The following is a 461373-nucleotide window of genomic DNA, read 5'->3' as shown; positions in this document are numbered from 1 at the left end:
TTCGTGGCTCACGTTTTCCAGACCTAAGTAAATTTTGCTGAGACTAAAATCACTGTAGCGTTGGATTCAAAGTGCCTGACAAAAAGTTCAACTTTCGAACATATTGGTAGGTTTCGCCTTGCATCTTGATGTTTAACGGCCATATTTCAGTATGACTGAAATTTCAGATAAGTGAAATCGAGACGATGAATCTGGATGAATGGCTAGTGAAAAACAGAGAGAAGCGCAGCGCCTTTGCAAAGCGTGCTGGTTTGTCTCCTGCATCTGTAAGTGCTCTGTGTAACGATCCCAATGCTTGGATATCCAGAGATATGGCTCAGAAAATTACTGAGGCAACTGCTGGACAGGTAACGCCAAATGATTTTCTCGGTCTCAAACAAACTAAGGAGTATGCTGTGTCTCAGACTCGTGTAGCGGAAGCTCTTCGCGCCTTCGAAAACGGTGAAATGGTCGTTGTAACGGATGATGATGACCGTGAAAATGAAGGGGATTTGATCGTTGCAGCAAGTAAGATAACGCCCGAACAAATGGCATTTATCGTACGCCATACTTCGGGAATTGTTTGTGCTCCTATGACTGGAGAAACAGCACGCCGCCTTCGCCTTGATCCGATGGTGAACAATAATGATGCTCCTCTTGCCACTGCGTTTACTGTTTCTGTTGACTACGCGCCAGGCTTAACAACAGGTATCTCGGCTGATGAGCGTTGCTCTACAGTCAGAGCTCTTGCTAACCCGAATGTGGGAGCTGTGGATTTTGTACGCCCTGGGCATGTGTTCCCGCTTATCGCGAAGGATGGCGGCGTTCTTATTCGCTCAGGCCATACAGAAGCCGCCGTTGACCTGTGTAAACTAACAGGTCTTCCGGAAGTTGGGGTGATCAGTGAGTTGGTCAATGACGATGGTACTGTGAAACGCGGTGATGATGTTGCGGCATTTGCCAAAGAGCATAACCTGAAGATGGTGAGTGTCGCCGACTTGATAGCGTGGCGACAGCGCAATGAGTCTTTTGTTGAGCGGGCTGGTGAACAGGAAATCGAAACCCCCTTCGGTAAAGCTACAGCAATATCTTACACAACGCCTTTTGATAATATGGGCCACTTGGCGATCGTCTACGGGGATATTCGCGATGGTCGGGATGTTCCGGTTCGCCTTCAGCTGGAATCAGTTCTTGATGATGTTTTTGGCCGCGCTAAATCTTTACAACCCGTTATGGAAGACTTTGCCAAACGTAAAAGGGGTATTATCGTATACCTAAGAGAAGGTGCGGTTGGTGTGGCTCGCTCTTCAGTGCGCCAAAGAACTGGTCTGGATGCTGCTGAAAATGAAGAGCATGATTCAGCAAAGGTTCGTGATGAAAATTGGCGTGAAGTTGGGCTAGGAGCACAGATTCTTAAAGATCTGGGTGTTACTTCTATTCGAGTCTTAGCATCGCGAGAACGCCACTATGTTGGCTTGGAAGGTTTTGGTATCGAGATCGAGCAGACGGAGATCTTTGGAGATTAACCTGAGAGACCCGCTGCTCCAAGGGGCTGACCATGGAGAAGCGGGAACTTGATCCCTGGAGAGAAGAATACAAGGAAACGCTTGAACCCTTCGCAGTAGGGTTCAAGAAAAAGGCGGGGGAGCCATTGGTATATGGCTCTTTTCTTATGGGAGCTGTTGCTTTCGGGTTATTTCTGGTTACCCGAGAATTGGGCTTCGCGCTTGCCTCCGTTCCAGCTTTTATGCTGTCCTACTGGTATTATCCGATGATTGCTAACTGGCCTCAAATTGGAGCCAATTCGGAAGGTCTTTTTCTCGAGCGTCTTGGATTTATTGAGTGGTCTTCAATTGAGAGCGTCGAGTTCTATAAGACATCGGTAAGATCCATGGTCTTTAAATGCCTGAGGGTACGACTTCACAGTTCTCTTGAAAGTTGTGCTGTCAAGAAAGAGGTTTTTCCTTTTTGGCGCCGCTTTATGTTTCGCAATTGGAAACGCGTGCCTCTTGAAGGGCAAAGAGAGATGATTCTGGTTCCTTTGCACGTTCTAAATGCTGATGCAGAACAGGTTTACAGACAAACAAAGGGCTTTGTGCCAATTCATCAGAATGTGAGAGAAGTCTGAAAAACATATCGCGATGCATCAAACACCGCGATACTTATAAAAAGCACAGAAGAGAAACGCTGGGCGACCTCTATTTGTTTTGCGTTTAATTCGCTGTGTTTTCGAGCAGCGCGACAACTTCCACATGAGGAGAATACAAGAACTGATCCACCGGAACAATTTTGGTGATCTTGAAGTTTCCATCAGTGAGAACTTTAAGATCTCTGGCAAAAGTTGCAGGATTACAGGAAACGGAAACGATCCGTTTCACTGATGATTGAGCCAGCTCTTTTGATTGTTCTAATGCGCCAGAGCGAGGTGGATCTATTACAACTCCGTCATAACCTTTTCCAAACTGGTAAATCTCAGCTTTTGTCAGGGGCCTGCGGAAAAGGTCTCGCCTTTGCACTTCCACCTTTTTCAGTTTGCTCGCCTGACGTTTGGCCTCATCCAGAGCCTTAAGGGACTTTGCGTCACTTTCTACTGCAAGTACGCTCGCCTGTTTGGCCAGTCTGAAGGTAAACGTGCCACTTCCAGCAAACAGGTCGATAACTTTCTTGCAACCATTCAAACCTTCCAGTACCAGATCAGCCATTTCGTCTTCAGCTTGCTGCGTGGCTTGCAAAAAGCCTCCTGAAGGGGGCGTAACGAGAACCTCGCCCATATGTAAGTTGGGTTTCTTTAGTTCAAGTACAGTCTCTCCTTCTGCGGTAAGACGTGCAAAACTAAACTCCATCGCATCCTGCGAAAGTTCGAGAAAATACTTTTCAAAATTTTTGCCTAGGCCATTCAAGCAGATATCCAAGCCGCTTTCCGTGCTCGTGACGGTAATTTTCAACTCTCCCTTGCGCCCAATGACTTTTGATGCAAGCTTGCGAAGGTTTGGCAATGCCTCTGTTATTTCTGGCAGGAGAACAGGACACTCTTTGATATCAACGAGGCGGTGTGACTTTGCCCCATGATAACCCATGAGAATTTTGTGGCCGGCCTTGACTGCCGTGAGGACGGCCCGTCTGCGGGACTGTGGTGGGCACGGGACAACCTCTTCAACTGGATGTTCAATGCCGCGGGATTTAAGCGCCTCAATGATCTGCTGGCGCTTAAAAGCACTGTAGAGTGTCGAGGAGGCATGCTGAAGGGTGCAACCACCACAGGAACCAAAGTGCAGGCAAATAGGTTCCACGCGCTCTGGGCTGGGTTCAATGATCCGGTTCAGTTCAAAGCGGCTACCAACTTGTTCCGCTTCCACCAATTCCTGAGGAAGTGTGAGCGCTATGAAAACTTGCTCGCCATTGTTTATTGCTACGCCATCGCCTTTATGAGCCAGACGGTCTATTTGAAGGGTGCTGTTTTGTGTCATAAACTGGCTTTACCCGCACTAGGGCATGACCACAAGACTGCAGGCCTATACAGGACTATAATTTTTTGGTCTTCAGATTTTTTGAGCTGCAATCAAAAATTCAGTGTTTCCGTCCCCGCCCTTAATGGGTGATGGACAAACTCCAATGACTGACCAGTTTTCGAGCGCATCAAACCAGCTTTGCAGATCCTTGCATACCAGCGCAGCTTGTTCTTCCCCGACCAAACCGCCCTTATTAATATTTTCCCTGCCAGCTTCAAATTGGGGTTTGATAAGAAATATCCCTTTTGCCCCGGAAGCGGCAAGATCTAGGGCAGGGGGGAGCGCGATTTTCAAAGATATAAAACTAACATCGGATACTAGAAACTGGGGGGTATCGTTTTGCAGGTCTTCAAGGCACAGGTGACGGGCGTTTAGTCCATCTCTAGGGTAAACCCTTGTATCCTCAATTATCTTCTTGTGGAGTTGGCCGTGACCTACATCAATTGCATGAACCTTTGCAGCCCTGTGTTCTAACAGAACTTGGGTGAAACCGCCTGTGGAAGCACCTATATCCAGACAAATCAGATCTTTGGGACTGAGATCGAAATAGTTCAGCCCTTCTTTCAGCTTTAAAGCTGCACGAGAAACGTACCCTGCTGCCGGGTCGTCGAAGCTGATAGTGCTATTCGAAAGCACCTTCTGTCCAGGTTTGGTAACGGTTTTTCCATTAATTTGGACAGTTCCTCGAACAATTGCGTCCCGAGCACGTGCTCTTGTTTCAAATGCCCCCTTGGCGACTAAATGGTTATCAAGTCTCATTGTTGTACTGCTAGCTTTAAGTGTGGAAGGGAAGCATCCCAGTTGTAATCTCCCCTCCTTTATATAGCTGAGATCTCTTTCAGGATGTGGAGAGAAGTTTGCGTATTTTCTCTAGAGCGACTTCCGGGATTTCTCCGTAACCAATTGTCCCGGTGAAATTGTTATCGGCATCCATCATATAGACCGGTGCAGTATGGTCCATTGTGTAATCACCGTCTTCCAACGGTACTTTTCTAGCATACACACGGAAAGCCTTAATAACAGTGTCGACTTGTTCTCTAGATCCGGTCAAAGGCTGGATTTTTTCGCTGAATGCTGCAACGTAATCGCCAATGACTTCTGGAGTGTCTCTTTCAGGGTCTACGGAAATGAATATGAAGTTTACATCCTCTGCTTTGTCACCCAGATCATCTATCCATAATTGCATATCGGCAAGTGTGGTTGGGCAGACATCGGGACAGTAGGTGAAGCCAAAGAACATAAGCGATGGTTTCCCACCTAGGTTGGCTTCCGTATAGCTATTCCCATTTTTGTCCAATAGAGAAAACGGGCCACCAATTTTCACCGTAGGTGCTGATGCAATTTGCTCGTTGTTTCTAAGGGAATCTATCGAGAGAGCTGCTATGCTAAACACGAGGGCAGCAATCGCTGCCCACGCGCCATAGCGAATTATTTTCGCTAGTTTCATGAATATTACCTAGAGCTTAGTTCGAGTGGTGATTCATAGAGCTTGGGGCTTTAGCGCCAATTTTTTCAACTGGGAAGTTGACCGTTACCGGCTTGGCTTTTTCAAAGTTGAACTGGACTTGAACCTCTTCACCCATTTTAAATGGCTGTTTGAGACCCATGAACATAACGTGATAACTTCCGGGTTTCAGCTCCAGAGTTTGCCCCTCCGGAATGACGATTCCATTTTCAACGGGACGCATTTTCATAATTCCGTCGACTACTTTCATCTCATGGACTTCTGTTCGCTTTGCGACATTTGATTCAACGGAGATCAGTTTATCCTCCGATTGACCCGAGTTTGTTATTTTAATGAATGCGCCAGCTCCTTTTGCGTTTGGTGGTGTTGCGCGCGTCCAAGGAGAAGAAAGCGTAAGGTCTCCAGTTACAATGGGTTGCGCAGAAACGCTTAGTGGAGCAAGGCAAAGGGCTGTGGCTAAAAAAAATGTTCTAGAAAACTTCATAGGAATTTCTCGTCTCAACTTGTGTTCTATATTTGGTTCAATGGAGCAACTTTGTTGAGAGGAGGGGCGCGGATAGAGTGACTTTGAGCAGATGCACCAGCCTTTAAGGGAGGAGTTTTATTCAGAACTATGGATAACCAAACAGGGTCAGAGCTTAGGTTATAAAACCACTCGCCTCCAACTCCCTTTTCTTTAAATGGTAAGCTATGCGGACAAGTTGTTCCGCATGGGCATTCCGCCCCAGTCTGGGCTTGCCTATCTTCGAGCGGAACGGGTGCGTAGCCTGAAGGTGTGCAATGAACCTGTAACTGTGCCAGTGCCGGATCGGCCAGAATGCTGCCAGCGAATCCCAGCAGGATAACTCTTGTGAAGAGAGCTAAACCAGCAAGGAAAGCAATAGAACTTTTCTCTGAGTGCAGGCACTGTAAAAAACTTGGTTTATGCATCTTACGTAAGGTCTAATTGGCCCCACTGTATCCCGTCACTAAGGGAGGGTGATTAACTAAAAATACTAATTAATCACCCTAGAGAAAAAGAAGAGGAAATAAAGGTATTTCTTTTTGCTTTAAGCGCGTTGCTCGGAGATAGAGGCGTCCTGTCCCAGTACTTCAAAGACTTTTGCCATAATACCTGCGGCATTTAGTCTCGCTGCCTCGTACATCTTCTGAGGGCTGTCATGGTCCTGAAATGTATCGGGCAACGTCATGCAGCGAACTTTGAGTGAACCATCAAGTGCTCCAAGGTCAGATAGGGTGTGAAGCACTTGTGTTCCGAAGCCGCCAATAGAGCCCTCTTCAATTGTCACCAGAACATCATGCTCGCGAGCGAGGCGGGTAATGAGGTCAATATCAAGTGGTTTTGCAAAACGAGCGTCAGCCACTGTTGTTGAAAGTCCTGCAGCATCAAGGTCTTCTGCTGCCTTTAAAGCTTCCCCGAGCCGTGTACCAAAAGAAAGCAGCGCTATGCGAGTTCCTTCCTTCACAATTCGTCCGCGCCCAATTTCTAGTGGTGTGCCTTTTTGCGGGAGTTCAATGCCAACGCCTTCACCTCGTGGGTATCTGAAGGCAATTGGGCCTTCATCATAGGCTGCAGCTGTGGCGACCATGTGCGTGAGTTCCGCTTCATCTCCAGCGGCCATGATGACGAATTGCGGGATACATGCGAGATAGGCAACGTCAAAGGAACCAGCATGAGTTGCTCCGTCAGCTCCAACAAGACCCGCTCGGTCAATGGGAAAGCGAACGGGTAGATTTTGAACTGCAACATCGTGAATGACTTGGTCATAGGCACGTTGTAAGAACGTGGAGTAGATAGAGCAAAATGGTTTGTAACCCTCTGTCGCCATTCCGGCAGCAAAGGTCACTGCATGTTGCTCGGCGATACCCACGTCAAATGTTCGGTTAGGAAACTCTTTGGCGAACAGGTCCAGCCCGGTGCCATCAGGCATGGCAGCAGTAATGCCGACGATTTTTTCATCCTGCTTTGCTTCCGCGATCAGGCTTTGGGCAAAGACTTTCGTATAAGCGGGAGCGTTGGCTTTGGGTTTGGATTGCTTTCCGGTAACCACATCAAACTTGGCAACCGCATGAAGCTTATTGCTCGCACTTTCTGCAGGAGCGTACCCTTTGCCTTTCTGGGTGACAGCGTGGATGAGTATGGGGCCTTCTTTCGCATCTCTCACATTACGTAGGATCGGTAGAAGGTGGTCGAGGTTGTGCCCGTCAACAGGGCCAACATAGTAAAACCCAAGCTCTTCGAATAAAGTGCCACCTGTCCAGAAGCCCCGAGCAAACTCTTCAGCTTTTGCGGCCTTTTCCTGTAAAGGTTTTGGAAGGGCACGCGCAACTTGCTTTGCAGCTTCCCGCAGGGACTTGTAGGTCTTGCCCGATACAAGGCGGGCTAAGGATGCCGAAAGAGCTCCGACTGGCGGAGCAATTGACATGTCATTATCGTTGAGAATGACGATGAGACGTGAGTTCAAAGCCCCGGCATTATTCATGGCTTCATAAGCCATCCCAGCAGACATGGCACCATCACCAATAACTGCAATGACACTATTTTGCTTATCCGCTAGATCCCGAGCAACTGCCATCCCCAAGCCTGCGGAAATCGAGGTTGAGGAGTGTCCAGCTCCAAATGGGTCATAGGTACTTTCAGAGCGTTTCGTAAAGCCTGAAAGGCCACCGCCTTGCCTGAGCGTACGGATACGGTCACGGCGCTCGGTCAGGATTTTATGTGGGTAGCACTGGTGACCAACGTCCCAAATGAGCCGATCGTCCGGTGTGTTAAAAACGTGATGAAGCGCAACTGTTAATTCGACAACACCCAAGCCCGCACCCAAATGACCACCCGTTTCCGAAACAGCGTTGATAGTTTCTGCTCTCAGTTCTTCGGCAATGATCTTCAGTTCGTCATTCGTCATGCATTTCAGGTCTGCGGGCGAGTTGACGCGATCAAGGAGGGGGGTCTTCATTCTAATTTGCACCGGCTTGTGTTTTAGCGATTGGCTTGTCTTAACCCTCTAGGCTTACAATAAGGGAAAAGCTCAAGCAATTTATAGATAGGTGGAAAACTCTGAAGTTTCACTATCTTTGTAGGTTATTCGCGATTTCTCTACGTGTATTGAGTAGTTTTCTATTAAAAATTGTATCAAGTCACCCCTAGGGGTGATGTTAACCTTGTAAAAAGAAACTATCACAATTTTGTGGTCGATGGGGCCACGTGCACAGTGATCGACTTAGGACCGTGATACTTCGCGGTCCTCTTTTTATTTCGGCGTCTTAAGAAATCTAGGTGTATGAAGTCGGTTAACTTTTTTCTCTTGGATCTTTTTTTTGTTGCGTACCTTTTGAAGGCTTAGTTTCGTGTAAAGGTACGGGCAAATGATTAAATTACAAATTATGTCGCTTATTTAATCCAGAGAGATATTCCGCTTCAGTTATTCTGGGGCAAGAGGGCTACTGGCTATTGCCTGACCTTTTCCATCAATTTTGATTGTTTCAATTTTTTCCTCTGCAGCCCGCAAGAGTGTATCGCACCGGCTTCGGAGGGCTTCTCCTTGGGTGTATAGATCAATACTCTTTTCCAGAGGAACATTTCCTTGTTCCAGATTTCGAACAATAGTTTCCAGTTTGGTAAGTGCGTCTTCAAAAGACATGGTGTCAGTGGAAACGGAGGAATTGCTTGAATCCGACATTGGGCCTCTGCAAGGTTGTTTTAACGTGTACTGTAATTATCTAGTGTTCCATCAAGGTCATTACATGAGCAGCGACAGAGCGTGCAAGCCCCTCAAGGTCGTATCCACCTTCAAGTAGGGATACAATGCGCCTATTGCAGCTTTGATCAGCAATTTCCATAAGTTCACGTGTTAACCATGCAAAATCATCCTCTATAACCAGCATTCCCCCAAGGGGATCGCGAGCGTGGGCATCGAAACCGGCTGAAAGCACAAGAAGATCAGGTTTGAATTTGCGTAACTGTGGCAGAATAACAGTCTTGTAAGCATCCCTAAATTCTACGCCGCCGTCTCCATCGCGCATGGGCACATTGACAATATTATTGAATTCGCCAGTTTCCTGCTTTTGCCCAGTCCCTGGATATAAGGGGGCTTGATGGGTTGATGTGTACATAACTGATGGATCGTTCCAGAAAACATCTTGTGTACCGTTCCCGTGATGTACATCGAAATCAATAATGGCAACGCGCTCAACGCCAAAGGCTGTTTGAGCGTGCCGAGCTGCTACAGCTGCGTTATTGAAATAGCAAAAGCCCATCGCCCTATCTATTTCCGCATGATGACCGGGAGGGCGAATTGCACAAAAAGCATTTGTAACCTGACTGGTCATCACTTCATCAACAGCCCTGCAAGAGGCACCAACAGCGCGAAGGGCAGCTTCCCAGGTTCCCGGAGATAATGTGGTATCATCATCAATTCGGAAGAGGCCTTCCTCGGGTGTCTTGTTGTGAATAAAGTTTATGTGCTCCTCGGGATGGACGAGCGCAATATCCTGAAACCGCCCCATTGGAGGCATATCTCTGAGTAAAGTTTGAAATTTTTCTTTTTCCAAAGCATGGGAAATGGCTCGTAAACGGTCAGGCCGTTCGGGGTGCCCACTTGGAGTTTTATGCTCAAGAAAAGCGGAATGATGTAACAGAAGTGTACTCAAAAAACTATACCGTTAACTAGGATTGGAAACTAGAAGTACATTACTGTGTTTTCTGCCAAGTCCTACTGGATAAGTCAAATTATGAAAAATTAGAAATTAGTTGGAACAGTTTAGTAAATATAAGTTGAAAGTATATATTTAGTTAAAAAGGTGCCGGGGGTGAGTATTACGCACTCATCCCCGGTTAAGGTGCGAGCATATATAATGCTCGTGGGGGAGGTCTTTAATAACTGTGACTGATTAGTAAGATTATATTTATTTTTTATTTCGTCCATATGTATTGTTTAGCATATTATTTTTCTTTTTTGGATAGTTGTATTTTGTGGGCTTGGATATGTTAACTAATAGTTGTTGTGATTGAGTCACAGTGTATTAGTTGAAAATAGTTGGGCTTTCATCCTGAATGTGGCTATGAGGCACCTTGAATCTCTTTGAGATGAGGGAATCGGCCAACTTTTTTCATTTGTTATTCACTTTGGGGCTGCGGCTCTTTTTAGCCTGTCATTAATCGCTTCTCCCAAGCCTGTTGTCGGAATTGGGGATATCGCAATTTTACCTTTGCTTTCGCGATCTGCTTTCCGCAGTGCAGAAAATAAATTTGCAGCAGCCTCCGTGAGGTCACCTGCTGGACTCAGGTTTATGACGCGCTTGGCTCTCTCGCTGTTTTCAATGGTCGCGGCGCCAAAGGTGATCAAAACGTCTTCATCAAGTAGGGCAGTTGCGTCCAGACGTATTGGGTTGTCCGGCGCATAATGAGAGGAGAGCATGCCAGGGGCCTGTGGAGCGCTGTCATCGGAGCCAGCTGTTGCAAGAGGTTCTCCTAAAATCTCCTCAATATGGGTACGCGCAATGCCACCAGGTCTGAGAAGGGTTGGCCGCTCACCTATAAGTGAGATAATTGTAGATTCTATCCCAACCGAGGTAGCACCGCCATCAATAACCCAAGAAAGGTGCCGCTCTAGATCTGCAATTACATCTTCTGCTGTGGTGCCACTAATTTTGCCCGATAAATTGGCACTAGGAGCCGCCAAGGGCTTGCCTATTTGCCGTGATAAAGCCCTCATAATAGAAGACTGTGGCACTCTTAATGCAACACTTGCTAGCCCTGCTGTAGCAAGCTCGCTCACTGTACAAGTCTTCGTCTTTGGAAGGACAAGAGTGAGGGGGCCGGGCCAAAACGCTTCTGCAAGTGCAAGAGCTTTGTCGTTGAATTCGCCTTGGGTGCGGGCTGCGTCCAAACTATCCACATGTGATATAAGAGGATTAAAGGACGGACGGCCTTTGGCTTCATATATTCTGGCGCAGGCTTGCCCATTTGTGGCATCGGCTGCCAGCCCATAAACAGTCTCTGTCGGAATCGCTACAAGCTGCCCTTTTATGAGCGCATTACACACAGCTAAAAACTCTTTGGCACTCTCGATCCTCGTTTCCTGTGACAGATGCCAATATTCCATGCGGTTTTACCCTAATTACGACGAATGTATGGGGCACAAAACTGTGCTTAATCTTGACGTCTACGTCAATCTCACTAGTGTTTCTCCAACACTTAAGTTCCATGGCGTTTAGAGGTGGTTGTAGCCTCTCGTCAAGCCGAATACGGGGAAAGAAATAAAATGTACCGTGCACCAGTCAACGAAATTGCCTTCACCTTAAGGCATGTAATTGGACTAAAAGAATTTCAGTCTCTTGAAAATCAAGGGGAACTTTCCGACGATCTGGTCGATGCGATTTTGTCAGAAGCCGCCAAGTTCTCTGAGGAAGAAATTGCAAAGCTCAACCGTATTGGAGATGAACACGGTACCAAGCTGGTTGATGGGTGGGTAAAAACGGCTCCGGGCTGGGCGGAAGCTTACGGGCAGTGGCGCGATGCGGGTTGGAACGCCTTGTCAGGACCAGTCGACTTTGGTGGGCAAGGGTTGCCCAACATGCTTTATGTTGCTGTAATGGAAATGCTCAACTCCGCATGTATGGCTTTTGCATTGGGCCCCACGTTGACTATGGGCTCCGTTGAAGCGTTGGAAGCTCACGGCTCTGACTACCTTAAAGCCACGTATCTTGAAAAGCTTGTTACAGGTGAGTGGACTGGAACCATGAACCTGACAGAACCACAGGCTGGTTCAGATTTGAACGAGTTACGCGCGAAAGCTGTTCCTCAGGGCGATGGAACCTATAAGATTTCAGGTCAGAAGATTTTCATTAGTTATGGCGATCACGACATGACTGATAACCTCTTGCACCTCGTTCTTGCTCGTCTTCCGGATGCGCCGGCAGGTACGCGCGGAATTTCACTATTCGCCGTCCCAAAAAGGTTTGTGAACAGTGATGGTTCATTGGGTGAATTGAATGACGTGCGTGTGGCCGGTATCGAGCACAAACTGGGTATTCATGCATCTCCAACATGTACGCTTTCTTTTGGTGATAATGGCGGAGCAACAGGTTGGTTGATTGGTGAGGAAAACAAGGGCCTCGCTTGCATGTTCACTATGATGAACAACGCCCGTCTGGCAGTTGGTGTTCAAGGTGTTGGTGTCGGTGAACGTGCTTTCCAAGCAGCCCTTAACTTCTCATTGGAAAGGATGCAAGGCCGTGTGAGTGGCCCGGATGGTTCTCAGCTTGCTCCTATTGCAGCTCACCCAGATGTAAAACGCATGCTCATGAGTATGAAGGCGCAAACACAGGTTGCCCGCACACTTTGTTATGCCTGTGCACATGCATTGGATATGGCCAAGAATGCGCCAGAGGCAGCGGATCGAAAATTCTGGGCGGAGCGCGGCAGCCTGCTGACCCCTCTTGCAAAGTCCCTATCGACAGATTTGTCTGTTGAAATTGCGTCTTTGGGTATTCAGGTTCATGGTGGTATGGGCTTTATCGAAGAAACCGGTGCAGCCCAGTATATGCGTGATGCGCGCATTACTCCAATATATGAAGGTACAAACGGTATTCAGGCAATGGATCTGGTCATGCGTAAGCTGCCACTTTCCGGCGGCGAACAGGTCACTAGCCTGATTAAGGAAATTGAACAGATTGCTGAGGATTTTTCTGCTGAAAATGGCCTCGATCTTGGTGACGCGCCACGTAATCTAGAGCAAGCTGTTGCCGATTTGAATGCGTCTACGGACTGGATGAAGGAAGCACATGCCAAGGGCAATGTTTCTGAAGCTTTGGCGGGTGCGACAGCTTATCAGCGTCAGTTTGGATTAACACTTGGCGCGGCATACCTTGCCAAGGGAGCCTTGGCTTCCAAGGAAGAAGAGAAAAATGCTCGGGAGCAGCGTGTTCTTATGGCACGCGTATTTGCTGAAACTACATTGGCTGAAACTGCTGGATTGAAGTCAGCAGTAGTGGGAGCAGCCTCTGCAATTCTGGCAATAGAACCCGAGAATATGCTTAATTAAGAGGGGGACTAAATGGTTATTGAGATTGAGAAAAAGGACGGCGTTCAAATTGTGCGCCTCAGTCGGCCAGAGAAGAAAAATGCTTTGACCTCTGAGATGTACGATGGCATGGCCGAAGCTTTGATGACAGCAGATGAAACTGTTGGCTGCAACTTGCTTTTAGGGCAGCCGGGTGCGTTTACTGCTGGTAATGACATTGCAGACTTTCTGCAGGCTTCGCAAAAAGATATGTCTGGGAGCGGGGTTGTCACGTTTTTGAAGGCCCTCACTGATACAAAGATTCCTCTTGTTATTGGTGTAGATGGTCTTGCCGTGGGTGTTGGAACAACCATGTTGTTTCATGCGGATATGGTTTACGCAACAGAGCGTTCTGTCTTTAAAGCCCCGTTTGTTGAGCTGGGGCTTGTTCCTGAAGCAGGTTCCAGTTTGCTTGCTCCAGCAGCAATGGGGCATCCAAAAGCTTTTGAGCTCCTGTGTTTGGGTGAGGCGTTTACTCCACAAAAGGCTCTAGCAGCTGGGTTCGTAAATGAACTTGTTTCGGAGCAGACTCTTGAAGAGGTTGCATTTGCAACTGCAAAGAGAATTGCAGGCCTCCCACGTGAAGCAATGCGGGCGGCAAGAGGCTTGTTAAAAGGAAAAACTACTGAACTCAGCAAGCGTGTTGAAGAGGAGATGGTTGTTTTCTACCAGCGTCTCCAGTCTGATGAAGCACGTAAAGCCTTTATGGCCTTCATGATGAAGGGTAAAGGCTAATCATATTTATGGGCGGGGAGAGATCTTTCCGCCCATATCTTTTCACAGGTACCTTCAGTAAGTCTCCTGCATTCAATATTGCTCAAGACGATTCGAAATGGGGGAGCATGACTGCCGTAGATATTATAAAAGGGGCACCGATCTGGGTGTGGCCTCTTCTGGCTTATACACTTTTTGTTGGAGTGAAAGCTTCGAAGGATGGCAGTGGGTCAGTCCCGATGAGTATTTTATTCGGTATTCTTGGTGTTTGGGCAACTATTCAGCTGACTGCGCAACTTCACGCAGAAGGGCTCTGGCCACTTTATATATTATGCGTGATCGTTGGCGGTGTCGCTGGCTTTTACCTTCAAAAGCTATGGACTTCTAGCTTTCGCGGGCTGCGTTTTCAGGTGCAGGGCGAATGGTTCACATTAATCCTATCCCTAGTGATATTCTCACTATACTATGTGACGGGTGTTTTGGAAGCTATTGGTCATCAAGCCATACAGAAGGGGCCGTGGTTCCTACTAATAAAAAATGGGATCATATTGTCCATTTCATTCTTTATAGGAAGAGCTTTACTTATAGCTATATATTGGATGGGTTTTCATTCAAAAAAATAGGCTCAGGTCTTTGCTGAAAACTGTGATGCCGGAATTGAGCTCTGCGAGTTTCTATCATCGCTACCGTGCACCACAGTTAATATCTCTCGTTTACATGTAATCTGACTTAATCAAACTCTGATCCACGCGGAGAATACTGCTTAGTTTCCGCCCAAGTCCGCATCAACTCCTCAAGATCCTCGGATGATTGATCGGGAAGGGCTATCTGTAGATGGATATAAAGATCCCCGCGTTCTCCGCCTTTTTTCGGAAGGCCCTTACTTTTTAAGCGCATGGTTTTACCACTGCTTGAGTTAGCTGGCACTGTAAGATTGATCGCACCTTCCAACGTGGGCACACGAATCTTGTTTCCCAGAACAGCCTCGTAGAGTGTAATCGGTAAGTCGGCATGGACGTCGAAGTCTTCTGTTTTGAACAGTTTATGCTTTGCAAAGCGAACTTCGACCAAAGCATCCCCAGCTGCACCACCATTAGGGGAACCGTAGCCTTGCCCTTTCAAGCGAATTTTATCGCCTTCTTGCGTTCCTTCCGGAACTTTAACATCAACTGTTTTTCCCGAGGGTAGTTTAACGCGGGCCTTTCCAAGCGTTACCAAATCTTCAAGGGAAACACGGGTAATGATGCTCGCATCGGCTCCTTTTTGAGGATGTGGCTTCTGGCTTTGCCTGCTTCCACTTGCACCTGTATTTCCAAAACCGCGGCCCGCTCTGCGTTGGCCTCCGCCAAATCCGCCTAGAATGTCGTTAAGGATATCGTCGAAACCGCCTGCCGAACCGGGGCCCTGTTGATATCCGAACCCACCACGAGGACCACCTTGGCCAAAGCCACCGTACCCTTGGCCACCATAAAATTTGGGCTTGCCTTCACCGTCAATTTCACCCCGATCAAACTGCCCACGTTTCTCCTTATCACCGAGAATCTCATAGGCCTGATTGACTTCAGCAAAGTGCTCTTTTGCTTTTGGATCATCAGCGTTTTGGTCAGGATGATATTTCTTGGCCAGTTTGCGGAATGCGCTTTTAACCTCTTTGTCGTTGGCTGATTTAGATACACCTAATACAGAATACGGATCTTTCATTGCCTGCCATCAATGCCCAATTTGTGTATGTCATGAAATATGACTTCTAAGTTCTATGCAACATAAGGGAAGTATCCGCAAATTACACTATCTGTTTAAGAGCTTCCTCGCGTAATTAGATGTTTGCCCTTAAACGCAAGTGTATCTGTACCTATAGAAGAGAAACAAAAGCTCACCTATGCTATCCCAGCTGCAGACTGGGCTGGTAACAAGCTCGTGAGTATGTTGACGTATCCCGAAAATCTAATGATTCTGGAGAAGTCTTCCTAAAGGGTGAATAATGGATAGTAAAAGCGAAGATCACGATAACATATTTGAACATGGCTATGACAAGGAGGTGAATGCACCTTTCAAGCTGTTTGCTGATTGGTTGAACGAGGCGAAAACCTCTGAGATTAATGATCCCAATGCCATGTCTCTAGCTTCGGTTGATCCAGATGGCCTTCCAAATATACGTATGGTGCTTTTACAAAGCTTTGATGAGAAAGGTTTTGTCTTTTATACAAACTATGAAAGCGCCAAGGGCTGCGAACTTCAGGAAAATATGAAGGCTGCCTCTTGTTTTCATTGGAAAAGCTTACGTCGGCAAGTTCGGGTAAGAGGTGAAGTCGTAAAAGTGACGCCAGAAGAGGCGGATGCATATTTTGCAAGTCGGCCGCGTGGGAGCCGAATTGGAGCTTGGGCCTCCAAGCAATCAAGACCTCTGGAAAGCAGATTTGCTCTGGAGAAGGAAGTGGCAAAGTTCACGGCGAAATATGCCATTGGGGAAATCCCAAGGCCGGATTACTGGTCTGGGTTTCGCATCATTCCTTTGCAGATTGAATTTTGGCATGATCGGGCCTACAGGCTTCATGACCGTTTTGTATACAGCAGGAAAACGGCAGAGCTTCCTTGGGGGAAGACACGCCTATATCCTTGATGGGACCTGAATAATTAAAATGCGGGAACATGAGTTTGAAAAGGGCACGAAACAGCGCCCTTTTTGATTCAATAAACAAATTTTGATGGGATAATATCAATCCGTTGGGCAGGGGAAATCGGCGTCCAGCTTATGCCGTTTTTGCTCTTGTTGCTTCTCACCGCAGCAATTGGCTGCTGCAATGGCTTGAATACCCACCGGTTTGTAGTGATTCTTGAGGTTTGCTTGCGCTACTTCCTGCGCTTGCTCGGATTGTGCAGTTGCCATTTTCATTTGCCCTGATTGGACTCGCTCTAGTGTGAATGCTCCATTGCCATCTTCCTCCCGAAAGGTGGCCTTTGAGTCTGGAGCACTTAAGTGATGGGCCTGAAATCTGTCATCATTATGATATTGTAATCTTTGATTACGCTACGGCCAGTCTCCGGTGGCGTAAAGATGTGGATCAAAGGTTTCGTTGATTGTATGCTTGAACTGCGGGTGGAGGACTTTTTATAGGACTATCATATTGATGCTTATTCTTTCTGCTTGTTTTGCAGAAAGGAACGTGGCTTCCATTTTTCCAGTTCACATCCTATGACGTTTGGTCGCAAGTGACGGTTACCTTTGGTTTAGCCAGTTTTCCGGGTGCCTGTTAGACGAAATAGATAAAAACAAAATAGTCAGGAATACACATGAAACTGAAAGCAGTGCTCTTTGATCGGGACGGCACCCTTACAGATTTTGACAATACATGGGGACCAGCAATCGCTCATGTCATTTCAGAGTTGGCAGGTGGAGATAAATCGCTTGCTTTAGAACTTGGAAAAGCTCTTGATTTTGACTTTGAGAACGCTTTGTTCGGAGAGGCAAGCATCATTAAAGTACAAACACCCTTTGAGTATTCTCAGGTTTGGGCGAGTGTTTTGGGAGTTCCTCATTCAAGTGTGTTTGTCGAAAAAGTTGAGGCTCTCCTGCTAGAAAAGTCTATCGAAACGGTAACGCCATTCTCAGATACCCTTGTCACTATCAAGGAACTTTATAGCGCAGGGGTACCAATCGGGCTTGCCACCAATGGGACAGAGGCATCAGCAAAGCGCCAACTGAAGACACTGGGAATTGATCATCTGTTTTCTTTTATCGCCGGATACGACAGTGGATATGGTTCTAAGCCTGAGCCGGGCCAGTTGCTCGCTTTTGCAAAGCATTTGGGTATATCGCCAAAAGAAATTGGAATGGTCGGTGATAGCCTCCATGATATGCATGCTGCCAGAAACGGTGGCCTACAACGTATCGGAGTTTCTACCGGAGCAGTAAGCCATGGTGAACTTGTATTGGAAAGCGATCATGTGTTTACTTCTTTGAGTGGTATCTTGCCTTTGTTCTTGGGGAGTGATTGCTGCGGGGTGTTGTAATGAACTTTTATCTTCTATCACCTATTTATTATCAGTAGACGCGTGGGAATGACTGATTATCTTTATAGGGATAAACCAAGACTGTTTGGAGGGGGAAATAGTAGGGAATGCTGGGGCAAATCTCGAAGCGTGATTCAAAAGTTGCCTGGTATAGTCGGCGGGTTGGTGCCATCGCACTTCCGTCCCTTATTATCTCGATCATTTTTCACCGCTTTGAAGTTATAGAAACACAAGATTTTCTGATCCTCTTGGGAGTTGTTTCTTTTCTGGCAGTTGCCGGTCTTTCGCTTGCTGTTTGGGGTGTGAGGGATATCTGGAATGAAGGGGGCAGGGGTAGCTTTAATGTGATCCTTGCTTTTATTTATAACCTGATATGTCTCCTCCCGTTTTTATGGGGGGTCTTCGGTTTATACAGCTATCCCCAATTGAATGATATTTCGACAGACCTTCGCGATCCACCCGCGTTAACCGAAAGGCAAATGGTTGAGGCTCCTTTTGATGAGGGAAAGGCGACGTTATTAAAACAGTTTTATCCCGATATTGTGCCGCGTCGCTTTCGCATCTCACCTCATGTTCTGTTCAAAGCCTCTATGGAAGTTGCTGAGGCACAGAATTGGTCCATTCGCTATGAGGTCCCGCCGGATGTGGGCGTGCAGGATGGCTATGCTCTGATTGATCTGTTTACGCCTATAATGGGGTTCAATGATCAAGTCGCAATTAGAATCAGGCCCGATCCCTTCGGGGCTGTTTTGGATATACGCTCCGCATCCACAATTGGACAGCATGACATAGGTAGCAATGCAAAGCGAATTCGCGGATTTTTCGATGCTTTAGATACGCAGCTTCTACAGGTGTTCGGGGGCGAGGTCTTTGCTTTTCCCGAGGAAGTGATGGAAAGGCTAAATGAGGAGGAAGGTTTCCTTGAGACATTACTCCCTGGTGTAGATGTGACGTTAAAGGCACCCGATAGTATTGATCGGATGCCCATTCCGGCGCAGAAACCACCGAACTGACGGGAAACTTACGCGGATGCAAATACGGTGCTCAGGCGATCAACAGCTTTCTCAACAACGCTGTGCGGGCATGCCAAGTTGAAGCGCAGGAAGTTTTCGCCGCCTTTCCCGAAGGCCTTCCCGTGATTAATACAGATTTTTGCTTCTCGTTCTATTTTCTTTGAAATTTGCGAAATAGGTATGGAAGCCTCTGTGCAATCTACCCAAGATAGGTAGGTGCTCTCCAAACGCATGACGTTGACCCCGGGTATTGCTGTTTCAATCCCGTTTATAAATGTCTCCTGATTCCTTGAAAGGTATTGAAGCAGTTCATCAAGCCATTGTTCACCGTGATTGTAAGCGGCTACAGTCGCCAGCATACCCAAGCGGTTCGGATCCACGGAACAGGCATGAAGATGTTTGTTGAACCTGTCACGCAGTTTTCCATTGGAAATTATGGAATAAGCAGTGGCAAAACCCGCCAGATTAAAGGTCTTGGAGACGGCGGCCAGCGTAATCGTGTTATCTGCAATTTCTTCAGAAATACCAGCTGTTACAAAGTGTTTGTGACCCTCAAAGACCAAGTCGTGGTGTACTTCATCCGAAATAATCAAAATGCCTCTTTTGCAGCAATACTCACTTATTTCCTTAAGCTCTTCCTGTGTCCAAACGGTGCCCCCCGGATTGTGTGGGCTACACAACAAAAGGATCTTTGTTTTTTCGTCGACAAGCTCATCTAGCCCATCAATATCCATGGAATAGCGACCATTTTCTAGAATAAGCTCACTTTCTATAAGCTTGCGGCCATTGGCTTTAATTGCCCGAGCAAAGGCATGATAGACTGGGGAGAAGACCAATACGCCATCCCCCTCTTCAGAAAATGCCTGAATTGCCAGTGAGTATGCGGCAACCACACCGGGAACACTGGAAATCCACTCCCTATCTATTGTGTAGTTATGCCGCCGCTTCAGCCACGAAATAATGGAGTCTTGAAAGTCCTTGTTGTTCCCGAAATAACCGTTAATTCCATGATCTGCTTGCTTGAAAAGCATATCGTTAACGGCTTGTGGCGGACGAAAGTCCATATCTGCTACCCACATGGGAATACCATCCTCTTTGGAAATCCCGAAGCGGGGCTCCATTTCATCCCATTTGAGAGAGTTTGAATTGCGGCGATCGATTACTTTGTCAAAGTCTATGGACATTTAGGTATGGTCCTGATGTGGGCAGTGGAGAGGGTAAACCTACCCGGTCTCCGAGTTGCTTGGAGTTCAAATTGTATTGAGTATATGGATAGTTATATTTTGGGCAGTATCCATAGTTACCTTAATTTATACTGGGAAGATAAAGATAGTGGCCCCTCACATATAACCAGATCACGGCTTACCAAGTCTTCCAGATGGGCAAGCACATTCAGAGCTGCGGCACCGTGAAGTTTCTTGTCTACATCAGTGTAAATACTGGTGACCATCTCGTGTATTTTTCCGGTGCCACTGTTGATTTCCTTTAGAATTGCACCCTCTCGTTCCTGTCGATGACTTTTCAGGGCACGTAGATATTTGGGGGGATCGAGAACCTCTCCACCGTGAGCCGGCAAGAAGCGGCAATGATCTCTTTCGATGAACTTTTCCAAAGAGTTCATGTAGTGCGTCATTGAGCCATCGGGTGGGGCGACACCCGTGGTAGACCAAGCCATAACATGGTCTGCGGCAAAAATAATGTCGCTGTCTGGCAGGGCAAAGGACAAGTGGTTGATTGTATGACCAGGCGTTGCAAGTGTCTCTACGCGGATATTATCCACTATAATCTCATCACCATCTTCCAAGACCATATCGGGTTCATAGTCCGTGTCAGCACTAGCTTCCAAAGGATTTTCAGGCATCTCCGCAAAGGCGGGCGCCCGGTGATGTTTGGGAGCCCCCCAAATCGGAGCTCCTGTTTTTTCCGCGAGACTGCGTGAGAGGGGGGAGTGATCTACATGTGTGTGGGAGATGAGAATGCACTTAACCGGTCTGCCAGCTATTGCCGCAATAAGTGCCTCAAGGTGAGCTGTATTCATGGGGCCGGGGTCAATGATTGCAAGCTCATTGGAACCAAGAAGAAACGTATTGGTACCAAAGAAGGTCAAAGGTCCGGCGTTTTGGCAGGTGATCCTATGAATATGCTCGTTGATCTTCACTGGTACACCGTAGTTCGGGGTGAACTGTCGATTGTAAACGAGGTCGTTCATGCTTTCTCTACCCCTAGAGTGAAAAGATACTGGAAAACTTCCATGCCCATAAGGTACTTCTTGGTGAGGCAAATCAATGCGAAAGTGCCATTTTTCGCTTCAAAATAAACAGTGTTCTTTAGATTGCAATTAAGAATGATTTGCAACAATGTGAAAGCTGTGCTTTGTTAGTCAGAGAAATTTGCAAAACAGGTCGCTCAGCGTGTGGGTTTGGGCAATCACATAGGATTTTTATTTATGGATAGAGTGTTTCGATTCGCTCCACTTATGGCAATTGCAATAGCTGTCATGACTGGCTTTATACAAAACGCTCAAGCTAAGGAGCGGCTTAATCTTGTTGCGACAGTGGGTATGATTGCAGATGCGGTGTCCACTATCGGAGGGGACAGGGTCGCTGTCGAGGCTTTGATCGGCACAGGAATAGATCCTCACTCCTATCGCCAGACGAGAACAGACGTTGTTAAACTCGGGCGCTCTGATGCTATTTTTGCAAATGGCCTGTTTCTGGAAGCGCAGATGGAAGACCTGCTTTTGCAGTTGAAGGCGCGAAAGCCAGTTTATTTTCTAGGTGAAGAAATCAGTGAAAGCCGATTGGAAGGCTCTCCACTTTATAAGGATAGATACGATCCGCATGTTTGGATGAGCCCTGACCTTTGGAAAGGAGCCGTAAGTGGTGCTCTGAATGCGTTGATTGAACTGGATCCAGAGGGGGAGGATTACTTTCGCAGCAATGCTGAGACCTACCTGAAACAGATCGATACACTTTCCACCTACGGCTCAAAGGTATTGGCCAGCGTGCCGAAGGATCGCAAGGTTTTGGTTACCGCACATGATGCGTTTACTTACCTTGGCCGAGATTACGATCTGGAAGTGATTGGCATTCAAGGAATCTCTACCAATTCGGAAGCGGGTCTGAAACGCATTGAAGATCTGGTGAATATGTTGGTGGAACGAAAAATAACAGCCGTATTTGTGGAATCGTCAGTTTCAGAGCGTAATGTTCGTGCCCTTGTTGAGGGAGCAGCAGCTCAAGGTCACGAGGTTTTTATTGGTGGTGAATTATTCTCTGATGCTATGGGCACCCCAGGGACCTATGAAGGAAGTTACATCGGTATGATTGATCATAACATGACGCAAATCACCAGAGCTCTGGGCGGGAATGCTCCTGCGCAAGGTATGCAAAGTTCTCTGGGGGCAGGGCATTAATGATGACTTCCAACTCCAAAGCCCCTTTAAATTTGATTGCTGAAAGTGGAGAGACTTTGCCGGATATGGACCCGAAGGCTCCATTTTTAGTTCGCGGCATGACAGTTGCCTACCATCATAAACCCGTTTTGTGGAATGTCTCTTATGCTGCACCAAAGGGCAAACTAACCGGAATCATCGGTCCGAACGGTGCAGGTAAATCAACTTTTTTAAAAGCTGCCTTGGGCCTTATTCCCAAACTCTCCGGTGAAACTCTTGTTGAAGGCAAAGCTATCAAAAAGGCGTTAAGTCAGGTGGCTTATGTTCCTCAGCGCTCAGCTGTGGATTGGGACTTTCCTGCTACAGCCATTGATGTGGTTTTGATGGGGCTGTACGCTCAAATCGGATGGTTCCGCTGGCCGGGTAAAAAACACCGTGAAAAGGCGATGAGCTGCCTTGTTGCTGTTGGAATGGAAGATTTCGCAGATCGCCAAATAGGGCAATTGTCTGGTGGTCAACAGCAACGTGTTTTTCTTGCACGCGCTTTGGCTCAAAATGCTGATATCTATTTGATGGATGAACCTTTTGCCGGTGTAGATGCCGCAACAGAAAAAGCGATTATTGAAGTTTTGCGCTCCCTTGTAGAGCAAGGAAAGACACTGCTTGTTGTGCATCATGATCTGGAAACAGTACGGGAATACTATTCTCATGTTTTATTGATCAACGGTCAGCATGTGGCGAGTGGTTCTGTTGAGACAACCTTCACCCCAGAAAATTTACAAAAGGCGTATGGCGGCAGACTCGCAAGTTCTCAACTGGACAGCCTTTCTGTTGTAGGGCAGGGGGCGTGAAACAGTGAGTGACTTTCTGTCTGTTCTGCTGTTGTCGGCAGGATATAATACTGCTCTTGTATGCTTGGGTGCGGCGACCCTCGGGGCTGCAAGTGGTGCAATTGGTGTTTTTGTTTTGCTTCGAAAACGGACCCTTGTATCCGACGCAATCTCTCATGCGACACTCCCGGGTGTAGCCATTGCTTTTATAATTGGTCAGCTTTTGTTCGGAGTAGGACGCTCCTTGCCTGTTCTTCTCATTGGTGCAGCATTCAGCGCTGGCCTTGGGGTCTTGGCTGTTGACTGGATTAAGTCCAACACGCGGCTCACAGAAGATACGGCTATTGGAACAGTCCTTTCGACATTTTTTGCGCTTGGTATGGTTTTACTTACAGTGATTCAGTCCATGTCGGTCGCTGGGCGCGCAGGGTTGGAGGGGTTCTTGCTAGGTGCCACTTCGGGCATGACGTTTTTTGAAGCAATCATTATTGCTGTGTCTGCCGCAATTGTCGGTATTTTGCTTGTTGTTCACCTCAAAGAATTCACTCTCCTGTGTTTTGACGAAGGTTTTGCCGCAGCAAGCGGTTACAGCGTTCGCTGGCTGGATCGGACACTCCTACTTTTGCTGCTCGGAATTGTTGTGATTGGCCTTAAAACTGTGGGGCTTGTTTTGATTATCGCTCTTGCGATTATTCCTCCGGTTGCTGCCCGTTTTTGGACGGACAGGGTCTCCTTGCTGGTTGCAATCTCTGCCGGAGTTGGGGCAACAGGCAGTTACATAGGTGTTGCAATCTCTGCTAGCGCCGATGATATGCCGACGGGAAGTGTAATCGTTCTGGTGCTATTCAGCTTCTTCCTTGTCTCTTTGGTAGCCTCTCCAATAAGGGGAGTTTTAGCCGCCTACCTGCGCCATCGGCGCTTTCAAAAGAGAGTTCACTTGAGGCAGGGTCTGTTGACTATAGCGCATAAAGAGCCCGTTCTAGAGCCTCTAACTAAACGGCTCTTGGTGAAGCAGGGGTATATGGAAGGGGATGGAAGAGTTACTAGAGTTGGTTACTCCGCTGCTCAAAAAATGGCTCAGGATCAATCTCTTTGGAACCGTTTTAGGGAGCTTGCACCAGAAGAAGCCCATGCACTTAAAGATTGGTCATTGAAGCCAATTGAAGAGGTTCTGCCCAAAGACACCGTTGTTGCTCTCAAAGCAGAGATGAGCATTCACAACCCCAAAAGTGTGCAGGGAGCTTAAGCAATGGATATCTTTCTTCAGTTTGATCTCCCAAGCATTTTGCTGGGAAGTTTTGCTGCGTTAGCCTGTGGCTTACTTGGCAATTTCTTAATTCTCAGACGTCAGGCACTAATGGGAGATGCAATATCCCACGTGGTGTTACCTGGTATTGTGGTGGGTTTTTTGTTTTCCGGTGGGACAAGCTCATTGGCCATGATGATCGGAGCGGGGATTGCTGCGGTTTTTTCTGCCGTTTTGATTGAAGTTATCAGGCGTGTGGGCAATGTAGAACCCGGTGCGGCCATGGGAGTGGTTTTTACGACGATGTTTGCAGCTGGTGTCGTCATTCTTGAACAAACGGGAACTGCAGGGGTTCATTTGGATGTGGAGCACGCTCTCTATGGAAACTTGGAGAGTGCGATCTGGCTGGATGCAACAGGAATAAGTAGTCTGTGGACTTGGGAGGCATTAAAAGGAATGCCACACGAAGTTACCACGCTTGCACTCGTTTGCATTGTAATTGTTGCTTTCATTCTTTTGTTCTTTAAAGAGTTGAAAATTTCCAGTTTTGACCCTCAACTATCTGCCAGCTTAGGGTTTTCGCCTCGGCTTATGAGCCTTGTCCTAATTATAATGGTTGCCATAGCAGCCGTGGCGGCTTTCAGTGCTGTTGGCTCCATTTTGGTGATTGCCATGTTCATATGCCCACCTGCAACGGCAAGAATGCTGACGGATAGTCTGGGGATGCAGCTCTGGATATCAGGAGCTGTTGCACTTTTAAGCGGCATTCTTGGCTATGTATTGGCTGCATTCGGCCCATTGATGCTGGGGTATGATATGAGTGTTTCGGCTGCGGGAATGATTGCAATAGTTGCTGGTCTGTTTCAGGTTATCGCCATGCTCTTGTCCCCTCGTTATGGAGTGATAACGAGGAAAGTCCTCCATCACCGGCGCAGTGCAGGGTTACCGGGAAGTAGTACTTAACCCCGTGTAACCATGAGTGCCGGCAACGCAAATATTTAGAAGGGCAAGGGCGCGGCAGCCTAGGTCCTTGGGTGAATATATTTTGTTCGCCCTGCTTGTGTTGTTGGGAAACCACCTTAAAACCAAAGCGTCGTGAGATTGTCATGCAAACTCTGTTAGTGTGTATGGCGGTTATGGGAGAAGGCGCCTTGGTTTTAATTAAGGGTGCATGGATACGTGAGCGGTAGCCTGAGCTTTGGATCAAACTAATCAAAAAGAGCAAGCGGAAACAAACGAGACATTAGGTATCCGCATTCACCGGCGAACTATCTATCGAAAACTCGTTGATGTACGCCTTGTAATGCTGGCTGCAAGCTGCGTTATTTTGTTTTACTTATTTGCGTTTGGTATCCCGCTTTGGGCGGCATTTACCGGATTTTCTATCGTTTTCGTGACCCTCATTGGAGGGGGGATGAGAACCCGTACAACCTTGAAAAAGCCGAGCAGCATAAGCCGGAAAGGCATAGGGCAACTGGTAGATCGGGGGATGCGGCTCTCTGTCAACGCCTTGCCCAATCCTTGCTACGTCGTAGATGAAAGGGGAACAACTCTGTTTGCCAACCGCGTGGCACAGGAGCGCTTTGGTGTAATAGCTTCAGGAGATCCTTTGTCGTTCAGGTTGCGTGCTCCCTCTTTATTGGAGGCGCTTGATCGTGTTAGCCACGGCGGAGAGCCCGAAAGCATTGAATGGTCTGAAAAGGTACCCATAGAATTGTGGTTGGAGGCCTACATTTCTCCAATGCGCTCCAGTAGCAATAAGGGTGAGGGCGGGAAGCGCCAGCAGGCGGAGCCGATTCTGGTCGTAATTCGAGACTTTACTGAAACCAAACGACTTGAAAAAATGCGGGCGGATTTTGTGGCGAACGCTAGCCATGAACTGCGAACACCTTTGGCATCACTCACGGGGTTTATTGAAACTATTCAAGGAGCCGCCAAGGATGATGAAGCGGCTCGTTCAAAGTTCTTGAGTATTATGCTGAATCAGGCTGAACGTATGCGTAGGTTGATTGATGACCTTCTCTCTCTTTCCCGCATTGAAATGAAAGAGCACGTGCAGCCCGATCAAATAATCGATCTGCGGACTATTATTGAACATAGTGTCGATGGCTTGTCTCCTCTTGCAGAGGAAATGGGAGTTAAGTTGAGCCTGAAGATACCAGATGACTTTGTGTCAGTGCGCGGAGAGCGGGACGAACTCATTCAAGTTGTCAATAATCTGGTCGAGAATGCCCTGAAGTACGGGGAAACTGGAAAGCGCGTGGATGTATCTGTTGAGGCAGATAAAGCTGCAGCCTCTGTTAAAGGGGGGTGGTGCATAACTGTTCGAGACTATGGGCAGGGGATTGCAGAAGAACATTTACCTCGCCTGACAGAGCGTTTTTATAGGGTAGATACCCAAACCAGCCGCCAAAAAAAGGGGACTGGGCTAGGCCTTGCTATTGTGAAACATATTTTAACCCGTCACCGCGCCCGACTCGAAGTTTCCAGTACATTGGGAGAGGGGACAGCCTTTCGCGTTTATATTCCTGCGGCCAGTAAACTTTTAATTGAGGCATAGGAAATTATTATCTAACAATTTCAATTGTTTGCGCTGTCATAAAACTGAAATCAAACCTTCATATAACCATCATGGCTCTTGGCTATGTTTCCTAGCGACCCCACTGGAAATTGTGTGGGGTCTATGGATTTATAACCTAGGCTCCCAAGGAGATGTCAGGTGGATATTAAAGGTTTGGCAAGTGTTACAGCGCTTGCATTAATTGGTACAATTGCTGCAGGTTCTGCTCAGGCTCGTGATCAGATCCAGATTGTTGGCTCTTCAACAGTATTTCCCTTTTCTACAGCTGTTGCCGAGCAGTTTGGTCAAAAAACTGAGTTCAAAACTCCGGTTGTGGAGTCCACCGGTTCTGGTGGTGGCATCAAGCTGTTTTGTGAAGGGGTTGGTGAAAATACACCCGATATCACAAATGCATCTCGGCGCATGAAGAGCAAGGAGCTCGTTAAGTGTAATGAGAACGGTGTTACCCCAGTAGAAGTAACAGTCGGTTTTGATGGCATCGTGCTGGCGAATTCCAAGAAAACAGCTGTGATGGATGTGACACTTGACCAGATTTTTCTTGCTCTGGCCAAGGAAGTTCCTGTTGATGGGAAGCTTGTCGCCAATCCATACCAGAAGTGGTCTGACATAGATCCTGCTTTGCCAGCCTCAAAAATCGAAGTGCTCGGTCCCCCTCCTACATCAGGTACACGCGATGCATTTGCCGAACTGGCGATGGAGGGCGGCTGTAAAAAGGTTCCTGTTGCCAAGGAGCTTGGGTTAACTAAAAAAGCTTGTCATGAAATTCGTGAGGACGGCTTCTATATCGAAGCCGGTGAGAATGACAATCTGATTGTTCAAAAGCTGGATGCCAACCCGAATGCACTGGGCATCTTTGGGTTCTCTTTCCTTGATCAAAATGCCGATAAAATTCAGGGCTCCAAGATTGCTGGTGTTGAGCCAACTTTTGAGGCAATCGCTGAGGGTGGATACCCTGTTTCCCGTTCGCTGTTCTTCTACATTAAGAAAGAGCACGTGGGTGTGATACCAGGTATTGAACAGTATCTTGCGGAGTTTACTCATGAAGATACTTGGGGTGATGAAGGTTATTTGGCAGATAAAGGACTTATTCCACTGCCAGTGGCTGACCGTGAAACGGTTTCCTCTTCCGCTTCAGCTCTGACACCACTTTCATTTTAAGTAGAGCCAAGTGCTCCTAAAAAACTGTCGGCCGGGCATTAAAGGTCCGGCCACTACTTAACGGAATACTAAAAGGCCAAGGGCTGGGAAGCTTTTATGGCGGGACGCGTAAGATGCTCTGGACATATCTAATTTGCCTCTTTGGGCTGGCCTTGTTTGCGTATGTGCTGGGTCATTCCAAATCCATAGGAGTTGTTGAGGGGGACTTGAAAAAGCTTCACTCCCGACCGAATTATCACGGGGGTTTTCTTGCAATTCTCAGTATCGTTCCCGGCATTCTTCTTGTGCTCGTATGGGCTATTCTCGCTCCCGGAATTATTGATAAATTAGTCGTTGTAAGAAGTTCCGACTTTATTGCTGAGTTGTCAGCTCCTCAGTTGCAAGCGTTCCTGCGTGATGCCAAGGCCATCACCTATGGTGGACTTGTCGGGTTTTCCAATGAAGGTAAAGAGTTCGCTGCAAACCTCTATTCTCGCTATGATCTGATCAGCGCCATATTGCTTGGTGGGGTGTTATGTGGCCTTGTGGCATCCGGATTATTCTTCGGTCTACAGGCAATCAATCCAAAGTTACGGGCTCGCCATATTGTCGAAAAAACGGTCATGGGCGTTCTCATTATATGTTCAGGTGTGGCAATTCTCACAACTCTTGGCATAGTCCTGTCTCTCATCTTCGAAAGCTTGATGTTCTTCCGGCAGGTTCCTCTACTGGACTTCGTCTTTGGAACCCATTGGAGCCCGCAAAGTGCCTTTGAAGGGGCCGGCGGGGAAAGCTCTCAAGTAAACACAGAGATTTTTGGCGCTATCCCTCTGCTGGTTGGCACAATGCTGATTACCGCAATTGCCATTGCAGTTGCGGCTCCCATAGGCTTGTTGTCGGCGATTTATTTGTCGGATTATGCTTCGAACCGTATTCGCGCAACGGCCAAGCCCTTGCTTGAAATTCTTGCCGGTATTCCAACTGTTGTTTATGGCTTCTTTGCAGCTCTTTCCGTTGCCCCGTTGATCCGTGGCTGGGGAGAGAGCTTCGGCCTCTCTGTTTCTTCGGAGAGCGCTCTTGCAGCAGGGCTGGTCATGGGAATTATGATCATTCCCTTTGTCTCCTCTTTGTCGGACGATGTTATAAACGCTGTTCCGCAATCTTTGAGAGATGGCTCCGCTGGACTTGGAGCAACAAAGTCTGAAACGATTGTGCGCGTTGTACTCCCTGCAGCACTTCCCGGTATTGTTTCCGCGCTGATTTTGGCAATCTCTCGTGCCATTGGTGAGACCATGATCGTTGTCATGGCTGCAGGTCTGGCTGCGAATATGACAATTAATCCTCTGGAAGCTGTCACAACAGTCACAGTTCAAATCGTTACTCTCCTCGTTGGGGATCAGGAGTTTGACAGTGCAAAAACGCTGGCTGCCTTCGCTCTGGGGCTACTTCTGTTCTGCATTACGCTTGCCCTAAATATCTTCGCTCTGCGCGTTGTGAAAAAATATAGAGAACAATATGACTAATATTGCTCATGAAAAAATCGATGTTGCTGGTGAAACTGTTCACACAGGTCACAGGGCTCGGCAGAGGTTAAAGAAACGCTATGCAGCTGAAACCCGTTTCAAGCTCTACGGCGTTGCCGCTTTGTTGGTGTCTGGTGTCTTTCTGGTTGCACTGCTGGGATCGATTATCTCCAAAGGCCTGCCCGCATTTACCTATAACTATGTGACAGTCTCGGTGGACCTGTCCTCCAATAATGTGAACCCGGATAAACCACAGGCTGCCAGCTATAATGGGATACTGCGCAGCAGTTTGAAGCAGAGCTTACCATTTGTTTCCACTCGCAAGGACCGCAAAATTCTCAACTCTTTGTTGTCGTCGGGTGCGGGAATCCTTCTTCAGCGGGAAGTTATTGCTCAGAAAGTTCAATTAGGGGCGGAGAGTTCCGTTGCTCTGCCGTTGTCGGACTATGCAGATCTTTATTTGAAAGGCTTGATCACCAAAAAGTCTTCTGTTGATCCTGATAGTGCAGCAAGTGTGAGTATCACCAGCTCGACGGCCTCTGTTCATATGGCCGGAAATGTTCTGGGGCCGGTTCGGGATGAAATTACAGCCTACCTGAATGGGCAGGCCGAAGACCTGAGGCGGCGAATTGCGCTACGCAGACAGTCGGAAAAAAATCTACTTTCAAAGATATATGGACTATCTGGCAGGATCACTCAGTCTGACCCCTTGGAAAGAAAGCGGCTGGAAGAAGAGCTTTCTGCGGCAAAATCCTCTCAGGAGCGAGTACAGGACATTATTTCTGCGCTGCAAGTAGACCTTTCACGAATTGATCAGCGTCTGTCCAAGCTGAATGGCCCACAGCAGTTAAATGATGAAATGCCAAGTTACTTCATCAATATTGCTGGCGGCGTGCTTAAAGTTGATGAGATTGACGGAAACCAAGCAAGTGGCCCGGTTCTGATACCAATACAGAATTCAGTAACTGCGCAAGCGGGTAATTGGTCACTTGAGAAAATTGAAGTTCCTCAATCATCGCGGAAGTTTTCTGACAGGGAAATCGCTTATACAGACTATCTGGAGCAAAAAGGCCAGATAAGTAACCGGTGGAATAGTATTTTCCTAACAGCAGGGGCCAGTCGCGAGCCAGAAATGGCGGGTATTTGGGGAGCCGTTGTCGGCACTTTCTGGACTATGATCGTGACACTCTCTCTCTCCTTTCCAGTAGGTGTTGCCTCCGCAATTTATCTGGAAGAGTTTGCACCGAAAAACCGCTGGACCCAGTTTATTGAAGTAAACATCAACAATCTGGCGGCCGTCCCGTCGATTGTGTTTGGTCTATTGGGGCTGGCAGTCTTTTTGAATGTGTTTGGCCTACCAAGGTCCGCCCCCGTTGTTGGTGGAATGGTCCTTGCCTTGATGACTTTGCCAACCATTATAATTGCGTCCCGAGCTGCTCTGCAGGCTGTACCGCCTTCAATTCGTGAAGCGGCCTTGGGGGTCGGTGCATCTCGCTTACAAGCCGTGTTCCATCATGTGTTGCCTCTAGCCATGCCAGGGATATTGACGGGAACAATCATCGGAATGGCGCAGGCGTTGGGCGAAACCGCCCCGCTTCTCATGATCGGTATGGTTGCCTTCATTGTGGATGTACCAGGTACTCCGCTGGATCCTTCTACGGTTCTCCCAGTGCAAATTTTCATGTGGGCAGACTTTCCCGAGCCTGCATTCCAGCAAAAAACGTCAGCAGCCATCATGGTGCTGCTCGGGTTCTTAATTTGCATGAATGCAATCGCAATTGTTTTGCGCAAGAAGTTTGAACGTCGCTGGTGATTTGAGGGTGAAATGTACAAGTTTGAAACAACAGGCAGAAGCCAAATAACTGGTCCAGTGGTGAATGATGTGACTATGGAAACCGATAGAGAAATACCATTAAAAATGCGTGGTGAAGGCGTTTGTGTCTACTATGGTCAAAAGCAGGCTCTCAACGCTATTCATCTGGAGATCAGAAAGAATCAGGTAACCGCACTTATTGGTCCATCGGGGTGTGGGAAATCAACGTTCCTACGTTGCCTGAACCGCATGAATGATACGATTGAAAGTTGCCGGGTGGAAGGAGGGATCTACCTTGACCACGACGATATTTATGATCCCAGCATTGATGTTGTTGAGCTGAGAGCACGGGTGGGTATGGTTTTTCAAAAGCCCAACCCTTTCCCAAAGTCGATTTTTGAAAATGTTGCATATGGTCCGCGTATTCATGGTCTTGCTCAATCAAAGTCTGATCTTGAAGAAATTGTAGCAAACAGTCTCCAAAAGGCGGGGCTTTTTGAAGAAGTCAAAGACCGCTTGGATGAGCCAGGGACGGGACTGTCCGGCGGTCAGCAGCAACGGCTGTGTATCGCCAGAGCCATTGCAGTTTCTCCGGAAGTCATCTTGATGGATGAGCCCTGTTCGGCTCTGGACCCCATTGCCACTGCCAAGGTGGAGGAGTTGATTGATGAGCTTCGTGAAAACTACACGATTGTTATCGTAACGCACTCCATGCAGCAGGCTGCCCGTGTTTCCCAGCGCACCGCATTCTTTCACCTCGGAAGCTTGGTGGAGGAAAGTTTAACCAACGATATATTTACGAACCCAAAAGACCAGCGCACGCAAGATTATATAACTGGCCGCATTGGCTGATAAGAACGAAAGCATAACAGGTGATTGGCTATGTCAGACCATATTGTGTCGGCCTTTAATGATGAAATGAAAAATCTTGCCACGCGGGTTCTTGAAATGGGCGGTATGGCAGAAACTCTGGTTAGAGACTCTATTCAAGCGCTTTTGACCGACAACCGGAAACTGGCTGAAAGTACGATTGAGGCTGACAAGCGGTTGGACGCAATGCAAAGTGAGCTGGAAGATTTGAGTGTTTCCATTATTGCGCGCCGCCAGCCCATGGCAAGTGATCTCAGGGAAGTGGTTGCGGCTATGCGAATTTCCAATGATCTTGAAAGGGTCGGAGATTTGGCCAAGAATATCTCCAAGAGGACACTGGCTATAAAGGGGGGGTTAGGCTCAAAGGAGTGGGCGCAAGGTGTTGAGCATATGGCAGACCTTGCGCTTTGCCAGCTGAAGGATACTCTGGATACATATACGAGTGGGGATCTGGAGGTTTTGAGACAGGTTCAATTGCGGGATGAAGAGATTGATGCTCTTTATACGTCCATTTTCAGAGAGCTGCTTACCTATATGATGGAGGACCCGCGCAGCATTACAAAATGTGCGCATTTATTGTTTTGTGCTAAAAATATTGAACGAATTGGTGATCATGCAACGAACATTGCCGAGAATATTTACTATAAGATCACCGGGGAGCACTTGCCGAACGAGCGGCCCAAAAGTGATGAATTGAACGCCTTGGCGAACTAGTTGACTTAATAGTTCATGGAAAGACATCTTAACTATGCCTGATATTCTTGTTGTTGAAGATGAAGAGTCTTTGAGCCTGCTCTTGCAATATAACCTTGAGGCAGAAGGCTACAATGTGGAAGTCTGCATGAAAGGGGATGAGGCGGATTTGCGGCTTCAGGAAAGTCAACCGGATCTTGTGTTGCTGGACTGGATGTTACCGGGTGTCTCGGGTATTGAGCTGTGTCGTCGCATGAGAGCCAGAGAGGAAACTGCACAGATTCCAATCATCATGCTGACAGCGCGGGGAGAAGAAACCGAACGTGTACGAGGACTCTCCACCGGAGCTGATGATTATGTTGTCAAACCGTTCTCTGTTCCTGAGCTGATGGCACGCATTCGCGCCATTTTGCGGCGCAGTAAGCCCGAGGTCGTATCTTCACAGTTAAAGTCCGGGGATATTGAACTGGACCGGGAGACCCACCGTGTCAGGCGTTTGGGGAAGGAAATTCACCTTGGCCCAACTGAGTTCCGGCTTCTGGAGTTTTTGATGAAGGCTCCGGGACGAGTATATTCACGCGAACAATTGCTGGATGGTGTTTGGGGGCATGATGTGTATGTGGATGAAAGGACTGTTGATGTTCATGTTGGCCGCCTGCGCAAAGCGATAAACCGCGGAAAACAGAAAGATCCCATCCGGACTGTTCGGGGCGCTGGGTATTCGTTTAACGATCAGTATGCAGTGGCATAATCGACCTGAGTTAAGAGGTTATAAAAAATAACAGCAAAAAGCATGGGCTTTTTGCTGTTCAATACGTGGTTTTCGACACAATGTCGTTTTGAACTTAAGCAGTTGCTTTACGTTCGCGTCTTCTTTCGCTGACTGGCTGATAGGCAACCCTGCGATGGTGAGCGCAATATGGTGTCGATCCATCTGATTGACGCCCGCAAAAATGAAAGTCTTCCCCGCCGGGATCACCAATAGGCCACTTACAAGTGCGTTCATTCAGGCTAAGTATAGTCGCCCGCTCCGACATTGGCATCAGGCTATCAGGCGAAGAAACTGGTTCAATCTCTCCCACCGGGATAATTTCCGGCTCAATCTTTAAGGCGTTTGCCCCAGACACACTTGGTTGGTGTGTTTGTTGAGATAACGGAGAAGCACTTCGAGCTTTAACGGGTGCACTGTCACTTTTTGCAGATGCAGGAGGCGCAGTTTTTCTGGGAGAAGGTGATGTTGAAGAAGAAGTGTTACGCCGTGGCTTACTAGAGTTCGTTGATTTGACACGGCCGGATAAGCCTAGCCTGTGGACTTTTCCTATAACTGCGTTTCGAGTGACATTCCCCAGTTCTGCCGCGATTTGGCTAGCGCTGAGACCTTCAGCCCATAGCTTGGTTAGGAGTTCAACACGATCAGTCGTCCAGCTCATAGAAGTCCCCATCTTCCTACTGTCTTCTCGAGTACAACTTTTGTGTGTAGTCGCTGTAGATTAGCTGCATTACATCCAGTCATTGGAAACGAGAAGGTGTTTCCCACTTAGCACTGACCCTACTATAGTGAATATTGGAGTAGCAATGATGCCAAATAAATCATGTTGGTTTGTAGTCGGTTTTCCCCAGAATTAAACTAAGTCAAGGAGTTGTCCATGATCTCGTGGTGGTCGAATGGACATAATAACTGTATGTACTGCAAATAATTCTAAATATTTTTTTTGCTGGAATTAATATCGGCTTGCCAACTTCTCAATAAATACATGAGAATTTTTTAAGATGTTTGTTTGTGTCACCCCATTTGCTAGAAGCTCTCTGTATTCATACTAGCTATAAAGTATGGTGGCATTTATAACCTTGAGTTGTGTTTGGTGTCCCTATCAGGCCGAGCGTTTGAAACGTAAATAAAGAGGGCTTTTTAGTCCTGTAAACTTGGCAAAAAACCTTTGCAATACGTAAAGATGATTGACAGTTAGAAGTGAAAGCTCTTTATATAACTTCTTTTGAAATTAAGGGGTCTTAAACGACGTTCTCTTAGTTGCTTGCTGAAACAAAATTGCTCTTCTTTCGAATGAGAAGAGACCCTATCCAAGGAGTAGGATATGACGACTTCGTCGCTCTTTCAGACCTATGTACGTTCCGAGCTTGAGTTCGAGCGGGGGGAAGGTGTCTGGCTGTATGCGAATGATGGTCGACGATATATGGATTGCGCTTCTGGTGTTGCTGTGAGCGGCTTGGGACATTCTCATCCAAAACTCGTTGAGGCTTTACAAAAGCAGGCGGAAACCCTGTGGCATGTGTCGAACCTTTATCGCAGTAAAGAGCAGGAAGAGCTTGGGCAACTTCTGGTGGACAATAGCTTCGCCGATAAGGTGTTCTTCTGCAATTCGGGCACTGAGGCTGTGGAAGGCGCTATCAAGACTACACGGCGCTATTTCTATGCCAAGGGGGAACCCGAAAAATATCGGATCATTACCTTCGAAGGTGCCTTTCACGGGCGGACAATGGCCGGCCTTGCCGCAGGCGGTCAGCAGAAATACCTTGAGGGGTTTGGCCCTGCTCTGGAAGGGTTCGACAAAGTTCCTTTTGCCGATCTGGAGGCAGTCAAAGCTGCAATTGGTCCGCAAACTGCGGCTATCTTGCTAGAACCCATTCAAGGTGAAGGGGGCATTAAGGCGTTTGATCCGGCCTTCCTTAGAGCGCTGCGCGCCCTTTGTGATGAACATGGCTTGCTTTTGGTTCTGGATGAAATTCAGTGTGGTGTAGGGCGAACAGGTAAGTTCTTTGCCCATGAATGGGCAGGAATTGAACCAGATGTAATGGCTGTTGCCAAGGGAATCGGCGGAGGCTTCCCTCTGGGAGCCTTTCTCGCGACCGATGAAGTGGCGTCTGGCATGAGCGCTGGAACCCACGGCACCACTTATGGTGGGAACCTTCTGGCCATGACTGTTGGTAAGGCCGTGTTAAGTATTGTTCTTGAACCGGAATTTTTGGAGAAAGTCCAGAAGAAGTCACTTCTGCTTAAGCAGAAACTGGCGGCTTTGGTGGATAGCCATCCAGAAGTATTCAAGGAAGTCCGAGGTTCTGGTTTAATGCTTGGGCTGGTTTGCAAGGGTGACCAAGGTCTAACTTTAAAAGCCTGTCGCGACAATGGTCTTCTGCCAGTTCCTGCGGGAGAAAATGTCCTTCGCATTATGCCTCCGATGGTCATCAGTGAAGAAGAAATTTCCCAGCTTGTTGAGATGCTGGAGACGGCAGCTTTAGCAACTGAAGCTGCACAAAAGAAATAAGAGTTAATCCATGTCCGTTGTTTCAAAGCCCAAACATTTTCTTGATATCTCTGAGTTGCCAGCAGGTGAGCTGCGAAAAATTCTTGATGGTGCCTCCCTTTTGAAAAAAAGGAGAGAGGCTCAACGTGGTAAATCCGGCCCTCTTTCGGGGCGGACGTTGGCTATGATCTTTGAACAGCCCTCAACACGTACACGCATCTCTTTTGATGTGGGTGCGCGGGAGCTGGGTGGTGAGCCGCTTATGCTGACTGGTAAGGAAATGCAGCTGGGGCGCGGGGAATCTATTCCTGATACCGCCCGTGTTCTCAGCCGTTTCGTTGATATGATCATGATCCGTATGTTGGATCATGAAGCTGTTCGCGAACTGGCACAGTATTCTGATATACCTGTCATAAACGGTCTGACAAAAGAGTCCCATCCCTGCCAGATTATGGCGGATATCATGACGTTTGAAGAACATCGCGGGCCTATTCAAGGCAAGCGGATTGCATGGGTTGGGGATAGCAACAACGTACTCTACTCGTGGATGCAAGCGAGCGCAAAGCTGGATTTCGAGCTTGTCGTGGGGGCGCCAAAGGAGTTGACTGTTCCGCAGGAGTGGTTAGAAGCAGTCAAGCGTCAAGGTGGCAATGTCACCATTACCGAGGACCCGATTGAAGCAGTTTCTGGCTGTCATGCTGTCATTACTGATTGCTGGGTTTCTATGGGCGATGAAGACGCTTCTTACCGCTATAACCTGCTGAGCCCGTATCAGGTGAATGATAACTTGATGGCCAAGGCGCATAATGAAGCAATATTTATGCACTGTTTGCCAGCTCACCGTGGCGAAGAGGTTACGGATGCGGTAATGGATGGCCCACAGTCGGTTGTTTTCGATGAAGCTGAAAACCGACTGCACGCTCAAAAAGGAATTATGGCATGGTGTCTTGATGCACTGCCGGAGGAATAATGAATAAAAGCCAAGAGCAAACGTCTAAAGTGAAGCCTGTGGGTGATGATGTTGTCCTTCCTTTCTCGGTTGAGGGGCTGGACGTTCGCGGGCGAAGTGTACGTCTGGGCGCAGTTTTGGACAGCATGCTTGCCCGTCATGACTACCCGGTGCCTGTCAAGAAGTTGCTTGCGCAGGCAACTGTTCTGACAGCGATGCTGGGAAGTACGTTGAAGTTTGACGGGCGGTTGACGTTGCAGGCACAAAGTGATGGTGCTGTGTCCATGATGGTTGTGGACTTCAATGCGCCTGACGGCTTGCGCGCAACAGCTTCTTTTGATGAAGAGCGTGTGAGTTCTGTCGCGCAGCAGGAAGGCTTCAAGCCGGAAGATTTGCTCGGCAAGGGGCATCTGGCGTTCACAATCGATCAGGGTGCTCACACCAGCCGCTACCAAGGCATTGTGGCTCTGAATGGCATCTCTTTGGAAGAAGCTGCACACGAATACTTCCTAAAGTCCGAGCAGATACCGACGCGGGTCCGCCTTTCTGTCGCGGAAGTGTTGAAGGCTGACGAGAAGGGGAGCTACAATCATACTTGGCGCGCTGGCGGCATTATGGTTCAGTTTCTCCCTCAAGCACCTGAGCGCATGCGAGCCGCAGATATTCACCCGGGAGATGCTCCGGAAGGTACACCAGCGCACTTTGTAGAAGAAGATGATGCATGGGTAGAAGCCAAATCTTTGGTGGATACGGTCAAGGATGATGAGATTGTTGATCCTGATCTTGGAATAGAACAATTGCTGTTCAGGCTGTTCCATGAGCGGGGCGCTCGGGTTTATGACCCTCATCCTATGGCAGACCGATGCACATGTTCGGAAGAGAAGCTCAAAAAAACTCTTCGAGGTTTCCCAAAAGAAGATCAAGACGAGTTAAAGACGCAAGAAAATATCTCGATTACCTGCGATTTTTGCAGTCAGAGCTATACTTTGCTTACCAAGGATGTCTTCTCCGAAGATGAATCCTAAGCTTCCCTCATAAGTACTGCTCTGGTCTTTTAAGGCCGGAGTTCTTCTTTGGATGGCTGTGCCTTTTACTTTAAAAGTGTATAGAAATCTCTTGAAGTTCAGTTATTTTGACTCCATTTTTTATAGTTATAATCAATATTTGTTTTCACTATTGAAAATCCTAGAGTGCTCTACCAGTTGGTATGGTAGTGCACATAATTGGGATAAAAATAATGATCTTACTGACCGGAGCTACCGGAACAACTGGAAAGCAAGTCGTTGATTTGCTAGTTCAAAATGGTGTTCAAGTTCGTGCCTTGGTGAGAGATAAGACTAGAGCCACAGATTTAGCGCTCAAGGGAGTGGAACTAGTTGAAGGCAGCTTTGAGAATATCGAAGAAATGCCACACCTTTTTGAAGGGATCGAGCGGGCTTTCTTCCTCTCCGGTATTTCGGATAAGCAGCGTGACTATGAACCACGTTTTTATGATATGGCAAAGCGTTCCGGTATAAAGCATGTTGTCAAACAATCTGCTTGGGTTGCAGAGTATCCTGACGGAGGCTACATGGCCAAAACTCACAGCCTAGGTGAGGGTTACCTTAAGGCAAGTAGCCTGACATACACGATTATCCGCCCGAACTACTTCATGCAGAACTTCGTAGACTTTGCCCCTTCGATCAAAGAGCAAGGGGCAGTCTTTCTACCCGTTGGTGTAGGGCGTTGCGGTGTAATCGATATTCGGGATCTGGCTGAAGTTATTGCAGCTGTCCTAACGCAGGAAGGACATGAGAATAAGACTTACCGTTTGACTGGTCCGGACATTCTTACAATAGAAGAGTGTTGCCTCAAACTTGCAAAGGGTATTGGTAGGCCCGTCCACTTTCAGGACATTCCCTTGGACGATTTTAAAAGGACCCTTATGTCTTTCGGACAAACCGAGTGGTTTGCCGAACGCATTGTTGAGCTTATGAATATGGTAAAAGAGGACACGCAGGCCGAAACCACAAATACAGTTGAAGATGTTCTTAAACGGCCTCCACGTGCCTTTGACGAGTTTGTAGAGGATTATGCTGGAAATTTCCGCTAGTTTTCAGGAAATTGCGCGCTAGCCTACCCAATTGGGATCTGCCCTGAAATTGTTGCGGTATATGAGTTGGTTCACTTTCAATTTAAGTGCACTACAGTATATGCAGGGTGTTGGGGCATTTCCATGTCTCAAGGGTCATAAGAAAGTTGGGGTCGCGAGTGTTTGACGCAAAAGCAAGGCGGGTGATAGATCCGCCTTTAAATATTATTGGAAAGCTACTGGCGCAAAGGGGGGTTCGTGCAAACTGGGTTACAGTTTCAGGACTTTTGTGCGGTCTTTTTGCAGCCTACCTTGTGGTCCTTGGGTATTTTCTAACCGCTCTTGTTTTTGTTGTTCTGAATAGGCTGGCTGATGGCCTTGATGGGGCGATTGCCAGAGCCGATAAAAAGACCGATCTTGGCGGTTTTCTGGATATCCTTTGTGATTTTGTATTTTATGGCGCTCTTCCGCTAGCTTTTGCCCTTCACAATCCCGTAGAAAATGCGCTGGCGACCGCAGGGCTCCTATTTAGCTTTTATCTGAGTGGGTCTAGCTTTCTGGCCTTTGCTGTTATCGCGGAGCGCAAAGGCGTCATAACCGAGGTGCAAGGACAAAAGTCCCTTTACTACTTGAGTGGTCTTGCTGAAGGCGGAGAGACCATTGCGGTGTTTTTGGCGTTCTGTCTGTTTCCGCAGTATTTTGTTTGGCTGGCGTGGGGATTTGCCGGAATTTGTCTCATCTCTTCCATAGGCAGAGTAGCCCAAATTGTGAAACTAACCGGAGCAGACTAGGACGAGAGTGCACCGCAGAAAAGTGGAACCGGTCTTCGGTTAAAGATGTGCGACTTAACAATAGGTTAAAGCATTGAGCCACTTTAATAAAATGCCTCACTGATTTAGGGGAAGGGAACTGGGGCAGAAAGTTTCTGCCCGAGCATGCTTTGTAAACTATACCATGCGGTAACGGGCCTGAACACTGCGCTCAATTGCAGCTGTTGTCAGTGCGTCCAGCGACAACTTGTTGCGAAGAAGCTCAAGCATTCTCAGTTCTTCTTGTTGCAGTTTCAGGTCAGCTGCCGCAACCTCAACAGCTAATGCGTAGGCGGTATCGTGCAGTTTTTTGGGAAGAGACGAAACAATCAGGTCCAATGTATCTGTCAGTCCGTTGTCTGCCGCCATGCGTTCACCGCACTGCGCGGCAACCCTTACAAGGGTCTCCCGGTCAAATCCTTTGAATACAGGTAGGATTTTGACGATATCCCCCATGACCAGTAGTTCGGCATCCGTCATCGAGCTGTCTGCAGCAGACATCATGACCATTGTGTGTATCAGGGCTTCATGTGTTGTTAGTGACCCGCTCATTTTAAAAAAAATATCCCTTAAAAATTGTTCCGCTCGTCTCTTTGTAAGTAAAAACGCAACATAGTGTGCGATTGCCTTTCAAAAACGAGTTGGGAACGTTGACGCGTACCGCGAATTTCCTTAAGTTCCGCGGACCTAAGGTAGGTACGGTTTGTTGGCCTGCCAAGGGGTTCCTAAAAATTTCACAGATATAGAAAGCCGATGGTTTAACACCATGACCAAAAATTCTTTGCCGCAGCTCGATCTTAGCCCCGAACTTATCGCAGCGGCCCAGGTTTCTAAAGCCTGGCCGTTTGAAGAAGCGCGCAAACTGGTCAAACGGCTGAAGGATAAACCCAAGTCCGGCCCAGTCTTGTTCGAGACTGGGTATGGCCCCTCTGGTCTGCCACATATGGGCACATTTGGTGAGGTTGCCCGCACGACAATGGTGCGCACCGCATTTCACGTGCTGACTGAGGATAAAATCGACACCAAACTGATTTGCTTCTCAGACGATATGGATGGTTTTCGCAAGGTTCCGACCAATGTTCCCAATCAGGAACTGTTAGCTGAAAGCCTCGGCAAACCGCTTACCCGTGTTCCAGATCCATTTGGAGAATACGAAGGGTTTGCCCAGTCCAACAATGCTAAACTGATGGCATTTCTGGATAGGTTTGGTTTCGAATACGACTTTGCGTCTTCAACGGACTATTATGAGTCTGGCCGATTTGATGAAGCTTTGCTTCGCATGCTGGAAGTCTACGACAAGGTGATGGCGATTATCCTGCCAACGCTGGGCGAAGAGCGCCGCGCGACTTACTCACCGTTCCTACCAGTTTGTCCGCGCACAGGCATTGTGCTGCAGGTTCCAATGGTTGATCGGAGCGTTGAAAAAGGCACAGTCACCTATATTGATCCAGAGACAGACGAGCGCGTTGAAGTTCCTGTGACAGGTGGTCATGTAAAGTGCCAGTGGAAAGCCGACTGGGCCATGCGTTGGTATGCGCTTGGTATTGACTACGAGATGGCCGGTAAGGACTTGATCGATAGTGTCAACCTATCGGGTAAGATTTGTAAGGCTCTGGGCGGTAAGCCACCAGAAGGATTTAACTACGAACTCTTCTTGGATGAAAAAGGGCAAAAAATCTCCAAGTCCAAAGGCAATGGCCTCACTATGGAAGAGTGGCTGACCTATGCGACCCCAGAGAGCTTGTCTTTGTTCAACTTCCAGAAGCCCAAAACTGCTAAGAAGCTGTATTTCGACGTTATTCCTAAAGCGGTTGATGAGTACTTCACTTTCTTGAGCAAGTGTGAAGCTATGAAGGCTGATCAAAAGCTGATGAACCCGGCTTGGCACATTCATTATGGCAACCCGCCGAAAGTGGATATGCCCATCAACTTCGCAATGCTCCTCAATCTGGTGTCCGCATCCAATGCGGAAAACAAGGATGTATTGTGGGCATTTATCTCGCGTTATGCGCAAGGCGCCTCAGCCCAGACGCACCCTGAGCTTGATTCTTTGGTTGGATATGCGATCCGCTATTATGACGATTTCGTTAAACCAACGAAAAAGTTCAAGATAGCGGACGACGTGGAAACAGATATGCTCAAGCAGTTGGATGCGACGCTGAGCAAGCTGCCCGCAGAAACTGATGGTGGAGAAATCCAGAATGCGATCTACGACATTGGTCGTAACATAGAGCGCTATCAGAACACGCAAAAGCCTGGGCCAGATGGAAGACCTGGTGTTGGGCAAACCTTCTTTTCCGCCATTTATCAAGTACTTCTTGGTCAGGAGAAGGGGCCAAGGTTCGGCTCGTTTGTTGCCCTTTATGGTATCGAGGAAACAAGAGGCTTGATTACAAAAGCACTTGCAGGAACGCTCGGAAACTGATGAACTGTCCCCCTCTTAATAGAGGGGGACTTTATGTATATTGGCACTATTTTATCACTCTTTTTATTACCTCTATACATAATTGAGGGAATTCGGACGCGATTAAGTACTCTTAGACTTCCATCGGCGATTGGGCCTGTTTCTGGAACCTTCAAAGGGAATAGGAATGAAGACCAAGAGATTCGTCTTCTCATCGTCGGCGACTCCACAGTAGCGGGCGTCGGGGTTAAAACAACCGATCTGGCTCTTCCCTATCAGTTGGCTAGAGCTCTTTGCGAAAAATCGGGAAAGACAGTTCACTGGCGCGCCGCTGGGTGCAACAGCGCAGAATCTACTCATATTCGTGACTTGGTAATCCCGAACCTTCCCGAGGAGGATTACACGCATGTGTTTTTCAGCTTGGGCTTTAATGATCTCAAAAACTTTCGGTCCCAGGGGAAATGGAAAAGCGGCTTCGGTGGTTTGCTTTATGCGACCCGTGCAAAGTACCCAAACTCCAAAATTTATTGGTGTAAGATGATGGACCCCGGCCGTATGCCCGCCCTCAAGAGGGGGCTGGTTTTCGTTTTACGGCTACGAAGGAAAATGATTTCTGAATTGGGGGCAGCCTTGTGTGAAGAGCGAGGCGGTACATGGATCGAGCCAATGAAAGGTACCCGAGCAGAGTATTATTGCCATGATGGTGTTCATCCCTCTGAAGAGGGAAATAGGGCTTGGGCCAATCATGTAGCCATCGAAATAGTGCATAACGAGGCTTCATGGCAGGAAAATCAATACAAAGTAGACGATGAACAGCACCAGATGCACCGATCCATGGAGGACGTTGGTCCGGTTCCCGCTGAAAGTAATTAAGCTCATGACCAAGGTCAGAATAAGGAGCAGCATATCTGTGTTCTTGACACCCAGAACAATATGAATATCCAAAAGCCCCGCCACCAAGAGGACAGCGGGGACTGTTAGGCCAATAGTCGCAAGTGCTGAGCCAAGGCAGATATTTACCGATCTTTGGAGTTGATTTTTCAAAGCTGCTTGGAAACTGCCCAGACCTTCCGGTGTTAGAACCAGAAGAGCTACTAAAATTCCGCCCATTGCTGCTGGCAGTGACCATTTGGTGATGGCGCTGTCGACAAGAATTGCAAATTTCTTGGAAAGCAGAATGATAGGCATCATCGTCAGCAGCAAAAAAGAGGCATGATAAAGATTGGAACGTACTTCAAGATTGGGGTGGTGGCTGTGTGCTCCGCCCTGTCCTTTTTGAGGGGACTGATCATCTCCTAGTAAAAAGGGGAGGGCTATTCCCGAGTAAGGACTGGGTTCCTTGAAAAAAGAAGAATGCCGGATATTCTGCGTGGCTAGAAAAACGCCATAGAGCGCAACGATTATGAGAGCAAACGCAACCTGTTGCGCTGTTGATAGGGACGGGTCCTCCGTTGAGATCGTGTATCGTGGCAAAATCAACGATATGGTTGCAAGTGGAATAAGGACAGAGAGAAAGGACCGCGCCCCTTGCGTGTTAAAAGGCTGTTCTCCATGCTTTAGCCCGCCAAGCACCAAAGTTAGCCCCACCATTCCATTGAGCACAATGTTGAGGACGGCAAGCATGGTATCGCGAGCAAGGGCATCATTACTTGCACCAGTCAGCATAATTGCAATTATCAAGGAAACTTCGATGCCGATGACCGAGAGGGTTAGAATAAGGGTACCGTAAGGTTCTCCAAGGCTAACTGCCAGACAATCCGCATGACGAACAACAGCAAAAGCACTCCACATCATTGCGAGGAAAATCCAGAAAAAACTGATAACTTTGACTGTGGCTGGGCTGCTGGCTCCCACTAGGGCTTCAGTGTAACTATAAAAAATCACAACTGTGATACAGCTGAATATAAATGGAAGCTCTTTTCTTAAAGTTGGAAGTATGAATGTCACAATTTAAATCTTTCAGGGGTCTGGATTAATAACCTTTTGAAGGGGGGAATGCTGTTTCCAGTAAATTTGCGGCTGCGTCTGGATAAGGATCTCTTCTTCTTCCACCTCTCTTGGGCCAGTTTGTGTACCAGCTGGCACTAGAAAGTCATTTGATGGCATTTTTTTGCGCTCTGTTTGCCATATACCCCGCTTTTTCTGTTTTGCCTCTTTTGCTAAACGGTTAAACTCGGCAGGAGCGTCTGTTGTGGGGCTAGCCCAGCCGTTTTCAAGGAGCCAATGAGCGACATCCACTTCTCCGCGTTTACATGTTGCAACGGCATATCCTTCCCCTGTTTCTTGGATATTCGAACATTCCACTGAAACTTGCAGGAGAAATGCGCGAAGCGCGGTCCTTGCACGCATGCCACATGGCCAGGCGCCTCCAAGCCAGCTGCTGCAGGTACGATCCAGAGGAAGGGGGCTGAGGTGAGCAAGCCTGATTTTCCGGCCATTATGCTGGAAGCTCGCTCCATCCAGAATGAGTGGGCGGTGGATAGCCAGTAAATCCGCTGGCTCTTGTTTTTTTGCGTCGCCTTGGGCTGGTGAGGCACCTTTACCGGTTACCTGTTGTTGGTCATCGGTATTGGAGACCGCGACCGAACTGTCCGGCTTACTCGCCTCTTTAGGCGCAATATTTGTTCTTTGCGGGAGGGACGAGGGTTTGTAAAGGGTCAAAGCAGAGGTGACAGGACGGGAGGGGTTCTCTTCCCTTTGAAAGGCCAGAAAAGCGAGCGCTCCTATGGCTATAAAACACAGGAGAACCGGAACAAGCGAATTTGTTATTTTCTTTATCCAGCGCATCATGCCCCACAGTGTTAAGCTGGATGGCTATGATCTGCTCACCCATAAAACTCTGGCAATCCACTTGACCTCGTTGTGTGCGAGCACATCAACAGACGCCTGATTGGATTCACATCGGAACTCGTAGGAGCTGACTGTTTTCCTCAGGAAGTAACAGGCTTTTGCCCTGTGTCCCCCCTGTGAGTAAATAACTGTATCCATTCGCCGTAAAGGGGCGTTTGGTGCCACGATCACAGTATCTCCATCCCTGAATAATGGCTCAAAAATATTACCATATACCTCAAGAGCGACCGTCTTCTCGCCGTATTGGCTGGGAAAATGCATTTTTGCCTGTTTTGATATTGGCAGGGAAAGGTCTTGATTGCTGTTTGTAAGCGAAAGAAGCGCGGTTTCAGCAGATGGAGAACTTTCTGCAGGATTTCCTTCAACCAGCTTGGCGAAGTCTGAAAAAGACTTTCCGGTCACATCTAGTAGTTTTGAAATGGATTGTGTCGAGGGCCAATGGAGTTGTCCCTGAGTTGTCATGCGTTTGGATTTATTGAAGGCTGTTGGGTCTAGGCCTGCTTTTTTGGCTAGGGCCGAAAGGCTTATTCCTTCGAGCTTGGCAAGGTGGTCAATCGCCTGCCAAAGGTTCTTATGGGACAGCATAAAAAGAGCTACCTGAAAAATGTTTGGTTTAAAGGGCTTGCGGACTCATACCGTTCGCTTATATGAGACTATTTTCAGTTGGTGTATACTCACTGAAAGGCCATTCCAATATGTCAATTATCTATAAGATTGCAAATACCGAGCTTTGGAGCCAGGCGGAGAACGATGGGAAATTCGTCGGGGCTCCCATTGATCTGGAAGATGGGTATATCCACTTTTCCACCAAGGAAACGGTGCGGGAAACGGCTGCAAAGTACTTTTCAGGAGCAAAAGATCTTCTTCTTATTGCAGTTGACACGGATCGTTTGAACCAAGAAAAACTTCTGTGGGAACCGGCTAGAAATGGAGCCTTGTTTCCTCATCTTTATGAGCCGCTTTCCCTTGAACATGTTTTGTGGGTCCAAAAAATGCCCTTGGGAGCAAATGGCCAACATATTTTTCCGGAGCTTTAAATGTCGATCTCTCGGTTAGCCAATAAAGTTGGCCTCAGGGCACTGCACTGTCTGAATGCAGAAGCTGCGCATAATGCTACGATCAAGCTCTTGAAGGCTGGTGTCCCCTTTCAAGCGAAAACGGTTCGGGACCCACGGCTGCGCTATACTCTCTCTGGAGTGGAGATTGATAGTCCTGTGGGCATGGCGGCGGGGTTTGACAAGAACGCCGAAGTTCCAGATGCTTTGTTAAAGCTGGGGTTTGGGTTTGTTGAAGTTGGCACTGTGACGCCTCGCCCACAAGCTGGAAACCCGAAACCGCGTAACTTTCGCCTATCTGCGGACAAAGCAGTCATCAACCGCTATGGTTTCAATAATGATGGACACGGCGCTGTCTATGGGCGTCTTGCAGCCCGTCAGGGCTCAAGTGGTGTGGTCGGGGTCAATATCGGGGCAAATAAGGATTCCGAAGACCGGATCAAGGACTATGTACGCGGTATAGAATGCTTTGCGGATGTTGCCTCTTACTTTACCGCAAATATATCTTCCCCCAACACCCCTGGACTGAGAGACCTTCAAGCGAAGAGCTTGTTGGAAGACCTTGTAGGCCGCATTATAGAGGCTCGTGACGAGCAAATAGATAAAATAGGGCGCAGCGTACCTGTTTTGCTTAAAATAGCCCCTGATGTTAGCGAGAAGGCACTGGAAGATATCGTCAGTGTCGTCAAGGACAAGCAACTGGATGGGTTTATTATTTCCAATACAACCATCTCCAGACCGGATTTGCTGGATAAGGTGCAGGCTAAAGAGACTGGTGGCTTGTCTGGAGCTCCGCTCTTCCGCCTTTCTACTGTTGTACTGGCGAAAGCAAGGCGCCTTGCCGGACCGGAACTTCCGATCATTGGCGTTGGCGGCATTGATAGCGGCGAGAGCGCATGGGCCAAGATTACGGCGGGTGCCAATCTGGTCCAGCTTTATTCGGGTATGGTTTACAAAGGCGCTGGTCTGATTCAGGAGATCAATGACTACTTGATCGAACAACTTGATCAAAAGGGATTGAGCAACCTTCAAGACGCTGTTGGTCAGGATGTAGAAGTATGGGCCAACGAGGAATTGGTCTGATAAACCATCAATGAGACAGGAGAGAATACCTCTCCTGTCTTCGGTTTGCCAAGATGGCTTTAGGCGTGTTGAGCTGTAAAGAACTGCCTTTCGCGTAGTCTGAGCCGGTAGGTTAAGGTAAGCCCGCGCAGCATAAGGAAGACAAGAAGGGCAAACCAAAGTCCATCATTCCCCATGATTGGAAAGAATACGTAATAAAGCCCTAGGAATAGCGCTAGTGAAACAAGCATCATATTACGCATATCCCGAGACCACGTTGCTCCAATAAAAATCCCATCCATTTGAAAGGCAAGGGTTCCGGCAATTGGAGTTAGTGCTGCCCACCAAAGGTATTGGCTTGCAGCTGATCTTACTTCCTCGTGGGTGGACATCACGGCAACAATATGAGTGCCGAAAAGGAAGAAGATAACGGTTAAAAACAATGCGATCAGACTGCCCCAAAGAAGCGAAAGGTTGACGGATCTTTTGAAAGCGGGCCGGTAGCGGGCACCAATGGCTCTTCCAACCAGTTGCTCTGCCGCTGTTGCGGTGCCGTCCAGAAAGTAGCCTGCAATTAGAAAGAACTTTTCAAGAATTGCGTTGGCAGCCAGCACAATGTCACCTTGATCAGCACTGCGGGCCGTGAAAAATGCAAAGGCTCCCAGCAGGGTAAAGGAGCGAATCATGATATCGCGGTTTAAAGCGAGTAGGGCAAGAAAGTCGTCTCTCTTGAATATACTGGCAAAAGGGTGACGTGGAATCCCGCCAAGTCTTTGGTAGAGAAAATATAAACTGACTAAAAGCGTAATCAGTTCACTGAGGGCTGTTGCATACGCAACGCCTTGGATACCCCATTCGAAATGAAGCACAAACAAAGCGCTCAGTACGATATTTGTACCATTGAGAAGTGTTTGCAGTAGCAAGCCCGTCTTTGCCATGCCAAGTCCTAGAAACCATCCCAGCACAGCAAAGTTAGACAAGGTCAACGGGGAAAACAGCACCCGAATGGAGAAGTAGGAGGCGGCAGCGCTTTGAACTTGATCCGAGCCCCCAAGCAAATTCAGTCCAACTGACAGGACAGGGTATTGAAGCAGAACAATTAAAGACGCCGCCACTATCGCCAGAATGAGAGAGCGGATCAAAACCAGCTCCAGTTCACTCTTATTGCCCGCCCCAAAAGCCTGAGCCGTCAACCCAGTTGTGCCCGAGCGCAAGAAGTTGAAGGACATAAAGACAATATCAAAAATGACAGAGCCAAGAACCAGCCCACCTATCAAGGATGGATCATCAAGCTGCCCTATGACTGCGGTGTCCACGAGCCCCAACAGCGGGGTGGAAATGTAGGCAAGGGCCATGGGCACCGCAATTGCCATGAAACTGCGGTGCGTTACAGTGAAGGTTTGGGCCATGTGGCAGTTCTGATGTCCTGATAGTCGTAGTTAAGGTTATCCAGATTTAAAGAGGCGGGAAATCAACCAAATCGGGAGCACCACAATGGCGCCCAATACAAAATAGCCGCCAAGGCGCGCAATCGCTTCAAAACCAAGATCCCAAAGACGCAAGACAAAATTCTGAAGATACAGGAAAATATCTAATGGGTTCAAGTTTATAGCAGATAGGATTATACCAACAATAAAAGATAGGAAGACCAGCCGAATGGCCACAGCACCTGGTGAACCGCCAAGAAAGCGATTGAGTTTATTGTCTTCCATTTCTAGTCCTTTCTGATTGCAATAGTCTCTATATAGGGTTGTTCTTGGAAAAGTCAGTCCAGCACCGCACTTCTGTGGGGAACCCCACCAATATGTTGGGAGACAACTGGATAATTAGAGAGTTGCAACCTGATTATCCCATGTAGCCGCGGGTTTGTGATTATGGTTGCCTTGTGGCTGCGGCGGAAACCTGCCGTAAAATCCTTCGTTATGGCGCGCAAGGTCCCTTAGCAGCTTTGTAGGCCGGAACCGCTCTCCCCATCGCTTTTGCAGCCCTTTGCATTTTACCACAAACACATCTGCTCCCATGTCATCGATATAGGACAGGGCGCCGCCTGTGTACGGGGGAAAGCCAAACCCGAAGATGGAGCCGATATCAGCTTCCCGAACATCGGTAATGCGCTTTTCTTCAAAAATTCTGGCAGCTTCCAGCGCTTGAATAACAAGAAGGCGATCTTTCAACTCTTCGATTTCGAATTCGGCTGCAGGCTTGGATGCTCCCGTAATTTCGGTAATCCCTTGCCAAAGGAACCGATTTTCGCCCTCATAGTCATAAAAGCCCCGCTGGTTCTTGCGGCCAAAGCGTTGTCGTTTGACAACCAGTTCTTCCAGCAGCTCTTCGGGGATAGGGGACTTGAAACGCTTGCCCATGTCCTGCCTTGCGGCTTTCACAATGTTATAGGCGTGATCGAGTGCCACATCATCTGCAAGCCCCATGGGTCCGATGGGCATGCCAGCCATAAGGCCTGCATTTTCAATCATCGCCGGAGGAACGCCATCCCGAAGCATGTGAGCACCTTCTGCAGCATAGGTCATAACTATACGGGAGGTGTAAAAGCCGCGCCCATCCTCAACAACAATAGGGGTTTTGGACAGGGCCTTGATAAAGTCCATGGCCACAGAAAGGGTTTTTGCGCTTGTTTGCTTGGTTTTAACCACTTCCACCAACTGCATTTTTTCTGGCGGAGTGAAAAAGTGCAGGCCGATGAAACTTCGAGGTCGCGGAAAATACTGCGCCAAAGATGTAATGGGTAAAGTCGAGGTGTCAGAGGCGAATGTGGCCCGTGGTTTCATGAATTGAGCGGCCTTTTCGGTCACCTGCTTCTTCGCTGTACGATCTTCCACCACAGCTTCGATAACCAGATCACAGTCGTTCAAAACAGAATAATCTGTTCCCACCTGAATGAAGGAGAGGAGTTTTGAATTCACCTTCTCATTTGAAATGCCCTGTTCCTGTGCCTTTTGGGCAAGAGCGGTACAATGTTCAAATCCTTTATCGGCAAGCTCTTGGGTTAAGTCCAGCATATGAACCCGAATACCAGCTTGCGCTGTCACATAAGCAATGCCCGCGCCCATATAGCCAGCTCCAAGGATGCCGACTTTCTTGATGTGGTTGGGACGCTGACTTGCCGGGCGGCGCACTCCGCTGTCCAGCTGATGACGGGAGAAGAATAAAGTCCGCACCATATTTGAAGCCTCAGAGCTGACTAAAAGTCTGGTTGCAAATCTTTGCTCAACCTTTAACGCTTGGTCAAAAGAAAGGTGCAGCCCCTCAGTAGCAGCATTCAGTAGTGCTCTGATATTGGGATAATTATCATAGCTAAGGGCGCGATAGCGCGCAATGAGCGAGGCCCAGAACTGCATGCCTTCCGGACTGTAAAAGTCCCCGGATGGGAACTTGAAGTCGGTTTTATCCCAAGGCTTTACCGGGTCAATACCAGCGCCAAGACGCCTTTTGGCAGCTTCAATCAGTCGTTTGGCGGGCGCAGTCTCGTCTATCAAACCAAGAGATTTGGCGTCTTTTCCTGTCAGCTGTTTACCGGTTAGGGCAAACCCCATCGCCGCATCAAGGTCGGTAACCAGACGCAGTATTCGCTGAATTCCACCGCCACAGGGCATGATGCCCAGTTGTACTTCTGGAAGGCAAAACGTGGTTGACAGTGTATCGGCGGCAATTCGGCTATGGCAGGCAAGCGCCAGTTCCAGCCCACTTCCCATGCAGGAGCCGTTTATGGCTGCAATAAAAGGCTTGGGACAGGTTTCAAGTTTGCGAAAGACCTGTGACAGGCGTCCCGTTTCCTCCAAAAATGCCAGCGCGGCACCTTGGGTGTCGGTTTCACGGCGGGCTCTGTAACACTTCAATAAGTCTTCCAGAGTTTTGAGGTCAGCACCTGCAGAAAAGCTTTTCTTGCCAGAAAACAAGATCGTGCCGTTAATTCGCTCATTCTGAGCGATGTAGTCAATCAGCCGGTCCAGCTCATCCAAGAGGTCCAATGTAAAGACATTAACAGGCTTGTTGCGCATATCCCATGTGAGCAGTGCAATGCCGTCTTGATCAATTGAGAGGGAAAAGTGATCCAGTTTCATAGAGTTATCCCTCATACCCGCTCAATAACCGTCGCTGTTGCCATGCCAGCGCCTGCACCTAAAGTAACAAGTGCTGTGTTCAAATCCCGTCGTTCCAGTTCATCAAGCGCAGCTCCGATCAGCATTGCTCCAGTTGCGCCCATTGGATGCCCCATGGCAATGGCTCCGCCGTTTACATTTACCCTCTCAGGGTCGATCTCGAAGGCTTGCTGATATCGTAGTGGCACTGCGGCAAAAATCTCATTGACTTCGAACAGGTCAATGTCTGACAGTTGCATCCGGCTGTTTTGAAGGAGTTTTTCTGTAGCATCGATGGACCCGGCTAACATGAGTGCGGGGTCTGATCCCGTTGAGGTGAAACTGCGAATTCTGGCACGAGGGGAAAGGCCTGTGGCTCTTCCTGCCATGCGCGAGCCAATCAGAACGGCAGCGGCTCCATCTGAAAAACTTGCAGAATTTCTTTCGTGGTGCACGTGATTGATATATTCAATCTCAGGGTGCGCTTGTATGGCTACTCCATCATACCCCTGTTCCTTGCCTTCCCTTTTAAAGGCAGGGGGCACAGTGGAGAGCTCTTCCGAGCCTGTCTCAGATAATACGTGCTCGTCTTGCTCCAGTAAGGTGAAACCATTTATATCTGTGACAGGAAGAACTGATTTTTTAAACCGTCTTTCAGACCATGCAGTGGCAGCGCGTCGTCGGCTTTCACGTGCATATGCATCCACATCATTCCGGGAAAAACCATATTTTGTAGCAATTAAGTCTGCGGATATTCCCAAAGGCATATAATAGGCACGCAGGGCAATGCAGGGGTCTACGGACCATGCTCCGCCTGAAGACATGGTGCCTACTCTGCTTATGCTTTCGACGCCGCCAGCCACGATGAGTTTTTGCTGGTTCGACATCACATAGGCAGCAGCCATATTAACGGCTTCCAGCCCAGAGGCACAAAAGCGGTTAATCTGAACGCCGGAAACGCTGGTGTCATACTCTGCCAAAAAGGCTGCGGATTTTGCGATATTGCTTCCAGCTTCCTTCACAGCTTCGGCACAGCCCAGAATAATATCGTCAACAAGTGCCGTTGTTAGATTACTGCGTTCCTTCAAGCCCTTTAAAATATGAGCTGCCAAGCGGACGCTGGAAATTTCGTGCAATGCTCCTCCTGCATCACCTACGCCCCGCGGTGTTCGCACATGGTCGAATATGTATGCATCGGCCAACTTGTTCCTCCCCGAACCTGAAGCCTCGATGATTGACTAGCGAGAGATTCCCTAGATCATTCTATAAGCCTTAAATTGTTGTTCAATATAATAAAACGGGATTTTAGTAATCTGCAAGTCGTGACGTAAGGACAGTCAACACAAGTGTTTTGCATGAAAGGAAATAAATGAAAGAAGAAGGGATATATCGACGTGGTTTCATCCACTCGACTTGAGATATCTGCTGTTCGCAGTGGAGTGGTTGAGAGGGAGGCCCTCTCAACCAGATTTTTTAAGAATTAGAACAGGTCTGCATCCAAAGACATGACTGTTTCCGCACCTGTAGACAGGCGGGCCAGATGAGCAGAAGTCTCAGGCATCAAGCGTTCCATGAAGAACTTACCAAGGGTAAGTTTTGTCTTCAGGAACTCTTCTTTTTCGCCTGCGCCAGCTTCCAACTTGGTGTTTGCAACAAGTGCAATCTTGTTCCACATGTAACCAAGGGAAACCAGACCCATCAGATGCATGTAGTCTGTAGAGCCAGCACCGGCATTGTCAGGGTTCTTCATGCCGTTCTGCATCAGCCACATAGTCGCTGCCTGAAGATCGTCGAGACCTTTCTTGAGCGGCTTTGTGTAGGCTTGCATCTCTTCATTATCGCTCTGCGCCTTCAAGAAACCAGTGATTTCTTTGAAGAGTGCCTGAATAGCACGGCCGCCTTTTGCACCAAGCTTACGTCCTACAAGATCAAGAGCCTGAACGCCGTTAGCGCCTTCATAAATCATAGTGATACGGGCATCGCGTACGAACTGCTCCATGCCCCATTCTTTTATGAAGCCGTGACCACCGTACATCTGCTGAGCCATTACAGCGTTATTAAAGCCGATGTCTGTGAAGACACCTTTCATCACAGGTGTCATGATACCCATGAGATCTTCGTTGGCTTCAGCAACAGCTTCGTCATCTGTTGAATGTGCGACTTCACCTTTGAGGGAAACCCACATGTACAGGGCACGGGCTGCTTCGTTGAAGGAGCGGATGGTCATCAGGGTGCGGCGAACATCGGGATGCACGATGATTGGGTCAGCTGCTTTATCAGGATTCTTAGGACCTGTGAGAGAACGGCCTTGAATACGATCTTTCGCATAAGCAACAGCGTTCTGGTAAGCGGCTTCAGATACACCAAGGCCCTGAACAGCAACACCCAAACGGGCTTCGTTCATCATAACGAACATTGCGCGAAGACCTTTGTTGGCTTCACCAACCAGATAACCTTCGGAACTGTCGTAGTTCATTACGCAAGTGGCGTTACCATGGATACCCATTTTTTCTTCAAGGGAACCACAGGAAACGTTGTTGTACTCACCTGGGTTGCCGTCAGCGTCCAGCTTGTATTTTGGAACAACAAACAGGGAGATACCCTTTGTACCTTCTGGAGCACCTTCGATGCGGGCCAGTACAAGGTGAATGATGTTGTCTGTCATATCCTGATCGCCAGCAGAGATAAAGATCTTTGTGCCGGAGATTTTGTAGGAGCCGTCAGCCTGAGGAGCAGCTTTCGTGCGCAGCATGCCTAGATCAGTACCACAGTGTGGTTCTGTCAGGTTCATGGTACCGGACCATTCACCAGATGTCATTTTAGGCAGGTATGTGTCCTTGATTTCGTCGCTTGCATGCTGAAGAAGAGCTGCGATAGCGCCGAGAGTCAGGCCAGGATACATGGCAAAGGCAATGTTTGCCGAGTTCATGTATTCATTGAAAATCGAAGTCAGAGTTCTTGGGAGGTCCTGACCACCGTACTTAGTAGGTAGGGAGAGTGTTCCCCAGCCAGCTTCGTTAAATGCATCATAGGCTTCTTTAAAGCCGGTCGGAGTCGTTACAGTACCGTCTTCGTTACGTGTACAACCTTCTGTATCACCAATCTGGTTCAAAGGCTGAACGCGCTCTTCAACGAACTTTGCGCCTTCCTTCAAGATTGCTTCAACAAGGTCCGGTGTGGCCTCGGAAAACCGTGGAAGATTTTCGTATTGTTTTATGTCTAACACATCGTTCAACAGAAACAGTGTATCTTCGACGGGAGCATTATAAATTGGCATTTCTCTTCCCTCTCCAAACAAACCCGTTTTATGATCTCTCACTTACGCTTACGTAAGAGTATTCCTGTGGGTTCTTATAATTGCCAATATAAGGGGCAACAAGCATTGACAAACAGAGCAAAGCAGAAATTTTGCGTAAAAACACGAAACTGCACCCAAAGGATCAATTCACTCTTCCCCATAGGGATAACTTAGTTTGAGTTTAATATAGTATGGCGTGAAAATTTAGCCGTTTTACGACCTAGTAGAGAGTCGTTTTGAATTTTGAAGTGTTGAATCACGATGATCACTCGAAAATGAAAATGAGAGTGCGGGAAGTCTCCTAATAGGCTAGTCTCATTCCAGAGTAATCTTCAAAACGGCCAGTATTTTCCATGGATAAACAGTCAAATCTGGCCAGTAAACCCGCAACACTTTCGGTGGAGTCAATATCAGCCTCTGCGCCACCCATATCGGTTTTTACCCATCCAGGGTGGTAGGCGCCAACAGCAATACCTTTGTCTGCCAAATCAAGGCTTAAGTTGGTGGCAAGGTTGGTTACTGCTGCTTTTGAGGCGCGGTAAATATAGCTACCTCCAGAAGAGGATTCTGTGTTGGAGCCCAGCCGAGAGGAAATGATGGCAATTTTCCCGTGCTTTGGTTGCAGGTAAGGGATAAAGGCGCGGGCCGTGAAAAAAACACCTGAAACATTTGTTGCTAGCACCTGTGCCCAAGCCTCCGGCGTGTAGGCGGGGTCCTCAAGTTTTCCATATCCGATATATTGACCTGCGTTACATATAAGTAAATCCAAAGGGCCGAAAATTCGGGCAACGTCTTCGCAGGCTTTGGGGTCTGTTACATCCAACAATGTGGGAGTTACCCCGTCCATATTGAAAAAAAGCTCCGCATTCTTAGGGGAGCGGAAACAGGCCAGTACCTTATCACCGCGGGCAGACGCTTGCCTCACCATTTCCAATCCCAAGCCACGGCTCGTACCTGTAATGGCGATTTTTGACATTAGCTCTTTCTCCTCAATTTAAAGTGTAGCTTTTAAAAGTGGGTTCCGTTGTCTGGGTAAAGATTAAGTATAAAAATGAATTAGAACGTGACTGTGAACTTGGTTCAACGAGGCACGCTCTAAACATAATTCTTTCCACTATCTGATCGACAGGGACACTCTTCAAATAAGCAGAGATCTATGAGCTGAAGGCAGTTTTAAAAGGCAAGGCGCTACAGCAATCAGGACACTTGTCTTGTTTTTTCTTCCTGCTCACGGGCTTTGATAAGTCCGGCTACAATTGACACCGTTCTCTCCAGCTCTTCCGTTGCCTGATCAATATGTTTACGCTGTTCTTCAAGCGCCTGAATTTGTTCTTCAAAACGCTCAAGGGCCACTTTGAGCTGAAGGACCTGACCGTCCCGCAAGTCATAAAGGTCCAGCATATCTCTGATCTCGGTCAGGGAAAATCCTACACGCTTTCCCATAAGAACCAACTTCAAACGGGCGCGGTCTCTACGATTGTAAATGCGAGACATTCCCTCCCGCTTGGGGTTGAGCAGGCCTTTATCCTCATAGAAACGAAGGGTTCTTAAAGTTACATCAAATTCTTTTGACAAATCACCAATGGTGAACTGCATTTTTCTGGTCCCGTCATTTTGGGTACCTACAACGTCCTCAATGGCGCTTGAGTTGTTGATCTGCAGAGCTTCACTCATGAAGCAATCCTTCCTGTTTTTCTTGGGACCTTTTGTCTGGATTTTGACAGGTTGAGTCAATTTGTATCAGTTAGAATCCAGTAGTCATGTCCAGTCGTCTGGCATGCAGCAACGTTAGGTGCCTGCACGCCATATATTCTCGCAAAGTAAATACGCCAAAAATCACTTTCATGGGCAGCGTGATCTATAAAAGCGAATGCCTAGCACTTTATCCTCTTGGGGTTTGTACGGCTACATTTCCTTGGGGAAGCTCGGTTCTTTCCCCAGATAGCAAACGTTCTCTATTGGAACATGTTGATGACGATACGTCACTTTGCTCGTTAATAGCTTATTTACTCTAACAGGCAAAATTAAATAAGTGAAATTCTTAATAACTGAGATCGATTTGCTTGAATGATTCGTAGTTAATTTGTGTAAGTACGATGTATTTTTAAAGAAAAGCTATCGATCAGGACTGTGGGGAGTGAACCTAATATGTCCTGGAATACCTCAAGTTTGACGAAGTTGGAACAAGATCGGGTTCTGGAAGCTGCTTTAGAGAGTGGTATTTCTGCCGATGAGATTGTAGAGGCACTGCGGAAATCGCAAAATCATGCCTCCAGACCAATGAATAGGAATACACCACCAGCTGCGGGCCGCTATGAGGGCCCCGGACATATGCGGCAAGAGTATCCTCGAGAGCCCGCAGATCCTTACTCACGCCCTGTCCAAGAGGGGCGGACCCATCATGATGAGCTACAGGATGTAGCGGACGCTCTTTCGCGCTTGATGCCCCGCTCGGAAAACAAGCCGGCAAAGATGAATAATGACGGCTTGCGCACCAAAAGGCAGCTTAATGATCAAGGCGCAGCGCCAACTTATAGGCAATCTTCATTTACTGGAGGGGGAAGTGCAAGCGATGAATGGTCATTTCACCGCGAACACCCTCAGAAGTTCGACACCTTAGAAAGGCCGGAGGAGTATAACGTTAGAAATCAGAAAGATCAGCGGATAAACTCGGCCCTTCAGGCTCTTAACGAACTTGATGCCAGACTTGAGCAAATTGCTTCGCGTGAAGAACGTACAAGGGATAACGCACAGGAGCTCCATGAGGAGCACGGGCGAGCCAATCAGCGGACCTTTGAGAGTTTATCGGAGCAAATAGGCCAGCTGACGCACATGGCAAGCACCCGCCATTTTGAACTGAAAGAAGGGGTGGAGGGAGAGTTATCCAGCCTTCGCTATGAGGCCGAGCAACGCCATAAAAGTCAAAAGGGATATCTTGCCGAAATTCTAAGCCGTTTTGAAAGCGAAAACCGGGACAAGGATGTTCTCGTAAAAGAGCTGCGGGCCGAAATCGAGCAAATCAACGAGACGTTGAGCAATCATTCTGTTGAACGTGAACTTGTTATGCTGGATCAGAAGTACTCTGATATTGCTGCGAGGCTGGGGGAGCTATCGCGAAAAGGAGCCGATCCGGAAATTTATAGCTCGCTAGCTGCACGGCTTGAAGACATCGAGCGCCACCTTGGGCAGCTCCCCAGAGTAAGCCAGTTGGATGCCATGGAAGGGCGCTTGAGTGCTATTAGCGGCCATCTGGATGCAATGGCGGCGGATATGGAGGCAGATAGCCTGCGCTCGGTGCGTGATGACCTCAAGAAACTTCAAGAAGCAGTTTCAGGGTTGGAAACTGGAAATATCCTTCGGGAGGTTGATGAACAAATCCGGTTTATGATGGCCCGTATGGATGAATTGGAGCATTTTACTTCCATCCAAAAAGACATTCAGGTCAGGCTGTGTAATATGGAGGACAGGCTCCCCGAAACGGCTGTAATGGACCGCTTGAATAGCCAGTTGGAGACCATTTCCGGCCTGCTTCTAAATGAACGCAAAGGGTTTAAAAAGAGCAAGCAGCTGGACCGGGTTGAGGAGCGCTTGCAGCAGCTTGGCAAGCAGCTTGGCTCTTTAACCAAGAGCGGAGGATTTGAAACCGGTTTTGAAGACAGCTTTGGCATTATCGAACAGCGGCTTGATGGCCTTTCCTCGAAAATTGACAGTTTGCAAACTCAGGCGTTGGCACCTTTACACGAACAAGCGCGTGATAAAGGTGACCAAAGTGCTTTGCTGCGTTTGGAAAAGAAAATTTTCGATCTGTCAGATAAAATTGAGTGCAGCGCGGATCAAGGAGCTTTCGGACGAGATGTCAATGAACTGCGTCAGGAATTGTCAGATCTTAAGCAGCAGGTCGGCGGGTTAACGTCCTCCGAAGACTTCAAACAGCAGCTTGCGGAACTGGGTATTTCTTTAAATCAGGCCCAGAAGAGTGATGATGATCGTCTTTTGGATCTCATCGGGCAGCAAATGAGTGTTCTTGCCCGCAAGGTCGATCAAACTCAACGCCATATGCTGTCTGGAGAGGATCTTCACTGCGCCGTTGAGGGGATTGGAGAACAGCTTCAGCAAGTGCAGGCACATTTGCAGGAAAAGGCGCAAGGTGTTGCTGAAGCTGTTGGAATACAAGCACAACATGAGCAAGGTGAGGGCTTCAAAGGCGTTGAGCAATCAATCAGCGCTTTGAAGGCAGACCTGACTGCCCTTGTTGAAAGCTCCGGGCAAAGTGAGCGTTATTCGCAGGAAGGCTTTGCCAGCCTGCAAAAGGTTCTTGGCAATATTGCAAACCACCTGCAAATGCTTGGGGAACGCCAGCCAAAGCGGGAACAGACGGCTCTTTCCAAGGAACACGAATCGGCTATACGGGCAAAAGACACTCTGGGTGTCCCGGTTTCCTTGAAGCAGGCTCCTGCTAAGGAAACCATGGGAGCTCAAGAGGAGACGAGTTCAAACAGCGAGCAGGACAGGCAAGAGCGAAAAGCTGATTTTATTGCTGCGGCAAGAAGAGCGGCTCAGGCTGCTTCGCAAGAAGCAAAAAGAGAAGTTGAAGAGCAGGCAAAGGCCGACAGGAAGAATAAGTGGAGCCTCAAAAGTCTAGCTCGTAAGCCCATTGGAGTTGAGGAGAAAAAGGAAACCCCGCCCAAAAGCCTGCAAGAACACCTCAAGAGTATTCGAGATGAGGAGATAAATGAAAGGCCTGTTTCTCCGGTTGAAGACATGCAAGGTAAGGGCGCTGACGTCACAGGTCTTTCCGATTATGTGAGTCAGATAGACACGCAAAAAACTGAAGTTGAAGAGAGCGGAACTCTTGCTTTCGGTCGTAAGCGCAAGCGGACTATTATGCTATCCGCCGCAGCAATCGTTATGGCGATTGCCGGCCTACAGCTTGTGAACTGGTCGAACATAATTGAGGGTGAGAGAGAAACACAAAACGCTTCCTCATCTGTAGCTATTGAAGAGACCCTTGGGGATGCCCCCTTGCCCTTTGAAAATGAGGCGACCTCAATAAAGGAAACTACTGGATCCGTTGAACTCTCTCGTGCTGATACTCTCCCAGCTTATCCCGTAGAAATCGGGGGAAGCGATAACGATACTGTACAAGTTCCAGAGAGTTCTGGTGCCAGAGAGACATTGGATATCCCAAAGATATCAATGGATATGCCGGACAGCGCGCAGCCCGTGAGCGTTCAGAAGCTTGAGGACACTGAACAGTTGCTTCTTGGGTTTCCCCGTGAGGAGGCTCCCCAATCCTTTGTGAAGTCTGCGAATATGGATCTCTTCCTTTCAGGCATAGCCCAAGAGGATACAGGGGGTAACTTGGGAGGTCGTCAAGGGAGTGATGACCCTCTAATGGCCTTTCAAGGAACGGATGCTTTGAGGCAAGCCGCTTTGAGTGGTGATGGCGCTGCCCAATACCTCGTAGGTCTCTACTATGATGAAGACTATGGGGGGCTGAATGGGCAAAAAAGGGCTCTCGAGTGGTATCGCAAAGCCGCTGTACAGGGTGTGGTTCCTGCACAATTTCGCCTGGGAACGCTCTATGCAAAAGGGTATGGCGTTGAAAAGGACAGGGAGCTGGCACGCACATGGTATGAAACAGCTGCCTCTCAAGGCAATGTAACGGCCATGCACAATCTGGCTGTACTTTATGCCGAAGGTGTAGCGGGAGAGCCGGACTATCCGCAGGCCTATCGCTGGTTTTCCAATGCGGCACAATTTGGAGTGGCTGACAGCCAGTTTAATTTGGGCGTACTCACCGCCAAGGGACTGGGAACAAAGAAGGACCTGATCACAAGCTATCAGTGGTTTGCTTTGGTAGCCACCAAAGGGGATCGGGATGCCATTGCCAAGCGGGATGAGATAGCCACCGAGCTTTCACCTGTAGATTTGTTGGCAGCCAAGAAGAAGGTTGAAGATTTCAAGGTAGATTTCATCAACCCTATGGTGAATGAAGTTGCAGTGCCGGAGGAGTGGAAAGAGACGTCCATAGGTTCCGTGGCAGATGGTATGTCTCAGACTGTTCTTCAGGCTCAAAAGTATCTGACTCTGCTTGGGTATGATACGGGCGGCATGGACGGGTTTATAGGCCCCAAAACAGCTGCTGCAATTTCCCTGTATCAGCAAAAAACGGGTTTGCTGGTTACTGGAACAGTGGATAAAGAGCTTATGCTCCAATTGGCGGGAGATACCATCTAACCAAAAGTGTTAAGAAGCTCATGATAGATTAGGATTGGCGCTGCCCAGTCAATTGCGGTTCATGGAAGAATAAATGGCTTACGATTAAGCCTTAATCGTTTGGTGTTGTATTGCAGATTTACTTACCTATTGCCGAAATACCGATCAACATGTTCATGATATTTGGCATGGGTGGAGCAGTGGGTTTTCTATCAGGCCTTTTCGGAATTGGGGGAGGGTTTCTTCTAACCCCTCTTTTGATTTTTACCGGAATACCGCCCGCAGTATCCGTTGCAACCGTCACAACGCAGATTGTTGCCTCCTCTTCCTCAGGAGTTCTGGTCTACTGGCGACAAAATGCCATTGATTTCAAACTGGCCTTTGTTTTGTTGTGCTCGGGGATTATCGGCTCAGTACTTGGCGTCTGGCTTTTTGGTGTCCTCAAACAGCTTGGCCAACTGGATCTGGTGATATCGCTTTCCTATGTCACCTTTTTGGGCACCATCGGCAGCTTGATGCTGGTCGAATCCGTGCGCGCTGTGACGCGCCGCAACAGTGGTCAGGTGCAGGGCCGAAGGCGTCCGGGGCATCATAACTGGATACACGGCCTTCCGTTTAAGATGCGCTTTCGGCGCTCTAAGCTCTATGTAAGTGTCATTCCGATCTTCGTTATCGGCGGCTCCATTGGATTCCTTGGTTCTGTGCTTGGTATCGGCGGCGGATTTATGATGGTGCCCGCACTTATCTATCTGCTCAGAGTACCAACAAGTGTTGTGATCGGCACCTCTTTGCTGCAAATTCTTGTCACGATGTCCGCAGCAACAATTTTGCATTCGATCAGCACACAAACGGTTGATATTGTTCTGGCATTAACCTTGATGGTTGGTGGTGTTATTGGCGCGCAATTTGGGGCGCAGGTCGGGCAAGGAATGCGCGGCGAACACCTTCGCCTGCTATTGGCGGTTCTGGTTTTATCTGTCGGGGTGCGTTTTGCCTACAACATTATTGTGGAGCCGGCAGATCCGTATTCAGTGGTGGTGTCGGAGGTCGATAATTCATGATCCGATACGCTAACCAGTTCCTCGGAGTTATCATCTGGCTTTTTTGTGCAGCAGGTCTGGGAAATTCAAGTCTGGCAGAAGAGCTTATATCGGCTCTTTCTTCCAATGAAGTGAGCATCACTTCGAACTTCACTGGAACCAAAATTCTGGTTTTCGGGGAGATCAACCGGGACGCGACTGCGGTTTCACGTGCTGGGGGATATGACCTTGTTGTGGTGGTAGAAGGCCCACCGGAGCGGGTAACCACTTGGCGCAAAGAGAGAATCTTGGGGGTCTGGATTAACTCCAACTCTAGGGTCTATCCCAATGTTCCGAGTTTTTATGCTGTACACTCATCTGCCCCTTTGGAAGAGGTTTCCTGGGAGATTACCTTAAGGCAGCTTCGAACAGGGCTTTCCCATTTGCCGGTAAGCCCGCCAGGGCTCCATTTTGCAAGCTCTGAGGACCGTATCGCCTTTGAAGATGCATTTATCAGAAAACGGGTAGAAGACGGGCTGTACTCTGAGAGGTCGGATGCAATTGAGTTTTTGAGTCCCTCTTTGTTTGCAACAACAATTCCATTGCCCGCCAATATTTCAACAGGAACCTTTTCGATTACTACCTATCTTTATTCGGGAGAGGTCCTTCTTGCCTCACAACGAAAGAAGCTGGTGGTAAAGAAAACAGGTTTTGAACAGTACACGTATTCTTTGGCTCAAAAACACTCTGCGGTTTATGGGATAATTGCTGTGCTTCTTGCCCTTTCAACAGGGTGGCTGGCCGGTGTTATTTTCCGTAGAAATTAGAGAATGTTACACATTCTGCGCTAGGCATGGGGTCAGCGCAGTGGTCCTCAATAGACCCAGTATTGCGTGAAAGCTCTAGGTTCTTCGTGCTAGAAGTCATAAAGTATTCAAGGCACTCCCCAATTACGGGAATAAAATGAGCTCAATGAAACTCTTATGGTGACAGGGAGGCGTTTTTTCTGTTTCTATTATAAAAAGTAATTGATAGATTTGTGTCAACGGTGGATGGGAGCCGTGGGCCACCAAAAAAGGCAAAAAAAATGACAGATGAAAACGATGTTGAGTTGGCATTAGCTGAACTCTTCGATCGATATGCCGACGGGTATGATGACTATGACGTAAACGGTATTCTCTCCTGCTTCACATACCCGATTGTGGTGTGGCAGCTGGGCGATGGTCATGTCTTTGCAGATCGTGACGAACTTATTGAGAACCTTGAAGCTCTGCTAGAGGCACATAGAGAAAACGGGGTTGTTCAATCTGTTTACGAGTTTGTGTCCAGCCATGTTTCTGGATCAACGGCATATGTGACTCTGGATTGGCAACAGGAAGACGAAGACGGTGAGACTGTCTTTGACTTTACATGCCATTACGTCCTTATGCTGTTTGATAATGAGTGGAAAGTCATCTCCATAATCAATGAGCCGAGTTAAGTCAGCATTCAAATTATTTTTTGAATATATCCTTGGATGGAGAACTGATATTATTGGAAAACAGATGTGGTTTGGCAGAAGTATGCCACTTCAAAATAAAAAAACAAAAGAGTCACATCTAACTTTAGTTCTAGGAGTTATAATAGATAGGTGCTGAGGGGGAAAGTGCCTGAGGGGGCATGCTGGTTCTATACGGCTGCCCCAACAAAACTCGTAGATGATAACTATAGGGGTATGACATCACTGCGTTGGGTGTCAAAATGGGGAAGAGATGAGAACGAAAATAGACTACTATTTCAGCGCAATATCACCTTGGGCCTACCTTGGGCACTGTGAATTCTTGACAATAGCCGCCAAATACAATGCTCCGGTTCATTTTCGACCATTAAATTTGGGGGGAGTTTTTAAGAATTCCGGTGGGCTACCCCTAAATGAGCGACACAAGAAACGGCAGGATTATCGTTTTGTGGAATTACAGCGGTGGCGTTTAAAGCGCGGTATTCCATTGAACTTGCAACCAGCACATTTTCCAACCAGCCCTGAGCTGGCAGATTTGTGTGCGGTTGCGTTGCAGGAGCAGCATGGTTCTGTGGCTGAGTTCATGTACTATGTCTTTAGAAGTATCTGGGTTAATGAGTTGGATATTGCGCAGGAAGATGTTTTGAGCGATGTGCTTGAGACTATCGGGGAAGTGCCGGAAGAGATTTTGAGTATAGCAAAATCTGATAGGATAAAAGAGATTTACCGGCAGAACGGCGAGCTCGCTTTGGAGCAGGGTGTTATCGGATCTCCGTGCTATGTTTTAAAAGGAGAAGTTTTTTGGGGGCAAGATCGCTTGGAGTTTCTTGAAGAAGCGCTGCAGGTGGACCGTGAAGGCATTACCCCAATTTAAAAAGATCCGGGCCGCGCAGGTTTTCAGGTCTGAAGATTAAATATTCACTGTGTTTTTGGAGCCCAAATATTTCCATGGCGACTTGTTATCCTTTAGGTTGTAGATCTTTGAAAATTCTGGGACTAGTTCTCTTGCAACTTGGATGGCTCACAAGTGTTTCTACGGTGGCTGCATCTGATGAGCAAGTTCGTTACTCCTTGATTAAAACCGAGGAGGGGATTGCTCGGCTTGACGTGAAAAGCGGAGATCTTACTTTATGCAGGGAGCGCAGTGGACAACTTGTCTGTAACCCCTCTGTGGATGCGACTCGCATATACGAGACTGAAATCGAACGTCTTTCAAACGAAAACAGCCGTATGCGCGAGAGTATTTCCTTGATCCGAAAAGAGGTTGACCAGTTTGCCCATCACACTGAGAAGTCTGGCAGTACCTCAGAAATTGAAGCTCAGGAGAGTGCCGTGCCATCTGAAGCAAAGAAAGGCTGGCTGGATTCTTTTGACAAGGACCGGCTAAACGATGCACTCGATCTTTCTGGAGATGCCATGCGCCGGTTCTTCGGAATGGTTGAAGAGTTGAAAAAAGATTTTCAGATGCAGTGGGACGAGGAAACTTCGCCAAATCAATAAAAGACGCGCAGAAAGCACGTCTTATATCTAGAATGTGTACCGGCTGACTAGAGCGTATCGCCGAAAAGTGGATACCGATTTTCGGGTAAAGATCGCGTCTAAACAATTGGTTAAAGCAGTGAGCAGTTTCAATAAAACGTCTCACTGCTTTATGTTCAATCAAACGACAAGAATTCGCTCAAAATAAAGAGGTTAGAGCGCGCCGCGTGTAAGAAAATGAACGCGATGGGGCTCTAACGGTCTATTATTTGGCTTGGAGAGCTGAAATAGCTTCTTTTGCATCGTCATCCAAGGAAACAACATTGCGGGTTTCCAGATTCATGAAAAGAGCTACAGTGTCGCACACTGTCACGAGGCGGTGTGTACGGGCCTCAAACATATAGTTGCGCAGCGTTGCCGTTTTCTCTTGAATGCCAAGGAAGCTCGTCAAAGTGTACGTTGAATCCCCAAGTTTGAGCGGGCTGACCCATGAAAGCTTCTGTTCCATTGCAACACGGCCGCACACGTTTTCATCCAGCCACATAGTATTGAGTGGGGTTCGCTCCCATGCATGGGCCGCAGCGTCAGAAAAACAGCCGACAGCGAAGGAATCGTCAGCTCGATTATCAATTCCCGTATGACGCGGCAAAACAGTTGCCCTACAAGTGATAAAGGCGCCACTACTCAAAAGCTCTTCGGCTGTGGGCTTGCCAGTGTAAGGGGTTGAACTGAGACCGCGTGGGGCCGCCTTTTCCGAAATGTTGTCTTCAAACTCCTGAAAGCGGGTACGCAGCTGTTTGGCAGTGTTCGGGTTTGGTGTGTATCCATCAACTGCGGTTGCTGCAATCGAACCGGTAGACACGTCCAGCATTTCATGAACGACACTCAACATGTGAGGGCCATCAAACGACACGTAGGAGCGAACCTGAACAGGTACAGCAGCACGCAACTCAGCATGGTAGCGCACGTGCCTGACCCTGCGGGCTCCAGCCAAAGAATCGTTAAAGCCGGAAATCAGGCGGAACTGTCTATCTGCCTCTTCAAACTTGGAAAAATAAAACTGAACGTTCAGATGATCATTTTCATCACATTCCCATGTGTTGACAAACGACAGGAGTGTTTCCAATGCAGGCATTACTTGTCCCTTGGGTCTAATAAACTTTAGGTTGTAATTAAGTCGTTATCCGGCATAAATACTGTTCAAAGTTTTGAACTCATGCGGCTCTTCAGAAAGGTATCTATCCTTTTTCTACTAATTTTTGCAAGTGCCAGATCGAAACTTTGAAAGACATGGCAACCTTGTTCGTAGATTTCCACGTCTACTTGTGATCCTGCAACCTGCATGCGAGAGGCAAGAAAAAGACTATCGTCTAGTAGTGGGTCTTTAGTGCCCACGCTGATCAAAGTAGGAGGGAGATTGTGTAGTTTTCCATAAAGAGGTGAAATGTCACCGCTAAATGGATCATTACCTCTTACAAGATAATGGCGTATACACATTTCAATATCCCTTGTTGTCATAACAAGAGGTTCATCCCCCCATTGCCTTGCACTTGGCGTGAGGTTCGCGTCAAAGAATCCACCGGTCAAAACAGTGCCTTTGAACGGGGTCAGATTGTGTTTGTCCCTCAGTCGCATGAGAGTGACCACCGCAAGATTAGCACCGGCACTTTCTCCTCCAATTGCAAAAGAGGCCCAGCCATGGGCCTTGCTACCTTCGTTCAAAAGCCAAAGAGCTGCAGCTTCGCAATCGTCAGGCCCGTGGGGATATGGATACTCGGGGGCAAGACGGTAGTCTATAGATACCACATCAATATCGAAATTAGTGGCGATCTCTTTAAGCTCCGGGTCATGTTCGGCGGCGGACCCAAAGACAAATCCACCTCCGTGGATGTGAAGGTACACCTCCCTCACGTTTCCTGAAGAGGCTTTATAATAGCGCAACTCAATGGAACCGTTTGGTCCATTTATAGTAATTGTTTCTGCTTTTAGGTCGTCTTGATCTGGGGTAAGCGACAGGAAGGTTTGAAGTTGACGCTCGCGGATAACCGAGGGGGGGAACTCCCACATATCGGGTAGAGATCTTATTTGGTCTGTAAGCTTGATGTTGAATTGCCGAGCTTCCTCTGTAAATTTTGGATCAACCTCTATCATCTTAAATGGGCTAGGCATCAAGCTTCCCCTGAACTGTGATTATTTTGGCGCTCTATGAGAAGTATAATGTCAGGTTGTTTGGAGGAGAACCAGCCGATAACCGGTACGTGATAAAAAAATAATCTCAATAGTTACGAGGAGTCTCTATGGCAGATTACAGCAGGAAGCCCAAAGACAGTATTAGCCAAACCTTTGCTGCCTACGAGGGGCCTTTGAAGCAATATATTGGAAGGCTTCACCTTGAAACTAAGGGGAAGGAGTTGCTGGATATTCGCAGTGACATAGATGGTTGGCTACGGCAGGTGCATGCCAAAGACGGGCTTTTGACAATATTTGTCCGCCATACCTCTGCTTCGTTGATTATTCAGGAAAATGCGGATCCAAGAGTGCAGCTGGACCTGCAAAAGGCGCTGGATCAATTGGCTCCAGAAAATAATCACTGGCTCCACTGTGATGAAGGGCCCGATGATATGCCAGCGCATGTGAAAACCATCCTCACAAGTGTGAGTGAGCAGATTCCAGTGTTAGGTGGGAGAATGGATCTTGGAATATGGCAAACTGTTTACCTTGCGGAACATCGCTATGAAGCGCATCACCGCTCGGTGACTTTACACTATGTGGGAGACTAGCTGCCAATTTGGCTCCTTAATCGGCTAAGGCAGAAATAAGGCTTATTAACCAGATAGACACGGCCAGAACTGCGGAGATTTTAGAAAAATGGAAATAGGCACAGCACAAGGCATCTGTTTGTGAGGGAGCTAGCGTTGGTTCTCGCTCACTTCCGTGTTCCTCCATTGCAAGAAACTCTGTTTTTCCGTGATCTGTAAAGTGTGGAATACGCCAGGCTTTGAAAAGCAGAATGCCACTTAAAAAAATGAGCAGCAGAGCGCCTGTTCTGAATGACGAAGTCAGGTCAAAGCTCAGACCAGCCATAATCAGGAGAGTACCGACAGTGTAAACGCCGCAGAACCGGAATACACTGGAATAGGCAGTTTGGTACAATGTATCCATAAAAGTCTCCCTTGTGTTGGTCGTGATTGTAGAATTGATAATTTTGCGAAATGACAAGAGCGAACTGTGAATTTAAAATGAGGTAAACAACTGGAAAATTAGGCCTCAGTAGGCACGGCAGCGGTGGCTTGTTTCTTTTCTCTCTGTTTGCGGCGTTTCCAGCGGCTGTGTGACCATAGCCATTGTTCAGGATACTGGAGCACCCAGCATTCAAGCTGACGATTTATCGCTACAGTGATGGCTTTAATATCTTCTTTGCTATTCCCTGTTTTTTTATAGGAAATTTCTCGCCACATCATTTTGAAGCGGACACCTTGGGTGCGGATGATAACTGCAGCAACAATTGGCGTATTTCTGCGATATGCCAGTAGAGCTGGTGCATGGGTGGTTTCCGCTGGGCGATCCAGAAAGGGTACGGTTAAACCTTGCGAGTGCCTTTGGTCAATCAGCATCCCCAGAACATAGCCCTGTCTCAAAGCTCTTACGGCAGTTTTTAAACTATGATTGCCCTTGGGTAAAAGGCCCGTTGGACAGATCTTCTCGCGGTATCTTTTGAGGTATTTGTCTACATAGGGATTATTAATCTCCCGATAGATGCTGAGTTGCGGCTGATCCAGAAGAAAGGATGGTGCCGCGCCCAGCTCCCAATTGCCGAAATGGCCGGAGACGGCAATGACCCCTTTGTTTTTTTTGAGAATTACTCGTATCCCCTCGATATTTTCGATGTGCATGCGGTTTGGGTTACTTGCGATTTGTGAGAGAAAAGGGAGTTCACCGAAAACACGCCCCATATTCTCCCACATATGACGAAGGAGTGCTTCGCGCTGCTGAACTGTACAATAGGGAAATATTGCTATCAGGTTTTTACGCGCTCGTTTGTGACGGTTGGAAAACGGAGCGAACCATCGCAGAAGCTTGCCCGGTATGGTGGAGGCCACTTCAATGGGCAGGAGGCTCAGAAAATTGATAAGGCAAATGATGGCCAACACTTCCAGACGCATTCTGATGTCTGTGAGTAGCCATAGGGGTAAATCCATTAAAAATGAATGCTTTGCTCTTTTTGCAGACTTCATTAACTGAATCTTTTGTCAATTAGCGGGCACCTCGACATTATAACAAAATTCATGCCTCTATTACTCCGCCGTTTCTTAGAGATTTCACTCAAAAAGTCGTAGGATGGGTAATAATGGAGTGTTTAGCGGGGCATATGTTACAGGGGCTGGTAAATAGCAGCTTAAGAAAGTTAAGACGTGCTCTTACCAATTTGTTGCCTTTCCTGCCGAAGCTTTGAAGGCTGATTGGGAGGTGGATTATTTATGGTCTTTCCCGGTAACAGGGATGGTATCAAGGAATGGCTGCGTTGTCCGCGCAGAAGACGTGGTTAGCAATGACAAGATTGTGGTTATTGCAAAACTAAGGGGAACGGAGGCAAGCGCGACAGTGGTACCGTCAATGCTCGGCCATACGGGGAGTACGTCGAAGTGGGCGGAGAGAATATAGCCAAGTGACCAGATAAAACCTACAGCCATACCACCTAGGGCTCCGGTACGTGTGCACGACTTCCACCAGATACTCAGCACCAATGGAGCGAAAAAACCAGCAGCTGCAAGGGAGAAGGCCCATAAAACAAGATCAAGAGGATTTGCCGGAAGGTTGAAACAGGCCCATGTTGCAAATAGGGCTGTGCCAACTAGAAAGATCCTACTCAACAGAATTTGCGAATGGGTGGGGAGACGGTGCAAGAGTGTTTTACGGCCTATATCTTCGCAAATACAGTTGGATATTGTGATGAGCAAGCTGTTTGCGGTGGAAATTGCGGCAGTTAGGAGTCCTGCCAGCAGCAGAAGGGGAATGACTTTCGAAGTGTTTGCAATCAAGGGGAGGATTAAAAGAATTGCGCTGGAGTTTACGCTGATGTCTTGCGGCCGTACCACACCAGTATTGCCCTCAATATCCTTACATGCGAGCCAAAGAGCGTCTACGGAGCTTGCAGCGCTCCCACATATGTCTATAAGACCGTGGCTTCCTATTAGGTAAATCCAAGAGGGGAGCTCGTCTATCTTACTGCCAATAACATGCTGGTAAAATTCTAGCTTTGTAAAAAACACGTAGGCTGGCACTAAAGAGGCAATAACTACAACAAAGAACAATGCCCAACTCACTGACTTCTGGCTGTCCTTTTCATTGGGAGAGGTGGTGAAGTGCATGAGCAGATGTGCAAAAGAAGCAGTGCCCAGAATTAGGGTGAGTGTTAGGGAGAAAAATCTCGCAAAGCTTGAGCTCTCGAAATTGACCATTGATTTGGGAAGTTCAACGAGAGGGGAGCTCGTCCACCGTTGTTCCAGTTCAGCCAGATCGGTCAGGGCAGTTCCATAGGAAAGCTGGGGCACTGGAATCTCAGCAAACTGTATGCTGAATATTGTTACCGGGAGTGCAAGCGCCAATGCGATCACAATATATTGGATCGATTGAACATTGATCACACTTCTCATTCCGCCAAAGACGCAGGGCGCAAGCGCAGCCGCCGCACCTAGGTAGATTGCCGTTTTCAGATCCAGATTAAGATATCTGGAGGAGAGAAAGCCAAAGGCATAGAACTGAGCAATTAGATAAAGGAGTAAGCTGCTTATTAGGATAATGGAGGATAGGATCCGGATCGTATTTCCGCCGAAACGGTTGGCAAAAAATGATGGGAGTGTTAGGTCCCCGCTCTTGCGCAAATAGGGAGCTATAAGCAGGGCAATGATAATGAAGCCACCTGCCAAACCACCAATAAATGCGAATCCTTGCAGTCCTCCCATAAAGAGCGCACCTGCAGCGCCAAAAAAGAACAATGGAGATAACCAGCACGCTGCCGCCGCCAAACCACTGAGGGGGGCTGATACTACATGTCCTGCTACGAAAAAGCGTGAGCGGTTGACCGGTCCTGAGGAAAGGCCGGTACCGATGTAGAGAATTAAGAGCGGAGCTAACAGGAGGTATTCCAGACTTAGCTCATCAAGACCAAACCGCTCCAGAGCCAGAAGAATGAGGATATAGAGACAGAAAAAAACTAGGAATAGTTTGGGCCGCAGATGAAGTGCCTTGTCTACCCGATGGGGAGTAATCACTTAAGCCCCCTTGACGTTCTCTCCGAGTGCGATTTCTCCACCAAAATGCATGGCATATCTACAATGTGCTGGCTATGTCCTGTCCACCACATTAAGGCAACAAGCCCCCAGGAAACCAACTGGGTTGTGAGCAAATATCCAAAGGGGAAACCGAAAATTTGAATGTGATTTAAACTCACTACAAGCAGTGGGGGGAGGATGCATACCAAAAATGCTAGGGCAATCCAGAGAGCTATGCGAACCTGAGACTTATTTCTCTTAAAAAATCGACCTACTTTGTTCCCCATAAAAACTCCCAATCTGGAATAATAGGTCAATCAGTTCAAAGACAGGTTCAAGGAATATCTGTCGGAGTGTATAAATCAATTCCTGAATAGAAGTGGGCTTTGCTGATTAAGTGTCCAGTAGATTCGGTAGTATATTTATTTTATGTGCACATATTTCTGTGTATTTACTGATTTTATTATTATTTGAATTAGGTAAGTGATGTTTTAATCAATTTAAGGTTGACACAATTACAATTTACGACACTTAAGCCTTGATTGATGATTGCGGATACGTTTAATTCAATTGAGGGATATCACCCAAAGGGTTGAGGTGTCTCACAGGAGGTTCGCAGTGTCAGTTTTAAACTGTAAAAAGTGCCTGCGAAGATAACGGGAAAGCTATTTGGGGGGTAAACCAATAGTCTTTTCTCCAAAAACAACAATGGAGGAGCGTAGCGTGTTTTCTGCGGCCCACCGATTTATTATTGCAGATGATCATCCCTTGTTTCGCGGAGCACTGCGGCAGGCGGTAGAAAAGTTTTTCAAGAATGTCCAGATCTTTGAAGTTGGAACTTTGGAAGACGTTTGCCATACACTGGACTTGGAAGAAGATATTGATCTTATTTTTCTAGATCTCTCCATGCCGGGAATGCGAGGGTTTTCAGGGCTTATGTTTTTGAGGGCCCAATATACCGGCGTGCCGATTGTTGTGGTTTCGGGGAATGAAGATCCTGCAGTTGTTCGAAGTGCAATGGAGTTTGGTGCTTCTGGTTATATTCCAAAATCCTTAGGCGTTAACTTCATCGAAGAAGCGGTTAATAGTATTTTGGAGGGGGGAATTTGGGTTCCTTCCCATATTGACCTGACCAGTGACAGTAATGAAGCCAAAATGGCTCAGCGCATGGCCAGCCTGACACCACAACAGGTGCGGGTGCTGATGATGCTTAGCCAAGGCTTGCTGAACAAACAGATCGCCTATGAGTTGTCCGTTTCCGAGGCAACTGTTAAGGCGCATGTTTCTGCGATTTTGCAAAAGTTAGCCGTTGAAAGTCGAACGCAGGCTGTTATCGCAGCGGCAAGGCTGGAAGCGGGGCAACTGGCAGAGTTGGTAACCGGCTGATTTTATTAATGTAATTATTTACGTCCAGAAGGGGGGAGCTTGCTCCCTAACCCTTTTGAGTGATGACGTGCGCGGCGTTTATTTGAACTTAGCTTCTTGCACTTACATCATTAGATTAGGATATCTCTCATGAAATACAATCTAAGCTAGTGTCTTTATTCGTGAAAGCTGGGCTCTAAGTGCTGCTGGTTTCAGCGGTTTATTGAGAACACCAATCAATTGGTTTGCGGCCGACTGGCGCACTTCCTTGCTGCGGTCAGCCGTAATTAAAAATGCCGGTATTGGCCTGTCCAGTTTTCTACGCAAGTTTGAAACCACGTCCAGTCCAGTACAATCATTCAGGTGATAATCTGCCAGAATTACATCTGGCGAGCGGTTTTTCTCACGCAGCATTCTCAAAGCCGATGCTTCGCTATCCGCCGTCGATACCTGACACCCCCATGATGTGAGGAGCGCTTCCATACCTTTCAGTATTTGCGGTTCATTATCGATTACAAGAATGTATTTAACGTCTGCCAAGGCCAGTGTCTGGGGAATGGCGGGGGCGCTCATGGCTTCCGGAACTTCCTGTGCGCATTCCAACTCAATAGAAAACCGCGTTCCTTTCCCTTCCAGAGATTCGACACGGATGGGTAAGTTTAGCACTTTGCTCACCCGCTCTACAATGGAGAGGCCAAGGCCCAGTCCGGGAGCAATACGGGCCCCGTCATCAAGCCGGTGAAACTCTCTGAAGATTGCTTCTTGGTGATCGGAGTGTATTCCAATACCGCTATCAATAACCTCCAGTGACAGCTTGTTGCTGCCCCGTGGACGGCACCCCACGACAATCCCGCCTTTGTCCGTGTACTTCAGAGCGTTGGACATGAGGTTCTGCAGCAACCTACGCAGCAGGAGCCTGTCTGATCGAACGGAATGATTTGTCGCAACGACAGTAAAGCGCAATGATTTTTCGGCAGCTATGGCTGCGAATTCGTTGCGTAAAGGATCAAGAATGGAATCCAGCCGGAAGGTGGAGATATCTGGTTGAAAAGCTGCCGTATCAAGTCGGGATATATCCAGCACCGCGCCGATAATTTCCTCCACTGAATTGAGGGCGTCCCCGATATTGCGCAGATGATCCGGCTTGAAGCTATTTCCCGTGTCCAGCTGGTTCAAGAGGGTAGAGGAGTAAAGACGGGCTGCGTTCAGTGGCTGTAAAATATCATGACTTGCAGCAGCCAGAAAACGGGTTTTGTCCTGATAGGCCCTCTTGGTGCTCTGGCTGGCTTCCTCAAGCTTCTGGTTCAACAACGTTAACTGCTGGGTACGCTCCCTTACTCTTTTTTCCAGAGTTTCATTTGCTTTTTCGAGAGCTCTTTCCGCGCTGACGCGAACAGTGATATCACTGAAGGTGATCACAATGCCGCCCTGTGGCATGGGGCTTGTTTTAACTTCCAGAACTTTCTCAGGGTTCCTCAGGTTTTCTTGATAGGTGAGTTGGGCACCTGTGAAGTTTTCCAACCGGCGCTCAACTTCCGTTTCCGGATCTTCTATTTCGAACTCTCCTTGGTAAACGTAATGCATGATTACAGCTTGAAGGGAGATACCAACTTGCCCGAAGCTTTGTGGAAGCGTGAGAAGTTCCCTGAATTGCCGGTTCCAGCAAATGAGTTTCAGATCACTATCGAAGACAGCTATGCCCTGTTGCATTTGCTCAAGAGCTACTTGCAAAAGGTCGCGGTTGTACTGAATTGCTTCCGTCGCATCATCCAGTAGCTTAAGAGCACCTTTTGAATTGGTATCCCGCCTTTTTATAAGCAGGGAGAGGATCAGTCTGGAAGAGGCCGAGCCAATTGCAGAGGCCAGAACCTGCTCGGTAAAACGAAGTATGGAGGCATCTGCATCGTCATAGGGATCCAGAGAGCACCCGTATTTTTTAGCGTAGGTGTTGAAGGAACGCTGAGCTCGTTCCTCTCCGATATATCGGGTGAGCGTAGATTGCAGGTCACCGACAGTTATGGCGGAGCGCCAGGAGTTGACGGATTGAAACTGTAGTGTTTGGGCAGGGATAAAAGTATTGGCCTGCAAGCGCTCAATTGCTCTTGGATAACGGGAGTAGGACAGGAGAATGAAGCATAGAATATTAAGGCCTAAACTCCAGATTACACCATGGAAAAATGGAGGCATCTCGCTCAGAAACAGCGCTTCCGGCTTGAGAATGGCCAGTCCGAACAGGCCTTGCTCCAACCACATGGTATCTAGAAATCCCCCCCTTGTCAGGGTTGGCAAGAATAGGGTGTAGGCCCATACAGCGAAACCGAGAACCATGGCTCCCAATGCCCCCCGCGCGTTGGCGCGGCGCCATATCAGGCCGCCGAAAAAGGCAGGGCCAAGCTGGGCAATGGCTGCAAACGATAATAGTCCAATGGAAGAAAGAGCGGTGCTATCCTCCGCAACCTTGTAATAGCCATAGCCGCAAAGAATAATCAGGAAGATGGACATGCGGCGAATATTCAAAATCTCGCCGCTGAACCCTTTTGCGGAGGTAGAGATAATCTCGTCTTCACTTCTCCGGCTCAGAATAAGGGGCATCACCAGATCATTGGAGATCATAATGGAGAGGGCGACTGTGGTCACAATGACCATGGCTGTGGAGGCTGAGAGCCCGCCAATGAAAACGATCAGGGCAATCAGATCAGCGTTTTGTTGGAGAGGAAGCCCCAATACAAACATGTCGGGCGTGATCTGCCCATCCATTAAGAGTGTTCCGGCAAGGGCGATGGGGGAAACAAAAATACTTATGGCCAACAGGTAGAGCGGAAACAGCCATCGTGCTTTCTTGAGATCCTGAAGGCTGTTGTTTTCCGTAACTGTGACATGAAACTGCCTTGGAAGCAGCAAAATAGCCATCATGGATAGTAAGGAAATCGCCACCCAATTTCCCATGGTTCCCCATTGAAGTGTCCCTCTGGAGGCTGAGTTTGCCATAGCCTTGGATAAAAGATCGCCGGGACCGTCAAAGAGCCAGAAAATGACCCAGATACCCACAATGAGAAAGGCGGCCAGTTTTACAACTGCTTCTGTGGCGATCGCAAGCATTAACCCGTGCTGATGCTCAGTTGCTTCAATGTGTCGGGTTCCAAAGAACCATGTAAAAACAGCCATGCCAAGGGCAACAGCAAAGGCTTTGTCACCAAAGAAGTTGAAGAAGAGCCCCTGTTCAATAAAATCACTTCCATGAATTATGGTCTCCATGGAGAGGGAAACAGCCTTCAATTGCAGGGCGATGTAAGGGATCATGCCGATAACGGCGATGAGAGTTACAGCCGCCGCCACGCGCCGGCTTTTGCCATAACGAGCGGACATGAAATCCGCAACAGATGTAATACTCTCTGTCTTCGACAGCCGTATAATTCTTCGAATTAGGGGGATGGCAAAGAGGTAGACCAGTATGGGGCCCAAGTAGAGTGCAAAAAACTCGATGCCGTTTCGGGTCGCATTGCCAACGGAGCCGAAAAAAGTCCAGGACGTACAATAGACAGACAGCGATAGCGCATAAATGAGAGGACGCCCCTTAAGGCTGTAATCTCTTTGTCTGGTTACTTTATCGCCAATGCTGGCGATCAGAAAAAGGATGACCATGTAGACAAAGGATACGAGAATGACAACCTCACCTTGCAGCACTCTTCTCTCCCTCAGCGTTTATATGGTTTTTGATGCTCGCGAAGGTTTTAAACATGATTGCAAGCAGAGGAAAGGGGCCTTTCGCCTCAAACCTCTAAGTAGTGTCCATAGGGCAAGCTAAGCGATAGTTGGCGTTGGATAATTCCTGCGACAAATAGGCCTAATTGGGGAGGCGTGAGGGCAAGGGTTTTTTTATTTGTGCTTGAATGACGTTTTGAATATTCCGAGGGATTGAGCTGAGTGATATGTGTATTCCTGTCTTGAAAAGAGGGGAGCGGACTTGAAAAAGGCTATAAGTCCCTGCTGTTTAAAGTGAATAAGGTGCGCAGGCGGTTGTCGGGTCCAGTGAATGCCTCTAGGAGATATTTTGAGCTCTTTTCTTCCTCTTTTTTGCACTTTGGGGAAGGTCTTGGCTACCGAAGGGATGTCCTTGCAACTGGAACTGCGACAGTTTGGCAGAGGCCCGCAATAATTGACCCACACGGATGCATGGGATAGCACGTAATCAATACTCCGATGTTAATGGGAAGCGACTTGTGCCAGCATGAGCAATACATGATCGTTGAAGGTAATAAAATGACCTCGAATGCGCGTTTAAAAAGCGTGCTGTCTACCGCTGTTGATGGCATTATTGTTATCGACTGCAAGGGAAAGATCCTGCTTTACAATAAGGCTTGTGAGCACCTGTTCGGTTACAGTGGAGACGAAATACTCGGCAAAAACGTCTCTATCTTGATGCCGAAGGAACAAGCGCGCAAGCATGATGGGTTCATTCTCCGCTATGTGGAGACGGGTGAGGCAACAGTTATGGGCAGCAGGCGTGAAGTGAAAGCCCGCTGCAAAAACGGCATGGAGTTTCCTGTAGAGCTTTCCGTTGGGGATGCTAGTACCCCAGAAGGGCAGCAGTTCGTCGGAATCTTGAGAGATCTGCGCCCCAAGAAACGTTCTGAGGCCCGCATTCACGAAATGCAGGCGGATCTGATAAAGATGACCCGGGTCAATGCACTGGACGAAATGGGCGCCGCCATTGCCCACGAGGTAAACCAGCCTCTCACCGCAATTATGCTCTACCTGCAAACCGCAGCCCGCAGGGCAAAAGCGATTGGCAAGGAAGATGAGCAGCTGAACCTTTTGATGCAAAAAGCAGTGGACGAGGCAAGGCGCGCAAGCGGCATTATTCAGCGTATGCGTAACTTCGTTGAAAAACAGGGCATGGTGCGTGAAAGCTGTGTTTTGTTAGGGGTGATTCAGGAGTGCTTGAACCTTATTTCTCTGGGTTACAAAGATTCCAAGGTTACATTCCGGACGGATTTTGAAGACGAGGACCTGTCCATCGAAATGGATGTGGTTCAGGTTCAGCAAATCCTCATCAACCTTATTCGAAATGGGGCAGAGGCAGTCAAAACCTGTGATGTTAAAGATGTTTGTGTTTACGTGGAGCGTGATGGCACTGATGTCCTTATAAAAGTCACGGATAGTGGCCCAGGAATTAAAGACAAGGCCGCTGCCTATCTGTTCAAAGCCTTTAGTGGGACAAAGCGGCGCGGTATGGGAGTTGGCCTTGCCATCTCCCGTAGTATCGCTCAAAACCATAGAGGCGATTTATATGTGGAACCCTTTGAAGAAGGAAAAGGGGCGACCTTTGTTCTGAGGCTCCCAACCATAGTAATGAAAAGTGACACAGAGAGTGTCGATTAATAAAAAGAATGAAGGACATGCGCAATGACATCTTTGCCGTCTCTGATCCATATCGTAGATGACGATCCATCCGTTCGGGATGCACTTTCTCTCCTGTTTCAAACAGAGGGGTACAATGTTGGTGCCTATGCCAACGCCGAGGAATTTATTGCTGCGGTTGAGCAGGAAGCTCCCACATGCGTTCTTCTTGATGTTCACATGCCAGGCCGATCTGGAATTGATATTTTGAAGCAGCTGCATGCAGAACATTTTGCAGCGCCGGTCTTCATTATCTCCGGTCAGGGCGATATTCCCATGGCAGTTGAGGCAATTAAAAACGGTGCCTATGACTTCTTTGAGAAGCCGTTTGATGTGGAAGGTGTTGTAACCCGCGTGCGTGAGGCCATTGCATCCAACGGAGCCAACGCTGCAGAGACAGACTTCACATTCCCGGGAGCTGAAAATCTTACTCCGCGCGAACGACAGGTGCTGGGCGAGATTACATCAGGCGCTTCTAACAAGGAAGCCGGGCGTAATTTAAAGATTTCACCGCGTACTGTGGAAGTACACCGTGCTAGAATAATGGAAAAACTGGGTGCTCGCAATGCAGCAGATCTGGTTCGGATTGTTCTTACTGGTTGATTTTAAGTATAGTTATGTAAATCTATCCTTGTAAGTAAATTTGCTTATAAAGGTTATTGCTCACTTCAATACTTAGACAATAGGCTAGATTGCCGGCGCGTAAAATATTTGAGAAGTTGTTTCGAATATTTTCGCTTTGCTATCGTATTGTGTGTGGGGGACGCGTGATTTACATAGTCGAGAATGATCGGGGGGTCCGGGATGCTCTTTCTCTCCTTTTGGAGGGATTGGGCCATCATGCCATTTCCTTTGCTGACGGGGGTAGCTTCATGTCAAGCGTAACGCCGCGGGAGGGAGATGTTGTTTTTATTGATCTAAAACTCCCCGATATGCCCGGTGAACGGGTTATCAACAAGCTGAGGCAGACGCTGGTGCCTGCGCAAATTGTCGCAATCTCAGGTTCCTCCCAATTTGATCTAGATCGAATTGTTCATGAGAATGGTATTGGCAATATTTTGCGTAAACCATTGGAAGAGAAACATATTTTGGAATTTTTGCCAAAGTAGTCCGGAGTTGGTTTCTTTGCTTTGGATCAAGTTTCGTTTCAAGCCTGCGACACTTTGGCTCTCAAAGTCTCATTGCAAATTTCCACATTTCCTTCATCTATACTCTCAAATTCCTTGGTGAATTGATATCTGACATTGCAGGAATATCGGCAGGGCCGTTCATAGACCCCGTACCTCCCTGCAACATGCAACCATGCCACCTGTAAAGGTGTGAGGAGGGACTATGGAGCGTGCTAACGTATTGAACGGATTTGAGAGCGAGTATGTGGGAACGCATGCCGCTGCTTTTGGCCGACCGAACAATGGCAATGGCCGCCGCCAGCAAATGAAACCTCATGATGTGCTTTTCTATGAGGGAGATAAGGCCGACCGTATCTATGAAGTTATTTCAGGTGTGGTGATGCTTTATAAATTGCTTCCCGATGGGCGGCGCCAGATTGTCTACCTTGTGCGGGAAGGTGACATGTTGGGCTTCTCTAATCGTGAGCTTTTTGATTGTACTGCTGAAGCTCTCACAGGTGTGGAGCTGCAGGTCTATGAAGGGCGTGAGATAAAAACCTCTCCGCTAATGCAGCACTACGTTAACCGCTGCCTGCTGACCCAAATGGAACATCTGCACGATCACACAGTTCTTCTGGGTCGTAAATCCGCAATGGAGCGTGTGGCAAGCTTTCTCATGAGCTTGGTTCCCGATCGTGGTGGTATCGGGTGTACAGGGCCGGCAAAGGAAAATGAGCCGGATGCAAAGACAGTAATTTTGTCTATGACGCGTCAGGAAATTGCTGATTATCTGGGCTTGACCATTGAAACCGTTAGCCGCGTAATCTCCCAGATGAAGCGAAAAGGTCTCATTTCAGTCGAGAAGCATGACAGCATTCACATTCAAAATATTTGCAGCATCTGTCAGCTGACAGGAATGCATTAGCATTCCTCATACTTTGCCCCTTCGGATGAAGGAAGGGGCAAAGAGTACATTCTCAAAAGTTACTTTTCCAATCAAACGGCAACCGAATGTTGTGCCATCTGGGCTTTCAGGTAGGCATCGAAAGCGGCGGCGACCACACGGATATACCGCTGACCTTGTTCGCTCACCTGAACCCGCGCGCCGCTCACCTGCACCAGTCCATCGGTTTCCAGTGGTTCCAGCGCCTCAAAACTTTCAGCAAAATCCCCCAGTTTCATGTTGAAGCGTTTTGCCATTTCTTCAACGTCCACATGGTAGACCGTCATCAAACGCTCGATGATGGCTGCACGGCACCGGTCATCGTCGTCAATAGCAATGCCTTTTGAGGTCGGGAGTATCCCCTCTTCAATGGCGCGGGTCCAGTTGCGGGTGCTTGGGTCCGATTGAATGTATCCATAGGGAAGAAAACCGATAGAGCTTGGGCCAAACCCGATCAGGGTGTCGGCGGTATCGGTTGTATATCCTTGAAAGTTCCGGCGCAAAGTCCCTCTTTTCAGGGCAATGGCCATTTCATCATCAGGCAGGGCAAAGTGGTCCAGTCCGATAGCTTCATAACCGGCATCCAAAAGCGCATTGCGGGAAATATCAGCCAGCGCGATGCGCTCCTGAGTTCCCGGAAGTTTTTTCTCATCAATCAAACGCTGGTGCTTTTTGAACCATGGCACATGGGCGTAGCCAAACAATGCCACCCTGCTGGGGCCAAGTTCGCGGGTATATTCAACCGTTTTGCGAATGGACTCTTCGCTTTGGCAAGGCAGGCCATACATCAGATCAAAGTTGATAGCTTCAAGCCCCGCGCCGCGCAGGGCCATAACGGCTTTTTGCACTTGCTCAAGCGGCTGAATACGGCCAATTTCCGTTTGAACGTCCAGATCAAAATCCTGAACACCCAAGCTGGTGCGGTTAATGCCTGCCATGGCTAGAGTTTCGGCAAGGTAGGGTGTAACTGTACGCGGGTCCAGTTCGATTGCATGTTCGATCTGTGGTGAAAAGTCAAAGTAACTCTTCAGCTTTTCAGTGAGCTTCAGGAAATAGTCCCGTGGCAGCAAGCTGGGGGTTCCGCCGCCCCAATGGAGGTGGTGAACGGGCCGACCGGTTCCCAGATACTCCCGCATAAGATCAACTTCTTGCAAAAGTGTTTCCGCAAACGCGACCACCGGTGCCATCTTCTTGGTTGCCTTGGTGTTGCAGCCGCAATAGTGGCACATCTCCCGACAGAAGGGCACGTGCAAATAAAGAGAGAGAGGCTCTTCCTTTGGCAGCTCTTTCAGCCACTGGCCATATTCTGTCGCTGTCACAGCATTGGAGAAATGTGGAGCTGTGGGATAGGAGGTGTAGCGCGGAACATTACGCGTCGCGTAGCGCGTCTCTAGATCGGTCATTGAGGTAAAATACTCAGATCTGGATAGACGAACTTTGATCGAGGTCAAAGGCGGGCCTATAAACTGCTTAATCTCGTAGATCTGGCGAAAAACTTGGGGTTTCGAGCCGTAACTGTGTTGAATTGGAAGTAGGGTGAGGGTGGTGAATGGAGCTCATTACACGCACCACTTTAGGCGGTGAAAACGGTCTCAGTCTTTTCCTAGTTATCTTTTTCATCAAGGATATGGACCGCCTCATAATCTTGATAGTCATTGAGAGGCATGGTTGCATAGATTGCTTCCAATGCTGCTTCTGAATCCGCATGAAGGATGACCCAGCCAGCAGACCGGTCGGCCGCAACCAGTGCTAGATTCTCTTGTATTCCATCAGCAAGGCGTTTTTGGTCGGCGGCATTGGCTAGCGGGAGTTTTGAGATAATGAGAGATTTATCAACCTCAGGTTTAATAGTTGCTTTAACAAGGAAGCGCATAACTTTCCTTTCATCATCTAATCTCGACGGGTTCTGCCTGCATTGTTTCTAAACTTCTTACAGAAGCCTAAAGGGAATGCTAAATGTTAAGTTCGATAAAAATGAGACGCCTACTTGTAATGTAACAGTAAACTGTAAATGTTGCGAAAACTGTTACCAGATACTGGGTGTTTTGAGTAACTGGAATTTTGAGAGCTCTCGGCAAATTTTCGGGCCAATGTACGCGCATCTGGGCTGCGGTAAAGGTTCGACAATTTGAACTTTTCTTCTTTGGGTTGTATATTCTGTGCGCCTACGGGGGTTGTTCCCCTTCCGTTCGCAATAATCAAAAAGGTCCTATATGAAATTAGCCGCAGTAGATCAGTTAAAAGAGAGCCAGCTAAGTCAAACACTATTTGCTATAATCATCGGGTCTTTAGGGGCACTGGTGTTCACTATGCTTCAACTGCCGGCAGCTGCTTTATCAGGGCCGGTTCTGGCCCTTGCCATAGCAGGGGCTGTAAAGGTACCGCTCGCTTTCCCTGATCGGCTAAGAGATATTTGCCTGTTTGGAATTGGCATTGCAATGGGGCAAGCCGTTACGCCAGATACTCTGGATAGGATTGGATCCTGGCCCGTCACAATTGGGCTGATCCCTATTGTGGTTGGGGTAATTACGTTAGCCTCCTTCTCTTTTTTGTTTTTTGTGTGTCGTTGGGCGCGCGACCTTTCCTATTTTGCTTCCATTCCCGGTGCGCTTGGTTTCGTTGTTGCGGTGGCGGAAGAACGCCAGGCAAATTTAGCCCCGATTATGACAGTTCAGCTCCTCAGGTTAATCATTCTTGTGCTCTTCGTGCCTTCACTTTTGTCAAGTGTGCAGGATATTTCGGGTCATGAAGTCGCAATTCGGGAATTGTCCACACCCTTCGAGCTTGGCATAATTGCGACTCTTTGCCTCTTGGGTGCCAATTTTGCACATAAAATATCGCTGCCAGCGCCTCTATTGACGGGGGCATTTTTTGTGAGCTCAATTCTAGCTGGCAGCGGCGTGGTGACCGTCGTTCTTCCTCAGTGGTTGACGCTCCCGTTTTATGTGGGATTGGGCACTCTTGTTGGTACAAGGTTTGCGGGCATTCCCTTAGGTGACTTGCGCCGGTGGTCTGTGGTTGCGTTGGGCTCTTTTCTCGCGGGAATCCTAGCCTCGTCCGCTATTGCCTTTGCGGTGTCACAAGCGCTGGAAATACCGTTTGGTCAACTGCTTCTGGCGTATGCACCGGGGGGCATGGAGGTGATGGCGCTGATGGCATTCATTCTGGATTTCGACCCTGCATTCGTGGCTACACATCAGTTGGTTCGGTACATGGGAATGGTGGTTCTTTTGCCATTTGTAACTAATTTTCTTTTGGGAAAGAAAACCTAGTTCCAACGCTGATTGAGAAATGTGGCGCTATTGCGATTGGCAATATACGTAAAACTCCTTAATCAACAATTTAGAACAATTTTATTATAGAGAACCCGGCGAATTTGATCTCGATCAAGGGCGAGGCATTTTGCCATCCCTACTTTAACGTAACAGAGATTCAATCCGGAATCCGATTCTATATTGAGAATGAGGCTCACGTCATGACAGAACGTAAGGCCAGATACATAACGCTTGAGGAGGGCGGCTTTGCCGGATTCCTAACACTCATTGCGTTGATGTGTTTGATTGTGGCCGGCAAGACCTACGATCAGGTTTTAGCATTTCATGCATCTGTGATCGCAGTTGGTGCGGCAGCTGGTGCTTTTTATATTTTTCGTCGTTACTTCGATGGCACCAATACGCCAGCACCTTTAGAAATCGATGGGAAGCCTAACTACAATTTCGGTCCGGTTCGCGCCAGTACATGGCTCGCGACCTTCTGGGGCATTGCAGGATTTACGGTGGGCTGCATTATTGCTTTCCAGTTGGCTTATCCTGTCCTGAACTTTGACCTTCCTTGGGTTAATTTTGGTCGTCTGCGTCCACTGCACACCTCAGCTGTGATTTTTGCGTTTGGCGGTAACGTTCTGATTGCCTCATCGTTCTATGTGGTGCAGCGGACCTGCCGCGCCCGCATGGTTGGAAGCATTGCGCCTTGGTTTGTTATTCTGGGCTATAACCTGTTTATTGTTATTGCTGGTACCGGGTACCTTCTGGGCGTAACCCACGGTAAAGAATACGCTGAACCTGAATGGTATGCTGACTGGCTGCTGACAATTGTCTGGGTAGCATATCTGTTTGTGTTCCTCGGCACTCTTTGGCGTCGTAAAGAACCGCATATCTATGTGGCAAACTGGTTCTATCTGGCTTTCATCATCACGATTGCTGTTTTGCACGTGTTTAACAACGCGTCAGTACCGGTGAACATCTTCTCTTCTAAGTCCTACATTGTCTGGGGCGGTGTTCAGGATGCCATGGTGCAGTGGTGGTATGGCCACAACGCTGTAGGCTTCTTCCTGACAGCTGGCTTTCTGGCTATCATGTACTACTTCATCCCTAAGCGTGCGGGCCGTCCGGTATATTCCTACCGCCTGTCCATCGTACACTTCTGGGGCCTGATTTTCTTGTACATCTGGGCTGGCCCTCACCATCTGCATTATACAGCGCTGCCACAGTGGGCTTCCACTTTGGGTATGACCTTCTCAATTATCCTGTGGATGCCATCTTGGGGTGGTATGCTGAACGGTCTGATGACCCTGTCCGGTGCTTGGGATAAGCTGCGTACCGATGCGGTTCTGCGTATGATGGTTGTATCTGTTGCGTTCTACGGCATGGCCACCTTCGAAGGTCCGGCAATGTCCATCCGCGCAGTAAACTCCCTGTCTCACTACACAGACTGGACAATCGGTCACGTTCATGCCGGTGCGCTTGGCTGGGTTGGCTACATCTCCTTCGGTGCGCTCTATGCGCTGGTGCCATGGCTTTATGGCAAGAAGGACGTCTACTCCATGCGTCTGGTAAACTGGCACTTCTGGATTTCCACACTGGGCATCACCCTTTACATCTGTGCCATGTGGGTTTCCGGTATCATGCAAGGTCTGATGTGGCGTGCCTATGACAGCCTTGGTTTCCTTGAGTACTCCTTCATTGACACAGTGGACGCCATGCATCCGTTCTACGTGATGCGCGCAGTTGGCGGTACGCTGTTCCTCACTGGTGCACTCATCATGGTTTACAACCTCATCATGACTGCTCGTCGCGGTGAAAATGTCGAAACCCAAAGCATGCCGACCGCTGCGTTGGCGGCAGCCGAGTAGTCAGGAGATACATAATGTCTGCTTGGAAAAAGCACCAAATATTCGAGAAAAACTCCTTGATGCTGATTGTGGGCATCGTGGTGATGATCTCCATCGGTGGTCTGGTCGAGATTGTGCCTCTGTTCTACCTCAAGAGCACAATCGAAAAGACCGAAGGAATGCGTCCTTATACGCCGTTGGAGCTGGTGGGCCGGAATATCTACGTGCGTGAAGGGTGCTACGCCTGTCACTCACAGATGATCCGTCCTTTGCGCGACGAACTGGAGCGTTACGGCAACTACTCTCTGGCAGCAGAGAGCATGTATGACCGTCCATTCCAATGGGGGTCAAAGCGTACAGGTCCTGATCTTGCCCGTATCGGCGGTAAGTACTCCGATGACTGGCATGTTGATCACATGATCGATCCACGCTCAGTGTCGCCAACATCTGTTATGCCGGGCTATCCTTTCCTTGCGAAAACAGAGGTCAACGGACGTGACATTAAAGATCACCTGAAGGTCAATGCCATGTACGGTGTTCCATACACCGACGAGCAGGTCGAACAGGCTCAGGCGGATCTTTTTGCGCAGGCTCAGCCTGACACAGATGCCGCTTATGCGTTCGAAGAGCGCTATCCATCCGCAAAAGTTCGTGCCTATGATGGTGACCCGTCCAAGGTTACCGAAATGGACGCTCTTGTGGCCTATCTGCAAATGCTTGGCACGCTCGTGGACTTCAAACTCTACGACGAAAAAGCGAACTTGAGATAACGGAGAGCGCAATGAACGAGACCTATGAGTTACTTGCGGGATTCGCACAAACTGGTGGTCTATTATACTTCATGGCCATTTTCGCAGGCGTAGTTCTCTATGCTGTTTGGCCGGGGAATAAGGGTACCTTTGAAGAAGCCTCTCAGATACCGCTTAGGGAGGACGACTGATGTCCGATCATAATAGAGAAATTGATGAAATTTCTGGCGTGGAGACCACAGGGCATGAGTGGGATGGCTTGAAAGAGCTGAACAACCCGCTGCCACGGTGGTGGCTCTACATGTTCTACGGCTGTATTGTGTGGGCAATTGGCTACATGATCTTGATGCCATCATGGCCGCTTGTTGACAGCTATACCAAAGGCTTCCTCGGCGCTTCCCAGCGCGAGCAGGTGGCTGCAGAGTATTCGCAGGCAATGGGCGAGCGTGCAGCGCTTGGTGGCGAGTTGATGACCGCGTCTTTGGAAGAAATCCAGAGCACGCCAAAGCTTCTCGAGTTTGCCATGGCCGCAGGTGGTGCAGCTTTTGCTGACAACTGTGCGCCTTGTCACGGTACCGGTGCAACAGGCTTTGTTGGCTACCCGAACCTGCAGGACGACAACTGGATCTGGGGCGGTACGCTGGACGATATCGCTCAAACCATCTCCTACGGTATCCGCTCTGAGCATGAAGATACTCGTGTGGGCGAAATGTTGGCATTCGGACGCGATGAAATGCTCGATCAAGAGCAAATTCGCAATGTTGCAAGCTTTGTGGGCAAAGCGGCTGGCCTGTCAGCTCTTGGTGGTGCAGATCTTGAAGCAGGTAAAACCGTTTATGCGGATAACTGTGCAGCCTGTCACGGTGAAGATCTTAAAGGGTTGCAGGAGTTTGGCGCGCCAAACCTGACCAACCCAAGCTGGGTGTTCGGCCGTTCCGTAGAGGATATTGCAGCTCAGGTGAACAATCCACGCCACGGCGTTATGCCAGCCTGGATCGATCGTCTGGGTGAGACAACAGTCAAATCCTTGGCTGTATACGTCCACTCCCTTGGTGGCGGTCAGTAATATTCTGACAAAGTGATATAAGTCGGCGCGGTTTTCGTGCCGGCTTCCCCATTTTAAAAAGATATAGGCATACCGGCCATGAAAATGGATGTTGATCCCGCCAATCCTGAGAATGAAAGTTGGTTTGCGTCTGCAGCCAAAATTTATCCAGCAAAAGTTAAAGGCCGAATTCGAAACATTAAGTGGGCTATACTCGCGGTAACCCTCGGAATTTATTATTTTCTGCCCTTTATCCGGTGGGACCGTGGCCCCAACCTGCCCAATCAGGCCGTCCTGATTGATTTTGAGCGCAAGCGCGCCTATTTCTTTTTTCTCGATATGTGGCCGCAAGAGGTGTTTTACATAGCAGGTCTGCTTGTTATGGCCTCTGTAATCCTCTTCTTGATGAATGCCGTTGCAGGGCGTGTCTGGTGTGGATATCTGTGCCCGCAAACCGTATGGACAGACCTTTTCCTGCGCGTGGAAAGCCTGATTGAAGGGGACAGACGCAAGCGTATCGCGCTGGACCATGCTCCTTGGTCCGCCGAAAAAGTTACAAAGAAAGTTTCAAAGCATTTTATTTGGCTGCTGATCGCATGGTGGACCGGCGGTGCTTGGGTGCTTTATTTTGCCGATGCTCCCTCTCTGGTGCTCGACCTAGCGACAGGGCAGGCGTCTTGGTCCGCCTATATCTGGATCGGTATTCTAACCTTTACCACTTATTCTCTTGCAGGGATCATGCGCGAGCAAGTGTGTACTTATATGTGCCCTTGGCCTCGTATTCAGGCAGCGCTCACCGATGAGCACGCCTTGAACGTGACGTATCGCTATGACCGCGGTGAACCACGCGGACACCTGAAGGAAAACGAGAAGCGCAAAGCCCACGGGCTGTCAGCTGGTGATTGTATTGACTGTTATCAGTGCGTGAATGTGTGCCCTACCGGTGTGGACATCCGTGACGGTGTTCAGCTTGATTGTATCCAGTGTGGCCTGTGTATTGACGCCTGCGATAATGTGATGACCAAGGTTGGCAAGCCAACCGGCTTGATCGCTTACGATACGGATATGAATATCGAGCGGCGAGAGCAGGGGCTGGAGCCAGAGTTCAAGATCATTCGTCCTCGAACAGTCATCTACTCGTTGATCATCATCGGCATGAGCGCATTGATGATCTACAATCTGATGAACCGCCGCTATGTAGATTTAACTGTCGTTCATGATCGTAATCCGATTTACGTGGTTCAAAATGACCGCTCTATCCGCAACGGCTTTACGGTGCGCATGATGAACCGTGTTCCGGAAGATCAGCAATTTGTGTTGAGTATGGAAGGCATGCCGGAAGGCAGCTTTATGCAAGTCGTAGGTTCCCCAAAAGCCAACAGCGAGCAAGTACTGCTGGATATTGGACCAGATACCACCCGAGCTGTACGTGTTTTGTTGTTCTCGCCAAAAGGCACGACAATGCCCGACACAACGCCGTTCAACTTCAAACTTGAAAACCCGAATACGGGAGAAAGCCGCGTTATTGGTGATTTCTTCCGTGGACCTGATAGTAAATAGGCTTTTGTCTATCCTTCCCCCATCACCGGGATACCTGCGGGTATCCCGGAAGAGGATAAAAACATGGCAGTTTCTTCTAGTACAACACAAGGCACCGGCCCAAGAACCATTAAAGGTTGGCATGTACTTGCCGCCTTTTGCACTTTCTTCGGGATCATTTTTACAGCCAATGCCTATCTGATCTATATCGCGGTGGAGACATTTCCCGGCTTGGAAGTGGAAAGCTCCTATGAAGTGAGCCAAGGTTACAACAGCGAGATTGCTAGAGCCAAAGCACAGGCTGTGCGTGGCTGGCAGGTCAATGCGCAGGTGAACCGCAATAACGATGGCAGTGTGAACATTGGTTTGGATGCTTTGGATAAAGAGGGGAACCCGATTTCCCCGCAAAAAGTTCAGGTAACGTTCCAGCGTCCCACAATCACAACAACCGATGTGGTGGTGCCATTGCTGGAACAGAAGGTGGGACGCTATGTTGGCAATCTTGAACACCTTGCAGCAGGCAACTGGACTGTTATTGTGGAAGCATTTAGTGAGCAAAGTGATGCAAAGCCAGCCTTTGTCTCGCGCAACCGCACTTACTTGGAAGACTAGCTGGAACAGCCAATGAATGCCCATAGCCGAGATTGGGACGCCTTCATTACGGTGAAGGATGATGGCCATTCCACAATGGACTTGGCTGTAGACGGAATTACGTGCGCTGCGTGCATGTATGAAATTGAAAATAGCCTGCATAAGCTGGAAGGTGTCGAACGCGCCCGCGTAAACCTCTCCAGCCATCGCTTGTCGGTGGACTGGGAGAGCGAAGCGCAGGATCCTGACGTCCTTGTGGAGCGCTTGGAGTCTCTTGGGTATAAAGCCTATCCATTTGACCCCGCGCAGGTCAAAGAGCGCGGAGACGCGGTCGGTAAGGAGTTATTGCGCTCCCTTGCCATATCAGGTTTTGCTGCAATGAATGTTATGTTGCTGTCCATCTCAGTGTGGTCTGGCAACCAATCCGACATCGATATGGAAACGCGCGCGTTCTTTCACTGGATTTCCGCTCTCATCGCATTGCCGACTGTGGCTTATGCGGGCAGACCGTTTTTCCGTAGCGCCATAAAGGCTATTTCGATACGCCGCCTCAATATGGATGTGCCGATTTCTATCGGGGTTCTTCTGGCAACCGGCCTGTCCTTAGTGCAAACCATTCAGCATGCCAAGGATGCCTACTTCGACAGTGCCGTCATGCTGTTGTTCTTTTTGCTGGCGGGCCGCTATCTGGAGCACATTATGCGACGCAAGACGCGTAAGTTTGCTGAAAATATAGCTGTCTTGAAAGCAGAAAGTGCCGCCCGCCTTATGCCCGACGGCTCTACCATAGAAGTGCCCCTGTCCAAGCTGGAGGCAGGCGACAAAGTCTTGGTACGGCCCGGAGATCGCATCTCCGTGGACGGTGTAATTTTCAGTGGGACATCTGAGCTGGACCAAAGTCTGGTTACAGGCGAGACCGCTCTTCAGGAAGTCAGTGCGGGGGATCTGGTTTACGCTGGCACAACAAATACCTCCGGCACTTTAGTGATCACGGTACGGGCCGCGACCAAGGGCACGCTTCTTGACGAAGTCAATAAGCTTTTGGAAACCGCTCTTGAAGGGCGTTCGAAATATGTACAGATGGCCGACCGTGCATCACGCCTTTATGCACCGGTGGTTCACACTGCGGCTCTGCTTACCTTCCTCGGCTGGTTTGCTCTTGGCTCCAGCTGGCAGGATTCCCTTGTTATTGCCATCTCGGTTCTCATTATCACCTGCCCTTGCGCCCTTGGTCTTGCCATTCCGGTGGTTCAGGTGGTGGCGAGCGGGCAGTTTTTTTCCAGCCGTATCCTACTGAATTCGGGGGACGCCATTGAGCGCTTGGCGGCAGTGGATACTGTTATTTTTGACAAGACCGGCACTTTGACGCTGCCAGAGCCAACCCTTGTCGGCACCTCCGGCATTGACAGGGAGTACTTGGAATTGGCTGCGCGGCTCGCCTTATCTTCTTCCCACCCCTTATCCGAGGCTTTAGCAAAAGCTTGCGAGGCGGTTAAGCCTATTGAAGAGGCGCAGGAGCTGGCGGGGCAGGGGGTGCTAGCCAAGGTAGATGGTCACGAGCTTCGTCTCGGGTCTCCCGAGTTTTGTGGTGTGGAGAGCAACAGGCTGGAGCAGGCCCGCCTCCAGTACCCTCAGGCCTCTTTTATTGCTTTTGCAAGGGGAAGCGCCGAGCCCGCTTTATTCCCAATTGGACAACACCTGCGACAAGACGCAAGCGAGGTCATAGAAAAGCTTCAAAGGCGTGGCTTAAGCCTACAAATTCTTTCGGGAGATCGCGACAGTGCGGTTCAGCAGGTGGCCGAGGAACTTTCAATTGAGCACTGGCAGGCAGGATTGAAGCCACAGGACAAAATTGCCGTGGTGGAGCAACTGAGAAGTGAAGGTAAGACGGTCTTGATGGTTGGGGATGGCTTGAATGACGCGCCAGCGCTGGCGGCTGCTAGTGTCTCTCTGTCTCCCGTTTCGGCTGTGCATATCAGTCAGGCCGCGTCCGATGCCATTTTTCTGGGAGACAGCCTCTATCCCGTGCATGAAGCACTCATGATTTCAAGAAAAGCCCACGGGTTGATGAAACAAAACCTCTGGATATCCGCGATCTATAACTTCTTCGCGGTTCCCGTGGCGGTTCTTGGGTTTGTAACCCCGCTTCTGGCAGCTCTTGCCATGTCAGGTTCGTCTATTCTTGTGACACTGAACGCAATCCGTCTTAAAGTATCGCTTGGCCGTGTTCGCAAAACTGTGCCTTTGAACGCAACCAAGTCGGAGTAGGTTTTATGGAAATTCTTGTTTATCTCATTCCTGTGGCCCTTTTGCTTGGGGGCGCGGGGCTTGGTGCATTCCTTTGGTCCTTGAAGAGTGGGCAGTACGATGACCTTGAAGGGGCGAAATGGCGTATTCTGGATGATGGTGATTTGCCACTGCCGAAGAACAGGAGCGAGCCCAACAATTAACAGGCTGAACGGACCTATTTAACATTACGTATATGTAAGGTTGCATGTCATTGCGTCACTTGAACACCTATAAATAATCATCGGTGTCTTTTATTCAGTTTGAAATCGTCAAACAGTTTTCTAGCTGGTTTTGTAGTTGCACTCTCCTCTAGTATCGCGAATAACAACGCAATTATTTAGCGTGTGGGGCCTTCGTGAAATTGCAAGAAAACCAGAACGTGAAACAAGTGCAGGCGCGCGGGTGGAACATGCTGCTGCGGCTGTTTCTTTCTGGGTTTATTGCACCAGCCACTCTCGCGTTCTTCTGTTATTTTTTCCTCTCGCCACTGGTTGTCTTGAATGATGAAGTCCTGATGTGGCTTGGCGGCCTTGCTATTGTGTCCGGCAGTGTTGCCTGTTTCGCGGGTCTGAAAGATCGGGCAGCCCTGAAAGCCTTTGCACGTTCCGGGGATGAAGAGAATGAGTTTACCTTCTTTCAAAGGATCAGGGGGTCCAGCCGCAATCTGGAAGAAGCGAGGCAGGGCCTCAATAACCTTGTTGCCCGTTTCCGGTCAGAGCAACACGAGGCCCTGCGTAAACTGTCGGTAGACGAAAAGACAGGACTTATGGAACCTGCCCTGTTTTTCGCGACAGGAAAGAAGCTGCTTGCAGAGTTTGACGGCTATAAAGGGGAGTGCCATCTCATTGCTCTGGATTTGTTTGAAGGACTTCAAGGAGCCACTGGCTACTCCTATGAGAATATAGAGGGTGTTCTTGGCAGCGCCGCGCGGGTGATAGGCGAACAGCTGGAGCAGCTCGGCTTTCAGAACATGGCAACGCAACCGGATCAGTTGCATGGAACCATGTCGTCATTGAGTGAAAAGCACTCTGCAATCGCGTATGTCGCCCGCCCCGTGACCCATGAGTTTCTTTTGCTTGTCTTTGATGGGGCGGGACGAGAGGCCCTCCATGCACTTCCCAAAAACCTGTTACACTCTCTTAAGCTGGCGTTGGCCTCGGAGTATCCAGAGCTTCAACTGGAGCCTCGGGTCGGGCGGGCAAAGGCCGAGGCTGTAAGCCTTGCTAAAGCAAACGAGTGCTTTTCCGAGCTCTTGCAAAAAGCGCAGGTGGCACTGTCCCTGACCAAATTCACCGGAAGCACGGCATCAATCTCCAAGTCGGATTTGAACCTACGCCATAACGCAAGCCAGATGGCACGCCTACAGGAGCTGGACGCTGCATTGGAGGCCAAACAATTCTGTGTTTTCTATCAGCCACTGGTTCGAGGTTCCACCGGGCAGGTCTGCGGAGTTGAAGCGCTGGTCCGGTGGCCTCGCACAAAGACACAAATTATCGGCCCCTCGGATTTTTTGCCTCTTTTGGAGGGGTCTGAGCGGATGGAGCAGCTCGGAGCTATTGTTCTTGAAAAAGTGTGCGCGGATGCCAAGGTTATTAGGGAAACCTTCAAGTCCACTCGAATTGCCGTGAATGTATCCATCGGTGAGCTTATGGCCACGAACTTTTCGGAAACTGTTCTTACAACGCTGGAACGGTTTGATTTGGCACCAGACATTCTGGAGTTGGAACTGACAGAAACTCAGTGCCTTGGCGATGCAGACGCTGGCCTGCAGCAGATAGAGAAGCTCAGCAAAGCCGGAATCCGTTTCGCCCTTGATGATTTTGGGACATGCTATTCGGGGCTGGCCCGTCTGGCAGAGCTCCCCATAGACACGATCAAGATTGACAGGTGCTTTGTGGAGAATATTCAAGGGGATACGCGGCGACAGGCTATTTTGAGTGCCACCGCGTCCCTTGCAAAGGAAACAGGCACCCGTGTTGTTGCGGAAGGCGTCGAGACTTTGGAGCAGGCCTTATCCGCTCGTGATTGCGGTGTTGATATGCTGCAAGGCTATTATTTCTCAGGCCCCATGCCACTGGATACCTTGTTATCCTGGGGCGAGACATGGGCTGGTGAAGGACAACGTGGTTTTATGGAGAAGTTCAACCAGTCAAAGGAACTGGTGTAACAGTCCAGACACAAAAAAGGCCGGATTTAATCTCCGGCCTTTCAATATTTTCCAAAACACGTTTGAAGTGCTTGATGGCTTAGAACTGTTCTTTAACCGCCTGAGGCGTGGTGCAACACCTGTGCATTGTCACTAGCACTTGCAGCATCCAGCTCGCTGTCATTCGCCTTTGTGATACCCAGCTCCTGCCAAACACTCACAAGAGCATCGCGCAATTGCAGGATCAATGCATCATTGTGGGCTGGACCGGGAGTAATGCGCAGGCGCTCAGTTCCCCGTGGAACGGTTGGGTAGTTAATGGGCTGAATGTAGATACCGTGCTTTTCAAGCAAAAGATCGGTTGCCTGTTTGCACAGATCAGGATCTGCTACCAGAATTGGAATAATATGCGTGTCAGACGGCATAACCGGCAAGCCTGCAGATTTGAGAACCTGTTTGGTTTTAGCAGCTTGCTCCTGCTGGGCATCGCGCTCGATCTGGGATTCCTTCAGGTGGCGAATTGAGGCTTTCGCCGCAGCTGCCAGACCCGGAGGAATTGCGGTGGTGAAAATGAAGCCCGGCGCATAAGAGCGTACAGCATCAATTAGAGCCTGACTTGCGGTGATATAACCACCTAGAACACCGTAGGCTTTTGCCAGAGTGCCCTCGATTACATCAATGCGGTCCATCACATTGTCACGCTCACTAATACCACCGCCACGAGGACCATACATGCCAACTGCATGTACTTCGTCCAGATAGGTCATGGCATTGTACTTTTCAGCCAGATCAGCGATCTTTTCGATCGGCGCCACATCACCGTCCATGGAATAAACGGATTCAAAGCAAATGAGTTTTGCGCGGTCGTTGCCAGCCTCTTTGAGCAAGCTCTCAAGGTGGTCCAAATCGTTATGACGCCAGATCTTTTTGGCACAACCAGAGCCACGTACACCTGCAATCATGGAGGCGTGGTTCAACTGGTCGGAAAGGATAAGGCAGTCAGGCAGCAGCTTTGCAATTGTAGAAATTGCAGCCTCGTTAGAAACGTAACCGGATGTAAAGACCAGCGCGCCTTCTTTACCATGAAGATCGGCAAGCTCGGCTTCCAGCTCCACCAAAGGCCGGTTGGTTCCGGAAATATTGCGTGTCCCGCCAGCTCCGGCACCCATTTTCTGAACAGTTTCAGTTAAGGCCGTCGTAACAGTGGGGTGTTGCCCCATTCCAAGGTAGTCGTTCGAACACCAAACTACGATCTCGCGTTCAGCGTCATTTTGTGGCCATGCAGCGTTATTTGGGCGCCAGATTGCGTGTGGGTAGCGCCCTGCAATTCGTTCTAAATCCGCAAAAATACGATACCGTTTTTCGTCTTTCAGTGAAGCGATGGCATCACTGAAGATGTTTTGGTAATCCATCGAGTATCCCTTATCGGCGATAAATATTAGAGATATTCCAACCTTATCTGATTAGAGCCAGCCTGTCGCAGGTCATTTTGACGCAACATTACATTCTTGTATAACAGCGTCTCCCCTTACCATAGGCCAGCCCTAAGGTGCCAGAGTTTTGTGTTTATCGCGTAAAAATAAAGGCACAGCTTATCGGCAGCTGAGTGTTGTTCTGCCAAAGTTAATGCGCTCTGGAAATAAATACCCAAATATGACGAAATTGGGTTGGGTTAACGTCCAGTTACGCATCGTGTTGACGGGCAACAAGAATAATAGGGCGAAAAAAAGCAGAGCTTGAATTCATCCCCCAAGTTCTCTGCACTATTTAGTCGCCCTGCAATATTGTCCAAAGAATTTCTTCAAATGTTAATAAATGCTGGCAAATGCAGCCCCTCTCTAAAGGATCGGGGGGGAGCGCGCGGGGGATGTGGAGTTTTCTTTAAGATACTTCGCCCTGAGGAAGTTACTAAGAGGCGCCTGCAGCTTTCTTTATTGCTTCCTTAGCTGCACTCCACTTTTCAGAGGGGAGGGACGTAACGAGGCGGATGAGCGAAGCAAATTCGTTTTCTTCCATTTGGTAGTTTAAAAGAGACAGTTCGGCTTCGGAAAACGGGCCGTGAGTCTCCAGGCCTGCTTCGTCTTTTCTTATTACCTGATCCATCTGATACCTCCAGCAGCATTTGTAGTAAGGTCTGGTTACAGGACGGAAAACCGGTAGATGTGCCCCCCGTTTTCTCCTGTCCATCGGGTGCAATTCATCTCACTTGGAGATTGAGTGACACCTAAATACAAGAAGAGATTTGCAGCCGTTTTGAGGTCTGTAAAGGCGTAAAGAGCTGAAAACCGGATAGACCACTGCGGAATTCACAGTGTTTCATTGTCATCTATACCATGAGTGGAACTGCCTAAATGCGATCACTAGTATGGGCTGTGTTGCCTACCTGTTTTGGTCCACAAACAGGGTGCCTTTGTAAGTTTTTCCAAATTTAATAGCTTTTGATTCGTTTTGTTCCGTGTCTAGATTTTCCTGAGGGCTGAGATCAAGGATCTCTTTTCTGGATTTACGGGACAGAAGATCGTCTGCAAGACTGACAAGAAGTGTAATGGGCCAGAAGATGGCCTCCACATAATCCCTGGTCTTTAAAGTGTCTCCCCTCACAGTCGCAAGGTCACGAGCGCTGAGAATGAACATCAGAATAACAATGGAATAAAAAGTGGCACCAGCAAGGGCGAGCAAAGCAACAACAAAAATAGCAACCATTGGAGTTTCCATTTTCTTGATTAACAGGAGCTTTCCGGCATGTAAGAAAGCCGGGCCCTTTGCAAAATGCGGAGAAACCTACAAAAATGCAAATGCAAAGCGCACTTGATATTAAGGACCTCTTAGGGGGAAGTATTGGGGTTTATGTTTATTTTATGGAGTTTGAAGTATGTGCAAACAAAAGCGTGTAAATACGAAATAGTATTTTAGGAAATTTTATATTTTAAGGGAAGAATGGTGCTGCGAGGGAGGATTGAACTCCCGACCTCACCCTTACCAAGGGTGCGCTCTACCACTGAGCTACCGCAGCATCGTGTGAAGTGAACTTCACATTGTCGTTGAAAATCAATAGGATCGATTTTCTTCAGTCCGTGGGGCATCCCCGCCGGACGAGGAGGCTTTTGCCATAACCTCTGCGAGGGTGCAAGTGCATTTTTTCCAATTATGTGGAAACTCATGGATTTACGAAAAATCCTAGAGTCCCGGTCCTCTAGAAATTGTAGGGAAGGACCTTTAAAAATAAGGTTATCTCAGGAAAATAGGGTTCGGAGGCAATAATTGTGAGCGACCAGAACAAAGACCAGCAAAAAACAGCTGGTGAAAAAAGCAAGGTAAAAGAAACTCGGGAGGACCGTCTGGCACAGGCTTTGAGGGCCAATCTGCGGCGGCGTAAACAAGCGGTCAAGAAATCCCAATCACCGTCAGAGTAGGGAAAGGGCGCGAGGTTAACAGGGATAAGAGAGTTGGGGGGCAGATTTCAATTAGTTTTTTAGGGCTTGCCCCTATTATTAATAGGAGTGGTTTTTCCTTTGACCCTTGGTCGGGAAGGGTTGCTCTGAAGGCCATTGTGTTTTCAACTCCCAAGTTGAAAGAAATAGACACAAGACCATTCACTGGGCAGGCTTTCAGGGGAATTTGAACAGGAAAGCCGGTGTTTGTGCCATAGCTTCGCCTTGAATCATCATTAGGCAAAGTGTTAAGGGACAAATCAAATGGTCAGTGTGCTCGGCTGACTTTCTATTTCGGGGAAATATAAACATATGGACAAAATTCGCATAGTGGGCGGAAACCAGCTTAATGGGACAATTCCCATCTCTGGTGCAAAAAATGCTGCACTGCCATTGATGATTGCATCCCTCTTAAGCGAGGGTACGCTCACTTTGGAAAACGTTCCACGGTTGCGTGATGTTGCCCAGCTTATGCAGATCCTGTCAAACCACGGGGTTGATTACTCGGTGGACGGTAAACGGCAGGGGCAGAACCTCCTCACAGGCCAGACACTGCATCTGCGTGCTTCCGATATTGTAGATACAACCGCTCCCTATGACCTTGTTTCCAAAATGCGGGCAAGCTTCTGGGTCATCGGCCCTTTGCTTGCCAGAATGCATGAAGCGCGCGTTTCGCTTCCCGGTGGCTGTGCAATTGGCACACGGCCTGTGGACTTTTTCGTACAGGGCCTGAAAGCTCTGGGCGCTGAAATCGACATTGATCGCGGCTACGTGGTGGCCAAGGCGCATGGCGGCTTGAAGGGCGGGCGGGTCACGTTCCCGAAAGTCTCCGTTGGGGCAACCCACACGGTGCTGATGGCTGCAACTCTGGCCAAAGGGGAAACCGTTATTGAAAATGCCGCGCGCGAGCCGGAAGTTGCCGATTTGGCCAACTGTCTGGTGGGTATGGGCGCGAAAATTGAAGGTATCGGCTCTGATACGCTTTATATTCAAGGCGTTGAAGGTTTGGGTGAGCACCGCCATCCTGTTGTGCCCGATCGTATTGAAACCGGCACCTATGCCATGGCCGTGGCCATGACAGGGGGCGAAGTGGTTCTGGAAGGTGCGCGGGCTGATTTGCTGCAATCCGCTTTGACGACCCTCAGTCAAACAGGTCTGGAAATTACAGAAACCAGCGCGGGCCTCAAGATTTTCCGCAATGGCAATGGCATTGAAGCCGTTGACGTGGTCACCGACCCGTTTCCCGGCTTCCCAACAGACCTTCAGGCCCAGTTTATGGCTTTAATGACCAAAGCCAAGGGTAAAAGCCGCATTACAGAAACTATTTTTGAAAACCGTTTCATGCATGTGCAGGAACTGGCTCGCCTTGGTGCGGATATTACACTGGATGGCCAGATGGCGACCGTTAACGGTGTGGATCAGCTTCACGGTGCTCAAGTGATGGCAACGGACCTGCGAGCTTCTGTGTCGCTGGTTATTGCCGGCTTGGCTGCCGAAGGCGAAACCGAAGTCAGCCGTGTTTATCACCTTGATCGCGGGTTTGAGCGCCTTGAAGACAAATTGTCTGCGTGCGGCGCTGTCATTGAACGTATTTCCGCCTAAGCAGTCCAGTAGGAATGCAACAGGCGATGATTTGATTTCGGGTAGGGGGCTGCGCACAAAGCGCATGTCCCCTTACCTTTGAAGGGGTATAAAGATATGCATATGAAGCTGGTCGCCATGGATCTGGAAGACCTGAATGTTGTGTCCGCAATGGTTCAGGATGCCGTTTTGAAGGTGGGTGAAATCCAGTACCTGCCTCAAGAACAGCAACTTCTCATTTCCATGAACCGGTTTGTCTGGGAAGCCTCGAAAGAGGGAAAAGGGCAGAACGAGCGCCGCCGCACTGTCCTTGCCCTTGCCCGTGTGCAGGGCGTGCAGGCCAAGAAAATCAACATGAACCGGAAAGATGTGGTTTTATCTTTGCTGGCTGTGCGCTTTGAAAGCGAAAACGAGCCTGCCGGACGTTTGATCTTGGAGTTCTCGGGTGGAGCTGCTATTGCAGCGAGTGTAGAGTGCCTTGAGGTGCAATTGACAGATTTGGGTGCTGCCTGGGCAACCGAAAACAAACCGCACCATCAGGTTGATTAGAGTTAGGTTCGCAGACAGGTTGCAAAGTCTGAAGAGTATTGGGAAATAAACATCGTGGCCGTTAAAATATCCTTCGAGCAAGAAAATTTTGAAGAGGAAATCAACCGCTTGCTTTCCAGTAAACGGGAAGTCTCAGATGATGTTGACCATGTTGTTCGCGATATCTTGCATGAAGTGCGTACGCGCGGCGATGCGGCTGTGCTGGAATACACGAAGAAATTCGACCGCCTTGACGCCGCCTCCATGGATGAGCTGAGAGTGAGTGAAAGGGAAATTGAAGAGGCAGTTGCCTCAATTTCCGAAGAAACACTTGCTGCATTGCAACTGGCCTGTGACCGGATACGCTCCCACCACCTCAAACAGCTGCCTGAAAGTAGCCGCTATACGGATTCCATTGGTGTCGAGCTGGGCTCCATCTGGACGGCGATTGAAGCGGTCGGGGTTTATGTTCCAGGTGGTCTGGCAAGCTATCCATCGTCAGTTCTCATGAATGTGGTGCCTGCCAAGGTTGCTGGTGTTGAGCGCATTGTCATGGTGGTGCCGAGCCCAGACGGGGTTTTGAACCCGCTGGTTCTGGCAGCTGCAAAAATGGCAGGTGTTTCAGAGATTTACCGTATTGGCGGTGCGCAAGCCGTTGCAGCGCTGGCCTATGGTACGCAATCAATCAATCCGGTTTCAAAGATCGTTGGCCCCGGTAATGCGTGGGTTTCAGCCGCCAAGCGCCGTGTGTTCGGTACGGTTGGAATTGATATGATCGCTGGTCCTTCCGAAATTCTCGTTGTTGCAGACGGGCAGAACAACCCTGATTGGGTGGCGGTGGATCTCCTTTCGCAAGCTGAACACGATCCGGTTGCCCAATCAATTCTCATTACTGACAGTGCTCAAATGGCAAAAGATGTGGATGAAGCCGTAAAACGCCAGCTGACAACTTTGCCGAGAGCGGATGTGGCGGGGCGCTCCTGGGAGGGTTATGGTGCAATTATCACGGTCCCAAGTTTGGAGGATGCGATGGCGCTCTCCAACCGGTTTGCTCCAGAACACCTTGAACTTGCAGTAGAAGATCCCGACGCCTTGCTGCCCTTGATGCGTAATGCGGGGGCTGTTTTTATGGGGCGCTATACCCCGGAAGCGGTTGGCGATTATGTAGGGGGCTCTAATCATGTTCTGCCTACAGCCCGTTCAGCGAAATTTTCCTCTGGCTTATCTACTCTAGATTTTGTAAAACGCACTTCTGTGTTGCGTTGCAATATGGATAATTTGGCTCAAATTGGGCCAGCAGCCATTAGCCTTGCTGAAAGTGAGGGCTTGCACGCACACGGAAAATCGATTGCCATTAGGCTAAATCGATCGAGCCAATAAGTTGGGATTGTTAGAAGCGCGGGACTATGGGTGAATCTGCTTCCAGCGGCACACAGGTAGAACAGGAAGACGATTATGAGCGCCTGTTCGAGGTAATTCTAGACCCCGATTCTATCATGCGTGCCAATAAAGACGTTGAGAGGGAGCGGAAGGTCGCTATCTTTGATCTTGTTGAAGATAACCGATTTTCTCCCGTTGGTGCCGAGTGTGGTCCATACCGGCTGGACTTGTCTCTTATCAAGAAAAAACTTGTTTTCATGATAAGAGACGAGTGCGGAACCGAGGTGACCACGCATATCCTTTCCACGACTCCTTTCCGTAGGATCATCAAAGATTACTTCATGATTTGTGATAGTTACTTTGAAGCGATCCGCACAGCCTCACCAACCCAGATCGAGGCTATTGATATGGGACGGCGCGGCGTGCATGATGAAGGCGCACGTACGCTTGAAGAACGCCTCAAAGGAAAGATCCACGTGGACCACCAGACAGCAAGGCGTTTGTTTACCCTGATTTGTTCGCTGAGGTTAACCGGGTAGGCCCTATGGATGGACCCGTGGCGCCGCCGAGTGCAGTTCTCTTTATTTGCAGAATGAATGCCGTCCGCTCTCCTATGGCGGAGGCGTTGATGGGGCAGTTGTTTCCAAAGAGCGTTTATGTGCGTTCATGCGGTGTGTTTGCGGGAGTGCGAGACCCCTTTGTTGATTCTGTTATGGATGAAATCGGGATCTCGATGGAAGCGCATCACCCCAAAACCTACGATGATTTGCAAGAGGGTGGGTTTGACCTGATCATCACGTTGACGCCGGAAGCGCACCATATGGCATTGGAGCTGACAAGAACCCAGCATGTGGACATTGTCTACTGGCCCACTCTGGACCCCACTTTGGTGTTCGGCAGCCGGACTCAAATTCTGGATTCTTACCGGCAGGTGAGAGATTCCCTGCGAAAACGCATTATTGACCTTATGGAGCCCTCACCATAACCCGTGATTTTGCAGGCCCTTTAGGGTGGGTGCGAAATTCAAACCATTGTAATAATATACTCAAAGGTAACGAGTGGGTTATACACTCGTTAAAAACTGGCGTTTTATCCGCTTCGGGCTGTTAAATACGAGAATTAAAGAGTAAAACTGCGCCAGATGCGCACGTCTTTGCACAGGCAATGGTTTCCTTTCGGTGTGTTATCCGCTAGGTTCCGCCAAAATTGTAGAAAGCTATCAGGAATTCATATGGCTAAAGAAGAAATGTTGGAGTTTCCAGGTGTTGTTACCGAACTCCTTCCCAATGCTACGTTTCGCGTGAAATTGGAAAATGATCATGAAATTATTGCTCACACTGCCGGTCGTATGCGTAAGAACCGCATTCGTGTACTTGCGGGCGATAAAGTTCTGGTGGAAATGACACCGTATGATCTGACCAAGGGCCGCATCACTTACCGTTACAAGTAAGCGGTGTAGACAGGGCAGCAGGTTCCTTGCGATTTCGCATTCAAAACGGGGGAAATATGGGTGATAAACTTCCATTGATTCTGGCTTCGGCGTCACCGCGCCGCTTGGCACTCCTACATCAAATTGGTGTGGAGCCTGATTTTCTGTTGCCCGCAAATATTGATGAAAGCCAGACACGGGCTGAAAGCCCACGTGCACTGGCGCAGCGGCTTGCCCGTGAAAAAGCGGCGGCTGCAAGGGCGATGGTGGAAAAAGACCCGTCTCGGGCGGCAGCTATTGTTCTTGGTGCAGATACCGTGGTGGCCGTTGGTCGTAGAGTGCTGCCAAAGGCAGAAACCCGGCAGCAGGCGAGCGCTTGTCTGGATCTGCTCTCTGGCCGTGTGCACAAAGTGTATACGGGCGTTTCAGTCAATACCGCCGAAGGGTTAGTGCGCACCAAGCTCATAGAAACCCGGGTGCGCTTCCGGCGTCTGTCCTCCAATGATACGCGTAATTACCTTGCCTCTGGCGAGTGGCGCGGAAAAGCTGGTGGCTATGCTATTCAGGGGTTGGCTGGCAGTTTCATTGCACGGTTAATTGGTTCCTACTCCAATGTTGTGGGTTTACCATTGCTAGAAACTGCAAATCTGCTTGCCGGATTGGGGTATCCCGTGCAGGAGGGGTGGGCCTCTATGGGTATTCCCGTGCAGTCGGCTGAAGGCGAAACGGCTTAATTTTTCTAAAATTCAGAGTTACAGGTGTCGGCACAGGACCATTAGGCCTGTTATTTCCGTGGGAGTTGCTATGCTACTCCCATAGGCTGGCCGTTTATTTTTATGGAGGAAAACATGACGGATAAATCAAAGAGTCTGCAGGAAATGTCTTCCAGTAAACAAGAAAGCTGCCCCATTTGTAAGCAGCCTGCTACAGCCTCCCATTCTCCTTTTTGCTCTAAAAGATGCAAAAGTGTAGATTTAAACCGCTGGTTATCAGGGAGTTATGCGATCCCTGCGGAGGATGAGGAACCTATGAGCATTGATGGAAATGAGGGTGAATCCAACCACTTTCTCCAGTGATCCACGGTTTTCTGCAGGTGTTGCGCCTATTACGTATATAGGATGTAGAGAAATATTTACTGGGCACAAAATTTTTCAGTTTGTACCTTGTCTCGGGCTTTCTTATGGGCGAATGTGCAGATGCTAGTACATTTAGCAGGGCAGCTATTCACTAGGGGGGTGGCTGTCGCAGCTTAGTATCTCGGGGACTTTCTTATGACACCACGCCTTAACAGACTCATGTTTTGTGCATCCGCTCTTGCAATGGCAACAAGTTTTTCTGCGCCAGCATTTGCAGACTTCGATCTAACAATCCTTCATACCAACGATTTCCATTCTCGGATCGAACCAATCAACAAATACGACTCCGGCTGTTCTGAGGAGAAGAACGCCAAGGGTGAGTGTTTCGGTGGTTCTGCCCGTCTGGAAACAGCAATTAAAGATCGCCGCGACGCTGCGAAGAACTCTATCCTTGTGTCTGGTGGTGACCAGTTCCAGGGAACTCTGTTCTACACCCACTATAAAGGTGCAGCAGCTGCCGAGTTCATGAACGCGCTTGGCTATGATGCCATGACTGTTGGTAACCACGAGTTTGACGATGGTCCGGAAGTTCTGCGTGGCTTCATGGATAAAGTGGAATTCCCGGTTCTGCTGGCAAACGCTGATTATTCCAAAGACAGCCATCTTGCTGGCAAGCTTATTCCGTCCAAGGTGATGGAAATTGACGGCGAAAAAGTTGGCCTCATCGGTCTGACACCTGCGGACACTGCCGAGCTGGCAAGCCCGGGTAAAGATGTGACATTTTCCGATCCTATTGCCGCTGCCAAAGCTGAAGTTAAAAAGCTTCAGGCTGAAGGCGTGAACAAGATCGTTGTTTTGTCCCACTCAGGTTATGACGTGGACAAAGAAATCGCAGCGGCTGTGCCGGGCGTTGACGTGATTGTGGGTGGCCACACCAACACATTCCTGTCCAACACCTCTGAAAAAGCAAAAGGTCCTTACCCGACTTGGGTTGATGGTCCTGATGGCAGCAAAACCGCCGTCGTTCAGGCTTATGCCTACGGCAAGTTCCTTGGTGAGTTGAACGTGAAGTTTGACGACAGCGGTGACATTGTAGAAGCTGTTGGCGAGCCTATTGTTATGGACGGCAAGATTGCTGAAAACGCAGAGCTTAAAGCCCGCGTTGCCGAAATGGCAGCTCCGTTGGACGAAATCCGCAACGAGATCGTTGGTAAAACAGCTGCTCCTGTTGATGGTGACCGCAAGTCCTGCCGCGCTAAAGAGTGTGAAATGGGTAACCTTGTCACTGACGCTGTTCTGGCGGCGACAAAAGACAACGGCACATCCATTGTGATCCTGAACGGCGGCGGCCTTCGTGCTTCCATCGATGGTGGTGATGTGACAATGGGTGAAGTTCTGACGGTTCTGCCGTTCCTGAACACCCTGTCCACTTTCCAGCTGCAGGGACAGTACGTTGTAGAAGCTCTGGAAAACGGCTTCTCCAAGGTTGAAGAAGGCGCAGGCCGGTTCCCTCAGGTCGGTGGCCTTAAGGTCGAATATGACCCAAGCAAACCAGCGGGCGAGCGCGTTGTCTCCGTAACTCTGGCAGACGGTACGCCGATCGACGCCGAGAAAACCTACCATGTTGCTACCAACAACTACATGCGCGGTGGTGGTGACGGCTACAAGGTGTTCTCCAAGCACGGTCAAAACGCTTACGACTACGGTCCAAGCCTTGACGCTGTTCTGGCTGACTACCTGAAAGCTCAGGACGCTGCCTACACTCCATACCTCGACGGTCGCATCAAAGCCGTCAACTAACAAGCATTATACTTAATGGTATGAAAGAGCGGGCCGCTGTGGCCCGCTTTTTTATTTGGGAGACAATTCATGAACTCATCCTTCAATATAGAAACTATTGAATCTGCATTAACAGAATGGAAAGACACGGGAGAAGACTTTTACGAAAATATTAAATTGTCAATTTCTGAACCCTTCCACCAAAAGGACGTCGAGGTATGGATGACTGCGATCTGGGTGGTTGATATCAAGGCAATAGCTGAGGCCTTACGTGCCTTTGGTAACATGACGACCGATTATTTTGTGCAAGTGGTTCCGCATTTACGGGCTCAATGTATAGACATACTTAGCATAGATCACCCCAATATTCGGCAAAAAATTGATCGCGAATGGAGTGACACAAGGATCGTGAATGCTGTTCACTCCAGTGCAGTAAATGTATATACCGATGATGCTGGAGAAATTTTTTTAAGTCTGGTTGGCAATGCTGACTGGAGTGTGGAGCATGGTTTAAGCGTCACTTGGAGGTGGACCAGAACTGGGTTTATTCTAGAGCGTGTTGGCGACGATGATGACTTGCATGTTAATGATGATAGAAAGCTAATTTATGCTTCTATTGATGGCGATATGTGTACACAACGAGCTTAGTTTTTTCAGTGTCTTGTGCGCTCGGTTGGCTTTAGCTTATACAAGCTAGTAATTTTTAGATGGGAAGGCTTGCTGCTCCCAGTCAATAAACTGAAATGCTTTACTTTCTGGGGCTTCAATAAAATTATTTAGCTCAGTTGTTGAAAAGCGCAATTGCAGTCTGGACAGCGGCCAAGCCAGTTCTTATAAGACGCTCACTTCAACGGGGCGGTACAAACCGCCAACCGATAAAGTGCCCGGATAGCTCAGGTGGTAGAGCAGCGGATTGAAAATCCGCGTGTCGGTGGTTCGAGTCCGCCTCCGGGCACCATTTTTCAAAGTTTCAGTATAAAAACTTCAAGATGGTGTCTTTGCCAATCTAGTCGATTTGTCCCTTTCTTGTTTTAACTTTAGTCGAAAATAGTTAGTTAATTTTATTTAATTTTGATGCGGTTGAATAGCTTACCTTTACGTCGCATATACTTGTTGTGATGTAAACGAAATCTGTGGTCCGCGTCAATGACTATACATATGACGGAAAATTACTCTCTGGATACTATGGGGGCGCAATCTGCCCTAAATAAAAGCTGGCATCTTATGGACCACGCTCTTTCCAAGTTGTCCGCGCGCCCGTCCTATGAGATTTTAAATTATGGAGCTGCCGATGGGGGCACCTCCATGGACTACTTCAAAAAGGTATTTCAGAGGCTGGATGGCGCGCTACTCCATTATACCGCCAATGACCTTCCTCTGAATGATTTCAATACGCTTGCTCGAAATTTGGATGTATTGCGAGCGGAGTTCGAAAATCTCAGTGTCTTCATTCAGCCATCCAGCTTCTACTTTAATGTGGCGCGCAAGGGCAGTGTTGATATCGCTCTAGCGGCAACAACCATGCACTGGCTTTCACAAGTCCCGTGCCGTGCGATCGGCCATTTGCATGCAAACAAGGTTGAGGGAGACATTCGAGACCAGTTCAGAACACAGGCACTTGAGGATTTCGACCATCTTCTTGCCCTACGCGCCTTCGAATTTCGCAGGGGAGGTCATCTGATTATGGTGGATCTGGCGGAAGGCATGGCCGGAGACTTTCTGGGAAGTAATGGCACAGATTTAGATATGTTTGATACGCTCTACAGTCTCTGGGAGGAGCTGTTTAACGACAAGCTGATTACACTGGAAACCTTTGAATACGCACTTATTCAAAACTATTATAAAACAGGCAAAGAGGTTCAGCAGGTTCTCAGCCTGCCTCACCAGATGGAAAACTGGAAAGTTCATTCCCTTTCAACGAGAACGACACCTTGTCCCTACCGGACCCAGTTTGATTATGACGGCGATGTGGATTCTTTTGCAGAGGGTTTGATGAAGACCATCCGCAGCTGGAGCCGACATTCATTTTTGGAAGCTGTCTTGAAAACGGGTGGCAACCCCAGTGTCGTGGATCATTTCTTTACGCGCCTACAAAAGCGCATTTCCCAAGATCCGAAGCGTTTCAGTATGGATTACACTCACAACTACATCCATTTAGAACGTCTTTAAAACCGAATTACTCTCTTGAAAGGACAGAGTAATGTCTGAAGTTAATGTCCAAACCCTCAACATGTCTTGTGGTTCGGTTCACTTTGCCAGTGCGGCAGACGGACAGCTTCCAGCAAATGGAGGACTACGAGTTCTTTCCTACGATTATGACGGGCAGGCTTTGGAAGAAGCCCGCCAACTTGCCGAACGTATGACCGTGAAACACCGTCTCTATAAGACTGGGTTTCGAGGTGGTAAAATTGTGGCCAACGTGGCGTATGTATGCCCGGATACCCTTGAAGAAGTTACCCAAACTGTGGCCGAAGAGCTGAACCGCCGACATGGAGATTTTTACACCGGAGCGGATTTGAACTATGGCGAGGCACAGGTTCAAAAGCTCTTTGAAGATACCCCGTATGTTCTGGCGGCTGTTGGTTCAGGTGTCCATTATGCAGCCGCCACAGCGGCAGGTGCTTATGGAGCTGTACGTACTGCCAAGTCTTTTCTAGATACGTCCTGCGCAAAGATCTTTGTTCATGGGGCAGGGGCCGTTGGTTCCCGTGTTGCCTCGGATCTGGCAGCATCTGGAGATCATGTCTTTGTGTATGATAAAATTACAGCTAGAGGAGATCTGGAGGGAGTTGTTAATCTGGCAGATGCCCAGAGCTGGGTGAATATGCCATGGGATATCGTAGTGCTGGCCTCTGGCTCCCATGTGATGACAGCAGAAATAGCTGAAAAACTTAGCGCCAAAGCGATTGTTTGCGTGGCGAACTTGCCATTCAGGCCCACTGCAAAGGAAATTCTGGAAGAGAAGGGAACCTTGATTTTTGATGAGGGTATCGCAAGTGCCGGTGCTGTCATCGCGGATTCTATTGAGTTCTATAATAAAACTGCATGGCACGAGGCCCCCCCCGAAGACATTTATGAGTTTATATCCAATAGTGTCTCCGAGGAGTGCTTTCGCAAGCTCGCATACTTCAACTTGCAGTTCAGCCCTATCGGAAAACATTTCCTACTGGGTGTATGAGGCATTAAAATGAGTGACTACTTTGATGTGGTTGTCATTGGTGGTGGCATGGCGGGCTTGAGCAGCGCCTATGCGCTGCGCCATAGCGTCAAGTCCCTTCTGGTCTGCGAGCAGTATGACTGCGGCAACAAGTGGGGCAGCAGTGTGGGCCTCAGCCGCATGTATCGGCAGATGTATTCCGACCCCTACTATTGCTCTGTCGCCAAAATCTCCAATGAACTATGGGCGAAACTCGAAGACGAAGCCCGCCAGCCCTTAAGACAGGAACACGGATTGGTCTTCTATGGTGAAGATTGGGGTGAGGAAACCATCGAAGGCAGCATTGCCCGTGCCAAAGAAGTGATGCAGGAACAAGGCATCCAATTTGAGGAGCTAAGCTCCGCCAAGCTGAGCGAACGGTGGCCCCTTCGCACAAAACCGCAATGGTGGGGCCTATTTGAGCCTACAGCTGGAACTATTCTTGCAAAAAACACTCTGGACTTCTGGAGTGATGGTGTTGTGAAAAGCGGTCATGAAATCCGCTGTGGTTGTAAAGTTCAGGATGTTCGTGAGAAAGAGCTGGTTGAAGTTACTTTTTCCGATGGAACCCACATTCTGGCAGGTCAGTGCATTCTGGCCGCGGGCCCTTGGTCCCGCAGGTTTGTGGAAAGTATGGGACATCGCTTGCACTTGGAGATCTGGCACATGCTTTGGGCGCACTACTCGGTAGATCCTGCCCGTGCGCAAGACTACCCGCAGTGGTTTTGTTTTCAAAAAAAAGACAAAGACGATATAGATCAGGGCCTTTACTATGGTTTCCCCTGTCTGGATACAGGCGAGGATGGTGCCAAACGGATCAAGGTTGGCATCGACTGGGCGCCCGCCTCTTTAAGGACGCCAGACTTTGATGAAACACGCCCTCTAAGCGTGCCTCCAGACCTTCTGGCGACCATGGACCGCTTTGTTTTTGATTTTCTCGACGGCATTCTTGAGCGTACAGATGTGCACCTGAACCCTTATACCATGAGCCCGGATGTGGGCTTTGTACTGGATAAGCTGAGTGAACGGGTGACTCTTTTCAGTCATGGGGCCGGACAGGCCTACAAGTTTGCGCCGGTTATTGGTGAAAGCTTGAAACGGCTGGTTCTGGATGAATCTCCGCTGATAGATCTGGCCCCGTGGTCAGTCAGCAGGCCCTCCATCCGCATGGAAAACTAAGGGACACATGTTTTTGTTGGATGGGAATGTACTGGTTTTTATGACCTGACCTCTACCTCGTAAACTTTTCTCACTCCCACCAACAAGGCGTCCTTGAGAATTTTTAGTATTCCTTGGTCCAACTTTATTTTGAAAGCAGGAAAACTGGGTACAATGGGGCTGCGAGGCAGGATTGTTTAGGGCAAACTAGCTAGCGGAAAGGTTTTGCTGCAAAAATTCTAGCGGTTCCACGTTTGCGGTGGGCCAAATCCTTGAAATGAGGCAGGTACATGGGCAAATATCTATGCACCATTGGAGATATAGCGTGAAAACGATTGTTTACTTGGCCCATCCGCGTCTGGATCGCTCAGAAATCTGCGGGCCACTTTTTTCTCTTGCTCAAACCATTTCAGGCATAACCTGTGTGGACCTTTATGCGGAGTATCCAACTTTTAATATTGATGTTTTGAGGGAAAAAAAGCGCTTGGGTGATCATGACGCGATCGTATTCCTCCATCCTCTTTTCTGGTACTCAGCGCCCTCCATCGTTCGAGAGTGGCAGGATCTTGTTTTGCAATATGGCTTTGCATTTGGCCAGAGCGGGCACTCTTTGGATGATAAGGTGATATTTAACGCCGTTTCCTGCGGCGCCAGCTGTGAAGCATACACGCCAAGCGGGGCAAATGGGGCGCATTTGCGCACTTTCCTGATGCCATTTGAAAAAACTGCAGATCTGTGCCGCATGCGATTTCTTGCCCCGTTTGCAATTTTTGCTGCGGGAAAAGCCGTGAAGGAGGGGCGGGACAAAGAGCATCTGGCCAACTGGAAGAGCCTCCTTGAAGGGCTGCGCGATGATACGCTTGATCTTAAGAGGGCTCAAAAAGCTTTAACCTTGAATAAGTTGGCTGCAAAGCAGGCCGCTTGCGTGCAGGAGAGTGGCTGATGGAATTTCTTGCTGCCGGGTTTGTTTATCTTGCGGCCGCTGTCATCGCAGTTCCCATTGCGAACCGGCTCGGCCTTGGCTCTGTTTTGGGCTACCTAATTGCCGGGATCGTTATCGGCCCTATTTTGGGAATTGTTGGCAAAGAAACCATCCAGCTACAGCATTTTGCAGAGCTGGGTGTGATTATGATGCTGTTCCTTGTAGGGCTCGAGCTGCAACCGGCTATATTATGGCGAATGCGGGCCCAGCTCTTGGGCCTTGGCGGTTTGCAGGTGCTGGGAACAACGCTCCTGTTTGCCGTTGTTGCACTTGTGTTCGGGTTTACATGGCAGCAGTCGTTGGCGCTGGGCATGATTTTAGCCCTGTCTTCCACGGCCATCGTGCTGCAAACGCTTACTGAAAAAGGGTGGATGAGCACGTCGGGTGGCCAAAGCTCTTTTTCTGTGTTGCTCACGCAGGATATTGCGGTCATCCCCATGCTGGCATTAATGCCACTGCTTTCTATGGAAATCTCGCCGCTGTTGAACTGGTACGCTTTCGCCCCTCTGGAAAGCTCATGGTTTGCGGCCCATGCAGCTGCTCCGGATGTAACATCTGGTGGCCCGACAACCTTCGAGCAATTGCCGAACTGGGCACAGGCCCTGTGTGTTCTGGCGGTTATTGCCGCCATTATTTTTGTGGGGCGCACACTCATTCGGCCCATGTTCCGCTTTATTGCCGAGGCAAAGCTGCGGGAAATCTTTACCGCAGCGGCTCTATTGCTGGTCACCGGTATTACTCTTTTGATGGACTATGTGGGTCTTTCCCCGGCTCTTGGCACTTTTCTGGCGGGGGTTGTGCTCTCCGACAATGAATACCGGCACGAACTGGAAACGGATATAGAGCCATTCAAAGGGCTACTGCTGGGCCTGTTTTTCATCACCGTAGGCGCTGGAGTGGATTTCCATCTTCTGTTTGACAAACCGTTTATGCTGGTGGGTCTGGCAGCCGGATTGATGGCGCTCAAAGCGGGCTTTTTGTTTGCACTGGGCACCGTCTTCAACTTGAAAGGTGCTGACCGCTGGTTGTTTGCTCTTGGCTTGGCACAGGCCGGAGAGTTTGCTTTTGTTCTGTTCGGTTTAGCACTGGGTGCGGGAGTACTTCCAGAAGAAACCGTAAAGCTCATGATGCTGGTTGTGGCGCTCTCCATGGTTTTGACGCCCGCCCTGTTTATCATCTACGAAAAGATCTTGGCCCCACGCTCAATTACAGGGCCAGATAGAACCGATGATACCATAGAGGAGCAGGGACGCACGGTTATTGCGGGCATGGGCCGTTTTGGGCAGATTGTCTCGCGGCTGCTCATTTCAAATGGCCATCGGGTCACCATGCTGGATCACGACCCTAAAACCATCGAAATTCTCCAGCGCATCGGGTTTCGCGCCTACTATGGGGACGCCATGCGGCCAAACCTGTTGCATGCCGCTGGTATGGATAAAGCTCAGCTTTTCATTGCAGCGCTTGATGATCGGGAAAAGCAAAACGAGTTGGTTCGTCATGTGGCCGCCACGTACCCGCATGTCACCATTTTCGCCCGTGCCCACGACCGCCACCATGTGTACGAGCTGGAAAATGCGGGGGCCCATGAAATAGAGCGGGAAACATTTGAGTCTTCCCTTTCTATGGGGCGTAAAGCTCTGATTAGTTTGGGATATCACCCCTACAAGGCAGAGCGCGCGCGCAGCACCTTCAAAGCCCACGATAAGACTTCTCTTGAGCAGTTGCGTGATGAGTGGAATACCAAAGGAGTTTCAAAAAGTTACATTGAAACTGTGCGCGAACATTACAGTACTTTGGTTGACCTGATGCGTTCAGACCGCGCGGAGGGGGGCGAGCGCTCCGACGGTAGCTGGACACCGCCGCCCAAAGGCGATAGTCGGCTTTAACGATTTAATTGAGAGGATAAGAGGCCTATGAGTGAGTCCACTGGAGCCATGCGCGTCGATATTGTGTCAGATGTGGTTTGCCCTTGGTGCGTTATTGGCTACTACCAGCTGGAAAAGGCTGCCAAACGAGCCGGCACTTCTCTTCATGTGGTGTGGCATCCATTCGAGCTGAACCCGAATATGGTGGAGGAAGGGGAAAACCTGCGCGAACACCTTGCCGCCAAATATGGCACGAGCCGAGACGATTCCAAGATGATACGCGAGCGACTGGCCCAACTGGGGCAGGAACTGGGGTTTGCCTTCAACTTCACCGATGAACAGCGCATGTGGAACACATTCCGCGCCCATCAGCTCATCAGCTGGGCCGAAGAACAGGGAAAAGGCCACGAGACCAAGCTGGCTCTGTTTGAAGCCTACTTCTCCAACGGGGAGAATATCTCCAATAAGGATACTCTCGGGGACATTGCCCAGAACATCGGCTTGAACCGCGCCGCAGCGCTGGCCATGCTGGAGGGCGGCGAGAATGCAGAAGAAGTGCGCGAAAAAGCAAACCACTGGACCTCTCAGGGGATCTCCGGCGTCCCGGCCATGATCTTCGACCACCAACACCTAGTTACCGGCGCTCAAGGGGAAGATAACTACCAAAAAATTCTGGAACACCTGAAAAGACATAGGGTGGCGTGAGTTCGAGAGGAGATAGCTCTCCTCCAGTACCAATGTTTGAAGTTTCCGACCCGTTATTCTATCCTCAAAACTGATGGATGGGTGGTTGCGGTCAGTGCGTCGCAGTACCATATAAAAATAATTAGTGCCTAATAGGCCGAGTAATTCGGCCTTTTGAGAGGGAAAGTCATGCTGGAGAGCATTATCACCAGAGCGATTGCGATCGTGTTTACTCTTTTTCTATGCGTCGGGATCTTCTTCATCTTTGGAGCCATCGCCAGCCTTATTGTGACGATTGCTTTCTTTGCCGTGCTCGCCGTCTTGTTTGGCGCAATATTCGGCAAGAGAGGAAATGACCGCCCCACAGTACGTTACTACCGTAAATGACCGGTATTTCGGAGCTGGCCGCGTGCTTGCAATGTGCACAACCTCTCGAAACTGTTTGTAAAACGCAGATCACTGGAAAACTTTGTTTCAGTGACTAGACATATAGTTTTTAGCCTCCTATAAGACGCGGGTCTTCAGGGCGCACCCAGCGCCGGAATGAAGCGCCCGGATAGCTCAGGTGGTAGAGCAGCGGATTGAAAATCCGCGTGTCGGTGGTTCGAGTCCGCCTCCGGGCACCATTTATTTCCCTTGGTAAAATCAACTGGAATACGTTTACCACGGAGACATGGTGCATGGCGTCACATCTCGGTGAAACAAGCCCCTAAAATCCACAGTATCCCCCTATTAATAGCGGTGTTAGCCTTACTCTTGCGTAAAACAACGCATTGGGGGGCGGGCGATGAATTTTTATACTCAAACTCACGATGGTAAGCGGACACAGTTTATTGATGGAAAGCGTTATTGGTGGCTGATAGCTTATGCTGGCAGTTCCATTCCGCTCATTACGGTGGCGCTTTATGCGGCTTTTGAACACACTGCGATCCTTTTCATTCCCCTGATTTACTTTTATGTTGTTATCCCCTCGGTGGACGCATGGACGGGGGAGGACCCTTATAATCCGCCGGATGATGCTTTGGCGCAGATGGCGACGGACCCTTATTACAGCTGGCTAGTTCGTTGTCTGGTGCCCTATACATGGATCAACCTGATCGCCAGCGTGTGGCTGGTGGGAACATATGATCTGGCTCTTTGGCTGGTTGTTGTGGTGGCATTTGGTAAAGGCTTGTTTTGCGCTGGCACGCTCATGATAGCCCATGAGCTGGGTCATAAGCTCAACAAAACCGACCAGTGGCTTGCAAAGCTCGCCACGGCTGCCGTGGGTTATGGCCATTTTTGTATCGAACATAATCGTGGTCACCATGTTCATGTAGCCACGCCTGAAGACCCCGCCAGTTCGCGCATGGGAGAGAATATCTATGCCTTTGCGCTTCGCGAAATTCCCGGAGCGTTTTTGCGGGGCTGGTTCCATGAAAAGCAGCGGTTACAGCGCAAGGGTCTGCCGTGGTGGTCGCCGCAAAATGACATCTTGCAGGGCTACGCCATGACTTTGGGTTTCATGGCAGTGTGTACGGCGCTTTTCGGCTGGAAGGTTCTTTTGTTTCTCGTCATTCAATGTGTGGTTTCCTGGTATGGCCTGACACAGGCAAACTATGTGGAGCATTATGGCCTACTGCGCCTGAAGGATGAGAACGGAAAATATGAGCGCTGTCAGCCGCGTCACTCGTGGAACACAAACCACATCTTCTCCAACTTGAGCACGTTTCACCTGCAACGGCACTCCGACCACCATGCAAACCCGTTACGCCCCTACCAGACCCTGCGAAACTTTCCGGATTTACCCCGCCTTCCAAGTGGCTACCCCGGTTGCTTTGCGCTGGCGGCAATTCCGCCCCTGTGGTTCCGTGTCATGGACCCGAAGGTGATGGAATGGGCTGGTGGAGACATCTCTAAGGTCAATAGAATTTAAAGGTGATCTAGTACGCAGCCTCTTGGGTTGCGGTAGTATATCCCTTTGAAATCATAGTGATAAACCAAATGTGAAGACTTCATACCCGCTTTTGCCCAAAGGTAAGGCGGGCTGCCGTGTAGATTGTCTTGCTTAAAATAGTTGATTAATATCAACTAAAATATATAGTGTCCCAAAATATAGAGCTAGAGTTCTAACCTAGCGGGAGTCCATAGCCTTCTTTGTTGTAAAGACAGATGGGCTGGCCCGCCGCTTTTCTTGGAACTTTGCAGATAAAAGCTGTCTCTGCTTTATGACGTGTGGATCATCAACCCAAGTGCGGGTTAGGGAAACAGGTTTCAGGCAGATCGGCGAATAGACAAATATAAGGTAGCACTATGATACGTGTATCTCAGATTCTTTCCGGTCTTTTTGTTCTCATTCTGGGAGGCGCTGGAATTACCACAATGCTCTTCCCCGAGCTTGTTAACGAGCCAACCGGATTTAATGCCACAACGGCCTATGGCCTGACAAATGTGCGAACTCTGGGTGCACCAACGCTGGCCTTGGCGGTTATTGCGCTTCTGGGGCTTGTTCGTCGTGACTGGATGCTCATTCTGCCAGCCTCCCTCTATTTCTTCCTGAACTTTTCTGCCCGTGTCATTTCCGTGTTCAACGAAGGGTATGATCCGGTCATGGTGAAGGGACTGGTAATCACTGGAACATTATTTGTGCTCTCCCAAATCGCTGTGCACACGTTTCGCCACAATCGGGAATACTAGGATCCGCTGTATTTGATTGAGATACGTACCCAAACAAAGGTTAAAGCAGTGAGCTGTTTCAATAAAACTGCTCACTGCTTTAGACGCCGGATATGATACCGAATCCAGCACTTAATAGTGCCAGACAAGCCCAAAGCCAGCAAACATCTGCCTTCCAGCCCGCAACCTACTTATGAGCTGCGAAGATGGTTCGCATGAAAATGCAGATGGTCATCGATAAAGCTGGCAATGAAATTGTAGCTGTGATCGTATCCAGGCCGCATGTTGAGTTGAAGCGGGTAGCCGCACTCGTCAGCGGCCTTTTGTAATAGCTGTGGCTTTAGCTGCTCTTCCAGAAAATTGTCCGCGTCCCCCTGATCCACCAGCGTTGGAATTTGCGGGCTTGTTTTTCCCATTAAACAGGTGGCGTCATACTGCTCCCAATTGCTCCGGTCTTCTCCCAAATAAGCGGTGAGGGCCTTTTCTCCCCACGGGCAATTGAGCGGGGAGGAGATAGGGCTGAAAGCGGAAACAGAGGCATAGCGATCGGGATTTTTGAAAGCCACGGTCAAAGCGCCGTGACCGCCCATTGAATGCCCCATAATGGACCGCCTGTCAGTTGCCGAAAAGTTGGCCTCAATGAGTTCAGGCAGCTCCGAGCGCACATACTCATACATGTTGTAGTGCGTCTTCCACGGCTCCTGTGTGGCTGTCACGTAAAAGCCAGCCCCTTTTCCAAGGTCATAGGCATCATTGTCTGCAACATTATCCCCGCGCGGGCTGGTGTCAGGGGCAACCAGAATAACACCCAGTTGGGACGCCAAACGCTGGGCACCTGCTTTTTGGATGAAGTTCTCGTCCGCACAGGTGAGACCGGAGAGCCAGTAGATCACCGGCAACTTTTGGTTTGCCACCTGTTCGGGCAGGAAAATGGCAAACCGCATAGAGCAGGAGAGCACTTGGGAGGTGTGGCTGTAGTGTTTGGTATACCCGCCAAAGCTCTTGGATTCACTAATTAATTCAATGGACATGAGGACCTTGAAACCTAAAGAAAAACCGGCAGCCTTAGTATATCCCAAGGCAAGCCGGTTTGCTTTTTAAAAGACTACTTATCGAAGTGGATGACAGAGCGAATGCTCTTGCCTTCGTGCATCAGGTCAAAGGCACTGTTAATGCCATCGAGTGGCATGGTGTGGGTGATGAAATCATCCAGCTTGAACTTGCCTGCAAGGTAATCCTCCACATAACCCGGCAGTTCGGAGCGTCCGCGCACGCCGCCAAAGGCCGTTCCACGCCACACACGTCCGGTCACCAGCTGGAAGGGCCGTGTGGAGATTTCCTGTCCGGAACCTGCTACACCGATAATGACAGATTCACCCCATCCCTTGTGGCAGCATTCCAAGGCAGAGCGCATCACATTCACGTTGCCGATGCATTCAAAGGAATAGTCCACACCGCCTTCGGTCAACTCAACAATGACATCCTGAATGGGTTTGTCGTGTTTTTGCGGATTAATGCAGTCGGTTGCGCCCAGTTTGCGCGCCAGATCAAACTTGCTCTCGTTGATATCGATAGCCAGTATGCGGCTCGCGCCCGCCATAACGGCCCCGATAACCGCTGAAAGGCCAATGCCGCCCAGCCCGAACACGGCGACCGTGTCGCCTTTTTCCACCTTGGCGGTGTTGAGCACGGCGCCCATTCCCGTTGTTACACCGCAGCCCAGCAGGCAGACTTCTTCCAAAGGAGCTTCCGGGTTCACCTTGGCCACGGCAATTTCCGGCAAAACGGTGTATTCGGAGAATGTTGAGCAGCCCATGTAGTGGTAGATGGGTTTGCCCTCACAGGAAAAACGGGTGGTACCATCGGGCATCAAACCCTTGCCTTGGGTTTCTCTGATTTTCTGGCAAAGATTTGTCTTGCCTGATTTACAGAATTTGCACTCGCCGCATTCGGGTGTGTACAGCGGAATAACGTGGTCGCCCACGCTCACGCTGGTGACGCCTTCTCCAACAGATTCAACAATGCCGCCGCCTTCGTGGCCCAAAATGGCAGGGAAAATCCCTTCTGGGTCATCACCGGAAAGGGTAAATGCATCCGTATGGCACACGCCTGATGCCATGATTTTAATGCGAACTTCGCCAGCCTGAGGTGGCATAACCTCGACGGTTTCAATGGACAATGGCGCACCGGCTTTCCACGCGATGGCGGCTTTACATTGAATTGTTTCGGCCATTTCAAACTTCCTTGGTTTTAAATTGAAGGCGGGAATTGTCTCAACTGTTGTTCTACATGGCATTATTCCTGTAAATTGATAATACCCAAAATTCTGAAAAGTTTTTTACTAGCTGGTAATAATAAAAGAACGGCGCCAAATGGTGGACTGGAATGGCATTAATGAATTTGTTGCGGTGACGGAGACCGGCAGTTTTACAGGAGCTGCCAAGCAACTGGGCCTTTCCACGGCACATATCAGCCGGCAGGTGAGCGAATTGGAAAACCGCCTTGCCGTGCGCTTGTTTTATCGCACCACGCGAAGTGTCACAATAACCGAACATGGGCAGATGTTTTACGGCCGCTGCCGCCAGATACAAGAGGACCTGTGCGAGGCCGAGCGTCAGATTGCCGGGCTGCAAAGTGCGCCCCGTGGCCGGTTCAAGCTGACAGCGCCAACCATCTACGGGCAGGACCGGATCGCCCCGCTTATCAATGATTTCCTCACTCTCCATCCTGAGCTGGAAGTCCACTTCAACCTGACAAACGAGACGGTGGACCTGATTGAAGAGGGGTATGATTTGGCCATCCGCCTTGGCCAGCTCAAAGCCTCCAGCATGATCGCCCGCAAGCTCACCAGTCGCACTCTTCATGTGTGTGCCTGTCCGGCCTATATCGAGCGCCATGGTGCCCCTGAAGCCCTGACGGACTTGGGCAAACATAACTGTCTGGTCGGATCGTTGAGCTTTTGGCGGTTTCGGGAGCACAACAAGGCAAAAACCGTCAAGGTGCGCGGTAGCCTGCATTGCAATAGCGGTTGGGCCCTGCTGGATGGCGCTTTGAAGGGCATTGGCCTTACCCAGCTGCCCGATTATTACGTGGAGGAACATCTGGAAAGTGGCCGTTTGGTTTCCGTTCTCAATAAATACCGCGAAACAGAGGAGGGCGTCTGGGCACTTTACCCGCACAGCCGCAAGCTCTCCCCCAATGTGAAGTTCTTGATAGACTTCTTAAAAGACAAACTTTGATGTCGAGGCTATAGTGGGCCTTCAGCGCTTTTCCCCTTTCCATGTAGTTCAAAGATTTTGCGCCAAATGGAGCAAGGTTTGGTTTCCCGGGTTGGCTAAAAGTGCTTGTTGCAGGGTCTGGCGGGCGGAAGAAGGCTCTCCAAGGGCTTGGAGAATACGCACCTGCATCACCCATGCGGGGATTTGCTGCGGATCCAACGCGCTGGCTTCCTTGAAGTTGGCAAGCGCGTCCATAAACCGGCGCTGGCTGAGGGCGATGCCTGCTTGGGCAAGTAAAGCCTCTGGGAAGTCACTGTTTACCATCAAGCTGGCGTGCAACTCATCGCTGGCCTGCCCCGCCGGACTTCGCAAAAAGCTGGGAAGTTTTTCCCTCGGGATGTCCATGATACTTCTGGCGGCAGCAATGCGAACGGATTTTACAGGATCAGAAAGGGCAGGGGCCACACGGCTCAGGCGAACGGAAGGCGGGACGCTCCGTTGCAGGCCAAGGGCGGCGGAGCGCACAAGGGGACTTGGGTCTTTCAAAAGCGCTCTCGTCTGGCTGGCAATGGGCACATCTGCTACGGTTTTGAGAAGATCAAGGGCGGTTGCCCGCACAATGTCGGCCTCCTCTTTGTTTTCTGCCAGTGCGATCAGCTCGCCTTGTACAGCCTTGGGGTCTTTGCGTCCCTTGTAAAGAACAGTGGCGAAGTGTTGCGGCGGTGTGCTGCCTTGGGGAAAGAAGCTTTGCAACTGACGGGTGGACCACAGGGCAGATTTCTTTTTGTGGCAGTCATTGCAGGCGTTGGGGCTCATGCTGGACAGGGTGAGGTCGGGCCTTGGAATGCGGAAGCTGTGGTCCCGCCGCCAATCGTTGCCCATGTAAACCCGCTCCACCATGTGGCAGGAAACGCACTGGCTTCCCTCGCTCCCTGCTTCATGGCGGGTGTGGTCAAAGCTGTCATAGTCGCGCCGGACAACAGTTGGAAAGCGCGGGTTACCTGCGGGTGAGTGGCAGGCCGTGCAAACATCGTTCCCCTCTCTTACCAGTTCCCCGTTATGGGGATCATGGCAGTCAGAACACCCCACTCCCGCACGGGCCATCTTTGATTGTAAAAACGAGCCGTAAACATAGACCTCGTCCTCTATAGTTCCGTCAGGGTGATAAAGGTTCTCATCCAGCAGTGACAGGCGGTAGCTCTGGTGAAACGGTGTGCCCGCCAGCGGCGTGGTATTTTCCAGCGGTTCACGACGAGAATGGCAGCCCGCACAAACCTTTACAACCTCCTCAGGTTCCCGCCCTTTCAAGGGATAAGCAAACCCTTTACCATCTTCCAGTTCCGCAGAAAGAGGGGCGCCGTCCTCAGCCCATGCCACATGGGCGCTAGCAGGGCCGTGACATGCCTCACACCCCACCCCTTTTTCTGATTGGGTGGAGGTGTAGCTGCGCGTTGTTGCATCATAGTTTTTTGAGTAATCGGTTGCATGGCATTCGGCGCAGCGGGAATTCCAGTTCTTGTAAATTCCGGTCCAGTGCTGGCCCTCGCCCACGCGCGGGGTGTGGTTGCCATAAATATTGAACCAGCGATGATCCAACGTGTCCCAAGCAATATCAAGCACCTGCTCGCGCCCGCCCTCCATGGCAACCGTATATTGCTGCAAGGGATGCACGCCGATGACGCTTTTTATAGGGTAGGTAGAGTGCGAGCCGTCAGCCTCCGTGATGCTTATAAGAAAAGCCTCACCATCCTTGGTGAATGTGTAGCGGCGCTGGGCATCTGCGTAAGTGGAGCCGTTGAAGTCTGCCAGAACATTGTCCTCGCTTGGCTCCAGCCATGCTTTTGCATGGTGGGATTTTTGCCAGCTCTTAAATGCATCGGTATGGCAGCTCTGGCATTGGCCGGAGCCTGTAAACTCAAGCTCAACTGATGAGGCGGCAAAGGCCTGCCCGAAAAATGAGGCGGTAACTATAAGGAAAATATAAATAAATTTACCCAAGCTCAGCCCCCGCTCCAGACCAATTAACTTTGATGAAGAAAATTGCCCGTCTCCCAATAATGGTTGAAATCCTATGTCATAAAAGCCAAGGAATTCTTAGGAGGCTTATAAAGTGTGCTTTCACTTAGTTAGGGAATCTCTTGTCAGCCCCGCCTTTTTTCGTATTGCTGGAGATGGGGAGAGTGCGCTAGAGCTACACCAATAACTTTATAAACCTCATGGGTACATCGAAAAATTTAAGAGAGTCTCTTGATTAAAACCGTTCAAACCAAACCATTTATGGACCAGAAACCGGGGACTTCGGGCCTGCGGAAAAAGGTTCCGGTGTTCCAGCAGGAGCATTACTGCGAGAATTTTATTGCCTCAATTTTTCAGGCCATTGAAAACAAGCGGGGCCAAACCCTTGTGCTGGGCGGGGACGGGCGGTTCTACAATCGTCATGTGATCCAGCTTGCGCTGCACATGGCAGCTGCCAGCGGTTTTGCGCGGGTTTTGGTGGGCCGTGATGGTATCTTGTCAACACCTGCGGCCTCGCACCTCATTCGCAAAAATAAGGCCGTGGGCGGCATCATCTTGTCTGCCAGCCACAATCCGGGCGGGCCAGAGGAAGACTTTGGCATCAAGTACAACGGTCCAAACGGTGGTCCCGCGCCCGAAAATGTTACAGAGGCCATTTTCGCCTTTACCAAGGAAATCGAGAGTTTCTCTATTCTTGAGGCCGAGGAGGTGGAGCTGTCCCAGCTGGGTACAGTTCAGCTGGGAAACATGAGCGTCGAGATCATTGATCCTGTTCAGGATTATGCCGATCTTATGGAAAGCCTGTTTGACTTTGACGCCATCCGCAAACTGTTTGCCTCCGGCTTTACCATGGTATTTGATGCCATGAACGCGGTGACCGGCCCCTATGCCACGGAGATTTTCGAGTCGCGTTTAGGCCTGCCAAGAGGGTCTGTTGTCAATCAGGTGCCACTTGAAGACTTCGGCGGCCTGCATCCTGATCCCAATCTGGTGCACGCCAAAGACCTGCACGATCAGATGATGAGGCCGGACGCGCCGGACTTTGGCGCGGCCTCCGATGGGGACGGGGATAGAAACCTGATTATCGGCAAGGGCCAATATGTGGCCCCTTCTGACTCACTGGCCATCCTTGCCGCCAATGCCCATCTGGCACCTGCTTACAAAAACGGACTTTCCGGCGTTGCCCGCTCCATGCCCACCAGCACAGCGGTGGACAAGGTGGCGCAAAAGCTGGGTCTTGCCAGTTTTGAAACGCCAACGGGTTGGAAATTCTTCGGCAATCTGCTGGATGATGAGCGGGTGTCCTTGTGCGGCGAAGAGAGTGCAGGCACCGGCTCCAGCCATATCCGCGAAAAAGACGGTGTCTGGGCGGTGCTGCTGTGGCTCAATATTCTGGCAAGCCGTGGCCAGAGCGTGAAAGACCTTATGGAAGACCATTGGCGGCTTTTTGGGCGCACATTCTACACCCGCCACGATTTTGAGGGGCTGGAAAGTGAGGCGGCAAATCAGCTGTTTGATGACCTGCGCTCTCGTCTCCCCCAGCTTTCCGGCGCGGTTCTGGGCGGCTTGAAGGTCAGCAAAGCCGACGAGTTTTCCTATAAAGATCCGGTGGATCAGTCCGTCAGTTCCCAGCAGGGCATCCGCCTGCACTTTGAAGGCGGTGAACGGCTGGTCCTGCGCCTGTCCGGCACCGGAACTTCCGGCGCAACCTTGCGCGTTTACCTTGAAAAACACTCGGATGATCCAGCCTCTCATTCCGTTGAGACACAAGAGGCACTGCAGAACCTGATTGAGGCAACGCATGAGCTGCTGGAGCTGGAAAAACGGGTGGGGCGCAAGGCTCCCGACGTGATTACGTAAAACTTAGTACGCACATACTCTGGAAGGCAGACCTTTTGCTGCCTTCCAACTTCTCCCCCAATAATTTAACCCCAAAATATAATGACAGGCATATGCATGGGTGATACCTGTTGTAATAACACAGGTTTAAGTTGTTACAAGTGCTTGGGTATGGAGAGTTTAATGTCGCAAATTCTGGAAAAAAAAGAGCGTTATAAAGGCCTTGGCGTTCTCTTGGACGTGACTGTGAAAACGGTTCACCCAGATGGCAGAGAGCACATTACCAGAGAACCTGTGTGGACCTACGGGGATTCCATCTCTGTCATGCCCTTTGATATTTCAGCCAGGACTGTTCTAATCCTCAAACAAATGCGCCCCGCGCCATTTCTGGCGGAGGGTATCCAGATTTTTGAAGCTTGTGCTGGCGGTATTGAGGAAGACGATGCCTCTCCCGATGCAGCCTGTCGACGCGAAGCTGCGGAAGAGCTTGGCTGTACGCTGGATGAGCTGGAATTCATTGCAAACGTCTATATTGATCCGGCCCGCCTGACGGAACAGGCACACATTTACCTTGCCCCCTATAAAGCCGGTGAGTTCAACACCCAGAACAGGGATCAGGATGAGGATGAGGATATCGAAGTTTTCGAGCTGAGCTTTGATGAGCTGTTTGCCCTTTATGAAAACAAAGAGATCCGTTGTCCACGCTTGATGATGTTGACCCAGTCCCTGCTATTGAAGCTTAAGGCATAGGGGTAATACCTGTTTTACTCGGTAATTTCTTAAGGCTGTAAATAAGTGGAGTTTGCTCCAAACTCCCATATCTCCTAGGCTTATGCGAAGATATTTTGCAGTGAAGTGCAGATAAATCTGACGTTGCTGCTTTGCGCGCGGGCAGGGACGCGATGACCTGCAGCATATCTGCGGAAAGCAGGTGCCAGATTTGGATAAAGATATGTGCCCCCAAAGAGTTAAAGCGATGAGATGTTTCGAATAAAACGCATAGCGCTTTAAACCGTCAAGCCGAGGAGTGACCATGGATACACACGGGTCTATCGTGAACAGTATAAGTACTTTTTTTCAAGAAGTTGATGCCAGCAACTGGGCAGCCGTGCAAACAATGCTAGGAAAGTCGGTTGAAGTTGAGCATTCTAACGGTGAACCCGGGGAGATTGAATATCTCTCCCCTTCTCAAATAATCGAGCCTTGGCAGGCCTATCTTGCCGGTTTCGATAATACTCATCACCAGATCGGCACACTGCGTGTGGATACGAAAGAGCAAAAAGCCAAGGCCAGCCTGTATTGTACCATCACCCACTTTTTGAAAGAGGCCAAGGGAGGCAATGTGTGGCGAATCTACGGAGCCTTTGATCTGGCTCTTTCCAACGCAGGCGGGGCCTGGGTTATTGACCAGATGAAGTTTCACAACAAGTTTCAAGAAGGTAACACTGAGCTGCCGTCTCTTGCAAAGGACCGGCTCAAAGTTGAGGAAGGCAGTAACCACTCACCCTCTCATGCTTTATAGTTTATGTAAGCTGGCGATTGCCCTTCTCTCCCTTTTGTGGGTCGAGGCAGCGTATGCCCAGACTAATGATCCTTTTCCGGGTCTTATTGGCTCAAAGGATAACCGCGAAATTTTGGTGGGTGATAAAGCTCCATGGAACGCCGTTGGCCGTGTCAACAGGGCTGGCTACAACAGGCGCTCCATGTGCACGGGAACTCTGGTCGCTCCTGATAAAGTACTCACCGCAGCGCACTGTTTGTATAATCCGGCGAATGGAAAGGTGTTTCCAGCGGGGGAGGTGAAGTTTGTTGCGGGGCTGCGCCGGGATGTCTATTCGGAACTGGGGAAAGGCAAGTGCATTATCCTGTCCCCTAGATACTCCTATGCGACAAGTGCAAAGTTGAGTGAGAGCGCGTCAGATGTAGCAGTGATCGTCCTGCAAAAGCCCATGGAAACAGTAGCACCCTTTCCCCTCGTAAAACAGGGGGTGCAGGATCAGAGGCTTATGAGCGTGGGGTACACGCGCGAAAGACCGTATCTGCTTACCGCCGACAGACAGTGCAAACTCTTGAAAAAGACCAAGGGCGTGTGGCTGACCAATTGCTACACCAACTTCGGCGGCTCCGGTGGCCCCGTACTTGGTGGAGATGAGGGGGATCATTACCTGAGTGCCGTCATGGTTGCGGTAAACCCCCATAAGTTCACTGTTGCAGTTCCTTCAAGTGTCTGGAAGCCGCTTGTGGAGCGCGCCCAGTGTAGGCAGTCAAAACCAGAAGGCATCCAGCCGGATTGAATACAAGGGGTATGCTCTAATTACATCGGTGAGATAGTTCATTGAAAAGCTTCGCCGATATAAGTTTTTTGCTTTCGCGCGGATCTCAACCCGAAAGCCGACGCCCACTTTTCGGTGGTACGCTGTAATATGGATGCCTGCAGCTTGAAAAAGCAGACATCCACGTCTTCGAAGATACTTTCTAGGTGTTTATAGTCTTGAGCCTTTATACTGAAACATATCCAGCTGCCTTGAAGTAATTCCAACACTCTTGGGGTGTGAACAGATCGCATATGTCACCCAGAGCCTTTATCAAGGTCTCAAAGGTTCTGGCTTTCATTCTGCGTAGGTGTGCTTTGAGCTTGGAAAACGCCATTTCGATAGGATTGAGATCAGGAGAATAGGGCGGCAGAAAAAGGAACCAACACCCGCTTTGTCTGAGGGCCCTTGCGGCTTCTGGAACTTTGTGTGTGGACAGGTTATCCAGAATGACCACCGTTTTAGGGTGCAAGCATGGAGCCAGTTGTGTCGTGATATAAGTGGTGAATGCCTTGCCATTCATGGCCCCGTCCAGAACCCAGGGCGCAATGAGTCCCTCGTGGGTCAAACCGGCGATAAAGGTCTGGTTCTGCCAGCGTCCAAACGGCGCTGTGTCAAGGGCTCGTTCCCCTTTAAAGGCTCGGCCTCGCAGCCGGGTTAAATTCGTTTTAACACTGGTTTCATCGAGAAACACCAGTCTCTCAGGCAGATCACGCATTATAGGCTGACGGGTGTGGCGCCATTCATCTCTGGCATTTTGTACATGGAGTTTGCCACGCTCGGTTGCCACCAACGATTTTTTTTATAGGTGTAGCCAAGACGGCGCAAAGCCTTGGAGACGGAAGTATGGTGAACCCTCACTCCCTCAGCCATGAAAAGTGCATCACATAACTCCATCAACGTGATATCTCCGTCTTGATTGACCAGCTCGCGCAAGAAGGAGAGGTAGGGCTCCAATTTTCCGCCTCCCTTTGGGCGCCCTGTCCTGACCGGGATTAAACTCTGCCCCTCCCGAACTTTACGGGCCAAGCGAGATCCTGATGCTGGAGAGATCAGCAGGCGGCGTGCTGCTTCACGCCCGCTCATCCCGGATAAAATGAGCCTTTTAAAGCGAAGGCGTAAATCAAGTGAAAGTGGCCGGCCCATGTGATCTCCTCCCTAAAAGGAGTGAATCACAAATCAACCTGATTGGGAATCCCCAATCGATTCAGCGTTGCGCCTCATTGCTTTATGTAACCCGCTCAACCGAAGGGCTTGAACCAACCGACATCTATACAGCGGATGGTAAGACCTTTGATGCTTTTGTCGCGCATCCCTTTTCTGGAAATCCAATCCGCCCAGAGATCACCAGCATTCTGGATGTGGCCACCCGCAAAGTGGTGGGCTATTCCATCGGCCTTAAAGAAAAGGCCTATGATGTTTCTGAGGCCCTGCGTAATGCCAGCACAGCAAACGGCGTGGCTGCAATTTTCTATGTAGACAACGGCAACGGCTACAAAAACAACCTGCTGGATGAAGCAGCTGTGGGCATGCTGGCTCGGCTTGGCACCCACAAAGAACACAGCCGCGCTTACAATTCGCAGGCGCGTGGCATCATCGAGCGCTTCAATGGCTCCGTTTACACCCGTCTGGCAAAGACCTTGCCCAGCTACACCGGCACCGATCTGGATCGGGAAGCCTCCATGAAGCTGCATCGGCAGATGAAAAAGGACCTGAAAGAATTTGGAGCTTCCAAGCTGCTGATCAGCTGGGATGAGTTTCTCAAGGTCTTTGCGGCAGCATTAGAGTACTACAACAACCGGCCTCACTCTGCGCTGCCGGAAACCGTTGACCCGACCACCAACCGCAAGCGCCATATGTCCCCTAATGAATACTGGGCGTACTTTGAGGAAAAAGGCTTTGAGGCGGTTCGTCTCACCCAGGAAGACAGCGATGATCTGTCCCGCCCGGCAGTGCGGCGTAAAGTTTCTCGCGGCCTCGTGACCGTTGAGAAGAACCGCTATTTCTCCATGGATCTGGAGCGCTACGACCAGCGTGAAGTGATGGTGTGCTACGACATGCTGGACGCCGCTCAGGTGTGGGTGCGCGAGTTGGATTATGTGGATGACAAGGAAACTCCGGGCGCGTTGATCTGCACCGCCATGTTTGAAGGTAATGCTCAAGCGTACTTCCCCAAACCTGTCATTGAAACCGCCCGCGAGAAAAAGGCGGGGGCAGCGGTCAAACGGTTACAAGACAAACTCAAGCGGGTGCGTGAAGACATGCGCCCCGGCGTCCTGCTGGAACAATCAGCCGAGCAGCCCATGGAGGTGTTCTCCGCTGCACCCGGTTTTGAATCGCGGGACGCAGAAATGCAACCTGCCCAGTCTGAGACAGATCTCGTTGAGCGTGAGGACAACGTGGTGGAGCTTGAGGAGCATCAGCCCGCACCAAAGGTGGCCGCTAACTCGCGCAAACGCATCTTTGCCTCAGATACCGAACTGGCTGAGTTTGCCCTGCAACATCCTGTGGAGCTGAGCGAGTCACAAAAAGAAGTTTTGCGCGGCTGTTTGAGACGCCGGGTGGATCTGGATCTGTTCCGCATGTCTGGAATTGATGTGGAAGCCCTCAAACAAACCCTACGTGCCATTGCCTGAAGCTGAAATCCAAGGAAAGATGATGAAAAACGTATTCGTTGAAACCTCCAACGTTAAAAAATTCCACGGTGCTATTTCAGCGCTCAATCAGCGTGGTGCAGCCGAAGCCTGCCTTGTGGTGGTGGATGGCCTGCCGGGCCTTGGCAAAACAACAACCCTTCGCAATTGGGTGGCACAAACCGGTTCCGTTTACTTACGGGCACAGCAAGGCTGGACTGAAAACTGGTTCTTGAGTGATTTGCTCAAGGCAATGGATGTACATCCACCGCACTCATTGCAACAAAAAGCCGAACGGGTGCGTGGTGAACTGGCGCTGCGTCAAAGCAATGCGCTTTTTACCGACCACACCTTCAGCGTTGTTATTGACGAGGCCGACTATGTGTCCCGGCGCGAAAAGATCATTGAGACCATTCGCGGTCTGAGTGACAGCACCGAAATCCCTTTCATTCTGGTGGGTATGGGCAAGATCAACGACAATCTGGTTCGTTTTCCGCAAGTAACTTCAAGGGTATCGCAGCGGGTTAAGTTTGAACGCTCCACAAAGGATGATGTACGGGCCTTGATGGCTGGGCGCTGTGACATGCCGGTGGCCGATGACCTGGTCACCTTCCTGCACAAGGCATCCGGTGGCTATAACCGGGAAATTCTGGAGGCCATTGCCAATATTGAACGCTTTGGAAAGCGCAACCCTCCCGGCCCCGATGGGCTGACCCTTGCTGATATGGCGGGGCAAGTGCTCCTCAACGACCGGGCATCGAGTAAGCCAATCCTTGTACCGGAGGTTTACTGATGGCCATTCTGGAACCTTCCACTGCCCTGCTGCACCACCTTAACGACGGTGAGGAGCACTGCCTTAAGGGGCTGCTCGAGGCGCTGCCGTTTGACCGCCTGCAAATTACACGGGCCATCCGGCGCTTACGGGTGTGTGGGTTTCTCTTAAAGGGGAAGCGGGGCTGCTACCGCCTTAACGCCAAGGGGAAGCGGGCAGCCCAAAGTGGGCTTATCATTGCACGGGGCAACCCCAAGCTGGGGGCGGATTATTTCCGGCCCCACAAAAACAACACTCTGCGCCAGCGGGCATGGCGGGATATGCGGATCGCTACCACGTTCACCATTGGAGAACTGGTTCTACATGCGGCGCGGGAGCAGGATAAAACCCCGGAGGTAAACTTGCGTAACTATGTCTGGTGTCTCAGGAAAGCCGGGTATCTGTTAGCGCTGCCACGCAAAGATGTGAAAACACAGATCCGCTACCGGCTCATCAAGGATACCGGACCGATCTCCCCCAGCTACAACCAGAAACGCAAGGCCATGATTGACTTCAATCTGAACAAGGAGGGGGAGGAAGTGCTATGCAAGTAGATATCCCACGGCTTATTGAAGAGCAGATCACTAAACGAGGCAGTATTCAGGCGGTGGCTGACGCCATGGGTGTGTCGCGCACTTCCGTGAGCCTTTATCGCTCTGACAAACTGGCGGAAAATGGTGGGCGGGTTGACCGGTTTGAAGCCATTGCAATGGCGCGGTTTTACGACCAGGTGCTGTGCCCCCACCTCAAAACCGGCCTCAGTAAGGAAGAGTGCGCAAAGCATGCGACCCGCTCTGTCCCGCAAAGTGACCCGGACGCTTTAAGGCATTGGGCGACTTGCCAGAACTGCCCTTTGAAAATGGCAGAACCTGCCGGTCAGGGGCTCTCATGCTGAGTGAAATTCTACGCGAGTTACGGCTCTTATTCCTTACAGGTGATCCCAAAAGCCCGATGTTGCCGGAAAAACGGGAATATCTGGACTGGGGATTACAAACCAGCACCCACATTGCCGAGCAGTTGGAACGGCGGGTCAGCAGCCAGATTACACCACTGAACCAAGAACATCTGGAGGATCCAACGGTTACTCTGTTCCCCTTGGTGAATGTGGAGGCCAGCCCAGAAGAGCAAGAGGAGAGTGACCATGCTGAGTGAGAGCATTCAGGTCTTGCATGACTACTTTATTGAGATGCAGGAAATCTGCCCAGAGCTGACTGACAGCGAAGCCAGAATGTTTGCCTACCATATGCGCCGTTTAGTGAAAGTTGCGCAGGATCAGGAAATTCTGCTCGGCCTACCCAAACAAGAGGTGGCCCAAGAGCACTTGAACGACCCCAAAATCATCCAGTTCCCGAAGAGCTTTCGGGGACTGCACTACAACCTTGCCAAATGAAAGGACACCAAATGGCGAGAGCACGTTTGAAAACAGCAACAGAAGCCCTTCCAATTCCTCAAGATGACAGTCAGGCGCGGGAGGCTATCCGCGAAATTGGCGACCTTAACCGCGAGGCGATGCGCATTGAGGCGGAGTTGAACGATAAGGTGGCGGCACTGAGCCAGGAGTATGGGGAGCGTATTGCCCCATTGCAGGAACAGGTCCGTGCCAAGCAAGATGGCTTGAAAGTTTTCTGTGAGGCCAACCGAGACCGCCTGACCCAGAACAACCGGGTGAAGTTTCACCGCTTTGCCACCGGCGAAATCAGCTGGCGCTTGCGTCCGGCAAAGATCACCGTGCGCGGCAAAGAAAGTGTCATTGAAGCGATTAAGGCTGCTGGCCTGAAAAAGAGGTTCCTGCGGATTAAGGAAGAGATCAACAAGGAAGCTATGCTGGAGGACCGAACAACGGCAGCAGTCATCAAGGGCATTTCCGTTGGTTCTGATGGAGAGGACTTCATTGTGGAGCCCAACGAGACCGAGCTGCAGCAAGCCTCTTAAAGCCACCTCTGGCGGCCCCGCCGCCAGCCTTTTCTTCTAACATGGAGACCTGAAATGGCCAGTTATACCGACATTGGATTAGCCGACCTACTGGCTGCCAAACGAAATGCTGCCACATTGCAGCGCCACTGGGCCAAGCGTGGCTACATCGTCAAGGCCTCTGTCAAGTATAAGACAGAGCAATACTCCCCCACCACTATTACCATTGAAACCGATCTGGTGAACGGTCAGCCCAAAGGTTACTGCGGTGATCGTTCCCCCGTCGAGCCTGAGTTGATCGAGGTGTGAAGGCCTCGGCCCAAAAGCAATTTTCTACACGCAAGGATATTTAAAGATGACTGATTTTCTAAACCATAACGCTCTGGAACACGCCATTAAAACGACAGTGGCGGAGAAACTTTCCAGTGAAGCCATGATGACAAAAATTGAAAGTGAGCTTGATAAGACCGTAAGCTCTGCCATCCATGCTGCCCTACGCCCTTACTCTGACACGGGGAAAGCAATCACCAAGGCTGTAGAGCAAGCCTTGCAGGTGGACGGGGAATTGGGACTTCCTTCCTACAACGAGACCATCCTGCGGATACTGCGACCTCTGGTGCAGGAGCATGTGGACCGTATCGGGCAAGATAAAATTAAAGAAGAAATGGAGGGGTTGTTTGCCCGAGCCCCTGAAGAAATCAAGCTCTCCAAGCTTGTGGAGGAGTTTAAGGAAACGGAACTGCACAAAGAAGAGTGGGAAAACGGCGAAATCACCCTCATTGTCGAGGAGTGGCATCCAGATCATTTCCATATCTATCTGGATACAATAGAAGGCACAGAAAAGCGCCGCTGTAACTATAGAATTGATGTTCGCAGTAACGGCGAAGTGTCAGGCGCAGAACTTGACTACAAAGGAAAGTTAAACAAAGACACGCCAGTCTATTTCGGCAAAGGTCATGGCTTCAAAAAGTTGCTGATGAACCTTTATGCCTGCGGATCCAAGCTCATCATTGATGAGGATGAGTGTGACCCGTCTTATGGCCCCGACTATTGAGGGGAGCAAACCATGAGCCGTTATCTTGCCCAAATCCATATCGCCAAGAAAGACCTTGCACTGGATGATGACAATTACCGCGCCATATTAAAGCGCGTGACAGGAAAGGCCAGTGCCAAGGACTTGAGCGATGCGCAGCGGATGCGTGTTGTAAACGAATTCAAGCGCCTTGGCTGGCAGCAAGCAAACAAGAGGGGCGGCTGCTACCGCCCCGCATCCTCAAAGGGCTATGTGCGCAAGCTCTACGCGCTGGCCAAATCTCTGGGAACTCTGGGGTACTGGAACGCCCCTTACAAGCAGGCGCTTAAGGTGTTTGTCAAAAACCGCTGCGGCGTCGATGATCCCGAGTGGCTGACCTATGCTCAGGCCAGCCCGCTCATTGAAGCTCTCAAGGAAATCGAAGAGAGGGAGAAGAAGTGACCTTATTTACAGCGGGCTATACCCAGAAAGTCATTGGTTTGGGTGTGCCAAACAGTTACTGCAAAACTATGTCCCTCCGGTTTGTCGATACTATACAGCAGCCCTTTGCACAGCATTTGATCAATGGCATTATTCCACGCAATTCCAGTGGTAGACGAGTGCAGCATAAATTGATCTTCAGTGTTCCACTGGGCTTTCTCAATCCGGTCGTACTCAAAAACCTTCTCCAAGGCTTTCTCCTGCCAAGGGGCAAGGTTTGGCATCTGGGCATGGGCGGTAGAACTAAGCAGGAAGGCGGCAAGGGCAATAACAAAACGCTTCACGGTGACAACTCCAGACAACAAAATTACAATCTGAAATTGTTTTATTGCATGTCTGCTCTCTGTCAATCGACAAATGAACGAAAGGCGCTGTCATGAGTGGTGTGGGACTATCCTTAAGCGATGATATGAGCGCAGTTTTGGAACACTGCGGCGAGGAAGTGGCGCAGGAGTTAATGGACCGGCTGCCGGGGGTGGAGATCAAGGTACCGCTGGCCTATTCCAAGGGCAATCCGCTCACCCGGCTGGAAGTGGAAACCGCCGAATGCATCATCGAAAAGTTTGCAGGCGAAAAGCTTTACGTGCCCACAACGGCGGTGCGAATTGACAAGGTGGCCGCCGCACGGGAGATGCGCAAGGAGGGCAAAACCTCTCTGGAAGTGGCACTGGCTCTGGAAGTAAGTGAGCGCTATGCCCGCACTCTTTTATCCCGCACAGGACTTCCCAAGCCACGCAGGGTCCACCCGGACCAGATTGATCTGGAAGATTACTTAAAGGCTGCCTCGAAGTAAGAGGGCAGCCTCTTTCCTTTGCGCCCCGTCTCGCGGAACAGTTCCGGCGCATCTTTTTCTAACCTCAGGCACATTCAAACCAGATGATTTTAACCTCTGGAGCTTGGTGCCGATGTCTCGATCCAATACCGTTTCCCTTTTGCGCTCTGGCGGTGGTCAGGAGCTGGATACCACCGACGCCCTGGAAAGATGGGCAAGAGCGATGCAATGCGATGAAGATGTCTTGCAAGCCATCTTGGAGGTGGAGAGTAAGGGCGATGCATTCGACCATCGGGGCCGCCTGATTATCCTTCCCGAAAAACATGTATTTTACCGTGAGTTGCCCAAGGAGCTGCGCGCCAAGGCGGTGCGGCAGGGGCTGGCGGTCAAACGCTGGAGCAAGGCCAACTACAAAGGGCTTGGTAAATCCGGTTCCAATGAGCGCTGGGATTTGCTGGAGCGCATGGCGGACTTTCACGAAGAAGCGGCGCTTAAATCCTGCTCCTACGGCATGGCTCAGATCATGGGCTTTAACCATGCCAAATGTGACCATGCCAGTGTTACCGGATTTGTGAGAGCGCTGGCGCAAAACAGCCTGCAACAGGTTGATGCGTTTTTGAGCTTTCTTGACAGCTCCGGGCTGGATGATGCTCTGCGCAAAGGCGACTTTCGCGCCATTGCCCGAGTTTATAACGGGTCTGGTCAAGTGGAGTTTTATGCCCAACAGATGGCGCAGGCCTATGCAAGGCTGTCAGGGGAAGACCTTGGAGCCTATACCCACACGCTCCAGCTTGGCAGTTCCGGCTATCGGGTCCGTGCACTGCAGGGGCGTTTGGCTGAACTGGGGTATGCGGTTAAGGTAGATGGGGATTTCGGTCCTGCCACCCGCCGCGCTGTGGTGGCGTTTCAGGTGGATAACGGCCTCACCGTGGATGGAGTTGTAGGCCGCGCCACTCAGGATGATCTGGAAACCGCTTCCCACATCAACCAGACCAATGGCAACTCTCGTGCAGACTTAACCGTCAAAACCTTGCGCAAACAAGGCTCGAAAACCGTTCAAAAAGCCGACCGTCTAACACAGCTAGGATCGGGTGTTTTGGCCACCAGTGCCGCAGTCACCGGCCTTGATCTGGCCCCGCAAAACTATCTTGAACGTCTTTCCGGTTGGTCAGAGCAGTTTGGTATGCTCCGCATTCAGCTTGCCCCGTTGTATTCTCTGGTAATGGAGAACAAGTGGATGCTTGCCATAGCGGTCGGTGTGGCTGTTATTATCTTTGCTCGCCAGATCAAGCAGCGCCGCCTTGAAGATGCGCAGAATTGGAGGACCATCTAATGGGCTTCCTTCTCACTCTTGGCACTCGCATATTCTCGTTCCTCGGCAGCGGTGTCTTAGACCGCATCTTTTCCCACATTGAGCAGAGGTCCGCTCAAGAAAACGAGCGGGACAGGATCGCAGCCGAGGTCACCAAGGAATCCATTAGGGCTGAGGTGGAGGCCCGCCGTGCGGCTCGTGACATTGTGCTGGCGGAGCAAGGGTGGTGGGTGACAGCTATGATCCGTCCGGCCTTTGCATGGCCTATTGTGATCTGGTCCGGGGCCATTGTAGCTGACAGCCTGTTTCACTTTGAGTGGAATGTTGCCGCCTTGCCATCGCCCTTGAACGAGTGGGCGGGCTGGATTGTTGCGGCGTACTTCCTCACTCGTCCTTTTGAAAAAGCCCTGCGCGGAGCCATATCCCGGAGGGGCAAATAATGTCAGAGCAAATCGCACGCGAACTCGGCGAAATCAAAGGACTGCTGCAGGGCATTGAGAAAAAGCTGGACAGCGTTGACGCCCGGCAGAACCAACAGGATGCCCGGCTGCGATCGGTAGAGACCAAGTCGGGCGTCTACAGCGTTGTGGCGGCCTCCATGGTTTCTGTGTGCATCGCCATTATCAAAGACAAGATCGGGACGTGAATGGGCAACAAACCACAAAAGGCAGAGCAGAAGCGGAAGGCCCGGCGCTTGTTTGTGCTGGAGCGGCAAGCCATTCCCACCATTGCCCTGGCGCTTCATGTTTCTGAAAGCACTGTGCGGCGCTGGAAAAAGGACGCGCTGGCCAATGGCGACAACTGGGATGCGGTGCGCTCGGCGCAAATGATGGCTGGCGAGGGCTTGGAAACGGTCGTCACCAGTGTTGTTGAAGACTTCACTGTGCTGTTTCAGGCAACCATCGAGCAGCTCAAGAGCTCTGATAATCTTGAGGCGGCAGAGCGGGTCAAGCTGATGGCCTCCCTGTCCGATGCCTTTAACAAAATGGTGGCCTCTGCGGGCCGTGTTGCCCCGAAAATCTCTGAGCTGGGCGTGGCCAATGATGTGCTGCAGCGCCTTGGCGAGTTTATCTTCAAGCACCACCCCCAGCACACCGAAGCGTTTCTGGAAATTCTGGAACCGTTCGGAGAAGAACTGGCGAGGCAATACGGATGAGAGCCCTTAAACCGGCGCTGAAAGCCACTGACTTTAAAAAGAACATTGCCGATATGGCGGAACAGTTCCGCCAGAAAATCGAACTGGAAGTGGACGCCTTTCCAGCCGACCCGAAGCTGCGCCAGCAACGTGTGGCGGCAGTCAATGAGGATGAGAGCGGCTACCGGTATTTTGCTGAAACCTACTTTCCCCATTACTTAAGCAAACCCGCCAGTCTGTTGCATGATCACCTTTACGAGGACTTGCCCCTCATGGTGGCAACGCCGGATGGGCAAAAAAGGCTGGTAATTGCCCCGCGTGGCTCGGCCAAGTCCACCCATATCAGCCTGATTTTTCCACTGTGGTGCATTGTGCGCGGCCTCAAGCATTACATCGTGTTGATCATGGATGCTTTTGAACAGGCGGCGGTGATGATTGAAGCCTTAAAGGCAGAGCTGGAGACCAACCCGCGCCTTGCCTATGACTTTCCTGAGGTGGTGGGCCAGGGGCGCACCTGGCGCGAGGGCGATATCATCACCAGCAACAACATCAAGGTGGAAGGCTTTGGCACCGGCAAGAAAATCCGTGGCCGCCGTCATGGCCCTTTCCGCCCGGACTTGGCGATCCTGGACGATATTGAAAACGACGAGAACGTAGACAACCCCAAGCAGCGCGACAAGTTGGAAAGCTGGATCAGCAAGGCGGTCCTGAAGCTTGGCCCCACTGATGGCTCCATGGATGTGCTTTATGCTGGAACCGTGTTGCATTTTGATGCGGTGATCGTCCGCTTTTCCAAGAAACCACAATGGCAGGTGACCGAGTTCCGCGCCGTGCTGAGCTGGCCTGACCGCATGGACCTGTGGGATCAGTGGGAAGAGGTTTACCTCAATGAGGGCGAACCGGCAGCTGATGCGTTTTACTGTACACAGCAAGGGGAGATGGACCAAGGGGCGGTTCTCAACTGGCCGGACAATCACACTCTGCTGTTCTTGATGAAAGAGCGGGCCGATGATCACGCGGCCTTTGAAAGCGAATACCAGAACAAGCCCATCTCCGGCGACAACCCGTTTCAGGATCTGCAATACTGGGTCCAGCGCAAAACGGATTGGCTGTTCTTTGGCGCAATTGATCCCTCATTAGGCAAGAACAACAAGGGCCGCGATCCTTCCGCCATCCTCATTGGCGGCTATGACCGGGAAAACAATATTCTGGATGTGGTAGAGGCCTCTATTCGCCGACGCCTGCCCGATATGATCATCTCGGATGCCATTGCCTTGCAGCGCGAATACAGGTGCCAGTTATGGTTTGTGGAAAGCGTCCAGTTTCAGGAGTTCTTCCGCACCAACTTGATGAAAGAAGCGGCCAAGGCGCGACTGGCCATGCCGTGTATTCCCATTATTCCTTTGACAGACAAGAACCTGCGTATTGAGCGGTTACAGCCACCTGTGAAAGATGGTCTCATCCGCTTTTACAAAGGCCACTCAGTTTTGATTGACCAGCTGCAGCAGTGGCCCAACGCTGACCATGACGATGGCCCAGACTGTTTGGAAATGCTGTGGACCAACGCCGTGGAGAAGTCCTCTTCCGCTTTGAGTAAAGAATCCTTCAAGACAGCGCCCCGCACAACAGGCGGACTGTTTAGCGGTTACACCTTTGGAGATTATCGCTGATGGCAAACATGCCCAAACAGGGTGGCAAACTGATTGCCACGCCGAAAAACGATGTGACCATCCCGTTCTATTCCGATGTATTGGAGCCGCAAGACCCGACTTTGAAAGCAAGAGCGGGAGGCCACGGCTTGAAACTCTATGACGAAGTAAAGCTGGATGGCCGTGCCCGCACGGCGCTGGAAAAGCGTATCAAGAAAGCCACCAAGCGCGACTGGACAGTGGAGCCTGCCAGTGAAGAGGCCAAGGATATTGAAGCGGCGGATGGGATACGCGCTATGCTGAGCCAAATCCCGTTCGACCAGATCTGCAACAATCTGCTTTACGCCATTCTAAAGGGATATGCGGTGGCAGAAATCGTCTGGCACCGGAATAAGGATGGCCTCATTGCGCCCAAGTTCATCAAAGACCATGATCCGGCCCGCTTCCGCTTTGATCATGAGTGGAAGGCGCGTCTGCTTACCACAAGCAACTTTCTAACCGGAGAGGTGTTGCCAGAGCGCAAGTTTATCGTGCACCGCTTTGGGGCGAGCGGTAACAACCCATATGGCCTTGGTCTTGGCGCGGTTCTGTTCTGGCATATCCTTTTTAAACGTGATGGGGCCAAGTTCTGGATGGTGCATCTGGAAAAGTTTGCCTCCCCCACGCCATTTGGCAAGGTGGCCTCGGGCACAAGTCCAGAGCATAAGGACGAGTTCCTAACGCTTCTGCGCCAGCTGGTACAAAACGGGGCCATCGTTGGAGAAATTGGCGATGAGGTGGAGTTTCTGGAGGCCAAACGGTCCGGGGATGCAGGCTTTGAGGATTGGGTGCGCTACTGGGATGAACAGACCAGCGAAGTGGTATTGGGCTCCACACTCTCCACCGGCGTAAAGGGACAAGGTTCACGGGCTGCTTCGCAAACCCATGCTGATGAGACCGAAGATCTGGTGGATGATGATTGCGACCAGCTTTCGGCCACGCTGAATGAGACACTCATTCGTTGGATCTGCGAGGCCAACTGGCCGGAGGCGACCCCGCCCGGTGTGTGGCGCTCCCGTCCAGAAAACGAGCAGGAACAAGAAGCGCTCAAGAAACAGCGTCATGAACGCCAGCAGTCTGCCCTTAAGGTTTTAAAGGAGGCCCGCCTGCAAGGATATGAACCCAAGGACACTCTCGCGCATTTGAGTGACATCATGGGCGTTGAAATGGTGGCGATGAAACCGGAAGCCACACTGTCTCAACCTGCCTCTGTTGCTTTCACTGATGCAGACAATGCCACCGCAGACCTTGCCAGCCAGCTGGAAGAGTTGGCCGCTCCTGAATTGGAGGCGTGGCTTGCTGCGATCAAATCCAAGTTGCAAAGTGCCTCCAGTTATCAGGAAGCCTCGCAAGGGTTATTGGAGGCGTTTGCCCCTATGAACATTGATCCTTTGGGCAACCTCATGGGCGATGCCTTTGCTTTGGCTGAGCTTCAAGGACGCTCAGAGGTTATGGAAGAAACGGGGATCAAGCCCGAAGGCTCAAAAAAAAACACCTGAATTCGGAAACCTTCGCGGAGGGTGAGCCGTTTAAGGAAGCACTGGACTTCCACCGCCAGAAAGTGCCTCTGCCCACCAAGGCCTGGTCAGACCTGATGCACCAAGGCCATGACCGCGCCTTTGTGGTGGCAGGTGCCACCAAGGCCGCCTTGCTGGAAGACTTCCAGAAAGCCATTGATGACAGTTTGAGTAAAGGACTGCCCTTTGAAGGCTGGCTTGACAAGGACGACACCTACCACCCCGGATTTGTGGATCGTTTTGACGACATCGTGAAGCGCCACGGCTGGGACTATAACGGCGGGCGGAACTGGCGGGCACGGGTGATTTATGAAACCAACCTGAAATCTGCCCACGCCGCTGGCCGTTACAAGCAGATGAAAGATCCGGCCACCTTAAAGGCGTTCCCGTACTGGCAATATGTGCATGGGCTGGAGCGGGTTCCAGTTGCCGCCAGAGCCGAGCATGAAGGCTGGGATGGCTTGGTGCTGTCCGCCAACGATCCGTGGTGGGATACCTATTACCCGCCCAATGGCTGGAAGTGTGGTTGCGGAGTGCGCACCATCTCCAAACCCAAACTGAAACGGTTGGGCAAGAGCGGACCGGATCAGGCCCCGCCCATTGCCTATGAGGTTATGCAGGATCCGGGCACTGGTGAACTGATCAACTACCCCAAGGGCGTGGATATGGGCTGGGGCTATGCACCAGGCAAAAGCTGGGCGAATGGTTTGGTGCCAAGGGAGCGAGCAGACGCACTCAAGGCAACCAGTATTGTAAGGCCTAAACCTGATTTGGCACCCCTGAGCGGACAGGCAAAACCGGCACAGGCCAAGATATTGCCGGAAGGGAAAAGTGATGAATTCTATGTTGAGAGTTTTCTGGATGAGTTTGGGGCCTCCATAGGAGACAGTACTGCCTTTCGGGATAAGGCGGGGCAGGTATTGACGGTATCAGACAAGCTTTTCCGCAATGGCTCTGGCACTTGGAAGGTTAAGAAACTGGGGCGCGAAGTTACGCTTGCTTATCTGGCAGAGGCCATTGTGGACCCAGACGAGATATGGGTGGACTGGGTCACTGGACCAAATGGCGAAACACTGCTTATTCGCCGCTACCTGCGCTACTTTGAGGAGCTAATGGGATTTGCAAGCTTTGGCTGGAGCGCGAAGGGATGGGAAGGCAAAACAGCCTTTAACCCTACTAAGGGGCGGCAAAACAAACCAGATGCAAAGTACCTGGAAAAGCACCGGAAAGGATCTTTGCTTTATCGACGGGAAAGTGAGTGAAGGGTTGCTTAAGGCGATCCACAACCGCACTGCCTGAACTTTAAGATCCCGCCCTAGCGCCGGGGGTCATACTTCAAGCTTGCTGCCATCACTCATTTAGATGGTAAGCCCAGTGAGGCAGCAAGTCAAAAGAAAACGGTTTGTAGAAGTAACTTAAAAGACAGTGGATGCGCACTGCCTACAGCAACACCGGAATGAAAGACCTCGCATCGGTCCACGGTGCTGTCCGCTAAATAAAGGTAGCCCTGTGTACTTGTGGTGGCAAGGCAAAACTAAAGGAGGCAATATTATGAGCGAATTAAATAAGGAAGCTTTGGAAACAGCAGCTAAAGAACTTTGGAGCCAAGGAATTGAATCTCTCTATCCTGAGTTTGAAAAGCTCGAGAAGGCTGAGCACGACAATTACGTTTGGGGAGCTGAGCAAGTCATTCTGACTTACCTCAACCACCTTAAACAACAAACAAAACCTGCACTTGAGAACCAATAGGCCGCCGACCATGTTCACCCTACGCTTTGACAGCAGCCAGATGGATGAAGAGCTGAAGGCTCTTGCGGGCCGCTTTGAGGACAATACCACCTTGCACTCTATTATGGGCGCAGCGCTCTATGACCAAACACTGGAGCGGTTCGAGCGTGAGGAAGGCCCGGACGGCAAGCCGTGGGCGAAGCTGTCTCCGCTTACCCTTGCCAGCCGTCGCAGTAAGCGGGGCACCTTGCGGGCAACAGGAGGTCTGATCCGTTCAATCAAGGTGCAGGTCGACAGCAGCAAGGCGGAAGTGGGCACCAACCTGAACCACCCTAAAGTGTGGGTACATCAGTATGGAGCGGTCATCCGTCCGCGCCGCAAAAAGGCACTGGCCATTCCCAACGGCAACGGCGGCTTTGTCTTTGCTGGTAAGGCCACCATTCCAGCGCGGCCATATATTGGCTTGGGGCGGGGTGATGAAGAGGCGGTGCGCGAGGCTTTGGAAAGCTATCTTCTGGACGATTAGAGGCCCTTAATTTTAAAGCCCATAGAAAGCCATTGCAGACAAGGATGATAAATCCCCCATGAATTTTAAACACCTTGCGTTAGAAGCCCGTTAGAAACCGTTCTGGAAAGTGTTTTAGCTCTCCACCTCCCTTACAAGTTGTTCTCTTTCCACTTTCAAGCGTCGGAACTGTTCCGGCGCTTTTGTTTTTTTTAGCTGCCATTGTTGCCTCCAACATTTTGTTATGGAGCGCGAACAAGTGGCCAAGCCAGCAAAAACCCAAACCAAACATATCGAAGTTTTTAAGCCAGGCACCTTTACCGCCATGAGCGGCGTGTCGTTCAGCGCCACCGCTGAAGACTTGAAAGCTTTGGCCGGGCGCTATGACGCTGCCAAGCATCCGGTGCCGGTGGTAATTGGCCACCCCACAACCGATACACCCGCCTATGGCTGGGTCAAAGAGTTTGCCTATGATGATGAGACTGAGCGCCTTATTGCCGAAATTGGCGAGCTGGAACCCTCCTTTTCCGAGGCCGTCTCAGAAGGCCGCTACAAGCGCATTTCCATGTCATTTTACAAGGAAGGCTCCACTGCCAACCCAGCGGGCGACGCCCTTTACCCCAAACATGTGGGTTTTTTAGGCGCGGCCCCGCCTGCTGTGCCCGGTTTGAAACCGGTGGAGTTTTCTGGAGCGGACAGCGAAACCCTTACTATCGAGTTTGGCGACCCAGCCCTTAAAGACGTTGCGAGCCTTTTCCGGTCAATGCGGGATTTCTTCATCGACAAGTTTGGTCTGGAAGACGCCGACGCCACTTTGCCCAACTGGACCATCAACTGGATTGATGAGGCGGGCACGCAATCATCCCCTGAACTAGACAATTTTTCCAACCCTGAAGAGGACCCGGCTATGCCCAACACACCCGGCAGAGGCACGGCGGCGCTTGATGCCCGCACCGCTGATCTTGATGCCCGAGAACAGAAACTGAGGGCGCGTGAACAGGAGCAAATCAGCGCCGACCATGACGCCTTCACTGAGGGCTTGATTAATGAAGGCCGTCTGGCAACCGGCAACAAGGGCCGCGTTGTGGCATTGCTCAACTCCATTGCGGCAAGCGAGCCGCAGGAAGTCTCCTTTGCTGAAAGCGGTGAAACCAAAACCGAGGACCTGCTGGCGGCCACCAAGTCCCTCCTGTCCAGCCAGTCCAAGATTGTCGAGTTTGGCGAACAGGACCTGGGCGAGGCTCCGGGCGAACTTGCCAATGATCCAGAGGCCATTGCTCTTGAGGCCATGAACTTCCGGTCCGAGCAGGCGGCCAAGGGCGTGGAAATCTCCACATCCGCAGCGGTTTTGGAAGTGCGCAAGAAGCGCGGCCTGTCCGACTAAACCCTTTTCATACAACCTTGAATTTACCCGGAGTTTTTAAAATGCACTCTTTTGGTCTTGTCAAAAACTTTACCGCTGAAGGCGACATCCCCAAGCGCCGCCTTGTGACCCATGGCACCAGTGAAGGTCATGTGATGCTGGCAAGCGTTGGCTCTCGTATCCTGGGCACCACCGGCATTGCCGGGGCCATGATGGGCGAGCGTGTGGACGTGTGTCTCGATAGCGTGCGTGAGGTGGAATATGGCGGTGACATCGCCTTTGATGACCTGCTCACCTCGGACGCAGAGGGCCGCGCCATTAAGGCCGACCCAGCTGCCAACACCCATGTGTATGTAATCGGCACGGCCATGTGTTCCGGCGGTGTCGGGGCCATTGGCAATGTGCTGATCCGTCCGTTTGAGTTGGCTGGCTAACGCCGCTCACTCTTTCCCCTTTTAACAGTTTTAAACCAGAGGTTTACCCATGAGCGCCACCGGCCAGTTTTCGACAAGCCCCACATTGACGGCGATTGCCATCGCCTACAAGAACGCAGATTACAGCCTGATTGCCGATCAAGTGTTGCCCCGCATTCCAGCGCCTGCCCCCGCCTTCAAGTACCAGATCTACAATGATGCGGAGGCGTTCACCCTGCCCAACACACATGTGGGTCGCCGGTCCTCTCCCAACATGGTGGAAATTGAGGGTTCCGAGAAATCCGCAAGCGTGGATGCCTTCGGTATTGATGTGCCCTTGGATGTGGTCACCATTGAAGAAGCCAAGCGCAACAAGTTTAACCCCGAAACCCGCGCAACTGAGCGGGCCACAGACATTGTTCTTCTCGACAGGGAAGTGCGGGTGGCCAAGCTGGTGACCGATCCGGCCAACTACCACAGTGACCACGTGGAGGCTTTGTCCGGTAGTGACTTATTCTCTGATCCAGACAGTGATCCGGTCTCCATCATTGAAGACCTGATGTCCACCTGCTGGCAAAAGCCTAACCAGCTCACCTTTGGCTTTGCGTCGTGGCGGGCATTCCGCAAGCACCCCAAGGTGGTGAAGGCGGTCAATGCCAATTCCGGTGATGAGGGACGCATTTCCTTAAGTGCCGCCACAGAGCTGCTGGAGGTGAAGCGTATTCTGGTGGGGGAAAGCCGCATCAACATCAACCGCCCCGGCGAGAACCCGGAGCTGAACCGTGTCTGGGATGACGTGGTTTGTGGCCAGTTCATCAATCAGAACGCCGACACCACCGGCGGCATCACTTTCGGCTTTACCGCTCAATACGGCAGTAAGGTGGGCGGCACCTTGCCAGCCAATATGGGGATCCATGGCGGCAAACTGGTGCGCTCGGCGGAGGAAGTCAAGGAGCTGATCGTCGCCAACCGTGCTGGCTTCCTAATCCAGAACGCCGCCTAACCCTTTCGTACGTGAGGCTCGCGGCAGCCGCTGCGGGCCAGTCTTTTCCCTTTTGAAATCAGGACCTAATCCAATGGCAGACAAACAGACCTATCCGGTACTATCGCCGCTGCGCCACAACAAGGTGCGTTATGCGCCTGACACCGGCAAAGCCCAGGTTGAACTCACCCGCAAGGAAGCCGAAGCGCTGCTGAAGCTGAAGGTGATCGGAGCGCCGGAGCCAGTAAAGACCGTACAGGAAACCGCCCCCAAACCGGCGGAGGGCACAGCTGATGATCGCACCCAAGCCATTTTGGACGCCATCGCCAAGCTGGGGCCGGATCAGTTCAACAAGGATGGCTCCCCCAAAGTGGCCGCCGTTGAAAGGCTCACCGGCTTTGATGTCTCCGCCGACGAAGTGAAAGTCCTTCACCAAGCCACCCCTGTCAAAGCTTAGGAGGCGCTAGAACCTGATGAGCAACGAGCGCTACCTGACTCTGGGTGAATTCAAGGCCCTGCATGATGAAGAGGACCTTCTGGCTGTTTGCGGCCTTGGCGGCTACAATTCAGCGTCAGGTCGCGTTTTGAATGAAGGCAAGCTTTACGAGTATATGGGCCGTGCCCAGAGCCTGATAGACGGCTACTTGCTGTCCCGCTTCCCGCAGCTCAAAACCTTGCCCGTTGAGCAAATGCCGCAGGCCTTAAAAGGAGCGGCAAGTGATCTGATCATCTACTGGCTACGCGACCGGGTGGGCGATCAAGGCGGCGTCGATGATGTGGTCAAGTCCCGCTACACCGACGCGATCCGGTTCTTAAAAGACGTGCGTGAGCGCAAGGCTGATCTGGGCCTGCCCGCCCTGTCCACAACACCCACTAAATCGTCCGTTCAAGGCAGCTTTCCTGAAAGCCGCTCCGCTTCAGCGTGGGAGGGACTGCTGTGACCCTAATCGCTAAAATTGAGGCGGCCTTGATTGAGCGCCTGAAAAGGCAGCTGACCAGCGCATTCTATGTGGCGTCCTTCCCAGCCGATCCACGCCAGTTTGACAGTGCCAGAATGAAAGCTGCTGCCCTGGTCCATTTCTCCGGCTCCCGTTACCGGGATGGGGTGGAACTGGATGGCAGTTCGCAGCTGCGCGAGCTGCGTTACACCATTGTTCTTTACCTGCATGACCTTCACGGCGGCGCTGGAGCCTATCCCATTTTAGAGAAAGTCCGCCACGCCTTGATGAATGTCTCCGTTGAAGGGGCCACCCCCATCAAGATGCTGTCCGAACAGCTCACCGATGCCGAAAAGGGCCAATGGGAATGGCAGGTGGATATTGCCTGCACCGTGCGCTCTGTGGCCGCCCACCACCGTCTGGAACGCCCAAGACGTCCTCTTAACAAGTTTACCGAAAAGGAGTGAGACCCCGTGTCAGAGCCTGAATTTCAAACCTACCGCTACAGCGGGCCGGTGCAGTCGGTGCGCCTGCGCCATAATACGCCAGAGGGTACAGACAACCCGGTCATTTTTGAAGACACCGTGTTCCCCGGCAACGATTATCTGCTGCCAACCTGCAATACGGTCGTGAAGGGCTGGAAAGCGCTTGGCCTCATATCTGAGAAAGGAGAATAACCATGGCTGAACGCATTTTTGGCCCTGAAATCGTCGATGTGGATGAAGGTGGCACTTTGGTGCGTGAGCTGAAAGCGGCCACCGCCTTCCTCATTGGCACCGCGCCCATTCATGAGGTGCACTCAACTGCTGAAGAACAAGCAGCTTACATCAACAAGAAGATCCTTATTCGCCGCCGCTCGGATATCACCAAGCACTTTGGCCCGGTGCGTGATGGGTATACCTTGCCGCAGAAACTGAATGCTATGTTCACAAAGGCCAAATCGCGCGGCATTGGCACCATCTGCGTGGTCAATGTGTTTGATCCAGGGGTCCATAAGGATGATGCAGATCAGCCCGATCCCTCCAAAGTCACGGCGCTGGATATCATTGGCACCTTTGATGCTGCGGGTCAGCCCTCCGGCCTGAAACTGGCTTACAGCTGCTACCAGTCGTTTGGCTGGTTCCCCAAGCTCTTGCTGGCACCGGGCTTTGATGGCATGAGCGGTGTGGAGGCTGAGCTGCAGGTGGTTGCCGCCAAGATCCGCGCCCGCTATCTTCTGGATGCCCCACTTGGGGTCACCGTGCAGGATGTAATTGAAGCCCGTGGCCCTGACGGTGACTTTGATTTCCAGACCAACGACAAGCGGGCGATCCTGTGCTGGCCGCATATGCAGGTGGTCAATCTGGATGAGACATCAGATACCGCCACCCAGGTGATCTCTGATCAGTATTCGGCGCATCTGGCGGGCATGATGCTCATGTCGGTGATGGAATACGGCTATCATCACAGTCCCTCTAACCGGTCTATTGCGGGTATTGAGGGGGCCGCGCAGGAAGTGCTTTACATTCCGGGCGACGGCTCTACCGATGTGCAGCTGTTGCGCGGCGCGGGCGTGGTGACCTGTGAGGAGCGCTGGGGCAAAGGCCCACATACCTCCGGCAACCGCTCGGCGGCCTATCCCACCAGCACCGACATGCGCTCTTTCATTCACGTTCAGTACATCGAAGATGTGATGGATGAGGCCGTGCTGCATTTTCTGGATGAATGGAAAGACCGCAACGCCTCGCCCGCCTCCTTAGAAATGGTCGAGGACCGGATTAACGAGTGGGGTCTTTCCAAAACGCGGGGCCGTGATCCGGTGCTCTATGACTTTCGCTTTGCCTTTGACCGGGAGTTGACCACTCCACAAAGCGTGGCAGATGGCCAGCTCCACTGGACGCTGGACTATGCGCCCGTGGGTCTAATGGAAACGCTGACTGTCGCCCGTTCCATTAACATTGACATGATTGGCGATGCCCTCGGCCTTGCCACCGCAGAAGAGTAAGGAGTTCCACATGGCTGACTATAGCCGTTACGGCCTGATGACCAATGCAGAGGTCTATCTGGACGATAATTCTCTGGTGGGTATCGCCAAGGAATTCAAGATGCCGAAAATCGAATGGAAAACGCAGGATATAGAAACTCTGGGGCAAGTGGCCGTTTATAAAGCGCCCACCCGCACACTGGAGGCGTTGGAAGGTTCGATTACATTTTCTCATATCGTACCGGAAATTGCCGAGAGAAGCTATGATCCCACAAAGTCCATGACGCTGCAGCTGCATTCCTTCGTTGATGTCAACAATGAGGACGGGCTGGATCTGGAAAACTCCTACACCCTGATCACCATAATGACCATGCGCGTTTTCAGTACCGAGTTCGGCGGCTCCAAACTGGGGGATCTGGAAGAGATAGAAACTGGGTTTTCATGTTCGCGTCTGGTCCAGCGGGTTCACGACAGTGACAAGAAACTGCTGGAAGTGGATGTGTTCTCCAACAAAGCGCGGAACAGTTCCGGCGACTTCTGGCGCAGATAAACGCCATACTCTCTTTGAACGCGATCTGGCCCCGTGCATTCCTCCCGCGCGGGGCCTTTTTATTTGACGCAAACGCAAACAAAGAGAGTGACCTATGCCCGACAAATCCACTGAAGCTACTACGCAGGAAAAACAAACCAGCGGCGTAATCGCCAGGCTGAAAGCCCACCGCAAGGCGCAGGAGGGCGATCGAACCGTGATCCTTTCTGAAACCGGCGTCACCGTGACCTTCCCAAAATTCATAAAGCATGGGGACTGGGGTTCTGCCATGCGCATGGCCAAGAACAAACATGACAAGGCGCAGGTTCTTCTCATCGTCAAACTAGCCCGCTTTGATGGCGAGAAAATCACCGAAACCGACTACCGTACGTATATTCCCTTCTCTGACTCCAGCCAGTTGCTTGGTGAGTTCTTTGGCGGTGAGGATGAGCTTGACGAGGACGAACTTGAGGGAAACGAGGTGAGCGCGAAGACCGCCTAACCCTGTCTTCGCTGGAATGTCACACCTATCTGGTCAATCGGGGTTGGGACTCCGCTTGGCTGGATACCCTCTCAGAACCCGAATTCTTAGAAACCTACTACCAGCAAATCGCTTTTGATGAAGCCAGAGCCGAGGCTCAGGAAAAGGCGATCAAAGCGGCAAAACAAGGGCACCCTTCATGAGCTCTATGCGTCTTGGCGTTACCGCTGAGCTGAACGACCGCGTTAGCAAACGCCTCAAGAAGTTGATGCGTCTCAATGAAAAACTGGAAAAGCTGGCCAAGGTGCAGGAGAAACTCACCAAAGGGCAAAGCAAGTCGCAGGAGAAACTTGCCAGAGCAACAGAAAAGACAGCCAAGGCGCAAAAGGCGGTGAGTGCCGCCACAAAGGCCACCGCCAGCGCCCACGGTACTGTGGCCAGTGGCGCTGCCCGGGTGCACTCCATTTTAGCCCGTTCGGTACAGGTGGCCAGCCAGTTCACCAGCAAACTACGGGCCTCTGAGCGGGTGATGGCCCGCATGCGCAAGGGCGGCGCATTGATGAAAGGGGGAGCTGGCAAAATGGCCAAGGGCGCTGTGGTAGCCGGTGGCACTACCCTTGCCGCTGCCGGCCTTGCCACAGCAGCCACCAATATGGTGATTGGCCCGGCTGCCGAAATGGAATCTTACATGGTGCAGTTTGAAGCGCTGGAAGGGTCAGCTGCAGCGGCTAGAAAGGCCATGAACTGGACCATGGATTTTGAGATGACCACCTCCATGGAACTACCCCAGTTAATAGAGGCATACCGGCAATTAAAAGTTTTTGGAATTGATCCCACTAACGGCTCGCTACAGGCCTTAGTGGATACCACAGCCATGGCGGGCGGTGATGCTGAATATTTGGCAGGCGTGACTATGGCGCTTGGTCAGGCTTGGTCGAAAGGCAAGCTGCAGGGCGAGGAAGCACAGCAAATGATTGAGCGTGGGATCCCGGTCTGGGATATGCTCTCCAAGGCCACGGGCAGAAGTTCAGCCGCCTTGATGGAAATGGGCTCCAAAGGCGAACTGGGCCGTGATGTGATCGGGAAGCTGGTGGAGCTGATGGGCACACGCGCCGCTGGTGCTTCCGACAAGATGGCCAAGACCTGGAACGGCATGATGTCCACCATGAGCAGCCATTGGTGGAAGTTCCGCAACATGATTGCCGAGGCTGGTCTGTTTGATTTCGTCAAGGGACATCTGGGGGACCTGCTGGCCACGGTCAACCAGATGGCCGCTGATGGGTCCTTGAAAGCGTGGGCGGAAGATATCAGCACCAATATGATCTCGACTTTGAAATCCCTTTACACCTTCGGACTTGAGTTGTGGGAGGTGATGAAATCCGTGGGCGCGGGGCTCAGCTTTGCCGCCGATATGCTGGGCGGTTGGAACAATCTGGCCATGGTACTGATTGCCCTGCCTATCGTTTCCTCTATTGCTGGAATAGTTGCTGGAGTGGCACAGTTGGCCGCAGGCCTGTTTGTCCTTGGGACGGCGGTGATGTCGGTGAGCTGGCCAATTCTTGCAATCATCGCCGGAGTTGCCGCGTTGGCAGGCGCTGCCTATCTCATTTATAACAACTGGGGCGCTGTGGTGGACTGGTTCACGGGGGCGTGGGCTACCATCAAGAATGGGGCGGCCTTGGCATGGGACTGGTTTAAGGAAAACCTTTCCTGGCACCCGCTGGCCATGATTGCCAATAACTGGGGCAGCATCAGCGACTGGTTTGCCGGACTATGGGCAAACATCAAAGGTCTTGCAGCGCAGGCATGGGAAGGGCTGAAAACCCTGCTCAGCTGGCATCCTCTGGCTCTGATCATCAGCAACTGGGACAGTATTGCGCAGTGGTTTGGTAACTTCTGGATGGGCCTCAAAGCCAAAGCGCTGGCAGGCTGGGAAAGCGTTAAAGCCGCCTTCACCGGCTGGCAGTGGCCTAGCCTGCCAGCCTTTGAGTTTCCCTCGTTTGACAGTATCAAGAAGAAGGTCATCGGCTTTTTCAAACTGGACTGGCTGCCCGCATGGGAGTGGCCTGAAATCCCGCTGCCAGAACTTCCAGACTTTGCGGGTATGATGTCTTCAGTAACTAACAAAGTGGGCGAAGCTTGGGACGGTCTGACTGGTATTTTCTCCAACAAAGATCCGGTGGAGATTGCCGCCACAAATCCTACAAGTCTAGAGCGGGCTACCGAGGCGGCGGGTAAACTGCAAACAGCCATGAGCGGCGTGGCGGCGGTGGATGTATCGCCAGCCATGACCAAGCTGAACCAGCTCCGCCACAGCGTGGAAGCGTTGGACTTCACAAGCCATGGCCAGCGCCTTATGGAAACCATTGCCGCTGGTATGCGCTCCAAGGCGCATGTTTTAACGGACGCCATGCGCAGCGCGGTGCAGGCGGTGCGTGATTACCTGCCCAACTCTCCGGCCAAAGTAGGACCGCTTTCCGACATCCACCGGCTGCGGTTTACGCAGACCATTGCCCAGTCGATCCAGCCTGCGCCCATGGTAAACGCCATGCGCAAGGCGACTGCGGCAACGTTAGCGGCGGCAACAATTGCCATGCCAGCGGTCGGAGCGCCCGCCATGGCAATGCCTACCATGGTCATGCCACCAGTTGCCGCGCCCGCTTACCAAGCGGCCACGCCGCAAATCGTGCGGCCCAGTGAAAAGGCACTGGCCGGGGCTGCCGCCAGTTCGCAGCCTGCGAGCGGATCTGGGGGTAATACCATTCACATCACCTTCGCCCCGCAAATCACTGTGGGAGCTGGCTCCGGTGCGGATGAGGTAGCCATCAGGAATATTCTGGAAGAACAGCGCGATGAGTTGGTGGCAATGCTTCGCCAGCAAATGGCGGAAGAAGACAGGCTGGAGTTTTAACCGATGTTTGCAAACCTTGGCCCGTTTAAACTGGGTGTTTCCAATGTGATGCAAGGCCCCACCGCTGCCAGCGAAACCTTGAGCGCCACCATTAACGAGCACAAGGTGGTGCGGGGTAAGCCGGTGCCGCAACTGGGTGGGCAGGAACTGGACAAGCGCAGCTTTTCCTTTTTCTTTGATGAAAGCTTCTGCAATCCCGAAGCCGAATATACCAAGCTGAAGGCGGCACAGGCCCTTGGCACGGTCATGCCGTTGATCTTCGGTTTTGGCGGCTATGGGGGCAAGAGCTACCAGATCAAGTCAACACAACTTACAGTCAAGAAAACCACCGAGCATGGCCGCGTGGTGCGGCTGGAAGCCTCCATTAGCCTTGTGGAAGTCCCAAATTCGGTTCTGTCGCTGCTTGGCTCTGCCGTGGCCTCTACCGCTCGTGCCCTCACCAACCCGCTGATTAAGAGGTAACCCATGACTGAACCTGTTGCGACCGGCGAGTTTTTAGAGCACACCACCGAGCCTGGTGAGCGGTGGGATACCTTGGCCGCCAAGTACTATGGCGATGCAGATCTGTCTGATCTTTTGATCACCGCCAACCGTGACCAGTTTTTGAAAGAGGTCAAGCCGATCCCTTCGGTGTTGCCAGCCGGGCTTATCCTGACCATTCCGGTGATCGAGCAGGAAACCATTGATGAGAGCTTGTTGCCGCCATGGAAGCGGGGGCAAAGCGCATGAAGCTGGCCGAACCCTATGTCTCCCTCATCATCAACGGCGTTGATGTTGGCTCTGATCTGGCCCCATCACTGCTGGACTTCACCTTTACCGACAACCTCCACGGCAAGGCCGATGAAATCGCGGTGAAGCTGCTGGATGCCTCCGGCCTGTGGCGCGGCCCGTGGCGTCCCGAGCAAGGGGATATGGTTAAGGCCGCCATTGGCTATCGGGGCGGCATGGTCATGCCCTGCGGCAAGTTTCAGGTGGATATTCCTCGGGCCTCTGGCTCAAGGGCCAATGAAGTACTGAACTTCAAAGCCGTCTCCGCCTTTCCTGAAGCCGAACAGCGCACACAGCGCAGCCAAGGCTTTGAGAATAGCGACCTTCAGAAGATCATTGAAGAAATCGCCAAACGCCATGGCTACACGGTTTCAGGTGACATTGAACCCATCAAATTCAACTTCAAGCGCCAGCGCCGCGAGCGGGACTTGCAGTTCATCCGCCGCATTGCCGAGGATTATGGCTATTTCTTCTCCATCAAGGACAAGAAGCTGGTGTTCTTCAAACGTGATGAGTTGGAGAAACAAGAACCAGTGCGCACCTTTGATATTGTGGAGGGCACTCAGGTCATTAACTGGGATGTGCAGGAAAAGACCCACAACACCTATTCCAAGGCGCAAGTCTCCTATCTGGATCCAAGCTCCAAGAAGCTGATCAAGGGCGAAGTGCAGGACTTGGCCGCCCCCTCTGGCGATACCTTGAAGATTGACGAACGGGTGGAAGATGAAGCCTCCGCCAAGAAGCTGGCCAAGGGCCGCCTTGCCAAAGCCAATGAGGACAAGCGCACCCTCAACATCACCGTGGTGGGCGATCCGCTGTTGGTGGCAGGCCAAGTGATTGCTCTGGGGTCAACCTATGGCAAGTTCGCGGGCAACTACCTCACTCATAAGGCCACACACAAACTGGCGCGGGCCAACTACACAACCAAACTGGAGGCCAAAGGTGTCTGAGAGGTTCAGAGAGAATGAGAAGAATTCGCCCTATCGGCGCGGTATGGTTAAAGAGGTCAAGGGTGGTCGCATTAAAGTTAATTTTGGTGATGAAGACGACAATACCTCTTTCTGGATGAGTGCCAACCAGAGGGGCACTGGAGCCAACAAGAGCTGGTCCATGCCCAATGTAGGCGAGCAGGTAAACTGTCTGGTGGACTGGGACGGGGAAGATGGCTGCGTTCTAGGCGCGGTTTGGAATGCAGAGGATAAAGCCCCCACCAGTGACAATGATCTGGAACACACCGTTTACGCAAGCGGGCTGGAAGTCACGGTTTCGCGTAGCTCTGGTAATATGACCATCAAGAACGCCAAGAACGTGGTTGTAGAGGCCAAGACAATCACCGCAAAGGCCGACAGTTTCACCGTGGAAGCGGATAGTATCAAGCTGAAGGGCAATGTGGAGATTGAGGGCGATAGCCTTACTCATAACGGCGCCAATGTAGGGGATACCCACCTACATACCAAGGTGACGCCGGGGCCTGCCAATACTGGAATACCTGCGTAATAGTCGTTGAACACATTCACGAATCGATGGATTTATAAGGCTATATAGTATTGGGGTTATTGTATGGCTGAGAACAACATCGAAGATCAGGGTATTAAAAGAATATATATTGTAGGTGCGATTGCACTGGTAGTCTTATTTTGGATTGGCAATTGGTGGCTTGGTTTTTGGTACTTAGAAGCTGATGAGAGAGGTACATTTGGCGACACTTTTGGAGCTGTGAATGCTTTATTTTCTGGGCTTGCGCTCGCGGGCCTTTGCTATGCGATCTTGCTTCAGCAGCATGAACTTCGGATAACCAAAAAAGATGCTAGGCGAACAAAACAGATGCTTGATGAGCAAACACAGCATCTTGAACTACAAAACGCAAACCATAGCAAGCAGGCGTTCGAAGTGACATTCTTTCAAATGCTGAAACTGTTATCAGACTTAACTGAGCAATTGTCAATTGCATCGAATCACCCGAATTCAAGTTCAACGAAGATTATTGGAAAGATGTCTTTTAGAGTATTTAAATCCAAACTTTGGGACCTTAAAAGACGTAAGGAAAGTAATATAAAATCAAAATGTCTCTCGAAACATGGCATAGACGACTCAGTGATGATGCTATTAATGGGTGAAGCAGAAAGAGAAAAGAACAAGGCATTAAAAGAGAGCGCTTTATTAGAAGCTGAAGAATTCATAGAAGAAATAGACTTTATTACTGAAATATATGATGAATTCTTTATGGAAATGGCGGATAGCTTAAATCACTACTTCCTTACATTGTACAGTATTATTGAGTTTATTGATAGAAGTTGTCCCTCAGACCAACGGTTTTACACCAATATCGTACGGGCTCAGCTCTCGAAATCCGAGCTTGAGATACTGCTTTACAATTGTGCTTCAATAAATGGCCGTGAAAAGTTTAAACCACTTGTAGAGAGATATGGGTTCTTAAAACACCTAGTACACGACGACTTAGTTGAACCAAAAATCATAAAACTTTACAACCAAAGTGCCTTTGCATAGGCACTCATTATTTGATGGAAATCCCGCCGGAACACTTCCGTAACCTTTTCTGACCTCCTTTCCTATCCTGCTGACAGAACAACAAACACCCAAGGTTTTCTGTCAGCATGGAACTTCAACATCTACATTGGCAACACAAGATAAAGCTCGGCCCCGAGGCTGACTGGGACAGGGTTGCCATCGGTCTTGAAGACCTTGCCCAAAGTCTGCGCATCATTGTTTTAACGCCTAAGCTTTCGGTTCCAACAGAGCCGGAAAAATTCTGCGATGCTCTTTCTTATATCGACCGGCCACCTGCGGAAGCTGTTCCCGGCATCTCCAAGGAAATTTGGGATGCCATCACTAAATGGGAAGAGCGGGTGGTGCTGGAACGTGTGGATGCGGAAGCCTCCGGCTTTGCCCACTTTCGGGCCACCATCAGCTGGTATCCGGTAGAAGCGGTGGAGGCAGAGTTGCAGCGCACCGTTGTTGATCTGCAGAGGGCCACCTGATGGCAGGTTTGATCAAAACCCTCTCGCCCAAAGACCTGATTTCCCGTGGTGCCCCTAAGCTGTTCTATACCCATTCCAGCGAATGGAAAGCTAAGCTGGTGGATTGGTTTGAGAATGCCGAAGAAGGCCCCAAGCGCAAGCTGTACCCCGCGCAAAACGAAATGGTCCTGATTGACATGCTGTCCTATTGCTTTTCCCTGCTCGGTCGGCAGGCGCAAGAGGCCAGCGAAAAGCGTTGGCTGCTGTTTTCCCATGGCCATGATCTGGACGTGGGCGCGGCCAATAACTCCACGTTTCGCCTGCTGGCGTCTCCTGCGGTCTGCCTGTTGGAGTTCACACTTGAAGCGGTCAGCATCACAGACACAATCATCCCCAAAGGCACCTTGGTTGCCAGTGGCAGTGAAGACGCCCTCAGCTTTGCCCTTGATGAGGATTTGACTATTCCTGCCGGGGCCTTGAATGCCAGTGGCCAAGCCGCCGCAACCGTTACAGGCACCCGTGGCAACGGTTTTGTGGCGGGACAGCTGACCACCTTGGCTAATCCTGTGAGCCTTGCAGGTGTCACCGTATCCAACATCACCGAGACTTCAGGCGGCGCTGAAGAAGAGAGCGACAGCGCTTTGATAGAGCGGGCAGCGTCTGCCCATGACCGTATCTCCAAAGCCGGACCACGGGAAAGCTACCGCCAGCAGACACGGGCATTTTCTCCGGCCATTATTGACGTTGAAGTGCTACGGCCCGAGCCGGGGCATATTGCCGTTTATCCCTTGCTGGAGGCGGGCATCGGCTCGGATGAGTTCCACGCAGGTCTTTATGACTGGCTCGACTTCGAAGAAAAACGCCCGCAAGGGGATGATCTCGCCATCCTTGCCCCTGAAGCCGTTAGTTTTGCGATCACGGGCACCGCAAAGGTTCGCGCTGATGAGCTGGGGAACAAGCAAGCGCTTGAAGGTTTAATTACCGAGGCAGCAAGTATCTGGTCCCGCTCTTTAGGGGACTATCTGGCGCTTTCCGCCTTAACCTGCGCCGCCCGCTCTCTTGCCGATCTTGTTGATATTGAATTGGAGCTTAACGGCCTTTCCAGCCGCCAACTATCACCGGTCCAGTTTGCCGTACTGACTTCCATTGATCTTGAGGTGGAGCTGGTCAATGGCTGAGCGCATGTTCCCCGAAACCTTGATTCCACCGGGCATTAATGACGAACGCTCCCGCGCCATTCTTGGGGCCGTTGAAGCGATGGCCAAGGAGTTTGATTTCTCTAGCCTGTTGATGCGCACCGCCGAGGAAATGCCTCGCGACGTGCTGGAGCTGGCTTTGCATGACAATTCTTTGGAAGAGTTCGTCAGCCCGGACGGTCTGCCGGAAATTGCTGTCCGCCGCCTCATTGATCACAGGTGGGCGCTACATGAGAAAAAGGGAACGGATAACGGTGTTAAACTGGGGCAAGAGCTTTTGGGCATCACCCCATCCATTGAGCACTGGTGGCAGCAGGAGCCAGAAGGCCACCACGACACACACCAGATTACCATTTATGTGAACGAGCATCTGTTTGAAGGCGAGGAAGCCTTCCTCAATGCCAAGATTCAGAATGCTTCACTGCATATGGTGGACGCCACCAAGCGTTGGTCACAAGGCACGCAGTATCAATTAGGCGCAGAATTTAAAAGCGGTCTTGGCGTTGGTAATACGGCGCGGGCGGCAAGCATGGCTAAGGTCAGTGGGCAAGCCACACTACCAAAGCTTGGCTGTGAGGTGGCGTTTGGCGGTGCTGCCCGCTCTCATTCACTAGCGAAAATCAGCGGTGAAACTGCATTGCCACAGATGCGTGGTTCCTTAGCCTTTGGCGCAAGCGTGCGCACCATCAGTTTCCTTTCAATTTCAGGGGAGTTACAGCTTTGAGCGGGATATCAGCCCTTAACCCGATTGTCACCCGTGACGGTATGCGGGCAGCATTTAACGCCAGTGATGATGGTCTTAATGCCAAAATCACCCATATTGCCCTGGGCGATGAGCGCTATACGCCGGATGGCTTTGAAACGGGCCTTCGTAATGAACGCCACCGCATTCCAGTCCTTGGTGGGCGCTATGTTGATGACTTTAACATTGAGATCAACGCCCTGCTGGATGATGGACCAGCCTTTGAGATTGCTGAGGTCGGTATCATTCTGGAAGACGGTACACTGCTTGCTGTGTGGTCCGACCCGACAACGCCGATGGCCCAGTTTACCCCCGGTGTCCCGCTGGCCTTCAACTACGTTCTGGCCCTTTCCGGCCTGCCAACAGGTGTTATCGAGGTGTCCGGTGACGTGGATCTCAACCTGTTTTTTGGTTCTGAATGGGCACAGCTTGGCGGTGGTATACTTAGCCTGTTGAGCCTTTCCGTGGGGCATGGTGACCGGCTGGGGGCCTTAGAGCGTCGGGTGCAGGCAGACCGCATTCTTTACGCCATGCAGGAACAGCTCAGCCGCCGTGTGTCTGTGGTTGATGCCCGCAACTATGACGGCGAATTTGCACAGCTGGCCGCTGTTGCCATCAATTCTTTGCATCAGAATACCTTGCTGGCGGATCGAATTGCAGCGCTGGAGCGACGCATGGAAGCTGACCGGACAGTCTATTCCAGCCTTGAGAGCTTGAGCCACCAGCTCACGGCTCTCAAAACCGAAATTTATCAACTTGCCAATGGAGAAACCCAGCCATGAGTTTAACTGAAGACATCACCGCTCTAACCGCTGAAGCCCGCAATCTGGTCAACACATTCAACGCAAAGAGCGCGGCTATTGATGCCAAAGTGGACACAGCTATTTCTGAAATGTCCAACAGCAATATAACAATCTGGGTTGACCCGGCAGGGGGAGATGATTCCAATGCCGGGATGACTGCTCAAACTGCTGTGGCAACGCCAGAGAAAGCTATCACCCTTGTTTCTGGTGCAAGGAGAGCCCAGTTAAATCTGCTGGGTGATGTCGTTCTGCAAAAAGCGACCACAAACCATGCACTACACGTGATCTTGAATGGGGTTGACAATAATGGAGACCCTGTGGATCGTCGCTTTCGGTTCGCAGATGAATCAGTAACCTCCCCACAAGAGGACGGCCAACGGCATCCAGCTTTTATTGGGTCCCCCGGCAACGTGACGTTTGATGTGCGCAACGTCACACTTGAACTTCCAGACGTTCCTGATGACGACGAGTGGATTAAAAAGGTTATCATCTCAGAGGGTCAAATCGACTTTTTTGCCCGCTCATCCAGCGTTGAAATCGCAAACTCAGATTCAGCTGTGGCGCTTGTTGGTTCTTGGGGTGGGCCAGTCGGGTTTTGGGCCTCCAATTTGGCATTTTCTGACGATGTAGCGGGACACCTGATCGAAGGTGTTGCAGATGGTGAAGACCCAAACAGCTACGCCCACATTCGCTCCAACCTCACTTCCGCTTAAAACTGGAGACTTTAAATGCCTGAACTTTCAATCAAACATAATGGTCGCACTTACTATGGTGATGAAGCCTACCTTGAAGCTGCTGGTGTGGCACAAGCTTCAATTGACACGGCTGTGAATCGCCACGTTACGGCTGACTACATGAGTAAACTGGATGAGGTGGCTGATAAGGCCTTCACGGCCTCTGCCAGCCGCACGGCCCGCTATATGGCCAAGGAAACAGAAGCACGAGCTTTTAAGGCGGCTGGCTATTCCGGTGATGGTACAGACTACCCGACCCTCGCCGCTGAAGCGCCAGCGCGAGGGCTTTCCAAGCAAGAACTTGCTGACCTGATTATCACCAAAGCAGACGCATGGCGTACGTTTGGAGCCAATGCAGAAGCTGCCCGCGCCAGCCTGCAAGCTGCGGTATCTAGTGCAGATGGGTGTGAGGCTAAATGCCAAGCCGCTAAGGCCGTGGTGGATGGCCTGAAAGCACAGGCGGCGACACTCGCTAATTAATCAGCCTTTCAATAAGTGCCCACGCATCATTTTGTGCGTGGGTGTTCTCTATATAGCTTCATATAATAAGAAAGAAACAGAATGAACAAAGTCGAGTCTGTTCGGCCCATCGCGCCTTATGTAGGTGGTAAAAGTCTTCTCTCTAAACATATCACTGGACGCATAGAAGCCATTAGCCATCAAACTTATGTTGAGCCGTTTGTTGGAATGGGCGGTATCTTTTTCCGCAGATCAGCCGCCCCGAAGTGCGAAATCATCAATGACATTTCTGGGGATGTGGTCAACCTGTTCCGCATACTTCAGCGCCACTACCCGCAGTTTCTGGATGTCTTGAAATTCCAGATCACAAGCCGCAGCGAGTTTGAACGCCTCAAAGCAACCGATCCGGCTACTTTGACCGATCTGGAGCGGGCCGCCCGCTTTCTTTATCTTCAGCGCACCGCTTTTGGCGGTAAGGTAGAGGGGCGTAACTTTGGTGTGTCATTGCGGCCAGCCACTTTCGATCTTACTAAACTGGTGCCTATGCTGGAAGAGGTACACGAACGGCTTTCGCGGGTCGTTATAGAACGTCTGCCATTTGCTGATTGCATCAAACGCTATGATCGCAAGGAGACCCTGTTCTATCTGGATCCACCCTACTGGAATAGTGAAACCTATTACGGCAAAGGCATATTCAGCAAAGGTGATTACAGCACCTTGGCGGAACAGCTCCGTAACATCAAAGGCCATTTCCTGCTTTCAATAAATGATGTTCCCCAGATCAGAGAAATCTTTTCTGGCTTTGATTTTGAGAAGGTGAACCTCAATTACACCTTGGGTGCGAAGGGCACGAAGGAGGCCCATGAATTGATCATCAGTAACTGACGATTTTGGGGTTCTATTAGGGGTCCTAAAGTGGCCTGTTTTAGAACCCCAATATATTCACTATTGGGAAGCTAAATGGGTGGCATTGAAAGCAAACCGCCTATGCAAGCTAAAACGCTCACCTATGTAAAAGTTTTTGCCGCGCGACACCGTTATCGGTCAGCACGGTATGGATCTTGTAGGGAACCGCTTCAATAAGGGCCCGCAGAAAGGTACTGGCAATCCTTCTGGTGGCTTTTTCAAAGAGTTTGACAAAGGCGAACTTTGAGGTTCGGTCAATGGCAACGAACAAATAGAGCTTGCCTTCTTGCGTACGAACCTCAGCAATATCAAGATGAAAGTAACCAATTGGATAGGCTTTGAAGCGTTTCTTGTTCGCTTTCATATCCGGTGGTGGCAGGCGCGAAATCCCATGGCGCTGGAATAAGCGATGCAGGGACGAGCGGGTCAGACGCGGGATCGTTTCCTGCAGGGCGTAAAGGCAGTCATCGAGTGGCAATAAAGAGTGCTTGCGAAAAGCGACACACGCCGCTTCTTCTGCCACGCTCAGGACTGTGGAGCGGGGATTCTTCCGCCCCATAGGTTGATCTTCCACGCTATTGCGATATTTCCACTTCATCACCGTTTTGGGATTGATGTTATAGCGCCGGCTCAACTCTTTGATGGTTGCATCCGATTTTTGTATGGCTGATCGAACCGCGTGAGTAGTCGTGGCGCTGCCGTGTAATACCTGTCCCATAAGTCCTCCCGAAATGATGAAGTCAATGTTAAACCGATTCCATCTGCTCGCGGGACTAAACATCTAGGCAAATATCATATCGTCTTGTGTCAAACTTTGGCTGTCTGTTTCCCAAAGGGTAATCGTGTTGTTATTGTATTCAATATAGGTAGCTGTTCCTGAAGGGGATTGGTCGTCGTCTATCTGTGAGATCACCAGATCTTCGAAGGTGACGCCGTCCTTGTAGAACTTTAAAGTGTCCTGCCCGATGGTGAAGTCAGTAATGATGTCGTTGCCTGCATTTTCCTCAAATACAAACGTATTACTTCCGTTCACTCCGGTCATTTTGTCGTCACCGGTTCCACCGAACAGCATATCGTCGCCGTCTCCGCCCACCAGCCAGTCGTCGCCATCAAACCCATAAAGATATGTGTCATCGCTTTGGTTGGTTTTGACCGAGTTCATGGCAAAGATAACATCGGCGAAATTGGTGCCTGTCAAATACAGGTTGCCATTGGACGAGGTGATATCCTCTCCATTGATGATCTGTCCGGAATAGGCACCGCTCATGATGAGGGTCTGGCCATCCTCAAGACCGATGGAATCGAGAGAGTCTTGGAGAGTGGTGCCCGACCCCATATCGGTACTCAGATCACTTTCAGATAACTCGTTTCCCGCGGAATCGTAGTATTTACCGTCGTAGTAGCGGATCTGGAATTCATTTGCGGCCATCTGATCAGATAACTGCTTACTGATGACCTTGGCTGAAGATCCCGCTCCGGAGCTTTCTTGAATATAGGCGACCAGATCGGAATCAGGCGCTACACGGGCGATGAGACCTCCGTTGGATTTGTCATCAACGTCCGTCCAGATTTCGTATTCGCCGTTGTTGCTGGTGGTGGATTTCCAGTAGCTCAGGGCATTATTATCGGTTGCCGTTGCTGTGTAAAGGAACACATCCTCCCGCATGTCGAAATCTTTGACCCAAGTGTAATCCTGCTGGGCATAGGAGACGATGGAGCCGCCATTTGAGCGGGCATATTCGCCAAGGGCAGCAGTCATGGCGGCGTTAAAGCCCAGACCAATGAGAATATTAAGCCCTGGAACTGTGCTGCCCATTGCCAGACTTGCCATGGAGTTGGCTGTGACAAAGCCGCGCCCAATAGACCAGTTCACCCAGTCGGTTCCACCAGAGCCTTCATAGTAGGAAATATACTCGCTTTTTAAACCTCCAGTGATGATCAGGTCAGCGCCGTCTCCTGCATACACCGTGTCAATGTCCTGACCGGTCCGTCCGCCCACATGGATCAGGTTGGTTCCGGTTTCCGCATAAATGGTGTCACTTCCGTCACCGGAAAAAATCACGTCATTCCCGTATCCGGCGTGAATCTCATCATCTCCGGAACCTGTAACGATCAGGTCATTGTAACTTTTAGAGCTGTCAAATCTGGAATTATCGTCTGGCCCGTGGTCGCCGTAAACCAAGGAGTCTGCGTTGCTTGTGTAAATGGTGTCATCACCGCTGCCACCAATAACGGTGCTGGACTGTTTTGAGGAACTCTTGATATCGCCAAGGTTTATAAGATCATCGCCCGCACCTGCATCGATGTAAATTTTCAGATCGTTGGAGTACTTCCCATTTTGCAGGTTGACGTAGAACTTGTCATCCCCATCCCCTAAATCGGCATTAATACCTTTCAGGTAGGCTTTCTCGTAGGCCTTCTTCCAGCTGATATAAAAATCATCATCCCCACTGCCCGATGTGATCTCGTACTTGTAGGATTGGCTTTGCCACGTGGCGTGCTTGCCTTTGAACTCATTGGTTATGCCGCCATCACCAAAGGTCTTTTTTAAAACAGCCATCTATTCCCCATTCACTTGTTGAGTTCCTATTGCAAGCTTGCCTGTGAGAGCAAGTGCGATAGTTCCTTATTTGAAGTGTGCTCAAGGAGTGATTTATGGCAGACAATAGTTTTTTGTGTAATTAACTATAGTTAATATTACTCAGAGTAATTTCATGTATTTGAATTTATATAGTTAATCTGTGCTGTATTCTGTGTATTTATAGTTGTCGAGAGTATGCCTTTCAAAGTGAAGATCGAAAGACATACTCGTGCGTATCAGCTGAGGCTAGAGACGGCGCTCCTTACCTGCCCTAATAGGATTTGGGCAGGCCAAGAACTTTTTCTGCCACAAAGCACAGGGCCAGCTGCGGGGAGACGGGGGCAATACGCGGGATCAGGCTTTCACGCAAATACCGCTCCACATGGTACTCCTTGGCATAGCCGAAGCCACCATGCGCCATGAGGGCAGTTTGGCAGGCATTGAAACCGGCTTCTCCGGCCAGATACTTGGCCATGTTGGCACTGGCTCCGCAGGATTTGCCGCTGTCATATTCCCATGCTGCTCTCATAATCAAAAGCCATGCGGCTTCCAGCTCGGCTGTACAGGCGGCGAGGGGGTGCTGGATGGCCTGATTTTTGCCGATAGGCCGGTTGAATACAATGCGCTCCTTGGCGTAGTTGGCTGCCCGTTTGATGGCAGCAAAGCCAAGGCCCACCGCTTCGGCAGCAATCAAGATACGCTCAGGATTCATACCGTGGAGGATATACTGGAATCCATGTCCTTCCTCTCCGATAAGATCACTTGCGGGGATCTCAAAATTATCAAAAAACAGCTCATTGGAATCCACTGCCTTGCGGCCCATTTTGTCGATTTCGGAAACGGTAATGCGCTCCCGATCAAAAGGGGTGTAGAACAGGGAGAGGCCGTGGGTGTGGGATTCCACGTCTTCAAGCGGCGTTGTGCGGGCAAGAAGCAGGAGATGGTCGGCCACCTGCGCTGTCGAGATCCAGACTTTCTGACCGTTAACCACGTACTTATCCCCCCGCTTTTCAGCAAAGAGTTTGAGCTGGGTGGTGTTGAGGCCGGTGTTGGGTTCTGTCACGGCAAAGCAGGCCTTGGAGTTTCCTTGGGCAATGGGGCGTACCATGCGCTCCTTCTGCTCCTGCGTGCCAAAAATCTCAACGGGCTTAAGGCCGAAGATGTTGATGTGAACGGCTGAGGCGCCCGATAGTCCGGCACCGGATTCTGAAATGGTGCGCATCATCACCGCGGCCTCGGAAATGCCAAGGCCTGCGCCGCCAAGCTCTTGCCCCGTACAAATGCCCAGCCAGCCCTCTTTGGCTAAAGTTCCATAAAAATCATCGGGAAAGCCCCCTTGCTGATCCCGTTTGAGCCAGTATTCCTCATCAAACCCCTCGCAGATTCGGGCAATCGCCTCTTGAATTGCCTGTTGCTCTTCAGTGAAAGAGAAGTCCATTCTACCAATCCTTTAATTCCTTCGGGTGCGCTGTGGGCCATAAGATGACCGGCAACCCTAAGCCGCGTGTTTGGGAGGGGTGGGGGAATAGACTAAGTGTAAATACGGGGATGTCAATGGAGCGGAGGTCCCCTTGAAAAATAATAGTGCTAAAGGGGAAAGTAAGAGATCGAAATTGCGGCAACCCTCACAAACAAGGAGCGAGAGTTGCGCAAATCATTAGCGAAGCTAGAGCCCCCGCAGCATATTGCCCAAAACCAGCAGCAGCCACGCAATACCCATGGTTGGGTAGGCATTGCCGGAAACCACCGGAATGTGCATCACACTAAAGTAAACCAGCAGCGAGCAGATGCCCAAAGCCAGCGCCAGCAGGAACAGAATAAAGCTTGGGGGAGATAATCTCATGTCAAAACCTCAAAATTTAGAGAGCGCGCTGGTGATCTGTGTCATCTCATCCCTGTGCCAGCCTTGTGGCGGGGTGTAAAATGAACTCGAAGAGCGCAGCAGACGCTTTTCTCCACTTTTCAGCGCCTATGAAAACGGATAGGGGAGCGCCCCCTTTAAATTCTCCAGATTATCGCAGGATGCAGAGCAGAGATACCACCTGTCAAAGTGCAAGACACCCGTTAAAATCTGTGGGGTTTGCGCCCCCTGTTGTTTCTAGATAGCCTGCCAGATCATCAAAGTGAGGAGAAGCGAATTGGAAAAAATCACGGGTGGATGTCTCTGCGGGAAGGTGCGGTTGGAGGCCTTTGGGGCACCGGACAGGGTTGGCGTTTGCCACTGCCTTGATTGCCGCAAGCACCATGGGGCGGTTTTTTATGCCGCCGCCGTTTACCCGGAAGGTGCCGTCAGCATTAAAGGTGAACTGGGAGAGTTCAAGGGCCGCTTCTTCTGCCCCACCTGCGGTTCCTCCGTTTATGCAAGAAGCGGGGACGAGGTGGAGGTCCATCTTGGTACGCTGGATGAGCCCAGCCAGCTGTCTCCCACCTATGAACTGTGGACCACCCGCCGCGAAAAATGGCTGCCCCCGTTCCAAGGGGTGAGAGGCTATGAGTGCAACCGTCGAGAGGAAAAATGAGCTAGCCTTGCTTAATGCCGACCAAAGACTGCTGTAAACCTGCCAACTGGAGACCTGTTCTTCGCTCCGCTCCTCCGGCATGACCCAAGAGCTTTTGGTAGGGCTCTACCCACACCCATGGGCCGTCATTCCGCACTTAGATAGCGGGATTCAGCCACTCACCCATCCACTTTGAGGAACACACATATGAAAATAGTGACGCATTCAGCATTCATGGCAAACTCTTCCCTCAGCTCCAGCTTGATCCTGATCTGCTAAATTCTTGTAAACATGTATATTTTTATAGTTTAGACTCTCAGGGTACGTAGGGAGATGAGATTGTCGCGGCCTCATAATGCGCGGGGATCTAATACTTATTTATAGTATGCTTATTGTGAAATTTAAATCTAAAGTTGTGAGTAGATAGATTCACGCAAGGCGAAGTGTCCCTTACTCTCACTCATGTTTGGTTTGCTTTGAGCGTGCAATGAACTCCTCTACATTCATTGAAGAGGGCGCAATGAGGTACGGTGAACTCCAATGACGACTATCGGCTCTTCCAATTCGCTAAGTCAGGCGCATAGCCTACTTCAGGTTTTCCAAGTGAGTTCGCTGAACAATGGGCTGCGCAACGATACGGAAAACAAGACAGCAGCAGAGAAGATTCAGGAAATCGTCTCGGGCACAAATGATTATTCCAAAACTGCAGCTCAGGCGCAAATAATAGCCGCCCAGCTGAATGCAGAGGCAGCTGCGGCGGCTGCTGCTGAGAAGGCGGAGGAAACAGAGGAAGTAGAAGGAGACTTCGGTTTCGAAATTGGCGGTGTTTTCTATGAAAATGTAGAGGACATGAGTGAAGTGGACCGGATTAATGCCTACAGAGCAGCCAAAAACTCAATGCACTTCATAGAAGCTGGCAGTTCACACGAACAAAACGGATTTAGTTCTGAATTCGCGTCTATGCCGGATACTTTTAGCGAACGCATGGGGCACGTCAAGTTTGAAATTTCAGGTACTAATCGTCCTTCTCTTCATGATCCTGTCTATCAGGAATATCTCCGTGTCTCACAAATGACCAATGATATCGAGGACTACTATCGAGAATCCTATGGTGTCTACAGCTTGGAGTACATAACACTTTCACACAGTCTTCTTGAATCGCGTGAAGATATACTTGCAGAGCGTGATACTGTTGTTGAGCAGTATGGCTATCAAAGTTTGGAGTATGTCGAATTTATCTCTGACTTTTTTACCAATAAAACAAATATGTCATTTGCGCAGCATACTACTCCCGATGGAATGAGGATCACGTTCCAGCGTGATCAGGACGAAACGGGTATGATTAAATCGCCAGCGGAAAATATCTCACCTTATTTTTTGATGGAAACTGAAGAGGGGTCTGAGTGGTATTTGTTCGACTCTGAAACCCGAGAGTTAAAGTCCTTTTATGATGCCATTCAGCTTGATAAACTGGATACTTCAAAAGCAGTTCCTGTAGATTTATCACAGGCGAATGTTTCAAACATAGAAATACCTATAGGTTTTGCTGGCAGCATATTTTAAATAATTGAATGCCTCTCGGCTCCGGCCTTATTGCGGCCCGATAAGCGCGTGTAACCATGGATACCGCATCTCCGCTCTGTTCCTCGGTGTGACAGTTGTTCTTGGGTAAACGCCAAACCACTTCCATGGATAATCATCCCCCGCTTAGATAGCGGGGTCCTCCTCTTGTCAAACGCATCACATGTGAATGTAGTGATGCACCCAGCACTCCTCGACAAACTTCTCCATGCCTTCGGGAATATGTGCCTGCGACCAGTCTTGACCTGCAAATTCGCGCAGGCTGTCTTCGCTGTCCCATTCGCTTATCATGGCATATTCATCGGGGGAGAGGGGGCTGGGGCCTCCCAGTATAGCCCGCAGGCATCCCGCACGTTCCGCGACCGAACTAAGTGCAACCGTTTGAAACAGTGGTTCAAACTCTTCCCGCAGTTCCGGCTTGATCCGAACCCTGTAAATACGTGTAATCATTGATGTCATCCAAACTTCAGCAGGATATGCCGCGCGGCTTTTCCCGAAAGTGGCCCTATTAAAAATACCATTGAAGGCACCAAAACAACTGTTATCAGCAGGGTACGCAGCGGCATGGCGGCCTCCACCTGCGCCCATTCAAATGCCAGCAGGGCAAGCGTAACAGCGGTATAGACAACAACCCACGCGAAGAATACTGCGAGTAGTTTTGTCATGTACGGCGCTCCATGAATTTGGAAATGACTTGAAAATATCCTGGCAGGATGGCGTTTAAACTCTGTTTTCCCGCATCGGTCAGCGCCAGTCGGTGCGCGCGGGAATCTTCTTTGTCTTCACTGCGAACAAGAAGACCGGCGCTGAGCATGGAGGAGATTGTCCGGTGAAGGACGGGTTTTGAAACGTCCAGCCGTTGGTTGATCTCACTTTGGCGCAGACTGTCTGTCTCCGGTTCGCGGTCGATGACCACCAGAACGAGGAATTTCAGCTGGGAAAGCTGGTGGGCACTGAAATAGGTGTCCAGCAGGCGGCCCAGTTCGCTGGCCGAGCGCATCATGGACAGGGCCTGCTCGATATCATCGGTGCTGCCCACGCCGGTTTGGGCAACGTACCGGTCAATCATCATGCGGGTGGGCAATTCCTTTAGAAAATACATGGGGCTACATCACTCCGTGCAGGGGCAGGATACGGGGTGGCTTAGCGAGCCATTCCTCGTAGGACTTGAAAACAGCACGGGTATACGGCTGGTCGTGGTGCTGATCCAGCGCACTTTGATTGTCCCACTCTTCAAACAGATAGAGCGTGTCGCCAGCGGGCGAGGTGAACAGATCAAAAGACCGGCAACCAGCCTCCGCGCGTGTCTCATCAAGAATACTGATAATCGCCTGCTGCGCGTCTTTAAAGTGTTCCGGCTTCGGGGTGATTTCAGCAAATATGAAAAGGGGGTGTGACATGACGATCTCCTTAATTAAGTTATCATGATAACTAAATGGGGCACCGGTTCCTGTCAAGCACTTTAAAATGCGATGGATCAGGGCCTAGGCAAAATGCACTCCCACCGCAATTAAAGAGCAATTCTTTGAAGGTATCTTTCACCTTTCAATTTACTCCCTTGCCCTGAAAGCGCATCAGCGCGAAGGCTCAGGCACATTGAACGCTTAAAGACATAAACCCATAGATACCGGATCTTCGCTCCGCTCGTCCGGCATGACGGCGGTGTCATGAGAGAAGGGCCTCACGCACCCCAAAGGCCGTCATCCCGCGCTTGACGCGGGATCCCGTTGTTCTTGGACTGGCCCTGAAAATTTTAGAAAGTGATCAGTCGTAGTTTGGGTAACTATTGCAGTAACGTTTGTTGTGGAGGCGCAACTTTATTTTCTGAGATGAAGGAAGAAGGAGGCGTTTCTATGATGTCAACTAGCGCAAACATAATTATGGAAGTAAAGACTATTGATATAAAAGTTTGCAGCCAAAAACTTGGAGAATTGAGAACTTCTCGCCAAGGTTTAACTTTCCGAATAGGTTCGTCGCGCTTTGATAACAGTAATATTGTACGTTGTAGAGCCGTAAGGAACAGGAGGATACTGAGTACGGCTGTACCTATGACGGCAAAAAAGTTACAGAGTATGATGAATATATTGGAAGGGTTTCCGAAATCCCAAATTACACTAGCTGCCGCAACAAAAGCGCCTCCAAAAGCTACCAGCTCTGCTATTAGTTTTAAATCCTCGGCAAACTCTCTTGAGCTAAGAGGGGATTCTAATGGTTGAGGCTTTGAGGTGGACTCGGTCATGCTTCTTCTTTTTGTTCCATTTTTCGTCTTTGTTCACGGCGTTCTTCAGCCAGCGCGATGCGTTGAGGTTCAGTGAAAAGATCTTTAAGGACTAAAACGGTGAAGTCCATTAGGTCTTCAACTTCACTTTTGCCCAATGTTCCGTCATGTACTCCATCATTTCCTTCAAACCTAATATGATCAGCAAGGCGTTTTAAACGCTTGGAAAGATCGCCTTTTTCAAAAAGCCAGTTTATTCGGTCGGCTAAGTTCTTTCTTGCTTTCTGGTTTGGGCCACCGTCTCCGGCAGGAGCATTTGGCAAAATCTTTTTTGTAGCGACATCGAGGCATAATCTACACATAGCTCCGGCAGCGTTGTAACAACTCTCTGCTTGGCAACGTGCGGCTTCAGTGAAAATAGTTTCCAGATCATTAGGGAGGTGCTCAGGGCACGAAACCTGCCCCCAAGCAGGTGGTCTGATTTGTTCATGTATGTCATTAAAATAGCGCGAAAATTTACTATGTAATTCTGCAAACGAATTTGATCTGAGAGTTGGTTTGCGTGTCCCAAATCTAAAAAGTGAAACTTCTCCGCAATTACGACAAACTCCAGTAACTTTTGCATAGCGAAAAAAATCTCCCGCACGGTCACGGTCTGGGATAATGGCGTTTACTGCGAAAGTTACTTTCTTTGCATTGCACCATGAACAATCGCTTACAAATTCAGACATGCAGCTTTTCCTAAACAGTTAGTGGTTGTTGTGCAGTTTCTGACATAAAACGGCGAATTAAAAATGATTGTATAAACTATAATTTACACCTTATATGTTTAAGGGATTTTGTTCAATGACGTCCTTGACGGGATTGATGTAGCGATTCCCACCTTCACCAATCCCCCTCCCATCTTTTTCCGCAAAAGGGCTGGCAATCTTTTGCAATCTTCAATATGAGCAACACAACACTTTTCGAATTGGATCAGGGGCATGGCTGGCGCTGGATATTCACGCGACGCGAGCCTTTGATAAATCTGAGCGGGCAGGAGCTGCGCTCAAGGAGGCTTTATGAGTGCAGCTGGAAAGCAGCCCTATGAAACGCGCCGCACGTTTGCGATTATCTCGCATCCCGATGCCGGTAAAACCACGCTGACGGAAAAGCTGCTTTTGGGCGGCGGGGCGATCCGCGCGGCGGGGCAGGTGCGTGCACGTGGCGAGCGTCGGCGCGCCCGTTCTGACTGGATGAAAATCGAGCAGGAGCGCGGAATCTCCGTGTCATCCTCCGTGATGACATTCGAGCGCGATGGCTACCTGTTCAACCTGCTGGATACGCCGGGCCACGAAGACTTTTCTGAGGACACCTACCGCACGCTCACCGCCGTTGATGCGGCGATCATGGTGATTGACGCGGCAAAGGGTATTGAGACCCAAACCCGCAAGCTGTTCGAAGTTTGCCGTCTGCGGGATATTCCCATCATCACCTTCATCAACAAGATCGACCGCGAAGGCCGTCACCCGCTGGAAATTCTGGATGAAATCCAAGAGGCGCTGGCGCTGGATGTGACGCCCATGAGCTGGCCTGTTGGCATGGGCTCTGACTTCTTCGGCGTTTATGACCATCTGGGCAACCGCTTCTTCACCTCCACCGAGGGGCGCGGCGGGCCTATGGACACCATCAAACCCGTTGAAGGCTTGGAAGACCCCGAGCTGGTTGGTGATCTGTTTGACAATATCCGCGAAGAGCTGGAAGAAAACGTTGAGCTGGGCGGCGCGGGCTATCCTGAGTTTGATCCTGAAAGCTTTCTGGAAGGTCATTTGACCCCTGTCTTCTTCGGCTCTGCCCTGCGTGATTTTGGTATCGAGCAGGTTCTGGATTTCATTGCCGAACATGCGCCATCCCCGCACTCCCAGCCAGCCACCGGCGGGCGCACCATCACGCCGGACGAGAAAAAAGTCACCGGTTTTGTGTTTAAGGTGCAGGCCAACATGGACCCTAAACACCGCGACCGCATCGCTTTTGTGCGCCTGTGTTCAGGCACCTTCAAGCGCGGCATGAAATTGAAGCACGTGCGTGCGGGCAAGCCCATCACCGTGTCCGCACCGCTGTTCTTCTTTGCAGAAGAGCGCGAGATTGCCGAAAAGGCTTATCCGGGTGACGTGATCGGCGTGCCAAACCACGGGCAATTACGTGTGGGGGACACCTTGTCCGAAGGTGAAGTCATTCACGTGACCGGCCTGCCTGCGTTCGCGCCGGAAATCCTGCGCCGTGTGCGCCTGACGGACACCATGCGCGTCAAACAAATGCGCCGCGGCTTGGAAGATTTGGCAGAAGAAGGTTTGGTGCAAATCTTCAAGCCTGCTATTGGCACCAACTGGATTGTGGGCGTTGTGGGTGTGTTGCAGCTGGACGTTGTTGTGGACCGGCTCAAGGCTGAATATCAGACGGAAATCGGCTTTGAAGCGGTGATGTATAACACCGCCCGCTGGATTGAATGTGATGATCATATCAAGCTGGACAAGTTCTTGGAGACCAACCGCGCCAACGTTGCCAACGACCGCGACGACAAGCCGGTTTATCTGTTCAAGAACGCTTGGGAAGTGAACTATGTGGGCGAAAAGAACCCCGATATCCGCTTCCGTGAAACCCGCGAGATTGTATATTCGGATTAATCAAAGGCTTTACCGCTTGGCTGGACCCCGGATCAGGTCCGGGGTGACATCTGTGCTAGATGAGAAGCCAAGCCACACATAACAGCGTCATCCCGGCCTATGAGCCGGGATCCAAACCGACTATCGTAGCCCTACACGCGTTTAGAGAGATTTGATGTTAGACCCTGCTTTGGAAACACTGGTTCTGCCGGTTCTGGAAGAAAGCATTGCCCTGCCGGACACGGGCGAGCTGTTGTTTTTGCGCGCGCGCATGGGGCCATCCCTGCGCCAGCTGCCAAGGGAGCGTCTCGTTTGCCATCAAACCTTTGCACCGGACGCAAACGCTCTGGAGCGTTCGGGCTTTAAAACTGTTTTTGAGGTGGAAGGGCAATTCCCCTTCATCATGGTGCTGCCTCCACGCCAGAGAAAAGAAGCGCGGGCGCTGTTGGCGCAGGCTGTAAAGGCATGCGGTGAGGGCGGCATGGTGGTGGCGGCAATCTCCAATACGGAAGGGGCCAAAACCTGCGAGGCAGACCTGAAAGCTCTGGCGGGCCTTGATGGCAACAAATCCAAAAACAAATGCCGCGTGTTCTGGACGCAAATCTCCAAGGAAACGGTCAATCAAGACCTGCTTGACGAGTGGTTGCAGCTGGATAGCGTGCACGAGATTGAACAGGGGCGCTATAAAAGCCGCCCGGGTGTGTTCTCTTGGGATCATATCGACCATGCCTCCAAGCTTCTGGTAAAGCACCTTCCAGCCACCCTTCAAGGCAAAGGGGCGGACTTTGGCGCCGGACTGGGATACCTTTCCGATGAAGTGCTCACCAAGTGCCCTAAAGTGTCCGGTATGGACCTTGTGGAAGCAGAAAAGCGTGCACTGGACCTTGCCAAGCTGAACCTGTCTAGCGCTGCAAAGCCCGTTGAGTTCATCTGGGCAGATGTGACAGCAACGCTCAAAGGGGCCTACGACTTCATCGTCATGAACCCGCCGTTCCACACCGGTAAAGCCGACCGCACCGATCTGGGCCAAGCCTTTATCGTGTCCGCAAGCAAGGCTTTGAAACCGGCAGGATCCCTCTGGATGGTCGCCAACCGGCATTTGCCCTATGAGCACACGCTGGAGAAGCATTTCGATCGTTTTGAAATTGTGGGCGATGAAGGTGGATTTAAAATCATTCATGCAGTAAAGGCACGCAAATGAGACTGGTTAAACTCATAGCAAACCTTGGCTATGGCAGCCGCAAGGAAATCACACAGGCCATCAAAAACGGCTGGGTAACGGACCGCGCGGGAAATACGCTGAAAAAAGACAGCACCACCCCGCACGAGGACATCCTTCTTGACGATGAGCCGTTGGACCCGCCCGAAGGCCTCGTGCTGATTATGAACAAACCACTTGGCTATACCTGCTCGAAAAAAGACATCGGCAAACTGGTTTATGACCTGCTGCCCGAGCGCTTTCGCGTGCGAAAACCAGCCCTGTCCACTGTGGGGCGGCTGGACAAGGACACCTCGGGTGCTTTGATATTTACCGATGACGGGCAACTTCTGCACCGCATCAGTTCTCCAAAGTCCAATGTTTCAAAGGTGTACGAAGTGGAACTGGACCGCCCGTTGGATGGTACGGAAGTGGACCTGTTTGCCTCCGGCACTCTCATGCTGGACAGCGAAACCACACCGCTTAAACCCGCTGAACTGGAAGTGCTTGGCGAAAAATCCGCAAGGCTCACCCTGCATGAAGGCCGCTACCACCAAGTCCGCCGCATGTTCGCCGCCACCGGCAACCACGTCACCTCCCTCCACCGCTCCAAAATCGGCGGCCTCTCTGCTGATATGGCGGAAGAGGGCGGCTACAAGATTTTGAGTGCGGACGAGGTTGAGAAGGTGTTTGGTTCTCCTGAAAAAGCCTAACGGGCAAATTACTATTCTCGCCAAATAAAGTGTTAGCTGTTCATTCAACTTTTGAACCGAACAAAGCACATTGTTGTGCCTTTGCTGTTTATGAATGGCAACATTTTACATTGAAACTATAATAGGGACGTGTAGTGATTACAAATCGCAAAATTTCTTTGAAACAGTCACTTGTAATGATACTTTTCACTCTGGCTTTATCTGGCTGTCAAACTAGTTCAGAAAAGATAAGTGAAGAGCGTATCTTAAATAATAAATATAATTTGACCCAAAGTAAAAAAGTGGGTGGTTTCTCTTTTTCTTATAGTAAACCCGATCAAACACGGAACTGGGAGTACCTTATGAGTATTTCTCCAGTCCCGCCTTCATTGCGTGACCAGAAATTCTTATCTGCTCTCTTCGATGCGAGTTCAGAAATTTGCAAGTCAAATGTTCCAAATGCCAATACAGATAAAATTGGCGTTATAAGTAAAAGGCCCATAGTGGATAAGCAAAGTCAGACTTCAAAGCTGTTGATGTTCTGCCATGAAAAATAGCTTTCGGTAAAGCTTGCCGTTTGTTATTCCAAGTGAAATTTGTTTCAAACTATCTGTAACTAGACCCCGCATCAAGTGCGGGGTTACACACGCGGAAAAGTTGAATAAGTGTTTGGGTGAAGAGGCTTAAAGTTCCCGTTATGAATTAGTCCGGCGAGTGCTGGGGAAAGTCCACTACTGCCTTCTTTTGAAGGCTTGCTCGATCAATCTTGCCAGATGATATGAGCTCAATGGTATCGACGAATTTTATGGCATGAGGCGTTTTAAAGCCAATGCGCTTTTTGACAAACGAAATTAGTTTTTGCTCGCTAACGGGGCTGTGCCCTTTTTTCAAAACAACGTAGGCAGCGATATTTTCCCCGTGAATGCTATTGGGGACACCCACAACCGCAGCGCTTCTAACTTCTGGGTGTGAAAGCAAGACTCCCTCTACTTCTTGAGGGTAAATGCTTTCTGCATCAAACTTTATGATCTGCTTCGCTCTGCCCCTGAACCAATAGTGGCCTTCCGCATCCTCCATAAATAAATCTTCAGAGTCCAGCCACCCGTCAACCGACTGCAATGGCCTATAGCTTTTCCCCTCCCGGAAACCGATTGCAGTTGCCTTTGACTTATACCAAAGGTTTCCGACGGTGCCTTGAGGAACTTCTCTCCTATTTTTATCTCGGATTGATATCTGGACTTCTGGATAAGGCCCCCCAACCGAGCCAATATAGCGCCTATCCTCGACGGCATTGGTTAGTAATATGCAGCTCTCCGTAGTGCCATAGCCTTGGAATATGGGAATACCGGTTTCAAGTATAAACTGGTCATAGAGTGTCTCGGGAAGTTTATCCCCTGCTGTTCTAAGTATTCGTATTGAACTCAGGTCTATTTGTTTACGTTTATGGTCCTCAAGAAGAGAATATATTTCTTTTACATGACTTGTTACGAAGGTTGGATGGAATGTGTTGATGGTGGCTCGGATGGAGGACTGTTCTTGAGAAGGGGCCACTGCAGTTTTCCCTCCTGCGCCCAATCCGGCAAAAACCATCAATAGACCAGAAAGGTGAAAGAGTGAGGCGCAATTAAGCGTAGTATCTTTGTCTGTGATATTAAAGACTTGAATAAACGCCTGTACGCTCGTGCCGAAGTTCTTCGCATTGTAGGTTACTCCTTTCGGAGCTCCGGTGCTGCCAGATGTATACAGGATGAGAAACGGCCTTTCTGGACAAGGGGGAGGGAGTGAAGCAACGGCTCTAATATTGCTTTTTGAGACCTCAAGTCCTAGGGACACTTCATCTGAATACTTTAGATACAGCACCTCAATGCCAAGATTGGAAATATTCTCGCATTTTGCCAGATCGCGCCTTTTACTTGGATGAGCCAAAAGGAGTTTGGGTGCGCTCTTAAGCAGCGCACTGTCAATCTGTCTGGGGGTGAATGGATAATATATTGGGAATACAACAGTTCCCGATTTTAACGCAGCGCAAAAAGCAACAACGGCTTCCCAGCAATTTGGGAGGAGTAATGTAAACAAGTCTCCTGGAACCAGCCCCTTGGCGAGCAGAGTTTGCGCGAGTTTGTCGCTCAAATCATTGAGCTGTCGCCATGTCAGACAAGCGCGCTGCGAAAGCACTGCGTATTCATCTGGCTTGTTACTATACCCAAGATCTACTATGGAATGCAGATCACATATCTTATCCAGTTTTGGACCGAGTTTTGGCATTTTTTGATTGCTGTAGTTATTTCGACCTGTCCTAGCTCAGGACTAACAGGGTGCACCGAATGACGCAAAGTAAACTTGCCGTGATGCCGTACTCTTGCATTAAATGGTTAAGGGCCGGGCTTGGTACAGGGGCTGAAGAGACTGAACCCCTTTGGGCGCGATGAGCTGAATTGAGGCGCTTGGATAGTATCTGGACGAAGGTCCGCTTAACTTGGCGTGAGTTCTAGCCAGACCTGCAACGCCCTTGAATGTCATAAGGGCCTTGGTGTTTATTACAGTAAGGAATGCTTCTATGTCGGTCTACAAACACCTGAGCTGTGAGAAGAAAGACCAGATTGTCACTATGAGGGCGGCGGATTATCGCTGCCTGCAATCACGACGGCTTTAACCGGCTCAATCAACTTTGCGGAAAGTCCACCACTGCCTTTGTTTGGAGGCTTGCTCTATCAATCTTGCCAGATGATATGAGCTCAATAGTATCTACGAATTTTATGGCATGAGGCGCTTTAAAGCTAATGCGCTTTTTGACAAATGAAATCAGGTCTTGTTCGCTGACGCAACTGTGCTCCTTGTCCAAAACCACGTAGGCAGCGATATTTTCTCCATGAATGCTATTGGGGACACCCACAACCGCAGCGCTTCTAACTTCTGGGTGTGAAAGCAAGACGCCCTCTACCTCTTGGGGGTAAATGCTTTCTGCGTCAAACTTTATGATTTGCTTTGCTCTGCCCCTAAACCAATAGTGGCCTTCCGCATCCTCCATAAATAAATCTTCAGAGTCCAGCCACCCGTCAACCGAATGTAATGGTTTATACCAATTCCCCTCCCAAAGGCCGATGGCACTTGCCTTTGTCTTGTACCAAAGGTTTCCAACAATGCCTTGAGGGACTTCTTTGTAATTTTCATCTCGGATTGATATCTGCGTGCTTGGGTAAGGACCCCCTATTGAACCAATGTAGCGCCTATCTCCGCTGGCATTGAGAAGTAATGGACCGCCCTCAGTTATTCCATAGCTTTGGTATATTGAAATACCCGTTTCAACTAAGAATTGGTTGTAGAGAATTTCGGGGAGTTTATCTCCTCCGGATGCAAGTATTCGTACTGAACTCAAGTCTACTTGTTTACGCTTATAGCCTTCAAGGAGAGAATAAAGTTCCCTTACATGACTTGTTTCATAGGTCGGATGGAATGTGTTGATAGCGGCATGGATGGAGGAGGAATCTTGAGAACGAGCCACGGCAGTTTTCCCTCCTGCGCCCAATCCAGTAAAAACCCTCAATAGACCAGAAAGGTGAAAGAAAGAGGAGCAATTAAGCGTTATATCTTTGTCTGTGATCTTAAATGCTTGGATACTTATCTGCACACTCGTGCCGAAGCTTTTTGCGTTGTGGGTTATGCCTTTGGGAGCTCCGGTGCTGCCAGATGTATACAGTATGAGAAACGGCCTTTCCGGACAAGGGGGAGGGAGTGACGCAACGGCTCTAATACTGCTTTTTGAGACCTCAATTCCTAGAGACACTTCATCTGAATACTTTAGATACAGCACCTCAATGCCCAAGCTGGAAATATTCTCGCATTTTGTCAGATCGTTCCTTTTGCTTGGATGGGCCAAAAGGAGTTTGGGTGTGCTCATATGCAACGCACCGTCAATCTGCCTAGGGGTAAATGGATAATATATTGGGAATACTACAGTTCCTGATTTTAGTGCCGCGAAAAAAGCAACAACTGCTTCCCAGCAATTTGGCAGTAACAGTGCAAAACGATCTCCAGCAACCAACCCTTTTGCGAGCAGAGTTCGTGCGAGTTCGTCGCTCAAATCATTGAGCTGTCGCCATGTCAGACAAGCGCGCTGCGAAAGCACTGCGTATTCATCTGGCGTGTTACTATACCCAAGATCTACTATGGAATGCAGATCGCATGTTTTATCGAGTTTTGGACCGAGCTTTGGCATTTTTTTGATTGTTGTAATTACTTTGACCTGTCCTAGGTCTGGACTAACAGGGTGCACTGGATGACACAAAGTAAACTTGCCGTGCTGCCGTACTCAAGCATTAAATGGTTAAGGATCGGACATGGCGGAGCGGGGCTGACGCGATTGAGCGCCTTTGGATGGGATGAGCTGAATTGCGACGCTCGGATAGTATCTGGACCGTGGTCCGTTTAACTTGGTTGAGATCTTCGTAAAAGGTATACTTAAAACTGGCTGGTGAGAGAGTATGGGTACTTGAGGAAATACACTCAAATATCAGGTTCCTCCTATCACTGACTGGAATAAATGGGGTGCGGTGCCGCAACAGGTGTTAACGTCTCAGCGTAGTTTCGCAGCGACACTTCAAATACAATAGGTAGGGGCTAGCGTGTGTTCATGAAACACCACACCGTTTCAACTCAGAACCAGATTTCTTAATTCAAGATCTAACCGGACGTTGCCATGTAATCCGCCTCTTTTGCCTTGCGGGTGGTCCACCAGCCTTTTGTGGGGGCGGTGAAGGCGACGCGTTCGCAGTGGGGGCAGTTGACGGGGTAGTGCTCCTTGCCGCCGGGGAATCGGGCGCCGCGCTCACTGATGACAAACTTCTCTGTACAGGTGGGGCAAGTTTCAATGTTCATTGTAAAATCAATCCTTTAGAGCAGTGAGTGTCCATCAGTACATAAGACTACTTCAAGATTTGCGCACTTGCATCCAATGGGAAATGGGGGAGGGGACGGCAGAGCCCGCTGCTTTGCCCACCGCCCTAGCGCTTTTCCCGCTTCCTCAAAGAGGAGCTATTGTAAAATAGGGCTGTGCTTTACTGGTGTCGGCAGGGGAGCTGTATCTACTCTAGGAAAATTGAGGCTGTGCGCTTATGGTTCTGGCTTGCCTTAAAGAATCAACGGGTTAATCCTTTGCGCAAGAAATACTATGTCTATGCCCTCGTGTTTTGGCCAATTCCAATTTTGCTGCTGGAAATTCTTATTTTAATCTGGGCGGAAAGCAGAGGCTGTACCATTTGGGCGCGGGGGCCGGAGCCCTGCATCGTTCTTGGCCGTGATATTGGAGAGCATCTCTACCCCCTTTGGTCTGTGGGGTATCAGGCCATGTTCGGCATCGGCTGGGTGATTGATGCCTTGCTTATCTGGGGACTGGTGAAGCTGGTTTTCTGGGTGAGACGGCGCTGGGGGTAGAGCATCCTTACAGCCAGTTTTTGCGGATGGTAAAGCCTTGTTTTTCCTCCATGACAGCCAGAAGGTTGCGAATGAACACTTCTTGCTTGCGTGTGAAGGGCCCTCCTGTGGGGGTAACCGCATAAAGGGACTTGGTGATACTGTCATAGTCCGGCAGCACCTCGACCAACGCGCCGTCCTCCAGCTTTTCATGGGCTAGGTAATAGGGCATGCGTGTGAAGCCGACAGCTTCCTGAACAGCGCTCATGACCACTTCAGGGTGGTTTGAGGTGAAGCCCACGGTGATGTTCGCCTGTAAGGTTTCGCCATCCTTTACAAGGGGAAGGGAGCGGTCTGCCCGGTCCTGCCCGTATTCCACATAGCTCAGGTTTTCGAGATGCTCGGGCTTGGTTGGGTGCCCCATTTTTTCCAGATATTGAGACGCGGCCACGAGGATTGTTTTACCATAGGCGATCCGCTTGGCGGTGCCCTCCGTGTCTCCCAAACTTCCCGCGCGAAGAGCCAGATCTATGTTTTCGCTCACCACATCCACCAGCCGGTCTTCCAGCCCCAAATGGATTTTCAGCTCTGGATGCTCGGCCTGCGTTTTGAAGCTGGCACGGCTGGCAATATCACGGCCAATAACCACCGGAGCTGACACCGTGAGTTGTCCGGCCAATGTGCCATCCATAAGTGCCAGTTCCTCGCGCATTCGCCGCGATTGTTCCAGCATGATCCGCGCATGGGAATAGGTAAGGCGGCCCGCTGGGGTGGGAACAATGCCGGTGGTGCTGCGGTAAAACAGGTCTTTGCCAATATGGGCTTCCAGAGATTGCAGCTGTTTGCTCACCGCTGGCTGGCTGGTGCCCCGCTTGCGTGCGGCTCCGCTCAACGAGCCTTCATCAACGGCGGTTGCAAAGCTTTCTAACAGCGAGAGGAGGTTCATAGTTTGCTCAACATGTGCCCATAACATTTCGTTATATCGAAGATAATCACGGGGCGGGTATCGCGCAAGGGTATTTCAACTATTACTGGTGGAGATAATTTTAAGTTGGAGCTGCACTATGGATTTTTCACGTCGTTCATTTTTGTCAAAGTCTGGGATCATAGGCAGCGCACTTGTCGCAGCCCCGTTTGCCTCCGTGCAGGCGGTGCAGGCTGCGCAAGGCAAAGTAGCCGCTTCCGCGCACTTTACAGTATTTCAGGTGGGCAAGTTCAAGCTGGTTGCCCTTCTGGATGGGCAATTGCAGCTGCCTTCCAACATTGTGACAGGTTATGACGAGAAAAAAGCACAGGCTGCCCACAGTGCAATCTATCGCCCTTACACTCAAAATCAGCTGACAGGCACTGTAAACGGCTACCTGATTGATGATGGCAATAAAGTTTATCTGGTGGATACAGGAGCCGCCGATCTCTTAGGGCCGAGCCTTGGCGCATTCCCCATTAGTTTGAAGGCCGCAGGATATAAAGCCGAGGATGTGGATGCGGTGATCATAACGCATCTGCATGGGGACCATATTGGCGGCCTTACCGATGCAGCTGGAAAGGCAGCCTTTCCAAATGCGGAATTGATCTATCATGAGGCAGAGGCAAATTTCTGGCTGAGCGAGAGCATGCGCAGCAATGCACCGAAGGAAATACAGGTTTACTTCGATCTGGCGAAGGCAAAAACAAGTGCCTATGGCTCCCGTCAGACGCTTGTGCAAGGAAATAACGAAATCGCTTCTGGCATCTCTACGGTCTTCCTTCCAGGGCATACACCCGGACACATGGGCATTCGGCTTGAATCGGAGGGGCAAACGGTCCTGATCTGGGGCGATATCATCCATATGGCAGCGGTTCAATTCGCCCATCCAGAGTGGACAATTTCATTCGATACAGATCAGGAACTGGCCGCAAGCTCACGCAAGAAAATTCTGGACCAAGTGGCGACGGATGAAATCCCCGTTATTGGCATGCATCATGACTTCCCCGGCTTTGGCCGCGTCCTGCGCAAAGGATCATCCTATGAATACCTGCAGGTGAGTTCGGTTGCAGGGTAAACTGAAAAATAGTTTGGACGTCTCTGGATTCCGGCTTTGAGCCGGAATCCATCTTACTCTTGTTTCCCTCTGGCCCCCTTCAAAAGCTTTTGAAACGAGGGGCATTCTAGGTGGGAAGGAGCGGGGCAGTCGGCCACGTGGTAGAGAGCGTCCTGCAAGGCGGTGAGCCGTTTGATCTGGTCGCCCAGATCATCAGCCCTAACGCGAATGTCCGCGCGGGGCAGCTCCAGCTCGCCTTTTTCATTGAACATTCCGGCAATTTCCTGAAGCGAAAAACCGGCGGACTTGCCAAGCGTGATGAGTGAGAGCACGGTAAGCACCTGTGGTTCATATTGCCGCCTCAGCCCGTGCCGTGTGGCCGAGTAGATCAGCCCCACCTCTTCATAGTAACGCAGCGCCGAAGGGGCTACGCCGGAGCGGCGGGAAACTTCCCCAATATCCAGAAATTGCATCTTGACCTCAAGTTAACTTGAAGTCGTAGACTGCGCCTACCGATTCTAGTTTGCAAGGATATTTGTGAATGACACCCCAAGAAAAACCCGTCTGGCAAGAGGGGAAGGCCATTGCGCTGCTTCTCGCTGCCAGCCTGACGGTGATGGCCAACGCCACCATCAGCCCCGCGCTTCCCGGTCTTGCCCAAATGTTTGCGGATGATAAAAACGCCCAGTATCTCACTCGCCTGCTGGTGGCAGCGCCCTCGCTCAGCGTTATCTTCGTCGCCCCGCTGGCGGGAAGCATAGCGGATCACTACGGGCGGCGGCCCGTTCTTTTGTGCGGGGTGCTCTTGTTTGCCATTGCGGGCAGCGCGGGGCTGTTCCTGCCGGATCTGAACTGGATTTTTGCCAGCAGATTGCTTTTGGGTGTTGCTGTTGGCATGATCATGAGTGCGCAAACGGCGCTTGTGGGGGATTATTATACAGGTGCCAAACGTAGCTCTCTCATGGGCCTGCAAATCTCCGCCCGCAATTTCGGCGGGTTCGTCTATATCAGCCTTGCTGGCTGGCTGGCCCTATCCTCGCCGCGCTTTCCCTTTGCCGTTTATGCTCTGGCCCTCCTGTTCCTGCCGTTCATTTGGCGGGTTTTAACCGAACCTGTGAAACATAAAGCAGGTCAGCCGCAGGGTGATCCGCAGTTTTACGTGGGCCATAAAGCATGGGTGCCCCTGTTTGTTGCCTTGTGTGTGTTGCAAATGCTCACCAACATGTCGTTTTTCGTCATGCCCACCCAGCTGCCGTTTTTCTTTGAGAGTCTGGGAGTGGAAAGCGCTGGTATGACAGGCATGGCGCTGGGCACCTTGATGATCTGCGGGGGAACCTCGGCCCTGCTTTACAGCTCGTTCCGTGCAAAGCTGGGGCTGGCGGGCGTCTATGCGCTGGGCTACGGGCTTATGGCGCTGGGCCTCGTCACCGTTGCGTCTCCCTTGCCCTATAGCCCCTTTATTGCGGCGGCCTTGGTTGGGGCGGGCTATGCACTTGTCATGCCCAGCTTCACGGCCCTTGCCCTGCAGCTTTCGCCTTCCACACGGCGCGGCATCGTGGGCGGCTGGCTCACCACCTCCGTGTTCTTCGGCCAGTTCATCTCCCCGTTCCTCACCATGCCGCTCATCGCATCTCTTGGTTTTGGCGGCGCGTTTACAGTGATTGCAGGCGGTCTGGCAATCCTTGCCATAGGGGCCTTTGCGGTGCGCGTCTTTAATGCACTATCTGAGAGAAAAGCGGGAACGGCCTCCGCTTAAAGTAGTGAGACGTTTTATTGAAACAGCCCGCTGCTTTAACCTATTGTTTGGACATGTATCTTTAACCGAAATCCGGTATCCACTTTTCGTCGATACACTCTAAGCTGGAATGAGCGCTATAGCTTCAAATAGGGTCAGCCTGACGTTTCATTGATGTTGGGTTGCCCCTTTTTGAAGACAGGTGGATGAGATCATAAATTTGCCGGATGAAGGGTGGTCTTTGGCATGAAGTCCACCCTTCGCCTTACATGATCCCAAGTAAGCCCGTCATTTAAATCTACACTGGTTAATGCCCGGAAACTGTCCGTCTAGTTTTTTAGAAAGAAACGCGGCGACGCCTATGGGAGCGCCAACGACTATCTCGGTACCTGTAGACTTGACGCTGTTTACCGAACAGAGTTTATCATGGTACGATTTATCGCAGCATGTGCCGTCAGTGTTGCTGTCGCCTGGTGAACACAGCCAGGGACCAGCCATCTGAAAGCCCTCGGAAGGGCTGGGAACCACCGGACATGAGCAGATGATCTCATTTTCCTGAAGCTGGCCGAGACCTGGGAAGCTTTGCTCCTGTGTACTGAGAAAACACAGGCCGCCATCGCACTGCGCGGAATAGCCCGCGGGCTCTTCATCACTGTTCAGGCAGGTATAGGTCGCCATTGGTGGACCCAGTTTTTCAATGGCGGGATTATATTCAGTCTCCATTTGCCGTGGTGTGGCATAGGTGCTCACCGTGAAGCCATTGTTTACTCCAGTCTTCAAAAGGTCGCATACATCCTTCTTCTCTCCGCCCTCTTCATAGTGGTAGGGTAGGGAAATACTTTGTTTTTTCATTATATCGCATTTGCAATAGGCAACATTATCGAGGGTCCAACAGGTGGCAGTTGCACAAAGCGCAAAGATGTTGCCTTCTTCTCTCGATACCGGACATTCCTTGAATATCCTTTTTCCCACACCTGTCTCCGCCTGCACATGCTCACTGGAAAACAGGGTGAACGTCAGTAGCAAGAAAGCCGCTACCAATCGTCGGACTGGTGTCAAAAAAGGCATGTGTTAACTCCCTGAGGCTAACCCCCAGTCATTGTTCAGGTCACCAGATGTATGGTTGATCTAAAATATGCCGAAGGCTTGCAGATTCATCGCCTGCGCCTGTCCGCCACAATAGGAAGTCTCCGCTTCCATGTTTGTTTCACCTGACGCCGGAGTGCTGGCCGCAGGCATGAGTGTGGTGGTTGCATGCGACCTGTGTGGTAAAGTTGTAGACCAGATAAATGAACGGCTGGATAAAATCAGGCCGCAAATTCGCACTGAAAAAGCAACGAGGCATGCTTGCCCATAGCCCGTGTTTCTCTTTGGCCTTCACCGAGCTTGTTCCCAAAGAGGGGGGCAATACAATCATTCCGCTTATTTAATGCTTACATATGCCATGACTACATTAAATTCATGACAGGCATGCGTAAGTGCAAATTTTTTTGTCGTTTTAAATCAATGACCTACTTTTATACAATCGCATGGGAAGAAGAAAATTATAAAATGAATGTTGAAATAAATATAACAAACGTTACATTGTCGTTATCGAAAAACGACAGGAAGCCCCATCATGAAAATCGTCCAAGTAAAAAGAGAAATCACCATTGAGCGCCCGATTGCGGAAGTTTGGAAAGTCGTGGCCATAGATTTTGACAGCGCCTATGAGTGGATGACGCTGATCCCTCATTCCTTCGCCAAAGAAGGGGAAGCAGTTGGCAATGCCGCCGTTGAAGGGCGTGTGTGCGTGCTGACGAAAAAAGGGCCGACCGGTCTTGTTGCAGATGAAACCATCACCCGCTTTGACGATCAGAACTATGAGCTGGATGTGTCTGTTGAAACCAAAAATACTCCTCCAGGTTTCCCGGTCAAAAAAAGTATCTCCAAGTTCCGCCTGCATTCTCTAGCCAATGGCCGTACCAAGGTGGCCTTCACCGCGGACTTGGAAGTGAACGCCATTGGCGGTGTCCTGAGTCCTGTGGTGAAAAAGATGACAGGCTCGCAGTTTGGGCAAATGTTGAAAGACCTTAAAGATCATATGGAAAATGGTGGCCACCTTGCCAAAGGTGCAGCAGCCTAGTAAATTGTAGGACATAGTTTTCTGGCCTTCCGATGCCTTCTGTTTGCTCCCCCCGAAACAAACAGGAGGCATTGTGATTCAGCGCCTGCCATTAACCTCCATGTGTCTTCAATGGTGGTCTGGATAAAAATAGGATGGCGAAAAGCCAATAAAGGAGTCGGTGCGCTAAAATGAAAACCAATGCCAAGGAGCGTCTTTTAAAAGCCGGAACAGTCCTTTTTGCACAAAACGGCTACGGAAGTACGTCAATCCGGGCTATCTGCGAGGAGGCAGGGGTGGGGATCAATATGGTCCACCATTACTTTGGCAACAAGGAAGGGTTGCACAAAGCCATTTTAGAGAGCTTTTCCTCCAAAGTTCTGGTGCTCCCGTTAAAAGTGATTGATGCCGACCCTGAGACACAGGAGGAAGTGAAGATCAGGCTGAAAATGTTCGTGGACGAGGTTCTGGACGGAATCATCGAGTTTGCCGATATCTTCAGAATTTTTATGGTTGAAAGACAAGGCATCCCAGCGGTGGCCACCTATGAAGAGGGGCTGGTTACTTTCTTGGAAAAATGCCGTGCCAAGGGATTTATTCGCGAAGGGCTGGACCTTCCCATGGTCACCGGCTTTATACTGGATCGCCTGGCCGCACAGGTTTACTACTCAGATATCATCAAGGGGAACACAGGGGTCAACGTGATCGAGAATAAAGACTACCGGGACCGGTGGGTGAATGCCAATCTGGACCTGATGCTGCATGGTATGCTCTCTTAAAGCGCGGAGCGCGGAGCGCGAATGTAAATACACGCGGCGCGCTCTAAAACCCGTTATCCTTAAGGGGCCTCTATAGCGTTAGCGATCGCAGTTGCCAGCCCTTCGGGGTTTTCCCATGCCATTGAGTGTCCAGCTTTGGAAACCACCGCAACTTCAACTCCGTTGTTTGGCAGTTCTTCAAAATCTTCGTCAGGCAGGGTGTCACTGCCGAAAATGTAAGTTTTTGGGATATCAAGTGAATATAAAATCTCTCGCCAACTCGGGCGACTTCCGTTGATCAAGGAAACAGATTCACGATAAATGGCTTGTGGAAGGCTTGCGCCCATACTCATTGCCCAGCAGATATCTGAATTGTTAGCGGCTGCCTTGTTGTTTGATACGAGATCTTTGTGCCCAAAGCTCCCATAATCGTCTTCTGTCATAGCCGCGACCTGTTTGCTGAACATTCCGCCGCCATTGTCCAAATTCGGTTCAGATAAGACTATACCTTTAACAGCTGGCTTCATAAGGTTTGCCAGCTCCAGAGCAATAGCCCCGCCCATGCTGTGGGCATAGAGATAGAACTCATCTAGTCCCAAGGCCCCTAGGAATTCCTCTAGGTATTTTGCGTGTGCACTTATTTCATAGCTAAACGCCTGTGGCTTGTCGCTGAACCCTGAACCGATGAGATCGATCAATATGCGTCTATGGTTGTTCAGCCCACCCAAGCTCGCCACTGCGGGGTAATCAAATGAAGAAGCGCAGCCTAATCCATGAATGAAGACGATTGGAGTCCCGTCTCCCGCAAGGTCATGATAGCAAAGGCGTGCCTCGATCTCTTCAATATAATAGTGTTTCATAGTCAATCCATTTGTTAAAAGCGGTAAACGAATACCTACTTTTCAAAGATACATTTAAAGTTCCTGTGTTCGGGTCTCTTCTGCGTGGCGCAGTGCTGCAGCCAGTGTTTCTGCAGGCTGGGCGCCAGACAGGGCAAAACGCTGGTCGATAACGAAAAACGGCACGCCGCTCACTCCCATCTGGTGTGCGCTTGCAATCTGTTCTTCAATCACCTGCCGGTCCTCCTCACCCATGAGGCGTTGTAGGGTGCGTGTCGGATCCATGCCGCAACTCCCTGCGATTTCTGCCAGTGTTTCTGGAAGGGTCAAATCACGGCCATGGGTAAAGTATGCAGCAAACAGTGCTTCGGCCAAGGCGTTCTGTTTGCCGTCCTCTTTTGCCCAGTGGAGCAGACGATGACTATCCAGCGTATTGGGGGATTTTTGAATGGCGTCAAACTCGAAGGCGATGCCTTCCTCCGCGCCGCTCTGGCGAATGGGCGCATAGGCTGTTCTTGCATTTTCCGGGCCGCCGAATTTGTCCTCCAGATACTGCTGGCGATCTTTTCCGGTTTTTGGCAGGGTCGCGTCCAGCTGATAAGGAAGCCAGCTCACTTCGACTTTCATGTCCGGCAGGCTCTCAAGGGCAGTTTCCAGCCGCCGCTTGCCAATGTAGCACCACGGGCACATGACATCGGATACAATTTCAATGGTAAGTGGTGGGGTCGCTGGCATGGGCTCTGATCGCTTTTCTGGCTCATCTTCTTTGGCCCTAACACATGGGGTGCGTGTGCGCTTCTGTCAATTGCACGGGGGAGAGCCCCCTTGCACAGGCTTGTCTTTAACTACAGGTGCTTGGTAGAAATCCATCGACCACCGCATGGCAGTGGGCTAAGCTGCTTGGATTGTTAGTTTCTTCGATTCCACGCCCGCACGGGCTCGTTTGTTGTCTTTGAGGTTTTGAGTGCCCAGCCTTCCGCTGCCGTTTTTCACTGCTCTGTTGCTTGGCGTTGTCTTGCTTCGCCTTAATATGGGTGGAGGTAAAAAAGTGCCTCTGTTGCTAGGGGTGACCATTGGGTTCTATGCTTTGCAGTCGGTGCTGTTGGGGCTGAGGTGGGGCGGATTTCCGCTGCCACCTGTTATGCTTGGCATGTTCGCAGTGTGCATTCCAACGCTCACCCTCTTGTGCCTGAAAGATCTTACGGGAAATCTCTCCACGCGGTTTATGGCCAACGCCCTGCAACTCACCCTTTTTGCGGCTCTTTGTCAGCTGGCCAGCTTTAAGGGTGCGCTTTTGTGGCTGGGAGATGGGTTGGGCATTCTGGCTTATCTGGGTATCGGTGTTTACCTGTGGCAGCGGGCGCAGTCCTCCCGTATGGAATGGGCTGAAAAATTGCCGTTTGGCCGTGCTGTGCCGTGCCGCCAAGCCCACTTTGTTGCAGCTGGTTCATTGATCGCCTCCGGTTTGGTGGATGTTCTGGTGGCTTTGGAGTTGGCCTATAATAGCGGAGCAAGAGCCGGACAAATTGTAGGTGCTGCGAACCTGCTGTTTTTGTTTGGCGCTCTGGCTCTTTACCTTTTCCTCTCCTATGACACGGGGAAAGAGGAGCCTCAGATTTTGGCAGGCAGCGAGGCTGTAAGTGACGATGAAAAGGTACAGCGTGCAGCTCTCGTCGCAGCATTTGACCGGCTTATGGTGGAAGAGGAAATGTATCGTCAGGAGACGCTTTCTCTCTCCGTTATGGCAAAACACCTCAAGGTTCCGGCCCGCCAGCTCTCCGAGGCCATCAATGCAGAACGCGCCATGAGTGTACCCCAGTATGTGAACCGTTACCGAATTGAAGATGCTTGCCAGCGTCTTGGCAATTCCTCGGCAACGATTACACAGATCATGTATGATGTGGGCTTCACCACCAAATCCAACTTCAACCGAGAGTTTACCCGTGTCACCGGCATGAGTCCGTCTGCATGGCGCAAGCATGTGGGTGAGAACGGCCCGCGAGTCTTTGAAGAGGTCGCGGGCAACAGGCTGCTGGAGCGCGAGGCGTGAATGCAGATGAGCGAGACGCGTTTTAGGGAACCCGCACGCGGGAGATTAGCTTCTCCACGTTCAAAATGAGATCATCATTCAAGATAGGCCCCAAAAACTCCAGATTAATCACCGCTGCCTCTCCTTCAAGAGAAAAACGGTCAGCCTGTCCTGTGAATTCAAGAGCGGTTTTATGCGAGGAAATATTGAGCGCTTGAAATGTGCCACGAATGTCCGCCGCAAGGGCCTCCAGATCGATCTGCAGGCCCAGATGCTCTGGTAGATGCAAATTGGCCGTTGGCGTGCACAGGCCCCAAAGAGACCAGTCCCGCTTTTTGAAAGTGAGCGTCAAGGTGTCCTCATGACGAGTGTAATTTGCTAATAGCTTACACCCAAACTCATCACTCGTTTCCAATTTGATTTGCTGGCTTTCCTCTTCATTCATTGCAAACGTCCTTACCTCCATCGCCATATTTGTGCCATTCAGTACTACTTCCTGCACTCCGTCCACGGGTATAACCTGCGTCTGCGCGCTCCCCCAATGGAAGGGAAAGGAGAGAAGAATAACAAAGCAAATTCCAAAACCGGCGATCCAGATATTTCTTTTAGTAAACATGTCCATTGCCTCTCTTTATAACAACAGACCTGTTTTCACCGGTTCCAAGTTACCTTGCGACCTCCAGCATGAAACAGGAGGTCCTCTTTCAGGAAAAACGTGTTTTGGGAGGGAAAAACGGATACAGCCCGTCTTCTGCCATGCGATAATCACGCTCTTGAAGCGATAGCTGGACTGAAACGAATTTGACATTTCATCGGTAGCTACAATTGCGAATAGGATCAGTGCTTTTCTTGGCAGCTATAATGTAAGGACGGGCAGATTCCTGCTGGCTAGATTTTGGAGGGTACTTTGTCCACCTTCGTCGATTTCAGCCACGGAGCAGAGGTCAACACAAAGACGGCTTTGCTTTTTAGTGCTCTCTATTGGTTAGAACTACCCCAGTAACTGTGGGACCTAAATAATTCTCCTATAATTGAGGGAGGTAGATTACTGTTGCAAACTCAGCCATAAAACCAAAAGAGAACACGGAAAAATTCGCTTTTGAGCCATGCATTTGTGTGGAACTTGAAATTTTGTTTGATGAGGTGTGTTTGTAGCCAACTAAATCTTAAGATGCAGAGGCTGTGCCCCCTTAACGCCTCAAGGTGTTACCAGCTTCATAGCTGCGCAACATTTGAAGTTGTATGTGAAAGACCTGCCAGGACGTTCTGATCACTGGGCGGCAAAAGTCGGTGCGGGTTGGATGAATTGCAATGCTCTGAGCCTCTGAGGGCTCAAATTATAAGTCATTTTTAATACCTACAATTATGAGAAGTAATAGTTTGAGGGATTATGCATTTCATTTTTATCGACCATGAGTCACTGCCTAAAGACAGCTATTTTTTTGGATATGCCTTCACAGATAGCAAGTTTATTGCCTCTCCAAGCCCAACAAAAGAGGAGGTAAGTTCTGGCTTGGATGGAACTTACGTCTCTGCGGCTGTTTCTGCGGAGGGTTTGCGGATAGGGGTGGATTTTACAGGGGGGCAACGCCTTTTCCTTTACCGGAATGAGGGCTATTGGGCACTCAGCAATAGTTTGTTTTTGCTGATTGAAAAGCTTGCGGAAAAAGGGCATCCGTTAACGTTTAAACCGGAGATAGCGTTAAGCTGGCTAGGATACGGGCCATTTGTCGAGCATATGAACTCTTATGAGACACTCATTCGTGAAATTGAACTCATCCCCACTTATAAAGAGGTATTAATTAAGGACAAAAGCCTCACGGTAGTTAATCGAAACCCAGCTGTTACCTATGAAGAAACAAGTTATGAAGATGCTCTGAAACGCTATCTAATGACTTGGTGTTCACGTACTCAAACAATTTTGGAGCAGTTTGAACGGGTAAATGTTGATCTTAGTGCCGGGATGGATAGCCGTACCGTTTTCGCGTTTGTCGTATATGTTCTAGGAAAACGCCCCGATCTAGCGGATAAGGTTAGAATATATAGCAGTAGTAATGTGCGGTATGAAGACGAGCTTCCTATAGCAAAAGAAATTGCTGAACAGCTCGGCCTAAAGGTTGAAAGCGTTCCCTATCAACTTAGCCGACCCCAGTCCTTGGAAATGGATTTTCAAAACTGGAAGTATAATAGGCTTGGGCAATATGTTCTGGCAGCACAGATTCCACGAACGGGTTACCCAAATCTTAGTGCAAGGTTATCCGGTGTCGGCGGTGCAGACTACCGAGATTTCTACGGGAAATTTCATGCCAGCTTCGAAGATTTGCTACTTTCGAAATCTCGCTTTTTCAAAAACGTGCAAGGGCCTTTCAACAGCTTTGCGAAGTTCAAACAGTCTGTTGAGAGCAGTGTCAATATTGCACGCGACTTTCCAATGTTTAAGCTAAATGATATGCAAATTCACTTTAGAGAGTTTCGCTCCAGATTTCATGGTGGATGCTCTGCATCTGAAAGATTCAAATTCCTCCCTCTTACTGGGGGCCATATGGACCGGCTTGCTCTTGTAGCAGGACAAGAACGTTTAGATAGTTTGCAAGTATTCCACGACGTTCAACACAACTTAGTACCTGAACTTCTTAAACACCCCTACGATTTGCCATTTAAAACGCCAACAGCTTATACGTTAAGTAATCTGGCGAAAGTCGATATTGGTGAGCTGAGTAGCATTGAGGCTTGTATAAAAATGGAGGCCCAAAGCACACATCCTCTCAAGAGATATACCTCCAAAAAGATGTTTATACACCTGCGCGATGTCGTTCAGGGGCATTCAATGGACCTTCCAAAGTACATGGATGACACGTCGCGAATAGCACTTAAAAAACTAGAGAAAGCCATTGAAGCCAAACGCCTACCCTCTGGGACGGATATGCAGAAGATTCATGCGGTTGTCCTTTTCGGGGAATTGAGCAGACTTGGCGTTGATATTTCTATTCGCATGAAGTTTTGGGAGGAAATTCTTAGGAAGTGGTGGAAGCCGAAGGCCGTAGAGAACATATAATAGACAGCTTTATCCTACGTTTTGACCACCGTTCTCAGAATAATTCAGCTACCGAGGTGAAACATATTTAAATCAAAGCGGGCCACTAAAAGTTCCAGACAGCTGAACGAGCGTATACTTGCTCAAGCTGTCCGGTAGTTCAGAGCACGTCGCATTCACGCCTCGCACTCTAACCTTTATATTTTAAGCGAGTTCTTATCGTTTGAGTGAACCCATCAAACGGAATATGCTTTAAAAATTACTCTTCCGCCAACATCTCCAGTTCCAGCCATTCTTCTTCCAACGCCTCCAGCTCTTCGTGGGCTTCGCCAACCGCGGCGGTGGTTTTCTGGAATTTGTCGGGGTTGGCGGTGAATAGGTTTGGGTCCGTCAAGAGCTTTTGCAGTCTGGCGATTTTGTCCTGAAGGGCTTCCATTTCACCGGGCAGGGATTTCAGGCGGTGTTGCTGGGTGAAAGAGAGGGTACTCTTCTTCTGTGCCGCCTTCTCCGCCTGAGGCTTTTCGGCTTTTTCTTTTTTAGGCTTTTCGGACTTGCTGGATTTACGCGCTTCAACGCCGGAACCGCGTTGGTTCACCATGTCGGAATAGCCGCCTGCGTATTCCTGCCACTTGCCGCCGCCTTCCATGGTGATGACGGAGGTGCAGATACGGTCTAGGAAGTCACGGTCATGGCTCACCAGAAGAACAGTGCCTTTATAATCGGCAATCAGCTCTTGCAGCAGGTCCAGTGTTTCAAGGTCCAGATCGTTGGTGGGTTCATCGAGCACCATGAGATTGGATTCGCTTGCCAAGGCGCGGGCCAGCAGCAAGCGGCCCCGCTCTCCGCCAGAAAGCACGCGCACAGGGGTACGGGCCTGCTCGGGGGAAAACAGGAAGTCCTTCATGTAGCTCATCACGTGCTTGCTCTGGTCGCCCAGAATAACCATGTCGCCATCACCGCCGGTCATAGCCATCTTTAGCGTGTCGTCAGGGTTCAGCTTTTCTCGCTTCTGGTCCAGCGTGATCATTTGCAGGTTGGCACCAAGACGGATACTGCCCTCATCGGGCTCCAGCTCACCTATGAGCATTTTGAGAAGGGTGGTTTTGCCTGCCCCATTCGGCCCCACAAAGCCCACACGATCGCCCCTCTGAATGCGGGCGGAGAAGTCCTTTACCACTGGGCGCTCGCCGTAAACCTTGGCGATTTTCTTGGCCTCGCTCACCAGCTTTCCCGAAACGTCTCCCTCAGTCACCGCCATTTTCACCCCGCCCTGTGGGCCGCGGTGGTCTTTCTTCTTCTGGCGCAGATCGGCAAGTTCGCGCACGCGGCGCATGTTGCGCTTGCGCCGTGCTGTGACCCCGTAGGTCATCCAGTGCTCTTCCTGCTTGATTTTCAGGTCAAGCCGCGCCTGATCCTTCTCTTCTTCTTCAAAGATCTTGTCACGCCACTGTTCGAACTGGCCAAAGCCCTGTTCCATTCGCCGCGAGATGCCCCGATCAATCCAGACAGTGGCGCGGGAGAGGTTTTCCATAAAGCGCCGGTCATGTGATATGAGAACGATGGCGGACTTCATCTGCCGCAGTTCGCTTTCCAGCCATTCAATAATGGGCAGGTCCAGATGGTTGGTGGGCTCGTCCAGCAGCAGCACATCGGGTTCGGGGGCGAGAGCTCGAGCAATAGCTGCACGCTTGGCTTCGCCGCCTGAAAGGGTCGAGGGGTCTTCTTCACCGCTCAGACCCAGAATTTCCAGCAAATACTGGGCGCGGTAATGGTCATCGCCGGGCGCAAGGCCACCCTCGGCGTAGGCAAGGGTCGTCTCATAACCGGAAAGGTCCGGCTCCTGCGGCAGATAGCGGATGGTGCAGCCGGGCTGGACAAATCGCTCGCCCTTGTCTGCCTCTATCATGCCAGCGGCAATCTTCATCAAGGTGGACTTGCCCGAGCCGTTGCGCCCCACCAGACAAATCCGCTCGCCTGCGCCCACTTGTAACTCGGCGCCCTCTAAAAGGGGTGTTGCCCCAAAACGGGTGTGAATGTCACGTACATGCAAAAGAGGGGGAGGGGCCATTCGGTTTTACTGTCCTTGAAATCTGGGTCCACGTTGCCGCGAGGGCTTTTTATTCCTCTAGCACATTCGGACCTGCGAAAAAGCACTTTGTCGCATTTTGGGCAGAGCAAATTGGGGAGCGTTTTCACTCAAAACGGGCAGTCTGCCATATCTTGCACTAGGTGGAATCACGGGGGCGGTGTGGATAAAGTTTTTCGGAAATTGCCCAAAACGGAATGTTGAGATTACTTTTGGTAGATTATTCAGTAAAATTCAATCTAAGCGGAATGCATAAGTGAAAAAAATTAGCAAAACTCTTGCCAATATGGCGGAACAATGGAATGTTGCGCCATCCTACCAAAAAATAATATTCGGGTAGAACTCTTTATTGAGTAGAGGGGAGATCTATATGATCAAAACACTTCGTATGTCTGCTATTGCAGGCGCTCTTATTGCTGCAACTTCGCTCACAGCTGCTGCTGAAGTTGTCTACCACCGTGGTAACAGCGGTGATCCAGAGACTCTGGATCAGCACAAAACATCTACCACAAGTGAAGCTCACATCCTGCGCGACCTTTATGAAGGTCTGGTAGCATATAGCGCAGATGGTCAAATTATCCCAGGTGTTGCGACCAGCTGGACAGTTTCCCAGGACGGTCTCACCTACACATTCAAACTGCGCGAAGATGCAAAGTGGTCCAACGGCGACAAAGTTGTTGCTGGTGACTTCGTATACTCTTTGCGCCGCATCATGACACCGGCAACCGGCGCGAAATACGCGACTGTTCTGGCTGCAATCTCCAACTCCAACGACATTCTTGCAGGGGACAAGAAGCCTGAGGAGCTGGGTGTTAAAGCAATTGATGATGCAACACTCGAAATCACTCTCGAAGCGCCAACACCTTACTTCATTGGCCTGCTTTCACACCAGACCGGTCTTCCTGTGCACCCTGCAACAGTTGAAAAGTACGGTTCTGACTTCGTGAAGTCTGAAAACTTCGTTTCCAACGGTGCTTTCACTTTGAAAGAATTTGTTCCTAACGATGCAATCACCGCCGTTAAGAACGAAATGTTCCACGATGCCGAAAACGTTAAAATCGACACCGTGAAATACTACCCGACTGAAGACAAAGGCGCTGCCCTTCGTCGTTTCCAGGCTGGCGAACTGCACTCAAACGATGATGCTCCAATGGAGCAGGTGGATTACATGCGTGAGAACCTGGGCGACCAGTTCCGCGTGGCACCTTGGATCGGGACTTACTACTACGCCATCAACCACGAGTCAGAAGGCATGAAGGATCCTGACGTCCGTCAGGCGCTTTCCATGTCTATTGACCGTGAATTCCTTGCGGACGAAATCTGGGGCGGCACAATGGTTGCGGCTTACTCCTTCGTTCCTCCGGGAATCGCCAACTACGGCGAGCCTGCATATGCCGAGTGGAAGGACATGGATCTTCTCGACCGCGAAGAAAAAGCGCTCGAAATCCTGAAAGCCAAAGGCTACAGCGAATCCAACCCGCTGAAAGTTGAGCTGCGCTACAACACCTCTGAAAACCACAAGAACACAGCAGTTGCTATTGCTGATATGTGGAAGCCTCTGGGTGTAGAAGTATCCTTGATCAACGCTGACCTGAAGACACACTACGCACACCTGCGTGACCGTGGTGACTTCGATGTTGCACGTGCTGGCTGGGTTGCTGACTACTCTGACCCTCAGAACTTCCTGTTCCTGAACGAGAGTGACAACGACGGGTTCAACTACGCTCGCTACAACAATGCAGAGTACGATGCTCTCATGGATGAAGCTGCTGCGACTTTGGACCTTGAAAAGCGTGCAGACATTTTGAAACAGGCTGAAGTTATCTTCATGCGTGATCTGCCAAGCTTGCCGCTCCTGTACTACGGTTCACAGAACCTGGTGTCCAGCAAGGTAAGTGGATATGAGGACAACCTCCTCAACGTACATCCAAGTCGCTTTATCTCTATCGCTGAGTAAGGCTGACTGACTACGAAAAAGCCGACCATGGGTTCCACTGTGGTCGGCGTTTTTATGATGTGGCGAAAAAAATTAACAAAAATTAACCAATTGGAGAAACGGGGCCATGCTGCGATACGTTCTGAGTAGATTGCTCAGCGCAATACCGACCTTGTTCTTGATTGTCACACTTTCCTTCTTCTTGATCCGGATCGCTCCGGGTGGACCGTTCGATCTGGAACGTCCTTTGGAAGCAAAGGTCATGGAGAATCTGAACAAAATTTATAATTTGGATAAGTCTTTATGGGAGCAATACCTGCTCTACATGAATAGCATTCTTCATGGTGACTTTGGTCCAAGCTTTTTCTTCCGCGATTTTTCGATCAACGAACTCTTCGCAAGCAGTCTGCCAATTTCCATGCAGCTCGGCCTCACCTCGTTGTGTCTGGCCCTCATCGTGGGTGGTATGCTTGGTGTTTCTGCAGCTTTGCGGCAGAACAAAACAGCTGACTACACAATCATGACGGCTGCGACCCTCGGAGTGACTATTCCAAACTTTGTGGTGGCGCCTTGTCTGACCCTGCTTCTGGGTGTGCATCTTGGCTGGTTGCCTGTTGGCGGCTGGAATGGCGGCGCATTTGTGAATGTCGTTCTTCCGGTGGTAACACTGGCTTTGCCGCAGATTGCGGTGGTGTCTCGCCTGACCCGTGGTTCCATGATTGAGGCCCTGCGCTCCAACCATGTGCGAACAGCCCGTGCTTATGGCCTTTCCGGCTTTACTGTTGTGGTTGTGCATGCGCTGCGCGGTGCGATCCTGCCCGTTGTCTCTTACCTCGGCCCTGCAGCTGCTGCGCTGCTCACTGGCTCCGTGGTGATCGAGACCATCTTCGGCATTCCAGGCATTGGCCGCTACTTTGTGCAAGGCGCGCTGAACCGCGACTACACCCTTGTGATGGGCACAGTTGTGGTTGTGGCCTGCTTCGTAATTATCTTCAACCTGATCGTGGACCTTGTGTATGCAATGCTTGATCCGCGCGTTCGTTTCGACTGAGGTTCCCTATGAGCGTTACAACTGAGCAGACTTCTGCACCAGTGATAGGCCGGTCATTGTGGGACGATGCACGCGACCGCCTAAAGGCGAACCGCGCCGCTGTTGCTTCGATTATCGTTCTAATTACAGTTACTTTGGCATCCATCTTCGGCCCGATGATTTCACCACACGGGTTCGATGATGTTTACCCCGATTACGTGAAAGTTCCTGCAAGTCTCGAGGCTTATCCAACAGCTGATCAGGTGGAGCCAGCCTTTGCAAAAATCGCAAAGCGCGCCCGCTTCACAATCGAGAGCTATGAGAACGATGGCGATAAGATTGTCGCAACTGTGACCTCCCGTCGCAAAGTTGACGATCGCTACACGCGCTATTTCGATCGCTCCGGCATTTTTGAAAATGCAGTATTTTCAAATGTCTCTACCGACCAGAAATCGGCAACTGTGACCGCTGATATCGAGAAGAACTACTTCTTCTTCGGCACAGACGCCAACGGCCGTGACATGATGACCCGTACGCTGATTGCCGGTCGTGTCTCCCTGACCATTGGTCTTCTGGCAACAATCGTGGCCATTTCCATTGGTGTGGTCTATGGCACTGTCTCCGGTTACTTTGGTGGCAGGGTCGACCTTTTGATGATGCGCGTTGTGGACATTCTTTATTCCCTGCCGTTCATCTTCTTCGTGATCATGCTTGTGGTGTTCTTCGGGCGAAACTTCATTTTGATGTTTATAGCCGTGGGCGCTGTGGAGTGGCTGGATATGGCCCGTATCGTGCGCGGTCAGACCCTCACCATCAAGCGTCAGGAATATGTTCAGGCCGCTGAAGCCATGGGTATTGAGAGTAAGGGTATCTTGAAGCGACACGTCATTCCGAACACTCTTGGTCCTGTTGTTGTTTACATGACACTGCTGGTTCCAAAAGTGATCCTTCTGGAAAGTTTCCTGTCATTCCTCGGCCTTGGTGTTCAAGAGCCAATGACCTCTTGGGGTGTTTTGATCTCTGAAGGTGCGCGTAACCTGCAAGGGGCGGCTTGGATGTTGATCTTCCCGACCATCTTCCTCACTTCCACCTTGTTCGCTCTCAACTTCATCGGCGATGGTCTGCGCGACGCGCTGGATCCGAAAGATCGATAGGAGCGCTAAAATGAGTAAACCAAACAAGAACACAGTGCTCGAAATTGACAACTTGGTCGTCGACTTTGAAACCAACACCGGCGTTGTAAATGCGGTGAAGGGCATCAATATCCATGTGGACGCGGGTGAAACCGTTGCCATCGTGGGCGAGTCCGGCTCTGGTAAGAGCCAGACCATGATGGCCGCAATGGGGCTTCTTGCCGACAACGGCATCACCAAGGGTTCCGTTCGCTACAATGGCGACGAAATCCTCGGTTTGCCGATCAAGAAATTCAACAAGATCCGCGGCGCCAAGATCACCATGATCTTCCAGGAGCCAATGACCTCGCTTGATCCGCTCTACACCATTGAGCGTCAGCTGTGCGAACCAATGGTTCAGCATGGCGGCTACAACTGGAAGTCAGCAAAAAAGCGCGCGGTTGAACTACTTGATCTGGTCGGTATTCCTGATCCTGTTCATAAGGTGAAGGCGTATCCCTACGAGATGTCCGGTGGTCAGCGCCAGCGTGTCATGATCGCCATGGCTCTTGCCAACGATCCTGACATTCTGATTGCAGATGAGCCGACAACTGCTCTGGACGTGACCACACAGGCCCAGATCCTCGAGCTGATGCGTGATCTGCAAAAGCGTCTTGGTATGGCCGTTGTATTCATCACCCACGATCTTGGTATCGTGGAGCAGATTTCAGACCGCGTGTACGTGATGAAGTCCGGTGAAGTGGTGGAAGAGGGCGAAACCAAGCAGATCTTCGGGTCTCCTGCTCACGCATACACCCGCATGTTGCTGGATGCCGAACCAACAGGCCGCAAGGCTATGGTTCCAGAAAGCAACCCTGTGGTTCTGGAAGGTGACAAGGTTCGCGTAGAGTTTGAAACCGAAGCCGGTTTCATGAAGCCAAACCGCGTTCTACGTGCTGTCAACGACATCTCTGTGGAAGTCCGTGAAGGGCAAACACTGGGTATCGTGGGTGAATCCGGTTCCGGTAAGTCTACTTTGGGCCGCGCTTTGCTTCAGCTTCTGCCAACTGTTGGTGGCCGCGTTGTTTACTGTGGTACTGATATTACCGGCAAGGCCCGCAAAGCCATGCGCCCGCTGCGCAAGGAAATGCAGCTGATCTTCCAGGATCCGTTTGGATCGCTCAGCCCGCGTATGACCGTTGGTCAGATCATTACGGAAGGCCTGCTGGTTCACGAACCACATCTTTCCGCTAAAGAGCGCGACCAGCGTGCTATTCAGGCTCTTGAAGAAGTGTCCATGGATCCGGCCATGCGCAACCGCTACCCCCACGAGTTCTCTGGTGGCCAGCGTCAGCGTATTGCCATTGCCCGCACAATGGTGTTGAAGCCAAAGCTGGTGGTTCTGGATGAGCCAACTTCCGCTCTGGACCGTACGGTGCAAAAGCAGGTCATTGAACTGTTGCGAAACCTGCAAAAAGAGCATGGCCTCACATACCTGTTCATCTCTCACGATCTGGCCGTTGTTCGCGCCATGTCCGATACTGTGATGGTGATGAAAAAGGGTGAAGTGATCGAAGCTGGAACCGTGGATGACATCTTCCAGAACTCCAAGCAAGACTACACCCGCGAGCTGATCAAAGCCGCAGTTCTTCGCGAAGAAGAGGAAGCAGCTTAAAGCGGAATAGCTAGGTTGTTCTTTTAGAAAATTAAAAAACCCCGCTTCCAAATGAAGCGGGGTTTTTATTATGGTGAGTTTTGCAAACTACTGAGTATTTTCGGCGTTCGAATACACTCCTGTACTTGGAGTCAGAAAACCCAGTTTTATGCTAGAGACTCACTTCAAAGCGGTTGTAGAGCAAGTTGCCACGGCCATCAGAGCCCATGGTTTCAACCATAACTTGGTCTGTCCCGTCTATTCTCTCAAACTCATTTGTTCTGGCGCGTTCTGAAAAGCCACTGGAGCAGCCAGTCGTCCATGAAACTAGACCCTCTTGGCGTGTCTCGGAGTATCCAGTGAGGTGCCCTTGTTGGCAAAGAGTGCCAACAAGTTTTCTAACTTGCGCCGATGAATAACCTGCGGGGTTGTAAGTTCCTTGAAGCTGACGATCCTTTAGTTTTGCGTTAAAAAAGTCTGGATTCTTGCGTGAAATATAGCTTCCTGTGGCACAGGCTGAAAGTGTGATGCCAGTTAAAATAAGGATTAGATTACGTGAATTCATAGTGGTTCAATCTCTATTCCTATCTATATTGGGAGGCTTCCACTACTATAGTATGATTATATTCCGCAGGGTTAATTTGGGGGAGAGTTACCCAAATCTATCTACGGGAATCCCGAATTGTCCGACAGTTGCACATGAAGTAACAAAGTCTGAAACGGGTGTTGGCCAAGATAGATTGATAGCCCATAGAGCAATTATAGGCAGGAGAACCGAGTATGACCTGTTATTCAATAGTTGCAGTGACGCCTACAAAAGAAGACTGGATCGACAGTTATGTTGGGCCGGCTACTATGCTTGTTGCAAAGCATGGCGGCAAATTTCTGGCGCGAACAGCCGCACACGAACAAATTGAAGGTGAAAAGCGAGATGCCGCTCTTTGGATTATTATTGAATGGCCGACAAAGCAGGCTGCTCTCAACTTTATGAGTGACCCCGAATACACACCACACTTGCAAAGGCGTACGGCTGGTTCGAAGAACTTTCACTTTCTAGTCGAAGGGGAGGTTGCTTAAGGGACTTGATGAAAGAGAAGTTTTGAGTGCTCTTCAAGTGTATCAGGATGGTTATTGAGGCAATGGACAGCATTGAGCCGGATATCGTTTTCATGACGGGAAAATTTCGCGGGTATGCTATGATCACTGTTGAGCGGACTTTAAAAACCTATACGATTTCCAATCGCTAAAGTACCTAAAAGCTAGTCCCTAGCCACTCGTTTCTGGTCTGCAAACCCGATGAGAACAACAGGTTCTTTCCCTTGAGAGCAGAAGCGGTCGGTGAGAGTACTTTGAGCGTACAAATGAACACTTTTTCAGACAATGGGTTCTTTTTGTCCTTTTGTAGGTATTTTATCCAGTAATTCAAACTCTTACAGTTACGCAAAGCACCTTCGATCCAGAGCGTTTATTTTTTGCTTCCAAGTGTACGCTAATGTGCAGGACGGGGGATATTTATCGATTGGAAAACTCAAGAAAAAGGAAAATCGCGGGTTAAACTGAGTAGGGATATTGGGTAGTTATACTAGGATATTCCGATTCTTGGGCTGCCCTGTGTTTAAATTTTTAAATAAAAGTTATCCCCCATCAGAAACTCGTAAGTATCCAGGTAATAATATACTGGATTTGGGTCAAGGTGGACCTCATGTTTGTCGACGCGGCTTTGTCGTTGGGTCTTTGGCCTTCGTTGTCGGCTGCCAAACGATCGGGCTTCCTGGTGAGCCACCGCTTCCTGAACCCAAGCCTGACTATGAAGCCATGTATGCAGCGACAAGTGATGGCGACTTCAATATACCTGCTGTTCGCTATAAGCGCTTTGATCATAATTACTTACGGCAGGTTGCCGACTATCCGAACTCCTATAGTCCCGGTACAATCGTTGTCGACCCCTATGCGCACCACCTGTACTGGACGTTAAACAGTCGAAAAGCTTTGCGCTATGGAATCGGTGTTGGAAAGGCCGGGTATGCGTGGAATGGCAAGGCCATCATCCGCGCTAAAGCGGAATGGCCATTCTGGCGCCCTCCACAGGAAATGATCAAGCGCAAGCCTCATTTACAGCGTTATTGGCAAAACGGTATGCCCGGTGGCCCTAAAAACCCACTGGGAGCGCGGGCTATGTATCTCTGGCAGGGAAACGAAGACACTCTCTACCGCATACATGGCACCAACAATCCAAACAGCATTGGCCGCAGCGTCTCGTCAGGCTGTATCCGCATGTGGCATCAGGATGTGATTGATTTATATAAAAGAGTTCCTCGATACACCAGAGTTGTTGTGATCGGGAAAACGCAGGATACCGAGAAGGTATAGGCAAAGGTAGACAAGAGTAACAGAGTTAGAGGGGGCACATAAATGCCCCTCTGCTATTTGCAGGAACGCTAGGTGATGCTAGGTGCAGCAACATCAATAACGATAGCCACAAAATGGCACACGGCTGCAGTCAGCACAAACCCATGCCAGATAGCATTCTGGAACGGGAGATTTTTCCAAATATAGAACAACGTGCCAAAGGTGTAGAGCGCTCCGCCGATCGCTATAAAGACAAAACCAGCAATGGAAGACTGATTGTAGAGTGGCACAATGGCAAAGACGGCAGCCCAACCAAGTGCGAGGTAGATGGGAACCGTGAAGCGTTTAAACTGAGTGAGGCCCAGTATCTTGATGGTTGCTCCGGCAATGGCTCCTGCCCACACGATAGAGAGTAAGATTGTACCTGTCCATCCACCTAGTACCATAAGACACAACGGTGTATATGTACCTGCAATCATTAAGAAAATAGCTGAGTGGTCTAAACGCCTGAGTATGCCGACACGATTTTGTTTTGCCAGCATATTATAGGTTGCCGAACAAATAAGCATGGTCATTAAGCAACCTGCATAAATGAATAGTGTTGCTTTGCGTGCCGGGTCATTGGCAGCCCAGAGCAAAATCACAAGAGCAGTTGTTGCGCCCGACCCGAAAGCAATTCCCAAAACGTGAATTACCCCATCTACGATGATCTCATTACGGGTTTGAGCCCTAAAGGTGTCGCTCATGACATCCCTTCTTAAATTAAATCTCTTCCTAATTTGCACATTGACTTGAAAGTATTGTGGCGCGCAACTGTAAAAAAGGTAGGGCGCGCGAAAAAAATGGACCGGTTATTCCCGTATGTCTGTAAGCCTAGGAAATTCATGAATAAATTGTGATCTTCTCGAGAAGTGGTGCCATTATAAAACTCTGGGGATTTGTGGAATGAGTTGCAATAGACCTTTGAATTCAAAGCCTTCAACCTGTTTAAGTCCGCAGTTTTACTCCTTTATATCTCTTCGAATTTCATTGACATTTGGCGTAGAATTTCCAAAAAAGAGCCTCCCTATCAACCAGCATATTTGCATGACTGCTTGGCCCAACACATCTTTGGTGTGGCTTGGTCGTTCTATGTGGTTTCGCAAGACTTGAAGAGAGTGTGAATGACAGTTAGCATCGACATGGGTGTAGGTCATCTAGGAAAGCCCGTTGCTATCGATCTGGAAGAGCTTCTGGCAACCCGTTTGTTGGTGCAGGGGAACTCCGGCTCTGGTAAATCACACCTTCTTCGTAGGCTTATGGAACAAAGCGCAGCTTGGGTTCAGCAGGTAATCATTGATCCTGAAGGTGATTTCGTCACTGTTTCCGATAAGTTCGGCCATGTGGTTATTGATGCCACAATGACAGACCGCGAGCTGACAATGATTGCAGCTCGTGTACGCCAGCACAGGATTTCTGTTGTTCTTAATCTTGATAGTCTGGAGCCCGATCGCCAGCTAAAAGCCGCTGCTGCGTTTTTAAATGGCTTGTTTGATGTAGATCGCCAATATTGGTACCCCGTTCTGGTCGTCGTGGATGAAGCGCAAATGTTTGCCCCTTCTGCTTCTGGTGATTTTGGAGAGGAAGCCCGCAGGCTTGCTTTGATGGCCATGACCAACTTGATGTGCCGTGGTCGTAAACGCGGCCTTGCTGGCATCATTGCCACACAGCGTCTTGCAAAACTGGCTAAAAACGTTGCTGCAGAAGCTTCCAACTTTCTCATGGGACGAACTTTTCTAGATATTGATATGCAGCGCGCCGCCGATCTTCTGGGCATGGAACGCCGGCAGGCGGAGCAATTTCGTAACTTGAATAGAGGCCAGTTTATAGCGCTGGGCCCCGCGATGTCTCGTCGTCCCCTAAGAATTGAGATTGGCGCTGTGGAGACAGCAGGGCGCGGTGGGTCTCCTAAACTGATGCCACTGCCGAACCAAGGCGGAGAAACCGCAGCTGAGCTAATTTTTACACCTTCAGATAACGATCCAGTGCTCAACAATAACCGTGTTGCAGCTCCCAGTGCCAAAGAAGTCATGGAACAACTCACTCAAGCAGCCGCAACGCGCTTGGAGACACAGGCACAGGAGGTTGAAGAGCCCGAAGACTTGTTTGAACTGGAAGACCAAAGCCAGCAGGTTGATGAAATTATCACTGCAATGATGGAAGAGCCGGAAGCTGCTTTCCAACCGGTTTCCCAGCTCTATCAGGATTTTCAGGTCCGCTGCCGGATCAAGCGTTTGAAGGCGCCGGATCTTGTACAGTTCCGCAAACGTTTATCTATGGCAAGGGCCGGTGTTGATAAAACAGAGGTTCAGCCGGATGACTGGAGCCGTGCTGAGCTGGTTGCCTCGCAACTTCCAGAGGAAATGCGCGGCGTCTTTTTGTTGCTGGCCAAAGCAGCCATGTCAGGGCTGACCTGCCCGTCAGATATGGATATCGCAAAAGCCTATGGAACCCGTTCACCTGGTAGGGCCAGATGGCTGCTTACCCACATGGAGGAGCAAGGGTTCATAATATGCGCCAGTGATTTGAGAGGAAACAGGATTGTAACCTTGCCAGATTTGGGAACACAAACTGCAGCCCGTCTAGGCTGAGGCTTTCACTACTTCTTGGGTGAGTATTAGAAATTCGTTATTTCCAGATGTGATTGCTGCGGGCTCTGATCATGTCCGCCAATTTGAGCAACTTGCTCGAAAAACAATGTTTCATTGTGGCGCGAACACGTGGAGCATAGATGTGGTTTGTTGTTGAGGACGTATTTCAGGCAGCAAGCTTTCCGCCTTGGTGCTATTTCAGTGCAACCTTCAACGGCCCGCTGCTTCCAGACAAGCCCACTGTTAATCTTCTTACCAAAACTGGTGAGAAACAATCGCATGAGCGGCGCAACGGACTGCGGTGCGACACCGTGCCGGCGCATGGTCAGGAAAGGCGTACTTAATCCTATTGCGATGCTGGAATAGAACACTGAGGGCGGTATTTGTCTACGTCCCAGACTTGCATAGGTTGCCTCAACCAGTTCTTCAATTGTGATTGCCAATTCGAACAATTCGGAAGGACCATTTGCAGGGTCCAGCTGAAAGTCCTCTTCGGCAATTCTGGGATCAAGGTAAAGCTCCACCCAAGGACTGTCTCCGCGTGGCAGAAAGCGTAATTCCTCTAAACGAGCGGCTCTTCCTGTCAAAAGGTAAGTGGTTGAGAGCCTGTTAAACACGGATTGCGCCAGAAACTTGAGAACCTGCGACGCCGCGACTTTTGTAGTCGGGGCCCCGCGTTCACTTTTGAAGTAGTTGATACCTGGTGCCGCCCATGTTTTGAGGTTCTCAGCAAACCCTGAAAAGTCGCGCAGCTCAGCCTGAACCACATTTGCCAATGCGGGCCTTAAGCCTCTGGATTCCAAAAGCGGAAAGAAGCTATCAGCAGCGCCGGTACCCAGATGAAGGAACTGGGCATGGATGCCCGACTCCGTCGGAGGGGCAGAGCTGGAAAGAGCTTTTATTCCATTCATTTGTAAAGTGGATTGATCCATACATTGCCTGACAACAAGGGCTCATGATATCGCTGGCGGTGGCTGGCATCATTCCTGAGCGGTGTTTTATAGGTAAACTAGTCTAGGTGTGGGAAGTAGATCAAGAGAAAGAGACGAGCAAAAGTGAGTGGTTCACAGGCGCGAGTTCAAAAATCTGGAGTTCAATGCGCGCCGCGCCAAGCCGTTTGCAAGCCGTGGGAATACTTTGCGTAGCCGCAAGGCTTCTCTTGCCATTTCCTGACCAAGAGTTGGGTAATCACGGTCATTCAATATCAACCCAAGTGGCGTTGCCCCACTTGCCTCAATGGCTTCATGCCCAAGCATTACATTTTCGCTTGTCACGCCTCCAACCATACTTAGCAGGAAAACTCCATCGCAGGCTGCTGCCCCAATGGTGGAGGGAAGGGCCGCCGGGTCGGATTTGGGAATGGGAGGCAGATCTACGATGATGGAGCGGTAACGAACAAGATCACTATTCAATGCGGCCGTTAGTTTGTCAGCGTCGCGAATAGCCAAGGCGTCTGCTTCATTGGCTCTAAGAACAAGCTGGTCATATGGTGTCTTTGGATTGGTTTCTATCGCTTGCCCCGGCCCCATCAAGTGAGGTTGCCACCCGGTTACAATACTCTTTGTATCGTCAATGATTGGGCCTGAGAGGTCCAAATATAGTGTTTTTCTGCCAGCAAGGGCAGAGCGTGACGCAAGGGCCTTTGCAAGGCTTGTTGTCCCGCTATCCCATTGAGGCGCAGCAAACCCGACTGTGCGTATTCCGTTCCCTAAGCTTGCGGCAAAAATACGTTCTATTTCTAGGGAGGAGGGAGCAAGCATCTACAAGGGATACCTTTTCAGCTGGTTCGGGCCTTATATGGCACTGAACAGTGCATATACACTAATAGCTGCTACTATATCCTGAAACTTGTCAAAGATTTGTCTCCAATTGCTTCTGGAGATATCCGGAACATAGACAGTATCGCCCTCGCGCACCACAGGTAAATCCTTCATATCTCCGCGCTTAGCAAAGTCCAGTAGGTCAAAAAGCTGAGCCTGATCACGGCAGCACGACAAGTTTACAACTAGTATTTTCTCTACAAGCGCATTGCTGGTTGGCCCGCCGGCTTCAGCCAGAAGGTCTAGTATGGTCATGGAATCACTAAATTCGTAACGTCCGGGCTTTGCCACAGCTCCCAGAACACGAACGGACTTCTCCTTGGAGAGGTCGAGCCATTCCCTGTCTTGATCTGGAATATAGATGACATCTCCATTCTTAACACGTGGAAGAATAGAGTCATCTCCGGTTTCAAAGTACAATGCCAAATTAACTTTACTTACCCGAGAACCGTACTCTCCTCTATGTGTAACACGAATGTTTCTCATATCTGCGGAGACCGTTGGGCCATTGGCAGCTGAAACGATATCAAGAAAATGCATATCGCTGTTAAAAGCGTAACGGCCGGGAGCTCCCACTGCTCCCATAATATAAATGGAATCTTCTGATGCTTGGCGTAACCAGATGGCGCGTTGGTCCGTGGGGTCCGTTGGAAGCTCTGAGACGACGATAAGAGCACCCGCCTCCAATTTGGGAAGTTGTGATAAATCTCCTCCTTCGCGAATGAATTTGTCGATATCGAACTTGATAGAAACTGCTCGGTCTCCACGTTGGTAAATAACATTAACACTAGAAATATCGGCGGTAGCCGTTGGCCCGCCGGCTTCCGCAAACAAGTCAATGAAGGTCATCTCGCTGGACCATTCATAGCGCCCGGGTTTGTAAACTGCCCCAATAATTTCAATAGCTCGTTCTGGTGGAATTTTTAGCCAGGATACTTCGTTGACCTCGGTTTTTTCGGGAATGAAAATCGTGTCCCCACTCTCGATCTCTGGAAGGACAACGTCCCCACCTTCGGTATATGTCAGCAGATCGATGACCTCTACATCGCCATTTTCGCGCAGCACTTTCACTTGACGTGTGTCCGCAAATCGGGTTGGGCCTCCTGCAGTCGCCAGAATTTCCATGAAGGATGTCTCGGGCTTCGTCTCCAAGGCTCCAGGTTGCGCGACCTCTCCTACAATGTAGACAAAGTTGTCACCTGATTTGACGTTGTCCGAAATTGGAGGAATAAAAATGGTGGCCCCTGGGCCGATTTTGACCAAATCATCAGGGTTGGCAGTATCCAGATACCTTTGCAGATCAAATATTATCGGAATTGTGTCATTGATAACCCGAATTTCCTGAATGTCCGCATCTTTGGAAATACCACCCGCCAGCATGATAAAATCAAGAATTGTCAGGTCATCTTGATAGGGAAAAGGTGCGGGGCTTTGAACCTCTCCGAAGACCTTCACAGAATCTTTGTTTCCTTTTTCGATGAGATCCTTCTCGTTTACATTGACTTCAATATTACCAAGGAGCGTGGAGGAGGGAACAAATATTTCATCACCATCTTGTAGTTGCGGAAGATATACCTCGTCCCCTGTGTCCAGATACTCACGGTAGTTGAAAACTCTAGTTTTTCCTTTCCTTCTAATCTGTAGTATATCCAATTGGGCACCTAAGCGGAGTCCATCTGCCTGAGCGATTGCCAGTTGAACATTGGTGCTCTCCGGAACCTGATATAAGCCCGGATTATTCACAAAGCCGAGCACTTTGATGTTCAGGGTATCTTCATCATCCTCGTCTTCAACCTTATTTGGTATAAATATTGTTGTGTTTGCACTCAACTTTGGCACAGCTGCCAAACGTCCGCCCTGAGACATGAACTTCTTAAGGTCAAATCTGGTCGCAACAGCGTTATTGTTTGTTCTGTCAAGTATCTGGATTTGTGAAGTATCGGCAGTTCCGCTCGGCCCCCCGGCTTCACCGATCAAGTCGAAAATTGTCATCTCGTCCGACCAGTCATAACGGCCCGGTTTTATGACGGCTCCAATAATTTCTATTGAACGCTCTGGTGGAACCCGCAGCCAGGAAGGCTCCTCTATTTCTGTTTTTTCGGGAACAAAAATGGCATCCCCAGGGTCCACTTCTGGTAATGTCGAAATCCTCTGCTCTGTATAGGCGAGCAGATTGACTGTCTCAACTGTTCCATCTCCGCGGATGAGACGTATCTGGCTGGTATCTGCATAGCGGGTAGGGCCGCCGGAGTTTGCAATAATCTCAATAAAACTAGCATTTGCGCGGCTTTCAAAGGCTCCCGGTTTTGCCACTTCTCCCATGACATAGACCGTATTGCTGCCAGCGCGGATATCATCTACTTGCTGAGGTACAAATATGGTTGCCCCCGGTTCCACCTTAATCAAGGAACCTTCATTCGCAGTCTCCAGATAATGCTCTAAATTAAACTGCTCTGGCGTCCCTCCATTGATTACTTTTATTTGCTGAAGGCCTGCATAGCGGGTCAGCCCTCCGGCCCGCATGAGATAATCAATTACACTTTGGCCTTCTTCAAAGGCATAGCGGGCGGGCGTATTGACCTCGCCGAAAACAGAAATCGCGGTGCTCGCATCTGCGCCATCTCCTTGCTCCATCAGGGTCCGACCATCAAAATTGACTTCAACATTCCCAAGGACCGTAGAAGCAGGAATAAAAAGCTCGTCACCATCTTGCAGTTCTGGCAGTTGCTTAAGGTCTCCGGTATCCAGATAGCGTTTGTAACTGAACGTCCGGCTTTTCCCGTCTCGAATTAGCTGAAAAGAATCTAGCTGAGCACCTTGTCTCAATCCACTTGCCTCTGTGACTGCTAGCTGGACATTGGTGGTGGAAGGAAGGTTGTAAACGCCGGGTTTTTGTACGTAACCCAAAAGCGTAACAGAAATTGTATCTGCAGTTGTCTCTTGCGCTCCTTTGTCCGGCAAAAGAACAACTGCTCCAGCACGAAGCCTTGGAACCTCGGACATGCTCCCGCCATTTTCAAGAAAACCTTTTAAATTGAAGCGAACGGACTTTGCCCAATCGCCTTCTTTCAGCAAGATCTGAATATTGCTGGTATCCGCTGCACTTGTGGGACCTCCCGCGTGGGCAAGCAGATTGAAAAGATTCATTTCGTCCGACCATTCATAGCGGCCAGGCTTTGCGACTGCGCCGATAATTTCGACTGCCTTGTCAGGGGGGATACGTAACCAGTTTGGCTCATTGTTCTGAAGCTTTTCCGGAACAAAAATAGCATCACCGCCTGCAATTTGCGGTAGTTTACCGACCTTCCCTTCCGTATAAGCGGCGAGATTAATCATCTCGACCGTTCCATCGGCTTTAATCAGTCGAATGTTGAGAGTGTCGGCAAATCGCGTAGGACCTCCAGCATTCCCGATAATATCAATAAAGGTTGCATCCTCTCTTCCTTCATAGGCTCCGGGTTTTGCGACTTCGCCCATAATGTAAATTGTACTCTTGCCCGCCTGGATCTCGTCTTTTTGTGTAGGTACGTAAATCGTTGCCCCGGGTTCCAGTTTCACAAGGAGGTCAGGATTGCCCGTGTCAAGATACATTTGTAGGTTGAAAAGAACTGGGTCCCCTTTGTTGATTATACGAATTTGCTCCACGCTGGCGTATCTGGTCACACCTCCTGCACGCATTATGAAATCTATGATGTTAGAGTCATCTTTATAGGCAAAGCTTGCAGGGTTATTGACTTCCCCTAGCACCCTGATCGAGGCGACTTCATCTCCTCCGTCCCCAGCTTCCGCGAGCCAACGGCCATCAAAGTTTACCTCAACATTGCCAATGAGCGGAGAGGCTGGGATAAAAAGTGTGTCCAATGATTGCAGTTCTGGCAGAGCCTTAGGGTCACCAGTATCAAGATACCTTTTAAAGTCAAAACGAATGACTTTGTCGTCCCGGCGTAACTGAAAGGCATCCAACTGGGCGCCTTGTCGAATACCACCAGCTTCTGTCACTGCAGTTTGTACATTGGCATTTTCAGGAAGAATGACTTGTCCAGGATTGATCACATAACCTAAAACAGTAATGAGCAGCTGCCTTCGCCCAAGAGAGACCTCTAGGCGGTCTAGATTTCTGAATGCTTGCGAGAGGACCTCTCTCACTTTGTTTTGAGCTTCTTCCTGAGTTAAGCCGATCAGGTTGACCGAACCAACTTCCGGCAGCTCTATGTTGCCATGCTGATCAATCGGAAACGGGTTTTCAAACCCATCTTCTCCGGGCATAGTGACTTTCACTTCATCACCAAATTGCAATTTCCTGTCGTCCGGGCTTGAAGGAGTACTCGGAGCTGGATTGACTGCTGGGCTTGAAACTGTTGTGGGTTGAGAGGTTGCTGTCTGTGAAAGCAGGAGCGCACGTTCTTCTGGAAAAATGACACTTCTTTGGGAAGGTTTACTTATGGGGGAGAGGACTTGCGCATGTCCGCTTTGCATAAAGAGAAACAAATACAGTAGGATTATGCAGAGCAACCACCCCAACTGAATGCTCGGAGAAGTGTGTTTTCCTATTATTATTCTATGGCCCACTTGTCGCACCCTTATTTAGTGAGTGCGCTCGGTTGAGCTTATCCTCAAGTGACTGGATCCTGAACCATAACTCTGCCATGTCTTCTTCGGCATCATAGCCAAGTCCGCCTGCGGCTTCTCTCTTTACTCTAATAAGTGTTAGGCGGGTTTCTTCTAATGCCGCAGGGGCGACTTGCTCTGCGCCCCTGCGTTCCAGATCTGCAAGCATGACTTCGAATGCGCGTACAGCCCTTTGGTCCGAAGGATAACGTTCTGCAGCGCCTCCGGTCCCATGGTCTGGCCACCATGTACAGCTACTCAAAATGTAACAGAGCCCTAAAACACACAGGGAGCTGAAAGGAAAATAAATCCCTCTCATGAATGTTTTTTACGCGGCAGCGCCGCCCTCGCTTGAAATAATATCAGTCATTTTTAGGTGCTTCAGCAATTTGAATGGTTGTCCTGAAACATTTATAAGTTTCAGCTTCTTTCCCGTTACGCTTAATCTTTTGTACAGGAAGACAATTGCTCCGATGCCAGATGAATCTATAAACGTGGTTTCCGCCAAATCCAGTTCTACGTCTTCACGGGACTGAGCAAAGTCATCAAATTGGGCCCGAAGACGATCCATTTCTGCCGCATCCATATCTTTCGGCATTTGCATCAGAGTCGCCATACTTAAAATCTCCAGAGCTGCCACCTTCCATCCAGTATGGACAGGATGAGTCGAGTTCTGATTATGAAGCAAGTCACGTGCCTTCTTCACCTCTTGCTTTTTGAGGTTAGAGGATATGCCTTTGCCAGAAACGCAAAGAAGTTTTCGCAAATTGCAAAGATTTTGATGGTCCATTCCAATAAATCCAGAGCTGTTAAAGCTGCGTTAGTGGCACATAGGTTGCGTATACCCTCAAAGAAAACAAAGTCCTTTGTCAGGACGGTGACAACCCTAGTGGAACTGCGGGCATATCAACTGGAATGCAAAAGCCGACCATTCACATTGTGCAAAAAATGGCCCCTGGCGGAATAGAACTTCTTGTACGCCGGTTGGCGGATGAGTGCAGGGAGCCTGTATACATTTTTTCCTTGGAAACTCCGGAAATTCAAAAGACAGCCTCAAATAATGGAGAGACAAGCCTTCACCAAAACCTTTTAGATGGTAACTTCTACTCCTTTGATAAAAAAGGTGGGCTTGATCCGGCATTGATATTTCGATTACGGAAGAAACTGAAGGAACTTGCCCCTAATCTCGTCGTTACCCATCATATTGGGCCACTTTTGTACGGAACGACTGCTGCGCGCTTGGCAAGGGTGCCGATAGTTGCACACATTGAGCATGATGCTTGGCACTTGGATGATAGCAGGCAAAGATTCCTAACAGTCATGACTTGCCAATTGACTAAACCTCACTTGATGGCAGTCAGCCGGTCTGTGGCCAAGAAGGTCTCAGAAATTACAGGCAACAAAGAAATTGCCGTTATTCCCAACGGTGTCGATACGTCCAAGTTTATTCCAAGAAGTTCAGAGGATGCTCGTTCAAAATTTGGGTTGCCAAAGAATATGGTCGTGATCGGAGGTGTAGGTCGCCTGGAGAACGTGAAGGGCTTTGATATCCTCATCAAGGCGTTGGGGTATCTCCCTGAAAAAGTCTGTATTGCTGTAGCAGGAGATGGAACGCAAAAACGGGAGCTAAAACAACTAACAATAGATGAGGGCCTTGAGGATCGAGTTTATTTTCTAGGAAATCTTTCTGAAATCGAAACTCTTTATCCTGCCTTTGATGTTTTTGCCCTACCATCCCGTAATGAGGGACTGCCTCTGTCAATTATAGAGGCGCAATCCGCGAGTATTCCGGTTGTTGCCACAGATGTTGGGGCGAACTGTGATGGGTTATGTAATGAAACCGGTAGGTTAGTGCCTCCAGATAATCCGGAGGCACTAGCTGATGCTCTCACTGAATGCTTGGCAAATCCTTCAAGTATCAGCCCGAGACAGTTCGTTGAACGAGAGTTTTCTTGGAAGACGACGCTAAACGCCTATGAAAAGCTATCAAATGGAGTAGAGTATGGGGCCTGAGTTTTTTGCCATCTCCTCAGGTGCGTTGTTGGCCTATCATGGCCTAGCGTATCCTTGGATACTCAAGCACTTGGCGAATAAAAAGCCAAAAGCACACTCATCCCCCAAGCACCTGTCAATTACCGAGGCACCAAGTATTGAAGTCATTATTCCCGCTTATAATGAGGCCGCAGATATTGAGGAAAAACTTTTAAATTGTAATGAGTTGGAGTATCCCGCAGAAAAGATAAAATATACGTTTATTTTTGATGGCTGCACGGACAATACCTATGAAGTGGCATTAGCGACTTTGGATGAAAAAGTTCTGGATCGGAAGAGGTTTAACTTTGTCCACCGCCATCTTAATCGCGGAAAAATAGCAGTTCTTAATGAAGCCGTGCCCAATAGTTCGGCGGAAATTGTCATTTTAACCGATGTATCTGCAACGGTTAATAAAGAGGCGCTCTGGCGGGTTGCCGATAACTTTTCTAAGACTGGAGTAGGGGTTGTATGCGGCACCTACAAATTGCAATCGGGTGATACAGGTGAGCTGAGTTACTGGGCCTATCAGACTTGGGTCAAGGAGGCTGAAGGGGCTCTTGCATCTCCCTTTGGTGCCCATGGTGCATTCTATGCTTTTAGAAGGTCGCTTTGGGATACTCTTCCAATAGAGACAATCAACGATGATGTTATTATTCCTATGCGGATCGTCGAACAAGGCTACCGGTCTGTCTACGATACGGACATTCAGGCCATAGAAACAGAAAAAGCAAGTAGAGGAACGGATCTTCGTCGCAGGATGAGGATAGGTGCGGGTAATCTGCAGCAGGTCGTATGGCTTTGGAAGCTGGCCAAACCAACGAACCCTTATATGGCGCTTATTTTCCTTTCGGGAAAAGGACTTAGGGCCTTTGTTCCCATACTCCTTATCATGTTTATTATTGCCTGTGTGTTTTGGGCGTTTCAGGGAAATCCGTTTGCAATGGCCGTCACTCTTGCAGTGGTAAGTAGTTTGGCTGTTAATACCTATGAAGCTTTTACACATCAAAAGCCTCCCAAACTTCTGAAACCTTTATCTGTAGTCGGTTATGCTATTGGAGGTCAGACAGCATCTCTTTTAGGGATTATTCGTCTTTTTTTGGGCAGGCAGGGGCCATGGCGGCGCGCCGCTGATAACTCGGGCGAGCCTGACTACATTCACCCTCTCTCCCGGTTTGGAAAACGTGCTTTGGACGTTACGTGTGGCACAGCAGCATTTGTTGTAATGATCATACTTTACGTTCCAATTGCCATAATAATCAAACTGGACTCCCCAGGCCCCATAATTTACCGGCAATTTCGTGTTGGCGAAAGAACTCCTACGGAGACTAAACTCTTTCTCTTGAAGAAGTTTAGAACCATGCATGTCGATGCCGAAAAAAGTGGAGCACAATGGGCAAAAAAGAATGATCCTCGGGCCACACGTTTTGGACGGTTTATGAGGAAAACCCGCATTGATGAACTGCCGCAATGTCTCAATGTTCTGCTGGGAGATATGTCAATTGTTGGCCCTAGACCGGAACGTCCGGCATTCTTCGAAAAACTGGAAGATGAAATACCCTTTTATATTGAGCGAACTTACGGGCTTAGGCCGGGAATTACAGGGCTAGCCCAGGTTGAGCAGGGGTATGATGAAGATATCGAGGATGTTCGGTCAAAGGTTATGCATGATCACGTCTATGCAATGCGTTTGGTAAAGCCGGTAGATTGGTTCAAGACAGACCTCTCAATAATTTTGAGAACAGTAATTGTTATGGTTACAGGAAAAGGACAGTAAAGCGGCTACCGCCGGTTTTGTTTAGTAGCCTGAAGTTAACTTGAGTTATAACTGCCGGTTTCTCGCTTGGTTCCTGCCAAGCACTGCTCGAGGTATTCAAGGAGTTAAGCTTTGATGGTACGGCAATTTTCTCTCCGATCCCGTGCGGCAATACTAGTCTTGTTTGTCCTGTTTATCCTTTTGATATCTCTCGCTGCGATTTCGGCTTTAAGATATGCAGATAATGAAGCCAAACTCAGGCAGTCAGTTTCGGACAATAGAGTTTGGTCCTCTGCACAGACAGAGATTGAATTTAATCGTTTTTTGAATGCCTTAGATGCCTATATGATGCAAGTTGACAACGTTAGTCGCAATAGCGTCACTCTCCGCTTTGATGTTTTGTGGAGTAGAGTGAACCTGTTCAAGAAAAGTCATGATCAAAGTGCAGAGCAAGAGGAAACTGGATTTTCTGGAACCGTGGATGGTTTGAGTAAGGCCATTGCTCAGGCAGAACCTCTTGTGAAGCAGGTAACCCCAGAAAATAAGAAAGCTTACAAAGAAATCCGCAGTCTTTTCGATCCCTTTGAGGAAAAGCTTAGAAGCATCACTCTCGCAAGTTTAAGGCAGGACACCGAAAGTCGATTGCGTGTCAGGGACAACCTTGAATCCCTGCTCAACCGAGTTTTTCTCTTTGGGGCGCTGGGCATGGTTTCCCTTTTGGGACTGATGATTTCCCTTGTCTATTCAGAGGTACGAACTCTGCGACTTTTGAGGGAAACTCTGGACGCACAAAAGAATACGGATGAGGCCCGGCAACAACTGGTTGATGCTGTCGAGAGCTTAAATGAGGGGTTTCTCCTGTGTGATGAAGAAGATGACATCATTTTGTGCAATCAACGTTTTTTGAATGATCACCCTGTCATGTCGCAGGTTATGGCTCCGGGGTCTAACTTCATAAGTTGCTTAAGGTATGGGTTGGAAAATGGTGAGTTCCTGCTGGAAGAGGATAGAACAGAGAGCTGGTTGACAAGAAGGCTTGCTGAAAGAAAAAATAAATCCTCATCCTATGAAACCCGATTATCTGATGGCCGGTGGATTAAAGTTTCAGACCGGAGAACGGAAGATGGTCGTACAGTTAGCATTCAAACCGATATTAGTCAGCTAAAAAAACGGGAAGCGGCTTTACAAGAAGCTCAATCCATTCTTGAAGCACAGGCAGTTGATCTGACAACGCTTGCTGAACAGGCGGAAAAAGCGAGAGAAACCCTTTTTGGTGCCGTAGAAAGCTTAAATGAGTGTTTTGTTCTTTTCGATGAAGAAGATAAGCTGGTTTTATGTAACAGCAGATTTAAAGGGCTTTTCCAGCAGCTTAGAGATAATATATCTACGGGAATTAGCTATGAGCAGGTTCTCCGCTATATGTACCTTAGTGGAACTTTCAATACGGAAGGGTTAGATGAAGATGACTTTGTTTCCTCTCGTTTGGTTAGGCGAAAGGAGAAAGAAAATGATCCTTCTTCAATGGTGCGATATGAGGAGCAAACCATTGACGGGCGTTGGCTTCTGGTTTCTTCAAAATCTACCCGCAACGCTGGTACGGTCAGTATTCTAACTGATATATCGGAGGCCAAAAGACAAGCTCTAGATATACAGGAAGCCAATAGTACACTTGAAGAGCAAGCTCTTCGTTTGAGGGATCTTGCAGAAGAAGCCCAAGCTGCCAGCCGTGCAAAGTCTGAGTTTCTGGCGGTCATGTCCCATGAAATTCGTACTCCAATGAATGCGATTATTGGTTTTGCTGGGCTTCTGCTAGGAGGTGACCTCAAAGGTGAAAACCGTCAGTTTATTATTGGGATTGAAGAAGCCTCTCAAAGACTACTATCTTTGATTAGTGATATTCTGGATTTTTCTAAGTTGGAATCTGGTAAAATCAAGCTAGAGGCTAAGCCATTCAATTTGGTCAGGATGATAGACAGTTGCGTTGATGTCGTGAAAGTCATTGCTGGTTCCAAGCCCCTCGAAATCAGTGTAGACATCTTTAAAGGTACTCCTGAAAATATAATTTCGGATTCTGATCGAATATATCAGATACTGCTCAATTTAATGAGTAATGCAGTGAAATATACAAGTAGAGGAAGTGTCCATCTTCAAATAGAGGTAGTTGGTTCGTCAGAAAAAACTGTGGAGTTATGTTTTACTATTACAGATACTGGGCAGGGTATTTCACTGGAAGCTCAAAAGAACATCTTTAAACCTTTTGAGAGAAAAGCCACTGACAATGCTGAAAGCGCTTCCGGATCTGGCTTGGGGCTTTCTATCTGTAAACGACTAGTGGATTTAATGGATGGGGACATTGGCTTTAGCAGTGTTGAGAGCTTCGGGTCGAGATTCTGGTTCCGTATTCACGCTAAGGTCTACGAAGGTAGGCTGCCGTCACATGTTTCTGTGGCTGGAACAGATTTAAAACATGACTGTAAGACTGGAGAAAGTAAAGGTCTTGATGCGGAAGTATCTAGTAGATTGAAGGTGTTGGTGGCTGAAGATACGCCAGCAAGTCAAATGGTTATTAAGACCGCACTAGAAAAACGAGGGCATTCAGTTGTGTCTGTTGATGATGGAGCTCAGGCCGTGGACACAATGTTATCTCAAGATTTTGACTTGATCATAATGGATATGCAAATGCCAAATATGGACGGGATGACTGCAACACGTCATATCCGCAAAATGGTGGCTCCAAAGTGTGATATTCCGGTATTTGCATTATCCGCACAGGCAATGGATTCTGACAAACAAGCCGCTTTTTCTGCAGGCCTTTCTGGGTATCTAACGAAACCAATTCGTTGGAGTGATTTGGATACACTCCTTCACGCTATCTCCTCTGAGAAGAGTGGTCAGGCGAGTGCGGAAAATTATCTAAACACTATGGCATCCGGTATTGTACTTCCAGATAATCAAAGCGGACATGAGGACCAAGGAGGTAAAACAAAACAACCAGATGTGTTTGCCTTACCAACGGAGGACGAAAATCAATTAATATCTCAAAAGAATAGCGAGTTCTCAGGTGATGAAAAAGACAATGGTAGTTTTGTTAGTACAGTAGGTGGTTCTATTGAAAATGGGAGGTCATATCTTAGCCGAGAAACTATAGAGGAAATGGTTGAAGCTGTAGGTGAAGATGTTTTTAAGTCCTTACTTTCAACTTTTTTTGAAAATGCTGACGAATTATTTAGCCAAATAAAAGAGAATGCCAGCAAGAGGGAGTTAGATGAACTTCAAAAAACTGCGCATAGGTTCTCTGGTCTTCTCTCTCAATTTGGAGCAATTGATGCATCTTGTTTGGCCAGCTCTCTGGAAGTTGAAACTGACCTCGATAGTGCCTTGAAGTTGGTGGATGAACTGCTAGAAATCGCAGAGCTATCAGTTCAAGAACTTCGTGAAAAGCCTTTGGGAGGACCTCCGCCATTGACCAAGAGCGCGTCTTTATAAAGTGGGTACTTATTATTTGTTTGGCTTAGGACAGCCAAGTCAAGTGAGCGTGGGTAATTTGTATGGCAAAGGTATGGTCAAAAATTCTATTGGTTGAAGATACCTATGCCCTATTGGAGGCTTACAAAGCCTACCTGCTCCCAGATGGATATTCCGTTTCGACAGTAGGAACTGGTCAGCTCGCCCTTGAAGAACTACGATCGCAAAGGCCGGAAGTTATTGTTCTGGATGTGAACCTACCTGATATGTATGGCCTTGATATACTAAGGGAAGTAAAAGCTTCCAATATCAATAGTGAGGTCATTGTAGTTACAGGACAAGCCTCTGTAAAACTGGCTGTCGAAGCTATGAGAATGGGTGCTTTTGATTTTATTATGAAGCCCTTTTCAGCTGAAAGACTACGCTCGACTGTAAAGAGTGCTGTTGAGAGATATTCCCTGACACACGCCCAAGCTAAAGCAGAAAATACGGTACCTGACGGTATTTTTTCCGATATAATTGGAAACTCGGAGAAAATGCAAAAAGTTTATAGAATACTAACAAGTGTAGCCCCAAGTTCAGCAGCAGTTTTTATAAGAGGTGAAAGTGGTACGGGTAAAGAGCTGTGTGCCATAGCTCTCCACAAAGCATCAAAAAGAAGTCATCATCCATTTATTACCATAAACTGTGCCGCCATTCCCAAAGACCTTTTGGAAAGTGAAATTTTTGGACACATAAAAGGAGCCTTTACTGGCGCTTCATCGGATAGAAAAGGGGCAGCCCTTTGCGCCGATAAAGGTACGTTGTTTTTGGATGAAGTATGTGAAATGGACTTGGGTTTACAATCCAAACTCCTTCGTTTCCTTCAAGAAAAACAAGTGCAAAGAGTTGGAGAGGACAGACTGCGATCGGCTGATGTCAGGATTGTTTGTGCCACAAATAGAGACCCCCTAATAGAAATTGCTGAGGGACGTTTCAGGGAAGATCTATATTATCGACTGCATGTTGTCCCAATTAACCTACCTCCTTTACGCGAAAGGCACGGTGATGTGATTTTGCTTGGGGCATACTTTCTTAGAAAATTTTCTATTGAGGAACAAAAGAAGTTTCTGGATTTCAGTGAAGAAGCTAAGAGGCGGTTAACTCAGCACTTATGGCCCGGAAATATTAGGCAGCTACAAAATGCAATACGGAATGCAGTTGTGTTGAATGACGGGGAGGTCATGCATGATTATATGTTGCCAGAGGACATGTTCTTTTCATCTCAGAAAACTGATTTACCGGTAGAGACAGACGGTGCTGGTGGCTCTCATGTAAGGAGTACCCAAAGTTATCAAAGTGAGAGATACTCGAAAAAGGAAGCCACTGTTTCACAGTGTGATCACTCTATTTTTGAAGGCAGTTTATCACTTCAACCCTACCGAAAATTTGCAGATATAGAAGACGGCGTTAGGCAACCGAACGCTCGATCTGAGCGGGAGGATATCCTACCGTTGGAAACAGTCATACGATTAACTATCGAACGTGCAATTAGAAGTAATAATGGGAGCATTCCTAAGGCCGCCGCAGCTTTGGAAGTTAGCCCCTCAACAATTTATAGAAGGTTGCAGGTGTGGGAAGAAGAACGCAAGAAAGTGGCGGCGAATGTAAATAAAATGTAGATTTTGTTCCCAATTATTAGAAGGAACAGGTAGTAGGGTTACGCTGCTTTTCTCCTTTTTGCCTTCTGGTGTGTTTTTTGAGTAATTCGAGGAATACGAGCGATGATGGGTAAGTTTTTGACTGCTTTTTGAAACTCTTCTCTTCGTCTTAAAGTAGGGTCAAAAAATTCAAGCAAAGCCGCCAAGCCTATGCCTAAAAAGACTGCACCAATGATACCCCCAATAAGGTAAACTGACTTTCCCGGTGTTACAGGGGTTTTGGGGTCTTCTGGAGCATCAATAATTTTGACGCGCTCTGGCGCTTCATGCTTTCCAAGGTCTTGTGTTACTTGAGCCATTTCATGGCGTTTGGTCATTTCCTCAAAAGTGTGCTGTGCCAGCTTCACATTTCGGCTTAAGCGATTGACTTCCTTTTCTATAGGGCCAAACCGAGCAATATTACTTTCCAGCTTGTTTATGTTTTTTCCAAGTAGGTCTACATCCTTTTGCAGGGCTTCTCTTTTAGACTCAATCTCCTGCAAAGCCTGCATCTGGGATACCAAAAGAGGGACATTCTTCTGATTTTCTCCAACAGCTTGTCCCGCTGCAATATTCCATAGACGGTCAATATCTTCGTTAGTAATCTCGGAGCTTTCTTTGAAGAGAAGTTGTCTCTCTTCAGTCAGTCGTTGCAGTCTTTGCTCGGCAGCGCGAACTTGAGAGTGATTGTTGGTATATCGTGCTCTCAATGACGCCAATTGACCCGTGATTTCAACGATTTTCTCTTCGAGCTGGCCTACAACTGGATTTGTACTGGCCAGCCGTTTCTTCATTAGCTTTAGGGAAGCTTCGAGACTTGCTAAATCCGCTGATTTGGTATCAAACTGTTCTTTAAGCCCAATTAAACGAGTGACATTTGCTGTATAGACGGCTGGGAGGTTGTCCGCATTTCGACTTTTGAATTCTGAAAGCTTGTCTTCTGCCTTTTGTAAATTTTTGCGTTGTCGATCTAACTGCTTTTGCAAAAATGCCCCACTTTCGTCAACTGCTGAGCGCTCTGGTGAGAGCATGCGTTCCAGAAAACGTTGACTAACAGCCTCGAGTTTTGCCGCTAATCCGTTTGGGGAGCTTCCTATTATATTGAGTGAAACAAGATCGGCTCCGACAAGCCTTGCTGAAATGGCTGCTGATAACGCTCGAACTTTGAACTCCTTTTCACGCGGAGAGGTGTCGGTGGTCACATCCCCAACGTCCTCAAGAACTTTTCCGAGCACGTGCTCACTATGTAAAAGGGCATTAAGAGCTGGCATCCTGTCCTTGAGATTAGGGCCGATTGCCAAGTCTTCCAGAAAAGGATTTAGACTTGCAGGCTCTTGAACTAGAAAGGTCATATGGGCCTGATACTTTTTTGGGGCATAATCTGCGGCAATATAAGCTGTTGGTGGAAGGACAAGTAGGGGAATACATATGGTGTACCGCCGCCGCCAAGCTGCGTCCAATATCATCTTTACGAATTCAATCGGCGAACGGATCATGGCTGTCTCATGTTTAAATTGTCTTGATCGGACGGTATTAAACGAATTTCAATAGTATGTCTTATAGTTTAGCGTACTCCTAATTTATCCTAGACCTATTTAATTGATTTTCTTGCATCATATCAAACCAAGAAAAATGGTACCTCTAGGCAATGTCTTGGAGAGTTCTAATTGAGTACGAGTATTCGGTGGCAAGAGCGTTAATATATTTTTATAGATCTTTTGAGCGTGAAGCAGGCGCTCGTACGCTTTTTCTTTTTGAGAGAGACCTATAGTTATTATAATTGTTCGTTGTTCCGATATAGCTATTTGTGACAAGTTATTTAAAGATGCCTGCGTATTTTGCGAAATTGGGGAGCCGCTTACGAGCTCTGTTACCTGAATTTGTTTAGAGGAACTTCCTTTCTGGACTTTTTGCCTTTGTTGTTCAGTTTTTTCTGCGTGCTGCTTGTACGAGTCCAAAGTAGTTTTGAGTTTTCTTCGAGAAGCGACATATCTCTGATCTGATACGGGGCTTCTGCCAAACTGTTCCGCTCTGTTCAATACCTGCCCTTTTAACCGGCGTTCAGAGCCTTTTGCGGGGCTGTTTATATTGTTATGTGCGGTCAGAAGTGCTGGGGCAGAACTAAGAAACTCTCGAAATAGCTCATCAGCGCTTAGTCGGGGTGGAGTTTTATTTGTCAGGCTTTTAAAGCCATCACTACTTGCGGTTAGTGATGGTGTATCAGTTAAAGAGGGAGCTGCCAGCTCAGAACGAGCTTGAGATAACATTTCTTCAATCTTACTATTTCCATTATGGGTGGGTTTATTTCCGTTCTTAGGAATGGTGGCACTTAAATACTCAGGAAGTAAGTCATCAGGTTCATTTGAAATACAACCAGATAAGACAACTAAAATAGAAAAAAATGATACAAACTTCATCACTACATATCTCAATGGAAAAAGGTAATGCAGCAAAATTACATTGTTACTGTTTGCTGAAGTACTGTTGAACTTTAAGTCGTATCGAATCTAAATTAATATTGTTTCGTTTACCTTTTTTTAACCAGATGTTTTGGGAACTTTTCCAAAGTTTCCTCTTCAGACTTTGAGCTTCCCGTGATTTTTCCTGGTCCAGGAGCAACAGCCAACGTTGGTCGACCAGTCCTTCAGCCATATGGAGTAGTGCAAGGTTGATATCGGGTTGCTTCTTACAGATTTCAGCAGATGGAAGTAGCATCATTACATCTCCCTCTCTTCCATCTGTTGGGTCAAAAGGGTCAGCTGTTGGCATACGTGCATGCCATTGAACATAAGCTGTAGCTTTTGTTACGCGCATTCCAATTGCCGCTGTCTCCCTTATACGTCCAGTATTATAGAGCCAGACTTCCGGGCCTTTGCTTTTGAATGCTTGGACTGTGCGCGGCGTAAGGTCGAAACCGTCATTTATTAGAACAAGATCGAACAAGCTAGCCAGCTCAATATCTTTAGGGGTGTTAAGTTGGGCGGCAAGTTTTATATTCTTTGAGTTATCACGAAGTACCTTAATCCAGCTTTCGACACTACCATCTCCCAGATGTGGGTTGGAGGGCTCATCAGCAACGCTCCAGTACGGCGCGGTTAAGCCTTGTGAATTAATATCCTCTATCAGTTGGTTAAGTCTATAAGCGGCAGCTTGATTACCTAAGTTTTGCTTCAGCCGCTTGGCTGGTGTGTAGGCTAGTATTTCCTGCCCCCTTTGAGGGCTTATATTAGTCGCGGCCTTCAAATCCAACATAAACTCTTGAGTTTTGGCTCCAAGCGGAGTTTGTAAGGGGGGAGCTAGGGAACTAAGTCCAAGTGTCGTCATAAACTCCAGATCACATTTTATTTGAGCAGCCCTTCGAGAGGGACTTTGGAAGGCCCAAGTTAAATGGATCATTTCATCAAGATAAAAGCCGGCGGGATATTTTGCTTTGGGCAAGCTAATATTGGGAACAGTCAAAGAAACCGGCAAAGTTGTCGATCCGTTTTCCCAGCCGATGGTGATATTCCCTTCATACTTGCCTGGCGGAATTTGAGAACTAATATCGATCCAGAGCACTAAGCGACGTGGGTGAGGTGATGAAACTGGCAGGTCAGTAGTATCTTCAACGAGCCGAGTCTCCGAGATCTGTAGTAAGTTGCTGTTCGCTTTTAATCTTTCTAGTGTTCTTAAGGCAGCCCATATATAAGGTCTTATAAGATCGGAGTTAAAATCAGCCTGAATCGTTTTTATTTTAGTGGGGCTTATTGATACCAAATCTATGTCTGTACGGGATCCTGATCCGGCAGGAATGCTTAAGCCAAGGGAAGTAAGTTTTTGTTTGTTCTGAGTAAGCTGAACAGTTAAATCACTGGAGCCTCTTGGTGGGAGAGGCTTGACTGGCCACTGGGATCGAACTGCGCGCGCACGCTCGGAATTGACAAAGTCCAGAGCGGTCAGATCTTCAGGTGGAGATAAAAGAACAGCCGAAATATATGTAGCATCTGGACTGCTTCCCGCTAGGTCAATTTTTATACCATCCGGTCCGGCGATTGTATTTTCTTGAAAATACCCTCCTCTGTACTGCGCAATATCTGTCCAGGGATCTCCAACACCTTTAGTTTCGCGACGTTTGCCCGCAAGATACCGACGCTTTACCCACTCATCAATGGTTTCTCTTCTTAGATGAATTGTTTTATCATTGATATTTATTCTACGCTCCAGAGGGTAGGGGAGTGTTTCCCACTCACCAGGATCTTCCGTCCACAAATGGACTGTTACTGGTTTACCATTGGGCCATGGCAAAATAATCCGCTCTGCGCCTTTGATACCTGAGGCAATAAGGTTATCTACTCCAGGTCTATAAACGGCTGTTGGCTTGGCGCCGCTGATAATTTGATCGGATGGGAGTACCCTTTCAAAACCTGGGAAAATGGGGGCTTTTTCATTTCCAAAACTATAGCCGACACTCCCTGTTGGGAGTTGTGGAGTAGGCTGCAGTACAAAACGTTCAACTCTTGTACGTGTTCTTGCAGTCGAGTCTATAATGATCTGTGTTATCTCGTTTGTATCAAGGAAGCGCCCCGATGTGGTCCTCATGCCTTTTATTGGTAGACGTAGCTCGAACGGACCGGGAGGCAGCTGCTGCTCCAAATTATATCGGCTCGCATAATTGCTAGATTGAGCATCATCTATGCGCACAAGTAGAGTAATTGGTACGCTACCGGCTATTTCGCCAGAAACAACTATCTGCTCCGATTGGGGGAGGGGAAATGCTCCAACTTGGCGGTAGTAAATGGGGAGTGCTCCTTCGCCCAACTGTTTACTCTTTACATCTTTGCTCCAAGCTAACAAAGCGATGAGAATTAGCGCCCAAGTAAAGCAGATTTTCTGTCGTGGCATAGCTTGCCTCAAAGTTCATTGATTAGTTGGGTTATCCGGTGAGACCGTGCAGTCCAAGATTCGGGTTGAACAGCTTGTTGTCGTTGAGTATTCCGAAAAGTATCTGCATCAGCCTCCCTTATTCCCGCTGCTAACTGATCGCCGCTAGGGATAGTGGTTAGGAGCTTCTCGTAGGGTTGAAGAGCTGGAAACCGTGTGGAGACGATTGGATTACCTGCTGCTAGGTACTCCCGTAGCTTTAATGGGTTGCAAGCCCTAATCTGATCATTGTCTCTAAACGGGAGTAATGAGACATCAAAATGCTGCAAGTAGGCTGGCAGAAGGTGGTGAGGGCGAGGGCCTAACAAGAATATATTTGACTTGTTTTGGAGAGTGGTCGCAGCACACTCCACATTCCCTATCAAAACAAAATTCCAATGCGGAAGCTCATCGGCAGCGATAGCGATACTTTCCAAATCTACCCATTCAGCAATTGATCCATAAAAACCGGCGACAGGGCCATCCGGTAAGTCGTTCGGGCGTCCTTGGGGACTGGAGAAAAGCTCAAAGTCAACACCATGGGGAATATGAACAGTCTTGTCAGCTGGAAAGCGTTTCGTGAGGTTTTCACTAGCTGCGATGATAAGATCAGCTTTGCTTGCCAATTCTTTTTCCATAGAAAGAACGGGGCCATGATCCACACCTGCTAAAGAGCCAAAGTCATCGCCGCAGTAGTAGACCACCGCATATTCTTCCAGCTCTCCTAGAGCAACAACCGCTGTAGGTAACGATGTCCATAAAATTGGGTGAGAGAGGTTTAGTTCTTTCTTCTTTGAGCGGAGTTGCTTTCCCAATAGAATTTTATTGATTTGACGTACCCTGGAGTTTCCAGGCCACGGTATAATTTTCATAGAGCAAACAGAAATATTGCTATGGTTATCAATAGGATCACGGATGTTATTCTTTTTAGTATGTAAGAATGAACTTGCTTTTTCTAGAACTCGTTTAAAGTCTCTTATTGTTGGCTGAGGTCGCCGCATGCCTATTGAGTTTACCCAAAGCACCTTTTGGCGATCAGTCATAGCAGATATGAGGTGTTGCGTGGAGGATGGATGACGACCCCAGTCCTCACCAAAAACAACCATGTCATGCTTCATGACTGGACCCATTACTTGTTTTGTTCGAGTGTTCTCCACTGGATGTGTCCGGTGGTAGGGAAGGTATATCTTTAACTGCTATCTTTTCTGGAAGCTCGGCAATCATGCTTGGTGGAGCATTTTGAACTTGCGTTGCTTTACCTACATCTAAGTATCGAATAACTTTTGCAGGAACTCCAGCTGCAAGCACTCGTGGTGGTAAATCTTTCGTTACAACACTCCCCGCAGCTACAACTGTGCCCGCACCTATTGTGACGCCTGCAGAGACGATAACCCCTGTAGCAAGCCAAACTCCATCTTCAAGGATGATGTCGCCGACCTGATCTTCGGTCTCTGGTAGACCTTTTGCTCGGTCCTCTGGATTTAATGGGTGTCCTGGATACCCAGCAAGAAAGTTTCTGCCAGCCATCCGGACATTGTCACCCAACTTTACGCGCCGACCAACAGCAATTGTTGTTTGCCATCCAATATCAACGTTACTTCCGATTGATAGTTGAGGTGTTCCCTGTCCTCCAGAACGAGCTGATAATGTTGTTTGACCGGATATACGTACATCCCTGCCAAAATCCATATTAAGATTTCCTAGTACCAGAGGCATACCGCCATAAATGAAAAGTTGTGGCGCGGGGCTAGTCAATTGACTTTGAAAGAGTGGTGTCGTCCAGAAAATGCGAATAAATCCGAAGAAGGTGTGCTTCAGTAGGCGGCTTAGTTGATAAAACCAGTTATGTAGCCAAGGGATGGTTGGCACGGATGCACTTTTGATAAGCTTGACAATTTTAAAAAGTTTTGCAGCGGCTGGATGATCTTGTTTCTTTAGCCATTCCTTAAACTGTTGTAGTTGTTGCATAACTTTTCTCTCAAGGGTGGTTTGAGACTATCGACGCCTTGCTTTAGGAGACAGGCGTCTAATGCTCGTTAGTGTGGTGGAAGAGTCAGATCGGGACTTTTTGGGTGCTTTGATGTGAACTAGTGTGTTCGTATAACGTGACAAAGCTACCGTCAGAGCGAGTAGGATATAAATTGGCCAAGTAAAGCCCTGCGTGAGAAAAGTTCCAGATACACAAAACCCAGCTATTCCTCCAACAAGTGCCAAGGCTGTGGCTTTTGTACTTGTGGGAGCGTTTGTCTCATCAAGTATTTTCGTTGATTTAAGATTGGTCAAAACCATCAAAACAACCATGGTTACAAAAGAAATAAAGCCGGGAAATCCGGTTTCTGCCAAGACACCTAGCCAAGTTGAATGAACTGCATGATTCATGCCGTCCCAGTGGCTTGAAAAGAAGAAGTAATTATCAACGAAGTTATCGAGCCCGACACCGTTAAGAGGGCGCTGAACAGCCATACGCCATGCAGCCTGCCAAGCATAGATACGTCCCATTGCACTTTCATCGATACCTGCTTCCGCAGCTCCCCCTGATTTTCGATCATTGATGCCTGCCATGACCATCAATCCCGCAAGCCCTACTGCACCTATACCGGCAAGAATAACTTTGTTCTTGATAACGCGGTTGCCCGCAATTCCCATTACAGTCACTATGCCCAGCAAGCCGCCACGGCTTTGAGTGGCGATAATGCCCCAACAAATTAGAAGTGTGCCAATAGCTCCCAGTAATCGGTCAAAGAGAGTTGGTCTAAATATTGCCAAAGCTGTTGCGAAGCTTAGAGGAAATCCCAGAACCAGAGCCAAATCGTTGGGGTCCCCGAGTACTGACCCGTAATCGCGCCCAATGGTTACCCGGGAACCTTCAACAAGACCGAGTCCCTGCATTTTTCGAGAAACAGCAACAGCTGCTACGATCATTCCAGCAATTACGAAAATACGAGCGGCTAAAGCAAAGTCCTCAGGCTTTTTCATTATCCAACTGATGGCCAAAACCATAATACCAATTTTGCTGTATGTAGAAGTGTAGTAGGAAAATGCGAGTCCCTTACTCATCGACAAGAACAAACCGATAGTAACCAACGCAAAGAAGACTGCGAAAGCGGTTAAGTCTCTTGTCCAATATACTTTGAGTGTTTTAACGCACATCGTTTGCCAACATAGAAGCCCTAATGTGGGAAGGGCGAGGAGTATGGGAATGCGTAGAGGCATTAAAACAGGGAAGACTTCGTGTATGCGGAAAAAAGAAAACACTACAAAACCCAGACACAAATAAAAAAGGGAGTTTACGGCGATTAAGAAACAAATTGGGAGGAGTGCAACACCAACCACCAAGAGAGGGTGGATTGGATTAAAAAGAGTGGAGCCAACAATTAATGAAGAAATGAGGGCTACAGCAATGTGATTTATTCTCTTTTGTTGTCGTGGGAACTCCGGGAGCCGCGTCATGTTCCAACTCCGGATAAGCTAAATACATGCCGACCTTTTATTTTGAAGGCAACTCCCAAACCCGCACCTAACATAATCAGCCCCCAAGCGATGGCGTAGGCAAACTGAATGGGAAGTGTGCTATATGCTGGTTGCAACACGATTGCCGTTACAGCAAGTAGTGTAAATATGCTCATGAAGCCAAGGCGGTACGGAATAGGGGCCCGGCGATGGAAGAATGATATAAACAAAGTAAAACGTACACTTTGGCCAAGAAGTGTCGCAACAATGGCACCTGCTACGCCATAGCTGCTGACAAGAAGAGCATAACCGGCAATTGCGGTTCCACCGCCTACCGTGTTTACAATGAGAACGTAGAAGCCATGTCGCGCTCGATAGCTGCCTACATTGAAAAGGGAGCACAGTTCATTCATTGAAAAACAAAGGATTAGCCACGGTATATATGCAATCGCCGGAGTATAACTTTCGGGAAGAAACCAGATAATAAATATTGGTGCAGTCAGAGCTGTTCCCAAAGCACCTATTATCAGGATCCAGAAACCGAGCAAGGTCGCATCCGCTGAGAATGCTAAACCATTCTTTTGTTCTAAAACGCCTATTCTCTTAGCATGCCACCAAAGACCAAAGGGTTGTAAAAGAATAGGTGCAGCAAGCGCCAGTTTTACTGCAATAGAGTAGTGTGCCAGTGTTTCTGGAGTAATGGCTGTTACAAGAAACCACCTGTCACATGAGCCCAGAGCAAACATCGCAAGTGCCCCGCCAACCAAAGGAAGCCCAAAGTGGAACGTTCTTTGAAATCCTTTTCTGGAGAGATGAGCGCCGGATTTTTTAATTTGCAGAAACAATAGGCTTGCCGTGAGGATGATATCCAAAGTTCCATTTGCAGCCAAAATTGCATCAAGACCATAGCCATTCATGAGAAAGGCAACCATTGCGATGGCCTGAAGTATTCCTCTGGATGCGGTGAAGAAGAAAAACCATAGGGGCCGGTTTCCAAGTCGAAGCCAAGCAAGAGGGAGCTCTATCAAGCCAGCCAAAGTAGCACCGAGGACGCTTAACCGGAGTGCATAAATGTTTACTGGTAGGTTCCATGCGGAGACAATAAGCGGGAGAAATAGTTGAACAGCACTTCCCAAGATGAACGTGATTAGGAGCGCACTTCCCGTAATTGCTGCAGTCTCTTTATTGCGCTCTGCCTCTGAGCTCTGAGTTCCAGAAAATCGGAAGAGCGTATCTGCGAGTCCCAAAGCGCAGATCAAACCTATAAATTCTACGATGGAGGCAATAACATCAAGATAGCCAACGTCTTCGGGTTTCATATACCCGGTTAGGACAGGTATGGTTACGACGGATAGCCCTTTTGTGAGAACGATACTGGCTATGTAAGGCCAAGCTTTAAAAATCCCATTTAGAGCCATTGTTTAGGACACCCAAAATACACGAGAGTTCCATCTCAAAAAAGCGTTGTTGTAATACTTGGCAGTTGGTTTTCTGTTGTCTGCTAAGTGAGCCGAAATGACGCCTGTTAAGTTTGCTCCACTGGGTTGAAAAGTCTTGGCCAAAAATTGGCTCAGAAGCTGCAAGGTCACGTTTAGTAGGAGCAAGCGAAGTGCCAGACGTTTGACGACTTGGAGAACATCGAATGAGTGTGAACCCTGTATGTTCTGTGATTATTCCAACAAAGAACTGTTTAGATTATCTTGAGAACGCTCTGCAAAGTGTAGTGGCTCAAGATATGCCGGATATTGAAATTATTGTTGTAGATGACGGATCTGACGATGGCACAGAGGCTTTTTTGAAGGAGTTTAAAAAAAGGCATGGGGGAATTGTCGCTTTGGAGGGGCTGGGCGAAGGCCCAGCCTTTGCAAGAAATAAAGCGATAGACTACTCTCAAGCGAAATTGATAGCCTTTCTGGATGCCGATGATATTTGGTACCCTCAAAAGTTGGTGATGCAAGTCGAGTGGCATCTTCACCACCCCAAAGCTGCTTTCAGTTTTACCGATTATCGGCATGTGAATCCGTGCGGGGATGACCTTGGAACTTGTTTTGACTACTGGCGAAGGTGCATCGACATACCAAGTAGCAAGAGCTTCTGTGAGCTTGTGAATGCTGAGTCTTCAATTTTAGCTGCAAATATAGTTGGAACATCCACAGTAGTTGCAAACTCGGAATATTTGCGAAATGCAAATGGTTTTGCAACGGAGCTGCCTTCCGCCGAGGATTGGGATTTGTGGCTTAAGCTTGCCACTATGGGCCCTGTTGGTGTTTCTGGGTGTGTTACTATGGACTATCTTATGCGGCCTGGAAGTGAGACGCAGAAGAAAGATGCTAGAATTCAGGCTGTAGAAATGATTCTGGAGCGCTACTCTGAGAACTCGGCACCAAAAATTAAAAGGGGCTTGAGGAAAGCGAATGCCAATCTGGCCGTTTCAAAGGCAGAACGTTACCGAGATCAAGGTGCAATGTCAGAAGCGCTACGTGAACACCTTAAAGCTCTTATTCTTCAACCTGACAAGCGTACAGCAATCGCGGCACTTTCTGATGCTAAAAACTATTTGATGAGAAAACAGGCAAGCTAACTAAATTAAGTAGGTCTATGCATGAATCTCTACACTGATGCCCGTCAAGCAACTCTTGAAGAAGTCTCTGTTATGAGGCGTGGTTTGCGAAGGCGACTGGAAAGCTTAGCGGTGGCGGAGGAAGTCTCGGACGATCTTCAGCTTGTGGTGTCTGAATGGGGGGCCAATCTTGTCAGACACTCTGAAAAGAAACCAAGCAAAATTGAAATATCCTTGGATATGACAGGGGCGAGCTTAACGCTAACTATTTCAGATAATGGCAGTAGTTACGATGGAATTAGCGAAGTTACTGCAGATAGCGCTTTGGATGAAAACCCTTTTGAAAGGGAGGGAGGCCGCGGGCAAGGGCTTATTGTGGCTATGGTTGATGGGCTTTCCTATGAAGCTGGCCAAGCGCATAGTGGGTATAAGAACCGCTTAGTCTTACACCGGCAGTTAATTGACCGAAGACCATCGGTACTTGTGGTTGATGATGACCCAACTCTTGCAAATACTTATGCTGCTTTTTTAGGAAAAGATCATAAAGTTAAAGTTGCAACTACATTAAGAGATGCTTTGAATTTCGCTAAGTCATATCCAGTGGACATAATACTGACCGACTATCATTTGGATGAGGGGACCGGTGAGGGCATTATTCAAATTATAGAAGAGGATGTGGGGAAAGTACCAGCACCTGTTATTATGATAACAGGTGATAAAGATCCAGATTTAAAAGTAAGGCTGGAAGATTTAGGTATTGAGAGTGTTTTAAATAAGCCAGTAGCACCCAAAGCTCTTCGTAGAGCCGTTAGACACTCTTTACGCCGAGCTTTAAGGCAAAGAACGGGATTATTACGGCATTTTGAGGTAGTCTCTCAAGAGTTGGGCAGTTCACAAGGTGACCAAGCCAGAATAAACGGCTTCTCATTGGAACGAAAAGGTGGCTCTGCTGATGTTGGAACGGGTGATGCACTCATTGTCTGCCATGGACCCGGATTTGATCGAGTGATATTGGTCGATATGGTTGGCCACGGGATTGTTGCTCAAGCCTGTGGTGTTGCGTTTCTAGCAATGTTGAGAACAGTGCATGCGCTCAACAAGGAGCTAGGGCCGGATAGGTTTTTGGAGGAGGTTAACAGTGTCCTCCTAGGAGATATAAACTTTTCTGGTCTGCTGTGTACGTTGATTGTAGTTGACTGTTATCCTCAAGGTGAAGTTTCGATAGCTTCGGCAGGGCACGTTGAACCAGTAATAATATCGCAAGGTATCTTAAAGCAACTCCCTGTCTCAGGCGGGCTTATTGCTTTGATGCCAGGTCAAGAGTTCCCTCTTACCAAAATGATACTAGGTGAAAATGATAAGCTGATTTTAATGACTGATGGCCTTGACCCAGCAGGGTTGGCCAGTGGGGAAAATGTGCCTTTATGGCTTGAGAGAGCGCTGCTAAAGCATTTGGGCTCCCAAAAATTGCCTTCCATGAGTGAACTGCGAAAAGATGTAGTTGCTGAACTTGGTCCTGAGCCTGAAGATGACTGGACTTTGATTAATCTTATGCGTTGCTCTTTAAATTGATAGGGTGCTCGGAGGGTTTTGGTGGGAGGCCCGCCTTTTCATAGACTGAAATTATCTTTGGAACATATTTTGCTGAGGAATATTTCTCCCTTACTAATGCAAGGGCTTTTTGGCGTTTCATCATCAATTGTTCTGGAGTCGAATGTTTCCACTCAGTGAATACTGTTTGTAGCGATGGAAAGTCGTTACTGTGAAAAACCCAGCCAACTCCCCTAGAAATAATATCTGGCAAAGCGCCAACATTTGCTGCAATAACAGGGATGCCAGAAGCCATCGCTTCTAATACTACCAAAGGAAGCCCCTCTGCTCGAGATGGTATAATGACAAGTCCTAGTTTAGGCCAAACCTGAGATAAATCGGCTGTCATTCCGTGGAACTGGACATTACTTGAGAAATCTCTCCTCAACTCCTGCCCCATAGGGCCATCCCCGTATATGTTCCAGCTATAGCCATCATTTTCATAACTCTTGGCTAACTGGCAAAAAATGTCAGGGGCCTTTTCATAGGATAACCTTCCTATAAAAGCGATCTCTTTTCCCAAAGGTCGGTTGGGCGGTTGCGCTGGAGCCTCAATAAAGTTGGGAATTAGGTCGCTCGAATAAAATAGCGAGTTTGCTATATCTTTGCTGACAGAAATTCGAGAGGAAAGGATGCTGGAGGCATTGTCCAGAAACTGGTAGAGGTTGAGGGGAAAATTGCCTATTTCGCCAGCATGAAAAGTGGAAACTACTTTTGTGTTCGTGTTCGTGATTGCCCCTGCTGCACGCCCTAAAATGCCCGCTTTATAGCCATGAGTGTGTATTATCGCTGGGTGCTCTGACTTTATAGTTTTATAAAGGTGTTTAAAGGAGCCTTGCAAACTCTTGTAGGAGATTTGAGCGTCTTTGATTTGATTAAGCCAAAGGTTATTGACGTAGTCATTCCAAAGTACAATGTTACAGTCATATCCCTTTTCTTTCAAAGCACCCGCTAGTACTAGAATGTGCTTTTCAATTCCTCCAATTCCACCGGAATCTACAAACTGCCAAACCTTTGCCACTAATTGCCTCCTCTTTTGAGAAGCTTGCAGCAAGCTCAATGCCAATACTTCTAAGCGGGCCTTTCAATCTTGTTAGTTGTCCGTTCTGAGATCCAAATTCCCGCTAAAACAAAAAACAAAGCAGCACCATGATAAATGTATAGTTTCTCTTCCAGAAGCAATATGCATAGTAGGCTACCAAAGATTGGGACGAGGTTTATGAATACTCCGGCTCTGCTCGGGCCAATTGCCTCAACTCCTTTCATAAAAAAGATTTGGCTAAGGAAAGAAGGAAAAATAGCAATATAAAGACAGATAGCCCAGCCTTTTGGACTAGGCCATTGTAGGCCGGATGTACTTACTTCCATAAAGAGAAGGGGAAGAGACGTTAGCATTGCTACGCTAGCAAGAACTGTAAAGAGAGAAATAGCTGAAACTGGAGGTGTATTGCGCAATGCAAGCGCGTATCCAGCATAGAATAAACAGGCTAGAAGAATAAAAATATCACCTTTATTGAAATTCAGGCTTAGCAAACGCTCTAAAGAACCTTCACTGGTAATAATAGCAACTCCACTCACTGTTATTAAGATGCCAACTAGCTGTAGGAGACTGGATTGAGTGCGCAGGAAGAAAACAGAGCCAATAAGAATGAAAATTGGTATAGCGCCTTGTATAATACCGATATTTAATGCTGTTGTTTCATGGGCTGCCAAATAAAACAGACTATTGAACCCAGTGAAACCAAATGCCGCCATGAGAGTAAGCATCATGATTTGTGGGCGAAGAAGGTGCCAATCTCGTTTTACATTTTTCCAAAATAAAAAAATGCAGAGGCTTGCAACTATAAACCAGCGCAGGAAAACAATTAGTAATGGAGATACTTCCCCAACAGCAAACCTTGCTGCAACGATGTTTCCACCCCAAAACGCTGTAGCCAGCAATAGGAGTAGAAACGGATTTTGAACAGCATTTATTGGTATTGGAATTCTCTTGTTAATTGAAGCCATCTGGATTGAGTTTGGAACCTCTGGAGTTCTATTGATTATTTCCAAAAAGGAAAAACTGCTTGTTGATTATCGCAATTGATAACAGTAATTGCTTTTGTCACTTAATAGGGTAGTGAAACTCCTCAATCTAATAGAAGATTGATAAATAAAACAGCCTAGGATGTATCATGTCAGAAATGATTAGTATTGCAAACCTCAAAGTAGCCAGCTCTCTATTTCAATTCATAGAAAATGAAGCACTTCCAGACTCTGGTGTGAGCCCGACTACTTTTTGGGAGAACCTTTCACAAATTCTGCATGATATGACTCCTAGAAATGAGGAGTTGCTTGCGAAGAGAGAGGAATTGCAGGCAAAAATCGATGTATGGCATAAGGAAAATTCCGGACCTGTTGATCTAGAAACCTACAAGGCTTTTCTTACAGAAATCGGGTACTTAATACCTGAGGGAGAGAAGTTTGAAATAAGCCCTGAAAATGTAGACCCGGAAATTGCTGTTATCGCTGGGCCTCAGCTTGTCGTGCCCGTCATGAATGCGCGTTATGCTCTTAATGCCGCAAATGCCCGCTGGGGATCGCTGTATGATGCCCTTTATGGAACCGATGCTATGGGAAGCCTACCGTCATCCGGTGGGTTTAATAGTGTACGGGGTGCAGAAGTTATTGCTTTTGCAAAGTCCAAACTTGATGAGGCAGTACCGCTGGATCAGGCAAAATGGGCGGATGTAAAGGATATCTCTGTTTTTGGCTCCTCACTTGCTGTCATACTAGAGAACGACGACATAATCGGCCTTCTTAATCCAATGCAATTTATCGGCTATGTGGGTGAAACAGAAAGCCCCGACAAGGTGTTGTTGAGCAAGAATGGCTTACACCTTGAAATTGTCCTTGATCGGGAGAGCCGAATTGGGAAAATGGATAGGGCAGGGATTTCCGATATAAACATGGAATCTGCACTCACCACGATTATGGACTGTGAGGATTCTGTTGCAGCTGTTGATGCTGATGATAAAGTAACAGTTTATCGGAACTGGCTTGGGCTTATGCTAGGGAACCTAAATACCAAGCTGGAGAAAGCAGGAAAGGTTATTACACGGTCTTTGAATGCGGATCGCAAATACCTTGATGCGCAAGGCGAGGAGTTTTCGCTATCAGGCCGTTCTCTCATGCTTGTCAGGAATGTAGGTCACCTTATGACTAACCCTGCAGTACAGCTGGAAAACGGTCGCGAGGCACCTGAAGGTATTTTGGATGCCATGATCACGGTTTTGATTGCGTTGCATGATATTGGTTTGAGCGGGGTTACTTCTGGGCGGAATGCAAACTCACGAGAAGGTTCCATATACGTGGTAAAACCTAAGATGCATGGGCCCGAAGAGGTTTCCTTTGCTGATGAGTTGTTTACAAAAGTTGAAGCTGCCTACGGAATGGAACCAAATACCATCAAGATGGGTATTATGGATGAGGAAAGACGCACAACCGTTAACTTGAAAGAGTGTATTCGTGCTGCGAAAAAACGCGTCTGCTTTATTAACACCGGCTTTTTGGACAGAACAGGTGATGAGATACACACCTCAATGGAAGCGGGGCCGATGGTCCGTAAAGGGGATATGAAGTCTACTGCATGGATCAATGCCTATGAAGATTGGAATGTCGATATTGGTCTAGAGTGTAGTTTAAGAGGCCAAGCCCAGATTGGCAAAGGGATGTGGGCAATGCCTGATCTCATGGAAGCAATGCTGCAACAGAAGGCTTCCCATCCAAAAGCCGGTGCAAATACGGCTTGGGTTCCATCACCTACCGCTGCGACTTTGCATGCGCTTCATTATCATCAGGTCAATGTTCCGAATCTGCAAGAAAGTTTGGAAAACAGAGAACGGGCTGGCTTGGATGCAATCCTGACAATTCCGGTTGCCGACAGTCCTAATTGGTCACCTTCGGAAATACAGGAAGAGCTTGAAAACAATATTCAAGGTATTCTGGGGTATGTTGTTCGATGGATTGATAATGGTGTTGGTTGTTCCAAAGTACCAGATATCAACAATGTGGGGCTGATGGAAGATAGGGCAACTCTCAGAATTTCATCTCAGCATGTTGCGAATTGGTTGTACCATGGAATCTGTACGAAAGAGCAGGTTTTGAAAGTATTTGAAAAGATGGCAAAGGTTGTTGATGAGCAAAATTCTTCAGATGCTTCTTACAGGCCAATGTCACTTAACCTAGAAAAATCTATTGCCTATCAGGCCGCCTGCGATTTGGTATTAAAAGGTCGAGAGCAACCAAGCGGTTATACGGAGCCTTTGCTACATAGCTATCGTCTTCTGTTCAAGAAAGATATCCATTAATCAATATTTTAGGGCACCTCCTGAGGTGCCCTATTTACTTTTCTCAGCGTAAATTTTCTGCTTCTTCCGATTTCCTGTCACATTTTGATACATGCTTTTTCTGTTATCTTTTGTTGGATCCTATAAAATGCATTTTAGTTCCATTATCGGTGGTCAACTAAGAGTAAAGGCAAAGTCACTTTGCATATCAAGTGTTGGATTCTAGGAGAGTATTTTGCAGGCAGCTCCACATATATTGGTCGTTGATGATCATCGTGACATCAGAGAACCGTTGGCGCGGTATCTGCAGAAAAATAATTTCCGAACCAGTTTAGCTGAAAGCGCGGCAGAAGCACGCAAAACGATAAACAACTCCTCTATTGATTTGGTAGTACTGGATATCATGATGCCGGGTGAGGATGGCCTTTCATTATGCAGAAGTCTGGTGGAGGCTCAGCAGGTTCCAGTTATTCTCTTGACCGCAATGGTTGAGGAAACAGACCGTATTATAGGATTGGAAATTGGGGCTGACGATTATGTGACGAAGCCTTTTAATCCAAGGGAACTATTGGCCAGAATTAGGGCCGTACTCCGCCGTGTGGCGCAGTTGCCAAAAGAGCGAGATCCTGAACAGAGAAAAAAACTGGCCTTTGAGGAATGGGTGCTTGACCTGTCAAGCAGAGAGCTCACTAAAGGGGATGACGTCGTAATCCCTCTATCTACCGGTGAGTTCCAATTGTTAGTGGCATTTTTAAAGCGGCCCAATGTGGTGCTGTCTCGAGATCAACTTCTTGACTTGACATCGGGTCGATCTCCTGCGGTTTTTGACCGATCTATCGATAATCAGGTTTCCCGTTTAAGGCGTAAAATTGAAGCTGATCCCAAAGTGCCCATACTAATTAAAACAGTTTGGGGTGGGGGATATACCTTTACTGCCAAAGTGACCGAGCCATGAAATGAAATGGATTACAAAAATACTACCACAACGAATGGTAGGACAGCTTCTATTGATAATTCTGGCCACTGTTTTGGTTGCTCAGTTTTTAACTTTTATGGTGTTCAGGGGGGAGCACAGCAATGACTTGGTTGATGTGGTTAGAGAAAACGCCCTGTGGGGATCTGCCTCCGTTGTAAAACTCGTTGAAGACACGCCGGAGAGCCTTCAAGCAAAGGTTTTGAAGGCAATCTCCAACAGGCGGGCTCGATACTTCATCGATACTCAGCCAATAATTAAAAGGTCTGGTGATAAAGGATTAGAGCAGGCCTTGAAGAGGCGCTTGAACCGCTCACTAGACGGGCAACGGCCCATATTTGTCTCAGTAAATCGAGAGAGTTCTCATTTTTTTCGAGATGAAAATCGTTCTCAGCGGGAGCGTTTTCAAAAGAGAGAAGGGTATAGTTTACGTAAGGTCGAACGAAAACTAGGCTTGTACAGGCTGAAGGAAGTACAGATTTACATTTCGGTACAACTGAAAAATGGCGGATGGTTGAATATTGTTAGCCATTTCAATCCACCTAGAAGGCCTCTCTTACCTGCTTTATTGCCAGTAATAATTCTTGCCACACTCATTACTCTCGTAATTTGGGTCTTTATAGCGCGGCTTATTCGCCCCCTAAGGTCGTTGGAAAAGGCTGCCGAGCAGTTCGGGCGAGGACATAAAGCCGAAACTTTGAAGGAAGGTGGGCCTCTCGAAGTCAAAACAACTATTGCTGCTTTCAACTTAATGCAGGAGCGCCTCTCGAGTTTTGTTAAAAGCCAAACGCGCATGATTGCTGCAATTAGTCATGACTTGAGAACCCCTATAACTTCCTTAAGAATCCGCGCTGAATTTATTGAGAACTCTGAGGATAGAAAGCGAATAATTGCTACCTTGGATGAGATGCAGGCCATCACTGAAGCTAGTTTATCTTTCGCGAAAGACAATGTTGTTTTGGAGGAGGTGCGCCGCGTCAATATAGGTGAACTCGTGGAAACAATCGTTGAAGACTATGTTGCCATGGGCAAAGATGTAACACTGGTACAAACATGTGAGACGGTTATCTCTGCGCGGATCTCCTCCCTTAAAAGGACTCTGCGTAATGTGATTGACAATGCGATACGGTATGGAATTTGTGCAAGAGTTAAAGTTGCTGAGGAAAAGGGACGTATCGTTATTGAGGTTATAGATGAAGGGCCGGGTATCCCAGAGGAAAAACGAGAAGAGGTTTTTGAACCTTTTTATCGCCTAGAAACCAGCAGAAATGAAAAAACTGGTGGAATTGGCCTTGGTTTGGCAATTTGCCGAAATATCATAAGTGCCCATGGTGGCACTATTAACCTGAAAAATAATAGGGCTGGGAAAGGTCTGATTGTGATCATCTCGCTCCCCATTTAGTTGTGTGCTTGCTCGGTTGCGGGGCAGTACAGTGCACCCTTATATGAAATTGGGAAGATGAATCTGACATCAAACTCTCTTGCTGGAGAGTTCGATGTCAGATATATGCTAGTTAACTAATATGTCTGACATTGGTCAGAAAATCAGAGGTATATACGGAAATTGGCCTACAGATTTTTAAGTAGCTGACTAAAATCTTTTACCGGACGTACTTCTCCTACTTGCTTTCCTCTGCGGCTCTCCAGAGGCTGTGTAAGCCATGGTGACAGGCCTGCTGTTTCTTCATCATTGGTATCCAGAAGAGAGTCTAGAACCGAGGCCATCATAACTTCGGAGGCACGAATTGTACCATCATCACACTTTAAAGTGACGCCAAAGCCGAGCTCGGGAATAGATGCGCAGAAAACACCTTCCGCGCCATGTTTTACAAAGGCTCTCCCTTTAAAGGCGTGCATGATATCTGTACAAAAACGTTGTTTTCCAGCAACCATATATGGCTCATTAACGCAGGCTTCAAAAAGCGTTTCCGCTGCGTTCGCACGTACTGGGTCTAAGCCTTCACCAGTTCCAAAGCAGGCAAATGCTCTGGCGGTTTTGTTTAGGGCAATCGCATAGGTCGGAATTGAACATCCATCAGTTCCACAGTGTTCGGAGCCAAGAATTTCACCTGTCATGGCTTCCAGTACATTCCGGATTTCTTTTTGAACCGGATGATCGTAGTCAACATAGTTCTCAGTGGAAATGCCCATTACTCTTGCAAGGCCCAGAAAACCTGCATGTTTTCCTGAACAGTTATTATGAAGAGGGCAGGGCTTTTCTTTATTCTCGATGAGCTGAATAATGTCATGCATGAGGGTGGGCCATTGCTCACCACATAGCAGGCTATCTTCAGATAAGCCCGCTTTTCGAAGCATCATTCTGGCTGTTTTTGCATGGACTTCTTCACCATTGTGAGATGCGCAAGCAAGTGCCAACTCTGCTTCATCGTAATCCAGAGCGTCTGCCGCTCCCGATTCGACTAATGGAAGAGCCTGAAGTACTTTGATGGCTGAACGTGGAAACACTCCTTGCTCCACGTCTCCTATGCCGAATACAAGGTGGCCTGTTTCATCAACAATAGCGATACTTCCGCGATGCCTACTCTCTATGAGGTTACCGCGTGTAACTTCCACCAAAACCGGATTGTCCATTGGGTCTTTAACCACTCTTGCCTAATGATTTGCAGGGTGAGTTGAAACTCTTTGTTTCATAAGCGCCTACCCTATAGCTGGTTTTCTTGTAAAGGATTTTTGTCGACTGAGTTTGCTTTAATTTTATAGTTCATTAGTCCGAGTAGTATCTCCCACTATTTGTGGTGGTAGTTAGTGAAGATACAGCTTGTCTTTTTCTCATTTATCGAGAAAGTTAGCCTCTCCTACTTGCTTGTTTTTGAACTTAAATGTAAATGACCTGTTTTGAAGGTGTACTGCCAAACTAAGTTTCGAGGCTTTGGCGTAACCAATCCGCTATACAGCACTATAGAAAACTGGAGTGGGATTCTAATTCGCCATGGAAAAATTGGCGCGATGTTTTCTATGAAGCTAGCTGCATCTTATTGCTCTAGCTGATCTAACCCATATTAGACTAATTCGATTGGAGCAGCCCTTGCACTCGTCTGCGCATACTATTGCCCCTGCATCGTCAGGTTTTTCAATTAACATCATAAAAACAGAAATCCTCTCCGGCCTTACTGTGGCTCTTGCTCTCGTACCGGAAGCTGTGGCCTTCGCTTTTGTTGCGCAAGTTCACCCACTTGTGGGCCTTTATGCCGCCTTTATTGTTGGAATAATTACAGCGGTGTTCGGTGGGCGTCCGGGAATGATCTCGGGAGCAACGGGTGCCCTTGCCGTTGTTATGGTGTCTTTGGTTGTTCAACACGGTGTGGAATATCTTTTTGCGGCTGTTGTTCTCATGGGCGTTATCCAGATCGTGTTTGGTATCCTGCGCTGGGGTAAGTTTATGCGGCTGGTTCCTCATCCTGTGATGCTTGGTTTTGTAAACGGTTTGGCGATCGTAATATTCCTTGCCCAACTTGGGCAGTTCCAGTTTACCAATGAAGTAACAGGCGCAACTGAATGGCTGGGCGGTCAGGAACTATTCTTGATGCTGGGTTTGGTTGGTCTCACTATGCTTGTTATCTGGGGGCTGCCAAAAGTGACCTCTATTGTGCCTGCGCCACTTGCCGGTATCTTGGTTGTTTCAGTTGTTGTAATTGGCTTTGGACTGGATGTCCGTACTGTTGGCGATATGGCCTCTATTAAGGGTGGCCTACCTGAATTCAGTATCCCAATGGTTCCCTTGAGTTTCGAAACACTGACTATCATTCTGCCGTATTCACTGATTCTAGCTGCGATTGGTCTTATTGAAAGCCTTTTGACGCTCAATCTTGTGTCCGATATGACTGGAAAAAAAGGTGGAAGCTCTCAGGAGTGTGTCGCACAGGGTGCAGCGAATGTCGTGACTGGTTTCTTCGGAGGGATGGGCGGTTGTGCCATGATTGGTCAATCAATGATCAATGTAAAATCTGGTGGGCGAACACGTATAGCAGGTATAGCTGCTTCACTCTTTTTGCTGTCCTTCATTCTGTTTGCATCTGGTTTAATTGAGCAAATTCCGCTGGCTGCTCTTGTTGGCGTAATGTTCATGGTTGTTATCGGAACATTTGCCTGGAATACGTTCAAGATACTACACAAAATCCCTTTGATAGATGCTGTCGTAATTGCATTGGTGACAGCAGTCACTGTGTACTCAGACTTGGCGGTCGCTGTTATTGTTGGAGTTATTGTTTCGGCACTAGCCTATGCATGGAACACCTCCAAAAGAATTAGTGCGCACAAATTCCACAGCGCCGATGGTGCCCTTGTTTATAAACTGGAGGGGCCCCTGTTTTTTGGTAGTGCAACAGGCTTTGCTGAAATCTTTAGTCCTGAGGACGATCCTGAAGAAGTGATCGTCGACTTTATACACTCCCGTGTGGTTGATCATTCTGGCTTACAAGCCATTGATAGTCTGGCATCACGGTACCAGACCGCAGGAAAAAAATTACACCTTCGCCACTTGAGCCCAGATTGTCAGAAGCTCCTTAAGAAGGCTGGTTCAATGGTTGAGCTGGCTGGAGATGAGGATCCGACTTATGGAGTGGCAGTTGACTATACTGGCACTGAGCTAAGCAAAGGCAACGCTCCAGCTTAAAGGTGCTGGCGGTAGGTTAGAAAGTATCTCCGAGAGGTTGTTATTTAACTCTCGGAGGTACTTAGATTGAGCTCTTTGAGCCAATAGCTACCTATATAGCCGTATTAGCAATCTGGCGAAAGAAGACATCAGTAAGCTGAGAGGCGGCAGCTGATGCTGGAACGTGCCCATGCCTTACGGATTCCTCCAAATTAGGTAAAAGGTCTCGTACGTTTTGATTTTCTTTGAACGTAGAAATCAAGTTATCTTGAAGTAGACTCCACATCCAAGCAACTTGCTGCTCTGATCGGCGCTGATCCCATTCTCCCGTGGCTTTCATAGTTTCTTGAAACCTTAGAATTTCTGACCATAGCTCATTCAACCTTAGGTTGTTTAAGCCGGATATGGTCAAAACAGGAGGAGACCAGTTTTTGGAGCGCGGTGCGAGAATGTTCAATGCAGCTCTATACTCGGAGGCAGCTTTTCTTGCGCGTACGTCACCCTCCCCATCTGCTTTATTGATAGCGATAAGATCAGCGACTTCCAAAACGCCTTTCTTTATTCCTTGCAGTTCGTCACCAGCGCCTGGCAGCATTAGAACAAGAAATAAATCAACCATTTGGGCTACTGTTATTTCAGATTGCCCGATGCCAACTGTCTCGACCAAGATTATGTCAAAGCCAGCGGCTTCGCATAGTAACATTGTCTCTCGGGTTTTAGCGGCAACGCCACCTAAGGTTCCAGAGGAGGGAGACGGCCGGATATACGCATTCTTATCGTGGGCTAATTGTGACATGCGGGTCTTGTCCCCCAATATGGAACCACCTTTTCGAGTGGAGGAGGGGTCTACCGCCAAGACTGCGATTTTATAGCCTGCAGCTGTCAAATTGGATCCAAAGCTGTCTATAGTCGTTGATTTTCCAACTCCTGGAACACCAGTAATTCCTATGCGCAACGCCTTACCAGAGTTACCCATTAGAAGAGAGAGAAGCTCTTCCGCCTGTTTTCTGTGATGAGGGTTTTTCGATTCAACGAGTGTGATAGCGCGGGCCAATGCAGACCTGTTTCCTTCTATGATGAGCGTGGCAAGCTCCTTGAGGTCCATTGGTGGCTTGGGGTTCGTCGCTTTCATTACCGGCCTCGTCAAGAAGAAGAAAATTGGATAGAAATTCAGCCATATTGACTTGAAACGCAAGCAGGCCAATAGGATCAATAACAGCCCATCTCCAGAGAACATCAAATAACGGGGTTGGAATTTCAATTTCAAATTGCAATTCCCCATGCAGGTGAGGATAAGTAGTTTGCATTAAGAGCAAGAGATAAAAGCAAAGTGCTTGGGGCTACTAAGCGGAGTGATTAGTTTGCAGGAAATTAGTATTCGCGGGGCTAAAGCAATGAGGCGCAACGCTGAATCGATTGGGGATTCCCAATCAGGTTGATTTGTGATTCACTCCTTTTAGGGAGGAGATCACATGGGCCGGCCACTTTCACTTGATTTACGCCTTCGCTTTAAAAGGCTCATTTTATCCGGGATGAGCGGGCGTGAAGCAGCACGCCGCCTGCTGATCTCTCCAGCATCAGGATCTCGCTTGGCCCGTAAAGTTCGGGAGGGGCAGAGTTTAATCCCGGTCAGGACAGGGCGCCCAAAGGGAGGCGGAAAATTGGAGCCCTACCTCTCCTTCTTGCGCGAGCTGGTCAATCAAGACGGAGATATCACGTTGATGGAGTTATGTGATGCACTTTTCATGGCTGAGGGAGTGAGGGTTCACCATACTTCCGTCTCCAAGGCTTTGCGCCGTCTTGGCTACACCTATAAAAAAAATCGTTGGTGGCAACCGAGCGTGGCAAACTCCATGTACAAAATGCCAGAGATGAATGGCGCCACACCCGTCAGCCTATAATGCGTGATCTGCCTGAGAGACTGGTGTTTCTCGATGAAACCAGTGTTAAAACGAATTTAACCCGGCTGCGAGGCCGAGCCTTTAAAGGGGAACGAGCCCTTGACACAGCGCCGTTTGGACGCTGGCAGAACCAGACCTTTATCGCCGGTTTGACCCACGAGGGACTCATTGCGCCCTGGGTTCTGGACGGGGCCATGAATGGCAAGGCATTCACCACTTATATCACGACACAACTGGCTCCATGCTTGCACCCTAAAACGGTGGTCATTCTGGATAACCTGTCCACACACAAAGTTCCAGAAGCCGCAAGGGCCCTCAGACAAAGCGGGTGTTGGTTCCTTTTTCTGCCGCCCTATTCTCCTGATCTCAATCCTATCGAAATGGCGTTTTCCAAGCTCAAAGCACACCTACGCAGAATGAAAGCCAGAACCTTTGAGACCTTGATAAAGGCTCTGGGTGACATATGCGATCTGTTCACACCCCAAGAGTGTTGGAATTACTTCAAGGCAGCTGGATATGTTTCAGTATAAAGGCTCAAGACTATAACGGTGAGGATGTTGCTGTATTGGCTGCATTGTCCGTTGAAGTATGGATGACAACCTATGCACAAGATGGCGTAAACAAGCTGTATGCTGAATATGCCCTATCTACTTTCACTCCTAAAGCCTTTACTGATTGGTTTGAAAATCCAAATCAAAAGATATTCGTTGCGGAAACAGATGTAGGGGTTGTTGGCTACCTCCGGCTGGATGGGAATGCCACGCTGCCAAGCCATAAAGGCGCGGTATTCATTATCCAAACTCTTTATGTGAAGGAGAGCTTTACAGGTAAAGGGCTCGGCCAGAAACTAATGAAGGAGGCCATCCGATATTGTGCCCAGCAAGGGGGGAGATCTCTTCAACTGCATGTTTTGTATAGTAATAAAAGAGCTATTGCATTTTATGAGAATGTTAAATTTGGAGTGATTGGAGAGACATACTTTGAGCTTGGGGAAGAGCGCCACCTCAATTATGTAATGGAGCGTTTGATAGAAAAGAACCTTCAGCCAAAGCAGGAGAAGGTTCTTTTTCCCGCATATAATTAGGTTACAGCCTGCTGTGGGGGCATGTTTTCTTCATAGCCAAGACGCGAGTTGAGGTCATGTACCAACTCGACTGCTGCTTCTGATATAACTGTACCTGGAGGGAAGATAGCGCTGGCACCGGCAGCGTATAACGCATCATAATCTTGCGGAGGAATGACACCTCCAACAACGATCATTATATCGTCTCTTCCCTCATTTTGTAGGGCCTTTTTCAGAGCAGGGACAAGTGTGAGGTGTCCGGCAGCAAGAGACGATACGCCAACTATGTGCACATCGTTTTCAATAGCTTGACGGGCTGCTTCCTCTGGAGTTGCGAAAAGTGGGCCAATGTCCACGTCGAACCCAAGATCAGCGAAAGCTGAGGCAATGACTTTCTGCCCTCGATCATGGCCATCCTGCCCCATTTTGGCGACAAGAATGCGCGGGCGGCGTCCATCATTTTCTTCAAATTTGGCAATCAGATGATCGAGATTAGTAACACTATCAGACATTGCGCCAACTTCTCTTTTATAGACGCCGGTTATGGATTGAATTTCTGCTCTATGACGGCCAAATGCTTTTTCCATAGCAAGTGAGATTTCGCCAACTGAAGCTAAGGCTCTCGCGGCTTTTACTGAAAGGTCCAGAAGGTTGCCATTCCCGCTACGTGCAGCATTCTCCAATTCTTTTAGTGCTGCTTGTGTCTCTTTTTCATTCCGCTCTTCACGAAGGCGTTTCAGCTTTTCAATTTGTTTTGCACGTACTTCTGCATTGTCAACGTGCAGAACTTCTAACTGCTCTTCTTCTTTAGGGCGAAATTTATTAACGCCAATAACACTCTGGTTTCCGCTATCAATGCGAGCCTGCGTTTTTGCAGCAGCTTCTTCAATTCTTAGTTTTGGTATGCCCTTTTCAATCGCTTTGGCCATACCGCCCAAGCTTTCAATTTCTTCAATATGTTTAAGGGCTTTCGCTGCAAGATCATTCGTCAGACTCTCTACATAATAGGAGCCACCCCATGGATCGATGGTTGCGGTAGTTCCACTTTCTTGCTGCAAGAATAACTGGGTATTTCGGGCAATACGTGCAGAAAAGTCTGTTGGAAGGGCTAGGGCTTCATCTAAGGCGTTGGTGTGCAATGATTGGGTATGCCCTTGTGTTGCCGCCATAGCTTCAACAGTTGTCCGCGTTACATTGTTAAACACATCTTGTGCTGTGAGTGACCAGCCTGAGGTTTGCGAGTGTGTACGTAGCGATAGACTTTTTGGGTTTTGTGGTTGGAAGTTTTCCTGCATGAGTTTTGCCCAGATCAAACGAGCAGCTCGCAGCTTTGCGACTTCCATAAAGAAGTTCATTCCAATGGCCCAGAAGAACGAAAGTCGAGGAGCAAATTGGTCAATATGCATGCCAGCAGCAACACCTGCGCGGGCATATTCGATGCCATCTGCAATCGTAAATGCAAGCTCTAGGTCTGCTGTAGCACCGGCTTCTTGCATATGATAGCCAGAGATTGAAATGGAATTGAATTTCGGCATGTTCTTCGATGTATATTTGAAGATATCCGAAATAATGCGCATAGAAGGAGCTGGTGGATAGATATAGGTATTCCTGACCATAAACTCCTTCAAGATATCGTTCTGAATTGTCCCGGATAGGTGTTCAGCGGAAACGCCTTGCTCTTCAGCAGCCACAATATAGAGCGCAAGCACGGGCAGAACAGCACCGTTCATGGTCATGGAAACGCTCATTTTATCAAGGGGAATCCGGTCAAAGAGCGTACGCATGTCATAGATGCTGTCAATTGCTACACCTGCCATTCCAACATCACCGGCAACCCGGGGGTGATCGCTATCGTAACCACGGTGGGTTGCCAAGTCGAACGCGACCGAAAGGCCTTTTTGCCCAGCAGCTAAATTGCGTCGGTAAAACGCATTGGAGTCTTCGGCAGTAGAAAAGCCCGCATATTGGCGAATGGTCCATGGTCGCTGGACGTACATGGTTGGGTATGGCCCGCGCATGAAGGGTGCAAGGCCCGGCCAAGTATGTAACTGCGGCAAATCGGAGGTATCTTCAGGACCATAGGCTGGCTTGATTGCAATCCCCTCTGGAGTTTCCCAGTGAGAGGGACGGGAACTGTTTGCCTGTAAAGGTTGATCTATTAGATCAAGCTGTGAGAAGTCAGGAAACTGGCTCATATCCGTGCCTCCAATTTGTATTCATCGGATCTGTCAAGTAATGTATAACAGGCTTTTAGCTCCTCCAGAATATTACAACCAGTAAAGATAAACCCATTCAGTTTGGAGGCGTTAGCAGTACTTTCGAGTTCAGAAGGCTTACCTGCAAGAGTTAAACGTAGAATTTCGGTTTTGCCAAACGCTTCAATAACAGACTTCGCCTGTTCTTGGTAAATTGTAGATGAAGAGCAGAGACAAGCCAGTTGGGCTTCGCTCTCGTTAAAGCTGTCTATCATGGCGTCTAAAGAAGAGTAGTGTTCTGCTGGAGTGGCCTCTATGCCACCGGAAGCGTAGAGGTTAGCTGCATAAGTAGCCCGAGCCGTATGGTCGGCAACTCCGCCCAACGTTGCTAAAAATACTTTTGGGGCTTTACCTGTTCTTGCTTTGTAAATATCAGATTTTTGTCTATAAATTTCAAAAGGTTCAGCAATGCGGAAGCTAGGAATTGGTGGGCAAAATTCTACGCTGTCTGTTGAGCTATTGAGATTAATAGTATCTAAGCCTTGGCCCTCGGAGAATGCCTGAGTTAGACGCTTGAAGTTTGCATCGTCTATTTTAAGGTCCAGCGTTGAAGAACCTTTAAGGTATTCAAGTGACACCATTTTTTTAACATCTACAGTTTCGACAGGTTTCTCATGAATATTCGGGAATGCGCTGGTACCTGTGATTATCTGCTTGCCAACGGAGATGCGTTGTCTCTCCAATTGGTCGGCTTCCTGGATTACTCTAGATAACATACCGGTTTTTAGGGCTTCAAGAATGCCACCCGCCTGTTCAATTTGCTTGAAGTAATTCCAAGCTGAATCCGCGAGCTCTTTTGTTCTCGTTTCAACCAGACCAGATCCTGCTGCTGGGTCGCTTACTTGAGCAATGTGACTTTCCTCAAGAAGTATAACCTGAGAGTTGCGCGCAACTCTTCGTGCAAAAGATGTTGGGAGGCCTAAAGCTGCAGTAAATGGCAATGTGCAGACGCTGTCTGCACCTCCCATCCCTGCGGAGAGTGCGGCCACTGTTCCCCTTAGTATATTCACCCATGGATCATATTTGGTCATCATTCTCCAAGAAGATTCCATGTGTAAGTTAAGGTGGTCTTGCTCTAGACCTGAGTGCTTAAGAAGCGAGGACCATAACAAGCGCATAGCGCGTGCCTTGGTTAATGTTGTAAACTGGTCTGCATCTGCACTAAGGACAGCTCCCACTAATTGAGGTAGCTGACTTGATGGAATATTTGCCTGTTCTGCCAAGCGCATATAGTATACGAGGCTGGCGAGTACGATACCAAGTTCTTGTGCTGGCGTTGCTCCGCCATTATGGAAAATACGGCCATCAGCCCTAAAAGCTCGAATTGCAATATCTTGTTCTATCAAGGTCTTGATGAAGTTGATTTGATGCTGTTCAGCAGAGTGAACGTTAAAATTCAGCTTGCCTGTACTGGCGCAAGGTCCAATAACATCAATGGGGCCATTCAAATTTGGGCTTCCAATCAATACATCTTTTCTTCGGGAAGCCTCCAAAAAGAGCGCTGTGGCAGCGTTACCCAAGCGTCCGCTATCGAGTCTAATTTCGATAAGGTCACAGTGAACACCGTCGAATAAACGAGCTATATCATCAATGGTATTTAGGTGAACACCATGTCCTCTAGCTTGGGGAGATGATGGCAGGACCAAATCAATACTAGAAGCGCCTCCTTCCAGATCCTCCAGAATCTGTTTATTCGCCTCCCTTATATCAGGGTGATCACTGCGTTGAGTAATAGACCAAGGGGTTTCTAAATCCCTTAATTGCTGAGGAGGGTGTTGAGAAGTGCTTTCATAGATCGCACGTATGATGCCTTCCGTATCACCCTTCGTGTCGAGGGTTGATACAGCCTTCCCTTTAAGAGCTCGTTGAGCGGCGTCTTCCCAGTCAGAGTAGGTGTTTCCTAAAAATATTTTAGGAATTTCAAGATGATGAGGTCCCATAATTCTTCCTTCCACTCCTCTTATACGTAGTTTCCGCATCACCCTACAAGCTATGCTATTGCACTATTGTTTAGACAGAACTTCGTTTGCAAGTGTACTTGTGGCTAGGGTTTTCCCGCTTTGTGTCGTTAAGTAGAAATTGCAATAGACTTAATTATCTAAAACTTGTCGTAATTGACCCTACGGCACATAAGGCTGTTACTATTGTCTAGAGTTGCTAACTATCAACTGCTTTTCAGACACTCGGAGGACCTTGGGAGATAGTCATCATGAGTTTGTGACGGCTCATCTTTCTTGGCGGAGGTACAAGTGTTGGGACTGAGAAATGCCCCTCTCATACTAACAGGGGTGGTAATCAGATTCCACCGTTTCCTCAATCGGCTGAAGAGATCTAGGTAGTTATTATGGCACCAAAAGATCGAAAAGTCTCGGACGAGAACTCTATACGTCAGAGTGTAGGTGGGTGTTTTCACCCAGTTTCGTCTAACTTATGGACCGGGAAGGCGAGGCAAGATGAACGATACAGCAGATATTGAAGCCAAAGTTCAGGCGATATCGGAGGCACGAGCTGCTAAACCTGTTTTAGATATAGTTGAATCCTATCTTCGTAGGTTGGGTGCATCTCACATCCTCATAACTGGGTTGCCAATGCCTAACCGTACGATTGATAGCTTGGTACATCGATTTCGTTGGCCTGATGAACGCAATGGAGGAGTTGAAAGAACATCTTTGAGTGCGGGCGATAACGCTCTTATGCTTGGCCTTTCCGGCAGCAGGCCTATATTCTGGAATGTAGGGGAAAGCGACGTCAATAACTCAGAGCTGTTTTCTGCAATAGGTGAAGGCGCCAAGGTGATGGTGATTCCGGTTGATGCTTTACACCCGTTTCAGGCCATGGTGGTTGGTGCCGGACATGGAATATCAGCAGTAACCTATGATCTGGCTTCCTTGGAGATTGTATCGGCTGCTGCGTTTAGGCGGCTGTTTGAATTAGGCGTAATTTCGGATCAACGGCCAGGAGATCTGTCAACTCGAGAGAGAAGGGTTCTCGAGCTTACTGCACTGGGTAAAACAGCCCATGAAATTGCTGAATATCTCGAAATATCCCAGAGAACTGTTCACGCGCACCTTCAAAATGCAAGTGCAAAGTTAAACGCTTCCAATAAAACACATACTGTCGTCGAAGCGCTAAGATACGGACAGATCAGGATTTAGTAGGGCTTGAGAAGTTTATCCAGCCTGAACCGGCTTGGAGTCCATGTGTACCAAGATGGGGTAAGTTAACATGTAGAGTGCTAAGTAGTGCCAACTCTTCGTTGTCGGCACTACCACAAGCAGTCTTTCAGTCGGAAAGAGTAGGTTGTGTAATTCAACTAACTCGTACTGCCAGTAGTTGGCTGAGATTAGCTTATCTGGCTTAACCCTGGAATTTTTGCGATGATTGCGTCAACCTTTGACGGGTCAACATTTTCTTTTGCAAATTTGATTGTTTCCTTGGCAACAGCCTGTATCTGTCCCATAGACAGCCCAAGGCTTGTCATTTCATTTAAAGCGGATAGGACGCCTACGGTGCTTGACATTTTACTTGCCAAACCGCCGAACAGACCCGAGCTTTCTTTAGATTCTTCAATAGCAAAAAAGTCTTTTGCCATCGGAAAAGCCTCGAAGAGAGTATCCATGTCTTCTCTGCTGCTATTCTTGGCCATGAAGTTGAGAATAACACCGACTGCTGACTTGGCTTTTTCCTCTTCCAGACCGGTCTTTTCTACAATCCGATCAATCAAACGATGCATATCATTCTCCATAAGCGTTGAGTATCGGGATTGCCACTGGCTATCTCTCTATTGTACTTTTAAGCCAGTTTGTAAAATCTAAGCAATCCAAAGTTCTCAAACTATAATTTATAAATTATGCCCGTATGACTATATTTACAAGCGAGGCATAGAGTTCGTTGATGTTTGAATACCTAGTTAAGGTATCGTGATTTAATATGGAATTAAAGCAATCCCTTATGGTGTGTTTCGCTCGTAGTGGTGGATAAATGCTCCTGCGAGCAAATTGCAATAAAAAAAAGTGATCAAGACTGATTTCACGTGATATTTGCGACTAAAGTGTTGCCGAATAAAGCCACGTGCTTCGTCTTTCAAGCTTTGGAGCTTATGGTTGGCTTGCTAGGCAGCAACAAAATTCAATGATTAAGATTGTGAGAGACTTATGAGCCAAGTTGATAAAGTTCTAGAACGTGCAGATAGAAATTTTGAAGCTAGCTTGAAGCGACTTTTTGAACTTATACGGATCAAGAGTATTTCTACAGATCCGGATTACAAAGATGATTGCCGTACAGCGGCAAACTGGATGGCAAAAGAGCTTTCGGAAATTGGTATTCCCTCTGAAGTTCGCGACACAACAGGCCACCCTATGGTTGTTGGTCACCGTACTGGAGAGAACACATCAGGACCGCACGTATTGTTCTATGGGCATTATGATGTTCAACCCGTGGACCCAATTGATTTGTGGCATGCTGATCCATTTGATCCTCAAATTGTAGAGCGTGAAGACGGCTCAAAAATGATCGTAGCGCGCGGTGCTAATGATGACAAAGGTCAGTTGATGACAATTGTTGAAGCGGCGCGCGCCTGGATCGAAGAAACCGGTGATTTGCCGTTGCCTTTCAGTGTTATGCTGGAAGGAGAAGAGGAGAGTGGCTCTCCTTCTCTGGAGCCCTTCCTAGATGAAAACAAGGAAGAACTGTCCGTCGACTTAGCGCTGGTGTGCGATACAAGTATGTGGGACAAAACGACCCCTGCGATCTCTGTTATGTTGCGAGGCTTGGTTGGCGAAGAAATAACGCTTCGCGGACCGGACAAGGATCTGCACTCTGGAATGTACGGCGGTGCTGCGAGGAATCCTTTGCACGTGCTGAGTGATATGATTGCTGGCCTACGAGATGAAACGGGTCGGGTCACGTTACCGGGGTTTTATGAGGGCGTTGTTGAGACGCCAGACACCGTTAAAAAGATGTGGGAGAACCTGAAGTTCTCCGAGGAGGAATTCCTTGGCGGGATTGGACTTAAAACTGCCGGAGGAGAAAAGGACCGAACAACATTGGAGCAGGTTTGGACACGTCCAACTTGCGATGTGAACGGATTGTGGGGGGGCTACACTGGTGAAGGATTTAAGACGGTAATCCCATCAGAAGCCCATGCCAAAGTGTCGTTCCGCCTTGTTGGGGATCAGGACCCAGAAAAAGTTCGCCAATCGTTCCATGACTATTTGAAATCTAAGACCCCTGAAGACTTTGAGCTTGTCTTACACCCACATGGTGGGGACCGTGCTTTACGCATGGATTTTGACTCACCTGTTTTGCTTAAAGGTCAAAAAGCCCTTCAAGATGAATGGGGTAAAGAGGCAGCTTTGGTTGGCTGTGGTGGGTCTATTCCAATTGTTGGTAGTTTCAAACGAATTCTGAATATGGACTCTCTTCTCATTGGCTTTGGACTTGATGAAGACCAAATTCATTCTCCCAATGAAAAATATGAGCTCAATAGCTATTATCGCGGTATCCGTTCGTGGATCCGTGTTTTCCATGAGCTGTCAAAAGGCTAGTCTAAACGCGCCTAACTAGATGTGCTGGAAAGAGAGTGTTTCCAGCACATAGTCTCTTTTGTTCTTTTGGGAATGGTGAAGTTATGTCTGCAGTTTGTGTTTACTGCGCGTCCAGTTTTGGTCTTCGCAAGGAATTTGGTGAAATTGCTTTTGAAACAGGTAGATCAATTGCCAAGTCAGGGCAAACACTTGTGTATGGCGGAGCAAATGTCGGGTTGATGGGTTTGGTAGCCGATGGAGCCTTGAGCGAAGATGGACAGGTTATTGGTGTTTTGCCTGAAGCGCTTTCGGAGAAAGAGATTGCTCATACTGGATTGAGCAAACTGCATATTGTTGGCTCAATGCATGAGAGAAAAGCGCTGATGAATGACTTATCAGACGCATTTATCTCGTTACCTGGTGGTGCGGGTACCATGGAAGAAATGTTTGAAATGTGGACTTGGGCGCAGCTCGGGTATCACAACAAGCCAAGCGGGCTCCTGAACATTGCTGGCTACTACGATCATTTGATTGCCTTTCTGGATCAAATGGTTCAAGCAGAGCTGATTAAGCCGGAAATGCGAGAAATTCTGATTGTAGAAACTGATCCAACTCGGCTGCTGGATCGATTTAGAGATTATGTACCTCCGAAGGTGCACAAATGGATCAAAAAAGGGGAAACCTGATTTCTCCTTTATCTCTCTAATGCTTTGAAGAGTTGGGATAATATTACCCCATTATACTTCTAAGAATTCATGTAAGCCTTGGCAGACCTTCCAGATTGTGAAGAACTGCTTTGGGAGGAAGGTCTGCGTATTCATCCGGCATTTGGCTTCTGTTAATCCAGACTGTTCTCATTCCAAATTTAGTAGCGCCAGCCACATCCCACCTGTTGGAGGACTGGAAGGAGACGGCTTCCGGGTAGAGACGGAAATGCGTTGTAACCATTTCGTAAACGTCAGGAGAAGCTTTGTAGGTACGAATGGTATCTACAGAGAAAATTTCATCCAGATAATCAGAGATACCAGCGGCATTTGCTGCAGCCTCCAGCATTTGCGGAGAACCATTTGAAAGAATGGCGAGGCGCGCCCCATTTTCTTTCAAAGTTTTGAGAACGTGTGGGACCTCGGGGTAACAGTCCAGTTTCCAATAGGAATCTAAAAGCGTCTGACGTTGGGACTTATCAGCGCTTGGTACGAGTGCAAAAGCGGTGTCCAGCGCCTCTTCAGTTAGTTGCCAAAAGTTTTTATATTGACCCATAAGGGCTCTAACCCAAGAATATTCCAGTTGCTTTTCTCTCCAAATGGAAGAAAACCGTGCGGCGTCCGGTCCCATCTCGGGTGCATGCCGTCTTACTGCTGCATGCACATCAAATAGTGTGCCATAAGCATCGAATACATAAACGGAGTGGTGCATGGTTATCTCCAGACAGAGTTTAAACAGGCAGGCTTAAAACCTCTGGCTCATTTCTGGTCAAGTCGTTGCAGCCCATTTTAGGTGCTCAAAGATAATAGTTGCACAATAATTTCCTTTAGCAAGCTGATTTAGCTCAATAATTGAGGGAAAATTGGTCATGGACTACCAAAAGTTACAGAACTCTCAGCGGGATGAGGGGACGGTTAGGTTAAAAGGTGCGTGAGAATCGGTGGACTTTATCCGTAGTTTTTTATTTGTCTCCCGTTGAATTTACAAAAATTATTTTAGTCTCGGTATAAACTTGCTAAATTCTGTAGATTTAACGGAACAGATTGTGAACATTTTATGATATAAGTCAATTTATTGCGGAAATTTTCTTTATCGACTGAATAGGTTGACCAAAGCGCCGTTTCATTTTGAAATCTGCCCAATAGAGTAAAAACAATAAACACAATAAGTATGAGCTTGGGAGGCAGTATGGCGGAGTATTCCAAAACCTGGACGTGGTTTGATGGACAGTGGCTGGAAGGAAATCCTTCTCTTTGGGGACCTAGAACCCATGCGAGTTGGTTGGGTTCCAGCGTCTTTGACGGGGCTAGAGGGTTCGATGGTATGATGCCGGACATTGCGCTTCATAGCAGTAGAGTAAACGATTCAGCCGTGGCCTTGGGTATGAAACCAACCATGCGAACCGAGGAAATCGTTGAGCTCTCGCGTGAAGGGATGCGTAAGTTTGGAGGGGATGAGGCGGTTTATATCCGCCCTATGTATTGGGCGGAGGCAGATGGTTCGCAGGTTATAAACCCTGACCCTGATTCCACTCGGTTTTTGTTGTGCTTATTCGAAGCTCCGCTCCCCCCGAAAGACAAAAGTTCGAGCCTGACACTCTCTCCATTTCGAAGACCAACAATGGAGATCATGCCTGTAAATGCGAAGGCGGGTTGTCTTTATCCAAATAATGCCAGAGCCGCTGTGGAGGCGACGGGACGCGGTTTTGATAATGCGCTGGTGAAGGACATGCTTGGCAACATTGCGGAGCTGACCACAGCCAACGTCTTTATGGTGAAAGACGGTGAAGTATTTACACCATTTTGGAATGGAACATTTTTGAACGGAATTACGCGCCAGCGCATCATTAAACTACTGACAGAGCAGAACATAAAGGTTCATGAGGCAACGTTGAGCTATGACGATTTTTATGGAGCCGACGAGATTTTCTCTACTGGAAACTATGCGAAAGTAGGTCCAGTGAACCGGCTGGATGACCGAGTGTTGAAAGTGGGGGAGATAACCAATCTAGCACGCTCGCTCTATTGGGAGTTTGCCCATGAGAAAGCTGAGAGATACTGATTACTCTCAGTGCATTAGGACAAGATGATGAGAGGGCCTGCAGTCTTTTAGCCATAGGGCGTGTCTACCGGTATTTCCTTTCGGATACATGCTCTGAGTGAGCGGTGGAAGGCCGTTATCCCCCTTTTCAGACGATGACAGGTGAGGCTTCTTCTCCTTTCTAACCGCCTGCGTAATTACCTATGACCCTCTGCTGGTAAATCCATTAGAATTAGGTAGTGATTTGGAGACTCTAATTCCTAAAAGGTTGTTAAGGAAAGGGGCTGGGACTGCGAATTGGCGAGGTTCGACCTCTAAGAACTGGCAAAGATGCCGAGGTCAGACTGGCTGTGGTGGAAAGAAAAAACGTAATTTTTGAAGTGCTTTAAGGTCTTGGGGGAGGGGATGTTTACAGTCGCTAAAGCTCGGGTTTTACTGGAACTTAAATCTCTTGGAACTAAAAAGTAAGAAAAATATTTGTAAATTGGCAAAAAGGGCATTGCAGCTATAGGCAAACACACCTATCTTGCACCATACGTTGCAGGGAAAAGACTGGATTTACCGTGCAACAACCCCATTTCTATACTCCCTTAGGAGGGCCAAAATGTCTTTTACTCTTGAAGATCTGCCATATGCCTATGACGCGCTGGCACCATATATGTCCGCCGAAACTCTTGAATTTCACCATGATAAGCATCATCAAGCATATGTAACCAATGGTAACAAGTTGCTGGAAGGCTCTGGTCTTGAGGGCAAAACCCTCGAAGAGATTGTAAAAGAGAGCTATGGCAAAAACCCTGGCCTGTTTAACAATGCTGGCCAGCACCTGAACCACTTGCACTTCTGGAAATGGATGAAGCCAAATGGTGGCGGTAAATCCCTTCCAGGTCTTGTTGCCAAGAAAATTGATGAGGACTTGGGCGGCTTTGACAAGTTCCGTGCTGATTTCATTAACGCTGGCCTTACGCAGTTTGGTTCTGGTTGGGCATGGCTTGCGGTTAAAGATGGCAAGTTGGAAGTGATGAAAACACCAAACGGCGAAAACCCGTTGGTGCATGGTGGTATTCCTGTTCTGGGTTGTGATGTTTGGGAGCACTCCTACTACATCGATTACCGTAATGCGCGTCCAAAGTATTTGGAAGCATTCGTCGATAATCTGGTGAACTGGGAATACGTTGAAGAGCTTCTTTCTAAAGCACTTTAATAGACAGCTCTTTACTAGAGGTTATGAAAAGGCGGCCCAATGGTCGCCTTTTTTGTGTCTTTAAAAGAGATACTATTCTAAAGCGCTGAGATGTTTTACTGAAACATCTTAGCGCTTTAACCTATTGCATAAACACGTATTGTTACTCGAGAACTGGTATCGCTTTTCGGCGATACATTCGCGTGCCTCTATCCAAAAAGAGGTCTTTGGCGGCCTAAATGGCAGCGGGATGTAATAATCTGGTCCAGATATCCGTTCATCAGGTACAAAAAGGCTTCGCACATGCCTTGAGAGGAAAAGCAAGCCTCTGTGGAGACCATATAGGAAGGCTCTGCCGTTAGAACACGCCCGGCGACATTTGCCTGCCAGACATTTTCCGGTCCAAGCTCGGAAGAGGCTATTCGGCAATCATATTGAGTTCCGTTTACTCTTGGAATTACATGCCCTCTTACGGGAATAAGCCGTTGTTCAAGGTAGTTTGTACTGGGGGGGCGGGCACAGGCAGCAACGACCAGTATCCCGCACAGTAATGCGAAACCGCGATTTCCTATCATTTTTATTATCTCGCAGATGAGAGCGTTTTTTATAGCAGCTAGGGATTATCTGGCCGATTAGAACAGGCTGGCATAGCCTCTCTGGCAAGTGGCTGAGAGTGTGTAGTCTAGATATCCGCGCATGAAATACAGGTATCTTTGGCACATATTAGCGGACTGAAAGCAGGCTACGCTGGAAATGGGGCGGGAGGGATCATAGAAGCGGCCACTTACAAATGCTTGATATACATTTGGTTTTCCATCTTCAGCAATTCGAATTTTACAATCGTATTGAGTGCCGCTCACTTTAGGGCGAGAATGCATGTCATTGGGAATAAGGAAGTTGAAAGGGTAGCGAGCGTTTTGAACAAGCTCAGCTTTTGCTGTGAAAGCTGGAAATAGAAACGAGGCGGCCAAGCAAATGGCAAAGAAGATCCGCATTTTAACTCCCCCGAGGCCGGTTAATAAGTCCCACCCCTCCCACAAGCCTTGGTCTTGTTTTTTTTACCTGCGAAAGGGGCGGGAACCTCCGGCGGTTTTCGCCTCCGGCTCTTTGTTCTGTTTGATTTAGTTCTACAGGAGAAAGGAAAAGAAACTCCCTAACAGGAGAGCAGCAGTTTGCATCACGGTTAAGGCAAACTTTCAAACAATTTTCCATAAATGTCGGGGGGAGCTCAAATGGTGAGCCAAATAAAAACCGGAGGCACTCTATGCACCTCCGTTAATAATCTTAGATACTACAGTTATTTAGGCTGGCTTTATTAGCTGACTGCTTTTTGAAGTGCGAAGGAATAAACCAGAGCGACTTCCTTCAAACGATCAAATCTGCCGGAAGCTCCGCCGTGTCCTGCGTCCATATTGGTGCGCAGCATGATGAGGTTATCCCCTTTGGCCTTTTCCCGCAATTTGGCTACCCATTTGGCGGGCTCCCAGTAGGTGACGCGTGGGTCTGTGAGGCCGCCCAGAGCGAAAATTTTCGGGTAGTCCTGCACGGTTACATTGTCTATCGGCGAGTAGCTGGCAATGTAGCTGTAAGCGTCTTTGCTGGTGATAGGATTACCCCATTCCGGCCATTCCGGCGGGGTCAGCGGGAGAGTGTCATCGAGCATTGTGGTGAGCACATCCACGAAAGGAACCTCTGCAATTATCCCCGCAAAGTTCTGTGGGGCCATATTGGCAACCGCCCCCATGAGCATGCCACCGGCAGAGCCACCTTGAGCCACGATAGCGCCATGATTTGTATAGGATTTTTCCACCAAATGGACACTTGCGGCAATGAAGTCCGAAAATGTGTTCTTTTTGTACTCTCGCCGACCGGCTTTGTACCACGCAAACCCTTTTTCCTTGCCGCCGCGAATGTGGGCGATGGCATAGACGAAACCACGGTCAACCAGTGACAGGGCGTTAGTGGAAAAACTTGCCGGAATTGAAATGCCGTAGGAGCCGTATCCATAAAGAAGGCACGGTGCTGATCCGTCCAGCGTGGTGGATTTGTGATGCAATACCGTGATGGGCACTAGAGCGCCATCATGGGAGGGGGCATGAAGGCGGCGGGTGACATAATCCTCAATGTTGTGGCCGGAAGGCACTTCCTGAGTTTTGCGCAGGTCACGCTTGCGGCTTTCCATGTCATAGTCGAACGTTTGCGACGGGGTTGTCATGGAGGAGTAGGTGAACCGGATCAAGGTTGTGTCGAACTCGTAACCGCCGGACAGGCCAAGGCTGTAAGCTTCCTCGTCGAATGCGATGGAGTGCTCTTGTCCGTCGCTCAAGCGGTGCACCACAATGCGTGGCAGGCCGTCTTCGCGTTCTAGACGCACCATGTGGTTGCGGTAGGCGGTCATGGACAGGATAAGGCATCCCGAACGGTGGGGGACAAGATCGGCCCAGTCTTCACGGCCTGACTTTTCAAGTTGCTCTTTCAAGGAGACCTGAGCAATTCGGAAGTCCTCGGCGTTGTCAGCGTTGGTGAGGATGAGGAGGGTATCACCCGTATCATCTACGGAATACTCCACACCGGTTTCACGCTGGGCTATGAGGATCGGGTCGCTGAGAGGTGCGCTGGCATCAATTAGGTGAACCTCGGAGGTTTCATGGTCATGAATGTCTATGGTGATGTAACGGCCCGACTGGCTGCGGCCAACACCCATGAAGAAACCCGCATCTTTTTCTTCATAGACCAGTACATCCTCGCTGATGGGCGTACCAATTTTGTGGCGGAACAGCTTTGAGGGGCGATGGTTGGAATCCATCTGTACATAGAACATATAGGTGCCGCAGGCAGACCAGACGCCGCCGCCGCTGGTATCGGGGATGATCTCTCCCAGATCTTTTCCGCTGGCAATATCGCGAATGCGCAGGCCGAAATATTCAGATCCCTTGTCGTCTGCTGCCCATGCCAAGCGGGTGTGGTCGTCTGAATGGGAGGCTCCGGCTATGCGGAAATAGGCCTTGCCTTCGGCCTCTTTGTCTCCATCGAGCAAAATTTCCTCAGATGCATCGCTGCTTTGTGCATCGGTTCTATAAAACTTGGGATGCTGACCGCCTTCAACATAGCGCAGGCCATAGGCATAAGGGCCATCGCGAGAGGGGACAGAGCTGTCATCCTCTTTGATGCGGCCCTTCATTTCCGCAAATAAAACCTCTTGCAGCTCCTGCGTATCGGCCATCTGCGCGTTGGTGTAATCGTTCTCCGCTGTCAGGTAAGAGCGAATATCCTCGGCCAGTACACCGGGATCCTTCATGACCTCTTGCCAGTTGTCCGCACGCAGCCAGGCATAGTTGTCCGTTCGCTCGATCCCGTGCTGGGTTAGAACTTCAGGACGCTTCTCGGCAAAGGGGGCTCTTTCAGAACTCATTGGGATTCCCGTGGTTTGTTGTCTTTGAAATGAAATTTAGGATGTTTCCACTCGAATTACCAGCGCTGGAGGCTATCCCAATGGGAAACTTAACTATCCTTTTTAGGGGGAAGTGGATTTTAAAGCCTTTCAAAAGGAGGATCTGACGAATACACACCGGCGACCTATTGCGGGCGCGCGCGAGTTTGCTTTTCCTTTTATCCGAATTATGGCCCCTCGCGGCTGCCCAGTACTTACTGTTAGGTCATAAAACTCAATTTTAGTAATATGTGATGCATGTCGACACCTTTAATTATTAGTAATCTTTAGGGGTGAAAATCTTAGTTACTTCAAAAACTATTGACTAGCTAAGATACTAAGACTTCAAAATTTAAAGTAAATTTATTGCGCTACCCATCTGTGTTCACGGACCTGTCACACCCGCGTGAGAGTGGTCCTTGTTTATGTTATTTGATCGGTCCTCTCCCCCTCATTATCTATGGATTATCCCAGAGGAAAATTGGTCCTCATCCAAAAAAAATGGCTTAGCCCGAGCAGCTTTCCCCAGTGAAAGTACGGGAAAGTTGTGCAAGCCTGCGGGCTTTTGCCCCGGCATTGTCTTTAAAAGAATAACAGAAAGGACAGAACCATGGCTACCAAAGTTTATAAAGGCAACGATAATAAAGACGACTTCAACGAGTGGACGGGAACAGACGGATATAAGTATAGCACCCTCAATTACTATGCTTATGGGTATGGAGGAGATGACTACTTCAAATTCTCCTGGATGATGGCACCAAGTGGGTCAATGGCAGCAGATTTTCAATCTCTTCATGCCTATATGGGAGAGGGAAACGATTATATAGAAGTCGATCTGAGTGACCCGAGCAATTACAGTGCTTCCTTGGATATGGATATCGATGGAGAGCAAGGTGACGATATCATCGATGTTTCTGCGGTCTCGGATAAAGGCAACAATTCGACCATCATTTTACGCGGCGGCTCCGGTGACGATACTATTGATGGCACAAAAGGTGCTGACACAATCTACGGCGACTATGAAACCTCCGACACACCTGCGCTTGGAGAAATATCCGTCAAAAGCGGGATGGATATTCCTAACTATATAGACACTGCATACGATTCATCCCTCTCTTATAACGATTTCATAGACGCAGGCGCTGGAGATGATCTGGTCTATGGCGGGTTTGGTGACGATCTTATCTACGGTGGGAAGGGAGATGACACGCTCTACGGGGGCGTTGGCAATGATACTATCTACGGTGACAAAGGCGATGACACCATCTATGGCGGTGACGGCGATGATATGATTTTCGGCGGTGTCGGCAGTGACACTATCTACGGCGGCGATGGCAACGACTACATTCATGTGGGCGACAGAACCGGCTCGGATATTGATACGGTCTATGGCGGTGCAGGGGCTGATACCATCATCACCGGCGGCATGAAGGCCGATTATCTTTACGGTGAAGATGGACAGCCATATGACTGGGGGGGATTTAGTGCGGAAAAGGGTGCGGAAACCGGTCTGGAAATCGCTCAAATGGGATTGGAAATGGTCGGCATGGCCAACCCCATGTTAGGAGTTATGTTCGGCGTAGCTGGCAGCTTTGCAACCCAAGCGCTGTCAAACGCCCTTTCCGGCGACGGTGACAACACCTATACGGTGACCGATTCCAGTGACTATGTCTCCATGAAGGACTTCAATCCGCTTGAAGACCAGTTCATCTACACCGCTACTTTGACTGACGGCGATACCCTTGGCTACTTCAAAGGCATGATTAACGAAAGCCGCGGCACTTATGAGCTGTGGAGTGATGTGACCCAGCAGGGCAATGGCGGCTTGATTGCCCAGATGCATTTTGACCATGACTTGATTGATTATCTGCAGGAAACATCGGCTACCGGCGCTTCTGAAACAACCATTGCCAAAGATCTTGCAGCCGGTGTCATGAATACCGGGTTCTCGGTCACCTATCATGAGGGCCACTACCACGATGACGAAGGCGATAGGATCAGTGACGACGCCCTGTCTCAGGTTGTGAATACCGACCCCGACACCGGCGCGGATATTACCTTGCAAGACAGCCTTGACGGCATGGGACTGGAAGATGGTCAGACTATGTTGATGACCGGAGCCTACTCCGGCCAGTTCATGATTGGTCAGGAAGTGGAAGAAGCCGGAGACCTTTACATGGTAGGTACCAACTACGGCGATGCCATGTATGCCAAAAATCCGGTTACTCATGATACTCAAGCCAAAGGTTACATGTATGGTTTTGGCGGCGATGACGTGATTGAAGGCGGCGACGCCAAAGATCATATCTTCGGCGGCGAAGGCGATGATACCATGACCGGATACGGTGATGCTGACACCTTCGTATTCGAGGCCAATGCCGGCAACGACACCGTAACCGACTTCACCGTTGGTGAGGATACCATCAGGTTCTATGGCGATGACTACCCGGACCTGGCCTATGATGATCTGACAATCACACAAGTCGAGGATGACACAACCACATCCGGTTACAGCACCACAGTTGAATACGGAGATAACCAGATCACTTTGGAAGACGTTACTTCAGGCTCACTTTCTGAAAGTGATTTCGTTTTCTCCTAAAGCGTATCTCCGAAAAGTGGATACCGGCTTTCGGTCAAAGACATGCGGCTAAACAAAAAGTTAAAGCAGTGCACGGTTTCAATAAATCGTCTCACTGCTTTAGAGTATCCGTCTTGGTCAAGCCGTTTTTGGTTGCCATTGCCGGTCCGCTTTTATGAGAGCGTTTGCCAGTTCGATTAGCTTACGCATGAGAGCTATTATGGCGATTTTGGGAGGCTTACCAGCCGCTCGCATCTGGTTGTATTTGGCTTTCAGGTCTGGATTATAACGGCTGGCAACAACGGCAGGCATGTAGAGTGCATCGCGTACCGGCTTGCGCCCTGCTTGAATAAAAGCAGCGCCCCGCCAGCGTCCTGACTGGCGGGTCATGGGGGCCAGCCCCGCCAGAGCAGCGGCCTGTTTACGGGATAATTGTCCAAGCTCTGGCATTTCAATCACCAGCGCCGCGACGGCGACCTGTCCCAGCCCGGGAATAGAGTGTAAAATCTTTGCTGCCCGCGCCCTTTGAGGGCTCTGCTCAATTTGCTTTTGAGTTTCGGCGTTAAGGGCCTCCAATTGCTTTCGCACGAGTTTCAGGCGTTGCTGTGTCTGTTTGCGAACCAGGTTCACCCGTTGTGTTTTCAACCGGTTCTCCAGTTGCGTGGCTTCTTTTACAAGAGCTTGACGTGCAACGCGTATCTCTTTGAGATGACATAGGCTTGCATCGACTGGCTTGTCTGGTTCCAACTGGAAATCGTGCCCCATTTGGGCCAGCAGGCGCGCATCAATCCGGTCCGTCTTCGCCCTCTTGCCTTTGGCCTGTGCAAACCGGCGTGCTTGCCATGGGTTAACTTTGCTCAGAGGATAGGAACCCGACAATGCCAACTCAAAAGCGCCGTGATAAGAACCTGTGGGTTCAAAAATAATTCGAGCGACAGGCAGGCCTTTCAGCCAGCTTTTTAACTGTCTGTACCCTGCAGCTGTATTGGTAAACTGCTTGCTCTGCTCATCCGGCAGGCAGTACACATCAAGATGGTCTTTCGAAATATCGACACCAATGGTAACCTCAGACATCTTCGCAAGTATCCTATGCTTGTCGTGCAGAGCTTTGGGCTGCTGCGTATCCGTTCAGGCCTGTTGCGAAGACGGTGGCCGATCATACTCTAAAACGGTCCCTTGTGACCTAGCGCGTCCCGATCCGACCACCGCCACTGCCCTCCCGACTCAATACGGTGGCCATTGGCCTATATTCGCAGAAGGCACTAAAAAAGCATAAGACAAGCGCGTTCCGTATGATTGGGTTCAATCAAACGACAAGAATTCGCTCAAAATAAATAAGTTAGAGTGCACAGCGTGAATGCGAATGAACGCGATGTGCTTTAAAGGGTTCGTGGCTTGAAACCTATAATGCTTCGGGTCGCACTTTCACAAGGCAGTCAAAAACGATGGACATCTGTGGAACTTCACCGCTGTTCAGGATGCCGGTTAGTAATTACGCAGTTAATTTTCTGATCCAGTGCTGTCATTACTGAAATGTCTTTGGTCGTAAAGTCCATATTCATGTGCAGGATCTCACGAAAGACCCCTTTCTTGACAAGAGGCTCCGCCACATCCCCAGAGATATAGTCATGGCGTCCCTGAATGCCCATGGGGTAGAGCTTGGTGGGAACACCAAGAAAAGTTAGTTGTGCTTCCATGACCTGAGGATCTATCTGGTATTTGGCCTGTGCCTCCTGTCCGACCATGTTCGCAAACTTTTCCTTGCAGGCCTTGTCGAAGGCCATTGCAGGCTGACCGCTTTTGGAAACGGCAAAAACAGTTCCCAGCTTAAGGGAGAACTCTCCCGTTGCAGGTTCCATTGCGAACGCGGGGTTGGACAGGGCAAACAACGCCCCCATGGCAGCTAGTTTCCTGAGGTTGTTCATGGGCAGTTTCCTTGCCTCTTGTTGTTGATGTCAAACAGGTGTCTGTGTGGATCATTATTTGAAAACCACTCTCCGCGCCTTGGAGAAACTCTGTAAGTAAAAGCTCCTTAACCCTTCTTTGAAACCTACTCGTTTTCTGCGGGGCTGGTTTCTTTGGCGGTACGGTTCGTGATCACGCAGTTGGTTGTCTTATCAAGAGCTGCCATGACCGAAATGCCCTGATGACTTGCGTCAACGTTCATATGCAAGAATTTTCGGTAGATCCCGTTGCTGGCAAGCTTAAAACTGATTTGATCGGAGACGAAGTCATCCCGTCCCTTTACCCTGATGGGGTAAAGCTTGGTTGTCACACCAAGAAATTTGACTTCCGCCATTTCTGCTTTCTGGTTGATTTCATATGCGGCAGAGGCGACTTTCCCAATTATGTCAGCATACTTTTCTTCGCAGGATTGGTCCTGATCTGGTGCCGCTTCTCCATCTTCTTGTACGGCATAAACAAGATCCATGGGAGCGGTGAAGCGTCCAGAATCTGGTGTTTCGGTTGCCCCCAACGTGGGGACTAGAAAAAGCAGTGCTCCAGCACCAACGATACTTAAAAGACTTTTCATGGGCAGCTCCCGAGCCTCTTTTCTGGGTTTTGACGAAGCTTAAGTAAAAGTTGTGCCTACCTCCATGTAAACTTGCTCGCATAGTTAGAAAAGGCTTCCCATGGTTCTTCTAGAGTGTGATGCGTTTTCAATCTTTACAAGTGGCCGGTTGTTTTCCGGCACCTCTAGCGTACTCACACAAGTGGAGACATTGAGGAGTATGGGGGAACCCTATGAGTGCGCCGTGGGGAGCGTTATGAGCTTGGCTCCCAGAAAGACGGCTCGTTAGTCAAGATACAATGTGTAGTGGAATCCAGTTTTGCGACCACTGAAATATATCGATTAACTGCTTGCAGGTCCATTTGGATGATTGTTTTATAAATACTACCATCTTCTTTGTTCGTTTTAGTATCATCAGAAATGAAGTTGTAATGCCCATGATGCCCCACCGGAGATAGTTGTGTTGTTATATTCAACAAGGTTATCTGGGCAGAGCTTTTGGCTGGGCTGACTTCATAGCTTGCTGTTGCTGTTCTTCCCCAGATCATAAAGTACTTATTTTTGCAGGCCGGATCCAGGTCAGGTAAGGGAGTTCCATTCTTATGAACTGCAAATATGTCTCCCAGTGCCACAGAAAACTCTCCCTTGGTCGATTTTTGCGCATGAACGGGAGTATTCAGGGCAAGCAGCACCCCTATAGTGACCAAACTCACAAACGGCACCATAAACGATATCCTCGTATCTATTTCGGGTCTCAAAAGACTAGACAGGCACGAGGGCCTGTCTCAACGAAATTCTACTCGCTTAGTTAGAAAAGACTTTCCTGCACCTTCTGTGGGCGAACGGGACGAGGTCGTGTTTTCTCCTGAAATAACCAGTTCACTTAACAATATCACTTTTACCAGAGCACGGAGCAGATTGGTGAAGGTGGACCAGCACGTGTCCAAGCCACTCCGCGCCTTTTTTAAGCAGTTCTGTCATGTGTCTGCTTTGAAACCCGTTCCAGAGTTACAAAATGCGGGGAGGGGGGAGAGGAGGTAGAGTAGCCATTGGGTATACTTCCCTTTTATGGTTAATATGTGCCCTGATCTCTTGAACCGGGGCGGGTGAATTGACTTGCGTGGCTTCGAGTGATTTTTCACGTCCTATGAGAACTGGAAATCATCTTGGGTGATGATGGCTGCGGCCACGCCCGTCAACGTAATCTGGTTGTCATCATAGGCGATAATCGTGCTGAAACCGGTATGGGATGCATCGTCATCAATCTGAGTGATTGAAAGGTCATCGTAAGTTAGGTCAGGATAATCCTTACCATAGAACCTTATTATGTCCTCGCCAACCGTGAAATCGCTGATCGTGTCAAATCCGGCATTGGCTTCAAAAACAAAGGTGTCTGCACCTGCGTTTCCTGTCATAGTGTCATTGCCTTCGCCTGCGAAGATCATGTCTGCTTGATCACCGCCATAGAGCAGGTCGTCACCATCAAACCCGTACATAAAGGCGGTGGCAACCGTGTTGGAAGCTAGATGGTTCTTGGCATATATTATGTCGGAAAAGTTTGAGCCGGCCAGAAATAAATCTCCGGCTTCCTTGATCTGTTGGCCTTCCAGAAGCAGATTTCCGTAGGCACCTGTCATCAAGATGGTCTGACCGTCTTTCATGTCTATGTCATCTAGGGACTCTTTAAGTGTCAAATCCCCTTCCGTGTCCGGATCGATCCCAACAACAGTGCCAAGCAGATCGTTGGACAGTTCATTGCTGTCGCTGTCGTAATAGGTCCCGTTGGAATATGTGACTTTAAAGTTAGTGGCAATCAATCCATAAGACAGATCCTTGGCAATAACCGTATTTGCCGCTCCAGAGCCGGAACTCTGCTGAATGTAGGAGATCAAGTCTGTGTCATATTGCAGTTGTGCCAGCAGTCCGCCATTGCTTTGCTGGGTTACATCCGTCCAAAGCTCATAGGATCCATCTGAAAGATTGACATCCCCTTTGAAGTAGCCCAGGCCGTTGTGATCGGACATGGTTGCTGCGTAGATGAACGTATCCTCCCGCGGATCAAAATCAGCGACGCGCACATAGTCACTGCTGTCCTTGATCACTTGGGATTTAAAGTCCTGCTTGGAGATAGAGTTGAGCAGAACACGGGTTGCATAAGATCCCAGTGCTCCTATGGCAATAGCATAGCCAGGGTTGGCAACACCAGCTGTGGAGAGAACGAGCTCCGTCATCTGAACGGCACCTACGCCGCCCCGCTCAATTCCCCAGGACTGCCAGTCAAACTCCATAGGAGCGTTGAGTGAATACTGTTCCGTCATGCCTCCGGAAATAATGGTGTCGGCTCCTTCCCCGCCATAGACAGTGTCAATGTCAGATCCGGTGCGATCACCAACGTTGATGAAATCATTGCCTGCCTCTCCGTAAATAGTATCGGATCCGTTGCCTCCACTGATATAATCATCCCCGTCACCACCGTATATGGTATCATCCCCATCATCGCCGATAACGACATCATTGCCAAAGCCGGCGTAGATCAAATCGTCTCCGCGGCCTGCAATAATGACATCATCATAGGAAAGGGCGGGGTCGTAAGGGGTATCGGTGTAATCGGGAATTTCCTTACCTGATTTTACGGAGACTTCTGCAATGGGGGGACTATCGGAAGTTTCATAGTCTCCATAGATGGTATCAGCGCCTTTGGTTCCATAGATGGTGTCATTTCCAGAGCCTCCGCGCAGGATAATATGGGAATTTCCCCCTTTATCTTTGACGTTCGAAACCTCGATAAAGTCGTCCCCCTGCTCACCATCTATGTCCATTTCCAGTGAGTTGCTGTACTCTTCCTTGTCCTCCAAATTGACCTGTAGATAATCATCTCCGGTGCCCAAGTAGGCGTGGAGGGATTGGAAACGGGCACTGTCGTGTGATTTGGTCCACGTGAACTTGAAACTGTCATTGCCACCATAACCATAGACATAATAGTTGATGGTGTTGTTACGGTCTGCGTGAGAACCTTTCCAGACTTCGGAGTTGTCGTTGTCGTTGCCTTTGTATGTTCCGGTACTCATCTGCTTCCCCTTTCCTGGCCTTAGGCTGGCCAAATTTTCAAAAGTAATACGGAGCGCACAGCCTCGTTTTGGACTTGTTCCTAAAGAAGGCTGGGGTGAAAATTTGCAAGAGGACCATGGAATAGCTCGCTGATTTGCGTGGCAATTTAACGTGCTATTGACTTAACCCAAGAAGCTTCTCAGAGATTTTAGCCAATCTTTGATCCAATCCCTTTTGCCAATTTGTACACTCGGTTCCTGTTTGTCATGGTTCTTGGTGTGTTCGCTTTGGTTCTGTATTTGAAAACCTGCCCGAATAGTATTTGGGCAGGAGCTTCCCGCCCCATTTATTATTCGGGCGGGAAGCTATTGAGCCACATTAACCAAACATGAAGTCACTTTGAGACAGGTCGCTTGCGGCAACGTTTTCCAAAGTGATCTGGTTATCTCCGTATTCAACTGTGGTGCTGTAACCGGATGTGGTTGTGTCATCCTCGACTTGTGTGATTGTCAGATCATCATAGGCCAGGTCCGGGTAGTCATCCCCATAGAACCTGATGGTATCCTCGCCAACGGTGAAGTCGGTGATGGTGTCGTTGCCGGCATTGGTCTCGAACACAAACACATCATTACCGCCATATCCGGTCATGGTATCATCGCCTTCGCCGCCGAAGATATGATCTTTGGCGTCGCCGCCTTCAATCACGTCATCGCCGCCAAAGCCGTACATGAAGCCTTTGGCATCCGTGTCATGGGTGACCGGATTTTTGGCATACATGGCATCGCCGTAGTTGGTGCCGACCATATACAGGTCGCCAGCTTCTTCTACTTCCTGACCAATCATGAACTGGCCGGAGTAGGCTCCGGTCATCAACATAGTCTGACCATCTTCCAGTCCCATGCCGTCAAGGCTGTCTTGCAAGGTAATATCCGCGCCGGTGTCGGGGTCGGTATTCACAACCTGAGACAGGGCGTCGTCACTGATCCTATCGCCTTCGTCATCGTGGTAGTGGCCCTCATGATAGGTGACCGAGAACCCGGTATTCATGACACCGGCTGCAAGATCTTTGGCAATGGTTGTTTCAGAAGCGCCGGTACCCGACGTTTCCTGCAGATAATCAATCAAGTCATGGTCAAAATGCATCTGGGCGATCAAGCCGCCATTGCCCTGCTGGGTCACATCACTCCACAACTCGTAGGTGCCGCGGCTTTCGTTAACCATGCCTTTGAAGTAACCAAGGGTATCGCCGTCAGTCAAAGTAGCGGTGTAGATGAACTGGTCTTCAAGCGGATTGAAGTCCTTCATGGAGACATAGTCACTGGAATCGGTCACCGTATAGGTGTTGTCACCGTCACCGGAAATGGCGTTTGACAGCGCTTGGGTAGCAAAGCTGCCAGCTACGCCGAACATAACTCCTAACATGGGGTTGGCCATGCCAACCATTTCCAGTCCCATTTGGGCGATTTCCAGACCGGTTTCCGCGCCTTTTTCTGCCCCCCATTCTCCCCAGTCAAAGGGTTGCCCGTCTTCACCGTAAAGATATTCGGCTTTCATGCCTCCGGTGATGATGGTGTCGGCACCAGCACCGCCATAGACCGTATCAACATCCGAGCCGGTTCTTTCGCCCACATGAATGTAGTCGTTGCCATCGCCGCCGTAGATAGTATCACTGCCGACACCGCCAAAAATCATATCATCGCCGTCACCGCCATGGATGGTGTCATCGCCTGCCTCGCCGTAGACTACATCGTCGCCAAATCCTGCGTAGACAAGGTCATCGCCATTGCCGGCTTGAATGAAATCGTTATAGGAAAGGTTCGCGTTGTAGGCGGTATCCGTATAATCAGGGATTTCCTTGCCGTCTTTAACTGAGACTTCAGCTATGGGTGGCGTATCTGAGGTTTCATAGTCGCCGTAGATGGTGTCCGCGCCTTGTGTACCGTAGATGGTGTCATCTCCGGAGCCTCCGCGCAAAATGATATTGGAGTTGCTGCCTTTGTTGGGAACATTGGAGACATTGATAGTATCGTTTCCCTGTTCGCCGTCGATATCCATTTCAAGAGAGTTGCTATACTCTACTTTATCTTCCAGATCGACCTTAATGAAGTCATCGCCGGTTCCCATGTAGGCGTGCAGGGATTGGAAACGGGCTGAATCGTGAGACTTGGTCCATGTGAACTTGAAGGTGTCATCTCCTCCGTACCCGTAAACATAGTAATTAATAGTGTCGTTTCTGTCCGCGTGCGAGCCTTTCCAAGTTTCACTATTGTCGTTGTTATTACCTTTGTAGGTATTCGTAACCATTGGGACTTTCCTTTGTTCTCTAAATGAGGGGCCTGCCTCTGCTTCTACTTCTGTGAAAGACCTTTTCGCTGAACTCGGTTTTCGAAGGTTGCTTTCAAAAACATAGTTACCGAGGTACTGGTGCCAGCTTTAACTTTCAAATCAACTAGAAGTGCCGATCACTCACGTGCGTGTGAGACCGGTGAGAAGTGACAGGAAGTCCCTGAATATTAGTATTGTCTTATCAGGATGATGGGGGAGGAGGGAAAGTAACGTTGCAGGTGGTGATCTCAAATTTCGAAATTGAAATATGAAATTTAATTAAAGATGTATTCTGTAAACGTACTCTTTTGAGAGTAGTTCTATGATTTTTATGTAATATTACTTTGCGGTTTCAAATAGAGAGAAAAAGCGAATTGCAGCGGTCTGCCTGTTCGCTCTTTCCCTAGATGTTTTGAGAGGTTGGCCCCGGAGCGTTTTAGAACGTCCACAAGACGCCCACACGGCCTTCCACGTTGATGGCGTCCTCGCTGTCATAGGCCATATTGGTGCCGATTGTGATTTTGCCGGTTTCTCCCAGATCGTAAGTGACGTCGGCGCCAACGAAGGGGCGAACGCCTGTGTCATTGTCATAGTCGGCCAGCGTGAACTTGCTACCGCCGACACGCGCCTTCAGGTCCTCTCCCCAATTGTGATAGAGGTCCAGCCCTCCGTGCACGTTCACCCGCCAGCTGCCAAGGTAATCGGTTCCCTCCCAGTCTACGGAGAGTTGTGTTCTTAAGGAGATCTGGTGGGCGGAAGCGCTGTCAAAATCCAGTCCGCTGGCGTCAAAAGAGCCTTGCCGCGAAAAGGTGTAGCTGCCGGTGAGGCTTGGAATGATGTAGGCGCCGTTGTGCAGGTAGGGCTGGCTGACGGTGATTGCAGGGGAGAAAAAGCCGTCGGTGATGGTGTCCCCGCCCTGATCACTTGTGTTGATGCCGCCGCGTACAGTGTTGTCCAGATAGCTCAATCCCTGCGCATCGCTCCAGCTTGCCCCGCCCAGAAGGTCCAAGGTTAAATAGGTGGTGCCTATGGTGCCGGTATAGTATCCGCCCAGATATCCGGTTTTAATATCCGTATCCCAATCATCATCGGATCCGTCCAGACGGCCATAGGCATAGCCGCCGTAAACTCCGAGAAGTTGAGTTTGGTCCACCACCCAATCGGCCCCTGCAGTGAACACGCCCAGAACATAGGAGGAGGGGTCGCTGGAATTATTCACCTGCCCCATGATGCTGGAACTTGTCCAGTACCCCCTGTTCTTGGCCTGCACGGTTCGCAAGGTGGTGGTTTGGTGCAAGGAACGGGTCAGATCATTGATAAGGTCGGTGGTGGCCTCGCGCTGCAGAGGCTGGGTGAAGCCGCTGGCTCCAAAAGAGATGACCTTATCATCCACTATGTAAAGCTGCTGGCTGTTGTCTTCAATGTCCAGCCCTTCCATATCGCCGGAAATGGTGAAGATGGCGTCATAGCCATCGTCGATGAACAGGGTATTGTTGGGGCTGGCGCTATCACCGGTTTTTATGAATTCGATTTTCCCTTGCACCAATGTGCCATTAAGCAAAGAAACGGAGTTGCCGCGTCCTTCCACGCCAACGGCCCACCGCTCGGAGAAATTATCCACGAAGACCGTACCCCCATTGTCGAAGGTATTGCCATTTCCTTCAATGATAACACCATCCCCTTGGGAAAGAATTGTTCCCGAATTAAGGCTGGTATGGTTGTCTCCTGTGATGCTGAAACCGCTCCAGCCCGCTTCAATACGCCCAAAGTTTTCTGCACTGCTGTTGCTGCCTAGCAGCTCGATGCCAAAGCTATTAGCAAAAATTTCACCTGTGTTGACGGCAGTTCCTCCATCTCCCCAGATACTGACGCCGCGCCAGTTGGCATGAAGGCTGCCTGAATTGATGAAGCTATTGTTTTCTCCCACAAGCCATGCGCCATCATAGCCTTCGGCTCCAGCCACGCCGTCTATGCCGGTGACGAGTAGGCCGGAGTTTTCAAACCAGTTGTTGTCCCCTGTCATAAGGGCGCCGTACGCACCGGCACTCAAGGTGCCGGAGTTTATGACAGTGCCGTTGGTTCCTTCCATCTGTATGCCGTTGGTGAGCGCGGTGATGGTGCCGCTGTTAAGGGCTGTGTCATCAACGCCCAGCAAGTATACCCCGCGCCAAGCCGCCTCAATATCCCCCGAGTTTTCGAAGAAATTCTGCTCCCCCTCAAGCCGCGCCCCATCATAGCCGGTGGTTAACATGTCATAGTTGGTGAAGCTGTTTGAAGCGCCATAAATCCATATGCCGTAGCCACCGGCACTGATGGGGCCGGAACTTGCAACCGTGTTGCCATCCCCTTGCAGATAGAAAGCGTCAGAACCGGTGTCCATTTCATTGTAGTTGTTGATGATATTGTTTGAACCTAGAGTATAAAACCCACGCCCTCCAGCATAGATGCTGCCATTGCTGCCCAGTGTGTTGTTGTCGCCGTAAATATAGACGGCGTGGCTAAGGACGCTGGACAAAATCCCATCGTTGACCAGAGTATTCCCATCTCCCCACACGAAGACTGCCGGGTTCCAGAATACGGAGATAGAGCCCTCGGGGAAAATATTGAGCTGATCCTGATCGAACATAATCTGCGTGGTGGTTTGAGCATCCGAGATGTTTGTCTCGGTTGCGCCTGCCTGTTGCAGGGGGACAGACAAGCTCAAGCAGAACAAGGGGAGAATGGAGTACTTCAAAGTGCTCTGGCGTGTCTTACTGTCAATAGCTTCAAGTATCATTTCAACACTCGCAATGATTAGGAGAATTGCTTCCATGAAATAACTACGCAATGGATTGATCAATTAGCTGTTTATGACACGAGAGAAATAAGTATTTAGATTCATGGGGTTAATTGTCTGGGGTGCCCGTTGGAATATGCTGGTTGAATGCTAAGGGGAAGCGCTTATTTCCATTTGATTTTGGTGGTAAGATTACAGTCAGTATGGAGCGGAAAGACTATCGTGGCCCAATGGCTAAGCTTGGATCTTATGTAAGAGAAGTTTGATTGTTTAGGGTTCTCATTGCTCTGTCGACTCCCCTTATGCTCAGTGTACCGTTGAGCGCTGCTATTTTTCATAGCAAGATGAAAAATCCTGATCGTGATGGGGACATGCACCTGTTGCTTTTGTTCGGTATTGAGCCAAACAACGGCACTGTACAACGCGCTGGATCCATAACATGCAAGCGTGGGGAGGCTATTATGTTGTTCCCCTTAAAGACCGAATATGAGTTTAGTAATGACGGTTTGGATATGCGCGCCCCTAGACAAAGGTCGCTTTTAATAGAGGTGGATGGAAAAGAGCAGTTTCAATTGGAGGCCACTGTGGAGTTTCTGGATGATGGGCCTTACTCAAAAGCTGTATTGGATTTACAAATTACTCAAGCCCTTGTTGGTGCAGAAAAAATACTGGAATTTACTCACTCGACCATGTTCTCGGGCGTCTTTGAGCGTAGTATAGTTGATCCAGAAGATATGACTGGCACAGCAAACCAGTTTTTGGAGAACTGCTTTTCCCAGTAATTCTCGGTTTAAGACGGGTAAACCATATATGCCCGTTGCCTTTTGAAGGGTATCGCATAACTATTAGCCTATGAATCACTGTTACTTAAGGTAGCTGTTGGGGGCTCTGGGAAATTGCCTAAAATTGCAGATCATAGATGGAACAGCTGGGTTGTCGTGGTCTTCTGCCTTGTGATGGGGGGCATCGTTGGTGCGCTCCTTCTGCTTGGGGTTCTCTCTACAGGCAGCATGTTTTCGTTTGCCTATTGGGCCGAACCTGCCATCAGCGGTACACAAGTATCCTCGCTCCCAGACAAGTCCACCATCCTGCGCAATGTGAGCCTGACCTTTGCGGGGATCATTACGCTTTTCTTTGGTTTCTTTTCCCTGATATTTCTTGGTTGGCGCAGCCTCAACACCCACCGGCAAACGGACATCGCCCAAAAAGGCCAATACGCCGAACGCTTCCAAAAAGCCGCTAGCATGCTGGGCGAAGAGCGCCTGTCTGTACGCGAAGCCGGTATCTTCGCGCTGACTGAGGTGGCCAAGGCGGACCCCGACACCTACTACCTGCCGGTGCAAAAACTGCTCTGCGCCTTCATCCGCGACAAGAGTGCGGAGCAGAGGCGGGAGGAGGATAAGGGGAAGGTGGAAGGTAGGATACTTAGTGACGATCCTAGTGAGGAGTATGTTATTTATCGTGCTTTACCCAGCAGCGATGTTGTTGAGGCGTTCAAAGCCTTTACAAGTTTGCGAAATACTGATCTTGAAGGTGAGTGGAAGCCGGATTTATCTAGATCGAACCTATCTAGGATTTCGTCTGAGGGTGCAAATTTGCAGTCTATTGATTTCAAAAGCGCCTATATGTTTGGTATGGATCTAGCGTCCGCAAATCTACATAAAGCTACTTTTGTATGCGCTAATCTAAATAGGGCGGTTGTTCGCAGTGCTGATTTGAAAGGTGCTATGTTCGTATGCACCAAGATGGGCGAGGCTGATTTCAAAGAAGCGAAACTAGAGGGTACTTCGTTCTTCGGTTCAGATTTTACCGGTTCCGAAGTAACTACTGAACAAAAAGCTTTCTTTTCTTATGATCAGTGGCAAACGATGGAAGTAGTAGACCAAAAGCCAGAGTACATGCCGCTGTGATTGGCACCAAACATTGATAGGTTTCTTTGCGTCGAACTACCTTTCTGGATCCCGCATCAAGCGCGGGATGACGGAGGAGGGGAGGCAGGGATGAGCGCGGACGTGAGGTTGGAAGGGGGCTGTTTATGGGAGACCCTCTTAAAAACTGAGGGTGTCACTCCGGACTTGATCCGGTCCAGCAGCCCTGCGGGTTTTGGGAGGGCAGGTTGTCCGGCCCGATTTGCCCCATGCAAGGCCGGTTCATGCCTCAAGGGTGCGCGTGGGGGAAGGCGTGGCGTTCTGCCAGAGCGGCGAGGATGTTGTGTTTGTCGTTGATGAAGGCGCGGCCGTTGTAGATGCCGTTGCGGTAGGCAGACGTTTCGCCTTCGCGCAGCACCATGAGCGGGGCCTTCTGGTTTTTTTCTCCCACCAGATCAATGAGCTGCTGGCGCGGCTTTGGCCAGTTAATGCGGATGACTTCCAGATGCTCGCCAAGCTGGGGGAAGGACATGAGCACCCCTTCAATCAAGGCGCACTGCCAGCAATAAAATCTTTGATTTGGATAGGCGGGATTTACAAAACCGGGCTCTAGTAAAAACAGCAGGTCCTTGTCTTTGGTCATTCCTGTTCCTTTTTAAGGGGCGCCGGTCAAAACAAATGTAAAACAACGAAGCCTTGGGAGTGTTTCGCGTTTCACAAGAGGTTTCAACAGCCTGCCCCCGCTACACAGTGTCTCAGGGGCGGTGTGTTTTGCTGTTCCGCGCCTTTTTTAACCCTTGCTGGAGGGGGTGAAGTGCATGGCGGTGCCGTTCATGCAGTAGCGCAGGCCTGTGGGCTTGGGGCCGTCAGGGAACACATGGCCCAAGTGACCATCACATTTGCCGCAGCGAATTTCCGTGCGCACCATACCGTGGGAGGTGTCTTGCAGCTCGCGCACCGCATCAGGGCTGACGGTTGCCAGAAAACTTGGCCAGCCGCAGCCTGCATCGAATTTACTGTTTGATGCAAATAGCTTATTTTCGCAAGCAACACACGAATAGACCCCTGTTTCAAAAGTATCCCAGAAGGGGCCTGTGAAAGCGCGTTCGGTGCCGTGTTCGCGCAGCACATGAAACTGCTCGGGGCTTAGGCGTTCACGCCACTCGTCTTGTGAGAGCTTCAATTTATCTGCCTGAGTGTTCATTTTGTCTTTCGGGTTATTCATGGGGCCTTGTTTCTCCTTGGGCCTTGTCTTGGTTGGCCCACAGCGAAAAACAAGTGCGTAGGGGCTTGGAATAGGGATATCCCCCAAAGGGGAGGATGCCTATAAATAACACAGACAATGCATAGGGTTCGAGCGAAAATCGCAAGTGGTCCGCTTGCCCTTTCAAGGTGTAGCCCCTATGTCTGTAACCAAATGGGCAGATAGCCAGTTGTTTATACGATTCGCCTGCTCCCTGTACATTGAGAGTGAAACCATTACGGAGTGCCATATGCCGCTTTCAGGAGTTGAAGCGACATTCTGGGCTATGCTTGCCCCTTTTATTGCCGGAGTTTTTGGCCCCCCTTTAGTGAAGCGTTTCAAACATAACGCCGCTTGGGTGCTGGCTCTTGTTCCGGCCTTGATTTTTCTACACTTTCTGAGCTTCGTTCCCCAAGTCTCCAACGGGCAGACTTTTACGGGGGCTTGGGAATGGGTACCCACCTACGGAGTGACATTTTCCTACTATATCGACGGGCTGTCCACGCTGTTTGCCCTACTGATTTCCGGTATCGGCACGCTCGTGACCCTTTATGCAGGCGGATATTTGAAGGGGCACCCGCAACAAGGGCGCTTTTTCCTGTTTCTCTTCCTGTTTATGGGGGCCATGCTCGGGGTTGTTCTGGCCGACAACATTTTCACGCTCTTCGTTTATTGGGAGCTGACTTCCATCACCTCGTTCCTGTTGATCGGGTTCGACCATTTGCGTGCAGCCTCGCGCCGCGCGGCCATTCAGGCGCTGGTGGTGACAGGAAGCGGCGGTATGGCGCTGCTGGCGGGCCTCATCCTCATCTATATGGTGACGGGGAATATGGAGCTCAGTCAGGTGCTGCAATCGGGTGATCTGCTGCGCGACAGCTCTTTGTATCTGCCGATCTTCATTCTTATTTGCGGCGGCGCGTTTACGAAATCCGCTCAATTCCCGTTCCACTTCTGGCTTCCCAATGCCATGGAAGCACCAACGCCGGTTTCTGCTTACTTGCACTCGGCGACCATGGTGAAGGCCGGAGTTTACCTGCTTATGCGGTTTAATCCGGTGCTGGGAGATACTGTTATTTGGACAACGGTGCTGCCTTTGTTCGGCGGTGTGACCATGCTGGTGGGCGCGATTTTGGGAATGCGGCAGACGGACCTGAAGCTTATTCTGGCCTATACCACCGTGTCCTCTCTCGGACTTCTGGTGATGCTCACAGGCACATCGGACACAATGGCCATCAAAGGGGCGGTGCTCTACCTGTTTGCACACTCCATGTTCAAGGGCGGTCTGTTTATGGTGGCCGGAACCGTGGACCATGAAGCAGGTACCCGTGATCTCACCCGCCTTGGCGGACTGGGCAGGGCCATGCCCATCACCTTCCTAGCCGCTGTTCTTGCTGGTCTTTCCATGGCCGGGCTTCCGCCGTTCCTTGGCTTTATTGCCAAGGAAATGCTTTATGACGGGGCGTGGAACTACCCCGCCGCCGGAATTGCATGGGCGATTGTGGCAGTGCTGGGCAATGCCATGATGTTTGCGCTTGCCGGGGCCGTTGCCTTGAAGCCGTTTATTGGTGAGTTGAAGCACACACCAAAACCTGCCCATGAAGGCCCCATTTTGCTTTATGCCGGACCGTTCCTGCTGGCAGTCGGCGGCTTGATGGGTGGGCTGTTTGCGGTGCAGGCGGGCCATTTGTTTGTGAATCCCATGATCACCTCGGTACTGGGGATCGAATACACCTCACAGCTTTATCTTATCCCTAAGCACCTGAATATAGCGCTGGCGCTTTCTGTCATCACCATACTTCTTGGTCTTGTGTTCTTCTGGAAGCTGGAGACCGTTCGCGGCTGGGTGGATAGCACGATTAAGGCCATTGGCTGGGGGCCGGACAAAGGCTTCGACCAGTTCATCAACGCGCTGGTTTTGGGAGCTACTGCGTTCACCCGTTTGGTGCAAAACGGCAATATGGTCTCCTATATGCGCATGACCTTCCTTGCCCTTGCGCTCATGATCTTTATTCCAACTGCAATTTTGGGAGATTGGCCGGTAATTAGGGGATTTGATCTGCTTCGTTACTATGAATGGGCGTTCTTGATCATCGCCGTGATCGGGCTTGGGGCCGTTGTTTTTGCCAAGAACCGTTTGATTGCTCTGGTGTCTTTAGGGATATCCGGCTTTGCTGTGGCGATCATCTATCTTTTGTTCGGCGCACCGGATCTGTCCTTTACCCAGTTCATGGTGGAGACATTGACCGTGGTTATTCTGACCTTGGTTATGACACGGCTCAACCTGTCTCCGCGTGATGCCCGCTCCTACGGGGCTATGGCATTTGACGCCGCCATTTCGGTGGTGGTTGGCGCGGGAATTTCACTGGTTCTCATTTCTATTGTGCAGCATCCCTTTGATGACACACTTTCCGTGTTCTTTACCGAGTACAGCCGTACCATTGCCCATGGCCGTAACATTGTGAATGTGATCCTTGTTGACTTCCGCGGTTTCGATACATTGGGTGAAATTGCAGTTGTCATGGTCACGGGCCTTGGTGTTCTGGCGCTGATTGGCTTGAGACCGGGAAGTCGGATTGGCAAGAGTGTGTCAAGCTCAGGTTCGCAGGTGCCAGCCGCTCAAAGTCAGCCCAAGGACTAGTGTGATGAATACTATTATCTTTCGAACCATTGCTCCTTATCTTGCAGCGCTCATGGTCCTGTTTTCGGTGTTCGTGCTATTGCGCGGGCACAACGAACCGGGTGGAGGGTTTATTGGCGGTTTGATTGCCGTTTCCGCATTTGCTATCTACGGCATTGCCTGCGGGGTAGACGCGGTGCGCCGGGCGCTGGTGGTGCACCCTGTGTCCGTTGCGGCGCTCGGGCTGTTTCTTGCAGCCCTTTCCACGCTGCCCAGCCTGTTTTTTCTCGAGCCAACCATGACCAGCCAATGGCTGAGCTTTTCCATGTTTGGTGAGGAAATCTCGCTTAGCACGCCGCTACTCTTTGATATCGGGGTTTATCTTGTGGTGGTTGGCTCCATCACCTCCATAGCGCTGTCCCTTGAAGAAAGGGAGTTTGATTGATGGAAACTGTTTTTGCACTTCTGATCGGGCTGTTTTTCACCACAGCCATTTACCTGATGCTCTCGCACAAACTGGTGCGTGTTCTTATGGGTGTTGCCATTTTAGGCAATGCGGTGAACCTGTTGATTTTTACAGCCGGACGGCTGACACGGGATGTGCCGCCGGTGATACCTGAGGGGCTTTATAAACCGCTGGAGGCGGCGGCCAACCCGCTGCCGCAGGCTTTGGTGCTCACCGCCATTGTGATCTCTTTTAGTTTTCTCGCGTTCTTTCTGGTTTTGGGCTACCGCGCCTATCAGGAACTTGGAACCGATGATGTTCTTGAAATGCGTGTCGCCGAGCCCAAGGGCGAGGCCAAGCCACCATTGGGGTACTAGGGAATGGCTGCAAGTAAAACTGCTGTAGATATGGCGGCAGCCATGGTTCAATCTCCGGTGGCCTTGAGTGACTGGCTGCTGGTGGCTCCGACGCTGCTGACCATGTTGGGGGGCTCCATCGCTTTGATGCTGCGCTCCAAAACAAGACTTCAGCCGGTTATCGGCATTACTACAATCCTTCTCGTGGTTGTGTCCAATATGGCGCTTTTGGACCATGTGCTGCGCGGCGGCCCCATTGCCATGGTGATGGGAAGCTGGCTGCCACCGTTTGGCATTGCGTTTACCGCTGATGCCATGGGGGTTGTCTTTGCCCTTGCCGCATCGATTGTTGCTTTATGCGTTGCCATTTATGCAACCAGCTCCGTTGCGGAGCAGGAGCGGCGCTATGGCTTCTATCCCTTTTTGATCATGCTGCTTTGCGGTGTGAGCGGGTCGTTTTTAACCGGCGATATCTTCAACCTGTATGTGTGGTTTGAGGTGATGCTGATCTCGTCTTTTGGCATGATTGTGCTTGGCAACGAAAAGCCACAGTTGGACGGGGCGGTAAAATACACCCTTTTGAACCTTGTGGCGACAACCTTGTTCTTGCTCACAACCGGCCTTCTTTATGGTTTAGTGGGCACCTTGAACATGGCCGATATTGCGCAAAAGGTGAAGGAGCTGCCAAGCGTTACACCGATCCTTGTGCTGTCTGGCATGTATTTCTTCGCCTTTGCCATGAAGGCGGCGGCGTTTCCGGTGAACTTCTGGCTGCCCGCCTCCTACCATACGCCGCGCATTGTGGTGGCCGCCGTGTTTGCCGGTCTTTTGACCAAGGTAGGTGTTTACGCACTCTTGCGGGTAATGCTGCTCATTTTGCCGGAGGGACGTGAATGGCTGACACCGCTGATAACAGTTATTGCTATTGTCACCATGCTGTCGGGCGCATTTGGGGCGCTGGCCCAAACAGATGTACGCCGGATTTTCGCCTATATGGTGATTGCGGGTGTAGGGTCCATGCTGGCCGGTCTTGCAGTTGGCTCGCAAGTGGCGGTGGCAGGTAGCATTTTTTATGCAGTGCATTCCATCTTTGCCATGACCTCCCTGTTCCTTCTGGTGGGCTATATGAAGGTGCTTGGCGGTTCCTATTCCTTGCGCGAACTTGGCGGGCTTTACAGCAAAAGCCCGCTTCTTGCGGCCATTGCACTGGTGCTTTTGCTTGCTGGTGCCGGTTTGCCGCCGTTTTCCGGTTTCTGGCCCAAAGTGCTGCTGGTGGAAGGCTCGCTTGAAAACGGGCAGGGCTGGCTGGCTGCAACCATTCTGGTGACCAGCGTTTTACAGGCAATTACTGTCGGCCGGGTCTGGATATTCTGTTTCTGGCGCGGCGGACCGGAGGGAACGCCCGATGGTACGCTTGTACTCAATAAGGACGGAAGTGCGGTGCTGGCTTCGGCCATGCCTTTGAGCGTGCTTGTGTCGCTGCTGGCCTTGACCTCTCTTGTGGTCCTGATTGGCCTGCAGCCCGAGTTCTTGATGGATGCAGCCCATAAAGGCGCTATGAGCCTCATGAACCCGTCAAGTTATATCGGTGCTGTGTTTGGAGGTGGCTCATGAAAAGTGATCTGTTTCTCGTCAACCTTTTGATGGCTGTGGCATGGGGCGCGATTACCGGCTCATTCGGCCTTCCCAACCTGATATTCGGGTTTTTGCTGGCGACCATGGCCCTGTTCATTATCCGCAATCGAGTCGGGTTTCAGCGCTATATGCGCCGCTCGCTCAGCGTGGTTATTTTGATTCTGGCGTTTCTTTGGGAACTGGTGCTTGCCGCAACGCGTGTGCTTTTGATTACGCTGCGTCCGCGCATGAACCTGAACCCGGGAATCATCGCCGTTCCCCTGACAGTGACCCGTGACTACGAAATTACGTTGCTGGCGAACATGATTACCCTGACGCCGGGAACTTTGAGCATGGATATTTCAGAGGATCGCAAGACACTCTATGTCCATTGTATTGATGTTCCTGACCCTGAAGAAACAGTTCGTGAAATTAAAGAGGGTTTCGAGCGGATGATTATGGAGGCTTTTCGATGAACGGCTTTGAGCAGTTTTCCGCAGACTTTCTTTATATCGCAGTGCGGATCGCCATGGGGTTCTTATCGGTGTCGTTTTTATTGATCACCTACCAGATTATCCGCGGCCCCACATTGCCCGACAGAGTGGTGGGGCTGGATATGCTGGTGGCGGTGGCCATTGGGCTTATTGCTGTGATCGGCATCAAGTCTGGATATCCGCTGTATGTTGATATCGCGGTGGCTCTCGGTCTTGTGGGCTTTTTGGCAACAGTTGCCTTTGCAAGGTTTATTCTCAACAGGGGCAGGGCGGCTGATCCGGTGATCATGCAGGAAGTGAAAGCAACCCAGAAGAAATGGGAGAAGTCCCAATGACAATGGCTATTGTGAATATAGTGGTTGGGCTTGTGGTTATTGTGGCAGGAGTGTTTGCGCTGGCGGGGGCTATTGGCATTGTGCGCTTTAAAGATGTTTATATGCGTGCACACGCCGCCTCAAAAGCCGGTACGCTGGGCTCGGGGCTGTTTTTACTTGCCCTTGGGTTGCATGTGATGGAACTGGATGTGATTACCCGTGCTGTTGCAGGCTTTGTTTTCTTTTTGCTGACAGCCCCCGTTGCAGCCCACCTGATCGCCCGCGCCTCCCACATGGTGGGGTACCGGCCGTGTCCTGAAACAAAGCAAGATGCGCTGTATGAAGCGCAAGAAAAATTCAGCAAAGGCGAATAAAATACAAACTCCCCGTAAAGCTCGGGTGTTTGTATTAACTTATTGTTTTTACGCGTATCTTTGCCGCTTTCATCTCAAGATGTTAGTAGTAAAGGTACGTAGTAATGTTTCATGCAGTACATAAACCTAAGTAAAATAGCTGGGGAGAATTGTGCCATATTTCCCTAGAGTAGGCTTTTTTTATTGCATCTTCTATTTTTGTCAGTAAAGCATTTTCTTTTATATATTCTTTTTTCTTACCTGCTTCCAGTAAGGTGAGGATTAAGTGTAAGTCTAAGTGATGACGCTAAGGTAGTCCTTAAGGGCAGACATTAATGCATATTTACTTGACCTGAACCTTGAATTTTTTTTCTACTACTTCTACTTTTTGATGATAGTAAGCTGATGTCCATGCATATTAAGCAAAAAACATTAGTATAGATCATGTTTATTGTATATTTCTTCTTGTTATCTTAAAACTGCATCATTATAAGAAGCTCTAACGTATTTGCTTAGGTTTAGCAGTTAATGTTGCGGTGGAATTCTTGGGATACCTCCCAGTTCGCAAGAAGAGCCGCACAAAAGCTCTGAGCAGAAGCGTGTTTACCAAGTGAACTAGTAAAACAAACAGGTGAAAAATGAGCGAGAATCCTGCAGACAATACCTTGATTGATCTGGCAGCTGACATTGTTTCTGCTTACGTGAGCAATAACATTGTAGCCTCTGCGGATTTACCTGTGCTGATTACAGATGTTTATGCAGCCTTGCAAAAAACAAGCGGCGCATTGAAAGAACCTGAAGCAGAGCCATTGAAGCCTGCTGTCTCTGTTAAGAGATCCGTGACAAACGATTATATTATTTGTTTGGAAGACGGTAAGAAGTTTAAATCTTTGAAGCGTCACCTGCGTACACATTACGATATGACGCCAGAAGAATACCGCGAAAAGTGGGGCCTTGCGCCAGACTACCCAATGGTTGCACCTCACTACGCAGCAGCCCGTTCTGAGCTGGCCAAGAAAATGGGTCTGGGTCAGCAACGCAAACGCGCTGCCGCAAAGTAATTCAAGTTTCCTCTTGGGAATTTGGTTGCCGCGAACGTTAACCGTTCGCGGCTTTTTTTATGCCCTTTTTTAAAGGGGAAGACTGGCGGGCAAGCCAGTATAGATTTTTCATTGTTTAAGCTTGTTTCAAGGGGACGTCTGGGGGAAGTGCTTATGTCCCTGCGTGTCTTCGTGAGGGTTTCTATCCCCTTTTGTTTTTTGCACTTTTGCGCCTGCTTTTGCTTGTTATCCGTTTTAAATGCACAGGAGAGCAGGTTACCTACTCTAGCTTTTAGGCGTGAAAAGCCCAAGGAGCCCGCAGGGAGGGCTCAGTAAGTTATCCCCCCTCATCAATCTCCCGCCAAATATCAGTGGGTCAGCGCATGAGCACTGATCTCCTTTAATGGATAGGTGGGAAGACAATGGTGAATACAAAAGTAACTAAGAGTGTTCCAGTAAAGGTGGGCAGCGGGGAAGGGCTGCCGAGTGTGAACGTGGATAGTCCGCGGGTTCAGGAGGCTTTGGTGATGATGGTGGCGGGGCGGGTGTCTCTTGCCTACGGGGTGATGCCAACTACCCTTTTTGCACCAAATCGCTGTGCGGCGAATGTGGCCAGAGCCCGTCAGGCGACAATGTATCTTCTGAATGTGGCGGCAGGTTTTAGCCAGAATAGTGCGGCATCCTCTGTGAAGCGGGAGCGGACCACGGCCCGCCATGCCCTGCGGGTTATTGAAGAATTGCGGGATGATCCGGCGTTTGACGGGGCTTTGACAACTATTGAGGAGGAAATCAAGTGCGCCATTGAAATGGCTGGTGTCTTGGCCTTGCCACTGTTGAAAGGGGGGAAGCATGGCCGTTAATCCCACCCGCAGGAGTACCACAGTTACCAATGAGGAGCTCATGAAGTTGTTGCGCATTCTTTTAAAACGAGCCAGAGACGGTGGCTCTGCCTCCGGCTCGGTGGAGGCGTGGCTTGTGCGTGAAGCAATCATGCTAGGGCTGGTGCGGGAGAAAACTCAGGGCATTTGCCATGTGACGGAGAAGGGGCGCGCATGGCTGCGCCGTAAACTCAGTGAAGGGGGAAAGGGGGGCGATATGCCCAAAGGCGCGCAAGCAACGGCTGGTTTTAACGAGAAGGAGAGCCCCTTGGTGTGGCTCTCGCGCCGCAAAAACAAAGATGGTTCACCGCTTGTGACACTGCGCCAGCTGGATGCAGGGGAGTGCTTGCGTAAGGACTATACCTTTGCCGGCTTATTGGGCGCGGTGCGTTCCAACTGGCGGGTGGAGCGTGTGGATGCTGGCACTGGAGGCGAGCAGGAGCAAAGCCGCAACGCGCTGGATGCGCGGCGGCGGGTCTTTCAGGCGCTGGACAGTGTGGGGCCGGAGCTTGCCGGGGTCTTGGTGGATGTATGCTGCTACTTGAAAGGATTGGGGCAGGTGGAGCGGGAACGCCTGTGGCCCGAACGCAGTGCAAAGGTGGTGCTGTGCTTGGGGCTTGAGCGGCTTGCAAACCACTATAATCCGCCAAGCGGGGAAGTTGCCGAGCGCCATAGCCGCTACAGTAAAGCGCCTGCCTGTTCGCCAATGGATGAGTGAATGGTGTTATACCTGCGCCCATAAACACTGGCCGCTTGTTTAGTGTTCAAGCGGCACAATTTCTGCATTCGCACTGCGCGCAAGTTTTTGAAAAGACAATGTTTTAAATTGCATTTTCTTGCATCCGCGAAGCAAAATCAGAACGATCAAGCGTACACACTGTGTATTGCCGTGTGTACGGATTTTGTAACACTGGCTCCACTAGTATGCAGCCCGCTAAAAAACTGGAGCAGGTTACCGATCACTTTTCCAAGCTCAAGCTCCAATATGCTTCAAAAAACGTTGTAATCCGCAATATGCCAAGAGATAATCAAGCATATGGACGGATATATTTCGCCACAAAAGAAGACGTGGTGTAAAGTAAACCTGAAAATGTGTCCTGACCTGTACCCACTCTCAAGGTTGTGCGAAGACGTGTGGAGGGAAGCCCATGAGGTTTCGATCAATCCTCTTTACACCTGCAAGTAGAATTGACCGGCTGGCCACGGCCCGCGACAGCGGTGCTGATTGGGTTTCGCTGGATTTGGAAGATGGTGTTGCGCAGAAAAACAAAAGCGCAGCCCGTGCGGCCGTGCAAGAGCTTTTGACAGTATCCAGCGCTTCAAGCTTGCAGCAACTGGCCTTGCGGATCAATACACTCAGCTCCCCTGAGGGGATAGCAGACATGACCATGCTGCTTGGCGTATCAAACTGGCCAAGCATGCTGATTTTACCCAAGGTTGAAAGCGCAAAAGAGATAGCTCAACTGCGTGCTCTTGCCACATCGCACAGTCAAGACCCCTTGGTACTTGCGTCTTTGGAAACCGCCCATGGGGTGGAGCAAGCTGCACGGATTTTAAAAGGTTCGGGCCCACGCCTGCTCACGGCCTATGGCTCAGCTGATCATATGGCTGAAACCGGTGGGACAATGGGTAAGCAGGCGTTGAGCTGGGCGAGAGGGCGCATCGTCAATGCTGCCAGTTGTGCGAGGATTCCCGTGCTGGATGGCGTTTGCCTTGCCCTTAAAGACCAAAAGGCCGTTCGAAAGGAAGCGACCCTTGCCCGACAGATTGGGTTTGATGGAAAAATTGCCATTCACCCCGCCCAGATAAAACCAATCCACCATGCGTTCGCGCCGACCGCGCAGGAAGTGGGCTGGGCCAAGCAAGTGATCCACGCAGCCCATATAAACGGCGGGACAGGTGCTTTTGTGGTCGGCACTCAAATGGTCGATGCGCCGGTTCTGGCACAAGCCCGCCGCATTCTTGCCAATAGCCAACTGAAAGGAGAGGGCAATGACCCGCCACCTGCCGGGAATGACTAAAGTTGGAGAGCAGCGTTTTCGTGAAGACCCCGGCCTTTACTACGAAGACTTTGAGGCTGGTGATATCTACGAGCATTGGCCCGGTAGAACCATAACCGAGGCAGACAATGTATGGTTCACTCTTTTGACAATGAACACACATCCTTTGCATTTTGACCATAATTATGCGGCGGCCTCGGAATTCGGGAAACCTCTGGTAAATTCAACATTCACGCTTTCTCTCGTTGCGGGCATGTGTGTCAGCTCATCCAGCCAGAAAGCGATCGCCAATCTGGGGTTTGAAGAGGTTAAAATCCCAGCTCCCGTATTTGTGGGGGATACCCTGTATGCTGAAACCAAAGTGCTTGGAAAGCGCGAGAGCCGATCCCGGCCAACCGCTGGTGTCGTGCGTGTGTGTCATTCAGGCAAAAAACAGTCTGGAGAGTATGTCATGCACATTACCCGCAGTTTCTTTGCAACGAAACGCGGCCACGCCGTAACCGATAAAATGCGGAAAGAGGGCAATTGATATGACAGCTCCCCTTGCTGGACTACGGATACTGGCTATTGAGCAATATGCAGCTGGCCCCTTTGGAACACAGTTGCTTTCCGACCTTGGTGCGGAGGTTATCAAGATTGAAAACCGTCGTAGTGGTGGTGATTATGCCCGCACCCTTGGTCCCTATTTCGCTGGAGATGCGACGCAAAGCGATTCCAGTCTCTTTTTTCAAGCTGTAAACCGCAATAAGAAAAGCCTCTGTCTTGATTTTACAAATCCAGAGGGGCGCAAAGTCTTACACAAGCTGGTGAAAGGGGTTGACGGGGTCGCGAATAATCTGCGCGGTGATGTTCCTCATAAACTGGGCATAACCTATACGGCACTGTCAGACGTGAACCCGGCCATTGTTTGTGCCCACTGCTCCGGCTATGGGCGTACTGGGCCCAAGGCAAGCTGGCCGGGCTACGACTATCTTATGCAGGCACGTACCGGCTTTTTTCATATGTGCGGCGAGCCGGATACGCCCCCAACTCGGGTCGGGCTTTCTATGGTTGACTACATGACCGGCACTTACATGGCTCTTGGCCTTCTTGCAGGAGTAATGGGAGCCAGAAGTACAGGAAAGGGCCGCGATATAGACGTGACGCTATTTGATACCGCTCTCTCCAACTTTTCATATCTGGGAGTATGGGCTCTCAATAGCCCCATTACTCCAAGCCGTCTTCCTCGCTCTGCCCATCCTTCCCTTGTTCCTTGTCAGCTCTTTCAAACAGGGGACAACTGGATTTACATTATGTGCAATAAGGAAAAGTTCTGGCCCTTGCTGTGCAATCTCATTGAGCGCCCTGACTTGCTGGAGGATCCCCGCTTTTCAGACTTTCCAAAACGCTTCACCAATAGCGACGCCCTCGTGAATACATTGGAGGCCACACTAAAAACACGAAGTACGCAAGATTGGCTGGAGCTGTTCGGGAGTACGATTCCATGTGCACCCATAAAAACCCCGCGCGAGGCAATGGATGACCCAGATCTTGAGGAAACCGGACGCGTGGAAACCCTTCAAGTTGCCGATGGTACTCCCTTTAAGGTTCTAAGTACCCCTATCAAGACAACCGGCCTTCCGGAAAGTCACTCCGGCCCTCCTTTGGGCGCTGACACCCAAAGGATTTTGCGGGAAGCTGGCTTTTCTGAAGCAGAGATCACTTACCTTATAGAAAGCGGAATAACTTAAAAAGCGCAGGTTAGCTTGCCATCACCCGGCGGGCATCGTTTTTGATGCGCTCCACCATGGACCGCAGTCCATTGGAGCGTTGAGGGGTGAGGTTTTCTTGCAGTCCGATTTTCCTGAACACGGCTTCAATGTCCGTATCTGGTATGTCTTTAGCAGGCATACCGGAGAACTGGGAGAGAACGATTGCCACAAGCCCGCGCACAATATGGGCATCACTATCGCCTTTATAATGCAAGATCACTGCGCCATCCGCGCGCTTTTCCTCGCGACGGGACAGCCAAACTTGCGAAACGCAGCCCTGAACCTTGTTGGCATCAATCCGCTCGTCATCGCTGAGCGGTTCCAGTTCCTTACCAAGCTCGATCACATAGCGATAACGGTCTTCCCAATCGTCAAGAAACTCGAAACCCTCGATGATCTCCTGGATAGAGCTTGTCATTTAAATATATCTCCAAAGTAATTCCGGTGCATTTGTATAGCTGATCAAGGTGTGCAGGCAATATGGCAGCCCGCAAAATCTGTTGGTGCACTTGAAAATGGGCGTTAAAGGCCTACAAAATACTAAGTGGGGAGCACCTTTAAGGTGCTCTTCTCTTTAACGGTGGTTTACTCAAGATCTACCTGCTCGAAACGATCACTTAGATGGATGTCTGTCGTTTCAAATGGATCTGGCCCCAAATTCTCAAATTTGTGCGGAATATTTGCTGGACCAAATACCACATCGCCTTTTTCAGCAGTGAACTTTTCCTCTCCAACAGTGAAAAGGGCTCTGCCTGATCTGATAATAAAAAGTTCGTCATAGGTGTGGACGTGCAGTGGAGGTCCGTCGCCGATCTTATCGGTTGAGAAAAAGAGTATGGTGGTATTTGTTCCCAACTCTTGGCCCTCTACGCGGCCGAACCAAAACGCGTCCCGAGTTGCCCAGTCATCTCGCTTCAAATGCTTTGGTGTGCCAAGTGGGCTTTCATCGAGTTCCTGTGTGTTTTCCATGGGGTAATTCTGTTTATCCTAGAGTGTACCTTTGAAAACTGGATACCGGTATTGGGATAAAGATACGAGTAAATAATGGGTTAGAGTAGTGAGTTGTTTTAATGGTGGCGGGTTGTCTGCCCTTTGTTGAGGGCGTTACAGCCTTGGGTCTGGCCTCGGGAAGGGGATGCCGCTTATGTGTGGGGAAGGCAGGCTTGAGGTGCCGATGGGGGCGATGTCTATATCATCTTGCCCGCCGGACAAAAGTGATGAGCCGACTGCGGCAACTGCCTCCAGTCCCCATGGTATTTCCTTATCCGTACTGGTGAGGGTGCCTGTCATGCTTGGTTCGGGCTCGCTCGCGGCAAGCGTTGCTCTTGAGGCCTTGTTGACGTTGACAGGTGTAACATGCTGCTGTGGTGCCTCAACATCAGGCGTTGCCTCATCTTCAACCAGATAGTCATAGGTCAACCGCGCAGCCTGTTTGGCTTTCAGGCCGATGAGGGTAGCCACGGAGCTTCCGGTCTCGCAAGTGTCGGGGTTGCGATCGCAAAATCCACTCATGTCGGATATGGCAGAACGGGCCGCAACAAAGGCTTGCACAACATTAATAGAAGGTGCCTCATCATCGCTGCCGATGCCAATTGGCACTATGAGCAAAATAAGGGAGAGCCAAAAGGCCACCTTTAAGAGGAAATACATCGTCTGCCCCGTTTAGTCTTCTTTGGTTGCTTTTCCACCCAGGTTGCAACGCTTACTTGGTCTTACATAGCTTGTTTTATATAAATGTCACCAGTGTAAGTGAAACACTAATTGATTTAAATATCTCTAAGAACTACGCAAATTTTGTTAAATTAAGGCAACTTCCTCATAATTATTATTGTTGTATTTACCATAGTGGCTGGGGGGGGTAAGCGTTTTGAGTAGGAATGTGCGGTGCATTCATATACGGCTGTGGCTGGACGCACTTCTATCTGTTCACTGGGAAGTTTTCTGGCGGGGCACTGCGACTTTTACAGGGCGCGAGTTTACATATCTGTCCACTTTGATGATCAGATTGGGAGCATAGCGCACGCTATTGAGGGCATACCTCAAGTGGCGTGGTTCTGCTCCCAATCTGATGTTTAAAGGGGTTAGTAGTGCTATTCTTATGCGTCCATCAGGACTTATTGGAGCCTTTGCGCCTGCGCAGCGCAATGAAAAGGCCACCAGCCAAAACAGCCAGACCGCCAATTCCCGCGGCAATTGGTAATACTGGTGCATCTCCAGTACCTCCGCCACAAGCTCCCGGGTTATCTGCCACATAGCCAGGTTCCTGACAGTAATCGTAGGCATTAGCCGACTGCGGTAAGCCAGCGAATCCTATAATCAACGCGAGTGAAAATATAGAAGCAAGGAGAATATTTTTCATTTTTATCGACTCCTTTACAGTAATAATTGGATGATCCGTAATAATATATTATTTCTATGTGTTTTATGGTTTGTTATTCTATAAATTTATTTTGTTATATTGGAATTGTTAATATATTTGTTTTCAATTTAAATAATTTGTTTTTTTTGTGTGTGTGCTTATTTCTGTTTATGTATTTATTTTTTGTGGATGCTTGCCATGTGATGCATCTTTCTTCGAAAGAGCGCAAGGGAACTCTGGTTTATACATCCATAAACCAGAGTGAACTTTCATAAACCAGAGTGAACTTTCTTGGCATTTCGACTACCCAGTTCCACAAATGGTTCCCACAAGCTTCAATCCAGCCCTCTATGTTAGGGAAGGGCGGTTATGAACTTTTTTGAAAGCAGGTTGAACTAGGCTTTTCTTATATTCGGGGAATCAGGGTGAGATTCAGGTTATCGGCGATTATAATGGTGGGGCCTGTGTTGGAAAAGATCTCCCGTGTTGTGCCGGTGGGGCACCCTATAAAAGATTGGGATTGGTTGGTCTTTAGCTGCTGAAGTGGTTGACGGGAAAGTAAATTCAAAGGATTCTCGGGGCCAGTTTTAAACATGTCGCGTGAATGGAGTAGCGAGTATATGGCGCGTCGCAAATCTGCACGTCCGGATTTGGAAAAAGAAGACATTTACGAGGACGAGAGTGCGTTTGTCGAGTATGAACCGGACAGGACACATCGGCCAATGTCAAAATCGTTCCGTTCTACGGTCTCCATCATGATGGTGCTTACCGGTGGATTGATTGTTGCAAATGCCGCGTTTTTCCAAAACGGTAAACATCCCGCGCCCTTGTTTGAAACGCGCGAACGGTTTTACCGTGAAGACATTCCTGAACTGGTGGCCGCAACCACAGACCCCCAGCGCCTGACGCTGGTGAAGGATGTACAGCGGGAGCTGCGGCGTCTGGCCATGTATACAGGCTCTATTGACGGGATGGAGGGTCCTGCCACCCAGCAGGCGGTACGTGCCTATCAGCGCAGCCGCAAGTTAAACGAAAGCGGCAGAATTAACGAGGCTTTGCTGGCGCGCCTGACCATGGACAGCAACGTGAATTTCGAGGCGATGGAGCAAACACCAATTCCGCGGCTGGCCCCCAATAAGCAAAGCAGCCGCGCCGCATCCGGCACTATCGAGCAGGTGCTGGAAGCCGCTCGGGAGCAGAACTCAGCTCGTGCCGTTCCCCCCACTACCGTACGGGTAAAGAACATACAAAAAGCGCTAGCGGACTTGGGGTATGGACCGTTAGAGATTGATGGGATAAATGGCGGCGAAACAGCGGCTGCCGTGCGTAAGTTCCAGCGTGATCATGGGTTGATCATAACCGGACAGGTTGAAGATCGGTTTATTCGTAAACTCAAAACGCTGAGCGGCGTTGAGGCCCTTTGAACAGTTGAAAATCCTTGCGCCTTTGCCCTGCAGCCGGTGCACTCATCTGGCCTGAATACAGGTGCTCACTTTTCGCAGATGCGCTTTAAAACAAGAACAGGAATAGCATGCGTTTAACCTCCGAATTCTGGGTTTCGGCCTACACACGCAAAATTTTTGGTGCCGGACTATTTGCCGGAGTGCGCCGCAAGGGGGCGCTGGAAGCCGGTGCTATATTTATCTGCATTGACCGGCTGGACGGAACTTTTGATTTTTATGGCCCAGCCCCGCAGTCTTTCTTTGAGGAGCGCAAGCCGGAAGATCGGGAGTTCGAATGCCTGTTCCATGCATGTACGCGCGAGCAAGTTGATGAGCGCTTGGAACGGGAAGCGCGCATGGACCCTGATTTTTGGGTGGTGGAAGTGGAAGATAAGCAGGCCCGTCATTTCCTGAGCCTTGTTGGGGAGGGGGAATAGGCACACACTCAAATACTGCTGTGCATGTGCTGTGTTGAGAACTCCTGAAGCTAAGGAGTTTCCTTGGCTTTAAGCCGGTTTATTTGAGTGAAAGGCAACTTATATTCCTGTGATTTACAGCGGATTAACCCTCTTGCCCCTTTAATATGACAGTTCAGATTTTCGGAGTTAAGGTTATTCCGCATTCGGAGTTGACGTTATGGGTTCTGTCCTAGACTTTTCTATTGCTCAAACACAGGCAACCAGAAAGCGACGTGGAGTAGAGTATAGCTGCGACGCTCCTTCTGCTCAGATCCATATTTTCCCAGGAATTCGCCGGGAACACTGGCGTGAGGGCGTGAGCAAGCGCATCCACTCCATCTTCTCAAAGCACCGGTCAGAGCTGGCCGGTAAACCGGACTCAGATCCGGACAGCTGAGCATTTTAAAGCAGTTTGCGTTTTAATAGAAACACGGAACGCGCTAGATAAGTTAATTCGGGCGGCTGATGCCGCTTTGGGTTGTTTGGGCGTCCTGTGCCATTTGAATGGGGCTATCGCACCAGCAGTTCAGTAGAAGGTCCTCGGCCTTGCTTAGGTCGAGGGAGTTCGCGGCCTTCAGCATTTCCACGATTGCCTGAGGTTTTGTGTCATCTTCGGCAATGGGTTTGGCAAGGTCCGGATTCAGGTAGACATAGCGATCACCCAGCATCATTTGGGAGAGGCTGGGGACCATGTCCGTTGATGTTCCGTTCAGGCACATGTTCATGAGCGGGGATTGCTGGGGCCAGTTCACGAACAGGGGCTGCATGTTGGCGGCCGGGACTTCCTGATGCTCCATAAACTGTTTGGTTCCCCAGTTCTTGGTGGCGTCCGCATCGTTGATAAACTGGGGCATTAAACCGGTGCCGAAGTCGATAACCGTGATGTCCTCAAGACTGATGCCGCTGGCGATGGCTGTTGAGATGGCCGCAAAAGTAGGGTCGTGATGGAGGAAGGCTCCGTCCACCATACCGAAGAACTTGCTTTCGGGAATATCCATGGAGCCCATCATGCCGGGCATAGCGCCGGAGCACATGGACGCGTAGAGCATGGAGACATCGGGTGTGCCGCACCAGCGGTGGTTGTCACCTCCGGTTTTCATATTGTGGAACAGAACCGGCCCCCATGTGGGCATGTCGCCGCTGCTTTGCGGAGTGTCTTTGCTCACCGTAAAACTGGTCATGAGCGCGTGTTTGCCCGCAGGAAGATCCCCAAACTTCTTGCCAATGTCTAACTGGGGGAAGTGTTCGGTGATGAAGTTGATAATGTCTGCGGTTCCGTATTCGGGCTTGGAAGGATCTGTATTCTTTTTGGACATCATCACTGGCATGACGAATTCGTAGAAGTCCCTGACTTCCTCAGGATCCAGCCCGCTTGCCAGAAAGTTGGAGATGATGGAGCCGGTGGAGGTGCCCGCAAGCAGGCAACCCGCTTGGCTGAGGCTTTCTTCGCTCTTGAGCGTCTCCATGTAATATTTATTTAGACGCACCAAAAGCTGAGCCGAAATAAGACCACGGATTCCACCGCCACAAAATGACAGAATCTTGAATTTCTTCGGCATTTTTATTCTCCCAGAACAGTGTTGAATTTGCGCTGCGGGAGGGACTATAGGCGCATCCAGTTATTGGCAGATTGATCGATAGGGTCCATTTGGACTTAAAAGCGGATCTAAATTTTCTAGTGGATGTTTGGAGCTAGCATGTGTGAGAGGGGGGGGGCAGGCGCGGCAAACCTCTTGAACCCTATAGGACTTCCTTTCCCAACCAGCCTAAGAACTCCTCAATGCTCCTCTCGTCTTTCTTGCAGTACGACCATTTGAGGTGTTTGCGGACGTTTATAAAGTTTGCCTGCTTCAAGATATCCAAATGCCTGCTTGCTGTTGGCTGAGCCACGCCCAGTGCGTCTGCAATGAAGGTCATGCACACTCCAAATTCCACGGGATCGGCCGACCATTGGTGAGAAAAGTGTTTTTGCGGCTCTGACAGCAACCGTAGCACTGTTAGTCTTGGCTCGCTGGCGATGGCTTTGATTTGTATTGATCTATCCATATTTTTTATTATATAGTCATTTAGCTAAATGTAAATATGAGTCACCAAAATGCTTGAACTTCCAAATACAACTGTGATTGAAGGGAATGCCGTCCGCTGGGGGAGTTGTGGGGAAGGTCCGCCACTTGTGGTGCTTCATGGTACGCCCTTCTCCTCTCAAGTTTGGCGCCGGATCATTCCGCAGTTTACAGACTGCAGGAAGGTCTATTATTTTGACTTGGTGGGCTACGGACAATCGGAGATGCGCGCGGAGCAGGATGTGTCTCTAGCTGTCCAAAACAGAGTGCTCGCGGCTCTTTTTCAAGAATGGGGCTTGGTCAGACCTGATATTCTTGCTCATGATTTTGGAGGTGCAACAGCGCTTCGTGCCTACTATTTGAACGGCCTGCGCTATGGTTCTCTGACAATTTTTGATGTGGTAGCACTCGCGCCGTGGGGCTCTCCGTTTGTGCAGCATGTTCGGCAACATGAAGCTGCGTTTTCCGGAATGCCAGATTATATGCACCGGGCTTTGTTGCAGGCCTATCTGCAAACGGCCGCTTACACCAAACTTACTCCAGAAGCGCTTGAAATCTACTGTGCTCCGTGGACAGGACCTGTTGGTCAGTCTGCTTTTTATCGTCAGATTGCGCAAATGGATCAAAAATATACGGATGAAGTGCAAGGCCTGTATGCGCAGATGGATTGCCCTGTCACTGTCCTTTGGGGGCAAGAGGATGTGTGGATACCCTTTGACAAAGGAGTGAGCTTGGCTGGAATGATTAGCGCCCGTGATTGCATTCCTATCGCACATGCTGGGCATTTGGTGCAAGAAGATCGGCCTGAGGTGATAGTCGCAGCTGTAATGAAAACAATATGTTAGGCTTCCGCTTCGAGCGAGCGGCTCCCTTGAGCATATGGAGAGGCTGGTCGGGTTTACCTTTACATTAGTAAATTCTTATATTAGGTACATCTAATATTTATTGAGGAGTACCTGATAGGATGATTGTTGAAACGGAATTTACACCGCTGAGCGCTTTGGTGGGAGGGGGGATGATTGGCCTTTCATCCGCGCTTTTGTTTGTGCTGAATGGGAAAATTTTTGGTGTGAGCGGCATTGTGAACCGCGTGCTGCCTGCAAGCGGTGCTTCCGCTGATCGGTTTATGAACTTGGCCATTATTGTGGGGCTTGTTGCTGCACCCCTAGTGTTCATGGGGGCTGGGTGGGCGGAGCCGCTTAACCAGCAATTCACAGCGGGACTGCCTTTGTTGGCTTTAGCTGGCTTGCTGGTCGGGTTTGGCACGGTTCTGGGAAGTGGGTGCACCAGCGGGCATGGTATTTGCGGTTTGTCTCGCCTTTCCTTGCGTTCTGCTGTGGCGGTTGGCACGTTCATGCTGACCGGATTTGCCAGTGTCTGGGTTCTGCGTCATGTGGTGGGAGTGTAAGCTATGACAAGAATGATCATCGGGTTCCTTTCCGGCCTGTTGTTTGGCGCCGGGCTTTTGGTGTCTGGCATGGCAAACCCTTCCAAAGTGCAGAACTTTCTTGATTTAACTGGCGCTTGGGATCCCAGTCTTGCCTTTGTAATGGCAGGCGGCATCGGGGTGGCTCTGCCTTTTTTCTGGTTGGCAAGAAAAATGGACAAGCCGGTGGCGTCTGAAGGCTTCAAGCTGCCTTCAAAAATAGACGCTGACTGGCGGCTAGTTGCTGGCTCGGCAATTTTCGGCATTGGCTGGGGGGTTGGCGGTTTGTGTCCGGGGCCGGCAATAACATCTCTAGGCCTATTTACTGTGGAGGCGGCAGTGTTTGTAGTTTGCATGCTGGCAGGCATGCGTCTTGCAAGGTCTGTTTAGGGTTTTACTAAAAAGTTGCAGGGCCTGCCAAATATGAAGTGGCATTAGTCTAGGGCTTCAAGCGGGTAAGGTGGGAAGCGATGGAAAGGATGCAGCATTATGGCACCGCATGTCATAAAAGTTCCCATTTTACCCATGAGTATAATTAATGCCTTTGTGATTGTCAGCAGTGAAAGTATTGTTCTGGTGGATACGGGGTTGCCCAACTCCCATAAGAAAATTGGTCTCTTTCTCAAGAGACAAGGCCTTTCCTATAAAGATGTCGACCTGATAATCGTCACCCATGCCCACGGGGACCATGCAGGCAATGCAAAGAAGTTGCAGGAGCTGTGTCAGGCGCCGGTGCTGGCGCACGCAGTTGATCTTCCCTACTACTTGCGCGAGAAGCCCATGGTCTATTGCCCGACAGGGCTCTTTGGAAAATTACTTCTTAAAACCGGCAGACCGCAGACACCCTACGCCAGCTTTACTCCCGATATTTTGCTACAAAATGATGATAGGTTTGCGTTGACGGAGTTTGGCTTGGATGGAACTGTGTTCCACACACCCGGTCATACGCAAGGCTCTCTCTCCGTGATTTTGAGCAACCGGAAGGTGCTTGCGGGTGATCTGGTTTCCTCTGGCATTCTGCTGGGTGGGATCGTGCGCAAGGATAAAGCCATGCAGCCGCCGTTTGAGGAAGATACGGAACGGGTGGCTAAAGAACTGCTATGTTTGCTGGACTGCGGTATGGAGACGTTTTATCTGGGCCATGGAGGGCCTTTGTCATCCCAAGAGGTCAAACGCCACGCCGAAACGCTGCTGCGCAAAACGGTGTGAAACGGACACTTCACAACTTTTCCTATCCAAATCAAGAAGTTGTTTGTCCCCTGACAAATGTGTGAGGGATGGCCATGATTGTGTCATAAGCCAGTCCCGATCCTGTCATGTTTGAGCGCTAGAGGCGGTGAAAGCCGATCTTTTCTGGCGGGCGGGCGCAAAAGGGGTGTGTCCACTGGAAGAGGCGTCAAGGAAACTCGGGATATTTGCTCTATGAAACCTAGTGGGAACCGGGGTGAACTCACCTCGACAAAGACTTCTCTTACGCGCAGGGGCTTTTTGGCCGCTTCAACAGCTGCCCTTCTGGCGGGGTGCCAGACCATTCCTCAGTGGAGTGGCGGCGCATCGAAGCCGCCTGTGACAAACTGGCGGGAAGACCCATACTACCTGAGTATCTACGGCCCGCGGCCCGACGAGAAATTTCCGCTTCCTGCCATAGACTTGACTCAGATAAGCGACCGGAAATACCTGCGGCAGATCGTGCCCTATCAAGGGCCTGAACATGCGGGAACCTTGGTGGTGGATCCTGCAAACCACTTTTTATATCTGGTGCGCGGTGATGGGACGGCATTGCGTTACGGAGTGGGTGTTGGCAAGGCCGGTCTGGAGTGGAACGGAGAGGCTGTCGTGCAATACAAACGCCAGTGGCCGCGCTGGACGCCAACCAAAGACATGATCGGCAGGGACCCCTCTCTTGTGAAATACCAAGGTGGTATGGACCCGGGGCTTGGCAACCCGCTGGGCGCACGGGCACTTTACCTTTTCGCAAATGGCCGTGACACGCTCTACCGCATTCACGGAACCAACGAGGATTGGTCTATCGGCAAGTCCATTTCCAGCGGCTGCATTCGCATGCTTAATCAAGACGTGATCGACCTTTATGACCGGGTGCCCAATAGCTCCAACGTGGTGGTTCGCCCCGCTGGTAATCCGGTGCCGGTTGTTGCGCAGTAAAAAACAAGAGGAGAGGGGGAGCTGAACGGGTCTGCCGTGAACACCCGCTCACTTTCGGCATGGCTTGAAGGCCTGCCGGCCCTGCAGATCTAGAGTACATCGCGTTCATTCGCATTCACGCTCTGTACTCTAACTTATTTATTTTGAGCGAATTCTTGTCGTTTGATTGAACTCAATCAAACGGAACGCGCTCTAGTGCAGGGCCTTGCCTAATCGTAGTGGCGTAGCTGGCGGTGTGTGAGTGCCCACCAGATAAGGGTGAACGAGATGCCCAGAACCGCGATGAGCGTTGAATTATAGGCATCAGGTAGGGTGCGCATGAGCAGGACAGTGAGGCCAGAGCCAAAGCCAATACTGATTTCCTTTACAAACAGTACTTTTTGGCGGGTAGAATAGTAGTCAAGATGACCAAGGGTGCACTCTCCAAGGGAGACCAAAATCATCCAGACTGCCGCGCCGAGGAATGAGTATATGGGTATGAAATCCATAAGAATATACAGGCCAAATGTCATGAAGATCAGCCCGAAAATGGCAGGCATGCGGTAGCGTCCGGCTGTCTCGATGAACTTTAGAATTGGCATTTGGGCGACCACGATAACAAAGCAGTTTAAAATGATCATAAATCCGTACCAGCTTGGGAGTGTCGCATGCGTTTCCAATAGGTTTTGGGGAAGAACGGAAAATGTACCAAAAATGATCATGCCCATTGTTATGCCAATCAGAACCCAGGCGAGAACGGTGGAGAGCTTTTGCCCGTCAAACACTTTTGTATGAATTTCCGGAATGTGGATGGGGTATGGGAGTGCTATAAGCAGACAGATAAGCACGATACCTGAGGCGCTCCAGAAGAAAAGCACTGGGGTGAGAAAGGGAAACATTATGATCACCCCGCCCACAAGGGCACCCGCGTTGACAGACATGAGGTTTCTGGCAGCGCCGTGCTTACTTTGAGCGGCTACATTTGTAATGAGGTACCCGCTGACTGCGGCTCCATAGGCGAAGAGGCAGGCCGCAACCATGGGAACAAACGGCTTGTCTGTGATAATGAACAGGGCTGCCCCCGCAGCCATTACAGCCAAAGCCCAGATCAAGGCTCTGGAGCCTAGCAGAAGAAGGGTAATGGGAAGGAAAATCAGCTCGATACTGTAGCCCAAGGCAAGTAAGGTGTTGGTGGTTGTGTCCATCCACTCATTCGCCTTACCCAGTGCCGCAAACAGGGCAACCGCTGTGATGATGCGAATTAGAACAAAATTAATGGAGAATTTCATTCGGATTTCTTTAAGAGGGTGGCTGCAGGAGGAGCTGGTCCTCTAAAGGCCATGATGGGTATGTTTCACTTTCACGTCCATTTCCTTGATGGGCCGCTGGATTGTGCTCAAGACCCTTAAAAATATCTTGTTTTCCGCAATGGAGAATAGGGGTTGTTTTTGAGAGTTGGTCGAGCATCGCACATATTGGCTTGAAGATCCCCCTATGCTTTTCGTACTCCAAGATTTTGTCTATCCGGTACTCACTCATTGCCTTGCCTTCCTATAAAAGACTTAGATCAGTGAGATGTTTCATTGAAACACTTCACCGATGTAAGCTATTGTTTTTTCGTGTACCTCAACCCGAAAGCCGGAGCCACCACCTCACGTTCCTTGCCTTGTTTCAAGCTTCTCCTGCGGCTTCTCCTACCACTACTTCTGGCTGGACAACGCGCTCCGTTTTCTGTGTGGGGCTATTTTTGACAGCCTTTGTCACTGCAGGCAGATAGGACAGGATTTGGAGCACTCCCGCCAATGCTAGAAGGGGAATGACTGCATGTGGTGCAACCACGATGAGGGAGGCAAACAATATTGTTGTCAGTGTGTAGCCTAAGAGCATGATATTTCTGAAGCGCTTGAGGCGACTTGCCACTACAGAGGGATGCACTTTTATTTTTTTTGCCTGTAGTTTGTCTATGCCTTTGGTTCCCCAAGATGCGTCATGCAAATTGAAAACCGAGTAGACTTGCAACATAATATTGAAGGGCAGGAGCACAAACAGGTAGGACCAGACGGAGCGCAGGACCACAAATAAAGTGCGCTTACCCAGCAAAAGACCAATTCCAACGAATATTAAAACCATTGGCATTGTCGTAAGCAGCATCGTGTACAATCCGAGCTTAAATGCGCTAAAAGCAATAAGAGCGAAATTCCCAAGGGTGGCCGCACTCATAAGCACCCGTACCTGCCGGGGGGTGAGGCGTTTTATGTAGGGCGTTGCTGCTGCCACCGCGGGAAGGGCAAGAAGCAGGGCGGCAAGCCCAACTGCCAGAAGTATGGGGTCGGCAATTGCAGTGGGGAAGGATTCTGCTGTTAATATATCAAATGACACTAAACCAGCGATCAGAGCCGGACCAACGACCAGTCCCAGAACGCTTGTAAACGTCATCCATAAGGTGGTTAGGGTCACACGCAGCTTTCTATCCAGCTTGGCATGGGATGCGCGCCAATACCGGGGCAGATGGGAAACTTGATAGAATTTTGACAGGATGCCCCCGTTAATCCAGCGTCGGCGCTGTTTGAGCAGTGTCATGAGGTCTTCGCAGGGCTCGACCTGTGACATGGCGCTGTATGTGGTTTCCAGCCGTAAGTCACTCCTTTCGGCACACAACAGCTCAAAGCCGATCAAGGCGTCCTCTGCTGTGAAGCGAATGATATCATAGGGGCTGGTGGCATAAAGACCTTCCAGGTACCGGTCCGCAACTGTGTGCCCATCCTCTGTGTGTTGATTGAACAGTTCCCAGCGCATGGCCGACATTTGCCCCGGTACAAGATCAATGCTGCCCATCACGTCCAGTGCGGGGAGCCTGACCATGTAGGACAGTAAGAAATAAATATGCTGATAGGCATAAAGGGGATCCAGCATGCTCCCGACAGGTTCCACCTCTACACGCGGAATAACCGCGGCGATGGTGGGATCCTGAGTAAATTGCTCACTAATTTCTTCGAGGGCTTCATGGCTGGGCACGCAGCCCACATCAACTTGAACCCAGCACAGGGGGGAAAAACCCGGAGCTAAAGAGCGCAAAATCCAGCGGTGGCTGTCCAGTTTGCCACCATTACTATGCTTCAGCGCGACAGATACCCATATATTTTTGGAGGTGTCTTTGTGCGAAATGACACTTTCGTACAAAGTCATTCCCCCATCATCGGGGTATATTTCTTCGTCTTCAGGTAGAAGGCCGCGTTCCTTCATGAAGCTACGCGTTGACGGTGCAAGTTTGGAGGCACCATCCACGACGAAAACCAAAATGATATTTTCTGGCTTGGGAGTTGCCGGAGAAGTGCCGAGATAGGAAATAGACGCTACCATCCCCTCTAATGTCTGTTCAAATAAATTAGAGGGCTCGTTATACATAGTTACACAAGCCAGAACGCTAACATCACCAATATCAGGATCTTTGTAGGGGATCTCTTCATTGGCAAGGGTTTGTGTACGTAACAAGGTCGCCTTTGTCTCTTCTTTGACTTCCACATCGAAGCTTCCGAGCCGACTGAACTGACCTTTGAGAAGGTTCCTGTTACTTGTGATACTAGAGAAATCCTGATTGGAGGTATTTCCACGAGTTTTTTGGGGCTGTGTCTTTTCAAGCATGGTGATGTTCCCTCACTTGTTAGATTCCACAGTGAGCCCCATGTGCTGAACACGGGACAGAATGTTTTGGGTGGGCGGCTAGAAATACTTCTTTTGTTTCATTACGAAGGAAGCTGAAGCCACATTGGGAAGCAGCGGGTTTCATTGAAATAACCTTGCTACTTCGAGGGTTATGTGTTGTGAAGCGTTATATCAAGCCGGAAGCATCGTGCTTATGCCGTTATGAGCTTAACTCTCCCAAAACGACATAAATTCTTGAAAGTAAACCTCAAGGTGTTTTGTGATGTTACTTCGTTATCTTCTTTCTTGCTGCACTGCACATTAGATTTGTCTCAAAATATACGCCTGAAAAGCAAGAATTAAAGTGAAAGTTATGTAATTTTACTCTTAAATGTCTTTAGTGCTTGACGCTGTTATTACTTTGTAAGTTGAAGTATATATTAGCGAATTGATTTTTGGTTCTGTTTTTATGCTGCAGTGCAAAAAGAATGTTTTTGCAAAGATGGTGGTCGAACCCACTCTAGAACGATCCCTTACGGTCCCGTCTTTACTGATCTGACCTCTGCTGTGGCCCTCCCGCCGCAGTAGGGTGGGCCGTGCTCCATAGTTACTGAAGGCACAGAAAAGGCATCAGACAAGCGTATCGCCGAGAAGTGGCATCCACTTTGCGGCGATACGCGTAACCTGCGCGGGCGGAATATATGCGCCTATCCCACGCTTTCGTTCATTTAGGTCGCCTTTAACTTATCATCCTTGAAATTGTTAATTTTCTGCGGTTTTGGACTCTCCCCTGCGGCTTTAACAATAGACGGTAGGTATGCTAGTATTTGCAGGACACCTATCAGTATCAAAGCGGGCATTGTTACCGTTGGAGCGTAAATGAACATTAAGGCCAATAGGCCTGATATGGACGCATACCCAAGAAGCGCCAGATTGCGAAAGCGCTTTAAGCGAGCGGTGACAATGGAAGGGTTGGCGCCGGAGATGTTTGACTGCAGATTGTTAATTCCTTTTGTTCCCCAAGATGCATCATGCAAATTGAAAATTGCATATACTTGCAACATCATATTGATGGGTAGAATAAGAAATAGGTAGGACCATACAGACCGTGTCACAACTCGCAGGGTACGTTTACCTAACAAAGCACCTACACAAATGAAAATTAAAACAAGGGGCAGCGCCGCAACCAGCATTGGCCAGAAGCCGAGCCTGTATGCACTCATGCCAAGAAGTAGCAGGTTGCCTAGAATGGCAGATGATAAGAGGACTTGTACGTGCTGAGGTGATAATCGTTTTATAAGTGGTGTTGCTGCTATGGCCGCAGGCAGAGCAAATAAAATTGCTGCAACGTTCACCACTGAGAGTAAGGGTAATACTTCGGATGTGGGAAATGCTTCAGCAGTTGACCTATCAAGTGCGATCATGCCAATGGCCATGGCTGGGCCAATTGCCAAGGACAAAAAGCTGATAAAAGTTGTCCAGACAGTTGCGAGGGATACACGTAATTTTCTGCTAACGCTGGCATCTGAAGAGCGCCAATAACGTTTCAGGTTTGAAGTCTGATAGAGTTTTGACAGGGTACCGCCATTGATCCATCGCCGCCGCTGCTTGAGCAACGTCATAAGTGTTTCGCATGGTTCGACCTGAGAAACTGCGCTGTACGTGGTCACCAGCCTTAAATTGCTCTTTTCAGCACATATCAGCTCAAACCCCACGACTGCGTCCTCTGCTAGAAAACGGATAATTTCATAGGGAGTGCTTGCTTGCAGGCCTTCCAAATAACGATCAGCAACAGTTACGCCAGTTTCCGTCGGTAGATTGAATGTTTCCCAACGCGTTGCCGACATTTGCCCCGGTATAATATCTATGTATCCCATGACATCCAGCGCAGGCAGTCTGATCATGTGTGATAAAAGAAAGTAGGCATGCTGATAGGCATAAAGCGGATTTAAAATACTGCCAACAGGTTCCAGCTCAATGCGTGGTGCTACTGCGGCAACAGATGGGTCCTGCTCAAAGATATTTACTACTTCAGATAGGGTTTGGTAGTTTGGTACGTTGCCTACATCAATTTGCATCCAGCAAAGTGGATTGAGACCGGGGGCTATAGATTTTAAAACCCAACGGTGGCTGTCCAGCTTGCCTCCATTGCTGTGCTTCAAGGCTATAAAGACGGGAATGTGGACTTCATTGTTGCAGGTTGAAAGAGTGCTTTCATATAGGGTTAGCGCGCCATCATCTGGATAGGGAGCTTCATTTTTAGGCAATAACCTGTGTCTGAGCATAGCGTTACGCGTTGAAGGGTGAAGTTTTTCCACGCCATCGACGATGAACATCAAAACGATGTTCTCTGGTTTTGCAGAATCTGGTGTGGTGGCAAGGTACGCTATGGATGCCACCATGCCGCTCAGTGTCTGCTCGAATAGTTCGGCAGGTTCATTATACATGGTAACACAGATAAGGGCACTGGTGGGTGCCAGTTCGGGACTTTTCTCAAAGATCTCTTCATTTTTGATAGTGTGCGTACGTATTGGAAAAGTTCTTGTATGGTTAAAAGCCTCTACATCAAAGCTCCCTAGGTGACTGTGCTGACCTTTCAGAAAGTTCTGATTAGCGGCAAGATTCGGGGCGGGAACTAGCTCTTCGACTCGTTTTTGTTCAAGCATGATACAGCCCTTGATTTGTTGGAGTTGTGTTTCGTGTACCGCTCGTGTGTTTGGACGGGGTTTGTAAGTTCTAGGTTGTTACTTAGGGCGTGTTCCGTTTGATTGAATTCATTCAAACGACAAGAATTCGCCCAAAAATAAAGAAGTTAGAGCGCTGAGCGTGCATGAAAATAAACGCGACGTGCTCTAAATTAAGTGCATCTCAACTCAAGCGCTCAAGAGAATTAACGTTATTGGTTAGTCTATGATGCGATTTTGAAGATAAATTTGTAGAATATTACTTCATTTAATGCAGTAGTAATAATGTGTAATGTAATATTATTACTTGTATTTAGTTATACTCTTTAGAATTAGTTTAAAAGTTAATATTAGTTCATCTTCTAGGTTCAGCTGGAACCATGGGGTAAGGGCTGCCCCATAGCCTCAGTGCAATAGATTGTTGTACTGAGGGAGAGTTACTACGCGTTTTCCTTTAGATGTTAAGTCCCGCGAGCAGATGGAATCGGTTTAACATTGACTTCATCATTTCGGGAGGACTTATGGGACAGGTATTACACGGCAGCGCCACGACCACTCACGCGGTTCGATCAGCCATACAAAAATCGGATGCAACCATCAAAGAGTTGAGCCGGCGTTATAACATCAATCCCAAAACGGTGATGAAGTGGAAACATCGCAATAGCGTGGAAGATCAACCTATGGGGCGGAAGAATCCCCGCTCCACAGTCCTGAGCGTGGCAGAAGAAGCGGCGTGTGTCGCTTTTCGCAAGCACTCTTTATTGCCACTCGATGACTGCCTTTACGCCCTGCAGGAAACGATCCCGCGTCTGACCCGCTCGTCCCTGCATCGCTTATTCCAGCGCCATGGGATTTCGCGCCTGCCACCACCGGATATGAAAGCGAACAAGAAACGCTTCAAAGCCTATCCAATTGGTTACTTTCATCTTGATATTGCTGAGGTTCGTACGCAAGAAGGCAAGCTCTATTTGTTCGTTGCCATTGACCGAACCTCAAAGTTCGCCTTTGTCAAACACTTTGAAAAAGCCACCAGAAGGATTGCCAGTACCTTTCTGCGGGCCCTTATTGAAGCGGTTCCCTACAAGATCCATACCGTGCTGACCGATAACGGCACCCAGTTCACTGACCCCAAAGGGTACAGCTGGAACGCCAGTGAGGTTCAACATTTGCTCACAACAGGCCAGTTGTTTCGTGCTCATGCATTTGTTCTGGCTTGTGCCCAAAATGACATTGACCACCGGCTTACCAAACCAGCCCATCCGTGGACAAATGGCCAGGTCGAGCGCATGAACAGAACCCTTAAAGAAGCAACCGTTCGGCGCTACTATTACCGCACACACAACGAACTAAGAGCCCATCTGGACACATTTATTCAGGCCTATAACTTCGCCAAGCGCCTCAAGGCTCTTCGGGGCCTAACACCCTTCGACTATATTACCAGACAATGGACACAAGAGCCGGACAGATTTATAAAACAACCACACCATCTGCTCGCGGGACTAAACATTTAGAGTACATCGCGTTCATTCGCATTCACGCTCTGTACTCTAAATACCCTGACTGGAGCATTCTGCGTCGTCTAGGGATTTCAGGATGCGTGGGGCGTGGGCGCGGGTGGGTTGGAAGGCGCGCAGCAGGGCGTAGCCTTTATCGATTGTGGTTTCAACCACAATCATTTCCTCAAGGTCCCTTGGTGGGTTTTCCCGCAGGATGGACAGTTGCTCCTTGGTGATGAGCAGCATGGTCAGGCCGTCTTCATCGGCGGTTCTGTCATTCAGGCTGTAAATGGTTTGCCCTTTGGCGTTGAACAGGGCGATCGACCAGAACGGGCTGGCAAGGTCTGCCGACAGGCGCACTGGGCCGTCCTTCATCTCAAAACGGCAAATGGCGTAGCGCAGGGCCGGATCTAGATCGGGCAGGGGCTCGGTGCGCGGCAAAACGGGCGGCAGCAGGTTGAACATGCGGTCCGGTCCAAGCTTTGCCACCGTTTCATAGGTGCTGTAGGGCACTTGCACGGGCACATTAAGCACAATGAGAATATGGATGACGCCCGCAAGCAGCACGCCGCCTATGCCCCATAAAAACCAGCGGGGAGAGGGGATGACCAGCATGCGTTTTAGATAGCGGCGCAGGTGATAGCGGTATTCCAGTAGTTTTGCTTTCATCGGCAGGCCCCTTTCATGATGGAGGGCATGACCGGAGCGTTGATGCCGGCGCTGCTGGTGAGCGGCGTATCATAAAGGCGCAGGGCGAACACAAGTCCGTTGGCGGTGCCGGAGGGAAGCCAGTTTCCCGGACGGGCAAAGGGCGCAACATTGATGGAGAAGCTGCCATCTTGCCGCCAGATAATGTCCTGACTTGTTAAGTGGGCGCGCCCTGCATCGGTCGCAAGAAGCCTCAGGTTGTTATCCAGCGCCGTGAGGGTCCACAGGCGTGAAGGAGGTGTTTTTCCGGAAATGATGTAATCGCAGGCTGGATCCAGCACTTTGCCAAGATTGTCCACCACCGCATAAAAGGCAATGCCCTCGCCATTGCCAAGGGGAACGCGCAGGGTGCGGGCATAAATTGCGGCGCTGTAAGGATCTGCCGTTGGAGTTCCGGCTTTGGGGTGGGCCACCCACACGCCGCTTTCCAGGGCATCAAAGGGGGAGGAGCGGTTGAGCGAGAAGTAAGCGCTGCCCACGCCCAAGACAATTGCAATGGTGAGAAACAGCAGGAACGGCCCGAAAGTCAGGTAAGGGGCTTTGTAAAGCAGACTTGAGACACGCGGCCAAGGTTTCTGCCAGCTGGTTTCCGGATCATAAATGGGCGCCGCTTCAAGATTTTCCAGAGCGGAGCGGGGCATTTTAGGTTGATAATTCATCGGGTAATAATTTCAGGCTCCCCACCTGGTTGCGTAAGTCTTACTTGCAGATCCGTTGTTTTGGAAGGCTCTTTGGTTATTTGCTTCAAGCGCTTGCCAATGGCCTCCAGCAAAACCTGCGAATTTTTGTTTAAAAGCTCTGGCGTCTTCGGCCCCCTGTCGTCCTCATTAGCCGAAAGGGCAATTGTTGGAACAAAGCCTTCTCCGTCGATTCCCGGCATGGGTTTGATTTCCAACCCCTGATGCGCCGCTTTCATATACTTGCCCCATGTCATGGCAGGCAAGCTGCCGCCGGTGATCTTTCTGGTTGGCGTGAAGTTGTCATTGCCATACCAGACGGAGGTGATCAGATTGCCCGTGTAGCCCACAAACCAGCCATCCCTGTGGGCTTGAGAGGTTCCAGTTTTACCCGCAGCCGTTATGCCGTCCAGTCTCGCCCGTCTGCCGGTGCCCCGTTCCACAACATTTACCAGTATCTCGTTCATTTCCGCAACCTGCTCAAAAGGAAGGACGCGAAGACGTTCTGGTGCTTTTTTCCGGCGGTCATAAATAAGCTCGCCTTTGGAGTTTCGCATTTCAACCACCGCATAGGGTTCCACCTTGTAGCCGCCTGTCGAAAAGGCTCCGTAGGATGCTGCCATATCCAGAACTGTCACCTCGAACACACCAAGGGGCATGGTGCGGTGGTTTTTCAGCTCTGTCTGAATACCCATGGCGTAAGCAGTTGCTGCAATTTTTTCCCGCCCGATGGCTTGGGCCAGACGCACCGGAACCGTGTTGATGGATTTGGTGAGGGCGGTTTTCAAGGTCACAGGACCGCGATAGGAGCGGCCATAATTGCGCGGTCTCCAGCCACCAATGTTGATGGGCGCATCGCGCACCACGCTTTCCTTGTTGTAGCCGTTCATGAAGGCGGTGATATAGACAAAGGGCTTGAAAGAGGAGCCGGGCTGGCGCAGGGCCTGCGTCGCCCTGTTGAACTGGCTCTCATCATAATCGCGCCCGCCCACCATGGCGCGGACTGCTCCTTCGGTTGTCATGGAAACCAGCGCAGCCTCGCCCACCCTGTAGCTTTTGCTATACTGGCGCATCACGCTTTCAATGCTACCGGCCGCTTCCTTTTGGAAAGTCGGGTCCAAGGTGGTGAGAACAGTGACCACACGGTCCTGTGTGAGCTCTGGATATTGCTGGGCAAGTTCCTGCACAGTTTCAAAGGCCCAGTCCATGTAGTAATCGGGGGCGTTTTCAACACTGCGGTCGATGGCGACAGCGGGACTGCGGCGAGCGGCGATTACCTGCCCTTCGCTCATAAAACCGGCCTCCACAATGTTGGTAAGCACCTCATTGGCGCGGGCGCGGGCGGCAGGCAGATTCCGGTGCGGGGCGTATTTGGAAGGGGCTTTATAAAGCGCTGCCAGCATGGCCGCTTCTGCCAGATTGATCTGGCGCACATCCTTGCCGAAATAAAACTCCGAGGCAGCCGCCACGCCAAAGGTGCCGCCGCCCATATAGGCGCGGTCCAGATAGAGCTTCAAAATCTCCTGCTTGGTGAGAGTCTGCTCCATCCATAGGGCGAGATATGCCTCGTTGATCTTGCGGATCAGCTTACGCTCATTGGTGAGAAACAGGTTCTTGGCCAGCTGCTGGGTGATGGACGAGCCCCCTTGCACCACCGAACGGGCTTTCACATTCTCCATCATCGCGCGGGCTGTACCCACAATATCAATGCCGAAATGGTCAAAAAAGCGCCGGTCTTCTGTGGCAAGGGTGGCTTTGATAAGGTGGTCGGGAATTTCCGCCAAGGGCACTTTGTCATTGAGCAAAATGCCGCGCTTGCCCATTTCATTGCCGAATCTGTCTAAAAATGTGACGGAGAAATCGGAGGTGGTGCGCCAGTTGGAAACCTGCGTCATCTTCATGGCAGGCTGGGCGAAGGCCAGAAACACCACAAACCCCGCAAGGCCATAGGTGAGCCCTTCTGAGGAAAGCTCCACCAGTGCACGGCCAAAGCCGGAGACCTTGAACCTGCGCATGAAGTTGGAGTAGGTGCGGGCTGCGCCACTGACTTTTTGAATAAAACGCCACAAGGAGTGGTCCAGCAAGGCATCCAGCGCAAGCATGCGCCGCGAAAAGCCCCCAGCTACGTATTGATCCCGTTTTTCGTCCAGTGCCTTGGGCGTGGATGCATTTTTTGTATTGCTGTTACCAGACTTTTCCGACACAAGAACAATCCGTCTTTGCTTGAGCCTACTTAAGAACCATATGGCCTACACCAACATAGACGGGAACATGCAAACAGAAGATAAAGCATAAGGCGAAATCCCCTATTTTTGGCACCCTGAGATTTTAAGCTTTCCTGTAAAGTTGGCAGCTGAGCCTATCTTGGCCTAAGACAAGGGCAATGACAAAACACAAGAAGCCGAAAACGAGCTATACGATGGTATTAGATAAAGACAGTGCCCCAGCTTTCTGGCGCGAGAAATCCCTCGAATCTATGAGTAAGGAAGAGTGGGAATCCCTGTGCGACGGGTGCGGGCGCTGCTGTTTGAACAAGTTGGAAGACTGGGATACCGGTGAAATTCACTGGACGAATGTTGCCTGCACTCTGCTGGACGGGGCCACCTGCCGCTGCCGCAACTATGAAAACCGTTTCGACCATGTTCCTGATTGTGTGCAGCTAACCCCTGAAACCGTGCGCACCCTCAAATGGCTGCCCCCTACATGCGCCTATCGTTTGCTGAGGGAGGGAAAAGACCTCTACTGGTGGCACCCGCTGGTGAGTGGTGATCCAGACACCATACATGCGGCCGGTATTTCCGTGAAGGATATGACCGTCCCGGAAGATGGTATGGAGCCGGAGGACTATGAATACCACCTCGTCGAGTGGCCCAATGAAGCACCGGAGCCGGAGAAGGAGAGGGGTTAATCCTCTCCAAGAATTCCGGTTGGGAAACCATCAAGGCTTTTGGTGTTTTTGCGCTTTTGGTAGGCCTTTGTTTCTTCGGGCCCCAGATTGATAAAGTGAGCTTCCAGCTGCTCATAGGCGCGGTCCTTGGCAAACTCCATTTCCGGTACGCCCTTGCCGCAGGAAATGTGTACCAGATCAATCTCCAAGTCGAAAATCTGCCGCGTTCCGGCAAGTTCTGGAAACGTGGCAAGCTTCTCCTCCCAATCAGCGTCATGAGAGTGGGATACTGTAGCCTTCCCGTAGACGCGCAGGGTCATGGGATTTCCATTGAAGGCGCAGAACATCAGTGTCATGCGATTGGACTGGCGGATGTGGGCGGCGGTCTCGTTACCACTTCCTGTCAGGTTGAGCCAGCGGATATGGGTGGGGCTGAGGATGCGCAGGCTATCGAGCCCTTTGGGTGACATGTTCACTCTGCCCTCCGGCGCGGCGGTCGCCACAAAGAACATATGCTGCTTCTTTATAAAGTCGATGAGGGTTTGATTCAAACGGGTGCTGTTTGCCATGACTGTATCCTCACGGGTGGCGTGGGCAGGAGATGTAAATGGATAGTACAGGATGCAGTGATTCTCGTAAATTTAGGTTATGTCTTTTGTGATTGAGTTTTCATTCAGAACTGATGCCCTTGTTGGGGAGGGGGCTGTGGGGGCGATACATATGAGTGCTGTTGACGTGGGACGGGGATAAGTTTCTTAACGTGAAATTAACTTTCGAAATAGGAATATATTCTTGACAGATCCACGGTGCTTTGGTAGCGTTTAGGCACACTAGAAAAAGTGTAGCCAATTCGATTTGGTGTTTGAGGTGACAAGCTGCCCGCGTTTGCGAAGGCGGCTTTTTTTGTGCCTGCGTTTTGGAAGAGGCGCTGGTGAAGGGGGCTGTGATGTCAGGTAAGGGCAGAGGCAGACGGGTCTATCCTGCACATGTTTGGACTTATATTCGCACGCAGGTGGAGCACACCAGCAAGTCGGTTACGCGCATTGCCCAAGAGATGGGGGTCGCCAGATCTACCGTGTTTTCACGCATTAATAGGGAGAGATGGACGCGACCTGAAAAAGGGCAGGTGACACCGGTTCCCGAGGAGCTGAATGAGCCTGCGCGGCGCAGTGGTTTTGTTGCCCGCCTTTATGCCGCCTACGACCTTCAAATGCAGACGTTGGAAACGCGGTTGATGACACTGGAGGACGGGGCGGAAAAGACCCGCGAACAAACTGGGGCGGGGGCGCGCATGCTAGCAAGCCTTGCCAAGACGCTGGACCAGATTATCAAGCTTGAGAGACTGGAAGAGGGGGCGGATGGGGACGAGCGAACTGGTGAACAGGAATTGCGCGATGCCCTTGCGCAGCGCCTTGCGCACTTGTGTGCATCAGGGAAGGGCGAGTGAGTTTCTGAGTTCGCTCTCTGATAAAGAATTGAGATTTATTCAATATGAGTGGAGCCTGTTCGCCCACGAGCATCAGTTGCCACCCTCTGGTAACTGGAGTCAGTGGCTGCTTATGGGAGGGCGCGGAGCGGGCAAGACAAGGGCGGGCTCCGAGTGGGTGCGGGCGCTGGCTCTGGAACAGCCGTGGGCGACCCATCACTCTGTTTCGCAGATAGCGCTGGTGGGACAAACTTACGGTGATGTGCGTGAGGTGATGGTGGAGGGTGTTTCGGGCCTGTTGGCTGTGCACCGGAAGGCAGAGCGCCCCACTTGGAACGCTGGACGGCGACGGCTGGAGTGGCCCAATGGAGTGGTGGCGCGGGCCTTTTCATCGGAGGATCCGGAGGCTTTGCGCGGTCCGCAATTTGACTGTGCCTGGTGCGATGAAGTGGGTAAGTGGAGCAATGCATCGGAGACTTTTGACATGCTTCAGTTTGGTTTGCGCCTTGGGGAGCATCCTCGGCAACTGCTTACCACCACGCCGCGGCCCATCGCCCTGATTAAGCAGGTGTTACAGGATGAGGCCACGGTGATGACGCGGGCTTCTACAAAAGTAAATGCAGCTTTTTTGGCCCCGAGATTTCTAGAGGTGGTTTCGCAAAAGTATGGCGGTACCCGTCTGGGCCGTCAGGAGCTGGGCGGAGAGCTGATTGAGGATCGGGAAGATCAATTGTTTCTAAGGAAATGGTTTGAGGCGACCCGCTTAAAACAGGAGCCGGAGCTTGTTCGTGTGGTGGTGGCCGTGGATCCGCCCGCCACATCCGGCAAGCGTGCTGATGCTTGTGGGATAGTGGCTTGCGGGTTGGACGAGAAGGGGGATGGATACATTTTACGGGACCGAACCGTGCAGGGGGTGCGGCCAAGGGAATGGGCAAGTCGGGCTGTGTCTCTCTATCATGAGTTGCAGGCGAATGTGATAGTGGCGGAGGTGAATCAAGGTGGTGAAATGGTGCGAGAAATTCTAGGGCAGGTGGATGCCAGTGTTCCGGTGAAATGTGTTCATGCCAGCCGTAGCAAACAAAAGCGCGCCGAGCCGGTGGCGCTTCTTTATGAGCAAGGGCGGGTGCGCCATGTGGGAGTACTGGATGCGCTGGAGGATGAGATGGCCGACTTTGGCCCCGGTGGGCTGAGCAATGGTCGCTCTCCCGACCGGTTGGATGCGCTGGTGTGGGCGGTGAGTGACTTGATGTTGGGTGCAAATGCGGGGCCCAGACTCCGCTCCCTGTGAGTGGAATGTGGGTGCATTGGCCTTTTAGTGGCTGACTTAAAAGTTGCAGAAACTTAACTTTACCCTTCACTTTAAGAGCTGTGTAAAGGAAATATATTACATGGGGTTAAAGAGATTTCTTAAATCAATAGTTTCGCCGGTTGAAGAGGTAAAAGCCTCGCGATCCTTAACGTATGTCTCTGTGCGCCAGAACGGGCGAGCGGTGTGGACGCCGCGTGATTATGCGGCACTCGCTAAAGAAGGGTATATGAAAAACCCGGTTGCTTATAGAGCAGTGCGTATGATCGCGCAAGCAGCGGCAAATACCCCGATGATCTTGAGTGAGAACCACAGGGATTTGCAGGAACACCCCCTACTGGATTTGCTGGCAACGCCCCATGCGGGCGAGACGCTTTCTGGGTTGCTGGAGGCGCTTTATGGTCACCTGCTAACCGCCGGAAATGCTTACCTTGAAGCAGTCAGTGTTGGCGGAAATTTGCGGGAGTTACATGTGCTCAGGCCGGACCGTGTGAAGGTGGTTCCCGGTCAAAATGGCTGGGTGGAGGCCCATGAATACACGGTGGGCGGGCGCGCTCATAGGTTGCAGCGGCAAGAGGGGGATGTGATCGCCCCGCTACTGCACATCAAGTCGTTCCATCCACTTAATGATCACTATGGATTTGCACCTCTGGAAGCTGCACAAACCTCCCTTGATACCCATAATGCGGCGTCCAGCTGGAATAAGGCGCTTCTTGACAATGCGGCCTGCCCAACCGGTGCGCTGGTGTATGGGGCGGGAGAAACCCTGAACTTAACTGATAGTCAATTCAACAGGTTAAAAGAGGAACTTCATACAAGTTATCAAGGGGCCTCCAATGCGGGCCGACCACTTCTTCTAGAGGGAGGCTTGGACTGGAAGCCCATGGGTATGACGCCCAAGGATATGGACTTTATCGCCGCCAAAAATCAGGCGTCGAGAGAGATTGCTCTGGCTCTCGGGGTGCCGCCCATGCTGCTGGGTATACCGGGAGACAATACCTATTCCACCTATCAAGAGGCCAACCGGGCTTTCTGGCGGCAAGTGGTTTTGCCGCTTTCCAAGCGGGTGCTGGATGCTATTTCGAGCTGGGTTTGTGAACCCTTTAATCGGAGCTTGAAACTGCGTGTGGATCTGGACAAGGTGGAGGCACTTTCCAGCGAACGCAGCAGCCTATGGAACCGCGTTAGCGCAGCCGACTTTTTAACTGAAGATGAAAAAAGGCAAGCGGTTGGCTATGGACCAAAAGAGACATCAAGCAGGCCCCATGAGTGAGTTTGTGGGGCTCGTTTCCGAGCGCGGGGACCTTGCGCACATCACCTTGTTTTTATGGTCGTTGAGCAGCACCAGTATGCTGCTTTGGGCGCTGAAAGCGCTGCTGGGATCGGCGCGGCGCTTTGATGATTTTATTAATGAGATACGCCGTCTTAATGCAACCTTAAGGGATGATGAGTGGAAATAGCAACCTATTATTTCACTTGCAATAATTTCGATATATTCAAGTAAGGAGGTTTGATTGAGTTTAAGAAAACAATCAAGACACCGCCGGAAACGATCTTCAAAACACTTTGAACACGCAGCGCGCAAGAAGCAGGGGGACAGCTTTGAAGCAGTTGTGGAGCGCTTGTGCCGCGGTCTTCAGCTCCAAGTGGAGCGCCGCCGTCTTGCGCGTTTGAAGCAAGAGGGAAACTCCCCCAGCCAAGGAGGGGCTACATGAATGAAACGGAGTTTGAATCACTGGTCATAGAGGGGTATGCCAGCCGGTTCGGGCAGGTGGACAACGGCGGTGATGTGGTGCGCCGGGGAGCCTTTTTTCGCACCCTTTTAAACCGGCAGTTAAGGGACGTGAAAATGCTATGGCAGCATGATCCTGAAAAGCCCGTTGGAAGATGGCTCCAGCTTTACGAAGATCAGCGCGGGCTGTTTGTAAAAGGGGTGCTGAACCCCGCCTTGTTTCAAGGCAGAGAAGCGGCGCAGATGATCCGCTCCGGATTGGTGGATGGTCTTTCCATCGGCTTTAAAGCCCGAAAGGCAACACGGGACAGACGTTCGGGCCTGCGGCAGATTTTGAGTGTGGATCTTTGGGAAATATCTCTGGTGACGTTTCCGTTGCTCTCCTCAGCTCGCCTTCAGGTGCGCGACTAGGCTGTGTCTTACAGCTCTTTTTTAATAGATGAAAGGAATATATTCCTATGAAATTTGAACCCGATATTTCCCCGTTCGAGACCAAAGACCTTGCAAGAAAAGGGGAGGGTGCGCCGTCTACTGTACCAGCTGCACCCCGCCGTGAGGGAGACCCGCTTTCGCAGATTCTGGATGCCTTTGAGGACTATCGGCAGGTCAACGACGAGCGTCTGAATGAGCTTGAGCGCAAGAGCTGCAGCGATGTGCTGCTGGATGAGAAACTGGCCCGTATGGATCAGGTTCTCGATGAGAAGATGCGCAAGCTGGATGCGCTTGCACTCAAGCAGCAGCGGCCCGATTTGGGACATAGTTTCGAGCCTGCCAAGGCACTGGAGAATACCGAGCACAAGAGCGCTTTTGAAAGCTATATGCGCAAAGGGGATGAAAGCCGCCTGCTAACTTTGGAGCGAAAAGCCATGTCGGTGGGTGTTGCAGGTGACGGGGGCTACATGGTGCCCGAGGAGGTGGAGACACAAATCCTCGACCGGCTTGTTGCCGCCTCTCCCATGCGGGGCATTGCAGGCAATCTGCAAGTCTCGGGCAACTCGTTCCGCAAGCTTGTCTCCCAAAGCGGGCCGACTGCGGGCTGGGTGGGGGAGAGCGATGTAAGACCGGAGACGGCATCCTCTGTTTTGGCGGACCTTTCTTTCCAGACCATGGAGCTTTACGCCATGCCCGCCGCCTCGCAGACCCTGCTGGATGACGCGGCTATCAACGTGGATGAGTGGATCGCGCTGGAAGTGGAGGGCGCCTTTGCCGAGCAGGAGAGCGCGGCGTTTGTTTTAGGTGATGGGGCCAGCCAGCCCAAGGGGCTGTTGTCTTATTCTGTCGTTGATCAGAGCAGTTGGTCCTGGGGTAATGTAGGGCGGGTGAAAACGGGTGTGAGCGGCGACTTTGCAGCTAGTGATCCCGCTGACGCGCTGATTGACCTGATCTATTCGGTGAAGTCCAAATACCGGCAGAACGGGCGTTTTGTTTTAAACCGCAACACACAGGCAAACCTGCGCAAGCTGAAGGACGCTCAAGGAAACTACCTGTGGCAACCACCTGCGGCCACTGGCCTTGATGCCTCTTTGCTGGGGTTCCCGATTACCGAGCTGGAGGAAATGCCAGATATGGCGGCGGATGCCTATCCACTCGCCTTCGGGGATTTCAAGAAGGGCTATCTGGTTGTGGACCGCATGGGTGTGCGGGTTCTGCGTGATCCGTACACCGCCAAGCCCAATGTCCTGTTTTATACCACCAAGCGCGTGGGCGGCGGTATTCAGGATTTTGATGCCGTGAAACTGCTGCAAACTGCGGCCTAGGGCCGCGAAAACGGTCCTCGGATCAAGTCCGGACTCCGGAAAGTCATCCATAAATCTCTATAGATAGTTTTACTCCCCAAAGGAGGGCAGTCATGAGTTTGAGCATGATAACGGCGCCGGCAAATGAGCCGGTGACGGCTGCTGACGCGCGTGCGCATCTGCGTATTTCCCATAGCCATGAGGATGCGCTGCTTGAGCGCCTGATTGTGGCTGCCCGAGAAGAGGTGGAGCAACGCACTGGGCGGGCCCTTATTGACCAAAACTGGAGGTATACCCTTGATAAACTCCCCCAAACACGGATTTTGCGCATTCCTAAAGCACCTCTCAGCGCAGTTACAGGCGTTTATATCTACGGGCATGAGGGAACTCAGCATGAAATTACGGCGCAGCACATGCTACAGGACCTTCATGGCAACCCGCCTCGGCTGCGCCTTACGGGCACGCTTCCCGTTTCTATAAGAACCATGATGGGGGTGGAGGTCGACTTTAAGGCAGGCTACGGGCCGGACCAATCTTATGTTCCCGCCAGCTTGCAATTGGCCATCCTACACCTTGTGGGCTTTTGGTATGAGCGCCGCTCCATGGTGGAAGAAGGGCTTGTCACCGGCCTCATACCCCACGGGTTCGAGGCGGGGCTCTCCCCTTTCAAACTCCTTAAATTATGAGGGGCACAGTGCGGCTGGATGTGCCGCTGGCCCTGCTGCGCCCCACCTATCTGGACGGCGATGATGGCAGCCGCTCCGAGAGCTTCGAAGAGGTTGCACTTGTCTGGGCAGGGCGCGATGTTTTTGCTGCAAGGCAAGGGAATGAGGCAGAGCGCCTCTCTGTGGAGGCTACAGCCACTTTTATCATTCGCTGGCGCGAGGATGTTTCAGCCGGTTGGAAAGTGGAGGGGGCGGGCATAAATGCTCGGGTGCTGGCGGTGTCCGAGGGGGTGGGCCGTGCCCGCTATGTCCACCTTTTATGTCGGGAGGAGACATGATGAGCGTGACAGCTTTTCGGGCAAGTTTATTTGCAAAACTGAACAGCGGCGGGGCAACTCCCGCATCCCTAGGAGATCCTCCCCGCATTTATGATGGCGCTCCGCGTCACGTGGCACTGCCCTATGCCTCGCTGGCCTTGGTTGAAGAGCGTCATCTAACGGGAAACTCCATGGAAGGGGTGCAAATAGCGTTCAGCATCGGGGTTTATTCTCAAAAGCCCAGCCGTGAGGAGCTACAGGAAATCGCCAGATGGATCATCGCAGTTTTAACTGAGGGCCGAGTGTTTGCCGCTGATGGCTCCAGCGGGTTCGTGCTGGTGGAAAGCCAGTCCAGCGATTTGATGCGGGACCGCAAAACATGGCGGGGCCTTATCAGGTTCAAAGGCTATTTCGAACCATCCTTTGAAGAGTAATCGGGAGAGCAATCATGACAGCACAGGCGGGAAAAGACCTGTTGTTGAAGCTGGATAAAACGGGCAGCGGCACGTTCACCTCTGTTGGCGGGCTGCGCAGCAGGCGGCTGGCCTTCAATGCCCGCTCGGCGGATGTGACACACAGCGAAAGCATGGGCAGATGGCGGGAGCTGCTGGCCCAAAGCGGGACTCGCTCGGCCAGTGTTTCGGGTTCTGGCGTGTTTAAGGATGCGGCATCTGATTTGGAGGTAAGTACGGTTTTTTTTGAGGGGCTGCACTGCTCTTGGCAGATTGTCCTGCCAGATTTCGGGGTGATTGAAGGCCCGTTCCAAATCACCTCCTTGGAGTATCTGGGACAGTTTAATGGCGAAATGACCTATGAACTGGCACTTGAATCTTCAGGTGTCTTGAGTTTTACGGCGGAGGATTAAGCGCATGGTGAACCGGTATCGTGGTGAGGTGGAGGGCGAGCTGGGCGGGCGGCACTGGACTTTTGTGCTGACCCTTGGGGCGCTGGCGGAGTTGGAAGCAGCTTTTGCCTGTAGTGACCTGAATGGCCTTGTTGCCAAATTTGCTGAAGGGAGACTTTCCTCCTCGGACCTCACCGTAATCTTGGGTGCGGCTCTACGCGGGGCGGGGCATGATGTGGGCAACGAGCAGGTAGCTGCCATGTGCTGCCCGAACGGGGTAGCGGGGTATCTCTCCATTGCGCGCGATGTTTTGGCAGCAGCTTTTGGTACTGCGGCAAAGAACGAGGCGTCCTTGGAAAACCCGTAGGCAGCGGGGCGTCTGCAACTGATCCGTTTCCCTGGGAGGACTTGGGCCTGCTGTTTTTGGGGGAACTGGGTTGGCGACCCCGTGATTTTTGGGGGGCGACCCCGAAGGAACTGAGTTTTGTGCTGCAACGCCGCGTAGGTGCACACGAACGCCCCATGACGCGGGGCAGCCTGCACAGCCTTTTAAGGCAATACCCAGATAAGGACGCATGATGAACGAGATCGATAACAAGCTGGAAGAGGCAGACGAGCTGGAGCGATCCATGAAGGAGATCAACACGCTTGCCCGATCCTTTTCCAAAACGCTCACCCAAGGGCTTGCCAGTGCTGTCACATCTGGCAGGGACCTGAAGAGTGTTTTTGCCGATATTGCCCTGAGCCTTTCTCAAAGAGCACTGACACAGGCGTTTTCCGGTTTGCAGGAGAGCTTTGGCCAAATTGCCTCCTCCGCTGCAGGGTCCTTTTTGCCGTTTGCCAAGGGCGGAGTGATTAATGGCGGGGATGTGGTGCCTTTTGCCGCTGGCGGAGTGGTATCCACGCCCACATTTTTTCCGATGAGTGGTGGACAAACGGGGGTGATGGGAGAAGCGGGGTCCGAGGCCATTATGCCGCTGACACGCGGAGCTGACGGGCGGCTTGGAGTTGCGGCAAGCGGGCAGGCGAATGCGCCCAGTATTGTGGTGAACGTGGCAACGCAGGATGCTGCGAGTTTTAAGCGTTCGCAAACGCATGTTTCAAGTGTAATTGCCCGCGCTGTCGGACGGGGACAACGCGGGCTATAACGTCGGCATGTAGAGGAGGGATTTCCATGCCATGACGCGATTTCAATCTGCTGCACCGGCGCCTTCGTGTAGGAGCGACGAAAACTCGCCGGAAACTCAAGGGGCTCTCGCCCTTTGATGCCTATAAGTTTTAAGGGGGAATGGCCCCTCTGTCCTTGAGGCAGGTCAAACGGGAGAATTTCCTGTGAGTTTTTTGGAAGAGCAATTTCCCGCCCACATCAGTTTTGGTGCAAGTGGCGGGCCGCAGCGGCTGACCCGTGTTATGAACCTTGCCAACGGGCACGAAGTGCGGGCCACCAACTGGGCCGGTTCGCGCAGACGCTATGATGTGGGAACGGGCATCCGCTCGCTGGACGACCTGCGCGGTGTACTGAACTTTTTTGAACAGGTACGCGGGCGGCTTTATGGTTTTCGTTTTAAAGACCCTTTCGATTATTCAACCTCCCAAAGCGGGGGGGCAATAAGCGCCGTCGATGAGGTTGTGGGGGAAGGGGACGGAACCAAAGGCACTTTTCAGCTTTTAAGAAGGTACGGTGCGGGCGAGAACGCCTATGAGCGCCCTGTTTTAAAACCTGTTGGCGAGACACTTAAGGTGGCTGTGAACGGGCAGGAGCTGCACGTGGGGGTGGATGTGAGTCTTGAGGCGACAACGGGCAAGCTGACATTTTTAAATGGTGCACCGGATGCGGGCTCTGTGGTTACAGCCGGTTTTGAATTTGACACGCCCGTGCGCTTTGACAGTGACTTGCTGGAGGTAAGTCTCACCCATTTTTCGGCGGGGCAGGTGCCTTCCATTCCCCTCGTGGAGATCAGCGCCTAAAGCTGCGATCTTTTCGTTTTTTATTTTTCATAGATGCGAGCTTTTTCATGGACCAGATACCTGATGCACTGGCAAGCCACCTTGCCGGTGATGTGCTGACCCTTGCCCATTGCTGGCTGTTTACCCGAAGTGATGGGCAAGCGCTGGGCTTTACCGATCATGACTGTGTGCTGGTGATAGGATCGCAAACCTATGCGCCCGCCTTCGGGCTGGAAGGAACTGCGGTACAGCACGATGCTGCTTTGAGTGTGGGGACACAGGATGTGCGCGGCATACTTTCATCCCAAAGCCTGCATGAGGCGGACTTGCAGGCGGGGCTGTGGGACGGAGCACAGGTTGAGGTGTATTTGGTGAACTGGCAAGCACCCGACGTGCAACATGTCTTGATCCGGCGGGCCAGCATTGGCGAGGTGTGCCGGCAAGGTGAAGTGTTCACCTGCGAGTTGCGCTCTTTAACCCATTTGTTTGGAGAGGAGAAAGGACGGGTTTTTTCTAAAACCTGTAGTGCGGACTTGGGTGATGGAGTGTGCACTGTGAACCTTGAAGACCCGCGGTTTTGCGCTGAAGGGACTTTGAGTGCAGTGGAAAGTTCCGGAGCTCTTGTTGTGTCCCTTGCGAAGGACTTTTCCAAGGACTGGTTTAGCGGCGGTCTAGTTGAGATCATATCCGGTGAGCAGGCGGGGTATAAACTACAGGTATCCGCCCATACGTCTGGCGGTGACGGCCTGCACCGCTTTCATCTGTGGAGTTCCCGCACGCCCTTGCAAGCAGGCGTTCTGGTGAAAGTGTTTACTGGTTGTGACAAGAGCTTTGGAACATGCTCCGGCAAGTTTGACAATGCGGTGAATTTTCAAGGCTTCCCCCATATGCCAGGGAATGATTTTGCCTTGTTTGGGCCGGAGCGAACTTCCGGCAAGAACAATGGCGGCAAGTTGGTGGGGTGAAGTATGGCGGACACTGACACTATAATTGCCCATGCTCGGAATTGGATTGGCACACCCTACCGGCACCGTGCTTCAAAGAAAGGGGTTGGGTGTGATTGCCTTGGCCTTGTTCGCGGGGTGTGGCGGGAGCTGTTGGGCCATGAACCTGCCCCGCTGCCCCCTTATGCGCCTGAGTGGGCTGAAGTGAGCACACGCGATACCCTGCTGGAAGCCGCCCAGCGCTTTCTTGTTCGGGCACAGATGAATGTTCCAGATGCGGGGTGTGTGGTGCTGTTTCGTTGGCGCGAAGGGGCACCGTGCAAGCATGTGGGTATTATGAGCGGGCAGGAGCGGTTCATTCATGCCTATGACCGTGTGGGCACAGTGGAAAGTCCGCTTGTACCCATGTGGCGCACAAAAATTGCCGCTCATTTTCAATTTCCTTTGATCTTTCAATAAACCTAGTGAGGCCCATATGTCCACGATGATCCTTTCAGGAGTTGGCTCTGTTGTCGGGGGTATGCTGGGCGGACCCGTTGGGGCCTCCATCGGGCAGGCGCTGGGCGCGGTGGCTGGGTCTTATATCGATCAGGAGCTTTTTGGTGAAGACACTGTCATTTCCGATGGCAAACTGGGAGATATGAACCTGCAAACCTCGGCGGAGGGGCGGGCGCTGCCGTTTGTGTATGGGCGGGTGCGTATTTCCGGTGAGATCATCTGGGCCACCCGCTATGAGGAGGTGGTTACCAAGGAAAGTCAGGGCGGCAAAAGCGCGGGGCCCTCCACCACGGTTGAGGAGCACAGCTACTTTTGCAACTTCGCATTGGCGCTTTGTGAAGGGGAGATTGCCTGTGTGCGCCGCATATGGGCCGATGGCAAACTGCTCGATACCTCCGGCCTCACCATGCGCGTTTACACCGGAAGTTTGAACCAGCTTCCCGATCCGTTGATTGAAGCCAAACAAGGGCAGGCTCCGGCCTATCGCGGCACTGCCTATGTGGTTTTTGAGCGTATGCCGCTGGCTGATTATGGCAACCGCATTCCCCAACTCTCCTTTGAGGTGGTGCGGGTGGTGGAGCCGCTGGAGGAAATGGTTAAGGCTGTCACCCTCATCCCTGCTGCCGGTGAGTTTATCTATGACACCAAAGAGGTGCTGAGCCGTTCTTCCTCCAAGGCCACAAAGACCTTGAACCGGCATCTGGCGTTTGGCGGGACAGACTGGAGCAACGCGTTGGATGAGTTGCAGGCACTGTGCCCCAACCTTGAAAGTGTCGCCTTGGTAGTGAGCTGGTTCGGGGATGACCTGCGTTGCGGGCACTGTGCCATTCGCCCCAAGGTGGTGAGTGACATACGCGAGACGCTGCCCCATGAGTGGCAGGTGGCGGGCCTTGAGAGATCTCAGGCCGAGGCGGTCTCCTATATTGATGGCTCCGCCAGCTTTGGGGGGACGCCGAGCGATGCCTCTGTTATTCGGGCAATCAAAGATTTGAGGGCACGCGGCCTTTCTGTGATGCTCTACCCCTTTATCTTGATGGATATTCCTGCAGGCAACGGCCTGCCAGACCCCTATGGACGAGCCGAGCAAGCGGCTTTCCCATGGCGGGGGCGCATAACGACCTCATTGTCCTATGGGCAGACTGGCTCGCCCCAACGCACCAGTGCCGCTGAGAGTGAGGTCTCCTCTTTCCTAGGGAATGGAGATGACTGGCGCTATTGCCGTTTCATTTCCCATTATGCGGAACTTGCGGAAGAAGCGGGCGGGGTGGATGCGTTTCTTATTGGTTCTGAACTGGTGGGCATGACGCGGGTTTTGGGGGAAGGGAATGGATTTCCGTTTGTAGAGGGGCTCAAAACTCTCCTGCTGGATGTACGGGCCATTTTGCGCGGGGAGACAAAACTCTCCTATGCGGCGGACTGGAGCGAATATGCCAGCTACACGCCAGAGGAGGGAGAGCTGTATTTTCCTCTTGATCCGCTTTGGGCAAGTGATGCGCTCGATTTTATCGGCATTGACAACTACTTGCCCCTTGCGGACAGCCGTGAGGAGGATGCCGTGCAGGACCGCTATAGTCTGGAAGCTCTGCAAGGTGGTGTGACAACGGGTGAATACTATGACTGGTATTATGCCAGCGAGGCGGACCGGACCTCTAAAACGCGTAGCGTGATCAGCGACGGGGCCTATAGCAAGCCTTGGGTGTACCGCGCCAAGGACATTGCGGGATTTTGGGGAAATACTCATTTTGAGCGGATTGGCGGGGTGGAGAAGGGCAGCCCCACCGATTGGGTGCCCCAATCCAAACCGATCTGGTTTACGGAAACGGGAGTGCCTGCTGTGCATATGGGTGCGAACCAGCCCAATGTGTTTTACGACCCCAAATCCTCCGAGAGCCATTTCCCGCACTTTTCCAATGGAGTACGGGATGACCTGATCCAACGTCGCTCCCTGGAAGCCCTGTTGAATGCGTGGGAAGGTGGGCACCCGGATACGCCGCTGGGCCAGATGGATATGCCCCTGTCCCCTCTCTACAACGGACCGATGGTGCAAAGTGGCAGCACGTTTTTGTGGACATGGGATGCTCGCCCGTACCCGGCTTTTCCCGCATTCTCCAGCGTGTGGCATGATGGCGGCAACTGGGAACGGGGGCATTGGCTGAACGGACGGCTGGGTACGTGCAGTACAAAAGGCTTGCTGAAGGCGCTGGCGCTCGACTTTGGCATTCCCGCTGATATTTTGCGCTTTGAAGAGCTGCCTGAGCAAGTGGATGGTTTTGTGGCCTCCGGCCCCAACGCCCTGCGTACCCACATGGAACCTTTGCTGCAAGCCTTGGGGGGTGTGGCCAGTGACACGGGAACGCAGGTTGCCTTTACGCCTCGCTGGGAAAAGCGCGCACCCGCGACAAGTACCCCTTTGGGGCTTGGGGACCTTCTGGAAGGGGACGAGGGGAAAGCTCCTGTTTCCCTGCAGCGCAAGCAAGCCAGTGAACTGCCTGCCGAGTTGCGCCTCACCGCCTATGACCCTCTTTCCGATTATGCAGGTCTTTCTGTTTCCTCCCGCCGTCTGGAAGGCGCGGGGCAGCGGGTGGTGACACAGACTTTGAGTGTTTGTGCTGGTCGTGAGCGGCTGACCCGCCTTGCCCAGAAGCAGCTGCAAAGTCTGTGGCAGGAGCGGGATGTGGCTTCTTTCAAACTTTCCATGCGCTTCCTCGGCCTTGTGGCAGGGAGCATTGTGGAACTGGGGCAAGACGTGCTGCCAGACGGGGCTGAGACTGCTCTTTACCGCATTGAGCGGCTGGAGATGGCGGAGGGGCTGGAGGTGGAAGCTATACGCCTTGGCGGGATGCTTCTTACGTCGGGAAGATCCGGCAGCCTTGAAGACGCTGATGCCCCTTCATTTGGCGGTGAGCGCGTTGGTCCGCCCTCTGTTCTACTTGCCGACCTTCCGTTTCTCTCCCAGTCCCTCAATGGAAACGGGGAACCTATGGTCGCAGTTGCGGCTAACCCGTGGCCGGGGCAGGTGGATCTGTTTCGTATGATGGGCACCCAATCGGCAAAGGCCGTCTTGTCCATAAACTCCCCTTCCACCTTCGGCCAAACACTCTCAGATTTGGGCGCGGGGCCCCTGTGGCGGTGGGACCGTAGCAACTTTGTGGATGTGGAGCTGGTTTATGGCGAGCTCGCCACTCTTAGCGAAGCAGAAGTTCTTGCCGGTGAAAATGTATGCGCAGTACGCGGCGCCAGTGGGGCTTGGGAACTTCTGCAATTTACCAATGCGGAGTTGATCGGGCAGGGCACCTACCGGCTGCGCGGTTTCCTTCGCGGGCAACAGGGAACGGAAAAGCAAGCTTTGGCGGGCACTCCCGCAGGCGCGGACTTTTTATTGCTGAATGAGAATGTGAACGCTCTGCCGTGGTCTACGGACATGCTTGAGCTGGAACAGAGCCTGCGTTTTGTGCCCAAAGGCGAAGCGCTGGATAGCCCCTTTGTGACCGATAGAGTATTTATGGCGGAAGGGCAGGCGTTAAAGCCGCTGTCTCCCGTCCATATGAAGGTGGATCAGCAACTGGCGGACGATCTTCTTTTTTCATGGGTTCGCCGCGTGCGGTTGAATGGCGATAGCTGGGTGCCCGCTGATTTGCCAGTCCATGAGGAGCAGGAGGTTTATGCGATCAGCATAAAAACGCAGCAAGGAGCCGTGCTGCGCCAGACGCAAGTGCTGGAGCCTTCCTTTATATATAGCCGTGATGCTCAACTGGAAGATACGGGCGGGAGCGAGGCGGAACTTGTTCTCTCACTCAGGCAACTCTCCGCCAGCGTGGGCGCGGGAGAAGAGGCCTCTTTGGAGTTCAAAGTACTCGCGCAGATTTAGCTCACAGAAAAAGCCGGATTGGGCGGAATTGTTTGAGGTGTTCATTTGCGGTTCAGGCAACTTCTAGTACAACTTAGCCTATGGAAAACCGAGGAATATTGCGGAAGTGCCTGTTTGCTCTCATTCTTGCCACATCTTTAGGGGCAGGTGAGGCCGCTGCAAACTGCCTTTCATCACAGCAGACACGCACCGCCATAGCAAATGGGCAAGCGCGAGCGCTTGGTTCTTTGGGTATAAAGGGCCAGATTGTTTCGGCAAAGCTGTGCACAGGCGGACGGGGGCTGGTTTATGTACTGTCTGTGCTGCGTAAAGGGCAGGTGCGCACTGTGAAAGTGGATGCAAAGACCGGTCGCCGGCTGTGACGGGCTTTATATATAATTTGTTTTTGCGCAGATTTTCCAAAAAGCTGGAGAGTGTTTTGGAAGGGGATGCATAAGGGGAAGCATGAATGCGGGTACTTGTTGTTGAAGATGATGCGGATCTGAACCGCCAGCTTTGCGACGCGCTGGAAGATGCGGGCTATGTGACCGATAAAGCCTTTGACGGGGAAGAGGCGCACTTTCTTGGCGATACGGAACCCTATGACGCTGTTGTGCTGGATATCGGCCTGCCGCAAATGGATGGCCTCTCCGTTCTGGAGCGCTGGCGGCGCGACGGGCGGTCCATGCCGGTACTGATTCTCACTGCTCGCGACCGCTGGAGCGACAAAGTGGCTGGCATTGATGCGGGCGCCGATGATTATGTGGCAAAGCCCTTCCACATGGAAGAAGTGTTGGCAAGAGTGCGCGCACTCGTGCGCCGCGCCGCAGGGCACGCCTCCAACGAAATTGCCATTGGCGATGTGCTGCTGGACGTGCGGGCGGGTAAAGTGACCAATGCAGGGCAGGCCGTAAAGCTGACCAGCCATGAGTTTCGTCTTGTTTCCTATCTTATGCACCACAAGGGACGGGTGATTTCGCGCAGTGAACTTGTCGAGCACCTTTACGATCAGGACTTTGACCGGGATTCCAATACCATTGAGGTGTTTATAGGCCGTCTGCGCAAAAAGTTTGGTGGCAATTTCATTGAGACCGTGCGCGGCCTTGGCTACCGTGTTCAAGAAGATGCAGCCTGATATCATGGCAGCGAAACTTCCCATTTCGCTGGCGTGGCGGCTGGTGCTGGTTGCCGGTGCATGGGCGAGTATGGCTCTATTTGTAGCTGGCTGGATACTGGTGGGCCTGTTTGAAAATGCCGGTGTGCAAGCGCTTGATGAGCGGTTGGATGTGCACATGACGTCCATTGTCCGTTCAATTGCGCAAAACCCGCAGGGCTCCTTGAAAGAACCTAGCAATCTGGGGGAAGCGCGGTTTCAGTTGCCCCTTTCCGGCTGGTATTGGAGCATTCGCGACAAAACGGCGTCGGGTACCATTTTGTTTGATAGCCCTTCTTTGTTTGGAGATACCCTTTCGCTTCCCCCCGCACGAAGGGGAGAGGCCAAAGCGCGCTTTATCAAAGGCCCTTCCGGGCAGGAACTGCGGCTACTGGAGCGTAAGATCAACTTTCCCGAGCGTGGGGATCTGGTGATTGCGGTAGCTGGAAGTACGAGGGAGCTGGGGGAGAGTACGGCCTCCTTTGCCAAGCAGGCGGCGTTGACACTGGGCGTTTTAGGGCTGGGACTCATCGGGGCTATTGTTTTGCAAGTACGCTTTGGCCTATTGCCTGTTACCCGGTTGAAAGCATCGCTCAGTGCGGTTCGGCGCGGCTCTTCCCAAAATATCGACGAGGATATGCCAAAGGAACTCAAGCCTTTGGCTGTTGAGTTGAATGCCTTGATCCGCTCCAACGAGCAGATTGTGGAGCATGCCCGCACTCAGGTGGGCAACCTTGCCCACGGTTTGAAAACGCCTCTGGCGGTGATTGCCAATGAGGCGCGTACCTCAAAGGGACCGTTTGCAGATCATGTTGAAAAACAGGCGGAGCTGATGCGCACCCAGATAACCACTTATCTGGAGAGGGCACGAATGGCAGCCCAAAGGCGGGTGATTGGAGTTTCCACCCCTGTGGAGCCGGTGGTTTCACGGCTGACCAACGCCATGGAGAAGATTTATCGTCACAAGGACCTAGAGTTTTCGGTCCATATAGAATCAGCCCTGCTATTTAGGGGGGAAAGCGCGGATCTGGAGGAAATCCTTGGAAACCTTCTGGATAACGCCTGTAAGTGGTGTGCCCACAGGGTCACAGTGAGCGCGCAAAAAAGCACTTCACAAAATGGTGAGCGGGAAATGTTTGAAATTTCTGTGGCAGATGACGGCCCCGGATTGAGCGAAGAACAGCGCAAAAAAGCGCTGAAGCGCGGCCAGCGTTTGGATGAAACAACTCCTGGAACTGGGCTTGGCCTCTCCATTGTTTCTGATCTTACAAGTATTTATGGCGGTTCGGTTGAATTGGAGCGCAGTGAGCTTGGAGGGCTATACGTCAGAATTTTCCTACCGGCTCTTGCGGAAAACTCATCAAGCTGAGTGCTTGTCCTCGCCCACGGGATCAACCATGATAGAAATATAGAGTGATTTTACGGGGATGTTTTCACGGTTTATATTGGGTGCAAATGCACAATGATGGATGAGTACAACCGTTCAATAAGGTTGCATATACTATTTACTAGGGGCTTTCGGTGTTAGATATAAATTCTCAAAGGATCCAACGGCAGTCACTCAGGAAAGCCTGCTCGATACTGTTTATCCTTGGCTGTGCTGGAGGGCTCAGCTCCTGTGGCCACCGAGATGAAGATGGGAGCTTCAAGACGCTTGCGCCTGTTTCTTTCAGCTTCTGGTCTACCCAAAGTGACAAGGAAGAGGGGCACACTGCGATTGACGATGTCCTTTCCAAGGAAATCGTTGGAGTTGTACCGAAGAAAGACCTGCCTCAGGCCAATAAAGCCCAAGTGAGGGCATTGAACGGCCCCAAGAAGGGAGCGACGTTCAATTGGAATAACCGGCGCTCTAATCTGAAAGGTGAGGTGACCAGCGGTCCGGTTTACTATGTAAATAGCCGCCAGTGCCGCGAATATACCCATACAATTGTGAGCGATAGTAACCGCTGGAATTTTAAGGGAACCGCCTGCAAGACCGGTGATGAGTGGTTTATGATCAACTGATCTTTCGCCAGCCCTCTTCGAAAACCATAGGTTATTGCAGGTATCTTTGAAACTCACTGCTTTTCGCGGTTTGAGCTATCTTTTTGCATTTTGTTCAAAAATGCGTTTCTTCCCCTATTGACGTATCAACAGACTGCGCACCTTCACATTTTTGTGACTTGGGAGCATTTAGCTTGCCTGTTTTATGTGAAGCCACATAATTTTTCCGGTCTTCAATTCCTAATTGCTGTTGTAAATAGGGGATTTAGCATAGAAAGGCTGGGTGTGCGACAGCACGACGCATGCGACGCTGTTGCTGTTTCACTTTAGAACTTGTCTATATAGGGCACTATGATTTTCTGGATACTACTTGCTCTGCTAACCGTTGGTGTTGCGCTTGCCGCACTGCTTCCGTTTACGAAAAAACTGCCGCAAGGCGGTTATGAAAGAAACGATGAAGCTGTTTTCAAACAGCAGCTTGAAGAAATCGATCGCGACTGTGAACGCGGTGTGATTAAGCCTGAAATGGCCGAGGCGGCTCGTATCGAGGTCTCGCGCCGGTTGCTTGCAGCCCACAAACAGAACTCGGACAAAACCGGAGGGAGCTCTTCAGAAGAAGGGGGGATCCTTGCGAAAGTCAGCGTTGCTGTGGTGATGCCTTTGGTTGCTATTGGTTTGTATCTGGGGTTGGGTACTCCCAATTATGCCGATCAGCCGCTGGAAAAGCGCCTTGCGCAGGCACCAAATAAAATGAGTGTTTCTGAACTGATTGCGCGCACAGAACAGCACCTAGCAAGTAATCCAAAGGATGTGCAGGGCTGGAAAGTGATCGCGCCTGTTTATTCGCGAACAGGCCAGTATGGCAAAGCGGCGACAGCTTACCGAAACATTCTCGCTTTGGAAGGGGAGCAGCCGGATTTCCAGATTGCCTTGGCAGAAACTTTGGTGTTCCAAAGTGGCGGGGATGTCACCGAGGAAGCTTTCAAGCTGTTCCAAAAAGCGAACGAAGCCCGTCCTGATGACATAAAAATACGTTTCTATCTTGCGCTTGGTTTGGGCCAGCTTGGCAAAACACAAGAGGCGATCGATGCTTGGCAGGCCATTTTGGCTCAGGCAAATGGTGATGAAGGCTGGATACCTGCTGCAAAAGCCGAGCTTGCCACACTTCAGGAAATTGATATTGCCACAAAAGGGCCAACAGCTGCGGATATGGAAGCCGCCGGTCAACTGAACGCGAAAGAGCGTACCTTGATGATCGAGGGTATGGTTTCCCAACTTGAAGAGCGTCTGTCTGTGGAAGGCGGCAGCGTGGAAGAGTGGGGCAAACTGATGCGGGCGCAGCAGGTTCTTGGCAGAGATGATGAGGCGCTGGAAACTTTTGAAAAAGCTCTGAAGGTTTTTCAAGATGATACAAGTGCGATTGCGGCGTTGAACACGCAGGCAGTAGAGCTGGGCATTAAAACACAAAAAGCAGAATAAACCGGTTTTGTCCAAAACAGGGTCCGTATAGAAGGGCCTGATTTGGACTTCCCCTTTTAAACTGGCGGATTTGACGCAAATGACACGTAAACAACGAAGACTAACGCTGATTGGACTGGCTGGAGTGGTTCTGGCTGGCGCGGCCGGATTGATCCTGTTTGCTCTGGATGACCAGATCGCCTTTTTCCAGTCGCCCTCTGATATTGCTGCCAATAAGATTGAGCAGGGAAAGCGTATCCGCCTTGGGGGGCTGGTTGAAGATGGTTCCTTGGAAAATGGCGAGGGTGGCACCGTTACCTTTATTGTAACTGACAACGCCTCGACTGTACCCGTGAGTTATACGGGCATTCTTCCTGATCTGTTCCGTGAAGGCCAAGGCATCGTTGCTGAAGGCTATGTGAACAAGCAAGGCACTTTTGTAGCGGACCAAGTGCTTGCCAAGCACGATGAAAACTACATGCCAAAAGAAGTTTATGAAGCCCTTAAAGAGCAAGACCACCTTTATGACGAACAGCAGACTGGCAGCTAAGGGCTCCGCCTTTAAAGGTTTAAGAAAAAACAAAGCCCACCTACTAGGAATGGACCGGAGCGAGAATGATTATTGAACTTGGCCACTACGCTTTGATTTTAGCGTTGGTGGTGTCTTTGATACAGTCTGTCTTTCCCGTTTGGGGGGCTATAAAGAAAGACGAGCGGCTCATGGCTATGGCGCCGCCGCTTGCAATTGCTTCGTTTCTTTTGGTTCTCCTATCGTTTGCGGCGCTCACATGGGCTTACCTGAACTCGGATTTCTCGGTTCTGAATGTCTATGAGAACTCCCATTCCGATAAACCCTTGATCTACAAGATATCCGGGGTTTGGGGGAACCATGAGGGGTCCGTTCTGCTTTGGGTTCTCATCCTCACCTTATTCGGGGCGCTTGTTGCTGGTTTCAGCCGCAATATTCCGCGCCAGCTTCGGGCAGCGACCATTGGTGTACAGGGCTGGGTGTCCTTGGCGTTCATCTCCTTTGTAACACTCGCCTCCAGTCCGTTTTCCCGTGTTGCTAATCCGCCAATGCAGGGGCAAGACCTGAACCCTATGTTGCAAGATGTGGGCTTAGCTATTCACCCGCCTTTGCTCTATGTTGGCTATGTGGGCTTTTCCATTGTGTTTGCCTTTGCAACGGCGGCTCTTCTTTTGGGGCGCATTGACGCGGCATGGGCGCGCTGGGTTCGCCCTTGGGTTCTGCTTTCTTGGATTTTTCTCACCCTTGGCATCGCCATGGGCTCCTACTGGGCTTACTACGAGCTGGGCTGGGGTGGCTGGTGGTTCTGGGATCCAGTTGAGAACGCCTCGTTCATGCCATGGCTCACCGGAACAGCCCTGCTGCACTCTGCCATTGTCATGGAAAAACGCAATGCCTTGAAAGTGTGGACTGTATTTCTGGCGATTGTTACATTTTCGTTGTCGCTTTTGGGTACGTTCCTTGTGCGCTCCGGTGTTCTTACATCCGTTCACGCCTTTGCAGTGGACCCAGAACGCGGCCTTTATATCCTCACGATCCTGATGATATTCATTGGCGGCTCGCTCTCCTTGTTTGCCTGGCGTGCACCATTGCTTAAACAAGGCGGAATTTTCGCACCTATCAGCCGTGAAGGCGGTTTGGTGTTCAACAACCTGTTCCTGACCACGGCAACAGCCGTTGTGTTTTTTGGAACGCTGTACCCCTTGGTTCTGGAGATTATCACCGGAGATAAGATCTCCGTTGGTGCGCCGTTCTTCAACCTCACATTCGGGCCGTTGATGGTGCCGGTGATGCTGGCGATACCCTTCGGGCAGATGCTGGCATGGAAGCGTGGTGATCTAAAAGGTGTTTCCCAACGCCTGACGGGGGCATTTGTTCTCGCGATTATCGCAGCAGGTCTTTTGAACTGGTATTATGGGAACACCGGTTTCCTAACTGCTCTGGCTATCGGTATTGCTTTTTGGGTAATCGTGGGTTCGGTTTTTGATATTCTGGACCGCGTCAAATTCCGCAAAGTAGGTTTTGCTCGCGGTATGAGCCGCCTGAAAGGACTACCGTTAACAGCTTGGTCCGCAGCTTTTGGGCACATGGGTTTTGGCTTGGTGGCACTTGGAATTGTGACCGTATCTGCATTCCAGACGGAAATGGTTCAGGTTCTTTATCCCGGAGATAAGTTGAATGTCTCTGGCTATGAAGTGTCCTATGATGGCAGCGCCGACCAGCGGGGCCCGAACTATGTGGAACGTATTGCCCACTTTACAGTGAGTAAGGATGGTGAGGCTGTTCGTGAAATGACGCCTGCCAAGCGGGTCTATAATGCCAGCGGCCGACCTATGAGTGAAACCTCTATCGCCACTTTCGGCCTGTCACAGATCTATTTTGCGGTAGGCGATTACAACGAGAAAGGCGGCGTGGTGACACGCATCTATGAAAAGCCGATGATCACGCTTATCTGGTTCGGCTGTTTTGTGATGGCCTTTGCTGGACTTATTGCCTTTTGTGATCGTAGATTACGTGTGGGAGCGCCGGTTCCCGCCCGCAAAGTACGATTGAACGCCAGTCCGGCGGTAGCGGAGTAAATCAATGAAACGTCTTGTTTTTTCTGCTGTTGCCAGTTTTTTCCTGTTGTTTGGTGGTGCAGCCTATGCTGTGAACCCGAATGAACGGCTGGATGACCCTGCTTTGGAACAAAGGGCGAGAGACCTTTCTCTGGAGATCCGCTGTGTGGTTTGCCAAAACCAGTCCATTGACGATTCCAACGCGGAGCTTGCAAAGGATCTGCGCCTTCTGGTTCGTGAGCGCCTTGTTAAAGGTGACAGTGACGCACAGGTTCTGGACTTTCTTGTTTCCCGTTATGGTGAGTTCATTTTGCTCAAGCCCCGCTTTGCGCCCCACACATGGGTGCTTTGGGGGGCAGGGCCTGCCATATTGCTGATTGGTGGGGGCTTGCTGGTTTATGTAGCGCGCAGGCGCAGGAAAAGCGATGCAACCCCGCAAAAAACAGGCCCGGCAGAGCTGACTGATGAAGAAAAGAAAGAATTGGAGAAGCTGTTTAACCAAGAGTAAACACAGCCCTTCAAAGCACGCTGTGCTGACATTGATTTAAGTTCAATCTGCTGGTGCTGCTTGAAATTATAGGGACTTGAGCCCTCCAAAAAGGCCCTCTTACTTCTCATAGGTAAGAGGGCCTTTTTCATGTTTTTGGCAATAACCGGCAAGCCTCGGCCTTCTTTCACGCCTTTTCATTGAAATGCGTCATAAATTACAGAAATTTAATGTATTGGATAGGTTTGTGTAAGGTTTGCCACGCTAGGGTTGCATTTAGATGGATATCTAGGTGTGGTGTGTGCTGTAACGCCCACTTTCATAGTTTATTTGGGAGAACTATTTATGGATAAGACCGGTAAGCCTCTTGCTGCGTCGCCTTTGCGAATTTTGAAATCAAAGCGTAAGAAAAAACTGTTGGCAGGGGTTATGGCTCTGGGTCTTACCGGATCATTGGTTGCCCCGATTACATTTGATAGTAGCCCTGCCTTTGCTGATCCGGTCCGTGTGAATGCTCCAGCCATTGCGAATTTTGCGCCGGTTGTAGAAGCAGTGCAGCCCGCCGTTGTTAGTGTTCGGGTTCGCTCCGAAATTAAGGGGCCAAGCGCAAATAGCGGTATCCCACCCATGTTCCGGGATATGCCCGGCGACCATCCGTTACAACGTTTTTTCCGGGAGTTTGGCGGTAAAGGCTGGGGCGGGCAAGGAGATGAGGAGACGCAGAAGAAAGCTCCCAAGCGCTTCGGTCAGTCTCAAGGCTCCGGCTTCTTTATTTCAGAAGATGGCTATGTGGTCACCAACGAGCATGTGGTTGGAGATGGAACCGAGTTCACTGTGATCACTAGTGACGGGACCGAGTATGATGCCAAGCTGGTAGGTGCCGATGAGCGCTCCGACCTTGCACTGCTGAAAGTGGATGGCGGTAAGAACGATTTTGATTATGTAGAATTTGCCGATAAAGCGCCGTTCGTTGGTGAATGGGTTGTGGCTGTAGGGAACCCCTTCGGTCTGGGCGGTACGGTGACTGCTGGTATTGTGTCTGCCCGCGGGCGTGACATTGGCGCCGGACTTTACGATGACTTTATCCAGATTGATGCATCGGTGAACCGTGGCAACTCCGGAGGTCCGGCTTTTAATATCAATGGTCAGGTGATCGGGGTGAACTCGGCAATCATCAGCCCAAGCGGCGGTAATGTTGGTATCGCTTTTGCTATCCCTGCATCCACGGCCAAGAAAATTATCACTGACTTGAAAGAGGACGGAGCGGTTACCCGCGGCTGGCTGGGCGTGCAGATTCAACCTGTTACAGAAGATATTGCAGCGTCTCTTGGACTGGATAATACCAAGGGGACTTTGGTTGCCGAAGTGCAGCCGGATACTCCGGCAAAGGCCGCAGGCTTCAAAGCCGGTGATATCATCCTTGAAGTGGACGGAGAAGAAGTAAACGGACCGCGCGAGCTGGCAAAGGCTATCGCGGCGTTTTCTCCCGGCACCTCGGTGGATATCAAGTTCTGGCGGGATGGCTCGATTGAGAACACCAAGGTGAAACTTGGAACCATTCCCGAAGAAAAGAGCCAAGCCTCCTCACCGGATAAAGAAAGCCAAAGCGGAACAGCCCTTGTGGAGAGCCTTGGCCTTGAATTGGTGAGCGCGGAAGAAGCCGGCGTGGATGAACCAGGTGTCTTGGTTATGAACGTGGCACCTGACAGTCCGGCAGCTGACAAGGGTTTGAGAAAAGGAAGCATCATCAAGCAGGTTTCGGGGAAAGATGTCACGACACCTGCAGAGGTTGCAATGCAGGTTGAAGCTGCAAAGGAACAGGGCCGTAAGGCAGTTTTATTGCGGGTGAACAACAACAATAATACCTTGTTTGTTGCAATTCCACTTGATGAATCCTAGATACTTTAGAGGACAATGACGGAGACATGGAGCGGGTTACCTCCCACTTGCTTCATGTGTCTCACAAAGCGGGGCACCAGCGCCCAAATGGTGCCCCGCATTGATTTCCTTGTCTTTACAAAAGCAGATTACACTTAAATGTGCTTTGAATGGTCCTAAGGTAGCTGTTAATCTTTCGGTAACTGAGGAGAAATAGCGGCTAGGGCCGCTGTTTTTGTATGCATTCGCTAACGAAACCTGATGTACACTGAAGAAAAACAACACAGGGGTAGCTCCAATGAAAATCTTGATAATCGAAGACGATCGGGAAGCCGCGCACTTTCTAGCTAAAGCGCTAAAGGAAGAGGGGCATACACCAGATCTTGCCGCAGATGGCGAGCAGGGTCTGGAAATGGCACTTGCCATGCAATGGGATGTTCTTGTCGTCGACCGAATGCTGCCAAAGCGGGATGGGTTATCGATTATTCAAGAGCTGCGTAAATCGGGTAATACAACGCCTGTTCTGATCATTTCCGCACTGTCTCAGGTGGATGATCGGGTAAAAGGCCTGCGGGCCGGTGGTGATGATTATCTGCCAAAACCCTATGCCGTTTCCGAGTTGCTGGCTAGAATTGAAGCGCTGGACCGTCGTCAGGCCCCAGGTGCAATTGAGACGACACTCCAAGTTGGTGATCTGGTTCTGGACCGCCTTGCCCACACGGTCAGCCGTAACAATCAGGAGCTGACTTTGCAGCCACGCGAGTTCCGCCTGCTGGAGTACCTGATGAAAAATGCCGGACAGGTTGTCACGCGCACGATGCTGCTGGAAAACGTTTGGGATTATCATTTTGATCCGCAGACAAATGTGATTGATGTGCACATATCGCGGCTACGTTCAAAAATCGACAAGGGCTTTGAGACCCAGCTTTTACACACTGTTCGTGGTTCGGGATATACAATCCGTGACAGCTCTTGCTAGAATTTTACGGACAACTGCCTTCCGCCTTGCCTTGATTTACATAGGGTCGTTCTCGGCCCTTTCAGGGTTTTTGTTTGTTTATATTTCTCAAAACACCAATGCGTTGATGGGGGGGCAGGTTGAAAAGTCCATTGATGCGGAAGCCTCCGACCTCATGGAACGCTATGACCTTGGGGGAATGAGTGGGCTGGTTAAAGCGATCAACAGCCGTGACAGCAGGCCCGATGCGCCCCTCTACCTCCTGATTGATTTTTCTGGAAATTATATAACGGGAAATATCCAGAGCCTGCCCGATCAAATAACGGGAACTGCAGATAGCGAGCTGGAGTTTATCAAGTACCATCATCTGGTTACCAGCTATACGGATGCAGAAGATCGCAAGAAAAGCTATCATGCAGCTGTTCGCTTCTATGATCTTCCCGGAAATTTTCGCCTGCTGGTGGGGCGTGATTTGCAAGAGCAATCGCGTTTTCATGATTTGCTCAATCAGGCTCTGCGGTTATGGCTGGGTGTTATGGTGGTTGTTGCAGCAATCACATGGTTTTTTGTAAACCAGCGGGTTCTCAAGCGTATTGACGGCATGACCCGCACCAGCGAAACCTTGATGAACGGGGACTTGTCCGACCGTCTTAAAGTGACTGGAAACGGGGACGAATTTGACCGCCTTGCAGTGAACCTCAACACCATGCTGGACCGGATCGAAGACCTGATGAAAGGTTTGAAAGAGGTTTCAGATAACATTGCCCATGACCTGAAAACGCCTTTGACCCGTATGAGAGGCCGTGTTGAAGCGCACCTTAGACAAGACAAGGGGCCAAACGTAAATCGGGGGGCATTGGAAGAGGTCTTGGTGGAGACCGACGAGATTATCGGTATTTTTAATGCACTCCTGCGCATATCACGCGTTGAGGCGGGATCTTCGGGAGCAAGACAGAATCCGGTGAATCTGACCCAGATTACCCACGATATTTGTGAGCTTTATGAACCCGTTGCGGAAATGGAGGAGGTTGGCTTTGAAGCTGATCTGGAAGACGGTGTACAAGTAACGGGTGATCGGGAACTTCTTTCACAAGCCATTGCAAATATTATTGAAAACGCTTTGAAATATGGTAGGCCGGAAGATGATGCTGTTAGCCAGAAAATTCGTGTCACACTGCGGGTAGAAGGGGAAACGGTATTTGTGGAAGTGAGTGACAATGGCCGCGGAATTGGCGAGGAGCAAAGGGAATACGTTTGCGACCGCTTTGTACGCCTCGACGAAAGTCGAACTGAACCGGGATCGGGTCTTGGGTTATCACTCGTAAAGGCGGTTATGTCGCTTCACAGCGGAGGCTTGCAGCTGGAAAGCGCGATGCCGGGGCTAAAAGTTGTCCTGTCTCTTCCCAAACTGCAAGAGAAGGCTGCTCGAACACGATTAGGCAGGAGAGACCATGTCACAAGCACCCAGCCCGGAGACAGAAGCGAGACTTGAGAACGCCCTTGGGAATGCAATCGCCTGCACACCTGTTTTCGTTGATCAAGTATTGGCGCAGGAGTTTTTTAATGACTTAAAAAGCTCCTGTCAGGATCACGGGCTCGGTGGAGGGCTTACTGACCTGCTGAAAAGCTCTGCTCAAATAGAGCCGTTCCTGATGGGGGTCTTTGAAAACTCTGCATATTTGCGCGGCATTTGCTTTCGAAGGCCAGCAGACCTGTTGAAGATACTGGAAAGCGCCCCTTCTAACTATATTGAGCGGTGCATTGAACAGATTCTCAAGACCCGATATGAAACAGAAGCCGAATTGATGAGCGCCCTGCGTCAGGCCAAACAAAAGATTGCACTGGCCACGGCTCTTGCAGACCTTGCGGGATACTGGCCGCAGGAAGAGGTGACATTGGCCCTCTCGCGTTTTGCCGACGCGGCCTTGACCGCCTGCATTCGCTTTTGCCTTCGTGATCTGGAACGTCGGGGTCGGTTTACGTCAAACGATCCTGAGGAGCCTGAAAAGGATGCGGGCCTGTTTATTCTTGCCATGGGCAAGTACGGGGCAGGGGAGCTGAATTACTCCTCCGATATTGACCTTATTGTTTTTTATGATGGGGATCGTTGCCGCCTGAAAGACAAGATAGAGGCACCGACCGAGTTTGTTCGCCTGACGCGGCGCCTTGTAAAAATAATGAGCGAGCGTACCGGTGATGGGTATGTGTTTCGCACTGACCTGCGCTTGCGCCCTGATCCAGGAGCCACACCGCTGGCCATGTCCGTTGCTGCAGCCTTGATTTACTATGAAAGCATGGGGCAAAACTGGGAGAGGGCTGCATTGATCAAGGCGCGCCCATGCGCAGGTGATGTGGAGGCCGGTTATTCTTTCCTTGAGGAAATACGCCCGTTTATCTGGCGCAAATATCTGGACTATGCGGCCATTTCCGATGTGCATTCCATCAAACGCCAGATCCATGCCCACAAGGGGTTTGGCACTATTAAAGTTGCCGGCCACAATGTGAAGCTTGGCCGTGGCGGTATTCGGGAGATCGAGTTTTTTGCCCAGACCCAACAATTGATTGCAGGGGGGCGTAACCCGGATTTACGCGACAGACGTACCTTGGTTACCTTGAAGGGGTTGGTTGAGTGTGGCTGGATAGAACAAAGCGTTCAGGACGATCTGACGAAGGCCTACCGGTATCTGCGCAATGTTGAACACCGTATCCAGATGGTCAATGATGAGCAAACACACATTTTGCCGGAGGACGAAGAAGGGCTGGCGCGAATTTACCACCTTCTTGGGGAAGCGGATAAAGAGCGGTTTGTGGAGCGCATTACCCATGAGTTCGAAGTGGTGCAAAAACACTATTCCAGTTTGTTTGAGAATGAGCCGGAGCTGACCAACTCTCTTGGAAATCTTGTGTTTACAGGGGATGATGAAGACCCCGAGACCTTGATGACCCTTTCTACATTGGGCTTCAAACGGCCCGCAGAAGCTGTAAAAATCGTGCGTGAGTGGCATTATGGCCGCTATCCGGCGGTACGGGCGTCGAAATCGCGGGAGCTGCTGACGGAGCTGCTGCCAGTCCTGCTGGATGCGCTGGCAAAAACGGAAAATGCTGATCAGGCCCTGCTGACCTTCGACCGGTTCTTGTCCAAGCTGCCCGTGGGGGTCCAGCTGTTTGGGTTGCTACGCTCCAACCCGCACCTGTTGAATTTGCTGGCAACTGTGATGGGGGTTTCCCCGCGCATGGCCGCCATTGTCTCCAAGCGGGTTCATGTTCTGGATGCGCTGCTTGATCCTGCGTTCTTCGGGGATGTGCCAAGCGCCGAGGAAATCAGGCAGGCGCTGACCACCTCACTCAATCAGGCGCAGTTCTATGAGGAGGCGCTGGACCGTGCGCGTATCTTTGTGCAAGAGCAACAGTTCTACTTGGGGCTTCGGCTGATATCTGGAACAATCACACCACTGCAAATGGGTGAGGGGCTATCTATACTGGCAGAAGCGGTTTTGGAGAAAATTGTCGCTCTGGTGGAAACGCAGCTGCAAGAGACACACGGAACCATTCCAGATGCTGACTTTGCAATTCTGGCAATGGGGAAGCTTGGCGGCAAAGAGATCACCTGCAGCTCTGATCTGGATCTCATTCTGCTCTATGATATGCCGGAGGCTAGCGTGCAAAGTGATGGCGAGCGTCCTCTTGCTCCCAGCCAGTATTTTGGCCGTTTAACCCAGAGGCTGGTGACGGCTCTTAAGGCGCCAACGGCGGAGGGGATTTTATTCGATGTGGACTTCCGCTTACGGCCCTCCGGCAATTCGGGGCCGTTGGCGACACGGGCAGCGGCTTTTCAAAGCTATCAGCAAAATGAAGCGTGGACTTGGGAACATCTGGCCCTGACGCGCGGGCGGCTGGTGGCTTATTCCAGCGAGGCTTTCAAAGTACGCCTTGAGAGCGTGATTGAAGACGTTCTTACCAGCGAGAGAAATCTTGATAAGCTGCGTACTGATGTTAGCGATATGCGCGCCCGTATCCAGAAAGAAAAACCGACGAGCTCCCCGTGGGATTTGAAGCAGGCTCCCGGCGGACTGGTGGATATCGAGTTTATTGCTCAATATCTGCAGCTGGCCCATGCGCGTGCGGACAGCTCGGTTTTGGAGCAGCGTACAGGAGCTGCCTTAAAAAAGGCGCAGCTGGCTGGATTCCTCTCCAATGATCATGCGCAGGCCCTTATTCCGGCTCTGGAGCTTTATGAGGCCCTTACGCAGATTATCAAGCTGACTTTGGAAAACGAATTTAATCCGCAAACTGCGCCAAAAGGTCTTCTGGATCTGTTGGTATCCTCCAGCGGAGAACCGGATTTTAAGCGTTTGACGCAATATTTGGCGGAAAAACAGGGAGAGGTTCGGCAAGTCTTTGAAGAGATTGTTGGACCTGTGAACCTTTAGTACCTCGGTTATGTTCTAGATACCGGATCAGCGCTTGGCTTGTCCGGTATAACCTTTTAACCTGAATTGAGCGGCACGCGCGTGCAGTCGCCATCCGAATTTATTAGGGGCCTTGTGTCCAAAGGTAAGTTTAGAGGCAGCCGTTTACCTACCCTATCCCTCTCGCCCAGGTTCGTTCGGATTACTAGAGAATACCGCGATTTTGTTGCTGTGAGGGTCGCGGAGGTAACCAACATAGAATCGTGGTCCATAAGATGCGCGAAAACCCGGTTGGCCTTCGTCAGAACCGCCAGCGTCAAGCGCTGCCGCGTGAAGATCACGAACCTGTTTTTGATTGCGTGCCTCAAATGCAATCATGATACCGTTCCCGGCGGAGGCTGGTTCTCCATCGAATGGGGTTTTAATGTAGATTTCTGGTTGAGCAAGAGACTGACCTGATCCTACGGGAAGTGCGTAGCTTAGGCCCTCAGGGCTTTCCTCAAACTCATACCCAAGAGCTGGCAGAAACGCGGAATAAAATTGCTTCGCACGCGTGAGGTTATTTGCACCGATTGTGATGTAGGCAATCATTCTAGGTGTATTACTCCGAACACTGGTTCATATTTAGCGTTGAAGGGCGGGAAAGTACCGTGCCGTCTTCTTGTTTGATGAAGGCAATTGTTTCTACAAGCGCTAACTCGCCATTGCATGGGGTTGAGTGGCGCTGAACATGCCTGTTGATTTGAGGGGGAGGGAGATGGTGACTTTGGTTCCCTGACCCACCTGCGACTTCAAGGTGAGCTTGCCGCCATGTAGCTCGGTGAGAGAGCGGGCAATGGCAAGGCCCAGTCCGGAGCCACGATGGGATTTTGTAAACTGGTTCTCCACCTGTACGAAGGGTTTTGCCAGCCGGTCAATATCGCGTTTGGGAATACCAATTCCGTTATCCGTGATGGAAAGGTGAACGTTGTTGCCCTTTGTTTTTCCTGAAATCCAGACATCGCCATTGTCGGGAGTGAATTTAACCGCATTGGCGAGCAGGTTCAACAAGATTTGCTTGACGGCGCGTCTATCCGCATCAACGGCAATATCAGGCACATCCTCGCTGGAAATGGTGATATTCTTTTCTGCGGCGTTGGCTGCCAAGATGCGGGAGGCGTCGCTCACAAGATTGTTGAGATTGACAGATTCAACGGAGAGTTCCACCCGCCCAGCTTCGATTTTTGACATATCCAGAACGTCATTGATGACGTTGAGCAGGTAGTTACCGCTGTTGTGAATGTCCTGACAATATTCACGGTATTTGTCGGAGCCCAGATCCCCGAACATGCCCTCGTTCATGATTTCTGAAAAGCCGATAATGGCATTGAGCGGGGTTCTCAGCTCATGGGAGATATTTGCAAGAAATTCGGACTTGGCCTTATTGGCATCTTCCGCCCTTGTTTTTTCTTCGGAGTATTTTTCGGCAAGCTCTACCAGCTGTTTGGCCTGATGCTCCAGCTTCTGGCGGGATTTGCGCAAATCGGCAACTGTGGCGATGAGCTTCTTCTCTGAATCAAGCAGTTTGCCCTCATGCTTTTTGAGGGTCGTAATATCTGTTCCCACTGAGACGAAGCCGCCATCTTTTGTGCGTCTTTCGGAAATCTTCAGCCAGTTGCCGTCTTCAAGTTCAGCTTCATAGCCATCACTCAAGGTTGCTTTGTCTGCAGGAGAGCTCAGATCTGTCCTGACGATGGTTTGGCATGCAGCAGCCATCACCTGAGCATAGGGGGTGCCGGTTTGTGTGACCTCGTCGGGCAGGCAGTGAAGCCTGCGGTAATTGGAGTTACACATAACCAGACGGTTCTCAGAATCCCACAGAACGAACGCCTCGGAGATGGTTTCAATGGCATCGCGCAGCCTCAGGTCCGCTGTTCTGCTTTCCTGCGCCAACAGCTTTTGCTCGGTCACATCAATGCAAATGCCGATCAGGTGGGGGCTGTTGTTTTCCGCATCGCGCTGAACATCGGCGCGGGCACGCAGCCAGACCCAGTTTCCATTTTGGTGGCGCATGCGGAACTGGGTGTCGATGGCATTCTCACCCTCGTTGAGAAGCTTTTCCGCAAGTTTGTAAAGGTCCACATCTTCCGGGTGCATGAGGGCCGAGAGTTCGGAAAAGCCGATGATGTCATTGCGTGATGGCAAGCCAAGCATTTCAAAGAGCGAGCTGGACCAGAAAATACGGCCCCGAGACAGATCCCAATCGAACAGTCCGCAGCGCCCTCGGTTCAAGGCGGCGTCAATGCGGGTGCGTGTGGCGGCATAAATACCGTCTGCCTGCTGTGCGCGGGTTGCTTGCGCAAAGAAAGCGTAGATGAGAACAATCATGACAATGGAGATGCCGATGAAAATTGTCACATTGGTGGAAAGCTGTGAGCGCCATTCGCGAAAGACATAGGAATCGGGCTGAATGAGAACAACCATTCCCATGCGGCCATTGAGATGATGAACGGTGGCAATGGCTTGATTTGTTTTGCCTTCATTGACAGTGAGCACGCCTGCACGCTTTCCGAAGAAGGTCATGGGCTGGGTGCTGCCTAAAAGCTTGGAAATATTGAGCCCTTCAACCTGTGGGTTGATGGGCGAGCTGGCAACGATTTTGCCACTGCGCTCTGCTACAAGGATCTGGCGGCCATTACTGGTGGCGCGGGGGGGCAGGGAGTCGGCCAGTGTGGCTTTCAGAGCGGAGTAATAGCCGGTTTGTGGTAGTTTGTCCTCATAAAGATCCAGACGTGCTGTGAGGGTTGCAGCAATCAGGGTCAAATCATCCTTGGCTTTTTGCAGGGTTTGCTCATAGCTGTAACTGAGTTCCAGCATACGAAAGACGGCAATACAGGCGATGAAAATGAAGCTCAGAACCGGAATTGTTCTGCGCAGCAAGGGTTCTTTGGAAAGCAGGCGCTGGTAGGCGGGTCTTGCCAGGAATTTGATGTGTCCTGCAAGAGCTTCTTTTTTACTCATATTCCGATTATTTTCCATGAAACGCGCCTTGGGCGTTTCACCTGCATAGGTCTGTGCCATCGCTGCCCCCAGAGTCAAACAATCGCTGCTGATTCGATAAGTTAATGATTTGCGAATCACCTTTATTTGAATCGAAACGAATCAGTTTGTCCAGAGTCAACCTTAAAAAAAATGATTAACGGCGGAATATTCTCCGCCGCTAATTCTATTTGGTTACACAAAAATTGGTAATACTACTGCAAGCAACGCTCCGCGATGTCCTGTACATCTGGGGAAAGTTTTTGATCTGCTTCAATAATACTTTCTAATGCAGCCTTGGCTAAACCTTGGCGTGTGGGCTCTAGTGCGCGCCATGAGCGGAATGCATTTAGAATACGGGCCGCAAGCTGGGGGTTGTTTTGATCAATTTTCAAAACGGTTTGAGCAAGGTATGTGTAGCCTGAACCATCCAGTGCATTAAAGCGTCTCTGGTTGGCTGCGACAAAGGTTCCAATCAAGGCGCGAACGCGGTTCGGGTTGCCCCATGCGAACGCTGGGTGCTCGGTCAGGGCCTTCACAGTATCCAGAGTGTCTTCAGCAGGGGAGGTTGCCTGCACCATGAACCACTTATCCATAGCAAGAGCGGTGTCTTTATGGCGCTGGTAGAACGCGTCCAGTGCATCCTTGTAGCCATCAACACGCTCGTGAACCAGCACGTTCAAGGCTGCAATGCGGTCTGTCATGTTGTCGGCGGTTTCAAAGTGGGCTCTGGTCAGGGGGGCACTGTTATCGCTTTGGGCCGCATTCAGGTAGGAAAGAGTGCGGGTGCGCAGGGCCCTGTTACCAGCTGACTTTGCATCTGGGCTGAATGTGCCTGATGGTGCCAAGCTCTCATAGAGCTTTTGGAACGTGGAATACAGGGCTTCACCAACTTTCTGGCGCAAGGTGAGGTGTGCAATGCTGATGGCCTCAGGGTCAACATTGTTGCCCAGCTCCCTTGCTACATCGCCTTCACTTGGCAAAGCCAGCGCTAAGGCTTTAAAGGCGTTGTCCAGTGCATCGTCTTCAGCAATGGCTTTCATGGCTTCCAGAAATGCTGAAAGTGCCGGTGTTTCTGCCCCCTTGGACAGAGCAATAGTCAGATCAGTTGCAACCGTTTGGGCAGACTGCCAGCGGTTAAACGGATCATTGTCGTGGTGCATCAAGAACAGGTGGTCATCGCTGGACAAGTTTGTTGCCAGTTTGACCGGCGCTGAGAACTCCCGCAGCAGGGACGGGACTGGCTTGGCACCAATACCGTGGAAAACCACTGTTTGCGAGGCTTCTGTCAAAAGGATCAGATCGCCCCTTACCTCAGCCCCTTCGCTTGAGCTGTAAGCCATGTCTTCCCCATTGGGGCTGACGAGGCCAAAACGGACCGGGATGGTGAATGGCCTTTTTATGTCCTGACCGGGTGTGGGCGGTGTGCTTTGTTCCAGCTTCAGCGTGAAGGTCTTTGCCTGTTCATTATACTCGCCCGCCACATTCAGTTGCGGCGTGCCGGACTGGGAGTACCACAGGGCAAACTGGGACAGGTTCGTTTGGGTGGCATCCTCAAAGCTTTTGATAAAATCTTCAATAGTTGCCGCTTCACCGTCATGACGCTCAAAATATAGGTCCATACCCTTTTTGAAGCCGTCAGCACCCAAAATGGTCTTGATCATGGTGACCAGTTCAGAGCCTTTTTCATAGACGGTTGCGGTGTAGAAGTTATTGATCTCTTTATAAACTTCAGGGCGTACAGGGTGTGAAAGCGGGCCGCCATCCTCTGGAAACTGATGGTTTTTCAGAACCTTGACATCGGCAATGCGTTTTACAGGGCGGGAACGTTCGTCCGATGTGAACTCATGGTCGCGGAAAACGGTAAGACCTTCTTTCAGGCACAGCTGGAACCAGTCGCGGCAGGTGATGCGGTTGCCGGTCCAGTTATGGAAGTACTCGTGGGCAACAACTGTTTCAATGCCTTCATAATCTACATCCGTTGCGGTCTCGGGATCCGCCAGAATGTACTTGTCATTGAAGATATTGAGGCCCTTGTTTTCCATAGCGCCCATGTTGAAGTCGGAAACAGCAACGATGTTGAATACATCAAGATCGTATTCCAACCCGAATACCTTCTCATCCCACTGCATGGAGCGCACGAGACAATCCATAGACCAGTCAGCTCGATCTTCGTTGCCGTGCTCCACATAGATGTTCAGATCAACCGGCTTGCCAGAAGCTGTTGTGAATTTTTGGGAGATACAGCCCAAGTCTCCCGCAACCAAGGCGAAAAGATAAGCGGGTTTTGGATGCGGGTCATGCCAGATTGCAAAGTGGCGATCCGTTCCTTCAATATCGCCAGCTTCCTTAGGGTTACCGTTGCCAAGAAGGACTGGGTAGGCTTTCTTTTCTGCTTCTATGCGCGTGGTGTAGACCGCTAGAATATCTGGGCGATCATAGAAGTATGTAATCCGGCGGAAGCCTTCGGCCTCACACTGGGTGCAGAAATTGCCGCTGGAGCGATAAAGACCCATCAGCTTAGTGTTTTCCTGCGGGTTAATTTTGGTGGTGATCTCTAGCGAAAAGGCGGTTTCCGGCGGCGTTTTTAGTGTGAATTGGCTGGCTGTGGCGTCGTAAGAGTCTGCACTGAGCGCTCTGCCATTCATTTCTACGCTGACCAGTTCCAGCTCGTCCCCGTCCAGAACGAGAGGCTTACCGGCATCCTCAGGTGTGCGAGGTGCCAGATAAATTTTTGATGTAACGATTGTAGCATCAGGAACAAGATTGAAATTCAACTCCACACGGTCAAGGGTGTATGGGGTGGGGGTGTAATCCTCCAAACGGATTGGTTCTGCATTCTCTGAACGCATTGGGTTCTCCTGATGAGTAAATAAAAATAAGGTGAAGACGCTTAAAACTTGGGCGTCCACCATCTCTTACCTTCTTTCTATGACCTCCTTTCAAAAAAGCAAATGACTAAATTGGTGAGTTTGCACTGCGCTTTCAGTTCCTCAGGGGTTTTGCGGGATGTTTGGGGTGACTTGTGGCAATGGCGAACACAGTGCCGGACGGATTGGACAAACATCATGACAGATCATAGGGAGAACATTTTCCTGAAAAGCGTTAGCACCTTGGTAGTTTGAGGAGATTTAGACGTGAAAACGCCGTTGGAAGGTATTCGGGTTGTTGAGCTTGCCCGCATTCTCGCAGGTCCGTGGATCGGGCAGACACTGAGCGATCTGGGCGCGGATGTGGTGAAAGTTGAAAGCCCTGACGGGGATGATACCCGAACATGGGGACCACCTTTCATTGAAGAGGAAAACGGGCAAACGGCAGCCTATTTTCATGCTTGCAATCGCGGCAAGCGCTCTGTTACGGCGGATTTCTCAAATGCTGAAGATCTGGAGTTTGTAAAACGGCTCATTGCCCAAAGCGATGTCTTGATCGAGAATTTCAAAGTTGGCGGCCTGAAAAAATATGGGCTCGACTATGAAAGCCTGAAGAAGATCAATCCCTCATTAATCTATTGCTCTGTGACCGGTTTCGGACAGGATGGACCTTATGCCCACCGGGCTGGCTATGATTTTCTCATTCAAGGAATGGGCGGGATTATGGACCTGACAGGTGAGCCCGACGGCGAGCCGCAGAAAATTGGCGTTGCCTTTGCGGATATCTTCACGGGTCTTTATGGTACGATTGCCGTTCAAGCCGCTCTTCACCGCCGCAGCCAGACAGGGGAGGGGGAGTGGATTGACATGGCGCTGCTCGATACACAAGTTGGCGTTCTAGCCAATCAGGCCATGAACTACCTCAGCACAGGCAATACACCAAAACGCCTTGGCAATGCCCACCCGAATATCGTGCCCTATCAAGTGTTCGCCGTAAAAGACGGGCATATCATTCTTGCCGTTGGCAATGACAGGCAATTCCAAAAATTCTGTCTTGCAACCGGCCAAAAAGATCTGGCGAGTGATGAGCGGTTTGTGCGAAACAGCGATAGAGTTGCCAATCGAGAGGCGCTCACGTCTTTGTTGGAAGTTGTTCTTTCAAAATGGGAAAGGGACACCTTACTGGTAGAACTGGAGAAAGCTGGCGTTCCGGCAGGGCCTATCAATTCAGTTGAGCAGGCGATGAATGACCCACAAATCCTTCATAGAGAACTGTTGGTTTCCCCCTTGGATAATGAAGGTGATCGAAAATATTTGCGCACGCCCATCAAATACACAAATGCGGAACTCTCGTTAAATAAAGGGGTGCCACAACTGGGAGAACATCAGGAGGAAATTCGGCAGGAGTTAGAGCGCTGTGTGAAGCCTGTGGTCTAAAGGAGGGCCTATAGAGAGGCTTTCAAACTGTGGAATGCTATATGCCTCAAGCCAAGTCTTTAAAACTAGCGCTTGTTGGGGGGAATACCCTTCAAGTCTTGGGCAAACTTCTGGTGCCGCTGAATATCTTTGGGCCTTAGTCGCCTTTTGGAACTTGCGGGGTGGTCACCCAGCCACCATGGAGTTTTGTGGGGCATGGAAGGGCGCACTGGGCGCTGCGTAAAGCCACCGCCACAATTGGGACAGGTGTTTTCAAAAAGCTCTAAGGCGCATCCTTCACAAAACGTACACTCAAAAGAGCATATATACGCGTCTGTCGCGTTAGCTGGCAGATCTTTGTCACAGTGTTCGCAGTTTGGATGTAAGTGGAGCATGAATTAAAAGGCCAATCTATCAATGGTTTTAAGGTCCTGCCAGTTTAGTTGGGTGCCTTAAGGGTTCCTATGACAATGAAGTGCCATATCCTGTCAACTTCATTCAAAGCTCTTTATTCTGGGGTGCGTTCCTTACATAATAACAATTTAAAGTTGTATATATATTGATATGCGTTGTACTTTTAGGCTCCAGCATCTCGACAGCCTAGGAGCGATCAAATGCCTTACACCTTAACTCCTGCCGCAAACACAATGGCTATTGCAGAGCGTGAATATGGCACAGCTGCAAATCAAATACAGTTTACTGCATTCACGTCGTGCATTGGGGTTGCTGTGAGAATTGGTAATGATGTCAGGGGTGTTCACTTAACAATTAGCGGGGCAGACGGGACGACTTTATTCTCACCGGATATTGTTCCCGATGTGATGGCAGTGTTGGAAAACAATTACACTGAGGCATTTATTATTGGGCAAATACAGTATTGGGAAGCGCAGGAGAATGGTGTTTCTCTCGCCTACGCTGATTTGGTGACAGCCGTTTCTGCTGTGGTGGTGGGTGGGGCTGTAGGAGCCAACTTTACGACCTATCCACTGGCTGATGGCACCTATGGAGCCGAGGTGCTTGGCGGCCACTTTAGCCCAACCTACTAAACAGAATTGGCGGACACAGAGGAATTCACTTTATTCTCAGTACGTTCCAAACGTTGAGCAGAACAGTGATCATGGGGAAAAGTCAAAAAACTGAAAAATAACGTATTGATCCCAAGGGCTTTAATGGGTATCTACCCCCTCAAGGACACGTGGCCGAGTGGTCGAAGGCGCTCCCCTGCTAAGGGAGTAGGCCCGGAAGGGTCTCGAGGGTTCGAATCCCTCCGTGTCCGCCATAATATTACTTAATCTATTGTAATGTAATATTTTTTAGAAGTAATTGCGTCCTCATACCACAAAATACCCCACATTTATCATTGCATTTCATAGTCTCTATTTGGACTATGTTGGACATTCTTTACTCAAGAGAAAAAGAGACCGTCATCTTGCTACATCTATGTGAGCAGGTAAGGACCATCTAAAGGCAATCCAAGAGCTGCTGCTTTCATAACGGTGGTATCTGCTTTATTTTTTTGGGAATGCGTCTTTGTCGAAATATGGATCCTGCTCCCATCCCTGTTCAGCTTGAATGATTTCTCGCATTACCACTCCAGTCCAGTGGCTAAGGCAATCACGGGAATGCTCGAACTCAACGAAAAGCTCTTCTTGATTATACCCAACTCTGTCTGAGCTTTTTTGTCGACCAAAGGCTGTCTTGCGTGATGTGCCAAACCGGAAAAGGTCGCCAGTGGGGTCAATTGCGTGAAGATTTTCAACAAGACGATCTAAATCTACCAATCGAGTATCTCTCTCAATTTGATAGTCATTATCGACTAAATAGCCCCGACCCAATTCCCATAGTTTTTTTAAGTTATGGCTAAATTTACTAGGAGCAATTGAATTACTTTGCTTCCAATTGATTGTCTCAATCAACTCTTTTAACTTCAGTTCGAGTGTCTGACGGATAAGATGAAGCACGGGAGCAGTCCAGTTCCCGATCGTCGGCTGCTCGCGTTGAACATTAATCAACGCCGTTGCTGCCAATTCAAAGTCTGTCGCCGCGAGGCCGTAGTCAAAATCAGCATTATGATTTTCACAGTAAGAAATACTTGGATTTCTCTCTTTCATAACCTCAGATGGACCGCTCCAAATCTCGAAATAAAACCGATAATCTAGATCGCTCATGCCTGTACTCTCCAGTCTCCACTTCTAGCAGACACTTTACTTAAAAGCTGTCTTATTTTCCTGCCTGTCTATTTCGCCGTCTAATTGCACGCTTCTTATGTTTTGGAAGATTGCGTGCTGGGCCTGGAGAAAATTTTGAATTCGAACCGTTTCGTGCTTCCTCCGCATCTGGGAAGTGTTTACAAAGTGCATCGGTTGCGTCATTCAAAAGTCCAGCACAAATATCCAAACCTAAAGCTAATGCACCTCGGTCAAACTCGTTTTCTATTCCAGTGCCGCGTCCATTGGGTTCAATTCTATAAAAGGCAAGTGAGTAAACGTGGGCGTATTGAGATGTGAGATTCCACAAAAAATAATACGATGACTTATCCCACCCAATCTTTGACATAATGTCATCTTTTGATTCAAACATCAGGTATCCGCCTTTGAGAGCATCTTTTTGTACTCTTGGGGAAAGCTCTTTGAAGCGCCGTGTGTCCTTTAGCCGCTCTACGATTTCTGCACGGACTTTTTCTTCATCTTCGCTCATCGCGCGGTTGTGTATTATTTTTGTGCGCTTCGTGAGGTCATAAAGATGCATAAGCTGCACGATAGCTTTTTGATTGTCAGCTTCAGGAGAGGCATCACAAAGGTAGTGGAATAACAATACCGCTTCCAATATGGATCGAAAGCTAGATGCATTTGCCCCGAAATCCCAATCTTCGTGATCAGATGAAACCCAACGGGTACCGGGCAACGATCTTATGAGATTACGCCCGTGTGCGAGGATGCGTACAAATACGTGGGTTGCATAACCTAAAGTGGGATGCGCTTGACGCCCACTAGTAGCTTGTGACACCGCACAGGCTTCACACAATGCTGTATCAAAACCGCTTAAACTTTCTTTATATTGCTGCTGAAAAGCAAAATCCTGAGGAATATCGATGTCCAATGACGGTGTATCTTCAGCCATTCCTAAACCCACAAAATTTAATCAGTGCATTGCAGAGCTAATGAATGGATGCATAAACTCATTCACGGAATCGTACTGCGCCTCTTCGAGTACAGAGTGTTTCACCTGCGGCTCAATGAGCTTTCCATCAAATTCGACGCCATGAATGCTACCAGACGCCAGAATTAACTGGGAGTTTGGGGGCCTATTTTCGAGACAAAATTTGATAACTGTCTCAGCATGGTTATCATCTGGGTCTTGTTGCTTAGGGGTATCAATGACGATTGGGCAGAAGCAGCACGTTGAATACTTAGCTATGGTATGTAGTATTGCGAAATAGTAAGCTAGCAACAACCGAGGCTGAGAGCTGCCAGCTTCGCTTATTGTTGGTCTATTTTTTTTGTACACTGATTCCGGCGCATTCTTAATATCAAGTTTTTCGCAGAAAAGTGCCATTTTTTTTATATAAAAGTCCTTAATGCCCTTCTTATGTGTTAAGTCCCGCGAGGAGATGGTTAGGCTGTTTTATGAACCTGTCCGGCTCGTTTGTCCATTGTTTGGTAATGTATTCAAAGGGTGTTTGTCCTTTGAGAGCCTTGAGGCGTTTGGCGAAGTTATAAGCCTGTATGAACGTTTCCAGATGAGTGCGCAGCAGGTTGTGTGTCTGGTAATAATAGCGTCGAACCGTGGCCTCTTTGATGGTGCGGTTCATACGTTCGACCTGACCGTTGGTCCAGGGATGGGCCGGTTTCGTTAGCCGGTGGTCAATATCATTTTGAGCGCAGGCCAGAACAAAAGCATGGCATCGAAACCGCTGACCGGTCGCGAGCATACGCTTCACGTCCTGAGCATTCCAACTGTCGCCTTTGGGATCGGTGAAATGGGTCCCGTTGTCAGTCAGCACGGTGTGGACTTTATAAGGTACAGTCATGATGAGGTTGCGAAGAAAGTTGCCAGCAATCCTTCTGGTGGCTTTCTCATGCAGTTCCACAAAGGCAAACTTCGACGTTCTATCAATGGCAACGAACAAATAAAGCTTGCCTTCCGCAGTTCGCACCTCCGCGATATCGATGTGAAAGTAACCGATCGGATAGGCTTTGAAAGGTTTTTTGGTCTTGTTCTTATCTGGGGCTGGCAGACGCGAAATCCCGTGGCGCTGGAATAGACGGTGGAGGGATGAGCGGGTCAACTTCGGGATCGTTTCCTGCAGAGCATAAAGGCAGTCATCCAGCGCGAGTAAAGAGTGCTTGCGAAAAGCAATACACGCAGCCTCTTCAGCCACAGTAAGAACGGTAGAGCGAGGATTTTTCCGGCCCATAGGTTGATCTTCTACGCTGCTACGTTTTTTCCACTTCATAACCGTTTTGGGATTGATGTTATATCGGGTACTCAGCTCTTTGATTGTTGCATCCGATTTTTGGATGGCCGATCGAACCGCGTGAGTAGTCGTGGCGCTGCCGTGTAATACCTGTCCCATAGCCCCTCCTTACAAGATGGTGTCAACGATAAACTGATTCCATCTTCTCGCGGGACTAAACACTTATGCTTGCGGTCGTCATATTTTTTCATCACAGCATTAGACGCCTCAATTCTTTCGTCTACTTGCCCTATCTCGGTGGCTAATGCTTTGCTCTCAATTGCAAAGATTTCTTCGACCATCCGGCCACTTTCATCTTGAAGCATATCTCGCAGCTTCATTTCTCCGCGAGTTGTTTCAAGGATAGATTCAATTTCAGAAATTTTATTGGACAGAAACGGCGTCGGGCGCGTTGCTTTTTGTATTTCAGCGTCCAACCTTTCAACATTCATCATACTGGCGGCATAAATCTCTCTACAAGCATCAGCGTCATTCATCAGACCATAGCGATTAGAAAAGTCATTCAAATGGACGGTGTTACAAGTTGGGCAAAGGATCTCTGATTGATCCTCTGTCTGAAGAAATTTTATATCTTTTTCCAGTTCATCGAGTACCTTTTTCGCAATCCGCATTTCTTCTAAAGCTATTGAACGAGTGGATTGAAGCTCAGCTACCTTAAGCTTGATTTCATCATATTTTTTTTGCAAAGCATTTTGCTCGTTCAATAGCGCCTGTATACGATCAGCAAACGCTTCAGGTTCAAATGCTACGCCTATAGTTGAGCGGTGTACGTTGATCCTATCTTGAGCGCGCCCTAATGCGCTTCGTTCAGTACGCAATTCTGAAGCCTCTTTGATGCTTCGTCTTTTTTCGCCTTCGCTTGATAATATTCTTTCGGCCTCATTCCCGTATGAAAGTCAGCAACGATATTTTTGTAGTCTTTTATGAACCCTGTGCCTGAAAATGACGTCCAGCTATCGGTCCATCCAATATCTTGGTCGATGTAAAATGGCATGAAACAAAGAGCAGGGACTGGAGCAACAATACCCCCCTGTTTTGTGGTGATCTCAATATCAAAATCAAGCAACTGAGATAACTTCGGTGCTAGCCCTTTTGTCACTCCGTTAACTGCCCATAAGGGCTTTTTGTTTGCGTCAAACAGCGCAAACATCGGCCCATAGCGAAGCATGAAATAATCATCCTCATCAAGCGAGAAGCCCAATAAGCTTGCTACATTAGCGTTTTTCCAGCTTTCAGGCAGCTTGTGCGGATCGGCTCCCAAAGTGGCATAGAGAGATTTTACCAAACTTGATTTTCCAAACTCATTGTCCGCAACAACAGCAGTGACGTCGTCACTTAGGGGCATCGCTCTTGCTTTGCGCTCTTTTGTCGATAACAGTCAAAGTTTTTTGAATTTCAGTTTTTTCATGTGATTTAGTTCGCAAGCTTCTAATCAATATTTTGAATGTCTTAAGTGAGCCTCCCCCAAAGAAGTGTTCCACGTTTATGATTAGGAAAACGGAGGATCAGACATGGGAATCAAGAGACCCAAACCAGAAGAGATTGTAGTTAAACTGCGGCAAGTTGAAGTTCTGACGGGGCAAGGAATGGCGCGCATGGATGCGATCCGCCAGATCGGCGTTACCGAGCAAACCTATTACCGTTGGAAGAAGAAGTATGGCGGAATGGGTACGGAGCAACTCAAGGAACTGAAGCGGCTGCAGAAAGAGAATGAACGTTTGCGCCGTGCGGTCTCTGATCTGACATTGGACAAGCTGATCCTTACGGAGGCTGCAAAGGGAAACTTCTGAGCCCTGCTCGTCGCAGAGCCTGCATTAACCATATACGCAGTCAGGTGAAGGTTTCCGAGCGGCGTGTTTGTCGTGTTCTTGGTCAGCATCGCTCCACACAGCGTCGCTTCCCCAAAGGGCGAGCGGATGAAGATCAGCTGGTTGCAGATATGATTGAGCTGGCACGCCAATATGGCCGTTACGGTTACCGTCGCATTGCCGCTTTGCTCCGAGAGGCTGGATGGCAAGTGAACGATAAACGTGTTGAACGTCTGTGGCGACGAGAGGGGCTGAAAGTTCCCATGAAGCAACCGAAAAAGGGGCGGCTCTGGCTCAATGATGGGTCTTGCATACGTCTCCGGCCACAGTATCGCAATCACGTGTGGTCCTATGACTTTGTCCATCATCGCACTGATGATGGCAGGGCATTCAGAACGTTGAATATTTTGGATGAGTATACGCGTGAATGCCTTGCTATTCGGGTGAAGCGAAAGCTGAATGCGAGCGAAGTCATCGATGCGCTGACGGACCTGTTTATCCTGCGCGGCATACCTGCCTATATTCGTTCAGATAACGGCCCGGAGTTCGTGGCGGAGGCGGTTCAAAAGTGGATCAAATCCGTCGGAGCCCAAACAGCCTACATTGAGCCAGGATCGCCTTGGGAAAACGGATATTGCGAAAGTTTCAATGGGCGAATGCGTGATGAATTATTGAATGGAGAAATCTTCTACTCGCTACATGAAGCTCAAATAATCATAGAACGCTGGAGGAAACACTACAATACCAAACGACCGCATAGTGCTCTGGGCTACCGCCCTCCAGTTCCGGAAGTCATTATTCCGATAGACCAAAGGCCAACCATGCACTAACTTTCAAAGCGGACCACTCAAACGGGGCTGCTCAGTACACCGACAGGTCAAGTATCTTAACAATGTAGTGGAAGCCGATCATGGCAAGCTCAAGCGTGTGATTAAGCCCATGCTTGGCTTCAAGTCGAGAAAGACCGCCTATGCCACCCTCAAGGGCATTGAGGTGATGCACGCCCTTCGCAAGGGGCAGGCAAATCATTTAAAGTTGCATGCTGGCGTAAAGGGCGAAGTGCGTCTTGTTGAGCGGGCCTTTGGCCTCGGCAATAGCGTGATGGCAGACGCAATTGAGTTTATCGAAAAGAACATGGTTCCTGAAGTTGCTTAAGGCAGAACAGCCTTACCAAAGGCACCCTTAAAGATAACGTACAATATTTTTCGCATCTGTGGATGCCCCGTGTTTTGCAAGTTGTTTTTCGAGCAATTTTGGCATGTGATCGGTTGCGGTCATCTGTCAGGCCTCGTTGTGCGGCGCTGCATTTGCCGCGGGCCGGTATGGAGATACGCAACTTGGCTCCAATACACATTTGCGGGCTTTTTGCCCGGTGCGAAAGACTGGTTATGCCAAGTCGGATCTAGTCGATCGTTTACCCTTACTGCTCAAAGCCCTCCTCACATCCCGACGGACCTGTCCTGAAGCACCTATTTAGCCGGGGACAGGTTTCGGTAGTCTTCATCTTTGACCAACATAGCCCACAATCTACGAGCCATTTTGTTTGCAAGCGCGATAGCCACCACCATACTTGGTTTTCTTTCAAGCATTCTTCCAAGCCATAAGCTTTCTGGCCTCCCCGTCCGCCGGGCAGCACCAATGAGTGCCATAGCTCCGATGATCAAAAGCCTTCGGATATCGCGCTGGCCCATTTTCGAGGTTCGGCCCAAGATCTGCCTTCCCCCTGTTGAATATTGTTTTGGCACAAGCCCCAGCCATGCGGCAAAGTCCCGCCCTCGGCGGAACGTGCTCATTGATGGGGCAAATGCTGTAACCGCCATGGCCGTTATCGGCCCTATTCCGGGCATGGTTTGCAATCTTTGCGCAGCCTTGTCCTGGTTCGCTTCTATTCGAAGCTGCTTTTCCAGGGACTGGATCCGGTTTGTGAGCAGTGCAATTTGCTCCAGGTAGATCTGACCGAGTTGAAGCACCACAGGAGGCAGGTCACTGTTCGGAGCATTCAAAGCCTCAGCCAGTTTCTTAACGTGTATCGCCTTTCTTGGTGCGAGGCAGCCAAACTCAGCCAAATGAGCTCTCAAGGCGTTGATCAACTGAGTACGTTGACGTACAAAAAGATCGCGGCTACGGAATAACACGGCGCGACTTTGCTGATCCTTTGATTTTATCGGAACCGTACGCATTGTGGGGCGCGACGCTGCTTCCGCAATGGCTTCCGCGTCAGCTGCATCGTTTTTTTGACGTTTTACAAATGGTTTCACATAGATTGGGGGAATCAATTTAACATCATGCCCCAGAGCGCGAATTTCTCGCCCCCAACTATGGGCAGTAGCGCAAGCTTCCATTGCCACAACACAAGGTTCTTGTTTGGCAAAGAACGGTAACATCTGCCCGCGTGACAATTTCCGTCGAAATAAAACCTTGCCGTCTGGTGCCGCACCATGAGCTTGAAAACTGTGCTTTGCCAAATCTAAACCTATAATGCTAACCTCTGCCATGGATGTCCCTTCCCAATCTTCGATTGCTTCAATCGTAAATATGGCACATTGCGATGCCGCCGGGTGGGGCATCCACTCCATCACATTTGCTGTTGAGTTCGGTTCCACTCACACTGGATGAGGGGATCAGATTATGGACGAGACCGATAAGCAGAAGGAATTGAACAACGTCATCCGCATTGATGAGGCCCGGATCAAGGATCATCTTGGCGAGATGGTACGCGGCACGGTTGAAGAGGCCTTGAATGCGATGCTGGATGCCGAAGCCGACCGATTGTGTGGGGCTGGACGCGATGAACGCTCTGAAGGGCGTCAGGATACGCGTGCTGGTAGTTATGAGCGTTCCCTGCGCACCAAGGCTGGTCCGGTTAAGCTGAAGATGCCAAAGCTGCGTAAGCAAGCCTTTGAGACGGCGATCATCGAGCGTTACCAGCGCCGGGAAAGCTCGGTTGAGGAAGCGCTTATCGAGATGTATCTGGCGGGTGTTTCGGTGCGCCGTGTGGAAGACATAACCGAGGCCCTGTGGGGGACGCGAGTCTCACCAGGTACAGTTTCCAATCTCAATAAGAAGATCTACGCCAAGATCGAACAATGGTGCCAGCGCCCCATCGAGGGGGATCATCCCTATCTGTATTTGGACGGCATTGTAATGAAGCGCACCTGGGCTGGGGAGGTTCGCAATGTTTCATTGCTGGTGGCTTCTGCGGTTAACACAGAAGGATACCGCGAGATTGTTGGGATCGTTGAAGGGGCCAAGGAAGACAAGTCCGGCTGGTCGTCATTTCTACGCCATTTGATAGATCGTGGTCTTTCCGGCGTTCAATTAATCATTTCTGATGCCTGTCGTGGATTGATTGAAAGCATTGAGGAGTACCTTCCTGAGGCCCGCTGGCAGCGTTGTATGGTTCGCTCAAAGGGAAAACGATTCACTGGATCGTTTTCAGCTCCTTCTCGCTACCGTAATGTATTTTCTTAACTACCCTCTACCAGAGTTCGGGAGGTAAGCCATATGCTCAAGGCGATCCATGCGCAGGAAAGTCGTGCGGCAGCACAACAAAAAACCGAGGCTGTTATCGCTGCTTTGCGAGCACGCAAGATGACCAAAGCGGCAGAACTGATCGAAACCCATATCGGGGAGACGCTGAGTTTTTATGCCTTCCCTGACAGCCACTGGCGCAAGATCAGGACCAATAATCCGTTGGAGCGTATCATGCGGGAGATTCGACGCAGAACCCGTGTGGTTGGGGCGTTTCCAGACGGAAAGTCCTGTCTTAATCTGGCGGCCGCCAGATTAAGACACATCGCAGGATCCACATGGGCCACAAAACGATACATGAACATGAAGCCACTCTTCGAAAACATCGAGGATCAAACCGGAGCCGTTGCTTGAAAGCAAAAAGTGCGAAAGATATTTGACACTACCCCCTTAAAACGAGTTTGCAACAGGACCCTTCCAGCCAACCTTTCCAGGATGGAGCGATGGGGATGCGGCAAGTTCCAAAAGGTACGCTCTGATGTACGGATACCAGATGAGATGCTTATAGGGGATAGTAAGGAAGCGTATGAGCGCGAAGCGCGGTGGCAGCTTGAGATAGAAGCGGAGCTATAGAAGCTTTTGACGAAAAGATAGGCTATCGGTGTGTCGACTGTTTCAGGTGGTGCAGAAAATCTGCACAAGCCTGTCCCTACAGTATCCTAATTGAAAACTATTTCCAGATTCATAGGTTCTTCATATCCGAGTACTTTGCTCACAAATAGCCTATGACTACCAACTTTTTCATGACTGAGCTCTAAATCAGCATGGCTGCTTTCAAACTCATCTGGGCAGTTGAAAATCAAAGAGAATTGCTGGCGAAATCGACTGGGAGTTTCCGGACCTCTATGAACTTGTAAAAGTTCAACTCTAAAGTGCCCAAGAGAAAACATCTCGCCTTCTAGGCCTTCGAAATTTTCAACTTTTAAGTCACCAATTCTCTTCATTTACTTTACCTTTTCTATTGCTGTGTAATTACTTACTGTTGACATCAGAGAGTGTGAAAAACGCATATCAGGGGAGTGCTGCCTATTTAGTTTCAGGTGGAATTGCTTTAAGCGCGCTGCGGATACGTCCCAAGCATCGCAATTTCATAGGTGATCGCTAAATAACGCTCCATAATGGGAAGAGGCTGCCCTCCTCCTTCGGTAGACATGGTGTTGCCTGAAGTTGAGAGTGCAACTCCACTGGTTGATGTTGGTGTAAATCCATCACCTGACGTAGTACCAACAACCGGGACTGACAGAACTGCATTTGCACTAGGTACGGAATCTCCGACAAGCGAAGAAGCTGCTGGGAAAACATTTGTATGCGTATGAGGTGGCAAGTTCTGCTCAATTAATGTGACAGTTTCATTGCCCGCTCGCTGCCCCAATATATACTGAAATCCCGTTGGGGGGGATGCTCGTGTTGTAGGACCAACTGGAAATCTACCGCGCAGCTCCGGCAAGCCAAAGCTAGTTCGTCCATCCCCTCCATAGGTTGTTCCAATGAGAGAAAAAAGGGTTTGTTGAGAGGCGATGGAAAGTAAGGCGCCGCTACATACTCCATAGCCGCGGATAGCAAAATTAAGCCCAAACATACTTACCTGAGAAATAAAAGGATCAGCCATTGGTTCCTCACAATCATAGTTTGACATGCCCTATGAGCGGCTTGGGAAAGTTCCTGTTAACGCAATCTGATAGTTGACCACTTGGTAAGGGCACTCAATGCTGAAAGAACCTTCGTTACCTGTTGAATTTGTTTTGGGCGCATTGGCGGAGGCTAGGGATGTGACTGCTCCTGTTGCAGTATACCAATCTGCAACAAATGGTTGACCACCGAAAATACCTCTGGGGTTTGCGGGCATTGATGAATCCGAGGGCCCTTCGCTTCCATCTATATTTTGTGCTAACTGTACAAAAGAGTGTGTATGGGCAGGCATGCAAACATAAGGTAAATACTCGCTGGAGAAGCCCCCTGGCAACCCAATTGGTCGGTTTGTAAGACCTGGCCCTTGTCCACTTTGCACCGGCACTCTGGCACGAAGGTCTGGAAGAGCAAAGTCAGTCCGTCCATTGCCTCCATATAAAGTCGAAATTAATGCAAACAGTGCTGTAAACTCGTTTATGCCCAAGGTCGCTCCTTGGCATAAGGCCCAGTTTCTCACGCCGAAATCGTTCCCAAATATGGAAATCTGCGATATGAAAGGCTCAGTCATTTTATACTTCCCTCAGAAAAAAAAGCTTAATTTCGAGGCGGATAAGCCCCTTTCAAAGCGATTTCATAGTTAATGACGGAATATGGACTACGGACTGAGAATGATAGCCCAGAGCCAGTAGACAATGTTTCATTAAGACCAGTAGAAATGGTTGTGTCGGCACCTGAGTCATCAACGAATGAAAAACCGGAGAACTTTGCGCCAGAACCAGTTGTGAATGTTGGTTGTGCCAGACTTAGGCCAGCAGCTGCTTTGGTCTCACCATCTGAATCCCTAACACCTAGTCGCACATTACTGTGAGAGTGCGTGGTTAAGCTAACAGTAGTTAATGTCTGTGCTTCCTGTCCTGCTTTTGTCCCTAGACGTTCCGCATACCATCCTTTTGGACTTCTTCCCCGAAAGTCAGGTAGGCCAAAGGTTGTTTGGCCATTTCCGCCATAATAATCCTTCAACAAACTCGCAAGTGCTTGATTTTGGGATACAGCGAGGACTTGACCATCGCAAAAAGCCCAATCTCTTACCGCAAAAGTTAAGGCCCAGATAGATATCTCTGAAAGGAATGGTTCAGCCATCAAATTTCCCTAAGAAAGTAAACTTTAATCTACGCATCTATAAGTTGATTAATATTTCATATACAATCTATACGAATATAGGCGCGGTACCACCCACGGGAGTTGTGAGGTGAATTTTCAATAACTAAAAATGTGAGTATGCTGCTACCCGGTTTTCATAGCGACCATCTTTTGAGTAGCATTGCTTGTCGGCGTGTATCTTTCAGGTGGAACGAACAGTATTCTCACCTTGATCAGCCTGTTTGTTTTGACTGGCCTAGCGTCGAAAAATGTAGTTTTGATTGTGGAGCTTGCAAGAGATCTGGAAAATAAGTGGCACAGTATAACTGAGGCCGCAATTGAAGCGAGCCGCTTGTGTTTAAGGTCTTATCGTGATGACGTCCTTTGCTTTCATCATAGGTGTCATTCCGCAAGTGATCTCTAGCGGTGACAGGGATAAAATGTGCCAAGCCATCGGTGTGGCCGTCTTTTCCGGCATGATCGACGTTATATTCTTTGGCATTATCTTGGCACCTGTCTTTTACGCTCTGGAGCGAATAGCAGCTGAGGTCATGACGAGAAAGAACTGTATGCAGAAAGTAAAGCTACGTAGCAGCACGAAGTTTGGAGGAGAAATTCAACTGAGCTTCCCCTCTCCAAACCGGGCATATACTTCTCAATAACCCCAGCTCATCGCCTCGTCCAACGGTGTTAACTCAGCATTCGAACTAAATTATAGTAGAATTCATCAGTAAAATCTTTGAAGCCTATTGGGATACAATAAAATCTGTATTCTCCAGTAAAGGAGGCGTAAACCAAATTAGGAACCAAGATAGTGACCAACAGAAACAAAATCTTATTGTAAGTAGTTGAAACTATTAAATTTCCGTAATAACCTGCCGCTCTCCGTGTCCGCCATCTTTTTTTGATATCGTTGATTTATTTAGGCTTTCCTCAGTGGAGGGTTTAACTATGACGTGTCCCGGCATTGCCATCTATGAACATGCCCCGGATTGCAAGAGTTATATAAATTATGGCAAAGTAGGTTTGCAGTCATCTATCCGGCCTGCTCTCGCGGTCTATTCCGCTGGCCCTGATGGAATTTGTAGACCAACACCCAATCAAGTTAACGAGCTCATAGCTCCGGCAATGCCGTTTTACGTGTTTTCAGAATTCTGATATGAAACCCTCATGCGCGTAAAGCTCATGGAAATATGAGCTTTTTGTATTAGAGATACAGCTTGCAGGTCGCCGAGTTTTAATGCGGTTAGAATGTCATCTAATTCGCGGTTAAAGATGGCAACTTCATCTCCCAAGTCAATGACAGAAGCGAAAAGGGATTTTAGCCAGATTCGGGTGGTCTGCATATATAACTGTTCGGAAACTTCCCTAAGTGGAATATTTTCTGTAAGCTGAAGGAGTGCGAGAAAGAACTCCATAATAAGAATTGAAAATTCGCGTGCATTAGGGCTTTTCAATAACTGTTTAGAGCGTAAAGACAGGGCATTTAATTCTTCTACCATGGTCTGTTTTGGGGAGGCTGGCGAGAGCTTCCCGCTTAGTTCTGCCAGTTCCATCCGCAATAGGTAAGTCTGTTCTAGTTCAGTGATATCTACGTCTGTGACAAACGTGCCAACCCCGTGGACTGATTGTAATAGGCCGTCGCTTTCCAGCCGTACCAGAACTCTGCGCAACGGTGTGCGGCTCACCCCGAATTCTTCGGCTAGTTCGGTTTCTGATAGGCGTGTTCCTGGGGAGTAATCCAGCAGACAAATTCGGTCCCTGATTTCGTAGTACATCCGATCAAATCGATCTCGGGCGCTGTTGTCTACGCTGGTTTTATCTATAAGGTTCACCGGTTTAACTCTCTCAATTCTTTGTGTTGTATACACCGATAAAGTCGTGGGGGAAGCCACTGTTCCGGCTGCTTTTCTTAATTTCTGTAAAGAGCTTTTTGATAGGTAGCAACTCTCAGGATAGGAGGAGGTGACGCGAAGTTGAGGTGCGCAATGTTTCCAAGCCATACGCAAGATCATAGCGCAATTTCATATTAAACCAGCCGTTCGCAAAGACGATCCAGCATCTCAAGGCATTGAGATATCTGGGTAACCGAAACATACTCATCAGACTTGTGTGCCTGTTCAATTGAGCCCGGACCGCAAACAACGACTGTCATTCCTAATGCTTGAAACATGCCTGCCTCAGTACCGAATGACACTAAATCTGTCTCATGCGTGCCGGTTAGTTCGCTAAGGATTGTACGCGCTTCATTTTCCGGGACGGGCTCAAGACCATCCACCTCAGCAATAATTTCGGTAACAACACTCGCATCAGGGCAAATAGCCTGCATTGCTGGTAGTAAGGCATGGGTGCAGTATTGATCTAGATGATTTTTAACGAAGTCCGCATCAGAGGGTTGAACTGGACGCATTTCCCACTCGACACGTGCCTTCCCGGGGATCACGTTACGGGCTGTACCCCCAATGAGTGCGCCTGTGTTGATGGTTGTCCAAGGGGGCTCAAATCTACAATTCTTGGGCGCTTTACTACGCAGTTCATCTTTTAACTCAAGTAAGCGGCTCACATATCGGGTTGCATACTCAACAGCGTTAACACCTTGATCAGGGTTGGAACCGTGACCTTCTAGTCCCGTAAAATGGGTTATGTACTCGTAACATCCTTTGTGACCTTCTATAATCCGCATTGATGTGGGTTCGCCAACAATAGCAACGGCAGGGTTCAGTCTGTGCTGGCGAAGTGACTGGGCAAGAGCTTGAGCGCCGAAGCAGCCAACTTCCTCGTCATATGTAAACGCAAAGTGGATCGGACGTTTGAGGTTAAGCTGGGCATATCGCGGGGCCATGGCGACCGCTGCCGCAATGAACCCCTTCATATCGCAGGTTCCTCTGCCAAACAATTTTCCATTCCGCTCAATCATTTCGAACGGGTCGTTTGTCCAGTCTTGATCAGCAGTCGGAACAACATCGCAGTGCCCAGATAGTACGATGCCATCATCAATGTTGGGGCCTATCGTGGCAAAGAGGTTTGCCTTCCTCCCACTTTCATCCCGCCAGATTTCAACCGTCGCTCCTGAACTGGACAGATACTGGGCAAGGCAATCGATCATATCCAGATTGCTATTGGACGATATTGTCGGGAATGCAATCAGCTCTTTCAATAGGGCTTTGGTGGTGTCAAGAACGTTCATAGATCAGTCCTTCACAAACAATTTTCGCTCAACATTGCACAGGGCTTCTGCCGGACCTGTTTCGCAAATGAGAATAGTTTCAGTGGTTTCAAGGCCCCAATCATCCAGCCAAAGGCCAGGCATGAAGTGGAAGGTCATTCCTGGCAGGAGGATCGTTTCGTCTGTTGGCCGAAGGGATACAGTGCGTTCCCCCCAATCAGGTGGGTAGCTCAAGCCAATTGGGTAACCACAGCGTCCGCCGCGTTCAATGCCCACTTTTGTCAATGCTTCATTGAGGGCGTTTGCCACGTCGCAGGCTCGATTTCCCGCCTTTGCAGCTATCAAGCCAGCTTCCAGACCGTCAGTTAGGGCAGCTGATGCATCGAGCATTGTTTGAGGTGGCTTGCCTAAGAAGACGGAGCGGCATAGGGGGGCGTGATAGCGGCGGTAGCAACCTGAGAGCTCGAAAAACGTAATTCCGCCAGTTTCCATCTGATTGCCATTCCATGTTAGATGCGGTGCAGTTGCATCAAGTCCGGAAGGGGTGAGTGGGACTATTGCTGGATAGTCGCCCCAATCTTCACCAGTGCCCATGATGCCTGCGTGGCAAATGTCGGCAACCAGTTCGTTTTTTCGTAGACCCGGTTCAGCTTTTTCCAGCGCGATTCCGATAATTGTCTCCGATATCCGTGCTGCTTTGCGAATGAAAACCAGTTCTTCCTCAGACTTCACTCCGCGCTGCCAGTTGACCAGCGCTGTGGCATCTATCAGATGTGCACTGGGCAATTGCGCGGTTAGAACCGCATGTGCCTTGGCAGAGTAATAGTAGTTCTCCATTTCCACGCCGATTCGAGATGTGGAGTAACCCATCTTTTGTAGGTGTTGTGCCAAATCTTCCATCGGATGACAGGTTGTCGATTGAATGTATTGATCTGCGTAACCAAGCACTTGATCATCACTCATCCAAACCGTGCGGCGTGCTCCATTGGCATCTTGAATGCGGCCCCACCACAAAGGTTCGCCCTCCATGGGTAAGATGACGCCTTGATGAACATAAAATGACCAGCCGTCATAACCAGTCAACCACGCTTGGTTTGAAGGGTCGGTGACGAACAGAACGTCGATACCAGCTGATACCATAGCGCTACGGGTTTTGGCGAGACGGCGGTCATATTCGGCTTTGCTGAATGGAACGTTCTGCAAACCCATCGTTTACCTCATGGCTTGGAGTTCAATTTGTACACAACTACATATTTTCCATCCAGTTAGATCCAAAATAACCAGAGATGCAAGTATTAATATTGCTATTTTGTTCGCGTAAAAGCAATTTTATTGTTGACTGTATGAAAATTTCAATCATGTTGTATACATCAAGTGTTTGTACTTAAGGTCTCAATAGCACCTGTTTTGAGGTGGTAACTGAGCCTCCCTCAACTTGTAAAAACGGCTGATATGACTTTCACACTTGCAGACATTTTTTCTGCCCGGACACGAATAAAGGGAATTGCTGACCATACGCCCTTTATTCCTTCTCCTTTCATGTCGGACTTTTGCGGGCAGGAATTTCTAATGAAAATGGAAAATATGCAGCCTGTTGGTGCGTTCAAACTGCGCGGGGCAGTCTCTGCGGTGATGGCGCTTGGTGATGATGTGCGCGGTGTAACATGCTGTTCAACGGGTAATCATGGTCGGGCTGTAACGTTTGCTGCCAAGAAGCGTGGCATTCGAGCTGCTGTGTGCATGTCTTCATTGGTTCCCAAGGCCAAAGTCGATGCTATCCGAGCGTTGGGAGCTGAGGTTCGTATCATCGGTACAACACAAGATGAAGCTATGTGCGAAAGTCAGCGCCTGTGCGAAGCTGAAGGGCTGGTTGAAATCTCTCCATTTGATGACCCTCTTGTCATTGGCGGGCAAGGTACGATCGGGTTGGAGATGCTTGAGGTTTGCCCGGATTTGGAAACAATTTTAGTGCCGCTGTCTGGGGGAGGGCTTGCTGCGGGAGTGGCAACGGCTGCTAAAGCGATCAACCCGGATATCCGCGTAATTGGAATTACTATGGACCGCGGGGCAGCCATGTATGAAAGCGTTAAAGCAAATACACCGGTTCAGATTCCTGAGTTTTCGTCTCTGGCTGACTCTCTGGGTGGAGGCATTGGCCTTCATAACCGCCTTTCTTTTCCAATTTGCCGTGATCTGCTTGATGACTACATACTTGTAACGGAAGATGAAATTCGCCGTGCAATGCAGGTGATGTTTTATGAAGATCGCATCGTGGCAGAAGGGGCATCGGCTGTTGGCATAGCGGCTGTTCTAGCGGGAAAAGTTCCAGTGCTGAACGGGCCTGTTGCTACAATTATCACGGGCCGAAACCTTGATATGCCAACGTTTGCACGCATCATGATGGGGCAGGACGTTACAATTGGGGAATTGCAAGTCAAAGGTGTTGCCTATGATGCCTGAGGCTGCCGCAGAACACTTAGTAAATTCACTTTTTGATAACAAACGGCGCACAAGACGCCGTGCCAATTAAAGACCAAGTATTTCTAAAATCTAAGAGGGCGTTATGACAAATATTTTTAAAAGAGCAATGAAGTCCTGTGCCGCAATGGGGTTGGTGCTTGCTGCAACGGGATCGGTTCAAGCTGATACGTGGCGCTATGCTTTTGAAGAGGCAATGACTGATGTTCAAGGGGTTTACGCGCAAAAGTTCAAGGCAGAAATCGAAGCAAATTCTGACCATGAAATCCAGCTGTTTCCCTATGGAACACTTGGAGAATCCACGGACATCATGGAACAAACGCAAGATGGCATATTGCAGTTTGTAGATCAGTCTCCGGGCTTTACTGGTGCTTTGATCCCGGAAGCTCAGGTCTTTTTTGTGCCGTATCTTCTACCAACAGACCAAAACCATCTGGCGCGCTTCTACCGCGAAAGTAAAGCGATCAACCAGTTATTCAAGCCGCTGTATGCGGAAAAAGGGCTGGAGCTGCTCAACATGTTCCCTGAAGGCGAAGTGGCAATGACCACTAAAACGCCGGTTAAGACATGCTCCGATCTCGATGAAGTCAAATTCCGCGTCATGTCCAACCCACTTTTGGTTGAAAGTTATCGCGTTTTCGGCGCCAGCCCAACGCCTCTGCCATGGGGTGAAGTGTATGGGGGCCTGCAAACCAACCTTATTCAAGGTCAGGAAAACCCGACATTTTTCCTTTATTCGACCAAAATATATGAAGTCACCGATTACATCACTTATGCCGGACACAACAACTTCACCACCGCTGTAATGGCAAACAAAGACTTTTATGATGGCCTAAGTTCAGAGGATCAGGAAGTTATTCAAAAAGCAGCCGCGGCAGCTTATGACCACACCGTTGTCTACCAGAAACAAGCTGGTGAAACTGAGCTTGCTAAAATTCTGGAAGCCAAACCGGAGATGACTGTTACTGTTCTTACAGAAGAAGAGCGGGGCTGCTTTAAAGAGGCTGCGTTGGAAGTTGAAAACACATTCATTGAAATGACTGGCGACAGTGGAAAGAAAATTCTTGCGCAATTGAAAGCTGATTTGGTGGCTACTGCGGACTAAAAAGCCGTTGGAACCAGATCTATTTATGCTGAGCGGTAAATCCCGCTCGGCTCTTTTCATAAGTTGCAAGGCGGTGGGATGAGCAATCGGCACCAATCAGATTTACCGGGCATTCTGGGAGTTATTGACAGAAGCATTAGTCGCATCGAGTCCGCACTTTTGGCTGTGGGTGTATTGCTGATGGCAACAAACACGATCGCCAATGTGCTCGGGCGATTTCTTCTTGGAAATTCCATATTCTTTTCCGAAGAACTGAACCGTATACTGATCATTCTGATCACGTTTGCGGGCATCAGTTACGCCGCGCGCCATGGCCGACATATTCGCATGAGCGCGATTTATGACGAAATGCCTTCTCGATACCGCAAGGTGATGATGGTGATTATCTCGCTTGTCACCGCAGCCTTCCTGTTTCTACTTTGCTACTATTCGGTCAACTACATAGATACTCAGGCATCACGTGGCCGAGTATTGCCTGCGCTTCAAATTCCTGTTTGGATTATTCTTGTTTGGGTTCCTGTTGGATTTTTCATGACAGGGACACAGTACCTGCTGACTGCCATCAAGAATTTGACAGCCCCTGACGTGTATCTCTCGACCCACATGCTGGAAGGCTATGAAGAAGATGAAATCGAGATTTAGAGGGGCTAGGTGATGGCGGCAACAATCTTCCTTAGTATGATCGTGCTCCTCCTTCTTGGATTTCCAATGATGATCCCGTTGATCGCAGGGAGCTTCATCGGTTTCTTGATGATGTTCGGTGGTTTCGGGCAAATGGAAACGATGGTCCAGCAAATGGTGGCAGGTATTCGTCCAGCATCACTCATTGCCGTTCCCATGTTCATCTTCGCTGCGGACATAATGACACGAGGACAGTCAGCAAGCCGTTTGATTGATCTGGTCATGGCATTTGTTGGCCACATGCGTGGTGGTCTTGCAATCTCAACAGCAATGGCTTGCACCATGTTTGGCGCGGTGTCCGGTTCCACTCAGGCAACTGTTGTTGCTATCGGGTCGCCACTGCGCCCACGTATGCTTAAGGCAGGTTATAAAGACAGCTTTATTCTGGCTTTGATCGTCAACGCCAGCGACATCGCGTTTTTGATCCCTCCATCAATAGGGATGATCATTTATGGCGTTGTTTCAAATACATCCATTGCTGAACTATTTATCTCCGGAATAGGGCCCGGACTGCTCATTCTAGTTCTATTCTCGACCTACAGCTACCTTTATGCTGTGCGAAATAACGTAGCGACCGAACCCAAAACAAGCTGGTCAGAGCGTTTTATGGCACTTCGTAATGCATTGTGGCCCTTGGGGTTTCCGCTGATTATAATCGGTGGCATTTATGGGGGAGTGTTCAGCCCAACTGAAGCTGCAGCTGTATGTGTCCTTTATGCTTTGGTTCTGGAAGTTTTCGTTTTCCGGTCCATGTCTTTTGCGGACGTTTACTCAACGGCTCAATCGACCGGATTGATCACCGCTGTCGTCTTTATTTTGGTTGCGGCAGGTGCAGCATTTTCATGGGTAATTTCTTTTGCGCAAGTCCCACAGGAAATTTTGAGTGCTATCGGCATCACCCATATGGGGGCGATCGGCATCCTGTTCGTTATCTCTCTGGCCTTCTTCATTGGCTGTATGTTTGTAGACCCCGTTGTAGTTATCTTGGTGCTCGTCCCTATTTTCGCGCCAGTTGTTAAGGCGGTTGGGCTGGATCCCGTTTTGGTTGGGATCATCATCACTTTGCAAGTTGCAATAGGTTCCGCTACCCCGCCATTTGGATGCGATATTTTTACTGCCATCGCAGTCTTCAAACGCCCTTATGCTGAAGTCATACGCGGTACGCCTCCGTTTATCTTCATGTTGATCGGCGTCTCTGTCGCGCTGATTTTCTTTCCGCAGATTGCTTTGTTTCTGCGTGATCTGGCCTTTTCGAAATAAGAAAGACCATTCGATGTTTAAATCCATCCTTGTTCCATTTGTTTCTGCCAGATCACCGATAAAAAATGAACTGGACGCAAGGCCTGTCAGAAAACGGATCGGTCTCGTTGTCTTGGCAACAGACCATACCAGCGAATGCGATTTTATGCGCATGTGTAATCCTGATGAGGTGGGTGTATATGCCAATCGGATTGACTACCAAAACCCGGGGACACGAAACAACCTGCTGGCGACAGGGCCAAGACTAACTGAGGCAGCTGCCCAGATTTTTCCCGGTGAAGATGTTGATGTGATTGCTTACAGCTGTACTTCAGCTTCCATCGTTATAGGTGATCGTGCAGTTGGTAAGTACTTGAATGCCGGTAAACCTAACACACCATTTGTAACGCCAAGCTCAGCCGCCCTTGATGCGTTTAAAGCATTGAATGTCAGCCGGATCAGCGTGTTAACGCCTTATTCCTCTGCGATTTCAAATGAGTTACTCCACTATTTTTCAGGTAACGGCCCAGAGATTGCCAGTGCAAATTATCTCGGAGTTGATGATGACCGCGAAATAGCGCGCCTTTGTGAAAATACTATCGTTGATGCGGCTTGTGCAGTCATGGATCCATCTGCGCAGGCACTGTTTATATCCTGTACGGGCCTTAGAGCTGCAAAGTGCATTGAAAGGATAGAGGCGCAAATTGGCAGACCAGTTGTGACCTCTAATCAAGCCATGATATGGCGCTGCCTTCAGCATCTAAACAGTGATCAGAACACCTCAGGTTTTGGACAGTTGTTTCAACACAGGGTGCATAATTGAATGTAGGAATGAGGTAGCTGAATCTTTTTCGCCAAGGTGACTACAAATACTTCTAGGGATCTAAGCTCTTATGTCTGAAATCAAAATTCTTAGTGAAACTGAGCTGCGACGGGCCATCGCTTTAGATAGAGATACGGTTGCTTGTATTGAGAATGCATTTCATCTGCTTGCAACAAAAGATGTTGTAATGCCCCCAATCCTGAGCTTTCATGTGCCAGACCACAATGGGGAAGTGGATGTAAAAACGGCCTATGTGCCCGGTATCGACAGTTTCGCGATTAAGATGAGCCTAGGTTTTTTTGACAACCCCAAAATAGGCCTGCCAAGTTTGAATGGTTTAATGACCTTGTTCGATGCAAAGACCGGCAGAGTCAAAGCCTTATTGCTGGATAATGGATACTTGACCGACATCCGCACAGCAGCGGCAGGTGCTGTTGCTGCCAAACATCTCTCCCGTGCAAACAGTGAAGCTGCTGGCATCCTTGGCAGTGGAATGCAGGCCCGTCTTCAGCTGGAAGCGCTAACTCTGGTTCGGAATATCAAACGGGCTGTTATTTGGGGGCGTGATGCAGATAAAACGGCGCAATGTGCCCATGATTGCACCAACCGCTTGGGAATTGAAGTCATAACTGGCAGTATTGATCAGGTTATGGAGCAGGCGGATATAGTCGTGACCACGACCCCCTCCCAGAAACCTCTAATCACGTCAAAAATGATAGCTCCTGGCCAGCATATTACTACAATGGGCTCGGATACAGAACTTAAAGCAGAACTCGCTCCATGTGTTATTCCCGCAACCACACTTTTCGTATGTGATCGCCTGTCTCAATCAATCAAACTTGGAGAACTACGTTCCGCTATCAAAGCGGGTACAGTTACAAAGACAACTAATTATGTTGAGCTGGGTGAAATTATTGCGGGCCAAAAACAGGGACGCCGATCGGCAGAGGATATAACCGTTTGTGATCTAACCGGAACTGGGGTGCAAGACACGGCCATAGCCACATTGGCTGAAACCCGAGCGACAGCTTTAAGCGCTGAAATACAGAGCTAAAAGGCTAGAATATTGGAGCCACCCCATGCAGCTTGATCAACGTGATCTGGACATCTTGAGAGTTCTTTCTTCTGAAGGGCGCATTACCAAATCAGCACTGGCAGATCGTATCGGATTATCTGCAACCCCCTGCTGGGATCGGTTAAGGAAATTGGAGAAAACCGGCCTTATCGAAAGCTATGGAGCGCGGATCAATCTTAAAAAACTGGGACCTCATGTTACGGTTTTTGTGGCTGCTGAAATTGCGGATCATACAGCCGCAAGTTTTTATGCATTTGAAAAAGCCATGCAAGGATATGATGAAGTTGTTTCATGCTGGGCTTTGGGTGGAGGGTTTGATTACCTGATGCAAATTGTAACGCGTGATATAGATGCGTATCAGCGTTTGATTGATGCGATGCTGGATGCAAAAATAGGACTGTCCCGCTATTTCACCTACATCGTGACGAAACCGGTTAAAGGAAATGCTGTTCCGCCGCTAGATCTACTTTTCAATGCAGATTAACAGTTGTTTCCTCTTTAACAGACAGTAAATTCGGTCACATCCTCTGTTGGAAACGGGCACAGTCCTTGGTGAAGACGGAGGATGTTGCATGTCGGAAACGGCTCTATCTGCGCGGGTAGATATAATAGACAAGGCCTTGGTACGTTCATTTTCCTATATCGATGGAAAGTGGTGTGCGGCGAAAACAGGCGATACATTTGCTGTAAATGATCCGTCGAATGGGGCCAATCTTGGCGATGTCGCAAGTCTTTGCGCAGTAGAATCGACTGGTTCCGTAACGGCGGCATATAAAGCCTTTCCTCAATGGTCGAGCCTGTTGCCACAAGAACGCGCTGCTATTTTGCGCAGGTGGTTTGAGCTTCAACTTGCCCATAAAGAAGACCTTGCGCGCATTATGGTGCTTGAGCAAGGGAAACCCTTGTCAGAGGCACGCGGTGAAATTGAGTATGGTGCGACCTTTGTCGAGTTTTATGCCGAGGAAGCTAAGCGTCCTAACATTGAGGGCGTTACCAGCCATTTAGCCGATGCCGAGGTTGAACTGTGGCGCGAACCCATTGGCGTTGCGGCCTTGATTACGCCTTGGAATTTCCCTTCGGCAATGTTGACGCGTAAAGCGGCAGCCGCTTTGGCTGCAGGTTGCACAATTGTTGCTCATCCATCTGCTGAAACACCTTACAGTGCACTTGCTTTAGCTGAATTGGCGGAGCGGGCAGGGTTTCCTGCGGGCGTTTTCAATGTGGTCACGGGCGTTGCTCCTGAGATTTTTGAACCTTGGACCCGCGACAGCCGTGTGCGGGTCTTGTCGTTTACAGGCTCAACTCCCGTGGGAAAGCTGCTTTACCGGCAGTCGGCGACAACAGTAAAACGCCTTATTTTAGAACTGGGAGGGCATGCTCCGGTGATTGTTTTTAAGGATGCAAATCTGGAAAACGCTGTCAGTGAATCTATCAAAGCCAAATTTGCCACATCTGGGCAGGACTGTCTTGGAGCGAACCGCATTTTTGTCGAACGCCCAGTTTATAAGGACTTTTGTAGGCGATTCACGCGTGCTGCAAAATCACTTTCCATCGGTTGTGGGCTAGAGGATCCGGATATCGGTCCGTTGATGAATGAAAAGGCAGTTCAAAAACAGGAAGAGCACGTTGCTGATGCAGTTGCCAAAGGTGCGAGAATTGCATGTGGAGGTGCGCGTCATCCTCTTGGCCCTTTGTTTTATGAGCCAACGGTTCTGGTGGATGTTTCTGCTGATGCCACCATTATGCGGGAAGAGAGCTTTGGGCCAGTTGCTGCGATCACTCCCTTCGATACCGAGGATGAAGTGATCTTTCGTGCAAACGACACAGAATATGGCTTGGTTGCCTATCTGCACAGTCAGGACCCCCACAAAATTTACAGAGTTAGCCGTACTCTTCAATTTGGAATGGTTGCAGTCAACCGTACGAAAGTGACCGGCGCTCCCATTCCCTTTGGAGGGACAAAGCAATCCGGCTTAGGCCGCGAAGGGGCACGGCTGGGCATGGAAGAATTCACTGAAATTAAATACGTCTGCCGCGACTGGGCATAGGAAAGGATACGTCATGCTGAGAAACGATGAACTTGCACAGTGGGATAGAGATAATTTTTTCCATCCCTCAACCCACCTTGCGCAACACGCGCGTGGTGAGACCTTAACCCGTGTGATTAAAACTGCTTCCGGCTCTTTTATTGAAGACCGTGATGGTCGAAAAATGCTGGATGCATTTGCTGGATTGTACTGTGTCAATGTGGGGTATGGCCGTCAGGAAATTGCAGAAGCCATTGCTGAGCAGGTGAGGGAACTGGCCTACTATCATTCCTATGTGGGCCATGGAACAGAAGCCTCTATCACATTGTCAAAAATAATTCTGGACCGCGCACCCAGCAATATGTCCAAAGTTTATTTCGGCTTGAGTGGGTCTGATGCCAATGAAACCAATGTCAAACTGATCTGGTATTACAACAATATTCTAGGCCGCCCCGAGAAAAAACGCATCATTTCGCGGTGGCGGGGGTATCACGGGTCGGGTCTTGTAACCGGATCGCTTACTGGTCTGGACTTATTCCATAAAAAATTCGATTTGCCGGTCGAACAGGTCATCCATACCGAAGCGCCCTATTACTTCCGCCGTGATGATCTTAACCAGAGTGAGGATCAATTTGTAGCCCATTGCGCTGCTGAGCTGGAAGCACTTATTGAACGTGAAGGCGCTGATACGATCGCGGCCTTTATCGGCGAACCTGTGCTAGGAACAGGTGGTATTGTTCCCCCGCCTGCTGGTTATTGGGCCGCTATTCAGGCGGTTTTGAAAAAGCACGACATTCTGCTTATTGCTGATGAAGTGGTGACTGGGTTTGGCCGCCTTGGTTCCATGTTTGGCTGCGATCATTACGGTATGGAAGCCGATATCATCACCATCGCAAAGGGTCTGACATCTGCTTATGCTCCGCTATCTGGCTCGATTATTTCCGATAGGGTTTGGAAAGTTCTGGAGCAAGGTACGGACGAGTATGGGCCAATCGGACACGGTTGGACTTATTCGGCGCATCCTATCGGCGCTGCCGCAGGTGTTGCTAACCTCAAGCTTCTGGATGAATTGAACCTCATTCAAAACGCAAGCTCCGTTGGTGCCTATCTCAATACCTCCATGAAAGAGGCTTTGGGTAATCACCCAAACGTGGGTGAGGTTCGCGGTGAAGGCATGCTTTGCGCAGTTGAGTTTGTCAAAGAGCGAGTTGGCCGTAAATTTTTCGATGCATCAGACAAAGTCGGGCCCCGGATCTCGGCGACGTTGCTCTCTCAAGATTCAGTGATTGCACGCGCTATGCCACAAGGAGACATTCTCGGCTTTGCCCCACCATTCTGCCTAACCCGCGAGGAAGCGGATACTGTTGTAGGGGCTACAGTTCGTGCAGTTGAAACTGTGCTGGGTTGAAGCATCAATTTAGCGAGCTGCTGGTCAGGTCAAACCGGGTCTTCTACAATTTAAGCAAGCCCAATGTGAACGTTTGGCCTGACCGACCTAAATATTTAGTCCCGTGAGGAGATGGTCTGGTTGTTTTATAAATCTGTCCGGCTCTTGTGTCCATTGTCTGGTAATGTAGTCGAAGGGTGTTATACCAACGGCACTTATAATTGACCTGTATGCGCCCAATTTCGTCTACCGATTGATGTGATTGTGTGGGGTTGTTGAATAAGCTTATTCCAAGCGGAACAGGCGGCATCGACAATTTCCTGGTAGTCTTGAAAGGTTCGGTTAGAGAGCCAGTTTTGCCGTAAGTACTGCCAAACATTTTCAACCGGGTTGAGCTCCGGAGAACGGGGTGGGAGCAGCAAGATGGTTATATTATCAGGCAACTTCAGTTTTGCCGTTGTATGCCAACCCGCTTGATCCATCAGGACCATTGCGTGCGCCCCTTTGGCGACGGTTCGGCTGATTTCTTTAAGGTGAAGCTGCATGGAATTGGTATTGGCTTTGGGCAAAACAAGTGCTGCCCCTTTGCCGTGGGCGGGGCAGATGGCCCCGAATACATAAGTTGATTGATAGCGCCCGTCGCTGGGAGCCCGTGGTCTCGTTCCTTTTTTTGCCCACCTTCTGGTGAGCCCGTTTTTTTGACCAATGCGGGCTTCGTCCTGCCACCAGATTTCCATGGATGTTTGTGAGGGCAAGCGCGCTTTTATTTCTTTAAGCCGGGCATGGAAGTTTTTTTATATGTCTCCATAACTTGCTCGTCCTGTGCCGGGTGCTGTGGCCGAACGCTGACCCGAGAAAATCCCAGAACTCTGAGGAGGCTTGAAATAGCCCTTTCGCTATAGCTGTTTAGTCCCGCGAGAAGATGGAATCAGTTTATCGTTGACACCATCTTGTAAGGAGGGGCTATGGGACAGGTATTACACGGCAGCGCCACGACTACTCACGCGGTTCGATCGGCCATCCAAAAATCGGATGCAACAATCAAAGAGCTGAGTACCCGATATAACATCAATCCCAAAACGGTTATGAAGTGGAAAAAACGTAGCAGCGTAGAAGATCAACCTATGGGCCGGAAAAATCCTCGCTCTACCGTTCTTACTGTGGCTGAAGAGGCTGCGTGTATTGCTTTTCGCAAGCACTCTTTACTCGCGCTGGATGACTGCCTTTATGCTCTGCAGGAAACGATCCCGAAGTTGACCCGCTCATCCCTCCACCGTCTATTCCAGCGCCACGGGATTTCGCGTCTGCCAGCCCCAGATAAGAACAAGACCAAAAAACCTTTCAAAGCCTATCCGATCGGTTACTTTCACATCGATATCGCGGAGGTGCGAACTGCGGAAGGCAAGCTTTATTTGTTCGTTGCCATTGATAGAACGTCGAAGTTTGCCTTTGTGGAACTGCATGAGAAAGCCACCAGAAGGATTGCTGGCAACTTTCTTCGCAACCTCATCATGACTGTACCTTATAAAGTCCACACCGTGCTGACCTACAACGGGACCCATTTCACCGATCCCAAAGGCGACAGTTGGAATGCTCAGGACGTGAAGCGTATGCTCGCGACCGGTCAGCGGTTTCGATGCCATGCTTTTGTTCTGGCCTGCGCTCAAAATGATATTGACCACCGGCTAACGAAACCGGCCCATCCCTGGACCAACGGTCAGGTCGAACGTATGAACCGCACCATCAAAGAGGCCACGGTTCGACGCTATTATTACCAGACACACAACCTGCTGCGCACTCATCTGGAAACGTTCATACAGGCTTATAACTTCGCCAAACGCCTCAAGGCTCTCAAAGGACAAACACCCTTTGAATACATTACCAAACAATGGACAAACGAGCCGGACAGGTTCATAAAACAGCCTAACCATCTCCTCGCGGGACTTAACATATAGCTGACCCCAAACTTCTGCTCGATCACACCTTGCAGATCCCGCCGACGCCAGCGAATTACGCCGTGTTGTTGTAAATCAGGCCCAGCCTCAACCAGATCTGCAAATTCAGCCATTTGCTCTTTATTTAACCACCGGACACGGCCCGGGCTCTTACGATTGTACAGGCCGTGCGGCCCTTCTGCGTTAAACCGATGCACCCAGTCTCGCAGTGTTTGGCGGTCCATGCCGCCCATGCGTGCCGCCTCCAAGCGCGACAACCCATCATAAACAGCAGCAAGAGCAAGAAGGCGGCGGCTCTGCCTGACATCCTTACTTTGACAAGCAAGAGTTCGTAACGAAGAAGCATCATAGTCTCGGCGCAATGGGATCGCTGACATTGGGAATCTCCTTTCCCAATGTTGAATCACAATTCAAGTGATTTGGGAATCCTCATCCCGAGTCAAAAACAGGTGCCGTTGGTATGACAGCGCAACAACTGGCCTGTGGCGAGCAAATGTTGAACCTCACTGGCGTTCCAACTGTACCCTTTGGGGTCGGTGAACTGGGTGCCGTTATCGGTCAGTACGGTATGGATCTTGTAGGAAACCGCTTCAATCAGGGCCCGCAGAAAGATACTGGCAATCCTTCTGGTGGTTTTTTCAAAGAGTTTGACAAAGGCGAATTTTGATGTCGGGTCAATGGCAACGAACAAATAGAGCTTGCCTTCTTGTGTACGAACCTCTGCAATATCAATATGAAAGTAACCAATTGGATAGGCTTTGAAGCGTTTCTTGCTTCCTTTCAGATCCGGCGGTGGCAGGCGCGAAATCCCATGGCGCTGGAATAAGCGATGCAGGGACGAGCGGGTCAGATGCGAGATCGTTTCCTGCATGGCGTAAAGGCAATCATCGAGTGGCAATAAAGAGTGCTTGCGAAAAGCGACACACGCCGCTTCCTCTGCCACGGTCAGGACTGTGGAACGGGGATTCTTCCACGCTATTGCGACGTTTCCACTTCATCACCGTTTTGGGATTGATGTTATAGCGCCGGCTCAATTCTTTGATGGTTGCATCCGATTTTTGTATGGCGGATCGAACCGCGTGAGTGGTCGTGGCGCTGCCGTGTAATACCTGTCCCATAGCCTCTCCTTACAAGATGGCGTCAATGTTAAACTGATTCCACCTTCTCTTAGGACTAAACACGCTTTAATTTTGGCAAAAGCATTTCAATCGGGTTGAAGTCTGGAGAGTATGCGGGCAGGAAGCGCAGTTGTGCGCCTTTGGCCTCAATAGCGTTTCGTGCTTTAGCGTTTTTGTGAACATTTAAGTTATCGCAGATGACAATATCTCCCGCTTTGAGAGTTGGGACAAGGGCCTGCTTTACTCAGGCCGCAAATGCCAAGCCATGCATGGGGCCTGACAGGAGCATCGGGGCATCAATGCGCCCTAGACGCAGGCCGGCGATAAAACTGTTGTTCTGCCAATGCCCATAGGGCACTGACCCGAAACAGGGCTGCCCGCGTGTCGAACGCCCCTGCAAGCGGGTCATTTTTGTATCAAAGCCGCTTTCACCAATGAAAACCAGCGATCTCCAGTCAAGAGTTTTCATTGCACCCTGCCACTCTTCGCGGGTTTTCGTGATATCTTCACGGGTTCGCTCTCTGGCAATAAGTGTCTTTTTCGCGTTAAGCCGTGCCGGGACAGCAAATTGCTCAGGGCACTTTGTGAGGCTGAACTCCCTTTAGCCGCTAAGATACTCACCAGCTCATGTAAAAAGATATCTGGTTGGGAGCGAATACACGAGACAATGAAGGATGCATGCCTTTCAAGGGAGGCGGAGCGGTGGTCCCCACCCATTGGCAGGGCTTCACAGCGGTTCTCCCTGCGCCAGATCCATGCCCAACGTGTAGCCGTAGAGTGAGCAATCATTAGCCTACGTCCCGCTGCATTTGCTGACATCCCCGTATCCAAAAGAATAATAAATCGTTTCCGTAAGTCTCGTGAATATGGCTTCCCCTTTCATACCGACCTCCCTAAACGGCTGGTTGATTGAAACAGAAAAAAAACAGAAAGGGAATCCTACGACTCAAGCTGAAACACAATGACTCTAAATCGCAAGGGATCCAGATCCGGCATATCCAGCCAGGAAAGCCGGATCAAAATGCCTATGTGGAGCGCTATAACAGAACAGTCAGGCAGGAGTGGCTGGATCAAAACTGCTTTGAGACCATCGAGCAGGCTCAAAGAGAAGCCACAAACTGGCTCTGGACATATAACAACGAATGGCCAAATATGGCCTTTGGCGGCATCACACCCGTTACAAAACTAAGACTGGCAGCACTATCTCTACTGCAAAATTCCTCCAATAATGGGGGGATTATCAGGGCTACTCACAATCAACATCCTCCTCCCTCGCAGGAACACATTCGCTCAATGGAAAAGCGCTGCCATGATTGATACCTGAAGTGTGACCACAAGAGGTTATCGCCGTCGGACTCAAGTTAATGCGTCAATACCATTTTCACAGCCCAGCATAGAACCGTTCGTACATGTCAGGAAAGACCTTCTGGAAGTATTCTAGCTGCTCCGGCCTTTGTTGGATTTTATCGATCCTCGTCTGCGTCGCCTTCGGCCTGAATTGGCCGCTGATGTCCTCGATGTTGTCGAAGCCGACGAACTCCTGAATACGAGCCCAGATCGACGAATCCACTGCCATCTCGTTCAGGTTGATCTCCATATATGAATCTCCGCCATAGGCGCGCCCCAACCGACACGTCATATCGAACAACTCTTGCCATTTCTTGAGCGCGTGGGTGAAATTGTTCTTCCATCCCCTTTGTAAATAGGAATTGGCTACCGAAATACCGTCCCGGTACATGTGAATGAATTTAGCAGAGGGATAGAGTTTGAGGAGTTCCGGAATATAAAGCCCATTGACGGGCGTGTCGTCTACGATGTAGCGCGCGCCACTGCGCTCTAGGTTAGGCAATAACAAACTATCCAGGAATTCCCTGACGTGAGGGATGTTCTTCTCGCCCGCGCCCTCTCCATCGTGGCCTACGCGATCCAATAGTCGATCAACTAGGGCCTCATACGAGTTCTCGTCCGGCAGGTTAAGCTCAGCCAGTTCGTCCGGACGGAATCGGGCCAAGAGATATTGTCTCAGTCTTTTCATCCTCAAAGTCCTGTTCGCAGCAATCTCCTCCAAGAGGATGTAAAGGCCGTTGTTGCCAGTGGATTGTCCGAGCAGCCGCATCTCAAAGCTCACGCCGTCACATTCCGAATGGCTCTTCAGGCAGGTCCCTGTGATCGTGGTGCCGGAACGACCTGTCCCCACGACAAATATCATGTTGTAATCATTCACGTCCGTCCCTCAACTCTCATTGTTAGGCCCCTTGTCCTCGCCGTAAATCAGGGGAAGAGTGCCTGTAATTTATGCACCATTAAAGTCTTTCAGACTGCGTACGGCATATGAAAATTTGTAAAACTGTTCAATATACAACTTCCAATTTAATTATTGGATATTTTTACGCTGCGGGGTGTAGAGACCCTTTCAATCTGGCAGGTCTTAATACGAAACCGGATTACACTGACATCTTCGAATTGGATTACTGTGAATTGTTCAACTCACGCTCACCCATCCCATGTCCACTCATCCTCACATCGTTTTGCAGGGAGAGTGACATTCTTGAATTGCTCATGGGTGACATTTTAGCTTTGCGCGTACAATGCTGCAACCACTTAGAAATGGACTGACCTGGAAAAATGGAGGGACCTCTTCTTCTGTGGTTGCCGCCCGTAATGCAAGAAGTTTTGCCTGTTCAGACATGTGATCGAGTACAGTCTTCTGTCAGGCCTTTACTTGCAGCCCTTCCAGAAGCTGCTGGCCGGTATGGTGATCTGCGGAACGTTTCCAAATCTGTTAGGCGAGTTGTAATACCAACGGCATTTATGATTGACCTACACTAGCCCAGTTTCTGTAGCCGATTGATGTGATTGTGTGGGGTTGTTGAACAAGCTTGTTCCAAGCGTTACAGGTAGCATCGACAATTTCCTGATAGTTTTCAAAGCTTCGATTAGAAAGCCAGTTTTGCTGTTGTATGCCAACCCGCCTGATCCATCAGGACCACCGCGTGTGCCCTTTTGGCGATGTTTCGGCTGATCTCTTCCAGATGTAACTGCATGGCACTTGTATTGGCTTTGGGCAAAACAAGTGCTGCCCCTTTGCCGTGGGCGGGGCAGATGGCCCCGAATACATAAGTTGATTGATAGCGCCCGTCGCTGGGAGCCCGTGGTCTCGTTCCTTTTTTTGCCCACCTTCTGGTGAGCCCATTTTTTTGACCAATGCGGGCTTCGTCCTGCCACCAGATTTCCATGGATGTTTGTGAGGGCAAGCGCACTTTTATTTCTTTAAGCCGGGCATGGAAGTTTTTTTATATGTCTCCATAACTTGCTCGTCCTGTGCCGGGTGCTGTGGCCGAACGCTGACCCGAGAAAATCCCAGAACTCTGAGGAGGCTTGAAATAGCCCTTTCGCTATAGCTGACCCCAAACTTCTGCTCGATCACACCTTGCAGATCCCGCCGACGCCAGCGAATTACGCCGTGTTGTTGTAAATCAGGCCCAGCCTCAACCAGATCTGCAAATTCAGCCATTTGCTCTTTATTTAACCACCGGACACGGCCCGGGCTCTTACGATTGTACAGGCCGTGCGGCCCTTCTGCGTTAAACCGACGCACCCAGTCTCGCAGTGTTTGGCGGTCCATGCCGCCCATGCGTGCCGCCTCCAAGCGCGACAACCCATCATAAACAGCAGCAAGAGCAAGAAGGCGGCGGCTCTGCCTGACATCCTTACTTTGACAAGCAAGAGTTCGTAACGAAGAAGCATCATAGTCTCGGCGCAATGGGATCGCTGACATTGGGAATCTCCTTTCCCAATGTTGAATCACAATTCAAGTGATTTGGGAATCCTCATCCCGAGTCAAAAACAGGTGCCGTTGGTATAATGTGAGTAGAGTTGCTTCACGCTGCTGATTACCGCCCCCATATCCCTAAAATCTGATCCTGAGCGTGCCATTGAGACCATTGTCGATGGCATTGTCACTGAACAGGCCGTCATAGGTGAGGCTAGCGCGGATGGTGTCGGTGAGGTTGAGGGAAAGTCCGGCACCTAAGTGGGCGGTGTTACGCGAAAGGGCAATCCCTTTAACATGAGAGCTATAACTCTGACCCCATAAGGTATTGCGGGTTTTGGCGGTGTCATCACCGAACAGATGCTGCCACGCAGCGCCCAATTTGAGGGAGAAGGTGTAGCCGGACAGCTGAAAATCCTTTTCGATCCTGCCGCCGATGTTGGAGAAGTACACCGTTTCCGTCTCTGGGGACACCTGAAGGGCAGCGTCGCCGCCGTCCTCCTGAAACGAGGTGGCGGTCTGCGCCACAAAGGCGCCGCCAGCAAATGGCGTCAGCTTGGCAAAGGCAGTCTCGAAAGTATGGGCGGCCTGCCCGAACAGCTGCAGGGTGCCGGTGGTGTAATTGCCGCCGGGGTCATCATAAAAATTACCATAGGCCATGGTGCGGCCCGTATCCACAAAGCCGAGCGAATAGGCAGCCCCTAGGTGTAGATCGGCCCACGCGCCCTGCACCGTACTATAGGAACCTAAGTGGAGAGAGTTGGCATGGGCAGTCGAACTGCGGTGGCGGGCGTCATAACTGGCGTAGCTGTACCCGGCCAGCAGGCCCACCCGCAGCTGTGCGGCGACCTGTCCATCAACGCCGGTGAAAAAGCCGCCAGTACTGCGTGAAAGGGCGGCAGCGTTGCCGGTGCCGTCCCAGTCAGCCCACGCGCCAAAGCCTTGTGCCCAGCTGTAGCGGTCCTTGTCGGGGACCTGCTGCGCCAACACCGCTTCGCGCAGAAAGCGGCTGTCCTCCAGCATCACGCTGGTGATTGAGGCATAAATGTCCCCGCCCAACAGGTCCAGTGCCCGGCGGGTATCAGATGGGCCTAAAAACATCAGCCCGGAATAAACCGGCGAGTAAGTGGCGATCAGCTCTGTCACACTGGCGCCAGCCCTGGCAGCAGCCAATTGGTCGTCCAAGGACTGCAGCCGCAGTGCGTCCACGGCTTCGGCCATTTCGTTCTGGTTATAAGTCTGCGCCACGCTGGCCACCGCAGCTTGGGTATTGGCGACGGTCAACACAACGGTGTTATTGGTTGACACCGTTAGTGTGGGAACAAGGTAGCTGGGATAGTTGCCATTGGTAACCGCGCTTACGGTTCCAGACAGAGCGCCAGCCTGCAAGATGTCATAGCTGGTGGACTTGGCATAGGGCTCACTTTGGTTGGCAAACAAAACCACGCTGGAGGTGTCAGAGAGGGTAGCGGTGCCCCCCACGTCGATAAAGTCACTGTCACCGGTGCCAATGATGTGCACATTATAGAGTGCGCCGCCGCCGCTCGCCCCCAAAATCAGATCACCGGCAACTGTGAGCTGGCCAATTGTGCCAAAATCATCCCCCGGTGCCGCTTGTGAACCCGCTTCAAAAGTAACAGAGCCGACAGTTCCAGATCCCCCTAGGTAGCCTCCATTGCCTACCGTAAAGTCTCCATTGGCGGTGCCGTTTGCAAACAGCCACACTCCGCCATCACCGCTGTTTGGCTTAATCGTCGTAATTACATTGCTCCCCCAGTTTCCGGTCATCTGCATATTGCCCGCCTCCATGTTGACTGTGCCGGTTCCGGTAATATTAGAGCTAAAAACAAGGGCATTATTAGCAGGCGCTGTATGGTTGAAAGTCAGCGAGGCGGTTCCAGATCCCATATCCACCGTGTCGGCTGTAATGCGCCCTGCAGTTACAGCTGTATCCCCCGTTGCCGCTCCAATGTTAAGTACACCAATGCTGCCAGATTTTTGCGCCAGATATATCGTTTTTTCGTCTTCAGAAACCTCCACATTCGCATCGAAGGCTACGGTCAGAGTTCCTGTCCCGTTCTCGCCAATAATCAGCGCCTCCTCGTTGTTCCAGGTGGAACCATTCCCACTTACTAGAACCTCACCAGTGCCGCTTATTTGCGAACCGATATGTCCATTGTAATTTTCTACATGTGCACCGCCGGTTATAGATAGGGTCCCAGTGCCATAGTCACCCACTGTCAGGTCTGACACCATGGTCCACTGACTGCCGGAACCTGAAAGGTTTACAGTTCCTGTACTGGCACTTTGAGCCCCAATGGATCCGTCATTACTGTTAATTTTGCCATCGGTATTTATGTTTACTGTGCCATCTCCCTGGTAGCCAACAACGAGGGTTTTGCTTTTTATATCTATTGACCCCGTCTCGGTAACATTCAAAGTCCCGGTAGCGTCTGCCCCATAGCCAACATAGATTTCAGTGTCTCCGCCCCCCGCATTCGCCCCCGCGGTCACATTGACAATTCCGGTTCCCTCATAGCCTGCGTAAAGTGCTGTACGGGCGTTATGACTGGCACCGGAAATGGTAAAAGTACTATTTGAACCTGCCGTATAACCAATATAGGAGTTGTCATTGCTGAAGTCGGCCCCGCCCGTTACAATAAGTTCTCCCCCAACTCCTTGCAGATCTCCTGTATAATTTGAAGAAGTCCCAACAAGGTTTGTTGTACCGCTGTAAACCTGCACACTGCCGGTTCCCGTGCCACTTTGCGTAATTGCGGGGGTAAAGATGTAGCTGGACGCGCTATGATTAAACACGATTGACGCCTCACCATTAGCCAGCTGTATGCTACTAGCAATGAGAGACCCGGGGGAAATCGCGTCCTCCCCCTCCTCGCTACCTATAATGATAGAGCCCGTTGAATTACTATTGGCGGCCAGATGGAGTGTGCCAGTTCCGCTTTCAGTAATATAAGACCCATTTGCTTGAAGGATCAGACTGGCGCTTCCATCAATTCCAAGGCTGGTACCGCTACTTACTATAAATGTTGAGCCTGATCCTGTTACTGTTAGCGTTCCAGTTCCACCTGCTTGATCTCCTACTTTTACACCGCCATTGGCTGTGGTATTTGCCCCGCCCTCTACAAGAAGGGTACCCGTACCTGCATTTCCAATAATGAGGCTGTCTGAGTCAATTCTCCAAAGTGCCCCGCCACTGATCCCGGCGTTTCCAGTGGAAGTGGATTGATCACCGATGCTAGCCCCCTTACTGGAAACTTCGGCGCTTTCTTCAACATAGAAGGTACCACTACCGTTGTTTCCTACGTATAAAGTTTTTTGGTTGTCCCACCTAGTATCGGCTCCAGTAATGGTCGCCGTTCCTGTTCCATCCTCAGACAGTCCCAGAGAACTGGAATCTTCTGAAGTCGCCGTCGCACCAGAAGACATATTCCATATACCAGTACCACTATCCCCAATCTGCGTGGTCCCAGTTGCTGTATATGTTGTGTTTTCTCCTGTAAGGTTCATTGTTCCACTTGCAGGCGAAACATCTGAACCCAGTGTTAGGGAGACCACAGAAAGCACCCCGCCACTTGTCACGTTCACGGTTCCAACGCCAGCCTCACCAACGGTTGTGGTGCCCGAAGAGGTCAGGGTGGTGCCATTTACACTGACATTAATTACCCCAGTGTCATCTGCATCTACGGAAACCTCAATGTTATCATAGGGGTGAGTGGCTCCGTCCTTAAATGTTACAGATTGCCCCGAGGGTGTACCAATGATTAAATCATTGCCCAAGGATGTGGAGTTTGATGCGACTATACTTCCAATAGCCAAAATTGCATGAAGTACTTTCAAATTAATCTTGTTATATGATGGACGTATATAGATCATTTTAGCATTGTCCATGTATATGTAATTTTATATAAAGTATATATTGTAGTTAATATTTAAATAAAATAATAATAACTGTAATGTGTATTTATATTGCTGTGTGTTTTATTGAATTTGTGCGCATTAAATATTCATTAATACACAAAATTAATTGAAGGGAGCGGGGAGGTAGGTAGTCGTCTGTGAAAGAGTAGTCCCCAAAACCTGATCCTGAATGTGCCATTAAGGTCATTGTCGGTGGTATTGTCACTGAACAGGTCGTGTGGCCACTAGGATCCGCAGGTTCTGGGAACTCGCACAAGCCTCCATCGCGACAAGACAAGTTGGAAGCTTACTCAAAGCCTTCAAAAAACCCGCACGAGAAACCTTCTTTGAAAACACGACATGTCCGTCTGCATCGGCCCATGCAGTTGAAAAACGTTCTTTGATAAATCAACTCCAACAACGGCAAGGTTCTTCATGGTTGCATCCCTCTTTTTCCAAAAGCTACACTCTGCTCAGTATTGCAGAAATGCGCCGAGAGAGGCATCTATTCCATCACTACCCCCTGCGTTTGCAAAAGGCTGGGCCAAAAAGCTTTTCAGTGATACCCAGTCCGGAAAGAGTATGAAACGACTAAGACTGACAGAACTGCTTTGATAATAGACCAAACGACCTTTAATGCATATTCAACGACAGGTGTTGCTAATAAAATCTCCTGCCTGCTCAAAAAGGCTTGATGTGGCGGCAAAATCTTTTTTATAAGGAACTGGAATGTCGTCATCTCTTTTTAAATATGAGAACACACCGCCTCATAATGGAATTGGGTTTAGGGAATTCATTGGGCTGGTCGCGGCATTCATGGCGCTCAGTGCTCTTTCCACTGACATTATTCTGCCTGCTCTACCGTTGATTGGGAAAGAGTTCGCTGTTCATGATTCTAATAATAGGCAGTTTTTGATTACCGTCTATCTGACCAGCCTTTCTGTCGCCTCTCTAGTTTTCGGGCCACTTTCTGATTGGCTGGGCCGTAAGCGGGTTCTACTCTTTGGAGTGGCCTTGTTTACAGTGGGAACGGTGTATGCTGCAACTGCGGAAACATTCGAGACCATGTTGGTGGCGCGGTTGATACAAGGCGTTGGGGCAGCCTCTCCCCGCGTGGTCAGCATTTCCATGGTACGGGACTGGTATGCTGGGCGGGCAATGGGTCGAGTGGTGTCTCTTGCCATGGCGGTCATAATGATTTCCCCCATTATTGCACCTAGTATAGGGCAGGGTATTCTATTGATTGGTCCTTGGAACTGGACTTTCTTTCTCCTTACCGGCGTTGGTGCCTTGATTTTTCTGTGGTCTGCGGTTCGCCTGCCAGAAAGCTTGCCGAAGGAGAAGAGGCGTGCTATTGGCCTCAGCTTAGTACTAACTGCCTATAAGTCCACCCTGACCATTCGCTTTACCTTCGGGTATATGCTTGCAACCTCTTTGATAATGGGCTGCATGTTCGGCTTTCTCAACTCAGCGCAACAGATCTTCATGAATGTTTTTGACCTGAAGGATAGTTTTTTACTCATTATTGGACTCATCGCTCTGGCACCAGTTTCCTCTTCCTTACTTAATTCTCAAGTGGTTGAGCGCTGGGGCTTACGTAAACTATCTCATATAGCAATTCTGTGCTTTACTTTAGCCAATACTATCAATGCTGCCATTGGTTATACAGATCATGAGACGCTTTGGAGTTTTATTTTCTTTCAGTTTATTGCCGTGTTCTTTGTTGGTTTTATTGGGGCTAACTGGAATGCTTTGGCTATGGACCCTCTCGGTCAGACTGCGGGAACCGGATCTGCTATGTTCAGTGCCTTTACTACGATGATTGGGGCACTTCTTGGGGCAGGTATTGGGCATTACTTTGATGGCTCCACTCTGCCTTACACAGTAAGCTGCGCAGTTTTCGGTCTCATGGCAATCCTTGTCGTGTTCATTACGGAAAAAGGGCAACTTTTTAAACCTCACAATGAAGCCTAATACCAATCCCGAAAAAGTTCGCCTTATGTAGGGTTCCCAATTTCTTCTTTTCTGAATCTATAGCCCCTCTAGACTTGGAGGGTGTTTTGAGTACTGCGATTGCCCTGCGAGATGATTTTGATGCAGATAGCCTGCGTGGTTTGGCTAAGGTTAGCAAGGAGGTTCGGCAAGCTCGACGGTTACTAGCTCTTGCTTTGATTTATGATGGAGACTCTCGCTCCAAAGCAGCCCGCATTAGTGGAGTTACGTTACAAATCGTACGAGACTGGGTTCTGCGATTTAATGCGCAAAGTCCCGATGGTTTAAAAGGTCGCAAAAGCTCAGGTCGTCCCTCAACTCTGAGTGAGGATACCATCAGCCGCGAGTTGATGAAGTTGGGTTTTGTTAAACTGACTGCACGGCCGCGTCATGCAGCTCAGGACCCGGCAGAGCTTGAAGATTTTAAAAAAGTTTTCCCGAGGAAGTCACCCGGATCCAAAAGGCGATAGGCCTTGACACTTCGCTTGAGATTTGGTGGCAGGATGAAGCGAGAGTAGGACAGAAAACCAAGCTCACACGCCGGTGGGCACAACGGGGCTCCCGCCCCCAAGTTCCTGCAGATAAAAGGACACAATTCACCTATATTTTTGGTGCCATCTGCCCAGAGCGGGGCGGCGGAGTAGGTCTTGTCATGCCATGTTGTAACACCGGAGCCATGCAAACCCATTTGATTGAGATTTCCAAACTTGTGAAGCCTCAATCACACGCTGTGCTTCTACTGGTTAAGGCAGGTTGGCATACAACAACCAAGCTAAAGGTTCTGCAGAATATAACTTTACTCCCTTTGCCGCCGCTGGCGCCGGAGCTAAATCCAGTTGAGAACCTCTGGCAATTTATACGCGAGAACTGGCTCTCAAATCTGATATTCAGTTCCTATGAAGAGATTGTAAGGCAATGCTGTGAGGCATGGAATAAACTCATCAAGCAACCAGAGAGAATAACCTCAATCGGTAGGTGAAAATGGGCACATGGGTCATGAATTAAGCGGATTGGCATTATTGGTACATGACCAGATCAATACGATCTTCCGCCCTCGCCGTTATAAACTATCCGCAGTCTCCAACCGTCACGCAATGATGCCTTCTCCCTTTTGGCTGACTACACAGTCGGAATGGGAGCATAAAGCTTGCCCAAGTAGCTCCTGTTCAATTTATAGAAGGCAATCTGGTAATGCCTCAATTAAGGTCCCCATTCCCTGATCATCTGGGCAATTGAAGTGCTCATACTCTGGCTTATATTGGGATCGCTTGTTCCTCGGATCATCATATTGATCCCTAAGAAAGACGAGAGGAGAAGTTCGGTTTTGGTTGCGATGTCCAATTCAGGATTAATTTCTCCTAGCTTCACTCCGGTACTTAGCGCATCACCGAAACTACGACGCAATTCAGAAAAGAATAGGTCAATGCGCTGATCTGTATCGCTTTCTCCGCGACTGAACTCATAAATTGTATTGAGAAGAAGGCACCCATGATCTGTTGTTGCCGGTAGATTTTCTGGCGTAGTCAGGCTTTCAAACCAATCGGCTAAGCTTGTCAGAATATCTGAAGTTGGGCGCGGCATAAAATAGGCGATTGATTTTTCTAAATAGTTATCAAGCACGTCCAAAAACAGAGCTTTCTTGCCCCCATAAGTTGCCTGCAAAGTAAATCGGGTCAGGCCTGTTCTCTCTTCTATCTGACGAGTACTCACCCCGGAATAGCCGTCCTGCCAGAAAAGTACCTGTGCAGCTTCCTATGCATCTTGATGCGTAATTTTGCGCATTCTTGCCATAATTTAAAAAACTCCTTGCAATATCTAGTCATATGGATAGCTATCCGCCCGGATAGATATTTTCTAGACGCATGGATCGCACGTATCCGACGGCGGATCAAGCACCTATCAAACTTGCTTGAGACCTGTTGGCATTGTCGATCAATTTGCACAAATCGGAGAAATGTAGTGATGCGATTGAAACGGATCCTGCTTACAGCCTTGATTGCTCTATTTGGATGAGGAGGCCTCGCTGCGGCTCATCTCCCTCAATCGATGCTATTTAAAAGTTTGTCTGAGGCTGCGATCGGACCAGAAATCGACCCGGAGATCGGGTATGTTGTAGAGAAACTTGGGCGTGGCCTCTATCTCATAAATAATGGTGCCTATCAGATGATGTTCCTCACCACCGGAGAGGGCCTCATAGTTGTAGACGCGCCGCCTTTCATTGGCTCAAAAATTCTTGAAGCGATTGCTACCGTTACGGATGAGCCTATTACTCACGTCATCTACAGTCACTCTCACAACGATCACATAGGATCGGCATCACTCTATCCAGATGGAGTAGAGATTATTGCCCATGAGGAAACTGCCGCTCATCTTGTGAAGAAAAATGACCCAAACCGCCCAATTCCAACACGTACTTTTTCTGATGAATTAACGTTGACGGTCGGCACACAGACCCTGAAACTAACATATAACGGGCTAAACCACACTCCAGGCAATATCTATATCTACGCTCTTGAGCAGAAAGTATTGATGTTGGTTGACATTATTTTCCCAGGCTGGACTCCATTTGAAGATCTTGCGATCGCAGAATCTGTAGCCGGTTTTCTTGAGGCACATGACGTCGCCCTTAGCTACGATTTTGATTACTTCATTGGCGGGCATCAAAGTCGATACGGCACACGCCAAGATGTAGAAACCCAGAAAGCCTACTTCAATGATACCTTGGTTGCCGCTGAAAAAGCCAATGCAGCCATGGACTTCGGTGCAGCACTAATTGAAGCAGAGGCACGTGGAGGTAAGGGCAATCCATGGGTATATGTCAAAATCATGCTCGATAAAGTAACAGCTCAATGTGCCGCAGAAGTAGAAAAAAAGTGGAGTGACCGTCTCGGAGGAGTCGACATCTACACTTATTCGCATTGCTGGGAAATAACAGGTCATCAACGCGTTGATTAGGTAGCTAAGCTGTCTCGACCCGAGCGTAGGGTACAAGCCGCTAGCCATATGGTCCTGGCGGAAACTAAGAAACTCTCCGCATGCCTAAAAATAAAACCAACTGTACATCAAGATAAAATATTAGATCTAGCCTCATCTGTTGGTCAGATCTGCAAAAAATCAACACAGCAGGAAAGTAACATGACACGGAAACTCGAAGGAAAACTCGCACTAATCACTGGCGGCACCACTGGTATCGGACTGGCCACCGCAAAACGTTTTGCGAAGAAGGGGCAAAAGTCATATTGACCGGTCGCAATCCTGACACTCTAGAAGCTGCTAGATCCGAAATGGGATGAAAATGCAGCTATCATCCAATCCGACGCGTCAAAACAAGAAGATGTTCAATCTCTTTTTGAGCAGGTCACTTCCAAATACGGAAAAATTGATGTGCTGTTTTTAAACGCAGGTGTGGCTCAATTCGCACCTTGGGAACATCACAGCGTAGAAAACTTTGATCACATGTTTGAGGTCAATGTTAAAGGTCCGTTGCTTGCAATCAAGTATGGCATTCCCGCCCTAAATGACAATGCTTCTGTCATTGTTACTTCTTCAGTCGTAAATCAAATGGGTAGGCCTATGGGGAGCGCGTACGCTGCTAGCAAGGCAGCCGTTGCACAGTTGGTTCGAACAGCCTCTGCCGAACTATCCCCTCGTGGCATTCGTGTAAATGCAGTGAGCCCGGGCCCAGTACAAACGCCATTGCTCAACAAGACCGGAATGAGTGAAGAACAAATACAACACATGATTAAAGAGACCGCGGCAAGTGTTCCACTAGGACGGCTGGGGCGACCCGAAGAAACTGCAAATGTGGCGCTCTTTCTTGCCAGCGATGAGGCTTCATATGTTCAGGGACAGGAATATGCAGTCGATGGAGGCATGTCAGTAGGATAAGCTAGATTGGGCCCGTACGGCATAGACAAATTGCCGGCGGGCTTTTCTCAACAAACGAGTAGAATAATAATATGCGCGAAACATATTTTCGCTCAGCTATCGTCTAAAGGAAACCTCCCCGATGGAAAATAAGAACATTGAACTGATCAGCGCCAAACTTTGCCCGTTTGTTCAGCGGTCAGTGATTACTCTTTTGGAGAAGCAAGTCGAATTTAATATTCGCTATGTTGATCTATCAAATAAGCCTGACTGGTTTTTGTCTCTGTCTCCTTTTGGAAAGGTACCGCTCCTACGTATTGGAGAAACTACTCTTTTTGAGTCATCTGTAATACTGGAGTATCTGGATGAGGAGTACCTGCCGTCTCTACACCCCAAATCAACGTTGCGAAGAGCTGAAAATAGGGCGGAAATTGAATTTGGGTCAAGTCTTTTGGTTTCTCAATATATGCTCTGGAATTCCGCAAGCCATGCAGACTTTGAGAAGAGACTGGGGGAAGTAAACACCAAATTGCAACAAATCGAGGACCGGTTGGACGATACTCTCTTTTATAACGGGGACGCTCTGTCCTTGGTTGATATCGCCTACGCACCGGCATTTATGCGCTTTAGCATTCTGGAAAAAATTGGCTCTAGGAAAATTTTCTCGACATTTCCAAAAATCAAAGCTTGGAGTGATACTGTACTTAAATTGGACGCTGTTAAAAACTCGGTTGTACCAGAGTTTGAGCAGCTATTTACAGATGCTGTAACAGAAAAGAGATTTGAATTGGTCTAAGAAACACAAGGCCTCTCAGTCTCAGTGTTTTCCTACCGAAGGTGTTGACACGTTAACTTGAACGAGAGGGCAGAGGGCCATCAGTTTTTATTTCAGGCACAAAGCGCTTGCCTCCTCTGGAGGCTTCTGGCCAAGGTCATTGACAAACATACCCTAGATGTCAATACGCATCCACTTCGGTACAAATTTTGGTACAATCTTCTTTAGAAAACTCGGTCATTTTAGTCTCCAATCTTGGACACATGGTCGTAGGTATTAAGTCCAGCCAGTAGCGCTGCGCAGGCGAGGGCCATGGCATGGGTTGTACCTTGCTTCTTCATCTTTACAAGATCGTTTGCCGTCATGCCCAAGAGCCGCGCAGATCAATAGCTCAGCCGTGAAAGCACATCGATGACCGCGCTCGAGTTCAGCTTTCGCTTCACCCGAATAGCAAGGCATTCACGCGTGTATTCATCCAGAATATTCAGCGTTCTGAATGCCCTGCCATCTTCGGTTCGATGGTGGACAAAGTCATAGGACCACACGTGATTGCGATCCTGTGGCCGCAGCCGGACGCAGGATCCGTCATTGAGCCAGAGCCGTCCCTGTTTCGGTTGCTTCATGCGAACCTTCAACCCCTCTCGTCTCCAAAGGTGCTCGACACGTTTGTCGTTCACTTGCCAACCCGCTTCTCGAAGCAAAGCAGCAATCCGGCGACAACCGTAGCGACCATATTGACGGGCCAGTTCAATCATATCCGCGACCAGCTGGCTTTCATCAGCCCGCCCCTGCGGCAAACGCCGCTGTGTGGAGCGATGCTGGCCAAGAACGCGGCACACACGCCGTTCGGATACCTTTATCTGAGTACAAACATGATTGATGCAGGCCCGGCGACGAGCGGGGCTTAGAAGTTTCCCTTTGCAGCCTCCTTCAAGATCAGCTTATCCAGTGTCAGATCGGAGACAGCACGGCGTAACCGCTCATTTTCTTTCTGCAACCGCTTCAGTTCCTTGAGTTGTTCTGTACCCATGCCACCGTACTTCTTCTTCCAACGGTAATAGGTTTGTTCAGTAACACCCATCTGGCGGATTGCATCTACGCGCGACATCCCTTGTCCCATCAGGACTTCAACCTGCCGCAACTTAACGACAATCTCTTCTGGCTTTGGTCTCTTGATTCCCATATCGAGTCCTCCGTTTTCCTAATCATAAACGTGGACCACTTCATTGGGGGAGGCTTAACATCATGTTTGTAAAGCTCAAGGACTGGAGGCGTATTGCTATGGGATACGACCGATGCCCAAACATATTCAAATCGGCAATCTATATTGCTGCAACCGTAATATTCTGGTTACGAGTCCTGAGCCTAGTTGTTTTTCCTAAGAAGCCAAATGAAGAAGATTCCTCCTACAAGTCCGGTGATGACTCCAACCGGGATGTCCTCCGGTTTCATCAGCGTTCGTGCAGCCATGTCGGCGACAAGCAAAAAAAGTGCGCCAAACAAGGCCGAGACCGGGATGAGGCGATGATAATTGCCCCCGATAAACGCTCTTACAATATGAGGTATCATCAGGCCAACAAAACCTATCATGCCCGAAAATGCTACCATGATACCTGTAATCAACGCCCCAATAATGAAGGTCTCTAGCCGAAATTTTGCAACGCAGATGCCAAGGGTGGTTGCGGTTTCATCGCCCATGGTCATGGCGTTAAAGTGACCAGCTCGTAGCCACAGCCAACCTCCACAAACTATCATGGTGACCAAGGGGTAGATAAGGTACCCCCACTGGGCCAGCCCTAAGCCGCCCAGCATCCAGTAGACCACAGTGTGAGTAGCGCGCGGATCTGCCAGAAAAATGAGAATGTTAGCTCCTGCCATCAAAATAAAGCTAACAGCAACTCCAGTCAGAACCAGCCGGTCAGCACTCGTGGCATTTGTGAACTTTGCGGTCCCGATAACAAGAAGAGTTGCTCCAAGAGCCCCTAAAAAAGCCAGCAGAGGTACCGTTAACACTCCAAAAAATAAACCAGTATGCAGCAAAGCCAATACGGCCCCAAACGCGCCACCTGCTGAAATTCCGATCAGATGAGGGTCGGCAAGTGGATTGCGGGTTACGGATTGAAGGCAAGCGCCCACGATTGAAAGTCCGGCCCCGACCATAATCGCCAGCAGAACGCGGGGCAGGCGAATCTCCCACAGGATGGTCTCTCGTCCCTTCGACCAACTGGGCTCAATAGCACCCGGTATAACCTTATTAACAAGCACACCCAGAACGGTCTCCATGGGAATGGAAACCGCCCCAACTGAAACGGCGAGACAAACAGGAAGAACCAGAGCAACCAACCCTGCGCAAAAGATCTGCAGCATAACAAAAGAAGTGCCCCCTTTGGGGGCTGCGGGGATACTGGTTCCTTCGCTCATACTCAGTTACCCCAGAATGCAGTTGCCAGTTTTTTGATGGCTTTTATGTTCCGTGGTCCTGGTGTGGCCTCTGCATATTGTAGCGTTACGAACCGGTCGTTCTTTACTGCATCCAGATCGGCAAAGGCCGGGTTATTGAGCATGAACTCACGCTTTTGCTCTGCTGTTACTTCGCCATAGTTCACTATCACAATAACCTCGGGGTTAGCTTCGATCACGGCCTCCCAGTTTACCCGTGCCCAGCTCCTTTCTAGTGTATCCATCACGTTGCTGCCACCGGCGGCCTCAATCAGTGCTGTGGGCATGGCATAACGGCCAGCAGTAAAGGGGGTATCTTCACCGCTGTCATAAACAAATACGCGAAGTGGCGTGGTGCCGGCATTTAGTCCCTGTTTGAACTGAGAAAGATCATCACGATAGGATTGCACCAGTTCAAGCGCACGCTCTTCAACTGCAAAGATACGGCCAAGGTTCAAAAGGTCATTGTACAAGTCCTCCATTGATACCTTCTGCTTCTCGCCAATATGGATGCAGCTTTCTGTCAGCTCGTAGACCTTGATACCGAATGGGGCCAGTGTTTCCGGTGTCACCTCGCCGCCAACCTTCATACCGTAGTTCCAGCCCGCGAAATAAAAGTCCGCATCAGCCCCTATCAACACTTCCTTGTTTGGGTATTGTGGGGACAGTTCCGATAGGACTGCCACTTTATCTGTTAGCCCATCATCCAGCGTTCTCCACTCAGAAATACCGGTATATCCCGCCATCTTGTCCTGTAGCTGCAGTGCCAGCATCATCTCTGTAAGGTTGGAATCGTTGGAAACAGCCCGCTTTGGTACATCATCAAATGTCACGGTGCGGTTACAGCTTTTAATGGTAACCTCTGCTAATACAGGTGTAGAGGACAGCAGCGCTGCAGCCAGCGTCAAACCAAGTTTTTTCATGAAAATAATTCCTATGAGTATAGATCGAACGTAAGGAGAGATTGTTGTGTGGTCATCAAGTGGTCGCGTGTTGTGCTCACCTGAAAGGCTTTTGAGACTAAGGCCGGGGAGAGGATTTGGTCCGGTGTTCCAAACCCAAGCATTTGCCCTCGATCAAGAAGTAGGATCTGGTCACAGACCCGCGCTGCCATATTTAAATCGTGCAAACTGGTGATGATTGTCAGATCCAGCTCCTCGATGAGCTGCAGGATTTCCAGCTGATGGCGAATATCCAGATGGTTGGTTGGCTCATCCATAATGAGCAGATCAGGTTCTTGCGCCAGTGCCCGTGCCACCATAACCCGTTGCCGTTCACCGCCGGAAAGGGTTGTAAATGAACGGTCTATGAGCCCTTCTAGATTCAAAGTATGGATCGTTTGGCTTACCACCTGTTGGCCCTGTTTGCATAAACTAGTTAATCCATAGCTGTAAGGCGTTCGTCCCAGCTCGACGATCTCGCGTACAGTGAGTGCGAAATCCGTGGGCTGTTCCTGCAACACTGCAGCTACACGCCGCGCCACTACTTTGGCTGGAAGCGACCAGATGTCATCATCACCAATATTGATATGACCACTTGCTGGCCTGTTAAAGCGGTATAGTAATCGCAGTAATGTGGACTTTCCTGCTCCGTTTGCCCCCACAACCCCAAGGGTTTCACCCGCTGGCAGTTCAAAGCTGAGTGGCTTTAAAACCGGCTCGTTTTTGCTCTTTTTAGGCGCCCAAGAAACATTGTTGACTAAGACTGATGTGCTCATGGCATGCGTTCCAGTATGAACTGGCGGCGCCTCAGAAACTTAACTGGAAGAAATACAGGTCTCATAACGCCCTTGTCGATGTAGCGGGGGCAATAGAAACCGGATATGTAAGTGGCTTTCGTGAAAGCAAACATTATGGCCTCTTTCCAGGACGCCCCGCCCAGGTTGAAGTAACAGGTAATGGCAGGTCTCCTGACTTACGGGTCATTGCTCGGCCAGCCTTCCCGGGTTCCCCAGTGGCATATCTAGCTTTGCTCTCCGCCTACAGTTGCGGGGGCAGTCACGGAGTTAGTTTCAAAACGTGAAACTGCACCGTGTTCCCTTTTAATTCCGAGGCTTTTGACCTCGAAAACCATTGCGGCGCATAATGATTAGAGACAAGCCAGATTGCAAGAGCAAAAAGATAGTGCATGGTTGATACTTTGGAATCTGGAAGTAAAAATGGGGAGAAAATGATGCATAGTGAAACCTAGAGAACTTCGCAGGCCGTAAACTGGAGTGGCCTAAGAAAAGTGGAGATCCTCCGGCTCAATATTTGTCTATTGTCGCTCGAACGTTAAAAGTGATTGATATCCTATGGCCGAATGCCTTCGAATTGGATTATAAAAGCCTTCACTGCCAGTCCTCTTGCCTAATATGGCAGAGACTCGCCGGGTGGGGCATCCATTCCATCAGAGCCTTGAGGACTGTTTTTATGAAGAGATGCTCGGGGTACCGCAATTTTGATGCAAGGGAAACCGGTGGACTAGTTGCCCAGCAATATCGGAAAAGGGGCATCCGCTCCATTAAAATCGATCAGTTAAAAATAATTTGTAGGTTGAATTCATCTCCACCCTCCAAGACTTTAGTAACAAGGAGATTATGAACTCCAATTGTTGGGTGTTGTACCTCCGAGATCCTACCTTTGACTTCGAAACCTTCTGGGCAGTCAAACAAAAGTATAAACTGCTCCCGGAATCTTGCTGGTGTTTGAGGCCCTTTCTCTATAAATTTTAGCTGGACCTTCTCACCATCAATTAAAAAAATGTCGCCCTTCAGCTTTTCAAAATCGGCATATTCCAAAGACTTAAGGTCATCTTTCATCTGTATTTTCCTATCTTTAATATCTGTTTAGAAAATCTCTATGATTGGCCATGGTCATATGCGTCCCAATTTTCATTGGGAATCTGAAATTGATTGATCACTCTCCTGTTGTTGCCTGAAGGGTGTCGAAGTTACAGAAGTATTCATTCGTTTGATTTTGACAGCTGCAGATATGAATTCACCTCGTAACAAGGCGTCATAGTCTGGTTGATACCACCTCATCAACGTATGGTGCCTCCCTGTAGTTTCTGGCTCAAATCCAAACCTGTAGTAAAATTTATAGGCAGGTCTATTCATATTAAGGACATGAAGCATGACAGGAATTTTCAGCTTTGAAGCTTTTGCGCAGATGCCTTTCATGACAACCGTTCCGATACCTCTGCGCTGAAATTTTTGTAAAAGTGACAAGTCAAGTACCTTTAACATATGCTCATCTTCGGCAAGGTACACGCGCCCGACAGGGGCTTCACACCACAAAATAAGACCATAATTCGCCAAATCATATTGATTGAAGTATACGTTATGTTGTGCAGTGTACTGCTGTGACAGCACGCTATGATAAAGTTCTTCTTGCCCAAAATTTTTCAAGGAAGAAAACTCCCAGTGCCGCTCATCTCTATGGATGAGTTCTAGGATTCCTTCATCACCAGCTCTCGCTGGCCGTATGGAAACATCAAGGGGGTTTAATTCAGTACTCACATTAATACCTTTGTATACTGGGTGGATAGTTCAAGGGTAGAACGCAACGCTGCGAAGTGATTTATAATGGTACTGCAAAAAATTGACGTTGCTTAAACCATGTTCATTGGTTAGCTGCGTACTTAATAAGATTGAACTAAGTACTTCGATTTAAGAAAGAGAATTCAGATGTGAGATACTCCATACGTGGATTTCGATTGATACTTGAATTAACCCAATAAGTGAATTTGTAGTAAATTGCACCAAATGGGTGTATCCTTGTAATTTTAGGGGTAATTAATGCGTATAGTTCAGTAATATTTCTTTACATATATAATTATTTACTAATCTCAATTTGAGGGTGCACTTAATAGTTTATTTAAATCATAAATCAACCTAGAATTACATAAGTAGAACGTCTCAACCGAAGAGGGCCGACGATGGCAGAGCCTTTCCTTTCTCAAATTACCTTATTTGGACTAAAATTTGCTGTTCGTGGATGGGCATTGTGTGAAGGGCAACTTCTTCCAATTGCCTCAAATACTGCCCTGTTTAGTTTGCTGGGCACAATCTACGGGGGAGACGGAAGAACTACATTTGCCCTACCGGATCTGCGTGGGAGGTTTCCCTTGCAACCAGGAAGCGGTCCTGGTCTTCCTCCCTATGGACTAGGGGAAAAGGGAGGGAGTTACGACCGAGTTTTGACGGTAAATGAACTTCCATCCCACTCTCATGGAAATGTTAAAATTGGAGCGTCAACAACATTTGGTGATTCAGATCCTGCATCCAATAGGGTTCCAGCCGTACCAACAGCCGGAACTGTCGTAGGGCAAGGGTACATAGATCAGGCGCAAGCCAACACTACTTTATCGGGACAACTAAGCTCTACGGGTAACACTGGAGGCAGTCGGAGTTTTACAATACAGAATCCATATCTGGGCCTTAACTTCGAAATTGCAATGCTTGGACTTTTTCCGTCCCGTTCATAAATGAGTGAGTTTTCGAGCATGCTTCGTAACTATTAGTTGAGTCAGCATGGAAGATCCTTTGAACATGCTAGAGAGGTGGTCGGAACACGAGGGTATGAGAAGGAGTAGCTTTCTTCGAGGGCTTGGCAGAGACAAAGAGCGACTATACTCAGACAGACAGGGACCATATTGAATGCAATCTATCCTTTCACGAGACAGGCCAGCCGAGGTGTGAGGCATTCGTGCCACCATAGTTGGTGGTTCATATCCATGTTACCCGGATTGCTTCTTAGGTGGTACTCAAGCTTCCCAGCGAACATTTTACACCACCTTTGGGTAAAGTCTTCAAGTTCCTCCCCGTCTTTTGGGCTGGTGAGTTTACTGAGCTCGATAACAATTTTCTGCTGTTTCCATGAGGGCTGACACCAAAATACTGGGACTCTATATTGATAGGCTACTCTGGGTGCTAGGGTTGAGATCCTTGCCACCCCTGAGAATAAAGGGGCAGAAATATATGACGACTTTTTCACAATATCTGCAGCCAACCCAACAAACGCTCCCTGCTTCAAGGCTTCTAGCAGCCTGCGCATTGTCATCACTGGTCTTTGTCCCGTTAAAATAGAGTGTTGAGTATGTTTGTTTGTAGCAAATTTGGACATCCTCAAACTGTTAAGACTAAATCTGTTTTCTAATGTGTAGTAAGGCTTGATATGACGCTCCAGATAATACATGGCCGCCAGTGTCGGGCCCTGATGCGATCCGACCAGTAGGCCGCCTGATCCACAGTTTTGCGCAGAACTGATGAGCTTAGGATGAGAAAGAGAAATAAGGTTATCCAGTTTTTCAGCGGCATCACTTCGCATGTTAATGGCTTCATTGACAATCTTATTTGCTGCCCTGTGCCAGGCAAGTTTTTTTAAAAAGCTCTCCCAACTCATATTTCCGTAGATATTCGTTCGCCAGATCCTGCGCAGTAGAGGAAGGTCACCTGTCAACAATTCTCCACCGGGCATGATTGCATTTAACTGATCTTTTAATAATACGGAACTGAGAGAGCCTGTACTGAGCCTTTGTGTATTTGCGATTACATTTTTAATTTTTCCAAACTGGCCAGATTTTCGTAAATTTTCAAGATGAAACTGTATGAACCTTGTGTCATTAGGTCTGTCTGCAAGCCATGCTTCGCTAAAAAAACAGTCGCTTTGCTTAAACCCTAATCCTTGGGCGGCCCTTGCATAGAAGAGTCTGAGCCATAACTCATCGGGCGCCTCCTGTAAGTACTTAGCTGCAAACTTACGTACCAGTTCATAGTTTTCAAGCTTAGTATGGCAACACAAAAACTGCCGTCGAGCTACTGGGCTTTTCGGTCTCAGTTCAAGATTAGATTTAATACGCTCTAGCGCCAACCCAAATTCACCAATACTAATAAAAAGGCGTGCCAGTTGCTTTAGTATGGAAAGAGATTTGGGCCAGCGTTGTTCGGCTTCTAGGTAGTGATTCAGGGCTTCCTTTGGGTAACCAAGATCTCGAAGGGAATTGGCCAGCCCGAGTTGAGCCCACATAGACTCAGGAAACTTCTTTCTAACTGACTCCCATTCCTGAAAATCTGGGGTATCTCTTTGTTTTAGCTCCACTAACTTACAAGCAGGTAGATCGTAGTCTGGCCAGTCACTAGTCAGTTCCCTTAGTGTTTTTATAGCATTCTCAGTTTGGCCAAGTTTAATAAGGGTCTGCGCAATTTTCCAGCGGGGTTGAAACGTCTCTGGGAAGCGGGGTGAAATCTCTTTCAATTTGTTAAGGGTGGCCAAAGGAGTGGATATTTTCTCCATACAGCGGACTATACCAATTTGGGGACGCCAGTCCTCAGGATATTGGCTGGCTATTTCACAATAAAGATCGAAAGCATGTTTGATAGAGCCAGTTTCATACAGTGACTTTGCCCGAAGTAAGCAAAAATGAACTGAAGAAGTCTTCGTCTCCATGCATAACTCCAATAATGAAGTCAAAATATATAATTTTGTGAAAGTACTAACACAGAAATAGTTTGTATTTAAAATAATATAGTGACTGGTATATTTGTTTGAGTAAATACTTCTTAAGTAGATTTAGTAATTACAATAAATAAAAATATAAACGTAAAGTCAAATCTACCGCAACTATTTTATTAATTTGTGAAAGGTCCACCGTAGGAAATGAATGTGGTACTCCGCAATCTTGTAAGGGAAAATCCGCGCTACAGGAGTATCTTCCTAAGAGCCAGAACCACACGTACAAGAGTTACTACTGTTTTCGATGTATCATCACGGTGTAATCTATTTTGTGAGGGGTGCCTTTTTTATAGTCGGGATGGGGGGCATAGTGGCTCTTCATCTCCTATTGATCTCGACGCCTATGAGAGAATTTTTTCCTCTGAAAAATGCAGGGGAGTAACTTATCCTTTATTTGGTGGGGCTGAGCCCTCGCTGGAGATGGACGTGCTGAAGGTGGCCACGCGTTATTGGTCTCAAGGTATGATCCATACAAATGGAATAATGAAAATTGCTCCCGAAATTCCTTTTCGCATCTTTATCTCTGTTTGGGGCGGGCCAGAGCAAACGCAAAGTTGGAGGGGAGTGAATTCCTATCAAAAAGCGCTTGGTACTGCATCTCAAGACCCAAGAGCCATCATAAATTATACCGTTAATGCGAAAAACATAGATGATATTTTAATTGTAGCTCGCGATTGCCATCAACAGAACCTCAATCTGACCTTTCAGGTATACAGCCCCACAGCGGACTACAGGGATTACATAGGTTCTGGTACAGTCGGGCGCCACAAGTATATACAAAGTAAATCACCTCAGGAAAATCTCATCATGAGTAAACATGATGATCTTCGTGCAGAAAGGGAAATCTGCAAGGCTATCGATACTTTTCCAGACACCGTCATCTTCACTAAGGCTCTTGCTAAATTTGTATTTGAGAAGCCTGGGATTTTCTTTGGTAATACCAATGTATCGCTTGTACCTCATGGGTGTGTTGCCGGGAATTCTGCTAGCCATCACCATGTGTTGATCGGTGGCCAGAAAGCAATGGGTAAAACTTGTGGTCATGGAGCGGTTTCCTGCAATACCTGCCGCACTTATACATCAATTTATCCAGGTTTCTTTAAGGCAAAACTCTCTCAACAAATGGGGAAAGCTGATGCGATTGATTTTCTAGAAGCCCATAATGTTTTTGACATTTTGTATAATGGGTAGACACATGCATATGCTTTTACTGCACCAGTGGCGCTCAGCCCAGCTCTGGGCAGGTTGAAGGCCGTTTTTCAGCTGCGTCCAGCTGCGCGTATCTATTTTGCTCGGCGTCCCGCCACTCCTAACTCAATATCCCGGGAAGCTTCAGTCCCTGTTCCCTAGCGCATTTTAGAGCGAGCTCGTAGCCGGCGTCTGCGTGGCGCATAACGCCGGTGGCGGGGTCGTTCCATAGGACCCTTGCAAGGCGATAGTCCGCCTCTTTTGTGCCATCACAGCAGATCACCATACCCGAGTGCTGGGAGTAGCCCATGCCAACACCGCCGCCGTGGTGAAGGGAAACCCATGTCGCGCCGGAGGCCGTATTTAGAAGGGCATTGAGGAGAGGCCAGTCTGATACGGCGTCAGAGCCGTCCTTCATGGCTTCCGTTTCCCTGTTTGGGGAGGCAACAGAACCGGAGTCCAGATGATCGCGGCCAATCACAACCGGTGCTTTCAGTTCACCCGTTCGTACCATCTCGTTAAACGCAAGGCCAAGCTTGTGGCGTTGCCCAAGCCCCACCCAACAAATGCGGGCGGGCAGCCCCTGAAACGCGATGCGCTCGCGGGCCATGTCCAGCCAGTTGTGCAGGTGAAGATCACCGGGTATCAACTCTTTCACTTTTGCATCAGTTTTGTAAATGTCTTCGGGGTCGCCAGACAGGGCACACCAGCGAAATGGCCCGATGCCGCGGCAAAAGAGCGGCCGGATATATGCTGGGACGAATCCGGGGAAGGCAAAGGCATTTTCCAGCCCTTCGTCAAAGGCAACCTGACGGATGTTATTGCCATAATCGAGGGTAGGGATGCCTGCCTCCCAAAAATCAACCATGGCTTTGACGTGAACTTTCATGGAAGCACGTGCTGCCCTTTCAACTTCCTTGGGGCTGGTTTCAGACAGAGCGTGCCATTTTGCGACGCTCCAGCCCTGTGGCAGGTAGCCATTGACGGGATCATGGGCAGAGGTTTGGTCGGTTACAATATCAGGCTTTACCCCGCGCTTCACCAGTTCAGGAAATACATCGGCAGCGTTGCCGATCAGGCCAACGGATTTGGTAGCTCCCGCTTTGGTCCAGCCCTCAATCATTGCAAGGGCTTCATCGAGGCTGTGGGTTATTTCGTCCACGTAGCGGGTGCGCTTTCTAAACTCGGCCCGCGTTTCATCGCACTCAACGGCCAGACAGCAGGCACCGGCCATGACGGCGGCAAGGGGCTGAGCGCCGCCCATGCCCCCAAGGCCCGCAGTAAGGATCCATCGGCCTTTTAAATTCCCCCCATAGTGCTGGCGACCAGCTTCCATAAAGGTTTCATAGGTTCCTTGAACAATACCCTGCGTGCCGATGTAGATCCACGAGCCCGCCGTCATCTGCCCGTACATAGCGAGCCCTTTTTTATCAAGCTCGTGGAAATGGTCCCAGTTGGCCCAGTTGGGAACGAGGTTGGAGTTTGCAATCAGCACACGGGGTACATCTTTGTGAGTTTGGAAAACACCAACCGGCTTTCCCGACTGCACCAGCAGCGTTTCATCTTCTGCTAATGATTTTAGGGAGGAAACGATCCGGTCAAAATCCTCCCATGTGCGGGCTGCGCGTCCTATGCCGCCATAGACCACCAGTTCATGCGGATTTTCTGCAACATCCGGGTGCAGGTTGTTCATCAGCATGCGCAGCGGTGCTTCCGTAAGCCACGACTTGGCGTTGAGCCCTGTACCGGTTGGTGGATAAATATCACGGGCGTTATGACGGCGGTTAACCATGGGAAGCTCCTGAAGTTGGTAGGTTTTGGGCAAGTTTAGGAGCAAGCGCCTCCAGCGCTTCCAGAACTTGTTTCAGGTGGCGGCGCAGTTTTTCAGCCCGTTCTTGACTATAGGTAAATGGCTGTTTTTCGGTTGCCAAATAGGTGCTTTGCGCAAGCTCCATCTGGATGGCGTGGATACCGGTTTGGGGCTGGCCATAGTGACGTGTGATCCAGCCCCCCTTAAAACGTCCATTGAGAACCTGAGTGTATCTCGCAGCCTGTGCTGTCCGCGTCGATACCGTTTCTTCAATCTCCGGTGCGCAGGACGCGCCCGAGTTGGTTCCGATGTTGAAGGCGGGCAAGAGCCCTTCAAACAAGAAAGGTGCTTTGGAGCGGATGGAATGACAGTCATATAAAATGGCTATGCCGTGTTTTGCCTTGACGCGCTCCAGCTCGCGACCCAGAGCCCTGTGGTAAGGCGCGTGCCAAGTCTGCTGGCGTGCTTCAATCTCGTCTAAAGAGAGCTCCTGTCCCTGAGAATAAATGGGCTGGCCGTTGAAATCGGTGGTGGGGCACAGTGTGGTGGTATTTTGTCCCGGATAGAGAGACTTGCCGGAAGGCGCACGATTGGCATCTATGAGATAGCGGTGAAAGTTTGCTTTCACAATGGTCGCTGCTGGCATGAGACCTTGGTAAAGCCTGTCCACATGCCAATCGGAGTCAGCGAGTTTTCGCCCGTTAGCATTTAAGGATGCATAAACTTCTGGAGGAAGGAATGTTCCCGAATGAGGGATACTGAGCACAACTGGCCCGTCACCTTGCAGAATTTCAACTGGCTGCATGGCTTACTCCTAGTGTTATGATCGGCTGGTCGTCGACGGGAGAAACCAAAGCTCTTGATCTTATCAGGTGTGCTGCGTCTTCCAGATCTCCGGCCATGTAGCGGTCCTTTTCCAGCTTGGGAATGCTTTCGCGTAATTTTCCGATGACCTTTTGTAAGGAAGGGCTGGTCTGTAGGGGGGCACGATGCTCCACGCCCTCGGCGGCGCAAAGCAGTTCGACGCCTAGAATGTAAGAGAGGTTCTCATTCATACGAGACAGACGGCGGGCGCCGTGAGCGGCCATGGACACATGGTCCTCCTGATTGGCGCTGGTCGGGGTTGAATCTGTGGAGCAGGGGTTGGCCAGATGCTTGTTCTCACTCATCAAGGCCGCAGTGGTCACCTCGGCAATCATCAAACCGGAGTTGAACCCCGGATCCTTTGCCAGAAACGGCGGCAGATCGAAGGAGAGTGAAGGATCCACCATCAAGGCGATACGGCGCTGGGATATGGCGCCGATTTCCGCAACGGCTAATGCGATCTGGTCCGCTGCAAACGCAACGGGTTCGGCGTGGAAGTTTCCGCCTGAAACAATCCTTTCCTCACCCACCAACACCAGAGGATTATCTGTTGCTGCATTGGCTTCAATTTCGAGTGTGGTTGCTGCCATGCGCAGGAGATCCACACAGGCGCCCGTCACTTGAGGCTGGCAGCGGATGCAATAGGGGTCTTGAACGCGGGTATCTCCAGTGCGGTGACTTTCGCGAATTTGCGAGCCTTTCATGAGGGTGCGCATGGAGCGGGCGACTTCGATTTGTCCCCTGTGACCGCGCAGTTCATGAATTTGCGGTAACAGCGGTGCGGTCGAACCCATGGCCGCATCTGTGGAAAGGCTTGCCGTGACCAATGTTGCTTCTGCCAGACGCCAGGCCTCAAACAGCCCCACAAGAGCGCAGGCGGTAGAGAACTGGGTGCCGTTAATGAGCCCTAGCCCCCCTTTGGGGCCTAATGTTATGGGGGTCAATCCTGCCCGTTTGAGAGCCTCTCCCCCCTCAATACGTTCCCCTTTAAACTCCGCTTCCCCTTCACCTATGAGAACAGCTGCCATGTGGGCGAGGGGGGCAAGGTCACCGGAGGCCCCGACCGATCCTTTTTCGGGAATAATCGGGGTCACGCCTTTTTCAAGGCATTGTTCGATAAGGAGCAGCAGCTCAAAGCGGACACCGGAGGCCCCGCGGGCGAGGGACAGGAGCTTTAAGGCCATCATCAGGCGCGTGGTCTCCCGCTCCAGCGGCTTCCCGACGCCGCAGCAATGGGAGAGGATCAGGTTTTTCTGCAGATTATTGGTGTCACCGGGCTCAATCTTCACGCTTGCAAGCTTGCCAAAGCCGGTGTTGATCCCATAAACGGCCTCGCTCCCCTGAGCTGCGGCTGCTACCTGCTTTGCAGCGTGGTCCACCGCCTGTTTGCAGGAGCGTTCCAGATAAACGGGCAGGTCATGGCGGTATATGCGCTCCAGTTCCTCGAGAGTTACAAACCCGGGTTTTAAAGTGAGCGCATCCATTCACTGGCCTCCAAAGATACGTTTATGCAAAGAGTTAAATCCAATTCGGTAGGAAAGCTCTGAGGGGTGGTCCACATTCCAGATGGCAAGATCAGCGCGCTTACCAGCCTCTAGTGTTCCCGTCTCAGACAGGCCAAGGGCTTTGCCGGCATGGCTTGTCACGCCTTTTAAGGCTTCTTCCGGTGTCATACGAAACAGGGTGCAGCCCATGTTCATGGTGAGGAGTAGGGATGTGAGGGGTGATGAGCCGGGGTTGCAGTCGGTAGCAAGGGCGATTGGAACATTAAAGTGCCGCAACAAGTCCATCGGTGGTTTTTGGGTTTCGCAAAGGGTGTAATAGGCCCCGGGCAGCAAAACGGCTACTGTGCCGTGCTCTGCCATGGCTCTGACACCGGTTTTATCAAGAAACTCCAGATGATCCACTGACAGTGCTTTATAGGAAGCGGCTAAGGCGGCACCTCCAATATTTGAAAGCTGCTCTGCATGCAGCTTCACCGGCAGGCCAAGCTGCATGGCCTTTTCGAAAACTCGGCGCATTTGGGCGCGGGAAAAGGCGATTTTCTCACAAAAGCCGTCAACAGCATTAACCAGATCCTCTTGGTGTGCTGCTTCCAATGTGGGCAGGCATACTTCTGAAAGGTAGGCCTCTGCATTTCCCTTGTATTCGGGTGGAATGGCATGGGCGCCCAGAAAACTGGTTTTTACCCGAACCTGTCGCTCCGCTGTGATTTGGCGGGCAGCACGCAGCATGTTCAGCTCGGTTTCTCGATCCAATCCATAGCCGGACTTGATTTCCAATGTTGTAACGCCCTCGGCAATCAGGGCATCAACACGGGGCAGAGCCTGCGCAACAAGTGAATCCACCTCGGCGCGGCGTGTGGCTGCCACAGTTGATAGTATGCCGCCTCCGGCAAGAGCAACTTCTTCATATGTTGCTCCTTGCAACCGCATTTCAAACTCTCGAGAACGGTTGCCGCCATAAATTATATGGGTGTGGCAATCAATCAAACCGGGAGTGATGAGCCGTGAGCACTGGTCTTCAGGGGGGAGGGAACGAAAGACCTCTGGTAGTTCTGCTTCAGGTCCGGCGAAGGCTATTCGGTCCCTGTGGGTGACAAGGGCACCTTGCTCAATGAGCCCGTAGGGAACCTCGTTCTCTCGTAGAGTCGCCAGCTTCGCATTGGTCAATAATCGCAGAGCCACACATTGTCCCCTAGACTTGAATATATTGGGATAAAAGATAATATGCATGCACATATTAAAGAGTCAATGGAGTGTTGATAGAGATGCCCGCTGCTTCTGAGACCATTATTTTTGCCAGTAAGGCCCTCCTTTCTGACGGGTGGGCCAATAACGTGGCAGTTCATTTTGCAAAGGATGGCCGGATAGTTAGCGTTATGCCTGACACGTTCCCTGAGGCAGATGACAAGCACGTTGGAGTTTTACTTCCCGCCCCTGTCAACCTGCACAGCCATGCTTTTCAAAGAGCCATGGCCGGAATGAGTGAATGGCGTACATCTGGGTTTGATAGTTTCTGGACGTGGCGGCAGATCATGTACCGGTTTCTGGATATTCTGGCGCCAGAGGATATAGGATCCATTACCTCCTATGTGCAAATGGAGATGCTGGAGGCAGGCTTTGCAGCTATGAGCGAGTTCCATTACCTGCATCACCAGAAAAGTGGTGAGCCCTATGAAAATCAGGCCGAACTATCAGGGCAGATCTGCAGTGCAGCGGCTGAAACCGGAATAGGCCTGACGCTTCTTCCCGTCCTGTACTCTTATGGAGGGTGTGACAGGCGGGCACTGGAAGCAGGGCAACTTCGCTTTGGAAATGATTTTGACCGGTTCCATAGGCTATATGGGGGCGCCGCAAAGTTTATAAAGTCATTGCCAGAGGATTCTGGTTTAGGAGTTGCACCACATTCTCTTCGGGCTGTTGACGATCATGGCCTTGCTCAAATGGTTGAGCTTGCAGGAAGTCGCCCCCTACACATGCACATTGCAGAACAGACGGCGGAAGTTCAGGAAATCCTAGCGGCAAAAGGAAGCCGACCCGTGGAGTGGCTTTTGGATCATCACTCGGTTGGGCCTAACTGGTGTTTGATCCATTGCACCCAGATGACAGGAAAGGAAACTGAAGCTCTTGCGAAAACCGGCGCTGTCGCTGGCCTGTGCCCCATAACCGAGGCAAATCTTGGTGATGGTATTTTCAGCGCTGTGCAGTATCTGACGGCAGGAGGGCGATTTGGAATAGGGTCAGATTCCAATATTCGCATATCTCTTTCAGAAGAATTGCGGATACTTGAGTATTCGCAGAGGTTGCGAGACCGAATGCGTGCTTGTGCAGCCACTTCAGATAAATCCACAGGACGGGTGCTTTTTGAAAGTGCAACGCGAGGGGGGGCACAGGCTGCAGGGCGGCACTCCGGTCAGATCTCGGTCGGGTTTTATGCAGACCTGCTTTCACTGGATGAAAACGCGATTGACCTCGTCGGGCGGGAGAGAGATGAAATCCTTGATGCCTTTATTTTTGTTGGGGACGATTGCCTTGTGAAAAACGTTTGGTCTGCAGGCCGACATGTTGTTACCCACGGAAAACATGTTAAGGGCGAGGCAATTCGCGCCAACTACCGCAAGACAATGGCATCGTTACGCGCACGAATGTAAGGGGAAGAGCTGCAAGTGACCACAAGCCCAACCAATTCCTGGAAAGACATCCGAGAGAAACTTCTGGGGCGCATTCATGATCGCTTTTGGCAACCGGGCGAGCCGATTCCTTTTGAGGCTGATCTTGCACTGGAATTTGGCTGTGCGCGCTCCACAGTCAATCGTGCGCTTAGGGACCTTGCAGATAATGGACTGCTTATCCGAAAGCGGCGGGGCGGTACGCGAGTTGCCTTTAACCCGCCCCAGCGGGCCACTTTTACGATCTCAGTTCTTCGTAATGAAGTGGAGGCGCAGGGAGCAAGATATCGGCACACAGTGATTGAGAGGGATATGCGCTCGTTACCGTCGGTTCTCCAAGGCGCTTTTCCAGTGCCCTCCATACAGGAACTCCTGTACCTGAAGACACTTCACTTTTCTGATGACCGGCCTTTTGTCTACGAAGAACGCTACATCAACCTCGATGTTGTGCCCTCAGCCGAGAAGGAAGGCTTTGACCTGATGAGCGCCAACGAGTGGCTTGTACATAATGCTCCCTACACGCACGGTGACATCTCTTTTCTTGCTCAAAATGCCAATGAAACTCTAGCGGAGACTTTTGATTGTGACGTTGGTAAAGCTTTGTTTGTCATGGAGCGCATGACGTGGGCACAAAACCACCCAATTACCTGGGTGAAGCTTGTCTACGCACCTAATTTCCGGATGAGGACGACGATCTAGTTGTTTTAATCAAAGGCTTTTGGGTTAACTCCTCCATGAGGAAGTCGACTGTGGCTTTGATTTTGTTAAGCCGGTATTTGGGGCGGTGATACAGCAGGTAGATGCCGGCGTTTTCCAATCTTGTGAGTGACAAGCCTGCATCCTTCAAAAAGACAGCATCTAATAGACCGTCCCTTAGTTTCTGCTCCACGCCCCATTTGGGAACAAGGGCAAGACCGGAGCCTGCTACAGCTTCGGCAACAAGCTCTGCCCCGACATTGCAGATGAAGGAAGGGTTTGGCCGAACTTCCACCCAGCCATCACTTGTGTTTGCTTGCCAATAGATAATGCGCCCAGGGCCGCGATACAGCAATGTCTTGTGTTGTTCCAAGTCCGATAATGTCTGCGGCGTCCCGTGTTTTTGCAGGTATGCGCTCGATGCCACTAGAACATAAGTATCCTCCGTCAGCTTTCTGGCGACCACCCGTTCCGGTAGTGTTGCTGTCGCCCTGATTGCAATATCAACCTCATTACCTGATAGGTCGGAGAGTGTGTCGGTTAGTTCAATATCGACCACCAAATCAGGGAATCTACGCCTGAGTTTTCGGATAACCGGCATCAGGAGAACATTGCCATAGCTGGGCGAGGCGGTGATGCGAAGAAACCCGGAGGGGGAAGCGGCCCTGTCCATAATCAGGTCTCTGGCATAATTGAGTGACTTAACTGCGGATTGTACATGTTCGAGATAGAAGCATCCAAGTTCTGTTAAACGAACAATGCGCGTGGTGCGGTGCAATAAGGTTACGCCAAGATCTGCCTCAAGGTCTTGTATACGGCGTGAGATTGAGGACGCAGGAACGCCGATGGAATGGGCCGCGGCAGTGAAGCTGCCAAGCTCAGCCACCTTTATAAAGTAGTCTATAGCGCGTAACTGATCCATCTTTGTGTCGCCTGCTTCTTTCTGAGGAGAGTTCTTTCATCAAGGTTACGAAGATAATTGCTTTTGAACTCACTCTATTTTTGTCGAAAAGGCAATACAGTTCGCGATTTATTACGATTTATCTTCCTGCACTCCTCACCTTATATGAAGTTAAGCAATAATCACTTTTCCGAAGAGGCCCTTAGACTATGAAATTTCTTGAATTTGACAAACTGGGAAACCCTGCCGAAGTTTTAAAGCTGAAGGAGCAACCTTCACGGGCCCCAGAGGCAGGTGAGGTCCGGGTTAAAGTTATTGCCACACCAATTCATCCGGCCAATCTCCTCCAGATTGCCGGGCAATATGGTGAACCACCAGAGCTTCCTTGCATTCCAGGCGCTGAAGGGATCGCCGAAGTCGTAGAGGTCGGTGAGGGTGTTGAGCACTTAAAATCTGGCCAGAAGGTGCTGTTGGCTGCCACTGGTGGAACTTGGCGTGATGAGTTGACCGCTCCTGCAAGTGCATTTTTGCCTGCACCTTCTGGTGACGATGAGCAGTTGGCCATGATTGCAGTCAACCCGTTGACGGCGCACCTACTTCTCACTCTTTTCAAGGACTTGAAAGAAGGAGATTGGATCATCCAGAGTGCAGCCAATTCGGCTGTAGGTGAGATGGTTATTCAGCTCGCAGCTCAGCGCGGTATCAAAACTGTCAATGTGGTCCGCCGTACAAACCTTATCCCGCCCCTCAAGTCCTTAGGGGGAGATGTTGTTTTGGTCGACGGGCCTGATTTGGCAGAACGTGTTTCAAAAGAGACTAGCGGGGCAGACATTGCTCTCGCCTTTGATTGTGTTGCAGGTGAAACCTTCGAACGTCTTATTGGTACTCTGGGGCAAGGGGGAACTATTATTTCCTACGGTGCGCTTACAGGCCAAATGCCACAACTAAGCTTGTCCACTCTTATAGCAAAAGATATCACTGCACGCGGTTTCTGGCTTGCAAAGTGGTATCAGATAGTAAGTCAGGAAGAGCGGCAAGCTGCTTTTGGTGCACTAATTCCATTGATTGTTTCGGGCGCTGTAAAAACGCGGATAGACTCGCGCTTTCCTCTTGAAGAAATCAAGGAGGCTGTCACCCGGGCATCAGAGGGTGGACGTGATGGTAAAGTACTCCTGACGCCCAATGCCCGTTAAAACTGCATGGCTGAGGGCTTCTGTAGTCCTCAGCTTAAACCTATCTATTAAACCTATATAAAGACAACAGACATTATGGACAGCCTCTTACATATTCCGGTTTATGCTGCGGTACTCGGCGGATCGCTTCTCATCTTGCAAAAACTCTTGATGCTCAATGTGGGCATATCACGTACGAAACTGAAAAAAGAGATAGGGGTGGATGGTAACGTCACTCTGGAGCGCCGAGTTCGTCGGCATGGAAACTTGGCGGAAAATGCTGCAATCTTTATTGTAGTTCTTACGCTCTATGAACTTCTAGAGGGTCAGACTGCACTTGCTTTAGGAACAGTCATATTGTTTGCAATTGCGCGGCTTCTGCATGTGGCTGGCTTTGGAAACAATGCGGGCTCCCACTTTTTGGGTGTAGAAGGTGGTAAAAAACTATTTCCTCTGATGCGCGCCCTTGGTGCTGCACTTTCTGCTGCATCTGCACTGGTACTCGGCGGTGCTCTTATTTTTGCAGCTCTGACTTAACCTTCTTGCTTAAGAGCCTCGGATGAAGTCAGATCTTGTTGGAGGCTTTTGGCCAAGCCTTGATCTTGGCTCCGGACACATTAACCCGAATTAGGTTTCCAGAGGCTACATACTGATTTTTAGGCCGCTGTCATGGGTGACTTATTCCTCTTATCTGAATCCTCTATGGCTCAAATATCTCTTTGCTTTCCATGCTCTCGACGTGGGGTAAGAGAAGATGACAGACGCGTTCCCTCGGGTGTAAATTTTGTTCTCTGGATTTGGGCGGGAGTTTTCAAGCTGATCTTTGCCCAGCTTGCTTCAATGGACTCTTAGAATTATGAAAAAATGCAAACAGCTGCAATTGGGTAAAAGGTACTTTGGGAAAGCCAGCAATAATACCGATTAAACGCGCATTTAAACGACAATTGATTTGATCAGGGAACTAGCCTGAACAGGTATTGCTCGGTCGTTCTGTGACTGGAGGTACTGTGAAATCTATCCAGTGGTTAGGGGGCCTTCTGATGCGAAGGAGGGCCCTAACCACCGGTTTAGGCTTCGCTAAAGTGGAGCTTCGTTGGCGTTGTGACCGGCATGACCGCCTGAGATTTCCTCGGTTTGGTCAGCTCCCAGTTCCTTCGGTAGAACCGAGTTGAGAACAATGGCAAGGAATGCAGCAGGTAGCAGACCAGAGGTTGCAAGAACTCGCAGGGTTTCCGGCAGATATTGCAGGGCCTTCGGCTCCATTTGCAAGCCAAGACCAATTGACAGGCTAACTGCGAAGATGACCATATTACGGCGGTCCCAATCCACATCTGAAAGCATTGAGACGCCGGAGGCCACCACCATGCCAAACATTACAATCACACCGCCGCCAAGGACCTCGATGGGGATGGTGGCAATTACAGCACCCGCTTTGGGAATTAGCCCCGCAAGGATAAGGAATACTGCACCTATCGTTACAACGTGGCGGCTCATGACGCCTGTCATGGCGATAAGACCCACATTTTGACTGAACGATGTATTGGGCAATCCGCCAAAAAGACCTGCTACAGCAGAACCAATGCCATCAGCATAGGTGGCACCAGTGATTTCTTTGTCAGTGGCTTCGCGCCCTGCGCCACCTTTAGTGATGCCTGAAACGTCGCCAACAGTTTCAACTGCTGAAACAAAGGCCATCAAACAAAAACCGATAACTGCAGAGATACTGAATTCCAATCCAAAGTGAAGCGGATCTGGTGCGGCGAAGTAAGCGGCTGATTGAACAGCTTCAAAGCTCACCATACCCAGTCCCCAAGCAGCTACATATCCCGCAATCAAACCAACAAGTACTGCTGAGACAGCAACCATACCGCGGCCAAAAAATTTACAGGCCAATGTGACTAGAATTACCAAAGTGGCAATGCCCCAGTTTTGTAAGCTGCCATATTCTGGCTGGTTGACCGCCGGAACACCGCCAGCTGCATACTGGATCCCCACCTTCACAAGTGCCAGACCAATCATGGTAACTACCAAGCCTGTCACTAATGGTGGCAATGCAAAGCGGATTTTTCCGATAAAACGTCCAAGGACCGCATGAAACAAGCCACCAATCAAAATACCACCAAACAGAGTTGCCATGCCCTCCGTGCCTTTGCCTGCGACAAGAGGGATCATAATGGGGATGAAGGCAAAGCTGGTACCTTGAACGATTGGAAGGCGGGCGCCAATTGGTCCCAGACCTACAGTCTGGAAGAGTGTTGCAATCCCGGCAAAAACCATGGACATTTGCAACATGTAGATCATCTCTGGAAAGTCAGGGGAATTAGAACCAAAACCAAAGCCAGCGGCTCCCGCTACAATGATTGCAGGCGTTATATTGGAGACAAACATGGCCAACACATGTTGAACCCCCAACAATGTCGCCGTTGTCAGTGGTGGTGTAAAATTGGGATCTCGTAATTGTGCCGCTGTTCCCAGTGTCGATTGTTTGCTCATTGAGCCCCTCCCTATGTGAAACCTAGTAATTTTACATAGTTATCCGTGAAGGGAAATTGCTAATTAGTTGTAATTAAATTACCAGCGGTTCTGAAGTATAATAGTTTTCTGCCATAATGAAGATCCTACCCGCTAAGGCCTCACGAGGAACTTCGTGTCCAACTCAAGGCCTAGGACACCCTTGGTTAAGGTGCAGTCGGAAGTTGGCGGCAACTGGGATAAATCCACAGTGACTTCAAATGCTTTGACAACCGCTGTTCGCATAAGGGATTGAAACCGTCTACTTACAAACCGCTACCACTATGGAAATGCTATTGAGTTAAGCATTTAAATTTTGAATTTTTCCCGCGGCACCTCTTGCCTAATAAACAAAGGTTCCCCCACCTGAACACCGGAGAAAAACTCTGGTGCGAATGGTGAGAAGCGTTTGTTACTGTCGAATTGCAGGTTAACCTGTGCTCCGGATTTGGAGGTGAAGGATGTTTCCGCAAGCCCGGCCGTGGGGTTGATTGTTGCATAACCATCATGAAAGAGTCGGAACCAGGACCACGGGCCGCTGTACACCCTGTCATATTGTGGACGGGAGCGCTGATAGAAGCGGAAGGAAATGTCGCTGTTGTTGACACCGGAGACCGGCCAAGTCTGCTCACTCCATAAAATGGGGCCGTGGGTGAACTTATGCAACGTTACATTTGAGGATATTACAAGACGGCTCAGCGACCCTTCCATGAAGCTGGTTCGCATAGTGAAGGCAAGGAACGGCTTACCGTCCACGAACAGACTTTCTCGTATTTTACCAAACTGGGTGAAGGTATGAATTGCCTCTTGTGTGAGTTCTGCTGTGCCAGTGGGGATGAAAGACACCTGCGGGTTGAAAAGCCCATCAACATTTTTAAAGTGGCTCAGGTAACTTTTCTCAAAAATATCCAATACACCATCGGGCATGAACAAGGTGGTGAATGTAGAAAGAGGCATATCCTCATGGCTTAAGGGATCGAACGGGAAAGTTCCTGTCAGCTCCTGTCCGAAGGGGGTTATTACCTGCTGTTGCCACTGATTGTTAATATAGGCATAGACAAAACCCATTGCTGCCTTATCAAGTCCTTCTGAAAGTGTACTGCCAAAGCTGCGAATTAGCTCAAGGTCTGAACGGGTGGCAAAGGCGTGCATTTTGGCGAGTGGATTAGCTTGTTCTCCGGCTTGAAACTGATCAAATAAAGCGCGGCTTGCCCCGTCTGCTGTTAATGCGGTCTCCTGCAACCACACAGTGACATCACTGGCATATTGTAGGAATAAATCAAATTGGTTTTGTTTCTGGTCCTGCTGTTTCACTGCGTCCAAATACAGCCGGAAGGCCTCTCGAATATTCCGGGCTGTGCCCAGTTCAGCACTATAAATGGATGGGGAGGAGGGGGCTTCTTCGCTGCCCTTTGTCGGGGTGATGTCCGTATTGCTGCGCAGGGCGTTGCCCAGTCCAGTAATCGGATTTTCCGTTAGGTTGGTTAGTGCCGACATCAGTATTTGCGCGTCTGACCAATTGGTAGCGGAGCGCAGGGACAATGCATTGATAAATGTAGTCCATGTACTGATATAATCGGCTGTATACCTGTCGGAAACCCGCCTGTTTATTGCGGTAATCTTGGCTGCTTCCAATGGACCGATTAAATTTTCATAGCTGCTGATTAGGGTTGCAAGATCAGGAATTTCGCCATTTTCAAAAAGCAGCTCAAATCCTTCCTGAGTGAAAGCACGCGGGACCATGTAGGTTTGGGGTCTATCAATACTGTTAAATACCTGCGAGAATCTTGGTCCTATCGTTCGGCGCAAGTCTACCCGTTCAGCATACGGCCCTTGCCGAATGAGCGCTTCATAAAGCAAATCCGCTGTTGCCAGCCCTGATATTGTTTTGGCGACCACTTGCCGGAGCTCTTCGTTGCGGCGGCCGAGAGGTTGATTGAGTTGAAAAAGATCCCTTAGCTGCGCTGCAAACTGAAGCTGGAATTCGGCTGAAACTTCTCCCTGTTCTGCCAGAGCTCCTCTGAAGTAACGGGTTAAATGATGGGAATTGTCCCTTTGGTTCTCATGGAATTGAACTTCAAGGGATGCAAGGTTTACCAGCTCCACCCCGTCTTCTAGCGCATTAAAGGCGAACATGTCTTTTTCCAGGTAGTTGGCCAGTGCAAGTTGCAGGCCGCCTGTAAGCTCGTCATTATATAACTGCTGGAACACCTCCCGCTTGGAACCATTAGGCAGCATCCATCTGTAAAATGACATATCCAGTATGTCATAGGCAATGAGTCCCTTACGCAAGGGAGCAAGAAGCAATACACGATCTACAAGGGTATCTGAATTTTCTCCAAGCACTCCAACTTTACTGTAATAGTCCTCAAAAGTTGAGCTCGTTTGTTGATTTATGACCTTATATTGGCGTGTATTGTCCCAGATCAAGCCTGCCAACGCGATAACCAAGAAAGCCAAAAAAGCAGAGAGCATGCCTGCATTGAGATTTAGTTGTGCCCTGTAACGGTTATTTTGTCTAATACTGTTACTTTCCAAGTAATAGTAGTTCGCAAGGGATGCGGCGCTTTCGGCTGTGACGCTCTCTCTCAAATCCTCTTGCGGGGAAAACGCAGTTTGTGTTTGGAAGAAACGCTGACTGGAGACCTGAGAGAGTGGGTCGACCATTGGCATACTTTCGCAAGCCCCAACAAAGGCAATACTTTGTAAGTTAAGGCGGTCCCGCCTTGGAGGCAGGGCCTGCGTTAATAGGGCCAGCCGTTCGCGCACCTGCACCTGAATGAGAGCAAGTTGCATAGGTGCATTGACAATGGCAGTGCAGTCCTCGCTCACCAGCTGTTTTTGTAAATCACCTTGCTGTGTGGCGTTCAGTGAATGAACCATATCCTTGAAGAGAGCTTCAATTCCTGCATTTAAACTGGGCGCACTACGGTCAATAAAACCTCCAAGAACGCCTTTGTCACGCAGATAACCGGCTGCAAGCGCCGTCCGGTGAACATCTGGCAAGTGCTCAAGGCCAGCAATGGCAAAATGCAAAGGAATATCAAGCCCGAACGTTTTACATGCCACATTTAAAATACGGTTGATCGTAGATAGGTTCTCTGTTTCCAGAGGATTGGGAGACATTAACTGGGAAAGCTCATACTCGAAGTAGGCAGCGTTCACCGCAAGACTTGGCCGATGCCGTAAGAGCAATTTGAGCAGGACATTCAAAAATTCAAAGGATAGTGCCTCTCCCGGAACTAAAGCAATACGGTAGGCAACTGCGGTTGGCGAGGTCCACGTCGTAACGGAGAGCCCTTTGTGGCATATCTGTTCGCCAATGCGTACATAGCCCAATTCAGTCATCACCGTTGTGTGCTGGTTAGTCTCACAGGCAAGAAATAGATTCCAGGGAACAGACAAACTACGCCGGTTAATAGCGCGAGCCCGATCTCGAACGAGACAAAACTGCTTTCGTGCACTGCGGCGCAAGTGGCGCTGTTCGATTGCAATGGGGTCTTGAGGCCAAATCCTATGGCGATGGATCACGGCTAAGGTGATGCCTGCCAAAGACAGAACTAATAAAATGCCTCCCCAAATGAGTGCTCCCAAAAGTGAGAGAATATCTATTCCGAGCAAAATGAAGACAATGAGAAGTTGAAGCGAAATTACAGCGACAAATGCCCAGAAGCTTATACGAAACCAATTCATTTGCGGTCCCTCACTTCCGTCTGCCCCGTCACGCTGGAAAAGATGAAGTCCTGTGCTTTGTGCGCTTGGGAGGCTATGCGTAACTCGGTGAACTTGGCTTTCACCACATAGTGATCAAACTCATGATAGGTCCAACTACAAACCAGAATGAGCATAGCGCTACATCCGGCCCATATGTATTTGGTTTTAGCTGGGGTACCTGAAACTGGTATTGGAGTTTCATCCACTGGCCGCCCTAGTATTTTTGGGGGTTCTTCCATGGGAATGAGTTTTAATGCGGCTTCGAGCCGGTCAATCAAGCGGTCGCTTTCATATCCACCGTCCCGGCTGAACTTTCCCTTATAACCAAGCTTGAGGAAATGATAGATTATTTCAATAAGTTCACTCAGCGCTCTTGGTTGCATGAGTGCCCGGTCAGTGATGTTGTAAAACCGGTCCCCCCCATCTCTAAAACCAAACAGATCAGCAACCAATGTCCGGCTTTCCCAGCCACTTTCGGTTCCCCACGGGCTGCTCAGGATAAACTCGTCCAAAACGATAGCGAACAAGAGGCATAAGTTCTCGGCAACAGAGGGAGGGTAATCAAACTGGACCACTTTGTACTTCAGATCAATGATTGCGCGGGTCAACTCCAGACGGGCAATGTTGAGGTCATCCTCCGGCTGCATTCTCTTGATTGTTCCGCATAATGCGAGCAGGTCTGCAGAAACATTGATCAGACTGTTTTTAGAACCTGAATACCGCCGTAGCGCTTTATCCAGCTTTTGGATATTGCCGCTGGAAAACTGCGTTAGAGCTGCCATTCCAACAGAGCGTTCTGCGGCAGGTTCCACGCCTGTTGGCGTAAGAGTTAGAGTTGCGGCAATTTCCATAGTCATATCAAAGTCTAATCCAGCATGTACAAGGTTGCGTCTACTAAGGGGATGCGGTCATCAACGTGCAGGGCCAGTGCTTCGTGCTTTTTCAGAAACTTTTGCCAAAGCGTATTCTTTGTATTGATGGAGAAATAGGCCGCATTAGAGCGGCTGCGCAGTTCCGCTGGAGCGGTGGCCAGAGGGATCAGATCAATACCGGGTAGATCATGTGTTACTAACTCTGGCATTGAAGACAGGCCGGCCAGTTTGCACGACAGCGGCCCCACTTCATGCAGGTGAGACATGCCCTCTTCACTGGAAAGCGCAAGAACGAGCCTGAGGTTCTTTGCAAGCGTAGAGGCTGGAATGATGAGGCGCAGCAGTCGGCGGGTTTCAAATAGCTCGCTGTTCCAATTAAAAGTTAAAACACTCGCCGGTTTTTCAAGGGTTAGCTTTTGACGTAGCTGCGCAAAAAGTTCATTGAAGCAGCGGCTCATCTGAATTGGATCGTAAATCAGCCCTGCATTAACGGAACTGGCAGAAAGGGCTTCCAGTTCAGACAGCAAACAGCCAAGTGCGCCAAACAGGGCGCGCGGTGAGACGGTGTTTGTAGCGGCAATGTTTTGAAGGGTAAATAGCCAGCGGTTCAAGACTTGAAGCTCAAGGCGCTCATTGAGTAGTCCCAGTTCACTTCGCGCATCAACGCCAGTCGCCACCCGCCCGGCTGCGTTGTTCGCCCGTACTCTGGCAAGGGATATCATCTCCTCCAGCCGCTCGCACAGTAATGGAGAGGCAGCTATGCTGATAGCGCGTGGAATATAGGCCGGATCAAGCACAATCCGCCCATCAGGTGCTTTTTCCTGAATGTTGGCAATGGGAATTGTGGCGTAGCCGGAGCGGTCATCACTTCCCAGCTTTAAGGATACGCCTGCCTCGGCGACTTCTGTTTCTACCTGTTCATTATCGTCATCGCGAAGGTCCCTAAGGTCTTTTCTGCTTGATAGGAAGCGCGCATGACCTTGAGTTCCGCCAAATTCAGCGGCACCAAATATTGCAAGAGGAACAGCGAGGTAAACGGTCTCATTGACCACTCCCTCAGGTATGTCAAGCACGAGCTCTTTGGATAGCTCAAAGTAAAGCCGATCAGGAAAAACACCGGAGGCTGTGCGTACAGCTAACTTTCCAACGGGCAACAGTTCAAGATTCAACTCCAGTGTATTTACACCGAAATCTCCGCCACGTACGTCAAGCTGCGCAAGAGCATCGGCGTAGGAGCGCACCGCCTTGTCGGCGTGTTGAAAGTGCTGGGGGGCAATGAACATGCCCTCACTCCATGCTATTCGAGCAATCATTCGTCTTTCCCTCCAAATAGCCCTGCAAATAGTCCTTTCTTCTTCGGTTCCTCGCTGGGCACCTCTTTGGTGCTGTCTCTATTGTGAATGGAAAGACCGGAAGCATTTACATAAACGGTGATACCGTCATCCATCTGTTCGGCACTGATGGGAGCAGTGATGAGGTACTTGTGGGTTTCAAAATCTGAAAACTCACCAAAAACTCCAAGATAACGTGTCTCGGGAAGGAGCTCCAAAGAGACAAGACGCTTCTCGTTGGGGTAAATGGGAGAGAGTGTTTGCTTGTCCAGAACAGCCCCTGAAACCTTTTCGCCTTCGTTGTTATAGATCTCCCAAAAATCAGCGGAATTGAACTTGGAGGCGCTGGATAATTGGTAAAGGCGAAGAACAATTGGGTTTACCGAGTTATTGTACTGATTGATTTTGGGCCCTGCGATAATCACAAGATTCTTGTTTTCCACGATAGGTGCATCGGCTCCCGCACACGCTGCCAGCAAAATCATGAGTAATACTGCACTGAAACGTCTCATCTTTTCCTGATCTCCTCATAAAAGAGAGCAAGGAAAACCCGGTGGTATTCATGACTTGCTTTCTTCTTTGCAAACTGACGCTTGTGAATGCGCCAGTACTGTTTTTTCCGGCTAACGAAGGCGGGTATGTAATCGTCGTAATCAGCCTGCAGCTCTTCAGGGTCGATCTCACTCAAGAACCGGTCCAGAGCGCGCTCCAGTGCATCGGAAATGTTTTCTCTGTAAGCGCGCAACCCTAAATCACGGTTCTCAGGAGCGGGTACATAGGGCTGATCCAGATTGACGAGGTTGAATGTTTCAATGCGTGCAGGTTCTTCCGTATCAGGCTGTTGGTGCTCTTCACGCAGCGCTGGGCCTTCTGCAAAAGGGTCAAACATCAACTCCTGATCCAGAGACATTCCTTCCTGGGAGAACCCTTGGTCCTGTACGAGTGCAACAGGCTCTACCGCTGCGTTTGCAATGAGTGGAGCGGTGGATGCAAAATCGGTTTCCGCCTTAAACTGGATTACCTTGGAAGTGTCTACTTCCTCTTGTTGCAGCTGGTTTTCCTGCTCTATTTGCCCAATGATTCCTACTAGTAGTTTGTAGCCACCCAAGCTCAAAACATCGCCGTCGCTAAGCAACTTTACTTCCTTGGATGGGAGTTTTTCACTATTCAATTCAGCCCCATTGGTGGAGTTATCGATAACCGTATAGGAGCCATTTGCAGAATAACTAATGACAAGGTGGGTACGAGACAGGGTATTTGTTTCATCCTCCAAACATATGTCGCAGGCGAAATCGCGGCCGATTTTGAAACTCTTTTTCTGCATATAAAATTCCCGGCGATCCAAAGTCGCGTCCTCCGGGATCTGAACAACCTGTATACTCAAGGTCATTGGCTCTCCCCGATACACACAGGTAATGCGGCATTAAATTCTTCCAGAAATAAAGGATTGGCCGCCAGAAACTTCTTGGAAAAATGTACGCTTAAATCCTGTCTGCGATTTCTAATTTTGGTAAAGCGGTCGAGTGGGATGTTGCGCTCCTCCATGAAGTGCTCAAAGATCAGCTCGTACTCCAGTGCAACGTCTATATCTCCCACAAGCAGCATATTCAGCAAAGACTGCGCATCCTGTGGTTTCTTGACCACGTTGAAACCGCGCCGTTTGAGATTGAGCCATTTGCTGGTGGCGAACTTGGCCGAATAGCGGGCTTTAAGGGCATCCGCCGGATCATTGGGGTTGATGTTGGCATGGCGTGACATATACCAAGCCAAGTCCTCGGAAATGACTGGCTTGGACGGGATTGCATAGCGGGCTCGAGTGGAGTTGGCAGAGCCGACGAAGAAACCTTCATATTCCGCCGTCTCCGTTCCTAGCTGCGCCTGTGTCCAGTCTGACATATGGATCTCAAAGGGGCGGCGGGTGGCTTTGAGTGCGCATTTTACCCTCTCAATAGCTACCCCCTGCAACTGGCCGTTTACAACCATCTGGTAGGGGGGGAGCTGCTGGGTGGCAAGGCGTATCAGACCATGTGTCTGGGCACCGGCAAGCTGAGGCCCTGTAAATAGGACCACCATGAAAGTCAGGTTTCGCAGTAAGCTGACTACCATAGGCTACCCCATCTCCAATTCAACTTCTTTCCCGCTGTGCGAGACCGAGATGGAAGATAGCGGGCTTTCCTGTATCACCCGGGTGATACACTCTTCCGCCAGTTTAGGCAGGAAATTCCGGTTGATGATCGCCTCAATGGCTCGCCCGCCGGAAAGCGGGTCGTTGTTGGCACCCACGACAAAATCAACGAAACTCTTTTCCCAGTTAAACTCCGCCCCATACTGTGCCTTGATGCGTTTGCGAATGCGGTTGAGGTGGATTTCTGTGAGCTTCATACTCGCGCCCTCGCTCAGTGGCCGGTATGCAATCAACTCTGTTCTACCAATAAAGGCCGGACTGAAATGGCGCAGCAGCAGTGGGCGCAGGTGCTCGTTCAGCTCTTCCGGTGTGGGGTCTATCTCACGTGTATCGGTGAGTTCACGCAATTCTTCCCCCCCTGCGTTGGAAGTCATGATGATGATGGTGTTTCTAAAGTCGACCAAGTTTCCTTCACTGTCCGAGATGCACCCCTTGTCGAAGATTTGGAAGAAAATATCCTGAATTTCCCGGTGAGCCTTTTCCATTTCATCCAGTAGGAGCACCTGATAGGGGCGCTGGCGAATGGCCTCTGTCAAAATGCCGCCTTTGCCATAGCCCACATAACCTGCGGCGGCTCCCAGAAGCATGGAGGACTTATGGGATTCCTTAAACTCAGTCATGTTGATGGTGGTCAGGGCGTCCTCGCCGCCAAAGAACTGGTCGGCAATGGCCAGAGCAGTCTCAGTTTTTCCCACACCTGAAGGGCCGCACATCATGAAGACACCAATGGGCTTGCGGGTGTCTGTCAGGCCAGCGCGGGCTATCTTTAAAGATTTGGCGATTGCTTCAATGGCGCTGTCCTGTCCGATCACCCGTGTTTTCAAGGTGTCTTCCAGATGCAGTAGGCGTTCAGCCTCACTGGCGCCAATGTTTGATACAGGAACGCCTGTCCAGTCAGAGACAACATTGGCAACAGTTTCTTCTGTTACCCATGGGTGAACATAGGTCTCTTGTTCACTATTTGGGGTTGGCTCAATTTCTTGGGGTGTGGGCGTTGTTTCTTCGCTATTTTCACCGCTGTCCTCCAGCATGTCGCGGGCCGCTTTCAAGCGTGCCTCGACTTTCTCGCGTTGATTTTTCCAGCTGGAAATGCGGTCTAGAAGCTCTGTTTCGCGCTCGTGAATTGAGCTGCTAAGATCCGTACCATCAAAGGTTTCATTGCCAAAGATCCGTGCATCCTCAAGGCTTTTTTCAAGTTCGGATTGGGCAAAACGCAGATCTTCTTCCAGCATTTCAATCTGCTTGGGCCTTGCATGTTGTGATAGGGCGACCCTCGCACAAGCTGTATCAATCAGGCTGATGGCTTTGTCTGGCAGGCGGCGGGCAGGCATGTAGCGAATGGATAAATCAACTGCCGCCTTGATGCCTTCTTCGCGCACGAAAACGCCGTGGTGTTTGCTCAAACTTTCCGCTGCAGCGCGCAAGATATTAATGGCGGCGTCCCGCACCGGTTCATCAATGGTGATCGCCTGGAACCGGCGTGAAAGAGCAGGGTCCTTTTCAAAGTACTTTTTGTATTCGGCAAAGGTAGTTGCAGCAACGGTGCGAAACTCACCGCGGGCCAGTGCTGGCTTTAAAAGGTTTGCCGCATCATTCTGGCCTTCTGCACCTCCGGCTCCGATTATGGTGTGCGCTTCATCAATAAACACAATAATGGTTTTTTCGGAGGACTGGACCTCCTTGATAACGTTCTTCAGCCGCTCTTCAAACTCGCCCTTTACACTTGCCCCAGCTTGCAAAAGCCCCATGTCAAGGCTGACAAGTTCCGCGTTTTTTAGCTGATCGGGAACTTCTCCAGCTGCAATTTTCTCAGCCAAGCCCTCCACAACTGCTGTCTTACCAACGCCGGGTTGGCCTAACATAATCGGGTTATTCTGGCGTTTGCGCAGTAACACATCAATGGCCTTGGAGATTTCCTCGGTTCTGCCAAGTACAGGGTCCAGTTCCCCGTCACGGGCAAGCTGGGTCAGGTTGACAGTATACTGCTCCAGCGCACCGCCCGATTGTGAGGGGGCGGGAGGAGGAGTAGCGACACCCGAAGAGTGAGTAGCGGCACTGTTATTGGCGCCCCTGGACTGGGCGAAGGCGCGTAGGGCATCTGTGGATACGGGCTTCAAGGCCTTTAGGGGCTCAGAGCGCACGCCCAGTGCATTGGGTGTGTGGGCTGCCAACATAAATACTTCCGGCAGGATCTGAGGCTGTCCCAGCTCAACCGATGCCAAAATCCACGCCTGTTCCATCAGCTTGGCAACCGAGCCGGAAATAGTTGGCTGGCGTTCCCGCTCCCCTGATCCGTAGGGCATCTGCCCTTCCAGTTCGCTTTGAAGGGCAGTAAGGTCAACGCCTTGCGATTCAAGGAAAGTTTTTAGCTCCGTGTCCTGTCCGAAAACAATATGATAGAGCCAGTGGGAGGCATCAACAGAAACGGCTTTGCGTTTCATAGCTTCTCCCACACTGTTTTCCAGAGCGCTTTTCAGATCAGGAGAAAGACAGGTCACGAGTTTTGTCAGGCTGGTCATATTCGTTTTCCCTAGTGCATGCGCTGGATGAGCTGGATTGATGTTTGCTTTTCCGGTTGGCGAAGCGGGTCGAGTATGCTGTAGGCTCCAAGCCGGTCAGTTGGCTGGCTTGAAGAAAGACGGGGTCTTGATAAATGACGCCTTTTAATTTCGGCAAAAATAGTTACGGGTGATGCATCACGAAGATACTGGGCAACAAGCTTATTTAAGTGCTCCATCCCCTCCTGATCAGACGTGAGTTCAGTCAGGTCATTGCGGTCGTTACACTGGAGATGAATGCCTATATGAGCCACGGGTATCTGGCCAAACCGCCCAAGCATCGTACCATTGCCCAGCGACTGATTTTTACTTTTTGATTTAGCGCTCAAACGTGGCAAGCAGGCATTGTCGATTGGGTAGGGTTTACCGAAGGTTGCGTTAATGCGCACTGGACGTTCAGTCCACCAGCTCACAATGCGGCGCAGCATATCCAGTGAGCGGCTGCGTGAGAGAAGAGGCATAAGAATTTGAGCTATATGCGTTGACTTTTCCTCGTGTGATACGCTGACCAGCATGCGCGAAATAATGTTTGATACCTGTGTGCTGTTGTTGTCTTTTCCGGCAACGAGGATTTGAGTACGGGCGCTGCGAATGTGCAGCTCCAACAGACGCCGATCAAAGATCGCCAGAAAATCACGCAGGCTGCTATCGTCGTTGTGCAGGCCCTGTATTAGGGCTTCAAGCAGGTAATCGGGCAACGCCCCATCAAAGGATGACATAACTGGAGCCAAGAGACGAAGCTGCTCACCGCTTTGGGATTTGGGTAGAATGCTCCCGCGGTGCCGTTCTTCGCCAATGGCTTGCTCTCCTGATGGAAAGGGATCGAAATGGCCTTGGTTTAGGGCATTTTCAAACTCTTTTAATCCCATGCGTGCGGCTTGCAGTAGAGGGATATCTATGAGGGACTGGCCAGCTTTTTCCTCTATCCGCATAAGGTACCTCCATGCGTCTTTGGAAAGACATGCAAGGGTTGGTTTTGCCCCCGTTCGCGGACGGTTAGTTGAAAAAAGCGATCGTAACTGACGAAGGTTCTGAAGAAGCGGTTGAGAACAACAGCAAACACGTGGGGAGCATAGGGCAGGGGCGCGAGATCAAGTACCACCTCAATATTGCTTCCTGCTGCAAGCAATACAGACTTGCCAATACTTATAGGTGCTATAGAGCGTGTAACTGTGACTTCCCACAGGGCATTGGCGGCCTCGGAATATCCAGCGGGGCTGCATATGTGCAGGGCGTCCTTTAGGGCCTGCCTGGGATCGGGGGCATCAAAAATACTAGAGAAATTGGCGTTAATGAGCGCCAGAAGTTGCCAAAGCTGCTGTGGGTCATACTCGGGTAAAACGGGGCTGCTTGGTTCGGCCAGAACCGTGAACGGTATTTCCGAAAGGGTGTCTGAGCTGAAGCTGACTTTGGATCCCGGACGCGGCCTAGATGCCTGTAAGCCATTGGAACATAAAAGCGAGCCGATGATATCTATAGGCTCCGGTACCGCATTGTTGCCCCTGTTGTTATTGGTGGGCATTGAAAAACTAACAGCCCTGCGGGTTCGGTCAAACTCTGCCGAAGTATGGCGTTCCTGCCACAAAACAAGGTCAGGTTTGCGTTTTCGGTCCGCAGTTGTGATCGAGGGCAGGGGAATGGGGCCTTCAGGTGTTAGCTTGTCAATGCCATCGAGTTGAAGAGAGACCACATCCATTTCATCGGCGCTGGAGGGGAAAAGTGGAATCTGTTCCCGTGCGAAATCATAGCGCAGTGGGCGGGATTTATCGGGGTAACAGTTGACCAAGGGAATAACATTGAGCGCGAAGTCAGATGTTTGAACTTCGCCCAGATGTTTGGCCATGTTGGCACCAATAAAAAAGCGAAGGCTGATTTCATTGGCGGGATGCTTTGCAAGTATTGGGCCCAGACCGGACACTTCGAAATAGGAGGCTTGATCTGGATAGGAGAGAAAATCTCTTAGACTTGCTATGCCCGGAGGCGTTGTTGCGGTTGTCGGCAAAAACGTGCTGTAACTCTCCACCAAAGTGAGCTTTAGTGCCTTACAATCAAGCCAATGCGTCTGATGTCCTTTATCCAGTCCAACACCAAATGCCTTCACTTCACCGGCAAGAGCGTCCACGAGACGGCGTTTGCGCCCGGCAGGAGCGCAAACATAAAACGACAAAGTGTCCATTCCCATTTCGCCAAGGAGTGTTTCAGGATCCTCACAGGAAAGGTTAAGTGTGAGCGCCGTGTCTATATTGGTAAAATCCTGCGGCCCTTGAAATGGAAACGGAGCCGTCTCAAGCTTTGCATCAGTAACAACCAGAGGTGCAATATCCATTGAGCAGGCAGCAACGAATTTACAAAGGGGCTTCTCATCCCCAGAAAGGAAAATGAGTTCCGTACCTTTCTTTACCTGTGTTTTCTCCCCCAGTGCACCCGTACCTTTTGTAAGCTGAACAGGGCAGTAACTAGGAGTACCCAGAAGAAATACTGGACAAATCACTCGGGTGATGTCCAGAGCGATTTCTGGTATAGTCTCATCCAGCCTTTTGGAGAGGCGTGCAGCGAGCAAGGCCATGGAATCGGACAGTCGCTGTATGTCGGGATCATCGCTTTTGCCTGCACTGATACCTAAGGTGTGGGCCGCTTGCGGATGAGCTTTTTCAAACGCTTCAAATGAGCGCTGCATATAGTCCAGTTCTGTCTCATAATATTGAAGGATATCCCTCATCTAGTCTCCCCCGTTTGCGCTTGATCCAGACGGGATATTCTCGTTTCAATCTCTATGAGTTCCTTCCTGTTGTTGTTCAGGGTCAAACCGGAGATATAGAAATTCACCAAATTGTTTTGCTCGTCTTCACTCAAGGCGATTTCAGCAAATCCAGATAGCCTTTGCTCAAACCGGCTGAGCCTTTCTCTGATTTCCGCGTTAATTTGCTTATTGCCGCCCACCTCATGTAATGCCCACTTCATCGGCAGGCCGAAACACAAGTTGGAAGCAGCTACATTCTTCAATGAAGAGGGGGCGCTGACTTCGGGAGATATACTTTGCAAAAACATATCGATGTTAGCTGCCACATGGCTTTCCACGCCCTCCTCAATTTTTCTACCCAAAAAAGCAGCTGCAAACTTCATGCGGCAACCCCCTCCGTTGTTCTGAAGTCGGTGGACAGGCAGATTTCACCCAGAATATGGTCGATCTGATATTGGGGTTGCAGTAGGATTTCACAGGCGAGACGCGCCGTATTTGAGGGGGACTGTGAAATTTTTATTCGTGCCCCACGCAGAGGATATCTGGCTTGCAGTTCTTTTGCACCCATGGAAGACGTAGAGACGTATTTATCCAGCCAGTCGTTTAAAATAGTTTCGCATTCGTTTGCGGTGAGAACCTGACCGATTAAGGACCTAAGCTGAATTTTTATGTAATGGACCAGCCTGCAGGCAATCATGACGGACTGGAGCTGCGTCAGGACTTCAGCCTCGGCATTACCGCCGCACTGGGTAATCGACCTGTTGCCAACAAAGTATAGCGCATTGGATTTGGTACTCTCGGCAATAGGAATAAACCCTTCCTCAGCATAAAAGTGGCTAGTGGCGCGTGTTAACCTTATACGTGCCCGTAAAGTTGGGCAGGCCCCTTTGGGGGCTGGGGCATCATGGCGTGCAAGTGTGGCTCCTGTTCCCTGCTCGCCGCTGACAAGCTTCAAGAACCCGAACCATGCTCGGGACTTGAATTCCGCTATGGCCGTTTTGGCGAAGAAGGTTGCGGCCGTGCCCCACAGGCCGTTGCTTTGGGAAGGCCACTGGTGGAAGCGGAACCCCATATCCAGATCCTCATAGCGGCCTCGTAATTGGCACTTGGGAAGGGCAAGTCCCAAAAAGCGGGCGTTGGGTATTTGGCGCAGCCGCTGCCACGCCGCGTAGTCCTTGCTGCTGAGAATATTTTTTAACCGTCGCGTATCCGTATACCAAGCCGCGTCTACTTCTCCGAAGAAATCATCGTTCACACCCATTACGAGGGGGCACACGCAGACTGCCCCAAGATCACAAAGCAGTTGTGCTGTATAAAGTTCATCGAACTGTGTATCTACATCAATACTCAAAGAGTGGTCCAGAACCAGAAGTCCGTAGGGCTCACCGCCCAAAGTTTCAAACTCCCGCTGGCCGATGATGTTTGCCAGTGCGCTGCGGCGAAAGTCACTGGCGTAGTTAAGGTCCTCCGATAATTCTGCCCAAGAGATATCTAGAAGTTTGATTTTTACGGACTGGTCCTTGCCTTTACTCCAGACAACTTCCTGCAGCCCACGCCAACGGGCTTCCAAAGCGCAAAATTCGGGAGCCTCGATAATCGCATTGAGCTGCGCACTAAGAATCTGCTCCATTTCCACGCACAGTTTGTAAAGGCGTGAGATAAGAGCGCTGGGATTTTCACCCCAGCGTTTTAGGGCTGCCGCAAGCACATCCTCACGCTTATAGGAACCGGATACTTCATGTATCCGGTTATCCAGCGGCAAGGTTGTGTCAGTAGCTACCGTCATCTATCAGGCCTACCCCGGAATTTTCGTAACCATTCGCACCGAAGTGGTCAGCTCTTCCAGTTGTAACCACGGGCGAAGATAGGCCACCGCAGAGTAGGCTCCGGGTTTGCCGGGTTGCTCAACAACGTCGATTTTGCTTTCTGCAAGCGGTGTGCGCGAGCGTTCAGCATTCCCCATTGCGCCAGCATTGGTGTACTGGTCAATCCAAGCCTGAAGGTCTGTACGGATGTCGTCCGCTTCTACATTGGAGCCCAGCTTGTCACGCCCCATTACCTTGAGGTAATGGGCTATCCGGCTGGAGGCCATAATATATGGCAGCCGAGCCGAGATTGCTGCATTTGAAGTGGCGTCAAGGTCTGTGTAGGTCTTGGGCCGCTGAACAGTCTGGCTACCGATAAAGACCGCGTAGCTGGAGTTTTTGTAGTGTACCAGCGGCAAGAAACCCAAATCAGAGAGTTCTTTCTCGCGCTCATCTGTGAGGTTAACCTCCGATGGGCAGTGTTGCTGCACATCACCTGCATCCGATTTGTAGGTGAGATTTGGCAGTTGATCCACTTTACCGCCATTATCCAGACCACGAATTGCCGTGCACCACCCAAAGGCGGTGAAGGCCTCATTCATTTTCAGGGCCATTTCATAGGCAGCGTTCGACCAGACCAACTGGGAGTTGTCCGCAGGGCGCTGGTTGCCCTCACCATCCATTTGAAGTTCGTTAAAATCAAAGGATTTGGCGGATAATCCGTTTTTCCCGTAGGGGAGGCGGGCCAGAGTGGAGGGAAGTGTCAAGGACACATAGCGGCTTTCATCGCTGTCCCTAAAGTTGTTCCACGCTGCATAGGTAGGGCTGTCAAAGCCTGCTGCAACGGGGCGTCCTTCATTGAAACTCTCAAAGGAATTATATTCGAACATGTCAGCGCCAGCTGCCGCAACAAACGGAGCGTGACAGGATGCTGCGGTTTCGGCGATATAAGTCAAAAGCGCCACATCTTCGTCATTGAAGCCGAAGTAATAGTCTCCGATCAATGCGCCGTAGGGTTCCCCCCCAGCCGTTCCAAACTCATGCTGGTAAAGGCGCTCAAACAAGGGGCTGCGGTCAACTGCAGGGGCGTCTTCAAACTGCTCCAGCAATTCTTCCTTGTTATAATCGAGCAACTTTACTTTCTGCTGTGCACCGATCTCACTTTGGCGAATAACCTTCTGCAACCCTCTCCATGACCCTTCGAGACTGCGGAATTTTTCATTCTGCATAATGGCTGACATCTGCTTGGACATGAGCTTGTCAATTTCAGCCACGGCCTTTCGAATTGTCACACCAACATTCTGGTCCCATGCAAGAGTGCCTTCCATGGCCTGCGAAGCCATAACCGACAGAAGTTCTTTCGTCGTATCTTGTGGCGTTTGCAGCGTTGCTTCAAGCGCGCGATCCAGAAGAGAGACTTCCTTTTCTTTGACGAGAGTATCTCCACCGCCAACCTGTTCTGTATCTGACATGGTTACGCCTCTTCTTTCTCGACACCCAGCTCGTCGCCAATTGCCTTGATCATGTCCTCACTCTGTAAGATTTCCTTAAGGACTTTTTCAAGATCTCTGGAGCGGTCAGCCTTGGCTACAAGGGTCATGAGCTTCTCACGGGTTTCCGCCAGTTTTTTCAAAGGTTCGACTTTGTCGATGATGGCGTCAGGCTCGAAATCTTTTATTGACTTGAAGTCCACATTGACCTCGAATTCGCTGTCATCTTCTTGAATGAGGTTGGGCACGGTAAACGTCAGCTCGGGGCCGACCCGCGTCATCACGTCATTGAAGTTGTCCTTGTCCACCTGATAAAGGGTGCGGTCTTCAAGAGGTTCCTTGTCTTGACGATCACCGGAATACCCTCCGATCATGCCGATGACAAAGGGCAGTTCCTTTGTCTGGACGGCACCGCCGTCCTCCACGTCATAAGTAATGGAAACGCGGTTCTTGGAGACGCGCTTGTGCTGTGCATTCAGGGCCATTAGATGCTCCTACTTCTGGGCGTCTGTATTGCCGGAAACCAGCTCACCGGTTTTAAGATCGAACTTCACGGTGTCGGATTTGACGACTTCGCCGGCTTCTGTTTCGAAATAGTGAGCAATGGAAACTACTGTGAAGGCGATGGTCATGGAGGTGAACTCTCCCTGATACGAATAGGAAGAAAGACGTGCTTCTTCCAAGGTAATCACCATGGTCGGCTGCAGACCCTTACCATCATTCTTTGTTTTTGTGGTTACAAGCTCGATTGTCTTGCCAACCTTCCCCGGAGCAAAGAACATTGTCTCCAAAATCGCTGAGGCAGCATCATTCACACGGGAAATACTGATATCGCCCAAAGAAGGGATGCCCGTTTCTGCGTCTCCTGACGCGCCAACGGCCACGTAGATCGAGCGGGAAAAGCCAAAGCTCAGGCTGTCTATTGGGAAGAAGCCTTTCTTGCTCCCGATATCCTTAACGGTTGCCATTCCTTTAAAATCATCAATTCCATCAATACGCATATAAGAACTGGACATTGGTCACTTCTCCGTCGTTGGCTATTTGCTAGTCACCATTCGAAACTCGCTAATTCCAATTCCTTTTTGTTTGCTTCCGGTTGAGTTTCGATGATTTCGGTATCCTGTTTTTTGGGGGGCTCACTTCTAACTTGAGCTTGTACTTGCTTTTCAGGCTTGGCCGGTGTCTGCTGCGTTGGCTTCGGCTTGTTCTGCTTGTGTTTGGGCTGAGGAATGGCAGCGCTGTAATCGGAAAGTGTTGGGTGTTCGACACTTTGAGGCGCTGCAGCTTGTTTGCGTTGGTAGGCCTGAGAAAATCCTTGACTTTCAAGACCCGTCATCAACGCCATCTGCGCCATGCCCACGCTACCCTCACTCAAAATTTCCTGATAGAGTTCACCAGCGGATAGACCGCCCCATCTGACCGCTCGGTCCAGCAGCAGGCAAATGGGCGAATGTGGTTCGAATTTACGAAAGTACTCGGCAAGATCGGCTATGGCCGCCAACGCATCACCCCGTGTTGATATAGGAGCAGTGCCCATTGTATGTGCGCTGGTTAATTGTATAGAAGCGGGTAGATCAAGCGCTTTTGATGCATCTATATTTTCAGCATCGGACGCAGTCTTGTCCTTTGTTTCTTCGGCCTCTTCCGAGCTTGGCCAGCGATAACCGGTTGTTTTAACAAGTTCGCCAATCGCACGAAGGAGCTCTTTTATATGACGTAGAAAATACCCGAGCAGAGGTGGTGCTTGTTTATGGGGTTGAGCATAGCTTTTAATCAGTGCGTCTAGTTCACTGACAAGTTTCTCGATCTCCTGCAGGGCCTTGATTTTTTCCGTCAAGACCTCTGTTTCAGAGGAAATACTCTGGGAAACCACCTCCCTAAGCTCGTCGATATTTCCTTTCTTTTCAAAAATCAGGAATTGCCCATAGGAAATATCTGCAACTAGCCCAATGTTTGTTAGGGGGGCATATAAAAGGCCCGAGCCTTCCACCTCCCCAAAGAGCTGCGTGAAGGCGCGAATTTTCAAGGCGGCAATTTCTTCGGCTTGCTCACTTTCGCCTTCCGCCTTGAGTTTTTCAATGGGAGGGATCGGTTGTAGCCAATCTATGCCCTCTCTTGTCAGGTGAAGCAGAACACTCAAGCAATCGCGTAAATTCGGCAGGGGGGCGGTGCTGTGAACTTGTGCAGCCGTAAACCAGGAAAGGATCTCCAGATCCTTCGAAATCTCCAATAAGGTTTTTTCGGCCAGCTCACTCAGGGCTTCCCATGCTTGACGGTTGGTCTCTTCAAGTATCCGGTCAGCAAGAGACTCCGACGATTCTGATAGGGATCTATAAGCTGACTGCCCAGCATTGAAGGTATTGCGCAGGGCGCGGTAAGTGCTGCGATCGCCTTTGAGGTAGATGCCGCCTTTATTTTCTTGGGAGATAGGCGTTTTCAGCTCTTCAATTTTCATTGAACCACCTCTGCTACAAGTGCAAGAGGCAGAGGAGGGTACAAGTCCAGTTGCTTCGCTGCCTTCATATTGATGAAGATCGAGAAGCGGTCTAGTGCCTTAACAGGCAAAGAGCCGGGCATCTGTTTTCCCAGTAGAATTTGGTCTGCCTGAGAGGCTGCAAGTTTACCCACATTGGCGTAACTGTTGGAGACGGACATTAATGCCATACCGTCGCGCACCATCTGTTCATAGGCGCTGAAAACCGGCAGCTTATGTTCAAGGGCAGCAGCGGTGAACTCTCTCCGGTTCTCAAGGTTATAAGAACTGGAGCCAACATAGATTGCATCGGCCCCCATAGCTTTGGCTTGAGCAATCCTATCTGATATACTGGAGGCTACTGGCTTTTCATCATCGCCCATCTCATAGTCCAGCGATAAAAGCTCAAAGCCCATACTTTTTGATAGTGCTGCAAGTTTTTGAGTGTTCTGGCGCGAGTTTAATTCAGAGGGACTGTTAATGACAGCGAGGAGATTAGGGTGATAATACTCGAAAATTTGTTTGAGTTGAACTTCTTCCTTAATGCGGTTGTGCACGCCCGTCAGCCATGGTCTGCCAGTTGTGTTGTAGTTTTCAATGATATCAGAGCGTACCGGATCGGCCACGATCATAAACAGGGAAGGGATATCACCTAGTGCCGTTTGCGTTCCATAGTCCGAAATTGTTCCTAGGATAGAACGCGTCACCGTTGTGCCCCATGTGACGACAAGATCAGGCTTTTCTTCCTGCAAACGGGCTTTAATCTCGGGAAGTTTCGTTTTATCCCGTGCAACGTCTGTAACGGTTACGTTTACGGGTAAACGGCGAACGTCAAAGTAACGGATAAATCCTCTACATGCTGTCTCGCAACCGCGCCAGACAATCATATGTACGTTATATGTATCCGAATTGGCTTCTTTTGCTATTAGTTGTGAGTGTGCTGCGGCAAATATAAGTAAAGCGGACACAATATACTTTAACACATACATAAAAACACTCTTGAATGAATGAAAGTGAATATGCGGAAATATGCTTATTTTCTGATTCTATAAAGTAACTAATGATTTATCTTGGTAGTAATGGTAATGTCAATAGAAATATAAAATCAATATGATAGATATAAATTAAGTAATACATGAAATATTTAAACTTAAAATACTTTTTCAATGTTAGTTGAATTTTGAATATCTGATTTTTATTAATGATTCTGTCGGATGTGTGTTAATTTAATAATTATTGCTATCCTGAATTTATATTAATTCTTGTGTCATCAAAAATACCTAAATAAAATCATCATTTAATCGATTCGTCAGAATACTTCAATTTCGCTGGGGATTGCGTAGAGTTATGAAGACGTTAATTAATGGATTTTACTGGAGGATCATTTTTTCGGTTCTCGTGGTTATAGCTGCAATCCTCATACTTCAAGGCGTTCTTGCCCACTTGAAATTCAGAGCATTGGTGGCGGAAGCCACAACCTCCCGGCTTCAGGTGGTGGCAGGTTCCGTTGATACTCTTGTTCAGCGTGCTGAGGGAACCGGGCTTGCTATGGAGGAGATGAGCGGGCTTCAAGGTCTTCTTGAGCGTGAACGAGAACGGGATTCTTCCATTTTTCAGATAATGGTGGTGTCTCCAATTGGTAGCCCAATTACCTCCAGTGGAAGCAAGGCCTTGCCGGTTGAAGATCACGAAGCCGTTATGCGCCGAGTTTTTGGGTCCGGAGAAAAATTATCGACTATTGATCGGGGGAATATGTTGTATTCCGGTCGACTTCTGTTGGATTCAGCTAATTCTATTATGGGCGCTGTTATAGTTTCCACGCAAACTGCTGACCTCCAAAATGCTATCTGGAAAACAAGTATGAAGTTGGCCACAGCCTATCTGGCTATTTTCACTGTGATTTTCTTGGTGCTCATTCCTTTTGTTGTCTTCGAGTTTTCCGCCGTAACAAGGGTCTATCGCGCCCTTAACCCTCAAGCACTGAAAAGACTGGAAGCTCCCGATAGGGATGAACTCAGTGTAAAGATTGAGGAGGGAAACAAGGTCTATCAATCTGCTCTGCAGGCGCTTAGCAGTCCTAAGGGGATACCAGACGAAAAGAAGAAGGAAGTGGCTGAGCTATGGCAATCTTAAGTGGTTTTTCTACGCGCTACTTTCTAACAATGTCAGTTGCCATGGGCATTGCCGCTTTGCTCAGTATTGCTGTGACCTTGACCGAATTTAACAGTGGTTTGCACCCCTATCTCATCTCCAAGGCTGAATCTGTTACATCTTCCGTTAAGCAGAATATTGAATATGCCACGTCTATTGGTATTCCGTTCGACAAAATTCGTGGGCTTGATACGTACCTGAGCGAACTCGAGTTGGAAAACCCCGAGATTGAGCGCATTTCACTTATTTCCGCATCCGGCCTCTCTAAGAGTAACTTCTCAAACGCAGAGGTCTCTTCATTTGCAAAGACCATTCCCTCTAGCGATAGCGAACAGTTTTGGGGGAGAGTGAAAAATACGTTTGGCTCGCTTGCCGACATATGGTCGAATATTACGGGTGCGGGCGAAGAGAGTATGAGGGTTTATGCGGATATATCTGTCTCGGGGAGCACTGTTGCCAAACTGGAAACGGTCATTGATGCCAATTATGTAGATAATAAAATGGCGAATGTCTTTTTTGATACCCTCGTCATTTTCATAGCAGTTTGCCTCATTGCCATTGAGGTGGTTGTTGTTTACCTCAACGCATCAGTTACATATCCCTTGCGGCAGATTGATAGTGTTCTTTCAATGCGTGCGCGGGGAAACTTTAACTTCTATCAAGGCGCAAATCAACGTGGACGGATAGGACGCTTTATTGCTGTCTTGAATAAACAAAACGATGCTTTGAGACGGCGGTCCACAGCTGCGCTGGAAGGTGCTGGCACAGCAAAATCCAAGATACAAGCCTTTATTGAAAAGCACGCTTTGTTTGCTGCATCTCCTCCAAAGCCTGCCCGTATTATCGACGCCAGAATTCCGTTATTTGTGTTCTGTTTTGCTGAAGAGTTGCAAAAGTCATTCATGCCTTTGTTCGTGGCTGAATACTACAGCCCCACCGACCTGTTTGATAGGGATATTATGATGGGCTTACCCATCTCTGCTTTTATGTTTGTGATAGCAGCCATTACTCCCTTTGCAGCTGGTCTTATTGATCGTTTTGGCAATAAGACTTTGTATCTTGTGGGGCTTGTTCCAGCGATCGGTGGCTATGTGTACTGCGCTCTGGCTCAAAGCGGCAATGACATTGTACTTGCAAGATCACTCACAGCGGTGGGGTATGGCATTATCACGATTAGTTGCCAAAGTTATATTGCTGCTGTTGCTACGGGAGAAAATAGGGCCCGTGCCATGGCAGCATTTGTCGGTGTACTTATGGCGGCGACCATGTGCGGCACGGCAACAGGTGCCATTTTTGCTGATTGGTTGGGCTACAAGCCCGTATTCATGATTGCAACAGTCCTAAGTCTTGTTGCCGGTGTTATGGGATGGAAAATGCTGCATGGCAATTTACCCTCTTCAGAGCCCCAAAAATCCAAGGCAAAAGCATCGTCAGTTAACCCGTTTGGCGCGCTACTGCGTAACCCAAGCTTCCTTCTGATCTTGTTGTTTTGCGCCATTCCAGCAAAAATTGTCCTGACCGGCTTCCTATATTTCTTTGTTCCAATTTATCTGGCCAGCCTTGAAGCCAGCCAGTCAGAAATTGGGAGGGTCATGATGCTCTATTCCTTGATCATTATTCCCATTAGTCCGCTTGCATCGCGATTTTCAGATCAACTCGGGAAAAACCTTTGGGTGGTTATTTGTGCAACGATTATCTCAGGGATTGTTCTGATCGGTCTTTATCAAAGTGCTTCTGTGGCCGCTGTATTGGCAGTGGTTGCAGCCCTCGGACTGGCGCATGCCTTCCTTAAGGCCCCTCTAATTGTGGCGGCCATGGATGCAGCAGCTCTTAGCCCCGATGTATCGCGGACTGGGGCCCTCAGTTTCCTGCGTATGTTCGAGCGTATTGGCAGTGTTGCGGGGCCTGTTGTTGTGGGAGCAATGCTTGTTACTTTTAACTATGGAGATACGGCGGCTATTTTGGGAGCAATCATTGCCGGAACAGGTGTTTTGATGGCGGTTCTAACCTTAATAGTGAAACGGTCCACGAAGAGAGAAGCTGGCCGAATTCCTGTGTGAGGAGAAGCTCCTGCAATAGTTGAATGGAGGTCAGGCGAAGACTTCAGCTGGATTGCAAAATTGTTTTTACGAATAGGGCAGGCACACCGCTGAATAGCGGTAAATAACGCCAAGCATATACCAGTTTCAGTTCCTCTAGAGGTGTTATTTATGTCGATGAGCCTAGAGTATAACAGTGATCAGATTTCTATTTTATCCGTTGATGGGCAGGAGCTCGCTGTGCAAGGTGTGCAGCTGGAAGAGCGTATTTGTGAGGTTCCCACCTATAATATTCTTGCGCTCGATACGGGCCAGTCTCTTCAGGAGCTGGTGGGGCAAAAGGCAGAGCTTAGTTTTGTTGAGACTGCGTATTCCAAAGGCGTTATACCGCGCAAGTTTGCCGGATTGGTGTTTCAGGCAGATCGTATTATCGATTCTACTGGTTTAACGCAGCTTTCGATTGTCGTACGGCCCAAACTGGGCGTTCTGGAGCTGGGAGAGCATTGCGCAATTTACCAGAACAAAAGCACCTTGGATATTTGGGGGGAGGTGTTTGAGCGGAACGGCATAGGTCAGGTGAAAACGAGCGGTGCCAAGACTTCGGGAAAACGGGAAACCTGCATTCAGTATAACGAGAACGACTTGTCCTTTTGCCAGCGGATTCTGGCGGAAGAGGGACTGGTTTATTTTGTTTCAGATGGCAGTGACCCAGAAGCCTTGGTTATACACGACCCATCAAAACCCTTTCCTGCGCAAGGGGGAGCCGTGGAGTTGGAAGACATGCTGGGTGTTACCGCTCCGGGCGCTTATCAGGCTATAACTTTGGAGCATAGCCAAGTCATGCGCCCTGCAACCACAGAGCTTGCCACTTATGATGCGGATACTGCCAAGACATTAAAGGCAGGCCCCAAACCGTCCTCTTCGCTTAAAACTATAGAAAAGCCTGTCGTCTATCGTTTTCTTCCGCTTCCCCGCGACACGCTTTCAAGCGTAACTCTTGGAAAAATGACCCAGTCCGTTCAAGGTTATGAAGTACGCGTACGAGGCACCTGTGAGCACCCATCCCTCCACATTGGACAGGCCATCAAACTGAACTCCAATGTTGAGGGTAAGCTCCCGCAAACCCTGATTATTACAGCTCTGAGCTATAAAATGGAGCGTGGCCTTGCCCTTCAGGCAACAATTGAAGCGGTTCCGGAAGGCACGCCTATAGTACCGAAATATATACCAAAACCACTGATAGCTGGTGTACACAATGCGGTTGTTGTTGGGCCGAAAGTTGGAGAACCAGCCTGTGATGAGCAGGGGAGGGTAAAGCTTCAGTTTTTCTGGGATATTTCGGGTAGGACTGAAGACACTTCAGGATATATCAGAGTTGCTGAAATTTATGCGGGTAATGGCACTGGGACACAGTTCCTGCCAAGAGTTGGGCATGAGGTTCTGGTTAGCTTTTTGCATGGTGATCCAGATCTACCAATCATCAGCGGTCAGATTTACAACGAAAAGAATAAGCCGCCCTTTATAGCCAAAAATACAACCAAGTCCGGTATTCGATCTCAATTGGGAGATCTGCCCAATGAGCTGGAATTTGATGACAAGGTGGGTGCAGAACTGATTGGTTTACGCGCTGCAAAAGACTTTGAGCTGCTTGTGGAAGAGAATGTGAATCGCAATATCAAGAAACTGGAAACAACCACGGTTGGAGAATCTTCTAAAATTGTTATTGGCAAGGATCTCTTGACCGAGGTGGAAAGCAAAACAGAGCTGAAAACCAGTGAACGTAGTGTAGAAACTACCAATACCGACAGCTTACAAGCAAAAGAAATCGAGCTTTCAGCGGATACGAAACTGACCTTGAAGGTGGGAAGCTCCAAAATAGAAATGAGCTCCTCGGAAATAAAAATATCAGCAACAACGGTCTCTGTTTCCGGTCAATCGAAAGTCTCAGCAAAGTCAAGTGGAACACTGGAAATGAAGGGCCTGACCGCTAAATTAGAAGCAGACACAAAGACCGAAGTGAAAGGACTTCAAGTGGCTGTAGAGGCGCAGGCTCAGGTAAGCATCAAAGGGCCGTTGGCAGAGGTTAACAGTCAGGGGCCATTAATGATCAAAGGTATGCCAGCAATGATTAACTGATCCCTAGAAGTGTAGAGAGCATTTCAGCCAAGCCGGTGCAGTCAGGAAGAGATCACAATGAAAAAAATTCCCTATGAAGACGCAAGGAGCATTCTTGATCGCTTTGAGCTTGGGGAGAATGCAGGTGAACTGATAACGCCAGAATACTCTCCCTTGCAGGTCATGGAAAAGCTGCTGGAAGAAGGGCTTCTAGCTGACTATGTGAATTTTGTTGGGCATGCACTGCCTCCACGAGAAGGTATTTGCTGGGCGCTGTCGGTTCAGGATGAAATGGGTGTCAACGATATTTCCAATGCCCGCGCCACGCGCCAAAGAGTGAGGGAGTGGGTAAAAAGCCCGGAGGAGAAGAAGCGGCGTACCCTGCTGGAAACTGGCGATAAGCTGGGAACACAAGGGCCTTCAGGCTGGTTATGCTATGCGGTTGCATGGAATGGGTCGGGAAGTATCGCGGCTTCATCGGGTCCGGTGGTTCTTCCGCCTGCCTATTTGCACGCGAAGGCGATACTTGGGGCAATTGCTCTTATCCCTTGTCAAACACAGGAAGACATCAAAGTCCTTCTTCAAACGGCTCACAGGTGCGCACTGGATGTTGCAAATGGAGCATGGCCGGGAGTGAACGAATAGATGCCAGGATTACCAGCTTCCCGAATTACGGATATGCATGTCTGCCCTATGGTAACTGGGATTGTACCGCATGTTGGCGGTCCTATCCTGCCTCCCGGCCAGCCGATGGTTCTAATCGGCAGTCTGCCAGCAGCAACTGCCACCTCCACAGCAACGTGTGTCGGGCCACCTGATGTTATTGTGAAGGGAAGTACGTCGTGTCTGATAGGAAACCTGCCAGCCGTGCGCATTGGAGATAGCTGCTCCCATGGTGGCACAGTAATTTTGGGTAGCCCCATGTGCTTGATTGGGGGGTAGTGCTACCGTTCAAGTCAATTAAACTGTATACTAATTATGAATGCGCTACCTGCATGCTTATTCTCACCAGGCGTTCAGCGCACGTGCAGAATAATGTTGTCTGGACCATAGGTTCAAGCTGCGGTCAGATGAAGTATGCGACACTCACTCTGTGAACCAGCCTTATGTGCCGTTGGTATAAGGTTTGGCTGCTAGACTGTTATAGGCTAAAAGGTGGGTCAGGCTTGAGTGCGTATTGGCACTCCAGATAGAATAACCTAACCTAATGGCTGGCCTCACCTTTCAGCATACAGCATTTAAAATTGAAGTTTTACTTGGCCTTGAAAAGCATTGTCATAGGTATCAGAGCCATATTGACCGGCGTAGGATAAGCTCAAGGAAGCCCTTGAGGATAGATCGGCCTGAACTGTAGCGTCTACAAGCAGTTGGTCGCGCTGTGAGGAAACACCGAAGAGCTGTTGATATTGGTTGGTTCCCTGCATTAGGATATCGGTACTGCTGTTGGTGTTGCCCGCTACATGTTGCCAAGCGGTAGACAGGCGGGTCTCAACATTGCGTCCTGCAACCAGCCAATCTTTGGAAATCTCGGCCCCCAACGTGGTGTAAAATAGGCTGGAGGTATCGGAGCGCACCCGTAAGGCCGTGATGCCTCCTTTTTCGTTCACCGTTGGCGCACTTTGAGACACAAAAGCAAGCCCAAGAATAGGAGAGAGTGTCGCCAAACTGGTGTCCCAGTCATAGCGCCCCACTGCGAACAGTTGAATGAGATTGGTGAGGTAGTTGGATGAGGGATCCTCATAAATATCCCCAAAGCGAACCGTACGGTCCACGTCATTAAAACTGGCGGCATAGGCTGCCCCCAGTAAAAGGTGAGTTTCTTGCCGTTGCCAAGTGCCATAAGCGCCCAAATGTACAAGATTCGAATAGCCCGAAGAGGAGCGGTGGTGCACGTCATAGTTTGCATGCCCATAACCTGCCACAAACCCCACCCGTAAGGCCTCATCAAGTTCTCCAGCCACAGGCCCTTCCAGCCCGACAAAGAACCCTCCAAGATCACGGGTCATCTCCGCCGCATTGCCATCTCCGCTCCATCTCCCCCAAGCTCCGTAGCCTTGCGCCCACACCATAGGACCTTGAGTATTGGTTGTCATTTGATCATAGACAGCCTCGCGCAGATAATGCGTATCATTGAGCAGTGCTGTGGACATACTACCGTAAATCTCTGCTCCCATCTGCTCGAAGGCAAATGGAATTTCATTCAAAGAGAGCAGCAGGAGGTTGGTGTAAAGGGGGGAGTAAATGTCTAATCGTTCTGTTGTATCGAGATCCCGCCCCACAAACTGCTCTTGCGCTTGTACACGTAATTCGTCAATTGCTGTTGCGACCGCCCTTTGATTGTGGGTGCGAGCGACACTGGTTACCGGGACACTTTCATTGCTGACAGACACTGTCATGGCATTGGTACTAAAAACAACTTGGGTCAATAAATCGGAGTTCACTTGTAAGTCTGCGAGGCTTCCGCCAGAGAGGTCTGGTGTATTCGATGTCATAATAGGATATTGCACTGTCAATGGATAGGCTGCAGAATCTCCCCTTGGATTAATAGTTAGAAATATACCATCTTTGAAAATGACTTCACCACTTTCAAAGTGAAGCGTGTCCGAACCTCCAGATGAATCTAATTGCACTTCATAATATAGGTTATTGAAACTTGCACCATTGGATATGGTTAAAGCTCCATAAGTTCCATCGGGCATCGTAGGGGCTATTGTTCCACTACTACTTATAACAACAGAACCAACAGTTCCAGTACCTCCCAGAAAGGTACTGTCAATGACATCTTCAAACAACATTACACCGCCTTTAAAAGTTCCTGTGACGTATATCCTTACTTCGTCACCATCGATGGCATCGGCTGGACTTTGTAGTGCGAGTGTAACTTCTGGCCCTATCGTACCTGATAGGGTCGTTGTTCCTTGGATTGCCAATATAGTGCCTGTGCCTGCAACATCATTGGCAAAGGAAATGCCCGCATCATTTATGGTATGATTAAATACAATTTCGCCTGTCCCTTGACCAAAACTAACTGTGGCATCGTCATTGATAATCCCTGGGGCGATTGCGGAGCTAGTGGCATCTCCTCCAATGTTCATCGCACCCACTGAACCAGCATTTACGGCAATTTCCAGTGAAGGGATCTGCAGGCTGCCGCTGTTGGTCAGGCTCAATATTCCATTGCCAGACCGCCCGATTTGCAACCCGGAAGATACAGTTAGCTTACTGTCTGTGCCATCAATACTTACAGTTCCCAAGGAACTTGCACCACCAGCTGCAATGAGTGTCGTGGTCTCCACACCGCCACCGCCGCTCAAATTCAAAGTTCCATTGCCCGCTTGACCAACTTCAAACCCGGTATTTGCCACCAAAACGCTAGTGGTGCCTTTTACATTAATTATACCCAGATCCTGATCCGTTGGGGAAATCGTTATGGTATCATATGTTTCGGTGCCTTGAAGAACACTGTAAGTCTCGCCTCCCGGCTGCCCCACACTCAGATCGTCACTATATGCAGCCGTAAAAGGAATGCTCAAACTAACTATGGGAAATGAACATGAGAAAAAAATTATTCTGTAAGTATAATTCATTTTTTTCATGGTGTTGTAATCCGTATATGCCACGTTTAATATTTATTAAATTAAGTATAAAATAATTATAATCGTAAATAGCTAAATATTAATTGTATTAATATGCAATAGAATTCTCTGTATAATTTAATTTTTCTATAGCTCTATGGGATTGTTGTTGTGTTCGTGTTGAAAAATTAAAGAGATAAGTCTTTAGGTAGGAGTAACTAGGTAAAATTAATCGATAGTGATGGAATGGATGCCTCTCCCGGCGCATTTCTGCAATACTGAGCAGAGTGTAGCTTTTGGAAAAAGAGGGACGCAACCATGAAGAACCTTGCCGTTGTTGGAGTTGATTTATCAAAGAACGTTTTTCAACTGCATGGAGCCGCTGCAGACGGACATGTCGTATTTTCAAAGAAGGTTTCTCGTGCGGGTTTTTTGAAGGCTTTGGGTAAGCTGCCAACTTGTCTTGTCGCAATGGAGGCTTGTGCGAGTTCCCATTATTGGGGAAGAGAGGTGGGAAAGCTGGGGCACGAGGTTCGCTTGATTGCGCCGATTTACGTCAAACCCTTTGTTAAGCGCCAGAAAAACGACGCCAACGATGCTTTTGCCATTGCCGAAGCCGCCGCCCGTCCCACCATGCGCTTTGTGGAGGTCAAAAGCGAACTTCAACAGGCCCGTTCGATGGTGTTCCGCACCCGTGAGATTCTGGTGCGCCAGCGAACCCAAATGATTAACGCGCTGCGGGCGCATTTGGCCGAACATGGACTGGTCGTCCCTCATGGCGCGGTCCATGTTGAGAAGCTGAGGCAGCGTCTTGAAGCGGATGGGGGACATCTTCCTGAGATTGTTCATGAAATGGCGAGGTTGTACTTTGAACAGATTGGCGAGCATACGCAAAAGATTAAGGTGCTTGAGAAAAAACTTCAGACATTGGCCAGAAACAGTGGTACGGCAAAAATTCTGCAAACCATTCCCGGGCTCGGCCCAATCACCGCGATAGCGATAGAGGCTTTTGCCCCCGCAATGGCCACGTTCAAGCGCGGGCGGGATTTCGCCGCTTGGCTGGGCCTGGTTCCCAAGCAGCACTCAACGGGGGGCAAAACGCGGCTTGGGAAGACGTCTAAAGCCGGCCAGCGTGATATTCGCAGGCTGCTGATTATTGGCGCGACAACAGTTATTTGGTGGGCCCGCAAAAAAGGCGCGCCCCGGCATCCGTGGCTTGAGGCCTTGCTGGCAAGAAAAGCTCCTCTGGTGGCCGCTGTGGCGCTGGCAAATAAAATGGCGCGAACAGTATGGGCAATGATAACAAAGGGAGAAACCTATCGAGATCCGGCAAGCATGGCTGTGTGAACGTGGCTTGTTTCGTCGGTAAGCCGGGAGGGATTGCAAGGGACATCTGACAGTTAAGGACCCAGGATCACTAAGATCGGATCAGGAAAACCAGTTTGCGACACGGAGCTTTGAGCTCGTGGTTATGATATTGGACCTGATCGGCGCTTATCCATAACGGCCCGCGAGGACAAAATCTTGCAAAAAGGCCTGATACACGTGCGCACTTGATCCCATGGTTTTTACGTCTGAGTAACTCTCGCATTGACTAAGGCATCCATACATGTCGCAAACTTGGTTTGCTCTCTGATTGGACCAACATTCAATAGACTTTCAATGTTAGGTTGAAAAATATCCAATTGCATTGAGGTAGTTCCTGCATTCTTGGGAAATGAAGAGGTTGCATATATTTCCAATAGCGTTGATCTGGGTTTCTAAGGTACTGGCCTTCCTTTTCCGCAGGTGTGCCTTGCATTTTATAGCCAGAGCTGGCGCATCTGTCGCTTGATGGGGAGACCTAGCCTTTTTGTCAGAGTAAACTCGCGCAGCAGCTTACTCGGAAGGCGGCGCAAATAGTGCAGGGCTCCTATAAACGATACTCAACTGTCCAAGTAAATCGAACCAGCTCTTAGCGCTTGCAGCGCTTCATGGCTGTCTGCCTCGTTGATATCAAGTTGTAATATCAGATATTTTTCTGCTTTTTCCTCTTTGAGTAAGGGATTTGATTTTTTGGGCCTTTTGCACCGCCTGAATGCCGCCGCGTGTTTTGGTAAATAACTCCAATTTGTTATATTCAGTTTCGCCGGTCCGGCTAATCGCAACATCCTTATAGTCAAAGCGCTTCGGGTCTTTCCACATTCTAGAGGTGAGCCGCTCATATCGCCAACGTCTAAAACTAATCCACATAGCAGTGGCAATGGCCCGCGGCCAAAACTTCAAATGAAACCATAAGACATTTTCCAGAGGCAATCCGGGGCGGCGATCCTGCCGGTATTTCAGTCGGAAAAATCCATTATCAAGTGAGTAAATATTTTGAAGGCGTGCCGCCTCACCATACAACAATAAGCGATTTGCCGTGGTCATCTTCTTGTCGCTGCCCAGCGCAGCGGCTCGTTTCAGAATTCTTATGCAGTGGTCTTTGGTGTAAAATCGCAGCCAAGCCTCACGATATACCTTGTCCAGCTCCCCGGGCTCGAAGTTTGGATGCGGAAAGACGGCATGGGTTAAGTCATACAAGTTCAGGTCAGGGTTTAAAGGATCTCCACGGGCAACGGCGTTCTTGTGATCCACTGACCCGTGCAGTGGTGTCAGGATCGAAAGGGAAAGGACATCGATGGCCAGTTCCTGCTTAATGATATCAATGTCATTTAAAATGGATTGGCGTGTATCTCCGGGGAAACCGATGATGTAGCCGGCGGTGATTACCACTGGGTATTTTTTCCATGCAAGAAACATTTCCCGATAATCGGTGATTTTGTTCTGCCGTTTATTAGATAACGCCAGATTATCTGAGTTGATATTCTCAAGTCCGACAAAAACCTGATCAACACCTGCCCGAACGCATTTTTCGATAAATTTTGGTATCTTGTGACACAATGTGTCCACCTGAATAATCAGGGTAAACTCAAAACCCTCGTTCTCGCGTAAACCAATCAGACAATCGAGAAATGCCTCCCAATTGCGATTACGCGCGAAGTTGTCATCAGTGATGAAGAACTTGGTAATGTCCTGCGCCTTGTTGTCCCGTATAATTTTTTCCAAATCTTCCGGTGACCGAAATCGGCTGCTGCGCCCCTGAACATTGATAATGCAACAAAAACTACATTCAAACGGGCAGCCTCGCCCCAGATCAAAGCTGCTATATCCCAGAGTGGATTTTTTAATCACCATCGGATCGACTTGAGGTCGTGGTTGCCCCGGTAGATGCGGCAGTTCCCGTGCGAAATCGTAGACTTCTTTCAACGTTCCACAATAGGCATCACGCAACACCTGATCAAAGCGCCCGTCTTCTGCCTCACCGAGAAACATGCTGATCCCCAGAGCTTTCGCCTCTACCATTTCCTCTGGCATCTCGTCGAGCATCACCATACAGCCGGTAACGTGGAAACCGCCTATAGCAACCTGAACACCAGCTTCACGCAGAGGGCGTGCCAAATCCATAGCCCTTGGGAACTGGTTGGTTTGTACCCCCACAAAGCAAACCAAAGCATCCGTTCCACTGGCTTGGATCTCCTCTATGATTTTCTTTGGACGAATGCGGACATGTCCTTCATCCCGGCAATGAATGCGTATGGAGACATCTGGCCCAAGCACCTGCCGAGCCTGACAATCCTGCGAAATTCCATAGATACAGGCAAGGGAATTGGCTGGTATCGACGTGCGGATCCAATGAACTGGATAGCCGTCCTCATCGTATCTGGTTGGCCTAACCAGATATAGGTTGAACACCTGCTGCACACCACCCTCCCAAACTAAAGACAATTACAAATAGATAACCCTATGACCTTTTTTAGAATACCCATGAACATTACTATTCAGTACCGGACACTTTTCCGCAATCACTCAAGTAGTAATAGGAAGATTTCACCGAGCCTTCTCAGAATGCGCTCATTCATCATTCTGACTATCAAAGAATACTTGCCGGTTTTGGTTAGCGTGACATTCCCATCAATACGCTGTTCGGTAGACTTGCGTTGATCAAGATTGCTAAGGTTCTGGCCTTCCTTTACCACAGGTGTTCCTTGATTTCTCGGAAGCGATAACGGATTTTCCTGGAAAAGGCCGCGGGAATAGGCGGGAGCTTCTGGAAACAAGTGAATCGCAAATCAAACAGACTGGGAGCCCCCAAAGAATTAGCAGTCGTGATAAGCACTTTAATGGTTGAAACGTTTAAACAGTCAACCAGATGCGTTACCATTTCCAACGCCTCATAATTCAGATTCAGTTATAGCCCTTTAAGTACTTGGCAAGCATTGAGGTCAAGCATAAGGTGTACCTTCAAGAGCCAGCAGTATAGATAATTCTATAGTGTCCACGCAGGTTATGGCTTAACTTGGTCACTGATAACTCTAGCCTTTTTGAGTGTTGGTAGCAGGGTCGTAAATCGTTTTCTAAGAAAGCTCAGGGTGAGGAGGAATTCTATTAGAACCAAGGTGTAGACACCTCCCAGAATACCCCATTGCACTGCAAAGGGAGCTAGCACTAGGATAGCGAAAAATCCTCCAATATATGTTTTCAGTATCAGTGAGCTTCCCGCATGCATGCGATCATGGCTGCTGGCTGCCAGAGAAAGAAATCGAAACAACACCGCTATGGATAAAACTTGAATACTAAGTTGAAGGTGCTCATGGAAATCCCTGAAGAACAGCATTGAGAGAAAACCTGAAGAGGTGAATAAAACCAGTGCAACGCTTAAACCCAGAACAAACGCCACTTTTAAGTAGGTTTTTTCAACCTGCAATTTTCGCGCTGCTGGTGCTTTTGCAAGCTCATTTATAAAAATCTGGTCAAGCACCAGAGCCAATATGGAGACCGCACTGTAAACCGTGTAACTAGCACTAAAAATACCCACGGTGGGAAGCCCCGCCCAAAATAGCAGGCATGTGGAGACAATAAGCGGGAAGCTGGCTATGGTCCAATCTATGCCGCCGTAAGGCAGAGTTCTACGAAATAAAGTTTTCAGATCGATAACCGGATTGCTGGCTAAGGGGATAGCCAGAATAGGCCGCGCTGCAAACATATAAAGTATAAACATGAGGGTGAAGACGCCAACCCAAGCCGCGGCAACAGCCTGTGCAGCATGAAAAAAGTAGGCACAGGCCGGTACAACCAACAAAACAGCAGTTCCTTGCATTACTAGGAGTATCGTTTGTCTGCCCACATAGTTTTGAGTACGAAAAAAACTTTGTAACACCAGATTGCACGCCATAAAACTGCCTGTGATTGCTACCGGCCCCATGATAAAAAACTGACCCGCCGGGAGCACGTTCAAAAAAAACAGTAGCCCCAGTACCAGGCTTTGAATGACAGCGATCACAAGAATAAGGAGCAAGCTGCGGTGAAAGAGCTCCCCCCTTTGCTCCGGTGCGTCCCCTATGTGTTTTATGATATAAGTTGGCAGGCCAATAGACGCTCCAAACATGAATATCAGAGCAAGAGATTGACCATAAGCAAAACTCCCATAGGCACTTTCCGAGAGAAATCGTGTAAGCAGTATGGTTGTAAGAGCACTCAAAGCGCGAAGGTAAATTGTTGCTCCCACAAGTAATATTGTGTCACGTGCTAGACTGGAGAGGGGCCCACTTTTTTTCAAGCACTTCCCTCTGCTTTTGTAGGTTGGTGGCTCGTTTCCCCAATCATTGAGGCGGAGCGATATGCGAAATAGGGAGCCACAGCTAAGGGCCATGACTTTACAGCCGTTAGCGTATTTTCCTGAGAAAAACCAAGGCGGCGCTTGATGGCATATTGAGAAAAGCCTGCGTTTAAAGTGCTGTATCCTGCCTCAATCGAATACCGAATGCCTTGTAGCAACATAAGGCGGTATAGGTTCAATTCTTCACTGCAGGAATAATCCAGCCCGATGGATTTCATTACGAATTCACTGCCCTGATTAAAGTTAACGGTGCATCCAATGAGCTTGCCATTCAGATAAGACCCAAGGACTACCAGCTTCCTTTCTTTAAGGTATGTCTTTTCCTTTTCCAAAAAACGCTCTGACCAAATAACCTCACTTTTGTTTTTGTCAGCCACATTTTGTAGAAGTTCACAAATCCTGTCTTGTTCTTTGCTGGGATTGGTTAGGGGCTGAAAGGTTACGCCCGCACCAGTAGCGTTTTTATGCGCCTTTCGCAGCAGGCGGCGGGTTTTACTTCGCAGATGCTTTTCAAAATACCCCTCAAAATTATCCCAGCTCACTTCAAGAGTGTTTTTTACGATACCCTGTTCAAGCAGATAATTGGCGCGTTTGAGGTACTCAATAAGTGGAGCATCATTTTGTGCGTCCAACATGATAAGGCGGATGGCTGGAGCAAGCCATCTAACTCTTAGCTTATCTATAGCCTCCAGCAGAGCAGGGTATACCTCTTCAGGATTGTTGCCCTTGCTGATTACTGGAAGTCCCTGCATATTGACGGGATTTGCGGGCCAAAAAAACGTGCGTGCAGTACGTCGCATCCATGCACTTTCAAAAGGAAGGGGGTAAGGGTAGCGATATACGCTGCAGCATCCAACGATTTTCTTTCCATGTACGACTGAAAGAAAGGCACTTTTGCAACGTGGCCAAGTGAGAGGGCGTGCACTTTTAAAGAAGGCATGCCAGCGAACTTGCTCCTCAATCTCGGTAGGAACCTCGAAGCTTTGAAGTAATGCGTCAATCTCTCCCGGCTTTTCTGCTTTGATTACTCTCATGAAGCCACATAGTTTCCAGTAAGTGGAGCTTGGGGAGAGCCATCAATCATACCAATAAAGCGTCCAACAGGGCGCAGCCAGCTGAATGAGTGAAGTGCGATTACCAGCGCCAGAGCAATGTGCACTGAAATAAAGGCGTAAGCCTCATACTTTGAGGGGTAGTGTCCAATACGTACTTTAATGTGGGAGGCCCACGTCCAGACTTCCGGAATGGGTGAATATTTGGATCCGGTCTCGTGAGGGTTGATGGTTAAAAAAGCGAGGTCTTCCAAGCCGGATAGCATTAGGCACAACATTCCAAGGGCTATCCTCAAGGTATTTTGCCCGCTGCCACCACCTAATCGAAATACTGCGGAAAACGCCAGAATAAGAAAAGGCGTAAACACCAGCGTCATATAGTAGAGGTTACCTGCTTCGTTAAACGCCACATCAAAAAACATTTTTGGTACGAATACAAAGAAGAACGCAGCAAAACAAAGGAAAGTAAGTGGAACGGTGAGCTTGTAACGTGAGAACAGCTCTACTGGGAACAGGGCAATTGCAAAGCTGGCACAAAAAAACGGTAATAGCTTAAAAATGAAGATGCCCAGATTGCGCACCTCCCGCTCTGCTGGCAGAACAAGAAGAGCATAAAGACCCACTGCTAAGGCGGCTCCGCCGAACAAAAAAGAAAAAACGAAACGTCTAGATATCATGAAACCGCCTCTATTATTGAATTTGTCTCTGAAATTTCAAATGAAATATTTTTCTCAAGAACCCTAAGTGCTTGCTCAATCAATTCCGGATCTTCATGGCTTAGAAGAACTGTTCCCAGCCGGTCGATTGTCTTCTTAAAAGGGCGCACCTGATCTCCTTTGGAGACAAATAGGTGAAGGTCCCGAAACGCTGGCTCTTTTCTAAAGTGCTCCAAACCCCGGACACCGTCGAATACGCCTGTTTTATTTGCAGACAGAATTTTTAAAAGGCCGCTCTGTTTTGGAGCCAATGCTCCCGTGGCATCTGGCAGCAACAGGCCTAAAGCAGTTTGGAGTGTCCATTCATAGGTATCGACACCAAAGACTTGGCGCACAAGCTGTGGGAAGCCGTTGCCAGAAAGACGTGCGCCCATTTCCAAAAAGCAAAGAGGGCCGGAGTGAGGTTTGATTACGTCAAAGTTAATGGGGCCATCGGTAATGCCAAGCTCTTTGGCAATAGCGTTTACAGCCAAACGCAACTCACTTTCGATGCTGCTTGTCAGGTCCTTGGACATGTGGTGGTGAGTTACCAGAAAATCAGGAGCGCCCGTATGTCCTCGCTTGCTCACAGCAAGCAAAATACACTGTCCCTTATAAAAGAATGTCTCCACTCCGAACTGGTCTCCGGGAATATATTCTTCGGCAATCACAGTGTGCGTTGGAGAAAGAGATGCCGCTTTTTCAAAACCAACTGGCAGCTCCTGAATACAGTCCAAAAAACTCAGCCCCTTGCTTCCCGAAGCGTCCGAGGGTTTTGCAATTAAGGGAAAACGCGCCTTCTTTGCAAATTCCTCCAGCTTACAAAGTTTGCGTGATTGGCAATGCTGGGGAGAGAAAAGCCCGATCTCTTTTGCTTTATCTGAAAAATACCCCTTATCCATGGAGGCACGAACTGCAGCTGAAGAGAGAGTGTGAGGTAGCTCAAGCTGCTTTGCTAAATCAAAAATAGTTTGGTGGAAGGAGTCATTTCCAGGAGATGCAACACCATCAATTTTCTCACCTGCCAAGAGCTCTAGGATTTCTTCAGCTCTTCGGGTTTTGATATGGAGAAACTGATCAGTAAGATCTCGGGCGAGGGATGCGGCGTTGGCATCGGCTCCTATGATGCGTGCACCGGCCTCTTTAGCCCGTTGGTATAGGGGATACTGATCTGGCCCCGCGCCAAGAATGAGAATTGTTTTGTCCTCAGCATAGTTTGCTTGAGGGTGAACAGTGTGGTTGTTTTCGAGCACGTTGCTCCTCCTCTTGCTTGCTAAGCTGGTTGCACCTGCTTGCCAGAAACTTCTGCAAGAAGTTCACGCGTGTTAAAGTCGCTTTGGCATTGGGGGATATTGGTTTCTTTCACATAAACCTGCTTATAGGGCAGGTTCTGGCTGAATGGCCTTTTGATGTACTCACCTAAAATTGCCAGAGCCAGCAGGTTGAACACCGCTAGAAGAGACAGGGTTCCGCTCTCAATACTACCATTGATAAGAAGGCCAAATCCCAAGACCCCCAAAGCTGCTACAAGAAGAGCCCAAATAAAGGTGAGCGGTGCGAGGGAGAACCCAAGAAACAAATCAAAACTGTGGCTGAGCATGTTGCCCAGTGTCCATTTAGAATCACCTGCACGGCGGGCATTGTGTTCTGTCACCACAGATGTGTAATTGTGGGTGACCAAAGGTACAGTCGCAATAAAATATTGGGAACGTGCAGGATAATTAATCACATCTCTGGCGACAGACGTGCGCATGACGCGGAACACAGATGCATCCTTTGGAACATCAACACCAAACAGTTTGTGGGCGATGAACTGCTGAATTTTGGTACCCCACACCCTATAGAGAGGGTCATCCCTATTATTGCGTGTTCCAAAAACGACATCATAGCCTTCGTCCAGTTTCGCCACCAGCCTATGAGTTTCCTCTGGCGGGGACTGGAGGTCGCAATCATACTGAACACACCAGTCAAATTTTGCGTATCTGTAACCAATGCGGAACGCAGCACAATTGCCGAAATTTCTTGAAAATGAGATAAATTTAATACGGCTATTGCGGGCCGCATATTCTTTTATAATGTCTAGAGAACGGTCCGTACTGCCATCATCAGTGATGATAATCTCATAATCATCATAGTCAGAAAGCGCGCTGATATAAGCGTCAAACGCTGCTGCAAGGTTTTCTTCCTCATTGTAACAAGGGACAATCGCTGAAATTTTCATCTCTATCTTTAAGCTCTAATAATTTGATCTTGGAAAATGGATTTACGTGCAAGCCAAGCGTGACTGCTACGCAAGATAGTGGACAGGTCACTATGGCGCGGTGCCCATCCCAGCAGTTCCTGAGCTTTGCGTGTGTCGGCCACAAGAAACGGTGGATCACCTGCGCGTCGTGGACCGTGCTGAAAAGGAATTGGCCTTTCCAACAGGCGCTCACTTTCCTTGATAATTTCCATTATGGAAACACCGCGACCCGAACCCAGATTACAGGCAAAAGAACAAGGATCCTTCTCAGTGAGCATAGTTAATGCGCGCAGGTGTGCATCGGCGAGATCTGCTACATGAATATAGTCGCGAATGCAGGTGCCATCTGGTGTGTCATAATCTGTGCCGAATACCTTGACTTTAGCCCCTCCCAAGGCGGTGGTAAGAACATTGGGAATTAGATGAGTTTCCGGATCATGGTCCTCGCCAATCTCCCCGTCCAAATCCGCTCCAGCTGCATTGAAATACCGCAAAATACCGTAGTGGAAACCGTGAATTCGTCGGAAGTCTTCCAGAATTTGTTCACCGATCAGCTTTGTTCGTCCATAGGCATTAATGGGTTCTTGCTGCTGATCTTCTCCAATTGGCAGTTTTTGAGGGAGGCCATAGGTGGCGCAGGAGCTGGAAAAAACTATGTGATGCAGATCGCAACGCTTCATAGCGCTCAATAAGCAAAGAAGACCGGATACATTATTCTTGTAATAACGGGCTGGGTCTTGCTCGGATTCGCCAACATAGGCGAGGGCTGCAAAGTGTATGACCGCGACAGGTTTGTATTGAGCTATGACGCGACAAAGATTTTCTTCGTCCAGTATATCCCCAGTTTCCAACGGTCCCCACTTTATCGCAGAGCGGTTTCCAGTGGAGAGATTGTCAAAGGTAACTGGAGTATATCCGGCCTTATGGAGTGCCTTGCATGTGTGGCTGCCAATGAAGCCAGCTCCTCCAGTAACCAGAACTGTCGGGGCAGCGCTCATACCACACCTGCCTGCATTGTTGCTGGTTCTGTTGTTGATAGTTCTGGAGATATGGGTAGGGCCTTGAAGTAATCATATGTGCGCTGTAACCCTTCTATCAAAGGCACTTGGGGCTCCCAGTCCAGAAGGGCCTTTGCCTCTGAAATGTCGGGCCTGCGCTGTTTGGGATCATCGATTGGTATGGGGAGATGAACTACCTTGTTTTTTGTACCTGAAACCTGTGAGATCATTTTGGCTAAAGACAGGATCGTGTACTCATCTGGGTTGCCTATATTCAGAGGTAGAGGATGGGCATCAGGGAGCGCCATAAACTTCATCATAACCAGGATGAGGTCATTTATGTAGCAAAGGGAACGGGTTTGTACCCCTTTCCCGTAAACAGTTAGCGGCTCACCATTGATGGCGCTGGATATAAAATTGGAGACAACTCGCCCATCGTTTGGGCGCATTTTGGGGCCGTAGGTGTTGAAAATACGTACTACCCGAATGTCCACATTGTGATGTCGCCTGTAATCAAAAAATAACGTCTCTGCGCATCGCTTGCCTTCGTCATAGCATGCTCTGGGCCCGATAGGGTTCACATTACCCCAGTAATGTTCTTTTTGGGGGTGTTGCAGCGGATCACCGTAAATTTCACTCGTAGAAGCTTGTAGGATACGGGCGCAATTCTTGCGGGCAAGTTCTAACATATTGAGCGATCCTACGACACAAGTCTTCGTAGTATGGATTGGATCCCGTTGATAATCCGGGGGAGAGGCCGGGCATGCAAGATTGTAAATTTGGTCCACCTTCAGGGGAAATGGATCAGTAATATCGTGCTCGTGAAAACAGAAATTCGGATGATCTAAAAACTCGGTGATATTACTGAGTTGGCCCGTAGAAAGGTTATCAAGGCACGTTACACGCGCTCCCGTTTCCAACAGAGCCAGACACAAGTGAGAGCCAATAAAGCCAGCCCCTCCAGTAACCAAAACATGATTAGTATGCTCTGACATACCCCCTCCAAACTATTTTAGCTAATGTTCTGATATTCCAATATTATTGATATTCATGATTCTATATTCTCAAATTTATCGTGTTTGAGAAATGTTATGTTTGAAAGTATGTAGAGTTGTAGGTAAATATACTAATGTCAAGTGTGAATATGTATTTTATTTATATCTAATGTGGAGTTTTAGGTGGGTTGCCGTAGTGGAAGTTATTAATTGTATAAATAAAAATATTTAAATATTGATTCAATATTCTTCATGGTTACTTGTGTGTAACTATTTTCATAGAATAGATACATATCTCAGGAATTTCTGAAATACAAAACAGTATTCCTGTTCGTTTTAAGAGCGCAATTAGGCTTCCACACACTAAAAGCATCATCGTGTTCAATAAGAGAAGCCAGTAATCTTGCCCGTCGTCAGCAAGGTGCACTTATTATTGGGAGATGAGTGACCCCGCCGAGTTTTACTAGTAAAGAAGTGCCCGAACTTTTTAACCTAGTTGTGAATGGTCTGGTAGCTCAACACGGTTTCGAGCGCCGCCAGCAGACCTTCAATATTGCGCAGGCTTATGGCTAGTCAGTGGTAGGCCAAACCACATTGCCGTTAACACTTCAATCAAAACGGCCCCCTTAAGTGCTGGAGGGGTATTGAGATCAAGCATCAGAAGTGTCTACGAAAAGTCAATAAAACCTACAAGCTGATAGCCTCTCAAATGTTACGAAACCAAGTATCAGCTCTTTGGTAGCCATATTTATTTTTTAAGTGGTTGATCGAAACCCGTGAAAGATTGGGGATCTGACACATTGCTCCTCTCCCAATTGTCCTCTTGGTAAGGGGCAGGCAATGGAAACTTGTTTCCCTGACTTCGCTGGGCTGAATAGTGGGGAGTTACTTGAAGAGCTTTGGTAATGGCGGCTAAGTATGCCAGAAGCTGTACGGTTCCAACCAAAACGAAAATAGGAATGACGTATGAGGGTTCCGCTACAATCATTACCGCCAGAAGACTTGAAAGGAGACAATAGCCGATCAGGGCCACGTCTCTGAAACGTCGCAGCTGACGTTCGACAATTTCTGGCTTTACATCGTCCATGGTGGACTGGGGCTTGTTAACGCCTTTTGTGCCCCAGCTCGCATTATTTAAATTAAATATGGCGTAGATTTGTAGCATTAGGTTGACAGGGAGCAGCAGAAAAACAAAAGACCATACGGAGCGAAGAACAACCCGTAGGGTCCTCCTCCCAAGTATAAGTCCTAGAATGATGAACAGGAAAACCATTGGAAGAGTTGCGAATAGCACCGCCCATAATCCTAGCTTAAAAGTGCTAACTCCAATCAGTACAATATTACCGATAGCTGCAAATGTGAGCATGGTACGCACCTGAAGTGGCTTGACGCGCGCAATATACGGGGTAGTTGCTAAACTTGCCGGCAAAACCAGACACAATGCTGCGATCCCAATTATAATAAGCATAGGATCAGTTGCGCCTGCAGGTAAGGATTCAGCGGCCGAAATGTCCAATGCGAGTATGCCAACAATTGCGGCAGGGCCAATAATCAAGGCAAGAAAGCTCGTTAAGACAGTCCATAATGCTATAAAGGTGAAACGAAGCTTTCTATGCAACTTAGCTTTTGAGGCACGCCAGTATCTCATGAGATTAACAGCTTGGTACCATGTAGACATTGACCCGCCATTAATCCAGCGTTTTCTTTGTTTTAGTAATGTCTCAAGTGTATTGCAAGGTTCTACTTGTGACATGGCCTTGTAGCTTGAAACAACACGTAGACTGTTCTTTTCAGAACACATCAGCTCAAAACCAATCAAGGCATCTTCAGTTAAAAAGCGTATAATATCGTAGGGCGCGGTTGCTTGAAGCCCCTCCAGATAACGGTCTGCAACTGTTTGCCCGGTTTCTGTCTTTTGATTGAACAGCTCCCAACGCGTTGCCGACATTTGTCCTGGAATCATATCAATATAGCCGAGAATATCTAGAGATGGTAATCGCACCAAACGCGACATAATAAAGTCGGCGTGCTGATAGGCGTATAGAGGATCAAAAATACTTCCGACAGGTTCCAACTCTACACGTGGAACAACTGCGGCAATGGTAGGATCTTTATCAAAAATCTTGCTTATTTCTAGAAGAGATTCGGGATTTGGAACATTCCCTACGTCGATTTGCAGCCAACATACTGGATCAATCCCCGGTGCTATAGAGCGTAATATCCAACGATGGCTGTCAAGTTTACCGCCATTGGTATGTTTTATAGATGTGATGATTCTCAAGCTGGCACAAGAGGCCTCCAAGGTTAAAACACTTTCATATAATGTTAGAGCATTTTGGGCGGAATAGTCTACTTCATTGTCTGGTAGCAAGCCACGATCAACCATCATCTGGCGAGTTGAGTGGTGAAGTTTGGTTGCCCCATCAACTATGAAAACTATGATAATGTTCTCGGATTTGATGGCGTCATTAGAAAGTTGAAGATGTTTAATCGATGCGGCCAAGCCACTTAATGTCTGTTCAAATAGATCGCTGGGTTCGTTGTACATGGTGACGCACGCCAACACATTGGTTTTCCCTGCCTCCGGAGTTTTGGAAACTACTTCTCCCTCAAAAAGTGTAGTCGACTGGACGAATGTTGCCTCTGTCCTTCCCAGAACTTCAACATCAAAGCTACCCAAATCGCTATATTTGCCTTTCAGGAAGTGCCTTTTTTCTTCTTCGTTTGGTTGTTTTTTACTTATTATTCTTTTTAACAGCTCAAGCATAGCTTAATTCCGTCTGCATTGGCTTGATATATAGGTAAGACACACCATCGGCACTAACTCATTGGGTAGAGGTAATGACTAACTTATTTATTCTTTGTAATTAATATGTATTAAATGCAATGATAATGTCAAATTATACTTAATAACATTTTAGTTATTTTTAATAATATCTTCGCTATATTTATTTTGGGTATATCTATTTTTGTTGATTCGTAAATTATACTTTACCCAAAGTTTCCTGTAGGCTTATTTGCAAAATAAGTTTCCCAAAGTCAGAGAATTTGTAATTCAACGCAGCTTTTTGAGAGATTATTTTTGCACGGCACTTGATGTGTGATGCTAAATGGGCGTTTTTTGAGCAGTTTGTAGCTGTCATACGGGGACAAGGGGGCCGTAAATCCAAGGACCTCTCAGCGTCTTTGACAGGGTCTTCTGGATTGCCTGAACCGGAGTGCAATAGCGTGATCAACCAGAAGAGTTTAGTAAATGGATCAGTGTTTATCAGCAACTTCGGCGTTGGAACCAAGCAAGTCTTTAGGAATTTATCTTGTCCGTACTCAATGACAGCAGTCTAGTTCCCCCTAGTGTTCAAATGATTGTCAGCATGATCATCTGCAATACCAACATGTGGGGGATGCAAAAACAGGGTTCTAGCCGCTCAGAAGGTGGCTTTACGACGAAAATCCACCTGATCTATAATATTATGGCCTGCTGATACGTCTTGAGACTTTTAACGTTTAAGTCTCCGATTACACAGGCAATGAAATCCTTTATAGCGGGATGGGTCGGAGGACATGGTTTTGATCGCTGATCGGGGTTTTGACGGTGACCGTATTCGGGAACAGTGGCAAGTCAACGGTGGTACGGCAGTAATCCCCGGAAGAAGAGGCCATAAAGAGCAGATGAAGATAGGTGGATTTATCTATGCTTTGACAAAATGGCTGGTAATCCCTCCATAAACGGGGAGATTACCCATCGTCCACACCTGATTGGGGCACTATCAGCTTGTCAGGCGTTTGCGGGGCAGGATGTGTAAGTTAAACTCCTGCGCCTTAGAAAACTCACTTAGTAAATTAGTTACTAGTAGAGTTATTTGAAATGTTCACCAGAGCCTGATCCCATATTTTACGATCAAAACCTAACGCCTGTGAAACAAAATCATATTGATGATTATATTTTTCTTTTACTTTTGATAAAAATTCTGATGAGTATTTAAATTTTCTGCCCGCGCCATTTATTACAGCCGCCCCGTCAAATGTTGACGGATCAATAGATAGGAACTCAGATAACCTTGCTAATTCTTCTTTGTTAAACATCGTTTCGTAAAAGCCAATATACACATTGTCTTTCCCAAAACATTCATGAATATTATTCACGGCCTTATCATAGGAAGAGCGCAATAGATCCGCTCGGGACTGTGTGAGAGCAGAAATTTCTTGCATCAAGTCTTCCACAGTCGCAGTTCTTATTTTCTTTTGTCTCCTGAAAGACATTCTCACCATGCTTTCCAAGCGGGTCACAGGTTCTCTTATGAAGTAGACAACCTTAACCGAAATTGAGAGCCGCTCGAAGGAGCTCTTAATCAGTTTAAGTCCGTCTGCTGGAATAGCTGCATACGTTGGTGTGATATCAGCCGTGAAACTGTTTTCCTCACTCAATAACCGATCATAATAGCGGAAATACTCTTCAGGATCCTGTAGCATCTGATATCTCAGAGTAGCATCCTTCTGTTCATCCAAGCCTGCTCCATCTTTTTGGGCATTTTCATAGCTTCGCTCAATAGACCGTCTGTGCCCGCATTTTGGAAGGAATTTTGCATCAAAAATATGCATTTCTTTACGAAACGGTGCCTTGAAATTTTCGTTTTTCTTTAATTGATTAAAAAACCAAGTAGTGCCGGACTTTTGAGTCCCAACACCCAATATAAAAGTTCTCATAATGCTCTCATATTCTATTAAAAATTGGTTCGCATAGGATGCTTACAATTTAATATAAGGTGCGCCTAGCCCTAGGAAATGAATGTAGAATAACCGCGGAATTACCAAAACCGGTCTCAAAGGAGGACTTTGCCCTTATGCGCCGCATGGATGAGTTGAAACTTGCTTATCCCTTTGCCGTTAGCCGCATGCGGCAACGGTTTTAAAGGCTGAGGGGCATGATATTAGACGCTTTAAAGTACGCTCTGTTAGGTATTGGGGCCTGTACCTATGGCTCCACGCGTCCAAGCCTGTAACTGGCCACAAGGTCTACCCGTACCTGCTGCGCAACCTTGAGGTTAAAAAGTCCAATAAGGCGTTCACAGATGTCCTCAAGAGAGAGTGGAGTGACAATGTGTTTGCCAGAATGCCTGTGACCTATAATCAAATACGAGGAAGTTTATCTCAAAGCCTATGTCGGAGTAAGAGAGGCACGGACTTCGATCGGCAAGTATATTGCGTTTTATAACCAGAACCCTCCCCATTCATCACTTGATGGGTGCACATCCGATCAGGTGTAGAAATTCAGACCTGATCTGACAGTGCCGTTTTCGTTTAGCGGTATTCTGTCAGATCAGGTTCGAACTTTTCCAGTTTAACCCTTGCAAATGGCACCTTATGATACAGGTGCGCGGATAACTTTTCCTTCTCGGTTGATAACGGAAACTGTTGCCCACTGTTCGGCGGTGAACAGGTCTCTCCATTGCTCTTCGACGCGGGCGCGGGAGACGTCGGCGTTTTGGAAGTTTGCTCCTGTCAGGTCGGCTCTATCGAATACACACTCTTTAAGGAAGGCGTTCCGAAGGTCAGGGGAAACAGCGTCGCCTTTGGCATTCAAAAAGCCTTCGCTGCGAAGTCCTCTGAAATAGGCCCCCCCGAGATTTATTTGCTCTTCTTCCTTGGGGTTGTATACTTTTTGCCTAAGTTCAGAGAGCTTATATAGGGATGCTGCCAGTTCACCGCGAACGCGGGAAGGCTCTCTTCCTGTAGCCACATTATCCTTTTGTTTTTTACTTTGCTCCCGGATGTGGGCTGCGAGAAGCTGGGTAACGTTACTCTGATATTCTTTTGGGTACTTCTTGCCTACTTCCGTTAAAATTGTAACCCCTGCCTGCCTCAAGGCGGGACTGTCATTGCCAAGAAGTTCTGCAGCTTTGCTGAATTGGTCCAAAGTGGCTTTTTGCTGGGAGGAGCGTACCAGAGTGAAAAGGGAGCTGACGCCGTAACTCAAAAGGGCAAGCGCCGGAATTGCAACAAGAATGGCCGCAATTGCGCTGACACCTAGAGCAAGGTTGAGGAAGACCGTTGTTTGCTCCAAGGGAACGCCAGAAAGACCCTTGGGCGTGGGGACAACCCAGTGACCCAATACAATCTTATCTCCCGCCATGCCCAGGAGGTGGGCGATTATGGAGTAGTCCGAAGGGACAACATTCATATAGTCTAGAGTAAAATAAAGCGGCAGCGCAATGACATAGGCAACCAGTAGAACCAGAATGGACTTAGTAAATATCTTCATAGCTTTTCACTGTTTACATTGATCACTATAAGTTTACAGATCATGGGATTACCCATTATTTTTCGGTGATAATTTTTGAAGTGCGGCCAAAAAATTCAGGGTCCCACGTTTTGATTTCGCTTTGCTCGGCACTATTGAACAGGCGTTTGGCCTGATCGGAAACAAGAGAGCTTAGACCCGCTTTGGAAAGCATTTCCAAAAGTTCCAGTTCCATAAAGGCCTTCTGGCGGGGAGAGCGGAACTTTTTGTAATCTCCGTTCCATCTGGAAGTCATCTTCCTGTTTTCGGCAAGTTCTGTAAGTCCCCAGCTCGGCTTTGAGCTTTCCTCAGTTATCTCAGTCTTGGGCTGCGGGCTGTCATTTAGCCAGATAGCAACTTCACCGGGAATAAAAGGACTTCCGTTTTCAAAGCACAGCTCATGCAGTTTCGGCAGGCGTTCAATAAAGGCGCTTGTACTGGCGTGAATTGCGTCTTTCACGGCGAAATGGCCGCATTTTTCTGCAATTTGCGCGGCAATGTAGTGCCCCTCTATCCAGAAGGGCATGGAAAACAGTGTTCTTTCCAGTTTCAAGATTGAGGCCCGATCAATCTCTTCTTCCTGTAGAAGGCTTTGATAACGGTCGATCGTATCAACAGAGACTGCAGGGATCACACTTGCGTTTTTCGTCCGAATTGGCGGCGGGTTTGTAATGTCATACCAGCTGCCGAAACGAAACAGCTGATAGGGAAGGGCGGTATCGGCTGCCAGCTCAAAAATGAGGCCGCTTACATCGCCAATACTCTTCTTCAGCGTCCGGGAAGATATCTGAGTAGAACCACCACCTGAGCCCACCTTTTCTCTATCAGCTTTGTCAGAGCCGCTTGCTTTAGTGGCTTGCTCTTTTTTATCCCGTTCCTGTTCTTCCAGTTGGAGCCGCTCGCGAAGCTCTCTTAAACCCTTTGTAAGACCTTGTTCGACAATAGCTTCATTGCGCATCAAGCTCTCGATAGCGGCAAGAAGAACAGCATTTTCTTTACCTGCCTGTCCGGGAGGCGAATCTTTGGTTAAGAGTCCAGTTGTACGCTTTAGAAGCAGCGTAAAACGCTTGACGTCTTTAGGGAAACGTAGCTCTTTAGGGAGGCTGCAATAAGCATCCAGTGCCAGAACGCAGGAAGCGAACGCAAAGCGTGTCTTTTTGCTCAGCCGTGAGAGAAACAGTGCTTCCAGCAGGGAAATGTCCTTTTGCGCTGTTTGAAGCAGTTTCAATGAGCTTTCTTCCACGATCCCCCAATTGATGCTGGCATGGGCGAGTGTACCCCGCTTCATGAGTTCGTCACTGATAGTGTCAAAGTCAGGGTGCTCTTCGATTTCTTCTTCGAAAGGATCGGAAAGAGGGCGCACAACAGCGTCCACCAGATCACCAAAGTACCCTTTTTCCTTGAGTGCCTTGGCGAGTTCCATCAATGAGGGGGCTACTGATCCAGCGGCCTCCTCTTTCCCTATGGCTTCAACTTCACTCATTACATACGTGCCGGAAGAACGAGGTCAGCCAAAGGGCTTTTTCCTGCAAGGTTGCGATGGTCAGCCTGTCTGATTTTGTAGGTGATCTTTGTAGATTCCAGATTGAACTCAAGATCGACCTCTCCGCCGCTCACATCGGTGACTTTCCCACTATCCAGAATCCGGAAACCTGACCATGGTCCCTTGAACGAGAGCACTTGGGGTTTTCGTCGTCCTGAAGGGAATATGGTGAGTTTACTTTCCGCATCACCAGACATTATGTTGGGCCAGATAATACGGGCAGCGCGTCTTGGACCATGGGTGTAGGAAACCAGCTGCCCTTCAATGTTGAGTACAGCTCGTCTGGCGTTTCCTGATAGGCTTTTTGGTTCAATGGTATAGCCAATGCTGAGGGCGCCTTCTTCGTCAAAATAACTTTCGCGCAGCTCCAAGGCACGTTTTAACTGTTTAAGGAATTCAGGCTCAATATGCAGTTCTCTGCCATCAATAATTTTGGCTTTACCTGAGGATTCCTCGACAAACTGAATGAGGTTATTTTTATAGAAATTCTCGATTTTGCCACCTGGCCCGAAAAGACTTTCAAAATCAGCGAGTGAGACTTCTTCCTCTGCATCTTTTTGAAACGGATAACGAGTTGCCATGGAAAGGTTATAGTCCGCATAGACTTCATCATTCCAAGCCCTTTGCAATTCACCTTTGGC

General features: G+C 49.6%; 417 protein-coding genes, 4 tRNA genes, 18 pseudogenes and 1 riboswitch (1 of these 440 cut by a window edge). Of the genes and pseudogenes, 258 read left to right on the top strand and 181 right to left on the bottom strand.

All coding sequences use genetic code 11. The features are described from left to right. Positions 1 to 185 precede the first annotated feature (185 nt). Both ribB and P6574_RS14715 read left to right on the top strand, forming a co-directional pair. The gene (gene ribB / locus P6574_RS14720) at positions 186 to 1505 is read left to right on the top strand and encodes a 3,4-dihydroxy-2-butanone-4-phosphate synthase (protein ID WP_310621023.1); all 1320 of its coding nucleotides are present in this window, start codon (positions 186 to 188) and stop codon (positions 1503 to 1505) included. A 32-nt stretch (positions 1506 to 1537) separates the two neighbouring features. Then, positions 1538 to 2107 (top strand): hypothetical protein, encoded by a 570-nt coding sequence (locus P6574_RS14715; protein ID WP_310621022.1) that lies wholly within the window; start codon positions 1538 to 1540, stop codon positions 2105 to 2107. A gap of 85 nt (positions 2108 to 2192) precedes the next feature. On the opposite strand, the gene P6574_RS14710 is transcribed toward P6574_RS14715, so the two are convergent. From P6574_RS14710 to P6574_RS14675, 8 genes are all read right to left on the bottom strand, one after another. Then, complete coding sequence (locus P6574_RS14710) at positions 2193 to 3446, bottom strand: class I SAM-dependent RNA methyltransferase (protein WP_310621021.1); 1254 nt, start codon at positions 3444 to 3446, stop codon at positions 2193 to 2195. Positions 3447 to 3518: 72 nt separating this feature from the next. Continuing rightward, on the bottom strand, positions 3519 to 4247 hold the full coding sequence (locus tag P6574_RS14705; protein WP_310621020.1) for a TlyA family RNA methyltransferase: 729 nt from the start codon (positions 4245 to 4247) through the stop codon (positions 3519 to 3521). Between the two features lie 79 nt (positions 4248 to 4326). After that, positions 4327 to 4935, bottom strand: coding sequence for an SCO family protein (locus P6574_RS14700; RefSeq protein ID WP_310621019.1), 609 nt, complete (start codon positions 4933 to 4935; stop codon positions 4327 to 4329). 16 nt (positions 4936 to 4951) lie between these two features. Then, positions 4952 to 5437, bottom strand: coding sequence for a copper chaperone PCu(A)C (locus tag P6574_RS14695; RefSeq protein ID WP_310621018.1), 486 nt, complete (start codon positions 5435 to 5437; stop codon positions 4952 to 4954). 565 nt (positions 5438 to 6002) lie between these two features. Continuing rightward, entirely contained in the window at positions 6003 to 7910 is a 1908-nt protein-coding gene (gene dxs, locus P6574_RS14690; protein ID WP_310621017.1) for a 1-deoxy-D-xylulose-5-phosphate synthase, read from the bottom strand. Between the two features lie 465 nt (positions 7911 to 8375). Further along, positions 8376 to 8633: an exodeoxyribonuclease VII small subunit gene (locus P6574_RS14685; RefSeq protein ID WP_310621016.1), complete on the bottom strand. Its 258-nt coding sequence runs from the start codon at positions 8631 to 8633 to the stop codon at positions 8376 to 8378. Between the two features lie 40 nt (positions 8634 to 8673). Continuing rightward, complete coding sequence (locus P6574_RS14680) at positions 8674 to 9603, bottom strand: histone deacetylase family protein (RefSeq protein ID WP_310621015.1); 930 nt, start codon at positions 9601 to 9603, stop codon at positions 8674 to 8676. 470 nt (positions 9604 to 10073) lie between these two features. Beyond that, positions 10074 to 11057 carry an L-threonylcarbamoyladenylate synthase gene (locus P6574_RS14675; RefSeq protein WP_310621014.1) on the bottom strand — a complete coding sequence of 328 codons (984 nt, stop codon included), beginning with the start codon at positions 11055 to 11057 and terminating at the stop codon, positions 10074 to 10076. 159 nt (positions 11058 to 11216) lie between these two features. Here P6574_RS14675 and P6574_RS14670 point away from each other — a divergent pair, with 159 nt between their 5' ends. From P6574_RS14670 to P6574_RS14660, 3 genes are all read left to right on the top strand, one after another. Continuing rightward, entirely contained in the window at positions 11217 to 12998 is a 1782-nt protein-coding gene (locus P6574_RS14670; protein ID WP_310621013.1) for an acyl-CoA dehydrogenase, read from the top strand. Between the two features lie 12 nt (positions 12999 to 13010). Next, a complete protein-coding gene (locus tag P6574_RS14665) occupies positions 13011 to 13751 on the top strand; it encodes a crotonase/enoyl-CoA hydratase family protein (protein WP_310621012.1) in 741 nt (246 codons plus the stop codon). A 107-nt stretch (positions 13752 to 13858) separates the two neighbouring features. After that, positions 13859 to 14353: a hypothetical protein gene (locus P6574_RS14660; protein ID WP_310621011.1), complete on the top strand. Its 495-nt coding sequence runs from the start codon at positions 13859 to 13861 to the stop codon at positions 14351 to 14353. Between the two features lie 106 nt (positions 14354 to 14459). On the opposite strand, the gene P6574_RS14655 is transcribed toward P6574_RS14660, so the two are convergent. Continuing rightward, the gene (locus P6574_RS14655; RefSeq protein WP_310621010.1) at positions 14460 to 15431 is read right to left on the bottom strand and encodes a J domain-containing protein; all 972 of its coding nucleotides are present in this window, start codon (positions 15429 to 15431) and stop codon (positions 14460 to 14462) included. Between the two features lie 280 nt (positions 15432 to 15711). On the opposite strand from P6574_RS14655, the gene pdxH reads away from it, so the two are divergent. Next, complete coding sequence (pdxH, locus tag P6574_RS14650; RefSeq protein ID WP_310621009.1) at positions 15712 to 16350, top strand: pyridoxamine 5'-phosphate oxidase; 639 nt, start codon at positions 15712 to 15714, stop codon at positions 16348 to 16350. A gap of 96 nt (positions 16351 to 16446) precedes the next feature. Here the strand turns inward: pdxH and P6574_RS14645 are convergent, their stop codons facing one another. Continuing rightward, the gene (locus P6574_RS14645) at positions 16447 to 16617 is read right to left on the bottom strand and encodes a hypothetical protein (RefSeq protein WP_310621008.1); all 171 of its coding nucleotides are present in this window, start codon (positions 16615 to 16617) and stop codon (positions 16447 to 16449) included. Between the two features lie 404 nt (positions 16618 to 17021). Between P6574_RS14645 and P6574_RS14640 the strand changes: the two genes are divergently transcribed. Together P6574_RS14640 and P6574_RS14635 are read left to right on the top strand one after the other, a co-directional pair. Continuing rightward, complete coding sequence (locus P6574_RS14640) at positions 17022 to 17741, top strand: HAD family hydrolase (protein WP_310621007.1); 720 nt, start codon at positions 17022 to 17024, stop codon at positions 17739 to 17741. Positions 17742 to 17848: 107 nt separating this feature from the next. After that, positions 17849 to 18754 carry a DUF1499 domain-containing protein gene (locus P6574_RS14635; protein WP_310621006.1) on the top strand — a complete coding sequence of 302 codons (906 nt, stop codon included), beginning with the start codon at positions 17849 to 17851 and terminating at the stop codon, positions 18752 to 18754. An 8-nt stretch (positions 18755 to 18762) separates the two neighbouring features. On the opposite strand, the gene P6574_RS14630 is transcribed toward P6574_RS14635, so the two are convergent. Both P6574_RS14630 and P6574_RS14625 read right to left on the bottom strand, forming a co-directional pair. After that, on the bottom strand, positions 18763 to 19938 hold the full coding sequence (locus tag P6574_RS14630; protein WP_310621005.1) for a MalY/PatB family protein: 1176 nt from the start codon (positions 19936 to 19938) through the stop codon (positions 18763 to 18765). Between the two features lie 116 nt (positions 19939 to 20054). Next, positions 20055 to 20963 (bottom strand): MBL fold metallo-hydrolase, encoded by a 909-nt coding sequence (locus P6574_RS14625; protein WP_310621004.1) that lies wholly within the window; start codon positions 20961 to 20963, stop codon positions 20055 to 20057. A gap of 288 nt (positions 20964 to 21251) precedes the next feature. Between P6574_RS14625 and P6574_RS14620 the strand changes: the two genes are divergently transcribed. The 12 genes and pseudogenes from P6574_RS14620 to phoB all read left to right on the top strand — a co-directional run bounded on the left by P6574_RS14620 (position 21252) and on the right by phoB (position 33592). Next, a complete protein-coding gene (locus P6574_RS14620) occupies positions 21252 to 22169 on the top strand; it encodes a metal ABC transporter solute-binding protein, Zn/Mn family (RefSeq protein ID WP_310621003.1) in 918 nt (305 codons plus the stop codon). Beyond that, positions 22169 to 22999: a metal ABC transporter ATP-binding protein gene (locus P6574_RS14615; RefSeq protein ID WP_310621002.1), complete on the top strand. Its 831-nt coding sequence runs from the start codon at positions 22169 to 22171 to the stop codon at positions 22997 to 22999. Before P6574_RS14620 ends, P6574_RS14615 begins: the two co-directional genes overlap by 1 nt. Before the next feature lie 4 nt (positions 23000 to 23003). Then, positions 23004 to 24224, top strand: coding sequence for a metal ABC transporter permease (locus P6574_RS14610; RefSeq protein ID WP_310621001.1), 1221 nt, complete (start codon positions 23004 to 23006; stop codon positions 24222 to 24224). A 3-nt stretch (positions 24225 to 24227) separates the two neighbouring features. Next, positions 24228 to 25187 (top strand): metal ABC transporter permease, encoded by a 960-nt coding sequence (locus tag P6574_RS14605; RefSeq protein WP_310621000.1) that lies wholly within the window; start codon positions 24228 to 24230, stop codon positions 25185 to 25187. A 235-nt stretch (positions 25188 to 25422) separates the two neighbouring features. Continuing rightward, positions 25423 to 26784 carry an ATP-binding protein gene (locus tag P6574_RS14600; protein ID WP_310620999.1) on the top strand — a complete coding sequence of 454 codons (1362 nt, stop codon included), beginning with the start codon at positions 25423 to 25425 and terminating at the stop codon, positions 26782 to 26784. Positions 26785 to 26943: 159 nt separating this feature from the next. Beyond that, positions 26944 to 27963: a PstS family phosphate ABC transporter substrate-binding protein gene (locus P6574_RS14595; RefSeq protein ID WP_310620998.1), complete on the top strand. Its 1020-nt coding sequence runs from the start codon at positions 26944 to 26946 to the stop codon at positions 27961 to 27963. Between the two features lie 113 nt (positions 27964 to 28076). After that, complete coding sequence (gene pstC / locus P6574_RS14590; RefSeq protein WP_310620997.1) at positions 28077 to 29465, top strand: phosphate ABC transporter permease subunit PstC; 1389 nt, start codon at positions 28077 to 28079, stop codon at positions 29463 to 29465. Continuing rightward, positions 29458 to 29937 (top strand): annotated as a pseudogene (locus P6574_RS22155) (DUF3333 domain-containing protein); the annotation flags it as partial. The gene pstC and the pseudogene P6574_RS22155, both read left to right, overlap by 8 nt. Before the next feature lie 624 nt (positions 29938 to 30561). Beyond that, positions 30562 to 31278: pseudogene (gene pstA, locus P6574_RS22150) on the top strand (phosphate ABC transporter permease PstA); the annotation flags it as partial. Positions 31279 to 31353: 75 nt separating this feature from the next. Beyond that, positions 31354 to 32130, top strand: coding sequence for a phosphate ABC transporter ATP-binding protein PstB (gene pstB / locus P6574_RS14580; RefSeq protein WP_310622167.1), 777 nt, complete (start codon positions 31354 to 31356; stop codon positions 32128 to 32130). A gap of 30 nt (positions 32131 to 32160) precedes the next feature. Then, positions 32161 to 32862 (top strand): phosphate signaling complex protein PhoU, encoded by a 702-nt coding sequence (gene phoU, locus P6574_RS14575; protein ID WP_310620996.1) that lies wholly within the window; start codon positions 32161 to 32163, stop codon positions 32860 to 32862. A 34-nt stretch (positions 32863 to 32896) separates the two neighbouring features. Next, the gene (phoB, locus tag P6574_RS14570; RefSeq protein WP_310620995.1) at positions 32897 to 33592 is read left to right on the top strand and encodes a phosphate regulon transcriptional regulator PhoB; all 696 of its coding nucleotides are present in this window, start codon (positions 32897 to 32899) and stop codon (positions 33590 to 33592) included. A 94-nt stretch (positions 33593 to 33686) separates the two neighbouring features. Here the strand turns inward: phoB and P6574_RS14565 are convergent, their stop codons facing one another. Beyond that, entirely contained in the window at positions 33687 to 34271 is a 585-nt protein-coding gene (locus P6574_RS14565) for a GcrA family cell cycle regulator (RefSeq protein ID WP_310620994.1), read from the bottom strand. Between the two features lie 663 nt (positions 34272 to 34934). Between P6574_RS14565 and P6574_RS14560 the strand changes: the two genes are divergently transcribed. From P6574_RS14560 to P6574_RS14540, 5 genes are all read left to right on the top strand, one after another. Further along, positions 34935 to 36122 carry an aspartate aminotransferase family protein gene (locus tag P6574_RS14560; RefSeq protein ID WP_310620993.1) on the top strand — a complete coding sequence of 396 codons (1188 nt, stop codon included), beginning with the start codon at positions 34935 to 34937 and terminating at the stop codon, positions 36120 to 36122. A 10-nt stretch (positions 36123 to 36132) separates the two neighbouring features. Then, the gene (gene argF / locus P6574_RS14555) at positions 36133 to 37071 is read left to right on the top strand and encodes an ornithine carbamoyltransferase (RefSeq protein WP_310620992.1); all 939 of its coding nucleotides are present in this window, start codon (positions 36133 to 36135) and stop codon (positions 37069 to 37071) included. Continuing rightward, complete coding sequence (locus P6574_RS14550; RefSeq protein WP_310620991.1) at positions 37071 to 38075, top strand: Hsp33 family molecular chaperone; 1005 nt, start codon at positions 37071 to 37073, stop codon at positions 38073 to 38075. Before argF ends, P6574_RS14550 begins: the two co-directional genes overlap by 1 nt. Positions 38076 to 38287: 212 nt before the next feature. Then, the gene (locus P6574_RS14545; protein ID WP_310620990.1) at positions 38288 to 39142 is read left to right on the top strand and encodes an SDR family oxidoreductase; all 855 of its coding nucleotides are present in this window, start codon (positions 38288 to 38290) and stop codon (positions 39140 to 39142) included. A gap of 158 nt (positions 39143 to 39300) precedes the next feature. Further along, the gene (locus P6574_RS14540; RefSeq protein WP_310620989.1) at positions 39301 to 39912 is read left to right on the top strand and encodes a CDP-alcohol phosphatidyltransferase family protein; all 612 of its coding nucleotides are present in this window, start codon (positions 39301 to 39303) and stop codon (positions 39910 to 39912) included. A gap of 156 nt (positions 39913 to 40068) precedes the next feature. On the opposite strand, the gene P6574_RS14535 is transcribed toward P6574_RS14540, so the two are convergent. Next, entirely contained in the window at positions 40069 to 40482 is a 414-nt protein-coding gene (locus P6574_RS14535) for a tellurite resistance TerB family protein (protein WP_310620988.1), read from the bottom strand. A gap of 214 nt (positions 40483 to 40696) precedes the next feature. On the opposite strand from P6574_RS14535, the gene P6574_RS14530 reads away from it, so the two are divergent. Beyond that, a complete protein-coding gene (locus P6574_RS14530; protein WP_310620987.1) occupies positions 40697 to 42355 on the top strand; it encodes a lysine--tRNA ligase in 1659 nt (552 codons plus the stop codon). A 33-nt stretch (positions 42356 to 42388) separates the two neighbouring features. Beyond that, a complete protein-coding gene (locus P6574_RS14525) occupies positions 42389 to 43207 on the top strand; it encodes an SGNH/GDSL hydrolase family protein (protein WP_310620986.1) in 819 nt (272 codons plus the stop codon). Here the strand turns inward: P6574_RS14525 and P6574_RS14520 are convergent. The 3 genes from P6574_RS14520 to P6574_RS14510 form a co-directional block, all read right to left on the bottom strand. Continuing rightward, entirely contained in the window at positions 43112 to 44218 is a 1107-nt protein-coding gene (locus tag P6574_RS14520) for a calcium:proton antiporter (RefSeq protein ID WP_405048105.1), read from the bottom strand. The two genes, P6574_RS14525 and P6574_RS14520, sit on opposite strands and share 96 nt — an antisense overlap. Before the next feature lie 75 nt (positions 44219 to 44293). Continuing rightward, positions 44294 to 45121, bottom strand: coding sequence for a thermonuclease family protein (locus tag P6574_RS14515; RefSeq protein WP_310620985.1), 828 nt, complete (start codon positions 45119 to 45121; stop codon positions 44294 to 44296). A 27-nt stretch (positions 45122 to 45148) separates the two neighbouring features. Next, positions 45149 to 45769: a S24 family peptidase gene (locus tag P6574_RS14510; RefSeq protein WP_310620984.1), complete on the bottom strand. Its 621-nt coding sequence runs from the start codon at positions 45767 to 45769 to the stop codon at positions 45149 to 45151. Positions 45770 to 45879: 110 nt separating this feature from the next. Between P6574_RS14510 and P6574_RS14505 the strand changes: the two genes are divergently transcribed. Beyond that, a complete protein-coding gene (locus tag P6574_RS14505) occupies positions 45880 to 46221 on the top strand; it encodes a DUF952 domain-containing protein (RefSeq protein ID WP_310620983.1) in 342 nt (113 codons plus the stop codon). Between the two features lie 6 nt (positions 46222 to 46227). After that, a complete protein-coding gene (locus tag P6574_RS14500) occupies positions 46228 to 47322 on the top strand; it encodes a quinone-dependent dihydroorotate dehydrogenase (RefSeq protein WP_405048149.1) in 1095 nt (364 codons plus the stop codon). Positions 47323 to 47381: 59 nt separating this feature from the next. Here the strand turns inward: P6574_RS14500 and P6574_RS14495 are convergent, their stop codons facing one another. The 7 genes from P6574_RS14495 to P6574_RS14465 all read right to left on the bottom strand — a co-directional run bounded on the left by P6574_RS14495 (position 47382) and on the right by P6574_RS14465 (position 56370). Next, positions 47382 to 48710 (bottom strand): MATE family efflux transporter, encoded by a 1329-nt coding sequence (locus P6574_RS14495; protein ID WP_310620981.1) that lies wholly within the window; start codon positions 48708 to 48710, stop codon positions 47382 to 47384. A gap of 36 nt (positions 48711 to 48746) precedes the next feature. Then, positions 48747 to 49013, bottom strand: coding sequence for a DUF6460 domain-containing protein (locus P6574_RS14490; RefSeq protein WP_310620980.1), 267 nt, complete (start codon positions 49011 to 49013; stop codon positions 48747 to 48749). A gap of 114 nt (positions 49014 to 49127) precedes the next feature. After that, a complete protein-coding gene (locus P6574_RS14485; protein WP_310620979.1) occupies positions 49128 to 51380 on the bottom strand; it encodes a 3-hydroxyacyl-CoA dehydrogenase NAD-binding domain-containing protein in 2253 nt (750 codons plus the stop codon). An 11-nt stretch (positions 51381 to 51391) separates the two neighbouring features. Continuing rightward, entirely contained in the window at positions 51392 to 52600 is a 1209-nt protein-coding gene (locus P6574_RS14480; protein WP_310620978.1) for an acetyl-CoA C-acetyltransferase, read from the bottom strand. 278 nt (positions 52601 to 52878) lie between these two features. Then, positions 52879 to 54675: an acyl-CoA dehydrogenase C-terminal domain-containing protein gene (locus tag P6574_RS14475; RefSeq protein ID WP_310620977.1), complete on the bottom strand. Its 1797-nt coding sequence runs from the start codon at positions 54673 to 54675 to the stop codon at positions 52879 to 52881. A 322-nt stretch (positions 54676 to 54997) separates the two neighbouring features. Continuing rightward, on the bottom strand, positions 54998 to 55672 hold the full coding sequence (locus P6574_RS14470; protein ID WP_310620976.1) for an SDR family oxidoreductase: 675 nt from the start codon (positions 55670 to 55672) through the stop codon (positions 54998 to 55000). 221 nt (positions 55673 to 55893) lie between these two features. Continuing rightward, positions 55894 to 56370, bottom strand: a complete 477-nt coding sequence (locus tag P6574_RS14465) for a MerR family transcriptional regulator (RefSeq protein ID WP_310620975.1) — start codon at positions 56368 to 56370, stop codon at positions 55894 to 55896. Positions 56371 to 56844: 474 nt separating this feature from the next. On the opposite strand from P6574_RS14465, the gene P6574_RS14460 reads away from it, so the two are divergent. The 6 genes from P6574_RS14460 to P6574_RS14435 all read left to right on the top strand — a co-directional run bounded on the left by P6574_RS14460 (position 56845) and on the right by P6574_RS14435 (position 64932). Next, complete coding sequence (locus tag P6574_RS14460; RefSeq protein WP_310620974.1) at positions 56845 to 60936, top strand: peptidoglycan-binding protein; 4092 nt, start codon at positions 56845 to 56847, stop codon at positions 60934 to 60936. A gap of 110 nt (positions 60937 to 61046) precedes the next feature. Then, the gene (locus P6574_RS14455) at positions 61047 to 61976 is read left to right on the top strand and encodes a sulfite exporter TauE/SafE family protein (protein WP_310620973.1); all 930 of its coding nucleotides are present in this window, start codon (positions 61047 to 61049) and stop codon (positions 61974 to 61976) included. Beyond that, on the top strand, positions 61973 to 62761 hold the full coding sequence (locus tag P6574_RS14450) for a TIGR02186 family protein (protein WP_310620972.1): 789 nt from the start codon (positions 61973 to 61975) through the stop codon (positions 62759 to 62761). Before P6574_RS14455 ends, P6574_RS14450 begins: the two co-directional genes overlap by 4 nt. Positions 62762 to 63021: 260 nt before the next feature. After that, on the top strand, positions 63022 to 63414 hold the full coding sequence (locus P6574_RS14445) for a YybH family protein (RefSeq protein ID WP_310620971.1): 393 nt from the start codon (positions 63022 to 63024) through the stop codon (positions 63412 to 63414). 271 nt (positions 63415 to 63685) lie between these two features. Further along, positions 63686 to 64306, top strand: a complete 621-nt coding sequence (locus P6574_RS14440; protein WP_310620970.1) for a 2-hydroxychromene-2-carboxylate isomerase — start codon at positions 63686 to 63688, stop codon at positions 64304 to 64306. 74 nt (positions 64307 to 64380) lie between these two features. After that, entirely contained in the window at positions 64381 to 64932 is a 552-nt protein-coding gene (locus tag P6574_RS14435; RefSeq protein WP_310620969.1) for a hypothetical protein, read from the top strand. A 244-nt stretch (positions 64933 to 65176) separates the two neighbouring features. Here the strand turns inward: P6574_RS14435 and P6574_RS14430 are convergent, their stop codons facing one another. Both P6574_RS14430 and P6574_RS14425 read right to left on the bottom strand, forming a co-directional pair. Continuing rightward, entirely contained in the window at positions 65177 to 66046 is an 870-nt protein-coding gene (locus P6574_RS14430; protein ID WP_310620968.1) for a thioesterase family protein, read from the bottom strand. A gap of 65 nt (positions 66047 to 66111) precedes the next feature. Next, on the bottom strand, positions 66112 to 67080 hold the full coding sequence (locus P6574_RS14425) for an alpha/beta hydrolase (protein ID WP_310620967.1): 969 nt from the start codon (positions 67078 to 67080) through the stop codon (positions 66112 to 66114). A gap of 128 nt (positions 67081 to 67208) precedes the next feature. Here P6574_RS14425 and P6574_RS14420 point away from each other — a divergent pair, with 128 nt between their 5' ends. Further along, positions 67209 to 67691: a secondary thiamine-phosphate synthase enzyme YjbQ gene (locus P6574_RS14420; RefSeq protein ID WP_310620966.1), complete on the top strand. Its 483-nt coding sequence runs from the start codon at positions 67209 to 67211 to the stop codon at positions 67689 to 67691. A gap of 16 nt (positions 67692 to 67707) precedes the next feature. Here the strand turns inward: P6574_RS14420 and P6574_RS14415 are convergent, their stop codons facing one another. The 3 genes from P6574_RS14415 to P6574_RS14405 all read right to left on the bottom strand — a co-directional run bounded on the left by P6574_RS14415 (position 67708) and on the right by P6574_RS14405 (position 71183). Continuing rightward, positions 67708 to 68073: a hypothetical protein gene (locus P6574_RS14415; RefSeq protein ID WP_310620965.1), complete on the bottom strand. Its 366-nt coding sequence runs from the start codon at positions 68071 to 68073 to the stop codon at positions 67708 to 67710. A gap of 98 nt (positions 68074 to 68171) precedes the next feature. Further along, positions 68172 to 69110, bottom strand: a complete 939-nt coding sequence (locus P6574_RS14410; protein ID WP_310620964.1) for a lysophospholipid acyltransferase family protein — start codon at positions 69108 to 69110, stop codon at positions 68172 to 68174. Positions 69111 to 69383: 273 nt separating this feature from the next. Continuing rightward, complete coding sequence (locus tag P6574_RS14405) at positions 69384 to 71183, bottom strand: VC_2705 family sodium/solute symporter (RefSeq protein ID WP_310620963.1); 1800 nt, start codon at positions 71181 to 71183, stop codon at positions 69384 to 69386. 708 nt (positions 71184 to 71891) lie between these two features. Here P6574_RS14405 and P6574_RS14400 point away from each other — a divergent pair. Beyond that, positions 71892 to 72569, top strand: a complete 678-nt coding sequence (locus P6574_RS14400) for a response regulator transcription factor (protein ID WP_310620962.1) — start codon at positions 71892 to 71894, stop codon at positions 72567 to 72569. 141 nt (positions 72570 to 72710) lie between these two features. On the opposite strand, the gene P6574_RS14395 is transcribed toward P6574_RS14400, so the two are convergent. Further along, positions 72711 to 76232, bottom strand: a complete 3522-nt coding sequence (locus P6574_RS14395) for a hybrid sensor histidine kinase/response regulator (RefSeq protein WP_310620961.1) — start codon at positions 76230 to 76232, stop codon at positions 72711 to 72713. A 576-nt stretch (positions 76233 to 76808) separates the two neighbouring features. Here P6574_RS14395 and P6574_RS14390 point away from each other — a divergent pair. From P6574_RS14390 to P6574_RS14375, 4 genes are all read left to right on the top strand, one after another. After that, positions 76809 to 77930 carry a two-component system sensor histidine kinase NtrB gene (locus P6574_RS14390; protein WP_310620960.1) on the top strand — a complete coding sequence of 374 codons (1122 nt, stop codon included), beginning with the start codon at positions 76809 to 76811 and terminating at the stop codon, positions 77928 to 77930. Between the two features lie 24 nt (positions 77931 to 77954). Beyond that, entirely contained in the window at positions 77955 to 78551 is a 597-nt protein-coding gene (locus P6574_RS14385; RefSeq protein WP_310620959.1) for a response regulator transcription factor, read from the top strand. 149 nt (positions 78552 to 78700) lie between these two features. Then, positions 78701 to 79057 carry a response regulator gene (locus tag P6574_RS14380; protein ID WP_310622165.1) on the top strand — a complete coding sequence of 119 codons (357 nt, stop codon included), beginning with the start codon at positions 78701 to 78703 and terminating at the stop codon, positions 79055 to 79057. 223 nt (positions 79058 to 79280) lie between these two features. Next, a complete protein-coding gene (locus P6574_RS14375; protein ID WP_310620958.1) occupies positions 79281 to 79982 on the top strand; it encodes a Crp/Fnr family transcriptional regulator in 702 nt (233 codons plus the stop codon). 71 nt (positions 79983 to 80053) lie between these two features. Here the strand turns inward: P6574_RS14375 and hemN are convergent, their stop codons facing one another. Both hemN and P6574_RS14365 read right to left on the bottom strand, forming a co-directional pair. Next, positions 80054 to 81403 (bottom strand): oxygen-independent coproporphyrinogen III oxidase, encoded by a 1350-nt coding sequence (hemN, locus tag P6574_RS14370; protein WP_310620957.1) that lies wholly within the window; start codon positions 81401 to 81403, stop codon positions 80054 to 80056. Positions 81404 to 81603: 200 nt separating this feature from the next. Continuing rightward, positions 81604 to 81873 carry a hypothetical protein gene (locus P6574_RS14365; protein ID WP_310620956.1) on the bottom strand — a complete coding sequence of 90 codons (270 nt, stop codon included), beginning with the start codon at positions 81871 to 81873 and terminating at the stop codon, positions 81604 to 81606. A 340-nt stretch (positions 81874 to 82213) separates the two neighbouring features. Here P6574_RS14365 and P6574_RS14360 point away from each other — a divergent pair, with 340 nt between their 5' ends. The 10 genes from P6574_RS14360 to P6574_RS14315 all read left to right on the top strand — a co-directional run bounded on the left by P6574_RS14360 (position 82214) and on the right by P6574_RS14315 (position 93490). Beyond that, on the top strand, positions 82214 to 83272 hold the full coding sequence (locus P6574_RS14360) for an AbrB family transcriptional regulator (RefSeq protein ID WP_310620955.1): 1059 nt from the start codon (positions 82214 to 82216) through the stop codon (positions 83270 to 83272). Between the two features lie 203 nt (positions 83273 to 83475). Then, positions 83476 to 85131 carry a cytochrome-c oxidase, cbb3-type subunit I gene (gene ccoN, locus P6574_RS14355; protein WP_310620954.1) on the top strand — a complete coding sequence of 552 codons (1656 nt, stop codon included), beginning with the start codon at positions 83476 to 83478 and terminating at the stop codon, positions 85129 to 85131. 14 nt (positions 85132 to 85145) lie between these two features. Further along, on the top strand, positions 85146 to 85880 hold the full coding sequence (ccoO, locus tag P6574_RS14350) for a cytochrome-c oxidase, cbb3-type subunit II (RefSeq protein ID WP_310620953.1): 735 nt from the start codon (positions 85146 to 85148) through the stop codon (positions 85878 to 85880). An 11-nt stretch (positions 85881 to 85891) separates the two neighbouring features. Further along, positions 85892 to 86050 carry a cbb3-type cytochrome c oxidase subunit 3 gene (locus tag P6574_RS14345; RefSeq protein WP_310620952.1) on the top strand — a complete coding sequence of 53 codons (159 nt, stop codon included), beginning with the start codon at positions 85892 to 85894 and terminating at the stop codon, positions 86048 to 86050. Then, complete coding sequence (ccoP, locus tag P6574_RS14340) at positions 86050 to 86925, top strand: cytochrome-c oxidase, cbb3-type subunit III (protein WP_310620951.1); 876 nt, start codon at positions 86050 to 86052, stop codon at positions 86923 to 86925. The genes P6574_RS14345 and ccoP overlap by 1 nt, the downstream gene beginning before the upstream one ends. Before the next feature lie 84 nt (positions 86926 to 87009). Next, positions 87010 to 88464: a cytochrome c oxidase accessory protein CcoG gene (gene ccoG / locus P6574_RS14335; RefSeq protein ID WP_310622164.1), complete on the top strand. Its 1455-nt coding sequence runs from the start codon at positions 87010 to 87012 to the stop codon at positions 88462 to 88464. Between the two features lie 63 nt (positions 88465 to 88527). Beyond that, entirely contained in the window at positions 88528 to 89055 is a 528-nt protein-coding gene (locus P6574_RS14330; RefSeq protein ID WP_310620950.1) for a FixH family protein, read from the top strand. A 12-nt stretch (positions 89056 to 89067) separates the two neighbouring features. Further along, positions 89068 to 91302: a cation-translocating P-type ATPase gene (locus P6574_RS14325; RefSeq protein WP_310620949.1), complete on the top strand. Its 2235-nt coding sequence runs from the start codon at positions 89068 to 89070 to the stop codon at positions 91300 to 91302. 5 nt (positions 91303 to 91307) lie between these two features. Further along, positions 91308 to 91484 carry a cbb3-type cytochrome oxidase assembly protein CcoS gene (gene ccoS, locus P6574_RS14320; RefSeq protein ID WP_310620948.1) on the top strand — a complete coding sequence of 59 codons (177 nt, stop codon included), beginning with the start codon at positions 91308 to 91310 and terminating at the stop codon, positions 91482 to 91484. A 194-nt stretch (positions 91485 to 91678) separates the two neighbouring features. Continuing rightward, a complete protein-coding gene (locus P6574_RS14315) occupies positions 91679 to 93490 on the top strand; it encodes an EAL domain-containing protein (protein ID WP_310620947.1) in 1812 nt (603 codons plus the stop codon). Between the two features lie 92 nt (positions 93491 to 93582). Here the strand turns inward: P6574_RS14315 and hemA are convergent, their stop codons facing one another. The 4 genes from hemA to P6574_RS14295 all read right to left on the bottom strand — a co-directional run bounded on the left by hemA (position 93583) and on the right by P6574_RS14295 (position 96482). Next, on the bottom strand, positions 93583 to 94881 hold the full coding sequence (gene hemA, locus P6574_RS14310) for a 5-aminolevulinate synthase (RefSeq protein WP_310620946.1): 1299 nt from the start codon (positions 94879 to 94881) through the stop codon (positions 93583 to 93585). A 496-nt stretch (positions 94882 to 95377) separates the two neighbouring features. Continuing rightward, entirely contained in the window at positions 95378 to 95572 is a 195-nt protein-coding gene (locus tag P6574_RS14305) for a hypothetical protein (protein ID WP_310620945.1), read from the bottom strand. Between the two features lie 276 nt (positions 95573 to 95848). Then, positions 95849 to 96172, bottom strand: a complete 324-nt coding sequence (locus P6574_RS14300) for a hypothetical protein (protein ID WP_310620944.1) — start codon at positions 96170 to 96172, stop codon at positions 95849 to 95851. Between the two features lie 235 nt (positions 96173 to 96407). Continuing rightward, positions 96408 to 96482: transfer RNA gene (locus P6574_RS14295), tRNA-Thr, on the bottom strand. A 250-nt stretch (positions 96483 to 96732) separates the two neighbouring features. On the opposite strand from P6574_RS14295, the gene P6574_RS14290 reads away from it, so the two are divergent. The 22 genes from P6574_RS14290 (at position 96733) to P6574_RS14185 (ending at position 115234) form a co-directional block, all read left to right on the top strand. Beyond that, positions 96733 to 96882 (top strand): hypothetical protein, encoded by a 150-nt coding sequence (locus tag P6574_RS14290; protein WP_310620943.1) that lies wholly within the window; start codon positions 96733 to 96735, stop codon positions 96880 to 96882. 330 nt (positions 96883 to 97212) lie between these two features. Then, positions 97213 to 98502, top strand: a complete 1290-nt coding sequence (gene murA / locus P6574_RS14285) for a UDP-N-acetylglucosamine 1-carboxyvinyltransferase (protein WP_310620942.1) — start codon at positions 97213 to 97215, stop codon at positions 98500 to 98502. Positions 98503 to 98598: 96 nt separating this feature from the next. Continuing rightward, a complete protein-coding gene (locus P6574_RS14280) occupies positions 98599 to 99030 on the top strand; it encodes a DUF2948 family protein (protein ID WP_310620941.1) in 432 nt (143 codons plus the stop codon). 54 nt (positions 99031 to 99084) lie between these two features. After that, positions 99085 to 100389 (top strand): histidinol dehydrogenase, encoded by a 1305-nt coding sequence (gene hisD, locus P6574_RS14275; RefSeq protein WP_310620940.1) that lies wholly within the window; start codon positions 99085 to 99087, stop codon positions 100387 to 100389. 26 nt (positions 100390 to 100415) lie between these two features. Continuing rightward, a complete protein-coding gene (locus P6574_RS14270; RefSeq protein WP_310620939.1) occupies positions 100416 to 100928 on the top strand; it encodes a UPF0262 family protein in 513 nt (170 codons plus the stop codon). 5 nt (positions 100929 to 100933) lie between these two features. Beyond that, positions 100934 to 101374, top strand: coding sequence for an arsenate-mycothiol transferase ArsC (locus P6574_RS14265; RefSeq protein ID WP_310620938.1), 441 nt, complete (start codon positions 100934 to 100936; stop codon positions 101372 to 101374). 246 nt (positions 101375 to 101620) lie between these two features. Beyond that, a complete protein-coding gene (infA, locus tag P6574_RS14260; RefSeq protein WP_310620937.1) occupies positions 101621 to 101839 on the top strand; it encodes a translation initiation factor IF-1 in 219 nt (72 codons plus the stop codon). Positions 101840 to 101895: 56 nt separating this feature from the next. Next, positions 101896 to 102552: a Maf family nucleotide pyrophosphatase gene (locus P6574_RS14255; protein WP_310620936.1), complete on the top strand. Its 657-nt coding sequence runs from the start codon at positions 101896 to 101898 to the stop codon at positions 102550 to 102552. A gap of 114 nt (positions 102553 to 102666) precedes the next feature. Next, the gene (gene yacG / locus P6574_RS14250) at positions 102667 to 102894 is read left to right on the top strand and encodes a DNA gyrase inhibitor YacG (RefSeq protein ID WP_405048104.1); all 228 of its coding nucleotides are present in this window, start codon (positions 102667 to 102669) and stop codon (positions 102892 to 102894) included. Between the two features lie 195 nt (positions 102895 to 103089). Beyond that, on the top strand, positions 103090 to 104694 hold the full coding sequence (locus P6574_RS14245) for a bifunctional metallophosphatase/5'-nucleotidase (protein WP_310620934.1): 1605 nt from the start codon (positions 103090 to 103092) through the stop codon (positions 104692 to 104694). Positions 104695 to 104763: 69 nt separating this feature from the next. Continuing rightward, positions 104764 to 105321 carry a DUF6985 domain-containing protein gene (locus P6574_RS14240; RefSeq protein WP_310620933.1) on the top strand — a complete coding sequence of 186 codons (558 nt, stop codon included), beginning with the start codon at positions 104764 to 104766 and terminating at the stop codon, positions 105319 to 105321. A 234-nt stretch (positions 105322 to 105555) separates the two neighbouring features. Then, a tRNA-Phe gene (locus P6574_RS14235) sits at positions 105556 to 105631 on the top strand. A 200-nt stretch (positions 105632 to 105831) separates the two neighbouring features. Further along, a complete protein-coding gene (locus P6574_RS14230; protein WP_310620932.1) occupies positions 105832 to 106842 on the top strand; it encodes a class I SAM-dependent methyltransferase in 1011 nt (336 codons plus the stop codon). A gap of 31 nt (positions 106843 to 106873) precedes the next feature. Continuing rightward, the gene (locus P6574_RS14225) at positions 106874 to 107851 is read left to right on the top strand and encodes a Rossmann-fold NAD(P)-binding domain-containing protein (RefSeq protein WP_310620931.1); all 978 of its coding nucleotides are present in this window, start codon (positions 106874 to 106876) and stop codon (positions 107849 to 107851) included. A 9-nt stretch (positions 107852 to 107860) separates the two neighbouring features. Then, a complete protein-coding gene (locus P6574_RS14220; protein ID WP_310620930.1) occupies positions 107861 to 109048 on the top strand; it encodes an FAD-dependent oxidoreductase in 1188 nt (395 codons plus the stop codon). Between the two features lie 304 nt (positions 109049 to 109352). Beyond that, a complete protein-coding gene (locus tag P6574_RS14215; RefSeq protein ID WP_310620929.1) occupies positions 109353 to 109970 on the top strand; it encodes an NAD(P)H-dependent oxidoreductase in 618 nt (205 codons plus the stop codon). After that, the gene (locus tag P6574_RS14210; RefSeq protein ID WP_310620928.1) at positions 109970 to 111895 is read left to right on the top strand and encodes a monovalent cation:proton antiporter-2 (CPA2) family protein; all 1926 of its coding nucleotides are present in this window, start codon (positions 109970 to 109972) and stop codon (positions 111893 to 111895) included. The genes P6574_RS14215 and P6574_RS14210 overlap by 1 nt, the downstream gene beginning before the upstream one ends. Before the next feature lie 27 nt (positions 111896 to 111922). Next, positions 111923 to 112579, top strand: a complete 657-nt coding sequence (locus P6574_RS14205; RefSeq protein ID WP_310620927.1) for a DsbA family oxidoreductase — start codon at positions 111923 to 111925, stop codon at positions 112577 to 112579. Positions 112580 to 112747: 168 nt separating this feature from the next. Further along, the gene (locus P6574_RS14200; protein ID WP_310620926.1) at positions 112748 to 112945 is read left to right on the top strand and encodes a hypothetical protein; all 198 of its coding nucleotides are present in this window, start codon (positions 112748 to 112750) and stop codon (positions 112943 to 112945) included. Between the two features lie 163 nt (positions 112946 to 113108). Then, positions 113109 to 113184, top strand: a tRNA-Phe gene (locus P6574_RS14195). Positions 113185 to 113345: 161 nt separating this feature from the next. After that, a complete protein-coding gene (locus tag P6574_RS14190; RefSeq protein ID WP_310620925.1) occupies positions 113346 to 114473 on the top strand; it encodes an alkane 1-monooxygenase in 1128 nt (375 codons plus the stop codon). A gap of 377 nt (positions 114474 to 114850) precedes the next feature. Beyond that, complete coding sequence (locus tag P6574_RS14185) at positions 114851 to 115234, top strand: hypothetical protein (protein WP_310620924.1); 384 nt, start codon at positions 114851 to 114853, stop codon at positions 115232 to 115234. Between the two features lie 170 nt (positions 115235 to 115404). Here P6574_RS14185 and fghA read toward each other — a convergent pair whose 3' ends face one another. Together fghA and P6574_RS14175 are read right to left on the bottom strand one after the other, a co-directional pair. Next, positions 115405 to 116244: an S-formylglutathione hydrolase gene (gene fghA, locus P6574_RS14180; RefSeq protein WP_310620923.1), complete on the bottom strand. Its 840-nt coding sequence runs from the start codon at positions 116242 to 116244 to the stop codon at positions 115405 to 115407. Positions 116245 to 116318: 74 nt separating this feature from the next. Next, positions 116319 to 117446, bottom strand: coding sequence for an S-(hydroxymethyl)glutathione dehydrogenase/class III alcohol dehydrogenase (locus tag P6574_RS14175; protein WP_405048103.1), 1128 nt, complete (start codon positions 117444 to 117446; stop codon positions 116319 to 116321). Between the two features lie 139 nt (positions 117447 to 117585). Between P6574_RS14175 and P6574_RS14170 the strand changes: the two genes are divergently transcribed. Beyond that, a complete protein-coding gene (locus tag P6574_RS14170) occupies positions 117586 to 118452 on the top strand; it encodes a LysR family transcriptional regulator (protein WP_310620922.1) in 867 nt (288 codons plus the stop codon). A 48-nt stretch (positions 118453 to 118500) separates the two neighbouring features. On the opposite strand, the gene P6574_RS14165 is transcribed toward P6574_RS14170, so the two are convergent. Continuing rightward, positions 118501 to 120429, bottom strand: coding sequence for a multiheme c-type cytochrome (locus P6574_RS14165; RefSeq protein WP_310620921.1), 1929 nt, complete (start codon positions 120427 to 120429; stop codon positions 118501 to 118503). Between the two features lie 249 nt (positions 120430 to 120678). Here P6574_RS14165 and P6574_RS14160 point away from each other — a divergent pair, with 249 nt between their 5' ends. From P6574_RS14160 to P6574_RS14145, 4 genes are all read left to right on the top strand, one after another. Further along, positions 120679 to 122307, top strand: a complete 1629-nt coding sequence (locus tag P6574_RS14160; protein WP_310620920.1) for an alpha-D-glucose phosphate-specific phosphoglucomutase — start codon at positions 120679 to 120681, stop codon at positions 122305 to 122307. A gap of 162 nt (positions 122308 to 122469) precedes the next feature. Further along, positions 122470 to 123036: an NUDIX hydrolase gene (locus P6574_RS14155; RefSeq protein ID WP_310620919.1), complete on the top strand. Its 567-nt coding sequence runs from the start codon at positions 122470 to 122472 to the stop codon at positions 123034 to 123036. A 283-nt stretch (positions 123037 to 123319) separates the two neighbouring features. Next, the gene (locus P6574_RS14150; protein WP_310620918.1) at positions 123320 to 123808 is read left to right on the top strand and encodes a nuclear transport factor 2 family protein; all 489 of its coding nucleotides are present in this window, start codon (positions 123320 to 123322) and stop codon (positions 123806 to 123808) included. After that, on the top strand, positions 123798 to 124580 hold the full coding sequence (locus P6574_RS14145; protein ID WP_310620917.1) for a trypsin-like serine peptidase: 783 nt from the start codon (positions 123798 to 123800) through the stop codon (positions 124578 to 124580). The genes P6574_RS14150 and P6574_RS14145 overlap by 11 nt, the downstream gene beginning before the upstream one ends. A 205-nt stretch (positions 124581 to 124785) precedes the next feature. Here P6574_RS14145 and P6574_RS14140 read toward each other — a convergent pair. Next, positions 124786 to 125744, bottom strand: a protein-coding gene (locus tag P6574_RS14140) for an IS630 family transposase (protein WP_310619020.1) whose coding sequence is annotated in 2 segments (ribosomal slippage) — positions 124786 to 125400 and positions 125403 to 125744 — 957 coding nt in all. Because the reading frame shifts where the segments join, the coding sequence is not laid out codon by codon here. Between the two features lie 77 nt (positions 125745 to 125821). Between P6574_RS14140 and P6574_RS14135 the strand changes: the two genes are divergently transcribed. The 10 genes from P6574_RS14135 to P6574_RS14090 are packed head-to-tail and all read left to right on the top strand — an operon-like array spanning position 125822 to position 131427. Beyond that, the gene (locus P6574_RS14135; RefSeq protein WP_310620916.1) at positions 125822 to 127234 is read left to right on the top strand and encodes a Mu transposase C-terminal domain-containing protein; all 1413 of its coding nucleotides are present in this window, start codon (positions 125822 to 125824) and stop codon (positions 127232 to 127234) included. Positions 127235 to 127256: 22 nt separating this feature from the next. After that, on the top strand, positions 127257 to 128024 hold the full coding sequence (locus P6574_RS14130; protein WP_310620915.1) for an ATP-binding protein: 768 nt from the start codon (positions 127257 to 127259) through the stop codon (positions 128022 to 128024). Continuing rightward, on the top strand, positions 128024 to 128596 hold the full coding sequence (locus P6574_RS14125; RefSeq protein ID WP_310620914.1) for a hypothetical protein: 573 nt from the start codon (positions 128024 to 128026) through the stop codon (positions 128594 to 128596). Before P6574_RS14130 ends, P6574_RS14125 begins: the two co-directional genes overlap by 1 nt. After that, the gene (locus P6574_RS14120) at positions 128587 to 128937 is read left to right on the top strand and encodes a hypothetical protein (protein ID WP_310620913.1); all 351 of its coding nucleotides are present in this window, start codon (positions 128587 to 128589) and stop codon (positions 128935 to 128937) included. Before P6574_RS14125 ends, P6574_RS14120 begins: the two co-directional genes overlap by 10 nt. Then, positions 128931 to 129194 carry a hypothetical protein gene (locus tag P6574_RS14115; RefSeq protein ID WP_310620912.1) on the top strand — a complete coding sequence of 88 codons (264 nt, stop codon included), beginning with the start codon at positions 128931 to 128933 and terminating at the stop codon, positions 129192 to 129194. The genes P6574_RS14120 and P6574_RS14115 overlap by 7 nt, the downstream gene beginning before the upstream one ends. Next, positions 129184 to 129432, top strand: a complete 249-nt coding sequence (locus tag P6574_RS14110) for a hypothetical protein (protein ID WP_310620911.1) — start codon at positions 129184 to 129186, stop codon at positions 129430 to 129432. Before P6574_RS14115 ends, P6574_RS14110 begins: the two co-directional genes overlap by 11 nt. 11 nt (positions 129433 to 129443) lie before the next feature. Further along, positions 129444 to 129974: a host-nuclease inhibitor Gam family protein gene (locus P6574_RS14105; protein WP_310620910.1), complete on the top strand. Its 531-nt coding sequence runs from the start codon at positions 129444 to 129446 to the stop codon at positions 129972 to 129974. Positions 129975 to 130028: 54 nt separating this feature from the next. Beyond that, positions 130029 to 130262 (top strand): hypothetical protein, encoded by a 234-nt coding sequence (locus tag P6574_RS14100; protein WP_310620909.1) that lies wholly within the window; start codon positions 130029 to 130031, stop codon positions 130260 to 130262. 46 nt (positions 130263 to 130308) lie between these two features. Further along, complete coding sequence (locus tag P6574_RS14095) at positions 130309 to 131007, top strand: hypothetical protein (RefSeq protein WP_310620908.1); 699 nt, start codon at positions 130309 to 130311, stop codon at positions 131005 to 131007. A gap of 12 nt (positions 131008 to 131019) precedes the next feature. Then, positions 131020 to 131427, top strand: coding sequence for a gp16 family protein (locus tag P6574_RS14090; protein WP_310620907.1), 408 nt, complete (start codon positions 131020 to 131022; stop codon positions 131425 to 131427). A gap of 2 nt (positions 131428 to 131429) precedes the next feature. Here P6574_RS14090 and P6574_RS14085 read toward each other — a convergent pair whose 3' ends face one another. Beyond that, on the bottom strand, positions 131430 to 131750 hold the full coding sequence (locus P6574_RS14085; protein WP_310620906.1) for a hypothetical protein: 321 nt from the start codon (positions 131748 to 131750) through the stop codon (positions 131430 to 131432). 92 nt (positions 131751 to 131842) lie between these two features. Here P6574_RS14085 and P6574_RS14080 point away from each other — a divergent pair, with 92 nt between their 5' ends. The 10 genes from P6574_RS14080 to P6574_RS14035 all read left to right on the top strand — a co-directional run bounded on the left by P6574_RS14080 (position 131843) and on the right by P6574_RS14035 (position 140144). Then, positions 131843 to 132259 carry a hypothetical protein gene (locus tag P6574_RS14080; RefSeq protein WP_310620905.1) on the top strand — a complete coding sequence of 139 codons (417 nt, stop codon included), beginning with the start codon at positions 131843 to 131845 and terminating at the stop codon, positions 132257 to 132259. Between the two features lie 112 nt (positions 132260 to 132371). After that, positions 132372 to 133571: an N-acetylmuramidase domain-containing protein gene (locus P6574_RS14075; protein WP_310620904.1), complete on the top strand. Its 1200-nt coding sequence runs from the start codon at positions 132372 to 132374 to the stop codon at positions 133569 to 133571. Further along, the gene (locus tag P6574_RS14070; protein ID WP_310620903.1) at positions 133571 to 133990 is read left to right on the top strand and encodes a hypothetical protein; all 420 of its coding nucleotides are present in this window, start codon (positions 133571 to 133573) and stop codon (positions 133988 to 133990) included. The genes P6574_RS14075 and P6574_RS14070 overlap by 1 nt, the downstream gene beginning before the upstream one ends. Next, on the top strand, positions 133990 to 134196 hold the full coding sequence (locus tag P6574_RS14065) for a hypothetical protein (protein WP_310620902.1): 207 nt from the start codon (positions 133990 to 133992) through the stop codon (positions 134194 to 134196). Before P6574_RS14070 ends, P6574_RS14065 begins: the two co-directional genes overlap by 1 nt. Beyond that, entirely contained in the window at positions 134197 to 134706 is a 510-nt protein-coding gene (locus P6574_RS14060) for a DUF1804 family protein (protein ID WP_310620901.1), read from the top strand. It begins immediately after the preceding gene. Further along, positions 134703 to 136355 (top strand): phage terminase large subunit, encoded by a 1653-nt coding sequence (gene terL, locus P6574_RS14055; protein WP_310620900.1) that lies wholly within the window; start codon positions 134703 to 134705, stop codon positions 136353 to 136355. Before P6574_RS14060 ends, terL begins: the two co-directional genes overlap by 4 nt. Continuing rightward, complete coding sequence (locus P6574_RS14050; protein ID WP_310620899.1) at positions 136355 to 137872, top strand: DUF935 domain-containing protein; 1518 nt, start codon at positions 136355 to 136357, stop codon at positions 137870 to 137872. The genes terL and P6574_RS14050 overlap by 1 nt, the downstream gene beginning before the upstream one ends. A gap of 62 nt (positions 137873 to 137934) precedes the next feature. Then, on the top strand, positions 137935 to 139152 hold the full coding sequence (locus P6574_RS14045; protein ID WP_310620898.1) for a PBECR2 nuclease fold domain-containing protein: 1218 nt from the start codon (positions 137935 to 137937) through the stop codon (positions 139150 to 139152). 289 nt (positions 139153 to 139441) lie between these two features. Further along, positions 139442 to 139639, top strand: a complete 198-nt coding sequence (locus tag P6574_RS14040) for a hypothetical protein (protein WP_310620897.1) — start codon at positions 139442 to 139444, stop codon at positions 139637 to 139639. A 10-nt stretch (positions 139640 to 139649) separates the two neighbouring features. Then, positions 139650 to 140144, top strand: coding sequence for a phage virion morphogenesis protein (locus P6574_RS14035; protein ID WP_310620896.1), 495 nt, complete (start codon positions 139650 to 139652; stop codon positions 140142 to 140144). 79 nt (positions 140145 to 140223) lie between these two features. Here the strand turns inward: P6574_RS14035 and P6574_RS14030 are convergent, their stop codons facing one another. Beyond that, positions 140224 to 140346, bottom strand: coding sequence for a hypothetical protein (locus P6574_RS14030; RefSeq protein WP_310620895.1), 123 nt, complete (start codon positions 140344 to 140346; stop codon positions 140224 to 140226). Between the two features lie 36 nt (positions 140347 to 140382). On the opposite strand from P6574_RS14030, the gene P6574_RS14025 reads away from it, so the two are divergent. The 23 genes from P6574_RS14025 to P6574_RS13915 all read left to right on the top strand — a co-directional run bounded on the left by P6574_RS14025 (position 140383) and on the right by P6574_RS13915 (position 158268). Then, positions 140383 to 141507 carry a hypothetical protein gene (locus P6574_RS14025; RefSeq protein ID WP_310620894.1) on the top strand — a complete coding sequence of 375 codons (1125 nt, stop codon included), beginning with the start codon at positions 140383 to 140385 and terminating at the stop codon, positions 141505 to 141507. 41 nt (positions 141508 to 141548) lie between these two features. Next, positions 141549 to 141920, top strand: a complete 372-nt coding sequence (locus P6574_RS14020; protein ID WP_310620893.1) for a capsid cement protein — start codon at positions 141549 to 141551, stop codon at positions 141918 to 141920. 142 nt (positions 141921 to 142062) lie between these two features. Continuing rightward, on the top strand, positions 142063 to 142902 hold the full coding sequence (locus tag P6574_RS14015) for a capsid protein (RefSeq protein WP_310620892.1): 840 nt from the start codon (positions 142063 to 142065) through the stop codon (positions 142900 to 142902). 73 nt (positions 142903 to 142975) lie between these two features. Further along, on the top strand, positions 142976 to 143338 hold the full coding sequence (locus P6574_RS14010) for a hypothetical protein (protein ID WP_310620891.1): 363 nt from the start codon (positions 142976 to 142978) through the stop codon (positions 143336 to 143338). A gap of 16 nt (positions 143339 to 143354) precedes the next feature. Next, the gene (locus P6574_RS14005) at positions 143355 to 143822 is read left to right on the top strand and encodes a phage protein Gp36 family protein (protein WP_310620890.1); all 468 of its coding nucleotides are present in this window, start codon (positions 143355 to 143357) and stop codon (positions 143820 to 143822) included. After that, the gene (locus P6574_RS14000; RefSeq protein WP_310620889.1) at positions 143819 to 144286 is read left to right on the top strand and encodes a Gp37 family protein; all 468 of its coding nucleotides are present in this window, start codon (positions 143819 to 143821) and stop codon (positions 144284 to 144286) included. Before P6574_RS14005 ends, P6574_RS14000 begins: the two co-directional genes overlap by 4 nt. A 6-nt stretch (positions 144287 to 144292) precedes the next feature. Next, entirely contained in the window at positions 144293 to 144496 is a 204-nt protein-coding gene (locus P6574_RS13995; RefSeq protein ID WP_310620888.1) for a hypothetical protein, read from the top strand. 2 nt (positions 144497 to 144498) lie between these two features. Next, the gene (locus P6574_RS13990; RefSeq protein WP_310620887.1) at positions 144499 to 145803 is read left to right on the top strand and encodes a phage tail sheath protein; all 1305 of its coding nucleotides are present in this window, start codon (positions 144499 to 144501) and stop codon (positions 145801 to 145803) included. 10 nt (positions 145804 to 145813) lie between these two features. Beyond that, positions 145814 to 146332 (top strand): phage major tail tube protein, encoded by a 519-nt coding sequence (locus tag P6574_RS13985; protein WP_310620886.1) that lies wholly within the window; start codon positions 145814 to 145816, stop codon positions 146330 to 146332. Positions 146333 to 146426: 94 nt separating this feature from the next. Then, a complete protein-coding gene (locus P6574_RS13980; protein WP_310620885.1) occupies positions 146427 to 146813 on the top strand; it encodes a hypothetical protein in 387 nt (128 codons plus the stop codon). A 178-nt stretch (positions 146814 to 146991) separates the two neighbouring features. Then, positions 146992 to 149703, top strand: a complete 2712-nt coding sequence (locus tag P6574_RS13975) for a tape measure protein (protein WP_310620884.1) — start codon at positions 146992 to 146994, stop codon at positions 149701 to 149703. A gap of 3 nt (positions 149704 to 149706) precedes the next feature. Continuing rightward, positions 149707 to 150165, top strand: a complete 459-nt coding sequence (locus P6574_RS13970; RefSeq protein ID WP_310620883.1) for a phage tail protein — start codon at positions 149707 to 149709, stop codon at positions 150163 to 150165. A gap of 3 nt (positions 150166 to 150168) precedes the next feature. Further along, a complete protein-coding gene (locus P6574_RS13965) occupies positions 150169 to 150432 on the top strand; it encodes a tail protein X (protein WP_310620882.1) in 264 nt (87 codons plus the stop codon). After that, complete coding sequence (locus P6574_RS13960; protein ID WP_310620881.1) at positions 150429 to 151421, top strand: phage late control D family protein; 993 nt, start codon at positions 150429 to 150431, stop codon at positions 151419 to 151421. Before P6574_RS13965 ends, P6574_RS13960 begins: the two co-directional genes overlap by 4 nt. Then, complete coding sequence (locus P6574_RS13955) at positions 151414 to 151968, top strand: phage baseplate assembly protein V (protein WP_310620880.1); 555 nt, start codon at positions 151414 to 151416, stop codon at positions 151966 to 151968. Before P6574_RS13960 ends, P6574_RS13955 begins: the two co-directional genes overlap by 8 nt. Before the next feature lie 63 nt (positions 151969 to 152031). Then, entirely contained in the window at positions 152032 to 152979 is a 948-nt protein-coding gene (locus tag P6574_RS13950; RefSeq protein ID WP_310620879.1) for a putative phage abortive infection protein, read from the top strand. A gap of 107 nt (positions 152980 to 153086) precedes the next feature. Then, the gene (locus P6574_RS13945; protein WP_310620878.1) at positions 153087 to 153470 is read left to right on the top strand and encodes a phage baseplate protein; all 384 of its coding nucleotides are present in this window, start codon (positions 153087 to 153089) and stop codon (positions 153468 to 153470) included. Beyond that, the gene (locus P6574_RS13940; protein WP_310620877.1) at positions 153470 to 154627 is read left to right on the top strand and encodes a baseplate J/gp47 family protein; all 1158 of its coding nucleotides are present in this window, start codon (positions 153470 to 153472) and stop codon (positions 154625 to 154627) included. Before P6574_RS13945 ends, P6574_RS13940 begins: the two co-directional genes overlap by 1 nt. Next, a complete protein-coding gene (locus P6574_RS13935) occupies positions 154620 to 155369 on the top strand; it encodes a phage tail protein (RefSeq protein ID WP_310620876.1) in 750 nt (249 codons plus the stop codon). Before P6574_RS13940 ends, P6574_RS13935 begins: the two co-directional genes overlap by 8 nt. Next, positions 155366 to 156169, top strand: coding sequence for a phage tail-collar fiber domain-containing protein (locus tag P6574_RS13930; protein ID WP_310620875.1), 804 nt, complete (start codon positions 155366 to 155368; stop codon positions 156167 to 156169). The genes P6574_RS13935 and P6574_RS13930 overlap by 4 nt, the downstream gene beginning before the upstream one ends. After that, a complete protein-coding gene (locus P6574_RS13925) occupies positions 156166 to 156903 on the top strand; it encodes a hypothetical protein (RefSeq protein ID WP_310620874.1) in 738 nt (245 codons plus the stop codon). The genes P6574_RS13930 and P6574_RS13925 overlap by 4 nt, the downstream gene beginning before the upstream one ends. Positions 156904 to 156918: 15 nt before the next feature. Further along, positions 156919 to 157404, top strand: coding sequence for a hypothetical protein (locus P6574_RS13920; RefSeq protein WP_310620873.1), 486 nt, complete (start codon positions 156919 to 156921; stop codon positions 157402 to 157404). An 81-nt stretch (positions 157405 to 157485) separates the two neighbouring features. Beyond that, positions 157486 to 158268, top strand: a complete 783-nt coding sequence (locus tag P6574_RS13915) for a DNA adenine methylase (protein ID WP_310620872.1) — start codon at positions 157486 to 157488, stop codon at positions 158266 to 158268. A 145-nt stretch (positions 158269 to 158413) separates the two neighbouring features. Here the strand turns inward: P6574_RS13915 and P6574_RS13910 are convergent. The 4 genes and pseudogenes from P6574_RS13910 to P6574_RS13895 all read right to left on the bottom strand — a co-directional run. Further along, positions 158414 to 159007 (bottom strand): annotated as a pseudogene (locus tag P6574_RS13910) (IS481 family transposase); the annotation flags it as partial. A gap of 63 nt (positions 159008 to 159070) precedes the next feature. After that, positions 159071 to 160849 (bottom strand): calcium-binding protein, encoded by a 1779-nt coding sequence (locus tag P6574_RS13905; RefSeq protein WP_310620871.1) that lies wholly within the window; start codon positions 160847 to 160849, stop codon positions 159071 to 159073. Positions 160850 to 161141: 292 nt separating this feature from the next. Next, positions 161142 to 162308, bottom strand: coding sequence for an acyl-CoA dehydrogenase family protein (locus P6574_RS13900; RefSeq protein ID WP_310620870.1), 1167 nt, complete (start codon positions 162306 to 162308; stop codon positions 161142 to 161144). Positions 162309 to 162536: 228 nt separating this feature from the next. Then, entirely contained in the window at positions 162537 to 162713 is a 177-nt protein-coding gene (locus tag P6574_RS13895; RefSeq protein WP_310620869.1) for a hypothetical protein, read from the bottom strand. 295 nt (positions 162714 to 163008) lie between these two features. Between P6574_RS13895 and P6574_RS13890 the strand changes: the two genes are divergently transcribed. After that, positions 163009 to 163389, top strand: coding sequence for a GFA family protein (locus P6574_RS13890; RefSeq protein WP_310620868.1), 381 nt, complete (start codon positions 163009 to 163011; stop codon positions 163387 to 163389). A gap of 519 nt (positions 163390 to 163908) precedes the next feature. Beyond that, positions 163909 to 164931 (top strand): hypothetical protein, encoded by a 1023-nt coding sequence (locus P6574_RS13885; RefSeq protein WP_310620867.1) that lies wholly within the window; start codon positions 163909 to 163911, stop codon positions 164929 to 164931. Positions 164932 to 165108: 177 nt separating this feature from the next. Here P6574_RS13885 and P6574_RS13880 read toward each other — a convergent pair whose 3' ends face one another. From P6574_RS13880 to P6574_RS13855, 6 genes are all read right to left on the bottom strand, one after another. Then, positions 165109 to 165399: a putative quinol monooxygenase gene (locus tag P6574_RS13880; protein ID WP_310620866.1), complete on the bottom strand. Its 291-nt coding sequence runs from the start codon at positions 165397 to 165399 to the stop codon at positions 165109 to 165111. Positions 165400 to 165404: 5 nt separating this feature from the next. Then, a complete protein-coding gene (locus P6574_RS13875) occupies positions 165405 to 165614 on the bottom strand; it encodes a hypothetical protein (RefSeq protein WP_310620865.1) in 210 nt (69 codons plus the stop codon). After that, positions 165611 to 166051, bottom strand: coding sequence for a MarR family winged helix-turn-helix transcriptional regulator (locus P6574_RS13870; protein ID WP_310620864.1), 441 nt, complete (start codon positions 166049 to 166051; stop codon positions 165611 to 165613). The genes P6574_RS13875 and P6574_RS13870 overlap by 4 nt, the downstream gene beginning before the upstream one ends. A 4-nt stretch (positions 166052 to 166055) precedes the next feature. Further along, positions 166056 to 166349, bottom strand: a complete 294-nt coding sequence (locus P6574_RS13865) for a putative quinol monooxygenase (RefSeq protein WP_310620863.1) — start codon at positions 166347 to 166349, stop codon at positions 166056 to 166058. Positions 166350 to 166732: 383 nt separating this feature from the next. Beyond that, positions 166733 to 167188 (bottom strand): hypothetical protein, encoded by a 456-nt coding sequence (locus P6574_RS13860; RefSeq protein ID WP_310620862.1) that lies wholly within the window; start codon positions 167186 to 167188, stop codon positions 166733 to 166735. Beyond that, the gene (locus tag P6574_RS13855) at positions 167185 to 167898 is read right to left on the bottom strand and encodes a DUF4145 domain-containing protein (protein ID WP_310620861.1); all 714 of its coding nucleotides are present in this window, start codon (positions 167896 to 167898) and stop codon (positions 167185 to 167187) included. Before P6574_RS13855 ends, P6574_RS13860 begins: the two co-directional genes overlap by 4 nt. Positions 167899 to 168228: 330 nt before the next feature. Between P6574_RS13855 and P6574_RS13850 the strand changes: the two genes are divergently transcribed. The 4 genes from P6574_RS13850 to P6574_RS13835 all read left to right on the top strand — a co-directional run bounded on the left by P6574_RS13850 (position 168229) and on the right by P6574_RS13835 (position 172256). Continuing rightward, on the top strand, positions 168229 to 169830 hold the full coding sequence (locus P6574_RS13850) for a peptide chain release factor 3 (RefSeq protein WP_310620860.1): 1602 nt from the start codon (positions 168229 to 168231) through the stop codon (positions 169828 to 169830). Positions 169831 to 169984: 154 nt separating this feature from the next. After that, positions 169985 to 171010 carry a class I SAM-dependent methyltransferase gene (locus P6574_RS13845; RefSeq protein WP_310620859.1) on the top strand — a complete coding sequence of 342 codons (1026 nt, stop codon included), beginning with the start codon at positions 169985 to 169987 and terminating at the stop codon, positions 171008 to 171010. Then, positions 171007 to 171720 (top strand): pseudouridine synthase, encoded by a 714-nt coding sequence (locus P6574_RS13840; protein WP_310620858.1) that lies wholly within the window; start codon positions 171007 to 171009, stop codon positions 171718 to 171720. Before P6574_RS13845 ends, P6574_RS13840 begins: the two co-directional genes overlap by 4 nt. Positions 171721 to 171878: 158 nt before the next feature. Beyond that, entirely contained in the window at positions 171879 to 172256 is a 378-nt protein-coding gene (locus P6574_RS13835; protein ID WP_310620857.1) for a lipoprotein, read from the top strand. A 145-nt stretch (positions 172257 to 172401) separates the two neighbouring features. Here P6574_RS13835 and P6574_RS13830 read toward each other — a convergent pair whose 3' ends face one another. From P6574_RS13830 to P6574_RS13820, 3 genes are all read right to left on the bottom strand, one after another. Next, positions 172402 to 173964 (bottom strand): class I adenylate-forming enzyme family protein, encoded by a 1563-nt coding sequence (locus tag P6574_RS13830; protein WP_310620856.1) that lies wholly within the window; start codon positions 173962 to 173964, stop codon positions 172402 to 172404. Positions 173965 to 174361: 397 nt separating this feature from the next. Next, a complete protein-coding gene (locus tag P6574_RS13825) occupies positions 174362 to 175915 on the bottom strand; it encodes a class I adenylate-forming enzyme family protein (protein WP_310620855.1) in 1554 nt (517 codons plus the stop codon). 464 nt (positions 175916 to 176379) lie between these two features. Further along, the gene (locus P6574_RS13820) at positions 176380 to 176574 is read right to left on the bottom strand and encodes a hypothetical protein (RefSeq protein WP_310620854.1); all 195 of its coding nucleotides are present in this window, start codon (positions 176572 to 176574) and stop codon (positions 176380 to 176382) included. A 174-nt stretch (positions 176575 to 176748) separates the two neighbouring features. On the opposite strand from P6574_RS13820, the gene P6574_RS13815 reads away from it, so the two are divergent. Next, on the top strand, positions 176749 to 177129 hold the full coding sequence (locus tag P6574_RS13815) for a hypothetical protein (RefSeq protein WP_310620853.1): 381 nt from the start codon (positions 176749 to 176751) through the stop codon (positions 177127 to 177129). Positions 177130 to 177136: 7 nt separating this feature from the next. On the opposite strand, the gene P6574_RS13810 is transcribed toward P6574_RS13815, so the two are convergent. Next, the gene (locus P6574_RS13810; protein ID WP_310620852.1) at positions 177137 to 178081 is read right to left on the bottom strand and encodes a LysR family transcriptional regulator; all 945 of its coding nucleotides are present in this window, start codon (positions 178079 to 178081) and stop codon (positions 177137 to 177139) included. A 91-nt stretch (positions 178082 to 178172) separates the two neighbouring features. Here P6574_RS13810 and P6574_RS13805 point away from each other — a divergent pair, with 91 nt between their 5' ends. Then, complete coding sequence (locus P6574_RS13805; protein ID WP_310620851.1) at positions 178173 to 179150, top strand: MBL fold metallo-hydrolase; 978 nt, start codon at positions 178173 to 178175, stop codon at positions 179148 to 179150. 53 nt (positions 179151 to 179203) lie between these two features. Here P6574_RS13805 and P6574_RS13800 read toward each other — a convergent pair whose 3' ends face one another. After that, complete coding sequence (locus P6574_RS13800) at positions 179204 to 179602, bottom strand: helix-turn-helix domain-containing protein (RefSeq protein WP_310620850.1); 399 nt, start codon at positions 179600 to 179602, stop codon at positions 179204 to 179206. 68 nt (positions 179603 to 179670) lie between these two features. On the opposite strand from P6574_RS13800, the gene P6574_RS13795 reads away from it, so the two are divergent. Next, entirely contained in the window at positions 179671 to 180885 is a 1215-nt protein-coding gene (locus P6574_RS13795) for an MFS transporter (protein WP_310620849.1), read from the top strand. 267 nt (positions 180886 to 181152) lie between these two features. On the opposite strand, the gene P6574_RS13790 is transcribed toward P6574_RS13795, so the two are convergent. Beyond that, complete coding sequence (locus tag P6574_RS13790; RefSeq protein ID WP_310620848.1) at positions 181153 to 181932, bottom strand: hypothetical protein; 780 nt, start codon at positions 181930 to 181932, stop codon at positions 181153 to 181155. A 130-nt stretch (positions 181933 to 182062) separates the two neighbouring features. On the opposite strand from P6574_RS13790, the gene P6574_RS13785 reads away from it, so the two are divergent. The 3 genes from P6574_RS13785 (at position 182063) to P6574_RS13775 (ending at position 183747) form a co-directional block, all read left to right on the top strand. Further along, entirely contained in the window at positions 182063 to 182221 is a 159-nt protein-coding gene (locus P6574_RS13785; protein WP_310620847.1) for a hypothetical protein, read from the top strand. Positions 182222 to 182482: 261 nt separating this feature from the next. Then, positions 182483 to 182989, top strand: coding sequence for an SRPBCC family protein (locus P6574_RS13780; RefSeq protein WP_310620846.1), 507 nt, complete (start codon positions 182483 to 182485; stop codon positions 182987 to 182989). Positions 182990 to 183159: 170 nt separating this feature from the next. Continuing rightward, positions 183160 to 183747: a TetR/AcrR family transcriptional regulator gene (locus P6574_RS13775; protein ID WP_310620845.1), complete on the top strand. Its 588-nt coding sequence runs from the start codon at positions 183160 to 183162 to the stop codon at positions 183745 to 183747. A 59-nt stretch (positions 183748 to 183806) separates the two neighbouring features. Here the strand turns inward: P6574_RS13775 and P6574_RS13770 are convergent, their stop codons facing one another. Together P6574_RS13770 and P6574_RS13765 are read right to left on the bottom strand one after the other, a co-directional pair. After that, positions 183807 to 184586 (bottom strand): alpha/beta fold hydrolase, encoded by a 780-nt coding sequence (locus tag P6574_RS13770; RefSeq protein WP_310620844.1) that lies wholly within the window; start codon positions 184584 to 184586, stop codon positions 183807 to 183809. 54 nt (positions 184587 to 184640) lie between these two features. Next, positions 184641 to 185300, bottom strand: a complete 660-nt coding sequence (locus P6574_RS13765) for a DsbA family oxidoreductase (protein WP_310620843.1) — start codon at positions 185298 to 185300, stop codon at positions 184641 to 184643. A 229-nt stretch (positions 185301 to 185529) separates the two neighbouring features. Here P6574_RS13765 and P6574_RS13760 point away from each other — a divergent pair, with 229 nt between their 5' ends. Next, positions 185530 to 186615 (top strand): helix-turn-helix domain-containing protein, encoded by a 1086-nt coding sequence (locus P6574_RS13760; RefSeq protein WP_310620842.1) that lies wholly within the window; start codon positions 185530 to 185532, stop codon positions 186613 to 186615. Between the two features lie 22 nt (positions 186616 to 186637). Here the strand turns inward: P6574_RS13760 and P6574_RS13755 are convergent, their stop codons facing one another. Further along, positions 186638 to 187210, bottom strand: a complete 573-nt coding sequence (locus tag P6574_RS13755; RefSeq protein ID WP_310620841.1) for a hypothetical protein — start codon at positions 187208 to 187210, stop codon at positions 186638 to 186640. A gap of 1026 nt (positions 187211 to 188236) precedes the next feature. On the opposite strand from P6574_RS13755, the gene P6574_RS13750 reads away from it, so the two are divergent. Beyond that, complete coding sequence (locus P6574_RS13750) at positions 188237 to 189649, top strand: hypothetical protein (RefSeq protein ID WP_310620840.1); 1413 nt, start codon at positions 188237 to 188239, stop codon at positions 189647 to 189649. A gap of 238 nt (positions 189650 to 189887) precedes the next feature. Here P6574_RS13750 and P6574_RS13745 read toward each other — a convergent pair whose 3' ends face one another. Continuing rightward, complete coding sequence (locus P6574_RS13745; RefSeq protein ID WP_310620839.1) at positions 189888 to 191696, bottom strand: ABC-F family ATP-binding cassette domain-containing protein; 1809 nt, start codon at positions 191694 to 191696, stop codon at positions 189888 to 189890. Positions 191697 to 192084: 388 nt separating this feature from the next. On the opposite strand from P6574_RS13745, the gene P6574_RS13740 reads away from it, so the two are divergent. The 4 genes from P6574_RS13740 to P6574_RS13725 all read left to right on the top strand — a co-directional run bounded on the left by P6574_RS13740 (position 192085) and on the right by P6574_RS13725 (position 197467). Further along, the gene (locus tag P6574_RS13740; protein WP_310620838.1) at positions 192085 to 193671 is read left to right on the top strand and encodes a peptide ABC transporter substrate-binding protein; all 1587 of its coding nucleotides are present in this window, start codon (positions 192085 to 192087) and stop codon (positions 193669 to 193671) included. Positions 193672 to 193777: 106 nt separating this feature from the next. Continuing rightward, complete coding sequence (oppB, locus tag P6574_RS13735) at positions 193778 to 194701, top strand: oligopeptide ABC transporter permease OppB (RefSeq protein ID WP_310620837.1); 924 nt, start codon at positions 193778 to 193780, stop codon at positions 194699 to 194701. Between the two features lie 8 nt (positions 194702 to 194709). Further along, positions 194710 to 195834 carry an ABC transporter permease subunit gene (locus tag P6574_RS13730; protein WP_310620836.1) on the top strand — a complete coding sequence of 375 codons (1125 nt, stop codon included), beginning with the start codon at positions 194710 to 194712 and terminating at the stop codon, positions 195832 to 195834. Positions 195835 to 195844: 10 nt separating this feature from the next. Continuing rightward, on the top strand, positions 195845 to 197467 hold the full coding sequence (locus P6574_RS13725) for an ABC transporter ATP-binding protein (RefSeq protein WP_310620835.1): 1623 nt from the start codon (positions 195845 to 195847) through the stop codon (positions 197465 to 197467). Between the two features lie 151 nt (positions 197468 to 197618). Here the strand turns inward: P6574_RS13725 and P6574_RS13720 are convergent, their stop codons facing one another. Then, positions 197619 to 198011 carry a hypothetical protein gene (locus P6574_RS13720; protein ID WP_310620834.1) on the bottom strand — a complete coding sequence of 131 codons (393 nt, stop codon included), beginning with the start codon at positions 198009 to 198011 and terminating at the stop codon, positions 197619 to 197621. A gap of 215 nt (positions 198012 to 198226) precedes the next feature. Between P6574_RS13720 and P6574_RS13715 the strand changes: the two genes are divergently transcribed. The 3 genes from P6574_RS13715 to P6574_RS13705 all read left to right on the top strand — a co-directional run bounded on the left by P6574_RS13715 (position 198227) and on the right by P6574_RS13705 (position 199816). After that, complete coding sequence (locus P6574_RS13715) at positions 198227 to 198523, top strand: DUF1330 domain-containing protein (RefSeq protein ID WP_310620833.1); 297 nt, start codon at positions 198227 to 198229, stop codon at positions 198521 to 198523. Positions 198524 to 198549: 26 nt separating this feature from the next. Beyond that, entirely contained in the window at positions 198550 to 198693 is a 144-nt protein-coding gene (locus P6574_RS13710; protein WP_310620832.1) for a hypothetical protein, read from the top strand. Positions 198694 to 199057: 364 nt separating this feature from the next. After that, a complete protein-coding gene (locus P6574_RS13705; RefSeq protein WP_310620831.1) occupies positions 199058 to 199816 on the top strand; it encodes a L,D-transpeptidase in 759 nt (252 codons plus the stop codon). 68 nt (positions 199817 to 199884) lie between these two features. On the opposite strand, the gene trhA is transcribed toward P6574_RS13705, so the two are convergent. After that, positions 199885 to 200541: a PAQR family membrane homeostasis protein TrhA gene (trhA, locus tag P6574_RS13700; RefSeq protein WP_310620830.1), complete on the bottom strand. Its 657-nt coding sequence runs from the start codon at positions 200539 to 200541 to the stop codon at positions 199885 to 199887. A 417-nt stretch (positions 200542 to 200958) separates the two neighbouring features. Here trhA and P6574_RS13695 point away from each other — a divergent pair, with 417 nt between their 5' ends. Beyond that, complete coding sequence (locus P6574_RS13695) at positions 200959 to 202425, top strand: ATP-binding protein (RefSeq protein WP_310620829.1); 1467 nt, start codon at positions 200959 to 200961, stop codon at positions 202423 to 202425. 26 nt (positions 202426 to 202451) lie between these two features. On the opposite strand, the gene P6574_RS13690 is transcribed toward P6574_RS13695, so the two are convergent. The 5 genes from P6574_RS13690 to P6574_RS13670 form a co-directional block, all read right to left on the bottom strand. Continuing rightward, entirely contained in the window at positions 202452 to 203357 is a 906-nt protein-coding gene (locus P6574_RS13690; protein ID WP_310620828.1) for a hypothetical protein, read from the bottom strand. Between the two features lie 132 nt (positions 203358 to 203489). Next, positions 203490 to 204185: a P-loop NTPase family protein gene (locus P6574_RS13685; RefSeq protein WP_310620827.1), complete on the bottom strand. Its 696-nt coding sequence runs from the start codon at positions 204183 to 204185 to the stop codon at positions 203490 to 203492. 33 nt (positions 204186 to 204218) lie between these two features. Then, positions 204219 to 208721, bottom strand: a complete 4503-nt coding sequence (locus P6574_RS13680; protein ID WP_310620826.1) for an SLBB domain-containing protein — start codon at positions 208719 to 208721, stop codon at positions 204219 to 204221. 82 nt (positions 208722 to 208803) lie between these two features. Then, positions 208804 to 209115, bottom strand: coding sequence for a hypothetical protein (locus P6574_RS13675; RefSeq protein WP_310620825.1), 312 nt, complete (start codon positions 209113 to 209115; stop codon positions 208804 to 208806). A 66-nt stretch (positions 209116 to 209181) separates the two neighbouring features. Then, positions 209182 to 209643 carry an STAS domain-containing protein gene (locus tag P6574_RS13670; protein ID WP_310620824.1) on the bottom strand — a complete coding sequence of 154 codons (462 nt, stop codon included), beginning with the start codon at positions 209641 to 209643 and terminating at the stop codon, positions 209182 to 209184. 125 nt (positions 209644 to 209768) lie between these two features. Between P6574_RS13670 and P6574_RS13665 the strand changes: the two genes are divergently transcribed. The 4 genes from P6574_RS13665 to P6574_RS13650 all read left to right on the top strand — a co-directional run bounded on the left by P6574_RS13665 (position 209769) and on the right by P6574_RS13650 (position 217766). Continuing rightward, positions 209769 to 210866, top strand: coding sequence for a glycosyltransferase (locus P6574_RS13665; RefSeq protein ID WP_310620823.1), 1098 nt, complete (start codon positions 209769 to 209771; stop codon positions 210864 to 210866). Beyond that, on the top strand, positions 210856 to 212661 hold the full coding sequence (locus tag P6574_RS13660; protein ID WP_310620822.1) for a sugar transferase: 1806 nt from the start codon (positions 210856 to 210858) through the stop codon (positions 212659 to 212661). The genes P6574_RS13665 and P6574_RS13660 overlap by 11 nt, the downstream gene beginning before the upstream one ends. Before the next feature lie 159 nt (positions 212662 to 212820). Beyond that, positions 212821 to 216126, top strand: a complete 3306-nt coding sequence (locus P6574_RS13655; RefSeq protein WP_310620821.1) for a hybrid sensor histidine kinase/response regulator — start codon at positions 212821 to 212823, stop codon at positions 216124 to 216126. Positions 216127 to 216188: 62 nt separating this feature from the next. After that, positions 216189 to 217766, top strand: a complete 1578-nt coding sequence (locus tag P6574_RS13650) for a sigma-54-dependent transcriptional regulator (RefSeq protein ID WP_310620820.1) — start codon at positions 216189 to 216191, stop codon at positions 217764 to 217766. 38 nt (positions 217767 to 217804) lie between these two features. Here the strand turns inward: P6574_RS13650 and P6574_RS13645 are convergent, their stop codons facing one another. The 7 genes from P6574_RS13645 to P6574_RS13615 all read right to left on the bottom strand — a co-directional run bounded on the left by P6574_RS13645 (position 217805) and on the right by P6574_RS13615 (position 227551). Further along, a complete protein-coding gene (locus tag P6574_RS13645) occupies positions 217805 to 218986 on the bottom strand; it encodes a GumC family protein (RefSeq protein WP_310620819.1) in 1182 nt (393 codons plus the stop codon). A 411-nt stretch (positions 218987 to 219397) separates the two neighbouring features. Continuing rightward, positions 219398 to 220201: a hypothetical protein gene (locus P6574_RS13640; protein ID WP_310620818.1), complete on the bottom strand. Its 804-nt coding sequence runs from the start codon at positions 220199 to 220201 to the stop codon at positions 219398 to 219400. 46 nt (positions 220202 to 220247) lie between these two features. Next, a complete protein-coding gene (locus P6574_RS13635; RefSeq protein ID WP_310620817.1) occupies positions 220248 to 222032 on the bottom strand; it encodes a hypothetical protein in 1785 nt (594 codons plus the stop codon). A 641-nt stretch (positions 222033 to 222673) separates the two neighbouring features. Then, positions 222674 to 223726, bottom strand: a complete 1053-nt coding sequence (locus P6574_RS13630; protein ID WP_310620816.1) for a glycosyltransferase — start codon at positions 223724 to 223726, stop codon at positions 222674 to 222676. 64 nt (positions 223727 to 223790) lie between these two features. Further along, positions 223791 to 224651 (bottom strand): acyltransferase, encoded by an 861-nt coding sequence (locus P6574_RS13625; protein WP_310620815.1) that lies wholly within the window; start codon positions 224649 to 224651, stop codon positions 223791 to 223793. A gap of 27 nt (positions 224652 to 224678) precedes the next feature. Beyond that, positions 224679 to 225659, bottom strand: coding sequence for an O-antigen ligase family protein (locus P6574_RS13620; protein WP_310620814.1), 981 nt, complete (start codon positions 225657 to 225659; stop codon positions 224679 to 224681). A gap of 470 nt (positions 225660 to 226129) precedes the next feature. Beyond that, entirely contained in the window at positions 226130 to 227551 is a 1422-nt protein-coding gene (locus P6574_RS13615) for a lipopolysaccharide biosynthesis protein (protein ID WP_310620813.1), read from the bottom strand. A 224-nt stretch (positions 227552 to 227775) separates the two neighbouring features. Between P6574_RS13615 and P6574_RS13610 the strand changes: the two genes are divergently transcribed. Beyond that, positions 227776 to 228714, top strand: a complete 939-nt coding sequence (locus P6574_RS13610; protein ID WP_310620812.1) for a glycosyltransferase family A protein — start codon at positions 227776 to 227778, stop codon at positions 228712 to 228714. Between the two features lie 21 nt (positions 228715 to 228735). Further along, positions 228736 to 230265 (top strand): SpoIIE family protein phosphatase, encoded by a 1530-nt coding sequence (locus P6574_RS13605; RefSeq protein ID WP_310620811.1) that lies wholly within the window; start codon positions 228736 to 228738, stop codon positions 230263 to 230265. Here the strand turns inward: P6574_RS13605 and P6574_RS13600 are convergent. Both P6574_RS13600 and P6574_RS13595 read right to left on the bottom strand, forming a co-directional pair. Beyond that, positions 230243 to 231304 (bottom strand): glycosyltransferase family 4 protein, encoded by a 1062-nt coding sequence (locus tag P6574_RS13600; protein ID WP_310620810.1) that lies wholly within the window; start codon positions 231302 to 231304, stop codon positions 230243 to 230245. The two genes, P6574_RS13605 and P6574_RS13600, sit on opposite strands and share 23 nt — an antisense overlap. A 50-nt stretch (positions 231305 to 231354) precedes the next feature. After that, complete coding sequence (locus P6574_RS13595) at positions 231355 to 232335, bottom strand: DMT family transporter (RefSeq protein WP_310620809.1); 981 nt, start codon at positions 232333 to 232335, stop codon at positions 231355 to 231357. Between the two features lie 122 nt (positions 232336 to 232457). Between P6574_RS13595 and P6574_RS13590 the strand changes: the two genes are divergently transcribed. The 3 genes from P6574_RS13590 (at position 232458) to P6574_RS13580 (ending at position 236986) form a co-directional block, all read left to right on the top strand. Next, positions 232458 to 234632, top strand: a complete 2175-nt coding sequence (locus P6574_RS13590) for a malate synthase G (protein WP_310620808.1) — start codon at positions 232458 to 232460, stop codon at positions 234630 to 234632. Between the two features lie 214 nt (positions 234633 to 234846). Beyond that, complete coding sequence (locus P6574_RS13585) at positions 234847 to 235566, top strand: response regulator (protein ID WP_310620807.1); 720 nt, start codon at positions 234847 to 234849, stop codon at positions 235564 to 235566. 34 nt (positions 235567 to 235600) lie between these two features. Next, positions 235601 to 236986 (top strand): ATP-binding protein, encoded by a 1386-nt coding sequence (locus tag P6574_RS13580; RefSeq protein WP_310620806.1) that lies wholly within the window; start codon positions 235601 to 235603, stop codon positions 236984 to 236986. Positions 236987 to 237153: 167 nt separating this feature from the next. On the opposite strand, the gene P6574_RS13575 is transcribed toward P6574_RS13580, so the two are convergent. Next, the gene (locus tag P6574_RS13575) at positions 237154 to 238176 is read right to left on the bottom strand and encodes an asparaginase (RefSeq protein ID WP_310620805.1); all 1023 of its coding nucleotides are present in this window, start codon (positions 238174 to 238176) and stop codon (positions 237154 to 237156) included. A gap of 454 nt (positions 238177 to 238630) precedes the next feature. Here P6574_RS13575 and P6574_RS13570 point away from each other — a divergent pair, with 454 nt between their 5' ends. Then, positions 238631 to 240217 carry a SulP family inorganic anion transporter gene (locus tag P6574_RS13570; protein ID WP_310620804.1) on the top strand — a complete coding sequence of 529 codons (1587 nt, stop codon included), beginning with the start codon at positions 238631 to 238633 and terminating at the stop codon, positions 240215 to 240217. 91 nt (positions 240218 to 240308) lie between these two features. On the opposite strand, the gene meaB is transcribed toward P6574_RS13570, so the two are convergent. After that, positions 240309 to 241328: a methylmalonyl Co-A mutase-associated GTPase MeaB gene (gene meaB / locus P6574_RS13565; protein WP_310620803.1), complete on the bottom strand. Its 1020-nt coding sequence runs from the start codon at positions 241326 to 241328 to the stop codon at positions 240309 to 240311. 340 nt (positions 241329 to 241668) lie between these two features. On the opposite strand from meaB, the gene P6574_RS13560 reads away from it, so the two are divergent. Both P6574_RS13560 and P6574_RS13555 read left to right on the top strand, forming a co-directional pair. After that, positions 241669 to 242627, top strand: a protein-coding gene (locus tag P6574_RS13560; protein WP_310619020.1) for an IS630 family transposase whose coding sequence is annotated in 2 segments (ribosomal slippage) — positions 241669 to 242010 and positions 242013 to 242627 — 957 coding nt in all. Because the reading frame shifts where the segments join, the coding sequence is not laid out codon by codon here. Beyond that, positions 242588 to 243181 carry a GNAT family N-acetyltransferase gene (locus P6574_RS13555; protein ID WP_310620802.1) on the top strand — a complete coding sequence of 198 codons (594 nt, stop codon included), beginning with the start codon at positions 242588 to 242590 and terminating at the stop codon, positions 243179 to 243181. Before P6574_RS13560 ends, P6574_RS13555 begins: the two co-directional genes overlap by 40 nt. On the opposite strand, the gene scpA is transcribed toward P6574_RS13555, so the two are convergent. Together scpA and P6574_RS13545 are read right to left on the bottom strand one after the other, a co-directional pair. Further along, complete coding sequence (scpA, locus tag P6574_RS13550) at positions 243178 to 245355, bottom strand: methylmalonyl-CoA mutase (protein WP_310620801.1); 2178 nt, start codon at positions 245353 to 245355, stop codon at positions 243178 to 243180. The genes P6574_RS13555 and scpA overlap by 4 nt on opposite strands. Next, on the bottom strand, positions 245352 to 247355 hold the full coding sequence (locus tag P6574_RS13545) for a methylmalonyl-CoA mutase family protein (RefSeq protein ID WP_310620800.1): 2004 nt from the start codon (positions 247353 to 247355) through the stop codon (positions 245352 to 245354). The genes scpA and P6574_RS13545 overlap by 4 nt, the downstream gene beginning before the upstream one ends. Before the next feature lie 513 nt (positions 247356 to 247868). On the opposite strand from P6574_RS13545, the gene P6574_RS13540 reads away from it, so the two are divergent. Further along, entirely contained in the window at positions 247869 to 248570 is a 702-nt protein-coding gene (locus P6574_RS13540) for a LuxR C-terminal-related transcriptional regulator (protein WP_310620799.1), read from the top strand. A 188-nt stretch (positions 248571 to 248758) separates the two neighbouring features. Here the strand turns inward: P6574_RS13540 and P6574_RS13535 are convergent, their stop codons facing one another. Next, positions 248759 to 249148 (bottom strand): hypothetical protein, encoded by a 390-nt coding sequence (locus P6574_RS13535; RefSeq protein ID WP_310620798.1) that lies wholly within the window; start codon positions 249146 to 249148, stop codon positions 248759 to 248761. Positions 249149 to 249569: 421 nt separating this feature from the next. On the opposite strand from P6574_RS13535, the gene P6574_RS13530 reads away from it, so the two are divergent. Then, positions 249570 to 250961 (top strand): dipeptidase, encoded by a 1392-nt coding sequence (locus P6574_RS13530; RefSeq protein ID WP_310620797.1) that lies wholly within the window; start codon positions 249570 to 249572, stop codon positions 250959 to 250961. Positions 250962 to 251044: 83 nt separating this feature from the next. Next, complete coding sequence (locus P6574_RS13525; RefSeq protein ID WP_310620796.1) at positions 251045 to 251626, top strand: LOG family protein; 582 nt, start codon at positions 251045 to 251047, stop codon at positions 251624 to 251626. A gap of 67 nt (positions 251627 to 251693) precedes the next feature. Here P6574_RS13525 and P6574_RS13520 read toward each other — a convergent pair whose 3' ends face one another. Further along, positions 251694 to 252356 carry a haloacid dehalogenase type II gene (locus P6574_RS13520; RefSeq protein WP_310620795.1) on the bottom strand — a complete coding sequence of 221 codons (663 nt, stop codon included), beginning with the start codon at positions 252354 to 252356 and terminating at the stop codon, positions 251694 to 251696. 477 nt (positions 252357 to 252833) lie between these two features. Here P6574_RS13520 and P6574_RS13515 point away from each other — a divergent pair, with 477 nt between their 5' ends. Both P6574_RS13515 and P6574_RS13510 read left to right on the top strand, forming a co-directional pair. Beyond that, positions 252834 to 253706 (top strand): branched-chain amino acid aminotransferase, encoded by an 873-nt coding sequence (locus P6574_RS13515; RefSeq protein ID WP_310620794.1) that lies wholly within the window; start codon positions 252834 to 252836, stop codon positions 253704 to 253706. A 583-nt stretch (positions 253707 to 254289) separates the two neighbouring features. Further along, complete coding sequence (locus P6574_RS13510; RefSeq protein WP_310620793.1) at positions 254290 to 254889, top strand: superoxide dismutase; 600 nt, start codon at positions 254290 to 254292, stop codon at positions 254887 to 254889. Between the two features lie 188 nt (positions 254890 to 255077). Here the strand turns inward: P6574_RS13510 and P6574_RS13505 are convergent, their stop codons facing one another. The 3 genes from P6574_RS13505 to P6574_RS13495 all read right to left on the bottom strand — a co-directional run bounded on the left by P6574_RS13505 (position 255078) and on the right by P6574_RS13495 (position 258280). Then, complete coding sequence (locus P6574_RS13505; protein WP_310620792.1) at positions 255078 to 255443, bottom strand: hypothetical protein; 366 nt, start codon at positions 255441 to 255443, stop codon at positions 255078 to 255080. 57 nt (positions 255444 to 255500) lie between these two features. Next, positions 255501 to 255863, bottom strand: a complete 363-nt coding sequence (locus P6574_RS13500) for a hypothetical protein (RefSeq protein WP_310620791.1) — start codon at positions 255861 to 255863, stop codon at positions 255501 to 255503. Between the two features lie 320 nt (positions 255864 to 256183). Further along, on the bottom strand, positions 256184 to 258280 hold the full coding sequence (locus P6574_RS13495) for a S9 family peptidase (RefSeq protein WP_310620790.1): 2097 nt from the start codon (positions 258278 to 258280) through the stop codon (positions 256184 to 256186). Positions 258281 to 258908: 628 nt separating this feature from the next. On the opposite strand from P6574_RS13495, the gene P6574_RS13490 reads away from it, so the two are divergent. Further along, on the top strand, positions 258909 to 260900 hold the full coding sequence (locus P6574_RS13490; protein ID WP_310620789.1) for a calcium-binding protein: 1992 nt from the start codon (positions 258909 to 258911) through the stop codon (positions 260898 to 260900). A gap of 117 nt (positions 260901 to 261017) precedes the next feature. Here P6574_RS13490 and P6574_RS13485 read toward each other — a convergent pair whose 3' ends face one another. The 7 genes from P6574_RS13485 to P6574_RS13455 all read right to left on the bottom strand — a co-directional run bounded on the left by P6574_RS13485 (position 261018) and on the right by P6574_RS13455 (position 271540). Then, positions 261018 to 261953, bottom strand: coding sequence for an IS110 family RNA-guided transposase (locus P6574_RS13485; RefSeq protein ID WP_310620788.1), 936 nt, complete (start codon positions 261951 to 261953; stop codon positions 261018 to 261020). 389 nt (positions 261954 to 262342) lie between these two features. Further along, positions 262343 to 262804 carry a hypothetical protein gene (locus tag P6574_RS13480; protein WP_310620787.1) on the bottom strand — a complete coding sequence of 154 codons (462 nt, stop codon included), beginning with the start codon at positions 262802 to 262804 and terminating at the stop codon, positions 262343 to 262345. A 125-nt stretch (positions 262805 to 262929) separates the two neighbouring features. Continuing rightward, positions 262930 to 263412: a hypothetical protein gene (locus tag P6574_RS13475; protein ID WP_310620786.1), complete on the bottom strand. Its 483-nt coding sequence runs from the start codon at positions 263410 to 263412 to the stop codon at positions 262930 to 262932. Positions 263413 to 263645: 233 nt separating this feature from the next. Further along, positions 263646 to 264116, bottom strand: coding sequence for a hypothetical protein (locus tag P6574_RS13470; protein ID WP_310620785.1), 471 nt, complete (start codon positions 264114 to 264116; stop codon positions 263646 to 263648). 420 nt (positions 264117 to 264536) lie between these two features. Next, on the bottom strand, positions 264537 to 266459 hold the full coding sequence (locus P6574_RS13465) for a calcium-binding protein (protein WP_310620784.1): 1923 nt from the start codon (positions 266457 to 266459) through the stop codon (positions 264537 to 264539). A 358-nt stretch (positions 266460 to 266817) separates the two neighbouring features. Further along, complete coding sequence (locus P6574_RS13460; protein WP_310620783.1) at positions 266818 to 268743, bottom strand: calcium-binding protein; 1926 nt, start codon at positions 268741 to 268743, stop codon at positions 266818 to 266820. A 457-nt stretch (positions 268744 to 269200) separates the two neighbouring features. Further along, positions 269201 to 271540 carry an autotransporter outer membrane beta-barrel domain-containing protein gene (locus P6574_RS13455; protein WP_310620782.1) on the bottom strand — a complete coding sequence of 780 codons (2340 nt, stop codon included), beginning with the start codon at positions 271538 to 271540 and terminating at the stop codon, positions 269201 to 269203. A 344-nt stretch (positions 271541 to 271884) separates the two neighbouring features. On the opposite strand from P6574_RS13455, the gene P6574_RS13450 reads away from it, so the two are divergent. Then, a complete protein-coding gene (locus tag P6574_RS13450; protein WP_310620781.1) occupies positions 271885 to 272322 on the top strand; it encodes a hypothetical protein in 438 nt (145 codons plus the stop codon). A gap of 114 nt (positions 272323 to 272436) precedes the next feature. Next, entirely contained in the window at positions 272437 to 273450 is a 1014-nt protein-coding gene (locus P6574_RS13445; protein ID WP_310620780.1) for a pentapeptide repeat-containing protein, read from the top strand. A gap of 247 nt (positions 273451 to 273697) precedes the next feature. Here the strand turns inward: P6574_RS13445 and P6574_RS13440 are convergent, their stop codons facing one another. After that, on the bottom strand, positions 273698 to 274051 hold the full coding sequence (locus tag P6574_RS13440) for a DUF3088 domain-containing protein (RefSeq protein ID WP_310620779.1): 354 nt from the start codon (positions 274049 to 274051) through the stop codon (positions 273698 to 273700). A gap of 147 nt (positions 274052 to 274198) precedes the next feature. After that, positions 274199 to 274633 carry a peptide-methionine (R)-S-oxide reductase MsrB gene (gene msrB, locus P6574_RS13435; RefSeq protein WP_310620778.1) on the bottom strand — a complete coding sequence of 145 codons (435 nt, stop codon included), beginning with the start codon at positions 274631 to 274633 and terminating at the stop codon, positions 274199 to 274201. Positions 274634 to 274901: 268 nt separating this feature from the next. On the opposite strand from msrB, the gene P6574_RS13430 reads away from it, so the two are divergent. From P6574_RS13430 to P6574_RS13370, 13 genes are all read left to right on the top strand, one after another. Then, the gene (locus P6574_RS13430) at positions 274902 to 277289 is read left to right on the top strand and encodes a putative monovalent cation/H+ antiporter subunit A (protein ID WP_310622162.1); all 2388 of its coding nucleotides are present in this window, start codon (positions 274902 to 274904) and stop codon (positions 277287 to 277289) included. Positions 277290 to 277293: 4 nt separating this feature from the next. Then, positions 277294 to 277713: a Na+/H+ antiporter subunit B gene (locus tag P6574_RS13425; RefSeq protein ID WP_310620777.1), complete on the top strand. Its 420-nt coding sequence runs from the start codon at positions 277294 to 277296 to the stop codon at positions 277711 to 277713. After that, on the top strand, positions 277713 to 278090 hold the full coding sequence (locus tag P6574_RS13420) for a Na+/H+ antiporter subunit C (RefSeq protein ID WP_310620776.1): 378 nt from the start codon (positions 277713 to 277715) through the stop codon (positions 278088 to 278090). The genes P6574_RS13425 and P6574_RS13420 overlap by 1 nt, the downstream gene beginning before the upstream one ends. Positions 278091 to 278093: 3 nt before the next feature. Continuing rightward, positions 278094 to 279683 (top strand): Na+/H+ antiporter subunit D, encoded by a 1590-nt coding sequence (locus P6574_RS13415; protein ID WP_310620775.1) that lies wholly within the window; start codon positions 278094 to 278096, stop codon positions 279681 to 279683. After that, positions 279680 to 280159, top strand: coding sequence for a Na+/H+ antiporter subunit E (locus P6574_RS13410; RefSeq protein ID WP_310620774.1), 480 nt, complete (start codon positions 279680 to 279682; stop codon positions 280157 to 280159). The genes P6574_RS13415 and P6574_RS13410 overlap by 4 nt, the downstream gene beginning before the upstream one ends. Then, positions 280156 to 280512: a cation:proton antiporter gene (locus P6574_RS13405; protein WP_310620773.1), complete on the top strand. Its 357-nt coding sequence runs from the start codon at positions 280156 to 280158 to the stop codon at positions 280510 to 280512. The genes P6574_RS13410 and P6574_RS13405 overlap by 4 nt, the downstream gene beginning before the upstream one ends. Further along, positions 280509 to 280865 (top strand): monovalent cation/H(+) antiporter subunit G, encoded by a 357-nt coding sequence (gene mnhG, locus P6574_RS13400; RefSeq protein WP_310620772.1) that lies wholly within the window; start codon positions 280509 to 280511, stop codon positions 280863 to 280865. The genes P6574_RS13405 and mnhG overlap by 4 nt, the downstream gene beginning before the upstream one ends. A 617-nt stretch (positions 280866 to 281482) precedes the next feature. Then, on the top strand, positions 281483 to 281905 hold the full coding sequence (locus P6574_RS13395; protein WP_310620771.1) for a MucR family transcriptional regulator: 423 nt from the start codon (positions 281483 to 281485) through the stop codon (positions 281903 to 281905). 401 nt (positions 281906 to 282306) lie between these two features. Continuing rightward, on the top strand, positions 282307 to 282744 hold the full coding sequence (locus tag P6574_RS13390; RefSeq protein WP_310620770.1) for a hypothetical protein: 438 nt from the start codon (positions 282307 to 282309) through the stop codon (positions 282742 to 282744). Beyond that, complete coding sequence (locus P6574_RS13385; RefSeq protein ID WP_310620769.1) at positions 282734 to 283480, top strand: DUF6456 domain-containing protein; 747 nt, start codon at positions 282734 to 282736, stop codon at positions 283478 to 283480. Before P6574_RS13390 ends, P6574_RS13385 begins: the two co-directional genes overlap by 11 nt. A 430-nt stretch (positions 283481 to 283910) precedes the next feature. Beyond that, positions 283911 to 284783, top strand: a complete 873-nt coding sequence (locus P6574_RS13380; RefSeq protein ID WP_310620768.1) for an HpcH/HpaI aldolase/citrate lyase family protein — start codon at positions 283911 to 283913, stop codon at positions 284781 to 284783. Then, entirely contained in the window at positions 284755 to 285291 is a 537-nt protein-coding gene (locus tag P6574_RS13375; RefSeq protein ID WP_310620767.1) for a MaoC family dehydratase, read from the top strand. The genes P6574_RS13380 and P6574_RS13375 overlap by 29 nt, the downstream gene beginning before the upstream one ends. A gap of 1 nt (position 285292) precedes the next feature. After that, entirely contained in the window at positions 285293 to 286492 is a 1200-nt protein-coding gene (locus tag P6574_RS13370; RefSeq protein WP_310620766.1) for a CaiB/BaiF CoA transferase family protein, read from the top strand. A 10-nt stretch (positions 286493 to 286502) separates the two neighbouring features. Here P6574_RS13370 and P6574_RS13365 read toward each other — a convergent pair whose 3' ends face one another. From P6574_RS13365 to P6574_RS13350, 4 genes are all read right to left on the bottom strand, one after another. Next, the gene (locus P6574_RS13365) at positions 286503 to 286931 is read right to left on the bottom strand and encodes a SufE family protein (RefSeq protein ID WP_310620765.1); all 429 of its coding nucleotides are present in this window, start codon (positions 286929 to 286931) and stop codon (positions 286503 to 286505) included. 167 nt (positions 286932 to 287098) lie between these two features. Beyond that, positions 287099 to 287482, bottom strand: coding sequence for a cupin domain-containing protein (locus P6574_RS13360; RefSeq protein ID WP_310620764.1), 384 nt, complete (start codon positions 287480 to 287482; stop codon positions 287099 to 287101). 135 nt (positions 287483 to 287617) lie between these two features. Further along, on the bottom strand, positions 287618 to 288163 hold the full coding sequence (locus P6574_RS13355) for a DUF5330 domain-containing protein (protein WP_310620763.1): 546 nt from the start codon (positions 288161 to 288163) through the stop codon (positions 287618 to 287620). A gap of 457 nt (positions 288164 to 288620) precedes the next feature. Beyond that, positions 288621 to 288872 carry an LPXTG cell wall anchor domain-containing protein gene (locus P6574_RS13350; RefSeq protein WP_310620762.1) on the bottom strand — a complete coding sequence of 84 codons (252 nt, stop codon included), beginning with the start codon at positions 288870 to 288872 and terminating at the stop codon, positions 288621 to 288623. Positions 288873 to 289492: 620 nt separating this feature from the next. Here P6574_RS13350 and P6574_RS13345 point away from each other — a divergent pair. The 3 genes from P6574_RS13345 (at position 289493) to P6574_RS13335 (ending at position 291169) form a co-directional block, all read left to right on the top strand. After that, on the top strand, positions 289493 to 290296 hold the full coding sequence (locus P6574_RS13345; RefSeq protein ID WP_310620761.1) for a peptidoglycan-binding domain-containing protein: 804 nt from the start codon (positions 289493 to 289495) through the stop codon (positions 290294 to 290296). A gap of 107 nt (positions 290297 to 290403) precedes the next feature. Then, positions 290404 to 290751 carry a DUF1491 family protein gene (locus P6574_RS13340; protein ID WP_310620760.1) on the top strand — a complete coding sequence of 116 codons (348 nt, stop codon included), beginning with the start codon at positions 290404 to 290406 and terminating at the stop codon, positions 290749 to 290751. Between the two features lie 199 nt (positions 290752 to 290950). Then, a complete protein-coding gene (locus tag P6574_RS13335; protein ID WP_310620759.1) occupies positions 290951 to 291169 on the top strand; it encodes a hypothetical protein in 219 nt (72 codons plus the stop codon). A 52-nt stretch (positions 291170 to 291221) separates the two neighbouring features. On the opposite strand, the gene P6574_RS13330 is transcribed toward P6574_RS13335, so the two are convergent. Together P6574_RS13330 and P6574_RS13325 are read right to left on the bottom strand one after the other, a co-directional pair. Beyond that, positions 291222 to 292331 (bottom strand): patatin-like phospholipase family protein, encoded by a 1110-nt coding sequence (locus tag P6574_RS13330; RefSeq protein ID WP_310620758.1) that lies wholly within the window; start codon positions 292329 to 292331, stop codon positions 291222 to 291224. A 181-nt stretch (positions 292332 to 292512) separates the two neighbouring features. Next, positions 292513 to 292818 carry an ArsR/SmtB family transcription factor gene (locus P6574_RS13325; protein WP_310620757.1) on the bottom strand — a complete coding sequence of 102 codons (306 nt, stop codon included), beginning with the start codon at positions 292816 to 292818 and terminating at the stop codon, positions 292513 to 292515. Positions 292819 to 292867: 49 nt separating this feature from the next. Between P6574_RS13325 and P6574_RS13320 the strand changes: the two genes are divergently transcribed. The 5 genes from P6574_RS13320 (at position 292868) to P6574_RS13300 (ending at position 296424) form a co-directional block, all read left to right on the top strand. Next, positions 292868 to 293680, top strand: coding sequence for an alpha/beta fold hydrolase (locus P6574_RS13320; protein WP_310620756.1), 813 nt, complete (start codon positions 292868 to 292870; stop codon positions 293678 to 293680). Positions 293681 to 293799: 119 nt separating this feature from the next. Next, complete coding sequence (locus P6574_RS13315; protein ID WP_310620755.1) at positions 293800 to 294243, top strand: YeeE/YedE family protein; 444 nt, start codon at positions 293800 to 293802, stop codon at positions 294241 to 294243. Between the two features lie 3 nt (positions 294244 to 294246). Next, positions 294247 to 294651 carry a DUF6691 family protein gene (locus P6574_RS13310; protein WP_310620754.1) on the top strand — a complete coding sequence of 135 codons (405 nt, stop codon included), beginning with the start codon at positions 294247 to 294249 and terminating at the stop codon, positions 294649 to 294651. A 135-nt stretch (positions 294652 to 294786) separates the two neighbouring features. Beyond that, complete coding sequence (locus tag P6574_RS13305) at positions 294787 to 295470, top strand: MBL fold metallo-hydrolase (protein WP_310620753.1); 684 nt, start codon at positions 294787 to 294789, stop codon at positions 295468 to 295470. 213 nt (positions 295471 to 295683) lie between these two features. Continuing rightward, positions 295684 to 296424: a L,D-transpeptidase gene (locus P6574_RS13300; RefSeq protein ID WP_310620752.1), complete on the top strand. Its 741-nt coding sequence runs from the start codon at positions 295684 to 295686 to the stop codon at positions 296422 to 296424. Between the two features lie 209 nt (positions 296425 to 296633). Here the strand turns inward: P6574_RS13300 and P6574_RS13295 are convergent, their stop codons facing one another. The 3 genes from P6574_RS13295 to P6574_RS13285 form a co-directional block, all read right to left on the bottom strand. Further along, positions 296634 to 297692 carry an MFS transporter gene (locus P6574_RS13295; RefSeq protein WP_310620751.1) on the bottom strand — a complete coding sequence of 353 codons (1059 nt, stop codon included), beginning with the start codon at positions 297690 to 297692 and terminating at the stop codon, positions 296634 to 296636. 382 nt (positions 297693 to 298074) lie between these two features. Next, the gene (locus tag P6574_RS13290; protein ID WP_310620750.1) at positions 298075 to 300045 is read right to left on the bottom strand and encodes a glycosyltransferase family protein; all 1971 of its coding nucleotides are present in this window, start codon (positions 300043 to 300045) and stop codon (positions 298075 to 298077) included. Positions 300046 to 300773: 728 nt separating this feature from the next. Next, positions 300774 to 302711, bottom strand: coding sequence for a glycosyltransferase family protein (locus P6574_RS13285; protein WP_310620749.1), 1938 nt, complete (start codon positions 302709 to 302711; stop codon positions 300774 to 300776). Positions 302712 to 303250: 539 nt separating this feature from the next. On the opposite strand from P6574_RS13285, the gene P6574_RS13280 reads away from it, so the two are divergent. Next, positions 303251 to 304240 (top strand): IS481 family transposase, encoded by a 990-nt coding sequence (locus P6574_RS13280; RefSeq protein WP_310620748.1) that lies wholly within the window; start codon positions 303251 to 303253, stop codon positions 304238 to 304240. A gap of 36 nt (positions 304241 to 304276) precedes the next feature. Here P6574_RS13280 and P6574_RS13275 read toward each other — a convergent pair whose 3' ends face one another. From P6574_RS13275 to P6574_RS13265, 3 genes are read right to left on the bottom strand one after another with little or no spacing between them, the layout of a single operon-like run. Beyond that, positions 304277 to 304894: a DUF1254 domain-containing protein gene (locus tag P6574_RS13275; RefSeq protein WP_310620747.1), complete on the bottom strand. Its 618-nt coding sequence runs from the start codon at positions 304892 to 304894 to the stop codon at positions 304277 to 304279. After that, positions 304891 to 305592, bottom strand: a complete 702-nt coding sequence (locus P6574_RS13270; protein ID WP_310620746.1) for a DUF1214 domain-containing protein — start codon at positions 305590 to 305592, stop codon at positions 304891 to 304893. Before P6574_RS13270 ends, P6574_RS13275 begins: the two co-directional genes overlap by 4 nt. Continuing rightward, a complete protein-coding gene (locus tag P6574_RS13265; RefSeq protein ID WP_405048147.1) occupies positions 305589 to 307712 on the bottom strand; it encodes a transglycosylase domain-containing protein in 2124 nt (707 codons plus the stop codon). Before P6574_RS13265 ends, P6574_RS13270 begins: the two co-directional genes overlap by 4 nt. A gap of 317 nt (positions 307713 to 308029) precedes the next feature. Between P6574_RS13265 and P6574_RS13260 the strand changes: the two genes are divergently transcribed. Beyond that, positions 308030 to 308518, top strand: coding sequence for a YcgN family cysteine cluster protein (locus P6574_RS13260; protein WP_310620744.1), 489 nt, complete (start codon positions 308030 to 308032; stop codon positions 308516 to 308518). Here P6574_RS13260 and P6574_RS13255 read toward each other — a convergent pair. Then, on the bottom strand, positions 308515 to 309066 hold the full coding sequence (locus tag P6574_RS13255; protein WP_310620743.1) for a pyridoxamine 5'-phosphate oxidase family protein: 552 nt from the start codon (positions 309064 to 309066) through the stop codon (positions 308515 to 308517). The genes P6574_RS13260 and P6574_RS13255 overlap by 4 nt on opposite strands. A 377-nt stretch (positions 309067 to 309443) precedes the next feature. On the opposite strand from P6574_RS13255, the gene P6574_RS13250 reads away from it, so the two are divergent. From P6574_RS13250 to P6574_RS13110, 30 genes are all read left to right on the top strand, one after another. Continuing rightward, a complete protein-coding gene (locus P6574_RS13250) occupies positions 309444 to 309944 on the top strand; it encodes a hypothetical protein (protein ID WP_310620742.1) in 501 nt (166 codons plus the stop codon). Further along, a complete protein-coding gene (locus P6574_RS13245; RefSeq protein WP_310620741.1) occupies positions 309892 to 311211 on the top strand; it encodes a DNA-packaging protein in 1320 nt (439 codons plus the stop codon). Before P6574_RS13250 ends, P6574_RS13245 begins: the two co-directional genes overlap by 53 nt. Positions 311212 to 311311: 100 nt before the next feature. Next, positions 311312 to 312502: a phage portal protein gene (locus tag P6574_RS13240; protein WP_310620740.1), complete on the top strand. Its 1191-nt coding sequence runs from the start codon at positions 311312 to 311314 to the stop codon at positions 312500 to 312502. Beyond that, positions 312495 to 312689, top strand: coding sequence for a hypothetical protein (locus P6574_RS13235; protein WP_310620739.1), 195 nt, complete (start codon positions 312495 to 312497; stop codon positions 312687 to 312689). Before P6574_RS13240 ends, P6574_RS13235 begins: the two co-directional genes overlap by 8 nt. Positions 312690 to 312743: 54 nt before the next feature. Continuing rightward, positions 312744 to 312944, top strand: a complete 201-nt coding sequence (locus P6574_RS13230) for a hypothetical protein (RefSeq protein WP_310620738.1) — start codon at positions 312744 to 312746, stop codon at positions 312942 to 312944. Next, positions 312941 to 313372, top strand: a complete 432-nt coding sequence (locus P6574_RS13225) for an HK97 family phage prohead protease (protein ID WP_310620737.1) — start codon at positions 312941 to 312943, stop codon at positions 313370 to 313372. Before P6574_RS13230 ends, P6574_RS13225 begins: the two co-directional genes overlap by 4 nt. A gap of 47 nt (positions 313373 to 313419) precedes the next feature. Continuing rightward, entirely contained in the window at positions 313420 to 314718 is a 1299-nt protein-coding gene (locus tag P6574_RS13220; RefSeq protein ID WP_310620736.1) for a phage major capsid protein, read from the top strand. A 92-nt stretch (positions 314719 to 314810) separates the two neighbouring features. Beyond that, positions 314811 to 315383, top strand: a complete 573-nt coding sequence (locus tag P6574_RS13215) for a head-tail connector protein (protein WP_310620735.1) — start codon at positions 314811 to 314813, stop codon at positions 315381 to 315383. Further along, positions 315380 to 315700 (top strand): phage head closure protein, encoded by a 321-nt coding sequence (locus P6574_RS13210; protein WP_310620734.1) that lies wholly within the window; start codon positions 315380 to 315382, stop codon positions 315698 to 315700. The genes P6574_RS13215 and P6574_RS13210 overlap by 4 nt, the downstream gene beginning before the upstream one ends. Then, positions 315700 to 316113 carry a DUF3168 domain-containing protein gene (locus tag P6574_RS13205; protein WP_310620733.1) on the top strand — a complete coding sequence of 138 codons (414 nt, stop codon included), beginning with the start codon at positions 315700 to 315702 and terminating at the stop codon, positions 316111 to 316113. The genes P6574_RS13210 and P6574_RS13205 overlap by 1 nt, the downstream gene beginning before the upstream one ends. 14 nt (positions 316114 to 316127) lie before the next feature. Further along, a complete protein-coding gene (locus tag P6574_RS13200; RefSeq protein ID WP_310620732.1) occupies positions 316128 to 316544 on the top strand; it encodes a phage major tail protein, TP901-1 family in 417 nt (138 codons plus the stop codon). Positions 316545 to 316548: 4 nt separating this feature from the next. Then, positions 316549 to 316890 carry a gene transfer agent family protein gene (locus P6574_RS13195; protein WP_310620731.1) on the top strand — a complete coding sequence of 114 codons (342 nt, stop codon included), beginning with the start codon at positions 316549 to 316551 and terminating at the stop codon, positions 316888 to 316890. Further along, positions 316785 to 317102 (top strand): phage tail assembly chaperone, encoded by a 318-nt coding sequence (locus P6574_RS22145; protein ID WP_405048102.1) that lies wholly within the window; start codon positions 316785 to 316787, stop codon positions 317100 to 317102. Before P6574_RS13195 ends, P6574_RS22145 begins: the two co-directional genes overlap by 106 nt. Then, a complete protein-coding gene (locus P6574_RS13190; RefSeq protein ID WP_310620730.1) occupies positions 317102 to 317671 on the top strand; it encodes a phage tail tape measure protein in 570 nt (189 codons plus the stop codon). The genes P6574_RS22145 and P6574_RS13190 overlap by 1 nt, the downstream gene beginning before the upstream one ends. A 184-nt stretch (positions 317672 to 317855) precedes the next feature. Then, positions 317856 to 318491, top strand: coding sequence for a DUF2460 domain-containing protein (locus P6574_RS13185; RefSeq protein WP_310620729.1), 636 nt, complete (start codon positions 317856 to 317858; stop codon positions 318489 to 318491). A 47-nt stretch (positions 318492 to 318538) separates the two neighbouring features. Beyond that, positions 318539 to 319435, top strand: a complete 897-nt coding sequence (locus P6574_RS13180; protein ID WP_310620728.1) for a DUF2163 domain-containing protein — start codon at positions 318539 to 318541, stop codon at positions 319433 to 319435. A gap of 3 nt (positions 319436 to 319438) precedes the next feature. Continuing rightward, positions 319439 to 319873 carry an NlpC/P60 family protein gene (locus P6574_RS13175; protein ID WP_310620727.1) on the top strand — a complete coding sequence of 145 codons (435 nt, stop codon included), beginning with the start codon at positions 319439 to 319441 and terminating at the stop codon, positions 319871 to 319873. 16 nt (positions 319874 to 319889) lie between these two features. After that, on the top strand, positions 319890 to 323780 hold the full coding sequence (locus tag P6574_RS13170) for a baseplate multidomain protein megatron (RefSeq protein WP_310620726.1): 3891 nt from the start codon (positions 319890 to 319892) through the stop codon (positions 323778 to 323780). A 98-nt stretch (positions 323781 to 323878) separates the two neighbouring features. Next, complete coding sequence (locus P6574_RS13165; RefSeq protein ID WP_310620725.1) at positions 323879 to 324142, top strand: PepSY domain-containing protein; 264 nt, start codon at positions 323879 to 323881, stop codon at positions 324140 to 324142. An 86-nt stretch (positions 324143 to 324228) separates the two neighbouring features. Beyond that, complete coding sequence (locus P6574_RS13160) at positions 324229 to 324894, top strand: response regulator transcription factor (RefSeq protein WP_310620724.1); 666 nt, start codon at positions 324229 to 324231, stop codon at positions 324892 to 324894. 4 nt (positions 324895 to 324898) lie between these two features. Further along, the gene (locus P6574_RS13155) at positions 324899 to 326281 is read left to right on the top strand and encodes an ATP-binding protein (protein ID WP_310620723.1); all 1383 of its coding nucleotides are present in this window, start codon (positions 324899 to 324901) and stop codon (positions 326279 to 326281) included. Positions 326282 to 326433: 152 nt separating this feature from the next. Beyond that, positions 326434 to 326916: a hypothetical protein gene (locus P6574_RS13150; protein WP_310620722.1), complete on the top strand. Its 483-nt coding sequence runs from the start codon at positions 326434 to 326436 to the stop codon at positions 326914 to 326916. 330 nt (positions 326917 to 327246) lie between these two features. After that, positions 327247 to 328374 carry a c-type cytochrome biogenesis protein CcmI gene (gene ccmI, locus P6574_RS13145; RefSeq protein ID WP_310620721.1) on the top strand — a complete coding sequence of 376 codons (1128 nt, stop codon included), beginning with the start codon at positions 327247 to 327249 and terminating at the stop codon, positions 328372 to 328374. A gap of 79 nt (positions 328375 to 328453) precedes the next feature. Beyond that, the gene (gene ccmE, locus P6574_RS13140; protein WP_310620720.1) at positions 328454 to 328903 is read left to right on the top strand and encodes a cytochrome c maturation protein CcmE; all 450 of its coding nucleotides are present in this window, start codon (positions 328454 to 328456) and stop codon (positions 328901 to 328903) included. Positions 328904 to 328968: 65 nt separating this feature from the next. After that, positions 328969 to 330960 carry a heme lyase CcmF/NrfE family subunit gene (locus P6574_RS13135; RefSeq protein WP_310620719.1) on the top strand — a complete coding sequence of 664 codons (1992 nt, stop codon included), beginning with the start codon at positions 328969 to 328971 and terminating at the stop codon, positions 330958 to 330960. A 4-nt stretch (positions 330961 to 330964) separates the two neighbouring features. Further along, on the top strand, positions 330965 to 331447 hold the full coding sequence (locus P6574_RS13130; protein WP_310620718.1) for a cytochrome c-type biogenesis protein: 483 nt from the start codon (positions 330965 to 330967) through the stop codon (positions 331445 to 331447). 324 nt (positions 331448 to 331771) lie between these two features. Beyond that, positions 331772 to 333325, top strand: a complete 1554-nt coding sequence (locus P6574_RS13125; protein WP_310620717.1) for a Do family serine endopeptidase — start codon at positions 331772 to 331774, stop codon at positions 333323 to 333325. Positions 333326 to 333602: 277 nt separating this feature from the next. Beyond that, on the top strand, positions 333603 to 334283 hold the full coding sequence (locus P6574_RS13120; protein ID WP_310620716.1) for a response regulator transcription factor: 681 nt from the start codon (positions 333603 to 333605) through the stop codon (positions 334281 to 334283). Next, positions 334267 to 335754: a sensor histidine kinase gene (locus P6574_RS13115; protein WP_310620715.1), complete on the top strand. Its 1488-nt coding sequence runs from the start codon at positions 334267 to 334269 to the stop codon at positions 335752 to 335754. The genes P6574_RS13120 and P6574_RS13115 overlap by 17 nt, the downstream gene beginning before the upstream one ends. Further along, the gene (locus P6574_RS13110) at positions 335714 to 338692 is read left to right on the top strand and encodes a bifunctional [glutamine synthetase] adenylyltransferase/[glutamine synthetase]-adenylyl-L-tyrosine phosphorylase (protein WP_310620714.1); all 2979 of its coding nucleotides are present in this window, start codon (positions 335714 to 335716) and stop codon (positions 338690 to 338692) included. Before P6574_RS13115 ends, P6574_RS13110 begins: the two co-directional genes overlap by 41 nt. Before the next feature lie 153 nt (positions 338693 to 338845). Here the strand turns inward: P6574_RS13110 and P6574_RS13105 are convergent, their stop codons facing one another. The 3 genes from P6574_RS13105 to pepN form a co-directional block, all read right to left on the bottom strand. Continuing rightward, complete coding sequence (locus P6574_RS13105) at positions 338846 to 339262, bottom strand: VOC family protein (RefSeq protein WP_310620713.1); 417 nt, start codon at positions 339260 to 339262, stop codon at positions 338846 to 338848. 102 nt (positions 339263 to 339364) lie between these two features. Next, positions 339365 to 341731 (bottom strand): PAS domain-containing sensor histidine kinase, encoded by a 2367-nt coding sequence (locus tag P6574_RS13100; RefSeq protein ID WP_310620712.1) that lies wholly within the window; start codon positions 341729 to 341731, stop codon positions 339365 to 339367. 173 nt (positions 341732 to 341904) lie between these two features. Next, entirely contained in the window at positions 341905 to 344541 is a 2637-nt protein-coding gene (pepN, locus tag P6574_RS13095) for an aminopeptidase N (RefSeq protein ID WP_310620711.1), read from the bottom strand. 285 nt (positions 344542 to 344826) lie between these two features. On the opposite strand from pepN, the gene P6574_RS13090 reads away from it, so the two are divergent. Continuing rightward, the gene (locus P6574_RS13090; protein ID WP_310620710.1) at positions 344827 to 345996 is read left to right on the top strand and encodes a CaiB/BaiF CoA transferase family protein; all 1170 of its coding nucleotides are present in this window, start codon (positions 344827 to 344829) and stop codon (positions 345994 to 345996) included. Positions 345997 to 346061: 65 nt separating this feature from the next. Here P6574_RS13090 and P6574_RS13085 read toward each other — a convergent pair whose 3' ends face one another. Then, on the bottom strand, positions 346062 to 346370 hold the full coding sequence (locus tag P6574_RS13085; protein ID WP_310620709.1) for a DUF1272 domain-containing protein: 309 nt from the start codon (positions 346368 to 346370) through the stop codon (positions 346062 to 346064). Positions 346371 to 346589: 219 nt separating this feature from the next. Here P6574_RS13085 and P6574_RS13080 point away from each other — a divergent pair, with 219 nt between their 5' ends. Beyond that, positions 346590 to 347021, top strand: a complete 432-nt coding sequence (locus tag P6574_RS13080; RefSeq protein ID WP_310620708.1) for a hypothetical protein — start codon at positions 346590 to 346592, stop codon at positions 347019 to 347021. A 143-nt stretch (positions 347022 to 347164) separates the two neighbouring features. Continuing rightward, a tRNA-Ser gene (locus tag P6574_RS13075) sits at positions 347165 to 347254 on the top strand. A 229-nt stretch (positions 347255 to 347483) separates the two neighbouring features. Here P6574_RS13075 and P6574_RS13070 read toward each other — a convergent pair. From P6574_RS13070 to P6574_RS13050, 5 genes are all read right to left on the bottom strand, one after another. Then, positions 347484 to 348143 (bottom strand): hypothetical protein, encoded by a 660-nt coding sequence (locus P6574_RS13070; protein WP_310620707.1) that lies wholly within the window; start codon positions 348141 to 348143, stop codon positions 347484 to 347486. A gap of 52 nt (positions 348144 to 348195) precedes the next feature. Next, entirely contained in the window at positions 348196 to 349095 is a 900-nt protein-coding gene (locus P6574_RS13065) for a hypothetical protein (RefSeq protein WP_310620706.1), read from the bottom strand. 466 nt (positions 349096 to 349561) lie between these two features. After that, positions 349562 to 350551: an IS481 family transposase gene (locus tag P6574_RS13060; RefSeq protein WP_310620705.1), complete on the bottom strand. Its 990-nt coding sequence runs from the start codon at positions 350549 to 350551 to the stop codon at positions 349562 to 349564. Continuing rightward, positions 350464 to 351270, bottom strand: a complete 807-nt coding sequence (locus P6574_RS13055) for a hypothetical protein (RefSeq protein WP_310620704.1) — start codon at positions 351268 to 351270, stop codon at positions 350464 to 350466. Before P6574_RS13055 ends, P6574_RS13060 begins: the two co-directional genes overlap by 88 nt. After that, complete coding sequence (locus P6574_RS13050) at positions 351246 to 351797, bottom strand: hypothetical protein (protein ID WP_310620703.1); 552 nt, start codon at positions 351795 to 351797, stop codon at positions 351246 to 351248. The genes P6574_RS13055 and P6574_RS13050 overlap by 25 nt, the downstream gene beginning before the upstream one ends. A gap of 166 nt (positions 351798 to 351963) precedes the next feature. Here P6574_RS13050 and P6574_RS13045 point away from each other — a divergent pair. After that, positions 351964 to 353090, top strand: a protein-coding gene (locus P6574_RS13045) for an IS3 family transposase (protein WP_310620702.1) whose coding sequence is annotated in 2 segments (ribosomal slippage) — positions 351964 to 352228 and positions 352228 to 353090 — 1128 coding nt in all. Because the reading frame shifts where the segments join, the coding sequence is not laid out codon by codon here. A gap of 37 nt (positions 353091 to 353127) precedes the next feature. Continuing rightward, a pseudogene (locus P6574_RS13040) lies at positions 353128 to 353415 on the top strand (DDE-type integrase/transposase/recombinase); the annotation flags it as partial. A gap of 314 nt (positions 353416 to 353729) precedes the next feature. Here P6574_RS13040 and P6574_RS13035 read toward each other — a convergent pair. Next, a complete protein-coding gene (locus P6574_RS13035; RefSeq protein ID WP_310622113.1) occupies positions 353730 to 354755 on the bottom strand; it encodes an IS110 family RNA-guided transposase in 1026 nt (341 codons plus the stop codon). 133 nt (positions 354756 to 354888) lie between these two features. Here P6574_RS13035 and P6574_RS13030 point away from each other — a divergent pair. After that, a pseudogene (locus tag P6574_RS13030) lies at positions 354889 to 356145 on the top strand (IS256 family transposase). A gap of 305 nt (positions 356146 to 356450) precedes the next feature. Here the strand turns inward: P6574_RS13030 and P6574_RS13025 are convergent. The 4 genes from P6574_RS13025 to P6574_RS13010 form a co-directional block, all read right to left on the bottom strand. After that, positions 356451 to 356735, bottom strand: a complete 285-nt coding sequence (locus P6574_RS13025) for a DUF6916 family protein (protein WP_310620701.1) — start codon at positions 356733 to 356735, stop codon at positions 356451 to 356453. Positions 356736 to 356842: 107 nt separating this feature from the next. Next, positions 356843 to 357400, bottom strand: a complete 558-nt coding sequence (locus tag P6574_RS13020) for a phage tail protein (RefSeq protein ID WP_310620700.1) — start codon at positions 357398 to 357400, stop codon at positions 356843 to 356845. 30 nt (positions 357401 to 357430) lie between these two features. Next, a complete protein-coding gene (locus P6574_RS13015) occupies positions 357431 to 357988 on the bottom strand; it encodes a phage tail protein (RefSeq protein WP_310620699.1) in 558 nt (185 codons plus the stop codon). Positions 357989 to 358014: 26 nt separating this feature from the next. After that, positions 358015 to 358560 (bottom strand): phage tail protein, encoded by a 546-nt coding sequence (locus P6574_RS13010; RefSeq protein WP_310620698.1) that lies wholly within the window; start codon positions 358558 to 358560, stop codon positions 358015 to 358017. A gap of 193 nt (positions 358561 to 358753) precedes the next feature. Here P6574_RS13010 and P6574_RS22140 point away from each other — a divergent pair, with 193 nt between their 5' ends. Beyond that, positions 358754 to 358984, top strand: a complete 231-nt coding sequence (locus P6574_RS22140; protein ID WP_405048101.1) for an efflux RND transporter permease subunit — start codon at positions 358754 to 358756, stop codon at positions 358982 to 358984. Beyond that, complete coding sequence (locus tag P6574_RS13005) at positions 358935 to 359222, top strand: efflux RND transporter permease subunit (protein ID WP_310620697.1); 288 nt, start codon at positions 358935 to 358937, stop codon at positions 359220 to 359222. Before P6574_RS22140 ends, P6574_RS13005 begins: the two co-directional genes overlap by 50 nt. A 474-nt stretch (positions 359223 to 359696) precedes the next feature. On the opposite strand, the gene P6574_RS13000 is transcribed toward P6574_RS13005, so the two are convergent. From P6574_RS13000 to P6574_RS12990, 3 genes are all read right to left on the bottom strand, one after another. Continuing rightward, the gene (locus P6574_RS13000; protein ID WP_310620696.1) at positions 359697 to 360395 is read right to left on the bottom strand and encodes a GntR family transcriptional regulator; all 699 of its coding nucleotides are present in this window, start codon (positions 360393 to 360395) and stop codon (positions 359697 to 359699) included. A gap of 194 nt (positions 360396 to 360589) precedes the next feature. Then, complete coding sequence (gene argE / locus P6574_RS12995) at positions 360590 to 361747, bottom strand: acetylornithine deacetylase (protein ID WP_310620695.1); 1158 nt, start codon at positions 361745 to 361747, stop codon at positions 360590 to 360592. 3 nt (positions 361748 to 361750) lie between these two features. Then, positions 361751 to 362935: a M24 family metallopeptidase gene (locus P6574_RS12990; protein WP_310620694.1), complete on the bottom strand. Its 1185-nt coding sequence runs from the start codon at positions 362933 to 362935 to the stop codon at positions 361751 to 361753. A gap of 243 nt (positions 362936 to 363178) precedes the next feature. On the opposite strand from P6574_RS12990, the gene eutB reads away from it, so the two are divergent. The 9 genes from eutB (at position 363179) to P6574_RS12945 (ending at position 372562) form a co-directional block, all read left to right on the top strand. After that, positions 363179 to 364186 carry a hydroxyectoine utilization dehydratase EutB gene (eutB, locus tag P6574_RS12985; RefSeq protein ID WP_310620693.1) on the top strand — a complete coding sequence of 336 codons (1008 nt, stop codon included), beginning with the start codon at positions 363179 to 363181 and terminating at the stop codon, positions 364184 to 364186. 103 nt (positions 364187 to 364289) lie between these two features. Next, positions 364290 to 365309, top strand: a complete 1020-nt coding sequence (locus P6574_RS12980) for a TRAP transporter substrate-binding protein (RefSeq protein WP_310620692.1) — start codon at positions 364290 to 364292, stop codon at positions 365307 to 365309. 78 nt (positions 365310 to 365387) lie between these two features. Beyond that, complete coding sequence (locus tag P6574_RS12975) at positions 365388 to 365951, top strand: TRAP transporter small permease (RefSeq protein WP_310620691.1); 564 nt, start codon at positions 365388 to 365390, stop codon at positions 365949 to 365951. Positions 365952 to 365963: 12 nt separating this feature from the next. Beyond that, a complete protein-coding gene (locus tag P6574_RS12970; RefSeq protein WP_310620690.1) occupies positions 365964 to 367250 on the top strand; it encodes a TRAP transporter large permease in 1287 nt (428 codons plus the stop codon). A gap of 13 nt (positions 367251 to 367263) precedes the next feature. Beyond that, a complete protein-coding gene (gene eutA / locus P6574_RS12965; protein ID WP_310620689.1) occupies positions 367264 to 368052 on the top strand; it encodes an ectoine utilization protein EutA in 789 nt (262 codons plus the stop codon). A 70-nt stretch (positions 368053 to 368122) separates the two neighbouring features. Then, positions 368123 to 369106 (top strand): cyclodeaminase, encoded by a 984-nt coding sequence (locus P6574_RS12960; RefSeq protein WP_310620688.1) that lies wholly within the window; start codon positions 368123 to 368125, stop codon positions 369104 to 369106. Positions 369107 to 369131: 25 nt separating this feature from the next. Beyond that, positions 369132 to 369611: an Lrp/AsnC family transcriptional regulator gene (locus tag P6574_RS12955; protein WP_310620687.1), complete on the top strand. Its 480-nt coding sequence runs from the start codon at positions 369132 to 369134 to the stop codon at positions 369609 to 369611. 88 nt (positions 369612 to 369699) lie between these two features. Then, complete coding sequence (locus P6574_RS12950) at positions 369700 to 371175, top strand: NAD-dependent succinate-semialdehyde dehydrogenase (RefSeq protein ID WP_310620686.1); 1476 nt, start codon at positions 369700 to 369702, stop codon at positions 371173 to 371175. A gap of 13 nt (positions 371176 to 371188) precedes the next feature. Continuing rightward, positions 371189 to 372562, top strand: coding sequence for an aspartate aminotransferase family protein (locus P6574_RS12945; RefSeq protein ID WP_310620685.1), 1374 nt, complete (start codon positions 371189 to 371191; stop codon positions 372560 to 372562). A gap of 194 nt (positions 372563 to 372756) precedes the next feature. On the opposite strand, the pseudogene P6574_RS12940 reads toward P6574_RS12945, so the two are convergent. Beyond that, positions 372757 to 373442, bottom strand: a pseudogene (locus P6574_RS12940) (IS630 family transposase); the annotation flags it as partial. A gap of 64 nt (positions 373443 to 373506) precedes the next feature. Between P6574_RS12940 and P6574_RS12935 the strand changes: the two are divergent. Beyond that, positions 373507 to 374496, top strand: coding sequence for an IS481 family transposase (locus P6574_RS12935; RefSeq protein WP_310620684.1), 990 nt, complete (start codon positions 373507 to 373509; stop codon positions 374494 to 374496). On the opposite strand, the pseudogene P6574_RS12930 reads toward P6574_RS12935, so the two are convergent. The 5 genes and pseudogenes from P6574_RS12930 to P6574_RS22130 form a co-directional block, all read right to left on the bottom strand. After that, positions 374493 to 374873: pseudogene (locus P6574_RS12930) on the bottom strand (helix-turn-helix domain-containing protein); the annotation flags it as partial. The gene P6574_RS12935 and the pseudogene P6574_RS12930 sit on opposite strands and share 4 nt — an antisense overlap. 155 nt (positions 374874 to 375028) lie before the next feature. Continuing rightward, positions 375029 to 375614: pseudogene (locus P6574_RS12925) on the bottom strand (DDE-type integrase/transposase/recombinase); the annotation flags it as partial. Positions 375615 to 375678: 64 nt separating this feature from the next. Beyond that, positions 375679 to 375858, bottom strand: a pseudogene (locus P6574_RS22135) (transposase); the annotation flags it as partial. Continuing rightward, complete coding sequence (locus P6574_RS12920; RefSeq protein ID WP_310620683.1) at positions 375859 to 376083, bottom strand: hypothetical protein; 225 nt, start codon at positions 376081 to 376083, stop codon at positions 375859 to 375861. It lies immediately after the preceding pseudogene. After that, positions 376080 to 376469 (bottom strand): annotated as a pseudogene (locus P6574_RS22130) (hypothetical protein); the annotation flags it as partial. The pseudogene P6574_RS22130 and the gene P6574_RS12920, both read right to left, overlap by 4 nt. A gap of 123 nt (positions 376470 to 376592) precedes the next feature. Here P6574_RS22130 and P6574_RS12915 point away from each other — a divergent pair. Then, positions 376593 to 376814 (top strand): annotated as a pseudogene (locus P6574_RS12915) (integrase core domain-containing protein); the annotation flags it as partial. 181 nt (positions 376815 to 376995) lie between these two features. On the opposite strand, the gene P6574_RS12910 reads toward P6574_RS12915, so the two are convergent. The 3 genes and pseudogenes from P6574_RS12910 to P6574_RS12900 form a co-directional block, all read right to left on the bottom strand. Further along, the gene (locus tag P6574_RS12910; RefSeq protein ID WP_310620682.1) at positions 376996 to 377838 is read right to left on the bottom strand and encodes a sulfotransferase; all 843 of its coding nucleotides are present in this window, start codon (positions 377836 to 377838) and stop codon (positions 376996 to 376998) included. A 585-nt stretch (positions 377839 to 378423) separates the two neighbouring features. Then, positions 378424 to 379392 (bottom strand): annotated as a pseudogene (locus P6574_RS12905) (IS630 family transposase). Between the two features lie 132 nt (positions 379393 to 379524). Then, entirely contained in the window at positions 379525 to 383295 is a 3771-nt protein-coding gene (locus P6574_RS12900) for an autotransporter domain-containing protein (protein WP_310620681.1), read from the bottom strand. A gap of 738 nt (positions 383296 to 384033) precedes the next feature. Here P6574_RS12900 and P6574_RS12895 point away from each other — a divergent pair. The 3 genes and pseudogenes from P6574_RS12895 to P6574_RS12885 form a co-directional block, all read left to right on the top strand. Further along, positions 384034 to 385278: a multidrug effflux MFS transporter gene (locus P6574_RS12895; RefSeq protein WP_310620680.1), complete on the top strand. Its 1245-nt coding sequence runs from the start codon at positions 384034 to 384036 to the stop codon at positions 385276 to 385278. Positions 385279 to 385364: 86 nt separating this feature from the next. Beyond that, positions 385365 to 386275, top strand: a pseudogene (locus P6574_RS12890) (IS630 family transposase). Positions 386276 to 386312: 37 nt separating this feature from the next. Continuing rightward, positions 386313 to 386440, top strand: a pseudogene (locus P6574_RS12885) (IS6 family transposase); the annotation flags it as partial. Positions 386441 to 386496: 56 nt separating this feature from the next. Here P6574_RS12885 and P6574_RS12880 read toward each other — a convergent pair. Both P6574_RS12880 and P6574_RS22125 read right to left on the bottom strand, forming a co-directional pair. After that, the gene (locus P6574_RS12880) at positions 386497 to 386877 is read right to left on the bottom strand and encodes a TetR family transcriptional regulator C-terminal domain-containing protein (protein WP_405048146.1); all 381 of its coding nucleotides are present in this window, start codon (positions 386875 to 386877) and stop codon (positions 386497 to 386499) included. 51 nt (positions 386878 to 386928) lie between these two features. Beyond that, a pseudogene (locus tag P6574_RS22125) lies at positions 386929 to 387036 on the bottom strand (TetR/AcrR family transcriptional regulator); the annotation flags it as partial. A 321-nt stretch (positions 387037 to 387357) separates the two neighbouring features. Between P6574_RS22125 and P6574_RS12875 the strand changes: the two are divergent. From P6574_RS12875 to P6574_RS12860, 4 genes are all read left to right on the top strand, one after another. Beyond that, a complete protein-coding gene (locus P6574_RS12875) occupies positions 387358 to 388251 on the top strand; it encodes an MBL fold metallo-hydrolase (protein WP_310620679.1) in 894 nt (297 codons plus the stop codon). Between the two features lie 180 nt (positions 388252 to 388431). Beyond that, on the top strand, positions 388432 to 388539 hold the full coding sequence (locus tag P6574_RS12870) for an SDR family NAD(P)-dependent oxidoreductase (RefSeq protein WP_310620678.1): 108 nt from the start codon (positions 388432 to 388434) through the stop codon (positions 388537 to 388539). Positions 388540 to 388566: 27 nt separating this feature from the next. Further along, positions 388567 to 389184, top strand: coding sequence for an SDR family oxidoreductase (locus P6574_RS12865; protein ID WP_310622161.1), 618 nt, complete (start codon positions 388567 to 388569; stop codon positions 389182 to 389184). Positions 389185 to 389305: 121 nt separating this feature from the next. Continuing rightward, positions 389306 to 389959 carry a glutathione S-transferase family protein gene (locus P6574_RS12860; RefSeq protein WP_310620677.1) on the top strand — a complete coding sequence of 218 codons (654 nt, stop codon included), beginning with the start codon at positions 389306 to 389308 and terminating at the stop codon, positions 389957 to 389959. A gap of 221 nt (positions 389960 to 390180) precedes the next feature. Here the strand turns inward: P6574_RS12860 and P6574_RS12855 are convergent, their stop codons facing one another. Both P6574_RS12855 and P6574_RS12850 read right to left on the bottom strand, forming a co-directional pair. Next, on the bottom strand, positions 390181 to 390303 hold the full coding sequence (locus P6574_RS12855; RefSeq protein WP_310620676.1) for a hypothetical protein: 123 nt from the start codon (positions 390301 to 390303) through the stop codon (positions 390181 to 390183). A gap of 27 nt (positions 390304 to 390330) precedes the next feature. Further along, positions 390331 to 391121 (bottom strand): annotated as a pseudogene (locus P6574_RS12850) (IS3 family transposase); the annotation flags it as partial. Between the two features lie 50 nt (positions 391122 to 391171). Between P6574_RS12850 and P6574_RS12845 the strand changes: the two are divergent. Then, positions 391172 to 391291: pseudogene (locus tag P6574_RS12845) on the top strand (IS5/IS1182 family transposase); the annotation flags it as partial. 12 nt (positions 391292 to 391303) lie between these two features. On the opposite strand, the gene P6574_RS12840 reads toward P6574_RS12845, so the two are convergent. The 5 genes from P6574_RS12840 to P6574_RS12820 all read right to left on the bottom strand — a co-directional run bounded on the left by P6574_RS12840 (position 391304) and on the right by P6574_RS12820 (position 395876). Then, complete coding sequence (locus P6574_RS12840; RefSeq protein ID WP_405048100.1) at positions 391304 to 392359, bottom strand: FecCD family ABC transporter permease; 1056 nt, start codon at positions 392357 to 392359, stop codon at positions 391304 to 391306. Between the two features lie 2 nt (positions 392360 to 392361). Beyond that, the gene (locus P6574_RS12835; RefSeq protein WP_310620675.1) at positions 392362 to 393300 is read right to left on the bottom strand and encodes an ABC transporter substrate-binding protein; all 939 of its coding nucleotides are present in this window, start codon (positions 393298 to 393300) and stop codon (positions 392362 to 392364) included. 11 nt (positions 393301 to 393311) lie between these two features. Then, a complete protein-coding gene (locus tag P6574_RS12830) occupies positions 393312 to 394094 on the bottom strand; it encodes an ABC transporter ATP-binding protein (RefSeq protein WP_310620674.1) in 783 nt (260 codons plus the stop codon). Between the two features lie 165 nt (positions 394095 to 394259). Continuing rightward, positions 394260 to 394466, bottom strand: a riboswitch (cobalamin riboswitch). Between the two features lie 423 nt (positions 394467 to 394889). Beyond that, positions 394890 to 395177 carry a DUF6916 family protein gene (locus tag P6574_RS12825; protein WP_310620673.1) on the bottom strand — a complete coding sequence of 96 codons (288 nt, stop codon included), beginning with the start codon at positions 395175 to 395177 and terminating at the stop codon, positions 394890 to 394892. Positions 395178 to 395249: 72 nt separating this feature from the next. Then, positions 395250 to 395876, bottom strand: a complete 627-nt coding sequence (locus P6574_RS12820; RefSeq protein WP_310620672.1) for a GNAT family N-acetyltransferase — start codon at positions 395874 to 395876, stop codon at positions 395250 to 395252. A gap of 419 nt (positions 395877 to 396295) precedes the next feature. Here P6574_RS12820 and P6574_RS12815 point away from each other — a divergent pair, with 419 nt between their 5' ends. Then, positions 396296 to 396844, top strand: a complete 549-nt coding sequence (locus P6574_RS12815) for a phage tail protein (RefSeq protein ID WP_310620671.1) — start codon at positions 396296 to 396298, stop codon at positions 396842 to 396844. A 179-nt stretch (positions 396845 to 397023) separates the two neighbouring features. Here the strand turns inward: P6574_RS12815 and P6574_RS12810 are convergent, their stop codons facing one another. Further along, the gene (locus P6574_RS12810) at positions 397024 to 398805 is read right to left on the bottom strand and encodes an LpxL/LpxP family acyltransferase (protein WP_310620670.1); all 1782 of its coding nucleotides are present in this window, start codon (positions 398803 to 398805) and stop codon (positions 397024 to 397026) included. Between the two features lie 492 nt (positions 398806 to 399297). On the opposite strand from P6574_RS12810, the gene P6574_RS12805 reads away from it, so the two are divergent. Beyond that, positions 399298 to 400062, top strand: a complete 765-nt coding sequence (locus tag P6574_RS12805) for a hypothetical protein (RefSeq protein WP_310620669.1) — start codon at positions 399298 to 399300, stop codon at positions 400060 to 400062. A 118-nt stretch (positions 400063 to 400180) separates the two neighbouring features. On the opposite strand, the gene hutU is transcribed toward P6574_RS12805, so the two are convergent. Genes hutU through hutI form a run of 4 tightly spaced genes read right to left on the bottom strand, consistent with a single transcriptional unit; the run spans position 400181 to position 405468 of the window. Further along, complete coding sequence (hutU, locus tag P6574_RS12800; RefSeq protein WP_310620668.1) at positions 400181 to 401851, bottom strand: urocanate hydratase; 1671 nt, start codon at positions 401849 to 401851, stop codon at positions 400181 to 400183. Continuing rightward, a complete protein-coding gene (hutG, locus tag P6574_RS12795; RefSeq protein WP_310620667.1) occupies positions 401844 to 402674 on the bottom strand; it encodes an N-formylglutamate deformylase in 831 nt (276 codons plus the stop codon). Before hutG ends, hutU begins: the two co-directional genes overlap by 8 nt. Continuing rightward, the gene (gene hutH, locus P6574_RS12790) at positions 402661 to 404217 is read right to left on the bottom strand and encodes a histidine ammonia-lyase (protein ID WP_310620666.1); all 1557 of its coding nucleotides are present in this window, start codon (positions 404215 to 404217) and stop codon (positions 402661 to 402663) included. The genes hutG and hutH overlap by 14 nt, the downstream gene beginning before the upstream one ends. Beyond that, positions 404218 to 405468, bottom strand: coding sequence for an imidazolonepropionase (gene hutI / locus P6574_RS12785; RefSeq protein WP_405048099.1), 1251 nt, complete (start codon positions 405466 to 405468; stop codon positions 404218 to 404220). A gap of 35 nt (positions 405469 to 405503) precedes the next feature. On the opposite strand from hutI, the gene P6574_RS12780 reads away from it, so the two are divergent. Both P6574_RS12780 and P6574_RS12775 read left to right on the top strand, forming a co-directional pair. Further along, positions 405504 to 406886 carry a formimidoylglutamate deiminase gene (locus P6574_RS12780; protein WP_310620664.1) on the top strand — a complete coding sequence of 461 codons (1383 nt, stop codon included), beginning with the start codon at positions 405504 to 405506 and terminating at the stop codon, positions 406884 to 406886. A gap of 15 nt (positions 406887 to 406901) precedes the next feature. Continuing rightward, entirely contained in the window at positions 406902 to 407603 is a 702-nt protein-coding gene (locus P6574_RS12775; protein WP_310620663.1) for a GntR family transcriptional regulator, read from the top strand. Here the strand turns inward: P6574_RS12775 and P6574_RS12770 are convergent. Then, on the bottom strand, positions 407575 to 408522 hold the full coding sequence (locus tag P6574_RS12770) for a LysR family transcriptional regulator (RefSeq protein WP_310620662.1): 948 nt from the start codon (positions 408520 to 408522) through the stop codon (positions 407575 to 407577). The genes P6574_RS12775 and P6574_RS12770 overlap by 29 nt on opposite strands. Positions 408523 to 408710: 188 nt before the next feature. Here P6574_RS12770 and P6574_RS12765 point away from each other — a divergent pair, with 188 nt between their 5' ends. Both P6574_RS12765 and P6574_RS12760 read left to right on the top strand, forming a co-directional pair. Continuing rightward, a complete protein-coding gene (locus P6574_RS12765) occupies positions 408711 to 409694 on the top strand; it encodes a zinc-dependent alcohol dehydrogenase family protein (protein WP_310620661.1) in 984 nt (327 codons plus the stop codon). A gap of 75 nt (positions 409695 to 409769) precedes the next feature. Next, positions 409770 to 410210 carry an MAPEG family protein gene (locus P6574_RS12760; protein ID WP_310620660.1) on the top strand — a complete coding sequence of 147 codons (441 nt, stop codon included), beginning with the start codon at positions 409770 to 409772 and terminating at the stop codon, positions 410208 to 410210. 540 nt (positions 410211 to 410750) lie between these two features. Here P6574_RS12760 and P6574_RS12755 read toward each other — a convergent pair. From P6574_RS12755 to P6574_RS12675, 17 genes are all read right to left on the bottom strand, one after another. Beyond that, a complete protein-coding gene (locus P6574_RS12755; protein WP_310620659.1) occupies positions 410751 to 412166 on the bottom strand; it encodes a uracil-xanthine permease family protein in 1416 nt (471 codons plus the stop codon). Positions 412167 to 412493: 327 nt separating this feature from the next. After that, positions 412494 to 415877 carry an ImcF-related family protein gene (locus P6574_RS12750; RefSeq protein WP_310620658.1) on the bottom strand — a complete coding sequence of 1128 codons (3384 nt, stop codon included), beginning with the start codon at positions 415875 to 415877 and terminating at the stop codon, positions 412494 to 412496. Continuing rightward, a complete protein-coding gene (gene icmH, locus P6574_RS12745; protein ID WP_310620657.1) occupies positions 415874 to 416755 on the bottom strand; it encodes a type IVB secretion system protein IcmH/DotU in 882 nt (293 codons plus the stop codon). Before icmH ends, P6574_RS12750 begins: the two co-directional genes overlap by 4 nt. Before the next feature lie 8 nt (positions 416756 to 416763). Beyond that, positions 416764 to 418083 carry a type VI secretion system baseplate subunit TssK gene (gene tssK, locus P6574_RS12740; protein WP_310620656.1) on the bottom strand — a complete coding sequence of 440 codons (1320 nt, stop codon included), beginning with the start codon at positions 418081 to 418083 and terminating at the stop codon, positions 416764 to 416766. After that, positions 418080 to 418613: a type VI secretion system lipoprotein TssJ gene (gene tssJ / locus P6574_RS12735; RefSeq protein ID WP_310620655.1), complete on the bottom strand. Its 534-nt coding sequence runs from the start codon at positions 418611 to 418613 to the stop codon at positions 418080 to 418082. Before tssJ ends, tssK begins: the two co-directional genes overlap by 4 nt. Continuing rightward, positions 418610 to 419491, bottom strand: coding sequence for an FHA domain-containing protein (locus P6574_RS12730; RefSeq protein WP_310620654.1), 882 nt, complete (start codon positions 419489 to 419491; stop codon positions 418610 to 418612). The genes tssJ and P6574_RS12730 overlap by 4 nt, the downstream gene beginning before the upstream one ends. Then, a complete protein-coding gene (locus P6574_RS12725; protein WP_310620653.1) occupies positions 419488 to 420207 on the bottom strand; it encodes a hypothetical protein in 720 nt (239 codons plus the stop codon). The genes P6574_RS12730 and P6574_RS12725 overlap by 4 nt, the downstream gene beginning before the upstream one ends. A 3-nt stretch (positions 420208 to 420210) precedes the next feature. Next, entirely contained in the window at positions 420211 to 422805 is a 2595-nt protein-coding gene (gene tssH / locus P6574_RS12720; protein WP_310620652.1) for a type VI secretion system ATPase TssH, read from the bottom strand. An 11-nt stretch (positions 422806 to 422816) separates the two neighbouring features. Next, positions 422817 to 423776, bottom strand: coding sequence for a type VI secretion system baseplate subunit TssG (locus tag P6574_RS12715; RefSeq protein WP_310620651.1), 960 nt, complete (start codon positions 423774 to 423776; stop codon positions 422817 to 422819). Continuing rightward, complete coding sequence (gene tssF / locus P6574_RS12710; protein ID WP_310620650.1) at positions 423767 to 425563, bottom strand: type VI secretion system baseplate subunit TssF; 1797 nt, start codon at positions 425561 to 425563, stop codon at positions 423767 to 423769. Before tssF ends, P6574_RS12715 begins: the two co-directional genes overlap by 10 nt. Next, the gene (locus P6574_RS12705) at positions 425560 to 425967 is read right to left on the bottom strand and encodes a hypothetical protein (RefSeq protein WP_310620649.1); all 408 of its coding nucleotides are present in this window, start codon (positions 425965 to 425967) and stop codon (positions 425560 to 425562) included. Before P6574_RS12705 ends, tssF begins: the two co-directional genes overlap by 4 nt. Then, positions 425964 to 427370, bottom strand: coding sequence for a type VI secretion system contractile sheath domain-containing protein (locus P6574_RS12700; RefSeq protein WP_310620648.1), 1407 nt, complete (start codon positions 427368 to 427370; stop codon positions 425964 to 425966). Before P6574_RS12700 ends, P6574_RS12705 begins: the two co-directional genes overlap by 4 nt. Before the next feature lie 9 nt (positions 427371 to 427379). Further along, complete coding sequence (gene tssC, locus P6574_RS12695) at positions 427380 to 428861, bottom strand: type VI secretion system contractile sheath large subunit (RefSeq protein ID WP_310620647.1); 1482 nt, start codon at positions 428859 to 428861, stop codon at positions 427380 to 427382. A gap of 2 nt (positions 428862 to 428863) precedes the next feature. Next, entirely contained in the window at positions 428864 to 429364 is a 501-nt protein-coding gene (gene tssB, locus P6574_RS12690; protein WP_310620646.1) for a type VI secretion system contractile sheath small subunit, read from the bottom strand. A gap of 9 nt (positions 429365 to 429373) precedes the next feature. Further along, the gene (locus tag P6574_RS12685) at positions 429374 to 429895 is read right to left on the bottom strand and encodes a type VI secretion system tube protein Hcp (protein WP_310620645.1); all 522 of its coding nucleotides are present in this window, start codon (positions 429893 to 429895) and stop codon (positions 429374 to 429376) included. Positions 429896 to 429927: 32 nt separating this feature from the next. After that, positions 429928 to 431334 carry a type VI secretion system protein TssA gene (locus P6574_RS12680; protein ID WP_310620644.1) on the bottom strand — a complete coding sequence of 469 codons (1407 nt, stop codon included), beginning with the start codon at positions 431332 to 431334 and terminating at the stop codon, positions 429928 to 429930. Beyond that, on the bottom strand, positions 431331 to 432239 hold the full coding sequence (locus P6574_RS12675; RefSeq protein ID WP_310620643.1) for an ABC transporter substrate-binding protein: 909 nt from the start codon (positions 432237 to 432239) through the stop codon (positions 431331 to 431333). The genes P6574_RS12680 and P6574_RS12675 overlap by 4 nt, the downstream gene beginning before the upstream one ends. A 460-nt stretch (positions 432240 to 432699) precedes the next feature. Between P6574_RS12675 and P6574_RS12670 the strand changes: the two genes are divergently transcribed. The 5 genes from P6574_RS12670 to P6574_RS12650 all read left to right on the top strand — a co-directional run bounded on the left by P6574_RS12670 (position 432700) and on the right by P6574_RS12650 (position 438599). After that, positions 432700 to 433485 carry a hypothetical protein gene (locus P6574_RS12670; protein WP_310620642.1) on the top strand — a complete coding sequence of 262 codons (786 nt, stop codon included), beginning with the start codon at positions 432700 to 432702 and terminating at the stop codon, positions 433483 to 433485. Continuing rightward, positions 433473 to 435563 carry an MFS transporter gene (locus P6574_RS12665; protein WP_310620641.1) on the top strand — a complete coding sequence of 697 codons (2091 nt, stop codon included), beginning with the start codon at positions 433473 to 433475 and terminating at the stop codon, positions 435561 to 435563. Before P6574_RS12670 ends, P6574_RS12665 begins: the two co-directional genes overlap by 13 nt. Before the next feature lie 150 nt (positions 435564 to 435713). Then, positions 435714 to 437678 carry a type VI secretion system Vgr family protein gene (locus tag P6574_RS12660; protein ID WP_310620640.1) on the top strand — a complete coding sequence of 655 codons (1965 nt, stop codon included), beginning with the start codon at positions 435714 to 435716 and terminating at the stop codon, positions 437676 to 437678. Between the two features lie 57 nt (positions 437679 to 437735). Continuing rightward, the gene (locus P6574_RS12655) at positions 437736 to 438302 is read left to right on the top strand and encodes a DUF6931 family protein (protein WP_310620639.1); all 567 of its coding nucleotides are present in this window, start codon (positions 437736 to 437738) and stop codon (positions 438300 to 438302) included. Beyond that, positions 438303 to 438599 carry a PAAR domain-containing protein gene (locus P6574_RS12650; RefSeq protein ID WP_310620638.1) on the top strand — a complete coding sequence of 99 codons (297 nt, stop codon included), beginning with the start codon at positions 438303 to 438305 and terminating at the stop codon, positions 438597 to 438599. It begins immediately after the preceding gene. A 296-nt stretch (positions 438600 to 438895) separates the two neighbouring features. Here P6574_RS12650 and P6574_RS12645 read toward each other — a convergent pair whose 3' ends face one another. Next, complete coding sequence (locus P6574_RS12645; RefSeq protein WP_310620637.1) at positions 438896 to 441190, bottom strand: autotransporter outer membrane beta-barrel domain-containing protein; 2295 nt, start codon at positions 441188 to 441190, stop codon at positions 438896 to 438898. 360 nt (positions 441191 to 441550) lie between these two features. Between P6574_RS12645 and P6574_RS12640 the strand changes: the two genes are divergently transcribed. Beyond that, positions 441551 to 442579 carry an IS110 family RNA-guided transposase gene (locus tag P6574_RS12640; protein WP_310619544.1) on the top strand — a complete coding sequence of 343 codons (1029 nt, stop codon included), beginning with the start codon at positions 441551 to 441553 and terminating at the stop codon, positions 442577 to 442579. 648 nt (positions 442580 to 443227) lie between these two features. Here the strand turns inward: P6574_RS12640 and P6574_RS12635 are convergent. The 8 genes from P6574_RS12635 to P6574_RS12600 all read right to left on the bottom strand — a co-directional run bounded on the left by P6574_RS12635 (position 443228) and on the right by P6574_RS12600 (position 452912). After that, positions 443228 to 445015: a B12-binding domain-containing radical SAM protein gene (locus P6574_RS12635; RefSeq protein WP_310620636.1), complete on the bottom strand. Its 1788-nt coding sequence runs from the start codon at positions 445013 to 445015 to the stop codon at positions 443228 to 443230. 583 nt (positions 445016 to 445598) lie between these two features. Next, positions 445599 to 446870, bottom strand: coding sequence for an oligosaccharide flippase family protein (locus P6574_RS12630; protein ID WP_310620635.1), 1272 nt, complete (start codon positions 446868 to 446870; stop codon positions 445599 to 445601). Next, complete coding sequence (locus P6574_RS12625) at positions 446867 to 447964, bottom strand: GNAT family N-acetyltransferase (protein WP_310620634.1); 1098 nt, start codon at positions 447962 to 447964, stop codon at positions 446867 to 446869. Before P6574_RS12625 ends, P6574_RS12630 begins: the two co-directional genes overlap by 4 nt. Beyond that, positions 447961 to 448659: a hypothetical protein gene (locus P6574_RS12620; protein ID WP_310620633.1), complete on the bottom strand. Its 699-nt coding sequence runs from the start codon at positions 448657 to 448659 to the stop codon at positions 447961 to 447963. Before P6574_RS12620 ends, P6574_RS12625 begins: the two co-directional genes overlap by 4 nt. Continuing rightward, positions 448656 to 449930 (bottom strand): ATP-grasp domain-containing protein, encoded by a 1275-nt coding sequence (locus P6574_RS12615; protein WP_310620632.1) that lies wholly within the window; start codon positions 449928 to 449930, stop codon positions 448656 to 448658. Before P6574_RS12615 ends, P6574_RS12620 begins: the two co-directional genes overlap by 4 nt. 20 nt (positions 449931 to 449950) lie before the next feature. Beyond that, the gene (locus tag P6574_RS12610; protein ID WP_310620631.1) at positions 449951 to 450898 is read right to left on the bottom strand and encodes a glycosyltransferase family 2 protein; all 948 of its coding nucleotides are present in this window, start codon (positions 450896 to 450898) and stop codon (positions 449951 to 449953) included. 8 nt (positions 450899 to 450906) lie between these two features. Next, complete coding sequence (gene galE / locus P6574_RS12605; protein ID WP_310620630.1) at positions 450907 to 451917, bottom strand: UDP-glucose 4-epimerase GalE; 1011 nt, start codon at positions 451915 to 451917, stop codon at positions 450907 to 450909. Beyond that, entirely contained in the window at positions 451914 to 452912 is a 999-nt protein-coding gene (locus P6574_RS12600) for a UDP-glucuronic acid decarboxylase family protein (protein ID WP_310620629.1), read from the bottom strand. Before P6574_RS12600 ends, galE begins: the two co-directional genes overlap by 4 nt. Positions 452913 to 453356: 444 nt before the next feature. Between P6574_RS12600 and P6574_RS12595 the strand changes: the two genes are divergently transcribed. Continuing rightward, positions 453357 to 453485, top strand: a complete 129-nt coding sequence (locus P6574_RS12595; RefSeq protein ID WP_310620628.1) for a hypothetical protein — start codon at positions 453357 to 453359, stop codon at positions 453483 to 453485. 175 nt (positions 453486 to 453660) lie between these two features. Here the strand turns inward: P6574_RS12595 and P6574_RS12590 are convergent, their stop codons facing one another. Further along, on the bottom strand, positions 453661 to 455679 hold the full coding sequence (locus tag P6574_RS12590; RefSeq protein ID WP_310620627.1) for a glycosyltransferase family 2 protein: 2019 nt from the start codon (positions 455677 to 455679) through the stop codon (positions 453661 to 453663). Between the two features lie 794 nt (positions 455680 to 456473). Between P6574_RS12590 and P6574_RS12585 the strand changes: the two genes are divergently transcribed. After that, entirely contained in the window at positions 456474 to 456638 is a 165-nt protein-coding gene (locus P6574_RS12585) for a hypothetical protein (protein ID WP_310620626.1), read from the top strand. A gap of 114 nt (positions 456639 to 456752) precedes the next feature. Here the strand turns inward: P6574_RS12585 and P6574_RS12580 are convergent, their stop codons facing one another. Beyond that, positions 456753 to 457616, bottom strand: a complete 864-nt coding sequence (locus P6574_RS12580; RefSeq protein ID WP_310620625.1) for a sulfotransferase domain-containing protein — start codon at positions 457614 to 457616, stop codon at positions 456753 to 456755. Positions 457617 to 458038: 422 nt separating this feature from the next. Between P6574_RS12580 and P6574_RS22240 the strand changes: the two are divergent. Continuing rightward, a pseudogene (locus tag P6574_RS22240) lies at positions 458039 to 458176 on the top strand (IS3 family transposase); the annotation flags it as partial. A 95-nt stretch (positions 458177 to 458271) separates the two neighbouring features. Here the strand turns inward: P6574_RS22240 and P6574_RS12565 are convergent. The 3 genes in view from P6574_RS12565 to tssM are tightly spaced (at most 55 nt apart) and all read right to left on the bottom strand, a layout consistent with a single transcriptional unit that may run on beyond the window. Further along, positions 458272 to 459171, bottom strand: coding sequence for a pentapeptide repeat-containing protein (locus P6574_RS12565; protein WP_310620624.1), 900 nt, complete (start codon positions 459169 to 459171; stop codon positions 458272 to 458274). Positions 459172 to 459226: 55 nt separating this feature from the next. Continuing rightward, a complete protein-coding gene (locus P6574_RS12560; RefSeq protein ID WP_310620623.1) occupies positions 459227 to 460672 on the bottom strand; it encodes a type VI secretion system domain-containing protein in 1446 nt (481 codons plus the stop codon). Then, positions 460672 to 461373: the 3' portion of a type VI secretion system membrane subunit TssM gene (gene tssM / locus P6574_RS12555; RefSeq protein WP_310620622.1), read on the bottom strand. 2889 nt of this gene lie beyond the right edge of the window; only the last 702 of its 3591 coding nucleotides appear in the window; the start codon falls outside the window, past its right edge — the gene reads right to left on this strand; it ends in the stop codon at positions 460672 to 460674. Before tssM ends, P6574_RS12560 begins: the two co-directional genes overlap by 1 nt.

Origin of the sequence: Pseudovibrio sp. M1P-2-3, from assembly GCF_031501865.1 — a bacterium.
Taxonomy (GTDB): domain Bacteria; phylum Pseudomonadota; class Alphaproteobacteria; order Rhizobiales; family Stappiaceae; genus Pseudovibrio; species Pseudovibrio corallicola.
Note: the sequence above shows the minus strand (reverse complement) of the source record. Positions and strands in the feature narration are given on the sequence as shown.

Bases quoted from the DNA above. Each gene is read 5' to 3' on its own strand.
- pstC (WP_310620997.1), top strand. From the start codon at position 28,077: ATGCTCTGGACATATCTAATTTGCCTCTTTGGGCTGGCCTTGTTTGCG.
- P6574_RS13695 (WP_310620829.1), top strand. From the start codon at position 200,959: ATGACAGTTAGCATCGACATGGGTGTAGGTCATCTAGGAAAGCCCGTT.
- P6574_RS14050 (WP_310620899.1), top strand. From the start codon at position 136,355: ATGGCAAACATGCCCAAACAGGGTGGCAAACTGATTGCCACGCCGAAA.
- trhA (WP_310620830.1), bottom strand. From the start codon at position 200,541: ATGAGCGACACCTTTAGGGCTCAAACCCGTAATGAGATCATCGTAGAT.
- P6574_RS14225 (WP_310620931.1), top strand. From the start codon at position 106,874: ATGTCTGAAGTTAATGTCCAAACCCTCAACATGTCTTGTGGTTCGGTT.
- P6574_RS13475 (WP_310620786.1), bottom strand. From the start codon at position 263,412: ATGAAAAGTCTTTTAAGTATCGTTGGTGCTGGAGCACTGCTTTTTCTA.
- P6574_RS14330 (WP_310620950.1), top strand. From the start codon at position 88,528: ATGGCAGTTTCTTCTAGTACAACACAAGGCACCGGCCCAAGAACCATT.
- P6574_RS14090 (WP_310620907.1), top strand. From the start codon at position 131,020: ATGAGCCGTTATCTTGCCCAAATCCATATCGCCAAGAAAGACCTTGCA.
- mnhG (WP_310620772.1), top strand. From the start codon at position 280,509: ATGACAATGGCTATTGTGAATATAGTGGTTGGGCTTGTGGTTATTGTG.
- P6574_RS13900 (WP_310620870.1), bottom strand. From the start codon at position 162,308: ATGGACTTCTCTTTCACTGAAGAGCAACAGGCAATTCAAGAGGCGATT.
- yacG (WP_405048104.1), top strand. From the start codon at position 102,667: ATGACGGATAAATCAAAGAGTCTGCAGGAAATGTCTTCCAGTAAACAA.
- P6574_RS13170 (WP_310620726.1), top strand. From the start codon at position 319,890: ATGTCCACGATGATCCTTTCAGGAGTTGGCTCTGTTGTCGGGGGTATG.
- P6574_RS13110 (WP_310620714.1), top strand. From the start codon at position 335,714: ATGTCACAAGCACCCAGCCCGGAGACAGAAGCGAGACTTGAGAACGCC.
- P6574_RS13010 (WP_310620698.1), bottom strand. From the start codon at position 358,560: ATGGCTGAACCATTCCTTTCAGAGATATCTATCTGGGCCTTAACTTTT.
- P6574_RS14360 (WP_310620955.1), top strand. From the start codon at position 82,214: ATGAAATTAGCCGCAGTAGATCAGTTAAAAGAGAGCCAGCTAAGTCAA.
- P6574_RS12825 (WP_310620673.1), bottom strand. From the start codon at position 395,177: ATGAAAGATGACCTTAAGTCTTTGGAATATGCCGATTTTGAAAAGCTG.
- P6574_RS14075 (WP_310620904.1), top strand. From the start codon at position 132,372: ATGTCTCGATCCAATACCGTTTCCCTTTTGCGCTCTGGCGGTGGTCAG.
- P6574_RS12705 (WP_310620649.1), bottom strand. From the start codon at position 425,967: ATGAAGTTTGCAGCTGCTTTTTTGGGTAGAAAAATTGAGGAGGGCGTG.
- P6574_RS13770 (WP_310620844.1), bottom strand. From the start codon at position 184,586: ATGAAACACTATTATATTGAAGAGATCGAGGCACGCCTTTGCTATCAT.
- P6574_RS14615 (WP_310621002.1), top strand. From the start codon at position 22,169: ATGATGACTTCCAACTCCAAAGCCCCTTTAAATTTGATTGCTGAAAGT.
- P6574_RS13960 (WP_310620881.1), top strand. From the start codon at position 150,429: ATGAAGCTGGCCGAACCCTATGTCTCCCTCATCATCAACGGCGTTGAT.
- P6574_RS14240 (WP_310620933.1), top strand. From the start codon at position 104,764: ATGAACTCATCCTTCAATATAGAAACTATTGAATCTGCATTAACAGAA.
- P6574_RS13240 (WP_310620740.1), top strand. From the start codon at position 311,312: ATGGGGTTAAAGAGATTTCTTAAATCAATAGTTTCGCCGGTTGAAGAG.
- P6574_RS13330 (WP_310620758.1), bottom strand. From the start codon at position 292,331: ATGCCGAAGAAATTCAAGATTCTGTCATTTTGTGGCGGTGGAATCCGT.
- P6574_RS12730 (WP_310620654.1), bottom strand. From the start codon at position 419,491: ATGACCTTGAGTATACAGGTTGTTCAGATCCCGGAGGACGCGACTTTG.
- P6574_RS14265 (WP_310620938.1), top strand. From the start codon at position 100,934: ATGGATGGACCCGTGGCGCCGCCGAGTGCAGTTCTCTTTATTTGCAGA.
- P6574_RS12815 (WP_310620671.1), top strand. From the start codon at position 396,296: ATGGCAGAGCCTTTCCTTTCTCAAATTACCTTATTTGGACTAAAATTT.
- P6574_RS13975 (WP_310620884.1), top strand. From the start codon at position 146,992: ATGAGCTCTATGCGTCTTGGCGTTACCGCTGAGCTGAACGACCGCGTT.
- P6574_RS13810 (WP_310620852.1), bottom strand. From the start codon at position 178,081: ATGTTATGGGCACATGTTGAGCAAACTATGAACCTCCTCTCGCTGTTA.
- P6574_RS14270 (WP_310620939.1), top strand. From the start codon at position 100,416: ATGGGTGAATCTGCTTCCAGCGGCACACAGGTAGAACAGGAAGACGAT.
- P6574_RS13650 (WP_310620820.1), top strand. From the start codon at position 216,189: ATGGCAAAGGTATGGTCAAAAATTCTATTGGTTGAAGATACCTATGCC.
- pstB (WP_310622167.1), top strand. From the start codon at position 31,354: ATGGAAACCGATAGAGAAATACCATTAAAAATGCGTGGTGAAGGCGTT.
- P6574_RS12855 (WP_310620676.1), bottom strand. From the start codon at position 390,303: ATGACGGCAAACGATCTTGTAAAGATGAAGAAGCAAGGTACAACCCAT.
- P6574_RS14145 (WP_310620917.1), top strand. From the start codon at position 123,798: ATGCTTTATAGTTTATGTAAGCTGGCGATTGCCCTTCTCTCCCTTTTG.
- P6574_RS13540 (WP_310620799.1), top strand. From the start codon at position 247,869: ATGAACGATACAGCAGATATTGAAGCCAAAGTTCAGGCGATATCGGAG.
- P6574_RS14625 (WP_310621004.1), bottom strand. From the start codon at position 20,963: ATGAACGACCTCGTTTACAATCGACAGTTCACCCCGAACTACGGTGTA.
- P6574_RS13845 (WP_310620859.1), top strand. From the start codon at position 169,985: ATGTTAGACCCTGCTTTGGAAACACTGGTTCTGCCGGTTCTGGAAGAA.
- P6574_RS12770 (WP_310620662.1), bottom strand. From the start codon at position 408,522: ATGGATCAGTTACGCGCTATAGACTACTTTATAAAGGTGGCTGAGCTT.
- phoU (WP_310620996.1), top strand. From the start codon at position 32,161: ATGTCAGACCATATTGTGTCGGCCTTTAATGATGAAATGAAAAATCTT.
- P6574_RS14470 (WP_310620976.1), bottom strand. From the start codon at position 55,672: ATGTCAAAAATCGCCATTACAGGTACGAGCCGTGGCTTGGGATTGGAA.
- P6574_RS12935 (WP_310620684.1), top strand. From the start codon at position 373,507: ATGGGACAGGTATTACACGGCAGCGCCACGACTACTCACGCGGTTCGA.
- P6574_RS13840 (WP_310620858.1), top strand. From the start codon at position 171,007: ATGAGACTGGTTAAACTCATAGCAAACCTTGGCTATGGCAGCCGCAAG.
- P6574_RS13295 (WP_310620751.1), bottom strand. From the start codon at position 297,692: ATGAAATTCTCCATTAATTTTGTTCTAATTCGCATCATCACAGCGGTT.
- P6574_RS12715 (WP_310620651.1), bottom strand. From the start codon at position 423,776: ATGCGGATAGAGGAAAAAGCTGGCCAGTCCCTCATAGATATCCCTCTA.
- P6574_RS14110 (WP_310620911.1), top strand. From the start codon at position 129,184: ATGCTGAGTGAGAGCATTCAGGTCTTGCATGACTACTTTATTGAGATG.
- P6574_RS13755 (WP_310620841.1), bottom strand. From the start codon at position 187,210: ATGTTTACTAAAAGAAATATCTGGATCGCCGGTTTTGGAATTTGCTTT.
- P6574_RS14655 (WP_310621010.1), bottom strand. From the start codon at position 15,431: ATGAAAGATCCGTATTCTGTATTAGGTGTATCTAAATCAGCCAACGAC.
- P6574_RS13005 (WP_310620697.1), top strand. From the start codon at position 358,935: ATGACGTCCTTTGCTTTCATCATAGGTGTCATTCCGCAAGTGATCTCT.
- P6574_RS14660 (WP_310621011.1), top strand. From the start codon at position 13,859: ATGACTGCCGTAGATATTATAAAAGGGGCACCGATCTGGGTGTGGCCT.
- P6574_RS13580 (WP_310620806.1), top strand. From the start codon at position 235,601: ATGGTAGGACAGCTTCTATTGATAATTCTGGCCACTGTTTTGGTTGCT.
- P6574_RS14410 (WP_310620964.1), bottom strand. From the start codon at position 69,110: ATGGATTTACCCCTATGGCTACTCACAGACATCAGAATGCGTCTGGAA.
- P6574_RS14300 (WP_310620944.1), bottom strand. From the start codon at position 96,172: ATGGTTGCTATTTTTGTTGTTGCTTTGCTCGCCCTTGCTGGTGCCACT.
- P6574_RS14255 (WP_310620936.1), top strand. From the start codon at position 101,896: ATGGGTGATAAACTTCCATTGATTCTGGCTTCGGCGTCACCGCGCCGC.
- P6574_RS12835 (WP_310620675.1), bottom strand. From the start codon at position 393,300: ATGAAAAAACTTGGTTTGACGCTGGCTGCAGCGCTGCTGTCCTCTACA.
- P6574_RS13460 (WP_310620783.1), bottom strand. From the start codon at position 268,743: ATGGTTACGAATACCTACAAAGGTAATAACAACGACAATAGTGAAACT.
- P6574_RS14445 (WP_310620971.1), top strand. From the start codon at position 63,022: ATGACAGATGAAAACGATGTTGAGTTGGCATTAGCTGAACTCTTCGAT.
- P6574_RS13195 (WP_310620731.1), top strand. From the start codon at position 316,549: ATGGTGAACCGGTATCGTGGTGAGGTGGAGGGCGAGCTGGGCGGGCGG.
- P6574_RS13870 (WP_310620864.1), bottom strand. From the start codon at position 166,051: ATGTATTTTCTAAAGGAATTGCCCACCCGCATGATGATTGACCGGTAC.
- P6574_RS14670 (WP_310621013.1), top strand. From the start codon at position 11,217: ATGTACCGTGCACCAGTCAACGAAATTGCCTTCACCTTAAGGCATGTA.
- P6574_RS12655 (WP_310620639.1), top strand. From the start codon at position 437,736: ATGAAAAAAATTCCCTATGAAGACGCAAGGAGCATTCTTGATCGCTTT.
- P6574_RS13380 (WP_310620768.1), top strand. From the start codon at position 283,911: ATGAGGTTTCGATCAATCCTCTTTACACCTGCAAGTAGAATTGACCGG.
- P6574_RS12700 (WP_310620648.1), bottom strand. From the start codon at position 427,370: ATGACGGTAGCTACTGACACAACCTTGCCGCTGGATAACCGGATACAT.
- P6574_RS14105 (WP_310620910.1), top strand. From the start codon at position 129,444: ATGGCGAGAGCACGTTTGAAAACAGCAACAGAAGCCCTTCCAATTCCT.
- P6574_RS14430 (WP_310620968.1), bottom strand. From the start codon at position 66,046: ATGCCTGCATTGGAAACACTCCTGTCGTTTGTCAACACATGGGAATGT.
- P6574_RS12975 (WP_310620691.1), top strand. From the start codon at position 365,388: ATGAGCAATCGGCACCAATCAGATTTACCGGGCATTCTGGGAGTTATT.
- P6574_RS13860 (WP_310620862.1), bottom strand. From the start codon at position 167,188: ATGACCGAGTCCACCTCAAAGCCTCAACCATTAGAATCCCCTCTTAGC.
- P6574_RS12600 (WP_310620629.1), bottom strand. From the start codon at position 452,912: ATGTCAGAGCATACTAATCATGTTTTGGTTACTGGAGGGGCTGGCTTT.
- P6574_RS13340 (WP_310620760.1), top strand. From the start codon at position 290,404: ATGCGTTTAACCTCCGAATTCTGGGTTTCGGCCTACACACGCAAAATT.
- P6574_RS13440 (WP_310620779.1), bottom strand. From the start codon at position 274,051: ATGACCAAAGACAAGGACCTGCTGTTTTTACTAGAGCCCGGTTTTGTA.
- P6574_RS12870 (WP_310620678.1), top strand. From the start codon at position 388,432: ATGACACGGAAACTCGAAGGAAAACTCGCACTAATCACTGGCGGCACC.
- P6574_RS13260 (WP_310620744.1), top strand. From the start codon at position 308,030: ATGGTATTAGATAAAGACAGTGCCCCAGCTTTCTGGCGCGAGAAATCC.
- P6574_RS14525 (WP_310620986.1), top strand. From the start codon at position 42,389: ATGTATATTGGCACTATTTTATCACTCTTTTTATTACCTCTATACATA.
- P6574_RS14060 (WP_310620901.1), top strand. From the start codon at position 134,197: ATGGGCAACAAACCACAAAAGGCAGAGCAGAAGCGGAAGGCCCGGCGC.
- P6574_RS13050 (WP_310620703.1), bottom strand. From the start codon at position 351,797: ATGCCCCTAAGTGACGACGTCACTGCTGTTGTTGCGGACAATGAGTTT.
- P6574_RS13300 (WP_310620752.1), top strand. From the start codon at position 295,684: ATGAAACCTAGTGGGAACCGGGGTGAACTCACCTCGACAAAGACTTCT.
- tssJ (WP_310620655.1), bottom strand. From the start codon at position 418,613: ATGAGACGTTTCAGTGCAGTATTACTCATGATTTTGCTGGCAGCGTGT.
- P6574_RS14390 (WP_310620960.1), top strand. From the start codon at position 76,809: ATGACCTCGAATGCGCGTTTAAAAAGCGTGCTGTCTACCGCTGTTGAT.
- P6574_RS12945 (WP_310620685.1), top strand. From the start codon at position 371,189: ATGCTGAGAAACGATGAACTTGCACAGTGGGATAGAGATAATTTTTTC.
- P6574_RS14425 (WP_310620967.1), bottom strand. From the start codon at position 67,080: ATGCCTAGCCCATTTAAGATGATAGAGGTTGATCCAAAATTTACAGAG.
- P6574_RS13490 (WP_310620789.1), top strand. From the start codon at position 258,909: ATGGCTACCAAAGTTTATAAAGGCAACGATAATAAAGACGACTTCAAC.
- P6574_RS12650 (WP_310620638.1), top strand. From the start codon at position 438,303: ATGCCAGGATTACCAGCTTCCCGAATTACGGATATGCATGTCTGCCCT.
- P6574_RS14645 (WP_310621008.1), bottom strand. From the start codon at position 16,617: ATGGCAACTGCACAATCCGAGCAAGCGCAGGAAGTAGCGCAAGCAAAC.
- P6574_RS14115 (WP_310620912.1), top strand. From the start codon at position 128,931: ATGCTGAGTGAAATTCTACGCGAGTTACGGCTCTTATTCCTTACAGGT.
- P6574_RS12980 (WP_310620692.1), top strand. From the start codon at position 364,290: ATGACAAATATTTTTAAAAGAGCAATGAAGTCCTGTGCCGCAATGGGG.
- P6574_RS13495 (WP_310620790.1), bottom strand. From the start codon at position 258,280: ATGAGTTCTGAAAGAGCCCCCTTTGCCGAGAAGCGTCCTGAAGTTCTA.
- meaB (WP_310620803.1), bottom strand. From the start codon at position 241,328: ATGAAAGCGACGAACCCCAAGCCACCAATGGACCTCAAGGAGCTTGCC.
- P6574_RS13605 (WP_310620811.1), top strand. From the start codon at position 228,736: ATGAATCTCTACACTGATGCCCGTCAAGCAACTCTTGAAGAAGTCTCT.
- P6574_RS13020 (WP_310620700.1), bottom strand. From the start codon at position 357,400: ATGGCTGATCCTTTTATTTCTCAGGTAAGTATGTTTGGGCTTAATTTT.
- P6574_RS14710 (WP_310621021.1), bottom strand. From the start codon at position 3,446: ATGACACAAAACAGCACCCTTCAAATAGACCGTCTGGCTCATAAAGGC.
- P6574_RS13415 (WP_310620775.1), top strand. From the start codon at position 278,094: ATGGCTGCAAGTAAAACTGCTGTAGATATGGCGGCAGCCATGGTTCAA.
- P6574_RS14530 (WP_310620987.1), top strand. From the start codon at position 40,697: ATGACCAAAAATTCTTTGCCGCAGCTCGATCTTAGCCCCGAACTTATC.
- P6574_RS13850 (WP_310620860.1), top strand. From the start codon at position 168,229: ATGAGTGCAGCTGGAAAGCAGCCCTATGAAACGCGCCGCACGTTTGCG.
- P6574_RS14665 (WP_310621012.1), top strand. From the start codon at position 13,011: ATGGTTATTGAGATTGAGAAAAAGGACGGCGTTCAAATTGTGCGCCTC.
- P6574_RS14640 (WP_310621007.1), top strand. From the start codon at position 17,022: ATGAAACTGAAAGCAGTGCTCTTTGATCGGGACGGCACCCTTACAGAT.
- P6574_RS13915 (WP_310620872.1), top strand. From the start codon at position 157,486: ATGAACAAAGTCGAGTCTGTTCGGCCCATCGCGCCTTATGTAGGTGGT.
- P6574_RS14010 (WP_310620891.1), top strand. From the start codon at position 142,976: ATGGCAGACAAACAGACCTATCCGGTACTATCGCCGCTGCGCCACAAC.
- P6574_RS13130 (WP_310620718.1), top strand. From the start codon at position 330,965: ATGAAACGTCTTGTTTTTTCTGCTGTTGCCAGTTTTTTCCTGTTGTTT.
- P6574_RS13625 (WP_310620815.1), bottom strand. From the start codon at position 224,651: ATGCAACAACTACAACAGTTTAAGGAATGGCTAAAGAAACAAGATCAT.
- P6574_RS13235 (WP_310620739.1), top strand. From the start codon at position 312,495: ATGAGTGAGTTTGTGGGGCTCGTTTCCGAGCGCGGGGACCTTGCGCAC.
- P6574_RS13350 (WP_310620762.1), bottom strand. From the start codon at position 288,872: ATGAAAAATATTCTCCTTGCTTCTATATTTTCACTCGCGTTGATTATA.
- P6574_RS13120 (WP_310620716.1), top strand. From the start codon at position 333,603: ATGAAAATCTTGATAATCGAAGACGATCGGGAAGCCGCGCACTTTCTA.
- P6574_RS13620 (WP_310620814.1), bottom strand. From the start codon at position 225,659: ATGAAAAAGCCTGAGGACTTTGCTTTAGCCGCTCGTATTTTCGTAATT.
- P6574_RS13660 (WP_310620822.1), top strand. From the start codon at position 210,856: ATGGGGCCTGAGTTTTTTGCCATCTCCTCAGGTGCGTTGTTGGCCTAT.
- infA (WP_310620937.1), top strand. From the start codon at position 101,621: ATGGCTAAAGAAGAAATGTTGGAGTTTCCAGGTGTTGTTACCGAACTC.
- phoB (WP_310620995.1), top strand. From the start codon at position 32,897: ATGCCTGATATTCTTGTTGTTGAAGATGAAGAGTCTTTGAGCCTGCTC.
- P6574_RS14450 (WP_310620972.1), top strand. From the start codon at position 61,973: ATGATCCGATACGCTAACCAGTTCCTCGGAGTTATCATCTGGCTTTTT.
- P6574_RS14475 (WP_310620977.1), bottom strand. From the start codon at position 54,675: ATGCCAATTTATAATGCTCCCGTCGAAGATACACTGTTTCTGTTGAAC.
- P6574_RS13420 (WP_310620776.1), top strand. From the start codon at position 277,713: ATGGAAACTGTTTTTGCACTTCTGATCGGGCTGTTTTTCACCACAGCC.
- P6574_RS13820 (WP_310620854.1), bottom strand. From the start codon at position 176,574: ATGAACATTGAAACTTGCCCCACCTGTACAGAGAAGTTTGTCATCAGT.
- P6574_RS13765 (WP_310620843.1), bottom strand. From the start codon at position 185,300: ATGCCAGCGACCCCACCACTTACCATTGAAATTGTATCCGATGTCATG.
- P6574_RS13085 (WP_310620709.1), bottom strand. From the start codon at position 346,370: ATGCTCCACTTACATCCAAACTGCGAACACTGTGACAAAGATCTGCCA.
- P6574_RS13965 (WP_310620882.1), top strand. From the start codon at position 150,169: ATGACTGAACCTGTTGCGACCGGCGAGTTTTTAGAGCACACCACCGAG.
- P6574_RS13455 (WP_310620782.1), bottom strand. From the start codon at position 271,540: ATGATACTTGAAGCTATTGACAGTAAGACACGCCAGAGCACTTTGAAG.
- tssK (WP_310620656.1), bottom strand. From the start codon at position 418,083: ATGATTGCTCGAATAGCATGGAGTGAGGGCATGTTCATTGCCCCCCAG.
- P6574_RS13875 (WP_310620865.1), bottom strand. From the start codon at position 165,614: ATGACAAAACTACTCGCAGTATTCTTCGCGTGGGTTGTTGTCTATACC.
- P6574_RS14535 (WP_310620988.1), bottom strand. From the start codon at position 40,482: ATGAGCGGGTCACTAACAACACATGAAGCCCTGATACACACAATGGTC.
- pepN (WP_310620711.1), bottom strand. From the start codon at position 344,541: ATGCGTTCAGAGAATGCAGAACCAATCCGTTTGGAGGATTACACCCCC.
- P6574_RS12895 (WP_310620680.1), top strand. From the start codon at position 384,034: ATGTCGTCATCTCTTTTTAAATATGAGAACACACCGCCTCATAATGGA.
- hemA (WP_310620946.1), bottom strand. From the start codon at position 94,881: ATGGATTACCAAAACATCTTCAGTGATGCCATCGCTTCACTGAAAGAC.
- P6574_RS13325 (WP_310620757.1), bottom strand. From the start codon at position 292,818: ATGGATAGATCAATACAAATCAAAGCCATCGCCAGCGAGCCAAGACTA.
- P6574_RS14040 (WP_310620897.1), top strand. From the start codon at position 139,442: ATGAGCGAATTAAATAAGGAAGCTTTGGAAACAGCAGCTAAAGAACTT.
- P6574_RS12990 (WP_310620694.1), bottom strand. From the start codon at position 362,935: ATGGGTTTGCAGAACGTTCCATTCAGCAAAGCCGAATATGACCGCCGT.
- P6574_RS14400 (WP_310620962.1), top strand. From the start codon at position 71,892: ATGGAGGAGCGTAGCGTGTTTTCTGCGGCCCACCGATTTATTATTGCA.
- P6574_RS13615 (WP_310620813.1), bottom strand. From the start codon at position 227,551: ATGGCTCTAAATGGGATTTTTAAAGCTTGGCCTTACATAGCCAGTATC.
- P6574_RS14080 (WP_310620905.1), top strand. From the start codon at position 131,843: ATGAGTGGTGTGGGACTATCCTTAAGCGATGATATGAGCGCAGTTTTG.
- tssC (WP_310620647.1), bottom strand. From the start codon at position 428,861: ATGTCAGATACAGAACAGGTTGGCGGTGGAGATACTCTCGTCAAAGAA.
- P6574_RS13725 (WP_310620835.1), top strand. From the start codon at position 195,845: ATGAGTAAACCAAACAAGAACACAGTGCTCGAAATTGACAACTTGGTC.
- P6574_RS12590 (WP_310620627.1), bottom strand. From the start codon at position 455,679: ATGCTTGAGCTGTTAAAAAGAATAATAAGTAAAAAACAACCAAACGAA.
- P6574_RS13920 (WP_310620873.1), top strand. From the start codon at position 156,919: ATGCCTGAACTTTCAATCAAACATAATGGTCGCACTTACTATGGTGAT.
- P6574_RS14095 (WP_310620908.1), top strand. From the start codon at position 130,309: ATGACTGATTTTCTAAACCATAACGCTCTGGAACACGCCATTAAAACG.
- P6574_RS13395 (WP_310620771.1), top strand. From the start codon at position 281,483: ATGAGCGAGAATCCTGCAGACAATACCTTGATTGATCTGGCAGCTGAC.
- P6574_RS13465 (WP_310620784.1), bottom strand. From the start codon at position 266,459: ATGAGTACCGGAACATACAAAGGCAACGACAACGACAACTCCGAAGTC.
- P6574_RS14120 (WP_310620913.1), top strand. From the start codon at position 128,587: ATGCAAGTAGATATCCCACGGCTTATTGAAGAGCAGATCACTAAACGA.
- ccoP (WP_310620951.1), top strand. From the start codon at position 86,050: ATGTCCGATCATAATAGAGAAATTGATGAAATTTCTGGCGTGGAGACC.
- P6574_RS13225 (WP_310620737.1), top strand. From the start codon at position 312,941: ATGAATGAAACGGAGTTTGAATCACTGGTCATAGAGGGGTATGCCAGC.
- P6574_RS13070 (WP_310620707.1), bottom strand. From the start codon at position 348,143: ATGAGCGATCTAGATTATCGGTTTTATTTCGAGATTTGGAGCGGTCCA.
- P6574_RS14150 (WP_310620918.1), top strand. From the start codon at position 123,320: ATGGATACACACGGGTCTATCGTGAACAGTATAAGTACTTTTTTTCAA.
- P6574_RS13610 (WP_310620812.1), top strand. From the start codon at position 227,776: ATGAGTGTGAACCCTGTATGTTCTGTGATTATTCCAACAAAGAACTGT.
- P6574_RS13315 (WP_310620755.1), top strand. From the start codon at position 293,800: ATGATTGTTGAAACGGAATTTACACCGCTGAGCGCTTTGGTGGGAGGG.
- P6574_RS13940 (WP_310620877.1), top strand. From the start codon at position 153,470: ATGGCAGGTTTGATCAAAACCCTCTCGCCCAAAGACCTGATTTCCCGT.
- hutI (WP_405048099.1), bottom strand. From the start codon at position 405,468: ATGCATATTATCTTTTATCCCAATATATTCAAGTCTAGGGGACAATGT.
- hutH (WP_310620666.1), bottom strand. From the start codon at position 404,217: ATGGATGCGCTCACTTTAAAACCCGGGTTTGTAACTCTCGAGGAACTG.
- P6574_RS14130 (WP_310620915.1), top strand. From the start codon at position 127,257: ATGAAAAACGTATTCGTTGAAACCTCCAACGTTAAAAAATTCCACGGT.
- P6574_RS12955 (WP_310620687.1), top strand. From the start codon at position 369,132: ATGCAGCTTGATCAACGTGATCTGGACATCTTGAGAGTTCTTTCTTCT.
- P6574_RS14675 (WP_310621014.1), bottom strand. From the start codon at position 11,057: ATGGAATATTGGCATCTGTCACAGGAAACGAGGATCGAGAGTGCCAAA.
- P6574_RS12960 (WP_310620688.1), top strand. From the start codon at position 368,123: ATGTCTGAAATCAAAATTCTTAGTGAAACTGAGCTGCGACGGGCCATC.
- P6574_RS13665 (WP_310620823.1), top strand. From the start codon at position 209,769: ATGCAAAAGCCGACCATTCACATTGTGCAAAAAATGGCCCCTGGCGGA.
- P6574_RS13670 (WP_310620824.1), bottom strand. From the start codon at position 209,643: ATGGACCATCAAAATCTTTGCAATTTGCGAAAACTTCTTTGCGTTTCT.
- P6574_RS13745 (WP_310620839.1), bottom strand. From the start codon at position 191,696: ATGGCCCCTCCCCCTCTTTTGCATGTACGTGACATTCACACCCGTTTT.
- P6574_RS13220 (WP_310620736.1), top strand. From the start codon at position 313,420: ATGAAATTTGAACCCGATATTTCCCCGTTCGAGACCAAAGACCTTGCA.
- P6574_RS13880 (WP_310620866.1), bottom strand. From the start codon at position 165,399: ATGATTACACGTATTTACAGGGTTCGGATCAAGCCGGAACTGCGGGAA.
- P6574_RS12750 (WP_310620658.1), bottom strand. From the start codon at position 415,877: ATGAATTGGTTTCGTATAAGCTTCTGGGCATTTGTCGCTGTAATTTCG.
- P6574_RS12920 (WP_310620683.1), bottom strand. From the start codon at position 376,083: ATGAAAACTCTTGACTGGAGATCGCTGGTTTTCATTGGTGAAAGCGGC.
- P6574_RS14565 (WP_310620994.1), bottom strand. From the start codon at position 34,271: ATGAGCTGGACGACTGATCGTGTTGAACTCCTAACCAAGCTATGGGCT.
- P6574_RS12840 (WP_405048100.1), bottom strand. From the start codon at position 392,359: ATGAGCGAAGGAACCAGTATCCCCGCAGCCCCCAAAGGGGGCACTTCT.
- P6574_RS13065 (WP_310620706.1), bottom strand. From the start codon at position 349,095: ATGGCTGAAGATACACCGTCATTGGACATCGATATTCCTCAGGATTTT.
- P6574_RS13390 (WP_310620770.1), top strand. From the start codon at position 282,307: ATGGTGAATACAAAAGTAACTAAGAGTGTTCCAGTAAAGGTGGGCAGC.
- P6574_RS14635 (WP_310621006.1), top strand. From the start codon at position 17,849: ATGCTGGGGCAAATCTCGAAGCGTGATTCAAAAGTTGCCTGGTATAGT.
- P6574_RS12675 (WP_310620643.1), bottom strand. From the start codon at position 432,239: ATGATTGTCTGGCGCGGTTGCGAGACAGCATGTAGAGGATTTATCCGT.
- P6574_RS13980 (WP_310620885.1), top strand. From the start codon at position 146,427: ATGCCCGACAAATCCACTGAAGCTACTACGCAGGAAAAACAAACCAGC.
- P6574_RS14020 (WP_310620893.1), top strand. From the start codon at position 141,549: ATGCACTCTTTTGGTCTTGTCAAAAACTTTACCGCTGAAGGCGACATC.
- P6574_RS13680 (WP_310620826.1), bottom strand. From the start codon at position 208,721: ATGCAAAGCGGACATGCGCAAGTCCTCTCCCCCATAAGTAAACCTTCC.
- P6574_RS14280 (WP_310620941.1), top strand. From the start codon at position 98,599: ATGCATATGAAGCTGGTCGCCATGGATCTGGAAGACCTGAATGTTGTG.
- tssF (WP_310620650.1), bottom strand. From the start codon at position 425,563: ATGAGGGATATCCTTCAATATTATGAGACAGAACTGGACTATATGCAG.
- P6574_RS14700 (WP_310621019.1), bottom strand. From the start codon at position 4,935: ATGAAACTAGCGAAAATAATTCGCTATGGCGCGTGGGCAGCGATTGCT.
- P6574_RS14490 (WP_310620980.1), bottom strand. From the start codon at position 49,013: ATGGAAGACAATAAACTCAATCGCTTTCTTGGCGGTTCACCAGGTGCT.
- P6574_RS13525 (WP_310620796.1), top strand. From the start codon at position 251,045: ATGTCTGCAGTTTGTGTTTACTGCGCGTCCAGTTTTGGTCTTCGCAAG.
- P6574_RS14515 (WP_310620985.1), bottom strand. From the start codon at position 45,121: ATGCGCTGGATAAAGAAAATAACAAATTCGCTTGTTCCGGTTCTCCTG.
- P6574_RS13425 (WP_310620777.1), top strand. From the start codon at position 277,294: ATGAATACTATTATCTTTCGAACCATTGCTCCTTATCTTGCAGCGCTC.
- P6574_RS13060 (WP_310620705.1), bottom strand. From the start codon at position 350,551: ATGGGACAGGTATTACACGGCAGCGCCACGACTACTCACGCGGTTCGA.
- P6574_RS13365 (WP_310620765.1), bottom strand. From the start codon at position 286,931: ATGACAAGCTCTATCCAGGAGATCATCGAGGGTTTCGAGTTTCTTGAC.
- P6574_RS14545 (WP_310620990.1), top strand. From the start codon at position 38,288: ATGATCTTACTGACCGGAGCTACCGGAACAACTGGAAAGCAAGTCGTT.
- P6574_RS14210 (WP_310620928.1), top strand. From the start codon at position 109,970: ATGGAATTTCTTGCTGCCGGGTTTGTTTATCTTGCGGCCGCTGTCATC.
- P6574_RS12660 (WP_310620640.1), top strand. From the start codon at position 435,714: ATGTCGATGAGCCTAGAGTATAACAGTGATCAGATTTCTATTTTATCC.
- P6574_RS13545 (WP_310620800.1), bottom strand. From the start codon at position 247,355: ATGGGACCTCATCATCTTGAAATTCCTAAAATATTTTTAGGAAACACC.
- eutB (WP_310620693.1), top strand. From the start codon at position 363,179: ATGACTTTCACACTTGCAGACATTTTTTCTGCCCGGACACGAATAAAG.
- P6574_RS13685 (WP_310620827.1), bottom strand. From the start codon at position 204,185: ATGCTTGCTCCCTCCTCCCTAGAAATAGAACGTATTTTTGCCGCAAGC.
- P6574_RS14170 (WP_310620922.1), top strand. From the start codon at position 117,586: ATGGTGGACTGGAATGGCATTAATGAATTTGTTGCGGTGACGGAGACC.
- P6574_RS13895 (WP_310620869.1), bottom strand. From the start codon at position 162,713: ATGAGATTATCTCCCCCAAGCTTTATTCTGTTCCTGCTGGCGCTGGCT.
- P6574_RS12765 (WP_310620661.1), top strand. From the start codon at position 408,711: ATGAAATTTCTTGAATTTGACAAACTGGGAAACCCTGCCGAAGTTTTA.
- P6574_RS13335 (WP_310620759.1), top strand. From the start codon at position 290,951: ATGGGTTCTGTCCTAGACTTTTCTATTGCTCAAACACAGGCAACCAGA.
- P6574_RS14550 (WP_310620991.1), top strand. From the start codon at position 37,071: ATGAATAAAAGCCAAGAGCAAACGTCTAAAGTGAAGCCTGTGGGTGAT.
- P6574_RS13690 (WP_310620828.1), bottom strand. From the start codon at position 203,357: ATGGATCAATCCACTTTACAAATGAATGGAATAAAAGCTCTTTCCAGC.
- P6574_RS14035 (WP_310620896.1), top strand. From the start codon at position 139,650: ATGTTCACCCTACGCTTTGACAGCAGCCAGATGGATGAAGAGCTGAAG.
- P6574_RS13135 (WP_310620719.1), top strand. From the start codon at position 328,969: ATGATTATTGAACTTGGCCACTACGCTTTGATTTTAGCGTTGGTGGTG.
- P6574_RS14460 (WP_310620974.1), top strand. From the start codon at position 56,845: ATGTCCTGGAATACCTCAAGTTTGACGAAGTTGGAACAAGATCGGGTT.
- P6574_RS14415 (WP_310620965.1), bottom strand. From the start codon at position 68,073: ATGGATACATTGTACCAAACTGCCTATTCCAGTGTATTCCGGTTCTGC.
- P6574_RS13180 (WP_310620728.1), top strand. From the start codon at position 318,539: ATGGACCAGATACCTGATGCACTGGCAAGCCACCTTGCCGGTGATGTG.
- P6574_RS12950 (WP_310620686.1), top strand. From the start codon at position 369,700: ATGTCGGAAACGGCTCTATCTGCGCGGGTAGATATAATAGACAAGGCC.
- P6574_RS13500 (WP_310620791.1), bottom strand. From the start codon at position 255,863: ATGCGGATCTTCTTTGCCATTTGCTTGGCCGCCTCGTTTCTATTTCCA.
- P6574_RS14200 (WP_310620926.1), top strand. From the start codon at position 112,748: ATGCTGGAGAGCATTATCACCAGAGCGATTGCGATCGTGTTTACTCTT.
- P6574_RS12880 (WP_405048146.1), bottom strand. From the start codon at position 386,877: ATGCCGCGCCCAACTTCAGATATTCTGACAAGCTTAGCCGATTGGTTT.
- P6574_RS13470 (WP_310620785.1), bottom strand. From the start codon at position 264,116: ATGGTGCCGTTTGTGAGTTTGGTCACTATAGGGGTGCTGCTTGCCCTG.
- P6574_RS13175 (WP_310620727.1), top strand. From the start codon at position 319,439: ATGGCGGACACTGACACTATAATTGCCCATGCTCGGAATTGGATTGGC.
- P6574_RS13515 (WP_310620794.1), top strand. From the start codon at position 252,834: ATGGCGGAGTATTCCAAAACCTGGACGTGGTTTGATGGACAGTGGCTG.
- P6574_RS12640 (WP_310619544.1), top strand. From the start codon at position 441,551: ATGAAGAACCTTGCCGTTGTTGGAGTTGATTTATCAAAGAACGTTTTT.
- P6574_RS13800 (WP_310620850.1), bottom strand. From the start codon at position 179,602: ATGCAATTTCTGGATATTGGGGAAGTTTCCCGCCGCTCCGGCGTAGCC.
- P6574_RS13855 (WP_310620861.1), bottom strand. From the start codon at position 167,898: ATGTCTGAATTTGTAAGCGATTGTTCATGGTGCAATGCAAAGAAAGTA.
- P6574_RS13410 (WP_310620774.1), top strand. From the start codon at position 279,680: ATGAAAAGTGATCTGTTTCTCGTCAACCTTTTGATGGCTGTGGCATGG.
- P6574_RS13905 (WP_310620871.1), bottom strand. From the start codon at position 160,849: ATGGCTGTTTTAAAAAAGACCTTTGGTGATGGCGGCATAACCAATGAG.
- P6574_RS14185 (WP_310620924.1), top strand. From the start codon at position 114,851: ATGATACGTGTATCTCAGATTCTTTCCGGTCTTTTTGTTCTCATTCTG.
- P6574_RS13945 (WP_310620878.1), top strand. From the start codon at position 153,087: ATGGAACTTCAACATCTACATTGGCAACACAAGATAAAGCTCGGCCCC.
- P6574_RS13385 (WP_310620769.1), top strand. From the start codon at position 282,734: ATGGCCGTTAATCCCACCCGCAGGAGTACCACAGTTACCAATGAGGAG.
- P6574_RS14605 (WP_310621000.1), top strand. From the start codon at position 24,228: ATGGATATCTTTCTTCAGTTTGATCTCCCAAGCATTTTGCTGGGAAGT.
- P6574_RS14685 (WP_310621016.1), bottom strand. From the start codon at position 8,633: ATGTCGGATTCAAGCAATTCCTCCGTTTCCACTGACACCATGTCTTTT.
- P6574_RS14190 (WP_310620925.1), top strand. From the start codon at position 113,346: ATGAATTTTTATACTCAAACTCACGATGGTAAGCGGACACAGTTTATT.
- pdxH (WP_310621009.1), top strand. From the start codon at position 15,712: ATGGATAGTAAAAGCGAAGATCACGATAACATATTTGAACATGGCTAT.
- P6574_RS13190 (WP_310620730.1), top strand. From the start codon at position 317,102: ATGAACGAGATCGATAACAAGCTGGAAGAGGCAGACGAGCTGGAGCGA.
- P6574_RS14465 (WP_310620975.1), bottom strand. From the start codon at position 56,370: ATGAGTGAAGCTCTGCAGATCAACAACTCAAGCGCCATTGAGGACGTT.
- P6574_RS13720 (WP_310620834.1), bottom strand. From the start codon at position 198,011: ATGAATTCACGTAATCTAATCCTTATTTTAACTGGCATCACACTTTCA.
- P6574_RS12760 (WP_310620660.1), top strand. From the start codon at position 409,770: ATGGACAGCCTCTTACATATTCCGGTTTATGCTGCGGTACTCGGCGGA.
- P6574_RS12670 (WP_310620642.1), top strand. From the start codon at position 432,700: ATGAAGACGTTAATTAATGGATTTTACTGGAGGATCATTTTTTCGGTT.
- P6574_RS13250 (WP_310620742.1), top strand. From the start codon at position 309,444: ATGTCAGGTAAGGGCAGAGGCAGACGGGTCTATCCTGCACATGTTTGG.
- eutA (WP_310620689.1), top strand. From the start codon at position 367,264: ATGTTTAAATCCATCCTTGTTCCATTTGTTTCTGCCAGATCACCGATA.
- P6574_RS13590 (WP_310620808.1), top strand. From the start codon at position 232,458: ATGTCAGAAATGATTAGTATTGCAAACCTCAAAGTAGCCAGCTCTCTA.
- P6574_RS13825 (WP_310620855.1), bottom strand. From the start codon at position 175,915: ATGCCAAAGCTCGGTCCAAAACTCGATAAAACATGCGATCTGCATTCC.
- P6574_RS13430 (WP_310622162.1), top strand. From the start codon at position 274,902: ATGCCGCTTTCAGGAGTTGAAGCGACATTCTGGGCTATGCTTGCCCCT.
- msrB (WP_310620778.1), bottom strand. From the start codon at position 274,633: ATGAATAACCCGAAAGACAAAATGAACACTCAGGCAGATAAATTGAAG.
- P6574_RS13280 (WP_310620748.1), top strand. From the start codon at position 303,251: ATGGGACAGGTATTACACGGCAGCGCCACGACCACTCACGCGGTTCGA.
- P6574_RS13100 (WP_310620712.1), bottom strand. From the start codon at position 341,731: ATGGCACAGACCTATGCAGGTGAAACGCCCAAGGCGCGTTTCATGGAA.
- hutU (WP_310620668.1), bottom strand. From the start codon at position 401,851: ATGGTTAACCGCCGTCATAACGCCCGTGATATTTATCCACCAACCGGT.
- P6574_RS14065 (WP_310620902.1), top strand. From the start codon at position 133,990: ATGTCAGAGCAAATCGCACGCGAACTCGGCGAAATCAAAGGACTGCTG.
- P6574_RS13375 (WP_310620767.1), top strand. From the start codon at position 284,755: ATGACCCGCCACCTGCCGGGAATGACTAAAGTTGGAGAGCAGCGTTTT.
- P6574_RS13270 (WP_310620746.1), bottom strand. From the start codon at position 305,592: ATGAATTATCAACCTAAAATGCCCCGCTCCGCTCTGGAAAATCTTGAA.
- P6574_RS14155 (WP_310620919.1), top strand. From the start codon at position 122,470: ATGTCGCAAATTCTGGAAAAAAAAGAGCGTTATAAAGGCCTTGGCGTT.
- P6574_RS12560 (WP_310620623.1), bottom strand. From the start codon at position 460,672: ATGAGTGAAGTTGAAGCCATAGGGAAAGAGGAGGCCGCTGGATCAGTA.
- P6574_RS14100 (WP_310620909.1), top strand. From the start codon at position 130,029: ATGGCCAGTTATACCGACATTGGATTAGCCGACCTACTGGCTGCCAAA.
- P6574_RS14420 (WP_310620966.1), top strand. From the start codon at position 67,209: ATGGCAGATTACAGCAGGAAGCCCAAAGACAGTATTAGCCAAACCTTT.
- P6574_RS13535 (WP_310620798.1), bottom strand. From the start codon at position 249,148: ATGCATCGTTTGATTGATCGGATTGTAGAAAAGACCGGTCTGGAAGAG.
- P6574_RS13125 (WP_310620717.1), top strand. From the start codon at position 331,772: ATGGATAAGACCGGTAAGCCTCTTGCTGCGTCGCCTTTGCGAATTTTG.
- ccmE (WP_310620720.1), top strand. From the start codon at position 328,454: ATGACACGTAAACAACGAAGACTAACGCTGATTGGACTGGCTGGAGTG.
- P6574_RS13865 (WP_310620863.1), bottom strand. From the start codon at position 166,349: ATGTCACACCCCCTTTTCATATTTGCTGAAATCACCCCGAAGCCGGAA.
- P6574_RS12665 (WP_310620641.1), top strand. From the start codon at position 433,473: ATGGCAATCTTAAGTGGTTTTTCTACGCGCTACTTTCTAACAATGTCA.
- P6574_RS13205 (WP_310620733.1), top strand. From the start codon at position 315,700: ATGAGCGTGACAGCTTTTCGGGCAAGTTTATTTGCAAAACTGAACAGC.
- terL (WP_310620900.1), top strand. From the start codon at position 134,703: ATGAGAGCCCTTAAACCGGCGCTGAAAGCCACTGACTTTAAAAAGAAC.
- P6574_RS13305 (WP_310620753.1), top strand. From the start codon at position 294,787: ATGAGTATAATTAATGCCTTTGTGATTGTCAGCAGTGAAAGTATTGTT.
- P6574_RS13480 (WP_310620787.1), bottom strand. From the start codon at position 262,804: ATGAACAACCTCAGGAAACTAGCTGCCATGGGGGCGTTGTTTGCCCTG.
- P6574_RS14715 (WP_310621022.1), top strand. From the start codon at position 1,538: ATGGAGAAGCGGGAACTTGATCCCTGGAGAGAAGAATACAAGGAAACG.
- P6574_RS13970 (WP_310620883.1), top strand. From the start codon at position 149,707: ATGTTTGCAAACCTTGGCCCGTTTAAACTGGGTGTTTCCAATGTGATG.
- P6574_RS13210 (WP_310620734.1), top strand. From the start codon at position 315,380: ATGAGGGGCACAGTGCGGCTGGATGTGCCGCTGGCCCTGCTGCGCCCC.
- P6574_RS13775 (WP_310620845.1), top strand. From the start codon at position 183,160: ATGAAAACCAATGCCAAGGAGCGTCTTTTAAAAGCCGGAACAGTCCTT.
- ccoS (WP_310620948.1), top strand. From the start codon at position 91,308: ATGGAAATTCTTGTTTATCTCATTCCTGTGGCCCTTTTGCTTGGGGGC.
- P6574_RS12725 (WP_310620653.1), bottom strand. From the start codon at position 420,207: ATGGTAGTCAGCTTACTGCGAAACCTGACTTTCATGGTGGTCCTATTT.
- P6574_RS13405 (WP_310620773.1), top strand. From the start codon at position 280,156: ATGAACGGCTTTGAGCAGTTTTCCGCAGACTTTCTTTATATCGCAGTG.
- P6574_RS13530 (WP_310620797.1), top strand. From the start codon at position 249,570: ATGAGCCAAGTTGATAAAGTTCTAGAACGTGCAGATAGAAATTTTGAA.
- P6574_RS14705 (WP_310621020.1), bottom strand. From the start codon at position 4,247: ATGAGACTTGATAACCATTTAGTCGCCAAGGGGGCATTTGAAACAAGA.
- galE (WP_310620630.1), bottom strand. From the start codon at position 451,917: ATGAGCGCTGCCCCGACAGTTCTGGTTACTGGAGGAGCTGGCTTCATT.
- P6574_RS13370 (WP_310620766.1), top strand. From the start codon at position 285,293: ATGACAGCTCCCCTTGCTGGACTACGGATACTGGCTATTGAGCAATAT.
- P6574_RS14325 (WP_310620949.1), top strand. From the start codon at position 89,068: ATGAATGCCCATAGCCGAGATTGGGACGCCTTCATTACGGTGAAGGAT.
- fghA (WP_310620923.1), bottom strand. From the start codon at position 116,244: ATGTCCATTGAATTAATTAGTGAATCCAAGAGCTTTGGCGGGTATACC.
- P6574_RS14495 (WP_310620981.1), bottom strand. From the start codon at position 48,710: ATGGCCCAAACCTTCACTGTAACGCACCGCAGTTTCATGGCAATTGCG.
- P6574_RS13265 (WP_405048147.1), bottom strand. From the start codon at position 307,712: ATGCTTGCGCTGGATGCCTTGCTGGACCACTCCTTGTGGCGTTTTATT.
- dxs (WP_310621017.1), bottom strand. From the start codon at position 7,910: ATGAAGACCCCCCTCCTTGATCGCGTCAACTCGCCCGCAGACCTGAAA.
- P6574_RS13730 (WP_310620836.1), top strand. From the start codon at position 194,710: ATGAGCGTTACAACTGAGCAGACTTCTGCACCAGTGATAGGCCGGTCA.
- ccmI (WP_310620721.1), top strand. From the start codon at position 327,247: ATGATTTTCTGGATACTACTTGCTCTGCTAACCGTTGGTGTTGCGCTT.
- P6574_RS12620 (WP_310620633.1), bottom strand. From the start codon at position 448,659: ATGATATCTAGACGTTTCGTTTTTTCTTTTTTGTTCGGCGGAGCCGCC.
- P6574_RS14510 (WP_310620984.1), bottom strand. From the start codon at position 45,769: ATGCTGTCCCATAAGAACCTTTGGCAGGCGATTGACCACCTTGCCAAG.
- P6574_RS14205 (WP_310620927.1), top strand. From the start codon at position 111,923: ATGAGTGAGTCCACTGGAGCCATGCGCGTCGATATTGTGTCAGATGTG.
- P6574_RS12580 (WP_310620625.1), bottom strand. From the start codon at position 457,616: ATGAGAACTTTTATATTGGGTGTTGGGACTCAAAAGTCCGGCACTACT.
- P6574_RS13215 (WP_310620735.1), top strand. From the start codon at position 314,811: ATGAGTTTGAGCATGATAACGGCGCCGGCAAATGAGCCGGTGACGGCT.
- P6574_RS13080 (WP_310620708.1), top strand. From the start codon at position 346,590: ATGCCTTACACCTTAACTCCTGCCGCAAACACAATGGCTATTGCAGAG.
- P6574_RS13805 (WP_310620851.1), top strand. From the start codon at position 178,173: ATGGATTTTTCACGTCGTTCATTTTTGTCAAAGTCTGGGATCATAGGC.
- murA (WP_310620942.1), top strand. From the start codon at position 97,213: ATGGACAAAATTCGCATAGTGGGCGGAAACCAGCTTAATGGGACAATT.
- tssH (WP_310620652.1), bottom strand. From the start codon at position 422,805: ATGACCAGCCTGACAAAACTCGTGACCTGTCTTTCTCCTGATCTGAAA.
- argF (WP_310620992.1), top strand. From the start codon at position 36,133: ATGTCCGTTGTTTCAAAGCCCAAACATTTTCTTGATATCTCTGAGTTG.
- P6574_RS12860 (WP_310620677.1), top strand. From the start codon at position 389,306: ATGGAAAATAAGAACATTGAACTGATCAGCGCCAAACTTTGCCCGTTT.
- P6574_RS13310 (WP_310620754.1), top strand. From the start codon at position 294,247: ATGACAAGAATGATCATCGGGTTCCTTTCCGGCCTGTTGTTTGGCGCC.
- P6574_RS14030 (WP_310620895.1), bottom strand. From the start codon at position 140,346: ATGGCAGCTAAAAAAAACAAAAGCGCCGGAACAGTTCCGACGCTTGAA.
- P6574_RS13025 (WP_310620701.1), bottom strand. From the start codon at position 356,735: ATGAAGAGAATTGGTGACTTAAAAGTTGAAAATTTCGAAGGCCTAGAA.
- P6574_RS14175 (WP_405048103.1), bottom strand. From the start codon at position 117,446: ATGGCCGAAACAATTCAATGTAAAGCCGCCATCGCGTGGAAAGCCGGT.
- P6574_RS13740 (WP_310620838.1), top strand. From the start codon at position 192,085: ATGATCAAAACACTTCGTATGTCTGCTATTGCAGGCGCTCTTATTGCT.
- P6574_RS12810 (WP_310620670.1), bottom strand. From the start codon at position 398,805: ATGGAGACGAAGACTTCTTCAGTTCATTTTTGCTTACTTCGGGCAAAG.
- P6574_RS12685 (WP_310620645.1), bottom strand. From the start codon at position 429,895: ATGTCCAGTTCTTATATGCGTATTGATGGAATTGATGATTTTAAAGGA.
- tssB (WP_310620646.1), bottom strand. From the start codon at position 429,364: ATGGCCCTGAATGCACAGCACAAGCGCGTCTCCAAGAACCGCGTTTCC.
- P6574_RS14630 (WP_310621005.1), bottom strand. From the start codon at position 19,938: ATGTCCATAGACTTTGACAAAGTAATCGATCGCCGCAATTCAAACTCT.
- P6574_RS12780 (WP_310620664.1), top strand. From the start codon at position 405,504: ATGCCCGCTGCTTCTGAGACCATTATTTTTGCCAGTAAGGCCCTCCTT.
- ccoG (WP_310622164.1), top strand. From the start codon at position 87,010: ATGGATGTTGATCCCGCCAATCCTGAGAATGAAAGTTGGTTTGCGTCT.
- P6574_RS12900 (WP_310620681.1), bottom strand. From the start codon at position 383,295: ATGGACAATGCTAAAATGATCTATATACGTCCATCATATAACAAGATT.
- P6574_RS14245 (WP_310620934.1), top strand. From the start codon at position 103,090: ATGACACCACGCCTTAACAGACTCATGTTTTGTGCATCCGCTCTTGCA.
- P6574_RS13255 (WP_310620743.1), bottom strand. From the start codon at position 309,066: ATGGCAAACAGCACCCGTTTGAATCAAACCCTCATCGACTTTATAAAG.
- P6574_RS13795 (WP_310620849.1), top strand. From the start codon at position 179,671: ATGACACCCCAAGAAAAACCCGTCTGGCAAGAGGGGAAGGCCATTGCG.
- P6574_RS13925 (WP_310620874.1), top strand. From the start codon at position 156,166: ATGAGTTTAACTGAAGACATCACCGCTCTAACCGCTGAAGCCCGCAAT.
- P6574_RS13785 (WP_310620847.1), top strand. From the start codon at position 182,063: ATGTTTGTTTCACCTGACGCCGGAGTGCTGGCCGCAGGCATGAGTGTG.
- P6574_RS13935 (WP_310620876.1), top strand. From the start codon at position 154,620: ATGGCTGAGCGCATGTTCCCCGAAACCTTGATTCCACCGGGCATTAAT.
- P6574_RS13035 (WP_310622113.1), bottom strand. From the start codon at position 354,755: ATGGCAGAGGTTAGCATTATAGGTTTAGATTTGGCAAAGCACAGTTTT.
- P6574_RS14695 (WP_310621018.1), bottom strand. From the start codon at position 5,437: ATGAAGTTTTCTAGAACATTTTTTTTAGCCACAGCCCTTTGCCTTGCT.
- P6574_RS12830 (WP_310620674.1), bottom strand. From the start codon at position 394,094: ATGAGCACATCAGTCTTAGTCAACAATGTTTCTTGGGCGCCTAAAAAG.
- P6574_RS13780 (WP_310620846.1), top strand. From the start codon at position 182,483: ATGAAAATCGTCCAAGTAAAAAGAGAAATCACCATTGAGCGCCCGATT.
- hutG (WP_310620667.1), bottom strand. From the start codon at position 402,674: ATGCAGCCAGTTGAAATTCTGCAAGGTGACGGGCCAGTTGTGCTCAGT.
- P6574_RS12625 (WP_310620634.1), bottom strand. From the start codon at position 447,964: ATGAGAGTAATCAAAGCAGAAAAGCCGGGAGAGATTGACGCATTACTT.
- P6574_RS14560 (WP_310620993.1), top strand. From the start codon at position 34,935: ATGACGACTTCGTCGCTCTTTCAGACCTATGTACGTTCCGAGCTTGAG.
- P6574_RS14365 (WP_310620956.1), bottom strand. From the start codon at position 81,873: ATGCGCTTCCTTGTTAAAGCAACTATTAAACCTGAGGTTGATAAATCT.
- ccoN (WP_310620954.1), top strand. From the start codon at position 83,476: ATGACAGAACGTAAGGCCAGATACATAACGCTTGAGGAGGGCGGCTTT.
- P6574_RS14485 (WP_310620979.1), bottom strand. From the start codon at position 51,380: ATGAAACTGGATCACTTTTCCCTCTCAATTGATCAAGACGGCATTGCA.
- P6574_RS12585 (WP_310620626.1), top strand. From the start codon at position 456,474: ATGGTTTTGATCGCTGATCGGGGTTTTGACGGTGACCGTATTCGGGAA.
- P6574_RS13290 (WP_310620750.1), bottom strand. From the start codon at position 300,045: ATGCTTGAAAAGACACAGCCCCAAAAAACTCGTGGAAATACCTCCAAT.
- P6574_RS13320 (WP_310620756.1), top strand. From the start codon at position 292,868: ATGCTTGAACTTCCAAATACAACTGTGATTGAAGGGAATGCCGTCCGC.
- P6574_RS13505 (WP_310620792.1), bottom strand. From the start codon at position 255,443: ATGATAGGAAATCGCGGTTTCGCATTACTGTGCGGGATACTGGTCGTT.
- P6574_RS13015 (WP_310620699.1), bottom strand. From the start codon at position 357,988: ATGACTGAGCCTTTCATATCGCAGATTTCCATATTTGGGAACGATTTC.
- P6574_RS12565 (WP_310620624.1), bottom strand. From the start codon at position 459,171: ATGAAGATATTTACTAAGTCCATTCTGGTTCTACTGGTTGCCTATGTC.
- P6574_RS13485 (WP_310620788.1), bottom strand. From the start codon at position 261,953: ATGTCTGAGGTTACCATTGGTGTCGATATTTCGAAAGACCATCTTGAT.
- P6574_RS13885 (WP_310620867.1), top strand. From the start codon at position 163,909: ATGACGACTATCGGCTCTTCCAATTCGCTAAGTCAGGCGCATAGCCTA.
- P6574_RS13830 (WP_310620856.1), bottom strand. From the start codon at position 173,964: ATGCCAAAACTCGGTCCAAAACTGGATAAGATATGTGATCTGCATTCC.
- ribB (WP_310621023.1), top strand. From the start codon at position 186: ATGAATCTGGATGAATGGCTAGTGAAAAACAGAGAGAAGCGCAGCGCC.
- P6574_RS13275 (WP_310620747.1), bottom strand. From the start codon at position 304,894: ATGAAAGCAAAACTACTGGAATACCGCTATCACCTGCGCCGCTATCTA.
- oppB (WP_310620837.1), top strand. From the start codon at position 193,778: ATGCTGCGATACGTTCTGAGTAGATTGCTCAGCGCAATACCGACCTTG.
- P6574_RS13575 (WP_310620805.1), bottom strand. From the start codon at position 238,176: ATGGACAATCCGGTTTTGGTGGAAGTTACACGCGGTAACCTCATAGAG.
- P6574_RS13160 (WP_310620724.1), top strand. From the start codon at position 324,229: ATGCGGGTACTTGTTGTTGAAGATGATGCGGATCTGAACCGCCAGCTT.
- P6574_RS13510 (WP_310620793.1), top strand. From the start codon at position 254,290: ATGTCTTTTACTCTTGAAGATCTGCCATATGCCTATGACGCGCTGGCA.
- P6574_RS13285 (WP_310620749.1), bottom strand. From the start codon at position 302,711: ATGCTTGAACAAAAACGAGTCGAAGAGCTAGTTCCCGCCCCGAATCTT.
- P6574_RS14435 (WP_310620969.1), top strand. From the start codon at position 64,381: ATGGCGACTTGTTATCCTTTAGGTTGTAGATCTTTGAAAATTCTGGGA.
- P6574_RS13345 (WP_310620761.1), top strand. From the start codon at position 289,493: ATGGCGCGTCGCAAATCTGCACGTCCGGATTTGGAAAAAGAAGACATT.
- P6574_RS14345 (WP_310620952.1), top strand. From the start codon at position 85,892: ATGAACGAGACCTATGAGTTACTTGCGGGATTCGCACAAACTGGTGGT.
- P6574_RS14125 (WP_310620914.1), top strand. From the start codon at position 128,024: ATGGCCATTCTGGAACCTTCCACTGCCCTGCTGCACCACCTTAACGAC.
- P6574_RS12610 (WP_310620631.1), bottom strand. From the start codon at position 450,898: ATGAAAATTTCAGCGATTGTCCCTTGTTACAATGAGGAAGAAAACCTT.
- P6574_RS13520 (WP_310620795.1), bottom strand. From the start codon at position 252,356: ATGCACCACTCCGTTTATGTATTCGATGCTTATGGCACACTATTTGAT.
- icmH (WP_310620657.1), bottom strand. From the start codon at position 416,755: ATGACTATGGAAATTGCCGCAACTCTAACTCTTACGCCAACAGGCGTG.
- ccoO (WP_310620953.1), top strand. From the start codon at position 85,146: ATGTCTGCTTGGAAAAAGCACCAAATATTCGAGAAAAACTCCTTGATG.
- P6574_RS13990 (WP_310620887.1), top strand. From the start codon at position 144,499: ATGGCTGAACGCATTTTTGGCCCTGAAATCGTCGATGTGGATGAAGGT.
- P6574_RS13790 (WP_310620848.1), bottom strand. From the start codon at position 181,932: ATGCCTTTTTTGACACCAGTCCGACGATTGGTAGCGGCTTTCTTGCTA.
- P6574_RS13105 (WP_310620713.1), bottom strand. From the start codon at position 339,262: ATGATTGCCTACATCACAATCGGTGCAAATAACCTCACGCGTGCGAAG.
- P6574_RS13630 (WP_310620816.1), bottom strand. From the start codon at position 223,726: ATGACTGATCGCCAAAAGGTGCTTTGGGTAAACTCAATAGGCATGCGG.
- P6574_RS14620 (WP_310621003.1), top strand. From the start codon at position 21,252: ATGACTGGCTTTATACAAAACGCTCAAGCTAAGGAGCGGCTTAATCTT.
- argE (WP_310620695.1), bottom strand. From the start codon at position 361,747: ATGAACGTTCTTGACACCACCAAAGCCCTATTGAAAGAGCTGATTGCA.
- P6574_RS13360 (WP_310620764.1), bottom strand. From the start codon at position 287,482: ATGGAAAACACACAGGAACTCGATGAAAGCCCACTTGGCACACCAAAG.
- hemN (WP_310620957.1), bottom strand. From the start codon at position 81,403: ATGACCGATCTAGAGACGCGCTACGCGACGCGTAATGTTCCGCGCTAC.
- P6574_RS14230 (WP_310620932.1), top strand. From the start codon at position 105,832: ATGACGGAAAATTACTCTCTGGATACTATGGGGGCGCAATCTGCCCTA.
- P6574_RS12970 (WP_310620690.1), top strand. From the start codon at position 365,964: ATGGCGGCAACAATCTTCCTTAGTATGATCGTGCTCCTCCTTCTTGGA.
- P6574_RS13355 (WP_310620763.1), bottom strand. From the start codon at position 288,163: ATGTATTTCCTCTTAAAGGTGGCCTTTTGGCTCTCCCTTATTTTGCTC.
- scpA (WP_310620801.1), bottom strand. From the start codon at position 245,355: ATGAGCCAGTTTCCTGACTTCTCACAGCTTGATCTAATAGATCAACCT.
- P6574_RS14375 (WP_310620958.1), top strand. From the start codon at position 79,281: ATGGAGCGTGCTAACGTATTGAACGGATTTGAGAGCGAGTATGTGGGA.
- P6574_RS13450 (WP_310620781.1), top strand. From the start codon at position 271,885: ATGAAAAATCCTGATCGTGATGGGGACATGCACCTGTTGCTTTTGTTC.
- P6574_RS14005 (WP_310620890.1), top strand. From the start codon at position 143,355: ATGAGCAACGAGCGCTACCTGACTCTGGGTGAATTCAAGGCCCTGCAT.
- P6574_RS14305 (WP_310620945.1), bottom strand. From the start codon at position 95,572: ATGGATCAGGTAATAAGAAAAGACGAAGCAGGCCTGGAGACTCACGGC.
- P6574_RS14070 (WP_310620903.1), top strand. From the start codon at position 133,571: ATGGGCTTCCTTCTCACTCTTGGCACTCGCATATTCTCGTTCCTCGGC.
- P6574_RS14505 (WP_310620983.1), top strand. From the start codon at position 45,880: ATGTCAATTATCTATAAGATTGCAAATACCGAGCTTTGGAGCCAGGCG.
- P6574_RS13985 (WP_310620886.1), top strand. From the start codon at position 145,814: ATGGCTGACTATAGCCGTTACGGCCTGATGACCAATGCAGAGGTCTAT.
- P6574_RS12755 (WP_310620659.1), bottom strand. From the start codon at position 412,166: ATGAGCAAACAATCGACACTGGGAACAGCGGCACAATTACGAGATCCC.
- P6574_RS13200 (WP_310620732.1), top strand. From the start codon at position 316,128: ATGACAGCACAGGCGGGAAAAGACCTGTTGTTGAAGCTGGATAAAACG.
- P6574_RS13245 (WP_310620741.1), top strand. From the start codon at position 309,892: ATGCCCTTGCGCAGCGCCTTGCGCACTTGTGTGCATCAGGGAAGGGCG.
- P6574_RS12680 (WP_310620644.1), bottom strand. From the start codon at position 431,334: ATGAAAATTGAAGAGCTGAAAACGCCTATCTCCCAAGAAAATAAAGGC.
- P6574_RS13640 (WP_310620818.1), bottom strand. From the start codon at position 220,201: ATGAAGTTTGTATCATTTTTTTCTATTTTAGTTGTCTTATCTGGTTGT.
- P6574_RS13155 (WP_310620723.1), top strand. From the start codon at position 324,899: ATGGCAGCGAAACTTCCCATTTCGCTGGCGTGGCGGCTGGTGCTGGTT.
- P6574_RS14385 (WP_310620959.1), top strand. From the start codon at position 77,955: ATGACATCTTTGCCGTCTCTGATCCATATCGTAGATGACGATCCATCC.
- P6574_RS14220 (WP_310620930.1), top strand. From the start codon at position 107,861: ATGAGTGACTACTTTGATGTGGTTGTCATTGGTGGTGGCATGGCGGGC.
- P6574_RS13715 (WP_310620833.1), top strand. From the start codon at position 198,227: ATGACCTGTTATTCAATAGTTGCAGTGACGCCTACAAAAGAAGACTGG.
- P6574_RS14440 (WP_310620970.1), top strand. From the start codon at position 63,686: ATGAGAACGAAAATAGACTACTATTTCAGCGCAATATCACCTTGGGCC.
- P6574_RS13950 (WP_310620879.1), top strand. From the start codon at position 152,032: ATGGCTGAGAACAACATCGAAGATCAGGGTATTAAAAGAATATATATT.